Origin of the sequence: Cupriavidus basilensis, assembly GCF_000832305.1 — a bacterium.
GTDB lineage: Bacteria > Pseudomonadota > Gammaproteobacteria > Burkholderiales > Burkholderiaceae > Cupriavidus > Cupriavidus basilensis_F.
This window is the reverse complement of the sequence record NZ_CP010536.1, coordinates 3,697,557-4,150,179: the sequence shown is the minus strand read 5'-3', so window position 1 is coordinate 4,150,179 and position 452,623 is coordinate 3,697,557. Positions and strand designations below refer to the sequence as shown.

Below are 452,623 nucleotides of genomic sequence, written 5' to 3'. Positions count from 1 at the left end.
GCAAGCAAAAGTCCAGCAGGACGAACGCGACGACGGCCTCCGCGAGAAGATGATCTCGGTCAACCGCGTCACCAAGGTGGTGAAGGGTGGCCGGATTCTCGGTTTCGCTGCGCTGACCGTGGTTGGTGACGGCGATGGCCGCATCGGCATGGGCAAGGGCAAGGCTAAGGAAGTGCCGGTTGCGGTTCAGAAGGCAATGGACGAAGCCCGTCGCAAGATGGTCAAGGTCTCGCTCAAGAACGGCACGCTGCAACACGAAGTCGTTGGCAAGCACGGCGCCGCCAAGGTGCTGATGATGCCCGCCAAGGAAGGTACCGGCGTGATCGCTGGTGGCCCGATGCGCGCGATTTTCGAAGTGATGGGCGTGACCAACGTCGTGACCAAGTCGCACGGCTCGACCAATCCGTACAACATGGTTCGCGCCACGCTGGACGGTCTTCAAAAGATGAGCACGCCGGGCGAGATCGCCGCCAAGCGTGGCAAGTCTGTTGAAGACATCCTCGGTTAAGGAGTCGGACGAAATGTCGCAACAAACCGTAAAAGTGCAACTCGTGCGCAGCCTGATCGGCACGCGCGAGGATCATCGCGCCACCGTCCGTGGCCTGGGCCTGCGCCGTATCAATTCGGTGTCGGAGCTGCAGGACACGCCCGCCGTGCGCGGCATGATCAACAAGGTCTCGTACCTGGTCAAGGTTCTGGCCTGAGTCCCGGGACACGGAGAGCAAGATGCAACTCAACAACCTGAAACCGGCTGACGGTTCGAAGCACGCCAAGCGTCGCGTCGGCCGCGGTATCGGCTCCGGCCTGGGCAAGACTGCCGGCCGTGGTCACAAGGGTCAGAAGTCGCGTTCGGGCGGCTTCCACAAGGTCGGCTTCGAAGGCGGTCAAATGCCGCTGTATCGTCGCCTGCCGAAGCGTGGCTTCACGTCGCTGACGAAGGCCTTCAACGCCGAAGTGACCCTGCGTGATATCGAGCGCCTGGAAGCCACCGAGGTGGACCTGCTGGTTCTGAAGCAAGCTGGCCTGGTGGCTGAGCTGGCCAAGAGCGCCAAGGTCATCAAGGCTGGTGAGCTGACCCGCAAGGTTACGATCAAGGGTCTGGGCGCCACCGCTGGTGCCAAGGCTGCGATCGAAGCCGCCGGCGGTCAGATCGCGGCGTAATTTAGCAGCAGATTTCGCAGCATAGGCGAGTCACAGTCGGAGCATCGTTTGGCCACGGCGAAACCCAATGCAAGCACGCAAGCCAAGAACACGGCGAAGTACGGCGACCTGAAGCGCCGGCTGATGTTCCTGGTGCTGGCCCTGATCGTGTACCGCATCGGAGCGCATATTCCGGTGCCGGGAATCGATCCGGAACAGCTTGCGAAGCTTTTCCAGAGTCAGTCAGGTGGCATCCTCGGGATGTTCAACCTGTTCTCGGGCGGTGCGCTGTCGCGCTTTACCGTCTTCGCGCTCGGCATCATGCCGTACATCTCGGCGTCGATCATCATGCAATTGCTGACGATCGTGCTGCCGCAGCTGGAGTCGCTGAAGAAGGAAGGGCAGGCGGGTCAACGCAAGATCACGCAGTACACGCGCTACGGCACGGTGGTTCTGGCCACCTTCCAGGCGCTGTCGATTGCAGTCGCGCTGGAGTCTCAGCCTGGTCTGGTGATCGATCCGGGCCTGATGTTCCGGGCTACGGCAGTGATCACGCTGGTGACCGGTACGATGTTCCTGATGTGGCTGGGTGAGCAGATCACCGAGCGGGGTCTGGGCAACGGTATCTCGATCATCATCTTCGGCGGTATCGCGGCGGGCTTGCCCAACGCGATCGGCGGGCTCTTCGAACTGGTTCGCACCGGTTCCATGAGCATCATTGCTTCGATCCTGATCGTGGCAATCATCGCCGGTGTCACCTTCGCCGTGGTGTTTGTCGAGCGTGGCCAGCGCAAGATCCTGGTGAACTATGCCAAGCGTCAGGTCGGCAACAAGGTGTATGGCGGTCAATCGTCGCACCTGCCGCTGAAGCTGAACATGGCAGGGGTGATTCCGCCGATCTTCGCATCGTCGATCATCTTGTTCCCGGCGACCATCGCGGGCTGGTTCACGTCTGACTCGACGAGCGCTGCCGGCCGGTTCATCAAGGACCTGGCTGCGACGCTTTCGCCGGGACAGCCGGTCTACATCCTGCTGTACGCTGCTGCAATTATATTTTTCTGCTTCTTCTATACGGCTCTTGTGTACAACAGCCGGGAAGTCGCAGACAACCTGAAGAAAAGCGGTGCCTTCATTCCGGGCATTCGTCCGGGCGAGCAGACGACGCGCTACATCGACAAGATTCTTGTCCGTCTGACGCTGGCTGGTGCGATCTACATCACACTGGTCTGCCTGTTGCCGGAATTCCTGGTACTGCGCTGGAACGTTCCGTTCTATTTTGGCGGAACCTCGTTGCTGATCATCGTGGTCGTCACGATGGACTTCATGGCCCAGGTCCAGTCCTATGTCATGTCGCAGCAATATGAGTCCCTGCTGAAGAAAGCGAATTTCAAGGGTAATCTGACCTTGCGCTGAAGCCGGGTCGGTACAGGCTAGGTATGGCAAAAGACGACGTCATCCAGATGCAGGGGGAGGTCCTGGAAAACCTCCCCAACGCGACGTTCCGCGTCAAACTGGAGAACGGCCACGTAGTGCTGGGCCATATCTCCGGCAAGATGCGAATGAACTACATCCGGATTCTTCCGGGTGATCGGGTGACGGTTGAACTGACCCCATATGATCTGTCACGCGCGCGCATCGTCTTTCGGACGAAGTGAAGCGAACAGGAATTGAAGGAAGAGGAAAATCATGAAAGTGCTGGCTTCTGTTAAGCGCATTTGCCGCAACTGCAAAGTTATCAAGCGCAACGGTGTCGTGCGCGTGATCTGCTCGTCGGATCCCCGCCACAAGCAACGCCAAGGCTAATCGGAAAGAGGATTGACGAATGGCACGTATCGCAGGGGTTAACATCCCGAACCATAAGCATACCGAGATTGGCCTGACGGCTATTTACGGTATCGGCCGCTCGCGCGCCCGCAAGATTTGCGTGGCCACCGGCGTTCCCTTTGACAAGAAGGTCAAGGACCTGACCGACGGCGACCTGGAAAAGCTTCGTGACGAAGTAGCCAAGGCCACGGTTGAGGGTGACCTGCGTCGTGAAACCACGATGAACATCAAGCGTCTCATGGACCTTGGTTGCTATCGTGGCGTCCGTCACCGCAGGGGTCTCCCGATGCGCGGTCAGCGCACCCGCACCAACGCCCGTACCCGCAAGGGTCCGCGTAAGGCCGGCGTGGCTCTGAAGAAGTAAAGCCGAAGGCAGAGGAAGAAACTAATGGCAAAAGGTCCGAATAACGCCGCCCAGCGCGCGCGTAAGAAGGTCAAGAAGAACGTTGCCGACGGCATTGCGCACGTCCACGCTTCGTTCAACAACACCATCATCACGATCACCGACCGCCAGGGCAATGCCCTGGCATGGGCAACCTCGGGTGGCCAGGGCTTCAAGGGTTCGCGTAAGTCGACGCCCTTCGCAGCTCAGGTTGCTGCAGAGAACGCCGGCCGCGTGGCGCAAGACCAGGGTATCAAGAACCTGGACGTGCGCATCAAGGGCCCCGGCCCTGGCCGTGAATCGGCTGTGCGCGCGTTGAACGCGCTCGGCATCAAGATCTCGATTATCGAAGACGTGACGCCAGTGCCGCACAACGGCTGCCGTCCGCCCAAGCGTCGTCGGATCTAAGCGCCGGTGTGATACCCGGGCCGCGGGTGAGGTCTTCCTCGCCCTCTGCCCGGTGTGGTAACATCGCACGTTGACCTGCTGCATATGCTTTGCGGCAGGTTTTCGTTTTGCGTTTTTGTGTCTGGCGATTGGCCTGATGGTCCGCCGCCTGATGCTCGTAGTCAGTCATATGCTTTTGCGCGTGCCCTTCGGGGAATGCGCTGGATAAGCCCACCGTCTGCCACTCACGCGTCCGTCGAACGGGCGGAGAAGGCGGACTCGCGGCGCGTCAAACAAGGCGCCGCGATCGATCAGGAAGGAAGATAAAGTGGCACGTTATATCGGCCCGAAGGCCAAACTCTCCCGTCGTGAAGGTACCGACCTGTTCCTGAAGAGCGCGCGCCGCTCGCTTGCAGACAAGTGCAAGCTGGACAGCAAGCCGGGCCAGCACGGCCGCACCTCGGGTGCACGCACCTCCGACTACGGCAACCAACTGCGCGAAAAGCAGAAGGTCAAGCGTATCTATGGCGTGCTCGAGCGTCAGTTCCGCCGCTACTTCGCTGAAGCCGACCGCCGCAAGGGCAACACCGGCGAGAAGCTGCTGCAACTGCTGGAGTCGCGCCTGGACAACGTCGTGTACCGCATGGGCTTTGGCTCGACCCGCGCTGAAGCGCGCCAGCTGGTGTCGCACAAGGCGATCCTGCTGAACGGTCAAGCCCTGAACGTGCCGTCGGCGCAAGTCAAGGCTGGTGACGTCATCACCATCCGCGAGCAGTCGAAGAAGCAAGTCCGTATCGCCGAAGCGCTGTCGCTGGCTGAGCAATCGGGTTTCCCGGCATGGGTTGCCGTGGACGCGAAGAAGTTCGAAGGCACCTTCAAGCAAGTGCCGGATCGCGCCGATATCTCGGGTGACATCAACGAAAGCCTGATCGTCGAGTTGTATTCGCGTTAATCACTCGAATTCTGACCGACACCATCGAACGGCCAGGGGCTTGCGTTTCCCGCCAAGCTTCACATTCAGCCCGACGCGCTGCCGCGCGTCGGGCTTATTGCCCATCGTGCGATGGGATTTTCAGGTTCCAAACGTCAGCCTTATCGGTGTAACGAGCCGAGGGTATTGAAAAGGACAACCTAATGCAAACAGCACTACTCAAGCCTAAAATTATTGCCGTGGAGCCGCTCGGCGACCATCACGCGAAGGTCGTGATGGAGCCGTTCGAGCGTGGCTATGGCCATACGCTCGGTAACGCCCTGCGTCGCGTGCTGCTGTCGTCGATGGTCGGTTATGCCCCGACCGAAGTCACGATCGCTGGGGTGGTCCATGAGTACTCCACCATCGATGGCGTGCAGGAAGACGTAGTCAACCTGCTGCTGAATCTGAAGGGTGTGGTCTTCAAGCTGCACAACCGCGACGAAGTCACGGTTTCGCTGCGCAAGGAAGGCGAAGGCGTTGTGACGGCTGCCGATATCGAGCTGCCCCACGATGTCGAGATCATCAACCCCGGCCACGTGATCGCTCACCTGTCGGCCGGCGGCAAGCTCGATATGCAGATCAAGGTCGAACAAGGCCGTGGCTATGTGCCGGGCAACGTGCGCAAGTTCGGCGACGAAGCGGGCAAGGTCATTGGCCGCATCGTGCTGGACGCTTCGTTCTCGCCCGTGCGCCGCGTTTCGTACGCAGTCGAATCGGCTCGTGTGGAACAGCGTACCGACCTCGACAAGCTGGTGATGAACATCGAAACCGACGGCGTGATTTCGCCCGAGGAAGCGATTCGTCAATCGGCCCGCATCCTGGTGGACCAGTTGTCGGTGTTCGCCGCGCTGGAAGGCACCGAGTCGTCGGCGGAAGCCGCTTCGAGCCGCACGCCGCAGATCGATCCGATCCTGCTGCGCCCGGTCGACGACCTGGAGCTGACCGTGCGTTCGGCCAACTGCCTGAAGGCCGAAAACATTTACTACATCGGCGACCTGATCCAGCGTACCGAGAATGAGCTGCTCAAGACCCCGAACCTGGGTCGCAAGTCGCTCAATGAAATCAAGGAAGTGCTGGCTTCGCGCGGCCTGACCCTCGGCATGAAGCTCGAGAACTGGCCGCCCGCAGGGCTGGAGAAGTAATAGCCAGGCGCGGTGGCGGGTTTCCCCTGCCGCCGCGCCAGGTCATCGCGGCGACCGGCATGTGCCGGCTGCCTTAATAGACTACCGGCCCGCGCCGAACCGGAGATTGCTCCGGCCAAGCGATAGAAGAGCTGGTCAAACATTGCAATAAAGGAATCATCATGCGTCACCGTCATGGTTTGCGGAAACTGAACCGCACCTCGTCGCACCGCCTCGCGATGCTGCGCAACATGTCCAACTCGCTGTTCCAGCACGAGCTGATCAAGACCACCCTGCCCAAGGCCAAGGAACTGCGCAAGGTTGTCGAGCCCCTGATCACGCTGGCCAAGAAGGACACCGTTGCCAACCGCCGCCTGGCCTTCGCCCGTCTGCGCGACCGCGACATGGTCACCAAGCTGTTCAACGAACTCGGCCCGCGTTACAACGCGCGTCCGGGTGGCTACACGCGTATCCTGAAGTTCGGTTTCCGCCAGGGCGACAATGCGCCGATGGCGCTGGTCGAACTGGTTGACCGCCCGGAAATCACCGAAGCGCCGGCTGAAGAAGCAGGCGAATAAGGTTGATTCCGTCCCGGCCCGCTGCGACCGTTGGTCGCGGCGAGCCGCGCGGACACCGCTTACAATCGAGCCAGGCTACATGCCTGGCTCTTTTGTTTTCCGGGGCCGGTGCGCCGGAGTCTGGCCGCGGGGCAGCCTGTGGCCTGGGAGGACGATCTGATGAGCGAAGCAATCTTGGTGATGACATCGCTGCCGGACGCCGAGTCCGCAGGGCGTGTTGCAAGGGCCGTGCTGGAGTCGAGGTTGGCGGCATGCGTGAACCGGCTGGCGCCGTGCGAGTCCGAGTACTGGTGGCAAGGTGAGATCGAAAGCGCACGCGAGTGGCCGCTGATGATCAAGACCACCCAGGAGCGTTACGCGGCGCTGGAGGCCGCGATTCGGCTAGCGCACCCCTACGAGGTGCCTGAGATCGTGGCAATGCCGCTGGTCGCGGGATTTGCGCCGTATCTGGCGTGGGTCGCGCACGAAACCCGAACGACCACGGACGGAGGCGACAGTGCGTAAGGATAGTGGTTGCTGCGCTGACTGACACTGATGCAGGCAATAGGCACTGCGGCCTGGGACTGGCGCCATGAAGCGAGCGCGATGCGGATACAACGAATGACATTTCAAAGGCTGGGCATGAGTTTCGGTGTGAGCGCGAACGCCTCGGGTGGCTGGGGGGCTGGGCAAGCCATGCGGCATGGTGCCGCAGTGCGGCTGTTGATCATGCTGCTGGCCTCACTCTGGCTGTGCCTCGGCGGCATGGCACATGCCGCCGATGACGACTTCTTGCCGCCGGAACAGGCCTTCCGGTTTGCGGCCCATCAGGTCGATGCGAAGACGATCGAGGTTCGCTTCGACGTGGCGGATGGCTACTACCTCTACCGCGATCGCTTTGCCTTTGCGGCGCAGCCGGCGTCCGTCAAGCTGGGTGCGCCGGTGTTCCCGCCCGGCAAGGTCAAGTTCGACGAGACGTTCGGCAAGGAGATGGAAACCTATCACGGCGGGCTGACCATCCGCGTGCCGGTGGAGTCCGCCCCGGCCGACGGCAAATGGTCGCTGGTGGTGACTTCCCAGGGCTGTGCCGACAAAGGCCTGTGCTATCCGCCGCAGGAAAGTGTGTTCAAGGTCGGCGGCGGTGCACTTGACGGATTGTTCGGCAAGCGGGCACCGGCGGATTCCAGCCGCATCGGCAACAACCCGGCCGCGGCAAGCGGCGACGCGGCCGGCCCCTCCCCCGCCCTGCCGGCCCCCACGGCCGACGAGAACGACCGCATCGCTGGCGCCCTGGCCAGCCGCAACCTCGGCGTGATCGCCGCGCTGTTCTTCGGCCTGGGCCTGCTGCTGACCTTCACGCCATGCGTGTTGCCGATGGTGCCCATCCTGTCGTCGATCGTGGTGGGCGAGCACGTCACGCGCAAGCGCGCCTTGCTGGTGTCGCTGTCCTATGTGCTTGGCATGGCAGTGGTCTACACGGGGATCGGCGTGGCGGCGGGCCTGCTCGGTGAGGGCCTCTCGGCGGCGCTGCAGGCGCCGTGGATGCTGGCTGCCTTTGCGCTGCTGATGGTGGCGCTGTCGCTGTCCATGTTCGGTCTCTATGAGCTGCAGCTGCCGCAGCACTGGCAGACCCGGCTGACGGCATCGTCCAACCGCCGCCAGGGCGGGCAGCTTGCTGGTGCCGCAGTCATGGGCGCGATCTCCGCGCTGATCGTCGGACCGTGCGTGACGGCGCCACTGGCAGGTGCGCTGGCCTATATCGCGCGCACTGGTGATGCCGTGGTCGGCGGCGGTGCGTTGTTTGCCATGGCGCTCGGCATGGGCGTGCCGCTGGTGCTGGTGGGCGTGGGGGCGGGCAACCTGCTGCCGCGCGCCGGGCGCTGGATGGAGACGACGAAGCGCTTCTTTGGCTTCCTGCTGCTGGGCGTGGCGCTCTGGATGGTGAGCCCGGTGCTGCCCGCGTGGGCGCTGATGGCGGGCTGGGCTGCGCTGCTGCTGGTTGGCGCGGTCTTCCTAAGCGCCTTCGATTCACTCGGCCCCGACGCGCATGGCCTGGCCAGGGTAGGCAAGGGCCTGGGCCTGCTGGCGGCGCTGGCAGGCGCCATCCTCCTGGTCGGGCTGGCATCCGGCGGCCGGGACCCCCTGCAGCCTCTGGCGCACCTGAGCGCTGCGCGCTCGGCGCCGGAAGCGACGACCGGCGGCGCGTCCGACGTACGGTTCGAGCGGGTCCGCTCGGTTGCGCAGCTGGACGCGCGCGTGGCGCAGGCCGCCGCGGCCGGCAAGCCGGTGCTGCTCGATTTCTACGCGGACTGGTGCGTGAGCTGCAAGGAGATGGAGCGCTTCACCTTTACCGATGAGCGCGTACGGGCGCGGCTGTCCGAGGTTGTGATGCTGCAGGCGGATGTCACCCAGAACAACGCCGATGACCGCGCGCTGCTCAAGCGCTTCGGCCTGTTCGGCCCCCCGGGCATCATCCTGTACGGCGCCGACGGGCGCGAGCGGCCGGTCCGCGCGATCGGCTATCAGCCGGCCACGCGGTTTCTCGACACGCTGTCGCGCGCACTCGATACCAAAGCCAATACCTGAGACGTATCTGAAATACCCGAAGCGCCAGCTTTGGCTAGCGTCGGCTAGCTTTGCTCCAGCCGGCGCCCCAGCGCCCATACCGCGGCCAGCACCACCACCACCGCGCCCATCAGCCCCAGCGACCACCAGAAGCCCTGGGGCTCACGCAGCCACGGCATGCGGTCGAAGTTCATGCCGAAGATGCCGGTGATCAGCGTGAGCGGCATGAACAGCGCGGTGATCAACGTCAGCGTGCGCATGGTGCGATTGGTGCGGTGCGCCACCGAAGAGAAGTGGATCTGCACCGCGGACTCGATCGAGTCCTCCAGCCGGCGCGCATGCGCGAGCACGCGCGAGATGTGCTCCATCACGTCGTTGATCCGCACCAGCAGCGCATCGTCGCGGCCCGCCGCGCCTGGCGTACCTGGCGTGCCTGCAGCGGGTCCTTCACTCGCGATGCTATAGCTGTTGTCGAGCAGGCTGTCGCGGAACTCTTGCAGCGCGTCGTGCTGCTCCTCGCACAAGTGCTCCAGCCGCCGTAGCTCGATGCGGGCATCGAGCAAGCCCTCCCAGCTGGAAAAGCTGCGCCGCGCATTTAGCAGCGCGCGCTGCCACCGGTCGAGCTGGCGCGTCAGCGGCGCACGCAGGTCCAGGTAGCGGTCGACCATGGCGTTGAGCAGCCGCAGCATCAGGTCTTCCGGGCGCGTCGGCGGGCGGATGCCATGCACCAGCGCGGCGTGGCCATTGGCTCGCGTCCTTGACGCCGCTTGCGGCCGTGGCGCCTGGCACAGCTCAAGCAGGCGCTGGCGCACCTGGTCCAGCGTGCGCGATTGCGCGGGCCGTACCGTCAGCAGCACGTTGTCAAAGACGAAGAATGTGACCGGCTGGGTATCGATCTTGGCCAGCGCGGGTAGGAAGCCCGGCGGGTAGCGGCGCGGCTTGGTTGGGGTACCGGGTTTTGCCGCGGGCTGCGGGCCGGCCGTCGCAGTCGTGCTCGTTCCGGATGCCGCAGTCCCCTCTGCGCCTGCCTCGGCGATCAGCCGGCTGGTCTCGAAGGTGAGCTTGCGGAAGATCACCATGTCGTAGACATGCGTCGTATCGAAATACGAGGGGTGCGACGGGTTGGTGGCATCGATGAGATGCAGGTCCAGCACCGGGGCGCCTGTCAGCGCCTGGACGCTGTCGCGCCAGGCCGTCGGCGCGGCGCTGATCTCCTCGATCGGCGTGTCGACCCAGACGAAACGGGCCGCCGCATTGCCGGCAAGGAAGTCACGCGCCGCGTCGAGCGAGGCAAGCGGATGGACCTGGCTTGCGGAAAAGCCTAGCAGCTGCATCCGGGCCGGTTCAGCGCGCAAGCAGGCGAGCGGCGTCGCGTGCGAAGTAGGTCAGGATGCCATCGGCGCCGGCGCGGCGGAAGGCCAGCAGTGATTCCATCATGACCTTGTCGTGATCCAGCCAGCCATTCTGGGCTGCGGCCTTGAGCATCGCGTACTCGCCGCTGACCTGATAGACGTAGGTGGGGAAGCGGAACTCGTCCTTCACGCGCCGCAGGATGTCGAGGTAAGGCATGCCGGGCTTGACCATCACCATGTCGGCGCCTTCCATGATGTCCTGCGCCACTTCACGCAGGGCTTCGTCGGAGTTGGCCGGGTCCATCTGGTAGGTCATCTTGTTGCCTTTGCCCAGGTTGGCCGCCGAGCCCACCGCGTCGCGGAACGGGCCATAGAAGGCGGAGGCGAACTTGGCCGAGTACGCCATGATCCGCGTATGGATATAGCCGCCGTCTTCCAGCGCCGCGCGCACGGCGCCGATGCGCCCGTCCATCATGTCCGAGGGGGCCACGATATCCACGCCGGCCGCGGCCTGCGTCAGCGCCTGCTTGACCAGGATCTCCACGGTGACGTCGTTGATCACGTAGCCATCGTCGTCCAGCACGCCGTCCTGGCCGTGGCTGGTGTACGGATCCAGCGCCACGTCGGTCAGCACGCCCAGTTCCGGGAAGTGGTCCTTGAGCGCGCGCACGGCACGCGGGATCAGGCCTTCTGCGTTGGTCGCCTCGATGCCGTCGGGCGTCTTCAAGGCCGGATCGATCACCGGGAACAGTGCGATGACCGGGATGCCGAGTTTTACGCAGTCTTCCGCCACCGGCAGCAACAGGTCGATCGACAGACGCTCCACGCCAGGCATGGACGCCACGCTCTCACGCTGGTTATGGCCGTCGACGATGAATACCGGATAGATCAGGTTATCTGGCGACAAGCGGTTCTCGCGCATCAGCCTGCGTGAGAAATCATCACGGCGCATGCGGCGCGGACGGTACTCGGGAAATGTGGACATGGCTTGAGAGAGGAGTCGAAAAAGAAGTGCGGGAGTCTGCCGGGCGGCTGGCGCGATGTGGCTGGCGAGTGCCTGGCCAGGCCGCTTGCGAAAGAAAAAATAAACTTTTGATCTCGCCCGCTATCATACTCGCGGACACTCTGCGTTGCGCTTGCGTGATGCAGCGTCCCCCGCTACTCCTCCCTGAGCGGGTACCCGCCCTTAACCGGTGGGAAAGTTCGCCCCCGTTGCTTGCAACGGGGTTTTTTTTGCCGGCTCATTTACCGCATGACTTGTCGATTCGACAACAGGGCGGGCGCAGGGGTGGGTACGCTTTGTGGCGCCAGCAGATCAGTTCGCGGGCGTGTCGGGAGGCGCATCGTCCGCAGCGGTATCTGGTTCCGCTTCCGGTTCAGCCTGCCGCGCAACCGCGGCCTTGTTCTCCTGGGCTGCGGGCGGCAGGGCCTCGGGCAGGGACAGCCAGCCCGCCACCACGCGCTGGGCTTCCTCGATGCCGCGGCGCTTCAGGCTGGAGAACAGCTGCGCGGTCAGGGGTACGGGCGTGTCGAGCTGTTCTGCGTAGCCGGCCAGCACCTTGCGGGTTTCGCGCAGGGCCAGGGCGTTCTCGCTGTTGGTCAGCTTGTCGGCCTTGGTCAGCAGCACGTGAATGGGCCGGCCGGTGGGCAGGAACCACTCGACCATCTGGCAATCCAGGTCGGTAAAGGGGCGGCGTGCGTCCATCATCAGCACCAGGCCGGACAGTTGCGAGCGGGTCTGCACGTAGTCGCTCAGCAACGCTTGCCAATGGAACTTGGCCGACCCCGAGACCTGCGCATAGCCGTAGCCGGGCAAGTCGACGAGGAAAGCGAGCGGGTCCGGCGCCTTGACCGGGGCCACGCCGAAGAAGTTGATGTGCTGGGTGCGGCCCGGCGTGCGCGACGAAAAAGCCAACCGCTTCTGGTTGCAAAGGATATTGATGGCGGTGGATTTGCCGGCGTTGGAGCGGCCGGCGAACGCCACTTCCGGCACGGCCGTGGCAGGCAGGTCGCGCAGATGATTGACGGTAACGAAAAAGCGGGCCTGATGTAGGAGGGACATGCGCTTGGGCGATGGGGCGGGTGGGGGCGGGCTGCCACCTGGATTCAGGTGGGTTCGCCAGCGTCACCGCGCCGATGTGAGTGATGTGGGCGGCACATGTGGCCGCCTTGATGGCCGGGGCTGGCGTCTGGCCGCGTCGCGGCGCGCACATCCTCTATCCGGCACACGATTTATTGTACAATAACGCGGTTAACGGCCTCCCGATTAGGTGGCGCGCGGCATCCTTGGCCGCGCATCTATCTGGCCGGGAAGTCTTGCGTGTCCGTTCCATCGTGGTAGCAAGCCTGTTGGTCTAGTCCCTGTTACGGCGCCGAAGCCTGGTGCCGCCACAAGAGGGCCAACCGGGGGTCTGGGCCTGCTACCGGGATATTCGCACGGTCTGCCGCTCTCGTTCGCATGGGAGCGGTGCCATCCGGCTTTCGCCTGGGCGTTTTCTGGCTTCAGGCGAGCCGGCGGTCCGTCGTGATGAATTTCCGATGTCAAAGCGCCTGTCCATCGCGTCCTCACCGCGGGCAGTGTGCTGAACGGCGTGCCCCATGGAATTCAAAACAATTCAGACAAGGTGTGCGAATGAACCGCATTGCGAAACTTCTGGCTGTTGTGGCGCTGGCTCTGCCGGCAACTGCCATGACCGGTCTGGCATCTGCCGCAGAGCAGGCCGCCGCAAAGGCTGATCCGGCCAAGGGCGAAACCCTCTACACGCAAGGTGCCCCTGATCGCAATGTTCCGGCTTGCCTGAGCTGCCATGGCGCCAACGGTAACAGCGGCGGCGCCGCCAACCCGAAGCTGGCCGCCCAGCATCCGGAATACGTGCACAAGCAGCTCGACGACTTCAAAGCCAAGGCTCGCAACAACGCCATCATGTCGCCGTACGCGGCCGCCTTGTCCGAGCAGGAAATGAAGGACGTCGGCGCCTACCTGGCCAAGCAGACCCTCAAGCCTGCCACCGCCAAGAACAAGGACACCATCGAAGCCGGCCAGAAGATCTACCGCGGTGGCATCGCGGCCAAGGGCGTGCCGGCCTGCGCGGCTTGCCACGGCCCCACCGGTGCCGGCATTCCGGCCCAGTACCCGCGTATCGGCGGCCAATGGTCCGAGTACACTGAAGCGCAACTGGTTGCGTTCCGCCAGGGCACCCGCAAGAACAATCCTGTGATGACCACTATCGCCGCCAAGATGTCGGATGCCGAGATCAAGGCTGTGGCTGATTACGTCGCAGGGATTCGCTAAGTCGTTCCGCGCCGGGTAGCCGGAGCACCGTAGCGGGCCTCGCCACTCGCGAGGCGCCACGCCCAGGTGCAACCAAGCAGCCCGGCAACAATCGAAGAGGGTGGCCTGCGCGAGCATGTCCACCCTTTTTCATTTCAAGGCCGAGGGCCCCACTGCACATGTCCACCGCTTCCACGTCAGGACTGCACCTGAAGACTTCTCACCGCCTGCTACGCGACGCGGTTGAGCTGCTGTCCTCGATGCGTTTCGCTATCGCGCTGCTGACGGTGATTGCGATTGCCAGCGTGGTCGGCACCGTCCTCAAGCAGAACGAGCCCTATCCCAACTATGTGAACCAGTTCGGTCCCTTCTGGGCTGACCTGTTCCACGCGCTGTCGTTGCAAAAGGTTTACAGCTCCTGGTGGTTCCTGCTGATCCTGACCTTCCTGGTGATTTCCACCTCGCTGTGCCTGACCCGCAACGCGCCCAAGATGATCAAGGATATGCGCTCGTGGAAGGACCACGTGCGTGAGCGCAGCCTGCGGTCCTTCCACCATCACGCCGAGTTCGATTCGGGCCGTCCCCGCGCCGATGCCGTGGCGCGCCTCACCGCGCTGCTGGCGAACCGCGGCTACCGTATCAAGAGCGTTGCGCATGAGGGCGCCACCTTGCTGGCCGCCAAGGCGGGCGCGGCCAACAAGCTAGGCTACATCCTCGCGCACACCGCTATCGTGGTGATCTGCGTCGGCGGCCTGCTCGATGGCGACATGCTGATCCGCGCGCAGATGTGGTTTGGCGGCAAGAGCCCGATCAGCGGCAACGCCGTGATCAACGACATCCCGCCCGAGCACCGTTTGTCGGTCAGCAATCCGGGCTTTCGCGGCAACGCCTTCGTGCCGGAAGGCTCGACGGTGTCCACCGCCATCCTGAATATCTCGGACGGTGCGCTGGTGCAGGACCTGCCGTTCAATATCACGCTGAAGAAGTTCACCGTCGAGCATTACTCGACCGGCATGCCCAAGCTGTTCGCCTCCGACGTGGTCATCACCGACCGCGCCACCGGCCGCAAGACCGAGGCTACCATCAAGGTCAACGAGCCGCTGGTGGTGGATGGCGTGGCCATCTACCAGTCCAGCTTCGAGGATGGTGGCTCCAAGCTGAAGTTCGTTGGCTACCCGATGCAGGGCACTAGCGACAAGACCTTCGCCTTTGCCGGCACCGTGGGCGCCAACGCGCCACTGAGCGGCACGGGCAACGCGGCCGACGCCGAGGGATTGACGGTCGAGTTCAGCGATTTCCGCCTGATGAATATCGAGAACGTCACCGATGCATCGGGCAAGCCGGACGCGCGTGGCGTTGCGCGCAAGTCGCTCAACGAGAAGCTCGAGGCCCACCTGGGCTCGGCGGTCAATCCTGACCGTGCGAAGGAGTTGCGCAACGTTGGCCCTTCGGTGCAGTACAAGTTGCGCGACCGCAACGGCCAGGCGCGCGAATTCAACAACTACATGGTGCCGGTGCAACTCGACGGCCAGTCGGTCTTCCTTGCCGGCATGCGGGATACGCCTAGCGAGCCGTTCCGCTACCTTCGCATCCCGGCCGACGAGCAAAACAGCGTGGCGGACTGGATGCGCTTGCGTGCCGCGCTGCAGGACCACGCGATGCGCAGCGAAGCCGCGCGCCGCTTCGCACTTGCCTCGATGCCGGGCGAGGATCGCGAAGTATTGCGCGGCCAGTTGGCTGAGAGCGCCCTGCGCGCGCTCGACCTGTTTGCCGGCGCCTCGCGCAGCAACCCGCAAGCCCCGCCGGGCGGCTTCACCGCGATTGCCGCCTTCCTGGAAAAGTCTGTGCCGCCGGCCGAGCAGCAGAAAGCTGCGGATGTGCTGCTGAAGATCCTCAATGGCTCGATGTGGGAGCTCTGGCAGTTGGCGCGCGCGCAAGACAAGCTGCCCGTGGTGCCAAATAGTGCCAAGAGCGGCGCTTTCATGCAGCAAGCCATCAATGCGCTGTCCGACAGTTTCTTCTACACCGCGCCGGTTTTCCTGCAGCTCGACGACTTCACGGAAGTGAAGGCCAGCGTGTTCCAGATGACTCGTGCGCCAGGGAAGAACATCGTGTATCTTGGCTGTCTGCTGTTGGTGCTGGGCGTGTTCTCGATGTTCTACATCCGCGAGCGCCGCGTCTGGCTCTGGGTGAAGGATCCCGCAGATACCGCGGGAACCGCCGGGGGACAGGGCGCCGCCAGCCATGTGCTGATGGCCATGTCCACGCAGCGCCGTACACTGGATTTCGAGAAAGAGTTTGTCGCGCTGCGCGACGATGTAGGCCGCGCCGCCGGCAGCATCGACACGACCGGCGCCCGCAATTAAGCAGGAACCACTATGTCTTCGAATGTGAATCAGGCCAGGCCGGGCATGCACGAGAGTCCGGCAGGCGTTGCCGCGAGTGGCGCTGAGCAGGCCTACCTGGAGCCGTCGTTCCTGCGCCGGCTGGGCTGGGTCGACTGGCTCTTTGCCTTGATGCTGGCAGTGGGCGCGGGGTTCGCGCTGGCGCGCTATGGCGAGTGGATGAATGTCTACGACAAGGGCGTGCTGATCGCCGCGGTGCCTACCTTCGCGCTGCTGGGATGGCACTGGAAGCCGGTGCGGCTGCTGATGGTGACGCTGACCGTGTTGTCGCTGTTCGCGATCCAGCTCTACCAGGGCCAGTTGCCGCGCGCCGAGCAGGCCTTCTTCCTCAAGTACTTCCTGTCGAGCCAGTCCGCCATCTTGTGGATGAGCGCCCTGGTGTTCCTGTCCACCCTGTTCTACTGGGGCGGCTTGCTGGCGCGCTCGGAGACCGGGCTGCAGATCGGCAGCAAGATGGTGTGGGCAGCGGTGGTGCTGGGCTTTACCGGCATGCTGGTGCGCTGGTACGAGTCCTACCTCATCGGCGCGGACATCGGCCATATCCCCATCTCCAATCTGTACGAAGTGTTCGTGCTGTTCACGCTGATCACCTCGTTGTTCCACCTGTACTACGAAGGCCGCTACAAGACCCGCGCGCTGGGGCCGTTCGTGATGCTGGTGGTATCGGCGGCGGTCGGTTTCCTGCTGTGGTACACGGTCAGCCGCGATGCGAGCGAGATCCAGCCGCTGGTGCCCGCGCTGCAGAGCTGGTGGATGAAGATCCACGTGCCGGCCAATTTCATCGGCTACGGCACCTTCGCCCTGGCTGCCATGGTGTCGGTGGCCTACCTGCTCAAGCAGCACGGCATCCTCGCCGAGCGCCTGCCCTCGCTCGAAGTGCTCGACGATGTGATGTACAAGTCAATCGCTGTGGGCTTTGCCTTCTTCACCATCGCCACCATCCTGGGCGCGCTGTGGGCGGCGGAGGCCTGGGGCGGTTACTGGAGCTGGGACCCCAAGGAAACCTGGGCCCTGATCGTCTGGTTGAACTACGCGGCCTGGCTGCATATGCGGCTGATGAAGGGCCTGCGCGGCACCATGGCGGCCTGGTGGGCGCTAGTGGGTTTGCTGGTCACGACCTTCGCCTTCCTGGGCGTCAACATGTTCCTTTCCGGCCTGCATAGCTACGGCGAACTCTGACCTGGGTGTTGCGCCGCAATGAGAAAACCTGCCCATCGCTCCGATGCGGCAGGTTTTTTTTCGCCCGAATGGAATAAAGCCGTCACATCCGGTGTTTACTGAAGGGACGGCGCCGGCTGGCGGTGCCGCATCGCATGGAGATCGACATCATGGCCCTTTCCCGTCCTAACGCAGTCGCTTCCCTCGCATCGTTGTCCCGCCCCGCCGTGCTCGCGCTCGCTTCTGCAGCGGTCCTGCTGTCCGCCTGTTCGGGCATGGGCAGCATGGGTGGCAGCGCCGGCAATATGCCGCCCACGGTGAAAGTTGCCGGTGGCACATTGACCGATCCCCAGGGCCTGACGCTCTACACGTTCGACCGTGACACGGGCGGCAAGAGCGCTTGCAATGGCGGCTGCGCCACCACCTGGCCGCCCCTGATGGCCGCGCCCGGCACCAGCGCCACGGGCGACTACAGCGTGATCACGCGCGACGATGGCGGCAAGCAATGGGCCTATCGCGGCAAACCGCTCTACCGTTTCTCCAAGGACGCCAAGCCGGGCGACCGCACGGGCGACAACTTCAACAACGTCTGGCACGCGGCAACGCCCTGATACGGGCCAGGGCAACCTGACGGCATGGAAGGTTTCGACCGCCAACTGGTGGCGCTGGCGCCGCGCTTGCGGCGCCACGCCCGGGGCTTGACCGGCGACGCGGCCTCCGCCGACGACCTGGTGCAGGACACGCTGGAGCGCGCGCTGCGCTACCGCTGGCGCTTTCGCCTGCGCGCGGGCGCGTGGTGGGGCGATGGCGCGGATGGCCTGCTGTCTTGGCTGCTGACCATGATGCACCGGCTGCGCGTGAACGCGTACCGTCGCGCCGACCTGGTGACCTATACCGACACGCTGCCCGACGTACCCAGTGCTGCGCCTGAGCCCGGCCTGCGGCTGGACTTGGCGCGGGCGCTGGCCCGCTTGCCCGAGGCGCAGCGCGCGGTGATGCTGCTGGTCGGCCTGGAGCAGCTCAGCTATGCCGAGGCGGCGCTGGTGCTGGCCGTGCCGGTGGGCACCGTGATGTCCCGGCTGTCGCGGGCTCGAGAGCAGATGCGCATGCTGATGGAAGGCACGCCAGCCAAGGCGGCCGATGCGAACCCGCAGGCCGCCGGCCGCGCGGCCGGACTGCAGCGAGTCAAATGATGTCTCCAGTCAACGAAGCCGATCTCCACGCCTACGCCGATGGCCAGCTCGATCCCGCAAGACGCGCCGAGGTGGAGGCATACCTGGCCGCCCATCCCGAGGCCGGGGAGCGCGTGGCAGGCTGGCGGCGGCAGACAGACGAATTGCACGCAGCCTTCGACGGCGTGCTCAATGAATCAGTGCCGTTAGCGGCACTTCCGCTAGGGCTGCGGGGCAGTAGCCGTGATGCGGCGCGGCGGCCCGCCGGCTGGGGTATGGCGCTGGCCGTCAGCGTTGCCTCGCTGGCGGTAGGCGGCGCGGTAGGCGGCGCAATCGGGTGGATTGCGCACGATCACGCGGACACACTGGCGGCCGGGGCGCCGTCGATGGAGCGCTTCGCGCGCGAGGCACTGGCCAGCCATGTCGTCTATGCGCCGGAGGTGCGCCACCCAGTCGAGGTGGCGGCCGCCGATGAAGCCCATCTTGTTGCCTGGCTATCCAAGCGCCTGGGGGCACCGCTGCGGGTGCCGGACCTGCGTGCCCAGGGATTCCACCTGATCGGGGGCCGTCTCGGCGTGGCCGAGGGCGGCCCGTCGGCCATCCTGATGTACGAGGCAGACGACGGCACCCGGCTGTCGCTGCAACTGCGGCACATGGCGCGCGATACGCCCGACACGGGTTTCCGGCTGGAGCGCATGGGCCCGGGGCCAGGTGAGCGTCCCGCCGCTGCGGCGCGTACCATGGCCTTTTACTGGGTAGACCGGGATCTTGGCTTCGCGCTGGCCGGGCCGCTGGAACGCGCACCCTTGCTGGCATTGGCGGAGGCCGTTTACCGGCAGTATCAGGGCGGTTGAGCCTCAGCCAAGCGTCGCGCGGAGCGCCCCGCATCCGATTGCCGGCTGCAATGCGTACGTAGGCCAGGCGATGCGACGGTGACGACGGGCCCAAAAAAGATGTCAGGATTCCCTTGTGCCAACCGACTCAACCCCAAGTCCAGTCGTGCAGGCGGGCCCCACCCAGGCCCGGCACGAACGGTGAACCGCATTTTGCATATGGCACGCAACGAGGAACAACGATGCTGATCCCCTCTCCGAAATGGCTGCGCGGCGACGATATCGCCGCCAGCGAGATCACGCCCCGCGGTGTTTTCGACGCGCGGCGCCGCCTGCTGGCGCTGGCTGCAGCGGGCGCAGCGGGGAGCACGCTGGCGCCATGGTTCGCCCGCGATGCGCATGCCCAGGCGCCGCGCGGGCAGAAACTGCCGGCCACGCCCAACAATGCCTACGTCGTGCCCGAGAAGCGCACGCCTTACGAGGACGTCACCACGTACAACAACTACTACGAGTTTGGCACCGACAAGGCGGACCCGGCGCGCAACGCCGGCACGCTGCGAACCCGGCCGTGGCAGGTCGCGGTCGAAGGCCTGGTGAAGAAGCCCAAGGTTTATGACATCGACGAACTCGTGCGCCTGATGCCGATGGAAGAGCGGGTCTACCGGCTGCGCTGCGTGGAGGGCTGGTCGATGGTGATTCCGTGGAGCGGCTACGCGCTGGCCGAACTGGTCCGCCGCGTCGAGCCGCAGCCGGGCGCCAAGTATGTGGAGTTCGTCACCCTCAACGACAAAAAGCAGATGCCCGGTGTCAGCGCCCGCGTGCTGGACTGGCCTTACACCGAAGGGCTGCGCATGGACGAGGCGATGCACCCGCTGACCTTGCTGGCCTTTGGCCTGTATGGAGAGGTGCTGCCCAACCAGAACGGTGCGCCCGTGCGCGTGGTGGTGCCCTGGAAGTACGGCTTCAAGAGCGCCAAGTCTATCGTCAAGATCCGCTTTGTCGACAAGCAACCCGCCACCAGTTGGAACCTTGCCGCGGCGCAGGAGTACGGCTTTTACTCCAACGTGAACCCGGACGTGGATCACCCGCGCTGGAGCCAGGCTACGGAGCGCCGCATCGGCGAGGACAAAGGCAGCGGCTTTGGCGCGCTGTTCGCGCCCAAGCGCAAGACGCTGCCGTTCAACGGCTACGGGCAGCAGGTGGCGTCGCTGTACCAGGGCATGGACCTGCGGAAGTTCTTCTGATGGCGCCCCCGGAGATGTCCCCGTCGCGCCAGGCGGTTCGCTCGTCGCGGGCGGCGGGGCAGCCTGGGCTCGCGACGCTTGCGCCGGAACGCGTGCGCACGGTGAAGGTGGCGGTGTGGCTGCTTGCCATGCTGCCTTTCCTGCGGCTGCTCTGTCTCGGCTTTACCGATCAGTTCGGCGCCAATCCGCTGGAGTTCGTCACACGCTCGACCGGCACCTGGACGCTGGTCATGCTGTGCGTCACGCTGGCGGTGACGCCGCTGCGCCGGCTCACGGGCTGGAACTGGCTGATCCGGCTGCGCCGCATGCTCGGGCTCTTTGCCTTCTTCTACGCGCTGCAGCACTTCCTGTTGTGGCTTGCCGTGGACCGGGGCTTCGATGTGGCCTACATGATCAAGGACATTGCCAAGCGCCCCTTCATCACGGTTGGGTTTGCCGCCTTCGTGCTGATGGTGCCGCTGGCGGCCACCTCGGCCAATGTCATGGTCAAGTGGCTAGGTGGCAAGCGCTGGCAAGGGCTGCACCGGGCGGTGTACGCCATCGCCGTGCTGGCGATCCTGCACTACTGGTGGCATAAGGCAGGCAAGCACGACTTTGGCACGGTATCGATCTATGCCGCCGTGGTGTTCGGGTTGCTGGCGATGCGGATCTGGTGGTGGCGCAAGCCTGCAACTGGCCTCAAGGCACAAAGGTAGAACACAAAGGTAGAGCGTGATTTCGCGCTCGGCAGGGCGGGGCGGCCGCCCCGCTTGGGGGCGCCAAAGGGCTTCAAGATGTCCCCGGACCCGGCCCAGCCGCCGTCAAGCAGCGGCGCCGCCCCGGAAAGCGCCGCAGGTTGTCGGATTGCAGCGCCAGCACAGCCTGGTCCTGGCGCGCCACACGCCGAGTGGCGGCGAGGAGGGCGGGCGCCTAGCCTTGCAGCAGGCGTTCGTCGCGGAACAGGTCAGCCACGTGCTCGCGGCCGCGCACCAGATGCACGTCGTCGCCGTCAACCATGACTTCGGCAGCGCGCGGGCGGGTGTTGTAGTTGGAGCTCATGACAAAGCCATAGGCGCCGGCCGACATCACGGCCAGCAGGTCGCCCGGCTGCACCGCCAGGGCGCGGTCGCGGCCGAGCCAGTCGCCGGATTCGCACACCGGGCCGACCACGTCGTAGGTCAGGGCGGTGGCCTGCGCGGCTTCGCGCAGTTGCACGGGCTCGATGCGGTGGTAGGCCTCGTACATGGCAGGGCGGGCCAGGTCGTTCATGGCCGCGTCAACGATGCAGAAGTTCTTGGCGGCGCCCGGCTTGAGGAACTCGACCTGGGTCAGCAGCACGCCGGCATTGCCCACCAGCGAGCGGCCCGGCTCGAACAGCACCTCGCGATGGCCATGGCCACGCTCTGCCACGCGGTCCAGCAGCGTGCGGGCAAAGCCGGTGATGTCCGGCGGGGTCTCGTCGTCGTAAGTGATGCCCAGTCCACCGCCTACGTCGATATGCTCAAGATTGATGCCTTCGCGTTCCAGCGCTTCCACCACGTCCAGCACCTTGTCCAGCGCTTCCAGATAAGGGGCGACCTCGGTGATCTGCGAGCCGATATGGCAGTCGATGCCCGCGACTTCCAGGTGCGGCAGCGCGGCGGCGGCGCGGTAGGTCGGCAGCACGTCCTCAAAGGCGACGCCGAACTTGTTGCCCTTCAGGCCGGTGGAGATATACGGGTGGGTCTTGGCGTCCACATCCGGGTTGATGCGCAGCGACACGCGCGCGCGCTTGCCCAGGCGGCCGGCCACGGCATTGAGGCGGTCCAGCTCGGGGATCGACTCGACATTGAACGACAGCACATCATGCTGGAGCGCCAGTTCCATCTCGGCGGCGGTCTTGCCCACGCCCGAGAACACTACCTTGCGCGGATCGCCGCCCACTGCCAGCACGCGCTGCAGCTCGCCGCCAGACACGATATCGAAGCCCGCGCCGAGCCTGGCGAAGACCTGCAGGATCGCCAGGTTCGAATTGGCCTTCATGGCGTACTGCACACGCGCGCGGCGCCCCTGGCACGCAGCGGCGTAGGCTTGGTAGGCGGCGGTCAGAGCGGCGCGCGAGTAGACGTAGGTAGGGGTGCCGTATTCGGCGGCAATGCGCGCGAGCGGCACGTGCTCGACGCTCAGGGCGCCGTCGTGGCGATGGAAGAAGGCGGTCATGGTTATTTGGCGGTGGGAGTGGCGTCCGGCGCTGCGTCCGGTGCCGTGGCGGGTGCCGCAGTGGGGGCGGAGCCCCGGGGAGCCGCCGGATTCGGCACGGCCGGGTTGCCCAGGCCGGGATCCGGTACACCCGGCTGCGCCGGTGCGGGAGGCTGCTTGGGCATCGTCAGCGGGCCGCGGATGCCGCATCCCGACAGCAGGGGCATCGCAAGGCTGGCGGCAAACGCCGATACAATCGCAACACGACGCAACATCGGGTCGTCCTTAAAATGTCGTCCAGGGTCGTCCCCGATCGTCCCGGAGTGTCCCTCAAGCGGAGCGCGGCGGGACCACCGGAAATACGAAGTACTTTTCAATACGCTGCCGGCTACGGCACTACATCGCTATAGCGGCCGCTGGCCGGCGGTCTTGGAGTTTAGCATGCCCCCCATGAGTGAAAGTGAGTTCCTGGCGCTGGCCCAGCAAGAGCTGGACCGGCTGGAAAGCGCGGTGGAAACCGCCGCCGACGCAGCCGACGCCGACATCGAAATCAACCGTGCCGGCAATCTCATGGAGCTCGAATTCGAAGACGGCTCCAAGATCATCGTCAACAGCCAGGCTCCCATGCAGGAACTGTGGGTGGCCGCGCGCTCGGGGGGGTTCCATTTTCGCCATGATGGCCAGCGCTGGGTCGATACGCGCGGCGGCGGTGAGCTGTATGCGGCGCTATCAGGCTACGTGAGCCAGCAGGCGGGGGTGACGCTGAAACTGGCCTGAGCGCTTTCGCCCACGCGCATGAAAAAAGCCGGCGATGGTTTCGCCGGCTTTTTCATTCGCGGGAAGCTGTCCCGGCGAGCCCTCAGCCGCCGCCGAACATTTCCAGGATGCGCTTCTTCTCTGCCTCGACGTCGGCGGGCGATTGCGTGCTTTCGTCCGGCTTGCCAGGCCACGGATCGCCCAGGCCAACCGAAGCCACGCCGGCGCCGCCCGCGTTTTCCTCGAAGGTCCAGTCGCCGCCCACCATGACCACGCCTTCCGGGGCCTGGCGTTCGGGGAGTTCCGGTACGCCCTTGAGCATCTTGCCCATGTAGCCCACCCAGATCGGCAGGGCCAGGCCGCCGCCGGTCTCGCGCACGCCCAGGCTCTTGGGCTGGTCGTAGCCCATCCAGGCGATCGCCACCAGCTTGGGCGTGTAGCCGGCGAACCAGGCGTCGACGGCGTCGTTGGTAGTGCCGGTCTTGCCGGCCAGGTCGTTGCGGCCCAGGCGCTGCTTGGCGCTGTTGGCCGTGCCGCTGCGCACTACCTCACGCAGCATGGTGTCGGCGATAAAGGCGGTGCGGGCATCCAGCACGCGCACCGCATCGGCGCCGGCGCGCTGGGGCTTGGTTTCGGAGATCACATTGCCGCGCGCATCGACCACCTTCTGGATCAGGTAGGGATTGACGCGGTAGCCGCCGTTGGCAAAGACCGAGTAGGCGCCAGCCATTTGCAGCGGGGTGACGCTGCCGGCGCCCAGCGCCATCGGCAGGTAAGCCGGGTGCTTGTCGGCGTCAAAGCCAAAGCGCGTGATGTAGTCCTGGGCGTACTGGGTGCCGATGGCGCGCAGGATGCGCACCGACACCAGATTCTTGGACTTTGCCAGCGCGCGGCGCATGGTCATCGGGCCTTCGAACTTGCCGTCGTAGTTCTTCGGCTCCCAGACCTGGCCACCGTTATCGCTGATCGACAGCGGCGCGTCGTTGATCACCGTGGCGGGGGAGAACCCCTTTTCCAGCGCCGCGGAGTAAATGAACGGCTTGAAGCTGGAGCCGGGCTGGCGCCAGGCCTGCGTCACGTGGTTGAACTTGTTGCGGTTGAAGTCGAAGCCGCCAACCATCGAGCGGATCTCGCCGTCTTCCGGGTTGAGCGAGATGAATGCGGCGGATACTTCCGGTAACTGCGTGACCGTCCATGCGCCTTTTTCGTCCTGCGTCACGCGGATGATCGCACCCGGCCGGATCTTGGCCTTGGGCTGCGCATTGGCCGCCAGCGACGGCGCGATGAAGCGCAGCGCCTGGCCTTCGATGGTGGCGACTTCGCCGGACAGCAGCGTGGCGGTGACCTGCTTGGCCGTCACGCTGGTGACCACGGCCGAGCGCAGGTCGTCGCTGCCCGGGTGCTCCAGCAGCGCGTCGTCGATGGCCTGCTCGCGCTCGTCCGCGCCAGCGGGCAGGTCGATAAAGGCCTCGGGGCCTCGATAGCCGTGGCGGCGCTCGTAATTCATGATGCCCGAGCGCACCGCCTCATAGGCGGCGTCCTGGTCGGGCTTGTTCAGCGTGGTGTAGACCGTCAGGCCGCGGGTGTAGGTTTCCTCGCGGTACTGCGCGTACATCAACTGGCGCACGATCTCGGCCACGTACTCGGCGTGGGTGGAGAACTCATTGCCCTCGCCGCGCACCTTCAGTTCTTCGTGGATGGCCTGTTCGTATTGCTCGGGCGTGAGGTAGCGCAGGTCGCGCATGCGCTGCAGGATGTACTCCTGGCGCACCTTGGCGCGCTTGGGGTTGACCACCGGGTTATACGCGGACGGTGCCTTGGGCAGGCCGGCCAGCATGGCGGCCTCGGCCGGCGTCACGTCCTTGATCGACTTGCCGAAATACACCCGGGCCGCGCTGGCAAAGCCATAGGCGCGCTGCCCCAGGTAGATCTGGTTCATGTACAACTCGAGGATCTGGTCCTTGGACAAGTTGGCCTCGATCTTGTAGGCCAGCAGCATTTCATACAGCTTGCGGGTGTAGGTCTTCTCGCTGGAGAGGAAGAAGTTGCGCGCCACCTGCATGGTGATGGTGGAGGCGCCCTGCGACAGGCCGCCGCGCAGGTTGGCCAGCCCGGCGCGCAGCACGCCGACGAAGTCGACGCCGCCGTGTTCGTAGAAGCGATCGTCCTCGATGGCCAGCACGGCCTTCTTCATCACGTCCGGTATTTCCGCAATCGGCACGAAATTGCGCCGTTCCTCGCCGAACTCACCAATGAGCACGTTGTCGGCCGTGTAGATCCGCAATGGGATCTTCGGGCGGTAATCCGTGATGGTGTCGAGCGATGGCAGGTTGGGCGCGGCCACCAGCAGCGCGTATCCCACCAGCAGTGCCACCGCCACGATCCCGGCCACCAGCAGGCCCAGGGCCCAAAAGGTCAGCCGGATCCAGATCGGACGTCGGGCAGGTAGGGACGGCTTCTGTTGTGCTGTGGCCATAAGGGAAATACCTAGTTAGAGGTGCCGGGATTATATCTCCCGGGATACTTCGCTCCCGGCGCGTTGTGGCGCGCAAGCCGCTATCGCGCTGTTACAAGATGTAATGGGATTGAGATCTGCATGAAACGAAAAGATGGGCGAAGTGGGCAGGGCGCCGGGCACCGTGGGATTTTGGCAACGCTTTGTGAGGGGTGTTGATGAAAAGCAATCGTGGTCAAACCGGCACATTGCCAGCGCCCCGTTTTTTAGTGAGAATCCATCAACTAAAAGAGCAAAACGTTTCATCCAAGAAACAATACAGACTCGCCAAATTAGAGCAACCAAGCCAAGGCGAGTTCAACGGTCAGGGGGTCACCTTGCGGCGAGGCATCTTGTCGGGGTTGTTGCGCCGTACGACGGTCGGCGTTGACATCGGGTCGTCCAGCGTTAAGGTAGTCGAGCTGTCCGTGGGCAGTGGCAAAAGCGACTATCGGCTGGAGAAATGTGCCAGCGAACTGCTGGACCGTAGTGCCGTTGCCGATGGCAACGTGGTCAATATCGAAGCCGTTGGCATCGCTCTGAAGCGCGCCCTCGGCAAAGCCGGCATCCGCACCAAGGAGGTGGTGCTCGGCGTGCCTTCGATGCTGACCGAATCGCAGACCGTCAGCCTGCCGGACAACCTGTCCGAGGACGAGCTTTACGTCCAGGTGGAATCCGAGGCGCATCGCCTTTATCCGCCATCGCAGGCCGTCAATTTCGATTTCGCCGTGATCGGCCCCAGCGAAACCGAGGGCGGCATCGGCGTGCGCGTTACCGCGGCAAACAGCGACCGTGTGCAGGAGCGCGTGACCGCTGCCGAAATGGCCGGGCTCAAGCCGCACGTGATGGACGTCGAGGAATACGCGGTGCAGCGTTCCGTGGTGCAGATGCTGGGCGTGTCCGCCGACATCAGCGCCACCGACGCCAAGGAGCTGCCTGTGGTGGCCGTGATCCACCTTGGCGGCAGCCGCTCCAAGGCGATCTTCTACCAAGGCTGGAAAGAGCTCTACGAGCAGCCGCTCAACAGCTACGGCGACCAGCTCACCCAGAGCGCGGCGCGCATGTTTACACTGGATGCGCTCAAGGCCGAGATCAAGAAGCGCAAGAATACGCTGCCCGAAGCCTGGCGCACCCAGTTGCTCAAGCCCTCCCTGGAGGCGCTGGCGGTGGAGGTGCAAGGCGCCGTGCGCAACTTCCTGTCAGCTTCAAGCATCGGCCGGGTCGACGAGATCCTGCTCTCCGGTGGCCATGCGTCGCTGATCGGCGTGCAAGCCGCGATCGAGCAGCAAACCGAGATCACCGCCACGCTGGCCAATCCCTTTGCCAACATGATGACAGCCGTCAAGGTCAACGAGCGCTATCTGCAGCGCGACCTGCCGGCCTACATCGTGAGCGCCGGGCTTGCGCTGCGCGGCCTGCAGTAAGCCAGCGAGGGAAGCCGCATGCCAACCAATTCGATCCCGACAGTTAATCTGCTGCCTTACCACGAAGCCCGCAGGGCCTCGCGGCGCAAGAAGGTCTATGCCCTGCTGGGCGGCGCGGCCGGCGCCGGCGCGCTGGTGGTGCTGCTGGGCGGCATGTACATCGATCACCGCGTCGATGCCGTGTCCAGCCTGAACCAGGTGCTTCTCGCAGAGAACAACCGCATGGACGGGCAGATCCGCGAGGTCAATTCGCTGCGCAAGGATATTGAAGGGCTGCTGCAGCGGCAGAAGGCCATCGAGGGCCTGCAGAACGAGCGCAATCGTCCCGTGCAGCTGCTGGAGGAACTGGTGCGCCAGGTGCCCGAAGGCGTGTACCTGACCACTCTCAAGCAGACCGGCGACGCCTTTACCGTGACCGGCATCGCGCAGTCGAACGAGCGCGTGTCGGAGTTGCTGCGCAACCTTAGCCAGGTGCAGTGGCTGGACAAGGCCGAGCTGGGCGAATCCAAGGCCGTGATGATGACCAACAACCTGCGCGAGCAACGGCGCCTGTTCGATTTCTCCATGCGCTTCGCCTACCGTGCGCCGCAAGCGCCGGAAGACGGCAAGAAGGGCAAGGCCGGCCTCGCCGGCGCGAGTGCGCCAGCAGGCGGAAAGGGCTGACCATGGCACTCAATAGCGAAATCTCGCTCGCCACGCTGAACGATCTCACCGCGCAGTTCCGCGGCCTGAACCTCAATGAGCCGGAAACCTGGCCGACCGCCCCGCGCGTGCTGTTCGCGGTGCTGGCTGCGGTGCTGGTGCTGCTGCTGGGCTGGCAGTTCTACTGGAGCGGCAAGCTCGAGGATCTCGATCGCCGGCATGCCGAGCAGGACACCCTGAAGCAGTCCTACCTGAGCAAGGTGGCGCAGGTGGCCAACCTGGATGCGCTTCGCAAGCAAAAGGCGGAAGTGGAGCAGCGCGTGGCGCTGGTCGAGCGCCAGTTGCCCAATAAGACCGAGATGGACGCGCTGCTGGCCGACGTCAATCACGCTGGCGTGGCGCGCGGCCTGCAGTTCGAGTTGTTCAAGCCGCAAGCCGCCGTGATCAAGCCGTACTTTGCCGAGATCCCGGTCAACCTGAAGGTCACCGGCCGCTACCACGACGTGGCCCAGTTCAATGCCGATGTTGCTGCGCTCTCGCGCATCGTCTCGATGCAGGGGCTGCAGTTCACCACCGGCAAGGATGGCGGGCTGACGATGGAAGCCACGGCCATGGCCTACCGCGCGCTGGACCCTGACGAACAGGCGGCGCAGCGCAAGGCGGAAGCCGCGGCGGCCAAGACGGCTGCGGGAGCAAAGAAATGATGCCAGCGATCCAGGCTTCGCGCCTGCGTGCCTGCGCTTGCGCGCTGATCGGCGCTGCGCTGTTGGCAGCCTGCGGGGGCAGCGAGGAAGACGGCCTGCGCCAATGGATGGCGCAAGCCCAGGCCGCCAAGGCGCCGCCGCCGGCGCCGCTGCCCGAGCCCAAACCTTACGTGCCGCGCGACTACGCGGGCCGCAGCGCGCCCGAGCCCTTTGCCCAGAACAAGATCGGCGACCTGAACCGGGTCCTGTCCGAGTCGCCGGAATCCGGCCGGCGGCGCGAGCCGCTGGAGGATTTCCCGCTGGAGAACTTCAAGATGCTGGGCGCCATGAAGAAGAGCGGCGAGACCTACGGCGTCGTGCAGGTAGATAACAAGATCCACCACGTCAAGGTGGGGCAGTATCTCGGCCAGAATTACGGCCGGGTGGTCCGCATCAACGATCAGGAGATCGTGTTGCGCGAATTGGTCCGGGAAGGGGTAGCCGAGTGGAAAGAGAAAATGACCAGCCTGAAGCTGGAGGGGTCGGCATGATCATGGGTCGCTGGTACCGGGCGCTTGCGGGCGCCGCAATGATGACGCTGGTATTGGCCGCGCCGGCTGCACTGGCGCAGCCGACGCCGGGCAATGCCATCAAGCGCGTCGACGCCTCCACGGTGGGCGAGCAGACCGTGTTCACGGTCGAGATGCAGGGGCCGCCGGCGCAAAAACCGGCCGACTTCACCACGCAGAATCCGCCCAAGCTCGCCATCGACTTTCTCGATACCGGCTTCGCGGCCGGGCGGGCGCAATATGACTTCGGCGGCAAGTTGCTCAAGAGCGCCAACGTGGTCCAGATAGGCGATCGCACCCGTGTGATCCTTGACCTGACCCGCGTGGCCAGCTACCGCACCGAGGTGCGCGGCAACCTGTTCGTGGTGCTGCTCGATAATGTCGCCCCGACTGCCCGCGCGGCGGTGCCGACGTTCGCCCCCAGCTCGGCGCAGGCGCCAGCAGTGCCGGCGATGCGGCCGACCGTGCGCAATATCGATTTCCGCCGTGGCCAGGATGGCGCTGGCCGCATCGTGGTGGATCTTTCCTCGCGCGACTCCGGCATCAATATCGCGCAGCAGGGCCAGAACGTGGTGGTCGATTTCCTCAACACATCGCTGCCCGACGGCATGCGCAGGCGCTTTGACGTGACGGATTTCGGCACTCCGGTGCAGGGCATGCGCGCGAGCGACAACAACGGCAGCACCCGCCTCACCATCGAGCCGCGCGGCAACTGGGAGTACAGCTCCTACCAGACCGATACGCAGTTCGTGGTGGAGGTGCGCCCGGTCAAGGAAGATCCGGCCAAGCTGATCAGCGGGGCAGGCTTTCGCGGCGAGCGGCTCTCGCTGAACTTCCAGAACATCGATATCCGCTCGCTGCTGCAGGTGTTTGCCGATTTCACCAATCTCAACATCATCACCAGCGAAAGTGTGCAGGGCAACCTGACCCTGCGCCTGAAGGATGTGCCCTGGGACCAGGCGCTGCAGATCGTGCTCGATGCCAAGGGACTGGCCTCGCGCCGCAACGGCAATGTGCTGTGGGTGGCGCCAAAGGCCGAGCTGGCCACCAAGGAAAAGCTCGAACTCGAGTCGCAGCAGCAGATCAATGACCTCGAGCCGATCCGCAGCCAGGTGTTCCAGCTCAACTACCAGCGTGCCGAAGACGTGCGGCGCATGCTGCTCGGGCTGGCCGCGGCGGGTGCAGGCGGCGTCGGCGGCGCGGGCGCGTTGGGCAGCGTGGGCGCAGTCGGGGCGGTCGGCATAGGCGGTGTGGCTGCCAGTAACACCCGCATGCTGTCCAAGCGCGGCTCGCTGACGGCCGATCCCCGTACCAACCAGCTGTTCGTGTCCGATATCGCGACCAAGCTCGAAGAGGTGCAGAGTTTCCTCGGCAAGATCGACATCCCGGTGCGCCAGGTCATCATCGAGGCGCGCATCGTCGAGGCCAACGATACCTTTAGCCGCAACTTGGGCGTCAGGCTGGGTTTTGCCTCCAAGACGGCAGGTGCCGGCTACGGCAACACCTACACCAATGTGGTCAGCCCGGTGACGCAGAACGCAACCTGGGACAACGGCCCGGCGCTGAGCCTGCCGGCGGCGGCGATCAACGGCGTCAACCCGGGCTCGGTCGCGGTCAGCCTGTTCAGCAACACGGCCGGCCGTTTCCTGGCGCTCGAGCTGTCCGCGCTGGAAGCGGACGGGCGGGGCAAGATCATCTCCAGCCCGCGCGTGGTCACCGCCAACAATATCAAGGCGCTGATCGAGCAAGGCACGGAGTTGCCCTACCAGGCCGCCACCTCCAGTGGCGCCACCTCGGTGCAGTTCCGCAAGGCCAACCTGAAGCTGGAAGTCACGCCGCAGATCACGCCGGAAGGCAATGTGCTGCTGGATGTCGACGTCAACAAGGACAGCGTGGGCATTCAGACCACCTCGGGCTTCGCCATCGACACCAAGCACGTGCAGACGCAGGTGCTGGTGGAGAACGGTGGCACGGTGGTGATTGGCGGCATCTATAGCCAGACCGAGTCCACCAATGTGAACAAGGTGCCACTGCTGGGGGACATCCCGATCCTCGGCAACCTGTTCAAGGACAACGCCAAGGTCAACAACCGGACCGAGCTGCTGGTGTTCCTGACACCGCGCGTGCTCAACGACAGTGTGTCGCTGAAATAGCGCCCGCGCCCGCCGGATGCAGTAGACTGACAGGCCGCATCGTTCCGATGCGGCTTTTTTATTGTCCAGGCGTGCTAGAGAGGTTGGGCGAAGGTGCATGTGGCCGGCGCGCAAGGCGTGTCGCGAGGTGGGTTGCCTTGTGCCGATTGCGCCTCGCCACTTGCCCGGATCGTCCCAACATAAGAAGATGATGCAGTTTTCCACCGCGAGGGCCGGCCAGAGACCCGGCTTCCGCCCGACACGCCAGTGACAGTCACCCGCCCGAACCTTTTCTTTGTTGGCCTGATGGGTGCCGGCAAGACCACCGTCGGCCGTACCGTGGCCCGGCGCCTGAATTACCCGTTCTTCGATTCGGATCACGAACTCGAGGCGCGTTGCGGCGTGCGTATCCCGATCATCTTCGAGCATGAGGGTGAAGCGGGCTTTCGCGACCGCGAGGCGCAGGCGATCGACGAGCTGACCCAGCGCCGCGGCATCGTGCTGGCCACCGGCGGCGGCGCGGTGCTGCGCCCGGAGAATCGCGCCCACCTGAAGGCGCGCGGCACCGTGGTCTACCTGCGCGCCAGCCCGCACGACCTGTGGCTGCGCACCCGCCACGACCGCAATCGCCCGCTGCTGCAGACCGAAGACCCCAAGGGACGGCTGGAGACGCTCTATGGTGAGCGCGACCCGCTTTACCGCGAGGTGGCGGATTTCATCATCGAGACCGGCAAGCCTTCGGTAGCGCAGCTTGCTAATATGGTGTTGATGCAACTTGAAATGGCCGGTTTCACCGTTGCCGCCGAAGAACCCGAAGGGGCAGACGGCGAGTGCGCGGACAACCTCCCGGCGCAGGACCAGAATCACAATGATCACCCTTGAAGTCAGCCTCGGGGAGCGCAGCTACCCCATCCATATCGGCACCGGCCTGCTTGACCAGACTGAGTTGTTCCGCCCCCATGTGCGTGGCCAGCATGCCGTCATCGTCACCAATGAGACCGTAGGGCCGCTGTACGCCGCCCGCGTCCAGGCCAGCCTGGCGGCGCTTGGCAAGACCGTGCGCACCGTGACCCTGCCCGACGGCGAAGCCTTCAAGCAGTGGGAAACGCTCAACCTGATCTTCGACGCGCTGCTTAGCGCGGGCGCCGACCGCAAGACCACGCTGATCGCGCTGGGCGGCGGCGTGGTGGGCGACATGACCGGGTTCGCCGCTGCCTGCTACATGCGCGGCGTGCCGTTCGTGCAAGTGCCCACGACCTTGCTCTCGCAGGTGGATTCGTCGGTTGGCGGCAAGACCGGCATCAATCACCCGCTCGGCAAGAACATGATCGGCGCCTTCCACCAGCCCAATGCCGTGATTGCCGACATCGACACCCTGCGCACGCTGCCGGAGCGCGAACTCGCGGCGGGCCTGGCCGAGGTGATCAAGCACGGCGCCATGGCCGATGCCGGCTATTTCGGCTGGATCGAGGGCAATATCCGCGCGCTCAACGCCTGCGACCCGGACATCATGGCGCTGGCGGTCAAGCGCTCCTGCGAGATCAAGGCTGCCGTGGTGGCCCAGGACGAGCGCGAGGGCGGCCTGCGCGCCATGCTTAATTTTGGCCACACCTTCGGCCACGCGATCGAGGCTGGCATGGGCTATGGCGAGTGGCTGCACGGCGAGGCCGTGGGTTGCGGCATGGTGATGGCGGCGGACCTGTCGCACCGGCTCGGCTTCATCGACACCGAAACGCGCGCGCGCGTGGTGCACCTCATCCGCGCCGCCATGCTGCCTGTGGTCGCGCCGGAACTCGGCACCGACCGCTACATCGAACTGATGAAAGTGGACAAGAAGGCAGAAGCCGGCAGCATCAAGTTCATTCTGCTCAGGAAGCTGGGCGAAGCCTTCATCACCACCGTGCCAGACCCTGACCTGCGCGCTACCTTGCAGCACGCGGTGCTCAGGCCGCCTACCGAGGCGCCGGTCGCCTGACGCGATTGGTTGTGCCTTGCAACGCCGTCCGGGCGGCGCACTGCCACCCGGCGCACGCCTGACCGGATTGCCGCATGACCGACCTCGAAAGCCATCTCGCTCCCTATGCCGCCCGCTCCGCGCAGACGCTTGGGCGGGCGCACGCCGAACCGGCCTCGTCCTCGCGCACAGAATTCCAGCGCGACCGCGACCGCGTCATCCACAGCACGGCCTTCCGGCGGCTCGAGTACAAGACCCAGGTCTTCGTCAATCATGAAGGTGACCTGTTCCGCACCCGGCTCACCCACAGCCTGGAAGTGGCGCAGATCGCCCGCTCCATTGCCCGCAACCTGCGCTTGAACGAGGATCTGGTCGAAGCCATCTCGCTGGCGCACGATCTTGGGCACACGCCCTTCGGCCATGCTGGCCAGGACGCGCTGAACAACTGCATGAAGAATCACGGCGGCTTCGAGCACAACCTGCAGAGCCTCCTAGTGGTGGATGAGCTGGAGGAGCGCTATGGCGGCTTCAATGGGCTCAACCTGACGTTCGAGACGCGTGAGGGCGTGCTCAAGCATTGCTCGCGCGTCAATGCCTCTGCGCTGGGGGAGCTGGGCCGGCGCTTTCTGGAGGGCACGCAGCCCTCGCTGGAGGCCCAGCTGGCCAACCTGGCTGACGAGATCGCCTACAACAACCACGACATCGACGACGGCCTGCGCTCGGGGCTGCTCACGCTCGAGCAGATGGACGAAGTGCCGATGTGGGGGCGCCATCGCGCCGAGGCGATGGCGGCGTTTCCCGGCATCAACGGGCGGCGCGTGATCAACGAAACCGTACGCCGCATGATCAACACGCTGATTGTCGACCTGATCGAAACCACCAGCCAGAACATTGCCGCCGCCAACCCGCGCAATATCGAGGCCGTGCGGGCTGCAGGCCCGCTGGTGGCCTTCAGCGCGCCGGTGCGCGAGGAAGCGGCGGCACTCAAGCGTTTCCTGTTCCGCCATCTCTATCGCCATTACCTGGTGATGCGTATGTCCTCCAAGGCCCAGCGCATCATCACCGACCTGTTCGATGTGTTCATGGCGGATCCGCGCCTGCTGCCGCCGCAGTACCAGGCGGGACAAGGCCGTGACCCGTCCCGGCTGATCTCGCACTACATCGCCGGCATGACCGACCGCTATGCGATCCGGGAGCACCGCCGCATTTTTGCTGTCGACGAAGGCAGTTAGGCCGGCGCGGCCAGTGGGAAAATTGGGGACGGATCAGGCTGCGGCTACGCTATCATCGGGCATCGCTTCCGTTTGATGCCATCCGACCGGCAAGCACCTATCGCCGATTCCTTTCGCCCATCATGGCCCGACTTCCTCGTTTCTCCCCGGCTTCGCTGCCGGCACTGGTGTTGCAACGCGGCAACAATCGTCAGCCCGTCTTCCTTGGCACCGACGACTACCTCCACTACCTGGACTGCCTGCGCATGGCCGCGCGGGAGCACGACCTGGCGATCCACGCTTACGCCTTGCGGCCGAATCATGTCCACCTCGTGGCAACCCCACGGCATGCCGATTCGCTCAGCCTCACCATGCAAGCGGTAGGGCGGCGCTACGCGCGCTATTTCAACCGGGTCGAGGACCGTACCGGCACGCTGTGGGATGGCCGCTTTCGCTCGGCGGTGTTCGATCCGATCGCCTGGATGCTGCCGGCCATGCAATACGTGGAGGGCAACGCCGTGCGTGCCGGCGAGGTGATGTCGGCCGACGGGGATCGCTGGAGCAGCTATCGCCACCATGCCGGCATCGAGGCCAGCCCCTTTGTGAGCGATCACTCTGCGTACTGGGCGCTGGGCAATACGCCGTTCGAGCGCCAATCCAATTACCGTGCCGTCACCGCCGAAGGGCTGTCGTCGATGACGCTGGCCACACTTCGCAGCCACGCGCATAGCGGCTGGCCACTGGGTGACGCGGCCTTCCTTGCGCAACTCGAGCGCCAGGGCGGGCGGCGCGTCCAGCCGTTGCCCAAGGGCCGCCCGGCGGGCCGATCCGCAATGGACAGGGAGTCCGAGCCGGACATGGTCTAGCCTTGGGCCGGACGTGCGAAGTACGGCGCGCTCGGCAGCTACGAGATCAGCAGTGCACGCTTCGCGCTGCACCATTTTAATCTGTCCCCAAATAAAGACCATCCCCGATGTGGTGCGAGGCTTAATATTATCTGACCCCATTTAAAAATTTTGCGGGACGCGTACGATTCTTTTATAGTTGCTCCACCCACATTCATTGTGCGGCGCGTCACGCCTGTGTACGCCGCTGCGGCCCCGCTGTCTCTCTGGTTCCCCGTCCCCGGTTTCCAACCGGCCCCGGTGGAAGAGTGCGGTCCCCGTTCCGGTCTGCCTTGCTGGCTCGCAGCCCTCACCGGAATCAAGCCCGTGGACCAATCGCAATCCCAATCAAAGCAAACGATGGCCCAAGCGCAGGCCGCAGAGTCTGCCGCCGCTGCGCATGCGCCTGCCTCGCGTCCGCAAGCCCAGGGCATGTACGACCCCGCCAATGAAAAAGACGCCTGCGGCGTCGGCATGGTTGCCCATATCAAGGGCAAGAAGAGCCATGAGATCGTCCAGCAAGGCTTGAAGATCCTGGAAAACCTGGACCACCGTGGCGCGGTCGGCGCCGATGCGCTGATGGGCGACGGTGCCGGTATCCTGATCCAGATCCCGGACCAGTTCTACCGTGAAGACATGGCCAAGCAGGGCGTGACCCTGCCGCCGTCCGGCGAGTACGGCGTGGGCATGATCTTCCTGCCGAAGGAGCACGCCTCCCGCCTGGCCTGCGAGCAAGAGCTCGAGCGCACCGTGCGCCTGGAAGGCCAGGTCGTGCTGGGCTGGCGCGATGTGCCGGTCGACGCCGCCATGCCGATGTCGCCGACGGTGCGCACCACCGAGCCGGTGATCCGCCAGATCTTCATCGGTCGCGGCCGCGACATCATGACCACGGACGCGCTGGAACGTAAGCTCTACGTGATCCGCAAGACCGCCAGCCATGCCATCCAGGCGCTCAAGCTCAAGCACGGCAAGGAGTACTTCGTGCCGTCGATGTCGGCGCGCACGGTCGTGTACAAGGGCCTGCTGCTGGCAACGCAAGTCGGCGAGTACTACCTGGACCTGCAGGACCCGCGCGCCGTCTCGGCCCTGGCCCTGGTGCACCAGCGCTTCTCCACCAACACCTTCCCGGCCTGGGAACTGGCCCACCCATACCGCATGGTCGCCCACAACGGCGAAATCAACACGGTCAAGGGCAATGTGAACTGGGTCAACGCGCGGACCGGCGCGATCTCGTCGCCGGTGCTGGGCGACGACCTGCCCAAGCTGTGGCCGCTGATCTATCCCGGCCAGTCGGACACGGCATCGTTCGACAACTGCCTTGAACTGCTGACGATGGCCGGCTACCCGCTCGTCCACGCCATGATGATGATGATCCCGGAAGCCTGGGAGCAGCACACCATGATGGACGACAACCGCCGCGCCTTCTACGAGTACCATGCCGCCATGATGGAGCCCTGGGACGGCCCCGCCGCGATCTGCTTCACCGATGGCCGCCAGATCGGTGCCACGCTGGACCGTAACGGCCTGCGCCCGGCACGCTTCTACGTGACCGAGGACGACATCGTGGTGCTGGCTTCGGAAGCCGGCGTGCTGCCGTTCCCCGAGTCGCGCATCGTGCAGAAATGGCGCCTCCAGCCGGGCAAGATGTTCCTGATCGACATGGAGCAAGGCCGCATCATCGACGACAAGGAACTCAAGGACAACCTGGCCAACGCCAAGCCCTACAAGAGCTGGATCGACGCCGTGCGCATCAAGCTCGACGAGCTGGATGCCAAGCCCGAGGACGTGGCTGCCGAGAAGAAGCCGGACGCACGCCTGCTGGATCGCCAGCAAGCCTTCGGCTACACGCAGGAAGACGTCAAGTTCCTGATGGCGCCGATGGCGCTGGCAGGCGAGGAAGCCACCGGCTCGATGGGCAATGACAGCCCGCTGGCCGTGCTGTCGTCCAAGAACAAGACGCTGTACCACTACTTCAAGCAGCTGTTCGCCCAGGTCACCAACCCGCCGATCGACCCGATCCGCGAGAACATGGTGATGTCGCTGGTGTCCTTCATCGGACCCAAGCCCAACCTGCTCGAGTTGAACAACATCAACCCGCCGATGCGTCTCGAAGTGTCCCAGCCCGTGCTGGACTTCAAGGACATCGCCAAGATCCGTAATATCGAGCACTACACCGGCGGCAAGTTCCGTTCGTATGAACTGAATATCTGCTACCCGCAGGCATGGGGCAAGGAAGGCATCGAAGCCCGCCTGGCCTCGCTGTGCGCGGAAGCCGTGGATGCCGTGCGCTCGGGCTACAACATCCTGATCGTGTCGGACCGCCGCGTCGATGCGCAGCACGTGGCCATCCCCGCGCTGCTGGCAACGTCCGCCATCCACCACCACCTGGTGGACAAGGGCCTGCGTACCTCGGCCGGCCTAGTGGTGGAAACCGGCACGGCACGCGAGGTGCATCACTTCGCGCTGCTGGCCGGCTACGGCGCCGAAGCCGTGCACCCGTACCTGGCGATGGAAACGCTGGCCGACATGGCACAAGGCCTGTCCGGCGACCTGTCGCCCGAGAAGGCGGTCAAGAACTTCGTCAAGGCGATCGGCAAGGGCCTGCAGAAGGTGATGTCCAAGATGGGCATCTCCACCTACATGTCGTACACCGGTGCGCAGATCTTCGAAGCCATCGGCCTGTCGCGCGAGCTGGTGCAGAAGTACTTCCACGGCACCGCGACGAATGTCGAAGGCATCGGCATCTTCGAGGTGGCCGAGGAAGCGCTGCGCCTGCACCAGGACGCCTTCGGCGACAACCCGGTGCTGGACACCATGCTGGAGACCGGCGGCGAGTATGCCTACCGCGTTCGCGGCGAAGCGCATATGTGGACCCCGGACTCGGTGGCCAAGCTGCAGCACGCTGTGCGCGCCGACGACGGCAAGGGCGCGTACCAGACGTACAAGGAATACGCCAACATCATCAACGACCAGAGCCGCCGCCACATGACGCTGCGCGGCCTGTTCGAGTTCAAGGTCGATCCGACCCGCGCCATCGCGCTGGAAGAAGTCGAACCGGCCAAGGAGATCGTCAAGCGCTTTGCCACCGGCGCCATGTCGCTGGGCTCGATTTCCACCGAAGCCCACGCCACGCTGGCCGTCGCGATGAACCGCATCGGCGGCAAGTCCAACACCGGTGAAGGCGGTGAGGACGCGAACCGCTACCGCAACGAGCTGCGCGGCATCCCCATCAAGCAAGGCGACACGCTGCAGGGCCTGCTGGGCACCGAAGCCGTGGTGCGCGACCAGGAACTGCAGGCTGGCGACTCGCTGCGCTCGAAGATCAAGCAGGTGGCCTCGGGCCGTTTCGGCGTGACCGCCGAATACCTGGCGTCCGCCGACCAGATCCAGATCAAGATGGCACAGGGCGCCAAGCCCGGCGAAGGTGGCCAGCTGCCCGGCCACAAGGTCTCGGACTACATCGGCAAGCTGCGTTACTCGGTGCCGGGCGTGGGCCTGATCTCGCCGCCCCCGCACCATGACATCTATTCGATCGAAGATCTGGCGCAACTGATCCACGACCTGAAGAACGTCAACCCGGCCTCCGATATCTCGGTCAAGCTCGTGTCCGAAGTGGGCGTGGGCACCGTGGCAGCGGGCGTGGCCAAGGCCAAGGCCGATCACGTGGTGATCGCCGGCCATGACGGCGGCACCGGCGCTTCGCCGCTGTCGTCGATCAAGCACGCCGGCACGCCGTGGGAGCTGGGCCTGGCCGAGACGCAGCAGACGCTGATGCTCAACGGCCTGCGCAACCGTATCCGCGTGCAGGCCGACGGCCAGATGAAGACCGGCCGCGACGTCGTCATCGGCGCGCTGCTGGGAGCCGACGAGTTCGGCTTCGCTACCGCGCCGCTGGTGGCCGAAGGCTGCATCATGATGCGCAAGTGCCACCTGAACACCTGCCCGGTGGGCGTGGCTACGCAGGATCCGGCGCTGCGCGCGAAATTCCAGGGCAAGCCCGAGCACGTGGTGAACTTCTTCTTCTTCATCGCCGAAGAAGCCCGCGAGATCATGGCGCAACTGGGCATCCGCACGTTCGACGAGCTGATCGGCCGCGCCGACCTGCTCGACACCAAGCCCGGCATCGAGCACTGGAAGGCACGCGGCCTTGATTTCACCCGCGTGTTCTACCAGGCACCGTTCCCCGCCGAGCTGCCGCGCTTCCATACCGACGTGCAGGACCACGGCCTGTCGCTGGAAGCCGGCAAGGCACTGGACCACGTGCTGATCGCCAAGGCTCGCCTGGCCATCGACAAGGGTGAGCGCGTGTCGTTCATCCAGCCGGTTAAGAACGTCAACCGTACCGTCGGCGCGATGCTCTCGGGCGTGGTGGCCAAGCAGTACGGCCATGAAGGCCTGCCTGACGACACCATCCACATCCAGTTGCAGGGCACCGCCGGGCAGTCCTTCGGCGCATTCCTGGCGCACGGCGTCACGCTGGACCTGGTAGGTGATGGCAACGACTATGTGGGCAAGGGCCTGTCCGGCGGCCGCGTGATCGTGCGCGCCCCGCATGAGTTCCGCGGCGACCCGACACGCAACATCATCGTGGGCAACACCGTGCTGTATGGCGCGATTGCTGGCGAGGCGTTCTTCAACGGCGTGGCGGGCGAGCGCTTCGCGGTGCGCAACTCCGGCGCGGCCGCGGTGGTGGAAGGCACGGGCGACCATGGCTGCGAGTATATGACCGGCGGCACCGTGGTGGTGCTGGGCGGCACTGGGCGCAACTTCGCGGCCGGCATGTCGGGCGGCATGGCCTATGTCTATGACGAGGACGGCCTGTTCGACAAGCGCTGCAACACCTCGATGGTGGCACTGGAAACGGTGCTGGCCGCGGCAGACCAGGAGAAGGGCCAGTCGCCCGCTTCCTGGCACAAGATGGGCGGCCAGCGCGAGCTTGACGAAGTCATCCTCAAGGGCTTGATCGAGCAGCATTTCCGCTTCACGGGCTCAGAGCGCGCCAAGGCATTGCTGGCCGACTGGACCACGGCACGCCGCAAGTTCGTCAAGGTCTTCCCGACCGAGTACAAGCGCGCACTGGGCGAGATGTATGCCAAGGAACAGGAAGCGAAAGACAGCGACCGGGAAGCCATCGCCGCCTGAGCCCCGAGGGCAGGGCAGAGAGCCCGACCAAGCATGAGCGCTGTCGCGGATTCGCGCCGGCCTCACAAGATACTGACCTCACAGCGGGGCCGGCGCATGCGCCGGTGCCGCTCAGCATGACCAAGGACGCAACATGGGTAAGGCGACTGGCTTTCTCGAATTTCCGCGCCAGAACGAAGGTTACGAGCCCGTAACCAAGCGCGTGAAGCACTACAAGGAATTCGTATTCGCGCTGTCCGACAGCGAAGCGAAGATCCAGGGCGCGCGCTGCATGGACTGCGGCATCCCGTTCTGCAACAACGGCTGCCCGGTCAACAACATCATCCCCGACTTCAACGACCTGGTGTATCGCCAGGACTGGAAGTCGGCGATCGAGGTGCTGCACCAGACCAACAACTTCCCCGAGTTCACGGGCCGCATCTGCCCGGCACCGTGCGAAGCTGCCTGCACCCTTGGCATCAATGAAGCACCGGTCGGCATCAAGTCGATCGAGCACGCCATCATCGACAAGGCCTGGGAAGAAGGCTGGGTTGCCCCGCGGCCGCCCAAGCACAAGACCGGCAAGACCGTTGCCGTGGTTGGCTCCGGCCCCGCCGGCATGGCCGTCGCCCAGCAATTGGCGCGCGCCGGCCATGACGTGACCGTGTTCGAGAAGAACGACCGCATCGGTGGCCTGCTGCGCTATGGCATCCCCGACTTCAAGCTTGAGAAGTGGCTGATCGACCGCCGCATGGAACAGATGCAGGCCGAAGGCGTGACCTTCCGTGCCGGCGTGATGGTGACCGACGGCGAACTGCCGGCCGGCATCAAGAACTATGCGCGTGAAACCATCTCGGCACAGGCCCTGCAAGACCAGTTCGACGCCGTGGTGCTGGCGGGTGGCTCGGAAGTGCCGCGCGACCTGCCGGTCCCGGGGCGCGAGCTCGACGGCATCCATTACGCGCTGGAATTCCTGATCCCGCAGAACAAGGAAGTGGCCGGCGACGAGCCCAACGCGCTGCGCGCCGATGGCAAGCACGTGATCGTGATCGGTGGCGGCGATACCGGCTCAGACTGCGTAGGTACGTCGAACCGCCATGGCGCGGAATCGATCATCCAGTTCGAGCTGCTGCCGCAGCCGCCGGAAGAAGAGAACAAGGCGCTGGTGTGGCCGTACTGGCCGATCAAGCTGCGCACCTCGTCCTCGCACGACGAAGGCTGCAACCGCGACTGGTCGGTCGCCACCAAGGAGTTCATTGGCGAGAACGGCAAGATCACCGCGCTCAAGGCCTGCCGCGTCGAATGGAAGGATGGCAAGATGCAGGAAGTGCCGGACAGCGAGTTCATCCTCAAGGCGGATCTCGTGCTGCTGGCCATGGGCTTCACCAACCCGGTGGGCTCGCTGCTCAGCGCTTTCGGCGTGGATACCGATGCGCGCAAGAACGCCCGCGCCAGCACCGAAGGCGATCGTGCGTATCACACCAACGTGCCCAAGGTGTTCGCCGCTGGCGACGTGCGCCGCGGCCAGTCGCTGGTGGTGTGGGCGATCCGCGAAGGCCGCCAGGCCGCGCGTTCGGTCGATGCCTTCCTGATGGGGCATTCCGAGCTGCCGCGCTGATTCGCGTAATGGCTTTGCTGATGCGGTGACGCGTGACTCGCGCCGCAAGACCCGCCCCGCGCAAGCCGGGCGGGTTTTTTTATAGCGGCGCGCTCAGCCTGGCTGCAGCGTACGGCCCATCAGCACGGCATCGTTGCCGTAAGCCGCCAGTTTGGCGGACGCGGCAGCGCTTGGAGGCGTCAAATTCTCGTACCCGAGTCTGCGCCACCATGCCGCAGCCGATTGCACGGCGACCAGCCGCGACGAGCGCAATCCGGCAGCGAGCGCGGTCGTGCGGGCCGCGGCGTAGAGCGTTGGCGCCAGGCCCCGGCCTTGGCCGGCGGGCGCTACCGCCATATCGTGCACGAACCAGGTCAGCATGCCGGCCGGCTCACCAGCGCGTTCCCAATGCCGCTCCAGCACCCCGTCGAGTGCTGGCAGGCTGTTCTGGGGCCACATGTGGGTAAACAGATAGGCTGCCAGCTCACCATTCCGGCCGGCGGCCACCCAGCAAGTGGCGGGCGACAGCGCCAGGCGGCTGCCGAGGGCTGCGGCGGACTCGAGCAGCATGCCGCGATAGCACTGGGCCTGGATTTCCAGCACGGCGGGCAGGTCGGTGGCCAGCATGGGCCGAGGAGTGTATTCACGCATGACGGGCGATTATAGGTGGCGTCGAAGCACAGGCGCGCGGATGCCCGGAGATCCGCGCCCAGCCATGCTTACAGGGTTGTCCCGGCTATGGTTAACGTGGTCTGTGCGGTTTTGGGCATTCTTCGTAGAATGACCTGACAATTAGAACAAAGAAAACAAAGACTGCCTCGCTAATCCCTTTTCAGCCGATCAAGACGCCACGGCGATGCCAGTGGCCCGGAGGAATTGATGTCCGAAGTGCGCATTGTTTCGCGGCTTTGGCGAGGTAAGGCGACGTTGCTTCACCCCGCTGCCATGCCGGCTTGTCCGCAGCTGTTTTCGCATGTCTGGCTTCTGCTGTTCCTCGCTGCCCTGCTGCTTGCCGCGAGCCGGCCCGGTCTGGCCCGACCCGCCTCTGTGCCGGTTACCCAGGCGGCGGCGCCTGCGCGCCCGATATCGTTTCCCGTCCGTCCCATTCGCCTGATTGTGCCTTTCCCGGCCGGTGGCGTGCCGGATGCCGTGGCGCGCCTGCTGGCCGAGCGCCTGGCGGAACGCCTCGGCGTGCCGGTCGACGTCGACAACCGGCCCGGTGCGGGCGGCACCACGGCGGGAGACGTGGTGGCCAAGGCCAGTTCCGACGGGCATACCCTACTGTTCCACCAAGCCACCATGCTGATCCAGCCTGGCCTGGAGCCGGTGCCTTATGACGTAGTGCGCGACTTCACGCCGGTGGCGCGGGTCGCGACCATGCCGCTGTTCCTGGTGATCGACGCGCGCCTGCCGATGCGCACGCCGCAGCAATGGCTCGCCGCGGTCAATGCCAGTCCGGGATCCTACAGCTACGGTTCCGGCCAGGCCGGCAGCCCCTCGCATCTCTATGCCCAATACGCTGTGCATGGTGTGCCGAACGGGGTGCCGCTGGTTACGGCCAAGGGCGAGGCGGCGGTGGTGCAGGAGATGCTGGCAGGGCGCGTCAGTGCTTGCTTCTGCGCGTTTGCTTCCGTGCAGGCCCAGGTCAAGAGCGGCAACTTGCGCCTGCTTGGCGTGACTGGTGTGGCGCGCTCGCAACTGGCGCCCACGGTGCCCACGCTGCAGGAGTCGGGGGTGGATGGCTACGGCGCGGCGGCCTGGTACGGCGTCATTGCCCCGGCCAAGACACCGCATGCCATCGTGGCGCGGATCGCCAGCGAGCTGGACGGCATCATGGGCGAGCGCGAGGTGCGGGATCGCCTGCTGGCTGCAGGCCTGACGCCGTTGCGCGATTCGCCGGAAGCCTTTGCGACGGCGATCCGGTCGGAGTCGATCCAGTGGCAGGTGATCTTGCGGCAAACTGGCGGGCCTACTGAACCTTGAGCTTTGCTTTTTCGGCAGAGATCACCGAAGCCTGCAAGGCAAATGTGATGAAACAATGATTTGCATAGAGTGGATGTGGATTGCGCCACACTGCCTCGGGCAGCGCTAGGTAGTAGCCCTTATAATGGCGGACTGCCTAACACGGTGCCAACGTGACCGATTCCGCCTCAAACCTCGTCGAGCTCCAATCTGTCGATTTCGCCTATACGGCGGGCGGCAAGCCAATCCTGTCGGGCCTTAGCATGCGCTTCCCGCGCGGCAAGGTGGTGGCTGTCATGGGCGGCTCTGGCTGCGGCAAGACCACCGTGATGCGCCTGATCGGCGGCCAGGTCAGGCCGCAGAGCGGCCAGGTGCTCTTCAACGGCGCTAATGTTCCCGCCCTCGCCCGTAGTGACCTGTACGCCGTGCGGCGGCAGATGGGCATGCTGTTCCAGTTTGGTGCGTTGTTCACCGATCTCTCCGTGTTCGACAACGTTGCTTTCCCGTTGCGCGAACATACCGATTTGCCCGAGTCGATGATCCGCGACCTGGTGCTGATGAAGCTCAACGCCGTCGGCCTGCGCGGCGCGCGCGAGCTGATGCCGTCGGAGATCTCCGGTGGCATGGCGCGCCGGGTGGCACTGGCCCGCGCGATCGCGCTGGATCCAGCCCTGCTGATGTACGACGAGCCCTTTGCCGGCCTCGACCCGATCTCGCTGGGCCTGACCGCACGCCTGATCCGCAGCCTGAACGATGCGCTGGGGGCCACCTCCATCATCGTGTCGCATGACGTCAACGAGACCTTTCTCATCGCCGACTACGTCTATTTCATTGCCAATGGCCGCATTGCCGCCGAAGGCGAGCCCGAAGCCCTGCGTGCCTCGACGGATCCCTTCGTGCACCAGTTCGTCCATGCCGAGCCTGACGGCCCGGTCCCGTTCCACTATCCGGGGCCGTCGCTGGCCGAGGACTTCGTGAGCGGAGCCGGACGATGATGGGATTTTTCACGAGCATCGGCTCCGCGGTGCGGCAGTCGGTCAGCGGACTGGGTCATGCCACGCGCATGTTTTTCACGGTACTGGCGATGTCTCCGGCGTTGCTGCGCCGCTTCCGGCTGGTGAGCGACCAGATTTTCTTTGTCGGCAACCTGTCGCTGGTGATCATTGCGGTTTCTGGCCTGTTTGTCGGCTTTGTGCTGGGTTTGCAGGGCTATTACACGCTGAATCGCTACGGCTCCGAGCAGGCGCTGGGGCTGCTGGTGGCGCTGTCGCTGGTGCGCGAGCTGGGCCCGGTGGTGACGGCGCTGCTGTTCGCCGGCCGTGCCGGCACGTCACTCACCGCCGAGATCGGCCTGATGAAGGCGGGTGAGCAACTCACCGCCATGGAAATGATGGCGGTCAATCCGCTGCAGCGCGTGATTGCGCCGCGCTTCTGGGCTGGTGTGGTTGCCATGCCGGTGCTGGCGGCGATTTTCAGCGCCGTTGGCATCCTGGGTGGCTATGTGGTCGGGGTGCAGATGATCGGCGTGGACGCGGGCGCGTTCTGGTCGCAGATGCAAAACGGCGTGGATGTTCGCAATGACGTGCTCAATGGCGTCATTAAGAGCTTCATTTTTGGCGTCGCGGTGACGTTTATAGCGTTGTACCAGGGCTATCAGGCCAAGCCGACGCCGGAAGGCGTGTCGCGCGCCACCACGCGCACTGTCGTGATTGCCTCGCTGGCGGTGCTGGCGCTGGATTTCCTGCTGACTGCGCTGATGTTCAGCTGACATGGCCGGTGCGGTCGCCGGAGCCGGAGTACTTGAAGAAGAGACGCAGATGAAAAGAAATACACTCGATTTCTGGGTTGGGCTGTTTGTTGTGGCGGGTTTCGTGGCGCTGCTGTTCCTGGCGCTCAAGGCCGGCAACATGAGCGCCCTGTCGTTCCAGGACACCTATTCGGTCCAGGCGCGCTTCGATAATATCGGCGGCCTGAAGCCGCGTGCCCCGGTGAAGAGCGCCGGCGTGGTGGTGGGCCGTGTGGCGGATATCCGCTTCGACGACAAGACCTACCAGGCGACCGTGACGCTCAACCTGGAAAAGCGCTACCAGTTTCCGAAGGACACCTCGGCCAAGATCCTGACCTCGGGCTTGCTCGGGGAGCAGTACCTGGGCCTTGAGGCGGGTGGCGACACCGCCATGCTGGCGGAAGGCTCGCGCATCACCATGACGCAGTCGGCCGTGGTGCTGGAGAACCTGATCGGGCAGTTCCTGTATAACAAGGCCGCCGATGCGGGGGCGGGTGGCAACAATGCAGGCGGCGCTGCTGCGGGAGCTGCCAGCGGCGCAGCGGGGGTGGTGAAATGACCGGCAGGCGTGCTGCCGCGCGCTGGCGCGTGGGACGAAACTGCTTGCTGGCGGCCTCGGTTGCATGGCTGGCGGCAGGTTGCGCCACTGGCCCGACCGCCAACCCGAAGGATCCTATCGAGCCCTTCAACCGGGAAGTCTTCAAGGTTAACGACGCCGTCGACAGGACCGTGCTGCGCCCGGTTGCCCAGGTGTACGCCGATTACGTTCCGTCGCCGATCCGCACCGCGATCGACAATGCCTTTTCCAACGTCAGCGATGTCTACTCGGCCGTCAACAACCTGCTGCAGGGCAAGCCCACCCGCGCCGCGGAAGACACCATGCGCGTGGCCATCAACAGCGTGCTGGGCATCGGCGGGCTGATCGACATCGCCACGCCGGCGGGCTTGCCGAAGTACAAGGAAGACTTCGGCCAGACCCTGGGCGTATGGGGCGTGCCGGCCGGCCCGTACCTGGTGCTGCCGCTGTTCGGGCCGAGCACGGTGCGCGATACTGCCGGCATGCTGGTTGACCGCCAGATCGATCCGTCGGCGTATATCGATCCCGTGTGGTTGCGCAACTCGCTGTTCGGGGTGCGTGTCGTCAACACCCGGGCTTCGCTGCTTGGTGCCACTGGCCTGATCGAGATGGCGGCGCTCGACAAGTACGCCTTCACGCGCGATGCGTACCTGCAGCGCCGTGAGTACCAGATCTATGACGGCAACCCGCCGGAGAGCGACGATACCGTGCCGGCCAGCCCGCCGCCGGATGCCACGCAGGAAAACCAGGCGCTGCCCACGCCACCAGTGCAGATGCCGGGCAATATCGGCAATTTCCGCCTGCGCTGAGTGGGATTTGCCGCGGCTCGTGTCGCCGCTGTGAGCGGTGCAACAAAGTATGAAAATGTGGCGCCGGAGGCTCCGGCGCCGCGAACTCCGAGGCCTCGCCCGAACTCCAACTCGGCGCATGACCATTGCCGGCCTTGGTGCCGGGACACGTAAGGATGCCGTACCTCGGTGTCCCTGCGTTATCGAATTGATAAGGACGAAATATGCTGAAGCGACTGTTGCTGCCTTTTCTTACCGTGGTTGCCTTTTCCGGCGCCGCCCACGCCCAATCGCAGGATGCCAGCACGCCCGACGGGCTGGTCAAGGCCGTGGTCAGCGACGTGATGACTTCGGTCAAGGCGGACAAGGACATGCAGGCCGGGAACATCGGCAAGATCTCGGCGCTGGTTGAGCAGAAGATCCTGCCCAACGCGAATTTCCAGAAAACCACGCAGATCGCCATGGGCCGCAACTGGTCCAAGGCCACGCCCGAGCAGCAAAAGCAGATCACCGACGAATTCAAGACCCTGCTGATCCGCACCTATTCGGGCGCCATCGCGCAGATCCGCGACCAGAGCGTGCAGTTCCGCCCGTATCGTGGCAGCCCGGACGATACCGACGCCACCATTCGCACCCAGGTCATCAACAAGGGCGAGCCGATCCAGCTCGACTACCGCCTTGAGAAGACCGCGCAGGGCTGGAAGGTCTATGACATCAACGTGCTGGGCGCCTGGCTGACCGAGGCCTACAAGGGCAGCTTCAACACCATCGTGGGCCAGCAGGGCGTGGACGGCGTGATCAAGACGCTGCAGGACCGCAACCGCCAGCTCGCCAACGCCAAGAACTGAGCTTGCTGGCCTGCCTGAGCGGCAGGCTGCGGCGCAGCATGGCTTGCCGAAGTGTTCTACAATGAGCGCTCCCGCCCCTGCGGGAGTGCTTTTTCCCAGACCCGCATCCCCGGACCGCTGCCAGATGCTTTCGCTCGACACCTCGCTGACCAACCGCAACGCCGCCGCCGTGCTGCGTGACGGGCTGGCACGCTTGGCCCAGGGCGAAGCCCAGGTGGACTGCAGCAAACTGGCCCAGGTCGACTCCGCCGCCGTCGCCGTGCTGCTGGCTTGGCAGCGCGATGCAGCCAGCCGAGGCCAGTCGCTCGCGTTCGTTGGCGTACCGGCTCAGCTGGCTGAGCTGGCCGCGTTGTACGGCGTCGATTCCCTGCTGCAACTCGGCGCCCAGGCGGGCGCGCGGGGCGCGCAAGTCACTGTTTCCCACCGACATTGAACCGGCATCCGTGGCAAGCTGCTGATCTGCGCTTGCTACCGCGATGCCCGGGCGATGGCTCACGCCACGCCTCGTGCTCAAAGCGGGACTGCTCCCGCATCCCCTATAATTCCGGGTTGTTCGACCGTTCCGGCATATAAGGCTCGGGCAAGACACGGTCGAAGCACCCAGGCGGTCTCCGCCATTTCAAGGAGGCCGGCGCGCGAGCCCACAAGAGCCCGACGCGCCTGCCAAACAGTATCCGGCCATGAAAGCCATCGAACTCAAAGACGTTCGCAAGCGCTACCGCAACCTGCAAGCGCTCAAGGGCGTCAGCTTCACCGTCGAGCGGGGCGAATTCTTCGGCCTGCTCGGCCCCAACGGTGCAGGCAAGACCACGCTGATCTCCATCCTGGCGGGCCTGAACCGTGCCGATTCCGGCAGCGTCAGCGTGCTCGGCCACGACGTGGTGTCCGATTACCGGCTGGCGCGGCGTATGCTGGGCGTGGTGCCGCAGGAACTGGTCTTCGATCCCTTTTTCACGGTGCGCGAGACGTTGCGCCTGCAGTCCGGCTACTTCGGCCTGACCCGCAACGACGACTGGATCGACGAGATCATGGCCAACCTCGATCTCACCAACAAAGCCGACGCCAACATGCGCCAGCTCTCCGGCGGCATGAAGCGCCGCGTGCTGGTGGCCCAGGCGCTGGTGCACCGGCCGCCGGTCATCGTGCTCGACGAGCCCACCGCCGGGGTTGACGTGGAACTGCGCCAAACGCTGTGGAAGTTCATCTCGCGCCTGAATCGCGAAGGCCACACCATCATCCTGACCACGCACTACCTGGAAGAGGCCGAGGCGCTGTGTGACCGCATCGCCATGCTCAAGTTCGGCGAGGTGGTGGCGCTGGACCGCACCAGCAACCTGCTGAGCCAGTTCGCCGGGCTGCAGCTGGCGCTGACATTTTCCCGTGGTGCCTTGCCGGCCGCGCTTGAGCCGCTGCGCATGCCCTCCTCCAACCCGGGCGAACGCGCGGTGCGGCTGCGGCTGTCGGGCTACCCGGCCGTGGAGCCGATTCTGGCCGCCTGCCGCGAGGCCGGCTGCGAGATCGAAGACATGGAAATCAACAAGGCAGACCTGGAGGACGTGTTCGTGCAGATCATGCGGCGCGAAGGCCATATGCCGGGCGCGTTGCCGGATACGGCGGTGGAGGCTGCAGCATGAAGATGCCAACCGAATTCGACGGCACGCAGGACGCCATCAACACCCACCTTGCGCCGATGGCGGTGGGGGGGCTGGTAGGCTTTCGCACGCTGCTCTACAAGGAAGTCCTGCGTTTCTGGAAGGTCAGCTTCCAGACCGTGGCGGCGCCGGTGCTCACCGCGATCCTGTACCTGCTGATCTTCGGCCATGTGCTGGAGAACCGGGTGAAGGTCTACGACCAGATCAGTTATACGGCCTTCCTGGTGCCCGGGCTGGTGATGATGAGCGTGCTGCAGAACGCCTTTGCCAACAGTTCGTCGTCGCTGATCCAGTCCAAAATTACCGGCAACCTGGTGTTCATCATGCTGCCGCCGCTGTCGCATTGGGAAATGTTCGGCGCCTATGTGGTGGCATCCATCGTGCGCGGCCTGGCCGTGGGACTGGGCGTGCTGCTGGTGACGGCCTGGTTCGCCAACCTGCATTTCGCCAATATCGCCTGGATCCTAGTGTTTGCCGTGCTCGGCGCGGCGATCCTTGGCACGCTGGGGCTGATCGCCGGGATCTGGGCTGAGAAATTCGACCAGCTCGCGGCCTTCCAGAACTTCCTGATCATGCCGGCCACTTTCTTGTCCGGTGTGTTTTATTCGATCCACTCGCTGCCTGCCTTCTGGCAGGCGGTGTCGCACGCCAATCCGTTCTTCTACATGATCGACGGTTTCCGCTATGGCTTCTTTGGCGTCTCCGACGTGGCGCCGGGCTTCAGCCTCGCAGTCGTGGGTACGGCTTTCGTGGTGCTTGCCACGGTCGCGCTGCAGCTGCTCAAGAGCGGCTACAAGCTGCGCCACTGAACGCTACCTACAAGAGCAGAACGCCAAGAGCCCGTGTATCCAGATCCGGAACCGCAAGCGAATCAACGCGAAAAGACCATTATGCTGCCTACACCCCAACAAGTCAGTGACTACATCGCCCAAGGGCTGTCCTGCGAACACCTGGAAGTGGAGGGCGACGGCCAGCACTTCTTTGCCACCATCGTCAGCGCCCAGTTTGACGGCAAGCGCCTGATCCAGCGGCACCAGCAGGTCTATGCTGCGCTGGGCGACCGCATGCGCGCCGAGATCCACGCACTGTCGATGAAGACGCTGACGCCGGCCGAATGGCAGGCGCAGGCGGGCGAGGGAAAGCAGTAAGCTAAGCGCCGGAACAAGGCGGACTCGAACGAACGAATACGGACCAACAAGCTGGCCGCCCGACAGGCCGGACATGACAATCAGGGGCCGCGCCGCGCGCGCGGCGGCCCACGGGTATCAGATGCTGCGGCGGCGCGCCTTGACGCACCGCTACGGACCGTAATGAAACATGCCGGACGCCAGCGGGCGGCCGGCCGGAATTGAAAGAACATGGACAAACTCGAGATCCAGGGCAATGGCCCGCTGCGAGGCGAGATCCGCGTATCCGGCGCCAAGAACGCCGCGCTGCCGATCCTGTGCGCGGGACTGCTTAGCGCCGACACCATCTCGCTCGACAACGTTCCCAGGCTGCAGGACGTAGGTACCACGCTCAAGCTGCTGCGCCAGATGGGCATGAAGGCCGAGCAGGACGGCACGCACGTGACGCTCAACGGCGCCGGCGTCGACTTGCCCGAGGCTCCCTACGAGCTGGTCAAGACCATGCGCGCGTCAATCCTGGTGCTGGGCCCGCTGGTGGCGCGATTTGGCCAAGCGCGCGTGTCGCTGCCCGGCGGCTGCGCCATTGGCGCGCGCCCGGTCGACCAGCACATCAAGGGCCTGCAGGCCATGGGCGCCGAGATCAGCATCGAGCACGGCTTTATCCATGCTCGCGCCAAGCGCCTGAAGGGCGCGCGTGTGGTGACCGACATGATCACCGTGACCGGCACCGAGAACCTGCTGATGGCCGCCACGCTGGCCGACGGCGAGACCGTGCTCGAGAACGCCGCGCGTGAGCCCGAAGTGACCGACCTGGCCAACCTGCTGGTCAAAATGGGGGCCCGTATCGAGGGCATCGGCACCGACCGCCTGGTGATCCAGGGCGTGGATCGCCTGCATGGCGCCAGCCACGCTGTGATTGCCGACCGTATCGAGGCTGGCACCTTCCTGTGCGCGGCCGCGGCGACGCTTGGCGATGTGGTGCTGCGCGGCGTGTCGCCGCACATTTTGGACACGGTGCTCGACAAGCTGCGCGAAGCCGGCGCCGCCATCGAGGCCGGCGAAGACTGGATCCGCCTGAAGATGGCCCAGCGCCCACAGTCGGTGAGCTTCCGTACCTCCGAATACCCGGCCTTCCCGACCGACATGCAGGCGCAGTTCATGGCGCTGAACAGCGTGGCCGGCGGCGTGGCCCGCATTACCGAAACCATCTTCGAGAACCGCTTCATGCATGTGCAGGAGCTGAGCCGGCTGGGCGCCGACATCGCGGTCGAAGGCAATACCGCGGTGGTCACCGGCGTGCCCCGGCTGTCGGGCGCCAAGGTGATGGCGACCGACCTGCGCGCCTCCGCCAGCCTGGTGATCGCCGGCCTGGTGGCCGAGGGCGAGACCGTGATCGACCGCATCTATCACCTTGACCGTGGCTATGACCGCATGGAAGACAAGCTGTCGGCCGTGGGCGCCAAGATCCGCCGCATCGCCTGAGCGCACGAAAAGATAAAAGGACGCAGATGAGCCCCTCCCCGACCCAGTTGACGCTGGCCCTCTCCAAGGGCCGGATCTTCTCCGAAACCATGCCGCTGCTCGAGGCGGCCGGCATCCATGTCACCGAGGATCCGGAAACCTCGCGCAAGCTGATCCTGCCCACCTCCGATCCGGACGTGCGCGTCATTATCGTGCGCGCCTCCGATGTGCCGACCTACGTGCAATACGGCGCGGCCGACTTCGGCGTGGCCGGCAAGGACGTGCTGATGGAACACGGCATGGCCGGGCTCTACGCACCGATCGACCTGAATATCGCCAAGTGCCGCATGTCGGTTGCAACCTCGGCCGGCTTCGACTACGCCAGTGCGGTGCGCCAGGGCGCGCGGCTGGCCGTGGCCACCAAATATGTGCAGACCGCGCGCGAGCACTTCGCCAAGAAGGGCGTGCACGTAGACCTGATCAAGCTGTACGGCTCGATGGAACTCGGGCCGCTGGTGGGACTGGCCGACGCCATCGTCGATCTGGTCAGCACCGGCGGGACCCTGCGCGCCAACAACCTGGTCGAAGTGGAAGAGATCGTACAGATATCGTCGCGCCTGGTGGTCAACCAGGCTGCCCTCAAACTTAAGCGTGAGCGGCTTGCCCCGATTCTCGACGCGTTTGAACGGGCCTCCGCCGCGCTGGCCTGACGCCGCGCGAGAGAGAGCCTGGGGAATGGAGTCATGAACGAAAATTCTATGGAAAACCTCGCAATCCGCCGGCTGGATTCAACCGAGCAGGGCTTTGCCGCCGAGTTGCGCAAGGTACTGGCGTTCGAAGCCGGTGAAGACGATGCCATCGATCGCGCCGTGGCGCAGATCCTTGCCGATGTGAAGGCGCGCGGCGACGCCGCGGTGCTGGAGTACACGCAGCGCTTCGATCGCGTGGAAGCCAGCTCCATGGCCGCGCTGGAGATCTCGCCGGCCAAGCTCGAAGCCGCGCTCGAGGAGCTCGAGCCCAAGCGCCGCGCCGCGCTGGAAACCGCGGCGGCGCGCGTGCGCGCCTACCACGAGAAGCAGAAGATCGAGTGCGGCAGCCACAGCTGGGAATACACCGAGTCCGACGGCACCGTGCTGGGACAAAAGGTGACCCCGCTGGACCGCGTCGGCATCTATGTGCCGGGAGGCAAGGCCGCGTATCCGTCGTCGGTGCTGATGAACGCCATCCCGGCACGCGTGGCCGGCGTCAAGGAAGTCATCATGGTCGTGCCCACGCCGGGCGGTGTGCGCAACGAGCTGGTGCTGGCCGCGGCGCAGATCGCCGGCGTGGATCGCGTGTTTACCATCGGTGGCGCGCAGGCGGTTGGCGCGCTGGCTTACGGTACGGGCTCGCTGCCCCAGGTCGACAAGATCGTCGGTCCGGGCAACGCCTACGTGGCGGCGGCCAAGCGCCGCGTGTTCGGCACCGTCGGCATCGACATGATCGCCGGCCCGTCCGAGATCCTGGTGATCTGCGACGGCACCACCGATCCGGACTGGGTGGCGATGGACCTGTTCTCGCAGGCCGAGCACGATGAGCTCGCGCAGTCCATCCTGCTGTGCCCGGACTCGAACTACCTGGCCCAGGTGGAAGAAAGCATCCACCGCCAGCTTGACTCCATGCCGCGCCGCGACGTCATCCGTGCGTCGCTGTCCGGGCGCGGCGCGCTGATCCGGGTCCGCGACATGGACGAGGCCTGCGAGATCGCCAACGCGATCGCGCCGGAGCACCTGGAGATTTCCGCCGAGAACCCGCGCCACTGGGCCGAGAAGATCCGCCACGCCGGCGCCATCTTCCTGGGCCGCTATACGAGCGAGTCGCTGGGCGACTATTGTGCGGGGCCCAACCACGTGCTGCCGACCTCGCGCACCGCGCGTTTCTCGTCGCCGCTGGGCGTGTACGACTTCCAGAAGCGCTCCAGCCTGATCGAAGTGAGCGAGCAGGGCGCCCAGATGCTGGGCCAGATCGCTGCCGAGCTGGCCTATGGCGAGGGCTTGCAGGCCCACGCCCGCAGCGCCGAGTATCGCCTCAGGCGTAACTGAGGCACAGCGGCCGGGTTCCGGTTTTTTTCGGCGCCCGGCCGGATTGCAGCAATCAGCACCGACAACCACCGACCAAAGAGGTAATCCAATGTCCGTAGTGCAGCCTTCCCTGATCGAACGCATCATCCGTGACGACGTACGCGCCATGGGCGCCTACCATGTGCCGGATTCGCACGGTCTGGTGAAGCTGGACGCGATGGAGAATCCCTACCAGCTGCCCGACGCGCTGCGCGCAAAGCTGGCCGCGCGGCTGGCCGAGGTGGCGCTGAACCGCTATCCGGTGCCGAGCAGCGAAGTGCTGCGCGCGCGCCTGAAGACCGTCATGGACGTGCCCGCGGGCATGGACGTGCTGCTGGGCAACGGCTCGGACGAGATCATCAGCATGTTGTCGCTGGCCGCCGCCAAGCCGGGCGCCAAGGTGCTGGCACCGGTGCCGGGCTTCGTCATGTATGCCATGTCCGCCCAGTTTGCCGGGCTGGAGTTCGTCGGCGTGCCGCTCAAGGCGGATTTCACGCTCGACCGGGCTGCCATGCTCGCGGCCATGGCCGAGCACCAGCCCGCCATCATTTACCTGGCCTACCCCAACAATCCCACCGGCAACCTGTTCGATGCGGATGACATGGAGGCCATCGTGCGCGCCGCCCAGGGCGAGACCTGCCAGAGCCTGGTGGTGGTCGACGAGGCCTACCAGCCATTCGCCCAGGACACCTGGATGCCGCGCCTGGCCGAGTTCGGCAACCTGCTGGTCATGCGCACCGTATCCAAGCTGGGCCTGGCCGGCATCCGGCTGGGTTACCTGGCCGGCGCGCCGGCTTGGCTCTCGCAGATCGACAAGGTGCGCCCGCCGTACAACGTCAATGTGCTGACCGAGGCCACCGCGCTGTTCGTGCTGGAGCATGTCGACGTGCTGGACCAGCAGGCTGCGCAACTGCGCGCCGAGCGCGCCACCGTGGCCAGCGCGCTGGCCGCCTTGCCGGGCGTGACGGTCTACCCGAGCGCCGCCAATTTCCTGCTGGTGCGCGTCGACGATTCCGCCCGTGTGTTCGACGGGGTGCTCGCGCGCAAGGTTTTGATCAAGAACGTGGGTAAAATGCACCCATTGCTGGCCAACTGTCTGCGCGTCACGGTCAGCACTCCCGAAGAGAACGCGCAATTTCTCGTTGCCTTTCAGGCGGCGTTGCAGGATTAACACCATGCGTGTTGCAGAGGTCACCCGCAATACTTCGGAAACGCAAATTCGCGTTTCGCTGAATCTCGATGGCACCGGCCGCCAGAAACTGGCGTCGGGCGTGCCGTTCCTCGACCACATGCTGGACCAGATCGCCCGCCATGGCATGTTCGACCTCGAGGTCGAAGCCAGCGGCGACACCCATATCGATGACCACCACACGGTGGAAGACGTCGGCATCGCGCTCGGCCAGGCCGTTGCCAAGGCCATTGGCGACAAGAAGGGCATCACCCGCTACGGCCACAGCTATGTGCCGCTGGACGAATGCCTGTCGCGCGTGGTGATCGACTTCTCCGGCCGCCCGGGCCTGGAGTTCCACGTGCCGTTTACCCGTGCGCGGGTGGGCAGCTTCGACGTGGACCTGACCATCGAGTTCTTCCGCGGGTTCGTCAACCACGCCGCGGTGACGCTGCATATCGACAACCTGCGCGGCATCAATGCCCACCATCAATGCGAAACCGTGTTCAAGGCCTTCGGCCGCGCGCTGCGCATGGCGGTGGAAATGGATCCGCGCGCCGGCAACACGATTCCGTCGACCAAGGGCACCCTCGTCGGCTGAGCCTTAACGGCGTCCACCAGCCTCGCTTGGCGGCGCATTCTGCGCCGCCGGCGGCAAATTTCCGATCAATGTGGTGCCGATGCGGCACCAACGCGGCATTAGCGCGACATTAGCCCAACCCGATGGATACGCTTAAGTCGTTCATCTCGCTGCTGGCGCTGATCAACCCGATCGGGGCCATCCCTTTCTTCATCAGCCTGACTACCCAGCAGACCGAGGAAGAAAAGCGGCATACCATCAAGATCGCGTCGATCTCGGTGGCGACGGTAGTGGGCATTTCCGCCTTGCTGGGCCAGCAGATCATTGAGTTCTTCAATATCTCGGTGGCCTCGCTCCAGGTGGGCGGTGGCCTCATCATGATCATGATGGCGATGAACATGCTGAACGCCCAGACCAGCCGCACCAAGGCGACGCCCGAGGAAGAGGACGAGGCGGAAGCCAAGGCCAGCATCGCGGTGGTGCCGCTGGCGCTGCCTTTACTGACCGGGCCTGGCTCGATCAGCACGGTAATCGTCTATGCCGGCAAGACCCAGCACTGGTACCAGTTGCTGATTCTGGTTGGAATTGGGATCGCGCTTGGCGCGGTGGTATATATAGTATTCCGCGCCGCGGACCCGATCGCGCGCGTGATCGGCCGCACTGGCATCAATATCGGCACGCGCCTGATGGGGCTGATCCTGTCGGCGCTGGCCGTGGAATTCATTGTGGACGGGCTTAAGACATTGTTGCCTGTTTTGAAATCATGACTACCATAGCAATTGTGGATTACGGCATGGGCAACCTGCGCTCGGTGGCGCAGGCCCTGCGTGCGGCGGCGCCCGAGGCGGACGTGCAGGTGGTGGACCAGCCCGAGGCGATCCGCGCGGCGGACCGCGTGGTGCTGCCCGGCCAAGGGGCGATGCCCGACTGCATGGGCGCGCTGGGCGCGTCCGGCTTGCAGCAGGCGGTGATCGAGGCCGCCGCCAGCAAGCCGATGCTGGGTGTGTGCGTTGGCGAACAGATGCTGTTCGACTTCAGCAAGGAAAGCAGGACGCAGGACGGCAGCACGCCTTGCCTGGGGCTGTTGCCCGGCGAGGTGATCCGCTTCGAGCTGGAAGGCATGACCCAGCCGGACGGCTCACGCTACAAGGTGCCGCAGATGGGCTGGAACCGGGTGCGGCAAGTGCGCTCCCATCCGCTGTGGGCTGGCATCCCCGATGAAAGCTGGTTCTATTTCGTGCATAGTTACTACGTGCATGCGCAGGATCCGGCGCATATCGCCGGCGAAACCGACTACGGTGTCTTATTTACGAGCGCGGTAGCGCGCGATAATATTTTTGCCACGCAGTTCCACCCGGAAAAGAGTGCCGCCATGGGCTTGCGGCTGTACCGGAACTTCGTGCATTGGAATCCCTGAACCTCGATAGCGGCTTTTTCGGGACCGAGTTGGCCGGCCACGGTGGCTAGCTCAATTTTCTCTTTCACTCAATCACGCTCGTCACACTTATGTTGCTCATTCCGGCCATCGACCTGAAGGACGGTCAATGTGTACGCCTTAAACAAGGCGACATGGACCAGGCCACCGTCTTTTCCGAAGATCCCGCCGCCATGGCACGTCACTGGGTGGAGCAGGGCGCACGGCGCCTGCACCTGGTCGACCTCAATGGTGCGTTCGTGGGCAAGCCCCGCAATGAAGCTGCCATCAAGGCCATCATCGCCGAGGTGGGCGATGAGATCCCGATCCAGCTCGGCGGCGGCATCCGCGACCTGAACACCATCGAGCGCTGGCTCGACGGTGGCCTGTCGTACGTGATCATCGGCACGGCCGCGGTCAAGAATCCCGGGTTCCTCAAGGATGCCTGCACGGCGTTCGGCGGCCATATCATCGTCGGCCTGGATGCCCGCGAAGGCAAGGTTGCCACCGACGGCTGGAGCAAGCTGACCGGCCACGAAGTCGCGGACCTCGCGCGCAAGTACGAGGACTACGGCGTAGAGGCCATCATCTACACCGACATCGGCCGCGACGGCATGCTGCAGGGCATCAATATCGATGCCACCGTCAAGCTGGCGCAGTCGGCGACGATTCCGGTGATCGCCAGCGGCGGGCTGTCCAACCTGGCCGATATCGAACGCCTGTGCAGCGTGCAAAAGGATGGCGTCGAAGGCGTCATCTGCGGCCGCGCGATCTATTCGGGCGACCTCAATTTCGCCGAAGCCCAGGCGCTTGCCGACAAGCTCGGCGCCGAGCAGTAAGACAACGCGCCTCGCGCGCGACAATTGCAGCCACCGGCGCCGCGCATGTGCGCAGCGCCGTGGCGGGCAAGGAATCTCATGCTAGCCAAACGTATCATCCCCTGCCTCGACGTGACCAACGGGCGGGTGGTCAAGGGTGTCAACTTCGTCGAATTGCGCGACGCGGGCGACCCGGTCGAGATCGCCCGCCGTTACGACGAGCAGGGTGCCGATGAAATCACTTTTCTTGATATCACCGCGACCAGCGACGGCCGCGACCTGATTCTGCACATCATCGAGGCGGTGGCCTCCCAGGTCTTTATCCCGCTGACGGTAGGTGGCGGCGTGCGGGCCGTGGAAGACGTGCGGCGCCTGCTTAATGCCGGCGCGGACAAGATCAGCGTCAACTCTTCGGCCATCGCCAACCCGCAACTGGTGTCGGACGCCACCGCGCGCTACGGGTCGCAGTGCATCGTGGTTGCGATCGACGCCAAGCGCAGCTCCGCGCCCGGCGAGCCGGCACGCTGGGAAGTCTTCACCCACGGCGGGCGCAAGGCCACCGGCCTGGACGCCGTGGCCTGGGCGCGCGAGATGGCCGCGCGCGGCGCCGGCGAGCTGCTGCTCACCAGCATGGATCGCGACGGCACCAAGAGCGGCTTCGATCTCGAGCTCACACGGGCTGTCAGCGACGCGGTGTCCGTGCCGGTGATTGCCTCGGGTGGCGTGGGCAGCCTGAAGGACCTGGCCGACGGCATCAAGCTGGGGCACGCCGACGCGGTGCTGGCCGCCAGCATCTTCCACTACGGCGAGCACACCGTTGGCGAAGCAAAGGCATTCATGGCCCGCGAGGGCATTCCGGTGCGAATCTGAACACGGCGAACCGACATGGCAAAGAAGTGGCTCAACAAGGTTAAGTGGGACGACAACGGCCTGGTGCCTGTGATCGTCCAGGAAGTCGGCTCGAACGACGTGCTGATGTTCGCGTTCATGAACCGCGAAGCGCTGCAGCGCACCGCGGAGATCGGCGAGGCCGTGTTCTGGTCGCGCTCGCGCAAGCGCCTGTGGCATAAGGGCGAGGAATCCGGCCACGTGCAGAAGGTGCACGAGATGCGCCTGGATTGCGACGAAGACGTGGTCCTGCTCAAGGTCACCCAGAACGACGGCATCGCCTGCCACACCGGGCGCCACTCCTGCTTCTTCCAGAAGTTCGAGGGTGACGCCGAGAGCGGCGACTGGCAGACCGTCGAGCCCGTGCTCAAGGATCCGTCCACCATCTACGCGGCCAAGCCATGAGCGAACAACACTTGAGCAGCACGGACGTGCTGGCCCGCCTGGCCGCCGTGCTGGAGTCGCGCAAGCCGGAGAACGGCGGCGACCCGGATAAGTCTTACGTGGCACGCCTGTTCCACAAGGGTGACGATGCCATCCTGAAGAAGATCGGCGAGGAAGCCACCGAGACCGTGATGGCCGCCAAGGATGCTCGCGCGGCGGGCCTGGGTCCGGAAGCGGTCGGCAAGGTGGTGTACGAGGTGGCCGATCTCTGGTTCCACAGCATGGTGCTGCTCGCCCGTTTCGGCCTGAAGCCGGCCGACGTGGTCAACGAACTGGCGCGCCGCGAAGGCCTGTCCGGCCTCGAGGAAAAAGCCCAGCGCAAGGCTGACGGCGGTTGAATTACCGCGCCGGCCAGTCGGTACCCGCAGCTACGAGCCGCTTTGAGGAGCAACGACGATGGGGGATGTGATCACCGCTGACAACGACCGGCTCGCCAGCCTGCGCAAGCTGACGCACATTCTTTATGCTCTGTACGCCATTTTTTGGCTGACCGGCGGCATCACCGCGCTCATCGCCATCGTGGTGGGGTACGTCAAGCGCGACGACACGCGGGGCACCCTCTATGCTTCTCACTTTGCCTGGCAGATCCGGTCCTTCTGGTGGTCGGTGGCGTGGGCCATTCTGGGCGGCGCGTTGTTTGCCACGGTGTTCCTGATACCGCTGGCCTTTGCGGCATGGGGCGTGCTGTCCCTGTGGATGTTGTATCGTATCGTCAAGGGCTGGCTCTACCTGAACGATGGCAAGCCGATGTACCCGGATCAGCGTTTCTGATGCTTCTGACGGGAACCCGACGGGTTCACGGCGAAATCGCAGCCTGATTTGCTGCGCGCAATGAAATTTTCATGAATTCACCGCACAATTGCCTCTTCTGCCGGATCGTGGCCGGCCAGCTGCCGTCGCGCAAGGTGTATGAAGACGACGAAATGCTGGCTTTCCATGATATCCACCCGAAAGCCCCGGTACACTTCCTGCTCATTCCCAAGGTGCATGTCGATTCGCTGGCCGATTGCGGACCCGGCGAAGGCGCGGTGCTTGCTAAAATGATGTTGAAAGTGCCGGAGTTGGCGCGCGCGGCAGGCTGTGGCAATGGTTTCCGGACGGTGATCAATACCGGCCCGGATGGCGGACAGGAGGTGTACCACCTCCATCTGCACGTGCTTGGTGGCCCGCGCGGCCAGTGGAAGGTGCCGCTGCCTTAAAACTGGCTTCAAGCCAGCCTGGCAGCCAGCCCATGCAGGACCGCGGGCCGCGTGGCCTTCGGTCAGATGCCGTGCCGGCAACCGTCGCCCGGCATGGCCTTCAGTGACGGAACAACAAGCCGGGGTGGCAAGGCGCCGCCCCAGGCTTCATCAGGAGCAGAAAATGGGTTCGTTTAGCATTTGGCACTGGCTCATCGTGCTGGTGATCGTCATGCTGGTCTTTGGCACCAAGAAGCTGCGCAATATCGGCCAAGACCTCGGTGGCGCCGTGAAGGGCTTCAAGGACGGCATGAAGGATGCCAACGGGAACCCCGCTGACGCGCCGGACGCGCCCGCCAAGGAACTGCGCGACACCACCACCATCGACGTCGAAGCCAAGGAAAAGTCGCGCCAGCAGTAAGCGCGATCCCACCCTTGTCAGCACGCCCGATGTCCTTCCTCCTGGCAGCAATGCCTTGCCGGCCATGCTCGCTTTGCCACGCTTGCCTGCGTGGCGATCTGCGCGCTGGCCGGGGCGGCCGTTGTTACGGCCTCATCCTTTCGAACCTCGCATGATCGATCTCGGCATTTCCAAGCTTGCACTGATCGGCGCGGTGGCGCTGGTGGTGATCGGTCCAGAGCGGCTGCCGAAGGTGGCGCGCACGGTCGGCGCACTGGTCGGCCGCGCGCAGCGCTATATCAATGATGTGAAGGCAGAAGTCAGCCGCGAGGTCGAACTCGACGAACTGCGCAAGATGCGCACGGAGTTCGAGGACGCCGCGCGCGATGTCGAGCGCACCATCCACAAGGAAGTGCACGAGCACGGCCAGGCCCTGAGCGATGCGCTGACCGGCACCGATTCCAGCACGCAGGCAGGTGCAAGCCCGGCCGGCGGCTATGTGCCTTCCTGGGACACGGCGCACAAGCCTCACAACGGCCGCAAGAGCTGGCGCGTCAAGCAGGGCGCGCAACCCCTGTGGTACAAGCGCCAGCACAATGTACGCGTGTGGGCGCAATCCGGCGCCGCGCGCGTCAAGCGCCACCGTCCCGCCACCGGTCCCGCTCGCTCTTTCTTCGAGTGAGCATGAAGGGGCTTGTCCACACGCCGGTATCCGGCCGGCCACCGCTGTCGTGCGTTCCGACTTGCGCGCCGTGCCGTTGTATCGCCACTGATTCCTCGATGCCAGCCACCTCGGCTGAGCGGTCCACGCCATGAGCGACTCTCGTTCCCAAGATCCCCAAGACCCGCAAGACGATGGTCCGCAGGAAACCTTCATCTCTCACCTGGTGGAGTTGCGCTCGCGTATCGTCAAGGCTGCGTCGGGCGTGATCCTGGTGTTCGTCAGCCTGGTCTACTGGGCACCGAACATTTACAACCTGTTTGCCAGGCCGTTGATGGAGTCGCTGCCCAAGGGCGGCAGGATGATCGTCACCGACGTCACCGGCTCCTTCTTCGTGCCGATGAAGGTGACGCTGCTGGTAGCCTTCCTGATAGCGCTGCCCTGGGTGCTCTACCAGATATGGCAGTTCGTCGCGCCCGGCTTGTACCAGCATGAGAAGCGATTGATCGTGCCGCTGGTGAGCAGCAGCTACATCCTGTTTATCTGCGGTGTGGCGTTTGCCTATTTCCTCGTGTTTCCCACGGTGTTCCATTTCATGGCGCACTACAACGCGCCGCTGGGTGCCGAGATGTCGACCGACATCGACAAATACCTCAGCTTCGCCATGACCATGTTCCTGGCTTTCGGCATTACTTTCGAGGTGCCGGTGGTCGTGATCGTGCTAGTGCGTTTCGGCGTGGTCGAGCTGGAGAAGCTCAAGCAGATTCGCCCCTATGTGATCGTCGGCGCCTTCGTGATCGCCGCCGTGGTGACGCCACCCGATGTGCTGTCCCAGTTGTTGCTGGCGGTGCCTTTGATTGCGCTCTATGAGCTGGGGCTGATCATGGCGCGATTCACCACAAAGCCCGTTGCTGCGGACGCTGCAGCCAGTGAAGCTCAGGCGGATTGACCGCCGGGCCCGAATGGCGAGAACAAGGCTTGGCACCGTAACTTTTGCACCAAAATGGTGAAAAACGTCGTCTATGCTGTTGCGACATCACAACAAAATGTGTCCGTAACCATGGTTAACGATGAAAAAGCCTTCTAGCGGCCGGGGGCGCTGACCCATAATACGCAGCAGACGTGAAGGTAAATGCGTCGCCCAAGCACTTGGGCAAGCCAAGATTTCCCAATCAGTTGACAAGGAAAGTGTCGATATGAAGATGAAACTGTTTGCAGCCGCTGTAGCTGCCCTGGCCGCTGGTGGTGCGTATGCCCAATCGAGCGTGACCCTGTACGGCGTGGTTGACGCTGGTATTTCGTACAACAACAAGGCTAACGCAGCCGGTGACAACCTGTACCGCATGACGTCGGGCAACCAATCGGGTTCGCGTTGGGGCCTGCGTGGCGTGGAAGATCTGGGTGGCGGCCTGAAGGGCATTTTCGTCCTGGAAAGCGGCTTCAACACCGACACCGGCGGTCAAGCTGACTCCAGCCGCCTGTTCAATCGTAATGCATACGTTGGCCTGCAGAACCAATGGGGCACGGTCACCCTGGGTCGTCAACAGACCCTGATGTATGACTTCGGCCTGGCCTACGATCCGATGGCGATTTCGACTCGCTACTCGATCACCTCGACCGCAGCTGAATTCGCTCAGCGTGCTGACAACGCCGTCAAGTACGTCGGCACGTTCGGCGGCCTGACCGTCGCTGGTCTGTACAGCTTCACCAACAACGGCCAAGAAGTTGCTGGTCAGTTCCGCAGTGGCCGCGAATACAGCGTGAGCGCAAGCTACGCAGCAGGCCCGTTCTCGGTTGGTGCTTTCTATGACCAGACGAACAACACTGGTGCTGACGCCGCAAACGCGGCTCTGATCCGCCGCGCCAGCGTTGCTGGTACGTACGCATTCGGCCCGGCCAAGGTGTACGCTGGCTACCGTTACGCTCACGCCTTCAACGGCGCAAGCCTGGTTGGCGCATCGGCCCTGAACGCCGCTGGCGTGTCGACGGCATTGACGAACTCGGCTTCGAGCGTGTACTGGGCTGGCCTGGGTTACCAGCTGACCCCGGCGTTCTCGCTGACCGGCGCTGTGTACTATCAAGACTTCCGTCAAACGAGCGCAGATCCGTGGCAATTCGTCGCTACGGCTGACTACGCTCTGTCGAAGCGTACCGATCTGTACACCTCGCTGTCGTACGTGAAGAACAAGAACGGCTCGTCGCTGGGCGTGGACGGTTTCAACACCTCCAGCACGACCAACGTGCAGCAAGGCGCGAACCAGTTCGGCGCTACCGTTGGTATCCGCCACAAGTTCTAATTTAATGCGGGCGCAAGCCCGCTTTAGATTGGCTTGAATGCAAAATGCCGACATCCGCAAGGATGTCGGCATTTTGTTTTGTGCGCGCCGTATCGAGGATGGCGTGCAATGAGGGATCTCGGATGAAGCCCGGCGCTGGTTAGTCACGGTGCACTGCCTCGATGTCACATAAGCGGTGCGCATGAACCTCTCGTGCATTTCCCCGCATCCCCGCGCATGGCGAGGCCCGGGGTGTTCGGCTTCGCCGTTGCCACCACCTTCCGGCCAGTAGTGCCGCGCTCCCTGGGCGCTCTCCCATGCCCGGCGACTTGGCAGGATGTCCTTTCCGGGCGCTCGTAGCGCAACGCCAGGTTCGCTTACCCGGCTCGATACGCGTCGCCGTCAGGCCTTAAAACAAAAAACCCCGCCACAAAGGGCGGGGTTGGGTGGGGCGGCTTGCGGCGATGGCAGGGTAGGATGGTAGGATCTTCTGAAAGCTCAACCCGCTGCCGGCTACTCTTCCTCATCCAGCGGCAGGGCCCGGCGCGGCGGCGGTGGCCGTTTGCCGATCATCACCGTTAGTTCGGTCGGCCTGCCACGGCGCACAACCTTCATCCTGGCCTCCGCGCCTGGCTTGAGCTGGGCGATGGCGTTGAGCAGGGCGGTGGTGTCGGTAATGCTCTGCCCATCCACCGAAACCAGCACGTCGCCCGGCTTCACGCCAGCCTTGTCCGCCGGGCCGCCCTGGACGACGGCAGCGATCAGCGCGCCTTCCTTGGCCTCGAGGCCGAACGACTCGGCGATCTCGGGGGTCATGTCCTGAGGCTCCACGCCAATCCAGCCGCGGGTCACGGAGCCGGTCGAGATGATGGATTCCATCACTTGCTTGGCCGTGGACACCGGAATGGCGAAGCCGATGCCCAGCGAGCCGCCGGAGCGCGAATAAATGGCCGTGTTGACGCCCAGCAGATTGCCCTGCGCGTCGACCAGCGCGCCGCCGGAGTTGCCCGGGTTGATCGCCGCGTCGGTCTGGATGAAGTTCTCGAAGGTGTTGATGCCCAGGTGGCTGCGGCCCAGCGCCGAGACAATGCCCATGGTGACGGTCTGGCCGACGCCGAAGGGGTTTCCGATGGCCAGCACCACGTCGCCTACCTTGACGTTCTCGATACGTCCCAGCGTGATCGCCGGCAGTTCCTTGAGTGTGATCTTGAGCACGGCCAGGTCGGTTTCCGGGTCCGAACCCACAACTTTGGCGTTGGCCTTGCGGCCATCGGTCAGGGCGACTTCGATTTCGTCGGCGCCGTCCACCACGTGGTGGTTGGTTAGAATGTAGCCTTCCGCGCTGACGATGACGCCCGAGCCAAGGCTCGACACCGGCTCCCGCCGCTCCGGCAGGCGATCGCCAAAGAAGAAGCGGAACCAGGGGTCTTCTGCCTGCGGATTGGGCGTTTGCTTATTGCCGTTCTTGCTGGTGAAGATGTTGACCACCGCCGGCATCGCCTGCTGGGCCGCCTCGCTGTATGAGCCCGGCGCGGAGGAGCCGGCCACATTGGGGACGACTTCCTTCAGCGCAACGATGGGCGAACCGGATTGCACGGCCACCCGGCCACGCTGCAGCCATTCGGGTTTGAGCGTGGCCACGACGAACCACACTGCCAGCACAACGGTGACAGCCTGAGCAAAGAACAGCCAAAAGCGGCGCAACATATTGGATTTTGGGCAGAATATGAAAACAAAAGATCTTGAATTGTACTTGAACGACCTGCTTCAAGTACCTCGATACAAAGACTATTGCCCGAACGGATGGCAAGTGCAAGGCCGCCCCGAGGTAGAGCACATCGCCACCGGCGTGACCGCAAGCCTGGCCCTGGTCGAAGCCGCGATCGAGGCCGGCGCCGATGCCATCCTGGTCCATCACGGCTATTTCTGGAAAAACGAGGACGCCCGCGTGATCGGGCAAAAGCACGCGCGTTTGAAGCGGCTGCTGGGCGCCGACGTGAACCTGCTCGCCTATCACCTGCCGCTCGACGACCATCCCGAGTTCGGCAACAACGCCCAGCTTGGATTGCAGCTCGGCTTCACCCCCACCGGGCGCTTCGGCGACGGCCAGCTTGGCTGGACCGGCACCTTGCCGCAATCCATGCCGCTAGCAGCGCTGGCCGCCCATGTGGGTGGTGTGCTCAACCGCGAGCCGCTTGCCATCGGCGATCCTGAGCAGATGATCCGCACCGTGGGCTGGTGCACCGGAGGTGCCCAGGGCTACTTCGACGCGGCGGTGGCAGCCGGCGTGGATGCTTACCTGAGCGGCGAGGTTTCGGAGCAGACCACCCATCTGGCGCGTGAGAGCGGCGTGGCCTACCTGGCTGCGGGGCATCACGCCACCGAGCGCTATGGCATCCAGTCGCTCGGTGAACACCTGGCGCAGCAATTCGGCCTGCGCCATACCTTTATCGATATTCCCAACCCGGTTTGATTTCCGGCTGATCTGGTGCCGCGAGCCCGGCGTGGTGGCCGGGCCGCGCCTGGCATTGCTTCAGGGCTGGCGTGCCTTCAGGCTGTCGCGGATCTCGCGCAGCAGCACCACGTCCTCGGGCGTGGCAGCCGGTGCCGGCGGCGGTTCGGCGGCGCGCATCTTCATGATGGCGCGCACCATCATGAAGATGATGAAAGCCAGAATGATGAAATTGACCAGAATAGTCAGGAAATTCCCATAGGCGAATACGGGAATGCCGGCTTTCCTAAGGGCGTCGAGCGTGTGCGGCACGCCCGCCGGCGGCTCGGACAGCACCACGAAAAGGTTGGAGAAGTCGAGTTTGCCGATAATGCGGCCCACCACTGGCATGATCAGGTCATTCACCACGGAATCGACAATCTTGCCGAACGCGGCGCCGATAATCACACCGACTGCCAGGTCGATCACATTGCCCCGCATCGCGAAGGCCTTGAACTCCGACATCATCCCCATGCTCTTCTCCCAGTGTTGCTTTCGTTGAACGGTTGTCAGGATAAAAGCCTGCCCCATCACCGCCTGTAACGCAAGCGTACAGGCCACATCGCCCTATTTGTGGCCGATTATCGTACGTCGCGCAATCACCGTGCGCCTTTCAATGCCACATGTGCCTAAGGTACAATTTACGGTTGACGCAAAATCTAATTTGACATCCCCTGGGGTTTGGAATGAGTGACCAGCAAAACGTGAAGAACGTGGATAAGGGTCGCCGCAATTGGTTGATTGCGACGTCAGTCGCTGGCGGCATCGGAGGCGTGGCGGTAGCGGTTCCGTTCGTCAGTACGTTTGCGCCGTCAGAGAAGGCAAAGGCCGCCGGAGCCCCGGTAGAAGCCGACATCAGCGCTCTGAAATCAGGCGAGATGATGACCGTTGAATGGCGTGGCAAACCAGTCTGGATCCTGAAGCGTACCGAGGAAATGCTCGCGTCGCTGAAGAAGACCGATGCCGAAGTCGCCGACCCCAACTCGGACGTTCCCTTCACCATGAAGACGCCCGAGTACTGCAAGAACGAAACGCGTTCCCGCGCAGAACACAAGGATCTGCTGGTCGTGGTGGGCATCTGCTCCCACCTGGGCTGCTCGCCCTCTGGCCCCTTTGTCCCCGGCTCCAATCCCCAGCTCGGCTCCGATCCCGGTTTCCTCTGCCCCTGCCACGGCTCGACGTTCGACCTCGCTGGCCGCGTGTTCAAGAACAAGCCGGCTCCGCAAAACCTCGACGTACCCCCGTACCAGTTCCTGTCCGACACCAAGATCGTGATCGGCAAGGATGAAAAAGGAGACGCTTGACCATGGCGGCCGAAAAACAAGTAAAGACGACCGGCCTGCTTGGCTGGATCGACGCACGCTTCCCCGCAACCCAACTCTGGGAAGATCATCTTTCCAAGTACTACGCACCGAAGAACTTCAACTTCTGGTACTTCTTCGGCTCGCTCGCCCTGCTGGTCCTGGTCATCCAGATCGTCACCGGCATCTTCCTGGTGATGAACTACAAGCCGGACGGCACGCTCAACGCCGCTGGCATTCCCGTGGCTTACGCCAGCGTGGAATACATCATGCGCGAGGTACCCTGGGGCTGGCTGGTGCGCTACATGCACTCCACCGGCGCCTCGGCCTTCTTCGTGGTGGTGTACCTGCATATGTTCCGTGGCCTGCTGTACGGTTCGTACCGCAAGCCGCGTGAGCTGGTCTGGGTCTTCGGCTGCCTGATCTTCCTGTGCCTGATGGCAGAGGCCTTCATGGGCTACCTGCTGCCCTGGGGCCAGATGTCGTACTGGGGCGCGCAGGTGATCGTGAACCTGTTCTCGGCCATCCCCGTGATCGGCGGTGACCTGTCGCTGTTCATCCGCGGCGACTACGTCGTGAGCGACGCGACCCTGAACCGCTTCTTCTCCTTCCACGTCATCGCCGTGCCGCTGGTGCTGCTGGGCCTGGTGGTCGCGCACATCATCGCGCTGCACGAAGTGGGCTCGAACAACCCGGACGGCGTCGAGATCAAGGCCAAGAAGGACGAGAACGGTGTGCCGCTGGATGGCATCCCCTTCCACCCGTACTACTCGGTGCACGACCTGATGGGCGTGGGCGGCTTCCTGATGATCTTCTCCGCGGTGATCTTCTTCTTCCCGGAGATGGGCGGTTACTTCCTGGAGTCGAACAACTTCGTCCCGGCCGATCCGCTCAAGACCCCGCCGCACATCGCGCCGGTCTGGTACTTCACGCCGTTCTACTCGATGCTGCGTGCCACCACCTCGAACTTCCTGCCGATCCTGTGGGTGTTCTTCGCGGTGCTGCTTGGCCTGGTGTTCCTGCGTAGCAAGGACGCCCGCATCAAGGTTGGCGCGCTTGCCATCGCCGTGATCCTGGCCGTCGGTTTCTACTTCATCGACGCCAAGTTCTGGGGCGTGCTGGTGATGGGCGGCTCGGTCGTGATCCTGTTCTTCCTGCCGTGGCTGGACCACTCGCCGGTGAAGTCCATCCGCTATCGCCCGTCCTTCCACAAGAGCATTCTCGCCGTGTTCGTGGTGGTGTTCGTCGTGCTGGGCTACCTTGGCGTACAGCCTCCGTCGCCGGTGGGTGAAAAGGTGTCGCAGTTGGGAACCCTGCTGTACTTCGCCTTCTTCCTGACCATGCCGCTGTGGAGCCGCGTCGGCCAGTTCAAGCAAGTGCCGGAACGTGTCACGTTCCACCCGCACTGAGCCCGGACGTACCCCGACAAGAGCACAAGGACAAAAGATGAAAAAGCTGCTTTCGATTCTCGCGCTGGCCGGCGCCTGCTTTGCCGCCGCGCCCGCCATGGCCAACGAAGGGGGTTACCCCCTTGAGCCGGCGCCCGTGCAAACGAGCGATCTTTCCTCGCTGCAGCGCGGCGCCAAGCTGTTCGTCAACTACTGCCTGAATTGCCACGGCGCGTCCATGATGCGGTACAACCGCCTCAAGGACATCGGCCTGACCGACGACCAGATCCGCGAGAACCTGCTGTTCTCCGGCGAGAAGGTGGGCGACATGATGACCATCGCCATGCCGCCGAAGGATGCCAAGGCGTTCTTTGGCGCCACGCCGCCGGACCTGTCGGTGATCGCCCGCGCCCGCGGCGACGACTGGCTGTACACCTACCTGCGTACCTTCTACCGTGACGACAACCGTGCCACGGGCTGGAACAACCTGGTGTTCCCGAGCGTCGGCATGCCGCACGTGCTGTGGGAGCTGCAAGGGCAGCGCGCCGCCAAGTTCGTCGAGGTGGAAGAGCACGGCGAGAAGGTGCACAAGTTCGCCGGCTTCGAGCAGATCACCCCGGGCAAGATGAGCACGCTAGAGTACGACCAGGCCACGAGCGACCTGGTTGGCTTCCTGGACTGGATGGCGGAACCCGCGCAGAACCAGCGCAAGCGCCTGGGCGTCTGGGTGCTGATGTTCCTCGGCGTGTTCACCGTCTTCGCCTGGCGCCTGAACGCTTCGTACTGGAAAGACATCAAGTAAAACGCGGTAATACCCCGGAAGACCTGCGGGTCCGATGGGGAGAAGGGCTGGGGCGGGTGTTGTGCAGAACAACCCCGCACCGGCCCTTTTGCTTTATGGGCTGCAGGTGCAATGTCGCATAAATGTGCCTCAAAGCCCCCTTTAATGCGTATCGAATGCACTTAAATGTGCTTCATGAATCTCTAATTTGCTTTCTCTATATCGGTTCTGCCAGAATACCGATCCAGTCAATCGACCCCGCATCAAAGGAATCCAACCATGATGGTGTTGTATTCGGGCACCACCTGCCCGTTCTCCCAACGTTGCCGCCTCGTCCTGTTCGAAAAGGGCATGGATTTCGAGATCCGTGACGTCGACCTGTTCAACAAGCCGGAAGACATTTCGGTGATGAACCCCTACGGCCAGGTGCCCATCCTGGTCGAGCGCGACCTGATCCTGTACGAGTCGAACATCATCAACGAGTACATCGACGAGCGCTTCCCGCACCCGCAGCTGATGCCGGCCGACCCGGTGCAGCGCGCCCGCGCCCGCCTGTTCCTGTTCAACTTCGAAAAGGAACTCTTCACGCACGTCTACGCCCTCGAAAATGAAAAGGGCAAGGCCGCCGAGAAGAACCACGAGCGCGCTCGCTCCGCCATCCGCGACCGCCTGACCCAGCTCGCGCCGATTTTCGTCAAGAACAAGTACATGCTTGGCGAAGAATTCTCGATGCTCGACGTTGCCATCGCCCCGCTGCTGTGGCGCCTGGACCACTATGGCATCGAACTGTCGAAGAACGCCGCGCCGCTGCTCAAGTACGCCGAACGCATCTTCAGCCGCCCGGCCTACATCGAAGCGCTCACCCCGTCTGAAAAGGTGATGCGCCGCTAAACCGGCTTTGGCCCGACGCGACAAGCTCGCGCCGGGCCGCCGGACTGCGCCACTGGAAGCACAATGCCTGAAACCTCCACCAAGCCCTACCTGATCCGCGCCATCTACGAGTGGTGCACGGATAACGGCTTCACGCCGTACATCGCCGTTTTCGTCGACGCCAACACCAGCGTGCCGCGCGAGTTCGTCAAGAACAACGAAATCGTGCTCAACGTCAGCTTCGACGCCACCAGCGGCCTGGACATGGGCAACGAGTGGATCGGCTTCAGCGCCCGCTTTGGCGGCATCTCGCGCAAGATCGACGTGCCCATCGAGAACGTGCTCGCCATCTACGCGCGCGAAAACGGCCAAGGCATGGCCTTTCCCGTGGAACGCAGCGTGCCTGAAACCCAGGCAGCAACCGAGCGCGAGAACAACCCGCCGCCCAAGCTGTCCTCGGTCGAAAGCGAGCCGTTGGTCACCGCGGAAGCCAACGAAGACCACAACGGCGACGACGAACCCACGCCGCCGCCCGTGTCCCGCATTGGCGCCAGGAAACCTTCGCTGAAGGTCGTGAAGTAAGCACAGGAAGGCATCGTCAATTTGCGCCGCATGCAGTAGAATCGCGGTCTGCACCAAACATGCCGGCTTAGCTCATCAGGTAGAGCAGTTGATTTGTAATCATCAGGTGGCGGGTTCGAGTCCTGCAGCCGGCACCAATAAAATCAAGGGGTTACAGAGATTTTCTCTGTAACCCCTTGTGCATTTTGCGGGTCATGTAACCGCCATGTAACCAAATTGGAATCCCTCTGGATCCATCTGGAACCATGTCCTGCCTGCGCACTACATGTGGGTAGCGTTTAGTCTGGCATAACAGAGGAACAACAAAAAACGCCGCAAAGCCAGACAATTCAAGGCTTCCAGCCGGTTTCCGCCTTCTGCGCCATTTGGCACCAAAAGTCAAAAAAACGTAATTACATGGTATCTAGTGTTTACCCCCGGAAGTGGCTCCCGCCACACCCCTTGCCGAGGTGGCATACTTAACTTCCCATCGAGTAAGCTGGATTTTCTGTGAGCGAAAAAAATAAGCCGTCCCGCCCGACGCCGAAGCCAACGCCAGCCCCTGTGCCGCAGCGTCGACCCATCCAAGAGTCATATACGGAAGATGGCTGGAGTCGAAAAGGAGGAGGAGGAACTGTGAGGCCGCGCGATAGCTGGGCACCGCCACCCCCGATGCCGGCTAAAAAAGGCAAGTAATGGCTTGGGACGATGAGGACGTCTGGAACACGCGATGCGACCTTTTGAGGTGGTGCCGCTTGTCACGGGCGTACCATCAGAAGCGCGAGCGATTCTTCGACATATTGGACAACGCCACGAAGGCGTTCTCTGTTCTAGGTGCGACGGCGATCATGCCGAAGGTTGTTGTGGCCGAATGGCAACCCTATATCGCTGCCGGCGTCGCCATTACGTCGACGTTGAGTCTGGTGCTCGGCTACGCAAAGCGCTCTCGCGCTCATGCCGATCTGGCGAAGACATTCGTCGACATCGAGAGTCGAATCGTTGCAAAAGGGGCTTTCGACGAGGCCCAGGCGCATGTGTTTGAGGCTGAGATCATTAAGGCTGAGGGGAGCGAGCCACGGGCGCTTGGGGCACTCGTTCGCATCTGTCAGAACGAGCTCCATGCCGCCGAAGGCAATCATAACCACATTAAGCCCCTTAACCCATGGCAGCGCCTATGGGCACATTTCTATGACTTTGACCTGTCTGAGCCACCCCCGGTGAAGGCAGGACCGGCCCCAGCGAAGGCAGAGCTAGCTGCGGCGAAGTCAAATCAAGGTTAAGGACGGCGGCAATCCGCCGTTTTTCATGGCCAGCGCAATGCCAACGCGCGTAAAACTGTGCCAAATTGCGCGCGACGTAACACTACCGCGGCTTAGTGCCTCATTTGCCCGTGTGGCACATCGGTCTCGCACGATAGAATCGTTCCCAGATTAGTACCACCGCATCAAAGGGGAACGAGGTCGTGTCGCAAGCAAGTACGCCACAAGAACGGGTCGCTGCCGCAAGGCAGCTTTATGCCGTCTTGAAAATGTATCTCGATCGGTCAACCTGGACGCCGGCGGAAGGGGCCCTTGTCCTGTCGGGCCTCCATGCACCGGCAGGGTGTGCTGAACTCCCTCGTGAGGCGACGGGCCTTGACGACAAGCCTTTCAAAGGGGACGTCATCGACCGTCACACCAAGGCTCGTGAAATCATGCGGCTATGGGACTGGTCCTGCGACGATGAGGAAAGCGGCACCGTTGCGCCGACGCAACTTGCACCCCAAGAGTTTCTTGCGTGGTGTCAGGACGTGGAGATCGAGACGGAATGGATGCGGCTCATCTTTGATGTCATCGGCGGCGGCAAGGTGCAATCAGATCAACCGGACCTGATTCCGCTTGCTGTTGCGGAATACGCGGCCCAGTCAGCTGAGACGATCGGCGTAATCCGGGCCCTTGCAGGGCAGGTTTCGAGCGATTCATCAGTGGGTGTTCCGGCACCGAAGGCAGTGGAAAAGAGCGCGCCGCGTGTTCCAATGCCGATTCCGGCAAACCGGGATCACGTATCCACAGAAGAGTTGGCGGCCATTCTGGCCATCGAACCTCAGTCGATTCGCAAGCGCTACTCCTTGGATGGAAGCTACCTTGGCATCCGGCCGACAAAGCTTCCCAATCGTCGATTGTTGTGGCTGGTCGCGGATGTCAAGAAACTGTTGAGCGGCAACCGTCCCGACGCTACCGAACCAGGCACCAAATAGTTTTTTGGCCTGTATGGGGCGGGGAGATACCCGTCGGACTCCCGTCCCGATCGGCCAATTGCGGCCGCTTTGGGCGCAGTCCAGATGGTGTTCGGCATATTGGCCAAGCACGCCGGCCATGCGCAGACATCGTGATGCCGCCAGTCAGTTGGTGCTGATTTCCAGCCGCCCGTACAAAGCCCTCAAATCAGTAATCCCCGGGCAAATCGAAGGTTGTGCCTGGATCTGCTAGCGCACCGGGCATGCCGTGTCTGACGGCGAGTTCGATTAACCTCTCTAGGACCTGGGTACGAGATACGCCAAGCCCTTTGGCTAGCTTGTCCAGATTCTTAATGGTTGCATCAGGCAGAACAAAATTCCTCTGACGAATTTTATTCTTTTCCTGTTTCTTACGGTATTTTCGCTGGCTCCAGAGTTTTTTGATGTGAGCTACGTGACTTTGCTTCTCAAAATCAGAAACCTGAAGCGAATCGAAATAGCATTTCAATCCCGTGCCGCCGGGGTATTTTCTGAATTCCTGGCCAATGACGGGATTTAGTTGAATTGAGTCTAGTAGCGTGTATTGCATTCGGGTATCAAGAACTTGCCATGCAAAATCGCATCGCCCCGGTTCGTCATCATCGCTAAACCAATTCAGATAGGACGTATCCCGCAAATGTCGAAGCCACGATTGATGAAGTCTATCGAGATAGTTCTTCTTGTCAAGCAAAGAGGCTAGGACAAGATCAATTAGGCAAATGAGATAATCTCGCTTGCTAAAACGTGCCTCGGCATCTGGTACTCTAATTCTCAGTAAGTTGTGGGTGTGGTTAATGAGCCAGCAGAGTTGCCGGTGCTCGGTGCCTACCCAATCAAAATCCTCCGCTTGATTAAAAAATCTTCCGGCACGCAGCGTCTGGATAGATGCGACTTGCTGCCTCAGCAATTGTTCAAGCTCAGTATCGCAATCGCTATCCAAAATCAGCGGTTTGACATGGACGATCGACTCAACTGGCGACGCACCCGGCCTCATGAGCAGAACTGGCCGGCCAGGGAAAAAATATTTCAACCAAGCCCAAAGCCATCGTCTCTCTCGCGAGGAAGGCGTTTCCCCCCAATATTCTGTAATTCGCACTAATGTCTCGTTCACTTCGATAGTCATGATCTATTAAGTGGCTTGCTTTATGAGGATCATACCGGACTTAAGCAGAACTAACTCAAGAATGATCAAGGAGTCATCAAGGAATCTTTCAAGAAGATAACGTGAGTATCTCTAGAGGTTTTATGGAGGGCAAAATGGAATGAATAGACCGTAGTTGCTGCTTTCATGGGGAGCGACAAGAAATGCAGTACCGGACTCCATGGTTGTGATCTGGCCTACAGGTCCAGGAACGGGTGGATGCAGCTATGAGGAGCCAGATCATTGGGCAGTGCCATTCCTGGCCGGGGCGGCAGTACTTCTCCGTCGCCCTATTCGGCGACAACGAAATTCGGGATCCCTAGGACTGTGGCCGTGGTGGAACGACTGGAAGATCCAGCTCATGAGGCAGGGAACGAGTCGCGCATGCGGTTGCCGTCAGTTGAATTTCCGGTCGCCCATTCATCCGGATAACTCGGTATTCGGATGAGGTCGAAAAAAGTGAATTTCCTTATTAAATCTCACGGCATACACGGTCTTTCGGTCCGTGAATCGGTTTGCTGCGCAACCGTTGCCTCACTGTCCCTCTAATTTAAGATATGCATGATTTAGAGGGAGTGAGATAACTGTTCTTTAGATGATTGAGTGGTGATCCTGAGGTGTCTCATTAAGACGCCAATATCCCCTGGGTGGACGCTGCACAGAGGGGAGGTGTCTCTCATAGACAATTATCGTCCATCATTGCTCAGATAATGCTCCAGCTGCAGGGCTATTTCTTACAGCAATGATGAATCACCTGAGAGAAACAATCACAGGTGAAACATGCAATCAGACTATTCCATCCCGGATAATCAGAGGGAAGCAGTAGCGAGCCTCTATCCGCGATTTTGGGAGGTTGGTGAATATGGTCTTGTTATCGACGAGTTGTTATCTTTTCTGCGGATAGCTCTGGCAACTGAGCGGATGCCGTTTGAAATCCATCACGCAGGTGCGATCAAGTACGCTTCGCCCAATATGGTCATCGTTCATGATTCATATTCACTCGACTATTATTTCCATGCGATGCGAGACTTGATGGGTATCGTGATACCTGGGTATGCGTACAGCCCGCTCTTGGCTCTCTTTCGTACCTGCTTCCAGCAGCACCCGTGGCTGAGCTATTGCGCGTTCCGCAACCCCAGCTCGCATCTGTCGGCCGTCCCGAAGCTGGAGGCGGAGGTGTTCAATGACTTTGTGCAAGCGCTTCGTACCCTAGCGCGGCAACAGAACACATGGGCGCAAATGCGGAAGTGGAAGAGCGACACTGAACGCAGCCAGACGGAATCCATTGGCGGATACGTACCGAAGCTGCTTAAGGGCGGGGATCGATTGGAGCCGATCCGGCAAGATTTCCAGTATCAGGAGAAGGTCTTTGTCCTCGCTGACGCCATGCCATACGGGCAATGGGGCGTGGCAGATTCCGGCCAGTGGGCGTTTGTACCTGCCCACGCTGGCTGGCCGTCAGAGAACCCAGAGTCACGGGCACGAATTGATACCCGCGTCGCGATCCAGGATCGGACACGGTTTTTTGCCAATTTCTACCGAGATGCGGACAAGCAGATCTTGCAATACATGCGTGGCTACATCACCAAGATGGAGCGCGGGTCGAACGGTGCCAATCACTTCCACTGCTGCTTCTTCGTCGACGCCAACCGGCCAAAGAACATCACGACAGATGCGGTGATTGCCGCTCTTTCTCGACGGTGGTTCAGGGCTACCGATGGACGGGGTTTCGTGTTTAACTGCCACGCGCCGGATTATCGTCTGCCATTGAAACGGCAAGGGCGGTGGGTGTTGGACCCTCTCATGGGGCATGACGAACGCCACGTGACACGATTGACGGACTACCTAGTCGGTTACTTTGCTCACGAGAAGGACCAATCGATCCATGTCAAGCCGACGGCGAGGTCGCGGGCATTGACGATGGCGGTTGGCAGGGCTTTACCAGATGGTGCATGACTGCCGGCGCCCTGCTTGCATGTCTGGAGATCTGGATCGGTCTTTTGCTCGTTGCGCCGCATCTTGTCTACGGCGGGTGAGACCTCGGTCGGACGATTTCCAGCACCCGTTGCATCGATCAGTAAATCCGCAGACTGGGTGCTGTCACTCGGAGTTGGCGACAGGACGGGTGCAGTGGCCATAATCTGCCATCCGCAGCCAATGGTTGCGACTACAAGCCGGTTACTATTGAGGCGCCATGCCGGCAGCAACCTATTAAAAGACTCGAAAGTGGGGGAAGGACAGCCATGCAGGTAGACATCGTCGGACGGATACGCAACCTCCAGTTGCCTGTTACCCAGCCGCTCATCCCGCTCTTCGAGTGCCTAGTGAACTCCATTGAGGCTATCGAGGATAGCGGCGCCGGCGATGGCCGTATCGACGTGTATCTTGAGCGAGAGGCCCGTCAGGTGGCATTGGCCGGCAACGAGGAAACAGCGCTGGCAGCTATCCGGGACATCACCATCGTCGATAACGGCGCTGGTTTCAACGACGGCAACGTTCGCGCGTTTTTCCTCTCCGACTCGACCCGCAAGGCAACCCGAGGCAACAAGGGCATTGGCCGCTTCACCTGGCTCAAGGTATTCAACCAAGCCGCTATCGACAGCACCTACTGCCAAGATGACGACCACTGGATGCGCCGAACCTTCCGGTTCGTCGTGACGACGGAAGGAGTCGAGGGAGAGGAGGTCGACGAAGCCGAGGTGAAGGAACGGCGGACCTCGGTGAAGCTCACCAGCTTGCGTGCCGAATACGAAAAGCACTTTCCTAAGTCGCTTGAGACCATCGCCCACAAGGTCATCGACCACCTGCTCATCCACTTCGTGGGCGGTCGCTGTCCGCAAATCTTTCTCCACGACGCCGACGGGCAGTCGTGCAACCTGAACTACATCTTTGCCGAGGAAGCGAAGGAGCGGGCACAGGAGGTGACGTTCGAGCTCAAGGGCCATAACTTCAAGGTGACCGTCCTGCGTTACCAGTCCAGCGCGGCCAAGAACCACACCATCTCGTATTGCGCGAACCAGCGTGAGGTGCTGGAGTGGAAGGCGAGCAAGGCAATACCCGACCTGCAGGGGCGCCTCACCGACGACCAGGGCGAGCAGTTCGTCTTCCGCACCTACGTCGTCGCCCCGTACCTTGACGCCAAGGTCAGCGCTGAGCGCACGGCCTTTATGTTTCTGCAGGAAGCCGACCTGGATTTCCCGGGAGAGATGACGCGCGAAGAGCTTGATGCCGAGGTCGTGAAGGCGCTCAAGCAGGTCGCCGAGCCGTACACGACGCAGCTGCGCGAGGAGAAGCGTCAGCTTATCGAAAACTTCATTCAGCAGGACGCACCGCAGTACCGGTTCCAGCTGCAAGAGCGCTATCGAGACAAGCTGGAACGCATTCCAGCCAACGTGTCGAAAGACCAGCTCGACATCGAGCTATACAAGACGCAGAAGGACATTGAGTTGGAGCACCGGCAGCGCGCGGCGGATATCAGGAAGGGGCCGCTCGATACTGTGGCTGGTTCGCCTGAGTACGCGGCCCTGTATCAGCAATTCCTCGACGAGGAGAATGAGCTCGGGAAGGCTGCCCTTGCCAAGTACGTTGTCCATCGGCGCACCATCTTGGAAATGCTGGAAGCCGCGCTCAAGGTACAAGAGTCGGGGTCCTACGCACGCGAGGACCTCGTGCACAGCCTCATCTATCCGATGCAGGCTGACTCCGAAGATGTCGAATTCTCTCGGCAGAACCTGTGGGTCGTTGACGAGCGCCTGGCCTACCACTCGTATCTGGCGTCCGATCTTCCGATGACGCGGCTGAGAGCAGTGAATGCCACCGGCGGCGATGAGCCCGACCTGGCCATCTTCAATACGGCGCGGGCCTTCTCTGAGACGAAGAGCCCGTACCAGTCGGTGGTTGTCGTCGAGTTTAAGCGGCCCGAGCGCAACGAGTACCCGGCAAAGGACGAGAACCCGGTGGAGCAAGTTCTCCGCTACGTCAGAAAAATTAAGGAAGGGCAGGCCAAGGACAAGGATGGCAAGACCATTAACGTTGGCTCCATCCCGTTCTATGCATACATCCTCTGCAGTCTGACGCCTCGCATCAAGGCCATTGCCGACAACCACGACTTTGTTAAAACGCCAGACAATGAAGGCTTCTTCAAGTATCACCAGGCCCAGGGTTGCTACATAGAAATCGTGTCTTACGACAAGGTCCTTACCGATGCAAAGAAGCGCAACCGCGCGTTCTTTGAGCGCCTGCAAATACCTATCAATTGAGTCGAAGGCCGCCCAGAACCGGCCCGGAACCCCCGCCAGAATATACAAGACCAGTGACCAGCCTCCATGATCTTGGCTTGGCCTACCGCAAAGCCAAAGTTGACTTGTACTACTCATCCCATGCTTCGATCGCAGCGATTGCAGACTATGAGGACAAGCTGCACGCCAACCTGATAGCCCTACTCGCCAAGATTCATGGTGACGATGAGTCTTGGGTAACACAACCCGAGTTCATCGGCAGTTGGACCTTGGCTACCAAGTCTGTGGACATGTCATGCTGGGATCGGTACCGCGAGCAGCACGGGAACGGCATGATTTTTTCCTCTCCGGCGGACGAATGGGCAAATGCCTGCCACCTGCTGGCAGAAGGCGACGAGCCTCAAAGGCCCAAAGCCGAGTTTCGGGTGATGGCGCAATGCAGCGTGGACTTTCATGTGCTGTCCGCGCTGTGGATGCTGGAGGTAGGCCACCTGTTCGATGCCGAGCTGAGCGGCTGCGCTTTTGGCAATCGTCTACGCCGCACCCAAGACGGAAGGGGCATCAACAAGCTCTCTCTCGGCTCTTTCCAGCCTTATCTCAAGCCTTTCCGCGACTGGCGCGACAAGGGCATCGCAACCATGCGAAGCGCACTGGATGCCGGCAAGAAGATCGTGGCGCTCACCGCGGATGTCAGCTCCTTCTATCACGAGCTGAACCCCGGCTTCATGCTCAATCCGGCTTTCGTCACGGGTGTGCTGGGACTGGAACTGGCCGCCCATCAGGCCAAGCTCCATCGCATGTTCATTCAGGCCTTACTGGCTTGGGCAGCGGCGACACCCTTGAAGAAAGGATTGCCGGTCGGGCTACCTGCCTCAGCAGTCGTGGCGAATGTCGCGCTTGCGGAGCTGGACCGAATCGTCGAGCAGCAGTGTGCGCCTCTGTATTACGGCCGTTATGTGGACGACATCCTGTTGGTCATGGAGAACGCTGCAGGTTTTCGCTCAACGTCCGAGCTCTGGGAGTGGCTGTTCGCGCGTTCTCGCGGCAAGTTGGGCTGGGTGGCGCAATCTGAGCACAAACAGATTGGCTTTGAGCCGGACTATCTGAGCGACAGCCGCATCCATTTTGCCAACGCGAAGAACAAGGTATTTCTACTGGCGGGAGAACCGGGCAAGACACTGGTGGACGCAATTGCCCACCAGATCCATGAGCGTGCCAGCGAATGGCGCGCCATGCCCAGATTGCCGCTATCCGCCAGCCACGTTGGCACTGACTTGCTCGCCGCAACGCAAAGCGACGGCGAGGCCGCCGACAACCTGCGCAAGACCGATGCCTTGACGATGCGCCGCGCCGGCTTTGCCATCAAGCTGCGGGACTTCGAAGCCTACGAGCGTGATCTGACGCCGGACGCTTGGCGAGAACATCGCCAAGCCTTCTTCCGCGCGTTTGTCCAGCATGTACTGGTGCTACCGCAGTTTTTTGATCTGGCGGTTTACTTGCCACGGGTTATTCGCCTAGCAACGGCGTGCGAAGACTTTGAAGCTCTGCGCAAGATCCTGCGTGCGCTCGAACAACTCTGCAAGCAAGTAAAGCAAAACTGCGCGCTCGGTGTTAAGGCCTGCCCTGCAGAGCACGTGCCGCTCGGCAATGAGCTGATGGCCCGCTGGCAAAGCCAGCTTTACACGACCGTGCGAGAAAGCATCAGCGCGGCTTTTCCACCGCGATTGTCCAAGGCCGGCCAGCAAGCATGGCAAGCGCACATGGCGGACTATCTGCCGGTTCTGGATGTCGATGTCCTCCTGAACTGGTTCTTGTCCCCCAAAGGCTTTCAAGCCGAGCAAGCGCGCCTGTTTTCGTTCGACCTGGCGCACATGCCTTTCCGCTTCATCGGCCTACCCAGCGAGATGGTGGCCCAGCGCGGCATTCCGGCCAAGAAGACAGCCACACACTGCGCCAACGCGGCAGACTTGCTGCCCGACAACGTGATCAAAGGTAGCCAAATACTTGCCAAGTTGACCCGGTTCAAAAACCTCCCGCATGGGTTGCTGTTTGCCTCCCGCCCATACAACCTGCCTGAGCTGTTCATTCTGAACAAGGCAGCCTATGAGGCCTCGGAGCATGCTGCCATGAAAGCGGTGGTTCTTGCGGTGCGTGGCTTCAACCTGGGCGAGGCTGCACCCAGCTTCGATAAGCATGGCGTGCTGCAGATTCCGGATGACCAGCCGCAGCGCCGATATGGCATTGCCGTGTCCAGTTGGAAAACACGCATGGCGAGCTGGACGGCGGCGGTCATGCGGATGCCTGACCCCGACGCCGAGCGCTATGCACGCCTGTGTCGATTGCTCGACGGGGTGATTGCCCAGCCGCAGCACAGCCGTTACCTCGTACTGCCCGAGCTTGCCCTGCCCGCACACTGGTTCATCCGCATCGCCCGCAAGTTGCAGGGGCGTGGTATATCGCTGATCACCGGCATCGAATACCTGCACGCCAGCAAGGCGCGGGTGCGCAATCAGGTGTGGGCCGCACTGTCGCACGACGGCCTCGGATTCCCCTCGCTGATGATTTACCGGCAGGACAAGCAGCGACCAGCATTGCACGAGGAGCAAGAGCTAACGCGCCTGGCCAAACTAGAGCTAAAGCCTGACAAGGCTTGGCAGACACCGCCAATCCTGCAGCATGGCGATCTGCGTTTTGCGCTGCTGGTCTGCAGCGAATTGACCAACATCAGTTACCGTGCCGCCTTGCGCGGCAAAGTGGACGCCCTGTTTGTGCCGGAGTGGAACCAGGATACCGAAACCTTCAACGCCCTGGTGGAATCGGCGGCACTGGACGTGCATGCTTACATCATTCAGTGCAACGACCGCCAATACGGCGACAGCCGCATACGCGCCCCGTTCAAAGAGAGTTGGCAACGTGACCTGCTTCGAGTCAAAGGGGGCGTGACTGACTATTGTGTGATCGGTGAAATCGACGTGCAGGCACTACGACAGTTTCAGAGCAGCCACCGGTCTCCAACCAAGCCATTCAAACCGGTGCCAGATGGATTTGAGATTGCGTTTGACCGGAAAGTGTTGCCGGCGGAGGAGGGGTGAGAGTTGATCTGTTCGATGGGCACATGGATCCACGCCGTCAACTAACAGCTGACCTTCGGCATCGTATTTTATCCCCTGCATGAGATTGATCGTTGCAAGGCGGCTAAGAGAGTTCGAGGTACAGCGGTCAGCGAGTGCCCACCGCTGCAAAAAGGGAGCGATTGATGTCACCCCTCAAGGACTACAATGGGGTCGCTCTGTGACTCTCAGAGATCGGCGATAAAGCAAAAAACAGCGACTCTATGGAGAGTGGGCATAACGCCCACTCTCCCTCGTTTATGTCGGCGTGTCCATGCTTTTTTTGATCTCGTTGTTACGATCGCTGGCTTTGTCTGTTGAATTGCGCCGAAATCTTACCCGGGTCTGATGGGTCAGTTCTGAGTGCAACTCAACAGGCGATTGAAAAGCCGACACGCTTAGCTCGCAAATTTACGCTTTCGCAGATAACATGGGGCCCATTTACCTAGGCCCAAAAAAATGCCGTGCGTGATCAACGGGGGGTAGGATGCACCTAAAGAAGCTGGCCGTGCGCAATTTTCGCCGACTGCGCGACGTCATGATCGATCTTGCTTCGGACATCTCGATTTTCGTCGGTGCGAACAACAGCGGGAAGACTTCAGTCGGCCATGTGCTCCAGCTCTTTACTGAGCGAGGAAGGTTCAGTGTCTATGATTTCAGCGCCGACCAGTGGCCGCAGATCGTAGCGTACGGCGAGGGCGATGCCAATGCGCGCTTGCCAACGATCGAGGTCGATATCTGGCTGGAGATCAGCGCTGACGACATCCACCGTGTGGTTGATCTGCTGCCCAGCTTGGCATGGGAAGGTTCGCTGGTTGGGATGAGGGTGGTGTTCGCTCCCATCGATTCCGACGCGACCCGCGCGCGTTACGCCGAGGCGCGGCAACGCGCGCTCGAGGCTGTTGCTGGCGGAGAAGGTCCCGCATTCGATCCCTCGCCGCGCAATTTGCAGGACTATCTGCGCGACCGGTTGAACGACGAATATGAGCTTCGCCACTTCGTGCTCGATCCCACCCGGTTCGACGCGAACATGGTCGCGCAGCAAGATTATGACCCCATGCCCCTGACCGGGCGTGATCGCAGCGGGCGCGACATTCTCAATGGTCTGCTGCGTATCGACTTCCTGCATGCGCAGCGGCATCTTGCTGACGCGCCGGGCAGCACGCGGGCCGAGACCCTCTCGCGCGTGCTGAGCCGCTTCTACGAACGCAACCTCGAGCAGAGGGGCGAGGATCTTGCGGCGCTGCGGGCGCTCGCCGAGTCCGAGGTCTCGCTGAACGAGCATCTCGAGCAGGTGTTCGAGCCGACCTTGCAGCGTCTGGCGCAACTCGGTTATCCGGGGCTCAGCAATCCCCGGCTAGTGATCCGCTCGGCGCTCGATCCCGCATCCATCATGAGCAGTCCGCACGGCGCGCGAGTGCATTATGCGCTCGGCCCGGACGACGGCGCGCCGGAGCCGCCGACGCTGCCCGACAGCTACAACGGTCTCGGCTTCAAGAACCTGATCTTCATGGTGGTCGAACTCCTTGACCTTCACGCCCAATGGCTTGCGATCGAGGATAACAGGCCGCCTGTGCACCTTATCTTCATCGAGGAACCTGAGGCCCATCTGCACGCCCAGCTACAGCAGGCCTTCATCCGCAAGGTGATGTCCATCCTCGCCTTGGGCGCGGAGGACCGAACACACTACACAAGCCAGGTCGTCGTCACGACCCATTCAACTCACATTCTGTACGAGCGCGGTTTCCGGCCAATTCGCTACTTCCGCCGCAGCCGCGCCGAGCATGTTTCGACCTCGGCCGTGCTGAACATGTCGGTGTTCTACGATGCTACTGACCACGATGTCCGGACATTCCTTGAGCGCTATCTCAAGCTGAGCCACTGTGACCTGTTCTTCGCAGATGGCGCGGTGCTAGTGGAAGGCAATGTCGAACGGCTGCTGCTTCCACAGATGATCGCCAATGCGGCACCGCGCCTGCAGTCGACATATCTTACTGTTCTTGAGATTGGCGGCGCCTTCGGCTATCGCTTCAAAACACTGATCGAGTTTCTCGGTCTCACGGCCCTCATCATTACGGACCTAGACAGCGTCTTCGGGCCTCCGGCGCCCGCTGCTGGCGCTGTGGAGAATGGCGCGGACGCCGGCGCACCGGCGGTTGGTGATAATGGGGCGGAGCTCAAGGAAGAAGATGACGACGACGAGGACGCTGAAGCTGGCGCCGGAGCAGAAGGCAAGCCGGGCAAGGTATGCGTCGCGAGTCATCCCGGCGCTGTGACCTCCAACCAGACCTTGCGGCAATGGCTGCCGAGATGCGGCACGGTGGCCATGCTTTGGGAGGCTACAGACGACCAGAAGACGCAGGCACGGAGCGAGAACAGCGAGGCGATCGTGCGCGTCGCCTATCAGTGCCGCACAAATGTGACATGGGCAGGTGAAACACAAGCGTTGGCCGGTCGCACGCTCGAAGAGGCATTCGCGCTCGAGAACCTCGCCTGGTGCCAAGATATCGCGCGCAAGCCGCTGCAGCTTCGCATCGCTAGGTCCGACAACAAGGACCTAGCTGAGCTAACCCGCCGAATTCATCGGCGGGTCCAGGCGAAGAGCTTCAGCAAGACCGATTTCGCCTTGGCTCTGTTGGCCGAGGATCCGACGCAATGGTCGGTGCCGACCTATATCGCCGAAGGGCTGCGCTGGCTCGAGGGCGAGGTCGCCCCACCGGCCGAGCCCGATGACGACGGTCAAGAGGAGCAGGCGGTTGGTGATCCGGCCGTCGCCGCGGTGGTGGCATGACAAGCCGCCTCGGCAGTCCCGACACTCAAGCCGACGTCGATGTCCGCGACTGTCTCGGTCAGGCGCCGCCGCGCTCGTTCGTGATGGTGGCAGGCGCGGGGTCGGGAAAAACCACATCGCTGATCAAAGCGCTCGCGCATCTCCGTGAAACGCGCGGAAAGGCGCTACGGCGTGCGGGCCAGCAGATCGCCTGCATCACTTACACCGAAGTCGCGGTCGGCGAGATCTCCGCCGACGTAGGCGTTACCCCGCTATTTCATATCTCGACCATTCACAGCTTCCTGTGGTCGGTTGTTCGCTCGTTCCAGTCAGACATTGCTGCCTGGGTCGTCAGCCGTATTGAGGAGAAGATCGCCGAGAAGCGCGCCCATTACGACAAGCCTGGTACACGGGCCGCGACCAAGATGAGGCTCGATCAGGAGATCGTCGGCCTCGAAGCCGAGCTCGAGGCGGTAGGTCGGGTCGAGAAGTTCACCTACGGAACGGGCAGCCGTTACTCCGAAGGCATTCTCGGCCATGACGACATCCTTAAGTTGACCCCGGCCTGCGTCGAGAAGCACCATTTGCTACGCGAAATCGTGGCGCGGCGATTTCCCTATATTTTCGTCGACGAGAGTCAGGACACTCAGCCCGCCGTCATCCAAGCGCTCCGGCAGATCGCCAGCGAGCAGCCCCTCTGCGTCGGCTTTTTCGGCGACCCGATGCAGAAGATCTACGGTACCGGAGCCGGTGCGATCGAGCTGCTTCCCGGCTGGGGCGAGATAACCAAGCCGGAAAACTTCCGCTGCCCGACCTCGGTCCTCGGCGTGATCAACGCTGTGCGTGCGCCGGGCGATGGTCTAGTCCAGACCCGTGGCCGCACCGTGACCGTGGATGGGGAAGAGCAGTCCGTGGTCGGCACAGTCAACATTTTCATCCTGCCAAGTGATGATCAAAGGACCGCTCGTCTCGGTGCAGTACGAGCCTGGCTGGCCGCGCAAACCGGCGACGGTTTGTGGACCAGTGACATGCGCGACGGCGATGTCCGGTTGCTGGTGCTCGTGCATCGCATGGCCGCCAAGCGGCTCGGCTTTGCTTCGCTCTACTCGGCTCTAAACGATCACGCGCCGCAGAGCCTGAGCGAAGGCATTGCCGACGGTTCGGCCTGGCCTCTTCGGCCGTTCGTTCAGCAACTGCTGCCGCTGATCGTCGCATCGCGTGCAGGTGACCAGTTCACGATCATGTCGATCCTTCGCGCAGACAGTCCCTGCCTGGAACCAGAACGGCTGCGCGGGCAGGCAGTGGCTCCCGTCCTCGTCGCCCTTCAGCACGCAATCGAGCAACTGGCCACGCTGCTGGCCGACGGGTCAGCAGCGACGGCCCGCGACGTCCTCCGGCACGTCCGGGACACCGAGCTGGTGGCTCTCGATGACCGCTTCGCCGCGCATCTCATGGACGACCCGGTCGACGATGGGGCGGAGGGCTTTGGCAATGTCGCGGCGTTCCTTGAATGCAATGTCGGCGAACTCTGGGCCCACCGTAAATATATCCTCGAAGAGTCGCCGTTCGCGACCCATCACGGCGTCAAGGGCGCGCAGTTCGAGCGCGTGCTCGTGGTACTCGACGATGAGGAGGCATCCTACAACCAATACTCCTACGGCAAATATCTCGGCTACGCGCCCCTGTCCGACACTGACAAAGCGAATATCGCGGAAGGAAAGGAGTCGGTGCTCGACCGCACGAGGCGGCTATTTTACGTCTGCTGCTCTCGTGCGGTGAAGGACTTGGCAGTCGTGCTGTTCGCTGCTGATGTAGCGGCGGCACGATCTGCCGTGGTCGATGCCAAACTGTTTCCGGCCGCTTCGCATCATGGAGTTGAGCAGCTCGGCTAAATCACCAAAAATTACTCGAGTTGCCCGGCCCTCAGCGGACCGTACACCAGTGGCGCAACGTCTAGCTGTGGCAAGAGCGGACTTTGCGCTACAGGGCCATCGAATGACCGAAATGGGTCTGCAAAGCGACCGCCGGTGGGGTGGCAAATTGCACTCCTACCGGCTGCTGAATGAACCCCGCGGGTGACAGTTCGGTGTACCGTTGCTGAGAAGAAAGGCGCCGCAGACGCTACTCGCACTAGCAGTGCCTCAAGGACTGCAGGGATGACACCGACATTGCGCCCGCGAGCACTGGATTCAATTCGATTCTGATGCCCCAGAATCCGGAGCGGTGATTTGCAAACCTACTCGGGAGAACTGCTGTGACAGAGGAAGCGTACGAGACAAGGGGCTGCGGGCTGGCTAGTGCGCAGGTGGCTCCACTGTCCCGTGAGCAGCTTTACGAGCTCGTATGGCGAGAGCCCATGCTTCGGGTCGCCGAGCGGCTGGGAGTGTCATCAAGCTACATGGCTCGAGTGTGTACTGAACTGCGTGTTCCTCGGCCACCTCGGGGGTACTGGGCACAACTTGCGTACGGAAAGGCGCCTGCACAGCCCGCGTTGCCGGAAGTTAGAGCAGGTGATATTACGGAATGGCGCTCGGGGGACTTCATCGGCACCAACGAGCGGGCGGCTAAAAGGATAGCAAGGATTCCCTCGCCAACCGTCGAAGGCGCGCCGGTGGCCGCGCAAAAAATACGGAGGCGGTCTCATCAGCCGACGGCAGGGAAGCCCTTGCACCCACTACTGATCGGGATTAAGCCCTTCTTTGAGAAGACTCGCGATAGCGAGAACGGCATTCTTCGTCCGTTCAAGCGTTTATTGGTCGACGTTCTATCGTCGAAGGAGCGGTTGGACGTCGCCATCGATGCAGCCGATAAGCTGTTTCGAACGCTGACTTCGCGTGGACACCGAGTGACGATCGCACCGACAAGTGGGCAGATGCGACGAGCCGACGTTGACCTACGCGAGACCCCCGAGAAGAACCGCAACCAGCACAGCGCCTGGGCGCCTGAGCGGCCAACAGTGGTATTTATAGGCGACGTTCCAATCGGTCTGACGCTCTTTGAGATGACCGAAATCGTGGAAATGCTCTACGTTGGCAATAGCCAGTATGTCCCGGTTCGAAATCTGACTCCTGAGCAACGCCGCAGGTACTCAGCCCCTAGGTATTGGACGACGGCAAAGGACTTGGCTTCCGGCCGCCTTTGCTTGCAGGTGTACTGCCCGTCGTGGCGGGTAAGTTGGGTCAAGCGATGGCCTGAGGATAAGCCGGGACAGTTTTCTTCAATGGTGCCCGACATTGTGCGGGAGCTTGAATCAGCCGGCCCTGACCTAAGTGCAAAGCTGGAGGCGGCGAGAATCTTGGCCGAGGAAGAGGACCGGCGATGGAAGGATGAGCAAAAGCGTCGGCGAGAAGCAGACGAACGCGCGCGGCAAGAAAAATTTCGCCAGGATGCGCGAAGAGATCTTCTTGCAGCAATTGCAGGCTGGGACGAAGCACGTCGGATTGACGCTTATTTCACCGCGGCGGCGCTAGCGGCTGAGCACCTTGACGCAGATGAACGGCATAGACTGCTGAGTCGTATTGCCCTCGCAAGAGAGCTGGTGGGCAAAAACGGGCCCTTGGAAATGTTGCTTCACTGGAGGGCACCAGGTGAGAGGAGCTAGCCGATCAGCACATGAGATCTAGAAGGGGGCGCATGGACATTCTTACGGAAACATTGCCGCCGCGTTGTCATTTGCAATCAGCTGATATCCACGGACTCCGAATCGAAATAGAGACAAGGCAATCGGCCACAGGTCCCTAACTGGCCGCATTGGGTTGCTCAGGGATCCTCACCTCACCCCGCCGGCGACGAAGAAAAAAATCAAGCGGTAGACATAGAGGAGAGTGGACGCCAGGTCCACTCTCCTCGTTCGTGCCGCGTTATGGCTTACATCGGGGCGACGTTGTACTTGGCCATAATCTTCTCGATCTCGCTGTTGCGCGCGCTAGCCATGTCATAGTGACACTCGTTGTCCGAGCAATTGCGTTCGAACTGACCGCCCCACTTTTTGTGGGATTTCAAGATATTCTCCTTTTCCAACTCAGGAACACGATTAGAGTCCAAGAGTCGCTGGGTGTTGCCTTTTACGCGCAACATACTGCCTCTGAGGCCGTATTCGAGGCACTGGTCTCGCTCGTACTGGCTGCGTTTCATTTTGCAGACGTCGCTGGCGCGAAACTGAGCTTGGGCTTGGGTGGCGAACGTAGAGATTGCGAGGATGGCGAGAGCCGCGAAGAATTTGCGCATTTGTTTCCTTGGGAATTAAGACACCTACTTCAATTCAGGCGCATGTCGGGAACGCCGTACTTCGACGTTTCCTTGTAGGTGTAATCCTTGAACCTCTCGATTACGCTGATGTAGCACTTGTTTTCCGGATAGCCGAGTTCGTCTTTCCGGCACAGACCTGCGGCATCCTTTGAGATGGCCTGACGCTTCAGTTCTACATTCCGCTTCACCGGGGCCGGAACCTTCTTCGACTGCTGTACTGCGAAATTGTATTCGTCAGCCTCAGCCTGGTAGTTACCGATCAGAGTCGACCAACAGTTGTCCCGTTGATTTTTGATCGGCATTGTGTCGCAAGTGTTGACTGCGAATGCTGCAGTAGACGAAAGGGCGAGAGCGAAGGCGATGATGGTCGTGCGCATGAGAGTATTTCTTAAGATGAATCTTAGAGAGCGGTTTATCGGTCAAGCAGCCAGGGATCCCGAAGGGCATTTATGTCCGAAGCCGTCGTCGGGCCATCGGGTTTCACGGGAATCGGCGATGAACCCAAAAAGAGGGCCGAAGCCCTCGGATGCTGCGCCCCTGCAGGCGCGGCGGAGGCCCCCGGAAGAGGGGATTACATCGGTACCGCGTTGACGGCGGTGAACAGCTGGTCGAAGGTGGTCTTCTTGAAGACCATGAACGAGCTGGTGAGGGCGGCCGGGATGCGGCTGCCAACTTGAATGCGACCTGCGTGCAGAGCCAGCACCACGTTACCGCCTTCGGCGATTTCATTTTGGTACGGGATCGGCAGCGTGCGGATGTCAGCCGAGTTGAGGCGGAGGATCGCCACGTTCGGGTTGACGGGGTGGCGTACCCAGGTGAACTCGGGAGCGGCCAGCAGGGTCTGACCTGAGTAGCGATCCTTCATCACGGCCGTGCCGTCTGCGCTCAGCGTGACCTTCAGCAGACCGTTCATGAGGAACTCCGTGCCGGTGATCTGGTCGAGCGACGTGTAGGTCGTGCTCTTGTCACCCACCCAGTTGCAGTGCGACACACCGTCTTGCACGATGTATTGCGACTGATCCACACCGCAGGTCTGCAGATCCAGCTCGATGTTGTCGTAGTCACGATAGGAAATGCCCACCACGCCTTCGGCACCGGCCGGGAAGCTGCCTCGCAGCGCCTCACGGATGTAGTCCTCCTTGATCCAGTCGGTCATTGCTTCGACGAAGGTCTTGCTGCCCACGTTCACACGACGGAACTCGATCTTGAGACCACCGCCAGTGATCGCATCGCTCAGCGTCAGGGTATTGCCCACAGCCGAAACCACGGGCGATGCCTTGTGCTGATCGGTTTCGCCGAGCAGGTTCGTCCAGGAGCCATCGGCCTTCATCTGGTAGTGACCGATGTAAGATGTGAAGCTGTCAGCGCTCGGCTCGGTCCACCGGCTGTTTTGGTAGGCTTCGAGCGCCATGCGCACGCCGTCACCGTTCTGGATGAGGCGGTTGCGCGTTTGCACGCTACCGACACCATTCAGGCCCAGGTACTCGTGATAGCCGTAGAGGTCATCGGCGAGCACCGTCTTGGCATCGACATCGGTCGAAAGCACTGGCTTGGCAGCCAGCGTATCAACGTCAGCTTGCGTGACGTTGTCGATACCGCCTTTGAGGACAATGGCGTTCATCAGCCCGCGCACTGTATTGGCATCGACCGCGCCATTCTTGGCGAACTGGGCGACCTTGTCCACTACCTGCATGGCGAAGGCGCCGGTAGTGCTGTCGCCGTTGGCGATGTAGTCTTCGCGCAGGTTCACAGCGCCACCGACGAACGAGACGACCGCCTTGGCTGCCGCATCCTTGGAGTAGCCTTGTTCCATCAGTGACTGCTGCATCGTCGTGAGGGGCGTGACGTTCTGGCCTGAGATGCCGTCAATCGGGGCCGTCAGTGCGAACGCGGCGGGGAAGACGTAGTTCGGGCGCGAGAGGTCACGTGTGTCTGGCGTTACCAGTACAAGTAGCTTCTTGCCCGTCACGTCGCCATCGAAGGCGAGCGAGTAGTTACCGGCCTGGTCAGTTTTGCCTTGCGGTTCGCCCGCGTCGCAGACGTTGTTGTCGTTCAGGTCCACGCAAACCTTGGCGTTGACCAGGTAGCCGTCGATGGCCTTGCCGGTCAGGCTGGTTTGCGTCGGTTGCGGCGGAGTAGCGCCCCCGACCGCAGCGCTGTCGCCACCCCCACCTCCACCTCCACCTCCACCCCCACCACATCCGCCTAGCATCAGAAGTGTGGCAGTGCAGATGCCGGCGCCAACTGCGATGGTCTTCAGTCTCCTCTTTCGTTTGACGCTGCCCGGACTGTTGCTGAGAGCGGTTGTCTTGCAAATATTTGAATTCATTGTGATTTTCTTCGTTCTTAGTAGTTGACCAAGGAAGCCGACGGTCCTTGCCGGCAATCCATCGAAGATGTTAACGACTTAAAAGGTGGAAGTTCAACCTAAAAAGCACTTCATGTCAAAAAGGCGATGCCCAACCATTTGGGTGGATTGGGAGAAGGCATGCACAAGACAGACATGGACCAGCTTGCCGGCGTGGTGGGACGGGCGATCGCAAGACAGCGCATCGCCGCGGAGCTGACGCAGGAGCAGGTCGCGGAACGACTGGGGATCGGTAACGAGGCGGTGTCCCGCATGGAGCGGGGCGTCGTCATGCCGACCATCGGCAGGCTTGCCGAGTTGGCGGACATCTTTCAGTGCGAGACGGCCGATCTCCTGACCGAAGCCAGCAACCGCGCCAGCGACCAGGCCCACCACCTAACCCGCCTGCTTTCCAGAGTCAGCAGCGGAGACCGCGCCATGCTGGTGGATATGGTCGAGAAGCTGGCGGCCCGGCTCGGTAGTCGTCGGGCCGACACCGGGCGTCATTGAGCCGCGTGTGGCCAGTCTGCGGGCCATGGCTTTACTCGCCCCGACTCGGCTGGTAGGAGCGCGAAGGTTGCCGAGCGCGCGGCGGTGGTGTGCACCCAGAGCTTCCGTCCGCTGGACAGGGCGTAGCTGGAGAGCAGGAAATCGCCAGTGTCGAGCGCGTGTTCATTGCGTTGCCAGTCCTCGTCGGTGACTAGGCCCCAGTCGCCTTGCATATGGCGCAGCAGGAACTGTGTGAGGGGTGCTTGTCCGGCGCCCAGTGCTTTGAGTGCCTGCAATGAGACGAAGACGCGGCCTAGCGCGACGCGCGGTTGTGTGCGGAGTTTGGAGGGCAGAAGTCGGTTCGTCATGTCAGTTGTCGCTGATCAATAGTCGTCCGGCAGCAGGACGGTCGTGGCCGAACGATCCCACTCGGTGATGATCCAGACCTTCTGTCCGTCCGGCAGCGGGTAGCTGGACAGCACGCGCTGACCGGCGATGGCAGCCAGGTCATTGTGCTGGCGGTCCTCGTCGGACACGTCGCCCCAGTCGCCACGCGCGTGGCGGTTGACCAGCGCAAAGATCGAGACGCCTGCTGTCCGCAGGGCATCGAACGCAGCGGGTGTGGCAAGCAGACGACCGAGGCGTAGGCGCGGTCGGGAGAATGCGGGTAAGGCGGGTACGGTGTGATCCGTCATGTGGTTCTCCTGAATAGGGACGAGCACCGGCCTCCGGCGGGGCCGGATGTGGGTATGTCAGGTGGAAAGGAAGGAGGAAAGGACAGCGCCGGGCGAATGCCCGGCTTATGCCGTCAGGGGAGCGAGGCGAGTTGACGGCGCAGGGCAGTCGCGCGGGCTTGCGAACAACCCAGGTGGCGGCGGATGTCGGCAACGGTTAGACGGAGTCGTCCGGCGGCGACGTCCTGCACGAGCTGTGTCACGTCCGGATCGGAGGATGCACCGCCCGGTAATGGAGTGACTGGATCGTTATCCAGCGCGCGATTGCCGTCTGCCTCGTGACTCGCCGTGACTGGGGGTACGACTGCCGCGGCCCCCTGCGCCGGCCGGGGGTGCAGCGCGATCGTCCACAGCAGACAGGAAACGCCTTCCAGTACCGCTGCGAAGGTGAGGCCCGACAACAGATCGACGCGCGCGACGGTCGTGCCGAATAGCGCCGCGAGTCGCCCCGTGACTGGATCGGTCGCCAGCGCGTCGTGCTGTGTCATGGTCTTGTCATCCGCCGCCTGCCCGCGCCGAATGTCGTCGACCTCGGCGTCCAGCGCATGAAGCTTGGCGGCAAGCGTGACGCGACGCGCCTCCAGTGTCGTGCAGTTGCCAGTGCAGTGCTGCGCGTTAGCCGTCGCCAGTCGCTCCGTCACTGCCGCTCGTTCCCCCATGACTGCTGGGAGACTGCGGTTGGTTGACGCGTGGGCGCTCACAGGAACGGCAGCCGACCGCAGCTCCCCGGCATGTCGTTGGGCCAGCAGGAAGAACGTGGAATGCCCATAGCAGGCGGTCGCCATACAGGCGAACCACAGCGCGCCGCCCACCACGCGCATGACGATGTGTGCTTCCCGGATTAGGGCAGGCAGCAGGTGCGCACTGGCGACTAGCACTATGCCAAGCGCCACCCACACCAGCCGTTCCGCCATGGATCCACCGCGCTGCCAGCCGGCCAGCACCGACAGGCAGATCGCGGTGCCAGTCGCGCCCGTCGCGAGCATGAACGTCCAGCAGTTCATGCGCATCATGCCGCCGTCCTGCCCAGCAGTGCGGCTTTATGCTCCAGCTTCTCCCGCAGGCTGGGCGGTTTGGCCTCGCCGGGCTTCCCGGCGTCACCCAACTCCGAACGATCGTCCGTGGCCTCGGGAAAGAATTCCTCAACCACTGCTGCAGCTTCCTCGGGGCTGTCCTCGAACGTGCCGTTGCTGAAACCCAGCTTGGCTGCCGCATCAAGCGCCACCTGGTCGAACCCGGCTGCCTTGCGCCTTGCATCCAGCTCGCGTGCCTCGGTGATGGTGTCGTCGAGCGTTTTCCCCGCTCGGACCCCGATATCCACGTAGTAGATCGCTGAGCGATAGCTCTGGGTCGTGGATTTGCCGCGCAGTTTCAGTTCCAGCGCCAGGCAGGCCAGCAGATTGCCGGAGGCCGCACTGAAGTAACGTAGCCGCGCAGCGAGCGTTCGGATCGAGTTGAAAGACGTGGTGCGAAAGATGAACGACCCCATCTCATCCTCGTCGCCCACAATGACGTTGAGCCGCCCATACGGTTTGCAGCCACCAGGGCCGCCGAATTGGCAACCGTCCGGCGACGGGCACGGCAGGGTCGCAATGGCGTCTTGCTCGACGCGTTTGCAGCGTTCTCCATTACCGACACAGACGGGGCGGCCGGTGTCGCGGTCGAAGAGGCAGTATTCGGCACGCAGGTTCAAGTCGGGGTCGCTGAATAGCATTCGTACTGGGATCGAACGCAGCTTGCCCGGCGTCGTCTTGCGCAGCGATTCGTTGAGCGGGTGCAGCAGCCATCCGTCGCGGTTTTGCACCTGCGTCGTCAGGGTGAACTGGTCATCCTTCTCTGGCAGCCGCTTGCCGTTCTTCTCGACCATGCGGCCAATGGAAATGCGCCCGATGACGGGCGGAGTAATGGCGAGTCCTTTTAGCATCGGGTGACTCCAGGGATCAGGGATAGATGAGGAAGCGGCGGGTGCCGGCTTTGGCGATGACGTATTGCTGAACAAGATCCGGGTGCTCGGCTCGTAGGCGTTCCAGGTCGGTCGTGGTGCTGTCCTTGCTGCGCTTGAAGCTGACCTCGCCGGTCTCGAAGAGCGCCCGCGAGGTGTCGCCCATCGCTTGCTGGAGGGTCAGTTTTAGCTTGGCTGCGACCTGTTCCCGTGCGCCGATCTCGGCGCGCAGGGCAACCAGGTCGGCGAACACGGTGGATAGCTGGCGGTCCTCCGAGAAATCCGCCGTCGCGCCACTATCCCTCGGGTACAGGCATCGCAGCGCGCGGTCAGCGGACTCCGAACCGTCTCCAGGCGGTGGCGTGTCGGTCTCGACGTAGCGCCAGAACTGGGCCTCCAGCGGGATGAGGCGAGAGATCAGGTCATCGTCTCGCTCGATCCGATGGACCTCCAGCTTCTGGCCACACAGCAGCACGGCCACGTCGGCGGCGCGCTTGCCGGTGACCGCCAATTGGTGTTGGACCTGCAACTGGACGTACTCGGGGACGCCGTCCTGCCAGTGCCGGGCGCCGAACTCTCCCGCGGTCTTGCACTCCAGGATCTGCACATCAGGCACGCCGACCACTTCGCGGTCCAAATTGGCGAGCATGAAGGGGATCGTGGGGTGTTGCAGGACGGCATTGACTTTACGGACGCGGTGGCCTGTCTGCTGGGTATACGCCGCTGCCACGATGGGCTCCAGCAAGGTACCCCAGTAGACCGCCTCCGTCGTGTCATTCGGATCGGGTTTCGGCAAATCGGCATCACGGCCGGTCTTCTCCAGCCACAGTTCGAGCTGGCTCTTGTAGGGGTTGAGGCCGACCGCGGCAGCGGCATCCGATCCACCGATGCCGGTTCTGCGCACCGCCAGCCAGTCGGTGCGGGAGAGATCTGTGGTCTTGACCAGCTTGAGCGCAGGGCGGGAGGGTCTGGCCTGCGCAGGTTCGAGGGCATTCATGCAGCCTCCAGAGAATGATGCGGCCCGGTGAGCGAGCTCGACCGGGTCGACAGGTCAGGAAAGAAGGGGGGGCGGCTACACCACGAGCTTGAGCGCCTCATCCCACGCTTTCTGCTTGAGCGACGCGCCAGCGCCAAACCAAGCGGCATCGCGCCGGTGGTCGTCGCTGCGAGCGCGGCGGTGGTGATCGGTGAACTCCGTCACCGCATTGAGCAAGCCCCAGGCTGTTCCTGACGCGGAGGGCAACTGCGCACCCATGCCGTGCCCCGTGTAGAGCTGGCCGACGGCCTTGATCGCGCGCTCATTGACGGTAACGGTGTCGCGATCACTGGCAGCGGTCACCGGATAGGTCAGCACGCGCCGGAAGAATGCCTCAGCGGCCGACTCGGAGACCTTGCGCTCGGCCAGGGCCTTGGTGCGGACCATGAAGGCGTCCCATGACGAGACCGCGATGCCAAGCTGTCGCTTGACCGCCTGGGCGTCGAACTGGCTGCGGTGCGGCACTTTGACGGCACCCGTACTGTTGCCAAGCGCAATAGCGAGCGTGTTGTTGCAGACCACGCGCACCGAGGTGAATTGCGCGGTCGTCGCCAGCGTGCCGTCGCAGGCGGTGGCGAGCAGGAGGTAGCCGTCGACCTTGTCTTTGCCCTTGAGTGAGCCGGTCTGGCCGGTTTTGGCGAGCGCCCAGAATTTCCGACCTTCTTTGAGCACACCAGCCGTTTCCAGCTCGAAGCCGCCGACTTCGGTCAGATCGCGGTAGAAATCCAAGATTTCCAAGGGCTGAACAACCTGGTAACGGGCGGAAACAACCGACAGGGGCGCCTTGGTGTCGGACCGGTACAGCACCTTCTGGTCGGGGAAGGCGTGAATCGCGCCGATGCCAGCCATGCCAGTGACGAACCGGACTTCGGACGACTCGATACGCCAGTTCATGCCGGCGCGCTCGGCCCACACGTCGACCGACTGGTTGGGCGCCAGCCGGTTACCCAAGCCGTGCCACGGTTGCTGGCCGACGTAGGCCATTGATTGAACGAGGTGCATGAATTGTTCCTTTAGGAAGACGAATGCATAAAGCCCGGCAAGAGCCGGGCTGAAAATGGAGTGAAGGGCAGTATGGAGGGCGGTGCTGAGGGATGAGCCCGTAGCCGGGATCAGCGGCGAGACAGCGAAAACGGCTCGTCGTCCTCACTCAGACCGAATGGATGGGCTGCGTACCCACCAGAATCGGTTTCGCCGAAGGACGGCTGCCGGCGGACATGAGACTCGACCGATGACTGCCCGAACGTGTGTCCGCAGTCCAGGCAGCGATAGTTGTGCAGGACCTTGTCGTCGACCAACTCGCCCAAGGTAGCACCGGCCGAGCAGCCAGCCGTTCCACCGAGGACGCCGCCGAGGATGGCCCCGGCGACTGTGCCCAGGGCGGCGCCGGGAGGGCCGGCGATTAGGCCGATCCGGCCACCGAGCGTGCCGCCGATGCGCGCGCCTTTCATGGCTGTGGAAAAGCCGCTGGCAGCGCCGGCGATGGCGCCGAGAGTGCCTCCGATCTTACGCGCGTGGTTACGGCTTACCACCTGCGGCGACTGGCAATGTGGGCATGCCGCCATCATGCCGCATGCTCCTTCCGGCGAGCGTCACGGTTGCTGCTGCAGCGCAAGCGGGCCCAGAGTGCACCCATCAGGAAGGTCAGGGCGAATGCGAGTAAGTATTCGAGCGGGGAATTGTTGGGTATCACGATGGCTCCATGGGGAAATGGCAGACCTGGCGGTCCGGAGGCGGTGGCATTCAATCGCTCTCCATGGGCGTAATGTGTGGTTGAATTAACTTTCAATCCAAGAGCGTGCGGACAGGAATGGATTCTGCAGAAGTGGGAGGCCCCATTGAGGTATCAGAGCTCCCTTCTTTCGATCGCAGCAATTTTCCGCTTTTTTACCCTCGACATGAGGTATAATTTCCGGAAATTGAAAAGGAGCTGCTGTGTCGAAATCTAAGTTCGAGCTCGCCCATTCCGCGGCCTTCGCTTCGCGCGCCAAGACTGTTACCGACGCGGCGCTTGTTGAGGCACGGCTGCAAGAGCTATCAGCAGACTTGGTCACTAAGCTCCTATACAACGCCGTTCTAAGCGGGCTTGGCGCGCGCAACGACACGACGCGGGCCTCCGCTGTCACCGCAGCCGGTGTGCAGCAATGGCTGAAGACCGTGGAAGTACTGCGCACTCAACTGAGCGAGAGAGGGTGGCGCATTCACAACGAAAAAAATTGTCCCTTCATTAGTTCGCCTGATCACTCCGTTTCCATTGTGGTGATGACGGGCAATAACGAAACGGGCAAGAAGGGCTTTGAAGACCCCACCAACCAAGCAGAAAAAGGCGTGGTCGTCGAAGGTTTCGTTCAATCAAATCGCCAATTGGAGCTGTTCAACCAAGACTCGTTCAAATTGGCGAAGGCAAAGCAGAAGGAAACCCAGGTCTGGGCATTTCTCTACCACTACGACAAAGCATTGAATGAAGTCAGGTTCGAGCTCTCCTACCCGACGGGGTTCGGCAAGAAGAAAATCATCGAATGGGGTGAACGCCTAATTCTGGGCGGCATCCCCAACAATCCCGCGGATTTCACTGTCCGTAAGGACGCCCCCAATGCTCCGGCAACGGTGGAAGTCGAGCCCAAGACAGGCACTTTTTGATCAGTCACCATGTCAGAAATAAACCCTTCGCAAATCACATTTGCCCGGGTTAGAAGGCGCCTCACGAAGGCGCAATTGGCCAAGGAGCTCGGCGTTACCAGCCGTAGCATCCAAAACTACGAGACCGGGAGCTCTGCTCCTGACTCGGAAACCCTGGCAAAAATGGCAAAATTGCTGAACTTCCCTCAGCAATTTTTTTGCATTGAAGAAAAGATGCCTACCATCGGAGAGCATGCGGCCAGTTTTCGCTCACTCTCCAAGATGACAGAGGCTATGAAAAATTGTGCTCTCAGCGCAGGGGCCATTGCCGTCAATATCAACGAATGGATTGAGGAAAGGTTTAACCTGCCGCAAGCCGATCTGCCTGACCTCAGCGATCTCTCTCCCGAAGAGGCCGCCGCTACGTTGCGCAGAATGTGGGACCTCGGCAACGCCCCCATTCCTAACATGATTCACCTCCTGGAGTCCAAAGGCATTCGCGTCTTCTCTTTGGCTGAAGAAGCGCGTGAGGTGGATGCTTTCTGCACGTGGTATGGCAGCAAGCCCTTTGTCTTCCTCAATACGATGAAGTCAGCCGAACGCAGTCGCTTTGACGCGGCCCACGAGCTAGGCCATTTGGTACGCGATGTCTACAGCATGCAACACGGCGAGGCCCAAGGCATTGAGATGGAGCGTCAGGCAGATGCATTCGCCGCTGCCTTCCTTATGCCAAAGGAAAGCGTGATTGCAAACAAGCCGCCAGCATTCACCATCAGGTATCTGATGAAGCTTAAACACTACTGGGGCGTATCACTGGCCGCGCTGGCTTACCGCTACAACACTTTAGGCCAAGTAACAGAGTGGACGTATCGCAATCTGTGCATTGAGATTGCCAAAAACGGCTATCGCACAAGCGAACCAGAGCCGATGGAGCGAGAAAGCTCCCAATTGCTAACAAAAGTGTTGGACTTTCTGCAGAGTCGCAGGGTGGGGCGAGGTGAAATCGCGAAGAGTCTTTGCATTAGCGTGGATGAGATCAATGCCCTGACCTTCAAGCTTACTCGGCTGTCAGTGGTTTCAGGGGACCCGCCCACTGAGATTGTCTCAAGGCGGCCGCCTAGACTCCGTTTGGTATAAGTGCGGCTGGGCTGCTCTGTTCACCAGACCGCAGTCTGCGTAGCCCCGAATACCGCCTGTGGTTCAAAGACCATCTAACACTTTCCGGCGTGAAGAACGCTGTTGGCCCCGGGTTATCGCTCGCCAGACACATAAAGAATCTCGAGCAAGGCTAACTGATGCGCCGCGCCAAAAAAGAACAACCGAACTTGATTGAATTTCCTACATGCCCTTAACCCTGCCCCAGCTAGAACGCCACCTGTTCAAAGCCGCCGACATCCTGCGCGGCAAGATGGATGCCTCGGAGTTCAAGGAATACATCTTCGGGATGCTGTTCCTCAAGCGCTGCTCCGACGTCTTTGAACAGCGCCGCGCCGAGGTGATCCAGCTCGAAATCGATGCGGGCAAGACACCTGCGGCAGCCGAAGCTTCAGCCGAGAACAAGCGTTGGTACAAGAAGGATGGCTATTTCTGGGTACCCAAGGAGTCGCGCTATAGCTACTTGGTCGACAACTCCCGTCAGGCCAACGTCGGCGGTCTGCTGAGCAAGGCACTCGCAGGGATTGAAGGCGATAACGTCAGCCTCTACGACGTGCTGGAGCACATCGACTTCACCCGAAAAATCGGCCAGAGCAAGATTCCCGATCTTAAGCTGCAGCAGCTCATTACGCATTTCAGTCTGCACCGTCTTCGCAATGAAGACTTTGAGTTCCCCGACCTGCTCGGCGCCGCCTACGAATACCTGATTGGCGAATTCGCCGATTCGGCGGGCAAGAAAGGCGGTGAGTTTTACACGCCGCGCTCGGTGGTGCGGATGATGGTGCGGCTGATCAAGCCCGAGCTTAAGCACGACATCTACGATCCCTGCTGTGGCTCCGGCGGCATGCTGATCGCTGCCAAGGAATACATCGACGAGCACGGCGAAGACGGGCGCAAGGCCAACCTGTTCGGGCAGGAGTTCAACGGCACAGTCTGGTCCATCGCCAAGATGAACATGCTGCTGCACGGCATCAGCACCGCCAACTTGCAAAACGAGGATACCCTGGCCGAGCCACAGCACGTCGAGGGTGGCGAGTTGATGCACTTCGACCGCGTGCTCACCAATCCCCCGTTCTCCATCCACTGGGGCAATACCGAAAAGGATGCCGACGGCAAGCCCGCCTGGAAGCCGAAGTTCGAAGCCGAGCGCTTCCCCTACGGCCAGGTGCCGCTGGGCGCCAAAAAGGCCGACCTGATGTTCCTACAACACATGCTCGCCGTCACCCGCGACGGCGGCATGGTGGCCACCGTTCTGCCACACGGCGTGCTGTTTCGCGGCGGCGAGGAAAAAGCCATCCGAGCCGGCATCATTGAGGACGACCTGCTCGAAGCCGTCATCGGTGTCGCCCCCAACCTGTTCTACGGCACCGGCATTCCGGCCTGCATTCTAGTGTTGCGCCAGCGGCTGCAGAACGGCGCGAACCGCGTCAGTGGCAAGCCTGCCGAGCGCCAGGGCAAAGTGCTGTTCATCAACGCCGACCGTGAGTTTTTTGAAGGCCGCGCGCAGAACTACCTTCTGCCCGAGCACATCGAAAAAATCGTCACCACCTTCGACGAATTCCGCGCCATCGACGGCTTCTCGGCCATCGTCGATAACTCCACCCTCAAGGCCAACGACTACAATCTCAACATCCGCCGCTACGCCGACAACGCGCCGCCGCCTGAGCCGCACGACGTGCGCGCCCATCTCGTGGGCGGTATCCCCAAGGCAGAGGTGGCCAACAAAGCCAGCTTGTTCAGCGCCCACGGCCTGAACCCGATGGACCTGTTGGTGGAAAGAGACGCTAAGTATTACGACTTCGCGCCTAAACTCGACAAACGGCAGGCCCTCAAGCCGACCATCGAAAGCAATGCCGGTCTGGTCGCCAAGGAAGCCGCCATCCGCGCCGCCTTCGAGCAATGGTGGCAAGACCACAGCGCACGCATCACGGCACTGTCTGGGCAAATGGACAACGCCGCCAGCCTGGTGGCCCTGCGCAACGACCTGCTGGCCAGCTTCAGCCAAAGCTTGGAGGCCATCGGCCTGCTTGATCCCTTCCAGGTCCGCGGCATCGTTGCCGGGTTCTGGTACCAGACCAAGTACGACTTCCTCACCCTGATGGCGCGCGGCGCCAAGGGCGTGGCCGACGCCTGGCGTACCAGCATCGTCACCGCGCTCGAAGACAAGGCCAGCAAAGAAAGCCCGCTGGAGCACAAGCTGGTCAAGTTCCTGATGAGCGATTTCGTCGAGGCCATCACCGAACTGGAAGCCAAGAAAGCAGAACTGGACAGCCAGATCAAAGCGGCCAGTCCCAAGGATGGCGAGGGCGAGGACGGCGAAGGCGCCGAGACGGTAGAGGACGATGCCGACGAAGAAAATGCCGTGGACGAAGTCCAACTCAAAGCCTGGAAGAAGGAGCTCGCCGCCGTTAAGAAGCAACTCAAGGCCAAGAATGACAGCTTCAAGCAGCACATCGGTGCCGCCGTGGAAGGACTGACGCCGGAAGCCGCCGCCGAGTTGCTGCTGACCATCCTGCACAACGACATGCAGGCCATCGTCGAGCAATATATGGCCGCGCAGCGCAAGCAGATCGTGGGCGCGTTCGAGAACTGGTGGGATAAGTACCGGGTGACGCTGACCGAGATTGAGGGCAAGCGCGATGGAGCCGCAAAGGCGCTGCAAGGGTTCTTGAAGGATATTGGTTATGTGTGATTGGAGTCAGCACAGTTTGCGTGAGCTAGTTGGCGCACCGATATCTGGATCGAGGCCGTCCGGTGGGGTACGCGAAGATACTGCGGGCATCCCCAGCCTTGGAGGAGAAAACATCCTTATTGATGGTGGGGTGACATTCGATGTTCTCAAACGAATCCCACGCAAATTTTTCGCACTTATGACAAAGGGACACCTCCAAATGGGGGACGTCCTAATCAACAAAGACGGCGCTCAAACTGGCAAGGTCGGCTTCTATGAAGGTGCGTTTGAAGAGGCTGCAATAAACGAACACCTGTTCATCTTAAGATCAACAAATGGTGCCATTAATCAGCGCCTTCTCTACTACTACCTGCTGCATCGCGACACACAGTGTTCAATTGCGCGGATGATCACTGGTTCCGCACAGCCAGGTTTGAACAGCAAATTTGTCGATGCTGTTCGCATTTCAATACCAAGGAGTGATCTTGAGCAGCAGTACATCGCTGATGCTCTGTCGATTCTCGACACCGTTATTCAAGAATCCGATGCGATCATCGCTAAACTCAAGATTGTCAGACAAGGCTTACTGTATGACTTGCTTACGCGCGGCATAGACGCCAACGGCGAAATCCGCCCGCATCAGGCTGAGGCTGCACACCTTTACAAGCTGTCGCCGATTGGATGGATTCCGAATGATTGGATCAGCGGAACTCTCGATTCCTGGCTCGACGGTAAACCGAAAAACGGGTATTCCCCGCAGGAAGCTGGTGAATGGACGGGCATCCAAATGCTGGGACTTGGATGTTTAACATTGCAAGGCTTCCAGCCTCTTCAACTAAAACCAGCGCCACGCGGTGACAAACGGCTTTCAAATGCGCTGCTATCCGATGGGGACCTACTCATGAGCCGTGCAAATACGCGCGACCTCGTGGGCATGGTCGGCGTGTATCGGGACGTTGGAACACCCTGCACCTATCCTGATCTGATGATGCGTTTGCGGCCATCATCCGAAACGAGCGCTGAGTTCTTGCAGTTTGTCCTGCAGGCATCAACGGTGCGTCGACAAGTTCAGGCGCATGCAGTTGGGACATCTGGAAGCATGGTCAAGATCAGCAGCAAGATCGTAAGTAACCTAGCGGTGGCGGTACCAGGAAAAACTGAGCAGAACCAGATCCTCGCGCTATTGGCTGCGGGTGATGCTCGATTGAATACTGAGTTAGAAAAAGTGGCGGCTTTACGCGATCTCAAGGCTGGCCTGATGGACGACCTCCTCACCAGCCGCGTCCGCGTGACACCATTGCTGGCTGAAGCCGCACAACAACAAAGGAGCGCCTGATGGGCTGGGAACTCGATGACGTCGAAAAACCGTTCGTAGCCCAGCTGCAGGCCCTCGGTTGGGCCTATAACGCAGGCAGTCTCGACGACCCGGCAGTGACGGGGCGAGCCAGTTTTGCCGAGGTGATTCAGGAGGGGCTGCTGCGCAAGCAACTGCGCGCGCTGAACCCCGGCGCGAACGGTGCGCCCTGGCTGGACGATGCGCGGCTGGCCGAAGCGGTGGCGGCCATTACCCGTCTGGGTACGCACAAGCTGATGGAGGCTAACGACAAGGCCACCACCTTATTGATCCGAGGCTTGACGGTGGAGGGTCTGCCCGGCTGGGACGGCGGGCGGGGCCAGACAATTCGCTACATCGACTGGGAGACCCCAACCAACAACCGCTTTACCGTGGCTAACCAGTACCGCGTCGATTGCCCGCCGGGCTTCAACAGCGGAAAGGCCTTCATCGTGCCCGATCTGGTGCTGCTGGTGAATGGCATCCCGCTGGTGGTGGTGGAGTGCAAGAGCCCGTCCGTCCCTGAGCCACTGGCCGAGGCCGTTGACCAACTGCGGCGCTACGGCAACCAGCGCAAGGCCGCCTTCGAGGTGGACGATAACGAGGGCAACGAGGCGCTGTTTGCCACCAACCAGTTGCTGGTGGCCACGAGCTTCGACGAGGCGCGCGTGGGATGTGTCGGCGCGGCCTTTGAGCACTACGCCCAGTGGAAAACGGTGGTCGGACCGGATGGCGCGGGCAGCGAGATCGAGGTGGCGCAGGCGCTCGGCAAGCCCGCCCTCTCCGAGCAGGAGCGCTTGATCGCCGGCCTGCTCACACCCTCGCATTTGCTGGATGTGGTGAAGAACTTCATGTTGTTCATGCAGACAGGTGGCCAGACGATTAAGACGGTGTGCCGCTACCAGCAGTACCGGGCGGTGAATCGGGCTATTTGCCGTCTCAAGACCGGCCAGACGCGGCTGCAGAACGGCGAACACGATAAGCGCGGCGGCATCATCTGGCACACCCAGGGCTCGGGCAAAAGCCTGACCATGGTGTTCCTGGTGCGCAAGATGCGCGCGGATGCTGACTTAAGGCGCTTCAAGGTCATCGTCGTCACCGACCGCAAGGACCTGCAGGGCCAGTTGTCCGTGACCGCCACGCTGACCGGCGAAGTGGTGGACGTGGCCGAGAGCACCAACGGCGTGAAGGCGATTGCGCGGCGCAAGGGCCCGGGGCTGATCTTTGCCACGATCCAGAAATACCGCGACCCGGATAGTGCGGGCGATGCGCCGCTGACTTCGGATGATCTGCCCAAGGTGGAAGACCTGGGCGTGAAAGAGCCCAAGGCCAGCTACAAAGCCGACGAAAAGTTTGAGGTACTGAACGAGGACGACAGCATCCTCGTGCTGGTGGACGAGGCGCACCGCACTCAGGCGGGTGACCTGCACGCCAACCTGTTGGCGGGCCTGCCCAACTGCGCGCGCATCGGCTTTACCGGCACGCCAATCATCATGGGTGACAAGAAGCGCACCCATGAGATTTTTGGCGAGTTCATTGACCGCTACACAATCAAGGAAGCCGAGGCGGACGGTGCAACGGTACCGGTTCTCTACGAGGGCCGCACGGCCAATGGGGCGATCAAGGACGGCGCCAGCCTGGACGAGCTGTTCGAGGATCTGTTCCGCCAGCACTCTCCGGAGGAGCTTGAGGCGATCAAGAAAAAGTACGCCACCAAAGGCCACATCTTTGATGCCCCGGCACTGATCGCAGACAAGGCCCGCGACATCCTTCGCCATTACGTGGCCAACATATTGCCCAATGGCTACAAGGCGCAGGTGGTGGCCTACAGCCGCTTGGCGGCGATTCGCTATTTCGCGGCATTACGGTCAGCCCGCGATGAGTTGCTGGCCGAGGCCCTGGCGCTTTCCCCTGAAGACAAGGTGCTGGATGACGAAGCGCTGTGTCAGCGTCCTGTGAGCGCGCAGGCGGTGGTGCAGGCCTGGCGATACCGCGACACCCTGGCGCGCATTGAATTTGCGCCAATCATTTCGGGTAGCAACAACGACGACCCGGGGTGGAAGCAATGGACCGACGGCGCGGCGCACGAACAGCTGATCAAGCGCTTCAAGAAGCCGCTGTTCAATGCCAAGCCGGAGAAGACCGACCCGCTGGCTTTCCTGGTCGTGAAGTCGATGCTTCTCACCGGTTTCGATGCACCGATCGAAGGCGTGATGTACCTCGACCGCCCGATCCGCGAGGCGGAGTTGCTGCAGGCGATCGCCCGCGTCAACCGCACCGGCTTTGGCAAGCGCTGCGGCATCGTGGTGGACTACTACGGCGTGGCCCAGCATTTGAAGGAGGCGCTGGCGGCCTACGCCGATGAGGATGTGGAAGGCGCACTGGCCAGCCTGAAGGACGAGGTGCCGGTGCTGCGCGACCGCCATTTGCGCGTGGTGGATCTGTTCCGCCAGCGGGGAATCGAGTCGCTGGACGACACCGAAGCCTGCGTCGAGGCATTGGGCAGCGAGAAGTTGCGCGCCGAGTTCGCCGTCAAGCTCAAGGCTTTCTTGGGGTCACTGGACACGGTACTGCCGCGACCGGAAGGGTTGCCCTATTCCGGCGACGCCAAGCGCCTGGCCTACATCTACGCCCGTGCCCGCAACCGCTACAAGGACACGCCGGTACTGGGCAAGGATGTCGGCGCGAAGGTACGCAAGCTGATCGACGACCATGTGATCTCGCTGGGCATCGACCCCAAGATCCCGCCGATTCAGCTGACCGATGCCGAGTTCGATACACACCTTGCGCGTGCCGCGAACGACCGTGCCAAGGCTTCCGAGATGGAGCACGCGATTCGCTCGCACATTCGCAAGCACACGGACGAAGACCCCGTGCTTTATCGCAAGCTCTCGGAGCACTTGAACGACATTCTCAAAACGCTGGGTGAAAAGTGGAACGAGGTGATCTCGCAACTGCAGAAGATCATCGACGAATTGCGCACGGGCACGGCGGGGAGTGCCGATGCGCCGAGCGACTTGCCCGAGCATTGCGCGCCGTTCCTACGCACCGTTCTGGATGTGGTTTGTGCTGGCCAGACGCCCACAGCAGCCGAGTTGTTGCGTCTGAAGGATGTGACCGTGGAGCTGGTGGACCTGCTGGTGCAGGAGCTGCAAGGCAACCGCGATATCTGGAGCCCCCACAAACGCGCGGCACAGGAAGACCTGAACACGCAACTGTTCGAGCATTTGATGCGCCTACGGCCGCCCTTGGTGGATGCCGACAAGGCGGGCGTGCTTGCTGACAAATTGATGGAACAGGCGCGCGCGAGTCACGACAAGTTGGTGCAGGTGTAAAGCAATGCTGGCGCCCTTTAAATCTACCGACCATCAAACGGACAGCCCCTCTGTTGAGGCAGAGGCTTGCATCCAGGTGGACGACTTGCAATTCACGATACGGCGCAGTGCCAGGCGCCGGACGATGCAAATCACGGTGGAGCGAACGGGGGAGCTGATTCTGAGCGCGCCGCCTGAAGTTGGCATCGACCAACTCCGTGGCTTTGTCAGCGAGAAGCGCTTCTGGATCTATACCAAGCTGGCCGAGAAGGACCGGTTGCAACGCAAGGTGCCGCGTAAAGAGTTCGTCGGTGGTGAGGGCTTTCTGTACCTGGGGCGCAGCCATCGACTGAAGTTGGTCGATGACCAAGACGCGCCCTTGAAGCTGGTGACTGGCCGCTTTACGCTGCGCCGCGATGCGCAGGCCGGCGCACGGGAGCACTTCATCCGCTGGTATAGCGAAAGGGCCCGTGTTTGGCTGTCGGGCCGCGTGGCCGACTACCAGTCACGCATGGAGGTGGCTCCGGCTGGCGTGAAGGTGCAGGACCTCGGATATCGCTGGGGTTCTTGCGGCAAGGGCGACTGGCTGTACTTCCATTGGAAAGCCATCTTGCTGCCAGCCCGTATCGCGGAATATGTGGTGGTGCACGAGATTGCCCACCTGCACGAGCCACACCACACCCCTGCCTTCTGGCTGCGCGTTGAGCGCGCAATGCCCGACTATGCGCAGCGAAGGGCCTGGCTGGCCGAACACGGAATTGATGTTGAGGGGATATAGAAAAACATGGCGGACTATTTCACCAGTGACCACTTCAAGCTGCTGAACAAGTGGAAGGGGCAAAAGCGCGACGAATCCAACCCCGAGCAGAACCGCGCCTACGAGGAATTGAAGAAGGCCTACGAGGTCACCGAGGCGTGGGCCAACGAGGTAAAGGCCAAGTTGTTCCCGACGGGTGTGGTAAAGGTTCGCAAGCGCCCGACCAGTCAGGCGAATTCCTTCCTACCGTACAACTGGGCGCGCATCTATCCTGCAACGGATTCACCGAAGGAACTGGCTTATACCGTTGGGATTGGGGCTGACGATGGCTTTGTGGTCAAGATCGATACGGTCGGGCTTGATGATGGCGCCCCCGCGCGTCGTGATTACCTTGCGCTGCGGGGCCGCTATGACAACGCTTCTCCCATCGTCGCCATGCTTCCGACCTTGGACGGGCTCGGCAAATCATCGCTGGCTGAATTGGTCGATTGGAGCGTAGAGGCAATTCGCAAATTCCGCGTCCGTTATGACGAGGTGGTGACCAAGCTGGATTTGGCGGAAAAGCTGAGCGACGAAGATCTGCTCAAGCACTTCGATGGCAAGCCCGCCTTCAAAACCTTCCGGGCCTCTTGGACAGCGCAGGACAAAGCCACCTTTTGCAGGCTGGCCAGAGCCGTTCACGCGGCCGGGCTGGATTGGTGGCACATGGGCAAAGGGATTCAGGTTCGCTTTGGCCGCAAGAACCCTGGCAGTGAGCGTGCGATCGGCGTGCTCGGTGTGATCCGTGGCACTCGCACCCGAAAGATTTCCTGGACACGCGAAGTCGGTGCGGTACCCAAGTTGAATCGGGAACCACTGACTGATGATTTGGTGGCGAAAATTGAAGCCGCCTTGGTCGCCGAACGCGAAGCCCTGGACGACTGGTTGGTATTGGAAACCGAACGCCCTGCTCTGTGGCCTGACCAACTTCGGGATGACCCCACGGAGTCCGACGAGGAATCCGATGACGAGGAGTCGCCGATAGATGCAACCGTCATACAAGCCTTCAATCGCATTTACTATGGGCCGCCCGGGACAGGCAAGACTTACGAAGTATCCAAGTTGCTGCGGCGGGACTATGAGCAGGCAATGACCTCGGTGTCTGCTGAGGAATGGCGTGGCCAGTTTGTCGCTGAAAGGATTGCCCCGCTGAAGTGGTGGGAAGGTGCTGTCCTGGCCCTGGTAGATCTGGGCGGCAAGGCGAATGTCAGCCAGCTGTTGGCGCACCCCTTCATCGATGCCATTGCCATTACCAAAGGTCGCAAGGACAACTTGCGACAGACGATCTGGACGACGCTGCAGGAACGCACGGTTGACGAATCCGCGACCGTCAAACAGAAGCTGCGCTTTAGCCCGCAGGTATTCGACAAGAGTGAGGAGTCTGTTTGGCAACTAGCCGGTGAATGGGAAGAAGCCTGCGCCGACCTCGTTGCGTTGGTCAAGGAGTACCAAGCTGGCACCCAGTCTTCGGGAATCCTTCGTCACTACAGCTTTGTCACGTTCCACCAATCGTATGGCTATGAGGAGTTCGTGGAAGGCCTGCGTCCGGTGCTGGATGACGATACTGATTCTGGTGCGATCAAGTACGAAATACGCCCAGGCGCGTTCAAGGATCTCTGCCGCAAGGCGCGTCTCGCACCGGAGCAGCGATTTGCCATGGTCATCGACGAGATCAATCGGGGCAACATCAGCAAAATCTTCGGCGAACTGATCACTTTGATCGAACCCGACAAGCGGGAGGGGGCAGAAAACGCAATCTCGGTCACGTTGCCGTACTCGGGCGAACCATTCTCGGTACCAACCAACCTTGACATCATCGGCACGATGAACACAGCGGATCGGTCGCTGGCCCTGCTTGATACGGCGCTGCGTCGTAGGTTCGACTTTGTGCCTGTTCTGCCAGATGCGCGAGATGAGGCGGGGGCGCCACTGTTTGGCCTTCGGGTGACGGTGGGTGAGCAAATGATCGACATTCCGCAAATGCTGTCCGTCATCAATCAGCGCGTCGAGGCACTCTACGATCGCGACCACTGCATCGGCCATGCTTACTTCACAGCGCTTGCACAGGTACCAGATGGCGATGAAAGACTGGTGGCGTTGTCACTGGTCTTCAGTAACCGCATTGTCCCCTTGCTCGAGGAGTACTTTTTCGAAGACTGGCAAAAAATCCGTCTTGTGTTGGCAGACAACCAGAAGCCCGAGGCGGCTCGGTTTGTGATTGAGAGCCAGGATCATGAAGAGGATCTGGCGCGCTTGTTCGGCAGCGATCACGGCTTGGACACCTATGCCACCATGCAGCGTTACGTTGTTCAGGATGCGTCGTTCACCAACCCGGATGCCTACATTGGCATCTACCAGACGCTGCCAGCCTGATGAAAGGCTTGACGATTTACGAGTTTGACGCGCTGGCGGAATCTGGGGCGGACCTCTCGGATATCGATGGCGTGCACATGGTCCCGGCCAACGTATTTGGCTGGCTCGAGGAACAATGCCTGCGAGCTGCGGACTCAGACGATGTCGCCTGGCTGCGATGGACCCAACGCCGTGGGCGTCGTGTCATACAGGTGACCAGCTTTGTCGGAGTCATTCGGGCACCGGATGGATATCAGATAGAGGTGCTGCCCAAGGTTGGCAAGGCCATCGATGGTGGCGCCGTCGAGGCGCGTCAGTTGTTGATTGAAATGCTTTGCTGTCTGCATGGCTTTCGGCATGTCCTTACCAACAGCGCCCAACTCTCTGCGGCGCGGATGCCCCTACTTGAAGTTTTCATCAGCGAGTTTCTGCGCGCTGTCGAGCACATCGTCAAGCGTGGGCTTCGGAGCGATTATCGTCAGCGTCAGGGCAACTTGTTTGCCTTGCGCGGCAAGCTCCTGATGTCGCCACACTTGCGGCAGAACCTGTTCCGGGCAGATCGCTTTTTCACCGAGCACGATGAATTTTCGACGGACCGACCAGAAAACCGACTGCTACACGCGGCGTTACGTCGTGTGTTGCTTCTGACCGGAACGCAGGCCAACCAGCAACTGGCCCGAGAGCTGGACTTCGTCTTTGCGGACGTTCCGCCTTCCACGCAAACACGGATCGATTTCCAGCAGGTGAGACTGGACAGAGGCATGGGCTACTACGTCGATGCCCTTGCTTGGGCGCGCCTCATCTTGAACGAGGAATCACCGCTGACCGGCTCGGGGCGCCACACCGCTCCATCATTGTTGTTTCCGATGGAAGCCGTCTTTGAGGCGTACGTGGCCAAGCATCTTGTGCGGCAGCTGGCTCCACCTCTCATTTTGAAGACCCAGGCACGCAGTCACCACCTGGTTCGCCACCGCGAACAGAATTGGTTTCGGTTGAAGCCGGACTTGCTGATTCGAAACTCAGATCGTGATTTACTGGTGCTCGACACTAAGTGGAAGCTACTTGATGGCTTGAAGGCGAATGGAACGGACAAATACGGCTTGTCCCAGAGCGATTTTTATCAGCTGCAAGCCTATGGACTGAGTTATCTGGACGGCACTGGGGATGTTGTTTTGATCTACCCAAAAACGGATGCATTTACCAACGCCCTGCCTGTATTTGATTTTCCGAAGGCCAGTGGGATGCGCCTTTGGGTGCTGCCGTTTTGCCTCAAGGAGCGGCGACTGACGCTGCCAGCCTTCTCGCAACTGCAGTCGATCTTTGTCGTGAAGAACAGCAACGCAACCCTGGCAGAGGATTTCAATGCGCTACCGGCTTGAGAGCAATACGAACGGAAGACAGAAAAATGGCTCTTAATCTTGGCAAATCGGTCGTCGACTACCTGACCGCGCATCCTGATGAAAAATTCTCGGCCCGACAGATTGCTGAGTGGATCTTCGCGACGTTCCCGGACGAGTGTCACGCTAAAAAAGCCAGCAGCCAGGCGTTGGAAACCGACGCAGACCTGCTACAGCAATTGGTGGCGGAGATCGGCTCGCAGCGCCCACGCCTGCAGAAAAGGCACCCCAACCTGAAAACGACTGAAGGCCGCCCCCGAAAGTACTACTTCTCAGAGAAGTCGGACAGCGCCGAGGTCGCGGTGGTGGAAAGCGTTGGCGTCAATGCTCCTGTCGGCAAGGACGAGACCAAGATCGGGGAGCACGGCCTGTACCCGTTGCTGAGCAGCTATCTATGGGCAGAATTCGGTGTGTACTCGAAACGCATCGATGAGAAGCGCTCGTCCAACAAGCGTGGGCCCAACGGCAACCGCTGGCTCTACCCGGATCTGGTCGGCATGGAAGACCTGGGCGCGGACTGGCACCAAGAGGTCAAGGATTGCGTCAATCAGTATTCGGACAAGCGCACCAAGCTGTGGTCGTTCGAGGTCAAGCTGCTGATCAACCGGTCGAACGTCCGAGAGTGCTTCTTCCAATCCGTCTCGAACTCATCGTGGTCCAACTTTGGCCACCTGGTGGCTGCCGAGATCGAGGGGCAGGACACATTGAAGGAACTGCGAATGCTGTTCGCGGCCCACGGCATCGGCCTGATCAAGCTGGATGTCGAGAATCCGTCTGAAAGCCAGGTTCTGATTCCAGCCCGGGAGCGCGGGGAGATCGACTGGGACACTGCCAACCGGCTGGCGACCGAGAACAAGGACTTCCTGGAGTACGTGAAACTGGTGAAGCAGTTCTACCAGACTGGCGAAGCGCGGCTGGCCGACTGGGATGTGCCCAAAGAGGTCGAGTAGCCACCAGACTATTCGAGGGACGCGGTAGCGATGAGTTGCTGTTCGGCTCTGCTGAACTGGCCTTACCAGACGTTTCGACCGTCAATGAATGACTGCCGAGCAGGCCGATGCCAGTACGTGAACATTGATTGCGGATTGGATTGTAGTGGTCAACTCATCCCGGACACTCGCTCGCTGTCGGCGCCAGAAGTAACCTGATTCCCGCCTGCTCCAGCATCCATGCCTCGATCTTGTCGTGCCACATCCGGAGCATGTCCAAGGGTCGGCGCCGGTAGTGCTTCTCAGCCAGTGCAGATGGCTTGTGCCCCTGGATCTGGGCCACGACGCCAACGGGAACCTCACACCACTCGGAAAGAGTCCCGAACGACCTGCGCAAACCGTGCAACGTCACATGGGGAAGGCCGGCGGCTTCGATTGCCTGGTTGTGCGCGTAGCGCGGCTCGGCAATCCGCCCCTTCTCCGAATTGAGGCTGTGAAACACCCAGGGCGACGGCTCCCATTTCTGTCCCCGTTCTTCCAGGCTGCGCAGACGGCGCCTGCTGGGCGGTGTTTCATTGAGGTGCTTCAGATCGAGCAACAGGGAGGCCAGATAGGGCGTGAGGGGAATCACACGCCCGGATTCGATCTTGTCTGCGATTTTGAGGCTTCGCCACTGGAAGTCGACATCTTCCCAACGCAGGGCGGCGAGTTCCTCCCGGCGCGCACCCGTGATGAGCAGGCCTTGCAGGTATGCAGATTGCACTGGATTGTGCAACGCGCGGACGGCGGAGAACCATGCGGCGAGTTGCTCCCTCTGCAGGCTGTCGCCTTCCTTGGTGCTGGTGCCCGGCAACGCCCCGGTGACTTTGGGAGACGTGCAGCAATCCGATGGAATGATGCCTGCGTACTTGTCCTCGCCTTCACACCACTTGGCGAACGCCTTGAGCATGCGGAAGCCATAGGCAGCGCTGGTGGGGCGAGCCGGCACTTCGGATTCCAGCCATGCACCAACCGCTTTGGCCGTAAGGCTGGACAGCTTCAGGGCCATCAGCGGGTAGAGCGGTCCGCGCTCTGATTTCTTGGCACCACGTTTGGTCAGTTCGCCACCCGGTGCAGCAAGTTTGAGGTGATCGTTGATATAGCCGGCGGATCTCGGTTTCTTCGTCTTCGGCGAGATTTTGGTGCGCAGAACGTCGAGGTAGTCGGCCCACGCGTCGGCGACGGTCACGCTCTCGCGGATCGCCGTTGCTCGCCTAGCCTCATGACTTGCGCGCTGTTCCGCCTTGACTTCGCGCGGGTCGTGGCCCGCGTCTATGAGTGTCTGCAGTCGGCGTGCTTCTTCCTGGGCCTTGCTGATGGTCCAGCTACGCGGGTCGCCAATGGTCAGGCGGATTGTCTGCCCGTGAATCTTACCCTGGAAGATGTAGGACTTGGCCCCGCTTGCGGTAGCGCGTAGCCCCAGGCCCGGTGACGCTGAATCCCACAGGAAGGATTGTGTTTTGCCCTGGGGGCATCGATGCGCATCGACGCGCGCGGCGGTGAAGTTGACCTTGGCCATTTCGGAATCCGGAAATCGGGTTACACGGCTCCATGTAACCGCCATGTAACCTGATTGTGCGGTATTCAATCCATGTCGGTCAACGCGGATATCATCAGGTATAGTCTGGAATCCCTTTATTCATGCGGGATTCAGCGGTTACACAGACGTCGATCAACGTCGAGAAATGTGGTTTTTCGGTGATTTGTAATCATCAGGTGGCGGGTTCGAGTCCTGCAGCCGGCACCAGCATTCAAGAACGGGCTACGCGAATTGCGTAGCCCGTTTTGTTTTTTTGGGCCGGACACCGTTCGCGCTGTCTCGAATACAACGGTTCCCGCGCCCGTCTTGCGCCCGTCATCCAACCCGAATACCTTAGCCCTGTCGCGAAACCCTTCAAGGTCTACCCACACCAGCCGACAACCCTTACAGAGCCCTGGCTCTCCCGGTTTCATCACCCCAAGCGCGGCAAACCAAAAGGAACACATCCGTGAATCGGAAGCTTGCACGTATGGCATGGGTGGCCTCGTTCGCCTGTCTGTCGGCCTGCGGAGGCGATGGCTCGTCGGCGGAGTCGGATGCTTCCGTCAAGTCCGTGTCGGCGGTGAATGCGTCGGCCGCGACCCTGGCGCCGTCGGCGCAAACGCTGGCAGTCTCGCGCTGGATGCCGACGGCAGCCGATACATGGCAATTGCAGCTGACGGGTACGGTCAACACGAGTTATCCGGCGCAGGTCTTCGACATCGACCTGGTGGATACGCCGCAGGCGACCATCAATGCGCTGAAGGCGCAGGGCAAGCGTGTGCTCTGCTATTTCTCGGCGGGTAGCTCGGAGAACTGGCGGCCGGATTTCAAGCAGTTTGCCGCGGCGGATATGGGCAACGCGTTGTCGGGCTGGGCGGGCGAGCGTTGGCTCGATACGCGCTCGGCCAACGTGCGCCAGATCATGCAGGCGCGCATGGATCTGGCGAAGTCCAAGGGCTGTGATGGCGTGGACCCGGACAACGTGGATGGCTATACCAATAAACCGGGTTTTCCGCTGACGGCGACCACGCAGCTGGACTACAACCGCTTTCTCGCAGCTGAGGCGCATGCGCGCGGGCTGGCGGTGGGCCTGAAGAATGATGTGGACCAGGTCTCGCAGCTGGCGACTGACTTTGATTTCGCGGTGAACGAGCAGTGCTTCCAATACAACGAGTGCGCGAGCTACAAGCCGTTCACGACGCAGGGCAAGGCAGTGTTCAACGTGGAGTACGCGTCGAAGTACAAGACAGCCTCGACGCGTGCCGCGCTGTGCGCTTCGGCCCAGGCAGCGCACCTTCGTACTCTGGTGCTCCCGCTGAACCTGGATGACGCGTTCCGCTACGCTTGCGATTGAGCTGAGCGGCCACGAAGAATAGACGGCGCTGGCCACAGGCCGGCGCCGGTCCCTCCCTGGCCTGGGAGCCCGACAGTGGCGCGCGATGGACCGCGGCGAACGAGCGCGACGAGATCGGCAGCGGCCTCGTGCCCGACTGCATGGTGGCGAAGTCGTACCGCCAAGCACCGCGCATGTTGCGGCCCAACACCTACTTGCTCACCCCCATCTGCCTGAGCAGGCCCAGGTTGTCCTCCAGATGCCAGTTCTCCACGATCTTGCCGTTTGCCACCCGGTACAGGTCGAAGGCCTGGAAGTCGATCTGCTGGCCCTGGCCCTTGCTGTCGCCGAACTGCCCGGTGAAGTGGCCGCGAAAGCGCAGGTGGACCGCGACCCGGTCGCCGGCGATGACTACGTCTTCCATTTCCGCGCTGAGATCCGGTACCGCGGCGCGGAATCCACTGGAGGCCTGCAACGGGCCGCGCAGGCCTTGCTCGCGGCCGGGCGGCAGCGTGCGGTCGATGAAGTCCGGGGCGAGCGCGAGCGTGGCGTAGCGTTCGTCGCCGGTGTGCCAGAAGGTGGCGTAGCGGCGGGCGGCGAGAAGCGCGGGTGCCGCGGATGGCTGTTCGGCGCCCTGGGCCAGGTGCTGCGGATGGACCAGTTCGTCGCCGGCAGCGGCGGCGCTTTGCGATAGCGGCAACAGGGCGATGCCGAGGGCGGCTACGAATGCGCGTACTGGTGTGAGGCTTGCATTGTTCATGTCGGCTTGTAACTCGTTCTGTATGTTCGTGGTTTTGCCCTGGCTTATGCCGCCGGCACGCCGCTCGCGCCGAGCGCGAAGCGGGCGATGTCGTCCTTGCGCATGAAGGTCACGCCGGCATGGCCCTGGGCATAGCGGATAAATGCGTCGAGCGCCCGCACGCGTGCCGGGGAACCTGAGATGCGGTCGTGCGTGCTGATGGACATCATGCGGCGGCGGTGGGCGCCTTCCGCGTAGAGCACATCGAACTCCGCCTTCAGCTCGCCGAGCAGGTCTTCGGCCGTGGTCGATGGCGAGTCGAAGCGCACGATGTCGTTGTTGCGCACGGTGTAGGGCACCACGGCGAACGGCTTGCCGCCTACTTGCAGCACGGATGGCTCGTCGCGGCTGAGGTCGTCGATGTGATAGAGGAAACCGAGCGACTGCAGAATCGGCAGCGTATTGGGCGAGCCTCGCATCCAGAAGGCGTTGAAGCCGAGGGGCCGCGTGCCGGTGGCGCGCTGGATGGTGTCGATGCTCTGCACGTAACTGGCGCGTTCCACTTCGGCACTCATGCTGTATTGCGGCTCCCAGGTCTGGCCATGGCCCGAGGCTTCGTGCCCGCGCGCGACGATTTCACGAGCCAGTTCGGGATGGCGCTCGACCGCCTGCCCCACCATATGCGAGGTCACCTTGATGCCGGTGCGGTCCCACAGGTCCAGCAGGCGCGGAATGCCTTCGCGCACGCCGTAGGTGTACCAGGACTGCAGAGGGTAGTCGGGATACTTGGGGTCGAGCGGAGGGAAGGGGCCGCTGGCGCCGCGCTCGGGCTGGGCACCGGCTTCGAACTGCATCGAGATGGAGATGACGAGTTGCGCGCCATCCGGCCAGAACCGGGTGCGGCCGGCGCGAGCTTGCGGGTGCGCCTGGCTGGGTGGCGTGGTGGCGGCGCCCGCTGTAGCCGCGGCCAGGGGTAGCGCGGCGGTGAGTACAGCTGCGCTGCCCAGGAAGTCGCGGCGCGGATTGCGCGGCGCGCGCGCCGTCGGTCTGAGGGGGTGGTTTGTACTCATGTTCGGTTTCCTTGCCTTGCGGCGGTTGCGTGAGTACAGACTTTATGATTCAAACGGAGGTTGATAAATATCTATCCGAATCTATCAATTTCAAATGCTGTTTGTTAATCGGCGTGCAGTGCGAAGCGATGGGTGATGGCGTCAGGCGTGTCAGCCAGGTATGAGATACCCGCTGCCGGCGGCGTCCCGGATCACCTTTCCCAGCGTATCCATGAAGGCTGTGGCGGCGGGGCTATCCGGCCGGCCGCGGCGCCGGTGCAGTGCGGCCGTGCGGCCAAAGCCGGGATGCGTGAGCGGCGCGTAGGCCAGCCCGGCGAAGCTGCCGCTGCGCCGCGTGCCGGCGATATGCAGTGCCAGCGGGCTGGCGATGGTGTACAGGCGCCCGCCGAGCACGGCGCGCAGCAAGGCTTCCACGCTGGGGCCTTCCAGCCGGGGGCGCAGCATGATGCCCGCGGCCTGCGTGGCCGCGTCGATCTGCCGGCGCATGGCGAAGCGCTCGGGCAGCAGTGCCAGGGGCAGCGCTCCCAGTTGCGCCAGGGTCACGGTTTCCTGCTCGCGCGGCAGCTTGTGTGCGGGTGCGATCAAGGCAAGCGTTTCCGAGAACAGCGGCACCTGTTCGATGCGTTTTGGCGCATCCTTCGCGAACGCCAGGCCAAGGTCGATCTGTCCGTCGAGCAGGGAGCGGTCGACCTCGGCGGCGGCAAACTCGAACACCTGGATATCCAGCCCCGGATGCGCATCGACCAGCGCTTGCGCGGCCGGCATGACCAGCGCGGAAAGATAGGTATGGGTGGCGCCGATGCGCAGCGTGCCTTCCACCGCGCCGTGCTGGGAGGCTGCGGATACGATGACCCGTTCGAGTTGATCGAGCACGGGTTCGAGCGCGAGCACCAGTTGCCTGCCCGCATCGGTCAGTTCCAGTTGGCGGCCCACGCGCCCGAACAGCGGCACCCCCAGGCTCTGCGCAAAGATGCGCAGGTGCTGTGACAAGGCCGGCTGTGTCAGGCCCAGCGAACCGGCCGCGGCGGTCACGCTGCCATGGCGGGCGACGGCCATGAAGCTGCGGACCAGGCGAAGGTCCATGGCTTCGGGCGTGGCCGTTGATCTCATAATTTGCCGTGATGAATTAAAAATCGATTCATCATTTTACAGAGCATGTCGTAACTGCTGGAATGCACGCACAACATGGAAAACACTAGGAGACCCCCATGTCATGCCATTCCAGCGCCAACCGGCGCAACCGCCGGCTGCCCGCCTTTTTATCGCCCGTGCTCGCAGCCGCCGCGCTCTGCCTGGCGTTCGCGCCAGCCGCCAGCGCTGCCTATCCGGATCGCCCGATCCGCTTGGTGGTGCCGTATGCGCCCGGCGCCACCACCGACTCTCTCGCCCGCCTGATCGGGAAAGAACTGCAGGTCCGCCTGAAGCAATCCGTGGTGGTGGAGAACCGGCCCGGCGCGGGCGGCACCATCGGCAGCGACTATGTCAGCAAGGCGCCGGCCGATGGCTATACCTTGTTGCTCGGCGCGGTCGGGCCGGTCTCGGTCGGCAAGGCGCTGTATCCGGCGCTGCCCTACGACCCGGCGAAGGACCTGGCCGGCGTAGGCCTGATCGGCACGGTGCCATTCATCCTGGTGGCCGGCACGCGCGGCCAGCGCTTCGATGCCGTGCCCGCTCTGGTGCGCGCGTCGGTCGCGGCGCCTGACACCATCGCCTACGGCTCGGCGGGCAACGGCACGCCCCAGCACATCATCGGTGCGATGTTCTCGCAGGCGACCGGTGCGCGCCTGCTGCACTCACCCTACAAGGGGTCGGGCCCGGCCATCAACGATTTGCTGGGCGGGCAGATTGCGCTGATGTTCGACAGCCCCGTGCTGCTGATGCCGCATATCAAGGCCGGCACGGTGGTGCCGCTGGCACAGACCGGCGCGCGGCGCTCCGCCTTGCTGCCGGGCGTGCCCACCATGCGCGAGCAGGGCGTACGCGATTTCGATGCGGCGCCGTGGTACGGAATCATGGCGCCGGGCAAGCTGCCGGGCGATATCCTCGAGCGGCTCAATCGCGAGCTGAATGCGGTGCTTGCCGACAAGCAGATGCAGGAACGCCTGCTGGCGCTTGGCGTGGAAGCCCGGCCGCTCGATCCTGCAGGCTTTCGCCAGTTCCTGTCGCAGGCGCAAACGAGCTGGACCCGCGCCGTATCCTCCGCCTCGGTGAAACCGGACTGATCATGCCGCACCTGATTACGGAAACCACACGGCAACTCGCCGACAGGATTGATTTCGCGCAGGTGTTCGCCGGCGTGCACCGCGAGCTCGCCGGCCACGGTTACGCGCAACTGGCCGATCTCAAGAGCCGCTTGCTGGTGGCGGAAGTGGCGCTGACCGGTGACGACCCCGAAGCCGGCTTCATCGTGACGCACCTCGTGATGACCAACGCGCGTCCTGAGCCAGTGCAGGCCGCCATGGCCGCGGTTGTGCTGGCGCATACGGCGGCAGCTGTCAGGCAGGCCGCTTTTGCCGGCAACGTGCAGGTTTGCGTGCTGCATCGCCTGGCGGCTCAGGGGACGTATGGGAAGACAGTGGTGGTGAGCCCGGGCGCCGCGTGAGGCTTGAGACGAGAGGGGGCTAGCCCTGCGCCGGCTCCAGTTCGCGCCACGCCAAAAACAGGCGCGTGTCGAACTCCAGCTGGTGGTACGCCGGCTCCATGTATTCGCACAGGCGGTAGAACGCCTTGTTGTGATCGCTCTCCTTCAGGTGGGCGAGTTCGTGCACCACGATCATGCGCAGGAACTCGGGCGGTGCTTCCTTGAACAGCGACGCCACGCGGATTTCCTTCTTGGCCTTGAGCTTGCCGCCTTGCACGCGCGAGATGGCGGTGTGCAGCCCGAGCGCGCGATGGACCACGTCGATCTTGGCGTCGAACGCGACCTTGTGGATCGGCGGTGCGGTGCGCAGGAATTCCTGCTTCAGCTCGGCGGTGAAGTCGTACAGCGCGCGATCGGTCTGCACGGTGTGCCGAGCGGGATATTTTTTTGCCAGGTGCTCGCCCAGGCGATTGGCGGCCACCATCTGGCGCACCTGGTCGAGCACGCCGTCGGGATACGCGGCGAGAAAGCGCAGCGGATCCTTGACGCCGGGGCGCCAGGTCTCGCTGGTGGGGGCGGGGGTGCTACGGGTGCTCAATGGTGATGGTGGTGATGGTGGGCCCAGCTGCCGTCGACCGAGCTGACGAAGGACTCCACGGCGTCCTTGTCGCCGGTGGCGTGGCGCACCATTTCACCGCACTTGCAAAAACCCTGGTACGGCGTGATGTGCGAACAGGCGGACACCTTCTGCAGGAATAGCGTGACGGGCTTGGTGCACTTCTTGCACTTGAAGGTGAGGGTGCGGGCGGGTTTGCTCATGGGGTCGGGCTGGCGGCAGAGTGGGCAGAGTGATTCGAATGCAACACTGCCGGGCGCGCAGGCTCACGGCAGGATAGCCTTGCATTTTAGCCTGCCGAGGCCCCACGCGTGCTGGCTGCCGCCATGCGTCTATTCCTTCACCGCGCCCGTCATGCCCGACACGTAGTACTCCACAAAGAACGAGTACACCAGCGCCACCGGCAGCGAGCCCAGCAAGGCCCCCGCCATCAGCGCGCCCCAGTGGTAGACGTCGCCTTCAATCAGTTCGGTGACGATCCCCACCGGCACCGTCTTCACCTCCGACGAGGAGATGAAGGTCAGCGCGTAAATGAACTCGTTCCAGGACAGCGTGAAGGCGAAGATGCCGGCCGAGATCAGCCCCGGCACGGCCAGCGGCAGGATGATCTTGACCAGGATCTCCCAGCGCGTGGCGCCGTCGATCAGTGCGCACTCTTCCAGCTCGTAGGGGATGGAGCGGAAGTAGCCCATCAGCAGCCAGGTGCAGAACGGGATCAGGAAGGTGGGGTAGGTGAGGATCAGCGCCCAGCGCGTATCGAACAGGCCGAGCTGGAACACGATCGATGCCAGGGGGATGAACAGGATCGAGGGCGGGATCAGGTAGGCCAGGAAGACGGCCAGGCCCACCTGCTTCGCGCCCTGGAAGCGCAGCCGCTCGATGGCGTACGCGGCCAGCACGCTGGCGGCCAGCGAGGCAAAGGTGGAGATCGTCGAGACGATCACGGTATTGAGCAGCCACTCCGGGTAGGGGGTGTCGAACAGCAGCTTCTTGAAGTGGGCGAACGTGGGCGCCATCACCCAGAACGGGTTGGCGCTGCGCATCAGGAGTTCGCCGTCGGGCTTGAAGGCAGTGATCGCCATCCAGTAGAAGGGGAACAGCAGCACGAAGACGAAGATGCCTAGCGGGATGTAGATGGTCACCCAGCGACGCGGCATCGATTGCAGGTAATCCATCCCCTGCGCCGTGTCCTGCTGCTGCGCTGCGGCCGTCGCTTTCATTTGTCGCCTCCCTGTTGCCAGCCGCGCCGCTGCAGGCCGAAGTATGAAAACAGGATGGCGGCCAGCAGGAAGGGCACCATCATGGTGGCGATCGCCGCGCCTTCGCCCAGCGAGCCGCCGGGAATCGCGCGCTGGAACGACAGCGTGGCCATCAGGTGCGTGGCGTTGAGCGGGCCGCCGCGCGTGAGCACATAGATCAGCTGGAAGTCGGTGAACGTAAACAGCACCGAGAAGGTCATCACCACGGCGATGATCGGCGTCAGCAGCGGCAGCGTGACATAGCGGAACTGCTGCCATGGCGTGACGCCGTCGATGGACGCGGCCTCGTACAACGTGGGCGAGATCGTCTGCAAGCCAGCCAGCAAGGAGATGGCGACAAAGGGAATGCCGCGCCAGACATTGGCCGCGATGGTAGAGAAGCGCGCCAGCCATGGGTCGCCCAGGAAGTCGATATAGCGATCGATCAGCCCTAGCTTGACCAGTGTCCAGCTGATGATGGAGAACTGCGCGTCGTAGATCCACCAGAATGCCAGTGCCGACAGCGCGGTCGGCACGATCCATGGCAGCAGCACGATAGCGCGGAAAAAGGACTTGAATGGCAGGTTCTTGTTGAGCAGCAGCGCCAGCCACAGGCCTAGCGCGAATTTCACCACGCTGGCCACCACGGTGTAGAAGATCGTATTGAACAGTGCCAGTTGCGTCAGCGAGTCGCCTGCCAGGTAGCTGTAGTTGGACAGGCCGATCCATTCTCCGGTGCCGCCGATCTTGGTGTTGGTGAAGCCGAGCCATACGCCAAGGCCGAGCGGGTACGTCAGGAAAACCAGCAGCAATAGCGCGGTGGGCAGCATGAACAGCAGCCCCAGCGCATGGCGGTTGTTCAGCAGGCGGGAAATCATGGTTCACCTCGCATGGCTCACCTCGCAGGGTTCGGCTCGGAGGGCGCGGCGCCGCCGCGGCGCCCTCATCTCGCTTTCGGCGTTGGTCACTAGGCCTTGTAGTACCGCTGCGCCCGCTCCGCCGCGCGCGCCGCCGCTTCCTTAGGTGTCTTGGAGCCGCTGGCCGCTTCGGCCACCATGTCGACCACGATGTAGTCCGCCATGGCTGCGGCCGAGGCCGTGCCCAGCGGCCCGGCGTGGCCGTTGTCGAGCATCAGCCCGGCGGAATCGCGATAGACGGTGTGCTTGGGGTCGGCCGTCCAGATCGGATTGGCCTCATAGGCCTTGAGCGGCTGGCTGACGTAACCGATGGCGGCTTCCATCCACGGGTTGTACTGCTCCGGCTCCATCATGAACTGCAGGTAGGCCTTGGCTGCGTTCGGGAACTTGGAATACCTGAACAGCATCATCTGCGTGATCTGCATCAGCTCGGTGGGCCTGCCGGGCGTGCCGATGGGGAAGTGCGCGTGCTGGATGTCGCGCGCCATTTCCTGCAGCTTGGGCTCCTTCGAATTCTTGGCTGCGTAGTAGACCGAGATGCCATTGGCGGTCAGGCTGATCTGGCCGTCGAGGAAGGCCTTGTTGTTGGACGGGTCTTGCCACGACAGCGTGCCGGGCACGAAGGTGGCGTAGAGCTGCCTGGCATATTCCAGCGCGGCCCACGTCTCGGGCGAGTTGACCACGACCTTGCCCTTGGTGTCGACCAGCATGCCGCCGTGCGACCACAGCAGCCAGTGTGCCCAGTTGTTGCCGTCGCCCACGGCCTTGCCGAGCGCGAAGCCGCACGGCGTGTTCTTGGCCTTGAGGCCCTGGCACAGCTTGAGGAAGCCGGGGAGGTCCTTGGGCACGGTGTCGAACCCCGCTGCCCTGATGTGGCTCTCGCGATAGACCAGCGCGTTGCCGACCACGCCCAGCGGCAGGCCGATCCACTTGCCGTTGTGCGTGCCGTACTTGCGGCACACGTCGTACCAGCCGCCGTATTTGCCGCCCAGGTAGGTGGCCAGGTCGGTCAGGTCGACCAGCTTTTCAGGGTACTGCTGCGGGTCATCGAACCAGCCAACGATGACGTCCGGCCCGCTGCCGACGCTGGCCGCGACGGCGGCCTTGGGCCGCACGTCTTCCCAGCCTTCGTTGTCGACGCGTACCTCGACGCCGGTCAGCTCGGTGAACTTCTTCGTGTTGGCGTTCCACAGGTCTTCATCGCCCTGCACGAAACGCTTCCAGCGCAGCACGCGCAGCTTGGCGCCGGCTTCCGGCTTGTATTGCAGTGCAGCCGGCGCGGCGAAGGCATGGCCGCCGATCGCCGTGGTGGCGGCAACGGCCGCCGTGGACACCAGGAAATCGCGTCTCGTGAAGTTGCTCGGTGTGCTCATTGCTTTGTCTCCTCCGTGGTCAGGGGCTGCGCCCCGTGCTGGTCATGCCTGCTTCCCGGATCGTCCGCCGCCGCCGGTCCACGCTGCAACAGCGTCTGGCCCGAGTCGGCATCGAACAGATGTGTGTGCTGGTGGTCGGGCACCAGGTTCAGGATGTCGCCCGCGGCGAAGTCATGGCGCTCGCGGAAGATCGAGATGAATTCCGCCTCGCAGAAGCGGGAATAGATCTCGGTGTTGGCGCCGGTGGGTTCGACCACCGACACGCGCGTTTGCAGGCCCTGGCCCGGCATGCCCAGGGTCAGGTGCTCGGGCCGCACGCCGTAGATCACGCGCTGGCCGTCGGTGCCGGCGGTGGCATCGAAGCGCGCGGGCGCCGGCAGGCGCGTGCCGTCGGGAAACTCGACCGCGGCATCGCCGCCACTGCGGCGCAGCACGCCAGGCACGAAGTTCATCGCCGGGGAGCCGATAAAGCCGGCCACGAAGAGGTTGTCGGGATGATCGTAGAGCGCCAGCGGCTTGCCGCGCTGCTCCACGCGGCCGTCACGCATCACCACGATCTGGTCGGCCATGGTCATGGCTTCGATCTGGTCGTGCGTGACGTAGACCGAGGTGGTGCGCAGGCGCTGGTGCAGCTCCTTGATCTCCGCGCGCATCTGCACGCGCAGCTTGGCGTCCAGGTTGGAGAGCGGCTCGTCGAACAGGAACACCTGCGGATCGCGCACGATGGCGCGGCCCATGGCCACGCGCTGGCGCTGGCCGCCCGAGAGCTGGCGCGGGTAACGCTCCAGCAAACTGTCCAGGCCGAGGATGGCAGATGCCTTGGCCACTTTCCGCTTGATCTCTTCCTTGTCGCCCTTGGCGAGCTTGAGCGAGAAGGCCATGTTGTCGTAGACCGTCATATGCGGGTAGAGCGCATAGTTCTGGAACACCATGGCGATATCGCGCTCCTTTGGCGGCAGGCGGTTGACCACGCGGTTGCCGATGGCGATCTCGCCGGTGGTGATCTCCTCCAGCCCGGCGATCATGCGCAGCAGCGTGGACTTGCCGCAGCCCGACGGCCCCACCAGCACGGTGAACTGGCCATCGGCAATATCGATGTCCACGCCGCGGATCACCTGCGTGCTGCCGAAGTATTTCTGGATGCCGCGAATCTGGACCGATGCCATGCGTGGTGTCTCCGTGAGCCGTTCGTGCCCATTCATGCCCGTTCATGCCGGGGGCGGCAGTTCGCCGCGATTGGATTGGATTGCCGTGGTGATTCGTGGGGCGCCAGCGTGCCTCAGTGGTTGTCCTTGGGCACCGCGGCGCCGCTTTTGCCCACCAGGAAATCCATGTCGGCGCCCAGGTTGGCTTGCTGCACGTGCTCGACATACAGGCGCGTCCAGCCGCGCGCCATCGGCAGCGCGGGCGCCTGCCACGCGGCGCGGCGGCGCTGCAGCTCCGCTTCATCGACATGCAGGTGCAGCTTGCGCATGGGCACATCGAGTTCCACCATGTCGCCGTCCTTCACCAGCGCCAGCGGGCCGCCGGCCGCGGCTTCGGGCGCCACGTGCAGCACCACCGTGCCGTAAGCCGTGCCGCTCATGCGCGCATCCGACACGCGGACCATGTCGGTGATGCCCTTGCGCAGCACCTTGGGCGGCAACGGCATATTGCCGGCTTCGGCCATGCCGGGGTAGCCACGCGGGCCGCAGTTCTTCAGCACCAGCACGCAGGTCTCGTCGACGTCGAGCGATTCATCGTCGAGCCGCTGATGCATGTGCTCGCTGTTCTCGAACACCACCGCGCGGCCGGTGTGCTTGAGCAGCGCCGGCGTGGCGGCCGACGGCTTGATCACCGCGCCATCGGGGCACAGGTTGCCGCGCAGCACAGCAATGCCGGCGTTGGCCTTGAAGGGCGCGCCGAAGGCGTGGATGACTTCGCGGTTCCAGTTGGGCGCGTCCTTGCAGTTGTCCCACAACGTCTTGCCGTTGACGGTGAGTGCGTCGCGCGCAAGCACCGACTCCAGTTCGCGGATCACCGCGGGCAGGCCGCCCGCGTAATAGAAATCCTCCATCAGGTGGCGCCCGGATGGCTGCAGGTCGAGCAGGCACGGCAGCTCGTGGCCCAGCGCATCCCAGTCTTCCAGCTTGAGTTCGACGCCGATGCGCCCGGCGATGGCCAGCAGGTGGATCACGGCGTTGGTCGAGCCGCCGATGGCCGCGTTGACGCGGATGGCGTTCTCGAACGCATCGCGGGTCAGGATCTTCGACATCACCAGGTTGTCTTTCACCATCTCCACGATGCGGCGCCCCGACGCGCGCGCCAGCACATTGCGGCGGCCATCCACGGCGGGAATCGCCGCGTTGCCGGGCAGGCTCATGCCCAACGCTTCCACCATGCTGGCCATGGTCGACGCGGTGCCCATCGTCATGCAGTGGCCGTGCGATCGGTGCATGCAGCTCTCGGCCTCGAAGAAGTCCTCCTGCGACATCTGGCCGGCCCGCACTTGCTCCGACATCTTCCACACATCGGTGCCGGAGCCCAGTTCGCCGCCGCGGAACTTGCCGCTCAGCATGGGGCCGCCGGAGACGCCGATGGTGGGCAGGTCGCACGAGGCCGCGCCCATCATCAGCGCTGGCGTGGTCTTGTCGCAGCCCATCAGCAGCACCACGCCATCGATCGGGTTGCCGCGAATCGATTCTTCCACGTCCATGCTCGCCAGGTTGCGAAACAGCATGGCGGTGGGGCGCAGCATGGTCTCGCCCAGCGACATCACCGGGAACTCGAGCGGAAAGCCGCCGGCTTCCCACACGCCGATCTTGACCTGTTCGGCCAGTGTGCGGAAATGCGAGTTGCAGGGCGTGAGCTCGGAGTAGGTGTTGCAGATGCCGATGACCGGACGGCCATCGAACTGGTCGTGAGGGATGCCGCGGTTCTTGAGCCACGAGCGATAGAGGAAGCCATCGCGGTCGAGGCGGCCAAACCAGGCCTGGCTGCGGCGCGTGGGGGGCGTCGGCTTGTCGTCGTTCACTCGGGTCTCCTGCGTCTTTGCGGGGGCCGCGCAGCGACGGCTGGCGCGTAGGCGCTACGTGTGCTGATGCCCGCTTTATTGTGCGCTGCAGATACGGATGCCCACGACTGATTGCACTGCCTTGCCGCATGCATGCCGAGTGAGCGGAGTCTAGTTCACGAGTCTGGACAGGTAAACTGGTATTACCAATTAGTGGTCTTTACCGATGCCGCCGCGCATGCTGCGGCGCGCGATGAATCCGCCTGGACATTCGCTGGCGCGCTGCCTAGACTCCAGCCGGCTGGACAAATGGTCAAACCAATTCCGCCAGACGCTCGGGCTGCACATGCCTATCCATTCGATCGAACCGCAACGCCTATACCGCCAGATCAGCGCCCAGTTGCGCACGCTGATCCAGGCCGGCGAATTTCCGGTGGGCTCGCGCCTGCCGGCGGAGCGGGATTTGTCGGTGCAGCTCGGCGTGAGCCGCCCATCGCTGCGCGAGGCGTTGATCGCGCTCGAGGTCGAGGGCTATATCGAAGTGCGGATGGGCTCCGGCATCTATGTGTGCGAGCCGCCGTCATCCGCCGACGCGGGCTTCGACCTGTCCGGCGAGGAAGGGCCGCTCGAACTGATTCGCGCGCGTGCGCTGGTGGAGGGTGAGGTCGCTGCGCTGGCCGCCAGGAGCGGGCGCAAGGCCCAGTTCGATGCCATCGAGCAAGCCATCGCGCAGATGGCCGCCGAAGCCGCCGCCGGCATCAAGCCGATCGATGCGGATCGCTTGTTCCATGTGCGGGTGGCGCAAGCCACCGGCAACAGCGTGCTGGTGGGCGTGGTGCGCCGGCTCTTCGACTTGCGCCTCGGGCCGCTGTTCGATCAGTTGAACAGCCACTTCGAGACGCCCGAGGTCTGGGCCCAGGCCATCGCCGAGCATCGCGAAGTCCTGGCGGCGCTGCGCGGCAAGGATCCGGAGCGCGCGCGCGCGGTCATGCAGCGGCATATGGATATTGCTTACCGCCGCCTGACATCCAGCCTGACCCGTGCGCGCAAGCGTACTGCCGGCACGCCGGGCGCCAGGAAGGCGTCCTCAGGGGCGTCCTGACGGGCCTTGTGCGGACCGGCTTTGCTACACTTGGCCGATTCCCCCCAATTTCACCCGGATCCGCATGGCACAGTACGTTTTCACCATGAACCGCGTGGGCAAGATCGTCCCGCCCAAGCGTCACATTCTCAAGGACATTTCCCTGTCCTTCTTCCCGGGCGCCAAGATCGGCGTGCTGGGCCTGAACGGCTCGGGCAAGTCGACCGTCCTGAAGATCATGGCTGGCCTCGACAAGGAAATCGAGGGCGAAGCCACGCCCATGCCCAACCTGAACATTGGCTACCTGCCGCAGGAGCCGCAGCTCGATCCCGAGCAAACCGTGCGCGAGTCGGTGGAAGCCGCGCTGGGCGGCGTGTTCGAAGCCCGCAAGAAGCTCGACGAGATCTATGCGGCCTATGCCGAGCCGGACGCGGATTTCGACGCGCTGGCAGCGGACCAGGCCAAATACGAAGCCATCCTGGCGGCCAGCGACGGCAACAACGCCGAGCTGCAGCTGGAGATCGCGGCTGATGCGCTGCGCCTGCCGGCCTGGGATGCCAAGGTGGGGAACCTGTCCGGTGGCGAGAAGCGCCGCGTGGCGCTATGCCGCCTGCTGCTGTCGCGCCCCGATATGCTGCTGCTCGACGAACCCACCAACCACCTGGATGCGGAATCGGTGGAATGGCTGGAGCAATTCCTCACGCGCTTCCCCGGCACCGTGGTGGCGGTGACCCACGATCGCTACTTCCTCGACAACGCCGCGGAATGGATACTGGAACTGGACCGTGGCCACGGCATTCCCTGGAAGGGCAACTACAGCTCGTGGCTGGATCAGAAGGAAGCTCGCCTGAAGCAGGAAGAGTCGACCGAGTCGGCGCGCCAGAAAGCGCTGAACAAGGAGCTGGAATGGGTGCGGCAGAACCCCAAGGGGCGCCAGGCCAAGTCCAAGGCACGTCTCGCGCGCTTTGACGAACTGAACAGCCAGGAATACCAGAAGCGCAACGAAACCCAGGAAATCTTCATCCCCGCGGGTGAGCGCCTGGGCAACGAGGTGATCGAGTTCAACGGCGTGAGCAAGGCCTACGGCGACCGCCTGCTGATCGACGACCTCAGCTTCAAGGTGCCGCCTGGCGCCATCGTTGGCATCATCGGCCCCAATGGCGCGGGCAAGTCGACCTTCTTCCGCATGCTCACCGGCAAGGAACAGCCGGACAGCGGCGAAATCAAGGTCGGCCCGACCGTGAAGATGGCCTACGTGGACCAGAGCCGCGATGCACTCGACGGCAGCAAGACCGTGTTCGAAGAGATCTCCGGCGGCGCCGACGTGCTGACGGTCGGCCGCTATGAGACGCCGTCGCGTGCTTACATCGGGCGCTTCAACTTCAAGGGCTCGGACCAGCAAAAGCACGTGGGCACGCTCTCGGGCGGCGAGCGCGGGCGCCTGCACCTGGCCAAGACGCTGATCTCCGGCGGCAATGTGCTGCTGCTCGACGAACCGTCGAACGACCTCGACGTGGAAACGCTGCGCGCGCTGGAAGACGCGCTGCTGGAGTTCGCCGGGTGCGTGATGGTGATCTCCCACGATCGCTGGTTCCTGGACCGGATCGCCACCCACATTCTTGCCTTCGAAGGCGAGTCGCATGTGGAGTTCTTCCCTGGCAACTATCAGGAGTATGAGGCGGATAAGAAGCGACGTCTGGGTGAGGAGGGGGCTAAGCCTAAGCGGATTCGGTATAAGCCTATTGTTCGGTAAGGGGAGAGAGGGGGGGATGTTGTGGTCTTTGGACTGCAACTGCCACTGCTTAACAGCAAAGTCAAAGGCAGTTTCACCTCCCCTGCGGGGAGGCGACCTACTTTCTTGTCTCGCCAAGAAAGTAGGCAAAGAAGCGACCCGGATGGGGCGAAAGCCTCCTCGTCGCCGGACGAAAAGAGCGGCCGGAGGCCAAACTCGCATCGCCTTAAGGCGATACTCAAACATGGCCTCCTCGTTTCCGCTCTTTTCGCCCGGCGACGAGGCGCCCCATAACGGGAGATGAAAACCCAGACGGCTCGCTGCGCATCGCGGGCGGGTGATTGCCGCCTGGGGGCGGAAATCACGGCTACGCCGAATGGTGATTTGATCCCACTGGGTCGGCCGTGTTTCCCGCCTGGAGGCGGGAAACACCCATGCGCGATGCGCAGCGAGCCGTGAAGGTTCACCCAGGCCGTATGGGGCGCCTCGGGATTTCACGAAAAGAGCGGAAAAGAGGGACCCATGTCTGAGTATCGCCTTAAGGCGATGCGAGTTTGGGTCCCGGCCGCTCTTTTGGTGAAATCCCGAGGGGGTGTCGCCCCATCCGGTGTACGAATCAACCACATGGGTAACAAACGAGTTCACTCACATAGGTAACACTTTGATTGTCAGGTAGTGCTGCTTCGCCTGGCGTTCATCAATCAATCCTATGGCAATGGGGCCGAAGTGCACACGCCATATCCCATCGGCAACTGCCTCCAATCCGACCACCTCGCCCTGCAAGAGATGACCGACATAGATGATCTTGCCCGCCTGGTAGATCAGCCCCGCTTTCGTCACTCGGTGCGGCAGGATGTAGCTCGCGTAGCTCATCTCCTCAAGACGACTCGGATAGGCCCGCATCGACTTTGTGTAGCAACTCTGCGGCGTGCATTGCTCCAACGCCTCGTGCGGCCTTTCCCGATTGTAGTAGCGCCGGAATTCATCCATGCGACGCTGCTGGCTGCTCAACGTGGCCGCTGGCGGCTGCGCCGTCGCTCGCTTGAGCGTGCGGTGCATGCGCTCGTGCCGACCGTTCTGCTCCGGATGCCCTCGCTCGATCCGCTCCGGCACGATCCCCAGCTTCAGCCACCAGATCGACAACTGCGACAACCCTGCGCTACCCGTACTCGCGAACGGAACGCCGTTGTCCGTGCGCAGCCGGTCCGGCAAGCCGTAGCGCCGGAACAGTTGCTCGAAGACCGCACGCGTAGGTACCAACTGGGGCCCGTTCAAGCCCTTGCAACCCAGCAGATACCGGCTCGCATGGTCCATTACCGTCAACGGGTAACACCACCGGTGGTCCCCCGTCAGAAACTGCCCCTTGTAGTCCGCACTCCACAAGCCGTTCGGCTCCTGGGTCGAGCGCAATACGCCTTCGTGCGGCATCACACGACGTCGCAAGCGCCGTGGGAGGATCCGTCCTGCTTGCTTAAGTACGTTGTAGATCGTCGTGCGCGAGGGCACCAGCTCTGCCCCGTACCGGGCCTCCAGCAGCTTCTGGATCTTCTTCGGCCCTTGCTCCATCCCGCCCTGCGTTCGCAGCGCCAGAATCGCCTGGCGGATCGCGTAGGGCACGCGATCCTGCTCACGCCGACGCCGGCTGCGTTCGGCCAGTCCATCCAGCCCCTCTGCTTCGTACCGCTCAAGCCACTTGTAACCTGTCTTCCGGCTGACGCCATATCGCGCGCACAGCGCGCTCATGCTCTCAACACCCTTGACGTGATCGACCACAAACAAAATTCGTTGGTCCATGGGTTTCAGCTCGCTCCAGGGCATGGGCATCTCCTTTCAGGGTCGCCCATGCAGGGTAGAAAACTGTTACCTATGTGCTTGAACTCAAGTGTTACCTATGTGAGTGAGTCGTACCCCGGCGCGCCTTTTTTGCCTACTTTTTTGGCAAGACAAAAAAGTAGGTCGCCGCGCCGCAGGCGTGGTGAAACTGCAGTTGAAGTTGAAGTTGAAGTTGAAGTTGACGTTGCAGTTGCCCTTGACGTTAAGCCATTGCAACAGCAGTTGCAGCCACCCCTCCCAAAAAACTCACTTCCTCACCAACCTCAACTTAGTAATCTCCGACGGCGCCCCAAACCGCTTGGGCGGCCCCCAATACCCGGTCCCCCTGCTCACATACACCCACATCGCCTCATGCCGGTTCAACCCGGCGGTATAAGGCTGCTGCATCGGCACGAACAGGTTCCAGGGCCAGAACTGGCCGCCATGCGTATGTCCGGAGAGTTGCAGGTCGAAGCCCGCGGTGGATGCAGCCGGCGCCGTGCGCGGCTGGTGCGCCAGCAGCACGCGCGCGGCTACTACCGCCGGGGCGCCGTGCAGCGCGCGCGCCGGGTCGCTGCGATGGCTCTCGTCGAAACGGTGGGCGGAAAAATCGGTCACGCCTGCCAGTACCAGCGCTTCCTCCTCCTCCCCGATCACCACATGCTCGTTCATCAGCACGCGCAGGCCTAGTCCGCGCAGCTCCGTGATCCACGGCTCGGCGCCAACGTAATACTCATGGTTGCCGGTGACAAAGTAGGTGCCATGGCGGGCCTTCAGGTTGCCTAGCGGGGCCGTGTGCCGGGACAGCTCGCGCACGGTGCCGTCGACCAGGTCGCCGGTGATGGCGATGGCGTCGGGGGCCAGCCCGTTGACGCGGGCGACGATGCGCTCCAGGTAGGCGCGCTTGATGGTGGGGCCAACGTGGATGTCGCTGATCTGCACGATGGTGAAGTCGTGCAGCGAGTCAGGCAGGCCGGCGATGGGGACTTCCACCTCGACCACCTGCGCCAGCCGCCGCGCATTGAAGAGTCCCACCAGTGTGACCAGCAGCGCCAGCACCGGCACTGCGGCAGCGGTGCCGGGCAGCAGCCATGCCGGGTGCCAGCCGGCCATCGCGCTCACCAGCAGCACGACCTCGCGCGCCAGCGTCAGTATCAGCAAGGAGGAGAAAAAACCCATGGCCAGCATGCCCACCCAGGTCAGCGCATCGGACCAGGGCTGGTCCAGGCGCCGCGCCAGCAGGCCTGCGGGGATCAGCGGCCACGATAGCGCCAGCCACGCTACAGCCAGCGCCTTGATGGCGAAGGATACCGGCATGTCGGGTAACAGGCGCAGCCCGATATAGCCGTGCAGCAGGCCAACCACGAGGGCGGCGACGAAAACCGTGGTGCGAGGGGGCATGCCACCTCCAGGGTGTGGGAGTCGATGCCGTACGTGAGGTCCCCGGCCGCCGGATTCAAGGGGCGCAAGCTGTGCCCGAAAGCACTTAAATCGCTTGCAAGAAAGATTGAATTGTTCGCATCACCTCTTCTGGGTTTTATTTGCGTGACCCGTTGCGCATGCTTGCGGCAGCCGCCGCGGGTGCAGATGACTGCGGGAGGGCGGCAAATGAATCAGCAGGGTCAGCTTGCTGGCCACGGTGTCCACGCTCACGCCGGCGCGCGCTACGAGGGCGGCTACGCCAGCTACCTCGAAGTCACCACCGCGCAGGAAATGCTGTTCGATGCGCAGCTCGCTGCCATTCAGGCTCCGCGCGCTGACCAGTTAGCGCCGCGCACGCCAAACGCCGTCACCACGCCGTAAGCGGTGATGCCCAGCGCCACGCCCAGGAAGTGCCCGTCCAGGCCCATGCCCGCGACGTTCGCCAGCAGCCAGCCGCCGCCGGCGGCCAGCGCGATGCGCGAGATGCCGGCCGCGATCGGCCAGCCCATGCGGCCCGCGCCCATCGACGCGAAATACAGCGCCATGCCCAGCCCGAAGCCGCCGAAGGCCGGCGCGACCCAGGACAGCGCGCGCGCTGCGATGCTCGCCACTTCGGCATCCTTGGTGAAGAACCCGGCAAAGGCATCCGGCGCCAGTCCCACCACCGCACCCACCGCGCCGGCCACCGCCAGCGCCATCAGCGCGCCAGCCCAAGCCGTACGGCGTGCGGTGGCCCAGTCGCCGGCGCCGACTGCTCGCCCCACCAGCGCGGTTAGCGCGGAGCCCACGCCGAACGCCAGCGGGATCATCAGGAACTCCAGGCGCGCGGAGATGCCGTACGCCGCCACCGCGGCGGTGCCATAGTGGCGCAGCTCGGTGGTCACCAGGATCGTGGACAGGTTGGCCACCGAGGCCAGCGCGCAGGCCACCAGCCCCACCGACAGGATGCGCTTGAACAGCGCGCGTGATGGACGGATGCGCAGCATCGGCACGAATCCCGCGCCGCCCCGCAGCACCACCCAGGCCATGGCCAGCGCCGCCGCCCACGATACCGCCGCCAGTGACGCGCCGATGCCGGCCAGGCCCATGCCTGCCGGCTCGGCCAGCGTCCAGGCCAGCACCGGGAAGACGATCCACATCAGCGAGAGCACCCGCGCCGCCAGCGCATGGCGGCCACCGCCGCGCAGCACCGATGCCAGCGTGTTGGCCAGCCAGGCCGGCACCGCGCCGCCGCCGAACAGCCAGATCGCATACGTGGCGGCCGCGTCTGCCGCGGTCTGCCCTGCCACCGCGCCCAGGACGGCGCGCGGGAAGCCGGCCATCGCCACGGCAAATGCCAGCCCCGCCGTGAGCGCGATGATGAGCGCATGCAGCACCAGCGATGAGGCCTCCTCGCGCTTGTTCGCGCCCAGCGCGCGGGCGATGGCCGCCACCACGCCACCGCCCATGGCGCCGGTGGACATCTGCTGCAGCAGCAAGGCAAACGGCAGCACTACCGCCCAGCCCGCCAGCGCCGCCGTGCCCTGGCGCGCCGCCAGCCAGGTCTCGATCAGTTGCGCGCCCGCCTGCAGGAAGGCGATCAGGCTGGTGGGCGCGGCCAGTTGCAGGATGCGGCGCATCAGTTCGCGCATCAGCGGGTGCGTGGGAGTGGCAATGGGTGCGGCCGTGGCTGGCGCTATCGCGGCTGCGGCCATGGGATTGGCTTGCGGCTCATTCATGGCTGGATTCCGTTTCGTCTGCCGGTTGCTCGTGCGCGGCTTGCAGGGCGGCAGCGGCGCCAAAGCGCCGCCGCAAATAGCTGCCAGCGCCGGGGCCTGGCGCCACGCGCAGGTCGTCCAGCGTCAGCGGACTGCCGTCCGGGCGGGCCAGCGCCGGCGCGGCGATTTCCGCGCCGGTGTGCTTGTCCTGCAGCAAGGTGAGCGGGCCGCGCTCGTCGGTCATCCAACGGTCGGCCCAGGCCTTCAGCGCTACGAAGGCGGGGAAGAAATCGCGGCCTTTTTCTGTGAGGTGGTAGGCATGCCGCGCACTGTCAGGCGCCGGCACGCGCTCCAGCATGCCGTGTTCCACCAGCGTCTTCAGGCGCGCGCTGAGGATGTTGGGCGCGATGCCCAGGTGGCGCTGGAATTCATCAAAGCGGGTGCTGCCGTAGAACGCCTCGCGCAGCAAAAGAATGGCCCAGCGCTCGCCCAGCACCGCCATCGAGCGGGCAATCGGGCAGGGCATGCTGGCAAAGTCGGTATGTCCCATGGTCTCCTCTCGCGCGGCTTGCAGGGTTGGCTCGGGTTTTTACTATCGTTTTGCAAGCCAAAGGGTTCGGCGCATCTTAACTTGCAATTTGAAAGTTTGCTGGCGAGCCGCACGCAGTGTGCGCGGTACGCGCGGGACCCGCGCCTAGGCAGATTACGGCGTGCACAAAGCGGTACCGCCCGGGGCGCTGAAGACATCCAGCGCCGGAATCCGCTCGCGCAGGAAGTCGATCAAGGTGCGCGTGGCCATCGACGGATGCAGGTTGGGCGTGGTGATGATGTAGAGCCGGCTGCCCAATCCTTCCGGTTTCCAGTCGGTCAGCACCGGCACCAGGCGGCCTTCGCGCACATCGTCCCAGCCGGCGTAGACGGGCAGCAGGCCCACGCCGTGGCCGTCGCGTACCGCGCGCATCAGGAAGGGGAAATGCTCGGACTGCAGGTGCGGGCTCAGTTCCACCTCTTCGCGCTGCTCGCCGCGGTTGAGCGTGAGCATGAAGCGCCGGGCGGGATAGGGCGGGCACAGGAACGGGCAGCGCGCCAGGTCGGCCGGGGTTTGCAGCGGGCCGTGGCGCGCCAGGTAGCCGGGCGAGGCGCAGAGCTGCCAGTCGATAGCGCAGATGTCTCGCGCTACGTGGTCCAGCGGCGGCTGCGAAGTCACCTTGAGCGCCACGTCGATCTCCGCGGCGATCAGGTCCACCACGCGGTTGGCAAAGAACACGCGCAGCGAGATGCCGGGATGCTGCCCGGTGAATTCCAGCAGCAGCGGGGCGAGGAAGGTGTCGCCCAGCCCGGTCGGCACGCTCACGCGCACGTGGCCGCGCAGGGTGGTGCCCAGGCTGTCGATCTCCGCCTGGGCGGACGCCACCTCCTGCAGGATGCGCAGCCCGTGCTGGTAAAGCGCGCGGCCCGCCTCGGTCAGCTCCAGCCGGCGCGTGGTACGGCGCAGCAACTGCGCGCCAGCCTGGTGCTCCAGTTCGCGCAGCTGGCGGCTGACCTGCGAGCGCGTGACGCCGCGCCGCCGCCCCGCCTCGGACAAATTGCCGGCTTCGACGATATCGACGAAGGCCTGGATCAGGTTGAGGTCCATCCGGGATTCCATGGAGAATTGTCGCGTATGGCGCAACATTGTGAGTCGCTGCGAGGGAATTGTCGATGCGGGGAGCCGAGGCTACAGTGACCATGCCCTGCTGGATCGCCAAGGCGGGGCCAGGCGGGCGAGACGCCGCCCTGAAACAAGCAGGAGACACCATGTTCAAGAACGATCTTTTCGCCGGTCAGCGCGTGCTGATCACCGGTGGCGGCACCGGGCTGGGCCTGATCATGGCCGAGCGCCTGGCGGGGCTGGGGGCGGAGCTGCACCTGTGCGGGCGCCGGCTGGCGGTGCTGGACGAGGCCGCCGAGATGCTGCGCCACCAGCATGGCGCCAAGGTCGTGACGCACGCGGTGGACATCCGCGACGCGGGTGCCGTCGACGCCATGATCGAGACCATCTGGACCCGGCACGGCCCGCTCGATTGCCTGGTCAACAACGCCGCAGGCAACTTCATCAGCCGCACCGAGGATCTGTCGCCCAACGGCTTTCACGCCATCTCCGACATCGTCTTCCGCGGTACCTTCTACACCACGCAGGCCGTGGGCAAGCGCTGGATCCGCGACGGCCACCCCGGCTCGGTCCTGTCCATCGTCGTGACCTGGGTCTGGACCGGTTCGCCTTTCGTGGTGCCGTCCGCCATGTCCAAGGCGGGCGTGGATGCCATGACCAAGTCGCTGGCCGTGGAGTGGGGCCGCCACGGCATCCGCTGCAACGCCATCGCGCCGGGGGTGATCCCCACCGAAGGCGCGGGCTCGCGCCTGCGTCCGCAGGATGCGCAGCAAGACGCGATGAGCGGCCAGAACCCCACGGGCCGCATCGGCCAGCCGCAGGATATCGGCAACCTGGCCGCCTTCCTGCTGGCCCGCGACAACGCGTGGATCAACGGACAGACCATTGCGCTGGATGGCGGCGATTACCTTGCCAACGGCGCTTATTTCAAGCAGTACCTGGATTGGGGCGATGCCGAATGGCAAGCCGCGCGCGAACGCATCGCGGCCACGAACGCCGCCGATCGTGCGGGGCGCACCGTCAACGCACCGACCCCGACCCGCTCTACCACCAAGCCTAGCCAGGCTGGAGACAACTGATGGCCGCTGACCTACTGTTTGAAGACATCCACCGTACCGGCGCCGAACTGATCGAGCGCGGCGCGCGCCTGGCCGGCGGGCTGCGCGCGCTCGGCCTGGGCGAAGGCGACGTGGTCGCGGTGCTGCTGCGCAATGACCCGGTCTTTGCCGATATCGTGCATGCCTGCCGCACGGCCGGTACTTACTACTGCCCGATCAACTGGCACTTCACCGCGGAAGAAATCCGCTTCCTGCTGACCGATAGCGGTGCCCGGGCCTTGATCGTCAGCGCCGACCTGCTGGACAGCGTGCGCGCCGTGGTGCCCGAAGGTGTACAGGTGCTGGCGGTGGCGGCGCCCGGCAAGGACAGCCCCGCTGGTGCGACCGGCTACGAAAGCTGGCTCGCCGTGCAGCGGCCCTACGACGGCCCGCGGGTCGCGCCGCGCGGCCACATGGCCTACACCTCCGGCACCACCGGCCGCCCCAAGGGCGTGCTGCGCGCCGCGCCGCCGCTGGCCATGCTGGACGAGCAGCTCGCGCGCATGCGCTCGGTGGTGGCGCAGACCATGGGCATCGTGCAGGGCACGCGCGCGTTGATGGCCGCGCCGCTGTACCACAGCGCGCCGGGCGTGTTCATCCAGAATGCGCTGCAGCTTGGGGAGCGCCTGGTGCTGTGCGCGCGCTTCGATCCGGAGCAGGTGCTGGCGCTGGTAGAGAAGCACCGCATCGACGTGCTCTACCTGGTGCCGATCATGTATGTGCGCATGCTCAAGGTGCCGCCCGAAGTGCGCGCCCGTTATGACTTGTCCTCGCTGCGCTTTGTCGCCTCGACCGGAGCGCCGTGCGCGCCCGAGGTCAAGCGCGCCATGCTGGACTGGTTCGGCCCGGTGATCCACGAAACCTATGCTTCAAGCGAGGCCGGCATGATTACCGTGGCCACGCCGGCCGACGCCGTGGCCAAGCCCGGCACGGCGGGGCGCCCGGTTGACCAGGGCGAGGTGCGCATCCTGGATGAGCAGGGCGTTGCGTGCGCCCCCGGGGAGATTGGCCTGGTCTATGTGCGCCAGCCTGCCTACCCGGACTTCACTTATCGCAACAACGAGGCAGCCCGCCGCGCCATCGACCGCGACGGCCTGGTCAGCCTGGGCGACATGGGCTACCTGGACGCCGACGGCTACCTCTTCATCTGCGACCGCGCCTCCGACATGGTGATCTCCGGCGGCGTGAACATCTACCCGGCCGAGATCGAGCACGAACTGGTGCGCTATCCCGGCGTGGCCGACTGCGTGGTGTTCGGCGTACCCGACGACGAATACGGCGAGCGGCTGCTGGCCATGGTGCAACCGGTGGCGGACGCCACGCTGGAAGAGGGTGCCATCATCGAATGGCTGCGCCAGCGCCTGTCCGGCTTCAAGGTGCCGCGCACCATCGTGGTGGAGGCGCTGCTGCCGCGCGACGATACCGGCAAGCTGGCCAAGCGCCGTCTGCGCGACAAGTACTGGGAAGGGCGCACGCGGCGCGTTTGAGCCGCACCGGGCACCGAATGCCGGATGCCGAGTACCGAGTACCGAGTACCGAACACCAGACGTCAAAAAACGCCAAGGAGACTACGCAATGCATAGCTGGAAAACCGGATGGCGCGCCTGGGCCGGCGCCGCCGTCTTCGCCTGTTCGCAACTGGCCGCTGCCGCCTATCCCGATCGCCCCATCAAGCTGGTGGTGCCCTATACGCCGGGCGGCTCCACCGACCAGTTCGGGCGCGGGCTGGCCGATGGCATGAGCCGCGTGCTCAAGCAGACGGTGGTGGTGGAGAACCGCCCTGGCGCCGCCACCATGATCGGCACGCAAAGCGTGGCGCGCGCACCCGCCGATGGCTACACCATGGTGCTGGCCACCAACGGCAGCATGGTGCTCAACCCGATGCTCTACAAGAAGATCGCCTACGATCCGCCGCGCGATTTCCGGATCTTCACCGTTGGTGCGGAGGCGCCGCTGGTGGTGGTGACCAACAGCCAGGTGCCGGCGACCAATATCCGCGAGTTCGCTGCCTATGCCAAGGCCAGCGGCGGCAAGCTCAACTACGCCTCGGTCGGCCTGGGCAACGCGCTGCAGCTCGCTACCGAAATGCTCAAGACCGAACTCGGGATCTCGGTCACCCATGTGCCGTACAACGGCAGCGCGCCGGCACTATCGGCGCTGCTCGCCAACGATGTGCAACTGATGGTGGATGTGGTCAGCACCTCGCTGCCCCACATCAAGGGCGGCAAGCTTCGCGCGCTGGCGGTGACCGGCCGTACCCGGCTGGACGTGCTGCCCAACGTGCCGACCGTGGCCGAAAGCGGCTATCCCAACTTCCAGGCGGCAACCTGGTTCGGGCTCGCCGTGCCGGCGCAGACACCGCCGGACGTGGTGGAAAAGCTGCAGGCCGCGGCCGCGCAGGTCCTCAAGGATCCGCATTTCCGGGCGACCTTCAGCGCACTGGGACTGGTGATCCAGCCGCCGCGCACCCAGGCCGAGATCGACCGCTACGTGGAGGCGGATCGCGAGCATTGGGGCAAGGTCATCCGCGCCAACAACATCAGCCTGGACTGAGCCAGGGGCTCCTGGCGCGCACTTTGTGCGCGGCATGCCCGGCGGCGATCGGCGTATAGTTCCATCACGCCGTGATGAATCCGGCCCTCGGGCTTGTCGCGGCGTTTCTTCGCCCACGCCTGCCGCTCCATGAACGACGTTACGCCAAATCGCAGCCAAGCTCCCGAGCCGTCCGATCCTGACGACGTTTCCGGGCTGGCCTCCGAGCACAACCGGCTGCGCGCGCTGCGCCGCCGCGCTCGCATGGCCGCGGGCCGCAAGTCGCGCCAGATGTGGCGTATCTCCCGCACCACGCTACGCTACGCTGTCTTCATGTGCGGCGCCGGCTGCGTGGCGCTGTTCTCCCTGATCTTCGCCTGGATTGCCGAGGTGGCCCTGCGCTGGAACGCGCACCTGACAGCAGCCACGCCCTGGCTGGCCTTTGTGCTGCTGCCGTTCGGGCTGGCCGCGCTGCGCTGGCTCACCATCCGCCTGGCGCCGCAGGCGCGCGGCAGCGGCATCCCGCAGGTGATCGCCGCATTCGGCCTGCCCCCGGCCGGGCCGGCGCAGACCCTGCTGGTGTCGTTCCGCCAGTCAATGTGGAAAGTGCTGCTGACCACTGGCGGGCTGCTGGCGGGCGCCTCCATCGGCCGCGAAGGGCCATCGGTGCAGGTTGGCGCCGCGGCCATGCTCGCCTGGGGACGCTGGTGCCACGAGAAGCTGCGCTTTCGCATCGGCTTTCATCCCAACGCGCTGATCGCCGCTGGCGCTGCCGGGGGCCTGGCCGCCGCCTTCAATACGCCGCTGGCGGGCGTGGTGTTCGCCATCGAGGAACTCGGCCGCGGCACCGCCGTGCGCTGGGACCGGCTGGTGCTGTCAGGCGTGCTGACAGCAGGCTTTCTCTCGCTGGCGATGCTTGGCAACAATCCCTATTTCAGCGTCAAGACGCCGATCCTCGCGCTGCACGATGCCTGGGGGCCGGTACTGCTGTGCGCCCTGGTCAACGGCGTGCTGGGCGGCCTGTTTGCCAAGCTGCTCAGCGGCGGCGTGCCCGCGCTGATGCCGGCACGGCTGCGCGCCTGGCCATCGCAGCATCCCGTACAGGTGGCGTTCGTGTGCGGCCTGGTGGCCGCGGCGATCGGCTGGTCCACCGGGGGCGCCACCTTCGGCACCGGCTACGAGCAGGCCGCCGGCCTGATCAATGGCGAGCCGCACGCCACGCTGTGGTTCGGCCTGGCCAAGCTGGCGGCGACCGTGGTGTCGTATTTCGCCGGCATTCCCGGCGGCATCTTTACGCCATCGCTGGCCATCGGCGCCGGCATCGGCGCCAATGTGGCGGATTGGGTCGGCCACCTCTTCGGCGCCATGGCCGAGCCACGCGTGCTGGCGCTGGTGTCGATGGCCGCCTTCCTGGCCGCCGCCACCCAGGCGCCCATCACCGCCAGCGTGATCGTGATGGAGATGACGCGCTCGCAGGACCTCACCTTGTTCCTGCTGGCTTCGTCGCTGCTGGCCTCGTTCCTGGCACGCCAGTTCTGCCCGCACCCGTTCTATCACCACGTGGGCCACGCTTTCCGGCGCGAGGCGCTTGCAGCTACGCGGAAAGTGGCCCCCACCACATAAGCAGAGGCTGTGGCCATGGTGCCCGGTGCCGCTTTGTCTTACCATGGGCGGCGCCCGGGCCATGCACCCGGCGCTGTGTACCGGCGGCACATGAGGATCCGCGCCGGCACGACGAACCGGGGAGCACAGATGGCCACAAAACGACCGCCGGGCAGTGACGGCGCACCGCGCCCGCAGCCGCAGTCGCAGAGCCCGCGCAAGCCGCAGGGCAAGGAAAGCACTACGTTGCGCGACCTCGGGCCAGACACCGTCTGGCACGCGCGTGGCCTGCATGGCCATGCCCGCCAGCGCGCGCCGCTGCCGTCGTCGGCGCGCTCGCCGCGGCGGCAGTTACCGCCCAGCCGGGTGCCGCGCCTGCTGCTGTGGGGCTTGCTGCTGATGGTATTGGCGGTGCTGGCCAGCGCGGTGATGAATATGATGCATTAACCCCCCGGCAGTGTGCCTGCATGCCATCTTGTGGCGGGTGGCAGGAACCACGCGTGCAGGGGGCGCTCCAACCCGGAGCTTATCTCAGGAGTCTGGATGAAATACCCCCTCGCCGGGCTGGCCGTTGCCAGCCTGCTGCTGGTTTCACCTTGGGCCGGCGCCGCTCCCAAGGATGGCGTCGCCGACAAACTGGCGCCGATGCTGGGTAGCCTGGAGATCGGCAGCCCGCTGCCCACGCTGCCCGATTGCGCCGACAAGCGCACCCCAGACGGACGCGACGTGACCGCCCTGTGCGTCGAAGTGCGTGGCGATGGCGTGATGCGCCAGGTTGGCGTGCCGCGCGACAAGCGGCCCGCCTTCATGGACGGACCCCACGTGGTGGCCTTTGTCGACGGTAATGCGCTGGTTGGCGTGATCGTGCCGACCGATGGCGTGCGCTCCGAGAAAGACGCGGTGGACAGCCTTACCGCGCGCTACGGCAAGCCCTTTCGTTCCGAGCAGGTGAAGATGAAGGACAAGGCCGGCCAGCCCGTCACCAGTGCGCACGCCGGCTGGATGAAAAAGCCGCTGACCGTGGAGCTCTACGCCATTCCGGAGGATCCCAATACCGGCACCATCGAACTGCTGCTGCCCCAGGCCCGCGTGCTGATGGCCAACCAGGACAACGCGATGGCGCAACAGCTCAACCCCAAGGCGGCGTCCGCCCCGCAAGCTGCCCCCGGCGGCAAGGCCGCGGAGAAGAAGGGCAAGGAAGGCAGCTGGTAGTGCTTGTGGCTATGCGGCGCTGCGCGCGCCGCAAAGCCCCTCAAAGCCCCTCAAAGCCCTTCCATCACCTTGTCCAGCCCGCGTACCAGCCCGGTCAAGGCATGCACCTTGCGGATTGCCAGCAGGGCGCCCGAGACATAGGGCTTGGAGCCGTCGCCGGACTCATGCTTCAGATGCAGGCGCTGCCCGTCGGCGCCGAAGATCACCTCCACGCCCAACTGATAGCCCGGCAGGCGCACGGCGTGCACCTGGCTGCCGGACATCGTTGCGCCACGTGTCTCCTTCGGGCCCTTGACCTGGTCGATGGGCACCGCCTGCCTGGCCTCGCGGACCTGTCCCAGCCGATACGCCAGCTCGCGCACGGTGCCGGATGGCACGTCGATCTTGCCGGCCTTGGCGTAGTCGATGATTTCCCAGTGCTCCAGGTGGCGCGCGGCCATCTCGGCGAACTTCTGCAGCAGCACCACGGTGATGGCAAAGTTGCCGCAGGCCAGCACGCCGCGCCGGGCCTGGCGCGCGGCGGCATCGATCTCGGCATAGTCCTCGTCGGATAGCCCGGAGGTGCCCACCACCACGTGCGCGCCCTTGGCCAGCGCTTGCAGGATGTTGCGCTTGGCAATGTCCGGCTTGGTGTATTCCACATAGACGTCGAACGCGCCCTGCGCCAGCTCGTCGATGCTGGCCACCGCCACGCCCGGCGTGCCCTTGTGCGCGGTCAGTGCCGCCAGGGCCTGGCCGGCCGCGCCGCGCGACAGCCCGGCCACCAGCGTCATGTCGTCCGCGTGCGCCACGCCGCGCGCCAGTTCGCCGCCGGCCCAGCCGGTCACGCCGCCCACGGCGACTCGAATGCGATTGCTCATCGTCTTGCTCTCCTGATCGGGATGGTCTTCGGGGTGCCCAACTAACTACGCCGGGCTGGCTGCCAGCTTGTGCAGCATAAGCCTTTTGCGCGCGCCGCTGGCTCAGCCCGCGGCGCGGCGCCGGTCGATCTTGCGCGCCAGCACGATCGAGGTGGTGGTGTGGTTGACGCCATCCAGCGCGCCGATTTCGTCCAGCAGCTTGTCCAGCCGGGCATGGGTGTCGCAGCGGATCACCGCCATGTAGTCCACCGGGCCGCTGACCGAGTTCAGCTCCTCGATCTCGGGAAAGCGCTGCAGCGCCCGCACTACCGCGGGCGCGCACTTTGGCATCACCGACATGCCGCAGAACGCCAGGATGGCGTTGTCTTCCATTTCCTTGCCCAACCGCACGCCGTAGCCGGCGATCACGCCATCGCGCTCCAGCCGCGCAATGCGCGCCACCACGGTGGTGCGGGCAATGCCGAGCTTGCGCGCGAGATTGGCGGCATTCTCGCGTGCGTTGGCCTGCAGCAGGGCGAGCAGGTGGCGGTCGGTCTGGTCGAGTTCGGTCATGGGCGGGCTAGGGCTGCGGGCGGGTCAAATGCCGGTGTTTCGTCGACTCGATCGTTGGTCTCGTCTAATCGTTCGATTGTGAGGCCTTTTCGTCAATCTTGTTCCTTCATTCTGCCTGTGCCCGCAACCATACTTCAGCTATGGGCTCGCTCCGCTGAATCACTTCCATGAGGGACATCATGACCTGCATGACGCCAACCGGCCATCTGGACCAAACTGGACAGCGCACTGGACAGAACACCCAAGCCAGGCAGACGCCGATGCGCGTGGTCGTGCTGGGTGCGGGCAAGATCGGCCGCACCATCGCCGTCATGCTGCATGACAGCGGCGACTACCGCGTGACCCTGGTGGACCGCGAGCCCACCCACCTCGAGGGCGTGCCGCAGGGCATCGCCGTGCGCGTCGGCGACCCGGGCCAGACCGAGGATTGCGCCCGGCTGCTCGGCGGCGCGCAGGCCGTGCTCAACGCACTGCCATTCCATGCCGCGGTCGGCGTGGCCACGGTGGCGGCCAGCCTTGGCGTGCATTACTTCGACCTGACCGAAGACGTTGCCGCCACCCACGCCATTCGCCGCCTGGCCGAGGGCGCGCGCTGCGTGCTGATGCCGCAATGCGGGCTGGCGCCCGGCTTTATCGGTGTGGTCGGCAATGACCTTGCCCAGCGCTTCCTGCGCGGCGGTGGCGAACTGCTCGACTTGAAGATGCGCGTTGGCGCGCTGCCACGCTACCCGAGCAATGCGCTCAAGTACAACCTGACCTGGAGCACCGAAGGCCTGATCAACGAATACTGCAACCCGTGCGAGGCCATCGTCGATGGCCGCCGCGTGGAAGTGCCGGCGCTGGAAGGGCTGGAGAGCTTTGCGCTGGACGGCATCGAGTACGAAGCCTTTAATACTTCAGGAGGGCTTGGCACCTTGCCCGAGACGCTGGCGGGCCGGGCGCGCGGCGTGGACTACAAGTCGATCCGCTATCCGGGCCACTGCGCGGTGATGAAGCTGCTGCTCAACGACCTGCGCCTGCGCGAGCGCCGCGACTGGATGCGCGAGATCTTCGAGAGCGCGATCCCCGCCACGCAGCAGGATGTGGTGATCGTGTTCGCCAGTGCCACTGGTTATGCCGCCAGCGGTGGCAAAGGCGGGCGCGGGCCGCTGACACAGGCGTCGTTCTCGGCGCGCATCGGTGGCGCGGATACGGTTGCGGGGCACGTCAATGCGATCCAGCTCACCACGGCGGCCGGCATCTGCACCGCGCTGGATCTGGTCGCCAACGGCGAATTGCCACAGGCCGGCTTCGTTGCGCAAGAGGCGATGCCGCTGGACGTTTTCCTGGCCAACCGTTTCGGCCGGCACTACACCCGTCATCCGCTTCAAGAGGCAACGGTATGAAAGCAAAGGAATTCGCGGCCTGCTGGCAGGCCATCGGGCTGACGCCGCCGTGGCGCGACGGCGAAGGCCCCACCGGCGCCTTGCCGGTGCGCTCGCCGATCGATGGCGAGGCATTCGGGCACTTGCCCGCCTGCAGCCTAGCCGAGGCCGATGCACGTATCGAACGCGCCCGCGTGATGCAAGCCAGCTGGGCGCTGGTGCCTGCGCCAGTGCGCGGCGAGGTGGTGCGGCGCTTTGGCGAAGTGCTGCGCGAACACAAGAAGCATCTCGGCGAACTGGTCTCGCTGGAGGCCGGCAAGATCCTGCAGGAAGGGCTAGGCGAGGTGCAGGAGATGATCGACATCTGCGACTTCGCCGTCGGTCTGTCGCGCCAGTTGCATGGCCTTACCATTGCCTCGGAGCGGCCCCAGCATGCGATGCGCGAGACCTGGCATCCCTATGGCCTATGCGGCGTGATCTCGGCCTTCAATTTCCCGGTGGCGGTCTGGGCCTGGAATGCGGCGCTGGCGCTGGTGTGCGGCAATGGCGTGATCTGGAAACCGTCGGAGAAAACGCCTCTCACCGCGCTGGCCATGCAGAGCCTGCTTGACGGCGTGCTGGAGATTGCCGCGCCACAGCACGTTGGCATCGCCACCGTGCTCTCGGGCGGCCCGGCGCTGGGCCAGCATCTGGTGGAACACGCCGCCGTGCGGCTGGTGAGCGCCACCGGCTCCACCCGCATGGGCCGCGCCGTGGGCATCGCTTGCGCCGAGCGGTTCAAGCGCGCCATCCTGGAGCTCGGCGGCAACAATGCCGCGATCATCGCGCCCTCGGCCGATCTCGAACTCGCCGTGCGCGCCATGACCTTCTCGGCGGCGGGCACGGCCGGGCAGCGCTGCACGTCGCTGCGCCGCGCCTTCGTGCATGTCGACGTGCTGGAGGCCGTTACCACGCGCCTGATCCAGGTGTTCGGCCGCCTGCCGGTGGGCGACCCGCTGGCCGAGACAACGCTGGTCGGTCCGCTGATCGATGGCGCCGCGGGCGCCGCCATGGCCGCCGCGCTGCTGCGCTGCCGCGAGCATGGCAACACCGTGCACGGCGGCGAACGCGTGCTGGCCGAAAAGTACCCCAATGCCGAGTACGTGCGGCCCGCGCTGGTGCTGACCGATCGCCAGCACGAGACGATGCTGAGCGAAACCTTCGCGCCGATTCTCTACGTGATGCCGTACACCACGCTGGACGAAGCCATCGCGCTGAACAATGCGTCGGAGCATGGCTTGTCGTCCTGCATCTTCACCGAGTCGCTGCGCGAGGCGGAACGCTTCATGTCGGCAAGCGGCAGCGATTGCGGCATTGCCAATGTGAACATCGGCACCAGCGGGGCGGAGATTGGCGGTGCGTTCGGTGGTGAGAAGGCGACTGGCGGCGGGCGCGAATCCGGCTCGGACGCCTGGAAGGGGTATATGCGGCGCGCTACCAATACCGTGAACTATGGGGATGCGCTGCCGCTGGCGCAGGGGGTGCGGTTTGAGGTCTGAGGTTTGATGTTCGAGACCTGTGGCCTTTACGTTCATCCAAACGTTGCGATTCGTAACAAGGGTTACAGCAGGTTGACCCTGTATTACCAAACCGCCCCGTATAACGTTCTTATGGCTAAACCAAGGCTAAACAAGGCACAAGGACGATGAGATGAGAACGTTGATGATGGGACTCGCGATGGTTGGCGCCGCCATGCTTGGCGGTTGTGCGGTCTACCCGGCTTATCCCGGCTATGGCTATGGGGGCGGTGAGGTCGCAGTGGCGCCGGCGCCGGTCTACGCTGCGCCGCCGGTGGTGGTGGCCCCCGGGTTTTATGGTGGCTACTATGGCTATCGCGGCGGCTACTACGGCGGCCGCCGCTATCGCTACTGGCATTGAAGCGATAGCGGCAGTGCGGGATAGCACGGGCTAGGACGACGTAAAACGCGCGTGTCAGGCCTGGCCGTTGAGCCCGGCCCAGCTCGGCGCCAGCGTTTGCGGCACGTCGATCAGGTCCAGCACGCGGCCAACCGTATGGTCGACCAGTTCCGCCACGCTCTGCGGCTTCTGGTAGAAGCCGGGTACCGGGGGAAAGATAATGCCGCCCATCTCGGTGACGGCGGTCATGTTGCGCAGGTGCGCGAGGTTCAACGGCGTTTCGCGCACCATCAGCACCAGCTTGCGGCGCTCCTTGAGCGTGACATCCGCGGCGCGGGTGATGAGATTGTCGGACAGGCCATGCGCCACGGCCGCGAGCGTGCGCATGGAGCAGGGCGCCACCACCATCGCATGGGCGGCAAACGAGCCGCTGGCAATGGTGGCGCCGATATCGCGCACGTTGTGGACCACCTGGGCAAAGGCTTCCACCTCGGCCTTGCTGATGTCGAGTTCGTGCTGCAGGTTCATCACGCCCGCCGCCGAGATCAGCAGATGGGCCTCCACGCCGGGCGCGGCGCCCAGTATCTGCACCAGGCGGACCCCATAGACCGCGCCGGTGGCGCCGGTGATCGCGACGACGATGCGCCGCGGCTTGCCTTCACCCGCTGCGCCCGCTGCGGTCATGTCGCGCTCAGGGCTTGAGCAGCGATTGCAGTTCGCCGTTCTGGTACATCTCCATCATGATGTCCGAGCCGCCGACGAACTCGCCGTTCACGTAGAGCTGCGGAATGGTCGGCCAGTTGGCGTAGGTCTTGATGCCTTGGCGGATGCCGTCGTCTTCCAGCACATTGACCGTGGTCGGTGCGTCGACGCCGCAGGCCTTCAGGATCTGGATGGCACGGCCGGAGAAGCCGCACATCGGGAATTGGGCGGTGCCCTTCATGAACAGGACCACCGGGCTGCCCTTGACGATCTGGTCGATCTTTTGCTGCACGTCACTCATGATGTCTCTTTTCAGTTGCTCGCGGTGCAGGCACTGGCCAGCGCCGCTGTCGGGAAATCGGAAAGGCGCGCGTGATGCGCGCGCCTTGATGCAATCAAGTATTTGATTTTACCGGAATCGGCTGCCGGCTTCAGGCGGCCGTCCCGGCCTGCGCTGGCAGGCGAGCCGCGCTGCAGCGTTCATGGCCGGCCAGGTCGCGCGCGGTAAAGATCTCGGCCATGCCGGCGGCGGCCAGCAGGTCGCGGGCAGCCTGGCCCTGGTCGTAGCCGTGTTCCATCAGCAGCCAGCCGCCCGCATGCAGGCGCGCGGCGGCCCCGGCCACGATTGCCCCCAGGTCCGACAAGCCATCGCCATGATCGGTCAGCGCATCGATCGGCTCGAAGCGCAGGTCGCCCTGGCCCAGGTGCGGGTCCGCGGCGGCGATATAGGGCGGATTGCTCACGATCAGGTCGAAGCGCAGGCCAGCGGGCAGCGCGGCGTACCAGTCGGAGGCCAGAAAGCGCACATTGCCGGCGCCCAGGGCGCGCGCGTTGTCTTGCGCCACCTGCAGCGCGCCGGGCGAGATATCGGTCGCCCAGACCTCGGCGTCGGGCCGTTCGCAGGCCAGCGTGACGGCCAGTGCGCCGGAGCCGGTGCCCATGTCGAGCACCCGGGGGACAGCTAGCGGCGCCAGCAGCTTCAGGGCCGCTTCCACGGCGATTTCGGTGTCCGGGCGCGGAATCAGCACATCCGGGGTCACGCGGAAGGCGCGCCCGAAGAATTCCCGCTCCCCCAGCAAGTAGGCCACCGGTTCGCCGCCCAGGCGGCGCCCGAGCAAGGCGGCCACGCTCTCGCGCTGGGCCGGGGCAAGCGTTTCGCCGTCGCGCGTGATCAGCTGGGTGCGGGTGAGCCCGGTGACATGGCTGATCAACAGGCGCGCCTCCAGCGCTGGCAAGCCGGCCGCCGCAGCCACGGCCAGGGCGTCGCGTACCGTGGCCGTCTCAGGCAGTGAGACCGGCGTGGCGGCATTGGGGCTGGGGGACGTGGCGGTGGACATGATGCTGGGCATGGAGAGGGCAAAAAAACAAAACCCCGTCGGGAGGTGCCCTGACGGGGTTTGCAGTGTAACGCGCTTGCCTGGGCGGCGGTGCCTGGGCGCGCGATGCGCCAGTGTCTTGCCGCCGTGGCGTGCGGATTACTTGTTGACGGCGTCCTTGGCCTTGTCCGCGCCGGCGTTGACAGCATCCTTGGCGGCGTCCTTAGCCTTTTCCATGGCATTGCCGGCGTCGACCTTGGCCTTTTCGGCGGCAGCGGAAACATCGGAAGCCGCGCTGCTGGCAGCGGCCTTGGCAGCATCGGCGGCATTGCTGGCGGCGGATGCGGCGTCGCTGGCGGCGGCCTTGGCGGAGTCAGCGGCGCTTTGCATGGCGCTGTCGGCGCTCGGCGTGGCGGGGGCTTCTTCCTTCTTGCTGCAGGCAGCCATGGCGGCGGTGATCATCAACAGCGCGAGCAATTTCTTCATGATTTCGTCCTTTTGTCCGTTTTCGAGTGGCGACACGCCGACCTCTGTATGGCGGCTTGGTCGGATCGATTATAGGCAGCGAAGAATGGCGCGCCAGTGCTGTTGCAAGCATTTACAACAGATACAAAGGTTTTCCTTCGAAAATCGCGATTTATGCAGGGCGATCCAAAAAACTGCCTTAGTGAGCGGTAATTCGTCGCAATAACCTGCTACTGCCAAGCGATTAATGCCCTTCGCCCAGCGCCGCCAGTTGGTCCGCCTGGTGTTCCGCGGACAAGGCGGACAGGAGCTCGTCGAGATCGCCGTCCATGATCATGTCGATCTTGTAGAGCGTCAGGTTGATGCGGTGATCCGTCACGCGCCCCTGCGGGAAATTATAGGTGCGGATACGATCACTTCTGTCGCCGGTGCCGATCAGGTTGCGCCGGGTGCTGGCTTCTTTCGCCTGAGCCGCGCGCAGCTTCGCGTCCATCAGCCGGGCCGCCAGGACCTTCATGGCCTTGTCCTTGTTGCGATGCTGGCTGCGGTCGTCCTGGCACTCCACCACAATGCCGGTGGGTAGGTGGGTCAGGCGCACGGCCGAGTCGGTCTTGTTCACGTGCTGGCCGCCAGCGCCGGAGGCGCGGAAGGTATCCACGCGCAGGTCCGCCGGATTGATTTCCACCTCGGTCACCTCGTCGGCCTCGGGCATGACTGCCACCGTGCAGGCCGAAGTGTGGATGCGCCCCTGGGCCTCGGTGGCTGGCACGCGCTGCACGCGATGGCCGCCGGATTCGAACTTCAGCCGGGAGAAGGCCGCATCTCCGGCGATCCGGATGATCACTTCCTTGTAGCCGCCCAGGTCGGACGCCGATTCGCTCATCACCTCCACCTGCCAGCGCTGGCGCTCGGCGTAGCGCGTGTACATCCGCAGCAAATTGGCGGCGAACAGCGCGCTTTCCTCGCCGCCGGCACCTGCGCGGATTTCCAGCAGCAGGTTGCGGTCGTCGTTGGGATCCTTGGGCAGCAGCAATTTCTGCAGGCTGCCTTCCAGCGTTTCCAGCCGCTCGCGGGCCGTGGTGATCTCATCAGCCGCGAACTCCTTCATCTCGGGATCGTCCAGCAGCGCTTGCGCGGTGGACAGGTCCTCCTGTGCTTGGCAGTACTGCGCATACTGCTCGGCCACTGGCGTCAGCTCGGCGTGTTCGCGCGTGAGCTTGCGGTACTGGTCGATCTTGGCGGTGGCATCTTCGCGCGCAAGCAGGGCGTTGACTTCGTCGAGTCGCTCGGACAATTGGTCGAGCTTGGCAAGCATGCTGGCTTTCATGGGGGTCCGAAGGGGCGCGGTGAAACGGCGCGGTGAAACGGGTGGAGACGGATGTTGCTGCCGGGATGCGTGCGGGCCAATGGCCAATGGCCTGAGGCAACGCAAAGCTGGCCGCGCGCAGGACACGCACGGCTGAGGCGAGCGCGGCTAGCGCTCGGAGTGGCTGCTGTGGCGGAACAAGCCCGGCACCAGGCGCAGCAAGGTCTCGCGGTCCTCGCCCTGGGTGTGGTTCAGGGCGTGGGTCGGGCCGTGCAGGAATTTGCGGGTGAGCGCGCCGGACAGGGCTTCGAGCACGGCTTGCGGGTCGTCGCCGCGCGCCAGCATGCGGCGCGCGCGCTCCAGCTCAGCCTGGCGCATGGCCTCGCCCTGCACCTGCAGTTCGCGGATGACAGGCACCACGCTGCGGGTTTCCAGCCAGTGCATGAAATTCTGCACGCGGCTTTCGATGATGGCTTCCGCCTGCGCCACGGCAGCCTGGCGCATGGCATTGCCCTCGCGCACGATGGCGCCGAGGTCGTCCACGGTGTACAGGAAGACGTCGTCCAGGCGCGCGACTTCGGGCTCCACGTCGCGCGGCACGGCCAGGTCCACCATCATGATGGGGCGGTGGCGGCGCAGCTTGACGGCGCGCTCCACCGCGCCCAGCCCGATGATGGGCAGGGAGCTGGCGGTGCACGACACCACGATGTCGAACTCATGCAGGCGCGCGCCGAGCTCCGACAGGCGGATGGCCTCGGTGGTCAGGCCCTGGCCGGCGAGTTGCTCGGCCAGCCGCTCGCCACGCTCCACAGTGCGGTTGGCCACCACGATCTGGCGCGGCGTTTGCGCCGCGAAGTGCGTGGCGCACAGCTCGATCATCTCGCCCGCGCCGATGAACAGCACGCGCTGGGTCGAGACGCTTTCAAAAATCCGCTGGGCCAGGCGCACCGCGGCAGCGGCCATGGATACCGAATGCGCGCCGATCTCGGTCTGGCCGCGGACTTCCTTGGCCACCGCGAACGTGCGCTGGAACAACTGGTTCAGGTAGGTGCCCAGCGCGCCGGCTTCACCGGCGGTGCGCACCGCATCCTTCAACTGGCCCAGGATCTGGGTTTCGCCCAGCACCATCGAGTCCAGCCCGCTGGCCACCCGGAACGCATGGCGTACGGCTTCGGACTGCGGCAACGAGTACAGGTGGGGAGCGAGTTCGCCGGCCGGCACGTTATGGTGCTGCGCCAGCCAGCGCAGCGTGTGCTCGAAGCCCTCCGAACCCGACAGCAGCACATCGGTGGCGCAATAAATCTCGGTGCGGTTGCAAGTGGAAAGGATGGCGGCTTCGGTGCCATTCTTGCCCGCCAGGTGGGTGCGCAAGGCGCCCAGGGCGGGTTTAATCTGCTCAAGCGGAAACGCCACTCGCTCGCGCAGCGAGACGGGCGCCGTGGTGTGATTGATACCGATCGCGAGCAGTTGCATGGTGGGGAGCATGTCTCTCTGGCCGGGCTCCGGGCGGCGGCTTTGCAGGCTGCAGCGCGGGAGTCAGGTGCAATCCGGGCATGAATTCAAGCGCGGATTCCGGCGCAAAGCGCCGCCGAACCGGGCTACATTATAGCGCCCGGCGCGGATCTTGCCCGAGCGCGGTCGGGTTTACCGTATTGTTGCGGCCACGCGTGGCGACCGGCGGGACTCCCCGGGCGGCGCGCCATATTCTGGAATCTGGGAGAAAGTGATGTTGGGTACGCTGGCGGTAGGGGTGTTGGCTGGGCTGGCGGCGCGGTGGCTGCACCCCGTGGGCCGGGTCAGCCTGCTTGCGGCGGCGGTGTTCGGCGCAATGGGCGCGCTGGCCGCGTTTTACGGCGGCCGTGGGCTGCACTGGTTTGTCGACGGGCAGATGGCGGGCTGGTTCGCGGCCATCCTGGGCGCGGCCGTGCTGGTTGGCGTCGGGGGTGTGGCCAGGGGGCGGTGAGATTGAATGACTGCCGTCCAATCTCGAATCCCGAATCCTTAATTCACGCCAACGCCGCTTTAGCCCGGTTACCCGCGCTGCTCCAGAAATCGCCTCAAAACCCCGCTCGAATAATGGCTGGCCACGTCGGTCAGGAACGCCGCAAAATCCACGTGCGCGGTATCGTCGGCCCGATCCGATAGCGTGCGCATCACCGCATGCCGCACGCCATACTCATGGCAAACCTGCGCCACCGCGGCGCCTTCCATTTCCACCGCCAGCACGCCGGGCAAGCGCTCGCGCAACTCGGCCGCGGCGGCGGGTGCGCCGATGAACTGGTCGCCGCTGGCGATCATCCCCACATGCAGCCTGGGCGCACTCACCCCAAAGCGCGCCAGCACGCCGGCCGGGACGGAGGTCGGCAGATCATCCCGCAGGTAGCCTGCCACGGCATCGCGCAGCGCGGCGGTAAGTGCCGGGTCGGTGGGGAATTCAGCGCGATCCAGCAGCGGGACCTCATGCCGGGCAAAAAACGGCCGCGCGTCCAGGTCGTGCTGCAGCGTGCGGTCCGCCACCACCACGTCCCCGACCCGCGTCTCGGCCCCGATGCCGCCGGCCAGGCCGGTGAAGACGATCTCATCCACGCCGAACTCGCGCACCAGGGTGACCGTGGTGGCCGCCGCCGCCACCTTGCCCATGCGCGCGAGCACCAGCACGCAGCGCTGGCCGTAGAGATGGCCAACGTGATAGTCGCGCATGCCGATCGTCCGCACGGTGGCGCGGGCATCATCATGGCGCATGGCGGCGATCAGGCCGTCGACTTCATCGTGGATGGCGGCGAGGATACCAAGGGTCATGGCGAGGCGTGGCCGAGTTGGAGAAACGCACAGCATACCGGGCCGGGACAGGGCGGCAAAGCAGCGCTGTTGCATGTTCCCGCTCACGCAAGGAAAGCTGCGCAGATGGCGGCGGCTTTGCTACAGTGCGCTGGCGTATCCATCACATGGGGCATCGATGCAGGCAACCACAACGCAGGGCTTTCAAGACCGGCGGGCAGCGCGCCAAGCGCTGGCAGACTGGCGTGAGCAGGGCGTGCTCGGCGCCGACGGCGTGGCCGCCGGCTGGCCGGGGACGGAGCCCGACGCGGCGCAGTGGCGGACCTGGCTCGATCGCACGTTGCTGATGCTGGGCGCCGCGTTGCTGTGCGCCGGCGTGATCGTGTTCTTTGCCTTCAACTGGCAGGACCTGCACAAGTTCGCCAAGTTTGGCCTGCTGGCCGGCGCGCTGACGCTGCTGGCGGGATTCGCCTGGCTGCGCCCGCCCGCCGACATGGCGGGGCTGGCGGCGCTCTGCGGCGCCCAGGTGGTGGCCGGCGTGTTGCTGGCCGTGATCGGGCAGGTGTATCAGACTGGCGCCGACGCCTGGCAACTGTTTGCCCTGTGGGCACTGCTGGCGATCCCGTGGGCGCTGGCCGCGCGCGCGGCGCCGCACTGGTGGGTGGTGATCGTGCTGGCCAATGTGGCGCTACTGCGGTATCTCAGCGTGCGCCTTGGCGTGGGCGGCATGTTCGACCTGCTGTTTGGGGCGGCCGGCGAACGCGCCACCACGCTCTCGTTGCTGGTGGCCACGCTGGTGCAACTGATGCTGTGGTTCGCGCTGCGCGCAGTGGCGCCGGTCGACGGCTTTCGCGGGCTGGCCGGCGCGCGCATCCTTGCCACGCTGGCGTGTGCCTATGCCGGCTGGCTCGGCCTCGCCAGCATCCTGCACAACCGCTTCGACCCCGCCATGTTCGGCGTGGCCATGCTCGCGCTGGGCGGGCTGCTAGCGTGGTTCCGGCTGCGGGCATTCGATGTGGTGGCGCTCAGCCTGGCCAGCTTCTCGGTCATCGTGCTGCTGGTGACCGGGGTTGCCCGGCTGCTGCTGGAGGGCCGCCGGGACGCGTTCGGCGCTTTCCTGATCCTCGGGCTGCTGACCATCGGCCTGTCCGCCGCGGCGGCGGCTTGGCTGCTGCGCGCCTATCGACACCACGGGCAAGCCCAAAGCGGCGCGCCCAACGGAGAGCCGGCATGACCAGCGACCGTCAAGTAGTACAAAGGTTGTGGCAGGACCTGGCCGCGCGCGGCCTGGTGCAAGGGCAGCCGCAAGCCGCGCAAGGGCGCACGCCATGGGCGGTCAGGTTGCTGATGGGCCTCGCGGGCTGGCTCGGTGCGGTGTTCTTCCTCGCCTTCCTGCTCGGCTCAGTCTTTGTGGCCGCACGCGACAACGCCACGGCAATGGCGCTCTGCGGCGCCGCCATGATTGCGCTGGCCGCGGTGCTGTACCGGCGCCGCGCGGCCGCCACCGCGCTCGAGCAATTCGCGCTGGCCGTCAGCCTCAGCGGCCAGGGCCTGCTCGTGTACGGCGCGAGCCAGGCCTACGGCGGTAGCCGCCTGCTCGAATCGGCGGCTTTCTGGGGCGCGCTCGCGTTGCTGGAGGCCGTGCTCTATGTGCTGGTCAGCAACCGGCTCCATCGCTTCCTGGCCGCGCTGGGCGTATGGACCGGCGTGGCTCTGGCGCTCCACCTGGCCATGACGCCCGGCCTGCGCCACGTCTGGCAAGCCATGAGCTTCTCGCTGGGCTGGCTCGCGCCGTTGGCCATGACGCTGCTCACCGGCTTCGTGCTGGCGCAAGGGCGGCTCTGCGCCGCCGGGCTGCACAACTGGATCGAGCCGGCTGCCGACGCCACGCTGCTGTTCGCACTGGGCGCAGCCCTGGTGGTGACCGGCCTCAGCCAGCCTCAGGCACTGCTGTTCGAGGCCAGCACCGGGCGCCACGCCGGCAACTACTGGATGGCCGGCGCGCTGTTCGGCCTGGTGCTCGCCGCGTTTGTTCTTGCCGAAGCAAGCCGGCTGCAGCTAAGCCCGGCGGTGCGGGGCACCGCGCTTGTCGGCGCGGCGCTGTTCAGCGCCTTGCTTGCCGGTGCGCCGGCGGTCGTCGCCGCGGCGCTCGCGCTCGGCCTGGCGCTGCGCCGCAGCTCGCTGCCCTGGCTGGGCCTGGCCGTCGCCGCGCTCGGCAGCGGCTTTATCTGGTACTACAGCGCGCTGCACTGGACGCTGCTGATCAAGTCCGCCACGCTCGCCGGCGCCGGCATCGCCGTGCTGCTGCTGCGCATGGCGCTGCGGCGTGACGGCGCAAGGAGACAAGGATGAAACGCTGGATACTGTTGGCATGGGTCCTCACGCTCGGCCTGGCCGCCTTCGCCATCACCGGCAAGGAACGGCTGCTGGCGCATGGCGACACCGTCTACCTGCGCCTGGCGCCAGTCGATCCGCGCTCGCTCATGCAAGGCGACTACATGGCGCTGAACTTCGCCATTGCGGACGCTATCCGCGAGGCGCTCCACCGGCAAGGCATCGAGCCCGCGCGCGAGCAAGTCGCCGTGATCCGCCGCGACCCGCGTGGCGAAGCCACCCTTGTGCGCTTGCACACAGGCGAGGCGCTGGCCGGCGGCGAGCAACTGCTGCGCTTCCAGACTGTGCCGTCGCGCTGGGGCGGCACGCAGGCGCAGGTATCCACCGATGCGTACTTCTTTCAGGAAGGGCAGGGGGCGCGGTTCGAGAAGGCGCGCTATGGGGAATTCCGTGTGGGGCCGGACGGGCAGGCGTTGCTGGTGGGGCTGCGGGGGGAGGATTTGGGGGCGCTGTGAGCAGTTGGCGTGAGCTGCCGCTTGTATCCGGGAAGCCCCGCGGGCCCTTGGGCCTTGCGGGGCTTCTGTTTGCCCTTCCCGGCGTGCGGATTTCTGCGCAGACGCTGAGTCGCAACGCCTAACCGCCGTGCCTCGCCCAGAAAGTGGCGGGCGTAACGATCGGGTAGCGTTGTGCCAGCGCCAGCAAATCCTTATCGCCGGTGATCAAGTATTGCGCCTGGGCGACGCGCAAGGTAGCAAGCACGGGCTGATCCGCAGGATCTCGCAGTTCGTCATCCCGCCCACTATCCGGCTCTACCAAATCGGCCAGCAGAATGAGGCTGTCGGCCAGATCGCGAATTTCTTCGGGGCTTAAGCGGATCCGCGTGAGACGAGGCAGAACTCTCGTCATCTCGTCCAGGATGTACCGCGACAGCACGACGTCAAGCGCGCCTTGTCGCCAGGCTTGAACTATGCGTCCCGGTATGCTTGCCGGATAGGCCAATCCCGATATCAGCACGTTGGTGTCAAGTACGACGCGCAACCCTGGCATTAGCGATTCCGTTCTGCGGCCACGGCGGCTTCGATTTCAGCCATTCCCTGCTCGGCCGGGACATCGTCGTAGGCATGCGCAACACGATCGCTCAGCGCCTCGAAGTGTTCCCGCATCCTGCGAATACGCGCGAATAGTTCGGCATCGACCAGCGCGGCGACCGGCTTACCGTCCTTGTTGATGACGATGCTGTCGTGGCGGTACTGCACTTGATTGAGCATGTCGCCCAAGTTCTGCCGGAAATTGACTGCGGTGACTTCGGTAATCATGGTTATCTCCATCCATATTGATCACTATGATCAGTATGATTGCTCCTTGCCGTACCGTCCAGTCACCCTGCGTAGACATCCCAAGCCAATTGGCCGCGGCTTCCGGATCGCACCTTGTACGAGTTGCAACTACGCCTCGTCAGGCTTCGACTGACCGAAATCAAGGGTCTGGCGATGACGTGCCCAACCAGCCACTTGCTTCAGCCTTTTGCGCCGAACCATCTCCCAGGCGCTCAAAGGATCTCTTTGATTGAAGATCGGGCGAAACGACAACCTGGGACTCGTTCGATTGTCGCGTCGTGCGAGGGCGTCTGCGCCGCGCCTGCTCATCCGTACAGGCGCTTTCATCTGTGCGATGACCAGCGTAAGTCTTTCGCGAAGGAGCCCAAAGCTCTGTATGCGCGTCTTCGTGGAGTCAGCAGCCGATGCCTCGGGAGTGCGCACGATCATTGCTGCCAGCGCTATACTAGACGAGTCGCTGCAACCACAGCGACCGGGATTGGCGTCTCGACTACGTGGGAAGACAGCCGCCGCAAGGCGGTTCCTTTGAATTGGTCAAGAGGAGGCGCACATGCCCCAGTCCTTGTTTGTCCGAATTGCCTGTACCTGGCATTCGGCTTATCCCAAAGTCCCCGTAATTCCAAAGCGCATGCGCTCCCAAATCGGGAGTGCATCCAATGTGTAAGCACCCCCACTACAACATCAGCGCCGAACAGACAGGCCGCGATATCTTCGTGACCGCGCACGCTGCAGCCGAAAGCCCGCTTAGCCTCGCCGCTGAAAAGGCTGCGCAACTCAATGCGCTGCTGTCGGTCGCCATCGAGAACGCTGCCGGGGGCACCCTTGCCAACTTGACGGAGGAGACCCAGGGCCATCTGCTTTCGCTGGCGGCGACACTCGCTAACGAAGCGCTGGTGTTGAGCGAACTCGCGGTCCTGCGGGACTTGGAGGGGACGCGCGATGGATGATCTTGTGGTGGCTCGGCACAAGAGAGGGGCCGCCACCTGAAGCAAAAAGCCCCGCAGGCACGCATGCCTTGCGGGGCTCATTTTTTGTCGCCCGCCGAGTCCAGCCGGCGGACAGTGGTGCAGTCTGCTTAGACGTTAAACCGACATATCGACCTGAAATCCGCGTAGTTGATGGGTCTATGGCGAGGGGCTCCCATTTCGTACCCGGTTTCATACCCGGTTTCGTTGTCGTTACTAGCACCCATCGCGCTTTTACGGTGCACGAGCAGCTGACGACTCCCCCGGATGACTGGCGTCGCCATCTACCAGGCACGCTCTTCTAAAACAGCCTTGTATTTTGTCAGATTCACACCAACGATCAGGGAGACCCGCGTACCTCGCGAAATCGGATCCTTCTGTTCGAAACAGCTAACGGTCTGCGTATGTGTTCCTTTGGCCGGGTTTCCGTGCTTGTCGGTGGGGTGCAGAATAGTAATTTCCGTGCCGCTGGGATGATCGTCCCGGATATTCTCAGAAAGGAAGAAATTGCCTTTCTTTCCATTGACCAACAATTCAGCCTTGAACGCATTGGAAAAATTGCGCAGCAAATCGACGAGAGTCTTCGCGCTCACCGTATCCACCAGGTCAGCATATACTCGCCAGGCTTGCTGTACTGTCAGCACGAGCCCTGTACGCTGACCGGCCACCAACATCGTAAAACTACGCAGAGGAAACTTATTCGGGTAGTGCTTTGTAAACAACGAAATGAGGAAGGGCTCGCCGATGGCTACTGGCGGTCCGAAGTGCTGCTCTTGATCGGCTTTACTCACCGTTTCTCGGATTATTTTCTCTTCCTGGTCGAATCGCTTTCCGTAGAACTGAATGATATTTGGAATAGCGACAACCTCGAAAAGATCGGAGGGGAGGTCGCCCTGTGCGGACAAGTTGGCAAGTGCTTTCTGTGTGTCCGTGGGGCCAACCAGAGCTTCCATCTCGTCATCAAGCACATCTTCCAATCGCTCGAGCGACTCACGAGTACAGTCAGTTACTGCTATTCCAAGCTTGGCTCGGATTTCTTCTAATATGGCGGTGCGCAACTCCAGTTCGCTGGGCACGCGAAACTGGTGAGCTACCGGATTTGCATCATCGTCTAAAGCGACTGCGGCACGCGCAAGAATCCCGGCTGCTGTAACCTTATCGAACCGCGACAGAGTTGTGATCAATTTTTCACCTCTCGATCATGTCGAATTCGGCCGCAGCCAAATCGAGAATTTGCAGCTCTGGTCCGTATGCCGCTCGACGCTTGTGAGGCACGGTGAGCAATCGGCCGGAGCTTTCAATTGGATGCCGCGGAATCACAAAGAGTACTGGACGCCATATTTTCCAGCTCTTAGATGTGATCGCGCTGACGATCTCGTCATGCTGGTCCTTCGTGATCTCGGACGTGCTGAGCCACTGCGTTGCAAGTCGGCGAAACGTCTTTGAGTACCCCTTAATAAGCGCGCTGTGTGTGTCTTCTCGGTCACAATCTCCGTGGAGCTGATCGTAGATTCCTTTGGGACTGGAACTGGGGGCAATAGCGGCCCCAGCAGATCCCGCAGGTGCGCTCGTCGGATCGTAGTGCTCACTGCACCACACGAAGTGACGACCTCCCCTGTACTTTACTGCGATCTGATGTGCGTACCAACAATTCGTTGAATAGAGAACGGGACCGGCCAATTTGGTTAGCTCATTGTTGTTTGGTCAATCGGCGCAATGGTAATGCAAACAGAGGCCCGCCACTACCGGTCAGCTACCCTCTGCTCCACACCTCGGAAGGATTTCCTGCGCCCCCCGGCTGCAGTGGAAGTTGTGGCGGATAGTAGGTATTGCTATGCTCTCCACCAGTAAACGCGTCGGCTACCCAGCAGCCGATCGGGTTGGGGGGCTCGGCAGAGGGCCCCGGCTTCGGAAGGGTTCCCCTGCGCAGCCCCGCCGGCGACACTTCCCATTCTAACGGGATGGCATATGCGTCACATTGGGGCGCCGGTTGTTCTGGGTCTCTTGGCGGTGAGCCAGGCTGCAGATGCTCGGGGGCGCCAGCTATGTTCGGGCAGCAAGGGCGGGGTTTCGCATTGCAGCGGCAGCAAGTTTGTCTGCAAGGACGGAACAGTCAGCAAGTCGACCAAAACGTGCTCGCAGTGACCACGAGCGTTCCTCATGCGGAGCTGTAGATCCAAATGGTTTCAGTGACAGCTAAGCGCCCCCTCCAAGTGTATCTGGATAGTAGCGACTTCTCGACGCTGGCTAACCCTAGTGCCCGCACAGAAGCTCATTCCGATACCGAAAGAACTCTCTTGTCTTGGCAAGAAGAAGGCCTGATCCAGCTCCGATATAGCTACGCTCACGTCATTGAGGTCGCCCCAGTGGACGCATCGAGCTTAGATGCCGCGAAGATGCGCCTCAGGCATATCTCCCGCCTTTGCGGTAGGGCGTGCTTGCTGGATCCCTTCGCCATAATGGAATCGGAGCTTCTTGCAACGAGAGCGCCGCATCAAGGTGTCAGCGCTCCTGAAGTCTCTAGGTCTGATGGGCACTGGATGCCAAGCTTCGACGACGCGCTTATTGAGCCGACTTCCCCCGCTGTTTTGCTCCGCGAAGAGCTAGACTCGATGCACCTCAATCGAAAATCGAGACGGAAGCACGAGCAGGAGTTTTTCGACAGCCGGGGCGGCTTGCGCAGCTCTGCGTACAAGCGCCTTCGCAGCCTCGCTCTCACCGCTGAACAGCACGCAGCAGATCAATTTCCGATGACACCGGCTGCATTGCGTGATGTTATTCAGTACTCGCTCGGCATTGGATCCAGGGAGACGGCCATCAAGGGGATTAGGGATTCGATGGCGGACCTGGAGTGCTTTGCAGACTGGTATGCAAAGCAGTGGGAGCGTGTCGCGCCGGTATCGTTGTGCATTCGGGAGATCGGGGAGAGTTTGATGGAGTCGCTACTTGCTCTCGCCCAAGAAGTTAGCGGACTTTGCGAGGGGCTTGCTAATGCTGGTGAACCTTCCGACGCAGTCGCGACTGGGCTACGCGACGTTTTCACATCGCTATTGCGGAATCAGCCTAGATCTCTCGTACGGAGGCTTGCAGCGGCTCAGGGAATCACAGTGGGCGACGCATTCGATTGTTCATGGGAGAATGCTCCGACTCTGATGACAGTTGCTAACGTCATGTGTCACCTAGGACGCCGGTCAGCACTGCTACCACAGCGGCATCGTAAGCCACTTGCAAGCGATTTTGGCGATATCTTACATACCGTGTACGTACCGCACGTAGACATTTTTCGGGCTGATGGCTTCATGGCGAATACGATATCCGAAGCAAAGCTCCCTCTCAAAACGACCGTGGTCGGCAAGTTCCTCAATCTTCCGAGCGCCATTGAGCGGCGGCTACAAGGATAAGGGCGACGTGCGGCGCGAGAGTCCGCACAGCAGAGCGCTCGGGCGTGCATCGATGCTTGGCTACGATGCATAGGATCATATGACACCGGGCCGATGAGTATCTGAAGGACGCTCGAAATACTACTTCCCTAAGCTATGGTCTCCGACGGCAAAAATCTTCTCCCCTGGTATCGCCAGTTACTTTATGGGCTGACAAACTGGAGTTTGTTTGCAGCCGGCGTAGTGAATCTGGCTGTCGGCACCTGGCATGTCGCACACAGTAATACGTCAATCGCAGCGACATCACTCGCAGCCGGGCTCGCTCTCCTTTTTGCCGCAACGATTGACCGCTTTGAATCCATCAAGGGCCTGGGCATCGAGGCAAAGACGAGGAAGTTGGACGAGAAGATCGAGCAGGCCGATGAGGCTCTCCGCAAACTGCGACAGCTTGCCGAGATTACCGGCGAGACACTTGTCGATCTTCATAGCAAGATGGGAAGGTGGGATTCCGCACCGAGCCCCAGGGAGAGCTACGAGCTAGCACAGCGGGTTCGCTCTACCATGCAAGCTATGGGTTCTGATCCCACGACAACTTCTAGGGCTCTCCGCTCGTGGGCAAAGGTAATATGCCACGATCTGGCTCGCGCATTTGCCGACCCCATGCACAGTTTCACTTCGGAAAAGATTCGTGCGCTGGATGAGATTAGAAGCGCTCTTCCGAAGCCATTGAGCCCGAATGACCCTGAGTTTCTGAGGCTCACTACTGAGATCAATCAGGGGCACGCATATCTGGAGCGCCTTGGAAGAATCCATCAGTTTGAGCTGGACGACTATCCATCACGGTTCTTAGCCCTATTCGACGGCGCGCCCTATCGAGCTTCAGAGGAGCTTGCGCCGGTTCGGGAGAAGGCACTAGCGTTCGCTGCCGATATGACGGAGTTGCGGAGTTCGATGAGCTTACCCAACGCGGAGAAATGGATTCGAGAGATCGATCTATCGCGAGGACGTGGCCAGTAGGCGCCGCCTTCCCAAGGTGCGTCGCGACAAGACGGGGCATATCCGAGTGGCTTCGGGGGGCTACTGCTGAGTTGTGCGAGGGCCTACTCATAGAAGTCTCGCGCTATATCGCCGCAGTAGTAATCACGGTAGAAGCGCCACCCTCCCATCGCGCAGCCAATGAGCGTAAGCACGGGCCAGACGACATAGGCGACGGGGAGCGCAGGCTCGCAGACGGCAGCGGCGCCTGGGAGGATGCCCGGTACCATGCACGGGACGGTATTGATAGCGTAGGCGGCGATGAATGCAATGAGGGCCCATAGCCACCACCGCACCGATGCCCAGACGAATCGGGTCTGAAGCTGTTGCATCGTTGGGCAATTTCGGCGCCTAGGCATGATCTGCAGTGTGAATTTAATTGCTCTACTCTGCCGCATATTGGCTCGCTTCCTCTGCCCCACGGCGGAGGGGTGTTGCGAACATGCAAGAGCGCGACGGTCTTAGCAGAGCGTCGCGGATTTCTTGCCCTTGGTGAAAAACAGCAAGTTGGTCTTCACACCGGCCCCAGCGGTGGAGAACACTGCCACCCGGCAGGCTGACGATGGCCCACAGGTCGCATTCGTCCGCCAGCTTGCGCTTGGTCTCGTGCACCTTGTCGAGGATGTCGCGCAGGTTGGTTTCACTGTGAAGGCCTCGCCCGTGGGCTTCTTGGGGCGCGGCTTGCGCGGCCCCTTTACCTTTCTGGCCGCAGCAGAATCAGTTCGGGGAGTACTGCCTCCTCTGCCTCGTGCTTCTGATACCCCCCGGCCATCAGGCTCGCCACCTGCTTCGCCGCCTCCTTGCTGGCCGTCTGCGCCCTCTCGTTGAGCGTTCCGTCCTTCTGCATTTCCTTGTATTCCTTCGGGCGCCACTTCTTCCAGTGATTCAGCGCCAGCCCAACGTACTGTAGCCCTAGCATCGTCCTCTCCATTAGAGATTCCTCGGATTCGAGTGTAGTGGACGGCGACGGCTTTGTAATCTCTCCAAGGCCAGTCGTCTCCACCTCGGCGGCACTTCTCACGCGGTCAAAGCCAGCCGCGCGGGCCGGCAACCGCAACACTCTTTGGTTGCCACGTTCAAGCAGAAAGATAACTTTTATGAAGGGCATATTGGCCGCGTACCGCGAAGGGTGGACCGTATCGTTGCCGGTCGGATTAGCTGCTAGCCGCGCCAATTAACCGCTGACAACTGGCCGCTGGGGCCAAAGCTGGCCGTCTGATGCGCGGCATTGGCACTCTCGCGGGGCTGGCTCTAAGCCTACCAGTCCTATGGTTGGATAATGGGCAGCTTGCCCTCTTTCACTCAGCTGCGCACCGATTTGCCTATTCGCGTCTGACGCCTCCCATGGCTTGCTCTCCATCTCCATCTTTGGTGACCGACCTCAATAGGCCGTCCACCTCGCCACGCCCTTTTTTTCCTCAACTCGGGAATGGTCTTCAGTGGGTGGCAACTGGCAACATTCATTCGCACCGTGTGGCGGTGTACTGAAATCACCGCAAACCCCTTTTGCTACACCGTGGGGCGGTGTAGCAGACGATCCCTCTGCACCGTGGGGCGGTGTGGATCTACACCGTAAGGTGGTGTAGGTCTCACGTTTCCCCCCCGCTCTGCTGAGCTACACCGAAACGGGCATCTTTCACAATCGGGGCGGTATCCATCATCCGCCAGTGTCCTGGGTAGAAACTTCCTGGCTTGATGTCCAGGTCGGCATAGTTGGAAATCGGGACCCAGGTGAGGGCGAACCAGTCGGGCCCGATGGACCTGCCGCCCTGCCGGGTTTTCAGGGCGAGACCGCGCTCCGTCAGCTCAGCCTTTGCCTTCTGCACTTGGTCGGATGAATTCCAGCCACGCGCCTTCAGCCACCGTTCCGAAAGCTGCAGGCGGCCGTTATTGCGCCCGCTATGCTGTCGCAGGAGTTCGAAGAGCATGGCTTTCGCCCGAATGGACGCACCAACGAATGCCACGCTGTCCAGCACTGCGTGCGGGATCGGTGTGTATGAGCCAGAGACGGCCTCCTGCGGCCGTTTCTTTGCGCTCATGCCTCACCCGCGCTTGTTGGGGCTTGCGATTCGTCGTTCGGCAGGCGGGCGCGCTGGGCTCCGACAGAGTTGCGGGCTTTCAATTGGGAACCTCCCCGCGACAGGCGGCGGGGCTGCGCGGCTCGTAGCTCGGCCGCATAGGTCACCAAGGCGACCTTACGCTCGTCGTAGGGCTTGCCCACGCCGATCAAGGCGGAATCGCGGATTTGCAAGCGGTTCAAAATGTGCAATTCGGAGTGGCTCAGGCTGCCGCGGTCGAGCGGACCGAACTTGCCGGCGAAGGCAAAATTAATCAAGCGCACCTCGTTTGTGTAGTGGTGGGCCTTCGTCTCCTTGCCCTCGGCTTCGCGGCGCATGGCCAGCATCTCTGCTACTACGGCATAGTTTGCTGCAACTTCGCGGCGGGCCTCGGCCCAGCCGGTGGTAATGCGTTCCGCCAACTGCACGCGCATGCTCATGAACGCATCCACCAAGCGGGCCTGGCCTGCGCGAGAGTTGCGGCCACCAATGAAGGGCATGGCGATCAGGGCGCCCCGCTCGGTCAATTCGATGGCGCGGCGCCGCTCGCCCTTGGCATCGGTGTACTCAACCTCCTTGAAATCAAGGCGGTTGATCGTGTCGTCTGCGATAAGGCTACCGATCGACTGCATCACGTTGTCATGCCGGCGCCCGAACTCACGCGCGATCGACTGGGAATCGGTGACAGGCACACCGCGGTGCAGGTGCACCAGCGCCGGCAGTACTCTGCCATTGGGGGGGCTGGCGGGCATCGGATTGACGGGGGCGCGGCGATTTTGCTTTTGCAGGGTGGCCGGCATTAGTCAGTCCTCCGTGCCAGCGCGCGTGGTGCCGTAGCTTTCGGGGTCGGCCAGGTATTCGCGGATGGCGTCAACCGGCCAAGCAGTGACGCGCGGGGAGAGCTTGACGGGGGCGGGGAAGGTGCCGTCCTTGACCTTGCGCCAGAGGGTGGTGCCCGAGAACGGCAGGATGGCTGGGATCAGATGGGACTGGCGGACGTAGCCCGTCTCGGGCAGGGTGCCCGCGGGATTGCTGCGGGGTTTGATGGGGGCCGGCTTCGGGCCGGTCGGAAAATAGGTGGATTCTTCCATGTCGCGGACCTCGTGAAAAGAAGTGGTGCGACACGAATTAAATAGACCAGGCGATACCTCGAATAGCCGGGTGGGTTCGGAAAACCCACCCGTCGAGAGCAACATGGGGTGGGTGGGTTGCTGGCTGACTAAGAGGCGGGGCAGCCTTCAAACCTAGCGCTGGCGCGGCTCTAGGGGTGGGGTGGGTTATTCGACAGGTGTCCGAGGTGCTCCGCCACCATCTACCCAGTTCGCGACCTTCGCTGCTTCTGCAACTGCCGATTTGTTCATGTCGCCCTCTTTGTAGCCGTGCTTGCGGCTGTCTCGCTTGTGAACCAGTCCAAGCACCTTGTAGTTGGACTCAAGCCATTGCTCCATCGCGACCTTTGGTGACTTCCTCCGCCTCAGGTTCTCGTCCTCCATAGCCTGCCAAGCCTTCACCGCAGCGGCGAGTCTCGGCGAATGGCGTTCGTGGGTAGGCTCTAGGTAGTCCAGTGTGCGTGCGTCCTCAGGAAAGAAGAAGCACGACCGCACGCCGCGGCGGGCGAGCCATTGCGTCAGGTCGTCTACGGCAACGGTGGTCGCGTGCGGGTCGAGTGCCCCCACCGCTTCGCAGTGGTGAGGTCTTGGTATGGATCCGTCGCGGGAGCGGAGGAGGGTCCATACACCGGTGTAGACCTTGTCCGCTTTGAGCGTGCCCCGCCCCGCTGCATGCATCAGCATCTGCAGCGCGGTGTCGAAGACTTCGGGCGTTTCTCCAATCTCGTCGCCGCCCGGTCTGTCCAGTCGTAGGAGGTGGTATCGGTTCACCCCGGATTTGTCTGGCGCCTGCACTCGGCTGGGCCTTGAGCCGGCGAGAAGCGCGGCAACTGCCGTCAGCGGAAGGGTGTCCGCAATCCTGCACAGATCAAGCTCGTCCATACGCTCCTTTTTTGCATCTATCTTGGAGAGCTGCGCCGGCCGAGTAGGGGACCCGGCTTTCGATCCGTCGATCTAGGCGCGGCTCGCAAATGTCAGGCAACCTTGCCGTTGATCGGCAGCACCGTTGCGCCTGCCTTCCATGTGTCCAGCATGTCCGCCCACTGCTGCATCATCTTTGCCCTGTCCGCTAAGTGGTCCGCGTGGTTGTAGGTGCGCCGCACCGCGTTGGGCTCGGCGTGCGCCAACTGCCGTTCGATCCAGTCAGTCGGGTAGCCCAGTTCGTTGAGGCGCGTGCTGCCGGTGGTGCGCGTTGCGTGCGGGCTGTAGGTGCCCGACCAGCCTAGGTACTTGAGAGCCTGGCGCAGCGTGGCATCCGTCATGGGCTTGGTGCGGTCGTCTCGGTTGGGGAAGACGTGCGCGTGCCGGCCGGTCAGGGAGTATTGCGCGCGCAGCAACTCGGTCGCCTGCCGCGGCAAGGGGGCAGTGTGCTCCTTCCGCTTCTTCATGCGTTCAGCAGGGATGCGCCAGAGCCCCGCGTCCAGATCGAATTCTTCCCAGCGCGCGCCCGCGGCCTCGCTGGGCCGGCACAAGGTCATCCACATGAGGCGGAACACGGCCACTGTCTGGAAGTTGCGCTCGTAGCCGCCCAAGTCGCGCAGCAGCCGTCCGATTTCGTCTGACGAGAGCGGGCGTTTGTGCTGGGTCTTGTTTGCCGGCAGAGCCTTTCGCACCGGATAGACCGGATCGACCTCGGCGCGCAAGGTCGATATCGCCAGTTCGAATACCGCGGACATGGTGCGCTTGGCCTCGGCGGCCACGGTCGGCCCGTTCTTCTGGGCGGCGGCCTGCAGTACGTCCAGCACATGGGCCGGCTTGATCGTGTCCACTGGCAACTTTCCGACCTTGGGGAAAACGACGCGCGCTAGCATGTCCAGGCGCCTGGCCCTGGTAGTTTCGGTCCAGTCCTTTAGGCCCAGCCACTCCTTTGCCACTGCCTCGAAGGTGGCGGCATTCTGCTGGCTGCGCTGGATGCGTTCGAGCTGCCGGTGGTGTGCTGGGTTCACGCCCTGTTTGACCAGTGACCGCGCCTTGGTGCGCGCCTCACGCGCTTCGGCCAGGGTAAAGCGTCCTCCCGCTTGCCTTGCCTTCGTCTGCGCCGGGGTTTCCGCGGCCGGTGCGGTGGCGTAGTCGCCGAGTGCAAATAGGCTTTCCTTGTGCTTACCATCCACTGCCAGCTCGAAGCGATAGCGCCAGGCCTTCGCGCCGTTCGGTTTCACCTCCAGATACAGGCCCTTGCCATCGGTCAGCTTGTACGGCTTATCCTTGGGCTTGGCGTTGCGGCATTGGGTATCGGTCAGCATTTCCAGTCCCGGTGCGGGTTTGTGGCAAGTCTCCGGCGAAAACCGGGTATGAAAATCCGGGATTCGGAGCTGTCTCGTGGTGTTGTACCCGGTCTTGTACCCGGTTTTCTTCGGGATGACAAGAAGTGATGTGATATGACAGGAAACAAAAAACCCCGTAGGCACAAGGCTTTACGGGGCTTTTTGGGATACCGTGGGATGGTCTGAAATGAACCGTCCGGCTTAGACGTTGAACAAGAAGTTCATCACGTCGCCATCCTTCACCACATATTCCTTGCCCTCCGCGCGCATCTTGCCGGCTTCCTTCGCGCCTTGCTCACCCTTGTAGGTAATGAAGTCCTCATAGGCGATGGTCTGGGCGCGGATGAAGCCGCGTTCGAAGTCGGTGTGGATCACGCCGGCCGCCTGTGGAGCAGTGTCGCCCACATGGATCGTCCACGCGCGCACTTCCTTCACGCCGGCGGTGAAGTAGGTCTGCAGGCCGAGCAGGGTGAAGCCGGCGCGGATCACGCGATCCAGGCCGGGTTCTTCCATGCCGAGGTCGGCCAGGAACTCGGCCTTGTCCGCATCGTCGAGGTCGGCGATCTCGGCTTCGATGGCGGCGCACACGGCTACCACCGGCGACTTGGTCTTGGCGGCGTGGGCGCGCACGGCGTCCAGGTGCGGGTTGTTCTCGAAGCCGTCTTCACGCACGTTGGCCACGTACATGGTGGGCTTGGCGGTGATCAGGCACAGCGGCTTGATGGCGGCCCATTCTTCATCGGACAGGTCGAGCGTGCGCACGGCCTTGGCCTCGTTGAGCACGGCCTGGGCTTTTTCCAGCACGGCCACCAGGCGCAGCGCTTCCTTGTCGCCGGCGCGCGCGGGCTTGATGTAGCGTGCGTGGGCTTTTTCGACGGTGGAGAGGTCGGCCAGCGCCAGTTCGGTGTTGATCACTTCGATGTCGGACAGCGGATCGACCCGGCCGGCCACGTGGATCACGTTGTCGTCTTCGAAGCAGCGCACCACGTGGGTGATGGCGTCGGTTTCGCGGATGTTGGCCAGGAACTGGTTGCCCAGGCCTTCACCCTTGGACGCGCCGGCCACCAGGCCGGCAATGTCGACGAATTCGACCACGGCCGGCAGGATGCGCTCGGGCTTGACGATCTCGGCCAGCTTGGCGAGCCTCGTATCCGGCACTTCCACCACGCCCACATTGGGCTCGATGGTGCAGAACGGATAGTTCTCGGCGGCGATGCCGGCCTTGGTCAGGGCGTTGAACAGCGTGGACTTGCCGACGTTGGGCAGGCCGACGATGCCGCATTTGAGGCTCATGGTAAACCTTTAAAAATCAATGGGTTGCGGTTCACCCTGGGTGCGTCCGGCGCACTGGAATGGCGCAGCGATGGGGACGCAGAGGGGAGGGTTCAGCACGAGACAACACAGCCAAAGCGGGGCGTTGCTCACCGGTTTTGTGCTGGGGTGCCATCAGAAAGATGGCTATTGTAACCTCGCCGGACGTTGCGCTGAACCGGCTGGCCACGCCTGCTGCCTGCTGAATTTGCGCGCCTCGCGGGCGTGCGCCCCTTTGCCGCAGGCGCCTGGGCGGCGCTTCATGCGCGCGAGGGCGCACCAAAGCCGTCGTGCCGGGGTGGCTATAATCCATGCATGACTCGTCCATCTCCCTCCCGTTTCCAGGTTGCCGTGGTTGGCGGCGGCATCGTCGGCAAGGCTTGTGCGTTGCTGCTGGCCCAGCAGGGCATGCAGGTGGCGCTGGTTGCGCCGCGCTCTCCCGCTTCCGCAGCTTCCGCCGCTACAGCGGATCCTGGCCAGTGGGACAGCCGCATCTACGCCTTCTCGGCGAGCTCGCAAGCCCTGCTGGAGCAGTTGCGCGTGTGGGAGGCGCTGGACCCGGCGCGGATGCAGCCGGTGTGCGACATGCGCGTGTTCGGCGATGCGAGCGCGGCGCAGGCGAATGCCTCGGCTGCCGGTGATCTCCATTTCTCGGCCTACGCGGCCACCGTTGCGCAACTGGCGTGGATCATCGAATCCGGCCATGTGGAGCGCGTGCTCGATACCGCGCTGCGCTTCCAGCACCAGGTGCACTGGCATGACGATACGGCTGCGGCGTTCGCGCGCGACCATGATGGCGTGACGCTGACCCTGGCCGGCGGCGGCAAGGTGCGCGCGGCTTGCGTGGTGGGCGCCGATGGCGCGCGCTCGTGGGTGCGCGAGCAATGCCACATTCCGGTCACCAAGCGCCACTATCGCCAGCTTGGCGTCGTGGCGAATTTCGAATGTGAGCTGCCGCACCAGGACACGGCCTGGCAGTGGTTCCTGGGCACGCCGCCCAAGCTGATGGCGGACGAGGAGCCGGCCAACGGCGAGATCCTGGCGTTGCTGCCGTTGCCGGGACAGCGCGTGTCGATGGTGTGGTCGGCCGACGATGCCCATGCGAGCGAGTTGCTGGCGCTGTCGCCCGAGGCGCTGGCCGATACCGTGATGCAGGCCGCCAGCGGCGCAGTGGGACGCCAGTTTGGCGCGCTGCGCTGCGTGACGCCGGCGCAGGGCTTCCCCCTGGTGCTGCAGCGCGCCGATCAGTTTGTGCAGCCGCACGTGGCACTGGTGGGCGACGCCGCCCACGTGGTGCACCCGTTGGCGGGGCAGGGCATGAACCTGGGTTTGCGTGATGTGGCGGAACTTGGCCGCGTGATGGCCGCCAAAGAGTCTTTCCGCGCAGAAGGCGACTTGCGCTTGCTGCGCCGCTACGAGCGCGCGCGCGCCACCGATTTGTTGTCGCTGACGGCGGCTACCGATGGCCTGCATCGGCTGTTTTCCCTGCCTGGCGGCGTGGCGCGCACGGTGCGCAATGCCGGCATGCGGGTCGTGGGTAGCCAGTCGCTGCTCAAGCGTTTTCTTATCGGCCGCGCGCTGGGCTGAGCGCCCGCCCCTTGAAACCTGAATCCTGAGCTCGCTCGCGCGAACCGAATCATCGAATTACTGGAGTCATCATGTTGCATTTCCTGCGCCGCCGTCCCGCCCTGTGCGCCACCATCGTTGGCGGCATCGCGGCTGCCGGCTTCGCGCTGCACGCCATGGCGGCGGGCGAGCCCGGCACCGACCGCATCAAGGAATCGGTGCAAAAGATGCTGGGCGGGCGCGCTGAAGTGAAGAGCGTGGCCAAGACGCCCGTGCCCGGCTTGTTCGAGGTCAACATCGGTGGCCAGGTGGTCTACACCGATGCCACCGGCCGCTACATCATCAACGGCGAGATGGTGGACTCCAAGACCGGCACCAACCTGACCGAGGAACGGCTGGCCGATATCAACCGCATCAAGTGGTCGGACCTGCCGCTGGCGCGCGCGATCAAGTGGAGCAAGGGCGATGGCAGCCGCCAGGTGGCGGTGTTCTCCGACCCCAACTGCGGTTACTGCAAGCGCATCGAGCAGACGTTCCAGCAGATGGACAACATCACTGTCTACACCTTCCTGTACCCGGTGCTGTCGCCGGATTCGTCGGTAAAAGCCAAGCAGGTCTGGTGCTCGGCTGACCGCACCAAGGCCTGGCGCGACTGGATGCTGAGCCACGTGGCGCTGGCCGGCAACGGCAACTGCAAGACGCCGGTCGATGACAACCTGGCGCTCGGCCAGAGCCTGAACATCACCGGCACCCCGGCCGTATTCTTCATGGACGGCACCCGCATTCCCGGCGCAGCCGACGCCGCCACGCTCGAGCGCAAGCTCGCCAGCCTCAAGAAGTAAGCACGTTGCGCCGGCGGCTTTCCCGGCGCCGCCGTGCCGGAGCCGACCGGTCGCCATTGGTTGAAAATCAAGAACCCGAAGGAGACCCCATGACGTTCCAGGCATTGCTGCTGACCCAGGCCGACGGCGTGACCCACGCCGCCGTTACCGCGCTCGACGAATCCAGCCTGCCCGCCGAGGGCGACGTGCTGGTGGCCATCGACTACTCCACCATCAATTTCAAGGACGGGCTGGCCATTACCGGCCGCTCGCCGGTGGTGCGCAAGTGGCCGATGGTGGCGGGCATCGATGGTGCCGGCACGGTGCTGGAATCCACGCATGCACGCTGGAAGGCCGGCGACAAGGTTGTGCTCAATGGCTATGGCGTGGGCGAGACGCATTGGGGTTGCCTGGCGCAGCGCGCCCGCCTCAAGGGCGACTGGCTGGTGGCGCTGCCGCCTGCCTTCAACACCCGGCAGGCCATGGCCATCGGCACGGCCGGTTATACCGCCATGCTGTCGGTGCTGGCGCTGGAGCGCGCTGGCATCAAGCCGGGCGATGGCGAGGTGCTGGTGACCGGCGCCTCGGGCGGCGTGGGCTCGGTGGCCATCGCCATCCTGTCGAAGCTGGGTTATCGCGTGGTGGCCTCCACCGGCAAGACGGCCGAAGCGGATTTCCTCAAGGCGCTGGGCGCGGCCGAGGTGATCGACCGAGCGGAGCTGGGCAAGCCCAACAAGCCGATGCAGAAGGAGCGCTGGGCGGCGGTGGTGGATTCGGTGGGCTCGCACACGCTGGTCAATGCTTGCGCGCAGGTGCGCTACGGCGGCGCGGTCACCGCGTGCGGGCTGGCGCAGGGGCTGGATTTCCCGGCTTCGGTGGCACCCTTCATCTTGCGCGGCATCACGCTCTACGGCATCGATAGCGTGATGGCCCCGATGGCCTTGCGCGAGCAGGCCTGGCAGCGGCTGTCGCAGGACCTGGAGCCGGATCGCCTGCGCGCGATCACCCGCGAGATCGGCTTGTCGGAGGCGATCGAGGCCGGGCGCAAGATCGTCGACGGTGGCATGCGCGGCCGCGTGGTGGTGAACGTCAACGCCTGATCTGGCGCGTAGTCCGGCGCGTAGTCCGGGGCGGGCATGGCGCTACAATCACGCTCATGAAGCCGATCCATTACGCCATTGCCCCGCTTCAACCGGAAGCGCACCTGTTCGCCGTCACCGTCACGGTAGACGCCCCCCATCCCGCCGGCCAGCAGTTCTACCTGCCGGCGTGGATTCCCGGCAGCTACATGATCCGTGACTTCGCACGCAATATCGTGCGCATCCGCGCGCAGGCCGGCGGCAAGCCGGTGGCGCTGACCAAGCTGGACAAGCAGAGCTGGCAGGCGGCCCCGGTGGACGGGCCGCTTACGCTCAGCTATGAGGTCTACGCCTGGGACTTGTCGGTGCGCGCAGCGCACCTGGACGCCACGCACGGCTTCTTCAACGGCAGCTCGGTCTTCCTCTGCGCCGAAGGGCAGGCAGACCTGCCCTGCACGGTCGATATCCATGCGCCCGCCGGCGAGGCCTATGCCGGCTGGCGGGTCGCCACGGCCATGCGCGAGGCGCCCGGGCGCGGTGGCGCCAAGCGCTACGGCTTCGGCCGCTACCAGGTGGCCGACTACGACGAACTGGTCGATCACCCGGTTGAGATGGGCAACTTCACCATGGGCAGCTTCCGCGCCTGCGGCGCCCAGCACGACGTGGTGTTCACGGGCCGCGTGCCGCAGCTCGATCTCGAGCGCGTCTGCCGCGACCTGAAGCAGATCTGCGAAGCGCAGATCCGCCTGTTCGAGCCCGAGACCGAGGCTGCGCCATTCCTCGACAGCAACCACCGCTACGTGTTCATGACCATGGTCACGACGGACGGCTACGGCGGCCTGGAGCATCGCGCCAGCACCGCGCTGATGTGCGCGCGCGCCGACCTGCCGGCGCGCGGCAAGCAAGAAGCCACCGAGGGCTACCGCACCTTCCTCGGGTTGTGCAGCCACGAGTATTTCCATACCTGGAACGTCAAGCGCATCAAGCCCGCGGCGTTCGTGCCCTACCGGCTGCGCGAGGAAACCTACACGCCGCTGCTGTGGCTGTTCGAGGGTTTCACCAGCTATTACGATGACCTGATGCTGGTGCGCAGCGGGCGCATCACCGAGAAGCAGTACGTGGAGCTGCTGGCCAAGACCTGGAACGGCGTGCTGCGCGGCAACGGCCGCACCAAGCAGAGCGTGGCCGATAGCTCGTTCGATGCCTGGACCAAGTACTACCGCCAGGACGAAAACGCGCCCAACTCCATCGTCAGTTATTACACCAAGGGCTCGCTCGTTGCCCTGGCGCTGGATCTCACCATCCGCACCAAGACCCGCAACCGCCGCTCGCTCGACGACATCATGCGCGCGCTGTGGCGGCGCTACGGCAGCGGCTTCTATGCGCCAGGCGCGCAGCAGCGCGGCGTGACCGAGGCCGAGGTGCACGCCTTGTTCGATGAGGTCAGCGGCCTGCGCCTGGGCGCGCTGCTGCGCTCGCTCACCGAAGGCACCGGCGAGATGCAACTCGCTGCGCTCCTCAAGCCCTTCGGCATCAAGGCGGTGCCGACCAAGCCCGAGCGCAACGCCGCGCTCGGCATCAAGACCAAGACCGAGGATGGCTGGGTGCGCGTGACCCAGGTGCTCGACGGCGGCGCGGCCCAGGCGGCCGGGATCTCGGCGGGCGACCTGCTGGCCGCGGTGGACGGCCTGCGTGTCGCCCCTGGCCAGCTCGACAAGCTGCTGGCACGGTATCGCGACGGCGATAGCGCCGAGTGCCACGTGTTCCGCCGCGATGAGCTGCATGTGCTGCCACTGACCTTCGCGCGCGAGCCGGCGGCGCAGTACACCGTGACGGCCGAAGGCGGCCGCCAGGCCATGCGCGCGCGCTGGCTGGGCCTGTAGGCCGAATAGCCACCAACGCCCCGATCGCCGCCACATGCAATACGCGCACGACGCCCGCACCTTCGTTTATTCGCATTACGTGTATCGCGGGCTGCGCTCCGCGACCGGGGTGATCGGCGCCACGCTGATCGCCTTGCAGTTCGCGGATCTGCCCACCGCCATGGTGGTGTCGATGGGCGCGCTGTGCACCAGCCTGATGGATCTGCCCAGCCCGTTCAACCACAAGTTCAACGAGATGCTGGCCAGCGTGCTGTTGTGCACGGCGGTGACATTGCTGGTGGCCATGGCCACGCCGTTCCCGCGCGTGATGCCGCTGGTGCTGGTGCTGGTGACCTTCATGGCCGGCATGATGACGGCGTATGGCAACAAGACCTTGCCATTGCAGTTCTCGGCCTTGTTCGTCATGACGCTCACCATCAACGAGGACTTCGTGGTGCGGCGCGCGCTCGAGCATTCCTTGCTGTTCGGCATCGGCGCGGTGGCCTATATGGCGTATGCGATGGCGGTGAGCTGGGCTACGCAGCGGCGCACCAAGCAGCAGGTGCTGGCCGAGTCGCTGTACGAGATGGCCGGGTACCTCGAGATCAAGGCGGGTTTCTACGACGCTGGCAGCGACTACGAGGTGCTGTTCAACCAGCTGGTGCGCCAGCAGATCGTGGTGGCGGAGCGCCAGCAGGCCGCGCGCGACCTGGTGCTGCGCGGCAACCGCACTACGCATGACGGGCTGCTGGTGCAGGTCCACATGCGCATGCTGGACCTGTACGAGTACATCCTCTCCACCAATACCGATTACCCGCTGCTGCGCCAGACCTTTGGCAGCACGCCGGTACTCGATCACTTGCGCCGGCTGGTGCAGTTGATGTGCAAGGACGTGGAGGGCATCGCCTACGACATCACGCGCGGCCGGCCTTCCTACGCTTCGGTGGACTACCGGGAAGAGTTGCGCGCCGTCGCGCACGAGATCGCGCAATTGCGCTACCACCACATCAACCCGGCGGCGATGACGGCGGCGGCGGAAACGCTCGACATGATCAAGGGTGCCATCGTGCTGGTGGAGCAGCTGCACGAGGCATCGCGCACGCCGGTGGAGCCTAGCAAGGTGCTGCCCGGGCCGGACATGACACCGTTCCTGACGCGCCAGCGCTACGAGCTCAAGGTGCTGCGCGACAACCTGAACTGGAAGTCGCCGGCGTTCCGCTTTGCGCTGCGCATTACCATGGCGGTGGGCGCCGGGCTGTGGATTGCGGAGCACCTGCCGTATGTGTCGCACAGCTACTGGATCCTGCTGACCATCATCGTCATCCTGAAGCCCAATTTCAGCATGACCAAGCAGCGCTACAACGACCGCCTGATCGGCACGCTGATCGGCTGCGTGATTGCGGTGGGCGTGCTCAAGGTCGTGCACCAGCCGCTGATCCTGCTGGGCGTGCTGTTCCTGGCGCTGGTGGCCGGCACGGCGTTCTCCACGATCAAGTACCGCTACACGGCTGTTGCCGCCTGCGTGCAGGTGCTGATCCAGATCAACCTGCTGGTGCCGGGCAGCGCCACGGTCGCGGGCGAGCGGCTGATCGATACCGTGATCGGCGGCGTGATCGCCACGGTGTTCAGCTTTGTGCTGCCCAGCTGGGAATACCGCGCGCTGCCCGCGCTGGTGGAAAACGTGCTGCAGGCCAACCGCCGCTATATTGCCGCCACACGCGACCTGCTGCTGCGCGTGGCCAAGGACGACTTTGCCTACCGGGTGCAGCGCAAGCAGTTCATGGACAGCCTGTCCGCGCTGATCGGGTCGTTCCAGCGCATGCTCGACGAGCCTAAGAGCCGGCATCGCGCGGTGGACAACCTGAACCGTTTCATCGTGCAGAACTACCTGGTGGCGGCGCACGTGGCGGCGGCGCGCATCCAGGTGCGCGAGCACTACGGCGAGCTGGACCTGCCGGCCGCAGAAGCCGCCATCCGCCAGGCCACCGACGCCGCAGCCAATAGCCTGCAACTGGCCAGCGAAAGGCTGGCCGAGGATGATCGTGCCGGCGGGCGGGGCGCGGGTTTCATTCGCACGGTGAAGGACCCGGCCAAGGCGAAGGCGCCGGTGAAAGCCGCGGAGACGGCAGGGCTGGTGAACGATCGTGTTGGTGCCAACGTGGCGGTCGCCGTTGGTGTTGTCCATGGTGCTGCCGATGGTGCTGCCCATGGTGCCGGTGGCGCCGACGTTGCGGCGGTGTCCGATGCCCAGGCCGTGCGCGCCGCCGATGCTGCCATCGCCACGGAAGCGCTCACCGCGCAGCCCGCTGCCGAAGACGCCAGCGAGCGTCGCGCCCGCCTGGCCGATTCGGCCGACCGCCGCCGCGCCGATGTGCTGGTGCAGGCCGCGGCCTCGGGCGAGTTGAGCCGGGCTGCCAGCGAAGCCGGCAGCATCGTCAGCACGGCGAGCTCCACCGGACGCACCGCCAATGCCATCCTGGAGCGCCGCCTGCGCGCGCTGCGCGAGGACACCGCCAAGATCGCCCTGCGCACCGGCGCGATCGGCAGGGCCATGCGCGAGCGCTAGGAACCTGAGAGGCCGGGCCGCGCCAATCAGGCCTGCGTGCCCGCGCCCGGCGCCGGCTGCTCCTCGCGGGGCAGCGTCAGCATGCCGCTGTTGTAGCTGTATTCGTACACCTCGCCATAGCGGCCCCATTCGATGGCCAGCGTCAGCACGCGCTCGGCCTCGTCCGGCTTGAGGAACGCTTCGAGCTCGCGCAGCACATGCTCTTCGCGGATCTCGCCGTCCTCGGACTGCTCCAGTTCGCGGCGGATATGCGCGGCCAGTGCCACGTGCTGCAGCAACTGCTTGCCGAACAACACCTTGCGCTCGGGCGGCTCCGTCTCGTAGTACGCGCGGCCCAGGCCGGTGGCGCTGATGTCGCCTCGCTCGATGGTGGCCAGTTGCAGCAGGTGCAGCGCTTCGCAGGCCGGGAGCAGGTCATCGTCGGTGAGCCCGGCTTCCTCTGCCAGGTGCGGCAGGTCGGCCCTGCCGAAAAAGGGTGCTTCGCACAGCAGGTCGAGAATGGCCTCCATCTGGCTGATGTCGGCGTCCGGCAAGCGGTAGCCGATATCGCGCGCGGCTGCGAGCGCGGTGACGCGCGGACCCATCGCCGCGGGCGACGTCATCAGTGTGTAGACCTCGTCGATCAGCCCGCGCACCTGGGAAGAGTCGCGGTTGCGCGGGCGTGGGAACGGGATCTTCACCTCGGCGCGGATACGGCCCGGGTCGCTCGACAGGATCACGATGCGGTCGGCCATCATCACCGCCTCTTCGATATTGTGCGAGACGATCAGGATGCACTTGATATTGGTGCGGCCGTCTTCCCACAAGTCGAGCATTTCGTCGCGCAGGGTCTCGCCGGTCAGCACGTCGAGCGCGGAGAAGGCCTCGTCCATCAGCAGCAGGTCGGGTTCGGTCACCAGCGCACGGGCAATGCCCACGCGCTGGCGCATGCCGCCGGAGAGCTCGCGCGGCAGCGCGCTGTTGAAGCCCGACAGCCCGATCATGTCGATCGCCGCCTCGGCCCGGCGCGCGCGTTCTTCCTTGTGCACGCCCTGGGCTTCCAGCCCGAGCTCCACGTTTTGCTGCACGGTGAGCCAGGGAAACAGCGCGAACGACTGGAACACCATGGCGATGCCTTCGGCGGTGCCACGCAGCGGCTGGCCGCGAAAGCGCACCTCGCCGCGATCGGCGCCGACCAGTCCGGCCATGATGCGCAGCAGGGTGGACTTGCCCGAGCCGGACTTGCCCAGCATGGCGACGATCTCGCCTCGCTTGAGGGTCAGGTCCACGCCTTCGAGCACGGCGCGGTCCGAGCGGTCCGCGGTGCGGAAGATTTTCGAGACGCCGCGCAGCTCTACTACGGATTCGCTTGCGTCTGCGGTGGGGCTTGCCATGATGGAGTTCCGTTCAGATTCAGGGCTTCAAATGGGTGGCGTATTGGGTGCGTATGGCCGCATGGGGCGGCATAGGGCGGCTCAAAGACGCGTGCGTTCCTGCGCCAGCAGGTAGAGGCGGTTCCACAGCAGGCGGTTGAAGCCCACCACGAAGATCGCCATCACGCCGATGCCCAGCGCGATGCGGGGGAAGTCGCCCTTGGAGGTCATCTCCGCGATATAGCTGCCCAGCCCGGTGGCGACCAGCGTGCGGTCGCCCCAGGTGACGTATTCGGACACGATACTCGCATTCCACGAGCCGCCGGCGGCGGTCACCAGGCCGGTCAGCAGGCTGGGAAACACCGCAGGGACCAGAAAGCGCTTCCACAGCAGCCAGCCGCGCAGGCCAAAGTTGCGCGCGGCCAGCTTGAGTTCGGTGGGGATGCCGGACGCGCCGGCAATCACATTGAACAGGATGTACCACTGCGTGCCGAAAATCATCAGCGGGCTGAGCCAGATCTCCGGGTTCAGCCCGAAGCGCACGATCAGCATCACCACCAGCGGGAACATCAGGTTGGCCGGGAAGGCGGCCAGGAACTGCGCCACCGGCTGGGCGACGCGCGCCACCTTGGGGTTCAGGCCGATGCGGATGCCAATCGGTACCCAGATCACCGCGGCCAGCGCGATCAGCACGATCACCCGCACCATGGTCAGCGTGCCCAGCCACAGCACATGGCCCACTTCGGCCCAGCCCACCTCGGTGCGCACGAAGTGCATCACGCGATACAGCGCCAGCATGGCAATCACGATGATGATGACGTTGCCGGCGCGTTCGATCCACATGGCGCGCCGGCCATCGTTGGCCTTCGGCGCCACCGCCTTGCGCCCGGATCCCCAGGCCAGCGTGCGTTCGGCCAGCGCCGCCGTGCGGCCCAGCAGCACGCGTACCCATTCCGAGCGGCGCAGCAGGTTGAGCAGCCACGATTGCGGTTCGGTCTCCTGCGCCATGGTCTCGAAGCGGAAGCGGTCGGCCCAGGCAATCAACGGCCGGAACAGCAACTGGTCATAGAGGATGATGCCGATCAGCATGGCCAGGATGGCCCAGCCGATCGCCGCCAGGTTCTGCTGCTGGATCGCCAGCGAGATGTAGGAGCCGATACCCGGCAGGCGGATGTCGTTGCCAGACACCGAGATGGCTTCCGACGCCACCACGAAGAACCAGCCGCCGGACATCGACATCATCATGTTCCACAGCAGGCCCGGCATGGCGAAAGGCACTTCGAGGCGCCAGAACTTCTGCCACGGAGAGAGCCGGAACATGGCTGCCGCTTCCACCAGGTCGGTCGGGATGGTGCGGATCGACTGGTAGAGGCTGAACGCCATGTTCCAGGCCTGCGAGGTGAAGATGGCGAAGATGGCGGCGCATTCCACCCCGACCAGGCTCCCGGGGAACAGCGCGATGAAGCCGGTCACGGTGATCGACAGGAAGCCCAGCACCGGGATCGACTGCAGGATGTCCAGCGCCGGCACCATCACTTTCTCGGCGGTGCGGTTCTTGGAGGCGAGCGCCGCGAAGGCGAAGGAGAACAGCAGCGAGGCGCCCAGCGCAATCATCATGCGGATGCTGGTGCGCATGAGGTAGTAGGGCAGGTAGGCGATGTCCAGGTGCACATCCAGCGGCTCACCGGGCTGGTAGGGCACGTTCATCTGGCGGGCGGCAAAGGCCACCAGCACGATCACCGCCAGGATGATGGGCAGCAGCGCCAGGTCGAAGCGGTTCGGCGGCGCGGTCAGCAGCTGGCTGGCGTAGCCACGGGAAGTGACCGAGCTGGCCTGGTCGTGTTCGGCTTGCTGCATTATCTTGGCAGTGGAAACGTTGGCTGCGGTTGCCGTATGGGCCGTATGGGCCGGGTGGGGCCGGGCGGTCCGCGGGCCTGGATGGATCGGATCAGTGGTGCCAGCCAGCGCGTGGGCGCCTTGCGCTACGCTGGCTCAGGTCATGAACAGGGTTTTCGGGTTGTCGACAGGGCGCGCCTTGCGCGTCGTTGTGCTGCGGACGTTACCTGCATGGGCCTGCCCTTACTGGTAACGCTTTGCATGGCGGTCTAGTTTACCTGTTATGCGTGTCGTAACCGTTTCAACGGATGTTTCGGCGCTCGCGCGCGGCAAGGGGAAGCCAGATGGAAACATGGCACATCGTGGTCAAGGGGAGGGTGCAGGGCGTGGGCTACCGTGTGGCCTGCGCGGGGCAGGCCGGGGCGCTCGGCATCAACGGCTGGGTGCGCAACCGGCACGATGGCTCGGTCGAGGTCATGGCCTATGGGCCACCGGATCGGCTGGAGGCCTTTTGCAACTGGATGCGGCGCGGGCCGCCCGATGCGCAGGTCAACGCGCTGGTGGCGTTGCCCGGCGCGGGAGAGTTCGAGGACTTCGACTGCCTGCCGACCGCTTGAGGCGTGTCCGGCAGGCAGGCGGCTGCCCGGCGGCTCAGGTGGCGCGCCAGTCCACCGGCGCGGCGCCGTGCCGTTGCAGCCAATCGTTGGCCAGCCGGAAGTGCCCGCAGCCCAGGAAACCCCGGTGTGCCGACAACGGTGACGGATGCGGCGCTTCCAGCACGCAGTGCGTGCCGGCCAGCAAGGGCTTCTTGGCTTGCGCGTGGCTGCCCCACAACAGGAAGACCAGGTGCGGGCGCGCGGCGGACAAGGCCTGGATCAGGCAGTCGGTCACCGCTTCCCAGCCGCGCCTGGCGTGGCTGGCGGCCTGGCCTTGCTCCACCGTCAGCACGGTGTTGAGCAGCAGCACGCCCTGGCGCGCCCAGCCTTCGAGATTGCCGGAGGCTGGCACGGCGCCGCCTTCATACTCCGCGGCGATTTCCTTGAAGATGTTGCGCAGGCTGGGCGGCACGCGCACGCCGTCCGGCACCGAGAAGGCCAGGCCATGCGCCTGCGGAATCTCGCTGCCGTTGACCACGCCGGTGCCGTGATACGGGTCCTGGCCAAGGATGACCACCTTGACGGTCTCGGGCGGCGTCAGGTGCAAGGCGTGGAACACGTCATGCGGAAAGACCGGCTTGCCGCTGGCGCGCTCGCCGTCGACGAAGGCGGCCAGCTCCTGCCAGCCGGCGGTGTTCATGCAGGGGGCCAGCAATGCGCGCCAGGCCGCAGGCAGCGCGGCGGCTTGCTCCAGCAGGCTGGCGGCGGCCGGGGCAGGCGCGGTGGCGTTTTCGGTTTCGGCTGCGGCAACGGCCGGGGCCGCGAACAGGTCGGCCTGTGCGCTGTTGTGCTTGGTCATGCTGGAGGAGTACCTGGTTTTTTTGGAGGGGCGAGAGGGCGCAGGCGTGCCAGCTCAGGCGCGGCCGGCACCGGCGGCGAGCCGATAGCCGCGCGCGGCCTTGCTCTGGTCGGACGGCTTGAGGGGCGCAACGTGCTGCAGGCGCAGCGCCAGCGCACGCAGCGCGGCTTCGGCCTGTGCTTGCGTGGGAGCCTGGCCGGCGGCGCCAGGCAGCCACTCGAGCTCCAGTTCCTGGATCGTCTCTTGCTCGGCGCTTCCCGGCGCTGAAATCGTCCCGGCGTCGAGCGCGGCCTCGATGCGCACCCCGTCCTGCTCCACCAGCCAGGTGCGCCGCGCGAAATCGGTGCGGAATACCGGTGCCAGGGTTGCGGCCAGTGGCGCCAGCAGGGCGCGCGCCTCGGGCGGGAAGGCGTCCAGCTCGATGGCTTCGGCAGCCACCCTGGTTTCCCACTCGTGGCGGGCGGCCAGCCCGGCTTCGCTCTTGCCGGCCGTCTTCAGTGTCTGCAGCCATTGCTCGCCGCGGCGGCGCAGCCGCAGGGCGGCGCGTGCGCTGGCGAGGTCGCGCGCGGGCGTGTCAAGGTAGACGTTGAGCAGCGTATGCTCGCCGCGCGGCTGTCCCTGTGCATCCAGCCAGGCCGCCAGCGCCGGCATGGCACCGTCCGGCACCGCCAGCTTGAGTTCGATTTCCTGGGCCATTGTGATTGTGGTTTTATGTTTCCCGCTCAGGCGAACAGGCGAGCCAGCTCGACACCCGGGTCGGGCGCGCGCATGAAGGCCTCGCCCACCAGGAAGGCGTGCACATTGGCGTCACGCATGCGGTGCACGTCGTCCGGGCCGATGATGCCGGATTCGGTCACCACCAGGCGGTCGTCGGGAATGCGCGGCAGCAGGTCCAGCGTGTTGTCGAGCGATACCTCGAAGGTCCGCAGGTTGCGGTTGTTTACGCCCAGCAGCGGCGTTTTCAGGCGCAGCGCGGCGTCGAGCTCTTCGCCGCCGTGCACTTCCACCAGCACGTCCATGCCCAGCTCATGCGCGCAGGCTTCCAGTTCGGCCATCAGGCCCGGGTCCAGCGCGGACACGATCAGCAGGATGGCGTCGGCGCCCCAGCAGCGCGCTTCATAGACCTGGTACAGATCAATCATGAAGTCCTTGCGCAAGGCCGGCAACGGGCAGGCGCCGCGGGCGCGCTTGAGGAATTCGGCGTGGCCCTGGAAGAAGTTCACGTCCGTCAGGACGGAAAGGCAGGCCGCGCCATGCGTGGCGTAGCTCTCGGCAATGGCCTCCGGCACGAAGTTCGCGCGCAGCACGCCCTTGGAGGGCGAGGCTTTCTTCACCTCGGCGATCACCCCGGCGTTGCCGGCGGCGATCTTCTCGCGCAGCGCGCGTTCGAAGCCACGCGGCGCCAGGCCCGGCTCGGCGCGCAGGCTCTCGGCCTCGGCGCGCAGGCTGGGCAGGTCGCGCTTCTTGCGCGCCGCGTTCACTTCGTCGGCCTTCACGGCCAGGATTTTCTGCAGGATATCGGACATGCGGTAATTCTCTCGCGGGGCTGGATGGCTCTGGCTTACTTGAACTGCTGCGTGGCGCGCACGAACTGGTCGAGCTTCTCGCGCGCCGCGCCGCTGGCGATGGCCTCGCGCGCGCGCTGGATGCCGTCCTCGATCGAGCTGGCCACATTGGCCGCGTACAGCGCCGTGCCGGCGTTGAGCGTGACGATCTCGCGCGGGGTGCCAGGCACATCGGTGAGCGCTTCCAGCAGCATTTCCTTGGACTCGGTGGCATCGGCCACCTTCAAGCCGCGGTTCGAGATCATCTGCAGGCCGAAATCCTCGGGGTGGACTTCGTACTCGCGCACTTCGCCGTCCTTGAGTTCGCCCACCAGCGTGGCGGCGCCCAGCGAGACCTCATCCATGCCGTCCTTGCCGTAGACCACCAGCGCATGGCGCGCGCCCAGGCGCTGCATCACGCGTACCTGGATGCCGACCAGGTCGGGGTGGAACACGCCCATCAGGATATTGGGCGCGTCGGCCGGGTTGGTCAGCGGGCCCAGGATATTGAAGATGGTGCGCACGCCCATTTCCTTGCGGATCGGGGCGACGTTCTTCATGGCCGGGTGATGGGTAGGGGCGAACATGAAGCCGATGCCGGTCTGCTCGATGCATTGCCCGACCTGCTCTGGCGTCAGCATGATGTTCACGCCCAGCGCTTCCAGCACGTCGGCGCTGCCCGACTTGGAGCTCACGCCACGGTTGCCGTGCTTGGCAATGCGCGCGCCGGCAGCGGACGCCACGAACATCGACGCGGTGGAAATATTGAACGTGTGCGAGCCGTCGCCGCCGGTGCCGACGATGTCGACGAAGTTCTCGCGGTCCTTGACGGGCACCTTGTTGGCGAACTCGCGCATCACCTGCGCCGCCGCCGAGATCTCGCCGATGGTCTCCTTCTTGACCCGCAGGCCGGTCAGGATGGCCGCGGCCATCACCGGCGACATCTGGCCCTGCATGATCTGCCGCATCAGGTGCAGCATCTCGTCATGGAAGATCTCGCGGTGTTCGATGCAGCGGGTGAGGGCTTCCTGGGGCGTGATGGACATGGCGGTCTCGGTCTTTGCGTTGGTGTGGGCCGCGCCAGGGACCGGCGCGTTCGGCGTATCGAGCAGTCTCATCGGGGCGCCTTGACGAAGTTGGCCAGCAGCGCATGGCCATGCTCTGACAGGATGGACTCGGGGTGGAACTGCACCCCCTCGATGGCGAGCGTCTTGTGGCGCACGCCCATGATTTCGCCATCCGGTGTCCAGGCCGTCACTTCCAGGCAATCCGGCAAGGTCTCGCGCTCGATCGCCAGCGAATGATAGCGCGTCACGTCGAAGTGCTTGGGCAGGCCGGCGAACACGCCTTCCTGCGTGGTCTCGATGCGGCTGACCTTGCCGTGCATGACCTGCTTGGCGCGGATCACCTTGCCGCCGAAGGCTTCGCCGATGGCCTGGTGGCCCAGGCACACGCCCAGCATCGGGATGCGGCCGGCAAAGTGCTGCAGCACTGCCACGGAAATGCCGGCTTCACGCGGGCTGCACGGGCCGGGCGAGACGCAGATATGGTTGGGCTTGAGCGCCTCGATCTCTTCCAGCGTGATTTCGTCGTTGCGGTAGGTGCGCACGTCGGCGCCGAGTTCGCCGAAATATTGCACGATGTTGTAGGTAAACGAATCGTAGTTGTCGATCATCAGCAGCATGGCGGTTCCCCTGTTCCCTTTACCTTAGATATCCGAGTCCAGGCCGTCCTGGACCTGCTCGGCGGCGCGGATCACGGCACGCGCCTTGGCTTCGGTTTCCCTCCATTCGGCTTCGGGGTCCGAGTCCGCCACGATGCCGGCGGCGGCCTGCACATAGAGATTGCCGTCCTTGACGATGCCGGTACGGATCGCGATGGCCAGGTCCATCTCGCCGCCGAAGGACAGGTAGCCCACCGCGCCGCCGTAGATGCCGCGCTTGCGCGGCTCCAGTTCGTCGATGATCTCCATCGCGTGCACCTTGGGCGCGCCCGACAGCGTGCCGGCCGGGAAGGTGGCGCGCAGCACGTCGAGATTGCTCATGCCGGGCTTGAGCGTGCCTTCCACCGAGCTGACGATGTGCTGCACGTGGGAGTATTTCTCGATCACCATCTGGTCGGTGACCTTGACCGAGCCGATCTCGGCGATGCGGCCAATGTCGTTGCGCGCCAGGTCGATCAGCATCACGTGCTCGGCGATTTCCTTGGGATCGTTGAGCAGCTCGGTGGCCAGTTGCGCGTCCTTCTCCGGCGTGTTGCCGCGCGCACGGGTACCGGCCAGCGGGCGGATGGTGACGATGTGATCCTCGCGCTGGTCGCCGTTGCTGCCCACGCGGCGAGTTTCCTGGCGCACCAGGATCTCGGGCGAGGCCCCCACGATCTGGAAGTCGCCGAAGTTGTAGAAGTACATGTAAGGCGACGGGTTCAGCGAGCGCAGCGCGCGGTACAGGGTCAGCGGGGAGTCGCGGTACGGCTTGACCAGGCGCTGGCCGATCTGTACCTGCATCATGTCGCCAGCCATGATGTATTCCTTGGCCTTGTGCACGGCGGCGAGGTAGTCGGCCTTCTCGAATTCGCGGTAGACGTCGGTTTGCACCGAGGGGCTGGTGATGGGCACGTCCACCGGCTGGCGCAGCTTCATGCGCAGCTCGCGCAGGCGCTGGCGGGCGCGGGCGTAGGCTTCCGGCGTGGTCGGGTCGGCGTAGACGATCAGGTAAAGCTTGCCGGACAGGTTGTCGATCACGGCCAGCTCTTCGCACAGCAGCAGCTGGATGTCGGGCAGGTTCAGGTCGTCCGGCTTTTGCGTGTTGGCGAGCTTCTTCTCGATATAACGCACCGTGTCGTAGCCGAAGTAGCCGGCCAGGCCGCCGCAAAAGCGCGGCAGGCCGGGGCGCAGCGCCACCTTGAAGCGCTTCTCGAAGTCGGCGATGAAGTCGAGCGGGTTGCCTTCGTGGGTTTCCACCACGCGGCCATCGGTGACCACTTCGGTGCGCATGCCCGAGGCGCGCAGCAGCGTACGGGCGTGCAGGCCGATGAACGAGTAGCGTCCGAAGCGCTCGCCGCCCACCACGGATTCCAGCAAGAAGGTGTTGACCCCGCGCGTTTGCGATTGCGCCAGCTTCAGGTACAGCGACAGCGGCGTTTCCAGGTCGGCGAAGGCTTCGGTGATCAGGGGGATACGGTTGTAGCCCTGCTCGGCCAGCGATTTGAATTCCAGTTCGGTCATGTCGATCCTCTTGTGCAGCGGCGCCTGCCGTTTCAGTATGGCGCACGTCGCGATGTCGGCAACTTGGGGCTGGAAGGTCGTCAGACCCGCCCCGGAGAGACCATGGCGCGGACGAATGTCCACGCACGGCCGGGGTGGGCGTGCAGCGCGTTCGGATGACACCGGCACAAGGGCTGGATGTCGGGCGGCTGGAAAATCAGAGAAGGTCCGGCAACCTGCCGGTCTGGCCGGCCCCATCCTGGTGCGGATGCATCGCGGGGATGCGGGAAAGGGGCGGTCAGGAGACTCGCGAACGCACTTTACGCCTGTTGGGAGGCGCGCCAGCGACGCCAGGGCCAGGCCTGCCGATCACTGCCAGAAGAGATGCGTTTGCGGTTCAGAAACATGAAATCGTGTTCAGCGATTTATGGTTTGGATGTCGGGTGGTGCTTTGGGCTTCGGCGGCCTTGCGGCCGCCGGGGTCATGCCCGGTGTGCCGCCAACAGCTCGGCAACGCGAACAATGGAATCGACTATACCATCGGCGTCAACGCCTTGTACAGGATTGCCGTGGTTGTAGCCGTAGGGCACAAGCAGCACCCCCATGCCCGCCGCGCGGGCTGCCTGCGCATCGTTTTCCGAGTCGCCGATCGCGGCCATTTCGGCCGGCTCCAGGCGGAATGCCTCGGCTACCTTGAGCAGGGGCAGGGGATCCGGCTTGCGCAGGGCGAAGGCGTCGCCGCCATAGACCAGCTCGAAGAACCGGCCCAGGCCGGTCTTGGCCAGCAGCGGCTCGGTGAAGCCATGCGGCTTGTTGGTCACGCAGGCCATCCGAAGGCCAACTGCCTTCAGGGCCGCCAGGCCTTCGGCGACGCCGGGGTAGACCTGCGAGAACTGACCGTTGATGCGCAGGTATTCGCGGTCGTACAGCGCCAGCGCATCGGCAAACATGCCGTTGGCGTGGGCCGGCGGGAAGCGCGCATCCAGCACGCGCCGGATCAGGTTCTCCGAGCCCTTGCCGACGAAGCTGACGATCTCTTCCTTGCTCATCGGCGCGGTGTTGCCAAGCTGCGGATGCAGGTGGACCAGCGCCTTGAGCATGGCATTGACCGCCGCGTGGAAGTCGCCGGCAGTGTCCACCATGGTGCCGTCCAGGTCCACGATGACACCGCGGATGCCGCGCCAGTCGGTGCGCTTCATCTGCGCCGAGCTCATTGGCCTGCCTTGCCGACCTTGGCCAGCTCGCTGCGCATGGCCGACAGCACGCCCTTGTAGCCGCCGTCGGCGTCCGGCTTGCTGAACACGGCGGAACCGGCGACAAACGTGTCGGCCCCCGCCGCGGCGATCTCGGCGATGTTGTCGATCTTCACGCCACCGTCCACTTCCAGCAGGATGCGGCGTCCGGTGCGCTCGGCGTACGCGTCGATGCGCTTGCGGGCTGCGCGCAGCTTGTTGAGCGTCTCGGGAATGAAGGACTGGCCGCCGAAGCCGGGGTTGACCGACATCAGCAGGATCACGTCGATGCGGTCCATCACGTGGTCCAGGTGGTGCAGCGGCGTGGCCGGGTTGAACACCAGGCCGGCCTGGCAGCCGTGTTCGCGGATCAGCGCCAGGGAGCGGTCGATATGCTCGCTGGCTTCCGGGTGGAAGGTGATGATATTGGCGCCTGCCTTGGCGAAGTCCGGAATGATGCGGTCCACCGGGCGCACCATCAGGTGCACGTCGATCGGGGCGGTCACGTGGGGGCGGATCGCCTCGCACACCAGCGGGCCCACGGTCAGGTTCGGCACGTAATGGTTGTCCATCACGTCGAAATGGATCCAGTCGGCGCCGTCCGCGGTCACGCGCCGCACTTCCTCGCCCAGGCGGGCAAAGTCGGCGGACAGGATGGACGGGGCGATGCGGTAGGTGGGCGTGCTCATGGCGGGGCTCGAAAGGAGGGTGCTTCAAGGGGGAAGCCGGTATTTTACCCTCCCAGCGCGGGGCGCCGCTGCCACCGGACAGGCAGCTTGCGGCGGCTTAGCTTGCCGCCCCCGGAGCCATGCCGCACAATGCGGCTACCCTGATCCCGCCTCTTATGTGTCGACAATGAGCGAATACGCGTTTTCCGTGGCCGTACGTACCCAGTACCTGGCCGACCAGTCCGACCCTGAGCGCGGGCGCCATGCCTTCGCCTACACCATCACGATCCACAATACCGGCGAGGTGGCTGCGCAGCTGATCTCCCGGCACTGGGTCATCACCGATAGCGACAACGGCACCCAGGAAGTGGCTGGCCTTGGCGTGGTCGGGCACCAGCCCCTGCTCAAGCCGGGCGAGCATTTCGAGTACACCAGCTGGGCCACGATCTCGACCCCGGTGGGCTCGATGAAGGGAGAGTATTTCTGCGTGGCCGAGGATGGCCATCGCTTCGAGGTGCCGATTCCCGAGTTTGCGCTGGTCCTGCCGCGCATGTTGCACTGAGACGTTGTACTGAACGCGGCGGAACCTATTGGCCCGAAGCGCTGTCCTGATCCTGTTGGGTACGCGCCGTGCCTTGTCCCGCATTTCCTCCATGGCCCGCGCGCGACGGATGATCGTCCGGCGCGCGGCTGGGGCGCGGGTTCTTCTTGGCCGTGCCCATGGTCCAGACCACGATGAAGATCAGCAGGAAGAGCGCCAGTCCGGCCTCGAGGGCGAAGAGCAGCATGGGATGGGCTTCGAAGAACTTGCTCATGACAGGGCTACGTGGAGGCGACGGTGGGCATTGTAGGCCATCGGCAGATGCGTCCGGCCGCGATACGCTGAGTTTTCACCCAATCAAGATGGCATACCTGCATTCCCTTTTCCGACTTCCTTTTTCGTCTTCCCGCATCGCGTCGGGACGGGCAAGTCCCGCTGCCAGCGGCCGCCGGCTCGGCTGGCTCGGGCTTGCCGCCGCCGCCACGCTGCTGGCCGGCTGCATGAGCGGCCCGCCGCCCCGCATCGAAGGCCCGGGCACCCGGCCCGTGGCGCCGCCGACCGGTTCCACCCAGAAGGGCGTGCTGCAAGCCGCCAGCTGGGGCGAGATCGGCGGCTGGAGCCAGGACGACATGCGCGCCGCCTGGCCGGCGCTGCAGGCCAGTTGCCAGGCCCTGAAGAAGCGCGCCGAGTGGAACCGCGTCTGCGCGCTCGGCCTGATGGTCGATGCCGGCGACCTGGGCGCAATGCGCGCCTACTTCGAATCCAACTTCCAGCCCTTTCGCGTCGTCAACGGCGACGGCACCGATAGCGGGCTGATCACCGGCTACTACGAGCCGATCCTGCACGGCGCACGCACGCGCCAGGGACAGTACCAGGTCCCGCTGTATCGCAAGCCGCCCCAATGGGGCAACCGGGCGCTGCCGGCACGCGGCGAACTGCTGCAGAACCCGGCCCTGCGCGGCCAGGAACTGGTCTGGGTCGATGATCCCGTGGAAGCCGCGTTCCTGCAGATCCAGGGCTCCGGCCGGATCCGCCTGCAGGACGGCAGCGTCATGCGGGTGGGCTTCGGCGGCACCAACGACCAGCCGTTCCGCTCCTTCGGCAAGTGGTTGCTCGACCGCGGCGAGATCACGCCGGCGCAGGCCACCATGCAAGGCATCAAGGCCTGGGCGCGGGCCAACCCGGGGCGCGTGGATGAAATGCTCAATGTGAACCCGCGCTTCGTGTTCTTCCGCGAACTGCCGCCTAATAACGACGGCCCGGTCGGCGCGCTGGGCGTGCCGCTGACAGCCGAGCGCTCCATCGCGGTCGATCCCGCCACCATCCCGCTGGGCGTGCCGGTCTTCCTCTCGACCACGCGGCCGCTGTCGTCCGAGCCGATCCAGCGCTTGATGTTCGCGCAGGATACGGGCTCCGCCATCAAGGGCGGGGTGCGGGCCGACTTCTTCTGGGGGGCTGGCGATGCGGCAGGCGAGGCCGCCGGACGGATGAAGCAGGGCGGGCGCATGTGGGTGCTGATGCCGCGCAGCTAGGGCATGAAAGCAAGGGCCGGCCATTCCTTGGCCGGCCCTTGCTGCCTCTGCACGTTCAGCGCTTCAGCGCGGGCGCTGGTCGACGATGCGCCGCGCCTTGCCCACCGAGCGCTCCACGCCGCCGCTAGGCAGGATCTCGATGCCAACGGTGACGCCGATAAAGGCCTTGATGTCGTAGGTCAGCTGGGCACTGGCCTGATGCGTGGCCGCCGGGTCGACGCCATGTGCGCATTCCACGCGCACGGTCAGCACATCGAGATGGCCATCCTTGGTCAGCACGCATTGGTAGTGCGGCGCCAGTTCGGCGTGCTTGAGGATCAACTCCTCGATCTGCGAGGGGAACACGTTGACGCCCCGGATGATCATCATGTCGTCGGTGCGGCCAGTCACTTTCTCCATGCGGCGGAAGGCGCCGCGGGCGCTGCCGGGCAGCAGCCGCGTGAGATCCCGGGTCCTGTAACGGACGATCGGCAGGGCCTCCTTGGACAGCGACGTAAAAACCAGCTCGCCGAATTCGCCGTCGGGCAGCACCTCGCCGGTGAGGGGATCGATCACCTCCGGGTAGAAATGATCCTCCCAGATGGTCGGGCCATCCTTGGTCTGTGCGCACTCGCTGGCCACGCCCGGCCCCATGACTTCCGACAGCCCGTAAATATCCACAGCCGAGATGCCCATGCGCTTCTCGATGGCCAGGCGCATCTCGGGCGTCCACGGTTCCGCGCCGAAGATGCCGACCTTGAGGGAGCTGGCGGTCGGGTCGATGCCCTGGCGCTCGAACTCGTCGGCGATGGCCAGCATGTAGCTGGGCGTGACCATGATCACTTCCGGCTTGAAGTCCTGAATCAGCTGCACCTGCCGCTCGGTCTGGCCGCCACCGAACGGGATCGCGGTGAGCCCTGCCTTTTCCACGCCATAGTGCGCGCCGAGTCCGCCTGTAAAGAGCCCATAGCCGTAGCTGATATGCACCTTGTCGCCGCGCCGCGCGCCGGCCGCGCGGATCGAGCGCGCCACCACCGTGGCCCAGGTGTCGATGTCCTTCAAGGTGTAGCCCACCACCGTGGGCTTGCCGGTTGTGCCCGACGAGGCATGGATGCGCGCCACGCGGTCCTGCGGCACGGCGAACATCCCGAATGGGTAGCTATCGCGCAAGTCCTGCTTGGTGGTGAACGGAAAGCGGGCGAGGTCGGCCAGCGTGCGGATCTGGTTCGGGTGGACGCCGGCGGCATCGAACTTGCGGCGGTAGACCGGCGAGTTCTGATAGGCGTGGTTGAGCGACCATTGCAGGCGTTCCAGTTGCAACGCCTGCAATGCGTCGCGGCTGGCGGTCTCGATCGGCTCGAGCGGCAGATCTGTCAGGCGCGTCATGGTGTCTCCTGCGCGGGGCTTATGTTTGCTTGTATTTGTATGTGTCCGGGCCAGGCATCACTGCGCCGCGTCCGGCGGGGTGACCACATGCCCCTTGATCTGCGCGGACTTGCCGCGGAACATTGCCACCGGCTCGCCGGCGCGGTTGGTCACCCGGATATCGTAGATGCCATGCCGGCCCGACAGGACCTGCTCCGTGGCTTCTGCCGTCAGCACGTCGCCGCCTTGCACGGGTTTGAGGAACTCGATGCTGCAGCCTGCCGCCACCGTATTGATATTGTGGCTGTTGCAGGCGAAGGCAAAGGCCGAGTCGGCCAGCGTGAACATCAGGCCACCGTGGCAGATGCCGTGGCCGTTGAGGAACTCCCGGCGCACCGGCATGGACAAGCGCGCGTAGCCGGGCCGCACGGCCTCGACGCTGATGCCCAGCCAGCGGCTGCAGGTGTCGGCTTCGTACATGCTGGCGGCGGCGCTTTCCGCGAGGGCCTGGGGATTGTGGGTCAAGCTGGTCTCCTGTTGGGGCTGTTGGCTGCGCAGCGCTGCGGGCTGCGGTATTGGCGATCCTATCGCCCGGTGAAGCGCGGCGCGCGTTTTTCCAGGAAGGCGTTCACGCCCTCGGCATAGTCGGGCGACGCGCCCAGCTCACGTTGCAGGTCGCGTTCCAGGTCGAGCTGGGCATCGAGCCCCTGGCTCGCGCCGGCGTACATGGCTTGCTTGATGGCGGCCAGGGCGCGCGTCGGCTGGGCCGCCAGGTGCGTGGCCAGCGCCAGCGCCTGCTCGGGCAACAACGGATCGTCCATTGCCTCCCAGATCAGCCCCCACTTTTCGGCCTCGTCGGCGCTGAGCTTGTCGCCCGTCATGGCCAAGCCCATGGCGCGGGCCATGCCGATGCGCTTGGGCAGCAGCCAGGTGCCGCCAGAATCCGGCACCAGCCCGATCTTGACGAAGGCCTGGATGAAGCTGGCCGAGCGCGCCGCCAGCACCATGTCGCAAGCCAGCGCCAGGTTGGCTCCCGCGCCGGCCGCCGTGCCGTTGACGGCGGCAATCACCGGCAGCGGCAGCTTTTGCAGGCGCCGGATCAGCCGGTTGAACCACACATCGATCAACTCACCCAGGTCGGTCATGGCGCCGGGCGTGAAATCCAGGTCGGCCAGGTCCTGCCCCGCGCAGAAGCCGCGCCCGGCACCGGTCAGCAGCAGGGCGCGGGCGCCGCCGGCCTCCACATGGTCGAGTGCCTGCTGTAGCACGGCGTGCATTTCGCGGGTAAAGCTATTGAGCTTGTCGGGGCGATTCAGCGTGATGACCGCAACCTGGCCATGCCAGGCGAGCAGTATCGGGCCGGAAGTCAGGCTGGCTTGTGGGGGCGTGTCTGGCATCTTTCGTCTCCTGCCATGTCAGTGGAGGCTATGTCCGGCGGCACGCGGTCACTTATATATAAGAGGATCCGGATCGCCGTTTAAATTAACCGACCAGTCGGTCGGCAAATGGTAGCACTAATTTCCGCACGCGAGTATCGTCTCGCAGGGTAACGAATCGATCCACTTTCCGCTTTCCGACTTCCCATTCCAAGAGGAGAACACATGCCGTACGAGAACATTCTGGTCGAAACGCGCGGGCGCGTTGGCCTGGTGACGCTGAATCGCCCCAAGGCCCTGAACGCGCTTAACGACGCGCTGATGGATGAGTTGGGCGTGGCGCTGCTCGCCTTCGACGCCGATGAAGCCATCGGCAGCATCGTGATCACCGGCAGCGAACGCGCTTTTGCCGCAGGCGCCGATATCGGCATGATGGCCAAGTACTCCTATATGGATGTGTACAAGGGCGACTACATCACGCGCAACTGGGAAACGATCCGCCGCATCCGCAAGCCGGTGATCGCGGCTGTGGCCGGCTACGCGCTCGGCGGCGGTTGCGAACTGGCGATGATGTGCGACATCATCATTGCCGCCGATACCGCCCGCTTCGGCCAGCCCGAGGTCAAGCTGGGCACGATGCCCGGCGCCGGCGGCACCCAGCGCCTGCCCCGCGCGGTCTCCAAGGCCAAAGCCATGGACCTGTGCCTGACTTCGCGCATGATGGACGCGGCGGAAGCCGAACGCGCCGGCCTCGTGTCGCGCGTGGTTGCCGCCGACAAGCTGCTCGACGATGCGCTGGCCGCCGCCGAGACCATTGCCGGTTTCTCGTTGCCGGTGGTGATGATGATCAAGGAGTCGATCAACGCGGCTTACGAGACCAGCCTTTCCGAGGGTGTGCACCTGGAGCGCCGTTTGTTCCACTCCACCTTTGCGACGGAAGACCAGAAGGAAGGGATGGCCGCTTTTGTGGAGAAGAGGGCGCCCGATTTCAAGCATCGCTAAAACTTGATAGGTGAATACCCGAGCAGTTTCATCGGGTACTCACCTTTCGGTGCGGCGTAAGCGAGCTGCATTTTCTTTATAGATCAATGGGTTATTCCCGTGCCTTCGGCATGCATCGCATACTCATGTGACAAAACGATTGCCAAGGCCGAGGGGGTCCCCTATGATTCGCCCCCTCGCAACACGAAACGCCGCTGCAAAGCAGACGGGACAAGGGTTGCGGGGTTGGCGGGGTGGTTGGCGGCGCGAACGGCGCAGCGAGCTGAAGTAAAAAACCTGTTGACGAAACGACGATCACGCTTCATAATCTCGTTTCTCTGCTGCAGCAAACGCAGCGACGCGGTAAGCAAAGCGAACCGCGGCAAGTTCTTTAACAAACAAACAACCGATAAGTGTGGGCGCTTGATAGCGGATGCGGAAGACTTCGGTCTTTTAGCTTGCAAGTTATAAAGTGCTCGCACAGTAAAACATGTTGGTTATGTCTTCGGATGTAACCAGTCAGTTTTCTGAGAGTGAGCGACCGCTCGAAAGAGCGAGGTTCTTCGGAACCACACAGGTATTAAACTGAAGAGTTTGATCCTGGCTCAGATTGAACGCTGGCGGCATGCCTTACACATGCAAGTCGAACGGCAGCACGGGAGCAATCCTGGTGGCGAGTGGCGAACGGGTGAGTAATACATCGGAACGTGCCCTGTCGTGGGGGATAACTAGTCGAAAGATTAGCTAATACCGCATACGACCTGAGGGTGAAAGCGGGGGACCGTAAGGCCTCGCGCGATAGGAGCGGCCGATGTCTGATTAGCTAGTTGGTGGGGTAAAGGCCCACCAAGGCGACGATCAGTAGCTGGTCTGAGAGGACGATCAGCCACACTGGGACTGAGACACGGCCCAGACTCCTACGGGAGGCAGCAGTGGGGAATTTTGGACAATGGGGGCAACCCTGATCCAGCAATGCCGCGTGTGTGAAGAAGGCCTTCGGGTTGTAAAGCACTTTTGTCCGGAAAGAAATCCCTTGCTCTAATACAGCGGGGGGATGACGGTACCGGAAGAATAAGCACCGGCTAACTACGTGCCAGCAGCCGCGGTAATACGTAGGGTGCGAGCGTTAATCGGAATTACTGGGCGTAAAGCGTGCGCAGGCGGTTTTGTAAGACAGGCGTGAAATCCCCGAGCTCAACTTGGGAATGGCGCTTGTGACTGCAAGGCTAGAGTATGTCAGAGGGGGGTAGAATTCCACGTGTAGCAGTGAAATGCGTAGAGATGTGGAGGAATACCGATGGCGAAGGCAGCCCCCTGGGACGTCACTGACGCTCATGCACGAAAGCGTGGGGAGCAAACAGGATTAGATACCCTGGTAGTCCACGCCCTAAACGATGTCAACTAGTTGTTGGGGATTCATTTCTTCAGTAACGTAGCTAACGCGTGAAGTTGACCGCCTGGGGAGTACGGTCGCAAGATTAAAACTCAAAGGAATTGACGGGGACCCGCACAAGCGGTGGATGATGTGGATTAATTCGATGCAACGCGAAAAACCTTACCTACCCTTGACATGCCACTAACGAAGCAGAGATGCATTAGGTGCCCGAAAGGGAAAGTGGACACAGGTGCTGCATGGCTGTCGTCAGCTCGTGTCGTGAGATGTTGGGTTAAGTCCCGCAACGAGCGCAACCCTTGTCTTTAGTTGCTACGCAAGAGCACTCTAGAGAGACTGCCGGTGACAAACCGGAGGAAGGTGGGGATGACGTCAAGTCCTCATGGCCCTTATGGGTAGGGCTTCACACGTCATACAATGGTGCGTACAGAGGGTTGCCAACCCGCGAGGGGGAGCTAATCCCAGAAAACGCATCGTAGTCCGGATCGTAGTCTGCAACTCGACTACGTGAAGCTGGAATCGCTAGTAATCGCGGATCAGCATGCCGCGGTGAATACGTTCCCGGGTCTTGTACACACCGCCCGTCACACCATGGGAGTGGGTTTTGCCAGAAGTAGTTAGCCTAACCGCAAGGGGGGCGATTACCACGGCAGGGTTCATGACTGGGGTGAAGTCGTAACAAGGTAGCCGTATCGGAAGGTGCGGCTGGATCACCTCCTTTCAAGAGCGTGCATCTTAAGTCGAGCGTTCACACTTATCGGTTTGTTTGCTGTTACAGCCAAGGGTCTGTAGCTCAGGTGGTTAGAGCACCGTCTTGATAAGGCGGGGGTCGTAGGTTCAAGTCCTACCAGACCCACCAAGTTATAGACGGTGGTTCGATGTTGAGCTTCCGGCGTCAGTAGTATTTGGGGGATTAGCTCAGCTGGGAGAGCACCTGCTTTGCAAGCAGGGGGTCGTCGGTTCGATCCCGTCATCCTCCACCAATTACCTGGTACCTTGGATTGGTCGTCAAAGGCAAGCGCTTAGGATTGAGCGTTTGCCTTTGGCCTTGGCCAAGACGTTGCGAGACGAAGTTTCGCACGGCTGTTCTTTAACAATATGGGATGTAGTAAAGGTGTCGTGAGCGTTGATGAGACGCTGTAGTAAAACACGATACCGGGTTGTGATTGTATCAACCGAAATGTATTTAAGTGATCGAAAGATGACTTGGAATACGGCACAAATGCGAGAACTCATCCTGTAGCGAGCACGGCTTGAACGCAAGTTTGAGACACACTCGTTATAGGGTCAAGCGAACAAGTGCATGTGGTGGATGCCTTGGCGATCACAGGCGATGAAGGACGCGGTAGCCTGCGAAAAGCTTCGGGGAGCTGGCAAACAAGCTTTGATCCGGAGATGTCCGAATGGGGAAACCCGGCCCTTATGGGTCATCCCTGACTGAATACATAGGTCAGGGAAGCGAACGCGGCGAACTGAAACATCTAAGTAGCTGCAGGAACAGAAATCAACCGAGATTCCCAGAGTAGTGGCGAACGAAATGGGAAGAGCCTTGTACTCTTTAGCAGCATTGTTAGCAGAACGGGATGGAAAGCCCGGCCATAGCAGGTGATAGCCCTGTATGCGAAAACAGCGTTGTGGAACTAGGTGTACGACAAGTAGGGCGGGACACGTGAAATCCTGTCTGAAGATGGGGGGACCATCCTCCAAGGCTAAATACTCGTGATCGACCGATAGTGAACCAGTACCGTGAGGGAAAGGCGAAAAGAACCCCGGGAGGGGAGTGAAATAGATCCTGAAACCGCATGCATACAAACAGTCGGAGCCTGGAAACGGGTGACGGCGTACCTTTTGTATAATGGGTCAGCGACTTACATTCAGTGGCAAGCTTAACCGATTAGGGAAGGCGTAGCGAAAGCGAGTCCGAATAGGGCGTTCAGTCGCTGGGTGTAGACCCGAAACCAGACGATCTATCCATGGCCAGGTTGAAGGTGCGGTAACACGTACTGGAGGACCGAACCCACTAACGTTGAAAAGTTAGGGGATGAGCTGTGGATAGGGGTGAAAGGCTAAACAAGTCTGGAAATAGCTGGTTCTCTCCGAAAACTATTTAGGTAGTGCCTCGTGTCTCACCTTCGGGGGTAGAGCACTGTCATGGTTGGGGGGTCTATTGCTGATTACCCCGCCATAGCAAACTCCGAATACCGAAGAGTGCAATCACGGGAGACAGACATCGGGTGCTAACGTCCGGTGTCAAGAGGGAAACAACCCAGACCGCCAGCTAAGGTCCCTAAGATTGGCTAAGTGGGAAACGAAGTGGGAAGGCTAAAACAGTCAGGAGGTTGGCTTAGAAGCAGCCATCCTTTAAAGAAAGCGTAATAGCTCACTGATCGAGTCGTCCTGCGCGGAAGATGTAACGGGGCTAAGCCAGTCACCGAAGCTGCGGATGCACGTAAGTGCATGGTAGGAGAGCGTTCTGTAAGCCTGTGAAGGTGTCTTGTAAAGGATGCTGGAGGTATCAGAAGTGCGAATGCTGACATGAGTAGCGATAAAGGGGGTGAAAAGCCCCCTCGCCGTAAGCCCAAGGTTTCCTACGCAACGTTCATCGGCGTAGGGTGAGTCGGCCCCTAAGGCGAGGCAGAGATGCGTAGCTGATGGGAAGCAGGTTAATATTCCTGCACCGTCGTATGATGCGATGGGGGGACGGATCGCGGAAGGTTGTCCGGGTGTTGGAAGTCCCGGTCCCTGCATTGGAGAAGGCGCTTAGGCAAATCCGGGCGCGGAATTCAAGGATGCGGGGCGAGCGGCCTAGTGCTGCGAAGCAATTGGAAGTGGTTCCAAGAAAAGCCTCTAAGCTTCAGTCATACGAGACCGTACCGCAAACCGACACAGGTGGGCGAGATGAGTATTCTAAGGCGCTTGAGAGAACTCGGGAGAAGGAACTCGGCAAATTGGTACCGTAACTTCGGGATAAGGTACGCCCTTGTAGCTTGACTGGCCTGCGCCAGGAGGGTGAAGGGGTTGCAATAAAATGGTGGCTGCGACTGTTTAATAAAAACACAGCACTCTGCAAACACGAAAGTGGACGTATAGGGTGTGACGCCTGCCCGGTGCCGGAAGATTAAATGATGGGGTGCAAGCTCTTGATTGAAGTCCCGGTAAACGGCGGCCGTAACTATAACGGTCCTAAGGTAGCGAAATTCCTTGTCGGGTAAGTTCCGACCTGCACGAATGGCGTAACGATGGCCACACTGTCTCCTCCCGAGACTCAGCGAAGTTGAAGTGTTTGTGATGATGCAATCTCCCCGCGGCTAGACGGAAAGACCCCATGAACCTTTACTGTAGCTTTGCATTGGACTTTGAACCGATCTGTGTAGGATAGGTGGGAGGCTTTGAAGCGTGGACGCTAGTCTGCGTGGAGCCGTCCTTGAAATACCACCCTGGTTTGTTTGAGGTTCTAACCTTGGTCCGTGAATCCGGATCGGGGACAGTGCATGGTAGGCAGTTTGACTGGGGCGGTCTCCTCCCAAAGTGTAACGGAGGAGTTCGAAGGTACGCTTGGTACGGTCGGACATCGTACCTAAAGTGCAATGGCAAAAGCGTGCTTAACTGCGAGACCGACAAGTCGAGCAGGTGCGAAAGCAGGACATAGTGATCCGGTGGTTCTGAATGGAAGGGCCATCGCTCAACGGATAAAAGGTACTCTGGGGATAACAGGCTGATACCGCCCAAGAGTTCATATCGACGGCGGTGTTTGGCACCTCGATGTCGGCTCATCTCATCCTGGGGCTGTAGCCGGTCCCAAGGGTATGGCTGTTCGCCATTTAAAGAGGTACGTGAGCTGGGTTTAAAACGTCGTGAGACAGTTTGGTCCCTATCTGCCGTGGGCGTTGGAATCTTGACGGGGGCTGCTCCTAGTACGAGAGGACCGGAGTGGACGTACCGCTGGTGTACCTGTTGTCTCGCCAGAGGCATCGCAGGGTAGCTATGTACGGAAGAGATAACCGCTGAAAGCATCTAAGCGGGAAACTCGCCTGAAGATGAGGATTCCCTGGAGCCTTGAGCTCCTTGAAGGGTCGTTCGAGACCAGGACGTTGATAGGCTGGGTGTGGAAGCGCAGTAATGCGTTAAGCTAACCAGTACTAATTGCCCGTAAGGCTTGATCCTATAACCAGTGTGTTTCTACCTGGTGTGAGTGTCGCGTGCCGCTGCGCAGCAGCTTGGCCGATACGCACAACCCCTTACTACATCCCTATTCGCTGCGTTGAGCAACCCTCAGCGCGGCCACCGTTTATGCCTGGTGACCATAGCGAGTTGGAACCACCCCTTCCCATCCCGAACAGGACCGTGAAACGACTCCACGCCGATGATAGTGCGGATACCCGTGTGAAAGTAGGTAATCGCCAGGCTCTCCCTTGAAACCCCCCAGTACGAAAGTACTGGGGGGTTTTGCTTTTGTGCGATCGAAAGTGGCCGCAAAAGTGGCTGCAATTTCGTGCGATCGAAAATAGCATTTGAAATAGCGCTGTCGCTACACCAGGAATCCCCGCATCAGGGTACCCGAGCCTTCCTTCGTCCATATCCTTCTGCTACCGTTTGCCTCAAGCTCCGGCTTGGTCCGGCGTGACGCGGTTCGACGCATTGATGCAGTTCGAAATGCAGTTCGAAAGATTGAAACAAGTCCGGGCCGGTGAGCGCCAACAGGCGTGACTAGGCGGTGGCATCCAGGTTTGGGGGATGAATGGCGGCCAGATTTTGCCTGTTGGTACTGACCAGCGTGGTAGGTGCGCTTGTTTTGACGGGTTGCGGCACACTCGGAACGGGGTCCGCACCGCAGGGACCGATCCCGCTGTCGGGGCCTGGCGCCATGGCTGCGCTCTCGTCGAACGACTGCAGCAGTTTTGCCGCGCACATTGAGCAGCTCAGGCTAGCCGAACCGGCGCAGACGCCGATTTCCGCCGAGCGCGCGACAGCGGGCCTGATCGCAACGAGCCAAGACCCCGCCGAAGCCGATCATGGCGAGTCCAACGAGCCGGAAGAGCATCCTACGCTGAAGCGCCTGCCTTTGTTCTCCGCGACACCAAGCGGGCTTGGCAAGCCGGCAGGCTGGCAGCCCTGGACCGTCAATCGCAACAAAATTCCCACGCGCTATACCCTGACAGAAGTCGACCAACGCATGGTGTTGCATGCCGAAGCCGACAGTTCTGCATCCGGCCTGTACGTACCACTGGTCGGGCGCGACCCGGGCATGCTGAACTGGACGTGGAAGACGCGCGACGTCATCCGTAGCGCTGACAACTCACTGGCCCCGCGCGAGGACTCGCCGCTGCGCATCTTCGTCGCCTTCGATGGCGACAAAGGCAGCCTCTCGTTAAAGGATCAGCTGATGTACGAAATGGCGCGGCTGACAACGGGGCGGGAGATGCCTTATGCCACGCTGATGTACATCTGGGGCGGGCGCAAGCCTGAAGGATCCGTGGTGTCGAATCCGCACACTGAGCGTGTGCGGATGATCGTGGTCGACTCCGGTACCCGGCATACCGGCGAATGGCGTTGCCACCGGCGCGACCTGCGCGCCGACTACCGCAAGGTCTTCGGGGCAGATCCGGGCAAGGTGGTGGCGATCGGCCTCATGACCGATACCGACAACACCAGGAGCCGCGCCGAAAGCTGGTACGGCGACATCGCGCTGGACTGACGCGCGCTCAAGCCGGCGCGAGCCACTTCTCCGCCAGCTTCACGAAGAAGGTCGAGCCGACCGGCAGGATCTCGTCGTTGAAGTCGTAGCTGGGGTTGTGCAGCATGCAGGGACCAAGGCCATGGCCGGCTTCGCGGTGTACGCCTTCGCCATTGCCGATGAACAGGTAGCACCCGGGCTTTTCCAGCAGCATGAAGGAGAAGTCCTCGGCGCCCATGGTCGGCTCGATATTGCCGTCGACATTGCCTGCGCCCACCAGCTCGCTCGCCACTTCGACGGCGAACGCGGTTTCTGTTGCGCTGTTGACGGTGGGCGGATAGTTGCGGTGAAACTCAAATTCAACGGTGCAATCGAAGGCGCTGGCAACCGCCTTGGAGACTTCCTCCATGCGGCGCTCGATCAGGTCGAGCACCGGCAGCGTGAAAGTGCGCACCGTGCCGCCGATCCAGACCTGGTCCGGCACGATATTGGTGGCATCGCCGCCATGGAACTGCGTGACCGAGATCACGGCGGCATCGATCGGGCGCTTGTTGCGCGTAATGATGCCCTGCAGCGCGGACACGATCTGCGCACCGGTGAAAACCGGGTCGTTGCCGTTGTGCGGCAACGCAGCATGCGCGCCCTTGCCGCGCACGACGATGCGGAATTCATTGCTCGACGCCATCAACGGGCCGGCGGTGGTGCCGAAGCTGCCAGCTGGCATGCCGGGCCAGTTGTGCATGCCAAACACGGCGTCGCACGGGAAGCGCTCGAACAGGCCATCCTTGATCATCTCGCGCGCGCCGCCTCCGCCTTCTTCTGCCGGCTGGAAGATCAGGTTGATGGTGCCATCGAAATTCCGGTGCTCGGCCAGATAGCGTGCCGCACCCAGCAGCATTGCCGTGTGGCCGTCATGGCCGCAGGCATGCATGCGGCCGTCGTGCTGCGAGCGGTGGCCGAAGGTGTTGGCCTCCTGCAGCGGCAGGGCATCCATGTCGGCGCGCAGGCCGATGCTGCGCTTGCTGCTGCCGTTGCGAATCACGCCGACCAGGCCAGTGGTGCCTAGGCCGCGATGGACCTCGATGCCCCAGGCAGCGAGGTTCTGCGCCACCACGTCGGAGGTCCGTTCCTCCTTGAAGCAAAGCTCCGGATGGGCATGGATGTCACGTCGGATGCTGCGGATTTCAGGCTGCGCCTGAAGAATTTCGGGGATGAGTGTCATGATGCCAGTTGAGGGCGAAGGATACCCCGATCATACGATGCCTTAGTCCAAAGCGCCAAAGCAGGCGCCCGGCAGGACACTTCCGCCACTTTCACCAGCGCTTGCGCAGCGCATCATCGCCAATCAGCGCGGGGGTTTCCCCGCATTGCCCCGCATGGTGCAGTGCTGGAACAGTTCATGCTTGATGTGCTTGCCTGGCAACGTTGCCGCTTGTCGCGTCCGTAGCCGCACCAAAATGCGGCGCCTGGCGCGATATGCCTGCGCTGCCCTTAGTAGTCATTTGCCACATTTCTTCCCGGGAGAGTTGCGCGATGTCCCTTCGCACATGCAAGAAGGCATTCGGTGCCATGGTGGTAACCGCGGCCATGAGCTTCGGTTTTGCCAGCCAGGCCCACGCGGTCGATTTCAAGCTGGCCATGAGTTCGCCCCCGACCTCGATGGATCCGCACTTCTACAACCTGTTCTCCAACATCAACGTCTCCGAGCACATGTTCGAGTGCCTGGTGAAGATGGATGCGGACAGCAAGATCATTCCCGGCCTGGCCGAGTCCTGGAAGCTGGTGAACAACCTGACCTGGGAATTCAAGATCCGCAAGGGCGTGAAATTCCACGACGGCTCGGAGCTCACCACCGACGATATCGTCTGGTCGCTCGAGCGTCCGTCCACTATCCAGAACAGCCCGGGCAAGTTCGACGTCTACACCAAGGCGATCATCAACAAGAAGGTGATCGACAAGTACACCATCCAGCTCACCACCAACACGCCGTATCCGCTGATGCTGAACGACCTGACGTCGATCTTCATCGTGCAGAAGAAGGCCACGCAGGGCCTGACCTCGGACGACTTTGCGCAAGGCAAGGGCATGATCGGCACCGGCCCCTTCAAGTTCGTCAGCTACGCGCGCGACGACCGGGTCGAACTGGTGAAGAACCCCGACTACTGGGGGCCCAAGCCCGCCTGGGACAAGGTGACGCTGCGCTTCATCCCGAACCCGGCGACCCGCATGGCAGCGCTGCTGTCCGGCGACGTGCAGGCGATCGAGAACGTGCCGACGCCGGACTTGCCGCAGGTGCGCAAGGATCCGAAGCTGTCCTTCTTCTCCAAGATCTCGCATCGCGTGATCTACCTGTACACCGATGACAAGAAAGACAAGTCGCCTTTTGTCACCACCAAGGAAGGCGCGCCAATGGACAAGAACCCGCTGAAGGATGCGCGCGTGCGCAATGCCATCAGCATGGCCATCAACCGCCAAGGCATCAAGGACCGCCTGATGGAAGGCCTCGCCGAGCCGACCAACAACCTGGTGCCGCCCACGCTGTTCGGCTACAACCCGAACCTGAAGACGGTCAAGTACGACCCGGAAGGCGCCAAGAAGCTGCTGGCCGAGGCGGGTTACCCGAACGGTTTCGGCATCACCCTGCACACGCCTAACAACCGCTACGTCAACGACGAGAAGATCGCCCAGACCATTGCACAGAACCTGACCCGCATCGGCATTGCGACCAAGGTCGAGGGCATGCCGATGGCGACCTATTCTTCCAAGGGTATCAAGCACGAATTCTCGTTCGGCTTGCTGGGCTGGGGCGCGCAAACCGGCGAAGTGAGCTCGCCGCTGCGCGCGCTGCTGGCGTGCGAGGATCCGAAGAAGGGCTTTGGCACGACCAACTGGGGCGAGTACTGCAATCCGAAGATGGACGTGGTGCTGGAAAAGGCGCTGGCCACCGTGGATGACGGCGAGCGTTCCAAGCTGCTGCAGGAAGCTACCGCGATCGCCATCAACGATGGCGGTATCATCCCGATCCACCAGCAGGTGACCACCTGGGCCACCCAGAAGGGCATCACATATGTGCCGCGTACCGACGAACGCACGTACGCGCACAATTTCAAGCCGCAGTGAAGTAAAGGCCTGAGCAGTAGCGGGTAGAGGTTAGCGGTGAGGCCGGGGAGCGCGACCACCATGTCGCGCTCCCCGGACACAAGATCATCTGCAGGTAAAGGCGGGAAGCGTCCGCGGTCTGGGTGGCCGCTTCCCGGCGAATCATCCCCGGACGGTAGCCGGGCCTAGCCACGAGCCGACTGCCGGTGCAGCCAGGCGGCGCCCACAGGCGCCGTGGCCTGTCATCGGCGAAGGAAAGCTTCCGAACATGCTGGTTTTCATTATCCGGCGCTTGATGCAGAGCGTAGTCGTGCTCTTCGTCATGTCGCTATTGGTTTTCCTGGGCGTCTTTGCCATCGGCAACCCGGTCGATATCCTGATCAATCCTCAGGCCGACCAGGAAGACATCAAGCGCACCATCGCGGCGCTCGGACTCGACAAGCCCCTCTGGGAGCAATACTGGATCTTCCTGCGCAACGCGCTGCACGGGGACCTCGGCACCTCGTTCGCGCACGGCACGCCCGCGCTCAAGCTGATCTTCGAGCGCATGCCGGCCACCATGGAGCTGGCCGTGTGCGCCATCCTGCTGGCCGTGCTGCTCGGCATCCCGCTCGGGCTGTGGGCGGGCCTGCGTCCTGGCGGCGTGGCTGGCAAGACCATCATGGGTGTCTCCATCCTCGGCTTCTCGCTGCCCACCTTCTGGGTCGGGCTGATGCTGATCATGGTGTTCGCGGTGCAACTGGGCTGGCTGCCGTCCAACGGGCGCGGTGAAACCACCTCGCTGCTAGGCATCCCCGTCAGCTTCCTGACGGTGGACGGCCTGCGCCACTTGCTGCTGCCGGCGGTGACGCTGTCGCTGCTCAACATCGCCATGGTGATCCGTCTCACGCGGGCCGGCACGCAGGAAGCGATGCTGATGGACTACGTAAAGTTCGCGCGGGCCAAGGGCCTGTCGAATACGCGCATCGTGGGCGTGCATGTGCTCAAGAACATCATGATCCCCATCGTCACGGTGATTGCCCTGCAGTTCGGCTCGATCATCGCCTTTGCCATCGTGACCGAATCGATCTTCGCCTGGCCCGGCATGGGCAAGCTGATCATCGATTCCATCCAGTTGCTCGACCGGCCGGTCATCGTGGCCTACCTGATGGTGATCGTGACGTTGTTCATCCTGATCAACCTGCTGGTGGACATCATCTATAGCGTGCTCGATCCGCGCGTGCGTATCGCCGACAACAAGGGCTGAGCTCATGACAACCGCAACCGAAACCACTGCGGCCCCGCCGCTAGCCGAGCAGACCCCGCTGCGGCGCTTCGCCAGCCAGTTCTTGTCGAGCAAGATCGCCGTGACCGGACTGACCTTGCTGATCGTCATCTTGCTGATCGCGCTGTTGGCGCCCTGGCTGTCGCCGCAGAACCCGTATGACCTTGCTACGCTCGATGTGCTCGATGCACGCATGGCCCCGGGCGAGCAGTCCGGCAGTGGCATGACATTCCTGCTTGGCTCGGACGAGCAGGGCCGCGACATTCTCTCGGCCGTGATGTACGGCCTGCGCATCAGCATTGGCGTGGGCGTGGTCAGCACCGTGATCGCGCTGCTGCTGGGTGCCACGCTCGGCCTGATCGCCGGTTTCCTGGGCGGCCGCGTCGAGGCCATCATCATGCGCGTGGCCGACCTGCAGCTGTCGTTCCCGCCCATCCTGCTGGCGTTGATCCTGCTGGCGTTCCTGCGGCCCGGCATCGGCAATATCGTGATCGCGCTGGTAGCGGTGCAGTGGGCTTACTACGCCCGCACCACCCGCAGCGCGGCGCTGGTGGAGCGGCGCAAGGAATATATCGAGGCCGCCACCTGCCTGGGCCTGCCGCCGGGGCGGATCATGTTCCGCCACCTGCTGCCCAACTGCCTGCCGCCACTGATCGTGATCGCGGCGCTGCAGGTGGCGTCCGCCATCACGCTGGAGGCCACGTTGTCCTTCCTCGGCCTGGGCGTGCCCATTACCGAGCCGTCGCTGGGCTCGCTGATCGCCAACGGACAGCAATACATGTTGTCCGGCAAGTACTGGATCAGCTTCTTCCCGGGTATCGCGCTGGTGGTCACCATCGTGGCCATGAACCTGGTCGCCGACCAGCTTCGCGATGTACTCAATCCGCGCCTGCAAACGCAGTAACGCAGCACGACAGGAGCGAACATGAGCAAACCGACCCTTGTGGTGGAAGGCCTCAAAACCCAGTTTTTCACGCGCGGCGGCGTCGCGCGCGCGGTCGACGATGTCTCGTTCTCGGTTGGCCGCGGTGAGATCATGGGCCTGGTGGGCGAGTCCGGATCGGGCAAATCGATGACTGGCTACTCGATTATGGGACTGATCGATCCGCCCGGCAAAGTGGTGGATGGCCGCATCGAGCTGACCAGCCGCGACGGCGTCACGCGCGACCTGCGCAACCTCACGCCGGCGCAGATGCGCGATGTGCGCGGCAACCGCATCGCGATGATCTTCCAGGACCCGATGATGACGCTGAACCCGGTCCTGCGCATCGACACGCAGATGATCGAGGCCGTGCTGGCGCATGAAAAAGTCGACAAGGCGGTGGCGCGCGAGCGCTCCCGCAATGCGCTGGCCCGCGTCGGCATTCCTTCGCCGGACGAGCGCCTGCGCGCCTATCCCCACCAGTTCTCGGGCGGCATGCGCCAGCGCGTGGCGATTGCCATCGCGCTGCTCAACAAGCCCGACCTGATCATCGCCGATGAGCCCACCACCGCGCTGGACGTAACCATCCAGGGCCAGATCCTGTACGAGATGCAGAAGCTGTGCCGCGAGTCCGGCACCGCGCTGATCTGGATCACCCACGACCTGTCCGTGGTGGCCGGCCTGGCCGATACCGTGTGTGTGATGTACGCCGGCAAGATCGTCGAAGCCGGCGATGTGCGCCAGGTGCTGGAGCGGCCCGAGCATCCCTACACGCACGGCCTGATCAGCTCCGCGCCGTCGCGTAACCCGCGTGGCGCGCCGCTGCGGCAGATTCCCGGCATGACGCCATCGTTGCTGAACCTGCCGGCTGGTTGTGCCTTCCGTGAGCGCTGCACCTACGCCACCGATGTATGCAAGACCGCGCCGCCGCTCGACACTGCGGCAGACGGGCGCCGCCTGCGCTGCTTTCATCCGGTTCTCTCCCAGCAGGAGGCCGCATGAGCGCCGCCGTTGTTGATCCCGCCCTCGCCGCCATGACGACCGATTCCAGCGCCGAACCCACGCCCAACGCGCCCATCCTCGAATTGCAGGGCGTGTCCAAGCGCTTTGTCAAATCGCTCGATGCCGCAGCCAAGATCGCCAACCTCTTCGGCGCAGGCGCGAAGGAGGAGGTGGTGCATGCGGTCGACCGTGTCGACCTGTCCATTCGCGCGGGCGAGGTGGTGGGCCTCGTCGGAGAATCCGGCTGTGGCAAGTCCACGCTGGGCCGCATGGCGGTGGGCCTGCATTCGCTGACCGAAGGCTCACGCCTGTGGCGGGGCGTTGACCTGGACCGCCTGCCGCCGGAAAAGAAGCGCGAGAAGCAGCTGGCGATCCAGATGATCTTCCAGGATCCGTATGCATCGCTGAATCCGCGCCTGCGCGTGATGGATATCGTTGGCGAGGCGCCGGTCGTGCACGGCATGGTGCCGGCCAGCGAGCAGAAGCGCTACGTGGAAGACATGCTGGTGCGCGTGGGCATGGACCCCACCGTGCTGCGCCGCTTTCCGCACCAGTTCTCGGGCGGGCAACGCGCGCGCATCGGCATTGCGCGCGCGCTGGCGGTCAAGCCGGAATTCCTGGTGTGCGATGAGTCGGTGGCGGCGCTGGATGTCTCGATCCAGGCGCAGGTGCTGAATCTCTTCATGCGCTTGCGGCAGGACCTGAACCTGACCTACCTGTTCATCAGCCATGACCTGGGCGTGGTCAAGCACATCAGCGACCGGGTGGTGATCATGTATCTGGGGCGGGTGGTGGAGTCGGCGCCGGCGGAAGATGTCTTCGCCAGCCCCAACCATCCCTACACGCAGGCGCTGCTGGCTGAGGCCCCGAAGCTGGAGGTGGGCAAGAAGACCTTCGTGGCGATCAAAGGCGAGATTCCCTCGCCGCTGAACCCGCCACCGGGTTGCCATTTCCATCCGCGCTGCCCGCATGCGATGCCGCGTTGCCGGGAGGAACAGCCACTGTTGAAGGAAATCGCGCCGATGCGGTTTTCGGCTTGCCACCTGAACGACATGGCGTAGGTGCTGTCGGCATCGGGCCCGTCTCACGCGTGCGCGAGACGGGCCATGTGCCCATCAGCGGATGACCTGCCCCCGCGAGTTGATGATGGTCATCTCGACAAATTTCGAGCCGACGTGGCTGTCCGGGCTGAAGTTGATGATGTAGCCGCCGAGGTCGACGTTTCTCATGCTTTCCAGCGCGGTGATCAGCTTTTCGCGGGTGAGGTCCTTGCCGGCACGGCGCGTGCCTTCGACAAAGGCCTTGGCGGCGATGAAGCCTTCGATGCTGGCGTAGTCGAACTCGTTGGGCTTGCCCGCCGCCTGCAGCAGGCGCAGGTATTCGCGCACCACCGGCAGCGTGGCGTTGCCAGGGTGAGGCATGACTTGCGAGATGATCACGCCGCTGCCCTTGGCGCCGACTTCCTTGGCGAGTGCCTGGGTGCCGACGAACGAGACGTTATAGAACTGGCCATTGAAGCCGCGGCGCAGCGCTTCCTTCACGAAGGCACCAGTGGTCCGGTACGCGTTGATCATCACCACCGCGTCGGGCTTGGACTTCATGGAGCCCTGCATGGCGTCACCGATCTCCACCGTATTACGCACCACGCCCTCGCGGGCGACGATCTGCACGCCGCTGTCGGGCGCGGCCTTGAGGGCGCGCTCGAGCGCTTCCAGGCCGGCCTTGCCGTAGGCGTCCTCGTTGTAGACCACGGCGACCCGCTTGAGGCCGGTGACGCGGACCTGGCGCAGGATGGCCTCGGCTTCCTCGTTGAAACCGGCGCGCACGTGGAAGGCATAGCGGTTGAGCGGCTCGCGCAGCGACTGGGCGCCGCTGTAGGGGGCGAAGAACGGCACCTTGGCCTGGGTGGCCAGCGGCAACGAGGCCTCGCCGGTCTCCGTGCCGACGTAGCCGAACAGCGCGAAGGCACGGTCCTCGTCGATCAGCGCGCGGGTATTCTTGGCGGCGGATTCCGGCTCGTTGAAATCGTCCAGCACCTTGAGCTCGATCTTGCGGCCGTAGATGCCGCCGTGCTGGTTGATGTAGTCGAAGTAGAGCCGCGCGCCAGAATTGAGCTGCTTGCCTAGCATGGCGGTAGGCCCGGTGAGCGCGGCCGACTGGCCCAGCAGGATAGTGTCCGCGCTGACGCCGTTCTCGGCGCTGGCATTGGCAACGAATGAGCCGATGGCGCATGCCACCAGCAGGCCGGCAATGCGCCAGCCCCTGACCCCAGAATGCACTTGCATGGTTTCCCCGTGAGAAACGGTGTTTTCTTTACCCGTGAATGCCTTGCCGGTCTGTGCCGGCGCTGTCCTGGCGCCATCCCCTGGCGCAGCGTCGGGCTATCATAATCGAATACAATCGGAGCCTAACAATTTCCCCCGGCGGCGCCCGTCGGGGCGACGCCGGCATACAACACGCGATGCCACCAGGCTAGTCCGGCAACGGCCTTTCCTGCACGGTGACCAGGTCCCGCCGCGTGTGGCCGCTCAGCCGCCCCAATGCTGCTGCCCCATGGCAGTCGCGCCGCCCGTCCCCAATCGCTTGCCAGGAGAATCCATGGCTTCCCGCATCGTCCGTGCCGCTTGCCCGCACGATTGTCCTGATACCTGTGCCTTGCTCGTCACCGTCGAAGACGGCCGCGCGACCAAGGTGGCGGGAGATCCCGACCATCCCGGCACCCAGGGCGTGCTGTGCACCAAGGTTTCGCGCTACACGGACCGCACTTACCACCCCGACCGCCTGCTGACGCCGATGAAGCGGGTCGGCCGCAAGGGCGAAGGCAAGTTCGAGCCGATTTCCTGGGACGAGGCGCTGGACACCGTGGCCACCCGCTTGTCCGCCATCGCCGCGCGTGACCCGCAGGCCATCCTGCCGTACAGCTATGCCGGCACCATGGGGCTGGTGCAGGGCGAGAGCATGGCGGCGCGCTTCTTTCACAAGCTGGGCGCCTCGCTGCTTGACCGCACGATCTGCGCCAGCGCCGGTGCCACCGCGCTGCGCTATACCTATGGAGCCAGCATCGGCATGGATATCGAGCATGTGCCCGATGCCAAGCTCATCATCATCTGGGGCGGAAACCCCATTGCCTCCAACCTGCATTTCTGGACGCGGGTGCAGCAAGCCAAGCGGCGCGGCGCCACCCTGGTGGCGATCGACCCGTATCGCTCGCTGACCGCCGAGAAATGCCATCGCCACATCGCCTTGATGCCCGGCACCGACGGCGCGCTGGCGCTGGCGATGATGCACGTGCTGATGCGCGATGACCTGCTCGACTTTGAGTACATCGCGAGCCACACGGTGGGCTTCGAGGCACTGCGCGAGCGTGCCCTGGCCTACACCCCGCAGCGCGCGGCCGAGATTTGCGGCGTCAGCGTGGACGACATCGAATGGCTCGCCGGCCTCTACGGGCAACTCGCGGTGCGCGAGCGCCAGCCGGTGGCGATCCGCCTGAACTATGGCATGCAGCGTTCGCACGGCGGCGGCCAGGCGGTGCGCGCGGTGGCCTGCCTGCCGTCGCTCGTGGGGGCCTGGCGCCACGCGGCCGGGGGCCTGCAGCTGTCCACGTCGGGATTCTTCCCGGTGGACAACCTGGCGCTGCAGCGCCCGGACCTGCTGCCGGGCCTGCCGGCGCTGCCACGCACGGTCAACATGAGCACCATCGGCGACGCGCTGCTGGATGCCGGTGACGGCGCGGGCAACCCGAAGATCGAGGCGCTGGTGGTCTACAACAGCAACCCGGTGGCGGTGGCGCCGCAGTCGACCAAGGTGGCCGAAGGCTTCGCGCGTGAGGACCTGTTCACCGTGGTGCTGGAGCAGTTCCGCACCGATACGGCTGACTATGCCGACATCCTGCTGCCGGCCACCACCCAACTCGAGCACGTGGATGTGCACAAGGCCTACGGCCATACGTATTTCCTGGCCAACAACCAGGCCATCGCGCCGCTGGGCGAGGCCGTGCCTAACACCGAGATCTTCCGCCGCCTGGCCCAGCGCATGGGCTTTGCCGAGCCGTGCTTTGCCGATAGCGACGAGGATATCGCCGCCCAGGCCATCGTGGCCACGGACCCGCGCGCGGCAGGCATCAGTTGGGAGTCCCTCAAGGCACAGGGCTGGCAAAAGCTCAACCTGCCGGTGGCGCCGCTCGCCGAGGGCGGCTTTGCCACGGCGTCCGGCAAGTGCGAGTTCTATTCGGAGATCATGCGCCGCGACGGCCTCGATCCCTTGCCCGACTACGTGCCCCCGTACGAGACCCCCGCGACCGCGCCGGAACTGGCCGCGCGCTATCCGCTGGCGATGATCTCGCCGCCGGCGCGCAATTTCCTCAACAGCTCGTTCGTCAACGTCGACAGCCTGCGCGCCACCGAAGGCGAGCCGCACCTGGACATCCATCCTGAGGACGCCGCCCCGCGTGGCATCGCCAGCGGCAGCATGGTGCGTGCCTTCAACGACCGCGGCAGCATGCTGGCGCGGGCCCGCGTGACCGACCGGGCCCGGCGCGGGCTGGTGGTGGGGCTGTCGATCTGGTGGAAGAAGCTGGCGCCGGATGGCAAGAACGCCAACGAGCTCACCAGCCAGCGGCTGACCGACCTGGGCCGTGCGCCGGTGTTCTACGATTGCCTGGTGCAAGTGGAAGCGGCGTCCGCCACCGCCACCCCCTAGCCACCATGAACCTGCGCCCGGCACGCACGCTTCAAGCCCTGGCTGCACTTGGGCTTGCCGCGCTGTTGTCCGGCTGTGACACGGTTGGCTACTATGCGCAATCGATCGGCGGCCACCTTGGGGTGATGGCGGATTCCCGGCCATTGCCCGACGCCATCGCCGCGGCGCAGCAAGCCAAGGACACCCGGCTGGCTCAGCGCCTGGCTCTGGCCGGCACCATCCGCGACTTTGCCTCGCATGAGCTGAAGCTGCCGGACAACGGCAGCTACCGGCGCTACGCTAACCTGCACCGGTCGTATGTGGTGTGGAGCGTGTTCGCCACCTCCGAGCTGTCGATGGAACTGCACAAGTGGTGCTTCCTGGTGGTGGGCTGCATCAGCTACCGCGGCTACTACGCGCAGGCGGATGCCGACGGCTATGCGCAGGGCCTGCGCAAGGAGGGCCTGGAGCCGTATGTCGCCGGCATCCCGGCGTATTCCACGCTGGGCTATTTCGACGACCCGTTGCTCAATACCTTCGTTTACCAGCCCGAAGGCGAGCTGGCACGGCTGATCTTCCACGAACTGGCGCACCAGGTGGTCTATGTGCGCGATGACACTACCTTCAACGAGTCTTTTGCCACCGCGGTGGAAACGGCCGGGGTGGAGCGCTGGCTGGCGCTGGCGGCATCGCCCGACGCCCGCGCCAGCTACCGCCAGTACGACCTGCGCCGCCAGCAATTCCGCGCGATGCTGCTGGACACGCGCGACCGGCTCGATACGCTCTATCACTCGCCACTGTCAGACGATGCCAAGCGGGCGGGCAAGGCGGAAATCTTCGCCGGCCTGCGTGTGCGCTATGCGAAGCTCAAGGAAGAGTGGGGCGGCTACAGCGGCTACGATCGCTGGTTCGAGCGGCCGCTGACCAATGCGCAGCTTGCCGCGGTGGCGACCTACCAGCAATGGGTGCCGGCTTTCACGGTGCTCCTGGCGCAAAACGGTGGCGACTGGACCGCGTTCTATGCCGAGGTCCGGCGCATCGGCGAGCTGCCGCGTGCCGATCGCGATGCCCGCCTGCGCCAGCTGGCGCCGCCGGCCAGTGGCGGCGACGCGCTGAGCGCCGGCGAGAGCGAGACCGCGGTAGGGGCCGCGCTCGGCGCGGCACGCGCCAGCGGCGCGCCCGACACGCCATCCGCGACTGCGGCTAGCGCCAAGCCTTGATGGACTGACTAGGTGCCCGCTGGGCGCTTCATCCGGCAGACCGACGGCAGGTTCAGGTCTGCCCCTGCCGTCGTGCTGTCGAGGCGGAAGCCGTACTGCGTGCCTTCCACGCCAACCTTGACGGTCTTGCCGTCCACTGGCGCGATGGTCGAGACCACCTGCGGCAGCAGCAACTGGTGATCGCTCTTGCGCATCAGCACGTCGCCAACGGGCGAGCGGTACTGCATGCCCTCGAGCGCGAATGCGATGCGGGTCGGGTCGTCGGAGTTCGCGTGGCGCATCGCCGCGCTGAGCATCTGCACGGCAATCAGCACGCGCGGGGCGAAGTACTCGCCCGCCGGGGTTTGCCTGACCCGCGCCGCCAGCGCAGCCAGCACCGGATCGTCGCCGTTGGGCAGGTACTCGGCGACCCAGGTCAGGTGGGCGTTCTTTGCCTGCGACACGGCCAGCACGGTGCCGGGCGCGCCGCCGCCGCTATGGTTCAGGTAGTTCAGTTCGTAGCCGGCCTCGCCGCCGGCCTTGATCAGCAGGCCGAGTTCCTGGCCCCAGTTGCCCGTGACCACGGTATCGGCGCCGCTTTCCTTGATCCGGCTCATGTACGGCGCGAAGTCCTTGACTCGCGCCAGCGGGTGCAGCGCCTCGCCGACGAACTGCACGTCGGGCCGCGCTCCCGCGATCATCTGCCGGCCCAGTGCTGCCCAGATGCGGCCCTGGGTGTAATCCTGGTTTAGCAGGTAGACCTTGTGCATGCCCTTTTGCTCACGCGCGAAATTGGCCAGCGCGCGCATTTTCATCGCCGTGTTCGCCTCGGTGGCGAAGTGCCAGAAGCTGCAGCGCGTGCCCGTCAGGTCGGGGTCGAGCGAAGCGTAGTTCATGATCAGCACGCGCTGCCCGGGGTTGCGCTCGTTGTGCCGGTTGACGGCCTCCACCAGCGCCGTGACCACCGGCGAGCCAGATGCGCCGGTGAACACCACGTGCACGCCAGCGTCGATCGCGCTTTGCAGCGCGATGAGGCTTTCCTGCGCGGAGAGCTTGTTGTCGTAGCTCACCAGCGCGTAGTTGCGCCCGAGCACGCCGCCTTGGGCGTTGGCGTCGTCGAGCGCGAACTTCAGGTTGGCCTGGAAGATCTGGCCCACGTTGGCCAGCGGCCCGGACAACTGGTCGATAAACGCCACCTTGATGGGCGCGGCTGCGGCGTCCTGCGTTTTTTCCTGCGCTTTTTCCTGGGCCTGTAGCGGCAGCGCGCCGACCAGCGCGAGCGCGGCAACGGCGACGCTGCGCATGAACACGCCACGCGCCAGCGCGGCGACCCTGGCGGTGGCGCTTGCAGCGCGCCTCAAGTCATGGGACATCGATCCTCTCCTTCTGCTTGTCACCACGTGTCGATGAAACGGCGCGATCCGGCCGCCGGCGTATCGCGCGCGGCCGACGCCGGGAGCGCCGAGGCCAGCCCGCGCAGCAGCCAGTGGCGTGTGTCGGCCGGGTCGATGACGGCGTCGATTTCCAGGTGGCTAGCCATATTAAGCGCTCGGCCGCGCCGGTAGGCGCCCTCGATCATGCGCGCAAACAAGGCTTCGCGCTCGTCCGGGTCAGCCACGGCTTCCAGTTCCTTGCGAAAGCCCAGCCGGATCGAGCCCTCGATGCCCATCGCGCCGAACTCGCCGCTGGGCCAGGCTGCGGTAAAGAACGGCGCGCTGAAGCTGCCGCCCGCCATGGCTTGCGCGCCCAGGCCATAGCCCTTGCGCAGCACCACGGTGAAGAAGGGCACGCGCAGCGCGCCGGCGGTGACGAACAGGCGCGAGACATGGCGCACCGTGGCGGTCTTCTCCGCCTCCGGTCCCACCATGAAGCCAGGCGTGTCGCACAGCGAGACGATGGGCAAGCCGTGCGCATCGCACAACTGCATGAAGCGCGCGGCCTTGTCGGCGGCGTCGGCATCAATGGCGCCGCCCAGGTGCCGCGGGTTGTTGGCGATGCAGCCGAAGGCGCGGCCCTCGATGCGGATCAGCGCGGTGATGATGCCCGCGCCAAAGGCGGCGCGCAGCTCCAGCACGGAGTCGTGATCGGCCAGCGCCGCGAGCACGCCGCGCATGTCGTAGCTGCGCAGCCGGTTCTCAGGAATCAGGTGGCGCAGCGCGCGCGCATCGCCGGCCTCCCAGTCGGGCAGGTCGCCCTGGAAATAAGACAGGTAGCGGCGCGCCGTCTCCACCGCCGCGATCTCGTCGTCGACCAGCACGTCGATCACGCCATTGGGTGCTTGCACGCTCACCGGGCCGACTTCCTCCGCAGCGAACACGCCGAGCCCGCCACCTTCGATCATGGCCGGGCCACCCATGCCGATGGTGGCGTTGCGCGTGGCGATGATCACGTCGGCGCAGCCTAGCAGCGCGGCATTGCCGGCAAAGCAGCGCCCGGAGACGATGCCCACCAGCGGCACCTGGCCGGACAGCCGCGCGAACTGGATGAAGGACGTGCAATCCAGCCCGGCCACCACCGGGGTGTCCGTGTCTCCTGGCCGCCCGCCACCGCCTTCGGCGAACAGCACCACCGGCAGGCGCCACTGGCGCGCCAGCGCCAGCATGCGGTCCAGCTTCTTGTGGCCGTAGAAGCCCTGAGTGCCGGCCAGCACCGTGTAGTCGTACGCCAGCACCATGCAGCGCGCATCCGTTGCCGGGAAGCGCTCGGCATTGACGGTGCCAATGCCGGTGACGATGCCGTCGGCCGGCGTCGCGCGCTCCAGGTCTTCCACGCTGCGGCGCTGGCGCTGCGCGGCGATGGCGAGCGCGCCGTACTCGATGAACGAGCCTGCATCGCACAGCTGGGCGATGTTCTCGCGTGCGGTGCGCCCGCCCCGGGCGTGGTGCTTGTCCACCGCCTGCGGGCGGGCCGCGTCCTGCGTGAGCGCGTGGCGGGCCAGGGCGTCGCGCAGGTCCGCGCGGATATGGGCGGGATCCACGGCGGCGCCGGCCTGCGCCCCATGATGGCCGCCTTCATCCAGCGACAGCACGATCACCGGCGCGCCCGCGCGCAGCACGTCGCCGGGCGCGGCCAGCACGCGCAGCACTTCGCCCGCGCCCGGCGCTTCCAGCGGGTGCTCCATCTTCATGGCTTCGATGATGGCCAGCGATTGGCCGCGCCGCACGCGGTCGCCGGGCCGCACCTGCACCGCGGCCAACGCGCCGTCCATGGGCGCGCTGAGCAGTGCGGCATCGTCGGGCAGGTCGTCCGGCAGCGTGGATGCGAGCGCTTGCGTGCTGCTGGCCGCGGCCACCGCATGCAGCGCCGGATGGCCGGGATCGCCGCCCTGCGACTGCGCAGCGAGAGCCGGTAGCGCCGCGTCCAGGTACTGCGTGTGAACTGCGTTGCGCCGCACATCGTCGCGCAGCAGCAGGTCCTGCAGCAGCCTGCGGTTGGTGTCGATGCCCTCGATGCGGAACTCGCACAGCGCGCGATAGGCCTGGGCCAGCGCGCGCGCGTAGTCGCCGCCGGGCTCATGCACGATCAGCTTGGCCAGCAGCGAGTCGAAACGCGGGTTGACCGTCATACCGGCATGGCCCGCACCATCGACGCGCACGCCGGGGCCGCTGGGCGGCTCGTAGGCATCGATGCGGCCGCTGGCGGGGCGCAACTGGCCCTGCGCGTCGAGGTGCTCGGCGTTGATGCGCAACTGCACCGCGATGCCGCGCGGCGCGGGCGCTTGCGCCAGCCCGAGGTGGCCGAGATCCTGCCCGGCGGCAATGGCCAGCTGCACCTGGACCAGGTCCACGCCGGTCACCATTTCCGTGACGGTGTGCTCCACCTGCAGGCGCGGGTTGGCCTCCATGAACCAGAACTCGCCATCCGCACCATCCGCACCATCCGCACCCAGCAGGAACTCGAAGGTCCCGATGCCACGATAGGCGCTGGCGCGCGCCAGCGTGATCGCGGCCTGGGCCAGGCGCGCACGCATGCCTGCATCGAGCGAAGGGCTGGGTGCCACTTCAACCAGCTTCTGGTGCCTGCGCTGCAGGCTGCATTCGCGCTCGCCCAGGGCGATCACGCCGCCGGCCGCATCCGCCACCACCTGGATCTCGATATGGCGCGGAGCATGCACGATGCGCTCCACGTAGACGGCGCCATTGCCGAACGCAGCCGTGGCTTCGGAGACGCAGCGGGCATAAGCCTCGTCGATGTCCGCCGCCGCGTGCACCGCGCGCATGCCGCGCCCGCCGCCGCCGGCCAGGGCCTTGATCATCATGCCGGCCGCCTTGCCTGGCGCTTGCAGCGAGGCAAAGAACGCATGCGTCGCTGCCAGCGTCGTCGGCCCGGTGGAGCCCGGCACCACCGGCACGTCGCACTCGCGGGCCAGCGCGCGCGCGCGCGCCTTGTCGCCGAACAGGCGCAGCACATCGGGTGCGGGGCCGACGAAGGCCAGGCCGGCATCCAGGCAGGCCTGGGCAAACTCCGCGTTCTCGGACAGCAGGCCGTAACCCGGGTGGATCACGTCGCAGCCACTGCGGCGCGCGGCGTCCACTACCTGCGCGATATCGAGGTAGGCGCGCGGGCCGGTGCCGGGCAGCGCCACCGCGCCATCGGCCTTGCGCACGTGGAGGGCGTCGCGATCGTCCTCGCTATAAAGCGCCATGCTTTGCAGGTCCATTGCGGCGGCGGCGCGGGCGATGCGGATGGCGATTTCACCGCGATTGGCGATCAGTAGCTTGCGGAACGTCATGATGCGAAGAAGGTGAGTGTGGCGGAGTTCATAGGGAGGGGCATTGCGGGATCAGCCAAGCTGCTCGGCCAGCGGCGCCAGGTCCTGCTTGCGCACCTTGCCCGTGGCGGTCAGCGGCAGAGCGTCGACAATATGCACGAGCGGCACCTTGTAGACGGCCATGTTGGCGCGGCACCATTGCACCAGCGCGGCGTTGTCCACCGTGCCGATGGCTTCGGGCTTGAGCATGACAAAGGCCACCGGCAACTGGCCCCGGTCCTCATCCGCACGGCCCAGCACCGCCGAGCCGAGAATGGCCGGATGCTGGCCCAGCAGCGCCTCGATCTCGGCCGGGAACACGCTCATGCCGTTGACCTTGAGCATCTCCTTGCGCCGGCCCAGGTAGTGCAGATAGCCGTGCTCGTCGATCAGGCCGATGTCGCCGGTGTGGAACCAGCCGTTGCGCAGCGATTCGCGCGTGGCGTCGGGTTTGTTCCAGTAGCCTTTGAGCAGGGTCGGCGTGCGCACGCACAGCTCGCCCTCGGCGCCCGGCGCAAGCAGCTCGCCGCTGGCGAAGTCGCAGATCTTGAACTCTGTGCCGGGCACGGGCAGGCCGACAAAGATGGGCTGGGCGCGCAGGTCCAGGTCATCGTCCTGCATGCCATAGGCAAAGGTGTTGCAGGTTTGCGTCTCGGTCATGCCCCAGGCGGTCTCGGCAATGACCGAGCCGGTCAGCGCCTGCCACGCGCGGCGATAAGGCAGGTTGAGCTTTTTGACGAAGGACGATACGCCCACGTAGCGCAGCGAGCGCAATGCGTACTGCGCCGCGCGCGGGTGCTCCATCACCTCCACCGCGTTGTCCACCAGCATCGACGCGTTGGTGACTTGGTAGCGCTGCACCGCCGCCATGAAGGTCTCGGGATCCCAGCGCGCCAGCAGCACCAGCGGGATGCCGAAGAAGGCGGGGAAGATCAGGCAGAGGTTCTCGCCCGCGATCCAGAACTCGGGGAAGAAGCCCAGCATGACGCTGTCGTCGGCGATGTCGAGCGAGACCGCGCCGAACGCGGCCGCCATGTCCACCATATCGCCCTGGGTGTGGATGCAGCCCTTGGGCAGGCCGGTGGTGCCGCCGGTGTAGTTAAGCGCGGCCGCGGCATCGAGCGAGGCTGGTGTGGCAGGGGCTGCGTGCGTGCACGCCGCCATCGCGCGCAGCAGGTCGATGGCGTAGCCGTCCGCTTCGCAGTCATGGCGCGGGGCCTGCACCATGGGCGGCAGCGGCAGTGTGGGCTCGGCGGGAATCGCATCGGCAAAGCTGGTCGAAAACAGCAGGGCGAGCGGATCCTGCGCGCCCAGCGCGGCGCGCGTTTCGCGTACCAGCGGCACCAGTTGGTCCAGCGCGATCAGTGCGTGCGGCGTGCTGTCGGTGAGCGCGTGCTGCAACTCGGCGCGCTGCGACAGCGGGCTGATCGGCACGTACACGGCGCCCAGCTTGAGGATGCCGAAGAACACGATGTGGAACTGCGGGCAGTTTGGCATCAGCACCGCCACGCGGTCACCGGCGCCGACGCCGTGTGCTGCCAGCAGCGCGGCGCAGCGGTCGCTCTGCGCGTCCAGCTCCGCGTAGGTGGTTTCGTGGCCGTAGAAGATCACTGCGGGGCGGTCTGGCCGGGTGCGGCTCCAGTGGCGCAGCATATCCGTGAGCGGCTGGCGCCCCAGCGGATATTGCGGCGTGCGCGGGGTGCGCTCGGGCCATGCGCGCTGCCAGCGCGCATGCATGTCGGCCAGGTAGGTCGTTTCGTCCATTGGCGGTGTCTCCTTGCTGATGGGCCGCCAAGCCGGCTTGGGTTGGCGAAATTTACTCTTTGGTATATTTATTTACCCTTGGGTATGATCGTATTGGCATTGCCGTCATGCGTCAAGCCAGGTGCCGCCCCCGCGTGAAGCCACGGTTCAGGGGGGAGCGGGTCAACGCCAAAACGGACTGCCGGGCCTTCCAGCCGCGGCGCCATGCGAGAATCGCGTCATGCCGACTGCACAGAAAACCGCTCCCGCCGCCGAGGCCGCTCCGGAAATCGCTCTGGACGCCGTACCCGCCCGCTCGCATATCGCCGAGCGGCAGGAAGCGCGCCGCCGCCAGATCCTCGATGCCGCTGCCCAGCTGTTCTATACCAAGGGCTATCCCGGCATGACGATGAACGACCTGTGCCGCGCGCTGGGCGTGACCAAGCCGGCGGTGTACTACTACTTCACCGACAAGTACGAGATCTTCGACATCTTGTGCCGCGAGTCCGCGCAGACCTGCCTGCCGGTCATCCGCGAGACCGCCGACCCGGCCCTGCCGGTGCGCGAGCGCCTGCATACCTGCCTGCTGGAAATGGCGCGGCGTTGCATTGCCTGCTACGTGCCCGCCACGCTCAGCTTTCGCGACAACCAGTACCTGCGGCCGGAAACGGTGACGTGGCTGGGCAATATGGCGCGGGCCTTCTATCGCGACCTCTATGCGCTGCTGGAGGAAGGCAAGCGCACGGGCGTGTTCAGCTATGGCGACGCGCGCGTGACCGCGCATGCGATTGGCAGCGTGGTGGGCTTCATGTACACCTGGCACCAGCCTGAACGCATGGGGGCGCAGGCGCTGGCGGAAGAGCTGGCCACGAGCATGATGAAGATGGTGTTGCCGGTGAACGCCTGACTTCGGCAAGGCTTTTCGTTGCTGCCTGGCGCAAGCCGCTAGGGGAATTCCCCAGTCCGGGTTGAACTGTGCGCTAAACTTCACGTCAGACGATGAGCAATGTCCAGAGGACTTCATCTAACGTGTTGTCTTAACCTGGTCGCGCGTTTAGCATCTGTCGAAAATCGAACGACCATTCAGAAAATCAGGAGACGGTGCATGGAAAGACTGTGGCTGAAGCATTACCCGGCCGGCGTACCTGCCGAGATTGATAGCAGTCAGTTCCACTCGCTGGCCGAATTGCTCGAGGCGTCCTTCCGCACCTATGCTGATCGCCGTGCCTTTGTGTGCATGGACAAGTCGATCACCTACGGCGAACTCGACCGCATGTCGCGGCAATTCGCGGCGTGGCTGCAGTCGCGCGGGCTCAAGCCGGGCGCGCGCGTGGCCATCATGATGCCCAACGTGCTGCAGTATCCGGTGGTGCTGGCCGCGGTGCTGCGTGCCGGCTTTGTCGTCGTCAACGTCAATCCGCTCTACACCCCGCGCGAACTCGAGCATCAACTCAAGGACAGCGGCGCCGAGGCCATCGTCATCCTCGAGAACTTCGCCACCACGCTGCAGCAAGTGCTGCCCGCCACGCCGGTCAAGCACGTGGTGGTGGCCAGCATGGGCGACCTGCTGGGCGGCCTCAAGGGCGCGATCGTCAATTTCGTTGTGCGCAACGTCAAGAAGATGGTGCCGGCGTGGGAGCTGCCCAACTGCGTGCGCTTCAACGCAGTGCTGGCAGAGGGGCGCGGCATGCAGTTGCAGCCCGCCACCACGGGCCCGGACGACGTTGCCTTCCTGCAATACACCGGTGGCACCACTGGCGTGTCCAAGGGCGCCGTGCTGCTGCACCGGAACATCGTCTCCAACGTGCTGCAGTCCGAGGCCTGGATGCAGCCGGCGCTGGCCAAGGGCGCACCGATCGACCAGGTGATCACCATCACGGCGCTGCCGCTGTACCACATCTTCGCGCTGACGGTCTGCTGCCTGCTGGGCATGCGCAGCGGCGGCCTGAGCGTGCTGATCCCCAATCCGCGCGATATCCCCGGTTTCATCAAGGAGCTGCAGAAGTACAAGTTCAACATGTTCCCGGCGGTCAATACGCTGTACAACGCGCTGATCAACAGCCCGGATATCGACAAGGTCGACTTCTCTGGCTTGCGCGTGGCAAACGGCGGGGGCATGGCGGTGCAGGAAGCGGTGGCCAAGAAGTGGCTGGCCAGGACGGGCTGCCCGATCATCGAAGGCTACGGCCTGTCGGAGACCTCGCCTTCGGCGACCTGCAACCCGACTGATTCCGACGCGTTCTCCGGCACCATCGGCCTGCCGCTGCCGTCGACCGACATCGCCATTCGCGACGACGACGGTGCGGACGTGCCGCTCGGCCAGGCTGGCGAGATCTGCATCCGCGGCCCGCAGGTGATGGCCGGCTACTGGAACCGCCCGGACGAGACCGCCAAGGTCATGACGGCCGACGGCTTCTTCAAGTCCGGCGACATTGGTGTGATGGACGCGCGTGGCTACACCAAGATCGTCGACCGCAAGAAGGACATGATCCTGGTGTCCGGCTTCAACGTGTACCCGAACGAGGTCGAAGGCGTGGCCGCAGAGTGCCCGGGCGTGCTGGAGGTGGCAGCGGTGGGTGTGCCCGACGAGCATTCGGGCGAAGTGGTCAAACTGTACGTGGTCCGCAAGGATCCCGCGCTGACAGAAGCCGAACTGATCGCCTTCTGCAAGGAGCGCCTGACCGGCTACAAGCGGCCCAAGTTCGTGGAGTTCCGCAGCGAGTTGCCCAAGACCAATGTGGGCAAGATCCTGCGCCGCGAGCTGCGCGACAGCCGCAAGGCGGCCTGAGCGAAGAGCGCAAGCCAGCTACGCACGCCGCAGCAAGAACGGCCTCCCGCCAGCGAGGCCGTTCTTCATTCAGCGGGGCGCGTCAGCATTCCCGCGAGGGCACGAGCAGCGGCTCGGGGGCGCCGTCGGGATAGATCATCCGCACGCAGGCGCCGGGCTCCAGACCAGGCGCCGCAGGGCCATTGACGATGACGTTGCCGCCCCCGCCATCCAGCGGTGCCACCGTGTACTGGAACAGGTCCATGCGCGGCCGCGGCCGCGGGCGTAACAACGAGTTCAGGTCGACGGAAAAGCCAACGCCACCGCCGCTCCAGCCACCGCCGCTCCATGCGCCGCCGCCAACGCCCGCGGCGGTGCTCACCGCACCGTTGTCCGGCATGTCGACCTGGCCCACCAGCGTCTTCGCGCCGATGCGCCCAAGCCTGATGGTGACGTTGAGCGGTGACACTTCGGGTCCTGGCGGCATGCTCTGGCAGGCCGCCAGGAGTAGCGTCAGCAGCGCGGCGCAAAGCGTGCCCGGTCCCGAGCGGGCTGCGTTCATGCGCTCACCAGCCCGGTCTTGAGCCGGCCCAGCAAGCGGAACAGGGCGCGCCGGTCGGTCTGGGGCAGGCCGCCGAACAATTGCTCGATCCAGTCTTCGTGTGCGCGCGCCATCTTGGAAAACGCGATGCGCCCGGCCGGCGTGAGCCGGATCAGGTAAGCGCGGCGATCGCTTGGCAAAGCCTCGCGCGAGACCAGGCCTTCTTGCTGGAGCTGGTCAGTGATGCCGGTGACGTTACCGCCGGTGACCATCATGCGGCGCGACAGCTCGCCCATCTTCAGGCCTTCCGGATGGCGGTCGAGCTGGGACATCAGGTCAAAGCGCGGCAGGGTGCAGGCGAAATCCTGGCGCAACCGGGAGCGGATGTCGGCCTCGACCAGATTGGTGCAGGTCAGCAGGCGCAGCCACAGGCGCAGGGCGTCGTGGGCGTTATCGTCGGCGCTGGTTTCGAGATCGACCGGCGCTTCTTCGGCGCCGGCCTTGGGCGGGGCCTCGGCGGCAGGTGAGGTGGGCATCGCGGCACGCTGGTTGTTTGATGCCTCAAGTATATGCGCTTGCACGCAGCCACGGGCCGGCGCGCGCCTCAATCCACCTTGGCGCCCGAGTCCTTGACCACCTTGGCCCACTTGGTGAGCTCGGCGCGGATAAAGGCGGCGAACTGTTCCGGCGTGTTGCCGACCGGGTCGGCGCCCTGGGCCAGCATCTTTTCCCGCATGGCCGGCGTGCCCAGCGCGCGCGCGACTTCCTGCTGGACGCGCGCGACGATCTCATGCGGCGTGCCGGCGGGCGCCAGCAAGCCGAACCAGGAACTGGCCTCGAAGCCCGGCAGGCGGGCCGCCTCTGCCACCGTTGGCACGCCCGGCAGCGCCGGTGACGGTTTGGCGCTGGTGACAGCCAGCGCCTTGAGCTTGCCGCTCTTGATCAGCGCCATCGACGAGGGCAGGTTGTCGAACATGAGCTGCATGGTGCCGCCGGCCAGGTCGGTCAGGGCCGGGCCGCTGCCCTTGTAGGGAAAGTGCACCATGAAGGTACGGGTCTGGGTCTTGAACAGCTCGCCTGCCAGGTGGATCGAGGTACCGTTGCCGCTCGACGCCATGTTGAGCTTGCCGGGGTTGGCGCGCGCATGGGCGATCAGGTCGGTGACGCTGTTGATGCGGTTTTGCTGCGCGAAGGCGGGGTTGACCACCAGCACATTGGGCACAGAGGCCACCTCGGTGATGGGGGTGAAGTCCTTGACCGGGTCGAACGGCAGCTTGCCGTACAGCGACTGGTTGATGCCATGCGTGCCCACCGTGCCCATCAGCAGCGTGTAGCCGTCCGGCGCGGCCTTGGCGACCATGTCGGTGCCGATGTTGCCGCCCGCGCCCGGCCGGTTGTCGACGACTACGTTCCAGCCCTGGAGCTTCGACAGCTCGGCGGCCACTGCGCGCGCCATGATGTCGGTCGTGCCGCCGGCGGGGAACGGCACCACCAGGCGGATCGGCTTGTTGGGGTAGGGGTCTGCGGCTTGCGCGGGCGCGGGTACGGTCAGCGTGCCAACGCATGTGCTGGCGAGCGTTGCGAGTAGCAGGCGGGTTGCGCGGCGACGGTTGCGGTGCATGGGCGGTCTCCTGATGGGGCGGCAGCGGCACAGGTTGCCAAACCAAAAAAGGCACCCGAAGGTGCCTTTGCAAGCAGGGCGGAATTGCTCAGAACTTGTGGCGGATACCGACGCCAGCGCCGAACATATTGGTTTTGCCGGCGCCCAGCGGATAGCCATTGGCGAAGCCGATTGCCGCGGTGTCGAGGTTCAGGCCCGCATTCTTGGCATACGCGGTCGTCAGGTAGACGTCGGTACGCTTGGAAAGGCTGTAGTCGGCGATGAACGAGACTTGCCACGGATTCGGGACATTGACGCCGTTCATGCTCTTGACGTTGTCGTAGTTGTACTGCAGCGTCAGGCCCAGCGGTGCCGTGACCTGGTAGTTGGCGCCAATCCAGTAGTAGTCGTCGCGCAGCAGGCTGGCGCCCGCGGAGCTCTTGGCCTGACCCCAGCGATAACCGGCCATGACCTTTGCCGGGCCAAAGGCGTAGCTGCCGGCCACGGCGGCTTTCTTGTAGGTGGCACTGGTGCCCGCGGCAGCGCTCTCGGTGGGGTTGAACTGGTCGTAGGCGATCGTGGCGCCGAAGGGGCCGGCAGCATAGCCGAAGCCGGCACCGTACGCGGTGTCACGGCGGAATTGGCCCGGGACCTCACCACCACCCGGCGCACCGGCGCCGAACGACCAGTGGGCGATCGCGGTCACCGGACCAAACACACCGGTGTACTTGACAGTGTTGTCGGAGCGGAAGTTCACCCCGAGCTGGGCGACCACCGGTTCATACTGAGTAGCGTAGCCGCTGGGCGAGAAGTTGGCGAGCAGGTCAAACAGCGTGGTGTACTGGCGGCCGAGGGTAATGCGGCCAAACTGGGCGCTTTCCAGACCGACATAAGCTTGACGACCGAACAGGCGGCTGCCTTGCTGCGAAGAGCCGGTATCCAGGCTGAAGCCGCTTTCGAGCACGAACAGGGCTTTCATTCCGCTGCCCAGGTCTTCCACGCCGCGCAGACCCCAGCGCGAGCCGGACAGGCCACCCGAGCTCATCCGCGTCACGTTGCCCGAGGGGCCGCTGGTGCCGCTGCTGGACATGTGTGAGACGTATTCAATGTTCATGTCCGCCACGCCATAAAGCGTCACGCTGGACTGGGCCTGTGCGGCACCCGCGAATGCACCCAACGCAGCCAGCGCGAGAAGCGATTTTTTCATGCTCGATGATCTCCGTGTAAGAATTATTGGTGGCCAGCGGAGAAACCTCCTGAGTCTCCATTTTCCGCTTACCCAACTTCGTCAGAAGCTGCCAACTACTGTAACAAACCGCCTTCGATTCACAATCGGGTTCACTGCCCTTGTCAGCTTTTCACAACTCAGGGTTTTGGAGTATCTGGCCCTTGTCGGCGCGGGCCAGGCGGGAGAAGCCCGGCAAGCCGGCCACGGTACAATGCGGGAAATCCCGAGGGCGTATTCATCGGTCCATCTCCCGCTTCAGCCAGGGAGTGGGGCGCGGAATCGCTTCGAGCAACCACCAGCGCATGCATCCATGGATACCTTGATTCGCGAATTCGATGTGGCCTTGCGTGCGATCGCAGGCGTCACCCGCGCCAGCCGCGCCAACCCCGCCGATGCGCTTGCGCCCGATGCGCAGAGCCTCGACGAGACGCAACGCCGCCACGTGGCCGGGCTCATGCGCATCAACCACGTGGGCGAGGTCTGCGCGCAGGCCCTTTACCAGGCCCAGAAGCTGACCGCGCGCACGCCGCAGGTCCGCGCGCAGATGGATGAGGCTGCCCGCGAGGAAGAAGACCACCTAGGCTGGTGCGCCGAACGCCTGCGCGAGCTCGGCTCGCGTCCCAGCCTGCTCAACCCGCTCTGGTACGCAGGCGCGTTTGCCATTGGCTGGGCGGCGGGGCGAGCCGGCGACCGCGTCAGCCTGGGATTCGTCTCCGAGACCGAGTACCAGGTCGAGCAGCACCTCAATGGCCATCTCGAGCAGATCCCCGTTGCCGACGACCGGTCGCGCGCGATCCTGGAGCAGATGCGCGATGACGAGGTGAGGCACGGCGCCGCCGCGCGCGAGGCGGGCGGCATGCCGCTGCCCTCGCCGGTGCGCGCGATGATGCGGGCGGCTTCCAAGGTGATGACCACCGCCGCGTATCGGATCTGAGGGACGGCGCCGGAGCGGGACGCCCCGCCCTGTCGCTTCGCGCGCCGGCAAGCCAGGCCCCCCGCACGCGGGGTAGACGCGAAAACGTTGTATCCTTCCATCGTTCCGGCTCGGCCGATTTTCCTGCTGCAGGCAGTTCCTTCCTCGGTTGTTCTCAGGTGGTTTCTCTGTTTTCTTCCATAAGATCTTCATTTCATTGGGAATTCACTTTTTCGGTGCGCGAGGTGTGCGCGCTAAGTCATTGTTCTAATTAAAAAAACCCGGATTGTTGCCCCATAACGAGCCTTGACCCGTGAAATCGCTTCCTCTAAAGTGGGAAATAGTGTGAGGAAGTGTGTTTTTGTGTGAAAACGCAGTCTGGCTATGGGATCATCGCCCAACGTCGGATTTAAAGGATTCACGCGCCAGCCGGTGGCAAGCATGCCGGCGCGGACCGGGGAGCTAGCTTGTTTCAGGGCGCATCGGCGCTGTCACTGGATGCCAAGGGCCGGATGTCGATTCCGGCGCGGCACCGTGAAGCGCTACAACAGCAGGCCGAGGGCCGGGTAACGCTGACCAAGCACCCGGACGGCTGCCTGCTGCTGTTTCCACGCCCTGAATGGGAAAACTTCCGTGGTCGCATTGCGGCTTTGCCGATGGACGCGCACTGGTGGAAGCGCATCTTCCTGGGCAATGCCGCCGACGTCGACATGGACGGCGCGGGCCGGGTGCTGATCGCGCCCGAGCTGCGTAGCGCCGCCTTGCTCGACAAGGAAGTCATGCTGCTCGGTATGGGCAGCCATTTCGAAGTCTGGGATGCCGCGACCTACGCCGCCAAGGAACAGCAGGCGATGGCGCAGGGCATGCCGGACGCATTGAAGAATTTCTCTTTCTGACGAGGTCATGAGCTCAACCCAAACGCCGGGGACCACCGCCCTGCGCCATCGCACCGTGTTGCTGGACGAGGCTGTCGAAGCCCTGGTCTGGCGGCCCGATGGCGTCTATGTGGACGGCACCTTCGGCAGAGGGGGGCACAGCCGGGCAATTCTGGCCCGGCTGGGCCCGGCCGGGGCACTGGTGGCCTTCGACAAGGATCCGGCAGCAATCGCAGAGGCGGGCACCATCAAGGATGCCCGCTTCTCCATTGAGCACACCAGCTTCGCCGAGATGCCGGCGGCGCTGGCGGGCCGGGGAAAGGTCGCCGGGATATTGCTCGACCTGGGCATCAGCTCACCCCAGATCGACGACGCGGAGCGGGGGTTTTCCTTTCGCTTCGAGGGACCGCTGGATATGCGCATGGACACCACGCGCGGCATTACCGCCGCGCAGTGGCTGGCGCAAGCGGATGAGCAAGACATCGCAAGGGTGGTACGGGACTATGGGGAAGAACGGTTTGCTGTACAGATTGCAAAGGCGGTTGTTGCTCGCCGGAGCGAACCCGGCCATGGCGGACCGCTTACCACTACTGCCGAGCTTGCCGCGCTCGTGGCGAAAGCCGTCAAAACACGCGAGAAGGGTCAGGACCCTGCGACCCGCACCTTTCAGGCTCTACGGATTCACGTCAATCAAGAGCTTGCGGACCTCGAAAGCGGCCTGAGCGCCGCTTACGACTTGTTGCAGGAAGGCGGGCGGCTGGTGGTCATCAGTTTTCATTCGCTTGAGGACCGCATCGTCAAGCGGTTCATGCAGGCGCACGCCCGTCCGCAGCAGAATGCCGATCCCGCCATGCGCCGCGCGCCCCTGCGCGCGGACCAGCTGCCGCAGCCCACGCTGAAGCTGCTCGGCCGGGTCAAGCCGGGCGCCGAAGAGGTTGCCGCCAATCCGCGTGCCCGCTCCGCGGTGATGCGCGTGGCCGAGAAGCTGCCGTCCCCGGCGTCCCCTTCGTCCGCCTCCACCCAGAAGGCGGGCCACCCATGAACCGCCTGACTTTCTTCCTGCTGGCTGCCCTGATGCTGTGCGCGCTCTCGCTGGTGAGCGCGCAGCACCAGGCCCGCACCCTGTTCGTTGCCCACGAGCGAGCGCAGGCGGAAGAAAAGCAGCTCGACATCGACTGGTCCCGCTTGCAGTACCAGCAGAGCTCGCTCGGCAAGAGCGCGCGCATCGCGGACGCAGCCCGGACACAGCTGAAGATGACGCCGGTGCTTCCCGGCAGGACCCAGTACCTGGCCGGCGTGGTGCTGGACGCGCCGCCCGCCAGCGCGCCCGCGGCCGCAGCACCCGAGGGGAGTAAGCCATGACCATCGCCCGGCCCTCGCAAAACGCCCAGCGCGGCAACCCTTCGCGCCCGCGCACCGGCCAGTTCGCCGCTAGCCCCGTGCTTGGCCTGCGCCTGCCGATGTGGCGCTCGAAGCTGGTGGTGTTCATGATGTTCGCCGCCTTCGTCGCCCTGGCTGGGCGCGCGCTTTGGATCCAGGGCCCGGGCAACCAGTTCTACGAGGCCGAAGGCAAGAAGCGCTTCCAGCGCACGCTCGAGCTGCCCGCAACGCGCGGCAAGATCCTCGACCGCAATGGGCTGGTGCTGGCGACCAGCTTGCCCGTGAAGGCCATCTGGGCGGTCCCGGAGGACGTGCCCGACGAGATCGACGCTGACAAGATCCGCCAGTTGAGCAAGCTGCTCGACATGAGCGACAAGGAACTGCGCCGCAAATTCACGGAAGACAAGAGCTTTGTCTACCTGAAGCGCCAGGTGCTGCCGGACGTCGCGGACAAGATCGCCGCGCTCAAGATCGACGGCATTCACCAGACCCGCGAATACAAGCGCTTCTATCCGGAAGGCGAGGCGATGGCGCACATCGTCGGCTTTACCAATGTCGAAGACCGCGGCCAGGAAGGCGTGGAGCTGGCGCGCGAGGGCGTGCTGGCCGGCAAGTCCGGCGCGCGCCAGGTGATCAAGGACCGCCTTGGCCGCGTGGTGGAGGATGTGGGCATCCTCAAGACGCCGCGCGACGGCGAGGACCAGCAGCTCTCCATCGACGCCAAGATCCAGTACCTGGCCTACAACGAGGTCAAGGCCATCGTCGAGCGCAGCAAGGCCAAGGCGGCCAGCGCCGTGGTGCTCGACGCGCAGACCGGTGAGGTGCTGGCGCTGGCCAACTGGCCGACCTACAACCCCAACGACCGCACCCGCCTGTCGGGCGAGCAACTGCGCAACCGGGTCCTGACCGACACCTTCGAGCCGGGCTCGATGATGAAGCCGATCACGATCGGCCTGGCGCTGCAGCTCAAGCGCGTCACGCCGTCGACGGTATTTGCCACGACCGGCAAGTTCAACTACGAAGGCGCCACCATCAGCGACACGCACAACTACGGGGCGCTGACCGTGGCCGGCATCATCCAGAAGTCCAGCAACATCGGCACGACCAAGATTTCGATGCTGCTCAAGCCGCAGGAAATGTGGGATATGTATATGAGCGTGGGCCTGGGCCAGGCGCCCAAGATCGGCTTCCCCGGCGCCGTGGCCGGACGGGTGCGCCCGTACAAGAGCTGGCGGCCCATCGAGCAGGCGACCATGTCCTATGGCTACGGCCTGTCGGTGTCGTTGTTCCAGATCGCCCACGCTTACACGATCTTCGCCCATGATGGCGAACTGATCCCGGTCACCATGTTCCGGAACCAGGGCCCGGTCACTGGCGAGCGCGTGCTGTCGCCCGAGGTGGCGCGCCAGGTGCGTGCCATGCTGGAGACGGTGACGGCGCCTGGCGGCACTGCGCCCGAAGCCCAGGTGATGGGCTACCGGGTTGGCGGCAAGACGGGCACGGCGTACAAGCACGTTGGCCGCGGCTACGACCGCAGCAAGTACCGGGCTTCCTTCATCGGCCTGGCGCCGATGTCCAACCCGCGCGTGATCGTGGCCGTGAGCGTGGATGAGCCTACCTCCGGCAGCCACTACGGTGGCGCCGCGGCGGGCCCGGCCTTTTCCGCGATTACCGGCGGCGCGCTGCGCGCGCTCAATGTGCAACCGGACTCGCCGATCCGGCAGTTGGTCGTGAGCGACAAGGTGCAGGAAAGCGAACCGTGGAGCGCGACGCAATGAGCCAGCCGCTGCTCCCCCTCGAAGTGGCCGCGCAGGCTGGCGATGCCTTGGCCTGGCTGCGCCAGCACGCCCCCGCCGGCGCCAAGCTGACGGGCGACACGCGCCGTCTGGCCCAGGGCGATGTGTTCTTTGCCTATGTGCTGGGCAACGCGCGCCTGTCGACCGACGGGCGCCCCCATATCGCCCAGGCGATCGCCCGTGGCGCCAGTGCCGTGGTCTTTGAGGCCGATGGTTTCGCCTGGCCGCATGGCGAAGGCGTGCCGCATCTTGGCGTGTCGGGCCTGCACCAGCTCGCCGGCCCGATTGCCGCCGGCTGGTATGACAACGCCGCGCGCGATCTCGCCGTGACCGGCATCACCGGCACCAATGGCAAGACGTCGTGCTGCCAGTGGCTGGCGCGCGTGCTGCAGGCCGCGGGCAAGCGCTGCGCCACCATCGGCACGCTTGGCACCGGTTTTCCTGACGCGATCACGGCGACCGGCTTCACCACGCCCGACGCCGTCCAGTTGCAGGATAGCCTGGCTGCGCTGCACGGCGCCGGCGCGCGCGCGGTCGCCATGGAAGTGTCCTCGCACGGCCTGGAGCAAGGCCGCGTGGCCGGCACGCACTTTGCGGTGGCGGTGCTGACCAACCTGACCCAGGACCATCTCGACTACCACGGCACCATGGCCGAATACGAGGCCGCCAAGGCCCTGCTGTTCCAATGGCCAGGCCTGCGTGCCGCCGTGATCAACCGCGACGATGCCATGGGTGGTCGCCTGCTGGCCAACCCCGCGCTCGCCGCGCAGGTGATCGAGTACGGCATCGATGGCGCGGCCGGCCCGACCCGCAAGGCAGGACAGTGGCTGCGCGCGACCAACGTGCGCGCCACCGCTGCCGGCACGGCCTTCCATGTGGATGGCAGCTTCGGCAGCGCCGATGTCAGCACGCCGATGATCGGCGCCTTCAATGTCAGCAACCTGCTCGCCGTGCTCGGCGCCACGCTGGCCAACGGCATTGCCTGGGACGCAGCCCTCGACGCGCTGCGCACGCTCAAGCCGGTCGATGGCCGCATGGAGCTGTTCGGCGGCAGCCATGGCGGCCAGGACGGGCCGCTGGCAGTGGTCGACTACGCCCACACCCCGGATGCGCTGGAAAAGACGCTGGACGCGCTGCGCCCCGTGGCCCAGGCCCGCAAGGGCCGGCTGTGGTGCGTGTTCGGCTGTGGCGGCGACCGCGACCCGATCAAGCGCCCGCTGATGGGCGAAGTGGCCGAGCGGCTTGCCGACGAGGTGGTGCTGACCAGCGACAACCCGCGCAGCGAAGACCCGCAAGACATCCTGAACGCCATTGCCGACGGCCTGGCCGATCGTAGCCGCGCGCACCTGATCGAGGACCGCGCAGCCGCCATCCTGTATGCCATCAAGCACGCCACCGTAGCCGATGTGGTGCTGGTGGCGGGCAAGGGGCACGAAGCCACCCAGGAGGTGCAGGGCCGCAAGCGGCCTTTCTCCGACCGCGAGCATGTCCGGCTGACGCTGGGCACGCGTGGGGTGTCAGCATGACGCAATACACCATGACCGATTTGCAGCAAGCCGCCGGCTGGATCGCCGGCGCGCGTCTTTCCGGGCCCGATGGCGCAGGCAGCCGGGGGTTCTCGCGCGTGCTGACCGACAGCCGCACGGTCCAGCCCGGCGACCTGTTCGTCGCGCTCAAGGGCGAGCGCTTCGACGCGCACGATTTCCTGGCAGACGTGGTGGCGCGTGGCGCCGCCGCGGTGCTGGTGGACCGCGAGCCCGATGCCGCGCTTGGTATACCCGCCATCGTGGTGCCCGATACCCGCCTGGCGCTAGGCCAGCTGGCCGCCGGCTGGCGCCGCCGTTTCAGCTTGCCCGCGGTCGCGGTGACGGGCAGCAACGGCAAGACCACCGTCAAGGAAATGATCGCCGCGATCTTCGCGGCGGCGGTAGGGGAGGGCGCGCGCCTGGCAACGGGCGGCAACCTGAACAACGATATCGGCCTGCCGCTGACTGTGCTGCGCCTGTCCGCTGCGCACCGGCTCGCCGTGCTCGAGCTCGGCATGAACCACCCGGGTGAGACCGTCTACCTGGCCAGCATCGCCCAGCCTACCGTGGCGGTAGTGACCAACGCGCAGCGCGAGCACCAGGAGTTCATGGTGAACGTGGAGGCCGTGGCGCATGAACACGCCGCGGCGATCGCGGCGTTGCCCGCGGACGGCGTGGCGGTGTTCCCGCTCGACGCCGAAGGCGGCGGCGCGCATGCCGGCATCTGGCGCCAGGCAGCCGGTGCGCGCCGCGTGCTGTCGTTTGGCCTGGATGCCAGCGCCGATGTCCGCGCCGATGTGGCTCTGGACGACGGCGTGCAAGTGATGCAGGTCAGCGCGCCTGGTGCTGCGTTCGAGGTCCGCCTGTCGGTGCTTGGCACCCACAACGTGCGCAACGCGCTGGCGGCGATCGCCTGCGCGCTGGGCGCGGGCGTCGGCATCGAGGCGATCCAGGCAGGGCTGGCCGGGTTTGCCGCGGTCAAGGGCCGGCTGCAGGTCAAGCATGCCACCGGCGGCACGCTGGTGATCGATGACAGCTACAACGCCAATCCCGATTCGGTACGGGCGGCCATCGACGTGCTGGCCGGGTTTGCCGCGCCGCGTTTGCTGGTGCTGGGCGACATGGGTGAAGTGGGCGACCAGGGGCCGGCCTTTCACACGGAGATCGGCGCCTACGCGCGCGCGCATGGCATCGAGTCGCTGTGGGCGACGGGCGCGGCCATGGTGCACGCGGTGCAGGCGTTTGGCGCCGCAGCCCGGTATTTCGAACGGGCCGAGGACCTCGCCCAGGTGTTGGCGCAAGACAAGGACGGTACCGTGGCGGCGGCAAGCGCGGTACTGGTGAAGGGATCTCGGTTCATGCGGATGGAACGGATGGTCGATGCGCTGGTCGCAAACACTCCCGCGCATTAATCGTCATCAACAGTTATTTACGCAATCAATCAGATAGCCCGGCGCCGCTGGGTGGTTGTCGAAAGGAATACGGACACACGATGTTATTGGCTCTGGCCCAGTGGCTGCAAAACGACTACAGCTTCCTGCGGGTCTTCAACTACCTGACCTTCCGCGCGGTGATGGCTAACCTCACCGCGCTTTTGATCGGGCTCGGCCTCGGGCCGTGGGTGATCCGCAAGCTGACCGAACTCAAGATCGGCCAGGCGGTGCGCACCATCGGCCCGCAGTCGCACCTGGTCAAGGCCGGCACGCCCACCATGGGTGGCGTGCTGGTGCTGGTGTCGATCGCCATCTCCACGTTGCTGTGGTGCGACTGGGGCAACCGCTTTATCTGGGTCGTGATGCTGGTGACCCTGGGCTACGGCGCGATCGGCTGGGTGGATGACTACCGCAAGGTGGTTTATCGCGATCCGCGCGGCATGTCGAGCCGCGAGAAATTTTTCTGGCAGACCCTGATCGGCCTGGTGGCCGCGGTCTACCTGGCGTTCTCGGTATCGGAAAGCAGCAATGTGCGGGTGTGGGACCTGTTCCTGGGCTGGGTCGAAGGCGGTTTGTCGCTCGACATGCCTTACAAGTCCAACCTGATCGTGCCTTTCTTCAAGGAAGTGAGCTATCCGCTGGGCGTGGCCGGCTTCATCGTGCTGACCTATCTGGTGATCGTGGGTTCGAGCAATGCGGTGAACCTGACCGATGGGCTGGACGGCCTGGTGATCATGCCGGTGGTGCTGGTCGGCAGCGGGCTGGGCGTGTTTGCCTACGTGATGGGCAGTTCGGTCTACAGCAAGTACCTGCTGTTCCCCCATATTCCCGGGGCCGGCGAACTGCTGATCTTTTGTTCAGCGCTGGCGGGGGCGGGGCTGGCCTTCCTCTGGTTCAACGCCCACCCGGCCCAGGTGTTCATGGGCGACGTCGGCGCGCTGGCGCTGGGCGGCGCGCTGGGCACGGTGGCAGTGATCGTGCGCCAGGAGATCGTGCTGTTCGTGATGGGCGGCATCTTCGTGGTGGAAACGCTGTCGGTGATGCTGCAGGTGGGGTGGTTCAAGATCACCAAGCGGCGCTACGGCGAGGGCAGGCGGTTGTTCAAGATGGCGCCGCTGCACCACCACTTTGAATTGTCGGGCTGGAAGGAAACGCAGGTGACGGTGCGCTTCTGGATCATCACCATGTTGTTGGTGCTGATCGGGCTGTCGTCGCTCAAGTTGCGCTGAAGCCAGCGCATATCTACTAACGCAGTAACGCAAGAAAGGCGGGAATCGAAGTGTTTGGCGAGTTGCAAAAACCTCATGTGCTGGTGCTGGGCCTCGGCGAATCGGGGCTGGCGATGGCGCGCTGGTGCGGCCTGTATGGTGCCCCCGTGCGCGTTGCCGACACGCGCGAGGCTCCCGCCAACCTTGTCTTCCTGCAGGCCGAGTTGCCCTCGGCCGAGTTTCATGGCGGCGCCCTGGCCGAAGCGCTGCTGGACGGCATCGAACTGGTGACGATCAGCCCCGGCCTGTCGCCGCTGGAGAGCGATACCGCCGCGCTGCTGGCAGCGGCGCGCGAGCGTGGCATTCCAGTCTGGGGCGAAATCGAACTGTTCGCGCGCGCGCTCGCGCATCTGCGGGCAGAGTCGGGCTACGCGCCGAAGCTGCTGGCCATCACCGGCACCAATGGCAAGACCACCACTACCGCGCTGACCGGCCGCCTGGTGGAGCGCGCCGGCAAGAGCGTAGCGGTGGCGGGAAATATCAGTCCGTCGGCGCTGGACAAGCTGGCCGCCTGCATTGCCTCGGCCACGCTGCCCGAGGTCTGGGTGCTGGAACTGTCGAGCTTCCAGCTGGAGACCACGCATACGCTGGCGCCGCACGCGGCCACCGTCCTCAATATCACCCAGGACCATCTGGACTGGCATGGCAGCATGCAAGCCTATGCCGCCGCCAAGGCTCGGATCTTCGGCCCGGCGCCGGCGCCCGGCGAAGCCGGCTGCCTGCAGATCCTGAACCGCAACGACCGTCTCAGCCTGGATATGGCCCGCCCGGCCAGCGCACTGGTGACCTTCGGCAACGATCTGCCCGAATTGCCGGGCTGCTTCGGCATCCAGCGCGAGGGCGGCATGCCCTGGCTGGTGGTGGCCGAGCCCGATAGCGAAGCCGAAGGCGAGAACAAGCCGCGCCGCCGCAAGGCTGCGGCCGCCGAGAGCGTGGAAGCCGTGCCGGTGCGTCACAAGCGCCTGATGCCGGCCGACGCGCTGCATATCCGTGGCATGCACAACGCCACCAACGCCATGGCCGCGCTGGCGCTGTGCCGCGCCATCGACCTGCCGATGAACGCGTTGCTGCATGGCCTGCGCGAGTACCGCGGCGAGCCGCACCGCGTGGAATGGGTCGCCACGGTGGATGATGTCGAGTTCTTCGATGACAGCAAGGGCACCAATGTGGGCGCCACCGTCGCCGCGTTGTCCGGCCTGGACAAGCGGGTGGTGCTGATTGCCGGCGGGGAAGGCAAGGGGCAGGATTTTTCGCCGCTGGCCGCGCCGGTGGCGCAGTACGCGCGCGCCGTGGTGCTGATCGGCAAGGATGCCGGCGAGCTGCGTCGCGCGCTCCAGGACACCGGCGTCACGCTGGCCGATGCCGCCACGCTGGAGCAGGCGGTCACGCTGGCTGCCAGTGCAGCGCAGGGCGGCGACGCCGTGCTGCTGTCGCCGGCGTGCGCCAGCCTCGACATGTTCCGTAATTATGTGCACCGTGCCGAAGTCTTTTGCGCCGCGGTGGAAGAACTGGCGATGTCCAGGGGGATCGTGCCATGAGCGACGCACAGGTCAAGCGTAGCGGCTTTATCGGGGCCACCATCGGCAACGCCTGGGGCGGCTTGCGCGATGCGGTGTCCGGCGTCAAGCCGACGCGCTCGCGCATGATGGAATACGACCAGCCACTGCTGTGGGTGGCGATCGTGCTGCTCGCGCTTGGCCTGGTGATGGTCTATTCGGCCTCGATCGCGCTGCCTGACTCGCCGCGCTATGCCAACTACCGCGAGAGCCACTTCCTCGCGCGCCACGCGTTCGCGCTGTTCATCGGGCTGTCCATGGGACTGCTGGCTTTCCAGATCCCGGTCAAGTTCTGGGATAAGTACGCGCCCAAGCTGTTCGTGATCGCGCTGGTGATGCTGATCATCGTGCTGGTGCCGTTCGTGGGCAAGGGCGTGAATGGCGCGCGGCGCTGGATTCCGCTGGGCATCATGAACTTCCAGCCGTCCGAGCTCATGAAGCTGGCGGTGGTGCTGTACACCGCCAACTACACCGTGCGCAAGCAGGAGTGGATGCAGAACGTGGGCAAGGGCTTCCTGCCGATGGGCGTGGCCGTGGTGGTGGTCGGCATGCTGCTGCTGCTGGAGCCGGACATGGGCGCCTTCTTGGTGGTGGCTACCGTCGCCATGGGCATCCTCTTCCTCGGCGGCATCAACGGCAAGCTGTTCGCCGGCCTGGTTGGCGTGGCGGTGGGCGCCTTCGCGCTGCTGATCACGGCCTCGCCCTGGCGGCGCGAGCGGATCTTCGCATATCTCAACCCGTGGGAAGAAGCCAACGCGCTGGGCAAGGCTTACCAGCTCACCCATTCGCTGATCGCCTTCGGCCGCGGCGAGTGGACCGGGGTGGGGCTGGGCGGCAGCATCGAGAAACTGCACTACCTGCCCGAGGCGCATACCGACTTCATCCTCGCCGTGATTGGCGAGGAGTTCGGCTTCGTGGGCGTGCTGGTGGTGATCGTGCTGTTCTACTGGATGGTGCGCCGCGCCTTCGAGATCGGCCGTACCGCCCTGCAGCTCGACCGCACCTTTGCCGGCCTGGTGGCCAAGGGCATCGGCATCTGGGTTGGCTGGCAGACCTTTATCAATATGGGCGTGAACCTTGGCCTGCTGCCGACCAAAGGGCTGACCTTGCCGCTGGTGAGCTACGGCGGCTCGGGCATTTTGATGAACTGCGTGGCGCTGGCGATCCTGCTGCGTATCGACTACGAGAACCGGGTGATGATGCGCGGAGGGAAGGTATGACCGTAGCGCAGCATCACTTGGTTCCGGCGGAGGCTAATTTCCTGCGCAAGCAGGAAGTTAAGCGCAGCGGCCGTAGCCACAACCATTCAATGATGCGCGGAGGCAAGGTATGACCGCACCGCGCACCTTGCTCGTGATGGCTGGCGGCACCGGGGGGCATGTCTTCCCCGGGCTGGCGGTTGCGCGCGCGCTGCGTGAGCAGGGCTGGCGGGTGGTATGGCTGGGCAACCGCAACGGCATGGAAGCCACGCTGGTGCCCAAGTACGACATCCCGATGGAGTTCATCCAGTTTGGTGGCCTGCGCGGCAAGGGCCCGCTGACCAAGCTGATGCTGCCGCTGAACCTGTTGCGCGCCTTCTGGCAAAGTCTGCAGGCGTTGCGCCGGGTGCGGCCCAACGTGGTGCTGGGCATGGGCGGCTATATTACGTTCCCCGCCGGCATGATGGCCTCGCTGCTGGGGCGCCCGCTGGTGCTGCACGAGCAGAACTCGATTGCCGGGCTGGCCAACAAGGTGCTGGCCAAGGTCGCGGACCGGGTGCTGTGCGCCTTTCCGAATGCCCTGCCGGACAGCGAGTGGACCGGCAACCCGGTGCGCGATGAAGTGGCGCACATGCCGGCGCCCGAGGCGCGCTACGACGGCCGCACCGGCCCGTTGCGGCTGCTGGTGGTGGGCGGCAGCCTGGGTGCGGCGGCGCTCAACGAGGTCGTGCCCAAGGCGCTGGCACTGCTGCCGCCGGGCGAGCGCCCGCTGGTCAAGCACCAGGCCGGCGCCAAGCAGATCGACAGGCTGCGAGCCAACTATCAGGCCGCGGGCGTGGCGGCGCAAGCCTTGCCCTTTATCGACGACATGGCGGCGGCATACGCAGAGGCGGATCTGGTGATCTGCCGCGCGGGCGCAATGACCGTGTCGGAGGTGGCGGCAGCAGGCGTGGCGGCACTGTTCGTGCCGTTCCCGCATGCGGTCGATGACCACCAGACCACCAATGCGGAATTCCTCTCGACCCAGGATGCCGCCTTGCTGGTCCAACAGAACGAACTGACCGCGAGCGGGCTGGCGCAGACGCTGGCCTCGCTGTCGCGGCCCCGACTCAGAGAGATGGCGCATCAGGCGCGCGGTCTCGCCAAGCCCGAAGCAACCCGGCGCGTGGCGGAGATCTGCAGCCAGATGGCCAGGGATTGAACCAACGGATTCATGAAGCACATCGTCAAGAACATCCATTTCGTAGGCATCGGCGGCGCCGGCATGAGCGGCATCGCCGAGGTCCTATTGAACCTGGGCTACAAGGTCTCAGGGTCCGACGTGGGCAGCAATGCCGCCACGCGGCGCCTCGCGTCGCTCGGCGCGACCGTGATGCACGGGCATGATGCCGCCCACGTCAACGGCGCCAATGCGGTGGTGGTGTCCACCGCCGTGACCAACGACAACCCCGAGGTGCTGGCCGCGCGCGCCAAGCGCATCCCGGTGGTGCCGCGCGCGGTGATGCTGGCCGAGTTGATGCGCCTGAAGCAGGGCGTGGCCATCGCCGGCACGCATGGCAAGACCACCACCACCAGCTTGGTGGCGTCGGTGCTGGCTGAAGGCGGACTTGATCCCACCTTCGTGATCGGCGGCCGGCTCAACTCGGCGGGCGCCAATGCGCGCCTGGGCACGGGCGACTTCATCGTGGCCGAGGCCGACGAGTCGGATGCCTCGTTCCTGAACCTGTTCCCGGTGATCGAGGTCATCACCAACATCGACGCCGACCACATGGACACCTACGGGCATGACTTTGCCCGGCTCAAGCAGGCGTTCGTGGAGTTCACCCAGCGCCTGCCGTTCTATGGCATCGCCGTGCTGTGCGTGGACGACCCCAACGTGCGCGAGATCATGCCGTTCGTGTCCAAGCCAATCGTGCGCTACGGCTTTGCCGAAGATGCGCAGGTGCGTGCGGTCAATGCCCGCGCCGTCGACGGCCAGATGCATTTCACCGTGCTGCGCCAGTTGAACGGACACGCCGAGGCGCCGCTGGAGGTGGTGCTGAATTTGCCGGGCATGCACAACATCCAGAACGCGCTGGCGGCGATTGCCATCGCGACCGAGCTGGAGGTGCCGGACGCCGCCATCGTCAAGGCGCTGCGCGAGTTCCACGGGGTGGGACGCCGCTTCCAGCGCTATGGCGAAGTGGCTTGCGTCGGCACTAACGAGCAGGGCGAGGCCAAGAGCGCGGGCACCTTCACGCTGGTGGACGACTACGGCCACCATCCGGTCGAGATGGCCGCGACGCTGGCCGCCGCGCGCGGTGCGTTCCCGGGGCGCCGGCTGGTGCTGGCGTTCCAGCCGCACCGCTATACCCGCACACGCGACTGCTTCGAGGACTTCGTCAAGGTGCTGGGCACCGTGGATGCGCTGCTGCTGGCCGAGGTCTATGCCGCCGGGGAAGCCCCGATCGTGGCCGCCGATGGCCGCGCGTTGACACGCGCGCTGCGCGTGGCAGGCAAGGTTGAACCCGTTTTTGTGGAGCAGATCGACGAAATGCCGCAGGCTATCCTGAACGCCGTGCGTCCCGGCGATGTGGTGGTGACGATGGGCGCGGGCACGATCGGTATCGTGCCCGGACAACTGGTTTCTCAGCAAGCAGGGGGCCAGGCATGAGCTTCGTCGCCCATCCCAATATCGATCCCAAGGCGCTGGGCAAGGTTGGCGTGCTGCTTGGCGGCCGCTCGGCCGAGCGCGAGATATCGCTGCTGTCGGGCAACGGCGTGCTGGCGGCGTTGCGCTTGCGCGGCGTCGATGCCCATGCCTTCGATCCCGGCCTGCAGTCGGTGGCCGAGCTGGCCACGGCTGGCTTTGACCGCGTCTTTATTGCCCTGCACGGCCGCTACGGCGAGGACGGCACCATCCAGGGCCTGCTCGAGCAGCTCGGCGTGCCCTATACCGGCAGCGGCGTGCTGGCCTCTGCGCTGGCCATGGACAAGCAGGCCACCAAGCGCTTGTGGACCACGCACGGCCTGCCCACGCCGCGCTTCGCCATGCTGCAGGCCGATACCGATTTCGACGCTGTTGTGGCCGACCTGGGCCTGCCCCTGATCGTCAAGCCGGCGCGCGAGGGCTCGTCCATCGGTCTGACCAAGGTGACCGAAGCCGGCCAGATGCGTGCCGCCTTCGAGAAGGCCGCGGCGCTGGACAACGACGTGATCGCCGAAACCTTCATTGACGGCGCGGAGCTGACCTGCCCGATCGTGGGGGAGGGCGCCACCGCCGAAGCGCTGCCGGTGATCCGCATCGTCGCTCCCGGTGCGAACTACGACTATCAAAACAAGTACTTTACTGACGATACCCAGTATCTGTGCCCGTCGGGCCTGCCGGCCGACGTGGAAGCCGAAGTCCGGCGCCTGGCGGTGCAATCCTTCCGCGTGCTGGGTTGCCGCGGCTGGGCGCGTGCCGACGTGATGCTCAGCGCCGACAACAAGCCTTACCTGCTCGAGATGAATACCTCGCCCGGCATGACCGGCCATTCGCTGGTGCCGATGGCGGCGCGCGCGGTGGGCATCAGCTACGAGGACTTCGTCATGCAGGTGATTGCCGCGGCCACGCTGGACCTGCATCCCAGCGCGGCCTGGAAGCCCGATTGAGCATAGACCGAGCCAACACTGAACCCTGACTGACCGGAACCGGGACAACGCAACGCCATGTGGCACAACACTCGCCTGCTTAACCTGATCGCCTCCACGCTCTATGCGCTGGTGGCGATGATGGCGTTCGCTGCCGGCTTGCTATGGCTGGCGCAGCGGCCGGTGTTTGCCATTACCCACGTCGAGCTGGTGTCGATGGAAGGCGGCACCCTGCGCCATGTCAATGCGCCGAGCGTGCGCGCCAACGCCCTGGGCAAGCTGTCGGGGAGCTTTTTCACGCTCGACCTGAACGAGGCGCGCCAGATCTTCGAGTCGGTGCCCTGGGTGCGCCGTGCCAGTGTGCGGCGCGAATGGCCCAACGGGCTGGCGGTCGAGGTCGAGGAGCACGAAGCCCTCGGTACGTGGGGCAATGCCGACAGTGGCCGCCTGATCAACACTTATGGCGAAGTTTTCGTCGCCAATCCGGCCGAAGCCGAGGAAGATGCCCAGTTGCTCGCCCTCGATGGCCCGCCGGACAGCGAGAGCGATGTGGTGGACAAGCTCGAAGTCATGCGCGAGTGGTTCAAGCCGCTGAAGGTGGAGCCGCTGGCGGTCACGCTGTCTTCCCGCTACGCCTGGCGCGCCAAGCTTTCCAACGGCATGGTGGTGGAGCTTGGCCGTGAACAGAACGACGAGGAGCGCGACGCCATGGACCAGCGCGTCAAGCGGTTCGTGGTGGCCTGGCCCCAGGTCACGGAGCAGTGGGGCAAGCAGATCGAGTACGCGGACCTGCGATACCCCAACGGGTTTGCGATTCGCGCGGCTAACGTGCGCTTCCTGACCGATGCGCAGGCAGCGGCTGCGGCCAAGGCGAGGGCAACTGGTTCCAGCACGAGCACGAATACGAATACGAATACGAACGCCAGCACCAATCCAAACAACAATCCGACGCGACTCAAGAGCAAGAACGCGGAGAAAAACCGATGAGCAAGGAATACAAGGACCTACTGGTCGGTCTCGATATCGGCACTTCCAAAGTGGCCGCGGTGGTGGCCGAGTTGCGCCCCGACGGCAGCTACGAAGTGATCGGGATGGGCCAGTCAGAGTCCAAGGGTCTGAAGAAAGGGGTCGTGGTCAATATCGAGGCCACCGTGCAGTCCATCCAGCGTGCGCTGGAGGAGGCTGAACTGATGGCCGACTGCAAGATCTCCGAGGTGTTTACCGGCATTGCCGGCAGCCATATCCGCAGCTTCAATTCCAGCGGCATGGTGGCGATCAAGGACAAGGAGGTCACCCAGACCGATGTGGCCCGGGTGATCGAGACCGCCAAGGCGGTCAATATCCCGACCGACCAGCAGATCCTGCACATCCTCACGCAGGAATTCATCATCGACGGCCAGGAGGACGTGCGCGAGCCGATCGGCATGAGCGGCATTCGCCTGGAAGTGAAGGTGCATATCGTCACCGGCGCGGTTAGCGCGGCGCAGAACATCGTCAAGTGCGTGCGCCGCTGCGGCCTGGAGGTGCACGACCTGATCCTGCAGCCGCTGGCTTCCAGCCTGGCGGTGCTGACCGAGGACGAGAAGGAGCTCGGCGTGGTGCTCGTCGATATCGGTGGCGGCACCACCGATATCGCCATCTTCAGCGAAGGCGCGATCCGGCATACGGCCGTGATCCCCATCGCCGGCGACCAGATCACCAACGACATCGCTATGGCGCTGCGCACGCCCACGCCCGATGCCGAGGACGTCAAGATCCAGTACGGCATCGCCAAGCAGGCCATCGCCGATCCGGAAGACATGATCGAGGTCCCTGGCGTTGGCGACCGCGGTACGCGTTCGCTGTCGCGCCAGGCGCTGGCGGCCGTGATCGAGCCGCGTATCGAGGAGTTGTACTCGCTGGTGCACCAGGTGGTGCGCGAATCGGGCTACGAAGAATTGCTGTCGTCGGGGGTCGTCATCACCGGCGGCACCGCGATGATGCCGGGCATGGTGGAACTGGGCGAGGACATCTTCCTTAAGCCGGTTCGGGTCGGCGTGCCGGAATATCGCGGAAATTTGCACGAAGTGGTAAAGAGTCCGCGCTATTCGACCGTAATGGGACTACTGCTCGAAGGCCGCGTGCAGCGCATGCGCGGGCGCAAGGTGGCAGTGCAGAGCGGCTCGGTCAAGCAGGTGTGGACCCGCATGAAGGAATGGTTCGTCGGCAACTTCTGAACGTTGCAGGCGATCGGATTGCACTGGATTGAATGGCGGGGCTGTCCACCGAACGGCGGGCAGGCCGTTGAACACGCAGTTTTTTGATGGTTTCTTGTTCAGTAACCAAGGGTTGCGGCGGGGAGGCTGCAGCGTTTGGCGGCTGATTCTTCTTGGAGGCAGTGATGGACTTTGACATGATCGAAACGGAATTGCAGGACGGCACCATCATCAAGGTGATCGGCGTGGGCGGTGCGGGCGGTAACGCTGTGCAGCACATGATCAGCCGTGGCGTGCAAGGCGTTGAATTTATCTGCATGAACACCGATGCGCAGGCGCTCAAGCGCTCCAGCGCTTCGCGCGTGCTGCAGCTTGGCAACACCGGCCTGGGGGCCGGTGCCAAGCCGGAGGTCGGCCGCAACTGTGCAGATCAGGCGCGCGAGCAGATCGCCGACTCGCTGCGTGGTGCGCACATGGTCTTCATCACTGCCGGCATGGGCGGCGGCACCGGTACCGGCGCTGCCCCGGTCGTGGCCCAGGTTGCCAAGGAAATGGGCATCCTGACCGTGGGCGTGGTCAGCAAGCCCTTCGAGTTCGAGGGTGCGCGCCGCGCCAAGGTGGCGGAAGCTGGCTCGGGCGAGCTGGAGTCCTGCGTCGATTCGCTGATCGTTGTGCTCAACGAAAAGCTGTTCGAAGTGATGGGCGATGACGCCGAGATGGACAAGTGCTTCCAGTGCGCCGACGACGTGCTGCACAACGCGGTTGCCGGCATTGCCGAGATCATCAATGTCGATGGCCTGGTGAACGTCGACTTCGAAGACGTGAAGACGGTCATGGGCGAGCAGGGCAAGGCCATGATGGGCACGGCCACCGTGTCGGGCGTTGACCGCGCCCGCCTGGCTGCCGAGCAGGCTGTCGCCAGCCCGCTGCTGGAAGGCGTGGACCTGTCGGGCGCACGCGGCGTGCTGGTCAACATCACGGCCAGCCGTTCGCTCAAGCTGTCGGAAACCAAGGAAGTCATGAACACCATCCGCAGCTACGCCGCGGAAGATGCCACCGTGATCTTTGGCACGGTGTACGACGACGCCATGGGCGACGCACTGCGCGTGACCGTGGTGGCGACGGGCCTGGGCCGTTCGGCCAAGAAGCAACAGCCGATGACCTTGCTCAAGACCGGTACCGACAACATGCCGGTACAGATGATGGGCAACATGGCCAGCAACGTTGGCGTAAGCCACAGCAGCGCGCCGGACTACAGCAATCTGGACACGCCGGCGGTATGGCGCAGTTCGCGCGAGTCCGCGTCCGCCCACGTGGCTGCGCTGCAGGAAAAGGGTGTGGATACGTACGACATCCCGGCCTTCCTGCGCAAGCAGGCGGACTGAGTTGGCTCGGCAAGGTGCCGGCACGGCCGGTTGCCATCAGGCCGCGACCCCGGACCAGCGAAACACGCAAGCGCTCCCTACGCTCGTGTTCCGCCCGGTGGTCTCGGACTGAGCGGCAACCTGCCTGGCTGCCCTTTCGCTGACGCTCAGGCTGCATCCCGTCGCCGGGACAGGCGTGCCTCCGGCCGCCTCCCCGGACTGGTCTCCCGCCCCTCCCGGCCGGGATGTGCCGTCGTCCGCGCGTTGATCGCAAGATCGGCGCGCGGATTTATTTCAAGAGCAGCGTGGCCCGCAGCATGAAAGGCCGCCTTCAAGTGATGTAATCGTCGTGCGCCACGTGGCGCGAGCCCCCCGATGTTCCCTGCGTGAGTGCCTGGGTACCGCCTTGTCGGAGGATTCCGACGAAGTAACGGGCGGTGAACCGCCTTGGGCACCCGCGGCGGGCGCACTATGATGCTAAGCAGGGTTTTTACCGAGACAGGAAGACACAGCATGATCGCTATTGGAGCGCGTGTGCCGGACGCCACGCTGAATGAGTTCTTTGAGGTCGAAACCGGCGGTTGCGCCCTTGGGCCCAATTCCTTCTCCGCGTTGGAACTCGCGCGTGGCCGCAAGATCGTGGTGTTCGGCCTGCCCGGCGCCTTTACGCCGACCTGTTCCGCCAAGCATGTGCCGGGCTTCGTCGCGCAGGCGGACGCGCTGCGCGCCGCCGGCGTGGACGAGATCTGGTGTGTGTCGGTCAACGACGCCTTTGTCATGGGCGCCTGGGGCCGGGAGCAGCAGACTGGCGGCCGTGTGCGCATGATGGCCGACGGCAGTGCCGAATGGACCCGCCGGCTGGGCCTGGAGCAAGACCTGACCGCACGCGGCATGGGCATACGCTCCAAGCGCTATGCCATGGTGCTTGACGATGGCGTGGTGTCCCATCTGTGGCTTGAAGCGCCCGGCGAGTTCAAGGTCAGCAGCGCCGAAGCCGTGCTGGCTGCGTTGCGCGCGTAATACGCGAGTGTGTCAGCACACGTCACTAAAGTGATTTTTTGTGCATTTATTGTGATTTATTTCTTCTTGCTAACACACCGAAACAAAGTGACGCAGCGCAGCAAACGAAGCGATGGTAAAATCGTTGTATTAGAAAGTGTATTTGATAGATTTTAATAATAGCTGGGACTGTCATGCTAAAACAGCGCACCATCAAATCCCTGGTCAAGACCGTTGGCATTGGTTTGCACTCGGGCCGTAAAGTGACGCTGACGCTGCGCCCGGCCCCGGTGGATACCGGCATCGTATTCACCCGCGTCGACCTGCCCGAAGCTGTCGAAATCGTCGCGAGCGCGTCAGCCATTGGCGACACGCGCCTGGCGTCGGTCCTGCAGAAGGACGGCGCACGCGTCTCGACCGTGGAGCATTTGATGTCCGCCTGCGCGGGCCTTGGCATCGACAACCTGTATGTGGATGTCGACGCCGAAGAAATCCCCATCATGGACGGCAGTGCCGCGTCTTTCGTCTTCCTGCTGCAGTCGGCCGAGATCGAGCAGCAATCGGCGCCCAAGCGTTTCATCCGCGTGAAGAAAGCCGTGGAAGTGCGCGAAGGCGACAAGCTGGCGCGCCTGGAGCCTTTCTTTGGCTTCAAGCTGGCGTTCACCATCGATTTCCGTCATCCCGCGGTGGACAAGACCGGCCAGACCTTCGCCATCGACTTCGCCGACACCAGCTATGTGCGCGAAATCGCCCGTGCCCGCACCTTCGGCTTCGCCCATGAAGTGGAAGCCCTGCGCGAGATGGGCCTGGCGCGCGGCGGCAGCCTGGACAACGCGATCGTGCTCGACGAGCACCGCATGTTGAACAACGAAGAACTGCGCTACGGCGACGAGTTCGTGCGCCACAAGATCCTGGATGCGATTGGCGACCTCTACGTGGTCGGGCATCCGCTGATTGGCGCGTATATCGCCAACAAGTCCGGGCACGGGCTCAACAACCAGCTGTTGCGCGCGTTGCTGGCCGATCAGGAAGCCTACGAGATGGTGACGTTCGAGCGCGTCGAGGATGCGCCGCTAGCGTTCCTGCCGCAGTTGGCACCGGCGTTCGCGTAGCGCGGGAAGGGAATTCAGGGCCGCTGCACGGTCCTATGTAAAAGCCGGCCTCCAGGCCGGCTTTTTCACGTTTGGGCGTCGAACAGGCTTGCGCTTCATGTATCAGCGCCCGCCGACGCCTTCACCGATGGTGCGACAACAGCGTATTCAGCGCATCGCGCAACGGCGACGCGGGGAGTTCCTGGGCCAACTGTGTCAGGCTGGACAAGCCGGTCGCCGACATCCGCGCCACCTTGGGCTTCACCACCGGCCCGGTGTCCCAATCGCCCTGCCGCCCGACCTCCGGTTGTACCCTCACCCGGATTGCGGTAATCTGCGATCCCCGCTGCTGTAGCCTGGAAAGTAGTGTGGGGACCACTTGTCGGACGCGTGCCGCTGCGGCCCCATGGGCGGCAAGCAACAGCAAAGTTCGCTCCGACTGGCCTTGCCCGATGCCGCGGGCGTCTTGCTTGACGCCGGCTACAGCGATGCCATCCTGCAGTCCGCGTGGCAGGAGCGATAGCACCTCAGCCTCCAGTACCGCCAGTTCCCGTGCCGTCTGCATCAGGGCCGAGACGGGGCCAGCCTTGTCCAGCCAGTCGTTAAGCGGCTTGGCGGCGGGCGTCTGGAGGGCGTAATGGGTAAACATGCGCATGCGCGCATTCTAGCGTGCCGTTCGCGTCAGTGCGGCGGCTTATGCGTCGCGGCTGCCCGGCCTGCGCCGGCCAGGCATGAGAAGGAGTTGCGCCATGCAGATCATCGTGCTTCACCCACGCCTACCGCGTGTTCGCCATTTCACCCTGTCGCGGGGCAAGGTCCTTGCCGGCATCGCATTGCTGTGCCTGGTCGTCGCGCTGCTGTCGTCGGCCCTGACCTGGGTCGTGGCCCGCTCGGGCATCGCCGCGCCGGCCCGGGTACCGGGCGACGACGCCTACCTGCGGGCCAACCTCAATGTGCTCGCGACCCGCGTGGGCGAGATCCAGGCCCGGATGGTGCGGCTGGACGCGCTTGGCGAGCGGGTCTCGGGACTGGCCGGCATCGCGCCCAAGGAATTCAACTTCCAGCATCCGCCCGGGCGCGGCGGCCTGGCCGCATCAGCGCAATCGCGCACCTCGAGCCTGCCCGAGTTGCAGCTTGCGCTGGCACGCCTGTCGGATCAGGCCGAGCAGCACGCGGACTATTTCGACGCGGTGGCAAGTACCTTGCTGGATCGCCAGAGCGAGAGCCGCCGTGTCCCGCGCATGCTGCCGGTGGCTAGCGGCTACGACGCATCCGGCTTTGGCTGGCGCTTCGATCCGTTCACCGGGCGCCGTACCCCGCACGATGGTGTGGATTTTTCGGCACCCACGGGCACCCCGATCGTGGCGGCGGCCGGCGGCGTGGTGGTCGCGGCGGAATGGCATCCGGAATATGGCAACCTGATCGACATCGACCACGGCAACGGCCTGAAGACCCGCTATGCGCACGCGTCCAAGCTGCAGGTGAAGGCCGGCGACCTCGTCAAGCCTGGCCAGCAGATCGCCCTGGTGGGCTCCACCGGGCGCTCCACCGGCGCGCACCTGCATTTCGAGGTGCATGTGGACGGTGTGCCGCAAAACCCGAATCGCTTCCTGGCCATCGCCAAGCCAGCGCCAGCCCAGGTTGCCCAGGCGCCGGACCCCACCGATCGCAATCTCGTCCGTTGAAGAACCGGGGCGTCGCCCCGATGTCGGAAGGATTGGATGCGCGGGTTGTGTCCGGGCCGTCAAGTGGTGGGGGATGCGTGGTGTGGTTTGCGCAGCGTTTCACCTGCCGCTTGGTTCCGGTCGTGACCCGCGCGCGTGATAAACTCGGCGTTTTGCGCCAATCTTCCTATTTCCTCGCGCGGTCCGCCCTGGGCAGCCGGCCAAGCCGGCGGCTAGGCCGCCCTAGTGCGTACCACGGCGGCGTACCACTCGCGTAGGTGAAAGCAATCGATGATCACGGGCCTTCTCAAGAAAGTCTTCGGCAGCCGTAATGAACGGCTGATCAAACAATATGGCAGGACCGTCGCGCAGATCAATGCGCTGGAACCGAAGTTCGAGGCACTTTCGGATGACGACCTGCGTGGCATGACCGAGATTTTCCGGCAGCGCCACGCCGCCGGGGAGTCGCTCGAGGCGTTGCTGCCCGAGGCCTTCGCGGTGTGCCGCGAGGCCAGCAAGCGGATCATGAAGATGCGCCACTTTGACGTCCAGCTGATCGGCGGCATGGTGCTCAACGACAACAAGATCGCTGAAATGCGCACCGGCGAGGGCAAGACCCTTACCGCGACGCTGCCGGTGTACCTCAATGCCATTACCGGCCGCGGTGTGCACGTTGTCACGGTCAACGACTACCTGGCCCAGCGTGACGCCGAGTGGATGGGGCGCCTGTACAACTTCCTCGGCCTGTCGGTCGGCGTGAACCTGTCGCAGATGCCGCACGACCAGAAGGCCGCTGCCTATGCGTCCGACATCACGTACGGCACCAACAACGAGTTCGGTTTCGACTACCTGCGCGACAACATGGTCTACGACCCTGGCCAGCGCGTGCAACGTCCGCTGAACTACGCCATCGTCGACGAGGTGGATTCGATCCTGATCGACGAAGCGCGCACTCCGCTGATCATCTCGGGCCAGGCGGAGAACCAGACCGACCTGTACCAGCGCATGAACGGCGTGCCCAAGCTGCTGGTGCGCCAGATCGGCGAGGAAAAAGCCGACGGCACCGGCGTCGAGAAGCCGGGCGACTATTTCGTCGACGAAAAGGGCCACCAGGTCTACCTGACCGAGGCGGGCCACGAGAAGGCCGAAGAGATCCTGATGCAGCAAGGCCTGATCGGCGAGGGCGAATCGCTCTACGCGCCGCAGAACATCACGCTGATGCATCACCTCTACGCCGCGCTGCGCGCGCAGAGCCTGTTCCATCGCGACCAGCATTATGTGGTGCAGAACGACGAAGTCGTTATCGTCGACGAGTTCACCGGCCGCCTGATGACCGGACGGCGCTGGTCCGACGGCCTGCACCAGGCCGTGGAAGCCAAGGAAGGCGTGACGATCCAGCAGGAAAACCAGACGCTGGCGACGATCACCTTCCAGAACTACTTCCGCATGTACGAGAAGCTGTCCGGCATGACCGGCACGGCCGATACGGAAGCCTACGAATTCCAGGAGATCTACGGCCTGGAAGTGGTGGTCATCCCCACCAACCGTGGCGCCCAGCGCAAGGACTTCCAGGACCAGATTTACAAGACCTCGAACGAACGCTACGACGCCGTGGTGCGCGATATCCGCGATTGCTACGAGCGCGGCCAGCCCGTGCTGGTGGGCACCACCTCGATCGAGACCTCGGAATACCTGTCCGGGCTGCTCGACAAGGCCAAGTTGCCGCACCAGGTGCTCAACGCCAAGCAGCACGAGCGCGAAGCCGAGATCGTGGCGCAGGCGGGCCGCCCCAAGATGATCACCATCGCCACCAACATGGCGGGCCGTGGCACCGACATCGTGCTGGGCGGCAACGTGGAGAAGCAGGCTGGCTTCATCGAGGCCGATGAAAGCCTCTCCGAGGCCGACAAGGCTGCGCGCATCGCCCATCTGGAAGGCGAGTGGCAGTCGCTGCACGAGCAGGTCAAGGCCGCCGGCGGCCTGCATATCGTGGGCACCGAGCGCCATGAGTCGCGCCGTATCGACAACCAGCTGCGCGGCCGTGCCGGCCGCCAGGGCGATCCGGGCTCGTCCCGCTTCTACCTGTCGCTGGACGACCAGTTGCTGCGCATTTTTGCCGGCGACCGCGTGCGCGCCATCATGGAGCGCCTGAAGATGCCGGAAGGCGAGCCGATCGAAGCGGGCATCGTCACGCGCTCGATCGAGTCCGCCCAGCGCAAGGTGGAAGGCCGCAACTTCGATATCCGCAAGCAGTTGCTGCAGTACGACGACGTGGCCAACGACCAGCGCAAGGAAATCTACAAGCTGCGCAACGAGGTGCTCGAGTCGCAAGACGTTGGCGAGATGGTGAAGAACCTGCGCCAGAGCGTGCTGGTCGAGATGTTCCGCGACCACGTGCCGGCCGACACCATGGAAGAGCAGTGGGACATCAAGGGCCTGGAGACCAAGCTGCGCGAGGAATGGTCCCTGGACCTGCCGCTGGCCGCGACCATCGAGGCCGCCCAGAGCATCGAGGACGAGGTGCTGCTGGACAAGATCATGCGTGCCGCCGACGAGCGCTACGATGCCAAGGTCAACCAGGTTGGCCGCGAATCGTTTGCCGGCTTCGAACGTTCGGTAATGCTGCAAAGCATCGACACGCACTGGCGCGAGCACCTGGCCGCGCTGGATCACCTGCGCCAGGGCATCCACCTGCGCGGCTATGCGCAGAAGGATCCCAAGCAGGAATACAAGCGCGAGTCGTTCGAGCTGTTCGCCAGTCTGCTGGACGTGATCAAGGTGGAAGTCACCCGCGTGATCTTCAACGTGCAGATCCAGTCGCCGGAGGAGCTCGAGCAGGCCTCGGAGCAGATCGAGGAAGGCCTGTCGCACCTCGCCAACGTGCAGTACAAGCACGAGGAGTTCGACGAGGCCACGCAGGGCGCGGAGAGCGTGGGCAGCAGCGCACCCGAGCGCGCCGGCATTGCCTACGCCGCTGCGGCGCAAGCCGCGGACATGGCCAAGGTGGGGCGCAACGATCCCTGCCCATGCGGCTCCGGCAAGAAGTTCAAGCAGTGCCACGGCAAGCTCAGCTAAGCCGCGCACCGTGAAGTCAGCAAACATGCCCGCGCAAGCGGGCATGTTCGTCAGGGGCGGTGCATTCAGTTGAGAGCGCAGCCGTCTGGCACGAGCAAAACCAGCAACGTCGAACGCATAGAGGAACGCACATGGCCGTCAACCTGCCCCTGCCGCTGGCAGAAAACCTGAAACCTGTCGCCGGAGTCGAGCTCGGCTGGGCCGAAGCGGGTGTCCGCAAGGCCAACCGCAAGGACGTGCTGGTGGTGCGCGTTGCCCAAGGCAGCACCGTGGCGGGCGTGTTCACCCGCAACCGCTTCTGCGCCGCACCGGTGCAGGTCTGCCGCGAACACCTGGCCGCCGGCAAGGGCATCCGCGCGATCGTGGTCAACACCGGCAATGCCAATGCCGGCACCGGCGAGCCGGGCCTGGCCAATGCGCGCGCCACCTGCGATGCGCTGGCCGCGCAGCTCGGCATTGCACCCGAGCAAGTGCTACCGTTCTCGACCGGCGTGATTCTCGAGCCGCTGCCGGTGGACCGCATCACCGCCGCGTTGCCCGCCGCCATCGCCAATGCCAAGCCCGACAACTGGCTGGCCGCGGCGGAGTCGATCATGACCACCGACACCCAGCCCAAGGCCGCCTCGCGCACCGTGCAGATCGGCGGCAAGACCGTGACGCTGTCCGGCATCAGCAAGGGTGCGGGCATGATCCGTCCCAATATGGCCACCATGCTCGGCTTCGTCGCCACCGATGCCACCGTGTCGCAGGATGTGCTGCAGGCGCTGGTGTCGTACGCGGCGGATCACTCCTTCAACAGCATCACCATCGATGGCGACACGTCGACCAATGACTCCTTCGTGCTGATCGCTAGCGGCAAGGCCGGCGCGCCGGCCATCGAGCGTGCCGAGGGTGCGGATTTCGAGGCCCTGCGTGCCGCGCTGACCGACCTGTCGCAGGAACTGGCGCAGATGATCGTGCGCGATGGCGAAGGTGCCACCAAGCTGATGACCATCCAGGTCGAGGGCGGCAAGGACGTGGCCGAATGCCGCCTGATCGCCTACGCGGTGGCGCATTCGCCGCTGGTCAAGACCGCCTTCTACGCCTCGGACCCCAACCTGGGCCGCATCCTGGCCGCGGTGGGCTATGCCGGCGTGGACGATCTCGACGTGGAGCGTGTCAATTTGTGGCTGGACGATGTCCTGGTCGCGCGCGACGGTGGCCGCAACCCCGAGTATCGTGAGGAAGACGGCCAGCGTGTGATGAAGCAGGCCGAAATCACCGTGCGCATCGCGCTGGGCCGTGGCGATGCCGCCGCCACGGTCTGGACCTGCGACCTGTCGCACGACTACGTTTCGATCAACGCGGACTATCGTTCGTAAGCACCGGCCAGGCACGCAATGCGTGCCGCTCCCGCCAGCGCGGGCACGGCACGCCAGCCCCTCGCTCCCCTGCCAACGATCCGCTTTTCCCCCAAGCCGCCATGTCAGACCTTGCTGCCCGCCTCAATAGTTTCCTCGCCCGCCTTGAACAATGGCTTCCGCCCCAGCTGACCGACGCTGACTGGGAGCAGGCCGTCGCCTTCCGCTGGCGCAAGCGGCAGAGCCTGTTCGGCAACATCGGCTACCTGCAGGCGATCCGCCAGCTGCCGCCGATCCATCTCGACGACCTGAAGAACATCGAGCGGCAGAAGGATGCCATCGTGGCCAATACGCGCCAGTTCGTGCAGCACTTGCCGGCCAACAACGTGTTGCTGACGGGCGCGCGCGGCACCGGCAAGTCCTCGCTGATCAAGGCCTGCCTCAATGCCTTCGTCAAGGACGGCCTGCGCCTGGTGGAAGTGGACAAGGATGACCTGGGCGACCTCGGCGATATCGTCGAGCAGTTGTCGGGGCGTCCCGAGCGTTTTGCCATTTTCTGCGACGACCTGTCGTTCGAAGAAGGCGAGTCGGGCTACAAGTCGCTGAAGTCGGCGCTGGACGGCTCGGTGGCCGCGCAGTCGGACAATGTGCTGATCTACGCCACCTCCAACCGCCGCCATCTGCTGCCCGAGTACATGAAGGACAACGAGACCTACCGGCACACCGACGATGGCGAGATCCATCCCGGCGAAGTGGTGGAGGAAAAGATCTCGCTGTCCGAGCGCTTCGGGCTGTGGCTGTCGTTCTACCCGCCCAAGCAGGACGAGTACCTGGCCATCGTCGGCCACTGGCTCGGGCACTTTGGCTGCAGCGCCGAAGACATCGCCGCCGCGCGTGGCGATGCGCTGGTGTGGGCGCTGGAGCGCGGCTCGCGCTCGGGGCGGGTGGCCTGGCAGTTCGCCCGAGATTGGGGCGGCAAGCATGGCAAGCCTTACATGGCCTCGGCGCAGGACGGCCAGGCATGAGCGAGGCATCGCAGGTGACCGATGCGGCGGCGCCGGTGCGTAAGGTGACCGAGGTCGCCGTTGGCGTGCTGGTGCGGCCCGACGGGCGCTTCCTGCTGGCCCAGCGGCCGGCGGGCAAGCCCTATGAAGGCTACTGGGAGTTCCCGGGCGGCAAGCTGGAGCCGGGCGAATCGGTGGAAGAGGCGCTGGCGCGCGAGCTGCATGAGGAGCTCGGCATCGAGGTGGGCGCCAGCGTGCGCTGGCATGTGCTGGAGCATGATTACCCGCATGCCTATGTGCGCCTGCATTTCTGCAAGGTCACTGCGTGGACGGGCGAGCTGGTCGGCCGCGAGGGCCAGGCCTTCTCGTGGCAATCGGCGCCGGTGGATGTAGGCCCCTTGCTGCCCGCTACCATCCCCGTGGTGGACTGGCTGGCTGCCGAGAGCGGTAGCGCCTGAACTGCCTGAAGCGTCGCGGCCGCAACGGTCGCGCGGTGCTTAGTCCTCGTCTTGCTCGTCCGGCGAGGGTTCCTCGCCGGGTTTGCCGCCAATCACGTATTTTTCGGACGCCCACGCGCCCAGGTCGATCTGCTTGCAGCGGTTCGAGCAGAAGGGACGGAATTTACTCTCGGGTACCCAGGCCACGTCCGTGCCGCAGGTGGGGCATTTGACTACGGTTGTCATTGCTTCAGAAATTGCAGAGCTTGAGCAGGAAGGGGATGTCGGCGTCGACCGAACGGGGACGCAGATCGCCATCCTGCTGCGTGAAACGGACCCACAGCATGTACTTGTTGGCGCTCATCTCGGGGATGAAGGCCAGCAGCGATTCATCCAGCAGCACCTGCATCAGCTGGTAGCTGCGACCGGACAGCATCTGCTGGTAACTGCCGCCGGTGGCGATGACCTTGCCGCTCTGGCCGGACTCGCGCAGCAGGCGCAACACGGTGTTGGTGCCAAGGCGCAGCGGCACCAGCGGGCGCACCCACTTGAGGATGTCCGCGCGGCGGTCTTCGACGGGGCGGTGCTGCCAGGCGTAGTAGGCCGGCAGGTCGAACTCGCAGGTGCCGCCCGGGATGATGGCGCGGCTGCGGATGCTGGTCAGCCACTCGTTATCGGTCAGCAACTGGCCGGCCTTGCCAACCGTCTGGTTGAGCTGGGCCATGGCCTGCTCGATCTCGCTGATGACGCCATCCAGCGCGCCCTGGTCGATCTGCGGATTGGCGCGCAGCGCGGCAAGCGCCTGGCGCTGGCGTTCCAGTTCCTTGAGCAGGTCGGTCTTCAGGTCCGCGCGGCCGGCGACGTCGATGATCTCGAACAGCGTTGTCAACGCCACGTGATGCTGCAGGGCGTGATCCTGGCCGAGAAAATAATCCAGCCGATCGAACAGGTCTTCCAGGCGCAGGAGAGTCCTGATGCGTTCGTTAAAAGGATATTCGTACAGAATCAATGGGTGTATCCGTGCAACATGGCGGGTTGGCGGGTGGGCAATCTGACCCGGGCGGCATTGCCGGAGCGGCGAGGCTCACGGTGTATCCGGGCCCGCGCGATGTGAATCGGCCTGGGCCCGCAACATCGGCAGTATGCGGCCATTTCCCTCGTGATTCCAGCGCATTCTATGCGAGACCGCCAAACAGGACAATGAAACAGCCGACTTGGGGTGTCGCATGCAGCACCACACAAGGATGCTGCCAGTCACCCTGCCTGTGACTGCCTAGGCGCCAGCCAGGGTGCGGTACATCTGGTCCAGGCGATCCACCTGGGCGGGCAGGGCTTCCGGCGGGCCCTCGTTGTCGACCACATCATCTGCGGCGGCCAGGCGTTCGCTGCGCCTGGCCTGCCTGGCCATGATGGCCTCGACCTGGCCCTGGGAAAAACCGTTGCGCGCCATGACCCGTGCAACTTGCGTGGCCTCGCTGCAATCCACCACCAGCACCCGGTCCACCCGTGCACGCCATGAGCCCGACTCGACCAGCAGCGGGACCACGTAGATCAGGTAAGGATGCAGTCCGCCAGCGCGGATCGCGGCGGCGCGCGCCTCGGTCAACTGGCGGATCAGGGGGTGGGTGATGCCCTCCAGCCGGGCCTTGGCCGCCGGGTCCGAGAACACCAGCTCGCGCATGGCATTGCGGTCCATGGCGCCGTCGGCGCGCAGGCAGGCGGGGCCAAAGGCTTCCAGCAGGGCAGGGATGGCCAGCCCGCCCGGCGCGGTGATCTCGTGCGCGAGCAGGTCGGTATCGATCAGGGCGGCGCCGCGCGCGGCAAAAAGGTCCGCCACGCGGGTCTTGCCAGAGCCGATGCCTCCGGTCAGTCCGATTTGCAGCATGTAGGTCTCGAAGCTCGCTGTGGGTGTGATAGGGGCTGCCTTGCGGCGGCCGGCGCCCGTTCAGCCCACAATGCCCAGCGGCAGCACGTTGGGCCCAAAGAACAGCACAAGCAGCCCGGCTCCGGCGATATAAGGGCCGAAGGCGAAGTGCGTATCGCGATCCTGACGGCGCAGCGCGATATTGGCAAGCGCGAAAACCAGCCCCACCACGGAGGAGAGCAGCACCAGCGCCGGCAGGGCCTGCCAGCCGAACCAGGCGCCCAGCGCGCCCATCAGCTTGAAGTCGCCATAGCCCATGCCTTCCTTGCCCCGCACCAGCTTGAAGATCCAGTACACCGTCCACAGCAGCAGGTAGCCGGCGGCCGCGCCGATCACGGCATCCGCCAGCGGTGCGAACAGCCCGCCGAGATTGAGCAGCAGGCCCAGCCATACCAGCGGCAGCGTGATCTGGTCGGGCAGTAGCTGCGTGTCGGCGTCGATCAGGGTGAGGGCGATCAGGGCCCAGATCAGGGCGATGGCAGCGAGAGCCTGCCAGGTCGGGCCGAAGTGCGCGGTGGCCAGCGCGGTGAGCAGCGCGGTGCCCGCCTCCACCAGGGGATAGCGCGCGCCGATGGGCGCGGCGCACGATGAGCAGCGCCCGCGCAGGAACAGGTAGCTCAGTACCGGAATGTTCTCCAGGGCGCCAATGGCGTGTCCGCAGTGTGGGCACGCCGAGCGCGGCACCATCAGGTTGTAGGGCTCGGGGTGGGGGATCGGGTCGTCGCGCAGCGACGCGATATAGTTGGCTTCGTCATGCTCCATCATGCGCGGCAGGCGGTGCACCACCACGTTGAGGAAGCTGCCGACCAGCAAGCCGATCAGCGCGGCGGCGGCGACCAGGAACCAGGGCGGCAGCGCCGCCAGCTCGGCAATGGTCTGCGCGGGGGCAGCCAGTGAAGAAATCGCGCCACTGGCGCCATCCGCGGAAAACAGCCACATGCCTTACACCACCTGTCCCAGTTTGAAGATCGGAAGATACATTGCCACCACCATGCCGCCAATCAGCACGCCCAGGACCACGATGATCAGCGGCTCGATCAGGCTGGAGATGGCGGCGACAGCGTCATCGACCTCGCGCTCGTAGAACTCCGCCACCTTCAGCAGCATGTTATCCAGCGCGCCGGATTCCTCGCCGATCTGCGTCATCTGCAACACCATGCTATCGAAGACATGGGTTGCCTGCATGGCGTTGGTCAGGCTGGTACCGATGCGTACCGATTGCTCGATTTCCTTGGTGGCGTCGTAGTAGACCCAGTTGCCGGCGGCGCCGGCGACCGACTCCATCGATTCCACCAGCGGCGTGCCGGCGGCGAACATGGTGGCAAGCGTGCGAGTCCAGCGGGCGATCACCGCTTTGCGGAACAGCGAGCCGAAGATCGGCAGCTTGAGCAACAGGCGGTCACTGGCGCGCTGGACCTTCTCCGAGCGTTTTAGCCCGCGTATGTACATCGTGATGCCGATGATCGGCGCGCCGATGATCAGGTACCAATTGTCGACGAAGAAGTCCGACATGGCGATCACTACCAGGGTCGGCGCCGGCAGGTTGGCGCCGAAGCTGGAGAACACGCCCTTGAACGCCGGGATCACGAAGATCATCAGGATGACCGTCACCGCGAAGGCCACGCTCAGCACGGCGATCGGGTAGATCATGGCTGACTTGATCTGGCTCTTCAGCGCGATGGTCTTTTCCATATAGAGCGACAAGCGCTCCAGCAGGGCGTCCAGGATACCGCCCTGCTCGCCGGCATCGATCAGGTTGCAGTAAAGCGTGTCGAAGTAGCGCGGATGGCGGCGGAAGGCCTGCGCCATGCTGCTGCCGGATTCGATGTCAAAGCGGATCTCGGACAGCAACTGGGTGAAGTTGGGGTTGGCATGCCCGCGCGCGATGATGTCGATCGATTGCAGCAACGGGATGCCCGCCTTGAGCATGGTGGACAGCTGGCGCGTGAAGTACGCGATGTCCTTCTGGGTAATCTTCTTCCCGCGCGCGGCCCGCCGCTTTTTCAGCTTGACGACCGTCAGCCCCTGCTTTCGCAGCGTGGCATTGACCTCGGCCTGACTCTCCGCGCGCAGCTCGCCCGAGAACGCCTTGCCCTTGCGGTCCTTGCCTTCCCACTCGAACAGGTACTGCGTGGGTGCCTTGCGCCCTGGTTTCCCCGTGGGCGCGGCCGCCTTGCGAGCGGCTGCGGCCGGTGCGCGTGTCGCCATGATTGACCCCTAATGACATCTTTTGTTGTTTTACATATTTGTTGTGGCCAGCACTTCTTCGAGCGAGGTGAGACCCTGCTTCACCTTGGCCAGGCCAGCTTCGCGCAACGATAGCACGCCATCTTTACGCGCTTGTTCGGCGATTTCCAGCGCCGTGCCATGCGCGAGGATGATCTGCTGCATCGGCTCGGTGATCGGCATCACCTGGTAGATGCCGCAGCGGCCCTTGTAGCCGCTGCCGTTGCAGCGCTCGCACCCGACCGGGTGGTAAGGCTGCCAGCTGCCGTCGAGGTCCTCGTCCTGGAAGCCGGCGTCGGCCAGCACCTCGCGCGCCAGCTCGCCGGGGCGCTTGCAGGTGCACAGCCGCCGCGCAAGCCGCTGCGCGGTGATCATCAGCACGCTCGACGCGATATTGAACGGCGCGACACCCATGTTCATCAGGCGCGTGAGCGTGGTCGGCGCGTCGTTGGTGTGCAGCGTCGAGAACACCAGGTGGCCAGTCTGTGCAGCCTTGATCGAGATGTCGGCGGTCTCCAGGTCGCGGATTTCGCCGACCATGATGATGTCGGGATCCTGGCGCAGGAAGGAGCGCAGCGCGGCGGAGAAAGTCAGGCCGGCTTTTTCGTTGACGTTGACCTGGTTGATGCCGGGCAACTGGATTTCCGCCGGATCCTCGGCGGTCGAGATATTGATGTCGCCCTGGTTCAGCCGGTTCAGGAAGGTGTACAGCGACACCGTCTTGCCGCTGCCGGTGGGGCCGGTCACCAGCACCATGCCGTAGGGGCGCTTGATCACGTCCAGCAGCAGCGCCTTTTGCGCCGGCTCGTAGCCGAGCTGGTCGATGTCGAGCTTGTCGGACGATGACTCCAGGATCCGGATCACGATCTTCTCGCCGAACAGCGTCGGCAGCGTGGAGACGCGGAAGTCGATCGCCTTCTCCACGGTTTCCTTGGGCTCCTTGCTGTCCTTGCCGTCTTTGTCGCCGCCCTTTTCCTTGGGCAGCGCGATCAGCAGCTTCATGCGGCCATCTTGCGGCACGCGCTTTTCCGAGATGTCCAGGCGCGACAGCACCTTGATCCGGGTGGAGATCTTGTCGCGGATGTCCACTGGCGGCCGTGCCACTTCCTGCAACACGCCATCCACCCGGAAGCGGATGCGGTAGAAGGTCTCGAACGGCTCGAAGTGAAGATCGGAGGCGCCGCGATGGAAGGCTTCCGTCAGCAGCTTGTGCAGGAAGCGAACCACTGGCGCGTCGTCGATGTCGGCCGCGGTCTTGTTGCGCAGCGCCCCGGCGGACGCCACCGGGTCGTAGTCGATCATCTTGCGCTCGACATGGCCGGGACCGATCGACTTGATCGAGCCGCTGCTGTCGTCGGAAGCCGAGCGCACATATTGCATCAGCTTGTCGTGCTCGACCACGACGGGTTCCACCGGCACGTTGTATTTCTGCTTGATGGCGTCCAGCCCGGCCTGGTTGCCCGGGTCGGACAACGCCAGCACCAGGCGGTTCTCGCGCCGGCCCAGTGGCAGCAGGCGGTGCGCGTGGAACTCGCGATTGCCCGCCAGCGCCGGCGGCACCTTGTTGAGGTTGTACTGATTCAGATCGATCAGCGGCAGCTGATACTTATCAGCCGCGAAGATCGCCACATCATGTGCAGTCATGGTGCCGCTGGCAATGATCTCGTCGATCAGCTGCGACTTTTTTTCTCGTGCCGACTGTTCAAGCTGGGCGAGCAGGGCCGGCGCGATACGCCGGCTCTGTGCAAGAGCTAGACCAAGTGTCATGGCAAAAAACGATTGGCCGCAAGCAGCCGAGGACCCCGAATCGGGGCAGTTTGCCGCCGGGGTCACTTTTTGTAAAGGCGCACCGGATGGGGTGTTGCCGTTTGCACGACACGGGCGCAACCCTACTTGCGCGGGGGGATGGGGAAGGGGTGGGAATCGGGATTGGCAAGCCAGGGCCGCTGTCAGGTCCTGACATAGGTTGACAGGTTTTGTGGCGCCGTGGGCGCCTAGCGCTCCAAGGTAATAGACGCCCGATGAACCTCATCGGGCGTTTTGTATTTCAGGGCTAGTGTGGGCGTCCCAGGTCAATCCACTCTTGCGTCTTGCTGATGGGCAGGCGGTAGCGGGCACAGTTGTAGGCCTCCAGGTGCTCGAGTTCCGTGTTCAGCATCGCGCGAAACGCGGCTGCATCCGCTTGCGCGACGCCAGCCCCTTCCACGGCCTGCGCGAAGCTCGCCCCGACGAAGACAATCTGCCGAATCGCCTCGCCGAGCGGTTCGCGGTAACGCACCCGCAGCGGGTCCGGTCCGCCCATGGCCTCGACGACCGCTTGGTACTTGGCGATGGAGCGGCGGTAGGTCCAGTCGAACAGTTCGGCCGCAAGTGTCACATCGAGCCGTTCGTAGACGCCCAGCATCGCCAGCGCGTAGTCGCTCTGTCCGACGTCGAGGAAGGACAGCGGCGAACAATTTGCCAGCATGAGCGGCATGTTGGCGGCCAGCCGGCTGGTGCGCTTGTTGCCATCGACGAAGGGCTGCAGGTAGGCGAGGTTGACCCACAGGAAAAACGCGGCTTCGACGGGGTTGCGGATGAGCCTCGCCTTGTCGACGATGTCGTGCAGCGTCTCTTCGAGCAGGCTGGGGACCTGGCTCGGTACATAGACCGTGTCCTGGATATTGACGATTTTCTGCCGGATGGCCCCGAGGTCGGCCGGGTCTGGCAGCAGGTCGCGCATGAGCAGACTTTGCAGGTTGCGTGCCACGGGCACGGTGATGCCTTCGGTGGGCACCGCGTCGACCATGAATTCGATGGCGTCCTTGTGATTGAGCAGCATCGTGGCGTCCCGGTCATCACTCTCGGAGCGGCCTTTTTCGAACAGGGCGCGCGTGTCGAGCAGACTCTTGCGGTTGCCTTCGAGCCGGGACGAATACCAGGACAGGTCGATGAGCAGTTGCTCGAGCACCTTGCGCGCATAGGTGCCGGCGGGCTGCTGGTCCTTCGACCTGCCCATCTCGTAAAGCTGCGTGGCCAGCGTGGCGGGAAGCAGGCTGGAAGCGTTGGGTTGATAGCCGGCGACGAAGGAGCGCTGGTAAGAGACCGGATGGCGCGCACCCAGCGGCGCCGATAGCGCGCTGATGAGCGTGTGCCCAGCGCCACTCCAGGGTGGAGAAGCATGTGCTTCGCGACCGGCGACCGGCGGGGCCGGGCGGGTCTCCGAGATAGGGGTCGATGCGCAGACACGATAGCTCACGGACCGGCCAGCCCCTTGCCGCTCAAGGGCACCTGTTGCTACCAGATGGGCCAACGCGCGGTTGACGGTTGGCCTTGAGCGGGCGCAGTGGGCCTGAATGGCTCCGGCTGAAACCCCCGCCGAACCGGCCTGCTGTTCGCGCCTGACGTACTCGAGGATGGTCTCCGGCAGCGGTTTGCCCGACATGAGTTCTCACCGTTGATAAATTTATCAAAATCTTATCATCTGAATGATAGGATTGTCGGGCTTTGAGAAGATTGTGCCCGTTCAGACCGAATCTGCTCAAATTCCTATCGAGTGCTGAGAACCTTCTCGACGCCGATGCGTTTGCTTATCGGGCTTCCATAGTGGACGGTATGGCGTCGCGGTCAGGCTTCACGTAGGGTTGATAACATGATGAGGTGGCTTCCGCAGGTCAGTCGCCTCAACCCCGCGTTCGGGACTCTAAATCGTAACTTCTGCAGGAAGGTGTTCCATGGATGTACAGCAACTCGTTTCTGAATTTCTGGCCTCCGAGCACGGGAGCCAGGCCACCCAAGCGCTGGCGGCTCAGGGCATCGGTGCGGAGGATGCGCAGCAAATGCTGAGCCAGGCCGCAGAAACCGCGCACGCCCACGTTGAAGAGCAGAGTGGCGGTCTGATGGGCGAGCATGCGGGCCGGAGCTTTTTTGCGGCCTTCGCAGCAGGCCTGGTGCGGGGCGACGGTTTTTTCAAGTCGCTGACGGAAGGTGGGGAAGGTATCCTGAGCGGCCGGGTGGCTGAGTCGCTGGCGGGGAGAATGGGCATCGACCCGTCCACCGCATCGACGGTGGCCGCCGCCGCTACCCCGTATCTCGTGGCGTTCCTGAAGGAAAAACTCGCCTGAGCTTGGCCTCTGGCCGGTCCCGATGGCCCGATTGGCTGGAGCTGGAGGCGCCCGGCTGGCCCAGCCTCGCGCAGCGAGCCTCGGCGCCCGGGCTTGGTCTTCACGGCGTCGTCGTGGCACAGGCTTGCCACACACAGATGATGGCCACAAAGCATAAAGCCCAGCGATTGCTGGGCTTTATGTCCTTGCCTTGTTGAACAAGGAAAATCTGGTCGGGGTGAGAGGATTCGAACCTCCGGCCTCTACGTCCCGAACGTAGCGCTCTACCAGGCTAAGCTACACCCCGTTTGTTTTTCTCTGCGTTGCCTGCTAATTACTGCTGCAGCGCGAAAGCACACAAGTGTAGCAGCCTTTTTTCCGGAATGGAAGAGGCCACCGACACGGGGCGCTTTGACGTCAGGACTGCCGTTGCAGCGAGAACGCGCACAGGTCGATCAGCGTTTGCTTCAGTGGGGAGTCGGGGAACCGCTGGGCGGCTATCTCCGCGGCTTCGGCTTCGCGCTGGGCTGCCTGGAAGGTGACCTCGAGCGCGCCGCTGGCGTGGATCGCGGCGAACACCGCATCGAAATGCTCGGTGCCGCCTTGCACGATGGCTTCGCGAGCCAGTGTGCGTTGCTCCGCGGTGCCGTGCTCGAGCAGGTGCAGCAGCGGCAGGGTGGGCTTGCCTTCACGCAGGTCGTCGCCGGCATTCTTGCCCATCTGCTCGGCGCTGGCGGTGTAGTCCAGCATGTCGTCGATCAGCTGGAACGCGGTGCCGATGCGCCGTCCGTACTCCGCGGCAGCTTCTTCGGTGGCGGCATCGGCGCCGGCCAGCACGGCGCCTAACTGGGCCGAGGCTTCGAAGAGCTTGGCGGTCTTGTAGCGGATCACCTGCAGGTAGCGCTCCACCGTGACGTCGGGGTCGTGCATGTTCAGCAACTGCAGCACTTCACCTTCGGCGATCACATTGGTGGCATTGGAGAGGATCTCCATAATGCGCATGCTGCCGGCGTCGACCATCATCTGGAAGGCGCGGGAATAGAGGAAGTCGCCTACCAGCACGCTCGCGGCGTTGCCGAAGACCGCGTTGGCGGTCTGGCGGCCGCGGCGCAGCTCCGACTCGTCGACGACGTCGTCGTGCAGCAGCGTGGCGGTATGGATGAACTCGACCACCGCGGCCAGTTCGTGGTGCCGGTTGCCGTCGTATCCGAAGGCCCGTGCGGACAGCAGCAGGATCACCGGACGCAGGCGCTTGCCGCCCGCGCTGATGATGTACTCGCCGATCTGCTCGATCAGGGGCACTTCCGAGGCGAGGCGCTGGCGGATAACCGAATCAACGGCGCGCATGTCGGCAGCGACCGGGGCAAGCAAGGCAGTGGCGGAAGACTGGGACAAGATGTTCACCGTTACGCAAAACCCGTCGATTATAAGCGATGCGGGTGTATGTATGTCCCCTGAACGGGGGGTGCGACAAGGCGTGCTGGCACGGCGCGAGCAAAGCGGGCATGGTGGTCCCGTGCACCTATAATGCCGCCATGACCCAGCCACCTTCCTCCTCGCGCCGCCAGCTCCGGCGCACCGCGCTGTGGGCAGCTTTCGCCGCCCTGGCGGGTTTCCTGCTCGCGGACCTGACCTGACCCGGGTGGGCGGGGAAGTGCTTCAGGCGGCGCCACGCGGCGCCGGGCAGGCTATGTGCCTGTTTTCTTTGTACTTTTCCCGGCTTTGGTATAGAATCGTGGGTTTCCTCCGGCCGCTTTGTGTTGTCTGCAGATGCGCTGGTGGGAGATAACCGGGCCAATTGGGCCGTCCGGCTTGTCTGTTTTCCCTTTCCTGGTCGTTGCCTGGATCGGGATGAAACGGACGCAAGGGCGCGCCGGCGTTGGCTTTCGGCGTTTTATTTCACATCGAGAGGTTCGACAATGTACGCGGTCGTAAAAACCGGCGGCAAGCAATATAAGGTTGCTGCTGGCGAAAAACTTAAAGTAGAACAGATACCGGCAGACATTGGCGCAGAAATCACGCTCGACCAGGTGCTCGCAGTGGGCGCAGGCGACCAACTCAAGTTTGGTACGCCGCTGGTTAGCGGGGCTTCCGTCAAGGCTACCGTTATCTCCCAAGGTCGTCACGATAAGGTGAAGATCTTCAAGATGCGCCGTCGCAAGCACTATCAAAAGCGTCAAGGCCATCGTCAAAATTACACCGAGCTGCGCATCGAAGAGATCATTGGCTGAGCCAGCGCTCAGTCCTTATCGAATCGAATTCAAGCGTAACTAGGTAAAGTAAAGCGACAGGAGTTAGTCATGGCACAGAAAAAGGGCGGCGGTTCCACACGGAACGGCCGCGATTCCGAATCGAAGCGTCTGGGCGTCAAGGTGTTTGGTGGTCAAGCCATCAACGCCGGCAGCATCATCGTGCGTCAGCGCGGTACCCGCGTGCACCCGGGCGATAACGTTGGCATTGGCAAGGATCACACCCTCTTTGCTCTCGTCGACGGCCACGTGCAGTTCGCCGTCAAGGGCGCTGCCAAGAAGCAGCAGGTCAGCGTCGTTCCGGCAGTCTGATCACAGCCTTTGCAGCATGAAGGCCCCGCAGTACTTGCGGGGCTTTTTCTTTTCTGGCGACAATGTCATTGTCGCCATTCGCCGCGCCCGCGGCCTTGCCATCCCGGCCGGGCACGCGCTTTGCGGTCGCTACACCACGGAAGGTCATCATGAAGTTCATCGACGAAGCCAGAATTGAAGTCATCGCCGGCAACGGCGGCAATGGCAGCGCATCGATGCGGCGCGAGAAATTTGTGCCCTTCGGTGGCCCCGACGGTGGCGACGGCGGCAGCGGCGGCAGCGTCTACGCGGTGGCCGACCGCAACATCAACACGCTCATCGACTTCCGCTACGCCAAGAAGCACGTGGCGCGCAACGGCGAGAATGGCCGGGGCGCTGATTGCTATGGCGCGGGCGGCGAAGATGTGAACCTGCGCATGCCGGTCGGCACGCAGATCCTCGACATGGATTCCGGCGAACTGATCGCCGACCTGACCGAGCATGGCCAGACCGTTTGCCTGGCCGAGGGTGGCCTGGGCGGCTGGGGTAACCTGCACTTCAAGTCCAGTACCAACCGCGCGCCCCGCCAGCAGGTGGACGGCAAGCCGGGCGAGCGCCGCATGATCAAGCTGGAGCTCAAGGTGCTGGCCGACGTGGGCCTGCTGGGCATGCCAAACGCTGGCAAGTCGACCTTTATCTCCCACATTTCCAATGCGCGCCCGAAGGTGGCCGACTACCCCTTCACCACGCTGCATCCCAACCTGGGCGTGGTGCGGGTCGATCACGAGCAGTCCTTCGTGGTGGCCGACATCCCCGGCCTGATCGAAGGCGCCGCGGAAGGCGCCGGGCTGGGCCACCAGTTCCTGCGCCACTTGCAGCGCACGGGTCTGTTGCTGCATATCGTCGACCTGGCGCCGTTCGATGAAGCCGTGGACCCGGTGGCGGAAGCCCGCGCCATCGTCAACGAGCTGAAGAAGTACGACGAAAGCCTGTACGAAAAGCCGCGCTGGCTGGTATTGAACAAGTTGGACGTGGTGCCCGAGGAAGAGCGCGATGCGCGCGTCAAGGACTTCGTCAAGCGCTACAAGTGGAAGGGCCCGGTGTTCCGCATCTCCGCCCTGACCGGCGAAGGCTGCCGCGAACTGATCTACGCGATCAAGGATCACCTGGCCGCGATCAAGGCCGAGGAAGTCGCCGCGCTGGCGGAGCCGGACATTCGCCTGGATGACCGCCTGCACAACGTCGACCAGTCCGGCAGCGAGCAGAACTAACTACAAGAACAGCAGTACCCAGCAGACAGGATTCCCACCATGCAATCGGTCATCGCCCAGGCAAAACGTATCGTCGTGAAGGTTGGGTCCAGCCTGGTGACCAACGACGGCAAGGGCCTCGATCACGAGGCCATCGCCCGTTGGGCGGCACAGATCGCCAAGCTGCGCATGGCCGGCAAGGAAGTCGTGCTGGTCAGCTCCGGCGCTATCGCCGAGGGCATGCAGCGCCTCGGCTGGGTGCGCCGCCCCAAGGAAATCCACGAACTGCAGGCCGCGGCGGCAGTGGGCCAGATGGGCCTGGCCCAGGTCTACGAAAGCCAGTTCGGCCGCTACGGCATCCGTACCGCCCAGGTGTTGCTGACCCACGCCGACCTGGCTGACCGCGAGCGCTACCTCAATGCGCGCTCGACCCTGCTGACCCTGCTGTCGCTGGGTGTCGTGCCCATCATCAACGAGAACGACACCGTGGTCACCGACGAAATCAAGTTTGGCGACAACGACACCCTGGGTGCGCTCGTCACCAACCTGATTGAAGGCGACGCGCTGGTGATCCTGACCGACCAGCGGGGCCTCTATACCGCCGATCCCCGCAGCAACCCGCAGGCCGAGTTCGTGGACGAGGCGCTGGCTGGCGCGGTAGAGCTCGAGGCCATGGCCGGCGGCGCCGGCACGTCGATCGGCCGCGGCGGCATGCTGACCAAGATTCTGGCAGCCAAGCGCGCCGCCAAGTCGGGCGCGCATACCGTGATCGCATCCGGGCGCGAAGCCAATGTGCTGGAGCGGCTGGCCGGGGGCGAAGGCATCGGCACGCAACTGCTGGCCCCCACCGGCCGCCTGACCGCGCGTAAGCAATGGATGGCCGACCACCTGCAGTTGCGCGGGCGGGTGGTGATCGATGCCGGCGCGGCGGACAAGCTCACCAGCGGCGGCAAGTCGCTGCTGCCGATCGGCGTGGTGGAAGTGCAGGGCGAGTTCGCGCGTGGCGAGGTCATTGCCTGCATCGACGCGGCGGGCCATGAGGTGGCGCGCGGCATCACCAACTACGCCAGCTCGGAAGCCAAGCTGATCGCGCGCAAGCCCTCGTCCGAGATCGAGCGGGTGCTTGGCCACCAGAACGAGCACGAGCTGATCCACCGGGACAACCTGGTACTGGTCTGAGCGACGCAAAAAAGCCCGCGAGCGATCGCGGGCTTTTTTTTGCCTGTTCCGGCGCCGTACTACCGCGCCGTTGCCGCCATCAACGCGTGATCGCGCTCTTGCGCGGCGCTTCGCCACGCAAGTCCTTGACGATGTCCTTCGCATTGCCAGCCGCTGAGCGGCCCTCGCACAGGAAATCTTTGGCCAGCGCCGCACCATAGTTGTTGCGCGCGATGCCTGCCAGCTGGACCCAGCCATCGCGGTCGTCGGTGCGGTTGCGGACCCACTCGGTCGCGCCCCTGGGCAAGGTAGCGTACATCTTGCGCTCGAAGGTGTCGCAGCGCACGGCCTCGAAGCTCACGTTGCGCATGCCGCTGGCACCGGTGATGACCACCGTATAACGCACCGCGCCGTCCGCACCCACGGCAACGGACTTGCCGTCGACGGCGAAGGTGAAGTTGCCGGCGGGGCTGACTTCGAACGGGATCAGGTCCGCATCCCGCGGCGGCGCAGGCAGCGCTGTCTCCACTTCCCTGAATTCCTTCGCGGCGAACGGGTCGAGGATGCTGAACTCCTTCTTTGGCGTGTAATCCTCTGACTCGTCCGGCATGGGGACGTGTTGCGGCTTGGACGCGCTGCCGCAGCCGGCCAGGCCGAGGCAAAGGGTTACCGCCAGCAAGCAGGCGGCGGGCAGGCTCGGGCGCAAGCCGCGGCCGGCAAAATCAATCATCGGTACTCCGTTCTGTGGACGCCGGCTGGGCCGGCGATATTGGGCCCGGATCGTGGGCCAGGTCCTGATGCACCAGGTCCGGAACGCTGTCGGGATGCTCGTCCAGCCCCGCGCGAGCATAACCTGCGCGCACCGAACCGTGCCGGCCGTGGGTGCCGTAGGGGCTCAGCGGCGCGCGGGTATTGCGCTGCAGGAAGCGGGACAACTCGGTCAGCGCGAGTTGGTAGACATCGCGCTTGAACTCGATGACAGCGTCTAGCGGGACCCAGTAATGGCTCCAGCGCCAGGCATCGAACTCCGGGTGGTCGGTGGCGCGCAGGCGGATGTCGCAATCGCGGCCCGCCATGCGCAACAGGAACCAAATCTGCTTCTGTCCCCTGTAATGGCCGCGGATTTCGCGGCGGATGAACTTGTCCGGCACCTCATAACGCAGCCAGTCGCGTGTGCGACCGACAATCCTGACATGCTCGGGCAGCAGACCGACTTCTTCATGTAGCTCGCGGTACATCGCCTGTTCCGGCGTTTCGCCGTATTTGATGCCGCCTTGAGGAAACTGCCACGAATGTTCGCCGATGCGCTTGCCCCAGAACACCTCGTTCCGTGCGTTGATGAGGATGATGCCGACGTTCGGGCGAAAGCCTTCACGATCGAGCATGACTGCACCTCGAATCCTTTAGAATTAGGTTGATTATAAAGGAAGCGCGTAATGGGGCTTTGTGCAACGGGGTGCTGGTTTTCCCCGAGCAAAAAGCGCTGCATAATGCACGCGCGCACCACGGATTCGCGCCATGCCGCCCACGGAACCTGCCAGGGCGGCATGGCCTCACGAGAAAGCAACGGATGAAAGCCTCGCAATTCTTCATTTCCACCCAAAAGGAAGCCCCTTCCGACGCGGAAATCGTGTCGCACAAATTGATGATGCGAGCCGGCATGATCAAGAAGCTTGGCGCCGGCATCTATAACTACATGCCGGTCGGCCTGCGGGTGATTCGCAAGGTGGAAGCCATTGTGCGCGAGGAAATGAACCGCGCTGGCGCGGTCGAGCTGTCGATGCCGGTGATTCAGCCTGCCGAGCTGTGGCAGGAAACCGGCCGCTGGGACAAGATGGGCCCCGAGCTGCTGCGCCTGAAGGACCGCCACGAGCGCGACTTTGCGGTGCAGCCCACCTCCGAAGAGGTGGTGACGGACATCGCCCGCAGCGAAATCCGCAGCTACAAGCAACTGCCGATCAATTTCTACCAGATCCAGACCAAGTTCCGCGACGAGCGCCGGCCGCGTTTTGGCATCATGCGCGGGCGCGAGTTCACCATGAAGGACGCTTACTCCTTCGATCGTGACGCTGCTGGCCTGAAGGTGTCCTACGACAAGATGTTCGACGCCTACGTGCGCATCTTCCAGCGTTTCGGCCTGGAGTTCCGTGCCGTCGCGGCCGACAACGGCGCCATCGGCGGCTCCGGCTCGCACGAGTTCCACGTGATCGCCGAGACCGGCGAAGACGCTATCGTCTACTGCCCCGACTCGGACTACGCCGCCAACATGGAAGCGGCCGAGGCCCTGCCGCTGCTGGCCCAGCGTGCCGCGCCGGCCGAAGCCATGGTCAACACGCCCACCCCGGGCAAGGCCAAGTGCGAGCAAGTGGCCGAGCTGCTTGGCATCCCGCTTGCGCGCACGGTCAAGTCGATCGTGCTGGCCACCGAAGGCGAGGCCGGCGTGCAGATCTGGCTGCTGCTGCTGCGTGGCGACCATGAGCTCAACGAGATCAAGGCGTCCAAGGTGGCCGGCCTGGCCGAGTTCCGCTTCGCGACCGAGTCCGAGATCGTCGAGACGTTCGGCACGCCGCCCGGCTACCTGGGTCCCATCGGTGCCAAGAAGCCTGTCAACGTGGTGGCGGACCGCACGGTCGCCAACATGAGCGATTTCGTCTGCGGCGCCAACGAGCGCGACTACCACCTGACCGGCGTGAACTGGGGCCGCGACCTGCCCGAGCCCGTGGTGGCCGACCTGCGCAATGTGGTGGAGGGCGACGTTTCGCCGGATGGCAAGGGCACGCTCGCCATCTGCCGCGGCATCGAAGTTGGCCACGTGTTCATGCTCGGCACGCGGTATTCGGAATCGATGGGCGCTACCTTCCTGGACGAGAACGGCAAGACCCAGCCCATGCAGATGGGCTGCTACGGCATCGGCGTGACCCGCATCCTGGGGGCCGCCATCGAGCAGAACTTCGACGAGCGCGGCATCATCTGGCCCGCTTCGATCGCCCCGTTCGCGGTGGTGGTCTGCCCGGTTGGCTACGACCGATCCGAGGCCGTCAAGGCCGAGGCCGACCGTATCCATGCTGAGCTGCTGGCAGCCGGCGTCGATGTGATCCTGGACAACCGCGGCGAGCGCCCCGGCGCCATGTTTGCCGACTGGGAGCTGATTGGCGTGCCGCACCGCGTGGTGGTGGGCGACCGTGGCCTGAAGGAAGGCCGCGTGGAGTACCAGGGACGGCGCGACGCCGAAGCCACCCAGCTGCCGGTCGCGGACGTGGTCGCCCACGTGCGCGGGCTGTTGTCCGCCTGAGCGCCATGCGCCTCCTGGACCCGCTGCGTCTGCCGGGCCGGCTCCCGGGCCGTTCGGGCGTGGCGCGGGTCGGCGCCGGCTTGTTGCTGGTGCTCAGCGCCGCCGCCCACGCCGGGGCCCAGAAGGAAGAAGACCTGGCCGACTCGGTGCGCGGCGCGCTGGCTGCGGCCATTGCCGACAGCCGCCCGCTGCGCCCGGCCTTTGCCACCGGCGGCGAGCAACTGGCGTATCTCAAGTGGCTGGAAGAAATGTCGCACCGGCTCGCGGGGCGCATCCCCGAGCCGCAGGTGCGCATCGAACTGATCGAGACCGCTTACTACGAGGCCAAGCGCGCGGGGCTGGAACCGGCGCTGGTGCTGGGGCTGGTGCAGGTCGAGAGTAATTTCCGCAAATACGCGATCAGCTCGGCCGGTGCTCGCGGGCTGATGCAGGTAATGCCCTTCTGGGTGCGCAGCATTGGCGACAGCGACAGCCGCAAGCTGTTTCACCTGCAGAGCAACCTGCGCTACGGCTGCACCATCCTGCGCTACTACCTGGACCGCGAGCAAGGCGACCTGTTCCTGGCGCTGGGCCGGTACAACGGCAGCCGTGGCCGCCCCGACTATCCCAATGCGGTGCTGGCAGCGTGGAAGCGCTGGCAGTACTCCGAAGCCACGGTCACCGTCGCCGGCGACCCCGAATCCGGCACGGGCATCCGCAGCCGTGTGGTGCCGCCCGAAGCGCCGGCGCGCAACCCGTTCTCGCCGCAGCGGCTGGCCAATCCCTCATGAGCAACACCGGCGCCACTGGCGACACCGCCGGCAAGGCGGGCTACACCAGTTCCTCGGCGGACCTGGAGCGCTGGCTGCGGCGTCATATCGGGCAGGGCTTTGGCGCCGAGGCGCTGGTGCAGTCGATGTGCCAGTCCGGCTACGAGCAGGCCTTCGCGCAAGCCACCGTGGCCGCGGCGCTGTCCGCGGCGGCACGGGCAGCGGTGCGGGGGACGGCGCCGGACAATGCCGCGGAGCTGGGCATCGGCAAGCCGGCCGGGCGCGCAGGGGACCAGGCTGGTGGCCGTGGCGAAACCGGCGCGCAAGGCAACCGTAACGCGGCGCATTTCGCCGGCCGCGAGATTCCCGTCCTGTTCACGCTCGCGGCGCCGCGCGTGACCCTGTACCAGCAACTGCTGACCGATGCCGAGTGCGACGCACTGGTAGAGCTGGCGCGCGGCCGCCTGGTGCGCTCACCCGTGATCAACCCCGACACCGGCGACGAGAACCTGATCGAGGCGCGCACCAGCCTGGGCGCGATGTTCCAGGTCGGCGAGCATGCGCTGATCGAGCGCATCGAGGACTGCATCGCTGCCGTGACCGGGATTGCCGCGGACCGTGGCGAAGGCCTGCAGATCCTCAACTACAAGCCCGGCGGCGAGTACCAGCCGCACTACGATTTCTTTAACCCGCAGCGCCCCGGCGAGGCGCGCCAGCTCAAGGTCGGCGGGCAACGCGTCGCCACCCTGGTGATCTACCTGAACAGCCCGCCGGCGGGTGGCGCCACGGCCTTTCCCAAGCTTGGCCTGGAGGTGGCGCCGGTCAAGGGCAACGCGGTCTATTTCAGCTATCGCAAGTCTGACGGCACGCTGGACGAGCGCACCCTGCATGCCGGCCTGCCCGTTGAAGCGGGCGAGAAATGGATTGCCACCAAGTGGCTGCGCGAACGCCCGTACCGGACCGACTGATGCGCGCCGGCAGCACCGCAGGGCAGGCACGCTACTGGTTCGATCCCGCCATGCCATATGTCGAGAGCCGCTGCGCCAGCGACAGCGGCGCGGCCTACCTGCCGCATACCCATCCCACCTTGTCGATTGGCGCTGTCGATGGCGGCCACAGCCTGTTTGGCACCGAGACCGAGTCGGTACGGCTGGCGCCCGGCGACGTGGTCGTGATCCCGGCCGGGCAGGTGCACGCCTGCAATCCGGAGCCCGACGCGCGCTGGAGCTACCAGATGCTGCACCTGGACCCGGCATGGGTGGGCACGGTGCTGGCGGCACGTGGCGTGGCGGTGTTGCCCGCGGCGCTGGCGCGGGTGCGTGTCACCCGCGCGCCAGATACCTATGCCGGCCTGTGCCGGCTTAACGATGTGCTGTTCTCCGCAGCCCCGCAGGCCACCAAGGACGCGGCGCTAGGCGGCTTCCTGGCCGCGCTGCTCGGCGCTGCCGACCTGCGTCAGGCGGTGCGCGCGCCGCGCCAGCCAGTCACGCCGGAGGCTCGGCTAGCCGGCCTGGTCGCGCGCCTGCATGCCCATCACGCGGAGCCGCTGCCGCTGGCGGAACTGGCGCGCGGCGCCGGCATGAGCCGCTACCAGCTGATCCGCGCCTTTCGGGCCGACCTCGGCATGACCCCGCATGCCTACCAGCTGGATCTGCGCATCAACCACGCGCGCCAGCTGTTGCGCGCGGGCGGGGCGCCGGCGGAGATCGCCCAGGTGCTGGGCTTTTCCGACCAGAGCCACTTCCAGCGTGCCTTCAAGCAGCGCGTGGCGCTGACGCCGCGCAGCTATCAACGCCGCAGCGGCTGAGCCGCCGCGCGCAATTTTCTCCAATACTTGCCGCCCCTCGCGGTCCAGACTTCGCGCTCATCCGAAGACACGAAAGGACTGGCGTGGATTTCCCTGTTGATTCCGGCCTCGGCCAATTTGCCATGGTGGCGGGCGCGCATTTTCTTGCACTGCTCAGCCCGGGCCCCGACTTTTTCCTGGTAGTGCGCAGCGCGCTGGTGCATGGCGTGGGCCGCGCCAGCGCCGTCTGCCTGGGCATCGCGCTGGGAAACGGCGTGTTTATCGGGCTGGCCATCGCCGGGCTGGCGGCTACCCGCGCCAGCCAGGGCGTGTTCGTGCTGCTGCAGTGGGCGGGTTGCCTGTACCTGGCCTGGCTGGGCTGGCGGCTGCTGCGTGCCAGCGGTGAGACGACGCTGCCCGGCGCCGATGGCGAGCATGGAGCAAACCAGCAAGCGCAGGGCACCGGCCCCGCAGCGTACGCGGCGCAACTCGTAACGGGCTTCCTGTCCGCCGTGCTCAATCCCAAGAATGCGTTGTTCTATGCCAGCCTGTTCTCGGTGCTGGCCGGCACCCGCACGCCGCTGGCAGCACAGCTGGGCTACGGCGCCTGGATGTTCGCCATGGTCTTCGGCTGGGACATGCTGGTGGCCTGGGGCGTACGCCATCCACTGGTGCGCACACGTTTTGCCCGTTCGGTTCGCGGCGTGGAGCGGGCGACCGGCGTGGTGCTGTGGGGGATCGCGCTGGTGGTGGCGGCGAACGCGATCAACGCGGCTTGATGCGGCGTGATGCGGCGTGATGCGGCGGCTACGCGCCAAGCCGTATAGCCAGTTTTCTGGTCAACTGTACCGGTACTGTACAGCACTGCGTGGCTAGACTAGCTCCATTCCTTTTCGTATTCGATGGAGCCAGACATGGCAGTGCCCCAGCTTGTTGCCGGATCCGGCGTGTTCGCCGCGTTCTGCGCGTTTGCCCTCGTGTCGTCGATCACCCCGGGCCCCAACAACACCATGGTGCTGGCTTCGGGCGTGAATTTCGGCTTTGCCCGCACAGTGCCCCATGTGCTGGGCATCAGTATCGGCTTCGGCCTGATGGTGGCGGTGGTCGGCCTCGGGCTGGGATCGCTGTTCGCCGCATTTCCGTGGACCTGGCAGGTGCTGCGTGTGGTGGCAGTGGCCTATCTCACCTGGCTGGCGTGGAAGCTGGCGACAGCAGGTGGCGTCCAGGACCGGGAGGTGGGCAAGCCCATGGGCTTCCTGGCCGCGGCCGCGTTCCAGTGGGTCAATCCCAAGGCTTGGGTGATGGCGGTGGGCGCGTGCAGTACCTACGTGCTGCACGGCAATGTCTGGCTCAATGTATTGCTGCTGTCCGGCCTGTTCGCCGTGATCAACCTGCCCAGCGTGGCGATGTGGGCCGTGTTCGGCTCGGCCATGCGGCGCTGGCTGGCGCAGCCCCGGGTGCTGCGCATGTTCAATGTGGGGATGGCGCTGTTGCTGCTGGCCTCGCTGTGGCCGATCGTCGGCGCAAGGCCTTAGCGCAAGGCCCGGATGGCGGGCAGGTTGCGCCAGTAGCCGTGGGCGTCCATGCCGCAACCGAAGACATAGCGCTCAGGCACGGTGAAGCCGCAGAAGTCCGGGTGCATGGGCTTTGCCTTTTGCAGCACTTTTTCGCAGAGCACGGCGGCGTAGACATTGGTCGCGCCCATGTCCATGATGCGCTGGCGGATGGCCGCCATGGTCTCGCCTTCGTCCAGGATGTCGTCCAGCACCAGCACCGTGCGGCCCTTGACCGATTCGCGCGGCGCCACGCGCCATTGCATCTCGCCGCCAACCGTCTTGTTGTTGTAGCGCGAGAGGTGGATGTAGTCGAACTCCAGCGGGAACGCCAGCTTGGGCAGCAGCATGCCGGTGAAGACGACTGCGCCGCCCATCACCGACAGCACCAGCGGGAAGGTATCGCCCATCTTTTCCGTGATCTCGCCCGCCATGCGGTCCAGCGATGCCTGGACGGCCTCGGCGCTGACGATTTCCTCGGAGTTGGCCCACAGTTCGCGGGCCTGTTCGGCGGTCATCATGATGTGGATCCTGTCTCAGTCTTGGTCTTTTGCGGGGTGGCGCGGCGCCCGGGGAGCGGGCGCCGCCGTGCCGGATGGCTCAGCGGTTGAAGAGTCCCTTCATGCCGCCCTTCATCGCGCCCATCGAGCGCATCATCTTCATCATGCCGCCGCCCTTGAGCTTTTTCATCATGCTCTGCATCTGGTCGAACTGGTTGAGCAGGCGGTTGACTTCCTGCACCGGCACGCCGGCGCCGGTGGCGATGCGGCGCTTGCGGCTGGCCTTGATCAGGTCGGGCTTGGCGCGCTCGGCGGCCGTCATGCTGTTGATGATGCCTTCCATGCGGCGCACCTGCTTTTCCGCCACGTCCATGTTGGCGCCCTGCGCCTGCTGGGCAAACTGAGCCGGCAGCTTGTCGACCAGGCTGCCCAGGCCGCCCATCTTCTTCATCTGGCCGATCTGCGCCTTGAAGTCTTCCAGGTCGAAGTCGCCCGTCTTCTTGATCTTCTTGGCCAGCTTCTCGGCCGCTTCCATGTCCACGCCGCGCTGGGCTTCCTCGACCAGCGCGAGGATGTCGCCCATGCCCAGGATCCGCTGGGCCATGCGATCGGGGTAGAAGGGCTCGAGGCCGTCCAGCTTTTCTCCGACGCCGACGAACTTGATCGGGCGCCCGGTGATGTGGCGCACCGACAGCGCGGCACCGCCGCGCGCGTCGCCGTCCAGCTTGGTCAGCACCACGCCGGTCAGGGGCAGGGCGTCATTGAAGGCGCGGGCCGTGTTGACCGCGTCCTGGCCCAGCATGGCGTCGACCACGAACAGGGTTTCTACCGGCTTGATCTCGGCGTGCAGCGCGGCGATTTCCTGCATCATGGCTTCGTCGATACCCAGGCGGCCTGCCGTATCGACGATCAGCACGTCGTGATAATGCTTGCGGGCCCAGTCCACCGCCGCGCGCGCGATGTCCACCGGTTTCTGGTCGGGCTCGGAGGGGAAGAAATCGGCGCCGACCTGCTCGGATACGGTCTTGAGCTGGGCGATAGCGGCGGGGCGGTAGACGTCGCACGAGACCGTCAGCACCTTCTTCTTCTTGTTTTCTTTCAGCCACTTGGCCAGCTTGCCGACGGTAGTGGTCTTGCCGGCGCCCTGCAGGCCGGCCATCAGGATGATCGCGGGCGGCTGCACCGCCAGGTTCAACTCGCCGCTCTTGTTGTCGGCGGACAGGCTTTCCTCGCCGCCGATGACAGCGGTCAGCTCGCGCTGCACCACGCCCACCAGCGCTTGGCCCGGCGTCAGGCTGGACACCACGTCTTCGCCAAGTGCCTTTTCCTTCACGCGGGCGATGAATTCCCGCACCACCGGCAAGGCGACATCGGCCTCCAGCATGGCCAGGCGCACTTCGCGCAGCATTTCGGCGGTATTGGCTTCGGTCAGGCGAGCCTCGCCGCGCATGGTCTTGACGACCCGCGCCAGGCGTTGAGTGAGATTGTCCAGCATGGCAGAAGTCCGGGGGATAGAGCTTGATCGAGGCTTGAGGCTGGCTCTTGGCCCGGCTCAAGCGGGGCGCCACCGGGACGGGGCGCTAAGGTAAACTGTGCAAATGGCCATTGTACTGTATGCCTTGACGGCACTTCTCTATTGCGGCCTGGCCTATCACGGCTGGGCGACGCGCAACCCGCAGCTATCGGCTGCCGGCAACGGCGGTGCCATTGGGGGCGCGGCGGCGACCGCGCTGCTGCACGGCGGCGGCGGGGCCGGCGGGCGCGGCGATGGCCGTCCGGCCTGGTGGCACGCGCTGATGCTGGCCGCGGTGGCCAGCCACGGCCTGCTGCTGCACGAGACCATCTTCCCGGCCGACCGCATGGTGTTCGGCTTTGCCTTTGCGCTGTCGGCCATGCTCTGGCTGGGCGTGGGCATCTACTGGATCGAGAGCTTCTTCTTCTCGCTGGCCGGCCTCGGGCTGATCGTGGTCCCGGTGGCGATGCTCGCGAGCCTGATGCCGCTGGCGTTTCCCGGCGCGCAGATCCTGGGCTACGCGGCGCGGCCGCTGTTCAAGCTGCACTTCATCATTGCCAACGTCGCCTATGGCCTGTTCACGCTGGCGGCCTTCCATGCCTTCCTGATGCTGCTGGCCGAGCGTCGCCTGCATGGCTTCAACCGTTCGCCCCAGGCGGGCAAGGCCAGCGAGCCGGCCCAGTGGGTGGGCCGCTGGCTCGACCTGCTGCCGCCGCTGCTGACGCTGGAGAAGCTGCTGTTCCGCCTGATCGGCGCCGGCTTCGTGCTGCTGACGCTGACGATCCTGTCGGGCCTGCTGTTCTCCGAGCAACTGTTTGGCCGGGCCTTCAGGCTCGACCACAAGACCGTGTTCGCGCTGCTGTCGTGGGCGATGTTCGCGGGCATCCTGGCCGGGCGCACCTTCTACGGCTGGCGCGGGCGCACAGCGCTGCGCTGGGTGATTGCGTCCTTCGGCATCCTGCTGCTGGCTTATGTCGGCAGCCGCTTCGTCATCGAAGTCATACTGCACCGAATCTGAGGCCGGCATGGCACGCATCTTCCTTGTCCTGGCTGTCGTGCTGGGTTGTTTCTGGTGGCTTCGCCAGCGCGCCGAGGCGCGCCTGCGGGAGGACCGCGCCGCCCGGCACGGTCCCGCGCAAGGCTCGCCGGCGCGCAACCAGCCTGCCCCTGCGCAGGAAGCCATGGTGCAATGCGCGCGCTGCGGGGTGCATCTGCCGCAGGGCGAAGCGATCGCCTACCGCGGCTTGCACTACTGCCGGCGCGCCCACCTGCCGGCCGATAGCGATCCGGACAGCCCTGCCGCATGAACGGGCCTGCCTCGTTCTGGTCCCGCCTGAATGCCTGGCACGCCCTTGCGGCGATGTGGCGCCAGCCCGAACCTCCTGAATTCCACTGGCGCTTGCTGCGCTATTTCTGCTGGACCCGGCTGGCCGTAGCCGCGCTGCTGCTGGGCTACGCCTGGCTGCCGGCGCAGCGCGCCGAGGCCGAGCGAGCCGCGCAGGCGCTGGCCACTGGACTGGGCAGCGGGTTCGGCAGCGGCCTGGCCGCGCTGCCGCTGGCCGTGCCCTACGCCGTGATGGCGCTGGGGATGTTGGTCGCCACGCTCTGGTGGCGCCGCGGCTTTCACCTGCGGGTGCGCTTCCAGGTGCTGGCCGACCTCGCCCTGCTTGGCCTGATCTTTCACGCGCAGGGCCAGCGCGGCGAGGGGCTCGCCATGATCTTCCTGTTGCCTGCGCTGCAGGCAGGCGCGCTCACCAGCCTGCTGTTCGCGCTGTTCGCTGCGGCAGTGTCCGCGCTGGTGGTGATGAGCGCCCCCTTCGCGCAGACCTTGCTGTTGCGCCAGGCCGACACGGGTTTGCTGGGCTCGGGGCTGTACGGGCTGGTCTTCATGATCGCGGCCTCTCTGATGTACCTGCTGGCCAACCGCCAGCTCGCGCAGGAGCGGCTGGCGCTGGCGCGCGAGCAGGAGCTGCGCCTGCAGCAACTGGTCAACCGCCTGATGGTCAACGACATGCAGGACGGGGTGATGCTGCTGCGTGCCAACGGCGTGGTGGTGGCGGCCAACCCGGCCGCGGTGGTGCTGCTGGGCGTGCAGCCTGCCGAACGGGGCAAGCATTCGGAGACACCCGCCAACGGGCGCGATGCGCTGTTCGACCTGCGCCAGATCCCCCGCCTGCAGCCGCTGATGGAAATGCTGCGCGACTGGGTGCGCAGCAAGGACGATGCGCCTCGCATCCTGCAATTGCTGCCGCTGCCGTCGCGGCCATCCTCGGGGCGCGGCCCCATCCTGCACACGCGGCTGCGGCTGCGCTTCTTGCTGCCGGGGCTGGCCAGCCTGCGCTCCACCTTCGCGTCCTCGATGTCGGTCTCGCTGGGTGCCCAGAACGCCATGAACACAGGCACCTGGAACGAGCTGTCGCCAGAGGCGGCGGCCCGGCTGCGCCTGGCCATCGCCCAGAGCGAGGCCATGGCCTGGCGCCCGGAGGACGAGGCCTTGCTGCGCAGCGAGATGCGCGACACGGTGCTGGTCCATATCGAAAGCTGGGAGCGCATTGCCGAGCAGGTGCAACAGGAGAAGCTGGCTGCCATGGGGCGCCTGGTGGCCAGCGTGGCACACCAGATCCGCAATCCGCTGGCGGCCATCAGCCAGGCCAGCGAGCTGCTGGCCGAAACCAGCCGCCGGGCCGCGCGCCCGGGCGAGGCGGGGCGCGCGGAGGGCGACGTGGATGCGCGGCTGCTGCGCATCATTCACGACAATGTGCGCCGGCTCGACCAGGTGGTGTCGGACGTGCTGCAGATGTCGCGCCGCCCGCGCACCGAGCGCACCACGGTGGATCTGAACCAGGCGCTGCCGGAGATCGTCGGCCGCTGGCGGCTGGAGATGCGCGCCCGCTCCACCAGCCACGACCCGGTCGGCGCGCGGCGCGTGCCGCGTCCGGCCGAGATCAACGCCAACGCCATCCGGCTCACGGTGGACGTGGCGCGCCCGGTCATCTTCGATGCCTCCCAGTTGCAGCAGGTGCTTGGCAACCTGCTCGACAACGCCTGGCGCTACTGCAGCCGCCTGCCCGGGGCGATCCGCCTGCTAGCCCATGCGCTTGACCAGCACCATGCCGAGCTGATCGTCTGGAACGATGGCGTCGAGGTGTCGCGCGAGCACCAGCGCACCTTGTTCGAGCCCTTCTTTACCAGCAACGCCCAGGGCACCGGCCTCGGGCTGTTCATGGCGCGCGAGCTATGCGGCGCCAACGACGCCCAAGTGCGCTACGGCACCATTTCGATCGACGCGCTGCTGGCGCAGACCGGCATGCTGGCGCCGGCCACACGCGATACACTGCCGGCCAAGGCTTTTGTCCTGACCTTGCGCATCGAAGCGCCGGACAGCGCGGGTGGCTGAGCCGCGCCGGCATGCCCGGCCACCCGATCAGCCACTCGTTTAGTCGCCGCCCCGACCCCATTTCGCCAGATCGCCAGACGCAGACCCATGCCCCTCAAGACGCCAGGCCCCGACCCGATTCTCGTCATCGACGACGAGGCCGACCTGCGAGAACTGCTCGATATCTCGATCCGCCGCATGGGCCACGAAGTGGTGCTGGCCGGCTCGCTGGCCGAGGCGCGCCAGCAGCTCGCCGCGCGCCGCTATAGCCTGGTACTGACCGACATGCGGCTGGGCGACGGGCTTGGCATCGATATCGTGCGCCAGCTCTCGAGCGCGCCGGAGCGGGTGCCGGTGGCTGTGATCACCGCCTACGGCAGCGCCGACAATGCCGTGGAGGCACTCAAGGCGGGCGCGTTCGACTACATCGCCAAGCCGGTCTCGCTGGACCAGCTGCGCAGCCTGATCCTGAATGCCCTGGGGCGCCAGCAGCGTGACGGCGCCGAGGGCGGTGACGGCAGCGAGGGCGGCAGCGGGGCGCAGGAAACCGTGGACCGCGCCGTCAACCTGCTTCCCGGCCATTCTCCGGCCATGCACGAGGTGCGCCGCTCGCTCTCGCGGCTGGCGCGCAGCATGGCGCCGATCGTCATCAGCGGCGAGTCCGGCAGTGGCAAGGAGCGTGCGGCGCGTGCCATCCACGCGGTCAGCGCGCGCGCGGCGCATCCCTTTATCGCGGTCAATTGCGGCGCCATCCCCGAGACCCTGATGGAGTCGGAGTTCTTTGGCCATGTGAAGGGCGCCTTCACCGGGGCCGACGCCGAGCGCGGTGGCTTCTTCCAGGCTGCCAATGGCGGCACGCTGCTGCTCGACGAGGTGGCGGACCTGCCGCTGGCGATGCAGGTCAAGCTGCTGCGCGTGCTGCAGGAGCGGCGCGTGCGCAAGATCGGCGCGAGCCGCGAGGAGAGCGTGGACGTGCGGGTGCTGTGTGCCAGCCACAAGGATCTTTCCGCGATGGTCGCCTCCGGCCAGTTCCGCCAGGACCTGTTCTACCGCCTCAACGTGCTGGCGCTGCGCATGCCCACGCTGCGCGAGCGGCGCGAGGATATCCCGGTGCTGGCCAGCGCCATCCTGGAGTACCTGGCGGTGCGCTATGGCGATCCCCGTCCCAAGCGGCTGGCGGCGGCCGCGCTGCAGCGGCTGTCCGACTATCCGTTCCCGGGCAATGTGCGCGAGCTGGAAAACCTGCTCGAGCGGGCCTATGCCTTCGCCGAGGGCAATACCATCGAGGTGGACGACCTGGGCCAGATGGATGCGGGCATGGGCCATTCGGCCATGCCACGCCCGCCCGCGCCGCACGCCTACCTGGCCTCGGCGGCTGCGCCGGCAGCGTCCGGCTTGCGGCCGGGCGCCATGCAGGAGCTTGCGTACGATGCGCACGCCGAATCCCGGGACGGCGCGCAGCCCGATCTGTTTGCGCAACCCGCGACACCTCGGGCCGTGGAGGCGGCCGCAGACGCTTGCCGAGCCACCTTCCCGATCGACCTGCCCGGCCGGCTCGAAGCGCTAGAGCGCGACCTGATCCTGCAGGCGCTGCAGCAGACCGGCTTCAACCGGACAGCCGCCGCGCCGCTGCTGGGCCTGAGCTTTCGCCAGTTGCGCTACCGCATCCAGCAGCTTGGCATCCGCGAGGGCCGCGATGACCCGGCTGACGGCGCCGCTGAAACCAGCGAAGCGCTGCGCGACGGGCTGCTGGCGGCGGATGGAGATCGCCATGCCTGACCTCGACCAGGCCGCCCAGGCAGCCCAGTCCGCGCCGGGCTCGCGATTCGTCCCCGACCCGGCGGGCTGGGTGCCCGCGGCGCGCCAGGTGCCGTCCCCCAATTTCGACGCCCGGCCCGCGCACATGCCGGTGGACCTGGTGGTGATCCACAACATAAGCCTGCCGCCCGGGCAATTCGGCAGCGGCGATATCGAAGCCTTCTTCCTGAACCGTCTCGACCCGTCGCGCCATCCGTTTTTCGAGACGATCCATCAAGTGCGGGTGTCGGCGCATTTCCTGGTGACGCGAGGGGGCGAGCTGGTCCAGTTCGTGTCTTGCCTGGACCGCGCCTGGCACGCCGGCCAGTCCGAGTTCTTCGGCCGGCCACGTTGCAACGACTTTTCCATCGGCATCGAGGTGGAAGGCAGCGACGACCAGCCGTTCACGTTGGCCCAATACCACACCACCGCAGCGCTGGTGCGTGCCCTGCTAGGCACCTATCCGGTGCGGGCCGTGGCGGGGCACAGCGATATCGCGCCGGGGCGCAAGACGGATCCGGGGCCACATTTCGACTGGGCGGGCTTTGCCGCCGCAGCCGGCGTGGCGCCCGCGCAACTGCCTTACCGCAAAGAACAGCCCTGAGGCAAGGCCAACAAGCGAGGTCTAGGGGAAAGCCGCGATCTGGGGAAAACCCTGATAAAGTCCGCGCCTATCGAAGAGGTCAGGTCAATCAAAAAAATTTCGCGTCATGGTGCGGTAACGAACCGTCGGGCGGATTCCCTTGCGTCTCTTGGGCTAGCGGGTATGGCGCAGCGCCGCATGCCATGCCGGCACTGGAATTCGCGCCAAAAAGGCGCTTGTCAAGACTGGTGAATCCGCTCCGTTTCACTATACTTAGTCCAGTTTTTCGCATCGACCACTAGATCTAGTGGTGCTTTCGGGGAGTCGGCCTAGGTGTGCAGTTACCGCCGCAGCAATGGCTGCGGTCCGCCGAAGGGCCGGCGCATCACAAGAGTCCCAGCAGAATCCAGCAATAGCAGCGCGCCCTCCCGGGTAAGGCCGGCCGGCGTGTCTGAGCCTTTTTGCGCATTTTGCCCGGGACTCTTTGTCACTCATAAAACACGGGTCAGAACAGGAGTTCCTCATGCAGACAGCCCAGAACGAAATCTCCACCGGCGCAACTGGCGCCGGTGCAGCAGCGAACGCGCAGTCGAGCCCCGCTACTGCCGCCGCTGGCAGCTACCAGGACTACAAGATCATCCGACGTAACGGCGCCGTCGTGGCGTTCGAGCCGAGCAAGATCTCGGTCGCGGTGACCAAGGCCTTTCTCGCCGTCAACGGCGGACAGGGCGCCGCTTCGGCGCGTGTGCGCGAAGTGGTCGAGCAAGTGACCCAGAATGTGGTCCGCGCGCTGCTGCGCAGCCGCCCTAACGGCGGCACCTTCCATATCGAAGACGTGCAGGATCACGTCGAGCTTGCGCTGATGCGCTCGGGCGAGCATGAAGTGGCCCGCGCCTACGTGCTGTACCGCGAGAAGCGCACCCAGGAACGCGCCCAGGCAAACGCCCAGGCGGTGGCCCGCGTGCAGGAAGGCGGCGCCACGTTCAACGTGACCGATGCGGGCGTAGCCCGCGTGCTGGACCTGGGCGCGCTGCATGGCCTGATCGACAACGCCTGCTCGGGCCTTGGCGATGCCGTCAGCGCCGAGCCGATCCTCAAGGAAACGCTGAAAAACCTGTACGACGGCGTGCCGATGACCCAGGTCTACGACTCCGCCATCCTGGCCGCGCGTACCCTGATCGAGAAGGACCCGGCCTACAGCCAGGTCACCGCGCGTATCCTGCTGCACACCATCCGCAAGGAAATCCTGGGCGCCGAAGTGACCCAGACCGAGATGGTGTCGCGCTACGCCGACTACTTCCCCAAGTTCATCGCGCGCGGCATCGAAGCCGAGCTGCTGGACGAGAAGCTGGCCACCTATGACCTGGTCCGCCTGGGCGCGGCACTGGACGCCCAGCGCGACTTCCAGTTCAACTACCTGGGCCTGCAGACGCTGTACGACCGCTACTTCCTGCACATCGACGAGACCCGCATCGAAATGCCGCAGGCATTCTTCATGCGCGTGGCGATGGGCCTGGCGCTGGGCGAGAAGGACCGCGAAGCCCGTGCCATCGAGTTCTACCAGCTGCTGTCGTCGTTCGACTTCATGTCGTCCACGCCGACCCTGTTCAACTCGGGCACCCGCCGCTCGCAGCTGTCGTCGTGCTACCTGACCACCGTGTCGGACGACCTGGAAGGCATCTACGAGGCGCTGAAGGAAAACGCGCTGCTGTCGAAGTTCGCCGGTGGTCTGGGCAACGACTGGACCAATGTGCGTGCCCTCGGCTCGCACATCAAGGGCACCAACGGCAAGTCGCAAGGCGTGGTGCCGTTCCTGAAGGTGGTGAACGACACCGCCGTGGCGGTCAATCAGGGTGGCAAGCGCAAGGGCGCGGTCTGCGCCTACCTGGAAACCTGGCACCTGGACATCGAGGAATTCCTCGAGCTGCGCAAGAACACCGGCGACGATCGCCGCCGCACCCACGACATGAACACGGCGAACTGGATTCCCGACCTGTTCATGAAGCGCGTGATGGAAGCCGGCGAATGGACCCTGTTCTCGCCCGCCACCTGCCCGGACCTGCACGACCTGGTCGGCAAGGCATTCGAAGAAGCCTACCTGGGCTACGAAGCCAAGGCCGCCCGTGGCGAGCTCAAGCTGTTCAAGAAGATCCCCGCCATGCAGCTGTGGCGCAAGATGCTGGGCATGCTGTTCGAGACCGGCCATCCCTGGATCACCTTCAAGGATCCGTGCAACATCCGCAGCCCGCAGCAGCACGTGGGCGTGGTGCACAGCTCCAACCTGTGCACGGAAATCACGCTCAACACCAACGACAGCGAGATCGCCGTTTGCAACCTGGGTTCGGTGAACCTGGTCGCCCACCTGAAGCAACAGGCCGACGGCACCCAGGTGCTCGATCACGCCAAGCTCGAGAAGACCATCCGCACCGCGATGCGCATGCTCGACAACGTGATCGACATCAACTACTACGCGGTCGAGAAGGCACGCAACTCCAACCTGCGCCATCGCCCGGTCGGCATGGGCATCATGGGCTTCCAGGACTGCCTGCACATGCTGCGCCTGCCGTACGCCAGCGACGCCGCGGTGCAGTTCGCCGACACTTCGATGGAAGCGGTGTGCTACTACGCCTACCGCGCCTCCAGCGAGCTGGCGGAAGAACGCGGGCGCTACAGCACCTATGAAGGCTCGCTGTGGGATCGCGGCATTCTGCCGCAGGACTCGCTCAAGCTGCTGGCCGAAGAACGCGGCGGCTACCTGGAAGTGGATCATTCCTCGACCATGGACTGGGACAGCCTGCGCGCGCGCATCAAGCAGCACGGCATGCGCAACTCGAACTGCATCGCGATCGCGCCGACGGCAACGATCTCGAACATCATCGGCGTGTCGGCCTGCATCGAACCGACCTTCCAGAACCTGTACGTCAAGTCCAACCTGTCGGGCGAGTTCACGGTGGTCAACGACTACCTGGTGCGCGACCTGAAGGCACGCGGCCTGTGGGACGAAGTCATGGTCGCCGACCTGAAGTATTTCGACGGCAAGCTGGCCCGCATCGACCGCATTCCGCAAGACCTGCGCGACATCTACGCGACGGCCTTCGAAGTCGAGCCGAGCTGGCTGGTGGAAGCCGCCAGCCGCCGCCAGAAGTGGATCGACCAGGCACAGTCGCTCAACATCTACATGGCCGGCGCCTCGGGCAAGAAGCTGGACGACACCTACAAGCTGGCCTGGCTGCGCGGCCTGAAGACCACGTACTACCTGCGCACGATGGCAGCCACCCACGTGGAGAAGTCCACCGTGTCGCGCGGCTCGCTCAACGCCGTGTCGTCGGGTAGCGACAGCGGCATCAGCGCCGCCGGCATCGACCAGGCCGCCGCCTCCGCACCGGCCATGCCGGAAGCCGAAGGCGCGGTCTGCACGATGCGCCCGGGCGACGCCGGTTTCGACGAGTGCGAAGCCTGCCAGTAATTCGCCAGTAAGTCGCCAGTAAGTCGCCAGTAAGTCATTACCTGCCCTGATCCTCGCTGCGCCGCTCGCGCGGCGAGGACAGCGGCAAACCAAAGCATTCCACGGAGAACCACACCATGCTGAGCTGGGACGACGACGTTCAAGCCACCCCGCAGGCTGCCCCGCAGCCCGAGCCGAATCCCACCGCCACGCCTGCTGCCGCACGCTCTGTCGACCAGCACGGCGTGCTGCCGCCGGCCGCCACGCAGCCGGCCGGCACGGGTATCCTCGGCAACCTGCCGGCGTCCGACGCGCCGACGGACCGCCGCGTGAACGCCGCCGACAAGCGCGTCATCAATGGCTCGACCGACGTCAACCAGCTGGTGCCGTTCAAGTACAAGTGGGCCTGGGAAAAATACCTTGCCGGCTGCGCCAACCACTGGATGCCGCAGGAAATCAACATGTCGCGCGACATCGCGCTGTGGAAGGACCCGAACGGGCTGACCGAAGACGAGCGCCGCGTGATCAAGCGCAACCTCGGCTTCTTCGTGACCGCCGACTCGCTGGCCGCCAACAACATCGTGCTGGGCACCTACCGCCAGATCACCGCGCCGGAATGCCGCCAGTACCTGCTGCGCCAGGCCTTCGAAGAAGCGATCCACACGCACGCCTACCAGTACATCGTGGAGTCGCTCGGCCTCAATGAAGCCGAGATCTTCAATGCGTACCACGAAGTGCAGTCGATCCGCGACAAGGATGAGTTCCTGATCCCGTTCATCGACACGCTGACCGACCCGGCCTTCAAGACCGGCACGCCGGAGAACGACCAGAAGCTGCTCAAGTCGCTGATCGTGTTCGCCTGCATCATGGAAGGCCTGTTCTTCTACGTGGGCTTCACGCAGATCCTGGCCATGGGCCGCCAGAACAAGATGACCGGCGCCGCCGAGCAGTACCAGTACATCCTGCGCGACGAGTCCCTGCACTGCAACTTCGGCATCGACCTGATCAACCAGATCAAGCTCGAGAATCCGCACCTGTGGACCGCCGAGTTCAAGGAAGAGATCACCGCGCTGTTCAAGAAAGCCGTGGACCTCGAATACCGCTACGCCGAGGACACCATGCCGCGTGGCGTGCTGGGCCTGAACGCACCGATGTTCAAGGGCTACCTGCGCTTCATCTGCAACCGCCGCTGCCAGCAGATCGGCCTGGAGCAGCTGTTCCCGAACGAGGAAAACCCGTTCCCGTGGATGAGCGAGATGATCGACCTGAAGAAGGAACGCAACTTCTTCGAGACGCGCGTCATCGAGTATCAGACCGGTGGGGCGTTGTCCTGGGATTGAGCGTGGTGAATGCCGCCACGCAGAAAGAAAAGAGCTCCTTCGGGAGCTTTTTTCTTTGCGCTTGCATAAGCGATCAGCGATCAGCGATCGGCGGTGCGGGCCAGCATCAGCCCGCAATCCGCCTTAACGCCTCCTCGATCGCCCGCGTCTCGCTCGGTCGCACCAATCGCGCCACCTCCACGCCGTCGCGCATGAACACCAGCGTGGGCCATAGCTTGACCCGGAACGAGCGGCCGAGCGGCTTGCCGCTGCCGTCCTCGACCTTGATATGGGCAACCGCCGGATGGCTGGCCATGGCGCTGGCCAGGTGGGGCTGCGCCCGCATGCAGTAGCCGCACCAGGGCGCGCCGAACTCGATCACGGCCGGGCCTTTGATGGCGTCGATTTCGGCCCGGGCCGGCTCGCGCAGGTCATACACGTCGGTCATCGTCATAGGGAATCCTCTCGCCTGTCCAAATGGGCATGCACGGATTGTATGGCCGCGGCTGGCTGCAACGGATCCTGCCTTCAGGCCTGCGAGCCCTGCGGTATCTCGGGGGCCGCGGGCTTGCCCCAGCGCACCGTGGCCAACAGTGATGCCGCCACGATCAGCCCGCCGCCTGCCCACGCCGCAGCGGAGATGCGCTCTGCCAGCCACAGGCTGGCGAACAACGCGCCGAAGGCGGGCTCGCTGCCCATCAGCAGCGCTACCCGCGTGGGGCTGCTGCGCCGGATGGCGTAGTTCTGCGCAAAGAAGGCGAATAGCGTGCAGGCGGCGACCAGCCACAGCACGTAGCCCCAGAACGCGGGGTGGCCAGAGAACGACGGCAGGGGCTGCCATTGAGCGGGCACCAGCGCCAGTGCCACGCCCGCGCTGCCGACGGCGACCACGCCGGATTGCACCGCCGTCATCGTCAGCGCCGGCATGGACCGGCCTCGCACCAGCCGCTTGGTCGCGCAGACCATCAGCGCGCGCAGTACGGCGGCAGCAAGGATCAGTGCGTCGCCAAGGTTGAAGCCCAGTTCGCCGTGGCCCGCCAGCAGCCACGCGCCCAGCAGGGAGAGCGCCACCGCAGCCCATTCGATACGGCTTGGACGGCGCTTGAGCAGCAGCCACTCCGCCAGCGGCGTCAGCACCACGCACAGGCTGATCAGGAAGGCGGCGTTAGCGGCGCGCGTTAGCAGCACGCCGAAGGTTTCGCACAGGAAGATGCCGAGCAGCAGCACGCCGGTGCCCAGCACTCCGCGCAGGGTGGCGGGGTTGGTGCGGCGCAGCGCGGCCAGCGTGGGCGAGAGCACCACGAAGGTGATGCCAAAACGTAGCGTCAGCAGGCCGAGCACCGGGTAGAAGACCAGTGCGCTCTTGACGATGCCGTAGCTGCTGCCCCAGACCACGGCGACCGCGAGCAGCATCAGGTCGGACAGCAGTAACAGGTTTTTTGGCGCGGGCATGGTGGGCCTTGTGCATTCGGTCCTGCATTGTGCCGCTTTGCATCCACGGTGATAATCGGGTCGGAATGCAAAGCCTTTATGCCGCATATGCATTAATCCGCCTCTGCCCGCCGCGAGCCGCCTCATGAACCAAGCTGATCTCTTTGCCTTGCTGCCCGACATGGCGGTGTTCGCGCGCGTGGTCGACGCGGGCAATTTTTCTGTTGCCGCGCGCCAGCTTGGCAGCACACCGTCCACTGTCAGCCGCCAGATCAAGCGCCTGGAGGAGGCACTGGCCACGCGCTTGCTGGAGCGCTCGACCCGCAAGGTGCGCATGACGGAATCGGGCGCCGAGGTGTACCGCTATTGCCGCGACGTGGTGAGCGCCGCGGCGGGGGCGCTGGACGCCGCCGGCCATGTGGTGGGCCGGCCGCAGGGCAGGGTCAGCGTCAGCGCGCCGACCGCATTTGCCAAGACGGTGATCCATCCGCTGGTGCCGGCTTTCCTGCAGGCTTATCCGGACGTGGACCTGCAGTTGCTGTTTACCGACCACGAGGCCGATCCACTTGCGGACGACCTCGACCTGGTGATCCGGCTGACCGAGCACCCACCGCCCGGCCTTGCCGGGCGCCGCCTGGGCGCGGTGCGCTGGGTGCTGTGCGCCTCGCCCGCCTATCTGCGCGCGCGCGGCACGCCGGCGCAGCCGCGCGATCTCGCGCAGCACGATTGCCTGTACCTGGGGGAAACCGCAGACGATAACCGCTGGCGCTTGCGCCGCGACAGCGAGACGCAAACCGTGACGGTGAGCGGGCGCTATATCGCCAACCACGCTGGCGCGCGGCTGGAGGCGGCGCAGCAGGATCTTGGCATCGCCAGCCTGCCCGAGTTCACCGCGGCCCTTGCCTTGCAGGCCGGCGATCTGGTGCAGGTGTTGCCAGACTGGGAATTGCAGGCACGCGCCTACGTGGGGACGGTGTGGCTGCTCTACCCGCCCAACCGCTTCCTGCCGCCCAAGGTGCGGGCATTGATCGATTACCTGGCCGCGCACATCGGCGGCGCGGGCTGACTTGCCGCTCAGCGTGCGCCTGCCGGCCCCTGCTGCGAGCGCTGGTAGTCGCCCCGGGGATACGCCCACCAGCCTGGTGAAATCTCGCGTCAGGTGGGCTTGGTCGAAGTAGCCGGGCTCCACCATGTTCAAGCCATCGATGCGAAGCTGGCAGCAGAGCAGGGCGGCTGAGCGCCCGCCGCGCCTATAGCTCCAGCACGATCCGCTGGCATTTCGCGCGCGAGCAGCAGGCCATCATCTTGGTGTTGGCCTCGCGCTCCGCGCGCGTGAGCACCACGTCGCGGTGGTCGATTTCGCCGGCCAGCACGCGCACCTCGCAGGAGCCGCACAGGCCTTCCTCGCAATCGCTCTGCATGTCGATGTTGGCGGCGCGCAGCGCGGCCAGCAGCGTCTGGCCCGGGGCGACCGCGACGACGATGCCGGAGTCCTTCAGCTCGGCTTCGAACGCCTGCTCCTGGCCCGGATCCAGCGTGGCCAGCGTCGACTCGAAATGTTCGATGCGCAGCGCATCGCCGGGCCAGCCGGCGCACTGTTGCTGCAGTGCTGCCAGCATGCGCGCGGGGCCGCAGGCGTAGATCTGCGTATCCGCCTGGGGCTGCCCGAGCAGGCTGGCGAAGTCGTTGCGCCGGCCTTCATCCTTGACGTAGACATGCAGGCGGTCGCCGTGCAGTGCGATGAGCTCGTCGAGCAGCGCCATGGACGCACGCGAGCGCCCGCTGTAGTGCAAGGCGTAGTCCATGCCGAGCGCCTTGGCGCGTCGCGCCATGGCGCTGACGGGCGTGATGCCGATGCCCCCGGCGATCAGGATCAGCCTGCCCGCGGCCTCATCCAGCCGGAAATGGTTGCGTGGGCCGCGGATCTTCAGGCGGTCGCCGGCCTTGGCGCTGTCATGCACCCAAGCGGAGCCGCCACGGCCTTGCGCTTCGCGCAGCACGGCGATCTCCAGCGCACTGTTGTCGTCCGGGTCGCCGCAAAGGGAGTATTGCCGCGACAGTCCGGTGCCGCCGCATTCTACGTCGATGTGCGCGCCCGGCGCCCAGCGCGGCATCGGCTTGCCATCGGGCGACACCAGCCGCAGCCGGACAATGCCCTCGGCCGCCCGGGTCGCGCTGGCCACCACCACCGGCCGGCTGATTGCATGCCCCAAAGGCTCGCCAATGCGCACCGGCACTTGTACTTCCAGCAGCGCGGGGTTGGCGCGCTCGGGGTTTTGCTTCGGGTCCCATTCCACCCACATGTGCTCGGGCCCGCGGAACGAGGTGTTCGGCACGTAGCTGAATGACTGCTCTGCCAGGCGCATATGGGGCAGGCGCCGCGTGAGTTCCTCCAGGAAGACCTGCATCTCCATGCGCGCCAGGTTCTTGCCCATGCACTGGTGCGAGCCGTAGCCGAAGGTGAGCTGGTCGCTGGCGTTCTCGCGGCGGATGTCGAAGAGATCCGCATCGGCGAAGTGCCGCTCGTCGTGGTTGGCCGAGGACGTCACGATCAGCAGCTTGGCGCCGGCGGGAATGTCGACGCCGCCGACCTGCACGTCGCGCGTGGCCAGGCGCCGCCAGGCCGCCACCGAGCCGTTGTGCCGCAGGCATTCCTCTACCGCGTTCGGGATCAGGCCCGGGTCTTCGCAGATCTCCTGCCAGGCGCGTGGATGCTGCAGCAGCAGCTTCATGGCATTGGCCGTGGCGTTGGCCGTGGTTTCATGCGCGGCGACAATGCCGGCCATCATCATCGAGTGCAGGTAGGAGTCGGTGACGATCTCCGGATACTCCACCTGCTTGCGGATGCCATAGCGCATCCAGCCTGGGCCGGACGGGTCCTGCCGCATCTTGTCGAGGATCTTGCCCGCCAGTTGCCAGAAGTTGCCCACGGCATGCGCGACTTCGACCTGTTCCTCCGGCCTGGGCCGGCCCCAGGTATTGACGGTATGCGCGATGGAGTATTTGCGCAGCAGGTCCATGTCTTCCTCGGGCACGCCGAGAAAATGCAGCGCCACGGTCAGCGGCACCTCCCACAGCATCTGGTCGACCAGGTCGGCGCGGCCGTCGTCGACAAAGCGGTCGACATACTCGCGCGCCAGCTTGCGCACCATTGGCTCGTGATGCTTGAGTTCTTCGGGCGTAAACGGCGCCATCAGCACGCGGCGGCGCGGCATGTGCGCTGGCTCGTCTTCGTTGACCAGCGTGCGGTTCATCGCGTAGCCGTAGGACGCCAGCACGGCGTTGGCTTGCGGCCCTGTCGGCGTGATCTTCTCCAGCGCGATGGAGGGGCTGAAGGTGAGGTTGTCGCGAAAGATCGCCTTGATGTCGTCGTAGCGCGTCACCACCCAGTAGCCCAGCTTGGGGCTGTAGAAGACCGGCTCCTGCTCGCGCGCCCAGCGCACGTACTCGGGCGGGTCCTGCTGGTAGCCATCCTCGAAGGGATCGAAGCTGGCCGCGCCCGGGCTGACCGGGCAGCCGGTGGGCGAGCGCTGCGCCGTCAGCAAGCGATGGTCAACGGGACATCCCGAGGCGTGTGGATTGGGGGTGGCGTTGGCCATGCCTGTTGCTCCGTGTTCTCGTTTGCGAAGGGGCGGGTGCGGTGCGCCGCGGTTACTCCAGCGTGATCTTCAGGTCGCGGATCAGCTTGTGCCAGCGGGTGGTCTCGCTGCGCAGCAGTTCGGCGTATTGCCCGGGCGTGTTGCCGACCGGTTCCACGCCGAAGTCCACCAGCCGCTTGTTCACGGCCGGGTCCTTGATCGCGGCCACCACCTGCTTGTTCAGCGTGGCGACGATCTCCGGCGGCGTGGCGGCCGGCACCACCATGCCCACCAGCGCGGCGGCCTCCACGTTCTTGTAGCCTGCCTCGGCAAAAGTCGGCACGTCCGGCAACTGGGGCAGGCGGGTCGGGTTGGCCACGGCCAGCGCCTTGACCTTGCCGCCCTTGATGAAGCCCGCGCCCGCGGCCAGGTCGACCATCATGGCCGGGACCTGGCCGCCGGCCACGTCGGCCAGCGCGGGCGCCGCGCCGCGATAGGGCGCGTGGACCATGTTCAGCCCTGCCTCAACCTTGAGCAGTTCCATGGCGAGATGGTGCGGGCTCCCGGCACCGGCCGAGGCGTAGTCGATGCCGCCCGGCTTGGATTTGGCGCGGGCGACGAACTCCTGCACGGTGTTGACGCTCATGCCCGGACCCACCACCAGGATCATCGGAAAGCGGCCCAGCAAGGTGACTGGCGCCAGGTCCTTGACCGGGTTGTAGGAAAGCGTTTTGTACAGCGCCGGGTTGAACACCAGCGTGCCGTTGTCCGCCGACAGCACCGTGTAGCCGTCTGCCGGCGCGCGTGCGGTTTCCGCTGCGCCGATCGCGATATTGCCACCCGGCTTGTTGTCCACCAGCACGGGCTGGCCAAGCCGGGTCGAGAGGGCCTGGCCGATGGAGCGCGCCAGGAAGTCCGAGCCGCCGCCGGCTGCGTACGGCACGATCCAGCGCACCGGCTTGGCGGGGTAGGCCGGCTCGGCGGCAGCGGTGGCCGCCAGCATGGGGATGGCGGCCAGGCCAAGGCCCGCGGCGATGCATTTGCGTATTGTGATCATCTTGTCTCCTGTTCCCGTTTTGGGTGCCGGTCGAGGCGTGGCGCAGACCGGCATTTTTTATGCGTAAATGATATACGCATTGCGTAATATAACGATGCGGGTTAACGTGGGTTTGATGCCGCAGCGCCATGCACGGCACTAGAATCTCCGCCCATGAAGACAAGAATCGACCCAAGCGCCTCACGCATCTCAGGCGATCTCGCTGATCCCGCCGAAGCCGCCACGCCCGCTGAGCCGCCGGCGCGCGAGCGCCGCCAGCGCGTGCAGTCGGCGCAGACCGGCATGACGGTGCTCAAGGGCCTGGCCAACCTCGGCGGGCGCGCCAGCCTGACCGCGCTGGCTGCGCATATCGGCGAGAGCCCGGCCAAGGTGCACCGCTACCTGGCCAGCCTGATCGACGAGGGGCTGGTGGCGCAGGCGTCGGCATCGCAGCAGTATTTCCTGGGGGTGGAGGCCATGCTGATCGGCCTGGCAGCAATGCGGCAGGTCGATCCGATCCGGATCGCCGAGCCGTCGCTGGTCCGCCTGCGCGAGAGCCTGGACGTGACCTGCTTTGTGGCGGTGATGGGCAACAAGGGCCCGACCATCGTGCGCTTCGAGGAGCCGGGGCTGCCCGTGACGGTCAATGTGCGGGTGGGTTCGGTGATGCCGATGCTGTGGTCGGCCACGGGCCGCGCGCTGCTGGGCTTGCTCGACGAGCCGCGCGTGCGGGCGATGGCGGAAGAAGAACTCGCGGCGGCGCCGGCGGACCTGCGCGCGCAACTGGATCGCGATGACCCCATCGGCGTGCTGCGGCGCGAAGTGCAAGCCGCCGGGTGCGCGGTGGTGCGCGATACCAACCTGAAGGGCATCAGCGCCGTGGCGGCGCCGCTGTACGACTACACGGGCCGCATCTGCGCGGTGCTCACGGCGCTGGGCGCCACCGGCGGCTTCGATGCGTCGATGAATGGGCCCATCGCCGTGGCTGTGCGCCATGAGGCGCAGGTCGCCAGCGGGTTGCTGGGCTACGGCGCGGCGCCGCCGGGCGGCGGCGCCTGAATCCAGGTTGAACCGGCCTGGGCGGCCCGCTGACGCGCTGGCTTACAGCTTGCGTTCGCCGCCGAGCGCGGCGGTCAGGTCCGACAGCAGGTTGGCCAGTTCGCCGGCCATCATGGTGAAGTCGCCGTCGAAGCGTTCCTCGTCGTCGCGGGCGCTCGGGTCGGCCTGCTCCTTGATGACATCCAGCGGCGCCACGCGCTTGATGGTCAGCGACTCGGTGAGCACGAAGGACACACGGTCGTTCCAGGTCATCGCCAGGCGCGTGCAGCGCTTGCCGGCGGCAATGTGGCGGCGCAGGTCCTCGGCATCCAGCGGATGGCGCACATAACGCACCGTGGCCTTGCTCTCGGCGCTGGATTGCAGCTCCATTTCCTGGTCGAGGGTGAAGCCGGCCGGGGCCGTGTCGGTGGCCAGCCAGTCGGTCATGGCGGTGACCGGCGACTGGTTCACATGCAGGTTGTCCAGCGGCAGCGGGTCGATGGCCTTGAACAGCAGGCCGCGCACTTCATCGGCCTTGGCCGGGGCGGCGGCGTCGATGGCGAGCCAGCCGTTGACCGGGTCGATCCACACGCGGGTGTCGCGCCGGATGCTGAACGCGCGTGGCAGCAGTTCTTCGGTGACCTGCTCCTTGAGCTCGCGCATCTGCTTGCGGCCCGGCTTGAAGCCTTGCTGCTCTTCCAGTTCCACGGCGCGGGCCTTGGTGACCTGGTTGACCACGGTGGACGGCAGCAGCTTCTTTTCGGTGCGCATGGTCAGCAGCAACTGCTTGCCGACCTGGTGGACGAGCGCGCCGTTGTCACGCGGCGAGGCCCAGCCCTGGGTTTGCATCTCCAGGCTGGTGCCAGGGAAAAATGCGTGGCGCGCCAGGCATTCCTCGACCTCTTCGGCGGCGAGGGACCACGGTGCGGACAGACGGTGCAGCTGGAGATTCTTGAACCACATGTGAATTCGGCCAAAGGGACGGATTCTAGCCGGTTAGCGTGGCGCATGCGGTAACAATGCGTGAGGGAGTCTGGCCGGTGTGGCGGCGCCGTGGCAGCAGGGCCGGAAAAAGTCAGGGGCCGGGCTGCCTTCGCAACCCGGCCCCGCACACAGGCCGGCGCCAGGCCGGCACGCTGCGTGGTCTCAGATGTCGAGCTTGCTGATCTTCGAGCCTTCCAGGCTCACGCCGGCCATCAGGCCCGCGTTGGTGACCACGAAGCCAACGATGGGCTGCTGCGCGGTATTGGTGTCCAGGGTGCCATTGGCGCCAATCTTGGCCAGCGCCACGGTGGCGTCCACACCGGCGGTCCAGCCGCTGCTGGCAACGAACTTGTCGAGTGCTTCCTGGGTCATGAACATCAGGACGATGGCCTTGGATTGCGCACCGATCTGCCAGCCGACCGAGCCCGAGATGATGCGGTAATAGCCACGGTTGGCGCCGCCCACGCGCAGCGCGCCATCGCCATATTCGCCACCCACGACGAAGCCGGCCGAGAGGACGTTGGGGAAGACCAGGATGCCGCGCGCGCGGTTGGCGAGTTCGCGCGAACCCTTCGCCGTCTCGTACAGCTTGTTGAGCGTGCCATCCACGCCGCCATCGATCTCGCGGCGCTTGGCGGCCTTGTCGGTGGGCGCATTGGGTGTGGTCGTACACGCGCCCAGCAGGCCAGAACTTGCCACCACCAGTCCAGCCCCTACCGTCAGAAACGATCTGCGTTCCATGCTCACTCTCCTGATTGTTTTACCTCTCACTGCACCGGATACTCCGGAGCCACTCCACGCACCCTACAGGATAGGCGTAATCGGCACTTGCAGAAACTTGAAATCTCGCCGCATGCCGGATTTTGGGGTTTTTCCGAAAAGCCGGTGTACTCCCATCGTTTCTATAGAAATATACAAAGCATTCTCGCGAATGGCTGTAGGACGGAGGCTGCATTTTTGGAGCGCGGTGTCCTACAAGCACGGCCGCGTCGCAACAACCTGTTTCATCCGGGCAGGAACCCGGACATGCCAGATAAGTCCATGACATATGAAATCCGTTCTCCATCTCATCCCCCTCATCCCCGTCGCCTTGCTGGCAGCGGCTTGCGCTTCGCACGCGCCCGCCAATCCACAAGCCTCCGCCGAAGCCAACGAGCAATGGCAATCGCTGCGCGCGGCTTACACGACGTGCGCCAAGGATCAGGCCGATGCCGGCATGGCCAGCAGCGCCTCCGCGCAGGATCTCGCCAGGGTGGCGCTCAAGGCGTGCCGGCCCCGGCTCGATGCCATGCACGCGGCGTTTCGCGATTACCTGGATGCACAGATGGTGTCCTCGCATGGCCGCGACGGCGCGCGCCAGGCTGCTGACCGGGTGAGCCAGGATACCGAAGCCAAGACCCGCAACTACCTGGTCCGCTACGTCGAGCGCGAGCGCTATACCGCCAAGGCGCAATAACGCGGCGAGGCCTGCGCTTGCGTTCCGATTGCACTGCGGTTGCGCTGCGGTTGGGGGCTGCGGCACGGCTGTGGTGTAATGCGCGGGCACCGGCGCGCATTCCTGCCCGTACCTGCTCGCCAGGCCGTCGCACGCCACCTACCTGCCTCCACCTTATTGCGGTCCCTTCCCGATGACTCTTTCCCCCGAACGCTTGCAACTTGCCCATGAGCGTTTTCTCGCCGACAACCCCGAAGTGGTGGCGCTGCTCAAGGTCATCACCCCGCGCCACGCTCGCGCTGTCGGCATGAGCGTGGAAGCCTTCCAGCTCTCTGAGCTGGAGCGCGCCATTGGACGCGAAGCCAGGCTCCGGCGCCTCACCGTCGAGGAGCTGCTGCTGGTGTACCTGGGCGAGCGCGCGGCGCCGGCGCCGCGGCGCTAGCCGCGCGGCCCAGCGCTGGCCAGTTACGCCGCCAGGCCGGCCGGCTCCAGCGCATGCAGCTCTCCCAGCATGGTCGGGATCAGCTCGGACACCGTTGGGTGGATATGCATGGCGCGCTGGAGCACCGTGTACGGCGCGCACGCATACATCGCGTCGAGGATGCAATGGATCACCTCGTCGCCGCCCACGCCCAGCACCGCCGCGCCAAGGATCTCGCGGCTGTCGGCATCGACCAGGATCTTCATGAAGCCTTGCGTCTCGCCTTTTTCCACCGCGCGGCCAACCCGCGTCATCGGCCGCATGCCAACCAGCACATTGCGCCCGGACCGGCGCGCCTCGGCCTCGTTCATGCCCACGCGCCCCAGCGGCGGGTCGGTGTAGAGGGCATAGGCGGGGATGCGGTCGCCGAGCGTGCGGGGCGGCTCGCCGGATGCCGCGTCCAGCAGGTTGGCCGCGACGATCTCGAAATCGTTGTAGGCGGTATGGGTGAAGGCGCCGCGCCCGTTGCAGTCGCCCATGGCCCAGATGCCGGGCACATTGGTGCGCAACTGCTCGTCCACCTGGATGTAGCCACGCGCATCCACGGCGATGCCGGCGCGGTCCAGGCCAAGATCGTCGGTATTGGGCCGCCGTCCCACCGCCAGCAGCACGTGCGAGCCGACGATCTCGGGCGCGCCTTGCGCGCAATCCATCTTCACCACGACCTCGGCGCCGCGCTGTTCCAGCGCGATGCACTCGGCATCGAGGCGCAGCGCGATGCCCTCGGCGGCGAGGATGCCGCGCACGGCGTCGGACACATCGGGATCCTCCCGCTCGATCAGGCGCGGGCCGCGCTGCACGATGGTGACCTCGCTGCCGAAGCGGCGAAACATCTGGCCGAACTCCAGCCCGATATAACTGCCGCCCACTACCAGCAGGTGCCGCGGCAAGGTGTCCACGCGCATCATGCCGGCGTTGGTCAGGTAGTCCACCTGTTCGATCCCGGGCATCGGCGGCGCAGCGGCACGCCCGCCGACGTTGATGAAGATATTGCGAGCTCGCAGCAGGGTGTCGTTCACGCGCACAGTGTCCGGGCCCTCGAAGCGCGCGTGGCCGAGATGGACGGTGCCATGTTCCAGCATGCGCACCCACGTTTCCACGCCGTGCATGGACTTGCCGACGACGCCGTCCTTGCGCGCCTTGACGCGAGCCATATCCACCGTCACAGGCCCGGTGGGCACCACGCCGTACTCGGCGCCGCGCCGGGCCAGGTTAGCCGCGTAGGCGCTCGCCACCATGGTCTTGGTGGGGATGCAGCCAGTGTTGACGCAGGTCCCGCCGAACGACTGGCGCTCGATCACGGCCACCTTCTGGCCGGCCGCGCTCAGGCGCGCCGCCAGCGGGGGGCCGGCCTGGCCGGTGCCGATGATGATGGCGTCGTAGTCGAGTGTCATGGCGGGGGCTCCTGGGCATCACAACATCACAGCATCGCCAGCGGGTGCGGGCCGTCCGGTGGCTGGAAGGCCGCGTCCAGCTCGGCCAGTTGCTGCGCGGAGAGTCGCAGCGCGAGTGCGCCGTGGTTCTCGCGCAGGCGCTCGCGGTGGCTGGTCTTGGGAATCGCGATGACGCCCTGCTGCGCCAGCAGCCAGCCCAGCGCCGCCTGCACCGGGCTGATGCCATGTTTCTTGGCAAAGCCTGCAAGCCGGGGATTGCGCAGCAGCGTGGCTTGCTCGATCGGCGAGTAAGCCATCAACGGAACGCCATGCTCGCGCAGCCAGGGCAGCAAGTCCCACTCGATGCCGCGCCGCGTGAGGTTGTAGAGCAACTGGTTGGCCGCTACCTCCTTGCCGCCGGGCACGCGCCACAGAGCGCGCATATCGTCAAGGTCGAGGTTGCTGACGCCGAAGTACCGGATCTTGCCGGCCTTGCGCAGCGCCATGAAGGCCTCCATGGTCTCCGCCAACGGTACGCCCCCACGCCAGTGCAGCAGGTACAGGTCGAGGCGGTCGGTGCCCAGGCGGCGCAGGCTGCGTTCGCAGGCGGCCACCGCGCCGGTGCGCCCGGCGTTGTGCGGGTACACCTTGCTGACCAGGAAGACCTCGTCGCGCCGGCCGGCGATGGCTTCGCCGACCAGTTCCTCCGAGCGGCCATCGCCGTACATCTCGGCGGTGTCGATGAGCGTCAGGCCCAGGTCCAGCCCGAGACGCAGCGTGGCAAGTTCTTCCGCGCGCGCGGCCGGCTGATCGCCCATGTTCCAGGTGCCCATGCCGAGCGCGGCAACGCTTTCGCCGCCGGGCAGACTCACGGTTTTCATGCGGTGTTCCGGTGGGAAGTGCAGGGTGGAGCATCCGGCATGTGGCGCGCAAAGCGCACGCTCACGGCCGGCTACCCACTCACACTAGGTAAGGATGGCGCGATCCACAAGGCGCGGCGCGCGCCGCCGCGTTCAGGCCAGGCCGGTCACGTAGTAGACCGTGATCACGAAGAGCACGGCCAGCGTCTTGATGACGGTCACCGCGAAAATGTCGCGGTAGGACTCCCGGTGCGTCAGGCCCGTCACCGCCAGCAGGGTGATCACGGCGCCGTTGTGCGGCAGCGTATCCATGCCGCCGCTGGCCATGGACACCACACGGTGCAGCACCTCGAGCGGAATGCCGGCGGCCTGCGCGCCGTGGATGAACGTGTCCGACATGGCGGCCAGCGCGATGCTCATGCCGCCCGACGCCGAGCCGGTGATGCCCGCCAGCGTGCTGACAGACACGGCGGCATTGACCAGCGGGTTGGCGATGCTCTTGAGCGCATCGCTGACGACCAGGAAGCCGGGCAGCGCGGCGATCACGCCGCCGAAGCCATACTCCGAGGCCGTGTTCATGGCGGCCAGCAGCGCGCCGCCGATGGCACTCTTGCTGCCCTCGGCAAAGCGCTCACGCACCGCGCCGAACGCCGTTGCCACCACCACCACGATGCCCAGCAGCAGCGCCGCCTCCACCGCCCAGATCGCGGTCACCGTGGCGATCTGGGTCTCCACGGGCTTGGCCAGCCCGGGCAGCGACACGCTGTAGCTGCTGCCGTACCACTGCGGAATCATGCGCGTGAAGACGAAGTTGGCCACGCCCACCACCACCAGCGGCAGCAGCGCCAGTGCCGGATGCGGCAGGTGGCCGGTCTGGCTGCGCTCCGGCTCATTGCGCAACGCTGCGCCGTAGCCCTCGCCGCGTGCCATGGCCGCGCGGCGGCGCCACTCCAGGTAGCCCAGGCCCACCCCGATGATGAACAGCGAGCCGAGCAGGCCTAGCACCGGCGCTGCCCAGGTCGTGGTCTTGAAGAAGGTGGTGGGGATGATGTTCTGGATCTGCGGCGTGCCCGGCAGCGAGTCCATGGTGAACGAGAACGCGCCCAGCGCAATGGCGCCCGGCATCAGCCGCTTGGGGATATTGCTCTGCCGGTAAAGCTCCGCCGCGAACGGATAGACGGCGAACACCACCACGAACAGCGAGACGCCGCCATAGGTCAGCAGCGCGCAAACGGCGACGATCACCGCATTGGCACGCGAGCGGCCTATATAGCGGATGGCCGCAGCCACGATGGACTCCGAGAAACCCGACAGCTCGATTACCTTGCCGAACACGGCGCCCAGCAGGAAGACCGGGAAATACAGTTTGACGAAGCCGACCATCTTCTCCATGAAGATGCCGGAGAAGACCGGCGCCACGGCGGCGGGCTCGGTCAGCAGCACGGCGCCAAGCGCGGCCACCGGGGCGAACAGGATGACGCTGTAGCCGCGGTAGGCCGCAAACATCAAGAAGGCCAGGGCGGCCAGGACGATGAGGAAGGACATCGGTTCTCCTTGTGGTTCCTCCGCGCGCGCGGCGCTCGTGGCACCGTGCGCGGCAGATCAGGTGCCGACTTTGCCACAATTTGCTGCACTGCGACAATGTCCTGTCTCAAAGGCTCGCATTTCGCCGTCGTCCGTAGCCTGGGCTCAGCCGTGCTGGTAGCGGTATTCCTGGGACAGGCCACCGTAGCCGTAGGTGGCGGCGCGCGCATCCACCACGTGGATGTATGAAACCGGATGTACGTTGCCGATCAGCTCCGAGAGGGCCTCGAACACGGCCTTCAGGTACTGCGCTTTCTCGGCCTTGGTGTTGGTTTCGTCCGTTACGCTGATGTCGAGGTGAAAGGCGTTGCGGCCAAGCTCCGAGAGCGGCTCGCCGCCAATGATCCAGGCGTCGTGGTCGATGTACTGCACGGAAACGACGGTGACCTCCGGCTTCTTGCCGAGTACGCGCTGGGTCAGTTCGGCTACGGCGGCGGCGCTGCGGCGGGTCAGCGATGCATTGGGCTTGCCGGAAATCTGCAGGTTGATGTGGGGCATGACGGACTCCTTCATTCTTGCGGTTTCACTGGGTTGGCTGGGTTTGGCTCAGCGGGGAAGTGATGCCAGTCTAGGTGTTTGCCTTCCATCGGAAAAACGGGAATTTACGATACCATCCATCGTTAATGCCGAAATGAGATGGGGGCCCGCCATGCGCGTACTTGAACTCGACCAGCTACGCACGTTCGTGACCGTGGCGGACGCCGGCAGCCTGTCCGCCGCGGCGCCTCGGCTGTTCCTGTCGCAGTCCTCGGTCAGCGAGCAACTGCGCAAGCTGGAGGAGCGCGCCGGCGTGCCGCTGCTCACGCGCGGCAAGCAGGGCGCGGCGCCGACACCCGCCGGCACGCGCTTGCTCGAGCATGCGCGGCGCATCCTCGCGCTGTCCGAGCTGGCGCTGCAAGACCTGCGCGGCCACACGCTGGATGGCGAGTTGCGGCTCGCGGTGACGGACTACTTCCGACCGGGCGAGATTGCCGGCATGCTGCGCGGGCTGCGCGAGCGCTATCCCTACCTGCGGCTGCATGTACAGGTGACGAAAAGCAGCGTCATCGATGCGGGAATGCACACCGATGATTTCGATATCGGATTGTCGATGCGGTTGCCGGGCAAGGGGGGAGGCCAGCAGGCTGGCGCCAAGGGCGTGCGCGGCACCGTGCTGCGCCGCGAAGCGCTGGCCTGGGTCGCGGCGCAGGGCGAGGCGGAGCGCGTGAGCGGCCCGCTGCCGCTGGTGCTGCTGCCCGATACCTGCTCGCTGCATCAGTTCGTGGTGCAGACGCTGCGGCGACGGCGCCTGGACCACGTGATCGCCCATTCCGCCTCCGGCGTCGCTGGCCTGCATCTGGCGCTGGCTGCCGGGCTTGGCGTCTCGTGCCTGAACGAGTCGGCGATCGGGCCGGGCGTGGCGCGGATCGATGCCGCTACGCTGGCCAGGCTCAAGCTGCCGGCCCTGCCCACGGCGGAATTTTTCCTGCTGCCTGCACGGGCCGGGGAAGCGGCACTGGTCGGGAAGGTGAGGACAGCGCTGGCGGAGCAGTTCGCATAACCGCGCGGTGGATGGACTCGTCCCCTTTCAGGTTTCGGTCCACTGCCGCAGCAGGTTGTGGTAGCAACCCACCAGAGAGCGCCGCGCACCATCGTCGGCGCCGGTCTGGTTGAGTTTCTGGATCGCGTTGTCGAGGTCGAACAGCAGCGCGCGCTGCGCGTCGTCGCGCACCAGGCTCTGGATCCAGAAGAAGCTCGCCACGCGCGTGCCGCGCGTGATCGGTGTGACCTGGTGCAGGCTGGTGGCGGGATAGATCACCATGTCGCCGGCTTCCAGCTTGACGCTGTGGGTGCCGTAGGTGTCTTCCACCTGCAGCTCGCCGCCGTCATAGCTGGCGGGGTCGCTGAGGAAGAGCGTGGCCGAGACGTCGGTACGCAGCTTGCGGCCATTGTGCGGATGAATGCGCACGCTGCCGTCCACATGGGCGCCGAAGGTCATGCCCTCGCTGTAGCGGTTGAACATCGGCGGGTAGACGATATTGGGCAGCGCGGCGCTGATGAACAGCGGATTGCGCTCGAGCATGCCAAGGATCAGGTGCTGGCACTGCTGTGCCACTTCGGCGCGCTCGTCGATCTGCTGGTTGAACTTGACCGGCGCGCCGGAGTAGCCGGCCGATACGCGGCCATCCACCCAGGCCGTGCCGGCCTGGTCGAGATGCTGGCGCAGCACGGCAAGCTGCTCCGCGTTGAGTACCTTGGGAATGCAGACAAGCATGACGATCTCGACAGGGTTCGGCGCCAGCGCGCGGGAGGTTTCCGGCGCCGCCGCGTGACGTGGCATCGCGCCACTTTACCTCAGCTTACATACGGTAGATGAAGGACAGCATCGCGGTGCGGCCGGTGCCGGGCACCGAGCGTCCGCCGTCCGACTGGATCAGCGCATCGTAGTACTTCTTGTCGAACACGTTGAACAGGTTCAGGCGCACGTCGTACTTCGGCTGATGGTAGGCAATCATGCCGTCCCAGCGCACGTAGCCACCCACCTGCACGGTGTTGGTGTTGTTGGCGTAGCGCTGCGACATATAGAAGGCGCCGCCGCCCACTTCCCAGTCCTGCAACACGCGGTAGCTGGTCCATGCCGTCGCGGTGTGCTTGGGCGTATTGGTCGGGACCATGCCTTGGGTGCCGGCGGCGATGCCGTTGACGATCTCGCCGTCCAGGTAGGTGTATCCCGCGAAGACTTGCCACTTGCTGGTGATGCGGCCGGTCGCGCCGGCGCGGAAGCCGCGCACGCGGATCTTGCCGGCCAGCGAGTACGTGGTGGCGTCGATCTGGCTGCGGGCGTTGTCCTTGGTGATCTGGAACAGCGCCGAGTTCAGCGACAGGTCGCCGCCCAGCAGGTCCCACTTGCCGCCCACTTCATAGGACTTGTTCTTTTCCGGGTCCAGGTTCTGCTGGCCCACGGTGCCCACCAGCTGCTCCAGCGACGGGTTGAACGACGTGCCATACGACAGGTAGTAGGACTGCGCCTCGGTCGGCTGCCAGATGCCGCCCACGCGCACGCTGGTGAAGTTGACCGTCTGGCTGGCGCTGGGCAACACGGTGCTGCCCAGCGTATTGGACGAGTTGATGGAATTGGTGATGCTGGCAATGTACTTGTCGTAGCGCAGTCCGCCCACCAGCTTCCATTGCTTGCTGAACTCCACCGAGTCGTTGATGTAGGCCGCCAGCGTGTTGGCCGCCGCGCCCTGGCGGTTGCCGGTCGCGCTCGGCGCGGTGGCCGGCGAGTTGCTGTAGGTCGGGTTGACGACCGGCTCGCACGCCGCGTAGCCGCTGATGCCGGCCGCCGCGGTGGGGGTGGCGGCGGAGTTCAGCGGCACGCCGTTGCAGGTGCCGTTGCGGTAGTAGTTCTGGTTGTCATAGCCATCGTGGCCGATTTCGGCGCCCACCAGCACGGTGTGCTTGACCGGGCCGGTGTCGAACTTGGCGGTCAGCTCGGTCTGGTTGAAGATCGAGTAGTCGCGGATATGGCGGTCGTGGCTTTGCTGGCGCACGAACAGCGCATCCAGCGGCAGCGTGGTGGTGGTCAGCGGGGTGAAGCCCTTGGCGCTGACCGTGCCGACGGCGTTCGGCGCGGTTTCGCGCGCGTTGGTGTTGACGTAGTTGAACTGGGTCTGGTTGCGCAGGCGCAGGTTGGGCGAGAACTTGTGATCAACGGTGGCGCCCAGCGCGGCCACGTCCTGGATGGTGCGGTCGTCGTTGAAGCCATAGGCCGTCTTTCGGTCGACGTTGACCGGGTGTCCGTTGATGGCCGGCAGGCCGTAGTCGGGCTGGTCCTCGTTATGCTGCAGCAGCGCCGACAGCGTGATTTCGGTGGGGGTGCCGATGCCCAGGCGCCACGACGGCGCCAGGCCGAAGTCCTTCACCTTGGTCTGGTCGCGCGTACTAGCCGAGCCGTCCTGGGCCATTGCCGCGATCCGGAAGGCCGAGGTCTCGCCCGTGGGCGTGTTGTAGTCCGCGGTGGCGCGCACCAGGCCGTTGGTGGTGACCGAGCCGGTGACTTCGGTGGCAGCCTTGAGCGACGGCTTCTTGGTGACCTGGTTGATCACCCCCCCGGTGGAGCCACGCCCGAACAGCATCGATGAGGGGCCCATCAGTACTTCCACCGAATCCAGCGCGAAGACGTCGCGATAGTACTGGCCGCGATCACGGAAGCCATCCAGGTAGATGTCGGTGCGCGCGGAGAAACCGTTGAGGTTGATGTTGTTGCCGATCTGGCCACCCTCGGCGCCGCCGATGGTGATGCCCGGCACATTGCGCAGCGCATCCGCCAGCGAGGTGCCGCCCTGCGCGTCGATCAGCGCCTTGTTGACCACCGTGACCGATTGCGGGATGTCGCGCAGTTCCGCGGGCAGCTTGCTGATTGCGTTCTTTACCGCGTTGTAGTCGTCGTTGACGCTGCTGCCTTGCACCACCACCTCATGCAGCGTCGTCGTGGGCTGCGTCGCGGGGGCCGTGGCGGCCGTCTGGGCCAGGGCGGCAACGGGCGTGGCGAACAGCGCGAGCAGGGCAGTCGCGATCGGCGTGCGGCGATTCATGTCGTTTCTCGGTTCCGGTGCGGCCGCGGGCACGAGCCGGCCGACAGCGGCAAGAAGGTGCGCGCCTGGATCGGTTCGGCCAACGGCGGAAGACAATGGTGGTTGGGCGAGCCGGAATATAAATGCGAATGATTTGCGTTGCAATTCGCGTTGTCTTTTTATCACAGACATTGTGATGCCATTTCTAATGTTCTAATCTAGAAATATTTGTTGGCATTCGTGAATTCTGTTGCGCATATTTCCCGTTAAAAGATGCGTATTAGACACATTTATAAAATGAAACGGGCCCGTACGTAACGAGCCCGATACAGACATTCACCGCCCTTGTCGTCGGGACGGCCGAAAATATTTCTTATTCCGCCGTCATGTTGGCGTTCTTTGCGATACGGCCAAGGCGCTCGCGCTCCGACTTGATGAAGGCAATGAAGCTCTCCTGCGTGCCGCCGGCGGGTTCGATGCCGTTCGGAATCAGGCGGTCGCGCGTTTCCTGCGTCTGCATGGCGGCGCTCATTTCGGCGTTCATCTTCTTGAGGATGGCGGGGTCGGTGCCCTTGGGTGCGAACACGCCTGCCCAGTGGCCGATGCGCACGTCCGGCATGCCCTGCTCGGCCGTGGTCGCGATGTTCGGCGCCGCGCTCATGCGCTTGTCCCAGGTGGCGCCCAGCGCCTTGAGCTTGCCGGCCTTGATGTTGGGCAGCACTACCACGCTGGCCTCGGAGGTCGCGGTGACCTGGTTGCCGATCACCGCGGTGATGCTCTCGGAGCCGCTCTTGTAGGGCACCACGGTCAGCACCGCGCCTTTCTCCTTGAGCATCTCTTCGACAAAGTGCGGCGTGCTGCCACTGCCGGCGGTGGCGAAGTTGGCGCCCGAAGCCTGTTTCTTGGAATACTCGACCAGTTCCTTCAGGTTGTTCACCGGCAGGGACGGCGAGACCACGATCACGGATGGGCTCACGGCGACCAGCGAGACCGGCACCAGGTCGTCGGCCGCGTAGGGCATCTTGGCGCGGATCAGGCTGTTGGTGACCGTGCCTACGGCGCCGATCAGGAAGGTGTAGCCATCCGGCTTGGCCTTGGCCACGTAGTCCGCACCCACCACGCCGCCAGCGCCCGGGCGGTTCTCGATCATCACGGTCTGGCCCAGGCGCTTGCCAACCGCGTCGGCGGCGGCGCGCGCCACCAGGTCATTGGCGCCGCCGGCGGTAAATGGCACGACGAACTTGATCACGTGGGTCGGCCAGGCATCGGCAGCCTGCGCGGGCATGGCGAAGGCGGCGGTGAACAGGGCGGGAACGGCGAGGGCCAGCGCGCGGCTGGTGGCGGGGATACGCATGGTTGTCTCCATTGGCTGTTTTGGGTGCACGGGTGCATGGGGGCACAGGTGCTAGGTGCTCGGATGCTGCTGCGACGGATCATAACCAGCGAACCTGTCAATTCGCTGAACCCGCATGCGCTCCGTTACTGGCTTTCCGCGCTCTGCTGTGCCAGCCAGTTGCGGAACGTGCGCGCTGCCGCGGCCTCCGCGCGGTCTTGCGGCCACACCGCGTAGTAGCCACCGCCCAGGCTCGCGCTCGCCTCGCAGGCGCGCACCAGCAGCCCTTCCTGCAGGCAGCGGTCGATCATGTGACGCCATGCCAGGACGATGCCCTGGCCTTCAATGGCGAGCTGCAGCAGGATCGGATACTGGTTGGCCACCAGTTTGTGCGGTGGCCGCGCGTCCGCCAGCCCGTTGTGCGCCAGCCAGGTCTGCCACGACATCCATTGGCGCTGCCCGTCTTCCAGCATCAGCAAGGTCTCGCCGGGGAGGTCCGCTGGCGCCAGCCGGCGGCCGGCCAGGTAGCGCGGCGCGCAGACGGGAAACACGTCCTCGTCGTAAAGCCGGCGCGATGCCAGTCCCGCCGGCGGCCCCTCGCGCAGGTAATACATGCCCACGTCGAACTCGGCGGGCGAGAGCGAGGCCAGGCTGTCGTTGACCAGCAGGCGCAGGTGGATGTCGGGGTGCGCGGTGCGAAAGGCCGCCAGCCTGGGCGTGAGCCAGAGCACCGCCACGCCGCAGGAGCAGGCCACCGTCAGCTCGGCATGGCCCTTGCGCTTCATCACATCCTCGGTCGCTTCGGCGCAGGCCGACAGCAGGCGCTGCACCTCTTCGGCATAAGCCTGGCCGCTTACCGTCAGGCGCAGTGCGCGCGGCTCGCGGATGAAGAGCTTCTTGCCGAGGAAGTGTTCGAGCTGCGCCACCTGGCGGCTGATGGCGCTCTGCGTCAGGTGAAGTTCGCTGGCGGCGCGGGTGAAGCTGCCATGCCGCATGGCCGACTCGAAGGCGACCAGGCAGGGCAGGGGCGGAAGGGGGGAGATGCGCATGGCGGCGAATGGAACGGTTTAGCCGTCATGATAGTCCGCGGGCACTGTCCGCCCGCGTTTGCCTCGTTTGCCGCGTTTGACTTCAGCCCGGCTGGCGATGCAGCCTGCCCGCCTGCATCACCATCGCCAGGTGCTTGCCCTGGCCGCCGAGCAGGCCGATGTCGGCCAGCGGGTTGCCATCGACCGCGATCAGGTCGGCCAGCGCGCCGGCGCGCACGGTGCCGAGCTCGCCTTCGCGCTGCAGGATCGCGGCGGCGATCGAAGTGGCGCTGCGGATCGCCTCCAGGTTGCCGAGCAGCTCTGCGCGGATGCGGAACTCTTCCGACTGGTCCTGGTGCATCTCTCCCAGCAGGTCGGAGCCAAAGCCCATCGGCACGCCGGCGTCCGCATAGATGGCGAGGGAGTCGCGGCCGGCCTGGCGCACGGTTTCGATCTTGGCCACCGATTCCGCCGGCAAGCCCAGGCGCGCGCCGTCGCGCGCGAGCGCATCGTAGGTGACCAGGGTAGGCACCACGAACGCGCCATGCTCGCGCATCACGCGCGCGGCGGCGCGGTCGACCAGGTTGCCGTGCTCGATGGTGCGCACGCCGCAGCGCACCGCGCGCGCGATGGCGCGGCCTGTATAGGCGTGCGCCATCACATACGTCTGGGCCGCTTCGGCCTCGGCCACGATGGCGCGGATCTCGTCTTCACTGTATTGCGTGTTGCCGATCGGGTCGGTGGGCGACGCCACGCCGCCGGATGCCATGATCTTGATCTGCGTGGCGCCCTTCTGGATCTCTTCGCGCACCGCCAGGCGCACCGCATCCACACCATCGGCCACACGGGCGATGGCGCCGGCACGGAAGGCGCACGAGCATGGCTCCAGCACATCGGCGCGCGCTCGGAAGTCGCCGTGCCCGCCGGTTTGCGACAGTGCTTTGCCCGACGGGAAGATGCGCGGGCCCGGCACCAGGCCGGTTTCGATGGCCTGCGACAGGCCCCAGTCGGCGCCGCCCGCATCGCGCACGGTGGTGAAGCCGCGCTCGAGCATGGCTTTCATGATCGGTACGGCGCGCAACGCCACCAGTACATTAGGCTGCACCGCATTCAGGCCGAGGTTGGCCAGCGACGCCAGCACGTGCACGTGACAGTCGATCAGTCCGGGCATCACGGTCTTGCCGCAGAGGTCGATCACCTGCGCGCTGGGCGCGTGGATCGGCGTAGCCGAAACGTCGGCGATGCGCTCGCCTTCGATCAGCACATCGTGGCGTTGCAGAAGGCTGCCATGGGCAGGGTCGAGGACGTTGCCGCCCTTGAGTAGGATCTGTTTCATGCGCGGGACGGTCATTAGACGGGTTGAGTGGCTCGGGTAGCCTGCGCCGGGCGCAGGTAGGCGGGCTCGCGCACCAGGCGTGTGCCAGCCAGGCTGATGGCGGCGGCGAACATCACGTAGAACGCAGGCGCCATGGCGCTGCCCGTGCTGGCGATCAGCCAGGTGATGATGAACGACGCGAAGCCGCCGAAGATGGTGACCGCCAGGTTGTAGGCCACCGACAATCCGGTCGACAGCACCTTGGCCGGGAAGAGCTCGGAGAACGCCGCCAGGATCGGGCCGGTGTAGGTGGCGATCAAGATACCGAACACCAGTTGGAAGACCACCAGCGAAGCCAGCCCCGGGGCCTGGTTGATGTAGGCGAACATCGGGTAAGCCAGCACCAGGATCAGCAGCGCGGAACCCGATAGCAGCACGCGGCGCCCGATGCGATCGGCCAGCAGCCCGACCAGCGGCGAACACACCATGATCGCCAGGCCGCCCACCATGCCGGCGATGAAGCCAGTCGACTGCGGCACATGGAGCACTTTGACCGAGTACGTCGGCATATAGAACAGCAACACATAGGTGCAGACAGTCCACAAGATCACCATCGAGAAACTGGCCGCGGTCTGGCGCGGGTAGTCGCGCAGCACTTCGGTCAGCGGCGAGTCCGACTTGTCGGTGGCATCGCGGAAGGTCGGCGTCTCGTCGAGGTGATGGCGGATGTAGTAGCCCACCGGCCCGATCACGATCCCGAGCAGGAATGGCAGGCGCCAGCCCCAGCTATTGAGCGCCTCGGTGCTCAGCGCGGAGGTGACGAAGGTACCGACCGCGGCGCCCAGCAGCACGGCCACGCCGATGCTCGCCTGGATCCAGCTGGAGTAGTAGGCGCGGCGCTCCACCGGTGCGTACTCGGTCAGGAAGGCGGTGGCGCCGCCCATTTCGCCGCCGGCGGAGAAGCCCTGTAGCAGCCGTGCCACCACGATCAGCAGTGGTGCGACGACACCGATCTGACCATAGGTGGGCGCCAGGCCGATCATGGTGGTGCCCAGCGCCATCAGCAGGATGGTCAGCGACAGCGCTGCCTTGCGGCCTACGCGGTCGGCGTATACCCCGAGGATGATGCCGCCGACCGGCCGCATGAAGAATCCCACGCCAAACGTGGCAACCGCGAGCAGCAGTGAAGACAGGTCGTTGCCGGTGGGAAAGAAGAGCTTCGCGATGATGACGGCGAAGAAGCTATAGACGGTGAAGTCGAACCACTCGAGACCGTTGCCGATCACGGTGGCGACGATGGCGTGGCGGCGTTGCGCGCCGCTGACGCTTGGTGGCTTCGATGGCGCTTCTGGGTGGGCGCTTGCGTGCATGACATCCTCCTGGGTTGGCGGGCCCGGTGCGCGCACCGCGTCGATGCCGGGTCGGCGTGGCAGCGCCGCCCGGTGCGGTCGGGGATCCATCGGCGCACGGCAGGTAGTCCGATGGTAGGAGCAGCGCCGCCGTGCCGAAAACGAATTCTGCGCATGTCGTCATGCGGGCAGCGCATGGCAGGCGACGGGCCGCAAGCCGCGCAAGGGAGCGCGGGCGGCATGGGTGGGGCGTGCGGGGGAGGATGTGGCGGAGGTGGCGCGGCGGCGATGCGCGCAGGCAAGCTGGCGATGATGCCGGTGCCGTCGGTGGCACCGGCATCGCCAGTCGTGGCAGGCTAGCGTTCGCGCTCCCAGGTCTGGGTGCGGCCCAGCAGGCTGATGCCGATGAAGCCGCGCACGTTGAGTTTCTTTCCATCGTCCGCCAGCGACATCTTGGTCTTGTAGAGCTTGCCGCTTTCGGGGTCGAGGATCTCGCCGCCGCTCCACTCGTTGTCGCCGGTCTTGCGCAGGCCGGTGATGATGGTCATCCCCATGATGGGCTGGTCGCGGCGCGCGTCGGTGCACTTGTCGCACACCTTGATCTTGCCGTCGTTCTCGGTAAAGCTCTTGACCAGCTTGCCGCTATAGACGCCGTTCTGTTCGCTGATCTCCACCAGGCCGCGCGGCTTGCCGGTGGCGTCGTCGATGGTCTTCCATGCGCCGGTGGGGGTGGCCTGGGCCAGCGCAGCGGCGCTACCCAGCAACGCGCCGGCGAGCACGGCGGTGCGTGCCGCGACGGCGGCGGCGCGTGCGACGCAGCGGGGGGCAGTAAAGTGCATCGGGATCTCCTCTTCGAGTTGGTGCGCGCCATGATGCCAGCACAGGGCCAACCCGGCGGCGCGCGTACGCCAATCTACTGGCGATGCGCTCGTGCTGCAATCGCCAGCCCGCCTTTGCATACGCACCAAAGCCCCCCCGGCATCTGCCGCAGACCGGCCTGGCGTCTGGAAGCAGGCGGATTTTGTCATGCAGCAAATTGTCCGCTGCCCGGCACTCGAAGCAATCCTCTAGCGGTACGTTTCAAGCAGGGGCGCCACGGCGCGCTTGCTGCCGCAGGGGTGCCGGCGCGTGCGGCCATCCACGCTCGCGTTCCTTGCGCGCACCGGCGACCTGCTCCATTCGCAGTAGTCCATTTGGATGGTGCGCGAGCCGATGCCTCGCCACGCGAACTGCTGGCCTGGTCGACGCGCGAAGTCATCCGCTGTCGGATGCATGCCGACACCGCCGTGAGATCACCGGCGAGATCATCGGCGAGATCACCAGCGACAGCACCTGCGAAGCGAGATTCGGAAGGGTGTCTCACGTGTCAATGACGCTCGCGCGATGCGCGTGCGAGATGGTGATCCACATCGTTCGAGCATCGTTGGAGAGCGCGCGTCGCGGTGACGATTCTCAAACCGTTGCGTCGGCGCATCACTGCGCGCGCTGCGCGTGAGCGTGCATGCCGAGTTGAGGCGACGCGCACTGTGCGCGCCGCGCGCTGCGTTGCGGATGCGCGTCTTCGCGGTAGCGCTGCCGATGTCCTCGCAGCGCTCGATCGCATCCGGGCATCACGCGTCCCAGCGCTCGCGCAACGCGTGCCGACGGTTGTTGCGCAGAACTTTTCTGCTTCCCTAAAAGCCTTTGTGCATGCGGGTTTCCGGCTTTACACAATGAGCGGGAATCGGCATTGCCAAAAGGCATGGGAGTCGCGCCCGCTGCGATGCGCGCGCCGAAAATCCGGAGCACGCCAGCGACGTCTTCACGCTCGCGCGATGCCGTGTCGAAGGGGCATCGCGCATGCTCGAGAGCAGCGTCGCGAGGGTGCGAGAGACGCGATGAGAGCGCAGCGCGCGCAAGCAAAGACGAGGTCAGCGCGGCGCAACGACGAAGACGATGAAGTTGTCATGCTCGCACGCAAGTTTTTTTGCACTTTTTTCTTAACATCGCCCAACAAACGAATTATGATTCGCCTTGACAAGAGTCTCACTTCATTGCATGGCTGCATGGTAGGCAAGACAGCAAGATGCAACGATGAGGTTGGACGTGATGCGCAACGATGAGCGCCACCCACTTCGATGCAATGAAACAGGTAGCTCAGGAGCACTAGAACTTTGACGCAGACCAAGCCGTACTGGTTTTCTAAAACGCGTGCAGTCTCCTTTGGCCCAGTAACGGGATGGGCGAACTACCCCCGAAAAAATGCCGTACGTGGTGTGCGTGGCTTGGCCCGCATCACGGATATGCCGGCCGATATCTCTCTTTTCATGTCGCGCGCCGATCCGGCGGATGGCGCGGGCAGATCGAATATTCCAGGGCGCGGCAAGCGTCAGAAGCCCGGCTGCGGGCTCCGCTTGGCCACATTCGCACCGCGCGCCGCGGTGCCCCTGCCACCGAATTCATTAGCGTGCGGCCACAACGCGCGCCGTGCGCCGATGAATCGCTCGCTCGATTGGGGTCGCATTGCTGTATCGCGCCTCGGGTCGGTCGGGTCGCCAACTTAGGTCATTCGATATTCACTCTCTAGTGAAGGAGTTATCCATGGCAACGACTGCAAAGAAGAAACCGGCGGCTAAGAAGGTCGCCGCCAAGCCGGCCGCCAAGAAGGCAGCCGCCCCGGCCAAGAAAGCCGCTGTGAAGAAGGTCGCCGCCAAGAAGGCAGCACCGGCCAAGAAAGCTGCACCGGCCAAGAAGGCTGCAGTGAAGAAGGTCGCCGCCAAGAAGGTCGTAGCGAAGAAGGCAGCCGCACCGGCGAAGAAGGCCGCAGCCAAGAAGGTTGTAGCCAAGAAGGCCGCACCGGCCAAGAAAGCTGCTGCCAAGAAGGTTGTAGCGAAGAAGGCCGCACCGGCCAAGAAGGTCGCCGCCAAGAAGGCCGCACCGGCCAAGAAGGCTGCACCGGCTGCCAAGAAGGCCGCGCCCGCCAAGAAGGCTGCTGCTGCCAAGAAGGCCGCACCGGCCAAGAAGGCGCCTGCTGCCAAGAAGGCACCGGCCAAGAAGGCTGCTGCCAAGAAGGCCGCGCCTGCCAAGCCTGCCGCTGCACCTGCTGTTGCACCCGCTGCAGCTGCCAAGACCGCGCTGAACCCGGCTGCGGCATGGCCTTTCCCCACGGGCACCCGTCCGTAAGCGTGCCGGCAACGGCTACCGCCGGGAAATGCCAAGGCACGCAGGGCGTGCCGCACTGACCGGATACCGCGTATCCGGTCGGCAAGACGCTAGTCTTGCCGACCCGCCGATGGTGCAAGCCCGGCGGGTTTTTTCATGGGCGATCGAAAAACGGCAAGCGCGGAGCGGGGCGCGGGACATGAGAACCCGGCCCGGCAACGCCGCAAAGAAAAAGCGCTGCTCCGGTGAGGGAGGCAGCGCTTTGCGGGGATCGCATGCGGCGTGTGCAGGGCGGTCCCGCAGACCGCTCCAGAACGTGCCAGGAGCCATCGAACGGTGGGGTGGCAACCTCTTGGTTGCGCCCCCGCTGCGCGGCCACCCAGGGCCGCCCTATGCCGTCCCGCGTACTGCTTTTAGAGGCCATTTCAAAAAGATTCTGGCATCGTTGCGCGGCCTTGCCGTACCAGTTGTACTGTCTGCGGCCGCGCGCCTAGCCAGAACCGCTTCGCTTCATTTTGAAACAGCCTCTTAGTGCGTGACGCGGGTCGTGCCGCCCGAGGATAGCAAGCGCACGCGCTCGCCCGGACGGAAGGCTTCGTCGGCGTCCTGGACGATGGCGCGCATATCGCCGTTGTCCAGGCGCACGGTGATTTCCAGGCCACGGCGCTGGCTGATCTTGTTCTCGGCCATGCTGCCAGCGATGCCGCCGAGCACGGCGCCCAGCACGCCGGCCGCCACCGAGCCGCCGCCGCTGCCGATGGTGCTGCCCGCGGCGATGCCGCCGATGGCGCCACCGGCGATGGTGCCGGCGCCGGTCTGGTCGCCCTGGATCAGTATCTCGCGAACCGTCTCGACCACGCCGTAGCGCAAGGTCTGCTCGCGCTGCGCCTGGCCCGGCGTATAGATGCTGGCGGAATTCGACTGCGCAGCGCAGCCAGCCACCAGGGTGGCTGCGGCGGCGAGCGCGATGGCGCTGGTGCGAAACAGGGTGTGCATAGGATCAATCCCGAAAAAGGTGTTACTCGTAGCGGTAGCCAAAAGCGGACTGGAAGCGTTCACCGATTTCGTCGCGCGACGGCTTATGGTTCTGCGGACCCTGGTGCGCGATCTTGATGGAGCCCATCAGGCTGGCAAGCCGGCCCGTTGTTTCCCAGTCGAAGCCCTGTTCGATGCCATAAAGCAGGCCGCCGCGGAAGGCATCGCCGCAGCCCGTCGGATCGACGACGCGATCCGCTTTCACGGAGGCGATATTGTACTTCTGCTTGTCGGCGAAGACGGTGGCGCCCTTTTCGCCGTGAGTCACGATGAACGCCTTGACCTGCGCGGCGACTTCATCGCTGGTCCAGCCGGTACGCGACAGCAGAACCTGGGCTTCATAGTCATTGACCGTCACGTAGCTGGCGAGTTCAACGAACTGGCGCAGATCGTCGCCGTTGAACAGCGGCATGGCCTGGCCCAGGTCGAAGATGAACGGCACGCCGGCGTCGGCGAACTGGCGCGCGTGGTGCAGCATGCCTTCGCGGCTGTCGGGGGCGACGATGCCCAGGCCCGGCGCGTTGCTGCCGCCAAGCGCGTCCTGTACCTGCGAGAGCTGCGACTGGTTCATCGCGCCGGGGTGGAACGCCGTGATCTGGTTGTTCTCCAGATCGGTCGTGATCATTGCTTGCGCCGTGAAGGTGTCGGGCAGGGTGCGGATGTGCTCGGTGCTGATATCGAGCGCGCGCAGGTGTTGCAGGTAGGGCTCGGCGTCCACGCCGACGGTGGCCATGACCAGCGGGTCGCCGCCAAGCAGCTTCAGCGTGTAGGCGATATTGCCGGCGCAGCCGCCGAACTCGCGGCGCATGGACGGGACCAGGAAGGACACGTTCAGCATGTGGATCTGGTCGGGCAGGATATGTTCGCGGAAATGTCCCTCGAACGTCATGATGGTGTCGTAGGCAACGGAGCCACAGATCAGGCTGGACATGCTCTCTCCAATTCTCGTAATGCGGGCTGACGGGGCCACCGGGTCATGCCGGTGCCCCTGAATGCAAAAACGGCCACCCGTTTTGCCGGGTGGCCGAGCCTGGCAGGTGGCGCGCTTACTTCAGTGCGGCCAGTGCGGCGTCGTAGTTCGGCTCGTTCTTGATTTCCGAGACCAGTTCGCTGTACTTCACGGTGTCGTTCTCATCGAGCACCACCACGGCGCGCGCGGTCACGCCGGCCAGCGGGCCGGTCTTGATGTCCACGCCGTAGTTGCCCTTGAAGTCGGCGCCGCGCATCAGCGACAGCGGCACCACGTTGGCCAGGCCTTCAGCGGTGCAGAAGCGGCCCATGGCGAACGGCAGGTCGGCCGAGACGGTCAGCACGACGGTGTTGGCCAGGCCGCTGGCGGCTTCGTTGAACTTGCGGGCCGAAGCCTGGCACACCGGGGTGTCCAGGCTGGGGACGATATTGAGCACCTTGCGCTTGCCGGCGAAGTCGGCCAGCGTGACGTCCTTCAGGTCCTTGCCGACCAGCGAGAATGCGGGGGCCTTGTCGCCGGCTTGCGGAAACTTGCCGCCGACTTCGATGGCGTTGCCGCCGAGGGTGACGTTGCTCATATGTGCTCCTGTGTGAAATGCGGGCTCGCAAATCGGGGGCGCTAGGGATTAGCGGCGAGCCCAGATGGAATTCAGGGATAGAAGATCAGCACGCGGTAGTTTGCCGCCGCCTGCTGCGACCGGAATCGTACCCGAACCGGCAGCTCCGTGCCTGCCCGCAGGCCATGCCTGGCAAAGGCCTGCTGCTCGGATTCGAGATAGTCGGCGGGTTGCAGCACACGGCGCAGCAGGAGCTGGTCCTGGAGGTCCGTCATGACCAGTTCGATGGCGGGCAGCGCCACGGTGGCGCGGCCTTGGTTACGCAGCGTCACGGCGAGCAGGTAGGCGTCGGATTCGTCATCCTGCTTTTGCAGCAGCGAGCTCTCGATGCGCAAGGCATCAATGTCGCGCCACGGCGCCACCTCGCAACCCAGCGGCGCGCAGGCCGCCTCGAAGGCGGGCCGCAATACGGGGAAGCGGCCGGACAGCTGGCTGCGCGCCAGGTAGGTGCCTTGCAGCAGTCCCGCGATCACCAGGAACCCGGTTGCCAGCTTTTGCAGCATGCGCTTGCGCCTGGCCGGGCCAGGATCGCGCTCACGCGCGTGGCGCAGGAAGTCGGGCGCGAAGGACGGGGTGGCGGGCGTGTCGCTGCGCATCCACGGCCGCTCGGCCTGTTCGCGTGAGGCCGCTTCGGGAATCTCGGGGAGATCGTCCTGCGCTTCGGCGCGCAGATAGCCGCTTGCGCTCGGGATGGCCGCTGCGTCGGCCTCGGTGTTGGCGGCGGCACGCGTGGCGGATGCTTCGTTCGCCGCTTCCGCCGCTTCCGCCGTGTCGGTGGCGTTTTCCGTATCGGCGATGTCAGCGGTGTGCGTGGCATCGCCGTCGCCTAGCGTGCTGGGGTCGAGTTGCGGCCAGGGTGCTGCTTCTGGCGCGGGGGCGGGTGCTTCGCTTGCCTGCGGTGCGTCCGCCCCCGCCTCTGCCTCTACCTCGGCAGCGGCGCTAAGGCCAGCTTCCTCGCTCTCGACGATGCCGGGTACGAACACCGCGCAAGGCTCGTCCTCGTGAGCGTCGGCGGCGCCGGTTTCCGGCTCCGCCCGATGGTTGCTGGCCTGCACGGCCTCGTCGGCTTCCGCCTGCGTCTGGTACAGCATGACGGTGGGCGCGTCAAGCGCCGGCACGTCATAGCCAGGGTCGTAACCTGGGTCGAAGGGCACGGCGGTGGGGCGGCTGTCGTCGGCGTCGTGTTGGGCAGACGTGTCGAAGTGCGGTGCTTCATGCGGCACGGCGGTGGCTTCGGCCGGGTGCGCTTCCGTGTCCGGTGGCGCCACGGCATGTGCCCGCTTGCGCGGGGCGCGCTGTGCGCGGGCAGCCTTGTGTGTTTCTTCGTGCGCGTGCTCGGCGGGCGCCTCCTGTGCAGGGGGCGTGGCGGGGGCAGGGGCGGCAATGTCTTCCCCCGGCTGCGCGATGGTCCCGGGGCCGGCTGCCGGCTCTGGCGCCGGCAACTCGATCAGGTGCTCGCGTGCATCGAAGACGGTGTCGCACTGGCCGCAGCGGACCAGCCCCTGGCGCAGCCGCAACTGGTCCGCCACCAGCCGAAAGGCAGTGCGACAGGCCGGGCAACGCGTGACGAGCTTGGCTGCGGCCATGGGCTTGGCTCAGCGCTGGGTGCCGGGGCCTTCACCGCGGGTCCCATGCAGGCAGACCCAGCCTTCCTCGCTGCGCCAGACCGACATGGGCAACCAGGGCGCGTAGGCTGCGGCGACTTCGTCGGCCTGCCGCTCCAGCACGCCCGACAGCACCAGCCGGCCGCCGGGGCGAACCCGCGCGCTCAGCATGGCCGCCATCAGCTTCAGCGGGTTGGACAGGATGTTGGCGACGACGAGGTCGTAGCTGGCCTCAGAGACGGTTTCCGGCAGCGCAAAGGTAGCCTCCACGCGATTGCGTTCGGCGTTATAGCGCGAGGCTTCCACCGCGTTGGGGTCGATATCGATGCCGAGCGTGTCGCCGGCGCCCAGCTTGCGCGCCACGATGGCGAGGATGCCCGAGCCACAGCCGTAGTCGAGCACCGTTTCACCCGCCTTGATGTTCTGTTCCAGCCACTGCATGCATAGCCGCGTGGTGGGATGGCTGCCGGTACCGAAGGCCAGGCCCGGGTCCAGCTCCAGCACCACCGCGTCGGGGTCCGGCGCATCGTGCCAGGACGGCACCACCCAGATGCGCTCGCCGATGCGGATCGGCGCGAACTGGGATTGCGTCAGGCGCACCCAGTCCTGGTCTTCGACGGGGCGCAGCTGGTAAGCCGGCACCGGGTCGACGCCCAGCGCATTGGCGGCGGCGGCCACCACCAGCACGGGATCGGCACTGTCGTCAAACAGCGCCACCACGCGTGAGCGGTTCCATGCCAGGCGGGTCGGCTCCATGCCGGGCTCGCCAAACAGCGGCTGCTCGTCGGGCGTATCGGCATCGGCGTCTTCCACCGAGACCGACAGCGCGCCGAGGTCGAACAGCGCATCAGACCAGGCTTCGGCCTGGTCTTGTGCGATTTCGATCACACATTCCTGAAATGCCACAGGCGATCCTTGTCGATCAGTTATGACTGGCCGCGCCGGGGCTTCAGATCTTGCCGCCCTTGGCCACGTTCTTCTGGGCCAGGCGGTGCTCGAGATAGTGGATGCTGGTGCCGCCTTCGACGAAGTTGGCATCGAGCATCAGCTCACGGTGCAGCGGTACGTTGGTCTGGATGCCGTCCACCACCATTTCCGACAGCGCGATCCGCATGCGGGCGATGGCCTGCTCGCGGGTGGCGCCGTAGGTGATGATCTTGCCGATCATCGAATCGTAGTTGGGCGGCACGAAGTAGCCATCATACGCGTGCGAGTCGACCCGCACGCCGGGACCGCCGGGCATGTGCCACGCGGTGATGCGCCCGGGCGACGGCGTGAACTTGAACGGGTCCTCGGCGTTGATGCGGCATTCGATCGAGTGGCCGCGCAGCTGCACGTCCTTCTGGCGCCAGCGCAGCTTCTCGCCAAAGGCGATGCGGATCTGCTCCTGCACGATGTCGATGCCGGTGATCATCTCGGTGACCGGGTGCTCGACCTGCACGCGCGTGTTCATCTCGATGAAGTAGAACTCGTTGTTCTCGTACAGGAATTCGAAGGTGCCGGCGCCACGGTAGCCGATCTTCTTGCAGGCCTCGGCGCAGCGATCGCCGATGCGCTCGATCAGGCGGCGCGGGATGTGCGGCGCAGGTGCTTCTTCGATGACCTTCTGGTGGCGGCGCTGCATCGAGCAGTCGCGCTCGCCCAGCCAGATCGCCTGGCGATGCTGGTCGGCCAGGATCTGGATCTCGACGTGCCGGGGGTTCTCCAGGAATTTCTCCATGTAGACCTCCGGGTTGCCGAAGGCGCGACCGGCTTCCTCGCGCGTCATGTTGACCGCATTGACCAGGGCGGCCTCGGTGTGCACCACGCGCATGCCGCGGCCACCGCCGCCGCCCGCTGCCTTGATGATGACCGGATAGCCCACGGCACGCGCCGTGGCCAGGATCTCCTTGGGGTCGTCGGGCAGGGCGCCTTCGGAACCCGGCACGCACGGCACGCCGGACTTGATCATGGCCTGTTTGGCCGAGACCTTGTCGCCCATCAGCCGAATGCTCTCGGAGGTCGGGCCGATGAAGACGAAACCAGACTTTTCCACGCGTTCGGCGAAGTCGGCGTTTTCCGACAAGAAGCCGTAGCCCGGGTGGATGGCTTGCGCGTCGGTTACCTCGGCGGCCGAGATGATGGCCGGCATGTTGAGGTACGACAGCGGCGAGGGCGCGGGGCCGATACAGACGGCTTCGTCGGCCAGCTTGACGTACTTGGCTTCCTTGTCGGCTTCCGAATACACCACCACAGTCTTGATGCCGAGCTCGCGGCAGGCGCGCTGGATGCGAAGGGCGATTTCACCGCGATTCGCGATCAGAATTTTTTCAAACATAGTCACTCTCTGCGAGGAGAAAGGCGGTCCCACCGCGGCGGATCGTGGCGTCCCCGGCGAGGGCAGCCGGAGTGCGGGCGGGGGTGCTGGCACCGGGACGAGGAACGCCCGGTGGCCGTCGCCACCATGGCTGGCCGGAGAACGCCGGCGCAGGCTGCGGGTGGCGCGGCATGCCGGTCAGTTTCAGCCGATGATGAACAGCGGCTGGCCGTATTCCACCGCCTGGCCATTCTCGACCAGGATTTCCTTGATCACGCCAGCCTTGTCCGACTCGATCTCGTTGAGCAGCTTCATCGCTTCGATGATGCAGACCGTCTGGCCTTCCTTGACGGTATCGCCCACATTGACGAACGACGCGGCGCCCGGCGACGGTGCGCGATAGAAGGTGCCGACCATCGGCGAGGTCACGACATGACCGACCGGCAGTTGCGGCGCGGCCGGCTCGGTACCGGCGACGGGCATCGCGGCCGGCGCGGCGGCCGGGGGCAGTGCCTGCATCGGCTGCATGGCCATCGGCGCGGCGATGACCTGCGGCGGCGCCTTGACGATCCGCACCTTGCCTTCGCCTTCGGTGACTTCCAGCTCGGAGATGCCGGACTCGGCCACCAGGTCGATCAGCGTCTTCAGCTTGCGCAGGTCCATCTTCTATCCTCCTGAATCGGGTTGTCCGGCGGCCACCGCTCTGGTGACTGCGTCCGGGAAAAACTGACGCCTCCGGCGGGCTGCCGTGGTCCGCCGCGAACATGGCGGCGGGGCAGGCGCCGGGGGCGCGGTAACGGTTTAAGAAATCAATATGCGGATCAGGCCTTGGGCAGTGCCTGTTCCAGCTCCTGCCCGAGGGCATAGTCCAGCGCCAGCAGATACCCCTGCCAGCCAAGTCCGCAGATCACGCCGATCGCCACATCGGAGAAGTAAGAGTGATGACGGAAGTTCTCGCGCCGATGCACGTTCGACAAGTGGACTTCCACAAACGGAATCGCCACCCCGGCCAGCGCATCGCGCAGCGCTACGCTGGTATGCGTATAGGCGGCCGGGTTGATGATGATGAAATCCACGCCCTCGTCGCGCGCAGCATGGATACGATCCACCAGCGCGCCCTCATGGTTGGACTGAAACGTAGCCAGGGCGATGCCGGTCTGGCGGGCTCGCTGTGCGAGGGCCAGGTCGATATCGGCTAGTTTCGTGTACCCATAAGTTTCCGGCTCCCGCGTGCCCAGCAAATTCAGGTTCGGTCCGTGCAGGACCAGCACCTTGCGGTAGCGGGGAGAGCGGCGTTCGGGAGGTGTATCGATCACGGCGGCTCGACCATTTCAACGAAATTGCGCGGAGATTACCGTAGCTTAGAGTGATTTGTCTAGCAGCGTAGACATAGGCAGCTTCAAAGCAGGCGAGTTTTCAGGTTCGATTCCGCACTTTCGGGCCGCGGAATCGCGTTTCGATCAAATTGCGTGACGATCGAACAAGATTAGGAGAAATTCGCCCCAAATCAAGAATCTTGTGGCTAGCTACGAGGCAGCGCGACGCGCAGCTCGTCAGGGGAAACCCTGCCCATTTTGCGGTAGCTGACCGTGCCATCTGGCGCAATGATCACTGTATAGGGTAGGCCGCCGGCCGCGTTGCCGAAGTTGCGCGAGAGCTCCGTACCGGCAAAGCCGGCCACGGCCAGTGGGTAGGAGACGGGGATCTTCTTGATGAACTGCTGGATATTGTTGGCGGAATCAATGCCAATGCCGACAAATTCCACCTTTCGCCCCGCGTATTCCTTATGCAACGCGTTCAGGTCGGGCATTTCTTCCACGCAGGGGCCGCACCAGGGTGCCCAGAAGTTCACAACCACCGTTTTTCCACGAAGTTGCGCGAAGTTGATCTGGGTGCCCTCCGGGTCTGGCAGTTGCGTGCGCAGGAACGTCTCGACGGCCTCGTCGGATGCCGGCTTGGGCGAAAACACATAGTGCCCGGCCAGCGCGCCCGCGGCGGCGGCCGCGACGGCAACGGCAAGCCAGACCCAGAGGCGGCTGCGGCGGACAGGTGTGCTGGTGGAAGAGGTCATGGCAGCAAGAAAGATAGCGGCTGATGGAAGAGGTAAGGACCCGGATGGTTCGATCGGGAAGGTGCGCATGGCCCTGGCTGGCCTCGCGCGCGCTCCGGGTCAAGGCTGGCGCTCAGGCCGCTGCGGGCGCGTCGGGCACCTGGGGTGCCGCCGCTTCGGCGGCCGCCAGCAGGGCCAGCACCGCATCCACATCGGCACGGGCAACCCGGCCGCCGGCCGCGGCCCGGACTGCGCCGCGTTCGTCATCCGCATCATACAGCGCTATATGAATGCCGACGGGCTGGCCAAGTTCCGCACGGATCTCTCCAGCCAGCAGGCGCGCGTCGCGCATGGCAGGCCACTGTCCCTTCCAGAGGAAGCTCAGGGTCTCGACCTCGCCGCGGCCGGCGAAGTGCCGGGTCTCGCTGGTGTCGAAGTCCACGCCAGCGTTGAGCAGGTGCAGGGTGAGATCCTTGGGGCTATCGCAGAAGCACTGCAGATAGACGTCGGAATGCTCGGTGGCGGTGCCGTTGAGCACAGCCCCGGCCAGGTACGGGCGGAATGCGGCGAGGTCGCGCATGGCAAGTACCGCCAGCCGGCGCAGCAACGCCAGGACGCGGGGCTGGCTCTCCGAGTGGAACAGTGCCTGATAGAGACGGACTTCCGCCTCCACGGCCTCGTTGTCGGGGAGCCACTCGCCCGCCACGCGCACGTCGCCCAGCAACTGCCGCGCAGCTTTGCGCTTGGCCGTGGCGTAGTCGGTGCCATCTTCCGCGATCATGCGGGCGGCGGCCTGGGCGATTTCTTCGCGCAGGCGGATGGGGTCGAGGGTGGGGCGGCGGGGCATGGGGGGATGATACCGGAGGGATCGCGGCCTGCGCGCTGGGGTTGGGTTTTGCTTTTTAGAGTGGCCGGTGACGGGGAGATTCCCCGGCGCGAACGCGCCTGCCCGGAAATCCGCCGCGCCCGGCCGCGGGCCTTTCCCACACGGCTTCGCCGTCACCCCCTCAGGTACAATTCTTTCCATCCAGAAGCAACCCGGCCCGGCCGCCCTGGCCCGCCCAATCCTAAATCCCATGCATATTCACATCCTCGGTATCTGCGGCACATTCATGGGCGGCCTGGCCGTGCTTGCCAAGCAGGCTGGCCACCGCGTCACCGGATGCGACGCCAATGTCTACCCGCCGATGAGCACGCAGCTCGAGGCGCAGGGCATTGAGCTGATCGAGGGCTTCGATCCCGGCCAGCTGGCGCTGGAGCCGGACCTGTTCGTCATCGGCAATGTGGTGTCGCGCGGCAATCCGCTGATGGAGGCCATCCTCAACCGCAACCTGCCTTATGTCTCCGGCCCGCAGTGGCTCGGCGAGCATGTGCTGCGCGGCAAATGGACGCTGGCGGTGGCGGGCACCCACGGCAAGACCACCACCACCTCCATGCTGGCCTGGATCCTGGAAGATGCCGGCTACCAGCCGGGCTTCCTGGTGGGCGGCGTGCCGCAGAACTTTGGCGTGTCGGCGCGGGTGACCGAGTCCGACTTCTTCGTGATCGAGGCCGATGAGTACGATACGGCGTTCTTCGACAAGCGCAGCAAGTTTGTCCACTACCGTCCGCGCACCGCCATCCTGAACAACCTGGAATACGATCACGCCGACATCTTCCCTGATCTTGCCGCCATCGAGACCCAGTTCCATCATCTGGTGCGCACCGTGCCGGAGCAAGGCCGGCTGATCGTCAACGGCTTCGAGGAAAGCCTGGCGCGCGTGCTGGAGCGGGGCTGCTGGAGCGAGACCGAGCAATTTGGCATCGGCGACTGGCGTGCGGGCGAGCCCGCCGAAGGCAATGCCATCGGCGACGGCATGACCCAGGACAGTTTCGATGTCTGGTTCGGCGACGTGCTGCAAGGTCGGCTCAGCTGGGCCTTGCAAGGCACGCATAACCGGATGAACGCGCTGGCTGCGATTGCGGCTGCCCGCCATGTGGGCGTGCCAGCGCCGCAGGCCATCGATTCCCTGTCGCGCTTCGCTAATGTGAAGCGCCGCATGGAGGTGCGTGGCGTGGTCAATGGCATCACGGTCTATGACGACTTTGCCCACCATCCCACGGCGATCCAGACCACGCTCGAAGGCCTGCGCAAGCGGGTTGGTGCGGCGCGCATCCTGGCGGTGCTGGAGCCGCGCTCCAACACCATGAAGCTGGGCGTGATGAAGGCGCAGCTCCCGGCCAGCCTCGAGGCGGCAGACCTGGTGTTCGGGTATGGCGCGGCCAGCGGCAAGGATGCCCTGGGCTGGGACCTGGCCGAATCGCTGGCGCCGCTGGGCGAGCGCGCGGCCGCCTTCAGCGACCTTCCCGAGCTGGTGCGCGCGGTGCGAGCCGCCGCGCGTCCGGGCGATCATGTGCTGGTCATGAGCAACGGCGGCTTCGGCGGCGTCCACCAGAAGCTGCTGGACGCCTTTGCCGCAGGTGCTTGCGCCTGAGCGGGGCCCGGCATGCTGCTATACCTGCACGGTTTTCGCTCATCTCCCCAGTCCTTCAAGGCGCGCCTGGTCCAGGAGCGGATGCGTGAATGGGGCGTGGGCCGCTATTACGCTTGCCCGGTGCTGAATGTGTCGCCGGCCCAGGCCATCGCCCAGGCCGAGGCGGCCATCGCGGCCTCGCAAGCCGGTGGCGCGCAGCCGCTCACCATCATTGGCTCCTCGCTGGGTGGCTTCTATGCGCGCTGGCTGGCCGAGCGCCACGGCTGCCGCGCGGTGTTGCTCAACCCGGCGGTGCATCCCTGGACCGACCTGGAGCGTCACCTGGGCGACCAGCCGCTCTGGCACGGCGGCGGCTCGGTGCGGGTGGAGCGCCACCACCTCGATGAACTGCTGGCGCTGCGGGCCGAGCCCATCACCCGGCCGGAGCGCTATTTCCTGATGGCCGCGACCGGCGACGAGGTGCTGGACTACCGCGAGATGCTGGCGGCCTTCCCTGGCGCACACACGCGCGTCATCGAGGGCAGCGACCACGGCATCAGCGAATTTGCCGACTACGTCGACGAAGTGCTCGCTTTCTGCGGCTATGGACCCGATGGCCAGATCAGCCAGATCAGCCAGATCAGCCAGATCAGCCAGATCAGCCAGAGCGGCTCCATCGACCCGGAGCCGCAGGCATGAGCGCGGCATGAACGGGGCGCATCTGCGCCGCAGTGGCTGGCACGCCCATCTACCCGAAGATCCCGCCATCAGCGCCAACCTGCGCCGCTGGGTGACGGGTGATGGATCGCTCACCGCCCGGCTGGTGGCAGCGTCGGACGCTTTCCGGGTGCGCCGCCTGGCGCAGCGCATGGAAGTCGCCCTTGCCGATGAATGGCAGGCGCTGGGGCTGCCTGCCCGCCGCCGCGCGCTGGCGCGCGAGGTGCTGCTGATCTGTGACGGCGTGCCGGCCATCTTTGCCCATACCGTGGTGAAGCCCGACCATGCCCGGCGCGACTGGCCGTTCCTGCGCGGCCTGGGCGAGCGCCCGCTGGGCGGCGCGCTGTTCGTCGATCCCCGCGTGCAGCGCGAGCCGTTTGCCTTTGCGCGCCTGCCTGCGCATCACCCGCTGCGGCGCCGGCTGGAACTAGCCGTGCCGGCCATGCTGGAGCTCGCTGCGTCGTCGGTGTTGCCCGCGCGGCGCTCGGTCTTCCGGCGTGGCGACGGCATCATGCTGGTGACCGAGGTATTCCTGCCCGACCTGCTGGCGCGGCCGGCGCCGGAACTGAGCGGTTCCAGGCAGAAGCCGCCAGGTAGCCATCCAGAGCAAGAACTTTCCCCAAATCGATAATCGCGACCAAGAAGAAGAGACGACCATCATGAAATTGCAGGGACGTGTTGCCATCATCACCGGCGCTGCCGCCGGGATCGGTTTTGCCACCGCGCAGCGCTTTGCCGCGGAAGGTGCGCTGGTGGTGCTTTGCGACGTGCAGGAGGAGCGCGTGCGCGCCGCTGCCGAGACGCTCGCCGCTTCAGGCGCCACCGTGAGCGCCTACAAGGTCGATGTGACGCGCCGCGACGAGGTCGACGCCATGGTGGCGGCCACGCTGGCCAGGCACGGCCGCGTCGACATCCTCGTCAATAACGCGGGCATCACCAAGGATGCACGCCTGACCAAGATGACCGAAGCCCAGTTCGACGCGGTGATCGACGTCAATCTCAAGGGCGTCTTCAACTGCGCCCAGGCCGTGGCCGACATCATGACCGAGCAGGGCAAAGGTGTGATTCTCAATGCGTCCAGCGTGGTTGGCCTGTACGGCAACTTCGGCCAGACCAACTATGCGGCGAGCAAGTTCGGCGTGATCGGCTTGACCAAGACGTGGGCGCGCGAGCTGGGCCCCAAGGGCGTGCGCGTCAACGCGGTGTGCCCGGGTTTCGTCGCCACCGAGATCCTGCAGACCGTGCCGGAGAAGGTGCTGGACGGCATGAAATCGTCTTGCTGGCTACGCCGTCTGGCGCAGCCGGCCGAAATCGCCAGCATCTACACCTTCCTCGCCAGCGACGATGCCAGCTACGTCAATGGCGTGGCGATCGAGGCCAGCGGCGGCATGTCGCTGTAACAGCCCGCCCTGCGCCGGGCTTGCAGCCGGCGCGGTGCGGTATCATCCCAGGTCCGGTTGCCGCCTTGCCTGAAGGCGGCCTTGCACCATTTCTCTCACCGGGCCGTTCCCGCAGGCGTCACAAAGCGCCAGGGTGCTTGGTTTGCCAAGTGCGGTTCCCGGCATTTCTGAAAGTACCGATCCATGCAGTTGCTGTTCGAAGAAGGCGGCGAGATTCGCGCCGGCACCGTGCTGACCCAGCAGGGCGAGTCGTACCAGGTGGAGCTGCCCGCGGGCAAGCGCACCAAGGTCAAGTCGCGCGACGTATTGCTGCAGTTCGCGCAGCCGTCGGCGATCGAGCTGTTGCGCCAGACCGCCGACCTGGTCGGCGAGGTCGACCTGGAATTCCTGTGGGAATGTGCGTCGGAGGACGAGTTCGGCTTTGTCGACCTGGCGGCCGAGTACTACGGCGCGGGTGCGAGCGTGGTGCAGCAAGCCGCGCTGGCGCAGACGCTGCACGGCAACCCGGTCTATTTCCGCCGCAAGGGCCGCGGGCGCTACCAGCGCGCGCCGGAAGACCAGTTGAAGGCTGCGCTCGCCGCGCTCGAGCGCAAGAAGCAGCAAGCCCTGGTGCAGGCTGAGTACGAAAACCAGCTCAAGGCCCTGACCCTGCCCGACGCGTTCCGCGGCAAGGCACTGCAACTGCTGTTCAAGCCCGACAAGAACAGCCTCGAATACAAGGCGATGGACGCCGCTTGCACCGCGCTAGGCATGTCGCCGATGCGGCTGATGGTGGCGGTGGGCGGCATTGCCAGCCCGCGCGCGCTGCATGAGGCCAAGTTCCTCTCCGAATGCTTCCCCAAGGGCACCGGCTTTCCCGAGGTGGCCGTGCCGGAACCCGCCGGCGAACTGCCGCGCGCGGATGTGGAGGCGTTCTCCATCGATGATGTCACCACCACGGAGATCGACGATGCGCTGTCGGTCACGCCGCTGGATGGCGGCAAGATCCGCGTGGGCATCCATATCGCGGCGCCCGGCCTGGGCATCCGCCGTGGCGAGCCGCTCGACGCCGTGGCGCGCCATCGCCTGTCGACAGTCTATTTCCCCGGCGACAAGATCACCATGCTGCCGGATTCGGTGGTGGAGCGCTACACGTTGCAGGAAGGGCGCGAATGCCCGGCCCTGTCGCTGTATGTGGTCTACGACCCGGCCCTGCAGATGATCGTCAGCAGCGAGACCCGCGCCGAGCTGGTCAAGATCGCGGCCAACCTGCGCCACAACCTGCTCGAGGATGTGGTGACCGAGGCCGCGCTGGCCGCCGGCACCGGCGACTACCCGTTCCGCGACGCGCTGACCCAGTTGTTCCATTTCTCCGGCTGGCTGCACGACGAACGCCAGAAGGCGCGTCTGGCCAGCGGGCTGCGTCCCGAGTCGCACAACCGCGCCGACTACAGCTTCTACATCGACCTGCTGGAAGATGGCGGCGAACGCGTACGCATCGAGCAGCGCCGCCGCGGCTCCCCGCTCGACAAGATCGTTGCCGAGCTGATGATCCTGGCCAACAGCACCTGGGGCAAGCTGCTTGCCGACAACGGTGTGCCGGGCATCTACCGCACGCAGAAGGCCTGGGGCATGAACCGCACGCGCATGCAGACCTACCCAGCGCCCCACGAGGGGCTGGGCGTGGCGCAATATGCGTGGAGCACCTCGCCGCTGCGCCGCTATGTCGACCTGGTCAACCAATGGCAGATCCTGGCAGTCGCCCAGCATGGCATCACGGCAAAGCTGGTGGCGCCGTTCAAGCCCAAGGATTCGGACCTGCTGGCCGCGGTGGCGGATTTCGAAGGCACCTACGCCGCCTATGCCGACCACCAGTCGACCATGGAGCGCTACTGGTGCCTGCGCTGGCTGCAGCAGGAAAAGCGCGAGCGCCTGATGGGCTCGGTGCTCAAGGAAGGCGCGGTGCGCTTTGCCGAGATCCCGCTGGTCACGCGCGTGCCGGAGTTGATGCAGGCGTCGCGCGGCACACAGGTGCTGCTGGAGATCGGCGCGATCGACGAGATCTCGCTGGAAGTGTCATGCCGGGTCCTGGAGGTGTTTGCCGGCGAAGGCGAGCTGCCGCAGGAGGAGATGGAGCGGGACGACGAAGCTGGCGAAGTGTCGGCGCAAGCCGCCGCTGAAGCCGCGGCCGAGGAAGCTGCCGAAGCCGCCGCCGAGGGTGTGACCGAAGGGGCAACCGAAGGTGAGGTTGACGCTGCGGCTGGGGAAGCCGGCGATGACGAAGCCGCGAGTGCCGCGGATGCCACAAGCGAAGGCGCCGCGTCGGACACACGCGACACCGGTACCGGCGGCGCGGGCTGAGTTCCTCGGAAAAAACGAGGCGCTCCCTTACAATCGCAGTCTGACCCCGGGGTCCCACGGACCCCGGCCCCAGTCGCTCCCGATCGACGCTTCCCAGCCAACGTCCCGCCCATCGTGAAAGCCGCTTTTTCTCCCCGCCAGTGGTGGAACGCCAGCAGCACGATGGCCAAGGCGCTGGTCGTCTCGTTGCTGGCCCATGCCCTGCTGCTGACCGTGCGCGTCGTGGCGCCGCAGGCGTTCGAGATCAAGCGCACCGATGCCGCGCTCGATGTGGTGCTGGTCAATTCCAAATCGGCGCAGCGCCCGCAGAACCCCACCGTGCTGGCCCAGGCCAACCTCGACGGCGGTGGCGAGCACGACCAGCAGCGCGCCACCACGCCGCTGCCGGCACAGACCGTCATCAAGGACGGCGACCTGGTGCGCCAGATGCAGCGCCGCGTGGAGCAGATGGAGCAGGAGCAGCAGCGCCTGATGACGCAGTCGCGCGAAGCCGCGCCGTCCGTGCACAGCCAGCCGCTCAAGCCCGGCCAGCAGCGCGTGGAAAACCCGCTGCGCGGCCAGGACGAACGCACCTCGCTGGACGAGATGGCCAAGCTCGAAGCCGAGATCGGCCGCAACCTCGAGCAATACGCCAAACGGCCCAAGCGCTACCAGCTCACCGCCACCAGCGCGCAGGAAGTGGAGTACGCGCAGTACTACGACCGCCTGCGCCAGAAGATCGAAGCGCGCGGCACCAGCGATTTCCCCCAGCGCAATGGCAAGCCGATCTACGGGCAACTGATCCTGGTGATCAACGTCAACCGGCAGGGCCGGCTTGGCTATAACCGCGATGGCTACAACATCGACGCCATTGACGTGGTCAAGAGCTCGGGCGATCCCGTGCTGGACCGCCAGGCGGTTGCCATTGTGCGGGCGGCGGCGCCGTTCGGCGGTTTTACGGCGCAGATGCAGGCGCGCCAGGATATTCTCGAAGTGATCTCCACATTCAAGTTTTCGCGCAGTGGGCTGGAAACTCGCCTGCAGTCCCGATGACGCCATCACCTGACACTATGCAATCCCAGACTCCCGCCGACCGCTACGTCGTGATCGGCAACCCCATCGCGCACAGCCGCTCTCCTGCCATCCACGCCGCATTTGCGCAGCAGACTGGCGAGGCCGTCGAGTACGAGCGCCTGCTGGCGCCGCTCGATGGGTTCGTTGCCACCGTGCGCGCCTTCTTCGACGGCGGCGGCCACGGGCTGAACGTGACCGTGCCGTTCAAGCTTGAAGCCTACGACCTCGCCGAGCGCCTGACGCCACGCGCCGAGAGCGCGGGCGCGGTCAACACCATGTGGATCGAGGACGGCGTGATCCACGGCGACAATACCGATGGCGTCGGCCTCACGCGCGATATCGAGGTCAACCTCGATACCTTGCTCGAAGGCAAGCGCATCCTGTTGCTGGGCGCGGGCGGTGCCGCCATGGGCGCCATGCTGCCGCTGATCGCCTGCCGGCCGGAGCGCATCGTGGTGGCTAACCGCACGCCCCAGCGCGCCAGCGATATCCTGGAAAACGTGGCCCAGCAAGCGGACGAGTACGGCGTGGAGCTGTGGGGCGGTGGCTTTGACGCTCTGGCGGGTTTGACCGATGAAGACGCCTGCGACGTGGTCATCAACGCCACCAGCAGCAGCCTGCAGGGCGAGTTGCCGCCGGTGCCGGCGGAACTGCTGGGTAAGGGCGTGCTCGCCTACGACATGATGTACGGCGCGGAGCCCACCGTATTCCTGAAGTTCGCCGCCCAATGTGGCGCGCGCACCAGTGACGGGCTCGGCATGCTGGTCGAGCAGGCCGCCGAGGCCTTCTACAACTGGCGGGGTGTGCGGCCCGCCACCGCGCCCGTGCTGGCAACGTTGCGCGCGGCGCTGCAGGCTGAAGCTGCGCGCTAAAGCGCAGGCCGGCTGGCTCGAACATGGCTGAGCGCAAGCACACCGCCCGTCCCGGGGCGGCTCAAGGCGGCAGGGGCGGCGGCCTCAACCCGCTGCGCTGGCTCGCCTACCTGCTTGGCACGCTGATCGCCGGCGTGCTGGCCATGCAGGTGTATTTCTTCCTGCAGATCGCTGCCTGGCAAACCGTGAACCCGTCATCCACGGCGTTCATGCGGGCCGAGCAGTGGCGTCTGTGCGGCTTCAAGTTCTGGAGCTGCCAGGTGGACCGCCGCTGGGTCGGCTATGACGATATCTCCCGCAACCTCAAGCGCGCGGTGATCGCCAGCGAGGATGCCGACTTCGTCAACCATCCCGGCTACGAGCTCGATTCCATGCTCGATGCCTGGGAGCGCAACAAGAAGCGCGGGCATATCGTGCGTGGCGGCTCCACCATCACGCAGCAACTGGCCAAGAACCTCTTCCTTTCGTCCGAGCAGCACTACCTGCGCAAAGGCCAGGAGCTGGCCATCACCTGGATGCTCGAGTTCTGGCTCGACAAGCAGCGTATCTACGAGATCTATCTGAATTCGGTGGAGTGGGGCGAGGGCGTGTTCGGCGCGGAGGCCGCGGCCCAGCATTATTTCAAGACCAGCGCCGCCAAGCTGAGCGTGGGCCAGGCAGCACGCCTGGCCGCGGCGCTGCCGGCGCCGAAGTGCTTCGACAAGAAGGAGTACTGCGCCAATGTGCGCGTGAACTTCAAGGTCAAGGCCAACATCATCGCGCGCCGCATGGGCGCGGCCACGCTGCCCGACTGAGACCGGGGCAGCGCAGTTCACGTTCAGCTTAGCCAGCCCTTGCGCTTGAAGTACACCAGCGGGATCGCAGCCGACACGGCCATCAGCCCGATGGCCCAGGGATACCCCGCGGCCCAGTCGAGCTCCGGCATGAACTTGAAGTTCATGCCGTAGATGCTGGCGATCAGCGTGGGTGGCATCAGCGCCACCGAGACCACCGAAAACAGCTTGATGATCTTGTTCTGGTTGATGTTGATGAAACCGACCGTGGCGTCCATCAGGAAGTTGATCTTGTCGAACAGGAACGCGGTGTGGTTCTCGATGGAGTCGATGTCGCGCAGGATCTGGCGGGCTTCGTCCTGCTGCTCGGCCGACAGCAGCTGGCTGCGCATCAGGAAGGAGACCGCGCGGCGTGTGTCCATCACGTTGCGGCGGATGCGGCCGTTCAAGTCTTCTTCGCGGGCGATGGTTTCCAGCACGTCGGCCGCTGCGGCATCGGTCACGTTCTCCGCCAGCACGCGCTTGCTGGCTTCCTCCAGCCGCTCGTAGACCTCCTCGATGGAGTCCGCCGAATATTCCGCATCGGTGGCGTACAGGTCCATCAGCACGTCCTTGGCGTTGCGCACCGAGCCCGGGCGCATGCGGGCGCGCAACCGCACCAGCCGGAACACCGGCAGGTCTTCGTCGTGAATGGAGAACAGCACGTCGCGCGTGAGCACGAACGCCACGCGCACGTTGCGCGAGATGTCTTCCTCGTCCAGCAGGAAGTCGGTGCGGATATGGATGTTCTCGTCCTCGCCCTCGAAGTAGCGGGCCGAGGCTTCCAGGTCGCCCAGGTCTTCCAGCTCCGGCAAGGCTACGCCGTAGGCTTCCTTGATCCAGGCGAGTTCCTCGTCATCGGGGCTGATGACATCGATCCAGATCGGCTTGTGCTGCAGAAGTTCATTGCGATCGTCGACCTGCTCCTGTGCGAGCCGGCCTTTCTGCAGGACGAACAGGTTGATCATCCCAGGGCTTCCTTGTTGCGTTTGGCGAAGAAACGCGCAGGCATGGGCTCGCCGGCCATGGGACGAGCCCATGCTTCGCGCGAAAACGGCGAAGCTCGGGGCCGCTGGCAAGCGTGATCGCGCTGTGCGCTTGATGGGCGCGCAAGGCGATGGCGTTTGCCGTTCATGGCTGGCAAGCCGGGGGAGGAACTAGTCCGGGACTAAGCGGCGCGCGCGGCGGCGGCCGTCAGGGACACGGAAGAACACTCACCCGCAGTATGTGCTGCGGGCGAGTCCGACGAGGCGGTGGAGCGGGATAAAGCCGGCTCCGGCGGTCGTCGTTACGCAGCCCGCAGTGACATGGCATTCGGTGCGATCGCAATCTGGCTGCGGCAACACGAACACCCGATGCTACTGCCCACGTAGTTTCTCCGGGATTATGATGGCCGCGAGTGTAGCCCAACGAGGGGGGCTTGTTAAGTGAAATGTGGGTGACGGGGAGGCGCTGGCGCGCAGTGTGTTGTCATGCCGCCCGCGCGCTTTGGCGCCGGCGCCGCAATAGCGGATCGAGCAGCACCGGGGCCATGGCGGCGAACATCCATCTGGCCGCATTTCATCATTTGCGTACCCAGGCCCCAGCCGGCCGCTGTGTACGGCGCCGCTCCTTGTATCGAGGAAGAACGGCAGAAGAGAGCACACAGCGGGTAAAATCGCGGGAACGACTGTTGCCGCGGGGGAGCGCCGACCCGGCTTGACAAGCCCGGCGCGCAGCCGACGCGGCCGACCCAGATTAGCGAGCATCCCATGACCTTCACCGAGCAGCTGGCTGCAGCCTGGCAGCGCAACGATTCCCTCCTCTGCGTCGGGCTAGACCCCGACCCGGGCAAGCTGCCCCTGTCCATGACGGGCACGGGCGGCGCGATCTTCTCCTTTTGCCGCGAGATCGTCGACGCCACCGCCGACCTGGTCTGCGCCTTCAAGCCGCAGATCGCCTATTTCGCGGCGCAGCGCGCCGAAGACCAGCTCGAGCAGCTGATCGCCTATATCCATGACGCCCACCCCGGGATTCCCGTGATCCTGGACGCCAAGCGTGGCGACATCGGCTCGACCGCGCAGCAGTACGCCATCGAAGCCTTCGAGCGTTACCGGGCGGACGCGGTCACGGTCAATCCCTATATGGGCCTGGATTCGCTGGAGCCGTACCTGGCCTATCCGGATCGCGGCGTGATCGTGCTGTGCCGCACTTCCAACCCCGGCGGCTCCGACGTGCAGTTCCTGTCGGTGGATGGCAAGCCGGTGTACCAGGTGGTGGCCGAGGCGGCCGCCACGCGCTGGAATACCAATGGACAGATGGCGCTGGTGGTGGGGGCGACTTTCCCCGCGGAGATTGCCAAGGTGCGCGAGATCGTGGGCGACATGCCGCTGCTGATCCCCGGCATCGGCGCCCAGGGCGGCGACGTCGAGGCCACCGTCCGGGCCGGGCGCACCGGCGCTGGCACCGGCATGATGATCAATTCGTCGCGCGCCATTCTCTATGCCAGCCGCGAGAAGGATTTCGCTGCCGCGGCGCGCAACGTTGCGCTGCAGACGCGCGAAACCATCAACCGCTTCCGCCAGGGCTGAACCGCCGCGTCGCCGGCGGCTTGCTGGCGACGCGCGTACCCGAGGCCTCAGGCCTCGTTGCGGACCAGTTCGAGCAGGCCGCGAATCGCGTATTCCGCAGCCTGGCGGCGGATCTGCTGCCGGTCGCCGCGAAAGCGCTGCGTTTCCACCTTGGTGGTGACGCGGTTGCTCCAGCCGAAGCACACCATGCCCACGGGCTTTTCCGGCGTGCCGCCGGTCGGCCCGGCCACGCCGGTGATCGACAACGCCACCTGGGCGCGGCTGTTGAGCAGGGCGCCTTCGGCCATGGCGCGCGCCACTTCCTCGCTGACCGCGCCATGATCTCGAATCAGCTTGGCCGGCACGCCCAGCATGGTCGACTTGGCCTCGTTCGAGTACGTGACGAAGCCCCGCTCGAACCACCCTGACGAACCCGATACATCCGTAATGGCGGCGGCCACCAGGCCGCCGGTGCAGGATTCCGCGGTGGCGAGCAACAGCGACTTCTCGTTCAGGGAGATTCCGACCTGGACGGCGAGTTGGTCGAGCAAGCGGCTGACGGGCATGATGGCGGATTCAGTAGATGGGTTGGGGAAATGGTCGATCACAGTGAACGCCAGAGGGCGAACACCAGCAGCGTGTAGAAGGCGGCCATGATGTCGTCGAACATCACGCCGAAGCCGCCGCGCAGGCCCGGCCCCTTGAGCGTACGGTCGAGATGCCCGATGGGCGCCGGCTTGACGATATCGAACAGGCGGAACCACAGGAACGCCGCAAGCTGGCCCCAGAAACCGGTCGGCATGACGAAGGCCATGACCAGCCAGAACGCCACGATCTCGTCCCAGACCATGCTGCCGTGGTCAAACACGCCCATGTCGTGCGCGGTACGCGCGCAGGCCCAGAGGCCCAGCACGAAGCCGCCTACGATCAGCCACAGCCAGGTTTCCGGCCGCACCCACATCGAGATCACCAGGTAGGACAGCCACGCGTACAGCGTGCCGACCGTGCCCGGCCCGACCGGCGATAGTCCCGAGCCGAAGCCCAGCGCGATCAGGTGAGCAGGGTGTGAGAGCATGAAACGCGCCGTGGGGCGCGTGACCTTGGCGGCCTGGCCAGCTTCCAGGGTCAGGGCGGAATCGTGCGCGGTAGGCCCGGGCGGGTAGGCGGACATCAGGGATTGGCTCGTCTGGTTCGGATGGGATTGTTCCGGACAGCGTGTCCGGGCAGGGTCTGGCGCCCCGCATGGCTGCATGATGACACGGCGCACGCAGGCTTGTCAGGGGGAGGCGAAGTGGTCGAAGCTGGTGCCGTTGTAAGCGCTCGGATTACCGTCGCGGTCAACCAGGCGCAGGCCGGCCTCGGGCGTGATGACCCCGACGCGCGTCAGGGCCAGCCCGAGCCGCGCGCCGATGGCGGCAATGTGGTCGCGCTCACCCACGGGAGCGGTAAAGCAGAGTTCGTAGTCGTCGCCGCCGGCCAGGGTGCATTCCAGCTGGCGCGGCTCCGGCTGACTGGCCAGCACCGTCGAGCGGGGCAGGGCGTCCACATCGAGCAGGGCGCCGACCTGGGAGCGCTCCAGGATATGGCCGAGGTCGCCGACCAGGCCGTCGGAAATATCGAGTGCCGCATGGGCCACGCCGCGAAGCGCCATGCCCAGTCCGATGCGCGGCGTTGGTGTGTCCATGCGCGGGCGCACCTGGCTGAAGTCCGGCTCGGGTAGCAGCCATTCGCCACGGAAGTCTCCCAGCGCCAGGCGGGCATCGCCAAGCGTGCCGGAGACCCAGATGTCGTCGCCGGGGCGTGCGGCATCGCGTCGCAGTGCCTTATGCACAGGTACGTCGCCGAACACCGTCAGGCTCAGCGTTAGCGGGCCGCGCGTGGTGTCGCCGCCGATCAGTTCGCAGCCGTGGGCGTCCGCCAGTTCCAGCATGCCGGCGGCCAGTTCGGACAGCCACGCGGCTTGCGCATCGGGCAGCGCCAGCGCTAGTGTGAAGGCGCGGGGCTCGGCGCCCATGGCCGCCAGGTCCGACAGGTTGACCGCCAGCGCCTTGTGGCCAAGTGAGCGCGGCGCCACGTCCGGAAAGAAGTGACGTCCGCTGACCAGCATGTCGGTGCTGATGGCAAGGTGGTGGCCGGGGCGCCCTTCAATCAGCGCGCAATCGTCGCCCACGCCCAGTACCGCCTTGTGTGCGGGCCGGGTAAAGAAGCGGCGGATCAGGTCGAACTCGGAGAGCTGGGCGCTGGAGGAATCGGGCATGAAGGGGATCGGGGCGGCGGAGATTCTGCGAAGGGCCAGGGAAACCGCGCCGGGTCGCGGCCGCTGCGGGTTTCGCCCCGCTGTTCAGCGCTGGCGGCATGCGGCATATTGTACCGAAACGCAAAGGTGCCTCGCGCAAAATGCTTATTGTGAAATAATATTTCACAATATAAAATGCCAGGTTCAAAAGGAAGAGACTGCGGGTACGTGGAGCCGACCCGCCATTTCGTGTCCCATACGTGATTAACGGCTCCACCGACCGGAAGATGCGCCGATGACCAGTCCCCAGCAGCCCACGCCCCAAGACGACCTGAAGCAGCAGCAGCGTGAGGCGCTGCGCAAAGCTGCCCTGGAGTATCACGAGTTTCCGATCCCGGGCAAGATCTCCGTTACGCCGACCAAGCCGCTGTCCAACCAGCGTGACCTGGCACTGGCGTACTCGCCGGGCGTGGCCTACGCGTGCGAGGAAATCGTCGCCGATCCGCTCAATGCATTCCGCTACACCGCGCGCGGCAACCTGGTCGGCGTGATCACCAACGGCACCGCGGTGCTGGGCCTGGGTGATATCGGCCCGGCGGCTTCCAAGCCGGTGATGGAAGGCAAGGCGGGCCTGTTCAAGAAGTTCGCCGGCATCGACGTGTTCGACATCGAACTCGATGAGAAGGACCCCGAGAAGCTGGTGCAGATCATCGCCGCGCTCGAGCCCACCTTCGGCGGCATCAACCTGGAAGACATCAAGGCACCCGAGTGCTTCTACGTCGAGCGCAAGCTGCGCGAGCGCATGAAGATTCCCGTCTTCCACGATGACCAGCATGGCACCGCCATCGTGGTTGGCGCGGCCGTGGTCAATGGCCTGACCGTGGTCGGCAAGGATATCGGCAAGGTCAAGCTGGTGGCTTCCGGCGCGGGCGCTGCGGCGCTGGCCTGCCTGGACCTGCTGCTCGACCTCGGCATGAAGCTCGAGAATATCTGGGTGACCGACCTGGCTGGCGTGGTCTACGAAGGCCGTGCCGAGCTGATGGACCCGGAAAAGGCCCGCTTCGCCCAAAAGACCGACAAGCGCAAGCTGGCTGAAGTGATCGATGGCGCCGATATTTTCCTGGGCCTGTCCGCCGCCGGCGTGCTCAAGCAGGACATGGTCCAGCGCATGGCCGACAAGCCGCTGGTGCTGGCCCTGGCCAACCCCAACCCGGAAATCCTGCCGGAGCTGGTCAAGGAAGTCCGTCCGGACGCGGTGATCGCCACCGGCCGTACCGACTACCCGAACCAGGTCAACAACGTCCTGTGCTTCCCCTTCATCTTCCGTGGCGCGCTTGACTGTGGCGCCACCACCATCACGCGTGAGATGGAAGTCGCCGCGGCGCATGCGATTGCGGAACTGGCCCGCCAGGAGCAGAGCGACATCGTCGCCACCGCCTATGGCATCCAGGACCTGTCCTTTGGCCCCGAGTACCTGATTCCGAAGCCGTTCGATCCGCGCCTGATCGTCAAGATCGCGCCGGCGGTGGCCGAGGCCGCCATGAAGTCCGGCGTGGCCGCGCGCCCCATCAAGGACATGGACGCGTACCGCCTGCAGCTGCAGCAGTTCGTGTACCACTCCGGCACCCTGATGAAGCCGATCTACGCAGCTGCCCGCCAGGTCGACATGGAGAAGAAGCGCATCGTCTTCGCCGAGGGCGAGGAAGAGCGTGTGCTGCGCGCGGTGCAGGTGATCGTCGATGAAAAGCTGGCCAACCCGATCCTGGTCGGCCGCCCTGCCGTCATTGCCCACCGCATCGAGCGCTTTGGCCTGCGCCTGCGCGGCGGCATCGACTTCACCGTGGTCAACCCGGAACACGACGCACGTTTCCGCGACTACTCCGAGGCGTACTTCAAGATGATGGCCCGCCAGGGCATCACCCAGCAGTACGCCAAGCTGGAAATGCGCCGCCGCACCACCTTGATCGGCGCCATGCTGGTCAAGCAGGGCGAAGCCGACGGCATGATCTGCGGTACGGTCAGCACCACCGCCGCGCACCTGCGCTACATCGATCAGGTGCTGGGTGGCAGCAGCGAGGTGTACGCCGCGATGAACGGGCTGGTCCTGCCGGGCCGGCAGATCTTCCTGGTCGACACCCACGTCAACATCGACCCGACCGCTGGCCAGCTGGCAGAGATCACCCTGATGGCCGCCGAAGAGCTCAAGCGCTTCGGCATCGTCCCCAAGGTGGCGCTGATGTCGCACTCCAACTTCGGCACATCCGAAGCGCCTTCGGCGCAGAAGATGCGCGAAACCCTGGCGATCCTGCGCGAGCGCGCCCCGGATCTCGAGGTGGATGGTGAGATGCATGGCGATTGCGCGCTGGACCCGAAGCTGCGTGACACGCTGGTGCCGGACGGCACCCTCAAGGGTGAGGCCAACCTGCTGGTGTGCCCGAACATCGACGCCGCCAACATCGCGTACAACCTGCTCAAGGTCGCAGCGGGCAACAATGTGGCGATCGGGCCGATCCTGCTCGGCGTCAAGGCGCCTGTCCATATCCTGACGCCTTCGGCCACGGTGCGGCGTATCGTCAACATGACGTCTCTGGTGGTGGTGGATGCGGCGGCTAAGCGCTAAACCGCTGTCAGTCTTGAAGAAGCCGGGCTTGCCCGGCTTTTTTATTGCCTTTTTACTACCACCAGCACCCCGTCAGTGTGTGCACACATTTTCTTAACATGTTGAAACAATTGAGGTTTTCCACTCTGCCCGGGGGCGGGGATTGATTATTTATTAGCATGGGCGTAACCTTATGCCTTTGAAGTACGCGCTCGTTACACGCGCGATGAAGCTGTCGATTTATGCGCAGACCGTCCGGGGCGCAGGCAAAATGGGCAGTTTGGGTGGCGCGGCAACCGCGCAGCGGCGCCGGGATCGTTTGGTTGGTGTCCTCAAATCAAGACAAGCAACGTGGGTTCCCAGATTCCTTTGACGCAGCGCGCATCACAATGGATTTCAGTCGCCGGTCTGGCGCGAGTGGCAAGCCGGGTGCTGGCAGGCGTGGCGTTGTCGTGCGCGCTGGCGCAGCCGGTGCTGGCACGCCAGGCAGCCGATGACGGCACGGGAACCATCGCAGTACAACAGTTGCCCAACGAGGCACAGTCCACGTTGGAGCGGATCGAAGCGGGCGGCCCGTTTCCCTATGCCAAGGATGGCTCGAGGTTCGGCAACTACGAGCGCGCCCTGCCGCAAAGGTCGCGCAATTACTACCGCGAATACACGGTGAAGACAAACAGCCGAAATCGAGGAGCACGACGGATCGTATGTGGCGGTGATCAACGCGCCACCAACGACTGTTACTACACGGACGACCACTACAACAGTTTCAAACGGATAGCCAAATGATGACTGACATTTTCGGACTGGGCGACGCCCTTGCCGCCCGCGAAGAGCGCGGCGCCGGAGATGGCTGGCAGCGGGCCCAGACCCAGGCCCGGAATCTTTACGACAACGTGTTGACGATGCCCCGCAACGAGCTCTCGCAACAACCGCCGCTCGCACCCGTTCCCGCAGCCGGCACTGACGGCAGCCAAGAGGGAGCCATGACCCTGTTCAAGACGGTGCGTCCAAACATCGTCCAGTCGATCCGCGCGTTTCGCGTGCCCGAACTCGCCCAGGCCGCGGCGGAGTTGGGCCAGCATTTCCTGTATGCGAACTGCGCGCACTGCCAGAGCAAGGCGGAAGTGCTGGAAACCATCGCCACCAACTTCCTCTTTCCCAAGCATTTCGGCAAGAATTTCGATGCGCTGGCCGATTGCCTGACCGACCTGATTTACAAGGCGGGCCCGCAGCCCGGTTTCGTGATCGTGCTCGAAGGGCTGCCGATTGCGCAGAAGTTCGACAAGGAAGGGCGCGAGGTTTTGCTGGATGTGTTTCGTGATGCGGCCGATTTCTGGGCCGAGCGCAAGGTGCAGTTCCGCGTGTTCTACTCCTTCGCCTGAGCGCCAGCCGGCAGTCGCGAAGACAGCAAGATAAAAAAGGCCCGCTGCCAGCGGGCCTTTTGCTTTTCCGGCAGGGCGCGGGGTTACGCCGCCGGCGGTACCTGGCCTTGCGGCGTCAGCTTGTCGATCAGCTCCGGCAATCCTTCGCTGAGATGGGCTGCGACATCGTCCTGGGACAGGCCCGTTTTTTCGGCCAGGCTCTCCAGTGCGCCGGTACCACCCAGTGCGCTGGCCAGCGCGGACGGCGAGACCGCCTGGTTGGCGCCGGTGCCGATCCACGAGTTGACCTGTTCGCCCAGGCCGGCCTGGGCCAGGACCTGCTGCAAGGCACCGATGCCGCCGGCCGCCGCGCCCAGCGCGGGGGCGCCGCCGGCCTGGCCGCCCAGCAGCCCGCCGAGCAATCCGCCCAGATCCAGGCCGCCTGGTGCGCCACCGGCCGCGCCGCCGCCCATCAGCCCGCCGAGCAGTCCGCCAAGGCCGCCAAGGCCTCCCGCGCCTGCCGAGGCCGGATCCTGCGCGGCGCCGCCGCTGCTGTCCCCGTCCTTATGGCGCATGGCCAGCATGGCCAGCAGCCCCAGCGCCATCATCATCTTCGGGTTCAGGCCGCCAGCGCCCGCTTCGCCGCTGCCGCGCTGCCCGAGCACTCCGCCCAGCACGCTATCGAGTAGTCCCATGATCGACTCCTTCCGGTGATTGTGGCACCGGGCCGGGATGGCCCGCGGGTGCCGTCAAAATCCGCCCAGTACCGCGTTGAGCGTGGCCAGGCAAGCAATCCCGGCCGTTTCCGTACGCAAGATGCGCGGCCCGAGTGACACGCCCGTGAAACCGGCGCGCAGCGCCGCCGCCTCCTCGTCCGGCGCCAGCCCGCCTTCGGGGCCGATCAGCAGCGTCACGCCGCGGTCCAGCAGCGCATTGCGCTGCTCGGTGGCAAGCGATACCAGCGACTGCGAGGCCCGCGGCGATACCAGCAGCCGTGCCCCTTCTTGGGCCGCTGCAGGCTTCGCCTGCAGGCCTAGCCAGGATTCCACGTTCGCGACCGGCGCGACCTCCGGCAAGCGATTGCGTCCACATTGCTCGCATGCGGCCTCGACCAGCGCCTGCCAGTGCGCGTGGCGCTTCTGTGCCCGCTCCGCCGAGAGCCGGACCACGGAGCGAGCCGCCTGCAGCGGCTGGATGGCGGCAACGCCAAGTTCGACGGATTTCTCGATCAGCCAGTCCATCTTGTCGCCGCCCGCCAGCCCCTGCGCCAGCGTGACGCGGAACGGCGGCTCGGCCTCGAACGGATCGTGGCTGCCGATCCGCGCCAGCGCATGGCGCTTGCCGATTTCGACCAGGGTAGCCGCATGGCTGCCGCCGCGCCCGTCGAACAGGGTGATGTCGTCGCCGGGGTTGAGCCGCAGCACCTGAACATGGCGCACCACGGCTTCGGGCAACGGCATGTCGGTCTCGGCGGCCAGCGCGGCATCAATGAAAAAGCGAGGCGGCATCAGGCGGATCCATCCTCGTTCTTGCCGGCGGTTTTGTCCACCGGCTTGCCGAAGCCCCAGCGGTAGCCATCGGGATCCTCGACCATGCAGTAGCGGTCGCCCCAGAACTGGTCGGCAGGCGCCATCAGGCTGACCGCGCCGGCGGCGACGGCACGCGCGTGCATGGCATCGACATCGTCGCAGTAGACGTAGAACGTCTGCGGGCATTCGACGCCGAGCGAGCGGGGCGCGCGCGCGGTGCTGCCCCAGGCGCCTTCGGGCGCGAACATCACGACGAGCTCGCCCTGGTAGTGCATCTCGGCGTGGGTCGGCACACCGTTTTCGTCGACCACGTTCCCCGCGCTGAAACCGAAGGCGCGGTGGTAGAAGTCGAGCGCGCTGCGCCCGTTGCCCACCGTCAGGTAGGGGGTGAGCCAGGGGGTGTTGGCCGGTCTTGTCATGATCGTCTCCTGGTTACGGGAAGCCGCGCGGGGCTTGCCTGGGCGGCAAGACTCGCGGTGCGAACGAGCATCTTACGCGGGTGCGCAGGCGCTGTCGAAAAGCGCCTGCAAGTGCAGGGGCAGGGCGAACAAGGCCGAATGGAGCGCGGCGTGGTAGCAGCGCAGCTTGCGGTCAAGCTTCCAGGCGCGCAGCCGCTCGTCGAGCTGCGCGGCATCGGCGCCGCGCACGTCGAGGGTGTCGCTGGCCAGCGCGATGGCCCATTGCGCGCCGTAGACGGGGATGAAGGTGGTGATGGGCCGGACTTGCGCAAAGCACTGCCGCAAGCGCGCGGCGAGCACGCTAACCGAATCGGGGCGGTGTTCCGGCGGGCCAAGGTGCAAGGACAGCACGCCGCCGGGCGCCAGGCAGCGCCGGGCGGCGTGCAGGCCATGGCTGGAGAAGAGCGCAGCCGCCGGGCTGCCGTCGTCGGCCTCGGTCAAATCGAATACGATCAGGTCGAACTGCCGCCCCGCGCGGCCAAAGGCTTCCATCAAGCCCAGCGCGTCGCCAATGGCGAGGTGCACGCGTGGATCCTCGAAGGCGCCCTGGTGGATGCCGTCCAGCCAGGCCCGGGCCAGCGTCACGACATCGGGGTCGAGTTCGGCCACTACCACCTCGCGCATGAAGGGCAGGCGCAGCAATTCATGTGCCGAGCCGCCGTCGCCGCCACCCACCACCAGCGCGGAGCGCGCCGCGCCATGGGCCACGGCCATGGGGTGCACCATCAGCTCATGCTGTATGAAGGCGTCCGCTTCCGCGCTCATGATGCGGCCGTCGAGGCGGAAGATCCGGCCAAAGCGGGGATGCTCGCCAATCTCGATTTGCTGGTACGGCGAGCGCATTGCCGCGAGCAGCCGAATCTGGCCCAAGGTGGTGCCGACGCCCGGGGAAAGCCATTCGGTCCATTGCAGATGGCCGCCAGGCGGGGTCGCCGGGTGGCCTAACTCCCCCCTTTGATCTGGTAAAATTGCGCTTTTCCCGCCGCCAGGTTCCCGCCGCATGTCTCACCTCGCTCATCCCGCCGCTAGTCCGCACGCTTCGCAGCCCGTCCAACTCATGGCCAACGCCATCCGCGTCCTGGCCATGGACGCCGTCCAGCAGGCCAATTCAGGCCACCCCGGCATGCCGATGGGCATGGCGGATATCGCGGTTGCGCTGTGGGGCCGTCATCTGAAGCATAACCCGAGCAACCCCAAGTGGGCTGACCGCGACCGCTTCGTGCTGTCCAACGGCCACGGCTCGATGCTGCTTTACGCGCTGCTGCACCTGACCGGCTACGACCTGCCCCTGGCCGAACTGAAGAACTTCCGCCAGATGCACAGCAAGACGGCAGGCCACCCGGAATATGGCATCACCCCGGGCGTGGAAACCACCACCGGCCCGCTGGGCCAAGGCCTGACCAACGCGGTCGGCATGGCGCTGGCTGAACGCTTGCTGGGCGAGGAATTCAACCGCCCGGGCTTTGACATCGTCAACCACCACACCTATGTATTCCTGGGCGACGGCTGCCTGATGGAAGGCATCAGCCACGAGGCCTGCTCGCTGGCCGGCACGCTCAAGCTGAACAAGCTGGTCGCGCTCTGGGACGACAACGGCATCTCGATCGACGGCGACGTGGTGCACTGGTTCGCCGACGACACGCCGAAGCGTTTCGAAGCCTACGGCTGGAATGTGATCCGCGCGGTGGACGGCCATGACGCCGCCGCCGTCGATGCCGCCATCGCCGAGGCCAAGCACAGCGACCGTCCGACCCTGATCTGCTGCCGCACCCTGATCGGCAAGGGCGCGCCCAACAAGGAAGGCGGCCACGATGTGCATGGCGCGCCGCTTGGCGGCGCCGAAATCCTGGCCACGCGCGAGGCGCTGGGCTGGGCACACGCTCCGTTCGAACTCCCGTCCGAAGTCTATACGGCATGGGATGCAAAGGCCCGCGGCGGTTCGCTGGAAAAGGCCTGGAACGCGCTGTTCGAGGCTTACGCCGAGCGCTTCCCGTACGAAGCCGGCGAATTCCAGCGCCGCATGCGCGGCGAGCTGCCAGGCGCGTTTGACGCTGCCGTGGACGCTTTCCTGGCCAAGTGCGAGGAAAAGGCGGAAACCATCGCTACCCGCAAGGCCAGCCAGAACACCATCGAGGCGCTTGCGCCGGTGCTGCCGGAATTCCTGGGTGGCTCGGCCGACCTGACCGGCTCCAACCTGACCAACTGGTCCGGCAGCAAGGCCGTGCGCGGCGATGCCTGGGGCAACCACATCAACTACGGCGTGCGCGAGTTCGGCATGAGCGCCATCATGAACGGCATCACGCTGCATGGTGGCTACATCCCCTACGGCGGCACCTTCCTGACCTTCTCCGACTACAGCCGCAATGCCCTGCGCATGGCGGCGCTGATGAAGATCCGCACGCTGTTCGTGTTTACCCACGACTCCATTGGCCTGGGCGAGGACGGCCCGACCCACCAGTCGATCGAACACGTCGCCAGCCTGCGCCTGATCCCCAACATGGACGTGTGGCGTACCGCCGACACGACCGAAACCGCAGTGGCCTGGGCCCAGGCCGTGCGCCGCGAGAACGGCCCGAGCTGCCTGATCTTCAGCCGCCAGAACCTGCCGTTCCAGAAGCGTGACGACACCACCCGCGCCAATATCGCGCGGGGCGGCTATGTGCTGCGCGCCGGCAACAATCCCAAGACCGGCCGTCCGGATGCCGTGATCATCGCCACCGGCTCGGAAGTCGGCCTGGCCGTGGGTGCCGCAGACCAACTGGCCACCGATGGCGTGCACGTGCGCGTGGTCTCGGTGCCGGCAACCACGGTGTTCGACAAGCAGGACGCCGCCTACAAGGCATCGGTGCTGCCGGCCGGCGTGCCGCGCGTGGCGGTCGAGGCAGGCGTGACGGACTTCTGGTGGAAGTACCAGGTCCAGGCCGTGGTGGGCATTGACACCTTCGGCGAATCGGCTCCCGCTGGCGTATTGTTCAAGCACTTCGGCTTCACGGTCGAGAACGTCGTGCGCACCGTGCGCGACACGCTCGGTCAGTAACAGGTATTCCCGGGCCCGCGCAGCGGTCGACTCGGCCGCGCGGGCCGGCAGACGCTTTCCCGCATCCATCGATCGTTAGCCTACTCAGGAGATCAACATGACCATCAAGATCGGCATCAACGGCTTCGGCCGCATCGGGCGCATGGTGTTCCGCGCAGCCGCAGCCAACTTCAAGGAAATCGAAGTCGTCGGCATCAACGACCTGCTCGAACCCGACTACCTGGCTTACATGCTGAAGTACGACTCGGTGCACGGCCGCTTTGACGGCGAAGTGTCGGTCGACGGCAACACCCTGATCGTCAATGGCAAGAAAATCCGCCTGACCGCTGTCAAGGATCCGTCCGAGCTGAAGTGGGGCGAGATCGGCGCCGACGTGGTGATCGAATCCACCGGCATCTTCCTGACCAAGGAAGGCGCGCAGAAGCACATCGACGCGGGCGCCAAGAAGGTGATCATGTCGGCACCGTCCAAGGATGACACCCCGATGTTCGTGTACGGCGTGAACCACGGCACGTACAAGGGCGAGGCGATCATCTCCAACGCCAGCTGCACCACCAACTGCCTGGCGCCGGTCGCCAAGGTGCTGAACGACAAATGGGGCATCAAGCGCGGCCTGATGACCACCGTGCACGCCACCACCGCCACGCAAAAGACCGTCGATGGCCCGTCCAACAAGGACTGGCGCGGTGGCCGCGGCATCCTGGAAAACATCATCCCGTCGAGCACTGGCGCCGCCAAGGCCGTGGGCGTGGTGATTCCCGAGCTGAACAAGAAGCTGACCGGCATGTCGTTCCGCGTGCCGACCTCCGACGTATCGGTGGTCGACCTGACCGTCGAGCTGGAAAAGGGTGCTACCTACGCCGAGATCTGCGCCGAAATGAAGGCACAGAGCCAGGGCGCGCTCAAGGGCGTGCTGGGCTATACGGAAGACAAGGTCGTTGCCACGGATTTCCGCGGCGACGCACGCACCTCGATCTTCGATGCGGAAGCCGGCATCGCGCTGGACTCGACCTTCGTCAAGATCGTGAGCTGGTACGACAACGAATGGGGCTACTCCAACAAGGTGCTGGAAATGGCTCGCGTGGTCGCCAAGTAAGTTTGCCGGGATAGGTTGGTTTGCGCACGGAACAAGGCGGCATTCCCCGGGATGCCGCTTTGCCGTCGGCTTGCAACTCCAGCTATCGGAAGCCCGGGCGGGTCCTTTTGCCAGGATCCTGGCAAAAGGATGACGACCGGCACGGTGCAAGGGGCTGGCGCGGAATTCCTGTTCCACTCCCCGCTTTGCTCTTACACTGTGAAAGTGCTGAAAACACCGATGTGCAGCCAATGCAAGTGACGATACGGTCATTCCCAATTCCCAATCCAACCTGGGTGAGATCATGGTGAATGTGGATACCAAGCTGCTCGTGATTTTTACCGAGCTGCTCAGCAAGCGAAACGCGACCTACGTCGCGGAAAAAATGCATATGACCGCGCCTGCGGTTTCGCATTCGCTGGGCCGCCTTCGCGAGATTTTCGACGATCCCCTCTTCATCCGCGTGCCGCACGGCCTGACGCCGACGCCGCGAGCCTTGGAACTGGGGCCGAAGATTCGCGACATGCTGGACCTGTGGTCCTCGATCAACGAGGGCGACGCCGATAATTTCGACCCCGCCACCGCCACCGGCACCCTCAACATCGGCTTTGCCGCCGAGCTGGGCGATACGGTCTTTAACCGCTTTATCCTGCGCATCAAGCAACTGGCGCCGGAGTTGCATATCAAGCTGGTCGAATCCCATTCCTGGGAGTCGGACGTGGCCGCCATGCGCGGCAACGAGCTGGATCTGGCGTTCTCGCCATTCCCGACCCGGCATCCCGAAATCGTGGAAGAGATGGTGACTTCGCTCAACCTCTGGGTTTGCGCGCGTAAAAACCATCCGGTGCTCAAGGGCACCTGCACGCTCGAGCAGTATCTCGACTGCGGCCACATCTTCATGGCGCATTCCGGCGGCAATGGCCGTCCGGCACCGTCGCTGATCCCGCTGGACTACGCGTTGCAGCAGCGCGGGCTAAAGCGCAATGCCACGCTGACGGTGCATTCCTGGCGCGCGCAGTCGGAACTCGCCGCGCAGACCGACATGATCTTCACGGTCAATGCGCTAACCAAGGACATGGCTTGCGAGACCTATGGCCTCAAGGCCTTCCCCTTGCCGGCGGAACTCAACACCACGCTGGGCCTGAACATGTTCTGGCACCGCAGCCGCAACACCCACCCGATGCTGGTGTGGGCACGCGGGCTGTTCCGCCAGGTCGTGGGCGAATTCGTCGGCGTGCCGACGGTTGCGCGCGGCCTGCATATCGTTGCCGAGCAGGATCATACGGAGTCGTGAAGCAGGCTTGAAATAAAAAAACCGGCGCTGGCGCCGGTTTTTTTATGTTCGCGCGGCGGGCCGCGGCAGGCTTAGCGCTTGGGCCGGTGGGGGCACTCGTGCTTGGTGCAGCTGCCATAGAGCGACAATGCGTGTTCTTGCAGCGCGAAGCCGCGCTCGGTTGCGATGCTTTGCTGGCGACGCTCGATCTCGGAGTCGTAGAATTCCTCCACGCGGCCGCAATCGATGCAGACCAGGTGGTCGTGATGCTTGCCTTCATTCAGCTCGAAAATGGCTTTGCCGGATTCGAAGTTGTTGCGCGACAGCAGTCCAGCCTGCTCGAACTGGGTCAGCACGCGATAGACGGTTGCAAGGCCGATATCCATTTGTTCGTTGAGCAGGATGCGGTAAACATCTTCCGCGCTGAGGTGGCGCTGCTCGCTGGTCTGGAAGATCTCGAGGATCTTCAGGCGCGGTACGGTCGCTTTAAGACCGATATTTTTGAGGTCCGCCGGACTCGGCATGGGCGTGACTCCCTAGAGTACAATGTCTGGATAGTTGAATCATAAGGGTTTTGGCGGCAAAAGTCGCCCCGGCGGTTGCCCGGGGCTCGGTCACCAGCCCTAGGCTGCGCTCGCGATGATCCATCGCCGCTGCCGCCTCATGGTAAGCGCCGTGAGGGCCTGAATCGGCACTTTTCTCTCCCTTCTAGAAGCGAGATACATGCGTTCATTTCGTTCGTCCGCCATGCGTCCGACGCTGGTTACTACTGTGCTGGCTGCAGCTACTCTGCTAACGGCTGCGTGCTCCACCTATGACAATACGTCGCGCAAGGTCGCCAACGCGATCACGCCGTACCGTATCAATATCGTGCAAGGCAACTTTGTCTCGCGTGAAGCCGCCGCCCAGTTGCGTGAAGGCATGACGCGCGAGCAGGTCAAGTTCCTGCTCGGCACGCCGCTGCTGGCCGATGTGTTCCACGGCAATCGCTGGGACTATGTGTTCTCGTTCCGCCGCGGCAATACGCCGGTGGTGCAGCAGCGCCGCTATACCGTGTTCTTCGATGGCGACAAGCTGGTCAAGTTCGGTGGTGACGAACTGCCGTCCGAATATGAACTGATTGCCGAAATCGACGGCATGAAGGCCATGCAGGCGGGCAAGATACCGACGCCCAAGGCACCGGCTGAAACCGGTGCCGCGGCGTCGGAAGCGGCTGCGGCGCCTGCAGCGCCGGCTGCCGCCGCCTCGTCCGCCGCAGCCGGTGGCCCCGCCAGCCCGACCAACTGAGCCTTCAGGCCCGAATGCCGGCCGCATCACGCGGCCGGCTTGTATTTTGACTGCTGACACGCCATGAATATCGCCATCGCAGGTGCCTCCGGCCGCATGGGCCGTATGCTGATCGAACACGTACTCGCCACCGAAGGCGTCACCCTGTCGGGCGCGCTGGATGTGCCGGGGGCCCCGGCGCTGGGCCAGGATGCCGGGCTGCTGCTGGGCCGCGCCACGGGCGTGGTGATCACCTCGGATATCGAAGCTGCCCTCGCTGGCGCCGACTGCCTGATCGACTTCACCCGTCCCGAGGGCACGCTCGTGCACCTGGCAGCGGCAAGGCGCCTGGGTGTCAAGGTGGTCACCGGCACCACCGGGTTTGACGACGCCGGCCGTGCCGCCATCGCCGAAGCTGCCAAGCACATTGGCGTGGTGTTCTCCGCCAATATGAGCGTGGGCGTCAATGCCACGTTCAAGCTGCTGGAAGTCGCCGCCAAGCTGCTGTCGTCCGGCTACGACATCGAAGTCATCGAGGCGCACCACCGCCATAAAGTGGATGCCCCGTCGGGCACCGCGCTGGCGATGGGCGAGGTGGTGGCCAAGGCATTGGGCCGCGATCTGAAGACCTGCGGCGTGTTTGCCCGCGAAGGCCACACCGGCCCGCGCGACCCCAATTCCATTGGCTTTGCCACCGTGCGCGGCGGTGATATCGTGGGCGACCACACCGTGATGTTCGCCGGCACCGGCGAGCGCATCGAGATCACGCACAAGTCGTCGAGCCGCCAGTCGTATGCCGAGGGCGCGCTACGCGCGGCGCGCTTCCTCGCCGACAAGCCCACCGGGCTGTTCGACATGCAGGACGTGCTTGGCCTGAAGTAAGGCCCCGGCAGGCCCTGCGCCGAAAGTGCCGACGGTTATAATCGGCACTTTCGCCGTTCCAGCGCAGGCGGGCGCCGCAAGGCTTGCCCGCCGCTTATCTTTTCCACGCTTTTCGCACGCCGACGCACCGCGCCGTTGTCCTGAACATGCAAGACAAATATCTTCCCTCAGCCGTTGAACAAGCCGCCCAGCAACACTGGCAAGCCATCGATGCCTACCGCGTATCGGAAGAGGCGAAGCTGGCCGACGGCAGCGAGAAGCCGAAGTTCTATGCCTGCTCGATGCTGCCTTACCCGTCGGGCAAGCTGCATATGGGCCACGTGCGCAACTACACCATCAACGACATGATGGCGCGCCATCTGCGCATGAATGGGCACAACGTGCTGATGCCGATGGGCTGGGATGCGTTCGGCATGCCGGCGGAAAACGCCGCGCTCAACAATGGCGTGGCGCCCGCAGCCTGGACTTACAACAACATCGCTGAAATGAAGCGGCAGATGCAGTCGATGGGCCTGGCCATCGACTGGTCGCGCGAAGTCGCCACCTGCAGCCCGGACTACTACCGCTGGAACCAGTGGCTGTTCCTCAAGATGCTGGAAAAGGGCATCGCCTACCGCAAGACTGGCACGGTGAACTGGGATCCGGTCGACCAGACCGTGCTGGCCAATGAGCAGGTCATCGACGGGCGCGGGTGGCGCTCGGGCGCGCTGGTTGAAAAGCGCGAGATCCCGATGTACTACCTGCGCATCACCGATTACGCCGAGGAACTGCTCGGCGATCTGGACGACCTGGGCTGGCCCGAGCGCGTCAAGATCATGCAGCAGAACTGGATCGGCAAGAGCGTGGGCGTGCGCTTCGGGTTTACGCATGCCATCGCCGGTGACGACGGCAAGCTGATCGGCGACGGCAAGCTCTATGTGTTCACCACGCGCGCCGACACCATCATGGGCGTGACTTTCTGCGCGGTCGCCGCCGAGCACCCGCTGGCCACCCATGCCGCCGCGACCAATCCTGAGTTGGCCGCCTTCATCAACGAGTGCAAGCACGGCTCGGTGATGGAAGCCGATATGGCGACCATGGAAAAGAAGGGCATGCCCACCGGCCTGAAGGTTGTGCACCCCCTGACCGGCGAGCAGGTCGAGGTGTGGGTTGGCAACTACGTGCTGATGAGCTACGGCGACGGCGCTGTGATGGGCGTGCCCGCGCACGACGAGCGCGACTTCGCCTTTGCCAACAAGTACGGCTTGCCGATCAAGCAAGTGGTCGACATGGTTGACGCCAAAAAGGGCCAGCCGTTCTCCACCGAAGCCTGGCAGGAGTGGTATGGCGACAAGGAGCACGGCACCTGCATCCATAGCGGCAAATACGACGGCCTGGACTACAAGGCTGCGGTAGAAGCCATCGCAGCCGATCTCGGTGCCAAGGGCCTGGGCGAGAAGAAGATCACCTGGCGTCTGCGCGACTGGGGCATCTCGCGCCAGCGCTACTGGGGCACGCCGATCCCGCTGATCCATTGCGACGGCTGCGGCGTGGTGCCGGTGCCGGAGCAGGACCTGCCGGTGGTGCTGCCGGAAGACCTGGTGCCGGACGGCACCGGCAACCCGCTGGCCAAGGACCCGCGTTTCCTCGCGTGCACCTGCCCGTCGTGCGGCAAGCCGGCGCGCCGCGAGACCGACACCATGGATACCTTCATCGATTCGTGCTGGTATTACATGCGCTATACCTGCCCGGACGCGGCCACCATGGTCGACGCGCGCAACGACTACTGGATGCCCATGGACCAGTACATCGGCGGCATCGAGCACGCGATCCTTCACCTGCTGTACGCCCGTTTCTGGACCAAGGTCATGCGCGACATGGGCCTGGTCACGTTCAACGAGCCGTTCTCCAACTTGCTCACGCAGGGCATGGTGCTCAACGATACCTACTACCGCGAGGACGCGGCGGGCAAGAAGACCTGGTACAACCCGGCCGAAGTCGACGTCAGCACCGATGAGCGCGGCCGCCCGCTGGGCGCCGTGCTCAAGGCGGATGGCCAGCCGGTGGTGATCGGCGGCGTGGAGAAGATGTCGAAGTCCAAGAACAACGGCATCGACCCGCAGGCCCTGATCGACCAGTACGGCGCCGACACCGCGCGCCTGTTCGTCATGTTCGCCGCGCCGCCCGAGCAGCAGCTCGAGTGGAGCGGCTCGGGCGTGGAGGGCGCTTCGCGCTTCCTGCGCCGGGTGTGGAACTATGGCTATGCCAACGCCGAGGCGATTGCAGCGGCGGGCAATGCCGTGCCGTCCGGCGACGCCGACGCAGCGCTGCGTCGCGAGATCCACGGCGTGCTCAAGCAGGCCAACTACGACTATCAGCGCATCCAGTACAACACCGTGGTGTCCGCCACCATGAAGATGCTCAACGCGCTGGAAGACGCCAAGCAGGCCACGCCCGCCGCGCGCCGCGAGGGCCTGGGCATCCTGCTGCGCGTGCTGTACCCGGTGGTGCCGCACATCACCCACGGGCTGTGGCAAGAGCTCGGCTACGCCACGCAGTACGGCGACTTGCTCGACGCAGCGTGGCCGCAGGTGGACGAATCCGCGCTGGTGCAAAGCGAGCTGGACCTCGTGCTGCAGATCAACGGCAAGGTGCGCGGCAGCCTGAAGGTGCCGGCCGTTGCCGATCGCGCCGCCATCGAGGCCATGGCCGCCGCCAGCGAGATTGTTGCCAGGTTCGCTGAAGGCGCCGCGCCGAAGAAGATCGTGGTGGTCCCGGGCCGCCTCGTTAACGTGGTTCTTTAATGTGGCGCTGTAACTAGCGCTGAGAGAAGCCAACAAGGGAGCTGCCCACATGGATGGACAGAAGCTGGATCGACCGCTGCAGGGCCGCCGCAAGGTCCTGGCCACGCTGCTGCTGGCCGGCCTGCTGGGCGGCTGCGGGTTTCACATGCGCGGCAACGCGGACTTCGCATTCAAGCGGCTGTATGTGAGCATTCCGCCCAATACGCTGATGGGCTCCGATTTGCGCCGCGCCATCCGCAACGGGTCGGACACGCAGATCGTGACCGACCCGAAAGAGGCGGATGCCCTGCTCGATGTGCTGCAGGACACGCGTACCAAGACAGTGCTGTCGATCACCACCACCGGCGTGGTGCGCGAGTATCGCCTGACGCAGCGCTTCACCTTCCGCCTGCGTGACGCCGGCGGCCAGGAGCTGATCGCGCCGTCGCAACTGGTGCTCACGCGCGACCTGACCTACAACGAAGCCAACACGCTGGCCAAGGATTACGAAGAGCAGCAGCTCTATCGCGACATGCAGCGTGACATCGTGCAGCAGCTGATTCGCCGGCTGAGCGCGGTCAAGGCCATCTGAGCGGCGCGATAAACGCCGGCCAGACAAGCCCAACAGGCAAGGACAGAGGAAAGAAGCGCACGGCATGCAGCTCAAGCTCGATGGACTCGAAGCGCACCTGCGCCAGGCCAAGGGACGCGGCCTGGCTCCGCTCTACGTGGTGCATGGCGATGAGCACCTGCTGGTGCTGGAGGCGGTCGACCGCCTGCGCCAGGCTGCGCGCGAGGCCGGCTTCACGGAGCGCGAGGTGCTGTCTTCCGAGCGCGGCTTCAACTGGGGCCACGTGGTCCAGGCGCAGCAATCGATGTCGCTGTTCGGCGACCGCAAGATCGTCGAGCTGCGGATTCCCTCCGGCAAGCCCGGCAAGGACGGCGGCGAGGCGCTGCGCGCGGTGGCTGCCCAGCCTTCGCCGGACGTGGTCATGTTCATCACGCTGCCGCGGCTGGACTTTGCCACGGCCAAGTCGGCCTGGTTCCAGGCGCTGGACGCCGCCGGCGTGTCGATCAAGGTTGATTCCGTCGACCGCACCCGGCTGCCGGCCTGGGTCGGCGAGCGGCTGGCGCTGCAGCAGCAACGGGTCGAGCCCGGCGAACCGGGGCGGCGCGCGCTGCAGTTCATCGCCGACAAGGTCGAAGGCAACCTGCTGGCCGCTCACCAGGAAATCCAGAAGCTCGGCCTGCTGTATCCCGCTGGTCCGCTGACCTTCGAGCAGGTGCACGATGCGGTGCTCAACGTGGCCCGCTACGACGTCTTCAAGCTCTCCGAAGCCATGCTCAGCGGCGACGTGCCGCGCCTGGTGCGCATGCTCGAAGGGCTACGCGGGGAGGGCGAGGCCACGGTGCTGGTGCTGTGGGCGCTGACCGAGGAAATTCGCGTATTATCCAAGGTCCGGCAAGGGCTGGCGGCAGGCAAGCAGATCGGTGTCCTGACGCGTGAACTGCGTATCTGGGGCCCGCGCGAAAAGCTGGTGCCGCAGGCCGCGCAGCGCCTCTCGCTGGCGCAGCTGGAAGCGGCGCTGGGCATGGCCGCCAAGCTGGACCGGCAGGTCAAGGGCCTGCGCGCCGAAGGCATGCCGGCCGAGCCCTGGGATGGCCTGCTGCAGCTGGCGCTGACCATCGCCCGGTAAGCCCGCAGGCCGGTAGCCGGTAGCGCGGTCGTTGGAGATCACTGCCAGTGACCCGCATAGCCAGCCGTAGCCGACAAAAAACCAAGCATTGAGGGCCGGGTCCCCTGGCCAGGAATATGAACGAGCTCGATCTCAAGCAATACATGGACCGCGTCGGCCAGCAGGCCCGCGCCGCCTCCCGCGCCATGGCGCGCGCCTCCACCGCGGACAAGAACCGCGCGCTGCTGACCATCGCCGCCGCCATCCGCCGCGACGCCGCGCACCTCAAGGCCGTGAACGCCGGCGACGTGGAGCGTGCGCGAGCCAACGGTCAGGATGCCGCTTTCATCGACCGCCTGACGCTCTCGGACAAGGCGATCGACACCATGGCCGCCGGCCTGGAACAGATCGCCGCGCTGGCGGACCCGATCGGCGAGATCAGCAACATGAAATTCCGTCCCACCGGCATCCAGGTGGGCCAGATGCGGGTACCGCTGGGCGTCATCGGCATCATCTACGAATCGCGCCCCAACGTGACCATCGACGCAGCCGCGCTGTGCCTGAAGTCGGGCAACGCCACCATCCTGCGCGGCGGCTCCGAGGCGATCGATTCCAATACCGCGCTGGCCGCCCTGGTGGCCGAGGGCCTGGCCGCCGCCGGCCTGCCGCCCGAAGCGGTGCAGGTGATCTCGACCACCGACCGCGCCGCGGTTGGCCGCCTCGTCACTATGACCGAATACGTCGACGTGATCGTGCCGCGCGGCGGCAAGAGCCTGATCGCGCGCCTGATGGCAGAAGCGCGGGTGCCCATGATCAAGCACCTGGATGGCATCTGCCACGTCTATATCGATGTGGACGCGGATCTGGACAAGGCCGTGCGCGTTGCCGACAACGCCAAGACCCAGCGCTACGCACCCTGCAACACGATGGAAACGCTGCTGGTCGCGCGCGCTGTCGCCGCCGCGGCGCTGCCGCCGCTGTGCCGCATCTACCAGGAAAAGGGCGTGGAGCTGCGCGTGTGCGCCGCTACCCGCGCCACGCTGGAAGCGGCCGGTTTCACCGGCCTGGTCGACGCCACCGAAGAAGACTGGCGGCTCGAGTACCTGGCGCCGGTGCTGGCGATCCGCACCGTGGCCGGGCTGGACGAGGCCATCGAGCACATCAATACCTACGGCTCGGCGCATACCGATTCCATCATCACCGAGAACTACACCACCGGCATGCGTTTCCTGCGCGAGGTGGACTCGGCCAGCGTGATGATCAATGCGTCGACGCGCTTTGCCGATGGCTTCGAGTACGGCCTGGGCGCCGAGATCGGCATCTCCAACGACAAGCTGCACGCACGCGGCCCGGTCGGCCTGGAAGGCCTGACTTCGCTGAAGTACGTGGTGTTCGGCCACGGCGAGATCCGCACCTGAGCGGGCTGGCGGCACGCGTGCCGTGCCGCCTCCCGTTGCGCATCCCCACCGTTTCACTGTTTCCATGCGTTCCCATGGGAACCCAACCAGAAAAAAGGCCAGATGCTCTGGGTTAAAGCGCTGCACATCGTTTTCGTTGTCTCCTGGTTCGCTGGCCTGTTCTACCTGCCGCGCATCTTCGTCAACCTCGCCATGGAGCGTGAGCCGGCCAGCGTGCAGCGCCTGCTGCTGATGGCGCGCAAGCTCTACCGCTTCATGTCCATGCTGGCGGTGCCGGCGCTGGTGTTCGGGCTGTGGCTGTATATCGGCTACGGGATCGGGCGCGGTCCGGGGCAGGGATGGATGCATGCCAAGCTGGCGCTGGTGCTGGTGTTGATCGGCTATCACCATGGCTGCGGCGTGCTGCTCAAGAAGTTCGAGGGTGGGCGCAATACGCGGTCGCACACCTTCTATCGCTGGTTCAACGAGTTGCCGGTGCTGGTGCTGCTGGCGGTGGTGATCCTGGTGGTGGTCAAGCCGTTCTGACGCGCGTTGGCCGGCAGCCGCGCGCATCGCCTGCGCGGGCCGCTGGGTCTGGGTTTTCTCTCGTATCGTATTTCGTTCGTTTCACGCAGCATTGCCGCATTCACCGCGCGGTTGTCTCGCCCCACTCCGTCCAGAGGACATGATGAGCAAGCAGGTCGACTACTATCTCACCCCGCAATCGCCTTTCGTCTACCTTGGCCACGAACGCTTCACCGCGATTGCGGCCAAGCATGGCGTGCAAGTCAATCTCAAGCCCTGCGACCTGGGCCGCGTGTTCTCTGTTTCGGGTGGCTTGCCGCTGGCGCAGCGTCCGCCGCAGCGCCAGGCCTACCGCCTGGTCGAACTGGCACGCTGGAGCGAGTTTCTCGGCCTGCCGCTGAACCCGCAGCCGACCTTTTTTCCGGTCTCCGGCGACGCCGCCAGCAAGCTGGTCATCGCTGTCCAACTGGCCCATGGCACCGCCCGCGCGATGGAGCTGATCGGCGCCATTGGCCGCGCCCTGTGGGCCGAGCAACGCAATATCGCCGACGCCGCCACGCTGGCGCAGCTGGCCGACAGCATCGGCCTGGAAGGCGCGGCGCTGCTCAAGGCGAGTGACGCGCAGGCTGTCCAGGCCGCCTATACGCAGCATACCCAGGATGCGGTTTCCGTCGGCGCGTTCGGCGCGCCGTGGTACGTCTATGACGGCCAGCCTTTCTGGGGCCAGGACCGCCTGGACTTCCTCGATCGCGCCCTCGCGGCGGGCTGAAGCCCCGGAGCGCGGTACACTGCGCGCTATCCGACCCCGTCCGCTACGGCGGACGTTTTTGTTTGCAGGAATTCCCAAGCCATGTCCCAAGCCTTTTTTGCCTCCTGCCCGCGCGGCCTCGAGAGCGCACTTGCCGAAGAGTTGCACGAGATCGCAGCCCGGCCCGGCCTGGCCAGGCTCGCCCCCATCCAGGTCCATCGCGAAATGCCCGGTGGCGTCACTTTCTCGGGCGAGATGGCCGCGGCCTATGCAGTCAACCTGCACTCGCGCATTGCCAGCCGGGTGCTGATGCGGGTTGCCAACCGCGGCTACCGGCGCGAAGACGACATCTATGACCTGGTCCGCGCCCAGCGCTGGGATCATTGGTTCACGCCGGATGAGACGCTGCGGGTGGACGTCACGTCGCATCGCTCGCCGCTGCAGAGCCTGAATTTCATTGCCCTGCGTATCAAGGACGGGGTTTGCGACGCCATGCGCGAGCGCTCGGGCGAGCGGCCCAGCGTCGATACCGTGAATCCGGATGTGCGGATTTATGCTCACTTGACCGAGCACGATTGCACGCTCTACCTCGACACCTCGGGCGATCCGCTGTTCAAGCGGGGCTGGCGCCTGGAGAAGGGAGAGGCGCCGCTAAAGGAAAACCTGGCCGCTGGCATCCTGCGCCTGGCCGGATGGGTGCCAGGCCAGACCGAACGCCCGTTCTACGATCCGATGTGCGGCAGCGGCACCTTCCTGGTGGAAGCTGCCCAGGTGGCCCTTGGCTTGGCTCCTGGCGCGAATCGCAGCTTTGGCTTCGAGCGCCTGAAAGGCGCCGACAACAAGACGTGGAATGCGCTGAAGGCGGCTGCGCGGGATGACGAGGAGGCCGCGCGCAAGCGCGTCGCGTCCGAGCCCCTGGAACTCGCTGGCAGCGATATTTCCACCGACATGCTGTCGATGTCGCAAGCCAACTGGGAACGCGCGGGCTTGCCCGGCGAAGTGCGGTTGAAGCAGGTGGATGCGCGCTTTGCGCAGCCGCCGTTCGCGGCCCCCGGCCTGATGTTGATGAACCCGCCGTATGGTGAGCGGATTGCCGTGCGGGGTGAACGCCGGCGGCCGATGGACGAAGCACCGGTCGACGAGATCGATGACGAGGCCGCCAATCAGTTCGCCAGCGCCTTTGCCACCACGCTCAAGCAGCATTTCGCGGGCTGGCAGGCATGGGTGTTCACTGGCGACCTGACGCTGCCGCGCCGCCTGCGGCTCAAGGAGTCGCGCCGCACGCCGCTGTACAACGGCAATATCGAGTGCCGGCTGTTCCGTTTCGACATGGTGCGAGGCGGCAACCGCAACGCCCCCGCGCAGCCTTCGGCCTGATGCGGCGCGCGCAGGAGAGGCTTGCTCTCCTGCGCGGTGTGGCTTAGCGCGCTGCGCGCCCGGTGACCCGCTCGGGGTGACGGGCAAAATCGTCCAGGAAACCCTGGAAGCTGACCACCGGCTCCTGCAGTAGATGGCGCGGCAGGTCGAACAGCGCGTAGAAATAATCCTCGCGCCCTTCGCAGCGCTCGGCCGGCAGGCAATATTGCTCCCAGTCGATGCAGGCCGGCGTGTACATGCCGTTGCCTGGCCAGAAGAAAGGCACGATGCGGCCCTCGCGCAGTCCCTCGATCAGGGCCGCCGGCGCATCGTAAGCTTCCGCAGATTCCACCTGGTTGATCAGGCCGGCGCGTGTCTCGATCACCATCAGCGTGGCCTGGCCCTGCGCCGTCAGCATCAGGATGCCGGCCGGGTTGGGGTAGAGGTAGTACTCGACAAAGCCGTAACGCGCGGTGACCTGGCGCACCCGCTCGCAGATCGCCGGGTCCGACAGGAAGGAAAACGAGTGGCGCGTCAGCAGATCGCGCAGCGTGCGCGACAGGGTGGCGAAATACTGCTGCTGGAGTGCGTCGATCTCCTGGTCCAGCCGCTCGACCATATTGCTGTCGTGCTTCTTCACGTAGCGGTCGATCAGCCCGTGGTTGAAGCCCTGCACGGCAATGCCTTCGTCGGCGGTGCCGGTCAGCAGGATGGTCTTGCACGGCAGGTCCTGCAGGGCCTGGCAGAACTCCAGTCCGTTCATCTGCGGCATCGAATAATCGACCACGATCACGCCCGGCTGCACAAAGCGGTTGTAGTCGTGGATTTGCCGGTAGATGCGGTCGATATCGAGCTGCACGGTGCGCCGCTCGGTCAGGAAGGTCAGGTCGTCGTGCGTGACCCGCACGGGCAGGAAGCCGGTCGAGCGTGTGGTGTAGGTCTCGCGGATCCATTGCAGGGCTTCGCGGGGGTCGGTGAAGGTCACCACCGGGCGCGACGGATCCATCTGGAACGCCAGGCTGTCGATGAACGATTTACTGTCGTCGACGAGCACCGTGAGGATCGGGTGATGGAAGACCGACAGATTCCTGTCCTGGGGGTTGAATGTCATGTTGCGTTCGGCTCCGGTGTCGGCAGACACTTCGGGCGGGTGGTTTGGCGCGGCTGGAGATCCGGTGCGGCAAGGCCAGCGGACGGATCGGTTCGGAGCGGCCCACCGCGCTGGACTACACCTGGCCCTTTCTGGATGACCGGCGCGTGCCATGGCCGGTGACCGGAAACCAGTATAGCGCGCTCGCGCTCGCGCGCAACCGGACCTCGGCGAGATGGAAAAAAGCGCGACAGTGTCGCGCTCTTCGTGGCGGCGGATACGGGCCGATGCCCGTATCCGGTGCTTCCGGCGTGCTTACTCGACCGCCTTGCCCATGTCTTCCACCACCTTCTTGGCGTCGCCGAACACCATCATGGTCTTGTCCATGTAGAACAGCTCGTTGTCCAGGCCCGCGTAGCCAGCGGCCATCGAGCGCTTGTTCACGATGATGGTCTTGGCCTTGTAGGCTTCCAGGATCGGCATGCCGGCAATCGGCGAGTTGGGATCGGTCTTGGCGGCCGGGTTGACCACGTCGTTCGCGCCCAGCACCAGCACCACATCCGCCTGGCCGAACTCGCTGTTGATGTCCTCCATCTCGAAGACCTGGTCGTAGGGCACCTCGGCCTCGGCCAGCAGCACGTTCATGTGGCCCGGCATGCGGCCCGCCACCGGGTGGATGGCGTACTTCACCGTCACGCCCCGCTCGACCAGCTTCTCGGTGAGTTCTTTCAGCGCGTGCTGCGCGCGCGCCACCGCCAGGCCGTAGCCCGGCACGATGATCACGGTCTCGGCATTGCCCATCAGGAAGGCCGCGTCGTCGGCCGAGCCGGACTTCACGTTGCGCTGCGCCTGGCCGCCGGCAGCGGCCGCCGCGGGCGCGCCGCCGAAGCCGCCCAGCAGCACGTTGAAGAACGACCGGTTCATTGCCTTGCACATGATGTACGAGAGGATGGCACCGCTCGATCCCACCAGCGAGCCGGCAATGATCAGCATCGGGTTGTTCAGCGAGAAGCCGATGCCCGCAGCGGCCCAGCCCGAGTACGAATTGAGCATCGACACCACCACCGGCATGTCGGCGCCGCCGATCGGGATGATGATCAGCACGCCCAGCACGAAGGCGATCGCCAGCATCAGCAGGAACGGCAGCCAGTCCTGCGACAGGCAGAAGATGATGCCGAAGCCGATCATGGCCACCGCCAGCAGCAGGTTCAGCAGATGCTGCCCGGCGAAGGACACCGGCGCGCCCTGGAACAGGCGGAACTTGTACTTGCCCGACAGCTTGCCGAAGGCGATCACCGAACCGGAGAAGGTGATGGCACCGACGAAGCAGCCGATGAACAGCTCGATGCGATTGCCAAACGGGATATCGTGCGAGCCCGGCGGCGTGATGCTGAACGCCGACGGCTCGGCCACCACGGCCACCGCGATGCAGACCGCGGCCATACCGATCAGCGAGTGCATGGCGGCCACCAGCTCGGGCATCTTGGTCATCTCGACCTTTCTTGCCACGTAGGCGCCGATGCCGCCGCCAACCACCAGCGCACCGAAGATCAGCGCCATGCCTTCGGCGACCGAGGACTGGCCCGCGCCGATGGCCAGGAACTCGCTCTTGAGCTTGGCGATCAGCACCAGCGTGGTCACCGCGGCGATGGCCATGCCGATCATGCCGAAGGCATTGCCGCGCCGCGCGGAGCTGGGATGCGAGAGGCCCTTGAGCGCCTGGATGAAACACACCGAGGCGAGCAGGTAGAGCAGGGTGACGAGGTTCATGCTCACTTGGCGCCCTCCTCATGACCCTTGCCAGACTTGGCCTTGGGTTCCTTCTTCTTGAACATCTCCAGCATGCGCTGCGTCACCAGGAAGCCACCGAACACGTTGACCGCGGCGAGCGCGACCGCCAGCGTGCCCATGGTGCGGCCCACGGGGCCCTCGGTCAGGCCGGCAGCCAGCATGGCGCCGACGATGATGATGGCCGAGATCGCATTGGTCACGGCCATCAGCGGGGTGTGCAGGGCGGGCGTCACCGTCCAGACCACGTGGTAGCCCACGTAGATCGCCAGCACGAAGATGATCAGGTTGATCACCGTGTGGTTCACCATTTCCATCGACTTCTCCTCCGTTGCTTGAATGCCTTCGCTGCGCGGTTGTCCCGTGTTCTTTTGCCTGGCCAGGCGCCTGTGAGCGCCTGCTGCATCGATGCCCCGCCTGGTGCCGCGTCGTCGTCTGTCACGTAGGTACCCTCACCCCGGGGGTGAGGGTACGGCTAAATCCGAAAATCGCATGCCGGATGCGGGCATCGCACCGACGTTGGCTCCCGGCGCGATGTCCTCATCCGCTTGCACCTTCTTGATTTCCTTGATGGCGTTGTTGTCGTCCAACAGGATGATCTTCGGCTTGTAGGTGGCGATCTCCTCATCGCTCATCGGCGCGTAGGAGCAGATGATGAGATGGTCGCCCAGGTGCGCGCGCCGGGCGGCCGCACCGTTCTAAAAAAACCGGGCCGCGGCGGGCCCGCTGCCGCTTCAGGAAGCGCCGCGGACCACCTGGCCGTCCTTGCACATCAGGCAGGCGGCGACGATATCGTCCTCCAGGTTCAGCGTGAACTGGCCTTCCTTGTCGATGACGAGCTTGAGGAAGTCGAGCACGTTGCGCGCATATAGCGCCGACGCGTCGGCCGCCACCATGCTGGCCAGGTTGGTGTGCCCGATCAGCGTGACGCCGTGGCGTTCCACCACTTCGTCAGCGACCGTCAGCGGGCAGTTGCCGCCCTGCGCCGCGGCCAGGTCGACCACCACCGAGCCCGGCTTCATCGCCTGCACCGTTTCTTCCTTGAGCAGCACCGGCGCCTGGCGGCCCGGGATCAGCGCGGTAGTGATGACGATGTCGGCGGCCTTGGCGCGCTCGTGCACCAGTTCGGCCTGGCGTCGCATCCAGTCGGGCGGCATGGGGCGGGCATAGCCGCCCACCCCCTGCGCGATCTCGCGCTCTTCGTCGGTGACGAAGGGCACATCGAGGAATTTGGCGCCCAGCGATTCGATCTGTTCCTTGACGGCGGGACGCACGTCGGAGGCTTCGATGACCGCGCCCAGCCGCTTGGCGGTGGCGATGGCCTGCAGGCCCGCCACGCCGGCGCCGAGGATCAGCACGCGGGCCGCCTTGACGGTGCCGGCGGCGGTCATCAGCATGGGCATGAAACGCTGGTAATGATGCGCGGCGACCAGTACGGCCTTGTAGCCGGCGATATTGGCCTGGGAAGAGAGCACATCCATGCTCTGCGCGCGCGTGGTGCGCGGCGCGGCTTCCAGCGCGAAGGCGGTCAGCGTGGCGCTCGCCATGCGCGCGTTGTTCTCTGCGTCGAAGGGATTGAGCATGCCGACCAGCACGGCGCCCGGCTTCATCAGCGCGAGCTCGGCATCGACGGGGGCGCGGACCTTGAGCACCAACTGCGTGCCGAAGGCTTGCGCCGCGGTGCCAATGGTGGCACCGACGGCCTCATACGCCGAGTCCGGCACGCTGGCGCGTACGCCGGCTCCCGACTGGACGATGACCTGATGGCCCTGGGTCACGTACTTCTTGACCGTCTCCGGGGTGGCGGCGACACGAGTCTCACCTGCCCGCGTCTCCTGCGGGATGCCGATGTGCATCGTCAATTTCTCCTTTTTGCTGGCGTCTTTGAGGCGCTGTCAAAATGATTCTGGCGTTGGCGCGCGAGCTGGTCGTACGACTGCTACGACATGGCAACGCGCCTGACCAGAACCGCTTCGGCTCATTCTGACAATGCCACTGATCTGCTAGGCGGGCGGACGTCTTTGGCCCTTTTGTGTCTGCCCTTTGTGTCTGCCATGCGCCCGGCCAGGCCGAACGCAGCGCACAATTTTTTCGCAGCTTACAGGAATCTGAAGATATGTGGTGACCGGCTGGTCGGCTTTTGCGCAACCGCATCACCGCCTCTCGGACCCTGTTGGTTCATCCCGGGGCATGCCGGGACGTTCCTCCCTTTACGATTTTTACGCCATCCCTTGGCGGGCCGGTATTTTCTTGACACCGATTTTAGGCGCGTGCCCGTACTGTTCCGGTCGCGCCGCGGCCACTCTCATCCTGACGCTCGCCGTGGCTTCGGCCATCGCCTCATGCGTGGCTGTCCACCGATCGAAGTTCTTCCCATTGCCAAGTTATCCATGACTGCTCTTCGCTTCAACGTTTCGCACGCCTGTCTCGCCACCCTGTCTTGCGCCACGCTTCTCGCCACGCCGGCCGCCTTCGCGCAGGGCACACCCGATGCAGCAGCCGCCGCCGCATCAGCCGACGCGTCGCCGCACACTTTCACGGCCAACGTCACGCTGGCCAGCGAATATCGCTACCGGGGCTTGATGCAGTCCAACCGCCGCCCGGCGATCCAGGGCGGGTTCGACTACACGCATTCGAGCGGCCTTTACGTGGGTAACTGGAACTCCAGCATCAGCTGGCTTGGCGACAGCAACGCCAAGGTGTCGGCGCCGATCGAGATGGACTTCTACGGCGGCTTCAAGAACACCATCATGCTGGGCGGGCTCGAATGGAACTACGACGTGGGCGTGCTGGAGTACTACTATCCCGGCGACTATCCGGCCGGCTACACACGCCCGTACACGACGGAGCTGTACGGCGGCATCGGCTACGGCCCGGTGTTCCTGAAATACTCGCACGCGGTGACCAACCTGTTCGGCTTCAACGACAGCAAGAACAGCTACTACGTAGACCTGTCGGCCAATGTGCCGCTGAACGTCTGGGACCTGACACTCAATGCGCACGTCGGCTACCAGAAGGTGAGGAATGTCACGGACGCCTCGTACACGGACTGGAAGCTGGGGTTGACCAAGGACCTGGGCAAGGGTTTTGCGCTGGCGATCGCTTATATCGACACCAATGCCAACAAGTCGGTCTACACCAATGTGCCCGGCCGCTATATCGGCAAGGCAGCCGCCTTCGCGTCGCTCACCAAGACGTTCTGAGCATGCCGCGCCATCTTGATGACATTTTGATGGCGGCGGCGGCGATTACTGCATCAACTTGAGGCGGCCATGCATAGCATGGTTGCATCTCCAACAGACGACCCGCCCAGCGCGGGTCCCGCTCAAATGCGACAGTCGAGCCTTGCCGTGGCCTTTGCTTGCGTGCCACGCCGTCGTCTTACCCGCACCGGATCCCGCACCGCGCGCCTTGACGCATCCGGCATCCAAGCCGCGCAGGCCGTCGCGCCCGCGCTTGGCGTGGACACCGCGCGCAGCTGGATCCGCCTGCGCCTGGCGGTGGCGTCGAGCCAGGTCTTCGCGCTGCGCCAGTCGCTGCATCGCGCGATCGGGCAACTGGCGCGCATCTACGTGGTCGAGGTGGACCACCGCCATGGCGAGACCACGCTGCATGTGGAAGTCGAGCGCGGCGGCCGCGACGCTGCCATGCACGCCATCATGATGGCCCTGCCGGCCGCCGAGTTCGGCGCCACCACGGTGCTAGGACAAGACCATGCCGCGCACTGAGATGATGGCGGGCTTGCGCGAAGACAGCCGCGCGACGTTGTGGCTGCCGCTGGTGACACCGATGCAGGGCGGCGAGCCGGACCTGGCCTGCGCGCAGCGGCTGGCCGCGCACTATGTGGCCAGCGGCGTGGATGGGCTGGTCATCCTGGGCACGACCGGGGAGGGCGGCTTGCTCACGCGGGATGAGCGGCTGATGTTTACCGCCGCGGTGCTGGAGGCGGTGGACGGTGCGCTGCCAGTGCTGGCTGGCGTTGGCGGCGTGGATACCCGCGTGGTTTGCGAGCAGGTGCGCCAGCTCGACCGCTTCGACCTGGCGGGCTACCTGGTGCCGCCGCCGTACTACCTGCGGCCCGGCGATGAGGGCATTGCCTGGCACGTCGAGCGCGTGGCGGATGCCACCTGGCGCCCGCTGATGCTCTACAACGTGCCCAAGCGCACCGGCTGCAATATGTCACCGGCATTGGTGCAGCGGCTGGCCGCGCATCCGCGCGTCGTCGCGGTCAAGGAATGTGACGCGGCGGGGCTTCGCGCCCTGGCCGGCAACGATCGGCTCGCGGTCTTCTGCGGCGAGGATGCGGCCATGCTGGACCACCTGCTAGCGGGTGGCGGCGGCGTGGTGCCGGCTTGCGCGCACATCCGCCCGGATCTGTTCGTGCGGCTGTTGCAACTGGTGGCGCAGGGCCGTGTTGCCGCAGCGCGTGCGCTGTTCGCGAGCCTGGCGCCGTTGATCTCGCTGCTGTTCTCCGAGCCCAATCCCGCACCGGTCAAGTCCGCGCTGGCATTGTGCGGGCTGGCAAGTTCCGAGGTCAGGCGGCCACTGGTGCCGGCCAGCCGCGCGCTGCGCGAACGGCTGGACCAGGTGATCGCTTCGCTGCCGGCGGTGGAGGACGTGGAGCGCACTTTGCTGCCGGCCTAGCGTTGGCGCGGGCGTGGCGCCGGATGCGCCGGATGCGCTGGATGCGCGAAAGGGCGGCAACCGGTAGAATGCCGGATTGCCTAAAATTTGTGCATCATGTCACACGACTGGAAGGCCAGCGTCACGGTTGCCGCGGTAATTGAACGCGGCGGCCGCTTCCTGCTGGTGGAAGAAGAAACGCCCGACGGCCTGCGGCTGAACCAGCCTGCCGGCCATCTCGACCCGGGCGAGAGCCTGATTCACGCCGTCATCCGCGAAACGCTGGAAGAAACCGCGCACACGTTCGAGCCGCGCGCGCTGCTGGGCTGCTACATGGCCCGCCCGCACTCGGCCGGCACGGCCGCGCGCCCGGGCGGCGACATTACCTATGTGCGCTTCGCCTTTACCGGCGAGCTGGGCGCGCTCGATGCCGGGCGCCAGCTCGACGTGGGCATCGTGCGCACCGTGTGGATGAGCGCCGACGAAATCCGTGCCTGCCCCGAGCGCCATCGCACGCCGCTGCTGCTGGCCTGCATCGAGGACTATCTGGCGGGCAAGCGCTTCGCGCTCGACGCGCTCTACACCCATCCTTCCGTGGTGGGCGGCGGAGTGCTGTCATGAGCCAGGGCAAGCGCGTGGTGGTGGGCATGTCGGGTGGCGTGGATTCGTCGGTGACAGCGTGGCTGCTCAAGCAGCAAGGCTACGAGGTGATCGGCCTGTTCATGAAGAACTGGGAAGACGACGACGACAGCGAGTACTGCTCGACCCGGCAGGACTGGCTGGATGTGGTCTCGGTGGCCGACCTCATCGGCGTCGACGTGGAAGCGGTGAATTTCGCTGCCGAGTACAAGGACCGTGTCTTTGCAGACTTCCTGCGCGAATACTCGGCCGGCCGCACGCCCAACCCCGACGTGCTGTGCAATGCCGAGATCAAGTTCAAGGCCTTCCTGGACCACGCCATGTCGCTGGGCGCGGACACCATCGCCACCGGCCACTACGCGCGCGTGCGCGAAGCGGGGGCGGATGTGGGTGCCGGCACTGGCCGCTTCGAGCTGCTCAAGGCCTTTGACCACACCAAGGACCAGAGCTACTTTCTGCACCGGCTGAACCAGGCGCAGCTGTCGCGCACGCTGTTTCCGCTGGGCGAGATGCCCAAGACGCGCGTGCGCGAGATCGCTGCCGAGATCGGCCTGCCCAATGCCAGGAAAAAGGATTCCACCGGCATCTGCTTTATCGGCGAGCGGCCGTTCCGCGATTTTCTCAACCGCTACCTGCCGACCAAGCCGGGACCGATGAGGACGCCGGACGGCAAGGAAGTCGGCCAGCACATCGGTCTGGCGTTCTACACGCTGGGGCAACGCAAGGGCATCGGCCTGGGCGGCAGCCGCGCGGGCAATGGCGACGCCTGGTACGTGGCGCGCAAGGACATGGCCAGCAACACGCTGTATGTGGTGCAGGGCCATGAGCATCCGTGGCTGCTGACACCCACGCTCGACGCTGCCGACCTGTCGTGGGTGGCGGGCACCGGCCCGGCGGCAGGCGCCACGCTGTCGGCCAAGACGCGGTATCGGCAGAGCGATGCGCCCTGCACGGTGACGGGGGCGGGAGACGATGCCCTGCAACTGACGTTCACGCAGGCGCAGTGGGCGGTTACGCCTGGCCAGTCCGCGGTGCTGTACGACGGCGACGTCTGCCTGGGTGGCGGCATTATCCGGTGAGGCGCGCGGAGTGCGATGAGATGAAAAAAACCGGCTCGATGGCCGGTTTTTTTTCATCTTCGCGCGGCAGCAGGCGCACGCAAGGCTCAGGCGCGCGGCGGTTCCGTGTCGATGAACGACTGGCGCTTGGCAAGCTTGTCCTGGTACACGGCGAGGCGCGGGTGGCGCTCACGCCAGGCGATGTCCGGGAAGCGGAAGTCGAGGTACGACAACGCGCAGCCCACGGCCACGTCGGCCAGCGAGTAATGGTTGCCCGAGCACCAGGGCCGGTCGGCCAGGCCGTCGGCGATGGCGGCCACCGCCGCGTCGATCTTGCCGAGCTGGCGCTGGACCCAGCGCTCGCTGCGCTGCTCGGGCTCGCGCTGCGTGTGTTCCAGGCGCGCCAGCAGGGCGGCATCGAGCAGGCCGTCGGCCAGTGCTTCCCAGCAGCGTACCTCGACGCGTTCGCGGGCGCCTTGCGGGATCATGCGGCTGACGGGCGTCAGGGTGTCGACGTATTCGACGATCACGCGCGAGTCGAAAATCGCGCCGCCGTCTTCCATGACCAGGCACGGTATCTTGCCCAGCGGATTGAACTGGGAGATGGTGGTGTCCGGCGACCACACGTCAACCTCGACCATCTGGTAATCGATCTTCTTTTCCGCCATCACGACGCGCACCTTGCGCGCGTAAGGGCTGGTTTGCGATGCATACAGCTTCATGGACTCCCCTCGAGCTTGTTATGAAGTGCATCGGCCGCGCCTTGCGCGGCCGGCATGCCCGATGCACTTCATAACAGGCTAGCGGATCGGCGAGCGCGAGTATACCCGTGCCCCGTCCGGGATGCGCCGGGCGAGCGCGGCGCCTGCCCGCCGTGTCGTCATGCCGAGACGCGCGAGCTGCGCGGCCCCGCGAACGCGTCCACAGAAGGCGGGCCACGATGGTAAAATGCCCGCTTTCCGTCGTGCCGTCAGTCGGTTTTTGCGCCGAATTGTTCTCTTTTTTGGGCGAATTGGACCTGTTTTTGTGTCTTTTCCCCTCTTTAGACCGGTTCCGCCTTGTCACCGGCCACTTCGGCCCGCGAGGGCCTCGCCCGGCCATTTTGCCTGCGCAATCTGCCCGCCAGGCGACGCTTGCGTAACCACTTCCCTCTATCCCTCCGGTCTCCCAGCATGTCTTCTTCCTCGCTCTCCCCGCTCACCGCCCTGTCTCCCATCGACGGCCGCTACGCCTCCAAGGCCGATGCGCTGCGCGAGTGGCTCTCGGAAGCGGCCTTCATGCGCAACCGCGTCAAGGTGGAAGTGCACTGGCTGATCGCGCTGTCGCAAGCCGGCCTGCCCGACATGCCGAAGTTCTCGCCGGCCTCGGAAGCGGCCCTGCTGGCGCTGGTGGACAACTTCACCGAAGCCCACGCATCGCGCATCAAGGAGATCGAGGCGGTCACCAACCATGACGTGAAGGCCGTGGAGTACTGGCTCAAGGAGCAGGTCAAGGGCAACGCCGAGCTGGAAGCCGCGAGCGAGTTCATCCATTTCGCCTGCACCTCGGAAGACATCAACAACACCTCGCACGGCATGATGCTCAAGGGCGCCCGCGAAGGCGTGATCCTGCCCACGCTGCAACGCGTGCACGCGCGCCTGGTGGAGCTGGCGCATGCCAATGCCCGCCAGCCGATGCTCTCGCGCACCCACGGCCAGCCGGCCAGCCCGACCACGCTGGGCAAGGAAATGGCCAACGTGGCGGCACGCCTGGCGCGCGCCATCGAGCGCATCCAGCGCGTGGAACTGCTGGGCAAGATGAACGGCGCGGTCGGCAACTACAACGCTCACCTGTCGGCGTACCCCAGCTTCGACTGGGAAGGTTTCTCCAGGCAGGTGATCGAAACGCGCCTGGGCCTGACCTTCAACCCCTACACCATCCAGATCGAGCCGCACGATTACATGGCCGAGCTGTTCGACGCCATCGCCCGTGCCAATACCATCCTGCTCGACCTGAACCGCGACATCTGGGGCTATATCTCGCTGGGCTACTTCAAGCAGCGCACCAAGGCTGGCGAAATCGGCTCGTCGACCATGCCGCACAAGGTCAACCCGATCGATTTCGAGAACTCGGAAGGCAACCTGGGCCTGGCCAACGCGGTGCTGCGCCACCTGTCGGAAAAGCTGCCGCTGTCGCGCTGGCAGCGCGACCTGACCGATTCCACCGTGCTGCGCAACATGGGCGTGGCCTTCGGCTACAGCCTGCTGGCCTATGAGGCCTGCCTGCGCGGCCTGGGCAAGCTGGAAACCAACCCCGAGCGCCTGGACGAAGACCTCGACAACTGCTGGGAAGTGCTGGCCGAGCCGGTGCAGACCGTCATGCGCCGTTTTGGCGTGCCCAATCCCTACGAGCAGCTCAAGGAGCTGACGCGCGGCAAGGGCATCTCGCGCGAGGCGCTGCAGACCTTCATCAGCGGCCTGGCGATTCCCGACGACGCCAAGAAGCTGCTGCTGGAAATGACCCCGGCCACCTATATCGGCCGCGCCGTCAGCCTCGCCGAACGCGTGTGATTCTCCCGGCCCGCGGGCCGGCGCGTTGCAAAAAGAGCCATCCCCGGGGGTGGCTTTTTTGTTGATGGGCGGCCCGCGCCGGCACGGCTTGCCAGCTGCGGCGAAATGTCACTTCAAATGGTTTGAATGATTCCATGAATTTCAGACCGTTCCGCAACCTGCCTGCCGCACAATAATGCGAGAATTCAAGGAGCAGCAGTAATTGCCGTTCAGTAAAAGATTGTGAAACGCCCACAAGGGCAGGGGTCCTTATCCATGCATTCCCAAGCCAAAGCCGGCGCCCACGCCGGCGCTGCCGTAGCGCCGCAGCCGACGTCAGCCTATGGGGCCACGGCGATCGGCCTGCACTGGATCATCGCGCTGCTGATCTTCGCCGCCTTCGGGCTGGGCCTGTACATGACCAGCATTCCGGGCTTGTCGATGCTCAAGCTCAAGCTGTTTTCCTGGCACAAGTGGATCGGCGTGACCGTCTTTGCCATCGCCGTGCTGCGCGTGCTGTGGCGCGCCACCCACCGCGCGCCGGCACCGGCCGCGGGCACTCCGGCCTGGCAGGCCAAGGCCGCGCACGCGGCTCACCTGCTGCTCTACGCGCTGATCGTGGTGGTGCCCATCACGGGCTACCTGTATAGCTCGGCATCAGGGGTTCCAGTGGTCTACCTCGGCATCTGGCAACTGCCCGCGCTGATCGAGAGGAACGATGAGCTCAAGGAAATCCTCAAGCTGGTCCACATCTGGCTGAACTACCTGATGGCCGTGATCGTCGTAGTGCATGCGGCCGCTGCCATCAAGCATCAGTTCATCGAGCGCGACGGCACGCTGGCGCGCATGCTGCCGTTCCTCAAGTAAGCCGGCATATCGGCAAACCGACAAATGACCGAGGGCCGCAAGGCCCTCTTAGCGACAGGAGTTTTTAATGAAACGCATTCCCCGCCCGAGCGCGCTCCTGATGGCAGCCACGCTGGCCACTGCCGGCATCGCAGCCAACTACGCCTGGGCCCAGGTCGACGCAGCCAAGAGCTCGGTCACCGCGACGGCTCGCCAGATCGGCGTGCCGATGGAGGGCAAGTTCAAGAAGTTCGACGCCACGGTCGCGTTCGATCCCGCCAAGCTGGCAACATCCTCGGCCAAGGTCGAGATCGACGTGTCCAGCTTCGAGATCGGCGACGCCGAGACCACCAAGGAGGTCAAGGGACGCGACTGGTTCGACGCCGCCAAGTACCCCAAGGCGGTGTTCCAGTCGACCAGCATCAAGGCCGGCGCCGCCGGCAAGTATGAGGTGGCGGGCAAGCTCACCATCAAGGGCAAGACCCAGGACGTCGTGATTCCGGCAAGCTATCGCCAGGATGCCGGTGGGCAGGTGTTCGAGGGCGTGCTGCCGATCAAGCGCACCGTGTACAACATCGGCGACGGCGAATGGAAGGACACTTCCGTAGTGGCCGACGATGTCCAGATCAAATTCCGTATCGTGACCTTGGCTAAGAAGTAAGCGCGCGGCGCCCATCTTCCCTGCCATTCCTTTGCTGTTCATCCCCAACTTTTTGCCGGGAGCTCTCATGAAATTGCGCACCATCCTCGCCGCTGTCGCGGCCCTGTCCGCCGTCGGCGTCGCATCCGCCAACACGGTGACCTACAACCTCGACCCCACCCACACGTACCCGAGCTTCGAAACCGACCACCTGGGTGGCCTGTCGACGTGGCGCGGCAAGTTCGAAAAGTCGAGCGGCGTGGTGACGCTGGACCGCGTCGCGAAGACCGGCTCGGTGGATATCAAGATCGATCCCGCCTCGGTCGACTTCGGCAACAGCAAGCTGAACCAGCACGTGAAGGGCCCTGAGATGTTCAACGTCGAAGCCTTCCCCGACGCCACGTACAAGGGCAAGTTCTCCAAGTTCAACGGCGATGTGCCGACCGAAGTCGATGGCGTGCTGACCCTGCACGGCGTGTCCAAGCCGGTCAAGCTGGAGATCCGCGAGTTCAAGTGCATCCAGCATCCGATGCTCAAGCGCGAAGCCTGTGGTGCTGACGCGGTGGGCACCTTCAGTCGTGCCGATTTCGGTATCGACTATGGCGTGAAGATGGGCTTCAAGCCCGAGGTCAAGCTGGCGATCCAGGTCGAAGGCGTAAAGGCGGAATAAAGGCCGACTGATCGTCGACTAAAGGCCGGCCAGGACGGACGGCACAGGCTTCGCGATGCCCTGGGCTTGTCCCCGTGGCGTCGCGCATGCAAGCAGCAAGGCAAAAGGCCGGGAGCATTCCCGGCCTTTTGCTTTATTTCCGGTGCTGTCCAGTCGTTCCCGGCTCGGCGGGCGGGCTTGCGCAGGTTATGTTGTCTGCACTTGGCGCCCACAGTACAATGATCCGCTAAGATTCAGTTACAGTCCTACTCAGTACAGTCTTACTCAGTCTCACTCAGTTTCAGTCTCAGTCACAGTTACCAGGGTGTAGCCGCGCGCGTGCCATCATCAGGACGCCCATGCCCGCAACCGATTACCGACATGTATCCCAGCAGTACCCCCTGATACTGGCCTAGCGTAGCGATCCATCGCCCTACGAGCTGTACCCGGCCAGTCGATGATGCATTGTTGAACTGGGCGGCCGGCAGCGTTTTTCGGATTTCTCTGGCGCAATACCGTGTACTCCCAAACGCAAATCGATCCGGTGGTTAGTTTCCGCAACTCGCAGGGCGAGCAGGTGCGGGGCACAATTATCAATCTCCAGAGAAAAGCTCTGGTGATGGAAATCTACAATCCATACTCGATCGTCCAGGTCAGCGAGGTGCTGAGCGAGCTGAGTGTGCGCATGGGCAGCAAGAACGCCTACCTGGGCAAGGCGGTGGTGATGAGCCTGGTGAACACCGGCCTCACCGCGGTGGTATCGCTGACGCTGATCGATGAATGGCGCGAGCTGAGCGACCTGCCCAATGAGCCCAAATCGGTCGGGCGTGAGGCCGAGCTGTTCATCAACGACTGGGATGCGCGCTTCAATATCCGGCGCGATTACCAGATCGTGGTCAACGAAATGCGCGCGTTTCTCTCGGAAGTCTCGCGCTGGGTCGAGCAGGTCGACCTGACCGAGAACCTGCCCAAGACCGACGGACGGCTGCGCGAAGACGTGTTCTACGAGCTCGCCACGCCAATCATGCTCAAGGTCAAGACCTACCTTGACCGGCTCGAAGGCGAGGCCGAGCAGGTGGAGGCGGAGATCGCGCCGGTGCACCGCACATACGCGCAATCGGCCCTGCATCCGCTGCTGCTGCGCGCCCCCTTTGTCTACCGCACCTTCACCAAGCCGCTGGGCTATGCGGGCGACTATGAGATGGTCAACCAGATCCTGAACGATCCGCAGCAGGGCCCGACCACCTACTTCCAGATCGTCAATACGGCCTTCCTCAAGGCGGCGGTGGCGACCGCTCACCGCAACCGGATCGACCTGCTGGTCGATTTCCTGTCGCGCCAGGCCGATGCCGCTCGCGCGGCCGGCAGGCCGTTTCGCATCCTCAATGTCGGCTGCGGCCCCGCCTTCGAGATCCAGCGCTTCGTGCGCGAGTATCCGCAGCCCGAGTTACTGTCGTTCCAGTTGGTCGACTTCAGCGAGGAGACCCTGGCTTACACCAAGTCCTCCATCGAGAGCTCGGCCGCGTCGGCGGGGCACAAGGTGTCGGTGGAGATGGTGCATCAATCGGTGCATGAACTGCTCAAGCGCAAGATCGCGCCGGACGATGCCGGGCTGCGCGAGTTCGATGCCGTGTACTGCGCCGGGTTGTTCGACTACCTGTCCGATAAGGTGTGTTCCCGCCTGCTGAGCTATTTTGCCGCGCGTACGCGCCCGGGCGGCCAGTTGCTGGTAACCAACGTCCATTCGGCCAATCCGGAGAAATTCGGCATGGAACACCTGCTGGAGTGGTACCTGATCTATCGCGACGAGGCCAGGATGAGTATGCTGCTGCCCGAACGATCCCGCGATCACAAGCTCTATGTCGACCAGACCGGGGTGAATGTGTTCGCGGAAGCGATCATCCTCTGAAACGCCAGTAGCCGGCCCAGCCATGAGCACCAATCAACTTTACGCGGGTTACCAGACCGAGCTGGCGGATTTCCGCCTGGCCTTCAGCCGCGGCGGCGCCTATACCGCCATCGTGCTGGTGCTGCTCGGCGTGGGGCTGGACTACGGCCAGTATCCGCAGTTGCAGGCGCCCTTCGCCGTGGCGCGCGTGCTGGTGTCGCTGCTGATCGCCGGCATCGTGATGCTGTTGTACAGCACGGCAGGGCGCCGGTTTGCGCCGTGGCTGACCTTGTCGTGGCTGCTGCTGCCGCAGATCATGATCTCGTGGATGATCTGGCATACCGATGGCGTGGAGTCGCCGTATTACGTCGGGCTGAATCTCGCCATCTTCGCGTCGGGCATCGCGCTGCCGTTCGGCTTGTGGCAGAACCTGGTCTTCGGGATCCTGTCCTACCTGTTCTACCTGCTTGCCTGCGTGCTGCATTCCGGCGGCATCGAGCCGGCCGGCACCTTTATCGTCAATTCGCTGTTCCTGCTGTTTGCCGCGGCGGCCAGCGCTGTATATACCTACTTCAATGAGCGGGCGCGCTTCATGCTGTTCCGGCTGAAGGCCGAAGTGGCGGAGAAGAACGGTGAACTCGAAGTGATCAACCGCAAGCTGGTCGACATCAAGGGCCAGATGCTGCAGCAGGAAAAGATGGCCGCCATCGGCACGCTGGCCGCGGGCCTGCTGCATGAGGTCAACAATCCGGTCAACTTCTGCCTGATGGCGATCGAGGTCGCGCTGGAAGAGCCGGTGGCCAAGAGCGAACCGATGCTGCAGGAGTGCCTGGTCGACGCCAAGCAGGGAATGCAACGCATCCAGCACATCGTGTCGGACCTGAAGACCTTCGCCTATCGCAAGCCCGGCGCCGAAGCGGAGGGCACGCCCTTCCTGTTCGAGAAGGCGCTCGATTCCTCGATCCGGCTGACCGCGCATGAGCTGCGCGGGGTGGCCGTCACGCGTGAGCTGCCGACCGATACGCTGGTGCTGGGCGACGAAGCCGCAGTGATCGGTGTGCTGATCAACCTGTTCTCCAACGCAGCGCTGGCCATGCGCAAGGCCGGCACGCAGGGCCCGGCCATCCATACCACCGTGAAGTGGGTGGAGCGCCGGCTGCATGTGACCGTGAAGGACAATGGGCCGGGCATTGCGCAAGAACACCTGGCGCGCGTGTTCGAGCCGTTCTTCACCACGCGTGAAGTCGGCCAGGGCCTGGGCCTGGGCCTGTCGATCAGCTACGCGGTGATCGAGCGTCACGGCGGCGTGCTGTTTGCCGAGAGCGAACTGGGCAAGTGGGCCTCGTTCAGCTTCGACCTGCCCCGAGCCGACTGAGAATGCCATGAGCGACGCCCGTCAACCACGGCTTACCGTGCTTTACGTCGATGACGAGGAAATGGCATGCAAGTACTTCGCCCGCGCGGTCGGCACGGAGTACGAGGTGCTGGTCGCCAGCAGCGCCGACGAAGCGGTACGCATCCTGCGCCGGGAGAGCGCGCGCATCGCCGTGCTGGTGACGGATTTCCGCATGCCGGGGCGCGATGGGGGCGACCTGCTGCGCCAGGTTGCGCTCGAGTACCCGCAGATCGTACGCATCCTGGTGACCGCCTACGCGGACAAGGACATGCTGTTGCGGACGGTCAATACCGGCGAGGTGTTCCGCATCCTGGAAAAGCCCATCGAGCTGGGCCAAGTGCGCGAAGCGCTGCGGCTTGCCGCCGAGCGCTATCGCGAACGCTCGATCCGCCATCAGCGCCTGATGGCGATCGACGAGACGCTGGCCTTCCTGGCGCATGAACTGAACACGCCGCTGGCGGCGATTGCAAATTTTGCGCGGGGTATCGAAAGCCGTGTCGCGGCGCAATACAATCCGCTGCGCCAGAGCGAGATTGGCCAGGCGGCCACGTCGATGCATGACAACGCGCAGTATTGCCTGGCCGTGATTTCGTCTTTCCTGCAGTCGGTGCGCAGCAGCGGCAGCCGGCCGAGCACGCAAGCGGGCGCCAGCCGGGAAGTGACCGCAGGCGGCCTGATCGCCGCGCTGCTCGACACCTACCCCTTCGCCGGGCCGCAGCGTGAGTGGATAAAGATCGAAATGCATGACGACTTTGCCGTGCGCACGCTGCCCAATTGCGTCGCGCTGGTGCTGTCGTCGCTGTTGTCCAATGCGCTTCGAGCGCTCGACGGCGTCGACTCGCCTTCGCTGCGCTTCGTGGTGGCGGCCGAGCCCGATGCCGCGATCCGCATCTGCGACAACGGCCCGGGCATCCCACCTGAGGTGATGGGGCGCCTTCTGGTGGATCCGGTCACCACCCATGCGAGTACCGGCGGCAACGGGCTGGGCATGATTTTTTGCAACCGCGTCATGCAGTCTTTCGGTGGCGGCATCCGGATCGAGTCTACGTCCGGTGCGGGTACCACAGTGACGCTGGATTTCCCCAATACCAAGAGTCGAATGCATAGGAGTGATCGATGAACGAACCGAATGCCACGCAGGCACCATCACCGGCGATTCTGTTCGTCGATGACGAGGCGACGGCCGTCAAGTATTTCCAGCGTGCCATCGGAGCCCTGGCGCCGGTCGTGACCGGTGGCTCGGTCGAAGAGGGCAAGGCGCTGCTGGATGCGCACGCGGACAGCCTTGCGGTCCTGGTCTCCGACCAGCGCATGCCGGGCGAGTACGGCAACGAGCTGCTGCGCTACGCGCGCGAGCGCTATCCGTATATCGTGCGGATCCTGACCACCGCTTACTCGGAGATCGAGCATACGGTCGCGGCCGTCAACGAGGGGCAGATCCATCGCTATATCAAGAAGCCGTGGGACATCACCTCGCTGCGCATGGAGCTCAAGCAGGCGCTTGAGATGGCCGGCCTGCGCAAGGAGCGCGACCAGCTGCTGCGCGAGAAGCTGAGCGTGCTGCAGCGGCAGACCATCGCCGCGCGCATCGGCCTGATCCGCACGCTGTCGGCCAGCCTGATCGGCCCGGAGCGCTTCCAGCCGGTGGACACCTACCTGGCCTCGGCCGCGCTGGTCGGCGTGCAGAATCCCGAGCCGGACTGGCTGCTGATGGACTACGCCGACCTGGTGGCGGCGGAAAGCCGGCGCAGCGGCACCTTCGGCCACGCGGTGGCGGCCAAGCTCGCCGCGCTGCGCACGCAGCTCGCCGGCCGTGGAGTGGGCGATGCGGTGGCGGCACTGGCCGAGACGCTGGCCGCGACGCAAGGCGCAGCCAACGTGCGCCGCGACGGCGATGCCCTGGTGTGGATCCAGGGCGCCGCGCTTGCCGAGTACCTGGGCGAGCCGGTGGATAAGGAAGTGTCCGCGCAGCACGCTACCTGGCTGGCGGGGCTGTTGTGGCTGGATGAAACCGGCGGCGCGCTCAAGGCCGTGCGGGAGGGTGACTCCATCGTCTACCGCCCCATGGATCGCACCGCGGAGTTTGCTGCGGATCGCCTGGCCGTGTGGATCGAGCAGTTCTGAGCGCGTTCCGAGCGCGTGCCGAGTAGCAACGGCAGAACAAGAAAGGGCACCCGAAGGTGCCCTTTCTTGTTGTCTTGACGCGCTATCCGCGGCGGGCCCGTCAGGCCTGCGCGCCGAAGTTCGGGTCTTCGCGGTCGATGTCGCCCGGCTTCTTCTCGCCCTTGACCAGGTCCTCGCGCTTGACGCCCAGCCACATGGCCAGCGCAGCGGCGACGAACACCGAGGAGTAGATGCCGAACAAGATGCCGACGGTCAGCGCCAGCGCGAAGTAGTGCAGGGTGGGGCCGCCGAAGAAGAACATCGACAGCACCATCATTTCGGTCGAGCCGTGGGTGATGATGGTCCGCGAGATGGTGCTGGTGATCGCGTTATCGATGATCTCGTGCGTGGTCATCTTGCGGTACTTGCGGAAGTTCTCGCGAATCCGGTCGAAAATCACCACCGATTCGTTCACCGAGTAACCCAGCACCGCCAGGATTGCCGCCAGCACCGACAGCGAGAATTCCCACTGGAAGAAGGCGAAGAAGCCCAGGATGATCACCACGTCGTGCAGGTTGGCGATGATGCCGGCCACCGCGAACTTCCACTCGAAGCGGAACGACAGGTAGATCACGATGCCGACCACCACGCACAGCAGCGCCAGCAGCCCGTCGGTGGCCAGTTCCTTGCCCACCTGCGGGCCGACGAACTCCACACGCTGAAGCTTGACGTCAGGCGCGGCCGCCTGCAGGGCGGTCATGACCTGCTCGCTTTGCTGGGCCGAGGTGACGGGCTTGCCGTCCGGGCCCTTTTGCAGCGGCAGGCGGATCATCACATCGCGCGAGGTGCCAAAGTTCTGCACCTGCACGTCGGTGTAGCCAAGCTTGCCGACCTGGCCGCGGATGCGCTCCAGGTCGGCCGTCTGCTGGTAGTTGACCTCCATCACCGTACCGCCGGTGAACTCGATCGACAGGTGCAGGCCCTTGTGCGCCAGGAAGAATACGGCGGCGGCAAACGTCAGGAAGGAAATCACGTTGAAGATCAACGCGCGCTTCATGAACGGAATATCGCGCCGGATGCGGAAGAATTCCATGTTGAATCCTGTTTTGTACGGCAGCGCCTGCTGCCGTTCTATGCTGGTTGGATGTCCGTGCGCGTTCTGCGCGCGGACATCCATGATGCTTACTTGGCGACGGTGCCCTGGCTGTCCGAGCCCGGCTTCCAGATCTGGCCGATCGCCACGCTTTGCAGCTTCTTCTTGCGGCCGTACCAGAGGTTCACCAGGCCGCGGTTGAAAAACACCGCCGAGAACATCGAGGTCATGATGCCCAGGCAGTGCACCACGGCAAAGCCGCGCACCGGGCCGGAGCCGAAGGCTAGCAGCGCCAGGCCCGCGATCAGGGTGGTCACGTTGGAGTCCAGGATGGTGGCCCAGGCGCGGTCGAAGCCGACAGCGATCGCCATCTGCGGCGAAGCGCCCGCGCGCAGTTCCTCGCGGATCCGCTCGTTGATCAGCACGTTGGCGTCAATGGCCATGCCGAGCACCAGCGCGATAGCGGCGATGCCGGGCAGCGTCAGCGTAGCCTGCAGCATCGACAGCACCGCCACCAGCAGCAGCAGGTTGATGGCCAGCGCGGCCACCGAGAACACGCCGAACAGCATGTAGTACAGCATCATGAAGACGGCGATGGCGCCAAAGCCGTAGGCCACCGAGTCAAAGCCCTTCTTGATGTTGTCCGCGCCCAGCGACGGGCCGATGGTGCGTTCTTCGATGATTTCCATCGGCGCGGCCAGCGAGCCGGCACGCAGCAGCAGGGCCAGGTCGTTGGCGGCTTCGGTGGAGTACGAACCGGTGATCTGGAAGCTGGAGCCCAGTTCGGACTGGATTGTCGCCACCGTCAGCACTTCGCCCTTGCCCTTCTCGAACAGCACGATGCCCATCGGCTTGCCGATGTTCTCGCGCGAGACGTCGCGCAGCACGCGGCCGCCCTGGGCATCGAGCTTGATGTTGACCGAGGCGCGCTGGTTCTGGTCGAAGCCCGCCGAAGCGCTTTCGATGCGGTCGCCAGTGAAGATCACCTGCTTCTTGAGTACCACCGGGGCGCCGTTGCCCTGCGTGAACAGCTCGCTGCCGAAGGGGATCGGGTCGCCCGGGCGCGGGTTGCGCGGCGCGTCGGGGTCGGCCAGGCGGGCTTCCAGCGTGGCGGTGCGGCCGATGATGTCCTTGGCCTTTGCGGTGTCCTGCACGCCAGGCAACTGCACCACGATGCGGTCGGCGCCTTGCTGCTGGATCACCGGCTCGGCTACGCCGAGCTCGTTGACCCGGTTGTGCAGGGTGGTGATGTTCTGCTTGACCGCCGCATCCTGCACCGCCTTGCGGGCCGCATCGGTGAACACGCCGGAGATGTTGTTGCCATCCGGGCTGAACGCCAGCTCGCGCAGGTTGTCGGCCAGGATGCCGCGGGCCTTGGTGGCGTCGTCGGCATTGTTGAAGCGCACCGTCAGGCGGTCGCCGTCGCGGTCGATGCCGCCATGGCGGATGCCCTTGTCGCGCAGCAGGGTGCGCGCGTCGCCGGCCAGGCTGTCGAGCTTCTTGTCGACCGCGCCCTTCATGTCCACTTGCAGCAGGAAGTGCACGCCACCGCGCAAGTCCAGCCCCAGGTACATCGGCAGCGCATGCATGGCGGTGAGCCAGCGCGGCGAGCCCGACAGCAGGTTCAGCGCGACCACGTAGGTGGCGTCATTGGGGTCGGGGTTGAGCGCGCGGGTCAGCACGTCCTTGGCCTTGAGCTGCTCGTCGGGCGTCTTGAAGCGCGCCTTGACCGAGCCGGACTGGCCGTTCAGGTCGAAGAACATGCCGTCGGGCTGCAGGTTGTTCTGCGCCAGCACCTGCTCGATCTGCTTTTGCATGGCCAGGTCGACCTTGACCGTGGCCTTGGCGGAGGAGACCTGCACGGCAGGCGCCTCGCCGAAGAAGTTCGGCAGCGTATAGGTGATGCCGATGGCCAGAGCCACCAGGATCACGAGGTATTTCCAAAGCGGATAACGATTCATCTTTGGCCAGTCGTTCTTCGGTTGGCGGTGCCGACGAGACCGTCAGCGGGCAGTTGGCACCACCGCACCGGTTGGCAAACAGCCGCCTGGCATCCACGGATAACCCGGGCTGGATCAGGCGGCTGCAGGGGCACGCGCGCTAAAGGCGGCGTGCCGGGAAGGGCGAAAAAGCAGGCGGGCGGTGCGGGAGAAGCTGGGCGGCGCCTGAGTCAAGCGACGCCACGCCCGCAGCCGCGGTGCTCAGAGCGACTTCAGCGAGCCCTTGGGCAGCACCGTGGTAACCGCGCTCTTTTGCACCGTGATTTCGGTGCCCGTGGCGATTTCGATGGTCACGTATTGTTCGTTGACCTTGGTGACGCGGCCGAGGATGCCACCGGCAGTCACGACTTCGTCGTTCTTGGCCAGTGCTTCCAGCATTGCCTTCGATTCTTTCTGGCGCTTCATCTGCGGGCGGATCATGATGAACCACAGCACAGCGAACATCAGGATGATAGGCAGGAAACTCATCAGGCCACCCGCCGCGCCGCCGGTCACGCCGGCAGTCTGGGCAAATGCGTTAGAAATCAGCACGTTGCTTCTCCGTCACAAAGTCAATCAGTTAGTCGGTCATTCTACCACCCGCTTGCGGCCGCATTCCATGCCCGATCCGGGCATTTACGGTGTAGTACGGGTTTGTTCGGGGCGCCTTGTGAGCCGCTTGGCAGTTGCAGGCACCGCTGTTCGACCGGCGCCGTGCAGAAAGTTCACGCCGGGGCGGGCGTGGCCGGCTGCGCCCCGCGCGCGCGATCGGCGGCGAACCGGAGGCGGAAGGCCTCGAAGCGGTGTTCCTCGATGGCTTCGCGCATCTCGCTCATCAGCTCCAGGTAGTAATGCAGGTTATGGATGGTGTTCAGGCGCGCGCCCAGAATCTCGCCGACCCGGTGCAGGTGGTGCAGGTAGGCGCGCGAGAAGTTGCGGCAGGTATAGCAGCCGCAGGACTCGTCCAGCGGGCGGGTGTCGTTGCGGTGGACGGCATTCTTGATCTTGACGTCGCCAAAGCGCGTGAACAGCCAGCCGTTGCGGGCATTGCGGGTCGGCATCACGCAGTCGAACATGTCCACGCCCGACGCCACGCCGGCCACCAGGTCTTCGGGCGTGCCCACGCCCATCAGGTAGTGCGGCTTGTGCGCGGGCAGGCGCGGGCCCACGTGCTCCAGCACGCGCATCATGTCTTCCTTGGGCTCGCCGACCGACAGGCCGCCGATGGCGTAGCCGTGGAAGTCCAGCTCCGACAGGCCGGCCAGCGACTCATCGCGCAGGTCCTCGAACATGCCGCCCTGGACGATGCCGAACAGCGCGTTGGGGTTGCCCAGGCTGTTGAACTCGTCGATCGAGCGCTTGGCCCAGCGCAGGCTCATGCGCATGGAGGCGGCCGCTTCCGCGTGGGTGGCGGGGCGGCCGTCGATTTCGTACGGCGTGCATTCGTCGAACTGCATCACGATGTCGGAGTTCAGCGTGCGCTGGATCTGCATCGAGATCTCGGGCGACAGGAACAGCTTGTCGCCGTTGACCGGCGAGGCAAAGGTCACGCCATCCTCGGTGATCTTGCGCAGCGCGCCCAGCGAAAACACCTGGAAACCGCCCGAATCGGTCAGGATCGGCTTGTCCCAGCCCATGAAGCGGTGCAGGCCACCGTGCTTTTCCACCACTTCCAGCCCGGGGCGCAGCCACAGGTGGAAGGTATTGCCCAGGATGATCTGAGCGTTGATCTCACCGAGCTCGAGTGGCGACATCGCCTTGACCGAGCCATAGGTGCCGACCGGCATGAAGATCGGGGTCTCGACCACGCCGTGGTTGAGGGTGACGCGGCCGCGGCGGGCGTTGCCGTCGGTGGTGAGCAGTTCGAAGTTGAGCATGGCTGGATTCGGGATTCAGGGTCGGGCTGGCGCGGCGCGCTCAGGGCTGGGGCTGGGGCTGGCGCGTCAGCAGCATGGCGTCGCCGTAGCTGAAGAAGCGGTAGCGCTCGGCCACCGCATGGCGGTAGGCGGCGCGGATGGGCTCCACCCCGGCCAGCGCCGACACCAGCATCAGCAAGGTCGACTTGGGCAGGTGGAAATTGGTGATCAGCGCATCGACCACGCGGAAACGGTAGCCGGGCGTGATGAAGATCTCGGTGTCGCCACGGCCGGCGGCCAGCGTGCCATCGGTGGCGCCGGCGGACTCCAGCGCGCGCAGGGACGTGGTGCCGACCGCGATCACGCGGCCCCCGGCGGCGCGCGTCTCGCGCACGGCCTGGGCCAGCGCGTCCGACACCTCGTACCACTCGGCGTGCATCTTGTGCTCGGCCAGGTTCTCGGTGCGCACCGGCTGGAAGGTGCCGGCACCCACGTGCAGGGTCAGGAAGCCGCGGCGCACGCCCAGCGCGTCGAGCCGGGCGAACAGGGCCTCGTCGAAATGCAGGCCGGCAGTCGGCGCGGCCACCGCGCCGGGGGCGCGGGCGTAGACCGTCTGGTAGCGGGTTTCGTCGAAGGCGTCGGGATCGTGGGTGATGTATGGCGGCAGCGGCAGGCGGCCGTGGCGCTCGATCAGGTCCAGCGCCGGCTCGGGGAAGGTGAGCGTGAAGAACTGGTCCACACGCGGGCCAACTGTGACGTCGAAGGCATCCGCCAGGCGCAGCAGGCTGCCCACCGGCGGCGTCTTGGAAGCGCGTACCTGGGCCAGCACGGTGTGGCTGTCCAGCACCCGCTCGACCAGCACCTCGACCTTGCCGCCGCTGCCCTTTTGCCCGAAGAAGCGCGCCTTGATGACGCGGGTGTCATTGAACACCAGCAAATCGTTGGGACGCAGGTAGTCGACGATGTCGGTAAACGCGCGGTCTGCGAGGCGGGTGGTGCCCCCCGGGGCGTCCGTATCCACCACCAGCAGCCGGCTCGCGCCGCGCTCCGGCAAGGCGGTCTGGGCGATCAGTTCGGGGGGGAGGGTAAAGTCAAAATCGGACAGCGTCAGCATCATGGGGGCAAAAACGGCCGCAGACCGCGCGGTGGCGCGGCCGGCATAGGTACAATCGGCGAATCCGATATTGTAAGGCTTGGGGCGGCTGCGCCGCCCGGGCGCGCGTGATATCGCCTATTTGCGCCAACCAGCGCGTGCCACCAGGCGCGCGCCCCGACCCGAATCGCCAGCCACGTCCCAGATGCCAGGAACCGCTCCCGACCGAACCCCGGAAACCAACGACAGCCCGCCCGCGGCGCGCGCCGGGGACAAGCCGGGCCGTGCGGGCAAGGCGGCGGCCAAGGGCGCTGCCGCCGGCAAGCCGTCCTCGGCCATGGCCCGGCTGCATAAGCTCGGGCTCAAGCGTGACGTCGACCTGGTGCTGCACTTGCCGATGCGCTACGAGGACGAGACCACGCTGCTGCCGATCGCCGATGCCATCGGGCGCGCGGGCATGGGGCTGACGGTGCAGGTTGAGGGCGTGGTCACCTCCAACGAGGTCAGCCTGCGCCCGCGCCGCCAGATGGTGGTCAAGATCGCCGACGATACCGGCGAGCTGACGCTGCGGTTCATTAATTTCTACGGCAGCCAGGCCCAGCTGATGGCCGAAGGCGCCTGCCTGCGGGTGCGCGGCGAACTGCGCGGCGGCTTCTTCGGCGCGGAGATGGTCCATCCCACGGTGCGCGCGGTCACCCCCGGCGAGGCGCTGCCCGAGCGGCTGACCCCGGTCTACCCGAGCACCGCCGGCATCCCGCAGAGCTACCTGCGCAAGGCCATCGGCGGCGCGCTGTCACGCACGCCGTTGCCCGAGACCCTGCCCGTGCCCGTGCTGCAAGGCCCGCTAGCCCAGCTCAAGCTGCAAGCCTTGCCCGAGTGCCTGCGCCTGCTGCACACACCGCCGCAGGATGTGGACGAGCACGCGCTGATCGAGCGCTCGCACCCGGCCTGGCAACGCATCAAGCTCGATGAGCTGCTGGCGCAGCAGCTCTCCCTCAAGCGCTCCCAGGCGGCGCGGCGCGACAAGAGCGCGCCACCCATGCCGCGCCGCGCGGGCGGCCTGCTGACCGCTTTCCTGGCCGCACTGCCGTTCAAGCTGACCGGCGCGCAGCAGCGTGTGGTGGAAGAGATTGCCAGGGACATGGGCGCGCCCCACCCGATGCACCGCCTGCTGCAGGGCGACGTCGGCAGCGGCAAGACCATCGTGGCGGCGCTGGCCGCCTGCCAGGCCATCGATGCCGGCTACCAGGCCGCGCTGATGGCACCCACCGAAATCCTGGCCGAGCAGCATTACCGCAAGCTCTCCGCCTGGCTGGAGCCGCTGGGCGTGCCGGTGGTGTGGCTGGCCGGCAGCCTGAAGACACGCGCCAAGCGCGAGGCCGCGGCCAAGGTCGAGTCCGGCGAGGCCAAGCTGGCCATCGGCACCCACGCGCTGATCCAGGACAGCGTCAAGTTTGCACGCCTGGGTTTGTCCGTGGTCGATGAGCAGCATCGTTTTGGCGTGGCCCAGCGGCTGGCGCTGCGCGGCAAGGCGGACCCCGATGCCACCGCCGCGCAGGGCAAGGCTGGCAAGGCTGCGCAAACCGTGCCGCACCAGCTGATGATGTCGGCCACGCCGATCCCGCGCACGCTGGCCATGACCTACTACGCCGACCTCGACGTCTCGGTGATCGACGAATTGCCGCCCGGGCGCACTCCGGTGGTGACCCGGCTGGTCAACGACGCGCGCCGCGACGAGGTGATCGCGCGCGTGCACCACGCCGCCGCCGATGGCCGCCAGGTCTACTGGGTCTGCCCGCTGATCGAAGAGAGCGAGGCGCTGCAACTGCAGACCGCGGTGGAAACCTATGAAACGCTGGTCGCCGCCTTGCCTGAGCTCAAGGTGGGACTGGTGCACGGGCGCCTGCCACCGGCAGAGAAAGCCGCGGTGATGGAAGACTTTACCGCCAACCGGCTGCAGGTGTTGGTAGCCACCACCGTGATCGAGGTAGGGGTGGACGTGCCCAACGCCTCGTTGATGGTGATCGAGCATGCCGAGCGCTTCGGCCTGGCGCAGCTGCACCAGTTGCGTGGCCGGGTAGGGCGAGGCAGCGCGGAATCGGTCTGCCTGCTGATGTACCAGGCACCGCTGTCGCCCACCGGGCGCGAGCGCCTGGCAACCATGCGCGAGACCACCGACGGCTTCGAGATCGCCCGGCGCGACCTGCAGATACGCGGTCCCGGCGAGTTTCTCGGCGCGCGCCAGTCCGGCGAGGCGATGCTGCGTTTCGCCGATCTCAACACCGACGCCTGGCTGGTCGACTATGCCCAGGAGGCCGCCGAGCTGATGCTGGCGCGCTTTCCGGAGGCGGTAGAAGCGCACCTGCTGCGCTGGCTGGGTGGCAGGGAGCATTACCTGAAGGCCTGATGTGACGGTGGGGGCTCACCTGATGCAGACGGTCAGGTATCGCCTGCGCCGCTTTGCCTGTCATCTCTGACAGAACGTCGAATCGAAGGTAAAATCTATCGATTAACGAAAATTGATAAGTCATGACGCTCACCGAACTCAAGTACATCGTCGCGGTCGCGCGCGAGCGCCATTTCGGCCGGGCGGCCGAAGCCTGCTTCGTGTCGCAGCCGACGCTGTCGGTGGCGATCAAGAAGCTGGAAGACGAACTCAATGTGCAGATCTTCGAGCGCGGCACGTCCGAAGTCTCGGTGACGCCGATCGGCGAGCAGATCGTGGCGCAGGCCCAGCGCGTGCTGGAGCAGACCATGGCCATCCGCGAGATCGCCAAGCAGGGCAAGGACCCGCTGGCCGGGCCGCTGCGCCTTGGCGTGATCTACACCATCGGGCCCTACCTGCTGCCCACGCTGGTCAAGGAAATGATCCAGACCGTGCCGCAGATGCCGCTGATGCTGCAGGAGAACTACACGGTCAAACTGATCGAGCTGCTCAAGCAGGGCGAGATCGATTGCGCCATCATGGCCGAGCCCTTTGCCGATTCCGGGCTGACCGTGCAGCCGCTGTATGACGAGCCCTTCGTCGTGGCGGTGCCGCGTGGCCACCATCTGGAGCATGCCGGGAAGGTGGATCCCGACGAACTCAAGCAGCAAACCATGCTGTTGCTGGGCAGTGGGCATTGCTTCCGCGACCAGGTGCTGGGCGTGTGCCCGGAGCTATCGCGCTTCTCGCAGGCGGCCGACGGCATCCAGAAGACCTTCGAAGGCTCCTCGCTCGAAACCATCCGCCATATGGTGGCAAGTGGCGTTGGCATCACGGTGCTGCCGCGGACTTCGGTGCCGGACCTGAAGCCCAACAAGAATGACCTGCTGGCCTACGTGCCCTTTACCGATCCCGTGCCCGACCGGCGCGTGGTGCTGGCCTGGCGCAAGAGCTTTACCCGCCTGCCGGCCATGGAAGCGTTGCGCCGCGCGGTGGCTGCCTGCGACTTGCCTGGCGTCAGCATGCTGGCCGCCAAGGAACTGGCTGAAGCCGCCTGAGCGCGCCCTGCCTGCCGGCGCTCCGCGCCGGCGGCAGGCTTTGCCCTGCCTTGTTTTTTCTCCCCCTCGATTTTTCTGGCTTCACCGTGTCTTTGCCCCATGCCAGGCTGGCGCGCAGGCAGGAATAGGCATGCTCTATTTCATAGTTAGAAATAATTGAATTTGAAATTCAATAGCCTTTCCGTAGACTTCATGCATCGGCGCATTGCGCGCTGTCATCCACAAGGAGTCGCACATGAAAGGCGAAACACCCAGCTTGACTGCCGCCGGCGATCTCCTGAGCGCACTGGCCGGCCGCATGGCCGACTGCCTGGCCTGTTACGCCACGGTGTACTGACATTTCCCCGCGGCTTTGCCGCAGCCCGCCCCAGCCAGGCTCCCCGTTCCACCCCCAAGAAAAATGAGGCCAAGATGAGCAAGAACAAGGACACTCTCACCACCGCCGCCGGCGCGCCGGTAGCCGACAACCAGAATTCGCAGACCGCAGGCCCGCGCGGCCCGATGCTGCTGCAAGACGTGTGGTTCCTGGAGAAGCTCGCTCACTTCGACCGCGAAGTCATCCCCGAGCGGCGCGTGCACGCCAAGGGCTCGGGCGCGCACGGCAAGTTCACGCTCACCCATGACATCTCGCGTTTCACCAAGGCCTCGGTCTTTGCCAGCGTAGGCAAGGAGACGCCGATCTTCATCCGCTTCTCCACGGTGGCCGGCGAGCGTGGCGCCGCCGACGCCGAGCGCGATGTGCGCGGGTTCTCGGTCAAGTTCTACACCGATGAAGGCAATTGGGACGTGGTGGGCAACAACACGCCGGTGTTCTTCGTGCGCGACCCGCTGAAATTCCCGGATTTCATCCACACGCAAAAACGCAATCCGCGCACCAACCTGCGCGACCCGATTGCCGTGTGGGATTTCTGGTCGCGCCATCCGGAATCGCTGCACCAGGTCACCATACTGATGAGCGACCGCGGCCTGCCGCAGAACTATCGCCAGATCCACGGTTTCGGCTCGCATACCTTCTCGTTCATCAATGCGGCCAACGAGCGTTTCTGGGTGAAGTTCCACTTCAAGTCGCAGCAGGGCATCGCCAACTGGACCAACGAGGAAGCGGCCAAGGTGGTGGCGGGCGACCGCGAGAGCGCGCAGCGCGACCTGTTCGAGAACATCGAGCGCGGCAACTTCCCGCGCTGGAACGTGCGCGTGCAGGTCATGCCCGAAGCCGATGCGGCCAAGTACCACATCAACCCGTTCGACCTCACCAAGGTGTGGCCGCACAAGGACTATCCGCTGATCGACGTGGGCGTGCTGGAGCTCAACCGCAACCCGGACAACTACTTCGCCGAGGTGGAGCAGGTGGCGATGAACCCCTCCAACATCGTGCCGGGCATCGGTTTCTCGCCCGACAAGATGCTGCAGGGCCGGCTCTTCTCGTACGGCGACACGCAGCGCTACCGCCTGGGCGTGAACCACAACCAGATCCCGGTGAACGCGCCCAAGTGCCCGTTCCACAATACCTTCCACCGCGATGGCGCGATGCGCGTGGACGGCAACCAGGGCGGCAAGCTCAACTACGAGCCGAACCGCGAGGGCGCCTACGCCGCCAGCGAGCGCGCCATCGAGCCGCCCCTGGCCCTGGATGGCGCGGCCGACCGCTTCGACCATCGTGTCGACAGCGATGACTACAGCCAGCCCGGCGCGCTGTTCCGCCTGTTCGACGAGGGCCAGCGCCAGCGTCTTTACGCGAACATTGCGGCGGCCATGCAGGGCGTGCCGGAAAGCATCGTGCGGGCGCAGCTGGAGCACTTCACCAAGGCCGATCCGGCTTATGGCGAGGGCGTCAAGCGCGCGCTCGACCTGAAGTAATGCGCAAGCAATGAAGCAGGGCAGTGCGGGTGGCCCCGAGCCGGGGCCACCTGGAAAGCCCGGCACGGAGAACCATCATGGCCATGTTCAGACTGTTCGTCAGCGAATTTCAGCAGTTGCAGCACGTTGCCCACGACCGCCCACGCCGCGCAGATGCGGCGCGCCTGCAGCGCAGGCTGTGGCGCACGGAGATCGGGCTGGCGGTAGTCGCGCTGGGCGCGCTCGCGATGTTCCTGGACGCGGCCACGGGTTTGTCCGCCTTTACCGGGTGATGCCATAATGTGCGGGTTGTGCCGCGTCCCGTGGCGCGGCAGTTGTCAGAGCCACCCCAGACTGGAGCGTACCTATCATGGCAAAGAAGAATGAGATGACCGTGAACATCGGCATTTCCGACAAAGAACGCAAGAAGATCGCGGAAGGCCTGTCCAAGTTGCTGGCGGATACCTACACGCTCTACCTCAAGACCCATAATTTCCACTGGAACGTCACGGGTCCGATGTTCAACACTTTGCACCTGATGTTCGAGACGCAATACACCGAGCTGGCGCTCGCCGTGGACTCGATCGCCGAGCGTATCCGCGCGCTGGGCTACCCGGCGCCGGGCACCTACAAGGAATACGCCCGCTTGTCGTCGATCCCGGAGGAAGAGGGCGTGCCCGAAGCCACCGAGATGATCCGCAAGCTGGTCGAAGGCCAGGAAGCCGTGGTGCGCACCGCGCGCTCGCTGTTCCCGGCCATCGACGCCGCCGGCGACGAACCCTCCGCCGACCTGCTGACCCAGCGCATGCAGACGCATGAAAAAACCGCGTGGATGCTGCGCTCGATGCTGGCCTGATGCCCTGATCGACGCCACCGGCGGCCTTGGTGTGCTGCCGGCCATGCGCGCCGCGCCCTGACCGGGTCGCGGCGCGTTTTTCGTTGAATGCCATTGCCTTGCCCGACCCCGCGCCGCGGCCCCTTGCCATGTTTGAACGCTTAGCCCTGTACGCGCGCCTGGTGCGCATCGACAAGCCCATCGGCACGCTGCTGCTGCTGTGGCCCACGCTGTGGGCACTGTGGATGGCCTCGGGCGGCCAGCCGGTGTGGAGCCTGTTCTGGATCTTCTTCATCGGCACCTTCCTGATGCGCTCTGCCGGCTGCGCCATGAACGACTGGGCCGACCGCGACTTCGACAAACACGTCAAGCGCACCAAGGAGCGGCCCTTGACCGCGGGCAAGATCGCCGCGTGGGAGGCCGTGGCGGTGGCGGTGGTGCTGGCGCTGGCAGCCTTCGCGCTGATCACGCCGCTCAATGGGTTTACCAAGTGGCTGGCGGTGGTCGGGGCCGTGCTTGCCGGTACCTATCCGTTCTTCAAGCGGTTCTTTGCCATCCCGCAGGCCTACCTTGGCATTGCTTTCGGCTTTGGCATCCCGATGACGTTCGCCGCGGTGCAGGACCATGTGCCAGTGGTGGCGTGGGTGATGCTGCTGGCCAATGTGTTCTGGGCGGTGGCCTACGATACCGCCTACGCCATGGTGGACCGCGACGATGACTTGCTGCTCGGCATGAAGACGTCGGCCATCACGTTCGGGCGGTTCGATGTCGCCGCCATCATGATCTGCTATGCGGTGTTCCTGGGGCTGATGGCCTGGGCCGGTACGCAGTTCGGGCTGGGCTGGCCGTACTGGATCGGGCTGGCGGCGGCGGCGGGATGCGCGGCGTATCACTACACGTTGATCCGCGAGCGGGATCGCATGAAGTGCTTTGCCGCGTTCCGGCACAACAACTGGCTGGGTGCTTGTGTGTTTGCCGGGGTGGCGGCAGCTTACGCGTTGCGCTGACGCTGCGCTCAGGCGTCCTGGCGCTTTGCGTCCTCTCCCGCGCGGCGGGAAAAGACGCACCTCACTCAGTCCTTGCCAAACTCCGCGCCCATTTCCGTCGCGCGTTCAGCGGCGGCGCGCATGGCCTTGACGAAGGCTTCGCCGATACCGGCGGCTTGCATGGCGGTGAGCGCGGCGTAGGTGGTGCCGCCCTTTGAGGTCACGCGCTCGCGCAGCAGGCTGACCGGCTCTTCCGACTGGGCAGCCAGGGCCGCGGCGCCGCGGAAGGTTTCCACCGCCAGCGCGCGCCCTTGCGCGGCGCTCAGGCCGAGTTCGACGGCCGCTTTCTCCATGGCTTCGATGAAGTAGAAGACGTAGGCCGGACCGCTGCCGGAGATGGCGGTCACTGCGTCGATCTGCGCGTCGCCTTCCACCCACTCGCACTTGCCCACGGCTTCGGCCAGCGCGCTGGCGATGTCGCGGTCTTGCTGCGCCAGCCCGGCTACCGCTGCCAGGCCGGTCATGCCCATGCCGGCCAGCGCCGGGGTGTTGGGCATGGCGCGCACCAGGCGGGTGCGCCCGCCGAACCAGCGCTGCATGTCGGCCAGGCGGATGCCGGCGGCCACGCTCACGATCAGGCTGTCGCCCAGGTGCGGCAGCAGCGCTGCCGCCGCTTCGCGGAACTGCTGCGGCTTGACCGCCAGCACAAGCACATCGCTCTTGCCAAAGGCGGTGTCGGGCGCGCCTGCCGCATGCACCCCGAGGTCGCGCCGCAGGCGCGCCTGCGCTTCATCGAACGGATCGACCACGCGGATCGAGGTGGCTGGCACGCCCCGGGCGATCAGGCCGCCGATCAGGGCGGTGGCCATATTGCCGCCGCCGAGGAAACCAAAGGTGAGAGTCTTGAGCATATCGGTCTCTTGCTGGGAATCGTCTGGAATCGTCTGGGAAGAAGGGGGCCGGCGTTCAGGCCGGCCTGGCCTGTGTCGCCTCGGGTGCCGTGGCATGGTCGCGTGCGCCGAAAATGGCGGTGCCGATGCGCACCACGGTAGCGCCCTCGGCAATGGCGGCCTCCATGTCGGCGGACATGCCCATCGAGAGCGTGTCCACATCGAGCCCGGCGGCGCGCAAGGTGTCGGCCAGGGCGCGCAGCGCGGCAAACGGCCGGCGCTGGGCCTCCATATCGCTCTGCGGCTCCGGAATGGCCATCAGGCCGCGCAGCCGCAACCCGGGCAGCGCCGCTACGGCGCGTGCCAGCGCGGGCACTTCGTCTGGCGCGACGCCGCTCTTGCTGGCTTCGCCGCTGATATTGACCTGCAGGCAGACCTGCAACGGCGCCATGCCGGCGGGCCGCTGCGCTGACAGCCGCTCGGCGATGCGCAGGCGGTCGATGGCATGGACCCAGTCGAACCGTTCGGCCACGACACGCGTCTTGTTGCTTTGCAGGGGGCCGATAAAGTGCCAGCTTATCTGGTCGCGCAAATCGCCAAGCTGCGCAATCTTGTCCACGCCCTCCTGCACGTAGTTCTCGCCAAAGGCGCGCTGGCCGGCGTCGAACGCAGCCTGCACGGCGGCGGCGGGGAAGGTCTTCGAAACCGCCAGAAGCGTGACTTCACCGGCCGGCCGCCCGGCCTGTTGTGCGGCTGCCGCGACGCGCCGGTTGACGGCTTGCAAGTTGGCGGCGATTACAGACATAATCCGGCGAACATATCAAGAAGTACAACAAAAGTACGACAAAAAGGGTGGGGTCATTATAGATGGACATCGCGCAGCTATTAGCTTTCGCCGTCAAGAACAAGGCGTCCGATCTCCATCTCTCGGCAGACATGCCGCCGATGGTGCGTATCCACGGCGATATGCGCCGCATCAATGTGGCCGCGATGGGCCACAAGGATGTCCACGCCATGGTGTACGACATCATGAGCGACACCCAGCGCAAGCAATATGAGGAACGGCTGGAAATCGACTTTTCCTTCGAGATCGCCAGCCTCTCGCGTTTCCGGGTCAATGCCTACAACACGCAGCGCGGCGCCGCCGCCGTGTTCCGGACCATTCCTTCCAAGGTACTGTCGCTGGAAGACCTGCGCGCGCCGGCGGTATTCGCTGACCTGTGCATGAAGCCGCGCGGCCTGGTGCTGGTGACCGGCCCGACCGGCTCGGGCAAGTCCACCACGCTGGCTGCGATGGTGGACCACCGCAACGATCAGGACATGGGCCACATCCTCACGGTGGAGGACCCGATCGAGTTCGTGCACACGTCCAAGAAGAGCCTGATCAACCAGCGCGAGCTGGGGCCGCACACGCATTCCTTCGCCAACGCCCTGCGCTCCGCGCTGCGTGAGGATCCCGACGTGGTGCTGGTGGGTGAGCTGCGCGACCTGGAAACCATCCGCCTGGCGCTGACCGCGGCCGAAACGGGCCACCTGGTGTTTGCCACGCTGCACACGAGCTCGGCGGCCAAGACCATCGACCGGGTTGTCGACGTGTTCCCGCCCGAAGAAAAAGACATGGTGCGCACCATGTTGTCGGAATCGCTGGAAGCGGTGATTTCGCAAACGCTGCTCAAGACGCGCGACGGCAACGGCCGCACGGCGGCCCACGAGATCATGATCGCCACACCAGCGATCCGCCACCTGATCCGCGAGAACAAGATCGCGCAGATGTACTCGATGATGCAGACCAGCAGCGGACTTGGCATGCAGACGCTGGACCAGTGCCTGTCGGACCTGATCAAGCGCGGCATCATCAACTACAACGATGCGCGCGCCATTGCCAAGAACCCCGACTCATTCACGGGCTGAGGCGAGTCCGCCGCATCCGAACCAGGACACTGCCATGCTCGATCGCGAATCCGCTGCCAAGTACATCAACGACCTGCTCGAGCTGATGGTGGGCAACCGTGGCTCGGACCTGTTCATCACCGCCGATTTTCCGCCGGCCATCAAGGTCGATGGCAAGATCACGCCAGTCTCGCAGCAGCCGCTCAACCCGACCCAGGCGCTCGGCCTGGTGCGCTCCATCATGAACGAGCGGCAGGCGGGCGAGTTCGACGGCAGCCGCGAGTGCAACTTCGCCATCTCCGTGCCCAACGCCGGGCGCTTTCGCGTCTCAGCGTTCATCCAGCAGGGCAAGGCGGGCATGGTGGTGCGTACCATCAATACGCGCATTCCTTCGGTGGAAGACCTCGACCTGCCGCCCGCGCTGCATGACATCGTGATGTCAAAGCGCGGACTGGTGATCGTCACCGGCGCCACCGGCTCGGGCAAGTCGACCTCGCTCGCGGCCATGCTCGATCACCGCAACGCGCATTCGTACGGGCACATCATCACCATCGAGGACCCGATCGAATACGTGCACGCGCACCAGAACTGCATCGTCACGCAGCGCGAGGTCGGCATCGATACCGACTCCTGGCACGTGGCGCTGAAGAACACGCTGCGCCAGGCGCCCGACGTGATCCTGATCGGCGAAATCCGCGATCGGGAAACCATGGAGTACGCGATGCAGTACGCGGAAACGGGCCACCTGTGCCTGGCCACGCTGCACGCCAACAATGCCAACCAGGCCATCGATCGCGTGGTCAACTTCTTCCCCGAGGAAAAGCGCCAGCAGTTGCTGATCGACCTGTCGCTCAACCTGAAGGCGATGGTGTCGCAGCGCCTGTTGCCGCGCAAGGGGCAGAAGGGCCGGGTGCCGGCAGTGGAGATCATGCTCGGCACGCCGCTGGTGGCCGACCTGATCTTCAAGGGCGAGATCCATGCGCTCAAGGAAGTCATCAAGAAATCGCGCGAGCAGGGCATGGTGTCGTTCGACCAGGCGCTCTTTGATCTCTACGAGGCTGGCAAGATCACCTACGAAGACGCGCTGCGCAATGCCGACTCCCTCAACGACCTGCGCTTGATGATCAAGCTGCACGGCACCATGGACCGCGAGACCGACCTGGGCGCCGGCACCGAACACCTGAACGTGATCTGAGCACTCACGGCAACGTACGCCAAGTACACTGTCCGGCGGCGGGCGCGCATCGCCTCCACCGCCGTGTCACCCGAGGATTCTGTCATGAGCAATGTCTACCAGTTCGAGGCCAGCTCCCTGGCCGGCCTGCCGGTGCCGCTGTCGCAATTCAGCGGCAAGGTGCTGCTGATCGTGAACACGGCCAGCGAGTGCGGCTTTACGCCGCAATATGCCGGCCTGCAGGCGCTGCAGGACCAGTACGCGGCCAGCGGCCTTGAAGTGCTGGGTTTTCCCTGCAACCAGTTCGGCAAGCAGGAGCCGGGCGACGCCGCGCAAATCGGCCAGTTTTGCGAGTCGCGCTTCCATGTCACCTTCCCGATGTTCGGCAAGATCGACGTCAAGGGAGATAACGCGCATCCGCTGTATCGCTGGCTGACCTCGGAGAAGCCGGGCGTGCTTGGCCTGGAAGCGATCAAGTGGAACTTCACCAAGTTCCTGCTGCGCCGCAACGGGACGGTGTTCAAGCGCTACGCGCCCACCACCAAGCCCGAGGATATCAAGCGCGACATCGAGACGCTGCTGGCCGAGTCGGCGTAGGGCGCGTCCCGAATCAGCCGGTCAGCCGATCACCCGACAGGCCGGCTAGCCGCTGGTGTGCTGCACTGCACGCAGGAAGCCGTTGAGCGAGCGGTCGGGGGTTTCGTGGAAGCGGTCTTCCAGCATGACGATGCCGCGGCAGCGGTCTAGGCGGAAGCTGCGATAGTCGGTGCGCGTGGCGCACCAGGCGGCCAGCAGCCAGCTATTGCCCCAGAAGAACAGGCCCAGCGGCTGCACGATGCGGTCGGTGGCGCGCTGCTGCGCGTCGGTGTAGTCCAGGCGCAGCAGGCGTTGCGCGTTCATGGCGCCATGCACCACGTCAAAGGCGTCGCGCACCTGCGGCAGGTTGACGAATTCGGGGGCGAACACGCGGCTTTGCTGCGCCGCATGACGCCGCGCGGGCGGTAGCGCCGCCACCAGCTTTTCCAGCGCGGGATCGGCCGCGGCGGCCAGCGCCCCGCCGCCCCAGGCCTTGAGCAGGCGCAGCCCGGCCACCATCGCTTCGACTTCGATCGCGGTAAACATCAGCGGAGGGACGTCATAGTCGGCCCGCAACCGGTAGCCGATGCCCGCTTCGCCCTCGACCGGCACGCCCGACAGCGACAGCGCCTGGATGTCCCGGTACACCGTGCGCTCGGACACCCCGAGCCGCTGCGCCAGCAGCGCCGCCGTGGTGAGGCGGCGCCCGCGCAGTACCTGGACGATCTGGAAAAGGCGGTCGGCGCGGCGGCTCATCGAGGCTTCATCTTGGTGCTATGCGGGTATTGGTAAAACGGTCGCGGTGGCCGGCTATCCTACCAGTGGCTGATGCAGGCCGACGCGATTGCCTTCGCTGTCGATGATATGCGCGATATGGCCGATATCGCCAGGCAACTGCAGCGGGCCGAACACGGTCTTGCCGCCGGCCGCGGTAACACGCGCCAGCAGCGCCGTGAGTTGCGGCGTGTGTAGGTAAGGCAGGCAGCCGTCGGCCGAAGGGCGGAAGCCCTCGCCGGCTACCAGTGCGCCGCCAGGCTCATGGTTGGCAAAGATAGCCATGTCGACCTGCGCCATGGTTTCGCGCTTGAGGGTGGTCTCGAAGGCCTGCTCGTAGAACCGGATGGCACGGGCCATGTCCGCGACAGGAATTTCAAGCCAGTTGATTAGTCCGCTCATGATGGTCTCTCTCAGGGGAGGGGTGATGGAGAGACGGATCATGCGCGAGGGCTCCTGACAACGTCCTGTCAGCAGGGATCAGCGCGGCATCCACGCCGCCAGCATCGGCACCATCACGGCGGTCAGCACGCCGTTCAGGCCCATGCCGAGCGCGGCGAAGGCGCCGGCCTCCTGGTTGACCTGGAAGGCGCGCGCGGTGCCGATGCCGTGCGCTGCCACGCCGGTGGCGAAGCCGCGCACGGTGTAGTCGGAAATGCGCAGCAGGTTCAGCAGCTTGGTGGCGCTGACCGCGCCGATGATGCCGGTGGCCATCACCAGCACGGCGGTCAGCGAGGGCAGGCCACCGATCTTCTCGGCCACGCCCATGGCGATCGGGATGGTGACCGACTTGGGCGCGAGCGAGCGCATGGTCTCGGGCGAAGCGCCCAGCAGCCAGGCGATGCCCACGGCCGATACCACCGCCACCAGCGATCCCGCCAGCAGCCCGCCCAGCAGCGGGAACACATGCTTGCGCAACTTGGGCAGCTGCATGTAGAGCGGCACTGCCAGCGCGACGGTGGCGGGCCCGAGCAGGAAGTGGACGAACTGCGCGCCATCGAAATAGGTCTTGTACGGCGTGCCGGTTACTGTCAGCAGCGTGACCAGGATGGCGACCGCGATCATCACGGGATTGGCTAGCGGCGAGAAGCGCGCGCGCTCATAGACGCGGAACGCGAAGACATAGGCCAGCAAGGTAGCGGTCAGGCCGAGCAGCGGGCTGGCCGCCAGATAGACCCAGATCTCGTTCAGGCGCGGGGTCATGCTTGTTCTCCCGAACCGGCTTGCGCGCCGGCATCCTCAGGCGCCCGGGGCTTGCCCATCAGCGCGCGTGCCACCAGCGCGGTGGTGGCGATCGCCAGCCAGGTGGACACCACCAGCGCCACCACGATCGGCAGCCACTCTCCGCCGATGCGGTGCGCATGCACCATGATGCCGACGCCGGCCGGCACAAACAGCAGCGACAAGTGCTTGAGCAGCTCGGACGTGGTCCCCTGGATCACCGGCAGCAGCCGGTCGTCGAACGTGAGCCAGCCGAACAGCAGGATCATGCCGATCACCGGCCCGGGCACGGGCAGGCTCAGGGAATAGCTGAGCGCTTCCCCGACGGATTGGAAAACCAGCAGGATGGCGAAGGTCTGGAGCATGCGGGTGCGGGGACGGCCGGGATTGGAGCCCTCGCATGGTAACCCGGAGCGGCCTCTTCCTGCAGCGGGTTTGCTCTCCTCTCCCACTTGTGGGAGAGGCAGCCGTCGTCATGGCGCGCGGCCTTGGCCTGACTTGTCTGCTTCGGCCGGCACTTCGGGGGTACTTACCCCAGCATGCGGTCCACCAGCTCGATCCAGTGCATCACCGGCGTGCCGGTGCCGCTTTGCAGGTGCGTGATGCAGCCGATATTCGCCGAGACGATGGCCTCAGGCTTCAAGGCCTGCAGATTGGCGAGCTTCTCGTCGCGCAGCCGATAGGACAAAGCGGGCTGCAGCACCGAGTACGTGCCTGCGGAGCCACAGCACAGGTGGCTGTCGGCACAGAGCTTGACGTCCACGCCCAGGCCCGTCAGCAGGGCTTCCACCTTGCCGCGGATCTGCTGGCCGTGCTGCAGCGTGCAGGGCGGATGGTAGGCCACGCGCTGGCCATCGGTGCCATTGGTGCCTTTGCTGCTTCCTGCCTCGGCGGCCGCGTCTTGCAGGGCGTCGGCGAAGTTCGGCAGCAGTTCCGACAGATCCTTGGTCAGCGCCGAGATCTGGCGCGCGCGATCGGCATAGTGGGCATCGTTGCGCAGCAGGTGCCCGTATTCCTTGACCATCACGCCGCAGCCCGAAGCCGTCATCACGATGGCCTCCGCGCCGGCTTGCACCGCCGGCCACCAGGCGTCGATATTGCGCCGCATATTGTCGAGGCCGCCGTCGTGGTCGCCGGTGTGATAGCGCACGGCGCCGCAACAACCGGCCTCGCGCGCCATCACCAGCTGCACGCCAAGGCGGTCGAACACGCGTGCCGTGGCGGCATTGATGTTGGGCGACATCGAGGGCTGCACGCAGCCGTCGAGCAACAGCATCTTGCGCGCATGCGTGGTGCGCGGCCAAGCGCCGGCGTCGACCGCCTGCGGCACCTTGTTGCGCAGCGCCTGCGGCAACAGCGGGCGCACGCGCTGCCCCATGCGCATGGCCGTGCCGAACAGCGCCGGGCGCGTCATGGTCTCGCGCAGCGCCCACCGCGCAAAACGCTCGCGCGCCGGGCGCTGGATGCCTTGGGCCTCCAGGCGGTCATCTACCACCTTGCGGCCGATGTCGACCAGACGGCCGTACTTCACGCCCGAGGGGCAGGTGGATTCGCAGTTGCGGCAGGTCAGGCAGCGGTCCAGGTGCAGGCGTGTGCTTTGCGTGACGGGCTGGCCCTCCAGCACCTGCTTCATCAGGTAGATGCGGCCACGCGGGCCGTCCAGCTCGTCGCCGAGCAACTGGTAGGTGGGGCAGGTCGCGGTGCAGAAGCCGCAATGCACGCATTTGCCGACGATGGACTTGGCTTCTTCGCCGTCGGGCGTATCGCGCAGGAATTCGGCCAGTGTGGTTTGCATGGTTCGGGGACTCTCCGGTGCCTTGGCTGGGGATCGATGCGGTGTGGTGCGGTGTGGCCCGTGGCTCAGAGGCCGGCGTACATGCGCTGCGGGTTGAAGATGCCGGCGGGGTCGAACGTCGCCTTGAGCCGCTGATGGATGGCAGCCACCGGCGCGGACAGCGGCGTGAACACGCCCACGGCCTTGTCGCCGTTGCGGAACAGCGTGGCGTGGCCGCCGGCCGCCTTGGCCGCGGCGCGCACGATGGCGCTGTCGGCCGCGCTGTCGCTGCCGCCCAGCCACCAGCGCTGGCCGCCGCCCCATTCGATCAGTTGCCCGCCAGGCAGCGCCAGCGGCGCGGCGGTGGTTGGCACGGCAATGCGCCACAGTGCCCGGCCCGCTTGCACCGGGGCGAAGAAGGCGTGGCTGTGCTCGCGCAGCGCGCGCCACAATGCATCGGCTTGCGCGGCGTCCACGGCTTCGCCGCCAAGCCGCGCGCGCGCGGCGCGCAGCGCGGCCGCCGCGCCCGACAGGCGCAGGTGCAGCACGCCGTCGTGCCAAGCCGAAGCGGCAATCGGCAGGGGCTGGCCGCCCCAGTCGTTGAGGCGATCGAGCGCCGCAGCCTCGTCCAGCGCAAAACGCAGCGTGGCGTCGTCGAAGGGCACCGGCAGCACCTTGAGCGAGACTTCCAGGATCAGCCCCAGCGTGCCGAGCGACCCGGACATCAGCCGCGAGACGTCATAGCCGGCTACGTTCTTCATGACCTGGCCGCCAAAGCTCAGGACGTCGCCACGTCCATCCATCACGCGTGTGCCCAGCACAAAGTCACGCAACGCGCCCACCGCCTGCCGGCGCGGGCCGGACAGGCCGGCGGCCACGGCGCCGCCGATCGTGGCCACGTCGCTGCCATCGGCGCCGGTGCTGAAATGCGGCGGCTCGAACGCCAGCATCTGGCGCCGCTCGGCCAGCGCCGCCTCGATCTGCGCCAGCGGCGTGCCGCAGCGCGCGGTGATCACCAGCTCGGGCGGGTCGTAGTCGACGATGCCGCTGTAGGCGCGCGTGTCGAGCAGGGTCCCTTGCGGGTGCTGGCCGTAGAAATCCTTGCTGCCGCCGCCGCGCAGGCGCAGCGGCGTGCGCGTGCCGGTGGCATGCCGGATGGCATCGCGAAAGGCGGTGAGGGTGGCTTGCTGGTCGGCTGGCGTGGCTGGCATGGTGGCGGGCGGGTGTCGGCGTGAACTAAGTCAGGCGGAAGAAGTGGGACGGCGAGGTGGCGTCTGGGCGCTTGCGCGCAAGCCTGCCGGCTCGCGTTCGCCCTCGCCCTTGTCTTCGCCCTGATAAGGCGGCAGCTCGCTGCCGCAGTGCTTGCAGTAGCCGGCGTCGGGATCGTGGCCTTGCGTCAGGCAGTGGCTGCAGGTGCGCGTGGTCAGCGGCCGCTTCATGATGCTGGCGGCCAGCTCCGCGCCCACGATGCCGGTGGGGAAGGCGATGATGCCGTAGCCCAGCAGGATGGTCAGCGAAGTGATGAACTGGCCCAGCGGCGTCTTGGGCACCATGTCGCCGAAGCCGGTGGTGGTCAGCGTCACCACCGCCCAGTACATGCTCACGGGGATGCTGGTGAAACCGTGCTGCGGGCCTTCCACCACATACATCACGGTGCCGAGGATCACAGTGATGATGAACACCGTGCCAAGGAAGACGAAGATCTTGCGCCGGCTGTTGGCCAGCGCGCGGTACAGGATCTGCGCCTCCTCGAAATACACCGTCAGCTTGAGGATCCGGAACACGCGCAGCAGCCGCAGCAGGCGCACGTCGATCAGGAACGCCAGCTCGGGCACGAAGAAGGCGAGCCACGTGGGGATGATCGACAGGAAATCGACCACGCCGAAGAAGCTGAACACATAGCGCAAGGGGCGGCGCACCACCACGATGCGCATCAGGTATTCGGCGGTAAACAGCAGCGTGAACAGCCACTCGAGCACCGTGAACACGCGGCCCAACCGCAGGTTTACCGCCGGCAGGCTGTCAAACATCACAATCAGCACGCTGGCCACGATGGCCAGCAGCAGGGTGATGTCGAACAGCTGTCCGTTGCGCGTGTCGGCCTCGAAGATGATGGTGTACCAGCGCTCGCGCCAGCCGGATTCGGGCTTGCCCAGGCGCTGGCGGGTTTGCGCGCTGCTGCGGGCGCGTTGCGTGGCGTTTGGAGCGGCCATGTTCAGAATCGCGGCAGGTCGGGGTGCGGCAGCAGGCCGCGCTTCACATGCATGCGGCCGTACTCGGCGCAGCGCGCCAGCGTGGGGATGGCCTTGTCGGGGTTGAGCAGGCGCGCCGGGTCGAAGGCCGCCTTGACGCCAAAGAACAGGTCACGCTCTTGCGCGGAGAACTGCACGCACATGGAATTGAGCTTCTCCACGCCCACGCCGTGCTCGCCGGTCACCGTGCCGCCCAGCTCCACGCAGCTCTCCAGAATGTCGGAGCCGAACAGCTCTGCGCGGTGCCATTCGTCCTGGTCCGCACCATCGAACAGGATCAGCGGGTGCATATTGCCGTCGCCCGCATGGAACACGTTCATGCAGCGCAGGCCGTACTTGCGCTCCATCTCCTCGATGCGCTTGAGCAGCGTGCCGATATGCTTGCGCGGGATGGTGCCGTCCATGCAGTAGTAGTCTGGCGAGATGCGCCCGGCGGCGGGGAAGGCGTTCTTGCGCCCGCTCCAGAAGCGCAGCCGTTCGGGCTCGCTTTGCGACACCTGGATGCGGCTGGCGCCGGAAGCGCGCAGCACCTCGCTCATGCGCTCCACTTCCTCGGCCACTTCTTCCGGCGTACCGTCGGACTCGCACAGCAGGATGGCGGCGGCGTCCAGGTCGTAGCCGGCGCGCACGAATTCCTCGACCGCGGCGGTGGCGGGCTTGTCCATCATCTCCAGCCCGGCCGGGATGATGCCGGCGCCGATCACATCGGCCACCGCGTTGCCGCCCTTGGCCACGTCATCGAAGCTGGCCATGATCACCTGCGCCAGCTGCGGCTTGGGGATCAGCTTGACGCTCACCTCGGTGACCACCGCCAGCATGCCTTCGGAGCCGATCACGGCGGCCAGCAGGTCCAGCCCCGGCGCGTCGGGCGCTTCCGAGCCGAACTCCACCACGTCACCCTCCATGGTGACGGCGCGCACGCGCAGCACGTTGTGCACCGTCAGGCCGTACTTCAGGCAATGCACGCCGCCCGAATTCTCGCTGACGTTGCCGCCGATGGTGCAGGCGATCTGCGAGGACGGATCGGGGGCGTAATAGAGGTTGTACTGCGCGGCGGCCTCGGAGATGGCGAGATTGCGCACGCCGGGCTGGACCACCGCGGTGCGCGAACGCACGTCCACGCTGACGATGCGCTTGAACTTGGCCAGCGACAGCACCAGGCCGGTGGCGATCGGCATGGCCCCGCCGGACAGGCTGGTGCCAGCGCCGCGTGGCACCACGGGCACCTGCAGCGAGTGGCACAGGCGCAGGATGGCGCAGACCTGGTCCTCGTTGTCGGGCAGCGCCACGGCCATCGGCACCTGGCGGTAGGCCGCCAGGCCGTCGCACTCGTAGGGCACGGTGTCTTCGGGTTTCCACAACAACGCCGCATCGGGCAGGATTTTCGCCAGGCCGGCGAGCAACGCGCTGCGGCGTGCGTCGTCGGCAACCAGTGAGACTTCGTGCGGGGCGTTCATGGCAACTCCTGTTATGGCCGCCGGCGCACGCCATGGCAGGGCGGGCGCGGGTGGGGAGCAAGGACTATAGCGCAGCCAGGTGGCTGCGCAGTCCCGTGGCGACGTGAATTCCGCATGGCAGGCCGATCAAAATCGCTCATGACGGCATGGGCCCGAAACGTGCCATGCGGGCGGTGGCTGGCAGGATCCTCGCGGGCTGGCCGGTATCAATCCAGCTTAGCACCGGCGAGGCGCAAGGCGGCAATGGGGCGCTTTAATGTCCGCGCGCCGCCAGCACATGCACCATTTCCAGCTTGTCGTGATAGTCCGGTGCCACATAGAGCGCCTGCGGCTCCACGCCGTAGCGCACGAAGCCCATGGCCTCATAGAGCGCAATCGCTGGCGCATTGACGAGGTTGACGCCGAGCGTGACCTGGCGCAGCCCGGGCATGGCGGTGGCCACCGCCAACGCTTGCTCCATCAGTTGCCGCCCGAGGCGCCGGCCGCGATAGCCCGGCGCCACATACATGCCCCAGATAAACGCCTTGTGGCGCTGCTTGGCCTTGTCCTCGCGCATTACCCCGACCACGCCGGCCAGCGCGGTACCGCCCCCGGTGGCTTCAAAGGCGCCGATCACGGCCTTTTCGGGCGTTGCTTCAAGGCGGCCGGCGATGGTGGCCAGCGGCAGGTCACGCTCTTCCTCGAAGCTGGAACCGAAGGCAGCGGGCGCCTCCAGCAGGCCTGCGAGACGCAGTGCCTGGAAGGCGCTAGCGTCGGTGGGGGTGAGCAGGCGGATCTGCATGGTGGGGGGGATCCGAAAGGGGCCGGCCGGACAACTGGCCAGACTTACCAGTCCAGGCTGAGCAGCCAGTCGACGAAATACCGCGCCTCCGGCTTGAGCGGTGCCTGTTCGCGCTCGACGATGTAGTAGCCGTGCGGCGACACCGATTCGATGTCCAGCAGCCGCACCATCTGGCCCAGCGACAGCCAGTGCCGGGCCATGCGCTGGCGCACCAGCGCCACGCCCTGGTTGGAGGCGATGGCTTCGAGCATCAGGCCGATGTCGTTGAACTGCGGGCCGGTCTGGGGCTCGGGCCAGTCTAGGCCGGCGGTCTCGAACCAGGGCTTCCAGGGTTCCAGCGGGCTGCGCAGCAGCACCAGGTTGTGCAGGTGCTCGGGCCTGGTGATGGCGCGGCCATCGATGCGCTCGTAGTATTCGCGCCCGCAGGCCGGGAACACGGGCTCGACCAGCAGCTTGGTGGTTTTCAGGTCGGGGTAGCGCCCGGTGCCGTAGCGGATCTCCACATCGGTGTCTTCCGCCTTCACGTCCAGGAAGGGGATGGCCAGGTGCAGCTCGGTGTCGATGTGCGGGTACAGCGCCGTGAACTCGGGCAGGCGCGGCACCAGGTGCTGGCGGCCGAAGGTGGGCGGGATTGCCACGCGCAGGCGGGTGCGCAGCTTGTTGTACTCGGGCCGGGCCAGTTCGTTGAGCGCCTTGAGGGCATCCTGCACACTGCGCAGGTAGCGCGTGCCAGCGGCTGTTAGCCGCAGCGCGGCGTTGGCGCGCACGAACAGGTCCTCGCCCCACAGCTCCTCCAGGTTCTTGATGCGGTGCGACACCGCGCTGGGCGTGACCGACAGCTCCTCGGCCGCGCGCGCGAAGCTGCCCAGCCGGGCGGCGGCTTCGAACGCGATCAGCAGGTGCAGCGGCGGGACGCGGTTGAACACGGATGCCATGCCGCGCGCGCCCTTAGCGTACCGGGCGGAAGATCTTGCCCGGGTTGAGGATGTGGTTGGGATCAAGCGCGTTCTTGATGGCGCGCATCAGGTCGAGCGCGTCTTCGCCGTGCTCGCTGACCAGGAAATCCATCTTGTGCAGGCCCACGCCGTGCTCGCCGGTACAAGTGCCGCCCATGGCCAGCGCGCGCTCCACGATGCGCCGGTTGATGGTCTCGGCCTCGGCGAGCTCCTCGGGCTTCTCAGGGTCGGTGAGGATCGCGACGTGGAAGTTGCCGTCGCCAACATGGCCCACGATGGGGCAGGGCAGGCTGGACGCGTTGAGGTCGCGCTCGGTCTCGGTCACGCAATCGGCCAGGCGGGAGATCGGCACGCACACGTCGGTGGTCACCGCCTTGCAGCCCGGCTTGAGCTGCAGCATGGCGAAGTAAGCGGTATGGCGCGCGTTCCACAGGCGGCTGCGGTCTTCCGGCCGCGTGGCCCACTCGAAGCCCTGGCCACCATTGTCGGCGGCGATCTGCTGCACGGTCTCGGCCTGCTCCTTGACGCCGGCCTCGGTGCCATGGAATTCGAAGAACAGGTGCGGCGCCTCCGGCATGGACAGGTTGTCGTGCCGGTTGATGGCGCGGATGGCCAGCGCGTCGACGAACTCCACGCGCGCAACGGGCACGCCCAGCTGGATGGTCTCGATGGTTGCCCGTACCGCGCTGCCCATGCTGGGGAAGCTGCAGATGGCCGCCGAGATGGCTTCGGGCTGCGGGTACAGCCGCACCGTCACCTCGGTGATGATGCCCAGCGTGCCTTCGCTGCCGATCATCAGGCGGGTCAGGTCGTAGCCGGCGGAGGACTTGCGGGCGTGGGTACCGGTCTTGATGATGCGGCCGTCGGCGGTGACCACCGTCAGCGCCAGCACGTTCTCGCGCATGGTGCCGTAGCGCACCGCGTTGGTCCCGGAGGCGCGCGTGGCGCACATGCCGCCCAGCGAGGCATCGGCGCCCGGGTCGATCGGGAAGAACAGGCCGGAGTCCTTGATTTCCTGGTTCAGCTGCTTGCGGGTCACGCCCGGCTGCACCGTCACGTTCAGGTCTTCGGGTTGCACCGACAGCACCTTGTTCATCTCTGACAGGTCCAGGCTGATGCCGCCGGCTACCGCCAGCAGGTGGCCTTCGAGCGAGGAGCCGGCGCCGTAGGCGATCAGCGGCACACGGTGCTCGTTGCACAGGCGGGCCACTTCGGCAACTTCCTCGGTGGTGTGGGCGAAGACCACGCCGTCCGGCGCTGCCGGCGGGAAGGGCGACTCGTCGCGGCCGTGGTGGTCGCAGACACCGGGGGAGGTGGAGAAGCGTTCGCCGAAGCGGGCCTGCAACGCGTCGCGCACGGCGACGGGCAGCGGTTGGCGCACCAGCGCGGCGTGGGGAAGGGGTTGGTTCATGGCGTCTCCGGCGGGTCTGTGGGGGCCGGGGACGCGCAGCGCCGGCCATGGCAAGGCCGCGCTGAACGGCGCCGGCAATCGCACCCGGTAGCGTATCAAGCGAATCCCGTTATTCTACGCCGCGCCCGGGGCGGCTCGCTGGGCGGGCGCCGCAACCGCCACCCGGCGCCGGGCAGCGCCGGGCTGCGCGCTCACGCGAAGGGCCGGATGCGCGCCATAATGCTGGATTCGCCAACGCAGGAGACCCGCATGGGCCATCGCCTCTCCAAGATCGCCACCCGCACCGGAGATGCCGGCACCACCGGGCTTGGCGACGGCAGCCGCACCAGCAAGGACAGCCTGCGCATTGCCGCCATCGGCGATGTGGACGAGCTCAACTCGAACCTTGGCGTGCTGCTCACCGAGATGCTGCCCGACGACGTCCGCTCGGCTTTGCTGCATATCCAGCACGATCTGTTCGACCTTGGCGGCGAGCTCTCCATCCCCGGCTACGTGCTGGTCAAGCCCGAGCAGGTGCTGCAACTGGACGAATGGCTGGATCACTACAATGCCAACCTGCCACGCCTGGCCGAGTTCATCCTGCCGGGCGGCAGCCGGGCGGCGGCGGTGGCGCATGTGTGCCGCACGGTGTGCCGGCGCGCCGAGCGCGCGCTGGTGGCGCTGGGCGCGCAAGAAGCCCTGAACGAGGCGCCCCGCCAGTACCTGAACCGCTTGTCCGACTTGCTGTTCGTACTGTCGCGCGTGCTCAACCGGGCCGGCGGGGGCAGCGATGTCCTATGGCAGCGAGGCCGTTAGCCGCCTCTGTTTTAAATGACGCAAGAAGCACAAAAACCACGCTTGGCGCGCAACGTCTCCTAACACCCTTCAACTTGGCCAGCCAGCCAGCCGTTGATCAGAGGGAGAAGCCGAGGAATTTAGTCGGAATTGCACTTCTGGCCCTTGAAATGGCCCCGGACGGCCACATTTCGGCCTCAGGATGAATTGCAGTCCCCGCGGATAGCGGGGCTCAAGAGGAGAGAATAATGGGTAAGATCATCGGTATCGACCTCGGTACCACCAATAGCTGCGTCGCGATCATGGAAGGCAATACGCCCAAGGTGATCGAAAATGCCGAAGGCACGCGTACCACCCCTTCGATCATCGCCTACATGGAAGACGGCGAGATCCTGGTGGGTGCGCCTGCCAAGCGCCAGGCGGTGACCAATCCGCGCAACACCCTGTATGCGGTGAAGCGCCTGATCGGCCGCAAGTTCGAAGAAAAGGAAGTGCAGAAGGACATCGGCCTGATGCCGTACACCATCGTCAAGGCCGACAACGGCGACGCATGGGTGTCCGTGCGCGACCAGAAGCTGGCACCGCCGCAGGTGTCCGCCGAAGTGCTGCGCAAGATGAAGAAGACCGCCGAAGACTACCTCGGCGAGCCGGTGACCGAAGCCGTGATCACGGTGCCGGCTTACTTCAACGACTCGCAGCGCCAGGCCACCAAGGACGCTGGCCGCATCGCAGGCCTGGACGTCAAGCGCATCATCAACGAGCCGACCGCGGCCGCGCTGGCCTTTGGCCTGGACAAGAACGAAAAGGGCGACCGCAAGATCGCCGTGTATGACCTGGGTGGCGGCACGTTCGACATCTCGATCATCGAGATCGCCGACGTTGACGGCGAGAAGCAGTTCGAAGTGCTGTCGACCAATGGCGACACCTTCCTGGGCGGCGAAGACTTCGACCAGCGCATCATCGACTACATCATCGGTGAGTTCAAGAAGGACCAGGGCGTCGACCTGTCCAAGGACGTACTTGCGCTGCAACGCCTGAAGGAAGCCGCTGAAAAGGCCAAGATCGAACTGTCTAGCTCGCAGCAGACCGAAATCAACCTGCCGTACATCACGGCGGATGCCTCCGGTCCGAAGCACTTGAACCTGAAGATGACCCGCGCCAAGCTGGAATCGCTGGTCGAGGAACTGATCCTGCGCACCATCGAGCCGTGCCGCATCGCCATCAAGGACGCCGGCGTCAAGGTCAGCGAAATCGATGACGTGATCCTGGTCGGCGGCATGACCCGCATGCCCAAGGTGCAGGAACAGGTCAAGGAGTTCTTCGGCAAGGAAGCGCGCAAGGACGTGAACCCGGACGAAGCCGTTGCCGTTGGCGCCGCGATCCAGGGTTCCGTGCTGTCGGGCGACCGCAAGGACCTGCTGCTGCTGGACGTGACGCCGCTGTCGCTGGGTATCGAAACCCTGGGTGGCGTGATGACCAAGATGATCACCAAGAACACCACCATCCCGACCAAGCATGCGCAGGTGTTCTCGACCGCCGACGACAACCAGCCGGCCGTGACCATCAAGGTGTTCCAGGGCGAGCGCGAAATGGCCACCGGCAACAAGCTGCTGGGTGAGTTCAACCTCGAAGGCATCGCGCCGGCCGCACGCGGCACGCCGCAGATCGAAGTCTCGTTTGACATCGACGCCAACGGCATCCTGCACGTGGGCGCCAAGGACAAGGCGACCGGCAAGGAAAACCGCATCACCATCAAGGCGAACTCGGGCCTGTCGGAAGACGAGATCCAGCGCATGGTGAAGGACGCCGAGGCCAACGCCGAAGAAGACAAGAAGGCCCGTGAGCTGGCGGATGCCCGCAACCAGGCCGACGCGCTGATCCACTCGACCAAGAAGGCTGTCACCGAATACGGCGACAAGCTGGAAGCGGGCGAGAAGGAAAAGATCGAAGCCGCGATCAAGGAGCTGGAAGACGCCGCACGCGGCGGCGACAAGGCCGAGATCGATGCCAAGGTCAGCGCGCTGTCCGAAGCCAGCCAGAAGCTGGGTGAGCGTGTCTACGCGGACATGCAGGCCCAGGCCGGCGAAGCGGGTGCGGCTGGCGCCGCGGCCGGTGCCGGTGCCGGTGCAGCCGGCGCGGGCCATCAGCAAGCCCATCCGCAGGACGACAACGTCGTGGACGCCGAGTTCAAGGAAGTCAACGACAAGAAGTAATGGAAGAGCGGGGCGGGGGCGCGGTGCGCAACACCAGCGCCAGCCCCCATCCCGACGCCGGGCGACGGACATTGGACCAAGCGGGTTACCGCCGTCGAATGCCTCGCTCGGCTTTTTTGCTATTTCGCCCGGGCGGGCTTTGGACGCTTCCGGGCCCATCAGGTAAGCAGCCACCATGGCAAAACGTGACTTTTACGAAGTGCTCGGGGTGGGCAAGAACGCCGGCGACGACGAGATCAAGAAGGCCTATCGCAAGCTGGCGATGAAGCACCACCCGGACCGCAATCCGGACAGCAAGGATTCCGAAGAGAAGTTCAAGGAGGTCAAAGAGGCCTACGAGATGCTTTCGGACCCCGAGAAGAAGGCAGCCTACGACCAGTACGGCCACGCCGGCGTCGACCCCAACATGGCGGGCGGCTTCGGCGGCGGCGGCCAGGCCTACGGCGGATTCGCCGAAGCCTTCGGCGACATCTTCGGCGATATTTTTGGCCAGCAGGGCGGCCAGGCTGGCGGCGGACGCCGTGGCGGCGGCGGCCCGCAGGTGTACCGCGGTGCCGACCTGCGCTACAGCATGGAAATCACGTTGGAGCAGGCCGCCCACGGCCATGACGCGCAGATCCGGGTGCCCCACTGGGACGAGTGCGAGCATTGCCACGGCAATGGCGCCGAGCCCGGCACCAACGTCGAAACCTGCCCGACCTGCCATGGCGCGGGCCAGGTGCGCGTGTCGCAAGGCTTCTTCTCGATGCAGCAGACTTGCCCCAAGTGCCACGGCACCGGCAAGCACATCCCCAAGCCGTGCACCAAGTGCCACGGTCAGGGCAAGCTGAAGTCGCAGAAGACGCTGGAAGTGAAGATTCCCGCCGGCATCGACGAGGGCATGCGCATCCGCTCCTCGGGCAATGGCGAGCCGGGCATCAACGGCGGCCCCCCGGGCGACCTGTATGTGGAAGTTCACATCAAGCAGCACGCGGTGTTCGAGCGCGACGGCGACGACCTGCACTGCCAGATGCCGATTTCCTTCGCCACCGCGGCGCTGGGCGGCGACCTGGAAGTGCCCACGCTGGGCGGCAAGGCCAGCTTCCCGGTGCCGGAAGGCACCCAGCCCGGCAAGACCTTCCGCCTGCGCGGCAAGGGTATCAAGGGTGTGCGCTCGGGCTACCCCGGCGACCTCTATGTGCACGTGAACGTGGAAACGCCGGTCAAGCTGACCGAGGCGCAGAAGGACATCCTGCGCCAGTTCGACCGCTCGGTGCATGAAGGTGGCTCGCGCCACAGCCCGCAGGAGCAATCCTGGCTGGACAAGGTGAAGAGCTTCTTCAGCTGATACGGCCTGGGGCATGCGGCCGGCCACGCTTTGATGCGTGGCCGGCTTTTTTGTTTTTTGGGCGCCGCTCAAACGCTGGCTTCACTTCAAGCAGGTCCGGGCCAAGCCACCCCTGTCCCCGGCCCTCTGCCCCTGAGGGGATAGGGCCGGGGACAGGGCGGGCGCGCGATAATGCGATGTCGCCCGCCTCCCGGCGACCTCAATTTACGCTGGTGATTTCCCGTGGCAGTTTCCCCGATCCGCACGTTCCCCTCCCCGGCCAATGCCGAGCCTTTCGTCCTGCTCGACAATGCCATCGCCGCGCCGGGCGAGGCGGCATCGCGCCTGTACACCGGCTTTGCCCGTGAAGACGTGCTGCCGGATGCCTCCGCGCTCGGCACGCTCGATGCCTTGCTGGCCGATGGCTGGGGCCAGGGCTGGCACGCCACGCTGTTTGCGCCTTATGAATTCGGCGGCCCGCTGGTTGGCGCGGCGGTCCATGTCGATTGCGCATTGCCCTTGCACGATGGCGCGCTGCGCCTGCTGTGGTTCAGGCAGATGCATCGGCTGGACAAAGCGCAGGTCGCGCAATGGCTGGCGCGCTCCCCGGACCAGCCGGCCGGCTTGATGGATGTCCTGGCCGACACGCCGGAGCCGGCTTTTCACGCCGCCATTGCTCGCATTCACCAATGGATCGAAGCTGGCGACACCTACCAGGTCAACTTCACGCAGCGCCTGCGCTTTGCCGAGTTTGGCGATCCGCTTGCGCTCTATGCCGCCTTGCGTGCCGCCCAGCCGGTGCCCTATGGCGCGCTGGCGCGGCTGCCGGGCGATGGCTGGGTGCTGTCGCTGTCGCCGGAGCTGTTCGTCCGGCATGACGGCCAGGGCCAGTTGCTCACCCGCCCGATGAAGGGCACGGCGCCGCGCACGGGCGACGACGCGCGCGATGCCGAGGCCGCGCTGGCGCTGGCGGCCGACGCCAAGAACCGCGCCGAGAACGTGATGATTGTCGACCTGTTGCGCAACGACCTGGGCCGCATCGCGGTGCCGGGTACGGTGGCTGTGCCCGATCGCTTCGTGGTGCAGCCCTTCGGCCAGGTGCTGCAGATGACCTCCACCGTGACCGCCAAGGCACGCGCCGGCACCAGCCTGGCGGATCTGATGCGCGCGCTGTTTCCCTGCGGCTCCATCACCGGCGCGCCCAAGCGGCGCACCATGGAGATCATCGGCGAGCTGGAGCGCGCGCCGCGCGGTCTTTACACCGGCTCGCTCGGCTGGATCGATGCGCCTGGTGAAGGGCAAGCGCAGGCATGGCCGGGTGCCTTTGCGCTGTCGGTCGCCATCCGCACGCTGGTATTGGGCGCGCAGGGCGCCGACGGACTGCGCGCGGGTGAGATGGGCGTGGGCGGTGGCATCGTGCACGACAGCGACGCCGCGGGCGAATTTGCCGAGTGCGGCTGGAAGGCGCGCTTCCTGACCGCGCACGATCCGGGCTTTACCTTGTTCGAAACCATGCGGGTGGAAGACGGGGAGTGCCAGCGCCTGGATCAGCATCTGGCGCGGCTGGCGGCTTCCGCTGCGTGCTTCGGCTTTGGGTTTGAGCGCGCTCGTGCGTTGGCGTTGGTGCAGGCGGCCGTGGTGGAGCTCGGGGCCGGCACCTGGCGCCTGCGGCTGGCGCTGGACAAGGCGGGCAGCTTCACCGTTGCCCACGGCCCGCTGGCGCCGCTCGCCGCAGTCCCGGTGCGCGTAGTGCTGGCCGCGCAGGCGCTGCCGGTCGCGCACGCGTTGCGCCGCCACAAGACCAGCGCGCGCGCCGTCTATGATGCGGGCTGGCAAGCGGCCGAGCGCGCCGGCGCCTTCGACAGCCTGTTCTTCAACACACGAGGCGAACTGCTCGAAGGCGGCCGCAGTTCCGTGTTCGTCAAGGCGGAAGGCGAGTGGCTGACGCCGCCGCTGGCCGCCGATATCCTGCCCGGGGTGATGCGCGCTGCGGTGCTAGGCGATGGTGCACGCTACCTCGGCGCGACGGTGCGCGAGGCGGTTGTCACGCAGGCCATGCTGCTGAGCGCGGAGGCACTAGCGCTGGCGAATTCGTTGCGGGGCGTGCTATTGGCGGAGTTGCCGGCAACAGCCTGAGCCAGGCGTTCAGGGGTGGCGCGTATCCAGCCGCCCGTCGCCAAGCTTCCAGCGCACCACGCCCGGCAGGTTGATCAGCTCGCGATCGTGGCAGACCATCACCACGCTGCGGCCTTCGGCGGCCAGGTCCTGCACCAGGCCGATCACCTGTTCGCGAGCGTGGCCGTCCAGGCTGGAGGTGGGCTCGTCCAGCAGCAGCAAATCGGGCTCCAGCACCTTGGCGCGGGCCAGTGCCACGCGTTGCACCTCGCCGCCGGACAGGCATTCGGGGGCGGTATCCTGCACGTGCGTGATGCCGGCCCAGCCCAGCGCGGCTCCCACGCGCCGCCTGACTTCGTCGTCGGGCATGCCGCGCGCCTTCAGGCCATAGGCGATGTTCTCGCGCACCGAGGTGCGAAACAGGTAGGGATGCTGGTGCAGGTAGGCAATGCGCTGGCGTAGCGCGGCGGGCAGCGGATCGAGTGCGGCGTTGCGCGGCGTGCCGTCCGCGCCGGTCCAGGCCACGCTCGCGCCGGGTGCGCGCTCCAGCCCCGCCACCATGCGCAGCAGCGTGCTCTTGCCCGCGCCATTGACACCGGTCAGCACCACCACAGCGGCGCGCGGGAAGGCAAGCTCGGCAATATCGAACAGCCGCCGCGCGCCTACCTGGCGCTGCAAGCCGCGCACCGTCAGCAGCGGTGGCAGCTGGGAAGGCGGCAGCGCCTGCCCGTCAGGCGTGCGGCGCGCGGGCAGGGTGCTCATCGGCGAAATCCTCCCGCGCCTTGCAGCCACGCCAGCATCACATTGACGAGCACTGCCAGTGCGATCAGCACAACGCCCAGCGCAATACCCTGGGCGAATTCTCCCTTGCTGGTTTCCAGCGCGATGGCGGTGGTGATGGTCCGGGTGGCGCCTTCGATATTGCCGCCGATCATCAGCGCCGAGCCGACTTCCGCAATGACCCGCCCAAAGCCCGCCACCAGTGCGGCCATCAGGCCAAAGCGCAGCTCGCGCAGGACGGTGAAAAAGGTCCGCCAGCGCCCGGCGCCCAGTACCCAGGCGGTTTCGCGCAGCCGCGCATCCGCCCCCTGCAGGGTGGACAGGGCAAACGCCAGCACCACCGGGAAGCCGATCACCGCCTGCCCGAGCACCATGCCGCTGCGGGTAAACAGCAGGGAGAAACTGCCCAGCGGCCCGTGGCGGGTGAACAGCAGGTAGAGGATCAGCCCGACCAGCACGGTCGGCAAGGAGAGAAAGGCCTGCGCCATCACCACCACCACACGCCGCCCGGGAAAATCGTGGGTGGCGATCAGGTAGGCCGCGCCGATGGCCGGCACGGCGGCCAGCGCCAGCCCGAGCACGGCTACCACCAGCGAGGTCCAGACGATGAACCAGATGGCGCCGTCACCGTTGGCCAGAAGCGCAAAGGCCGCGGCGGTGGCGGCACCGATCTCCATTGCCGGCGCGCGCTCAGGCCGAGAAGGTGTGCTCGGCGGCCGGGAAGCTGCCATCCTTCACGGCCGCCACGTAGGCGCGCACGGCGGCCTCGATCGAGCCGGCGCCTTCCATGAAGTTGCGCACGAACTTGGCCTTGCGGCCCGGGTAGACGTTGATCATGTCCTGCAGGACCAGCACCTGGCCGGAGCAATCCGCGCCGGCGCCGATGCCGATGGTCGGGATCGTCAGCAGGCCGGTGACTACGCCGGCCACAGCCGCCGGCACCGCTTCCATCACGATCAGCTGGGCGCCCGCGGCTTGCAGCGCGAGCGCGTCGCGCTTGAGCTGCGCCGCGCTCTCGTCGGTCTTGCCCTGCACCTTGAAGCCGCCCAGCGCGTGCACCGACTGCGGCGTCAGGCCAATGTGGCCGCACACCGGAATGCTGCGCTCGACCAGGAACTTGACGGTGGGCGCGAGCCAGTCGCCGCCCTCCAGCTTGACCATTTGCGCGCCGGCCCGCATCAGCGCGACGGCGCTGGTGAAGGTGGCTTCCGGCGTGGGATAGGTGCCGAATGGCAGGTCCGCCACCAGCAGCGCGCTCTGGTTGCCGCGTGCCACGCATTCGGTGTGATAGACAACCTGTTCGAGCGTCACGGGCAGCGTGGTCTGCTGGCCTTGCATGACATTGCCAAGGGAGTCGCCGACCAGCAGCACCTCGACCCCGCAGTAGTCGAGCAGCGCGGCGAAGCTGGAGTCGTAGGCGGTCAGCATGGCGATTTTTTCGCCAGCGGCGCGCATCGCTTGCAGCTTGGGGATGGTGACGGTCTTGCGTGAGGGGTCGAGGAGGTAACTCATGACGTTGGGCCGGTAGAGAGACGGGAGCCGGGCCGGCCGCGATGCGGCAGTGCATTCATGATCGGTGCATCAACGCATCTGCATCCGTGCGGCAAGGCCTTTTGCCCCTTTCAGTTCGTACTGCGCGAGGCGCTCGGCCCCAGGATGGGGCCACGGGATTCGCGGCAGCGACTGCTGTCGTTATGGTGAAGGCTGGCAGGCGGGAGAGCCTGTCAGGGCGCAGCGAGATTGAGAAAGGCCTTGCGGCCACGCATGTTTTCGATGCGCGACAGTAGTGTACGGAAATCGGCGTCGTTGTCTACCGGGCTGAAGTGGGCGGTGTCGACGATCATGACCGGTGCCTCGTCGTAGCGATGGAACAGCTCGCCGTAGGCATCCGACAACCGCTCCAGATAGGCATCGTCGATGCTGGACTCGCCAGGCGCGTTGCGCCGGGCGATGCGCTCGCGCAGCAGCGCGGGTGAGGCCTGCAGTACGATGACGAGGTCTACGCGCTGGCCTTGGGCCGGCAGGCGCGCGGCGAGGGCGTCGTACAGCGCCAGTTCGTCCTCGGGCAGGGTCAGCCCGGCGTAGAGGCGGTCTTTGTTGTGCAGGAAATCGCCCACCATGCGCTGGCCCGCCAGCAGTGCCGCCTGCCAGGCCATGAGCTGCTGCGCGCGCTGGTTCATCAGCGACAGCTGCAGCGGCAGCGCGTATCGCGCGGGCTCGCGGTAGTAGCGTTCAAGGAAGGGGTTTTCACGCGCCGCATCGAGCAATTCGCCGGTGCGCAGGGTTTGCGCCAGGCGTTGTGCGAGCGCGGTCTTGCCGGCTCCGATGGGGCCTTCCACCACAATGCGGCGCAAGTGTTCGAGCATGGGCGGGTCCGGTCGGCTAAGGGGGAACTACATAGTACAGGGCGGACAAAGCGGGACCGGCTTGCCGCTGCCGGCCATGGCTTCAGGAATCGCTGCGCGCGTCCAGTTGCCGCGTGCACTTGCAAAAGGAGACCTTCTCGACGCGCTGCGCGCTGACCGCGGCCAGGTAATCCGCCGCAGGGCCAAGGCCGGGGATAACCAGTTCGGCATCCAGCTCAAGCAGCGGCACCAGCGTGAAGGCGCGCTCTGCCAGGCGTGGATGCGGCACCACCAGCTTTTCGCCCTGGTGGATTTCGTCGCCAAAGACCAGCAGGTCCAGGTCGAGGGTGCGTGGCGCGTTGCGGAAAGGCCGCTCGCGGCCGAACTGATCCTCGATGTGGTGACAGATGCGCAATAGCTGGGCGGCAGTAAACGAGGTCTCTACCTTGACCACCGCGTTGTAATAGTCGTTGCCCGCCGCATCGACCGGGGCCGTGCGATAGAGCGACGATCTCGCCAGCACCGTGATGCCGACCTGCTGGGCCAGGCACACGATGGCATCTTTCAGAGCCTGCCGGGCGTCACCCAGGTTGGCTCCGATGCCGATAAAGGCAAGTGTCATTACGATTCCTCCGGCTGGACGCGTACCTTGCCGGTTTTCCGGTCTGCAGTGGAGCCGGATTCCTGGCTCGCGTCCATATCACTCCGCGGAGAAACTTTATCCGATTTCCGCGGACTGCGCCGACGGCGCTTCTTGCGTGCCGGGCCGCCGCTATCGCCGCTGTCGCCATCTCCGGCGGGCTCAAAGCCGTCGGCATCGCCCGCGCCGCCGCTGCCGCCACCGCCTTGCCTGCCGGCGCCGCGCACCGGGCGCACGGCCTCGATCAGGTCCTCGCGGCCGTGGCTATCGGCATCCTGGAAGTCTTGCCACCATTTCGCCAGTTCGGCCGGTTGCTCGCCGGATTCGCAGCGCAGGTAGAGGAAATCGAAGCCGGCGCGAAAGCGCGGCGATTCGATCAGGCGGAACGGCATGCGGCCCACGCGCTTCTCGAAGCGCGGCTGCATGCCCCAGATGTCCCGCATGTCGGTGACAAAGCGGCGCTGGATGGCGAGCTGGCCGGTCTGGCGCTCCAGCACGTCGTCCATGGCGATATTGAGCGCGGCGATGGCATGTTCGCCTTGCTCGCGCAGCGTGGTCCAGCGCTGCAGCACGTGGTGCCATAGCAGCGCGGCAAACAGGAAGCCCGGCGAGACCGGTTTGCCAACCTGCACGCGCTGGTCCGTGTTGTCCAGCGCTAGTTGCACGAAGCGCTGGCCCATCGGCTGCTCCAGCGCGACATCCAGCAGTGGCAGCAGGCCCCGGTGCAGGCCGGCCTTGCGCAGCTCCTGCAGCGACGCCCAGGCATGGCCCGACATCAGCAGCTTGAGCATCTCGTCGAACAGGCGCGCGCTGGGCACATTGTGGATCAGCGAGGCCAGGTCGGCGATCGGCTGGCGGGTGTCCTCGTCGATCGTGAACCCGGTCTTGGCGGCGAAGCGCACCACGCGCAGCATGCGGATAGGGTCTTCGCGGTAGCGTGTGACCGGATCGCCGATCATGCGCAGCGTGCGCGCGCGGATGTCCTCCATGCCCTGGTGGTAGTCGTACACCAGTTGCTGGGCGGGGTCGTAGTACATCGCGTTGATGGTGAAGTCGCGGCGTTCCGCGTCTTCGGCCTGCGAGCCCCACACGTTGTCACGCAGCACGCGGCCAGAGGCATCGATCGCGTGGGTCTTGCTGTCGAGCTCGGAGCGCTTGAGGCGGCGCCCTTCGGGCAAGGTCTCGCTGGCGACCGCGTCGACCAGCGCGCGGAAGGTGGAGACCTCAATGATTTCCTGCTCGCGCCCGCCATAGAACGTCACGTGCACGATCTGGAAGCGCCGGCCGATGATGCGCGAGCGGCGGAACAGCGCCTGCACCTGGTCAGGCGTGGCGTTGGTGGCGACGTCGAAGTCCTTGGGCTTGATGCCCAGCAACAGGTCGCGTACCGCGCCGCCGACGATAAACGCCTCGTAGCCTGCCTGCTGCAGCGTGGAGGTGACCTTGATGGCGTTGCGCGAGATCAGCGACTGGTCGATCTGGTGCTCGGCATGCGCAACGATATTCGGCGTATGGGCGCGCTGGCCGCGGCGTTTGACGGGGCGCTGCTGGGTGCCCGGCTTGCCTAGCAGCCGGTTGATTAGCTTTTTGATCACGTCAGAACAGGTCCATGATGCGCCAGCCTGACGCGGCGGCGTGGTGACGCAGGCGATCGTCCGGGTTGGCGGCGATCGGCTCGCTGACCTTCTCCAGCAGCGGCAGGTCGTTGGCCGAATCACTGTAGAAGGTGGTGTTTTCGAAGGCATCCCATTGGGTGCCCATGCTCTTTAGCCAGGCTTCCACCCGGGCTATCTTGCCCTCGCGGAAGCTGGGAATGCCAGCCACTTCGCCGGTGAAGGCGCCGTCGGGCTTGCCGTTGGCGGTGGCCGGCTCGGTGGCGATCAGGTGCTTGATGCCGAAGGCCGCCGTGATCGGGGCGGTGACGAAACTATTGGTGGCGGTGACCACGGCGCACAGGTCGCCGGCGTCGAGGTGCTTGTAGACCAGTGCGCGCGCCTGCGGCGTGATGACCGGATCGATCACTTCACGCATGAACTGGCTGCGCAACGCTTCCAGGCGGTCGCGCGGATTGGCCGCCAGCGGCGCTAGCGCGAAACGCAGGAAAGCCTGGATATCCAGGGTGCCAGCCTTGTAATGGCCGAAGAACTCGTCGTTCCTGCGGCGGTAGAATTCCTCGTCGACAACGCCCAGGCGCACCAGGAAGCGGCCCCATTCGTGGTCGCTGTCGGTCGGGAGCAAGGTGTGGTCGAGGTCGAACAATGCCAGATTCATGGGCGGCGATTTTACATTAACGTGACTGTGAGAGCTTTCTTAACGTCTCCGGATGCCAACAAAGGCAAGCACGGTGCATGCCATGGGTCACGCGCACTGGCGCGCAGGCCCTGGTTCACTCGCGTAACTCGGCAAACATTTCCCGCAGCAGGGGCAGCGTGACGGCACGCTTGCGCTCCAGCGAATAGGTGTCCAGCGCGTCCAGCAGCGCCATCAGGCTGGGCATGTCGCGGTACTTGCGCGTGACCAGCCAGTGCGGGATTTCCGGCGAAAGCTGCAGCCCGCGCTCGCGCGCGGCCTGCACCAGCGCCGCCATCTTGTCCTCGTCCGACAGCGGTGCCAACTGATAGACCAGGCCCCAGCCCAGCCGCGTGCGCAGGTCCTCGCGCACCGGCATGGCCAGCGGCGCCTGGCTGCCGGCCACCACGATGGCGGTGCGCACGTGAGCCCGCACCTCGTTGTAGAGCGAGAACACGGCGATCTGGCGCGCTTCGTCGAGCAGCTCCACATCGTCCACGGTGTAGAGTTGGCAGCTCGGGTCGAAGATGAAGTCCGACAAGGCGTGATGCGGGCTCAGGTAGCGGCAACGGATGCCGGCCTGGTAGCCGCTGTCGCAGACCGCATGCAGCAGGTGGGTGCGGCCCGAGCCCACTTCGCCCCACAGGTAAATCAGGCGGTCGGCGGCCCGTTCCTGCGCCACCGCCGTGGCCAGGTCGCGCAGGCGCTGCACCGGCTCGCGGTTGACCGCAACGAAAAAATTCTCGAAGGTCGAGGGCGGCGGACTGCCAAGTTCAAGCGATAGCTGCTTGGGACGCTGAAACATGACTTATCGATTACTTTGGGTGCGGATCATCTGTCAGGTAAACGCGTCGCGGCTGGCATGCGCTGACCGCCTGTAGGGCGCGGGCAGAACGGCCGGTGGCTGCCGGAATCATCTTCATCGGGAATGGCTGCGGACGATACTTCATGACACGGAACACCGGAAACTGGAAGCCGGAAGCCCGTATCCGTTAAAATTGCAATTCTACTGGACTCGCGGCCGCAAATCGCCGTCGTGAGCGCCGCATTCCTCACTTCATACTCCAGGAAAAGCAGGTTCCCATGAGCGCATCCCCCACTTCCGGCCAGGCAGGCCTCTCCTACCGCGATGCCGGCGTCGATATCGACGCGGGCGACGCGCTCGTCGACCGCATCAAGCCGTTCGCCAAGCGCACCATGCGCGAAGGCGTGATGGCCGGCATCGGGGGCTTCGGCGCGCTGTTCGAACTGTCCAAGAAATACAAGGAACCTGTGCTGGTCTCCGGCACCGACGGGGTGGGCACCAAGCTCAAGCTGGCCTTCCAGCTGAACCGCCACGACACCGTGGGCCAGGACCTGGTTGCCATGAGCGTCAACGACATCCTGGTGCAGGGCGCCGAGCCGCTGTTCTTCCTCGACTACTTCGCCTGCGGCAAGCTCGACGTGGAAACCGCGGCGACCGTGATCAAAGGCATCGCCCACGGCTGTGAGCTGTCCGGCTGCGCGCTGATCGGTGGCGAAACCGCCGAAATGCCCAGCATGTACCCCGATGGCGAGTACGACCTGGCCGGCTTCGCGGTTGGCGCCGTGGAGAAGAGCCGCATCATCGACGGCACCACCATCGTGCCGGGCGACGTGGTGCTGGGCTTGGCTTCGTCGGGCGCGCACTCCAACGGCTACTCGCTGGTGCGCAAGATCATCGAAGTGGCCAAGCCGGACCTGAACGGCGACTTCCACGGCCAACGCCTGCAGGATGCCATCATGGCGCCCACCCGCATCTACGTGAAGCCGCTGCTGTCGCTGATCGAGACGCTGCCGGTCAAGGGCATGGCCCACATCACCGGCGGCGGCCTGACAGAGAACGTGCCGCGCGTGCTGGCGCAGAATGTGACCGCCGTGCTGCAGCGCGACGCCTGGGCCCTTCCGCCGCTGTTCCAGTGGCTGCAAACCCAGGGCAACGTCGCTGACGACGAAATGCACCGCGTGTTCAACTGCGGCATCGGCATGGTGGTGATCGTCGCCAAGGAAGACGCCGACCGCGCCATTCGCCATCTGCAAGCCGCTGGCGAAGCCGTGTGGCAGATCGGCGAGATCCGCGAGCGTGAAGAAGGCCAGGCACAGACCATCGTGGCCTGAGCGGTCCCGCTCCAATAAAAAAACGGCGCATGCTCAGGCATGCGCCGTTTTTTTTATGCCCGCCGGGCGCTGAACGAAGCCTGCGGGACAGGCCATGACCGTTTGCAATGGCGATGATCTGCCCAGTTACTCCGTCGCGCCCAGCTTCGCCAGCGCGTCCCCGGTCACCCGGCAAATGCGCCAGTCCGGCATCACGTCCGCACCCATTGCCCGGTAGAAATCAATGGAAGGCGTGTTCCAGTCCAGCACGCTCCATTCGAAGCGGCCGCAGCCGCGCTCCACCGCCAGCGCCGCAAGATGCTTGAGCAGGACCTTGCCCAGCCCATGGCCGCGCCAGGCGGGGTCGACATAGAGATCTTCCAGATACAGCCCGGGCTTGGCCAGGAAGGTCGAGAAATTGTGGAAGAACAAGGCGAACCCGACGGCCTGCGGGCCCTGGGTGCCGGGGACTTCCACCAGCACAGCCTCGGCATGCGGGCGCGGGCCAAACAGCGCCTCGCGCAGTTTTTCCGGCGTGGCTTCGACCAGGTGGGTGAGTTTCTCGTATTCGGCCAGTCCCGTGATCAGCGCGAGCAAGGTTTCGCAATCGTCGGAAGTGGCGGGGCGCAGTACGAAATCGGTGGCAGGCATGGCGGGATTTGACGTCATCGGCAAGATACAAACGACGATTATCGCTTATTCGTCACACCTGTCCCGCATTCCCCATTCCCCATTGACGCTACGCTTGCCCGATCCGCGCCAGCCGCGCCACCTGCGCGACGTAGTCCGGCGCCAGGCAGTCCACAACCTCACGCTCGGGCGTGCTGCGCAGCCAGGTCAGCTGGCGCTTGCAGAGCTGGCGGGTGGCGGCCAGGCCGCGCTCGCGCATGGTGTCGAAATCGGTCTCGCCGTCGAGGTATTCCCACACCTGCCGGTAGCCGACGCAGCGGATCGAGGGCAGCGCGGGCTGCAGGTCGCCGCGCGCGCGCAGCCGTTGCACTTCCTCGATAAAGCCGCCAGCCAGCATGGCGTCGTAGCGGGTGGCGATGCGCGCGTGCAGCACGGCGCGGTCCGACGGCTCCAGCGCGATCACGCGGTAGCGCAGGTCGGCCGCGCCGGCAAAAGTGCGCTCGTCGGCCTGCCGCGCCAGCAGCGCCGACATGGGATGGCCGGACAGGCGGTGGATCTCCAGTGCGCGCTGGATGCGCTGGGCATCGTTGGGCGCGAGGCGCGCCGCGGTGACCGGATCGACCTCGCCCAGCATGGCGTGCAGCGCCGGCCAGCCGCGCTCGGCGGCCAGCGCGTCCAGTTCGGCACGCAGCGCCGGATCGGCTTGCGGGAGGTCGTTCAGGCCCTGCGTCAGCGCCTTGTAGTACAGCATGGTGCCGCCGACGATCAGCGGTTCGCGACCGCGCGCGCGGATCTCCACGATCAGCCGCTCGGCGTCGGTGACGAACTGGGCAGCCGAGTAGCTATCGGCCGGGTCGATGATGTCGATCAGGTGGTGTGGCACCGCGGTCAGCTCGGTGGGCGAGGGTTTGGCGGTGCCGATGTCCATCTCGCGATAGACCAGGGCCGAGTCCAGGCTGATGATCTCGATCGGCGTTTGCGCGGCCAGCGCCAGTGCCGCGGCGGTCTTGCCGGAGGCGGTGGGGCCGAGCAGGCAGACCACCGGCGCGTGGCCTGATGCGGGCGCGGCGGTGCCGCTGGGTGAGGCTGTTGTCATCAAGTCGTTGGGCACGCGGCTTACTGCCCGCGCAGGAACAGGCGATCGAGTTCCGCCACGGTCAGCTGCACCCAGGTGGGCCGGCCGTGGTTGCACTGGTCGGCGCGCTCGGTCTGCTCCATCTGGCGCAGCAGCGCGTTCATTTCTTCCAGCGTGAGCTTGCGGTTGGCGCGCACCGCGCTGTGGCAAGCCAGCGTGGCCAGCAGTTCGTTCTGGCGCTCAACCAGCACGCGCGAGCCGCCGAAGGCTTGCAGGTCGCGCAGCACGTCGCGCGCCAGGGCTTCGGTGTCGGCCTGCTTGAGCAGCGCGGGAATCGCGCGGATTGCCAGGGTGGTGGGCGAGACCTGCGCGATGTCGAAGCCGAGCAGGGTGAGGGTTTCCTGGTGCTCCTCGGCCGTGCCGATTTCCACCGGGCTGGCTGTGAGCGTGACCGGGATCAGCAGCGATTGCACCGCGAGCTCGCGCGCTTCGAGCGCGGTCTTGATCTGCTCGTAGAGGATGCGCTCGTGGGCGGCGTGCATATCCACCAGCACCAGGCCGCGCGCGTTCTGCGCCAGCACATAGATGCCGTGCAGCTGCGCAATGGCATAGCCCAGCGGGCTGGCCTCGTCTTCGGGAAGTTCCTGGCGGGCCAACTGGTCCAGCAGGCCGGGCGGGTCGTTCTCGCGCGCGGCTTGCGCATCGGCCAGCCAGGCCGGGGGCGTGGTGCCCGGGCCGTCCGGCGGGACATAGGCGGAGGGGCCGCGTGAAAACCCGCCGCCCGGCTGGATCGCGTCGCGCACCATGCCGAGGTAGGCCTGCCGGGGCTGGGCCACGCCGAGCTCGGTCTGCCGTGCGGCGGCAGTGTAGTCGACCCATGGGCGCGGGCTGGCGCCGCCGCCCATGCCGCCACCCATGCCGCCGCTTCTGCCGGATCCGGCGAAGCCACCGGAACCACCGGAGCCGCCGCCAAAGCTTCGCGCACCCGGGAATCCGCCGGCGCCGCCAATCGGCTCGGCCGCCGCCGGATTGTTCGAGTCGACCGACGTATGCAGGCTGTCGCCCTGCTCGCCGGCCTGCCGCGCCAGGCAACGCTGCACGGCGTGGTAGACAAACTGGTGCACCGAGCGCGATTCGCGGAAACGCACTTCGATCTTGGATGGGTGCACGTTCACGTCCACCATCTCGGGCGGCAGGTCCATGCACAGCACGTAGGAGGGGAAGCGGTCCCCGTGCAGCACGTCCTGGTAAGCGCTGCGCACGGCATGGGTCAGCAGCTTGTCACGCACATAGCGGCCGTTGACGAAGAAGAACTGCTGGTCCGGGCGCCCGCGCGAGGCGGTGGGCAGCCCGGCAAAGCCATACAGGTGCAAGCTGCCGGCCTCTTCATCCAGCGGCAGCCGGGCGTTGGCGAAGTCGGTGCCCAGCACCTGGGCGGTGCGCGTGGCGACGTCGCCGGCGTTCCAGTGCTCCATCGGCTTGCCATTGTGATGGACCGAGATGGCCACGTCCGGGCGCGCCAGCGCCGCGCGCCGCACCATCTCCAGGCAGTGGCCAAACTCGGTTTGTTCGGATTTCAGGAACTTTCTGCGCGCTGGCGTGTTGAAGTAAAGGTGCTGCACGTCGACGGTGGTGCCCACGCCGCCGGATGCCGGCTGTACCACGCCGGTGTCGGCGATCACCTGCATCGCGTGGGTATCGCTGGCGGTGCGGCTGGTCAGGGTCAGCTCGGATACCGAGGCGATCGAGGCCAGTGCTTCGCCGCGAAAGCCGAGCGTCAGCACCGCTTCAAGCTCGTCCAGCGAGGCGATCTTGCTGGTGGCGTGGCGCTTGAGCGCGACCGGCAGTTCATCGGCGGGAATGCCGCAGCCGTTGTCGGCAATCACGATGCGGCGCACGCCACCTTCCTCCAGGCGCAGGTTGAGCTGGGTGGCGCCGGCGTCCAGCGCGTTCTCTAGCAGTTCCTTGACCACGGAGGCGGGGCGCTCCACCACCTCGCCGGCCGCGATCTGGCTGATCAGCTGGTCGGGCAGGGGGCGGATGGGACGGAGCGGCTGGGCGGGGTGCGGGGCTTGGGCGGGCATGGGCGGAATTATACGTGGGTGCGCCGCCTGGCCCATGGGCGCGCGATGGATGAAAAGTGGCTGGGCAAGGTGACTTTGGCGCCTGTCCGGTCTTGTATGATGTCGGCAAATTATCGAACGGGGATCGAATTGGATATTGCATTGCAGTTCATCGACATGCTGCTGCACGTCGACAAATACCTTGGCACCGTCATCCAGAACTACGGTGCGTGGGTCTACGCCATCCTCTTTGCCATCGTGTTCGCTGAGACCGGGCTTGTGGTGCTGCCTTTTCTCCCGGGCGATTCCCTGTTGTTTATCGCCGGCGCCTTCTGCGCCACGCACGCCATGAATGAATGGGCGCTGGTCGGCCTGCTGCTGGTGGCGGCGACCGGTGGCAATACGGTCAACTACTTTGTCGGCAGCTGGGTCGGGCCGAAAGTGTTCGATGGCCATTGGCGCTTCCTGGACCAGCAGGCGCTGCGCAAGACGCACGATTTCTACGAGCGCCATGGCGGCAAGATGCTGGTGATGGCCCGTTTCCTGCCGATCGTGCGTACCTTCGCGCCGTTCGTGGCCGGCGTGTCGCAGATGACTTTCGCCAAGTTCCAGCTGTTCAACGTGATTGGCGCGGCGGCCTGGGTGCTGGGCCTGGTGTTTGCCGGCTACTTCTTCGGCAACCTGCCGTTCATCAAGCAGTACCTGAACCTGATCGTGCTGGCGGGCATCGGCGCGGCCGTGGTGCCGCTGGTGCTGGGTGGCCTGTGGAAGCTCGTGCGGGGCGGCAAGCGCCGTCCTTCCTGAGTCAGCGTGGGCAGGCATTGGCCTGCCCCGCCTGAGTTTCAGCTCACTTTCAGCTTACGCTGCGGCTCATCATGCGCAGCGCCGGCATGCGGTCGCGGATCTGCGTGGTGTCGGCCGCATCCGGGCGCGCCATCACATAGGCTTCCAGGTCGGCCAGCGCCGGGCGGAAGCACTCCAGGTTGGCATACGCCAGCCCGCGGTCGCGCACCTCCTCGATCGAGCCGGGCAGCAGGATCACCAGGCGGTTCTGCACCGCCAGCAATCGCTGCCAGCGCGACTCCTGCAGATAAATCGACTTGAGATTGCGCAGCATGCGCGCCACGATCTCGCGGTGGCTGGCCACCTGCAGGAACAGGCCCAGCGGCACCTCGTTGGGATCCGCGATGCCCTCGCGCTCCAGGTGCGGATCGAGCATGTCCTGCAACTGTTCCTTTGACAAGGTCTCGCCGGTGAGCGGGTCCACCACCACCTCGCCGGCCGGAATCGACATCCGCACCAGGAAATGGTTGGGGAAGGACACGCCCTTGAGCGGCAGCCCAATGTGCTGGCCCAGTTCCATATAGAGTACCGCCAGCGAAATCGGGATGCCGCGCCGCTGCTTGAGCACGACGTTCAGGTATGAGTTGTCGGGGTCGTAGTAATCGTTCGCGTTGGCGCCGAAGCCCAGGTCGCGGTAGAAGAAATGATTGAGCAGACGCATGCGCTGAATGGCCGGCGTACCTTCGGCGACGCGGCGTTTCAGGCGTACCGCGAGCATGTCGAGCGCTGCGAGCTCGGCCTGCAGGTCCAGGTCCGGATAGGCATCCTGGGCGATCGAGAGCACGGTCTCTGTCAGCGGGATACCGTTCTCGTCTGCCACGAGACTGGCAAAGTATTCCAGGACTTTCGTGGTTGTCATTGCGGCGTTCCTGAATGCGGCCTGGCGGCTGTTCCAGATGAATGCTGGCGGCGTGGCGTGCGTTCCCGAACGGTAGGGTGTTGGTACCGTCCGCGGTCGCGCGCCTGGGCAGAACCGCTTCGTCTCATTCTGACACAACCTCAGTAGCCTTGACCCTGCACCGCGCGCTGCCGCGACCCCTGGCCGATGCCGTCTGGCACTGGCGAAAAGGGCAGGTTTGGCAGGCGGGGGCTTGTTAGCCGGCTCTCCGCTTGAACGCGGAGTATCTCAGCCCCATGAGCCACAGTGTACCGAAGTAGACGACTGCCGCAAGTACCAGGCACGAGGCCAGCAGGGCGATACGCAACAATGGCGTGGCACCCAGGGCGACCCAGTCGAAGTTGCGGGCGAACCACAACAGCATGCCCGCCAGCAGCGTTACGGCGGTCAGCAACTGGGCCAGGAACAGCCACCAGCCCTTGGCCGGCGAGTAAAAGCCGCGCTTGCGCAGGCCCAGGAACAGCAGTAGCGCGTTGACGGTGGCACCGAAGCTGATCGACAGCGCCAGGCCCGCATGGCCAAAGCGCGGCACGAAGACGTAGTTGGACAACTGCGTGATCACCAGCACCAGCAGGGCGATCTTGACCGGTGTGCGGATGTCCTGGCGGGCATAGAAGCCCGGCGCCAGGATCTTGATCAGGATCAGTCCCAGCAGGCCGATGCCGTAGGAGACCAGCGCCTGGCGGGTCATTTCCACCGCATGGGCGTCGAACTTGCCATAGTTGAACAGTACCGCCGTGAGCGGCGCGCCGAACACGAACAGCCCGACCGCGCACGGCACGGCCAGCAGGAAGGTCAGGCGCAGGCCCCAGTCCAGCAGCCCGGAGTATTCGGCCCGGTTTTCCTCGGCGCTGGCTTTCGACAGGCTCGGCAGCAAGATGGTGCCCAGCGCCACGCCCAGCAGCGCGGTCGGGAACTCCATCAGGCGGTCAGCATAAGTCAGGTAAGACACGCTGCCGGCGGCCAGGCGCGAGGCGATATTGGTATTGATGATCAGGCTGATCTGGGCCACCGAGACAGCCAGCAGCGCCGGCGCCATCTGCCGCATGACGCGGCGCACGCCGGGCTCCGCCCAGGCCGCGCGCAGGTTCAAGCGCAGGCGCGGCATCACCCCCAGGCGCCGGAGCGCCGGAATCTGCACCGCCAGTTGCAGGATGCCGCCCACCAGCACGCCCCAGGCCTGCGCGTAGATCGGCTGCGCCATATGGGGGCCGACAAACAGCGCGGCAATGATCAGGCAGATATTGAGCAGCACCGGGGTGAAGGCCGGCATGGCAAAGCGGCGCCAGGTGTTCAGGATGCCCGAGGCCAGCGCCACCAGTGAGATCAACCCGATATAGGGAAACATCACGCGCGTCATGAAGACCGCGGCGTCATAGGTTTCGCCGCCATGCTGGCGAAAGCCCGTGGCGACCACCATCATGACCACAGGCGCGCCGATCACGCCAAGCAGCGAGACGCCCATCAGCACCCAGGTCATGACCGTGGCAACGGCATCGATCAGCGCTCGGGTATCGGTCTCGCCGCGCTTGCTGTGGTATTCACCCAGGATTGGCACGAAGGCTTGCGAGAACGCGCCTTCGCCGAAAATCCGGCGCAGCAGGTTGGGGATGCGGAACGCCACGTTGAAGGCGTCGGTCATGTCCGAGGCGCCGAAGGCACGTGCGATCAGGATCTCGCGGATGAGGCCTGTGATGCGCGACAGCATCGTCAGGCTGCTGATGGTGGCGAGCGCTTTGAGCAGGTTCAAGATGGTTCGGCGGCAAGGGGTGGCGGCAGCAGCGTGGGTCGGACCGCCGGTGCGAACCGGGTTCAGATGCCGGGCGCGCGCCAAAGTTGCATCGAGGCCACGCGAGGGCGGGGCCGGTGTGGCGCGTATTATACGGTTTGGCCCCGCAGGCGCCCGGATATGCACGTATATCGGCCTTTGCTTCGCCCTGCTCGAGATGAGCAGTGGCTCGGCTTGCCAGCCGCTTTTTCTTGTGTGTATAATTGCCGATTCACAAGGCTAGTTGCGTTCCGGATTCGTGTGCCAGTGCATCCCGGGTCGCTTGATGTGCACTTAATTGTGTCCGCGGTTTGCTCCGTCCTCCCGTCGGGCACGCATCTGAATTCAGGAAATCTACTTAAATGGCAAATTCCGCACAAGCTCGCAAGCGCGCGCGCCAGGCCGTCGCCCAGAACGCCCACAACTCCAGCCTGCGTTCGCGTCTGCGTACCGCAGTGAAGGCTGTTCGCAAGGCGATCGAAGCCGGCGACAAGGCTGCTGCTGCCGAGATCTTCAAGAACTCGCAATCGATCATCGACGCTATCGCCGACAAGAAGATCGTGCACAAGAACAAGGCTGCACGCCACAAGTCGCGCCTGTCGTCGGCTATCAAGTCGATGGCTGCCTGATATAGGCTCTGGTGCCGGGCGCAAGCCAGGCACCTCCGGCTGTCGTCGGCCATTGCGTGATCGCGCTGCTTCGGCGGCGTATCGCGGTCCTGGCCAGGTCGCCAGTCGGCAGGGTGGATTGCCTGACGGTAATCCAGCCGATAAAAAAGCTCGTCATTCGACGAGCTTTTTTTGCTTTGTCCTTTGGGCTGGTGCCTGCCCCGGTGGTGCGTGCGGCTAGCATGCGGCCATGCCGAGGCTTCTTCAGTGCGAGCTCACTCCAGCGAGCAGGCCTCGACCAGTTGCAGGTTGTTGTCGCGGGCGAAGTTGAGCACGAAGTCGAGCGCTTTGGGCTCGATGTCGCGCAGCCGCGCATCGACCACCACGCTCTTCAATCCGCCAGCTATCACTGGCCGCACGTAAGGTGAGTAAGTAATGCGGGGGTCGCCGGTGTCGCCTTCGGGGCGGAATTGCGCCATCACGCCGCACAGTCGTTCAGCCCAGTCGCTTGGGCGGAAGGTCTTGCCTTCCTTGGTGATGCCTTGGATGAAGTATTCGCGAACTGTGGGATTCATGAGACTGCGGGGATAAGACGGGTGACTCGACGGTAAACCCGCCAGACTGACCAAACGGAAGCCCGTTTGACGCGGCCAGGAAACAATAAGTTCGTTTCATTCCGGCCGTGGCGGCGGGGGCGCCGGTGTCGGCGGGGGCACTTTTGATGCCGGCAGCGGGCGGTGGCATGGGTATGCCGGGCCCCGCGTGAATCAGCCGGTATTATATCTTATATAAGACTCGCGCATAAGCCTCCGTGCCGGGCGAGGTGCCGCGCATGCTCGCCAAAGCCACAATAATCCCTTATGATTCTTACAGTTAAATTGCGTAAGCGACGCGAAAGGCGGCTCCGCGGCATGGCCAGGTCATGAACCCTTCATGGCGGCATGCCACCACCGAGCCGCCTTCTTTGTTTTATGAGCCCAACTTCGATCAAGCATTACCTCCAGTTCAGCGACCTGACTCCCGACGAGTACGAGTACCTGCTGGACCGCGCACGGATTCTGAAGACCAAGTTCAAGAACTACGAGACATGGCATCCGTTGCACGACCGCACGCTGTCCATGATCTTCGAGAAAAACTCGACTCGTACGCGCTTGTCGTTCGAGGCCGGCATCCACCAGCTCGGTGGCCATGCCGTCTTCCTCAATACCCGCGACTCCCAGCTGGGGCGCGGCGAGCCGATCGAGGATGCGGCGCAGGTGATCTCGCGCATGGTCGACATCATCATGATCCGCACCTTCGGCCAGGAAATCATCGAGCGTTTCGCCGCGCATTCGCGCGTGCCGGTGATCAACGGGCTGACCAACGAATACCATCCCTGCCAGGTGCTGGCCGATGTCTTCACGTACATCGAGCAGCGTGGCAGCATCCGCGGCAAGACCGTCGCATGGATCGGTGACGCTAACAATATGGCCTACACCTGGATCCAGGCGGCAGAGCGCCTCGGCTTCACGTTCCATTTCTCCGCGCCTCCCGGCTATCAGCTCGATCCCGCCATGGTGCCGGCAACGGCTGCTCATCTGGTCAAGGTGTTCGACGATCCGCTGACCGCCTGCCAGGGTGCCGACCTGGTCACCACCGACGTGTGGACCAGCATGGGCTACGAGGCCGAGAACGACGCCCGCAAGCGCGCCTTCCAGAACTGGATGGTGACTACCGCCATGATGGATCGCGCTGGCGACGATGCCCTGTTCATGCACTGCCTGCCTGCCCACCGCGGCGAGGAAGTCGAGGCCGCCGTGATCGACGGCCCCAAGAGTGTGGTCTGGGAAGAGGCTGAGAACCGCCTGCATGTGCAAAAGGCGCTGATGGAATACCTGCTCTGCGGGCGCTACTGACCGCTGGCGGCCCGGCGCCACGATTGATGCACATGTGGTGCGCCAATCCGGTACCCGCATGCTCGCCCGGCTCGCCAAGTGCCGCCCAAGCCGGGGCGGACGTGTCAAAATAGCGGTCTTTCCGCATTCCTTTTTCTCGCGTGACTGGCTTTGTGGCCGGCCGCGCTTACTTTTCGCATCGAGTCGAACATGAGCGATATCAAGAAAGTCGTGCTCGCCTACTCCGGCGGGCTGGACACTTCGGTGATCCTGAAGTGGCTGCAAGACACCTATCAGTGCGAGGTGGTCACCTTTACCGCCGACATCGGCCAGGGCGAGGAACTCGAACCTGCACGCCAGAAGGCGCTCAAGTTCGGCATCAAGCCGGAAAACATCTTCATCGACGACCTGCGCGAAGAGTTCGTGCGCGATTTCGTCTTCCCGATGTTCCGCGCCAACGCCGTCTATGAAGGCGAGTACCTGCTCGGCACCTCGATCGCGCGTCCGCTGATCGCCAAGCGCCAGATCGAGATCCTGCGCAGCACCGGCGCCGACGCTGTGTCGCACGGCGCTACCGGCAAGGGCAACGACCAGGTTCGCTTCGAGCTGGGCTACTACGGCCTCGAGCCGGGCGTGAAGGTCATCGCCCCGTGGCGCGAGTGGGACCTGTTGTCGCGCGAGAAGCTGCTGGCCTACGCTGAAAAGGCCGGCATCGACATCGACATGAAGCACAAGAAGGGCGGCGCCCCGTACTCGATGGACGCCAACCTGCTGCACATCTCCTTCGAAGGCCGCCACCTGGAAGACCCCAAGGCCGAGGCCGAGGAAGACATGTGGCGCTGGACCGTGTCGCCGGAGAATGCACCGGACGCGGCCGAGTACCTGGACGTCGAGTTCGAGGGCGGCGACATCGTTGGCCTGAACGGCAAGCGCATGACCCCGGCTGAAGTGCTGACCGAGTTGAACCGCCTGGGCGGCAAGCACGGCATCGGCCGCCTTGACCTGGTGGAAAACCGCTACGTCGGCATGAAGAGCCGTGGCTGCTACGAAACCCCTGGCGGCACCATCATCCTGAAGGCCCACCGCGCTATCGAGTCGATCACGCTCGACCGCGAAGTGGCTCACCTGAAGGACGACCTGATGCCGCGCTACGCCAGCCTGATCTACAACGGCTACTGGTGGAGCCCGGAGCGCCGCGCACTGCAAGTGCTGATCGACCACACCCAGGCCAAGGTCAATGGCTGGGTCCGCGTCAAGCTGTACAAGGGCAATGTGATCGTGGTCGCCCGCGACTCCAAGGACACGCTGTTCGACAAGACCATCGCGACCTTCGACGATGACGGCGGCGCCTACAACCAGGCCGATGCCGGCGGCTTCATCAAGCTGAACGCGCTGCGCATGCGCATCGCCGAAAACGCTCGCCGCCAGCGCGGCGAGTAAGCCAGACCGCAGGCATGCAACAGAAGAGGGGCCGTCATGGCCCCTTTTTTGCGCCGCCTTGCCCTCCGGTATTCCCGATCCAGTCATCCAGAACCAAGAGCATCAAGGAGAAATAGCGTGAGCCAGTTCGACAACGTATCCGTCGTCAAGAAAGCCAACCTGTACTTCGACGGCAAGTGCGTGAGCCACACCGTGCTGTTCCCGGACGGCACCCGCAAGACGCTGGGCGTGATCTTCCCCGCTGCGCTGACCTTCAACACCGGCGCCCCGGAGATCATGGAAATCAATGGCGGCGTGTGCCGCGTCAAGCTGGCTGGCGAAGACCAGTGGCAAACCTATGGCGCTGGCCAGCAGTTCAATGTGCCCGGCGACAGCAGCTTCGATATCGAAGTGACTGAAACGCTGGACTACGTCTGCCACTTCGGCTGAGCACGGCAGCCCGGACGGTTTAAAGCACCACCGGCTCGGGTTCGATTCGCACGCCGAAGCGGGCCTGTACCGCATCGGCAATGCGGTGCGCCAGCGCCAGCAGCGCCTGCCCGGTGCCGCCGCCGTGGTGCACCAGCACCAGCGCCTGCTTGCCATAGACGCCCACCGGGCCGTCGCTGACCCCCTTGAATCCACACTGGTCGATCAGCCAGCCGGCCGCCAGCTTGTAGCTGCCGTCAGGCTGTGCATGGCTGACCAGGTCGGGATACCGGACCAGCAGCGCGTCGCGCTGTTCGGCGCCCACTACCGGGTTCTTGAAGAAGCTGCCGGCATTGCCGACCTGGGCCGGATCGGGTAGCTTGCGCGAGCGGATCGCGATCACCGCGTCGCGGATGCGGTCCGCCGTGGAATGCGCTGCGGAATCTTGCGCCAGCTCGCGCGCCAGTTCCGCATAGCCCAGCACTGGCTGCCACGGCAGCGGCAGGCGCAGGGTGACGGCAGTGATGATGTAGCGGTCCCGCCCCTCACGCTTGAACAGGCTGTCCCGGTAGGCGAATTGGCACTGCTCCAGCGTCAGGTGGACGAATTCGCCGCTATGGCGGTCGAACGCGCGCAGGCTGTCGAAGCGCTCGCGCAGCTCCACGCCGTAGGCGCCGATGTTCTGGATCGGCGCCGCGCCCGCGGTGCCGGGGATCAGGGCCAGGTTTTCCAGGCCCGGAAGGCCGTCGGCGATCGTGCGGCTGACCAGCGCATGCCAGTTCTCCCCGGCACCGGCCGTGACCAGGTGGGCGGCATCCGCCGAGGCCACCGCGTAGCCGGGAATCTCCATCAGCAGCACCAGCGCGTCGAGGTCCCGCGTAAGGACCACATTGCTGCCGCCGCCGAGCACCACCAGCGGCAAGCCTTGCGCGCGGGGATCGGCCAGGGCGGCCAGCAGGTCGGCTTCGCTGCGCACATGCACCGCAAAGCGCGCGCGCACGTCGAATCCGAATGTATTGTGGCGGCGCAGGGGATAAAATTCGAGGAAATCTGCCATGCAAGGGAAAGGTGAAGCGGCCCGCCGGGGTCGACGGCACCGGACTGCAGGGTAGGCTGGATTATACGTAAGCGCCGCCGCCAGCCGGCGCGCGCCCGGTACAGGCAATAAGCAACACGCAGCAAGACAAGGAGAATGCAATGCCGTCGTTTGACGTAGTGTGCGAAGCGAACATGATCGAGGTGAAGAACTCGGTCGAGCAGGCCAACAAGGAAATCACGAACCGTTTTGACTTCAAGGGTTCGGATTCGCGGGTCGAGCACAAGGAGAACGAGCTCACCGCGTTCGCCGATGACGATTTCAAGCTCGGTCAGGTCAAGGACGTGCTGATCAGCAAGATGGCCAAGCGCAATGTCGACGTGCGCTTCCTCGACTACGGCAAGACCGAGCGCATTGGCGGCGACAAGGTCAAGCAGGTCATCACCATCAAGAAGGGCGTCACCGGCGACCTGTCGAAGAAGATCGTCAAGATGATCAAGGACAGCAAGATCAAGGTGCAGGCCAGCATCCAGGGCGACGCGGTGCGTGTCACGGGGACCAAGCGCGACGACCTCCAGAGCGTGATTGCGTTGCTGCGCAAGGACGTCCCCGAAGCGCCGCTGGACTTCAACAACTTCCGCGACTGATCCTGTCGCCGGCAAGCGTGGCAGCCATGCTGCCGCGCGCCTGCTTTTTCTTTAGCGCGCCTGCGGCAAGCCGCCGATCTTCGCGCCGGCCTTCAGGCCCTTCTGCGCAAACCAGCCCTTGTTCATCTCCAGCGCGTAGCGTACGGCCGCGCGCGGGCAGTGGTTGTCCTCGGTCTGGGGCGCCATGTCTTCGATATTGACGATGGACCCGTCATCGGCCAGGAAGGCGATCGACAGGGGCAGGTCGGTATTCTTCATCCAGAAGCAGTGTCCGGCTTTCTCTTCGAACACGAACAGCATGCCCTCGTTGGCGGGCATGGTCTTGCGGTACATCAGGCCGAGCTCGCGGGCTTCCGGCGTGGCGGCGATTTCCGCCTTGATCGCGTACATGCCAGCGGTGAGTTGCCTGACCGGCAGGCTGGCCGGGGACTGGGCACAGGCGGTGGCCATGGCGGCGAGCGAGCAGCCGCTGACGAGCAGGTTCTTGAGCAAAGGGCGCATGTGTTGGAGCGGCGAATGACGGGTTCGGGACAGCCGCCAGCATAGCGCAGCTACCGCGCGAGCGGCACGGACAAATATTCCACTTCGTTGCACAGGGCCTTACTACCGCGAGCAAGAAAAAAGGCAGGCGCCCTGCGGGCAACCTGCCTTGCTTGCCGGGCGCAAAGCCCGGCCTGCCTGCAAACTCTTACTTCGTTGCAGCAGCTTCAGCCTTGGCAGCCGGAGCAGCCTTGGTCTTGCTGTGAGCGTGCTTCTTGGACTTCTTGGCGCTCTTCGTCGCGGGCTTTGCAGCCGGTGCTTCAGCGGCAGGCGCTGCAGCAGCCGGGGCTGCCGGTGCGGGTGCGGCGGCTTGGGCGAAAACGCCGGTGGCGAACAGGCCGGCAACCAGAGCAGCGATCAGTTTGTTCATGCTTAACAACCTCGAAGGTAAATCGATTCGGAAGAGTTGACGCGTATGCGACGTGTCAGTGTCAAAAACGAAACGAGGCGGTGAGCCGTTGACCCACGACTTGTTAATATTTGTAACTTCTTGCGCGAGGGCGTGCGCGGCGCCGCTGCGCCGGGATGGGTGCCGCCCCCGATCCGCCCCCGCCCCCGCGCACGATCGCGCGGGGGCGTGGTGCGGTTACGGCTACGGCTTCCAGACCGAGCGCGCTCGGGTCGATCTCGCACCATTGCCCCGGCGCGAGCCCGAGCGTGCGCAGGTCGAGCATGCCAATTTGCACGCGCACCAGGCGCAAGGTCGGAAATCCCACTGCCGCGGTCATGCGGCGCACCTGGCGGTTCTTGCCCTCGCGGATCTCGAGTTCCAGCCATTGGGTCGGGATGGCGGCGCGAAACCGCACCGGCGGATGGCGTGGCCACAGAAAATCTGGCTCGTCGATGCAGCGCGCTCGCGCCGGCAGCGTGCGGAAGTCTCCGAGGTCGACGCCACTGCGCAGGTGCGCCAGCGCAGCTTCGCCGGGCACGTTTTCGACCTGGGCCAGATACGTCTTGGGCAGTTTGTGGTGCGGATCGGCGATGCGCGCCTGCAGGATGCCATCATCGGTCAGCAGCAGCAGGCCTTCGCTGTCGGCATCGAGCCTTCCCGCCGGATACACGCCGGGCCGCTGCACGCAGTCGGCGAGAGTCGGGCGCGACGGGTGCGCGGAGAACTGGCTCATGGTGCCGAAGGGTTTGTTCAGTGCGATCAGCGTCATCGAGAGTAATGGAGTCTGGCGCACGGGTGGGCGCTTGAATGGCTTCAGTATGGTGCGTCAGTATGCCGTAGCCCCGGCCGGGCGGCGCGGGGCCGGCCAGGATGGCGGATCATGAAATTTTGCTGCATAATACGAAAAGGTCTTATGTCTTATATAAGACCCGTGTGCGTGTGACGCATAGCCGGGCAGTCCGCGTGTGGTGCGCAGCGGCATCGCCTGCGCGCCAATCGCCGTTAAAATGCCCGCGCGCCACCCAAATCTCGCCGTCTGGTCACGAATCCGGCGGCTCGTTGCAACCCCCCGTTCCGTACTGGAGACGTCATGTATCAACACATCAAGGTTCCGGCCGGCGAAAAGATCACGGTCAACCAGGATTTTTCGCTGAATGTTCCGGACAATCCGATCATTCCATTCATCGAAGGCGACGGTACGGGCCTGGATATCACCCCGGTGATGATCAAGGTTGTCGATGCAGCCGTGGCCAAGGCCTACGGTGGCAAGCGCAAGATCTCCTGGATGGAGATCTACGCCGGCGAGAAGTCGACCAAGGTGTATGGCCCAGACGTGTGGCTGCCTGAAGAAACCCTGGAAGTCCTCAAGGACTACGTGGTGTCCATCAAGGGCCCGCTGACCACGCCGGTTGGCGGCGGCATCCGCTCGCTCAACGTGGCGCTGCGCCAGCAGCTGGACCTGTACGTCTGCCTGCGCCCCGTGGCCTACTTCAAGGGCGTGCCCTCGCCGGTGCGCGAGCCGCAAAAGATCGACATGGTGATCTTCCGCGAGAACTCGGAAGACATCTACGCCGGGATCGAATGGGAAGCGGAAAGCGACCAGGCCAAGAAACTGATCGCCTTCCTGCAGAACGAAATGGGCGTGAAGAAGATCCGCTTCCCGGATACCTCGGGCATCGGCGTCAAGCCGGTCTCCAAGCAAGGCACCAAGCGTCTGGTGCGCAAGGCCATCCAGTACGCGATCGACAACGACAAGCCGTCGGTGACCATCGTGCACAAGGGCAACATCATGAAGTTCACCGAAGGTGGCTTCCGTGACTGGGCCTACGAGCTGGCACAGCAGGAATTCGGCGCCGAGCTGATCGACGGCGGCCCGTGGTGCAAGTTCAAGAACCCGAAGACCGGCCGCGAAATTGTCATCAAGGACGCCATCGCCGACGCCTTCCTGCAGCAGATCCTGCTGCGTCCGGCTGAATATTCGGTGATCGCCACGCTGAACCTGAACGGCGACTATATCTCCGACGCGCTGGCGGCCCAGGTTGGCGGCATCGGCATTGCCCCGGGCGCCAACCTGTCGGATTCCGTGGCCATGTTCGAAGCCACCCACGGCACCGCACCAAAGTACGCCGGCAAGGACTATGTGAACCCGGGTTCCGAAATCCTCTCCGCGGAAATGATGCTGCGCCACATGGGCTGGACCGAAGCCGCCGACCTGATCATTTCCTCGATGGAGAAGTCCATCCTGTCGAAGAAGGTCACTTATGACTTCGCCCGTTTGCTCGAAGGCGCGACACAGGTGTCGTGCTCGGGCTTTGGGCAGGTGATGATCGACAATATGTAATCGCAGTTCGGGCCGTCTCAGCCTGAACCGAAACCCCGGCGACTCGACGGTCGCCGGGGTTTTTTTATCCCGTCGTATCAGGAGGTACTACGGCCAGGTCATCGACATAAGAAAAGACCGAATAGGACACATAAGGAAAATGCTCTCCGCACGTGCAGAAAGGTCTGATTGATTTTGGTGCTGTATTGCGCACAAATAGGGGGTGCCAAACGCCTATCAATCAATCCATGGGAGAACGTATGCACAACGTGAAGCAGTTGACCGCAACTTGGGAGGCCAAACCATGATGCGCAGAGTTGCGTGTGTGGGCGACAGGCTTTCACCAGATGGCGTCATCCTCCCGTATGACGGGCCAGTTTTCACTATTGGCGACGGTGCCGGCCACCAGATAGCGCTTATCGGTGGGCAAGCCTACTGCGAAGCCTGCAAGACCACCGGCATCATTGCAAAGGCTGGCGGACCGAGCCGTATTAGCTTCATGGGCGAGACGGCGGCTGATGGCGATATCGTGCTCTGCAAGTGCCCGACACATCCGAGCATTATCGCCACTCTCGCCGGCGAGACTTGGTGCGACGACGAAGCCGACAGTGCTGGAATGGCAAGCGTGCAGGAAGTTATCGCGGGCACAACTGATTTCCCAGCAGCGGCGCCCTTCCTGGCCTCTAATCCCCGTCACGACCAACAGGTGCAACTTCTGGACGAAAACTCCGGCCAACCCCTGGCACGCCGGCGCTACCGCCATCACAGGCGATGGCGGATCGATTGAGGCGCGAACGGACGACAGCGGTATGACCGAGCGCATTTCGAGCGATACCGCAGCGACCGTGACGCTGGAGATTTTTGGGGAGGATGCCTGATGCAACCAATCAAAACGATGCAAATTCCATTGACTCCGATTGAGAAGCGCGCGCCTGTGAAGGTCTATCTGTTGCGGCCTCGCGGGACTCTGTATTGGGGTGGGGCCGGACTTGATGGAGGCTACGTGCGGCCGCAACTCGAGGCATTCCGGAAGGCCGGGGTTACCCACTGCTTTGCAGGCCTTACAAACTCGGCGACTGCCGATCTTCCCAAGGGCACGGCCTATGCATTTGCGGGCACGTTGGTTGATGCCATTCGGTCCGGTCTGGCCATCCGCTCACGCGATGACGGGGAATGGACAATCACAAGCGGCATGGCGGCAGAGGCTCCCCAATTCAATCTGATAGGTTACAGCTATGGGTCACTGCTAGCGGCTCAGACGGCATGGTCTTATGCTCGTGCCGGGCACGTGATTGATCATCTCGTATTGGTGGGGTCACCTATCGAGGCAGGGTTTCTCGCCGATCTGCGCAGCCACAAGGGTATTCGCAAGACCACTGTAATCAATCTGACTGAGTATGGAGATCCGATTTACGCCGGGATGCCATGGGCAGAGCTTGCTGTGGCGGCACCGTTGCTCGGCAAACAAATGATTGCAGACAAAGGGGAAGGGCATTTCTACTATGCGCATGTAATGCCAGACAGCCCGCGTCGTTGGACCGCCCCAGCGCAGCGAGTTGCTGACGAAGGGCTCCGATGAAACGGGCCAGTGGCAGGCTTGCACGCGCCGTGGACTGCATCAGTATCGGCCTAGCGCTCCTGGGCGTGGCCTTTGGCGCCTACACAGTAGCTACGCCGATAACAACCATTGACCAGGTGACGACCGGCACTCTGGTGGCGGTTGCCGGCGCCGCACTTGTTCTGGCTTGTCTCCTGGCTCTGATTGGCCTGGTGCCTGTGTTGCTAGCGCTTGTTCTACGTGCTCCTGGGCGGTGGCGCATCATTGCCTCCTATTGCGTAGGGGTGGCGCTCTTCGTCGGCACCTTCCTGCTCGCGGATTCCTGGGCGGCCCGTCACCTACCCCCACGGCAGACTAGCGCTGCCGCCATGGTCGGCCATCTCGATGTAAGTGCTTAGCCATCTTTCCACAGGCCGACGACGCGCCGTTCGGGCCTGAGTGGCTGGACCATGCCCTCATGGGCGGCTGGGCCGACCATCGCGAATGCCAAGTTGGCGGCGACTTCCTGTTGATCTACTGGCTGGATAGTGCCGGCACTGGAGGGCAAGATATTTTGCGTCTAATGCCGTACATTTCGAGGTGTATGAACGTGCGGAACCAGCCAAAATTGTGCAAAAAGCCACCAAAGAGCTACAAAAACGACCGGAAATCAATGAGGAATCGAAGTGGCAGGCTAACAGGCGCGACCAGGCCAAACAAAAAGCCCGGCATTGACCTGACCGGGCTTTTTATCGGATGCGTTACGTACTGCTGTCCAGCCTGCGTACTTTGGGGCGGGGCAGGCCGATCCCGTTCCGGGGGTGACCCCCCGCATCCTGTCGTGGCCGCCTCAAGCTCTACCGGCTGGTGCGGCCGCGCACCGAATCCTCAGGCGTGATCCTGGATATTGGTGGCTTGTTTGCCCTTGGGGCCCTGGATGATTTCGAAGGATACGCGCTGACCCTCTTTCAGGGTCTTGAAGCCATTCATCTGGATGGCCGAAAAGTGCGCAAACAGTTCTTCTTCGCCGTCGTCCGGCTTGATGAACCCAAAGCCCTTGGCGTCATTGAACCATTTGACGATACCGCTTGCCATAAACTCCCCCAACAAAAAAAGCAAGATACGAGCGGGGGAAAGCGCCGCGGCCAGCGGGCGCCCGGCTAGTGTTCCTGCACGCTGCCCGGATGGAACCGGGTCGGGCGCAAAGGCACGACTGTGCGGGCACCGCGTGGTGGCCAGTTTGATGTGCTGACTCGCCGCCGCTGGATTCGTGGGCCTCCCTGCTCACGGATCACTCAGTCCGGATGATTGCTTGGCTCGCGTAACCAGACGTGAATGTGCGAACGATTCTTCTGTCAAACCTGCGCACTGTCAAGTTGGCAGATTCCCCACTCCCGGTAGGGTGTGGCGGGAAAGGAACGGCTGTAGATGGTATTTTGGAGGGAAAGGGCGCACCGCGAAGGCGTGCGCCCTCCCGTTCAGTTGACCCACGAGTGAACCCGGATGCCTTCGGCGTCCACGGAGTCTGGATGGCCGCTGCATCGGCCTCTTGAATCCGGTGTCTTTTCCCCAAATTGCAGAGTTGTGCGTAAGGGTTAGAATAAAGCCATGGCTACACGGCTGGCAAATGTCCCACAACGCGAAGCAGGCACCGTACTGGAGCGGAAAGAGCAGGCGCTCAAACCGCCCGCCATGTACAAGGTGTTGCTGCTGAATGACGACTTCACCCCGATGGAGTTCGTCGTGATGATCCTGCAGCAGTATTTCAGCAGGGACCGGGAGACGGCAACGCAGATCATGTTGACCGTCCACCGGGAGGGTAAGGGGGTCTGCGGCATCTATACCAGGGATATCGCAGCAACGAAGGTCGAGCTGGTGTCAACCCACGCACGGCAGGCGGGTCATCCGTTGCAGTGCGTGATGGAGGAAGCATGATTGCGCAAGAATTGGAAGTCAGCCTGCACATGGCGTTTGTTGAAGCCCGGCAGGCACGCCACGAGTTTATAACCGTGGAGCACCTGCTACTGGCGTTGCTTGACAACCCCACGGCAGCGGAAGTCTTGCGCGCCTGCGCAGCCAATATTGAGGATTTGCGCACCAGTCTGAAGAACTTCATCGCGGACAACACGCCCGTGGTGCCTGGTACCGACGAGGTGGATACCCAGCCAACGCTGGGCTTCCAGCGCGTTATCCAGCGCGCCATCATGCATGTCCAGTCCACTTCCAACGGCAAGAAGGAAGTGACCGGGGCCAATGTCCTGGTGGCGATCTTTGGCGAGAAGGACTCGCACGCGGTGTACTACCTCCAGCAGCAGGGCGTGACCCGGCTGGACGTGGTCAATTTCATCAGCCATGGCATCCGCAAGGACCAGGCCGAGCCTGCCAAGCATGGCGACGGCACGGCCGAGGGCGAAGGCGGTGATGGCAAGGAGAGTCCGCTCGAGCAGTTCACCCAGAACCTGAACACGCTGGCCAAGGCCGGCAAGATCGATCCGCTGATCGGCCGCGAGAGCGAGGTTGAGCGGGTGGTCCAGGTGCTGTGCCGCCGGCGCAAGAACAACCCGTTGCTGGTGGGCGAGGCGGGCGTCGGCAAGACAGCGATCGCCGAAGGCCTGGCTTGGCGCATCACCAAGAACGAAGTGCCCGACATCCTCGAGAAGGCGGTCGTGTACTCGCTCGACATGGGCGCGCTGCTGGCCGGCACCAAGTACCGCGGGGACTTCGAGCAGCGCCTCAAGGGCGTGCTCAAGTCGCTCAAGGACAATCCGAACGCGATCCTGTTCATCGACGAGATCCACACGCTGATCGGCGCGGGCGCCGCTTCGGGCGGGACGCTGGACGCCAGCAACTTGCTCAAGCCGGCACTGTCGTCGGGCCAGCTCAAGTGCATCGGCGCGACCACCTTCACCGAATACCGAGGCATCTTCGAGAAGGACGCGGCCCTGTCGCGCCGTTTCCAGAAGATTGACGTGGTGGAGCCGTCGGTCGACCAGACCGTGCAGATCCTGCGCGGCCTGAAGTCGCGCTTCGAAGAGCACCATGGCGTCAAGTACGCGGCTGCGGCGCTGACTGCGGCGGCCGAGTTGTCGGCGCGCTTCATCACCGACCGCCACCTGCCGGACAAGGCCATCGATGTGATTGATGAGGCTGGTGCGGCCCAACGCATCCTGCCCAAGTCCAAGCAGAAGAAGACCATCGGCAAGGGCGAGATCGAGGACATCGTTTCGCGTATCGCGCGCATCCCGCCGCAGAGCGTCAATCAGGATGACCGCAGCAAGCTGCAGACCCTGGATCGTGACCTGAAATCGGTGGTGTTCGGCCAGGAGCCGGCCATCGAGGCGCTGGCTTCGGCCATCAAGATGTCGCGTGCCGGCCTGGGCAAGACGGACAAGCCGATCGGCTCCTTCCTGTTCTCCGGCCCGACCGGGGTGGGCAAGACCGAAGTGGCCAAGCAGCTTGCCTTCATCATGGGCATCGAGCTGCTGCGCTTCGACATGTCCGAATACATGGAACGCCATGCGGTGAGCCGGCTGATCGGCGCGCCGCCGGGATATGTGGGCTTTGACCAGGGCGGCCTGCTGACCGAGGCCGTCACCAAGAAGCCGCACTGCGTGCTGCTGCTGGACGAAATCGAGAAGGCGCATCCGGATATTTTCAATATCCTGCTGCAGGTGATGGACCATGGCGCGCTGACCGATAACAATGGCCGCCGCGCTGACTTCCGCAACGTGATCATCATCATGACCACCAATGCGGGAGCGGAAACCATGAACCGCGCCACCATCGGCTTCACGTCCTCGCGCGAGCAGGGCGACGAGATGGTCGACATCAAGCGCATGTTCACGCCGGAGTTCCGTAACCGGCTGGATGCCATCATCAGCTTCCGCTCGCTCGACGAGGAAATCATCCTCCGCGTGGTCGACAAGTTCCTGATGCAGCTTGAGGAGCAGCTTCACGAGAAGAAGGTGGAAGCCAGCTTCAGCGACCACCTGCGCAAGTTCCTCGCCAAGAAGGGTTTCGACCCGCTGATGGGCGCGCGGCCGATGCAGCGCCTGATCCAGGACCTGATCCGCAAGGCGCTGGCTGACGAACTCCTGTTCGGCAAGCTGGTGTCCGGTGGCCGGGTGGTGGTGGATCTCGACGAGCAGGACCAGATCAAGCTGGACTTTGCCGAGGCTGCCGCGGAACCGCCGGAAGCGCCGGAAAACGAGAAAGCGGAAGTCTAGGGCAACGCGCGGGGGGCAGGCAGAGCGGACCTTGCCTGCAATTCGTGCTATCCTCGGGCAAAATACAGGGCGGCAGCGATGCCGCCCTTTTTGTTTTGGCCGGGTTCGGCTGCGCACCGCAGCTGTGCGCCCGTCATCCGTCTGAGTACCCGATGTCCCAATCCCAACGCTCGCGGCTGCGCCGCCTGCTGCTCAAATCGTTGCCATTTGGCGCGATGCCCCTGATTCCCGTGCCTGGCCTGGCTGCCTTGGGTGGCGATGCCACGACAGGCGCGTCCGGCCGTCCGATCGCCATGGTGTTGCCGTTCCCTCCCGGGGGCAGCGTCGATATCGTCGCACGCCAGCTGCAGCCCGGCCTGAAAAGCGGGCTCGGCCAGACGGTGGTGATCGACAACAAGCCAGGCGCCGGTGGCCTGATTGCTTCGAGCACCGTGGCCCGGGCCAAGCCGGACGGCAGTACGCTGCTGATGGCGTTCGACACCCATGCCATCAACCCGTTTGCTTACAAGAACCTGCCCTACGATACCTTCCGCGACTTCACGCCGATCTCGCAACTGGTGCGATTTCCGCTGGTGATCGCGGCCAACCCGTCGTTGCCCGCGTCCAACGTGAAGGAGTTGGTCGCCATGGCGCGGCAAAAGCCGGAGAGCGTCCGCTACGCGTCTTCCGGCATCGGCAGCCTTAACCAGCTTGCCGCCGAGGCGCTGGCGACCGAGGCCGGGGTGCGCTTTCTCCACGTGCCGTACAAAGGTGGCGGCCCGGCGGTGCAGGCTGTTCTGTCCAATGAAGTCGACGTATTTTTCTCCAGTTACGCGGCGGTGCAGGCGCATGTGGCTGCCAAGACGATCAAGCTGCTCGGCGTGACCGGCACCACCCGCCTGCGCCAGTTCCCGCAGTTGCCAACCGTGGCCGAGCAAGGCTATCGCGGATTCGAAGCCTATTCATGGATCGGTGTGTTTGGCCCGGCCGGGTTGCCGGAGCCGACCGTTGCGCGCCTGCACGATGCCTTGGTTCAGTCGTTGCGGCAGCAGCGCGTGGTGGATGCGCTGGCCATGCAGGGTTTCGAGATCGTCGGCGGCAGCCCCGCCGAGCTGGCCAGCCTGGTGCGCCACGAGCACGACAAATGGCAGGCAGTGGCGCGCAAGGCCAATATCCAGTTCGATTGAAGCGAGAGGGTGCGATGACGATGGAACCGCTAGACCACGCTGTGATGGTGTGTCCCGACCTTGACGCCGCGGCGCAAGCCTGGCGCGGGTTTGGCTTCACGCTGACGCCGCGCGGTTACCACACGCTCGGCTCGCAGAACCATTGCGTCATGCTGACGCGCGACTATCTCGAGCTGTTGCATGTCACCGCGCCAAGCCCGACGCGGCAGTATTACTGGGATGCGCAGGAGGCCGGGGGCGGCTGCGCGGGGCTGTCGTGCAAGAGCAGTGATACGTTCACCGCTGCGGCACAGCTGCGCGGTGGCGGCTGGCACACTTCGGACCCGATCGAGTTCTCGCGGCCGGTGCGGCTGGACGATGGCACGGAGCATCCCGCGACCTTCCGCGTCGCCGCGATCGACGATGCGCCGGGCGCGCGCTTTTTCATCTGCGAACACCGCACGCCGGAGCTGCTGTGGCGTCCCGAATGGACTACGCATGCCAACGGCGCTGTGGGCATTGCTACGATGTTCCTGGTGGTGGCGCCGTCCCTGGTGGAGGCTGCCGGGCGTGCCTACGCCGAACTGACCGGCGGCGAGATGACGCAACTGAGCGATCACATCTGCAGCCTGGCGCTGGATGGCGCCACGCTGGTGGTGACCACGCCGCAGGCGCTTGCCGCTGCGACCGGCACCGAGCATGTGCGCCGCGCCGTGCCGGGGTACGCCGCCATCAGGCTGCGCACCAGCGACCTGGCCGCGGCCCGCCGCGGCTGGCGCGAGGCGCGCGTCGAGGCGCTCGACCTGGGGCCCGATGAGAGCCTGATTCCCGCCTCTCTGGCCGGCGGCGTGGCGCTGCTGTTCGAGCAGGCGCGCTAAGGCAGTAGCGTCGAGCGCGCCGTCTTTTTCCCTTCCCGCTTAGCTGCCGCTCTTGGCGTGATGCACGCCGGTTGAGCCGAAGCCGCCGGCGCCCCGCGCGGTGTCTTCGGAGAAGGTTTCAACCGTCTTGAACACGGGCCGCAGCACCGGCACGAACATCATCTGCGCGATGCGCTCGCCGGGCTGGATCACGATCGGCTCGGTGCCGGGCGCATTGCGGTTCCACACGCTCACCATGATAGGGCCTTGGTAGTCGGCGTCGATCACGCCGATCGAGTTGCCCAGTACCAGCCCTTTCTTGTGGCCCAGGCCCGAGCGCGGCGCGATGGTGGCTGCCATGTAGGGGTTGCCCATGTGCACGGAGATGCCGGCAGGCACCAGTTGCGCCGGCGTGCCCGGCTCGATGGTGAGCGCGGCGTCCAGGCAGGCGTGCAGGTCGATCGCCGCAGCCATATCGCTCTGGTAAGCCGGCAGGCCCCATTCATGCAGGCGTGCGTCAAGCACCTTGATTTCGACGGTGGGGTTGGCTTCGAATGTCATGGCTGGTCGGTCTCGGGAAAACTAAAACAAAACAACAAAACGTTGGCAACCCGAGATGATAGCCGAGCCTGGTCGCCCCCTGGTTGTGCCTCACTCGCCCTCACTCGCCCGACAGGTCGAACGCCTGCGCCAGCAACTCGTAGGTGCGCAGCCGCGCCGCGTAGCTGGCGGCCACGCTCAGCACTACCAGTTCGTCGGCGAGGAAGTGATCGCGCAAAGCCAGCATGCGCTGCGCCACTTGCTCGGGCGTGCCGCAAATGGTGCGGGGGCGCTCGCGCTCGACGATCAGCCGGTCGCGCTCGCTGAGCTCGTGCTGCGCGGCCTGCGCGAGCGAGGGGATCGGCGCGTTGACGCCATAGGCCATCTGCAGCCGGCGCAGGTCCACGGCGCGCTCCAGCTCCGCCGCCTCGGCCTCGGTGTCAGCGCAGATCACGAAGATCGCCGCCGCGCTATAAGGCTGCTCGTCATAGCCCGCCTCGAAATCGCGGCGGTACTGCTGTGCGACGGCGTGCCCCACATGCGGATTGATAAAGTGGGCAAAGGCAAAGCGCAGCCCCAGGCGCGCCGCCAGGGCGCCGCCGAAGTCGCTGGAGCCCAGCACCCACAGCTGCGGCCGCGTATCGATCTCGGGTTGCAGCACAACGCCCTCGGCGATATGGCCGGGCGGCAGCTCGCCACGGAACAGCCAGGACAGGTCCCGCACTTGCTCCTCGAACTGGTCGCCCCGGTTGTACTGGCCCATGGCCACCGCCTGCGCGGTCCGCATGTCGCCGCCCGGCGCGCGCCCCACGCCAAGATCGATGCGGCCCGGGAACAGGCCCTCCAGCATGCGGAACTGCTCCGCCACTTTGAAGGGGCTGTAGTAAGGCAGCATGACGCCGCCCGAGCCCAGCCGGATGCGCTTGGTCACGCTGCCCAAGCGCGCCAGCATGACTTCAGGCGCCGGATTGCACACGCCGCGCAGCCCGTGGTGCTCGGCGCACCAATAGCGGGTGTAGCCCAGCGCTTCGGCGGCCTGCGCCAGCTCCACGGTGGCGGCCAGCGCGTCGCGCGCATGATGGCCGGCGATGACCGGGCTTTGGTCGAGTACCGAGAGGCGCAGTCTGGGTTTGCTTGCGGACATATCGAAGGTCGGGGCCAGGTGATGTTCGGGGGGCTGGGCGCTTGGAATCAACGGCGCGCGGGCACGCGCTGGGCGATGGCCGCGACCAGATCGCGCGCCAGCGTCAGCTTGTCGGCGCGCGGCAGGCGGGTCATGCCTTGGGCATCGAACAGCACGATCTCGTTGTCGTCCATGCCAAACGTGTTGTGGCCGATATTGCCCACCAGCAGCGGCACGTTCTTGCGCTGGCGCTTTTGCTCGCCATATTGCTCGAGCTTTTCGCTCTCGGCGGCAAAGCCCACGCAATAGGGCGCGTTCGGCTTTGCGGCCACGGCGGCGAGGATGTCGGGGTTCTGCACGAAGTGCAGCGTCGGCGTGTCGCTATCGTTGGCCTTCTTCAGCTTCTGGCTGGCGACTTCGGCGGGACGCCAGTCGGCCACGGCCGCGACCGCAATAAACACATCGGCGCCTGGCAAGCCCGCCATCACCGCATCGTGCATCTGCTGCGCGCTTTCCACGTCGGTGCGAGCCACGCCGCGCGGCGTGGGCAGCCCCGTCGGGCCGGCCACCAGCACCACGTCGGCACCGGCCTCGCGGGCCGCGCGCGCGATGGCAAAGCCCATCTTGCCAGAGGAACGGTTGGTAATGCCGCGCACCGGGTCGATGGCTTCAAAGGTGGGCCCGGCCGTGATGACCACACGCCGCCCGGCCAAGGGCTTGGGTTGGAAGAACGCGATGATGTCGGCAAGCAGTTCCGAGGGCTCCAGCATGCGGCCGTCACCGACTTCGCCGCACGCCTGATCGCCGCTGCCGGGGCCCAGCAGGGTTACGCCGTCCTTGCGCAACTGCGCGGCGTTGCGCTGCGTGGCGGGCGCCTGCCACATCTGCAGGTTCATGGCCGGTGCCACCAGCAACGGACAGTTGCGGGCGATGCACAGGGTGGTCAGCAGGTCGTCGCACAGGCCGTGCGTCAGCTTGGCGAGGAAATCGGTGGAAGCGGGCGCGACCACGATGGCGTCGGCTTCGCGCGAGAGATCGATATGGGCCATGTTGTTGCCCACGCGTGCGTCCCACTGGGAGGTGAAGACAGTGCGCCCGGAGAGTGCCTGCATGGTCACCGGCGTGATGAATTGGGTCGCGCCTTCGGTCATGACCACCTGCACGGTGGCGCCGGCCTTGGTCAGCAGGCGGACCAGTTCGGCCGATTTATAGCAGGCGATGCCGCCGGTCAGGCCAAGGACGAGATGCTTGCCTCGCAGATCCATGGATATGCTCTTCGCTTGAAGTGGTTGTCCGGTTGTCGCGGCGGGCGGCAGCGCTTGCCGTCCCCGCGCCGGAGAAACGTCAATAATACCGGCTTGCCCGCGCGCGCGTTGGCGGCGCTGCCATCCTGCCAGTCAGGCAGCACCATGAAAAACGCCCGCATGACGCGGGCGCGGTTCGAATGCCGGCGTAGCCTCAGTGCCGGCGAACACGGCGCAGTTCGTCCACGATCAGCAGCACAGCGCCCACCGTGATGGCGCAGTCCGCCACGTTGAAGGCCGGCCAGTGGTAGTTGCGCACATAGAAGTCGAGGAAGTCGACCACATGGCCGTACACCACGCGGTCCACCACATTGCCGATGGCGCCGCCAAGGATCAGCGAGATCGCAAAGCAGAACAGGCGCTGCCCGGTATGGCGGTACAACATCCAGATGATGAACAGCCCCACCACCACGCCAAGGCCGGTGAAGAACCAGCGCTGCCAGCCGCCGGCATCCGCCAGGAAGCTGAAAGCGGCGCCCTTGTTATAGACCAGCACCAGGTTGAAGAAGCGCGTCACCGGACGGGATTCGCCGTAGGCGAAGGTCCGCACGATGATGATCTTGAAGAACTGGTCCAGCACGATCACCAGCAGGGCGAACGCCATCCACAGCAGCGGGGTGGCGTTGCTGCCTTTGGTGCCCTTGCTGCCGGCGCGTTTGGTGCCGCGCGTGGTGCGCGTGGTGGTGGCGGCCATCAGGCGTGGCTCCTGTGTTCACCGGCGCCGAACAGGTTGCTGTCACAGCGGCCGCAAAGGGTGGGGTGGGCCGGGTCGCGGCCAACGTCGGCACGGTAGTGCCAGCAACGCTCGCACTTGGCGTGCACCGACGGCGTCACGGTAACCAGCAGGTCGCCGCCTTCCGGCGCCGGGGCTACCTTGGCAGCGGACGTCAGCAGCACGAAGCGCAGGTCGTCGGACAGGCTCTGCAGCGCGGCCAGCACCGGGCCGCCGGCCTGGATGGTGACTTCGGCTTGCAGTGAGGAACCGATCTCGCCGTCCACGCGCACCGCTTCGAGCTGCTTGGTGACTTCGGCGCGGGCTTCGCGGATCACGTGCCACTTCTGCAACAGGTCGTCGGCCTGGTCGATCGCCGGCACGTCGTAGTAGGTGCTGGTGAAGATGGTGTCGGTGTGCTCGGTGCCATGGCCGAAGATCTGCCAGGCTTCTTCCGCCGTGAACGACAGGAACGGTGCCATCCAGTGCAGCATCGCCTGGGTGATGTGGTACACGGCGTTCTGCGCGGCGCGGCGTTCCTTCGCGTTGGCCGCGGTGGTGTAGAGGCGGTCCTTCAGCACGTCCAGGTAGAAGCCCCCCAGGTCTTCCGAGCAGAAGGTCTGCAGCTTGGCGACCACCGGGTGGAACTCGTAGCCATCGTAGTGCGACAGGATTTCCTGTTGCAGGCGCCCCGTCAGAGCCACCGCGTAGCGGTCGATTTCCAGCCATTCCGACGCCGGCAGCGCGTGCTGCGCGTGGTCGTAGTCGGCCAGGTTGGCCAGCAGGAAGCGCAGCGTGTTGCGGATGCGGCGATAGCCTTCCACCACGCGCTTCAGGATCTCGTCGGAGATCGACAGTTCGCCGGAGTAATCGGTCGAGGCCACCCACAGGCGGATGATCTCGGCGCCCATCTTGTTCGATACGTCCTGCGGCGATACCGTGTTGCCGACCGACTTCGACATCTTGCGGCCTTCGCCGTCCACCGTGAAGCCGTGGGTCAGCAGCGCCTTGTAGGGCGGCTTGCCATACAGCATCGAGGCGGTCAGCAGCGACGAATGGAACCAGCCGCGATGCTGGTCCGAGCCTTCCAGGTACAGGTCAGCCAGGCGGCCGTCGGGCAGGTCGGCCGATGCGTCGTACAGGTCTTCGCGGTGGGAGCCTCGGATCACGGTCCAGTGCGTGGTGCCTGAGTCGAACCACACGTCGAGCGTGTCGCGGTTCTTCTCGTACATGGCGGCTTCTTCGCCCAGCAGTTCCTTGGGATCGAGCGCCTGCCAGGCTTCGATGCCGTGCACTTCCACGCGCTTGGCGATTGCCTCCAGCAATTCGGGCGTGCGCGGGTGCAGCGCGCCGGTTTCCTTGTGCAGGAAGAAGGCCATCGGCACGCCCCACTGGCGCTGGCGCGACAGGGTCCAGTCGGGCCGGTTGGCGATCATGTTGTGCAGTCGCTGCTTGCCCCACGCCGGGTAGAACTCGGTTGCCTCGATGCCGGCGAGCGCGGTTTCGCGCAGGGTCGGGCCGTTGGTGCCGTCTTCATTGACCGGATCCACGTCCATGCCCGCGAACCACTGCGAGGTGGCGCGGTAGATGATCGGCGTCTTGTGGCGCCAGCAGTGCATGTAGCTGTGGGTGTACTTGTGCGAATTGAACAGGTTGCCCGAGGCCTTCAGCACTTCGACGATCTTGGGGTTGGCGTCCCAGATCTTCTGGCCGCCGAACAGCGGCAGCGTGCTGGCATAGACGCCGTCGCCCATGACCGGGCTGATGATGTCCTTGTCGTTCATGCCGTGCGCCTTGCACGACTGGAAATCCTCCACGCCGTAGGCCGGCGCCGAGTGCACGATGCCGGTGCCGGTATCGGTGGTGACGTAGTCGCCCAGGTAGATCGGCGACAGGCGGTCGTAGCCCGCGTCCATCTTGGACAGCGGGTGGTGGAAGCGGATCTCCGACAGCGCTGCGCCGGTGGTGGTGGCCAGCACCTTGCCTTCCAGTTCGTAGATCTTGAGCTGCTCTTCGACGCGCTCGGTGGCCAGGATCAGGAAGCCGCGCGAGGTATCGACCAGCGCGTACTCGACTTCCGGGTGCATGTTCAGCGCCTGGTTGGACGGGATGGTCCAGGGCGTGGTGGTCCAGATCACCACCCAGCCCGGCTTGGCGGCGAGCTGTTCGGCTGGCAGTTTGAAGGCATGGGCCAGCTTGTCGGTTTCGGCGAAGGGGAAGCCCACGTCGATGGACAGATCGGTCTTGTCCTTGTACTCGACCTCGGCCTCGGCCAGCGCCGAGCCGCAGTCGAAGCACCAGTTCACTGGCTTCAGGCCGCGGAACACGTAGCCCTTTTCCATGATCTTGCTCAGCGCGCGCAGCTCGTCGGCTTCGTTGCTGAAGTTCATGGTCATGTAGGGATGTTCCCAGTCACCCAGCACGCCCAGGCGCTCGAAGTCCAGCTTCTGGCGGGCAATCTGCTCGGTGGCGTAGGCTCGGGCGCGCGATTGCACTTCCTGCACCGGCAGGCCCTTGCCGAACTGCTTTTCGATCTGGATCTCGATCGGCATGCCGTGGCAGTCCCAGCCCGGCACATAGACGGCGTCCAGCCCGGTCAGGCCGCGCGCCTTGACGATCATGTCCTTGAGGACCTTGTTGACCGCATGGCCGATGTGGATGTCACCGTTGGCATACGGGGGGCCGTCGTGCAGG

Annotated in this window: 412 protein-coding genes, 4 tRNA genes, 3 rRNA genes and 2 pseudogenes (2 of these 421 only partly in view); 243 read left to right on the top strand and 178 right to left on the bottom strand. The window is 64.8% G+C overall.

The genetic code is table 11. The features are described from left to right. From rpsE to dsbD, 13 genes are all read left to right on the top strand, one after another. On the top strand, window positions 1–508 hold the 3' portion of the coding sequence (gene rpsE, locus RR42_RS19170; protein WP_006160449.1) for a 30S ribosomal protein S5. Its footprint begins 11 nt before the window's first position; the window shows 508 of its 519 coding nt (coding positions 12–519); the start codon falls outside the window, past its left edge; it ends in the stop codon at window positions 506–508. A gap of 13 nt (window positions 509–521) precedes the next feature. Continuing rightward, window positions 522–704 (top strand): 50S ribosomal protein L30, encoded by a 183-nt coding sequence (gene rpmD / locus RR42_RS19165; RefSeq protein WP_006160440.1) that lies wholly within the window; start codon window positions 522–524, stop codon window positions 702–704. 22 nt (window positions 705–726) lie between these two features. Further along, a complete protein-coding gene (gene rplO, locus RR42_RS19160; protein ID WP_006160439.1) occupies window positions 727–1,161 on the top strand; it encodes a 50S ribosomal protein L15 in 435 nt (144 codons plus the stop codon). Between the two features lie 48 nt (window positions 1,162–1,209). Further along, the gene (gene secY, locus RR42_RS19155) at window positions 1,210–2,553 is read left to right on the top strand and encodes a preprotein translocase subunit SecY (RefSeq protein WP_006160437.1); all 1,344 of its coding nucleotides are present in this window, start codon (window positions 1,210–1,212) and stop codon (window positions 2,551–2,553) included. A 23-nt stretch (window positions 2,554–2,576) separates the two neighbouring features. Beyond that, a complete protein-coding gene (gene infA, locus RR42_RS19150; RefSeq protein ID WP_006160436.1) occupies window positions 2,577–2,795 on the top strand; it encodes a translation initiation factor IF-1 in 219 nt (72 codons plus the stop codon). Window positions 2,796–2,826: 31 nt separating this feature from the next. After that, complete coding sequence (gene rpmJ / locus RR42_RS19145; RefSeq protein ID WP_006160433.1) at window positions 2,827–2,943, top strand: 50S ribosomal protein L36; 117 nt, start codon at window positions 2,827–2,829, stop codon at window positions 2,941–2,943. Between the two features lie 19 nt (window positions 2,944–2,962). After that, complete coding sequence (gene rpsM, locus RR42_RS19140; RefSeq protein WP_006160431.1) at window positions 2,963–3,328, top strand: 30S ribosomal protein S13; 366 nt, start codon at window positions 2,963–2,965, stop codon at window positions 3,326–3,328. Window positions 3,329–3,352: 24 nt separating this feature from the next. After that, window positions 3,353–3,754 carry a 30S ribosomal protein S11 gene (gene rpsK / locus RR42_RS19135; protein WP_006160430.1) on the top strand — a complete coding sequence of 134 codons (402 nt, stop codon included), beginning with the start codon at window positions 3,353–3,355 and terminating at the stop codon, window positions 3,752–3,754. Window positions 3,755–4,061: 307 nt separating this feature from the next. After that, a complete protein-coding gene (gene rpsD / locus RR42_RS19130) occupies window positions 4,062–4,685 on the top strand; it encodes a 30S ribosomal protein S4 (protein ID WP_006160429.1) in 624 nt (207 codons plus the stop codon). A 182-nt stretch (window positions 4,686–4,867) separates the two neighbouring features. Beyond that, the gene (locus RR42_RS19125) at window positions 4,868–5,848 is read left to right on the top strand and encodes a DNA-directed RNA polymerase subunit alpha (RefSeq protein WP_006160428.1); all 981 of its coding nucleotides are present in this window, start codon (window positions 4,868–4,870) and stop codon (window positions 5,846–5,848) included. A gap of 161 nt (window positions 5,849–6,009) precedes the next feature. Next, on the top strand, window positions 6,010–6,405 hold the full coding sequence (gene rplQ / locus RR42_RS19120; protein WP_006160427.1) for a 50S ribosomal protein L17: 396 nt from the start codon (window positions 6,010–6,012) through the stop codon (window positions 6,403–6,405). 159 nt (window positions 6,406–6,564) lie between these two features. Then, window positions 6,565–6,909 (top strand): divalent-cation tolerance protein CutA, encoded by a 345-nt coding sequence (gene cutA / locus RR42_RS19115; RefSeq protein ID WP_043352396.1) that lies wholly within the window; start codon window positions 6,565–6,567, stop codon window positions 6,907–6,909. Between the two features lie 171 nt (window positions 6,910–7,080). Continuing rightward, window positions 7,081–8,970 (top strand): protein-disulfide reductase DsbD, encoded by a 1,890-nt coding sequence (gene dsbD, locus RR42_RS19110; RefSeq protein WP_144409907.1) that lies wholly within the window; start codon window positions 7,081–7,083, stop codon window positions 8,968–8,970. A gap of 44 nt (window positions 8,971–9,014) precedes the next feature. Here the strand turns inward: dsbD and RR42_RS19105 are convergent, their stop codons facing one another. The 3 genes from RR42_RS19105 to yihA all read right to left on the bottom strand — a co-directional run bounded on the left by RR42_RS19105 (window position 9,015) and on the right by yihA (window position 12,363). Next, window positions 9,015–10,283: a magnesium transporter CorA family protein gene (locus tag RR42_RS19105; protein WP_043350329.1), complete on the bottom strand. Its 1,269-nt coding sequence runs from the start codon at window positions 10,281–10,283 to the stop codon at window positions 9,015–9,017. Window positions 10,284–10,293: 10 nt separating this feature from the next. After that, the gene (gene hemB / locus RR42_RS19100) at window positions 10,294–11,286 is read right to left on the bottom strand and encodes a porphobilinogen synthase (RefSeq protein ID WP_043350327.1); all 993 of its coding nucleotides are present in this window, start codon (window positions 11,284–11,286) and stop codon (window positions 10,294–10,296) included. Between the two features lie 330 nt (window positions 11,287–11,616). Then, the gene (gene yihA, locus RR42_RS19095; protein WP_043350324.1) at window positions 11,617–12,363 is read right to left on the bottom strand and encodes a ribosome biogenesis GTP-binding protein YihA/YsxC; all 747 of its coding nucleotides are present in this window, start codon (window positions 12,361–12,363) and stop codon (window positions 11,617–11,619) included. A 570-nt stretch (window positions 12,364–12,933) separates the two neighbouring features. Between yihA and RR42_RS19090 the strand changes: the two genes are divergently transcribed. From RR42_RS19090 to msrQ, 8 genes are all read left to right on the top strand, one after another. Beyond that, window positions 12,934–13,593 carry a c-type cytochrome gene (locus tag RR42_RS19090; protein WP_043350320.1) on the top strand — a complete coding sequence of 220 codons (660 nt, stop codon included), beginning with the start codon at window positions 12,934–12,936 and terminating at the stop codon, window positions 13,591–13,593. Window positions 13,594–13,751: 158 nt separating this feature from the next. Further along, window positions 13,752–15,938 (top strand): cytochrome c biogenesis protein ResB, encoded by a 2,187-nt coding sequence (locus tag RR42_RS19085; protein WP_043350316.1) that lies wholly within the window; start codon window positions 13,752–13,754, stop codon window positions 15,936–15,938. 45 nt (window positions 15,939–15,983) lie between these two features. Next, window positions 15,984–17,156, top strand: coding sequence for a c-type cytochrome biogenesis protein CcsB (gene ccsB, locus RR42_RS19080; protein ID WP_173430719.1), 1,173 nt, complete (start codon window positions 15,984–15,986; stop codon window positions 17,154–17,156). Window positions 17,157–17,305: 149 nt separating this feature from the next. Further along, window positions 17,306–17,746, top strand: coding sequence for a lipoprotein (locus RR42_RS19075; protein WP_043352394.1), 441 nt, complete (start codon window positions 17,306–17,308; stop codon window positions 17,744–17,746). Between the two features lie 24 nt (window positions 17,747–17,770). After that, complete coding sequence (locus tag RR42_RS19070; protein ID WP_043350311.1) at window positions 17,771–18,328, top strand: RNA polymerase sigma factor; 558 nt, start codon at window positions 17,771–17,773, stop codon at window positions 18,326–18,328. Beyond that, the gene (locus RR42_RS19065; RefSeq protein ID WP_043350308.1) at window positions 18,325–19,161 is read left to right on the top strand and encodes an anti-sigma factor family protein; all 837 of its coding nucleotides are present in this window, start codon (window positions 18,325–18,327) and stop codon (window positions 19,159–19,161) included. Before RR42_RS19070 ends, RR42_RS19065 begins: the two co-directional genes overlap by 4 nt. A gap of 221 nt (window positions 19,162–19,382) precedes the next feature. Next, window positions 19,383–20,384 (top strand): protein-methionine-sulfoxide reductase catalytic subunit MsrP, encoded by a 1,002-nt coding sequence (msrP, locus tag RR42_RS19060; RefSeq protein ID WP_043350307.1) that lies wholly within the window; start codon window positions 19,383–19,385, stop codon window positions 20,382–20,384. Window positions 20,385–20,398: 14 nt separating this feature from the next. After that, window positions 20,399–21,079 carry a protein-methionine-sulfoxide reductase heme-binding subunit MsrQ gene (gene msrQ, locus RR42_RS19055; protein ID WP_043352392.1) on the top strand — a complete coding sequence of 227 codons (681 nt, stop codon included), beginning with the start codon at window positions 20,399–20,401 and terminating at the stop codon, window positions 21,077–21,079. Between the two features lie 214 nt (window positions 21,080–21,293). Here msrQ and lysA read toward each other — a convergent pair whose 3' ends face one another. Both lysA and lptM read right to left on the bottom strand, forming a co-directional pair. Then, window positions 21,294–22,562 carry a diaminopimelate decarboxylase gene (gene lysA, locus RR42_RS19050; RefSeq protein ID WP_043350304.1) on the bottom strand — a complete coding sequence of 423 codons (1,269 nt, stop codon included), beginning with the start codon at window positions 22,560–22,562 and terminating at the stop codon, window positions 21,294–21,296. Between the two features lie 2 nt (window positions 22,563–22,564). Further along, window positions 22,565–22,816, bottom strand: coding sequence for an LPS translocon maturation chaperone LptM (gene lptM, locus RR42_RS41160; protein WP_082054941.1), 252 nt, complete (start codon window positions 22,814–22,816; stop codon window positions 22,565–22,567). A 166-nt stretch (window positions 22,817–22,982) separates the two neighbouring features. Here lptM and cyaY point away from each other — a divergent pair, with 166 nt between their 5' ends. Beyond that, window positions 22,983–23,318, top strand: a complete 336-nt coding sequence (gene cyaY / locus RR42_RS19045) for an iron donor protein CyaY (protein ID WP_043350301.1) — start codon at window positions 22,983–22,985, stop codon at window positions 23,316–23,318. 82 nt (window positions 23,319–23,400) lie between these two features. On the opposite strand, the gene RR42_RS19040 is transcribed toward cyaY, so the two are convergent. Beyond that, window positions 23,401–25,773: a penicillin-binding protein 1A gene (locus RR42_RS19040; protein WP_043350299.1), complete on the bottom strand. Its 2,373-nt coding sequence runs from the start codon at window positions 25,771–25,773 to the stop codon at window positions 23,401–23,403. Window positions 25,774–26,144: 371 nt separating this feature from the next. On the opposite strand from RR42_RS19040, the gene pilM reads away from it, so the two are divergent. The 11 genes from pilM (at window position 26,145) to RR42_RS18985 (ending at window position 42,029) form a co-directional block, all read left to right on the top strand. Then, complete coding sequence (pilM, locus tag RR42_RS19035; protein ID WP_173430693.1) at window positions 26,145–27,215, top strand: type IV pilus assembly protein PilM; 1,071 nt, start codon at window positions 26,145–26,147, stop codon at window positions 27,213–27,215. An 18-nt stretch (window positions 27,216–27,233) separates the two neighbouring features. Next, window positions 27,234–27,878: a PilN domain-containing protein gene (locus tag RR42_RS19030; protein ID WP_043350295.1), complete on the top strand. Its 645-nt coding sequence runs from the start codon at window positions 27,234–27,236 to the stop codon at window positions 27,876–27,878. Window positions 27,879–27,880: 2 nt separating this feature from the next. Then, window positions 27,881–28,561 carry a type 4a pilus biogenesis protein PilO gene (locus tag RR42_RS19025; RefSeq protein WP_043350292.1) on the top strand — a complete coding sequence of 227 codons (681 nt, stop codon included), beginning with the start codon at window positions 27,881–27,883 and terminating at the stop codon, window positions 28,559–28,561. Then, window positions 28,561–29,091: a pilus assembly protein PilP gene (locus tag RR42_RS19020; RefSeq protein ID WP_236702062.1), complete on the top strand. Its 531-nt coding sequence runs from the start codon at window positions 28,561–28,563 to the stop codon at window positions 29,089–29,091. The genes RR42_RS19025 and RR42_RS19020 overlap by 1 nt, the downstream gene beginning before the upstream one ends. Further along, window positions 29,088–31,262: a type IV pilus secretin PilQ gene (pilQ, locus tag RR42_RS19015; protein ID WP_043350285.1), complete on the top strand. Its 2,175-nt coding sequence runs from the start codon at window positions 29,088–29,090 to the stop codon at window positions 31,260–31,262. Before RR42_RS19020 ends, pilQ begins: the two co-directional genes overlap by 4 nt. A gap of 246 nt (window positions 31,263–31,508) precedes the next feature. Next, window positions 31,509–32,123 (top strand): shikimate kinase, encoded by a 615-nt coding sequence (locus RR42_RS19010; RefSeq protein WP_043350282.1) that lies wholly within the window; start codon window positions 31,509–31,511, stop codon window positions 32,121–32,123. Then, window positions 32,110–33,216, top strand: coding sequence for a 3-dehydroquinate synthase (gene aroB / locus RR42_RS19005; protein ID WP_043350279.1), 1,107 nt, complete (start codon window positions 32,110–32,112; stop codon window positions 33,214–33,216). The genes RR42_RS19010 and aroB overlap by 14 nt, the downstream gene beginning before the upstream one ends. Before the next feature lie 74 nt (window positions 33,217–33,290). Continuing rightward, entirely contained in the window at window positions 33,291–34,427 is a 1,137-nt protein-coding gene (locus RR42_RS19000) for a deoxyguanosinetriphosphate triphosphohydrolase (RefSeq protein ID WP_043350276.1), read from the top strand. Between the two features lie 122 nt (window positions 34,428–34,549). Then, the gene (locus RR42_RS18995; RefSeq protein ID WP_043350273.1) at window positions 34,550–35,272 is read left to right on the top strand and encodes a transposase; all 723 of its coding nucleotides are present in this window, start codon (window positions 34,550–34,552) and stop codon (window positions 35,270–35,272) included. A gap of 378 nt (window positions 35,273–35,650) precedes the next feature. After that, window positions 35,651–40,432 carry a glutamate synthase-related protein gene (locus RR42_RS18990; RefSeq protein ID WP_043350268.1) on the top strand — a complete coding sequence of 1,594 codons (4,782 nt, stop codon included), beginning with the start codon at window positions 35,651–35,653 and terminating at the stop codon, window positions 40,430–40,432. Window positions 40,433–40,565: 133 nt separating this feature from the next. Beyond that, a complete protein-coding gene (locus tag RR42_RS18985; RefSeq protein ID WP_043350265.1) occupies window positions 40,566–42,029 on the top strand; it encodes a glutamate synthase subunit beta in 1,464 nt (487 codons plus the stop codon). Window positions 42,030–42,122: 93 nt separating this feature from the next. Here RR42_RS18985 and RR42_RS18980 read toward each other — a convergent pair whose 3' ends face one another. Further along, entirely contained in the window at window positions 42,123–42,659 is a 537-nt protein-coding gene (locus RR42_RS18980) for a GNAT family N-acetyltransferase (protein ID WP_043350262.1), read from the bottom strand. Between the two features lie 294 nt (window positions 42,660–42,953). Between RR42_RS18980 and RR42_RS18975 the strand changes: the two genes are divergently transcribed. The 27 genes from RR42_RS18975 to RR42_RS18845 all read left to right on the top strand — a co-directional run bounded on the left by RR42_RS18975 (window position 42,954) and on the right by RR42_RS18845 (window position 64,156). Continuing rightward, a complete protein-coding gene (locus RR42_RS18975; RefSeq protein ID WP_419188888.1) occupies window positions 42,954–43,991 on the top strand; it encodes a Bug family tripartite tricarboxylate transporter substrate binding protein in 1,038 nt (345 codons plus the stop codon). A gap of 152 nt (window positions 43,992–44,143) precedes the next feature. Next, window positions 44,144–44,965 carry an ABC transporter ATP-binding protein gene (locus RR42_RS18970; RefSeq protein ID WP_043350257.1) on the top strand — a complete coding sequence of 274 codons (822 nt, stop codon included), beginning with the start codon at window positions 44,144–44,146 and terminating at the stop codon, window positions 44,963–44,965. Then, window positions 44,962–45,738, top strand: coding sequence for a lipid asymmetry maintenance ABC transporter permease subunit MlaE (gene mlaE / locus RR42_RS18965; protein WP_043350253.1), 777 nt, complete (start codon window positions 44,962–44,964; stop codon window positions 45,736–45,738). Before RR42_RS18970 ends, mlaE begins: the two co-directional genes overlap by 4 nt. A gap of 49 nt (window positions 45,739–45,787) precedes the next feature. After that, window positions 45,788–46,315, top strand: coding sequence for an outer membrane lipid asymmetry maintenance protein MlaD (mlaD, locus tag RR42_RS18960; protein ID WP_043352390.1), 528 nt, complete (start codon window positions 45,788–45,790; stop codon window positions 46,313–46,315). Then, window positions 46,312–47,142, top strand: a complete 831-nt coding sequence (locus RR42_RS18955) for a VacJ family lipoprotein (protein WP_043350250.1) — start codon at window positions 46,312–46,314, stop codon at window positions 47,140–47,142. The genes mlaD and RR42_RS18955 overlap by 4 nt, the downstream gene beginning before the upstream one ends. Before the next feature lie 203 nt (window positions 47,143–47,345). Then, window positions 47,346–47,969: an MlaC/ttg2D family ABC transporter substrate-binding protein gene (locus RR42_RS18950; RefSeq protein WP_043350246.1), complete on the top strand. Its 624-nt coding sequence runs from the start codon at window positions 47,346–47,348 to the stop codon at window positions 47,967–47,969. Between the two features lie 124 nt (window positions 47,970–48,093). Beyond that, on the top strand, window positions 48,094–48,402 hold the full coding sequence (locus tag RR42_RS18945) for an STAS domain-containing protein (RefSeq protein ID WP_043350242.1): 309 nt from the start codon (window positions 48,094–48,096) through the stop codon (window positions 48,400–48,402). Between the two features lie 247 nt (window positions 48,403–48,649). Next, window positions 48,650–49,603, top strand: a complete 954-nt coding sequence (locus RR42_RS18940; RefSeq protein ID WP_006159648.1) for an ABC transporter ATP-binding protein — start codon at window positions 48,650–48,652, stop codon at window positions 49,601–49,603. Window positions 49,604–49,659: 56 nt separating this feature from the next. Further along, the gene (locus tag RR42_RS18935) at window positions 49,660–50,430 is read left to right on the top strand and encodes an ABC transporter permease (protein WP_144409906.1); all 771 of its coding nucleotides are present in this window, start codon (window positions 49,660–49,662) and stop codon (window positions 50,428–50,430) included. A gap of 81 nt (window positions 50,431–50,511) precedes the next feature. Then, window positions 50,512–50,769, top strand: a complete 258-nt coding sequence (locus RR42_RS18930) for a BolA family protein (RefSeq protein WP_043352389.1) — start codon at window positions 50,512–50,514, stop codon at window positions 50,767–50,769. Between the two features lie 210 nt (window positions 50,770–50,979). Continuing rightward, the gene (murA, locus tag RR42_RS18925) at window positions 50,980–52,230 is read left to right on the top strand and encodes a UDP-N-acetylglucosamine 1-carboxyvinyltransferase (protein WP_043350234.1); all 1,251 of its coding nucleotides are present in this window, start codon (window positions 50,980–50,982) and stop codon (window positions 52,228–52,230) included. Window positions 52,231–52,256: 26 nt separating this feature from the next. Beyond that, window positions 52,257–52,919, top strand: coding sequence for an ATP phosphoribosyltransferase (gene hisG, locus RR42_RS18920; protein WP_043350231.1), 663 nt, complete (start codon window positions 52,257–52,259; stop codon window positions 52,917–52,919). Window positions 52,920–52,952: 33 nt separating this feature from the next. Next, window positions 52,953–54,290 carry a histidinol dehydrogenase gene (gene hisD / locus RR42_RS18915; protein ID WP_043350227.1) on the top strand — a complete coding sequence of 446 codons (1,338 nt, stop codon included), beginning with the start codon at window positions 52,953–52,955 and terminating at the stop codon, window positions 54,288–54,290. An 88-nt stretch (window positions 54,291–54,378) separates the two neighbouring features. After that, window positions 54,379–55,479, top strand: a complete 1,101-nt coding sequence (hisC, locus tag RR42_RS18910; protein WP_043350225.1) for a histidinol-phosphate transaminase — start codon at window positions 54,379–54,381, stop codon at window positions 55,477–55,479. A 4-nt stretch (window positions 55,480–55,483) separates the two neighbouring features. Further along, window positions 55,484–56,077, top strand: coding sequence for an imidazoleglycerol-phosphate dehydratase HisB (gene hisB, locus RR42_RS18905; RefSeq protein WP_006159655.1), 594 nt, complete (start codon window positions 55,484–55,486; stop codon window positions 56,075–56,077). A gap of 122 nt (window positions 56,078–56,199) precedes the next feature. Next, window positions 56,200–56,823 carry a YchE family NAAT transporter gene (locus RR42_RS18900; protein WP_043350221.1) on the top strand — a complete coding sequence of 208 codons (624 nt, stop codon included), beginning with the start codon at window positions 56,200–56,202 and terminating at the stop codon, window positions 56,821–56,823. Beyond that, the gene (gene hisH / locus RR42_RS18895; RefSeq protein ID WP_043350218.1) at window positions 56,820–57,473 is read left to right on the top strand and encodes an imidazole glycerol phosphate synthase subunit HisH; all 654 of its coding nucleotides are present in this window, start codon (window positions 56,820–56,822) and stop codon (window positions 57,471–57,473) included. Before RR42_RS18900 ends, hisH begins: the two co-directional genes overlap by 4 nt. 89 nt (window positions 57,474–57,562) lie before the next feature. Further along, the gene (hisA, locus tag RR42_RS18890) at window positions 57,563–58,309 is read left to right on the top strand and encodes a 1-(5-phosphoribosyl)-5-[(5-phosphoribosylamino)methylideneamino]imidazole-4-carboxamide isomerase (RefSeq protein ID WP_006159658.1); all 747 of its coding nucleotides are present in this window, start codon (window positions 57,563–57,565) and stop codon (window positions 58,307–58,309) included. A 78-nt stretch (window positions 58,310–58,387) separates the two neighbouring features. Then, a complete protein-coding gene (gene hisF, locus RR42_RS18885; protein WP_043350210.1) occupies window positions 58,388–59,158 on the top strand; it encodes an imidazole glycerol phosphate synthase subunit HisF in 771 nt (256 codons plus the stop codon). 15 nt (window positions 59,159–59,173) lie between these two features. After that, on the top strand, window positions 59,174–59,581 hold the full coding sequence (gene hisI, locus RR42_RS18880) for a phosphoribosyl-AMP cyclohydrolase (protein ID WP_043350207.1): 408 nt from the start codon (window positions 59,174–59,176) through the stop codon (window positions 59,579–59,581). Further along, window positions 59,578–59,958, top strand: coding sequence for a phosphoribosyl-ATP diphosphatase (locus RR42_RS18875; protein WP_043350203.1), 381 nt, complete (start codon window positions 59,578–59,580; stop codon window positions 59,956–59,958). Before hisI ends, RR42_RS18875 begins: the two co-directional genes overlap by 4 nt. Window positions 59,959–60,016: 58 nt before the next feature. After that, window positions 60,017–60,391 carry a DUF4870 family protein gene (locus tag RR42_RS18870; RefSeq protein WP_043350200.1) on the top strand — a complete coding sequence of 125 codons (375 nt, stop codon included), beginning with the start codon at window positions 60,017–60,019 and terminating at the stop codon, window positions 60,389–60,391. Window positions 60,392–60,462: 71 nt separating this feature from the next. After that, the gene (locus RR42_RS18865) at window positions 60,463–60,819 is read left to right on the top strand and encodes a histidine triad nucleotide-binding protein (protein WP_043350199.1); all 357 of its coding nucleotides are present in this window, start codon (window positions 60,463–60,465) and stop codon (window positions 60,817–60,819) included. A gap of 163 nt (window positions 60,820–60,982) precedes the next feature. Beyond that, a complete protein-coding gene (gene tatA / locus RR42_RS18860) occupies window positions 60,983–61,219 on the top strand; it encodes a Sec-independent protein translocase subunit TatA (RefSeq protein ID WP_043350196.1) in 237 nt (78 codons plus the stop codon). A gap of 151 nt (window positions 61,220–61,370) precedes the next feature. Then, window positions 61,371–61,880 carry a Sec-independent protein translocase protein TatB gene (gene tatB, locus RR42_RS18855; protein ID WP_043350193.1) on the top strand — a complete coding sequence of 170 codons (510 nt, stop codon included), beginning with the start codon at window positions 61,371–61,373 and terminating at the stop codon, window positions 61,878–61,880. Window positions 61,881–62,010: 130 nt separating this feature from the next. Beyond that, entirely contained in the window at window positions 62,011–62,808 is a 798-nt protein-coding gene (gene tatC / locus RR42_RS18850) for a twin-arginine translocase subunit TatC (RefSeq protein ID WP_043350189.1), read from the top strand. Between the two features lie 247 nt (window positions 62,809–63,055). Beyond that, the gene (locus RR42_RS18845) at window positions 63,056–64,156 is read left to right on the top strand and encodes a porin (protein WP_043350185.1); all 1,101 of its coding nucleotides are present in this window, start codon (window positions 63,056–63,058) and stop codon (window positions 64,154–64,156) included. A gap of 492 nt (window positions 64,157–64,648) precedes the next feature. Here RR42_RS18845 and RR42_RS18840 read toward each other — a convergent pair whose 3' ends face one another. After that, a complete protein-coding gene (locus RR42_RS18840) occupies window positions 64,649–65,842 on the bottom strand; it encodes a Do family serine endopeptidase (protein ID WP_043350181.1) in 1,194 nt (397 codons plus the stop codon). A gap of 19 nt (window positions 65,843–65,861) precedes the next feature. Between RR42_RS18840 and RR42_RS18835 the strand changes: the two genes are divergently transcribed. Beyond that, on the top strand, window positions 65,862–66,608 hold the full coding sequence (locus RR42_RS18835) for a Nif3-like dinuclear metal center hexameric protein (RefSeq protein ID WP_043352388.1): 747 nt from the start codon (window positions 65,862–65,864) through the stop codon (window positions 66,606–66,608). Window positions 66,609–66,668: 60 nt separating this feature from the next. Here RR42_RS18835 and mscL read toward each other — a convergent pair whose 3' ends face one another. Beyond that, window positions 66,669–67,100 (bottom strand): large conductance mechanosensitive channel protein MscL, encoded by a 432-nt coding sequence (gene mscL / locus RR42_RS18830; RefSeq protein ID WP_043350178.1) that lies wholly within the window; start codon window positions 67,098–67,100, stop codon window positions 66,669–66,671. 212 nt (window positions 67,101–67,312) lie between these two features. Here mscL and petA point away from each other — a divergent pair, with 212 nt between their 5' ends. From petA to RR42_RS18790, 8 genes are all read left to right on the top strand, one after another. After that, window positions 67,313–67,930 carry a ubiquinol-cytochrome c reductase iron-sulfur subunit gene (gene petA, locus RR42_RS18825; RefSeq protein WP_043350175.1) on the top strand — a complete coding sequence of 206 codons (618 nt, stop codon included), beginning with the start codon at window positions 67,313–67,315 and terminating at the stop codon, window positions 67,928–67,930. Between the two features lie 2 nt (window positions 67,931–67,932). Continuing rightward, window positions 67,933–69,336: a cytochrome b gene (locus tag RR42_RS18820; RefSeq protein ID WP_043350174.1), complete on the top strand. Its 1,404-nt coding sequence runs from the start codon at window positions 67,933–67,935 to the stop codon at window positions 69,334–69,336. A 37-nt stretch (window positions 69,337–69,373) separates the two neighbouring features. Further along, a complete protein-coding gene (locus tag RR42_RS18815; protein WP_043350170.1) occupies window positions 69,374–70,117 on the top strand; it encodes a cytochrome c1 in 744 nt (247 codons plus the stop codon). Between the two features lie 258 nt (window positions 70,118–70,375). Next, window positions 70,376–70,987, top strand: coding sequence for a glutathione S-transferase N-terminal domain-containing protein (locus tag RR42_RS18810; protein ID WP_006159674.1), 612 nt, complete (start codon window positions 70,376–70,378; stop codon window positions 70,985–70,987). Between the two features lie 63 nt (window positions 70,988–71,050). After that, window positions 71,051–71,548 carry a ClpXP protease specificity-enhancing factor gene (locus tag RR42_RS18805; protein ID WP_043350164.1) on the top strand — a complete coding sequence of 166 codons (498 nt, stop codon included), beginning with the start codon at window positions 71,051–71,053 and terminating at the stop codon, window positions 71,546–71,548. Between the two features lie 61 nt (window positions 71,549–71,609). Then, a tRNA-Thr gene (locus tag RR42_RS18800) sits at window positions 71,610–71,685 on the top strand. A gap of 537 nt (window positions 71,686–72,222) precedes the next feature. Continuing rightward, window positions 72,223–72,807, top strand: a complete 585-nt coding sequence (locus RR42_RS37800) for a hypothetical protein (RefSeq protein WP_052494702.1) — start codon at window positions 72,223–72,225, stop codon at window positions 72,805–72,807. A 182-nt stretch (window positions 72,808–72,989) separates the two neighbouring features. Then, window positions 72,990–73,763: a hypothetical protein gene (locus RR42_RS18790; protein ID WP_043350161.1), complete on the top strand. Its 774-nt coding sequence runs from the start codon at window positions 72,990–72,992 to the stop codon at window positions 73,761–73,763. 187 nt (window positions 73,764–73,950) lie between these two features. On the opposite strand, the gene RR42_RS39770 is transcribed toward RR42_RS18790, so the two are convergent. Further along, window positions 73,951–74,904, bottom strand: a complete 954-nt coding sequence (locus RR42_RS39770; protein ID WP_144409854.1) for a ribbon-helix-helix protein, CopG family — start codon at window positions 74,902–74,904, stop codon at window positions 73,951–73,953. A gap of 798 nt (window positions 74,905–75,702) precedes the next feature. On the opposite strand from RR42_RS39770, the gene RR42_RS18780 reads away from it, so the two are divergent. The 6 genes from RR42_RS18780 (at window position 75,703) to RR42_RS18755 (ending at window position 88,641) form a co-directional block, all read left to right on the top strand. Then, window positions 75,703–76,878 (top strand): hypothetical protein, encoded by a 1,176-nt coding sequence (locus RR42_RS18780; protein WP_043350155.1) that lies wholly within the window; start codon window positions 75,703–75,705, stop codon window positions 76,876–76,878. Window positions 76,879–77,165: 287 nt separating this feature from the next. Beyond that, window positions 77,166–79,181 (top strand): ATP-binding protein, encoded by a 2,016-nt coding sequence (locus RR42_RS18775; protein ID WP_043350151.1) that lies wholly within the window; start codon window positions 77,166–77,168, stop codon window positions 79,179–79,181. Window positions 79,182–79,258: 77 nt separating this feature from the next. Then, a complete protein-coding gene (locus tag RR42_RS18770) occupies window positions 79,259–82,252 on the top strand; it encodes a reverse transcriptase domain-containing protein (RefSeq protein ID WP_201777351.1) in 2,994 nt (997 codons plus the stop codon). A gap of 505 nt (window positions 82,253–82,757) precedes the next feature. Next, the gene (locus tag RR42_RS18765; RefSeq protein ID WP_043350144.1) at window positions 82,758–85,061 is read left to right on the top strand and encodes an ATP-dependent nuclease; all 2,304 of its coding nucleotides are present in this window, start codon (window positions 82,758–82,760) and stop codon (window positions 85,059–85,061) included. Then, window positions 85,058–86,932: a UvrD-helicase domain-containing protein gene (locus tag RR42_RS18760; RefSeq protein ID WP_043350142.1), complete on the top strand. Its 1,875-nt coding sequence runs from the start codon at window positions 85,058–85,060 to the stop codon at window positions 86,930–86,932. Before RR42_RS18765 ends, RR42_RS18760 begins: the two co-directional genes overlap by 4 nt. 773 nt (window positions 86,933–87,705) lie before the next feature. Then, entirely contained in the window at window positions 87,706–88,641 is a 936-nt protein-coding gene (locus RR42_RS18755; RefSeq protein ID WP_052494701.1) for a hypothetical protein, read from the top strand. 266 nt (window positions 88,642–88,907) lie between these two features. On the opposite strand, the gene RR42_RS18750 is transcribed toward RR42_RS18755, so the two are convergent. The 3 genes from RR42_RS18750 to RR42_RS18740 form a co-directional block, all read right to left on the bottom strand. Then, a complete protein-coding gene (locus tag RR42_RS18750; RefSeq protein ID WP_043350139.1) occupies window positions 88,908–89,267 on the bottom strand; it encodes a hypothetical protein in 360 nt (119 codons plus the stop codon). 29 nt (window positions 89,268–89,296) lie between these two features. Further along, window positions 89,297–89,665: a hypothetical protein gene (locus RR42_RS18745; protein WP_043350136.1), complete on the bottom strand. Its 369-nt coding sequence runs from the start codon at window positions 89,663–89,665 to the stop codon at window positions 89,297–89,299. Between the two features lie 194 nt (window positions 89,666–89,859). Further along, the gene (locus RR42_RS18740) at window positions 89,860–91,617 is read right to left on the bottom strand and encodes a hypothetical protein (protein ID WP_144409853.1); all 1,758 of its coding nucleotides are present in this window, start codon (window positions 91,615–91,617) and stop codon (window positions 89,860–89,862) included. Between the two features lie 159 nt (window positions 91,618–91,776). Between RR42_RS18740 and RR42_RS18735 the strand changes: the two genes are divergently transcribed. Then, on the top strand, window positions 91,777–92,145 hold the full coding sequence (locus tag RR42_RS18735) for a helix-turn-helix domain-containing protein (protein ID WP_043350131.1): 369 nt from the start codon (window positions 91,777–91,779) through the stop codon (window positions 92,143–92,145). Here RR42_RS18735 and RR42_RS18730 read toward each other — a convergent pair. The 7 genes from RR42_RS18730 to RR42_RS18700 form a co-directional block, all read right to left on the bottom strand. Next, window positions 92,139–92,492 carry a hypothetical protein gene (locus RR42_RS18730; protein ID WP_052494700.1) on the bottom strand — a complete coding sequence of 118 codons (354 nt, stop codon included), beginning with the start codon at window positions 92,490–92,492 and terminating at the stop codon, window positions 92,139–92,141. The two genes, RR42_RS18735 and RR42_RS18730, sit on opposite strands and share 7 nt — an antisense overlap. Window positions 92,493–92,507: 15 nt before the next feature. After that, the gene (locus RR42_RS18725) at window positions 92,508–92,819 is read right to left on the bottom strand and encodes a hypothetical protein (RefSeq protein ID WP_043350127.1); all 312 of its coding nucleotides are present in this window, start codon (window positions 92,817–92,819) and stop codon (window positions 92,508–92,510) included. Between the two features lie 113 nt (window positions 92,820–92,932). Further along, window positions 92,933–93,868: a hypothetical protein gene (locus RR42_RS18720; RefSeq protein WP_043352380.1), complete on the bottom strand. Its 936-nt coding sequence runs from the start codon at window positions 93,866–93,868 to the stop codon at window positions 92,933–92,935. Then, entirely contained in the window at window positions 93,868–94,782 is a 915-nt protein-coding gene (locus tag RR42_RS18715) for a hypothetical protein (protein ID WP_043350125.1), read from the bottom strand. The genes RR42_RS18720 and RR42_RS18715 overlap by 1 nt, the downstream gene beginning before the upstream one ends. Window positions 94,783–94,798: 16 nt before the next feature. Beyond that, the gene (locus RR42_RS18710; protein ID WP_052494699.1) at window positions 94,799–95,797 is read right to left on the bottom strand and encodes a YqaJ viral recombinase family protein; all 999 of its coding nucleotides are present in this window, start codon (window positions 95,795–95,797) and stop codon (window positions 94,799–94,801) included. A gap of 75 nt (window positions 95,798–95,872) precedes the next feature. After that, complete coding sequence (locus tag RR42_RS18705; protein WP_043350124.1) at window positions 95,873–96,838, bottom strand: DUF932 domain-containing protein; 966 nt, start codon at window positions 96,836–96,838, stop codon at window positions 95,873–95,875. Between the two features lie 110 nt (window positions 96,839–96,948). Further along, window positions 96,949–97,404, bottom strand: a complete 456-nt coding sequence (locus tag RR42_RS18700) for a hypothetical protein (RefSeq protein ID WP_063778420.1) — start codon at window positions 97,402–97,404, stop codon at window positions 96,949–96,951. Window positions 97,405–97,771: 367 nt separating this feature from the next. On the opposite strand from RR42_RS18700, the gene RR42_RS18695 reads away from it, so the two are divergent. The 10 genes and pseudogenes from RR42_RS18695 to RR42_RS18655 all read left to right on the top strand — a co-directional run bounded on the left by RR42_RS18695 (window position 97,772) and on the right by RR42_RS18655 (window position 112,423). Further along, window positions 97,772–98,476, top strand: coding sequence for a hypothetical protein (locus tag RR42_RS18695; protein ID WP_043350120.1), 705 nt, complete (start codon window positions 97,772–97,774; stop codon window positions 98,474–98,476). Window positions 98,477–98,485: 9 nt separating this feature from the next. After that, entirely contained in the window at window positions 98,486–99,592 is a 1,107-nt protein-coding gene (locus tag RR42_RS18690; protein WP_043350117.1) for an XRE family transcriptional regulator, read from the top strand. 17 nt (window positions 99,593–99,609) lie between these two features. Further along, a pseudogene (locus tag RR42_RS41760) lies at window positions 99,610–99,727 on the top strand (WYL domain-containing protein); the annotation flags it as partial. 70 nt (window positions 99,728–99,797) lie between these two features. Then, a complete protein-coding gene (locus RR42_RS18685) occupies window positions 99,798–102,302 on the top strand; it encodes a type I restriction-modification system subunit M (protein ID WP_043350114.1) in 2,505 nt (834 codons plus the stop codon). Then, a complete protein-coding gene (locus RR42_RS18680; protein WP_082054939.1) occupies window positions 102,295–103,617 on the top strand; it encodes a restriction endonuclease subunit S in 1,323 nt (440 codons plus the stop codon). Before RR42_RS18685 ends, RR42_RS18680 begins: the two co-directional genes overlap by 8 nt. After that, window positions 103,617–106,949: a type I restriction endonuclease subunit R gene (locus RR42_RS18675; protein ID WP_043350106.1), complete on the top strand. Its 3,333-nt coding sequence runs from the start codon at window positions 103,617–103,619 to the stop codon at window positions 106,947–106,949. Before RR42_RS18680 ends, RR42_RS18675 begins: the two co-directional genes overlap by 1 nt. Before the next feature lie 124 nt (window positions 106,950–107,073). Further along, the gene (locus tag RR42_RS18670) at window positions 107,074–107,706 is read left to right on the top strand and encodes a M48 family metallopeptidase (RefSeq protein ID WP_236701934.1); all 633 of its coding nucleotides are present in this window, start codon (window positions 107,074–107,076) and stop codon (window positions 107,704–107,706) included. A gap of 6 nt (window positions 107,707–107,712) precedes the next feature. Beyond that, window positions 107,713–110,097 (top strand): McrB family protein, encoded by a 2,385-nt coding sequence (locus RR42_RS18665; protein WP_043350104.1) that lies wholly within the window; start codon window positions 107,713–107,715, stop codon window positions 110,095–110,097. Beyond that, window positions 110,097–111,455: an McrC family protein gene (locus tag RR42_RS18660; protein WP_052494698.1), complete on the top strand. Its 1,359-nt coding sequence runs from the start codon at window positions 110,097–110,099 to the stop codon at window positions 111,453–111,455. The genes RR42_RS18665 and RR42_RS18660 overlap by 1 nt, the downstream gene beginning before the upstream one ends. A 26-nt stretch (window positions 111,456–111,481) precedes the next feature. Beyond that, window positions 111,482–112,423, top strand: a complete 942-nt coding sequence (locus RR42_RS18655; protein WP_043350101.1) for a COG2958 family protein — start codon at window positions 111,482–111,484, stop codon at window positions 112,421–112,423. 154 nt (window positions 112,424–112,577) lie between these two features. Here the strand turns inward: RR42_RS18655 and RR42_RS18650 are convergent, their stop codons facing one another. After that, on the bottom strand, window positions 112,578–113,960 hold the full coding sequence (locus RR42_RS18650; protein WP_043350100.1) for a tyrosine-type recombinase/integrase: 1,383 nt from the start codon (window positions 113,958–113,960) through the stop codon (window positions 112,578–112,580). A 499-nt stretch (window positions 113,961–114,459) separates the two neighbouring features. On the opposite strand from RR42_RS18650, the gene RR42_RS18645 reads away from it, so the two are divergent. Then, window positions 114,460–115,317, top strand: a complete 858-nt coding sequence (locus RR42_RS18645) for an endo alpha-1,4 polygalactosaminidase (protein WP_144409905.1) — start codon at window positions 114,460–114,462, stop codon at window positions 115,315–115,317. A gap of 190 nt (window positions 115,318–115,507) precedes the next feature. On the opposite strand, the gene RR42_RS18640 is transcribed toward RR42_RS18645, so the two are convergent. From RR42_RS18640 to RR42_RS18630, 3 genes are all read right to left on the bottom strand, one after another. Continuing rightward, window positions 115,508–116,056 (bottom strand): ester cyclase, encoded by a 549-nt coding sequence (locus tag RR42_RS18640; RefSeq protein WP_043350092.1) that lies wholly within the window; start codon window positions 116,054–116,056, stop codon window positions 115,508–115,510. Window positions 116,057–116,100: 44 nt separating this feature from the next. Next, window positions 116,101–117,105: a polysaccharide deacetylase family protein gene (locus tag RR42_RS18635; protein ID WP_043350091.1), complete on the bottom strand. Its 1,005-nt coding sequence runs from the start codon at window positions 117,103–117,105 to the stop codon at window positions 116,101–116,103. 150 nt (window positions 117,106–117,255) lie between these two features. Then, on the bottom strand, window positions 117,256–118,215 hold the full coding sequence (locus tag RR42_RS18630; protein WP_082054937.1) for a LysR family transcriptional regulator: 960 nt from the start codon (window positions 118,213–118,215) through the stop codon (window positions 117,256–117,258). A gap of 98 nt (window positions 118,216–118,313) precedes the next feature. On the opposite strand from RR42_RS18630, the gene RR42_RS18625 reads away from it, so the two are divergent. Together RR42_RS18625 and RR42_RS18620 are read left to right on the top strand one after the other, a co-directional pair. Further along, window positions 118,314–119,327 carry a tripartite tricarboxylate transporter substrate binding protein gene (locus RR42_RS18625; protein WP_052494697.1) on the top strand — a complete coding sequence of 338 codons (1,014 nt, stop codon included), beginning with the start codon at window positions 118,314–118,316 and terminating at the stop codon, window positions 119,325–119,327. Between the two features lie 2 nt (window positions 119,328–119,329). Beyond that, complete coding sequence (locus tag RR42_RS18620) at window positions 119,330–119,707, top strand: hypothetical protein (RefSeq protein WP_052494696.1); 378 nt, start codon at window positions 119,330–119,332, stop codon at window positions 119,705–119,707. A 19-nt stretch (window positions 119,708–119,726) separates the two neighbouring features. Here RR42_RS18620 and RR42_RS18615 read toward each other — a convergent pair whose 3' ends face one another. From RR42_RS18615 to RR42_RS18585, 7 genes are all read right to left on the bottom strand, one after another. After that, window positions 119,727–120,221, bottom strand: coding sequence for a M48 family metallopeptidase (locus RR42_RS18615; protein ID WP_043352367.1), 495 nt, complete (start codon window positions 120,219–120,221; stop codon window positions 119,727–119,729). A gap of 59 nt (window positions 120,222–120,280) precedes the next feature. Further along, window positions 120,281–120,505 carry a hypothetical protein gene (locus tag RR42_RS18610; protein ID WP_043350086.1) on the bottom strand — a complete coding sequence of 75 codons (225 nt, stop codon included), beginning with the start codon at window positions 120,503–120,505 and terminating at the stop codon, window positions 120,281–120,283. A 129-nt stretch (window positions 120,506–120,634) separates the two neighbouring features. Next, the gene (locus RR42_RS18605; RefSeq protein WP_043350084.1) at window positions 120,635–121,522 is read right to left on the bottom strand and encodes a carbohydrate ABC transporter permease; all 888 of its coding nucleotides are present in this window, start codon (window positions 121,520–121,522) and stop codon (window positions 120,635–120,637) included. Continuing rightward, window positions 121,519–122,418: a carbohydrate ABC transporter permease gene (locus RR42_RS18600; protein WP_043350082.1), complete on the bottom strand. Its 900-nt coding sequence runs from the start codon at window positions 122,416–122,418 to the stop codon at window positions 121,519–121,521. Before RR42_RS18600 ends, RR42_RS18605 begins: the two co-directional genes overlap by 4 nt. Window positions 122,419–122,507: 89 nt before the next feature. Then, window positions 122,508–123,830: an ABC transporter substrate-binding protein gene (locus RR42_RS18595; protein ID WP_043350079.1), complete on the bottom strand. Its 1,323-nt coding sequence runs from the start codon at window positions 123,828–123,830 to the stop codon at window positions 122,508–122,510. Then, a complete protein-coding gene (locus tag RR42_RS18590; protein WP_082054936.1) occupies window positions 123,827–124,996 on the bottom strand; it encodes an ABC transporter ATP-binding protein in 1,170 nt (389 codons plus the stop codon). The genes RR42_RS18595 and RR42_RS18590 overlap by 4 nt, the downstream gene beginning before the upstream one ends. 113 nt (window positions 124,997–125,109) lie before the next feature. Continuing rightward, complete coding sequence (locus RR42_RS18585; protein ID WP_043350076.1) at window positions 125,110–126,843, bottom strand: IlvD/Edd family dehydratase; 1,734 nt, start codon at window positions 126,841–126,843, stop codon at window positions 125,110–125,112. A 325-nt stretch (window positions 126,844–127,168) separates the two neighbouring features. On the opposite strand from RR42_RS18585, the gene RR42_RS18580 reads away from it, so the two are divergent. Together RR42_RS18580 and ettA are read left to right on the top strand one after the other, a co-directional pair. Continuing rightward, window positions 127,169–127,924 (top strand): FadR/GntR family transcriptional regulator, encoded by a 756-nt coding sequence (locus RR42_RS18580; protein WP_043352363.1) that lies wholly within the window; start codon window positions 127,169–127,171, stop codon window positions 127,922–127,924. Between the two features lie 64 nt (window positions 127,925–127,988). Further along, window positions 127,989–129,656: an energy-dependent translational throttle protein EttA gene (gene ettA / locus RR42_RS18575; RefSeq protein WP_043350072.1), complete on the top strand. Its 1,668-nt coding sequence runs from the start codon at window positions 127,989–127,991 to the stop codon at window positions 129,654–129,656. Window positions 129,657–130,280: 624 nt separating this feature from the next. On the opposite strand, the gene RR42_RS18570 is transcribed toward ettA, so the two are convergent. After that, entirely contained in the window at window positions 130,281–131,453 is a 1,173-nt protein-coding gene (locus RR42_RS18570; protein ID WP_043343959.1) for an integrase core domain-containing protein, read from the bottom strand. Window positions 131,454–131,714: 261 nt separating this feature from the next. Next, entirely contained in the window at window positions 131,715–132,848 is a 1,134-nt protein-coding gene (locus RR42_RS18565) for a metallophosphoesterase (RefSeq protein ID WP_043350068.1), read from the bottom strand. 207 nt (window positions 132,849–133,055) lie between these two features. Here RR42_RS18565 and RR42_RS38665 point away from each other — a divergent pair, with 207 nt between their 5' ends. Next, window positions 133,056–133,250, top strand: a complete 195-nt coding sequence (locus tag RR42_RS38665) for a hypothetical protein (RefSeq protein ID WP_082054935.1) — start codon at window positions 133,056–133,058, stop codon at window positions 133,248–133,250. Here the strand turns inward: RR42_RS38665 and RR42_RS18560 are convergent. From RR42_RS18560 to RR42_RS18550, 3 genes are all read right to left on the bottom strand, one after another. Then, window positions 133,190–134,587: an MATE family efflux transporter gene (locus tag RR42_RS18560; protein ID WP_043350067.1), complete on the bottom strand. Its 1,398-nt coding sequence runs from the start codon at window positions 134,585–134,587 to the stop codon at window positions 133,190–133,192. The genes RR42_RS38665 and RR42_RS18560 overlap by 61 nt on opposite strands. Then, on the bottom strand, window positions 134,580–135,116 hold the full coding sequence (locus RR42_RS18555; protein WP_043350064.1) for a winged helix-turn-helix transcriptional regulator: 537 nt from the start codon (window positions 135,114–135,116) through the stop codon (window positions 134,580–134,582). The genes RR42_RS18560 and RR42_RS18555 overlap by 8 nt, the downstream gene beginning before the upstream one ends. 153 nt (window positions 135,117–135,269) lie before the next feature. Next, window positions 135,270–136,202 (bottom strand): LysR family transcriptional regulator, encoded by a 933-nt coding sequence (locus RR42_RS18550; protein ID WP_043350061.1) that lies wholly within the window; start codon window positions 136,200–136,202, stop codon window positions 135,270–135,272. 161 nt (window positions 136,203–136,363) lie between these two features. On the opposite strand from RR42_RS18550, the gene RR42_RS18545 reads away from it, so the two are divergent. The 6 genes from RR42_RS18545 to RR42_RS18520 all read left to right on the top strand — a co-directional run bounded on the left by RR42_RS18545 (window position 136,364) and on the right by RR42_RS18520 (window position 142,660). Beyond that, window positions 136,364–137,296, top strand: coding sequence for an SDR family oxidoreductase (locus RR42_RS18545; RefSeq protein WP_043350059.1), 933 nt, complete (start codon window positions 136,364–136,366; stop codon window positions 137,294–137,296). Next, window positions 137,296–138,801 (top strand): acyl-CoA synthetase, encoded by a 1,506-nt coding sequence (locus tag RR42_RS18540; protein ID WP_043350056.1) that lies wholly within the window; start codon window positions 137,296–137,298, stop codon window positions 138,799–138,801. The genes RR42_RS18545 and RR42_RS18540 overlap by 1 nt, the downstream gene beginning before the upstream one ends. Window positions 138,802–138,889: 88 nt before the next feature. Beyond that, window positions 138,890–139,867: a Bug family tripartite tricarboxylate transporter substrate binding protein gene (locus tag RR42_RS18535; RefSeq protein ID WP_043350052.1), complete on the top strand. Its 978-nt coding sequence runs from the start codon at window positions 138,890–138,892 to the stop codon at window positions 139,865–139,867. 129 nt (window positions 139,868–139,996) lie between these two features. Beyond that, window positions 139,997–141,469 carry a chloride channel protein gene (locus RR42_RS18530; RefSeq protein WP_043352360.1) on the top strand — a complete coding sequence of 491 codons (1,473 nt, stop codon included), beginning with the start codon at window positions 139,997–139,999 and terminating at the stop codon, window positions 141,467–141,469. Window positions 141,470–141,598: 129 nt separating this feature from the next. Continuing rightward, window positions 141,599–141,895 carry a hypothetical protein gene (locus RR42_RS18525; protein ID WP_043350048.1) on the top strand — a complete coding sequence of 99 codons (297 nt, stop codon included), beginning with the start codon at window positions 141,599–141,601 and terminating at the stop codon, window positions 141,893–141,895. 96 nt (window positions 141,896–141,991) lie between these two features. Next, window positions 141,992–142,660, top strand: coding sequence for a hypothetical protein (locus RR42_RS18520; protein WP_043350046.1), 669 nt, complete (start codon window positions 141,992–141,994; stop codon window positions 142,658–142,660). 50 nt (window positions 142,661–142,710) lie between these two features. On the opposite strand, the gene dapB (RR42_RS18515) is transcribed toward RR42_RS18520, so the two are convergent. Both dapB (RR42_RS18515) and RR42_RS18510 read right to left on the bottom strand, forming a co-directional pair. Further along, window positions 142,711–143,520, bottom strand: a complete 810-nt coding sequence (gene dapB, locus RR42_RS18515; RefSeq protein WP_043350043.1) for a 4-hydroxy-tetrahydrodipicolinate reductase — start codon at window positions 143,518–143,520, stop codon at window positions 142,711–142,713. A 102-nt stretch (window positions 143,521–143,622) separates the two neighbouring features. Next, entirely contained in the window at window positions 143,623–144,072 is a 450-nt protein-coding gene (locus tag RR42_RS18510) for an Lrp/AsnC family transcriptional regulator (protein WP_043350040.1), read from the bottom strand. A gap of 260 nt (window positions 144,073–144,332) precedes the next feature. Here RR42_RS18510 and RR42_RS18505 point away from each other — a divergent pair, with 260 nt between their 5' ends. The 3 genes from RR42_RS18505 to RR42_RS18495 all read left to right on the top strand — a co-directional run bounded on the left by RR42_RS18505 (window position 144,333) and on the right by RR42_RS18495 (window position 147,353). After that, window positions 144,333–145,457: a saccharopine dehydrogenase family protein gene (locus RR42_RS18505; RefSeq protein WP_052494695.1), complete on the top strand. Its 1,125-nt coding sequence runs from the start codon at window positions 144,333–144,335 to the stop codon at window positions 145,455–145,457. Further along, window positions 145,454–146,974, top strand: coding sequence for an aldehyde dehydrogenase family protein (locus tag RR42_RS18500; protein ID WP_082054934.1), 1,521 nt, complete (start codon window positions 145,454–145,456; stop codon window positions 146,972–146,974). The genes RR42_RS18505 and RR42_RS18500 overlap by 4 nt, the downstream gene beginning before the upstream one ends. Before the next feature lie 151 nt (window positions 146,975–147,125). After that, window positions 147,126–147,353 (top strand): hypothetical protein, encoded by a 228-nt coding sequence (locus RR42_RS18495; RefSeq protein ID WP_043350035.1) that lies wholly within the window; start codon window positions 147,126–147,128, stop codon window positions 147,351–147,353. Window positions 147,354–147,407: 54 nt separating this feature from the next. Here RR42_RS18495 and RR42_RS18490 read toward each other — a convergent pair whose 3' ends face one another. The 6 genes from RR42_RS18490 to hemA form a co-directional block, all read right to left on the bottom strand. Beyond that, window positions 147,408–148,016 carry a UbiX family flavin prenyltransferase gene (locus tag RR42_RS18490; RefSeq protein ID WP_043350031.1) on the bottom strand — a complete coding sequence of 203 codons (609 nt, stop codon included), beginning with the start codon at window positions 148,014–148,016 and terminating at the stop codon, window positions 147,408–147,410. A gap of 7 nt (window positions 148,017–148,023) precedes the next feature. Next, window positions 148,024–148,335 (bottom strand): Grx4 family monothiol glutaredoxin, encoded by a 312-nt coding sequence (gene grxD, locus RR42_RS18485; protein WP_043350028.1) that lies wholly within the window; start codon window positions 148,333–148,335, stop codon window positions 148,024–148,026. A gap of 130 nt (window positions 148,336–148,465) precedes the next feature. Continuing rightward, entirely contained in the window at window positions 148,466–149,371 is a 906-nt protein-coding gene (prmC, locus tag RR42_RS18480) for a peptide chain release factor N(5)-glutamine methyltransferase (protein ID WP_144409851.1), read from the bottom strand. 138 nt (window positions 149,372–149,509) lie between these two features. Next, complete coding sequence (locus RR42_RS18475; protein ID WP_043352355.1) at window positions 149,510–149,836, bottom strand: hypothetical protein; 327 nt, start codon at window positions 149,834–149,836, stop codon at window positions 149,510–149,512. A gap of 223 nt (window positions 149,837–150,059) precedes the next feature. Then, window positions 150,060–151,142, bottom strand: coding sequence for a peptide chain release factor 1 (gene prfA, locus RR42_RS18470; RefSeq protein WP_043350020.1), 1,083 nt, complete (start codon window positions 151,140–151,142; stop codon window positions 150,060–150,062). Between the two features lie 147 nt (window positions 151,143–151,289). Continuing rightward, window positions 151,290–152,594 (bottom strand): glutamyl-tRNA reductase, encoded by a 1,305-nt coding sequence (gene hemA / locus RR42_RS18465; protein WP_043352352.1) that lies wholly within the window; start codon window positions 152,592–152,594, stop codon window positions 151,290–151,292. A 253-nt stretch (window positions 152,595–152,847) separates the two neighbouring features. Between hemA and RR42_RS18460 the strand changes: the two genes are divergently transcribed. Beyond that, on the top strand, window positions 152,848–153,084 hold the full coding sequence (locus RR42_RS18460; RefSeq protein ID WP_043350016.1) for a hypothetical protein: 237 nt from the start codon (window positions 152,848–152,850) through the stop codon (window positions 153,082–153,084). 68 nt (window positions 153,085–153,152) lie between these two features. Here the strand turns inward: RR42_RS18460 and RR42_RS18455 are convergent, their stop codons facing one another. Next, window positions 153,153–153,920, bottom strand: coding sequence for a 5'-methylthioadenosine/adenosylhomocysteine nucleosidase (locus RR42_RS18455; RefSeq protein WP_043350013.1), 768 nt, complete (start codon window positions 153,918–153,920; stop codon window positions 153,153–153,155). Between the two features lie 157 nt (window positions 153,921–154,077). Here RR42_RS18455 and RR42_RS18450 point away from each other — a divergent pair, with 157 nt between their 5' ends. From RR42_RS18450 to RR42_RS18440, 3 genes are read left to right on the top strand one after another with little or no spacing between them, the layout of a single operon-like run. Further along, a complete protein-coding gene (locus RR42_RS18450) occupies window positions 154,078–155,133 on the top strand; it encodes a DUF2157 domain-containing protein (protein WP_043350009.1) in 1,056 nt (351 codons plus the stop codon). Beyond that, window positions 155,130–156,251, top strand: a complete 1,122-nt coding sequence (locus RR42_RS18445) for a DUF4401 domain-containing protein (RefSeq protein WP_043350007.1) — start codon at window positions 155,130–155,132, stop codon at window positions 156,249–156,251. Before RR42_RS18450 ends, RR42_RS18445 begins: the two co-directional genes overlap by 4 nt. Further along, complete coding sequence (locus tag RR42_RS18440) at window positions 156,248–156,748, top strand: GDYXXLXY domain-containing protein (RefSeq protein WP_043350004.1); 501 nt, start codon at window positions 156,248–156,250, stop codon at window positions 156,746–156,748. Before RR42_RS18445 ends, RR42_RS18440 begins: the two co-directional genes overlap by 4 nt. A gap of 118 nt (window positions 156,749–156,866) precedes the next feature. Here RR42_RS18440 and RR42_RS18435 read toward each other — a convergent pair whose 3' ends face one another. Both RR42_RS18435 and RR42_RS18430 read right to left on the bottom strand, forming a co-directional pair. Next, window positions 156,867–157,280, bottom strand: coding sequence for a putative toxin-antitoxin system toxin component, PIN family (locus RR42_RS18435; protein WP_043350001.1), 414 nt, complete (start codon window positions 157,278–157,280; stop codon window positions 156,867–156,869). Then, complete coding sequence (locus RR42_RS18430) at window positions 157,280–157,549, bottom strand: type II toxin-antitoxin system Phd/YefM family antitoxin (protein WP_043349998.1); 270 nt, start codon at window positions 157,547–157,549, stop codon at window positions 157,280–157,282. Before RR42_RS18430 ends, RR42_RS18435 begins: the two co-directional genes overlap by 1 nt. A gap of 677 nt (window positions 157,550–158,226) precedes the next feature. On the opposite strand from RR42_RS18430, the gene RR42_RS18425 reads away from it, so the two are divergent. Beyond that, window positions 158,227–158,517, top strand: a complete 291-nt coding sequence (locus RR42_RS18425; protein ID WP_043349995.1) for a hypothetical protein — start codon at window positions 158,227–158,229, stop codon at window positions 158,515–158,517. A gap of 302 nt (window positions 158,518–158,819) precedes the next feature. Here the strand turns inward: RR42_RS18425 and RR42_RS39765 are convergent, their stop codons facing one another. Then, the gene (locus RR42_RS39765; RefSeq protein ID WP_144409850.1) at window positions 158,820–159,719 is read right to left on the bottom strand and encodes a hypothetical protein; all 900 of its coding nucleotides are present in this window, start codon (window positions 159,717–159,719) and stop codon (window positions 158,820–158,822) included. 1,356 nt (window positions 159,720–161,075) lie between these two features. Here RR42_RS39765 and RR42_RS18415 point away from each other — a divergent pair. Next, window positions 161,076–161,936, top strand: a complete 861-nt coding sequence (locus tag RR42_RS18415; protein WP_144409849.1) for a hypothetical protein — start codon at window positions 161,076–161,078, stop codon at window positions 161,934–161,936. A gap of 282 nt (window positions 161,937–162,218) precedes the next feature. Here RR42_RS18415 and RR42_RS39760 read toward each other — a convergent pair whose 3' ends face one another. The 8 genes from RR42_RS39760 to ychF form a co-directional block, all read right to left on the bottom strand. Further along, window positions 162,219–162,401, bottom strand: coding sequence for a hypothetical protein (locus RR42_RS39760; RefSeq protein ID WP_144409848.1), 183 nt, complete (start codon window positions 162,399–162,401; stop codon window positions 162,219–162,221). A gap of 1,243 nt (window positions 162,402–163,644) precedes the next feature. Next, the gene (locus tag RR42_RS18400) at window positions 163,645–164,058 is read right to left on the bottom strand and encodes a hypothetical protein (protein WP_043349982.1); all 414 of its coding nucleotides are present in this window, start codon (window positions 164,056–164,058) and stop codon (window positions 163,645–163,647) included. A gap of 481 nt (window positions 164,059–164,539) precedes the next feature. Continuing rightward, window positions 164,540–164,878 carry a hypothetical protein gene (locus RR42_RS18395; RefSeq protein ID WP_144409847.1) on the bottom strand — a complete coding sequence of 113 codons (339 nt, stop codon included), beginning with the start codon at window positions 164,876–164,878 and terminating at the stop codon, window positions 164,540–164,542. Between the two features lie 107 nt (window positions 164,879–164,985). Next, window positions 164,986–165,807, bottom strand: coding sequence for a Rha family transcriptional regulator (locus RR42_RS37790; protein WP_052494692.1), 822 nt, complete (start codon window positions 165,805–165,807; stop codon window positions 164,986–164,988). Between the two features lie 3 nt (window positions 165,808–165,810). After that, on the bottom strand, window positions 165,811–166,098 hold the full coding sequence (locus RR42_RS18380) for a helix-turn-helix transcriptional regulator (protein ID WP_082054933.1): 288 nt from the start codon (window positions 166,096–166,098) through the stop codon (window positions 165,811–165,813). A gap of 186 nt (window positions 166,099–166,284) precedes the next feature. Further along, window positions 166,285–166,998, bottom strand: a complete 714-nt coding sequence (locus RR42_RS18375; protein ID WP_043349979.1) for a hypothetical protein — start codon at window positions 166,996–166,998, stop codon at window positions 166,285–166,287. Window positions 166,999–167,090: 92 nt separating this feature from the next. Beyond that, window positions 167,091–168,359 (bottom strand): tyrosine-type recombinase/integrase, encoded by a 1,269-nt coding sequence (locus RR42_RS18370; protein ID WP_043349975.1) that lies wholly within the window; start codon window positions 168,357–168,359, stop codon window positions 167,091–167,093. Window positions 168,360–168,581: 222 nt separating this feature from the next. Next, window positions 168,582–169,673 (bottom strand): redox-regulated ATPase YchF, encoded by a 1,092-nt coding sequence (ychF, locus tag RR42_RS18365; RefSeq protein ID WP_043349972.1) that lies wholly within the window; start codon window positions 169,671–169,673, stop codon window positions 168,582–168,584. Window positions 169,674–170,006: 333 nt separating this feature from the next. Between ychF and RR42_RS18360 the strand changes: the two genes are divergently transcribed. The 5 genes from RR42_RS18360 to RR42_RS18340 all read left to right on the top strand — a co-directional run bounded on the left by RR42_RS18360 (window position 170,007) and on the right by RR42_RS18340 (window position 177,585). Beyond that, entirely contained in the window at window positions 170,007–171,278 is a 1,272-nt protein-coding gene (locus tag RR42_RS18360) for a UbiH/UbiF family hydroxylase (RefSeq protein WP_043349969.1), read from the top strand. Between the two features lie 71 nt (window positions 171,279–171,349). Continuing rightward, window positions 171,350–172,099 (top strand): DsbC family protein, encoded by a 750-nt coding sequence (locus tag RR42_RS18355; RefSeq protein WP_043349967.1) that lies wholly within the window; start codon window positions 171,350–171,352, stop codon window positions 172,097–172,099. An 89-nt stretch (window positions 172,100–172,188) separates the two neighbouring features. Next, the gene (locus tag RR42_RS18350; RefSeq protein ID WP_043349963.1) at window positions 172,189–173,178 is read left to right on the top strand and encodes an MDR family oxidoreductase; all 990 of its coding nucleotides are present in this window, start codon (window positions 172,189–172,191) and stop codon (window positions 173,176–173,178) included. Window positions 173,179–173,234: 56 nt separating this feature from the next. Continuing rightward, on the top strand, window positions 173,235–175,040 hold the full coding sequence (locus tag RR42_RS18345) for a M61 family metallopeptidase (RefSeq protein ID WP_043349960.1): 1,806 nt from the start codon (window positions 173,235–173,237) through the stop codon (window positions 175,038–175,040). 34 nt (window positions 175,041–175,074) lie between these two features. Further along, entirely contained in the window at window positions 175,075–177,585 is a 2,511-nt protein-coding gene (locus RR42_RS18340) for an FUSC family protein (protein ID WP_043349957.1), read from the top strand. A gap of 26 nt (window positions 177,586–177,611) precedes the next feature. On the opposite strand, the gene RR42_RS18335 is transcribed toward RR42_RS18340, so the two are convergent. Together RR42_RS18335 and RR42_RS18330 are read right to left on the bottom strand one after the other, a co-directional pair. Beyond that, a complete protein-coding gene (locus RR42_RS18335; RefSeq protein WP_043349951.1) occupies window positions 177,612–178,958 on the bottom strand; it encodes a nitrate/sulfonate/bicarbonate ABC transporter ATP-binding protein in 1,347 nt (448 codons plus the stop codon). Between the two features lie 81 nt (window positions 178,959–179,039). Beyond that, on the bottom strand, window positions 179,040–180,794 hold the full coding sequence (locus RR42_RS18330) for an ABC transporter permease (protein WP_043349948.1): 1,755 nt from the start codon (window positions 180,792–180,794) through the stop codon (window positions 179,040–179,042). 323 nt (window positions 180,795–181,117) lie between these two features. On the opposite strand from RR42_RS18330, the gene RR42_RS18325 reads away from it, so the two are divergent. Beyond that, a complete protein-coding gene (locus RR42_RS18325) occupies window positions 181,118–181,390 on the top strand; it encodes an acylphosphatase (RefSeq protein ID WP_043349945.1) in 273 nt (90 codons plus the stop codon). A 34-nt stretch (window positions 181,391–181,424) separates the two neighbouring features. Here the strand turns inward: RR42_RS18325 and RR42_RS18320 are convergent, their stop codons facing one another. The 8 genes from RR42_RS18320 to rpe form a co-directional block, all read right to left on the bottom strand. Further along, a complete protein-coding gene (locus tag RR42_RS18320) occupies window positions 181,425–182,228 on the bottom strand; it encodes a uracil-DNA glycosylase (RefSeq protein ID WP_043349940.1) in 804 nt (267 codons plus the stop codon). 54 nt (window positions 182,229–182,282) lie between these two features. Then, window positions 182,283–182,924 (bottom strand): CYTH domain-containing protein, encoded by a 642-nt coding sequence (locus RR42_RS18315; protein WP_043349937.1) that lies wholly within the window; start codon window positions 182,922–182,924, stop codon window positions 182,283–182,285. 26 nt (window positions 182,925–182,950) lie between these two features. Then, complete coding sequence (trpC, locus tag RR42_RS18310) at window positions 182,951–183,754, bottom strand: indole-3-glycerol phosphate synthase TrpC (protein ID WP_043349935.1); 804 nt, start codon at window positions 183,752–183,754, stop codon at window positions 182,951–182,953. A gap of 35 nt (window positions 183,755–183,789) precedes the next feature. Further along, on the bottom strand, window positions 183,790–184,818 hold the full coding sequence (gene trpD, locus RR42_RS18305; protein ID WP_043352341.1) for an anthranilate phosphoribosyltransferase: 1,029 nt from the start codon (window positions 184,816–184,818) through the stop codon (window positions 183,790–183,792). A gap of 68 nt (window positions 184,819–184,886) precedes the next feature. Beyond that, on the bottom strand, window positions 184,887–185,456 hold the full coding sequence (locus tag RR42_RS18300) for an aminodeoxychorismate/anthranilate synthase component II (protein WP_043349933.1): 570 nt from the start codon (window positions 185,454–185,456) through the stop codon (window positions 184,887–184,889). Window positions 185,457–185,480: 24 nt separating this feature from the next. Next, entirely contained in the window at window positions 185,481–186,998 is a 1,518-nt protein-coding gene (trpE, locus tag RR42_RS18295; protein WP_043349930.1) for an anthranilate synthase component I, read from the bottom strand. Window positions 186,999–187,459: 461 nt separating this feature from the next. Then, window positions 187,460–188,191, bottom strand: a complete 732-nt coding sequence (gph, locus tag RR42_RS18290) for a phosphoglycolate phosphatase (protein ID WP_043349926.1) — start codon at window positions 188,189–188,191, stop codon at window positions 187,460–187,462. Further along, window positions 188,188–188,898: a ribulose-phosphate 3-epimerase gene (gene rpe, locus RR42_RS18285; RefSeq protein WP_006162583.1), complete on the bottom strand. Its 711-nt coding sequence runs from the start codon at window positions 188,896–188,898 to the stop codon at window positions 188,188–188,190. Before rpe ends, gph begins: the two co-directional genes overlap by 4 nt. 166 nt (window positions 188,899–189,064) lie before the next feature. Between rpe and apaG the strand changes: the two genes are divergently transcribed. Then, window positions 189,065–189,439 (top strand): Co2+/Mg2+ efflux protein ApaG, encoded by a 375-nt coding sequence (apaG, locus tag RR42_RS18280; protein WP_006162582.1) that lies wholly within the window; start codon window positions 189,065–189,067, stop codon window positions 189,437–189,439. A gap of 25 nt (window positions 189,440–189,464) precedes the next feature. On the opposite strand, the gene RR42_RS18275 is transcribed toward apaG, so the two are convergent. Beyond that, entirely contained in the window at window positions 189,465–189,692 is a 228-nt protein-coding gene (locus tag RR42_RS18275) for a hypothetical protein (protein ID WP_043349921.1), read from the bottom strand. Window positions 189,693–189,780: 88 nt separating this feature from the next. Between RR42_RS18275 and RR42_RS18270 the strand changes: the two genes are divergently transcribed. Next, the gene (locus RR42_RS18270) at window positions 189,781–190,950 is read left to right on the top strand and encodes a murein transglycosylase A (protein WP_043349918.1); all 1,170 of its coding nucleotides are present in this window, start codon (window positions 189,781–189,783) and stop codon (window positions 190,948–190,950) included. A 63-nt stretch (window positions 190,951–191,013) separates the two neighbouring features. Here RR42_RS18270 and paaK read toward each other — a convergent pair whose 3' ends face one another. From paaK to paaG, 3 genes are read right to left on the bottom strand one after another with little or no spacing between them, the layout of a single operon-like run. Further along, window positions 191,014–192,315 (bottom strand): phenylacetate--CoA ligase PaaK, encoded by a 1,302-nt coding sequence (paaK, locus tag RR42_RS18265; RefSeq protein WP_043349915.1) that lies wholly within the window; start codon window positions 192,313–192,315, stop codon window positions 191,014–191,016. Between the two features lie 57 nt (window positions 192,316–192,372). After that, window positions 192,373–192,819, bottom strand: a complete 447-nt coding sequence (paaI, locus tag RR42_RS18260) for a hydroxyphenylacetyl-CoA thioesterase PaaI (protein ID WP_043349914.1) — start codon at window positions 192,817–192,819, stop codon at window positions 192,373–192,375. A 59-nt stretch (window positions 192,820–192,878) separates the two neighbouring features. Further along, window positions 192,879–193,691 carry a 2-(1,2-epoxy-1,2-dihydrophenyl)acetyl-CoA isomerase PaaG gene (gene paaG, locus RR42_RS18255; RefSeq protein WP_236701933.1) on the bottom strand — a complete coding sequence of 271 codons (813 nt, stop codon included), beginning with the start codon at window positions 193,689–193,691 and terminating at the stop codon, window positions 192,879–192,881. Window positions 193,692–193,895: 204 nt separating this feature from the next. Here paaG and RR42_RS18250 point away from each other — a divergent pair, with 204 nt between their 5' ends. The 7 genes from RR42_RS18250 to RR42_RS18220 all read left to right on the top strand — a co-directional run bounded on the left by RR42_RS18250 (window position 193,896) and on the right by RR42_RS18220 (window position 201,739). Continuing rightward, entirely contained in the window at window positions 193,896–194,672 is a 777-nt protein-coding gene (locus RR42_RS18250) for an enoyl-CoA hydratase (protein ID WP_043349911.1), read from the top strand. Window positions 194,673–195,233: 561 nt separating this feature from the next. Beyond that, window positions 195,234–196,765: ribosomal RNA gene (locus RR42_RS18245) — 16S ribosomal RNA — on the top strand. Between the two features lie 61 nt (window positions 196,766–196,826). Further along, window positions 196,827–196,903, top strand: a tRNA-Ile gene (locus RR42_RS18240). Window positions 196,904–196,951: 48 nt separating this feature from the next. Then, window positions 196,952–197,027 (top strand) — tRNA-Ala (locus RR42_RS18235). Between the two features lie 302 nt (window positions 197,028–197,329). Continuing rightward, a 23S ribosomal RNA gene (locus tag RR42_RS18230) occupies window positions 197,330–200,208 on the top strand. Window positions 200,209–200,337: 129 nt separating this feature from the next. Further along, window positions 200,338–200,450: ribosomal RNA gene (rrf, locus tag RR42_RS18225) — 5S ribosomal RNA — on the top strand. Together the 16S, 23S and 5S rRNA genes with 2 tRNA genes alongside form the textbook arrangement of a ribosomal RNA operon. A 458-nt stretch (window positions 200,451–200,908) precedes the next feature. Further along, window positions 200,909–201,739, top strand: coding sequence for a DUF3047 domain-containing protein (locus RR42_RS18220; RefSeq protein ID WP_082054932.1), 831 nt, complete (start codon window positions 200,909–200,911; stop codon window positions 201,737–201,739). A gap of 7 nt (window positions 201,740–201,746) precedes the next feature. Here RR42_RS18220 and RR42_RS18215 read toward each other — a convergent pair whose 3' ends face one another. Next, on the bottom strand, window positions 201,747–202,940 hold the full coding sequence (locus RR42_RS18215; RefSeq protein WP_043349905.1) for a M20 aminoacylase family protein: 1,194 nt from the start codon (window positions 202,938–202,940) through the stop codon (window positions 201,747–201,749). Between the two features lie 311 nt (window positions 202,941–203,251). Here RR42_RS18215 and RR42_RS18210 point away from each other — a divergent pair, with 311 nt between their 5' ends. The 5 genes from RR42_RS18210 (at window position 203,252) to RR42_RS18190 (ending at window position 209,066) form a co-directional block, all read left to right on the top strand. Beyond that, complete coding sequence (locus tag RR42_RS18210) at window positions 203,252–204,838, top strand: ABC transporter substrate-binding protein (RefSeq protein WP_043349901.1); 1,587 nt, start codon at window positions 203,252–203,254, stop codon at window positions 204,836–204,838. 247 nt (window positions 204,839–205,085) lie between these two features. Next, on the top strand, window positions 205,086–206,063 hold the full coding sequence (locus RR42_RS18205) for an ABC transporter permease (RefSeq protein ID WP_006163472.1): 978 nt from the start codon (window positions 205,086–205,088) through the stop codon (window positions 206,061–206,063). A gap of 4 nt (window positions 206,064–206,067) precedes the next feature. After that, window positions 206,068–206,985, top strand: coding sequence for an ABC transporter permease (locus RR42_RS18200; RefSeq protein WP_043349896.1), 918 nt, complete (start codon window positions 206,068–206,070; stop codon window positions 206,983–206,985). Between the two features lie 21 nt (window positions 206,986–207,006). After that, window positions 207,007–208,005, top strand: coding sequence for an ABC transporter ATP-binding protein (locus tag RR42_RS18195; RefSeq protein ID WP_043349893.1), 999 nt, complete (start codon window positions 207,007–207,009; stop codon window positions 208,003–208,005). Further along, window positions 208,002–209,066, top strand: a complete 1,065-nt coding sequence (locus RR42_RS18190; RefSeq protein ID WP_043349891.1) for an ABC transporter ATP-binding protein — start codon at window positions 208,002–208,004, stop codon at window positions 209,064–209,066. Before RR42_RS18195 ends, RR42_RS18190 begins: the two co-directional genes overlap by 4 nt. Before the next feature lie 54 nt (window positions 209,067–209,120). Here RR42_RS18190 and RR42_RS18185 read toward each other — a convergent pair whose 3' ends face one another. Then, window positions 209,121–210,290, bottom strand: a complete 1,170-nt coding sequence (locus RR42_RS18185) for an ABC transporter substrate-binding protein (RefSeq protein WP_043349887.1) — start codon at window positions 210,288–210,290, stop codon at window positions 209,121–209,123. 313 nt (window positions 210,291–210,603) lie between these two features. On the opposite strand from RR42_RS18185, the gene RR42_RS18180 reads away from it, so the two are divergent. Continuing rightward, entirely contained in the window at window positions 210,604–212,706 is a 2,103-nt protein-coding gene (locus RR42_RS18180; protein WP_043349883.1) for a molybdopterin-containing oxidoreductase family protein, read from the top strand. Window positions 212,707–212,711: 5 nt separating this feature from the next. Then, window positions 212,712–213,905, top strand: a complete 1,194-nt coding sequence (locus RR42_RS18175) for an aminopeptidase (RefSeq protein WP_043349880.1) — start codon at window positions 212,712–212,714, stop codon at window positions 213,903–213,905. Between the two features lie 8 nt (window positions 213,906–213,913). On the opposite strand, the gene RR42_RS18170 is transcribed toward RR42_RS18175, so the two are convergent. From RR42_RS18170 to RR42_RS18160, 3 genes are read right to left on the bottom strand one after another with little or no spacing between them, the layout of a single operon-like run. After that, window positions 213,914–215,257, bottom strand: coding sequence for a branched-chain amino acid ABC transporter substrate-binding protein (locus tag RR42_RS18170; RefSeq protein ID WP_144409846.1), 1,344 nt, complete (start codon window positions 215,255–215,257; stop codon window positions 213,914–213,916). 20 nt (window positions 215,258–215,277) lie between these two features. After that, window positions 215,278–218,616 carry an acetyl-CoA carboxylase family protein gene (locus RR42_RS18165; RefSeq protein WP_043349878.1) on the bottom strand — a complete coding sequence of 1,113 codons (3,339 nt, stop codon included), beginning with the start codon at window positions 218,614–218,616 and terminating at the stop codon, window positions 215,278–215,280. A 51-nt stretch (window positions 218,617–218,667) separates the two neighbouring features. After that, the gene (locus RR42_RS18160) at window positions 218,668–220,398 is read right to left on the bottom strand and encodes an AMP-binding protein (RefSeq protein ID WP_043349875.1); all 1,731 of its coding nucleotides are present in this window, start codon (window positions 220,396–220,398) and stop codon (window positions 218,668–218,670) included. 220 nt (window positions 220,399–220,618) lie between these two features. Between RR42_RS18160 and RR42_RS18155 the strand changes: the two genes are divergently transcribed. Together RR42_RS18155 and RR42_RS18150 are read left to right on the top strand one after the other, a co-directional pair. Then, entirely contained in the window at window positions 220,619–221,284 is a 666-nt protein-coding gene (locus RR42_RS18155; protein ID WP_043349872.1) for a TetR/AcrR family transcriptional regulator, read from the top strand. Between the two features lie 198 nt (window positions 221,285–221,482). Beyond that, window positions 221,483–223,165, top strand: coding sequence for a long-chain fatty acid--CoA ligase (locus RR42_RS18150; protein ID WP_043349869.1), 1,683 nt, complete (start codon window positions 221,483–221,485; stop codon window positions 223,163–223,165). Window positions 223,166–223,247: 82 nt separating this feature from the next. On the opposite strand, the gene RR42_RS18145 is transcribed toward RR42_RS18150, so the two are convergent. From RR42_RS18145 to RR42_RS18130, 4 genes are all read right to left on the bottom strand, one after another. Further along, window positions 223,248–223,706, bottom strand: coding sequence for a hypothetical protein (locus RR42_RS18145; RefSeq protein ID WP_043349865.1), 459 nt, complete (start codon window positions 223,704–223,706; stop codon window positions 223,248–223,250). Beyond that, complete coding sequence (locus tag RR42_RS18140) at window positions 223,703–224,221, bottom strand: MarR family winged helix-turn-helix transcriptional regulator (protein ID WP_043349862.1); 519 nt, start codon at window positions 224,219–224,221, stop codon at window positions 223,703–223,705. The genes RR42_RS18145 and RR42_RS18140 overlap by 4 nt, the downstream gene beginning before the upstream one ends. Before the next feature lie 68 nt (window positions 224,222–224,289). Continuing rightward, window positions 224,290–225,306 carry a Bug family tripartite tricarboxylate transporter substrate binding protein gene (locus RR42_RS18135; protein ID WP_043349858.1) on the bottom strand — a complete coding sequence of 339 codons (1,017 nt, stop codon included), beginning with the start codon at window positions 225,304–225,306 and terminating at the stop codon, window positions 224,290–224,292. Window positions 225,307–225,394: 88 nt separating this feature from the next. Next, window positions 225,395–226,492, bottom strand: coding sequence for a porin (locus RR42_RS18130; RefSeq protein WP_043349853.1), 1,098 nt, complete (start codon window positions 226,490–226,492; stop codon window positions 225,395–225,397). A gap of 331 nt (window positions 226,493–226,823) precedes the next feature. Between RR42_RS18130 and coq7 the strand changes: the two genes are divergently transcribed. From coq7 to lpxC, 18 genes are all read left to right on the top strand, one after another. Further along, window positions 226,824–227,447 carry a 2-polyprenyl-3-methyl-6-methoxy-1,4-benzoquinone monooxygenase gene (gene coq7 / locus RR42_RS18125; protein ID WP_043349850.1) on the top strand — a complete coding sequence of 208 codons (624 nt, stop codon included), beginning with the start codon at window positions 226,824–226,826 and terminating at the stop codon, window positions 227,445–227,447. Between the two features lie 446 nt (window positions 227,448–227,893). Further along, window positions 227,894–228,322 carry a division/cell wall cluster transcriptional repressor MraZ gene (mraZ, locus tag RR42_RS18120; RefSeq protein WP_043349847.1) on the top strand — a complete coding sequence of 143 codons (429 nt, stop codon included), beginning with the start codon at window positions 227,894–227,896 and terminating at the stop codon, window positions 228,320–228,322. A gap of 7 nt (window positions 228,323–228,329) precedes the next feature. After that, a complete protein-coding gene (rsmH, locus tag RR42_RS18115) occupies window positions 228,330–229,343 on the top strand; it encodes a 16S rRNA (cytosine(1402)-N(4))-methyltransferase RsmH (RefSeq protein WP_043349844.1) in 1,014 nt (337 codons plus the stop codon). After that, the gene (ftsL, locus tag RR42_RS18110) at window positions 229,340–229,663 is read left to right on the top strand and encodes a cell division protein FtsL (RefSeq protein WP_043349840.1); all 324 of its coding nucleotides are present in this window, start codon (window positions 229,340–229,342) and stop codon (window positions 229,661–229,663) included. The genes rsmH and ftsL overlap by 4 nt, the downstream gene beginning before the upstream one ends. Then, window positions 229,660–231,459 (top strand): peptidoglycan D,D-transpeptidase FtsI family protein, encoded by a 1,800-nt coding sequence (locus RR42_RS18105; RefSeq protein ID WP_043349836.1) that lies wholly within the window; start codon window positions 229,660–229,662, stop codon window positions 231,457–231,459. The genes ftsL and RR42_RS18105 overlap by 4 nt, the downstream gene beginning before the upstream one ends. After that, on the top strand, window positions 231,456–233,003 hold the full coding sequence (locus RR42_RS18100) for a UDP-N-acetylmuramoyl-L-alanyl-D-glutamate--2,6-diaminopimelate ligase (protein ID WP_043349833.1): 1,548 nt from the start codon (window positions 231,456–231,458) through the stop codon (window positions 233,001–233,003). The genes RR42_RS18105 and RR42_RS18100 overlap by 4 nt, the downstream gene beginning before the upstream one ends. Beyond that, entirely contained in the window at window positions 233,000–234,415 is a 1,416-nt protein-coding gene (locus RR42_RS18095) for a UDP-N-acetylmuramoyl-tripeptide--D-alanyl-D-alanine ligase (RefSeq protein ID WP_043349828.1), read from the top strand. The genes RR42_RS18100 and RR42_RS18095 overlap by 4 nt, the downstream gene beginning before the upstream one ends. 80 nt (window positions 234,416–234,495) lie before the next feature. Continuing rightward, a complete protein-coding gene (gene mraY, locus RR42_RS18090) occupies window positions 234,496–235,665 on the top strand; it encodes a phospho-N-acetylmuramoyl-pentapeptide-transferase (protein WP_017227540.1) in 1,170 nt (389 codons plus the stop codon). A 50-nt stretch (window positions 235,666–235,715) separates the two neighbouring features. Then, on the top strand, window positions 235,716–237,242 hold the full coding sequence (gene murD / locus RR42_RS18085) for a UDP-N-acetylmuramoyl-L-alanine--D-glutamate ligase (protein ID WP_043349824.1): 1,527 nt from the start codon (window positions 235,716–235,718) through the stop codon (window positions 237,240–237,242). Beyond that, window positions 237,239–238,480: a putative lipid II flippase FtsW gene (gene ftsW / locus RR42_RS18080; protein ID WP_043349820.1), complete on the top strand. Its 1,242-nt coding sequence runs from the start codon at window positions 237,239–237,241 to the stop codon at window positions 238,478–238,480. The genes murD and ftsW overlap by 4 nt, the downstream gene beginning before the upstream one ends. Before the next feature lie 109 nt (window positions 238,481–238,589). Beyond that, window positions 238,590–239,660, top strand: coding sequence for an undecaprenyldiphospho-muramoylpentapeptide beta-N-acetylglucosaminyltransferase (gene murG, locus RR42_RS18075; RefSeq protein WP_043349816.1), 1,071 nt, complete (start codon window positions 238,590–238,592; stop codon window positions 239,658–239,660). Window positions 239,661–239,672: 12 nt separating this feature from the next. Further along, on the top strand, window positions 239,673–241,112 hold the full coding sequence (gene murC, locus RR42_RS18070; protein ID WP_043349812.1) for a UDP-N-acetylmuramate--L-alanine ligase: 1,440 nt from the start codon (window positions 239,673–239,675) through the stop codon (window positions 241,110–241,112). Continuing rightward, on the top strand, window positions 241,109–242,092 hold the full coding sequence (locus RR42_RS18065) for a D-alanine--D-alanine ligase (protein WP_043349809.1): 984 nt from the start codon (window positions 241,109–241,111) through the stop codon (window positions 242,090–242,092). The genes murC and RR42_RS18065 overlap by 4 nt, the downstream gene beginning before the upstream one ends. 57 nt (window positions 242,093–242,149) lie before the next feature. Then, window positions 242,150–243,058 (top strand): cell division protein FtsQ/DivIB, encoded by a 909-nt coding sequence (locus RR42_RS18060; protein ID WP_043349805.1) that lies wholly within the window; start codon window positions 242,150–242,152, stop codon window positions 243,056–243,058. Continuing rightward, complete coding sequence (gene ftsA / locus RR42_RS18055) at window positions 243,055–244,287, top strand: cell division protein FtsA (RefSeq protein WP_035875601.1); 1,233 nt, start codon at window positions 243,055–243,057, stop codon at window positions 244,285–244,287. Before RR42_RS18060 ends, ftsA begins: the two co-directional genes overlap by 4 nt. 164 nt (window positions 244,288–244,451) lie before the next feature. After that, window positions 244,452–245,651 (top strand): cell division protein FtsZ, encoded by a 1,200-nt coding sequence (gene ftsZ, locus RR42_RS18050; RefSeq protein WP_043349799.1) that lies wholly within the window; start codon window positions 244,452–244,454, stop codon window positions 245,649–245,651. Between the two features lie 492 nt (window positions 245,652–246,143). Further along, window positions 246,144–246,650 carry a peroxiredoxin gene (locus tag RR42_RS18045; protein ID WP_043349795.1) on the top strand — a complete coding sequence of 169 codons (507 nt, stop codon included), beginning with the start codon at window positions 246,144–246,146 and terminating at the stop codon, window positions 246,648–246,650. Window positions 246,651–246,823: 173 nt separating this feature from the next. Beyond that, complete coding sequence (lpxC, locus tag RR42_RS18040) at window positions 246,824–247,741, top strand: UDP-3-O-acyl-N-acetylglucosamine deacetylase (RefSeq protein WP_043349791.1); 918 nt, start codon at window positions 246,824–246,826, stop codon at window positions 247,739–247,741. Between the two features lie 121 nt (window positions 247,742–247,862). On the opposite strand, the gene RR42_RS18035 is transcribed toward lpxC, so the two are convergent. Continuing rightward, complete coding sequence (locus RR42_RS18035; protein ID WP_043349787.1) at window positions 247,863–248,375, bottom strand: DciA family protein; 513 nt, start codon at window positions 248,373–248,375, stop codon at window positions 247,863–247,865. A gap of 94 nt (window positions 248,376–248,469) precedes the next feature. Between RR42_RS18035 and RR42_RS18030 the strand changes: the two genes are divergently transcribed. The 5 genes from RR42_RS18030 (at window position 248,470) to RR42_RS18010 (ending at window position 255,261) form a co-directional block, all read left to right on the top strand. After that, entirely contained in the window at window positions 248,470–249,405 is a 936-nt protein-coding gene (locus RR42_RS18030; RefSeq protein ID WP_043349784.1) for a M23 family metallopeptidase, read from the top strand. 270 nt (window positions 249,406–249,675) lie between these two features. Further along, a complete protein-coding gene (secA, locus tag RR42_RS18025; protein ID WP_043349779.1) occupies window positions 249,676–252,459 on the top strand; it encodes a preprotein translocase subunit SecA in 2,784 nt (927 codons plus the stop codon). A gap of 131 nt (window positions 252,460–252,590) precedes the next feature. Next, window positions 252,591–253,820, top strand: a complete 1,230-nt coding sequence (gene argJ / locus RR42_RS18020) for a bifunctional glutamate N-acetyltransferase/amino-acid acetyltransferase ArgJ (protein WP_043349776.1) — start codon at window positions 252,591–252,593, stop codon at window positions 253,818–253,820. Window positions 253,821–253,921: 101 nt separating this feature from the next. Then, window positions 253,922–254,824, top strand: coding sequence for an ATP-binding protein (locus RR42_RS18015; protein ID WP_043349772.1), 903 nt, complete (start codon window positions 253,922–253,924; stop codon window positions 254,822–254,824). Continuing rightward, window positions 254,821–255,261 (top strand): NUDIX domain-containing protein, encoded by a 441-nt coding sequence (locus RR42_RS18010; protein ID WP_043349769.1) that lies wholly within the window; start codon window positions 254,821–254,823, stop codon window positions 255,259–255,261. The genes RR42_RS18015 and RR42_RS18010 overlap by 4 nt, the downstream gene beginning before the upstream one ends. Before the next feature lie 39 nt (window positions 255,262–255,300). Here RR42_RS18010 and RR42_RS18005 read toward each other — a convergent pair whose 3' ends face one another. The 7 genes from RR42_RS18005 to RR42_RS17975 all read right to left on the bottom strand — a co-directional run bounded on the left by RR42_RS18005 (window position 255,301) and on the right by RR42_RS17975 (window position 262,814). After that, the gene (locus tag RR42_RS18005) at window positions 255,301–255,486 is read right to left on the bottom strand and encodes a DNA gyrase inhibitor YacG (protein WP_043349767.1); all 186 of its coding nucleotides are present in this window, start codon (window positions 255,484–255,486) and stop codon (window positions 255,301–255,303) included. Window positions 255,487–255,490: 4 nt separating this feature from the next. Beyond that, window positions 255,491–256,249 carry a cell division protein ZapD gene (gene zapD / locus RR42_RS18000; RefSeq protein WP_043349763.1) on the bottom strand — a complete coding sequence of 253 codons (759 nt, stop codon included), beginning with the start codon at window positions 256,247–256,249 and terminating at the stop codon, window positions 255,491–255,493. Window positions 256,250–256,513: 264 nt separating this feature from the next. Continuing rightward, window positions 256,514–257,125 (bottom strand): dephospho-CoA kinase, encoded by a 612-nt coding sequence (gene coaE / locus RR42_RS17995; protein ID WP_043349760.1) that lies wholly within the window; start codon window positions 257,123–257,125, stop codon window positions 256,514–256,516. Window positions 257,126–257,185: 60 nt separating this feature from the next. Continuing rightward, on the bottom strand, window positions 257,186–258,103 hold the full coding sequence (locus tag RR42_RS17990; RefSeq protein WP_236701932.1) for a prepilin peptidase: 918 nt from the start codon (window positions 258,101–258,103) through the stop codon (window positions 257,186–257,188). A 3-nt stretch (window positions 258,104–258,106) separates the two neighbouring features. Beyond that, the gene (locus RR42_RS17985) at window positions 258,107–259,372 is read right to left on the bottom strand and encodes a type II secretion system F family protein (RefSeq protein WP_043349756.1); all 1,266 of its coding nucleotides are present in this window, start codon (window positions 259,370–259,372) and stop codon (window positions 258,107–258,109) included. A gap of 30 nt (window positions 259,373–259,402) precedes the next feature. Then, window positions 259,403–261,157, bottom strand: coding sequence for a type IV-A pilus assembly ATPase PilB (pilB, locus tag RR42_RS17980; RefSeq protein ID WP_043349753.1), 1,755 nt, complete (start codon window positions 261,155–261,157; stop codon window positions 259,403–259,405). 286 nt (window positions 261,158–261,443) lie between these two features. After that, complete coding sequence (locus tag RR42_RS17975) at window positions 261,444–262,814, bottom strand: Fic family protein (RefSeq protein WP_043349750.1); 1,371 nt, start codon at window positions 262,812–262,814, stop codon at window positions 261,444–261,446. A 289-nt stretch (window positions 262,815–263,103) separates the two neighbouring features. On the opposite strand from RR42_RS17975, the gene RR42_RS17970 reads away from it, so the two are divergent. After that, window positions 263,104–263,493 carry a hypothetical protein gene (locus RR42_RS17970; RefSeq protein ID WP_043349747.1) on the top strand — a complete coding sequence of 130 codons (390 nt, stop codon included), beginning with the start codon at window positions 263,104–263,106 and terminating at the stop codon, window positions 263,491–263,493. A 209-nt stretch (window positions 263,494–263,702) separates the two neighbouring features. Here RR42_RS17970 and RR42_RS17965 read toward each other — a convergent pair. Continuing rightward, window positions 263,703–263,779: transfer RNA gene (locus RR42_RS17965), tRNA-Pro, on the bottom strand. 110 nt (window positions 263,780–263,889) lie between these two features. Further along, window positions 263,890–264,819 carry an octaprenyl diphosphate synthase gene (gene ispB / locus RR42_RS17960; RefSeq protein ID WP_052494691.1) on the bottom strand — a complete coding sequence of 310 codons (930 nt, stop codon included), beginning with the start codon at window positions 264,817–264,819 and terminating at the stop codon, window positions 263,890–263,892. A 572-nt stretch (window positions 264,820–265,391) separates the two neighbouring features. Between ispB and rplU the strand changes: the two genes are divergently transcribed. Next, entirely contained in the window at window positions 265,392–265,703 is a 312-nt protein-coding gene (rplU, locus tag RR42_RS17955; protein ID WP_006162510.1) for a 50S ribosomal protein L21, read from the top strand. Window positions 265,704–265,772: 69 nt separating this feature from the next. Then, the gene (gene rpmA / locus RR42_RS17950; protein WP_006162509.1) at window positions 265,773–266,033 is read left to right on the top strand and encodes a 50S ribosomal protein L27; all 261 of its coding nucleotides are present in this window, start codon (window positions 265,773–265,775) and stop codon (window positions 266,031–266,033) included. On the opposite strand, the gene RR42_RS39750 is transcribed toward rpmA, so the two are convergent. After that, on the bottom strand, window positions 266,011–266,193 hold the full coding sequence (locus RR42_RS39750) for a hypothetical protein (protein WP_144409845.1): 183 nt from the start codon (window positions 266,191–266,193) through the stop codon (window positions 266,011–266,013). The two genes, rpmA and RR42_RS39750, sit on opposite strands and share 23 nt — an antisense overlap. Between RR42_RS39750 and obgE the strand changes: the two genes are divergently transcribed. Together obgE and proB are read left to right on the top strand one after the other, a co-directional pair. Next, window positions 266,183–267,283 carry a GTPase ObgE gene (gene obgE / locus RR42_RS17945; protein ID WP_043349742.1) on the top strand — a complete coding sequence of 367 codons (1,101 nt, stop codon included), beginning with the start codon at window positions 266,183–266,185 and terminating at the stop codon, window positions 267,281–267,283. The two genes, RR42_RS39750 and obgE, sit on opposite strands and share 11 nt — an antisense overlap. Window positions 267,284–267,322: 39 nt before the next feature. Beyond that, window positions 267,323–268,441 (top strand): glutamate 5-kinase, encoded by a 1,119-nt coding sequence (gene proB / locus RR42_RS17940; RefSeq protein WP_043349741.1) that lies wholly within the window; start codon window positions 267,323–267,325, stop codon window positions 268,439–268,441. A gap of 79 nt (window positions 268,442–268,520) precedes the next feature. Here the strand turns inward: proB and RR42_RS17935 are convergent, their stop codons facing one another. Together RR42_RS17935 and RR42_RS17930 are read right to left on the bottom strand one after the other, a co-directional pair. Beyond that, window positions 268,521–269,150: a CNP1-like family protein gene (locus RR42_RS17935; protein ID WP_043349738.1), complete on the bottom strand. Its 630-nt coding sequence runs from the start codon at window positions 269,148–269,150 to the stop codon at window positions 268,521–268,523. Further along, a complete protein-coding gene (locus tag RR42_RS17930; RefSeq protein ID WP_043349734.1) occupies window positions 269,143–269,805 on the bottom strand; it encodes an RNA pyrophosphohydrolase in 663 nt (220 codons plus the stop codon). The genes RR42_RS17935 and RR42_RS17930 overlap by 8 nt, the downstream gene beginning before the upstream one ends. 185 nt (window positions 269,806–269,990) lie before the next feature. On the opposite strand from RR42_RS17930, the gene RR42_RS17925 reads away from it, so the two are divergent. From RR42_RS17925 to RR42_RS17900, 6 genes are all read left to right on the top strand, one after another. Beyond that, complete coding sequence (locus RR42_RS17925) at window positions 269,991–271,712, top strand: proline--tRNA ligase (RefSeq protein ID WP_043349731.1); 1,722 nt, start codon at window positions 269,991–269,993, stop codon at window positions 271,710–271,712. A 5-nt stretch (window positions 271,713–271,717) separates the two neighbouring features. After that, window positions 271,718–272,482 (top strand): lytic transglycosylase domain-containing protein, encoded by a 765-nt coding sequence (locus tag RR42_RS17920; RefSeq protein WP_236701931.1) that lies wholly within the window; start codon window positions 271,718–271,720, stop codon window positions 272,480–272,482. Further along, window positions 272,479–273,429, top strand: a complete 951-nt coding sequence (locus RR42_RS17915) for a 2OG-Fe(II) oxygenase (RefSeq protein ID WP_043349727.1) — start codon at window positions 272,479–272,481, stop codon at window positions 273,427–273,429. The genes RR42_RS17920 and RR42_RS17915 overlap by 4 nt, the downstream gene beginning before the upstream one ends. Continuing rightward, window positions 273,429–274,268 (top strand): helix-turn-helix domain-containing protein, encoded by an 840-nt coding sequence (locus RR42_RS17910; RefSeq protein ID WP_043349724.1) that lies wholly within the window; start codon window positions 273,429–273,431, stop codon window positions 274,266–274,268. Before RR42_RS17915 ends, RR42_RS17910 begins: the two co-directional genes overlap by 1 nt. Window positions 274,269–274,351: 83 nt before the next feature. Next, complete coding sequence (locus RR42_RS17905; protein ID WP_236701930.1) at window positions 274,352–275,026, top strand: LysE family translocator; 675 nt, start codon at window positions 274,352–274,354, stop codon at window positions 275,024–275,026. A gap of 135 nt (window positions 275,027–275,161) precedes the next feature. Next, window positions 275,162–275,782: a LysE family translocator gene (locus RR42_RS17900; protein WP_082054931.1), complete on the top strand. Its 621-nt coding sequence runs from the start codon at window positions 275,162–275,164 to the stop codon at window positions 275,780–275,782. Here the strand turns inward: RR42_RS17900 and RR42_RS17895 are convergent. Together RR42_RS17895 and ffh are read right to left on the bottom strand one after the other, a co-directional pair. Beyond that, window positions 275,779–276,321 (bottom strand): hypoxanthine-guanine phosphoribosyltransferase, encoded by a 543-nt coding sequence (locus RR42_RS17895; RefSeq protein WP_017224402.1) that lies wholly within the window; start codon window positions 276,319–276,321, stop codon window positions 275,779–275,781. The two genes, RR42_RS17900 and RR42_RS17895, sit on opposite strands and share 4 nt — an antisense overlap. A gap of 79 nt (window positions 276,322–276,400) precedes the next feature. Then, window positions 276,401–277,795, bottom strand: coding sequence for a signal recognition particle protein (gene ffh, locus RR42_RS17890; protein WP_006162498.1), 1,395 nt, complete (start codon window positions 277,793–277,795; stop codon window positions 276,401–276,403). Window positions 277,796–277,898: 103 nt separating this feature from the next. Here ffh and RR42_RS17885 point away from each other — a divergent pair, with 103 nt between their 5' ends. The 7 genes from RR42_RS17885 (at window position 277,899) to RR42_RS17855 (ending at window position 288,354) form a co-directional block, all read left to right on the top strand. Beyond that, window positions 277,899–278,831 carry a cytochrome C assembly family protein gene (locus RR42_RS17885; protein WP_043349712.1) on the top strand — a complete coding sequence of 311 codons (933 nt, stop codon included), beginning with the start codon at window positions 277,899–277,901 and terminating at the stop codon, window positions 278,829–278,831. Between the two features lie 7 nt (window positions 278,832–278,838). After that, entirely contained in the window at window positions 278,839–279,120 is a 282-nt protein-coding gene (locus RR42_RS17880) for a PP0621 family protein (RefSeq protein ID WP_043349709.1), read from the top strand. Next, window positions 279,117–281,210 carry a sensor histidine kinase gene (locus tag RR42_RS17875; RefSeq protein ID WP_043349706.1) on the top strand — a complete coding sequence of 698 codons (2,094 nt, stop codon included), beginning with the start codon at window positions 279,117–279,119 and terminating at the stop codon, window positions 281,208–281,210. Before RR42_RS17880 ends, RR42_RS17875 begins: the two co-directional genes overlap by 4 nt. Before the next feature lie 87 nt (window positions 281,211–281,297). After that, the gene (locus RR42_RS17870) at window positions 281,298–282,968 is read left to right on the top strand and encodes a sigma-54-dependent transcriptional regulator (RefSeq protein WP_043349702.1); all 1,671 of its coding nucleotides are present in this window, start codon (window positions 281,298–281,300) and stop codon (window positions 282,966–282,968) included. Beyond that, window positions 282,961–283,590 carry a 1,6-anhydro-N-acetylmuramyl-L-alanine amidase AmpD gene (ampD, locus tag RR42_RS17865; RefSeq protein ID WP_043349699.1) on the top strand — a complete coding sequence of 210 codons (630 nt, stop codon included), beginning with the start codon at window positions 282,961–282,963 and terminating at the stop codon, window positions 283,588–283,590. Before RR42_RS17870 ends, ampD begins: the two co-directional genes overlap by 8 nt. Before the next feature lie 502 nt (window positions 283,591–284,092). Next, window positions 284,093–287,035, top strand: a complete 2,943-nt coding sequence (locus RR42_RS17860; RefSeq protein ID WP_043349696.1) for a ribonucleoside-diphosphate reductase subunit alpha — start codon at window positions 284,093–284,095, stop codon at window positions 287,033–287,035. 116 nt (window positions 287,036–287,151) lie between these two features. Then, a complete protein-coding gene (locus RR42_RS17855; protein WP_043349692.1) occupies window positions 287,152–288,354 on the top strand; it encodes a ribonucleotide-diphosphate reductase subunit beta in 1,203 nt (400 codons plus the stop codon). Between the two features lie 106 nt (window positions 288,355–288,460). On the opposite strand, the gene RR42_RS17850 is transcribed toward RR42_RS17855, so the two are convergent. Further along, window positions 288,461–288,787, bottom strand: a complete 327-nt coding sequence (locus RR42_RS17850) for a thioredoxin family protein (protein WP_173430692.1) — start codon at window positions 288,785–288,787, stop codon at window positions 288,461–288,463. Between the two features lie 74 nt (window positions 288,788–288,861). Further along, a complete protein-coding gene (locus RR42_RS17845; protein ID WP_043349689.1) occupies window positions 288,862–289,785 on the bottom strand; it encodes a DMT family transporter in 924 nt (307 codons plus the stop codon). 124 nt (window positions 289,786–289,909) lie between these two features. On the opposite strand from RR42_RS17845, the gene RR42_RS17840 reads away from it, so the two are divergent. Further along, the gene (locus RR42_RS17840) at window positions 289,910–290,830 is read left to right on the top strand and encodes a LysR family transcriptional regulator (protein WP_043349684.1); all 921 of its coding nucleotides are present in this window, start codon (window positions 289,910–289,912) and stop codon (window positions 290,828–290,830) included. Between the two features lie 184 nt (window positions 290,831–291,014). On the opposite strand, the gene RR42_RS17835 is transcribed toward RR42_RS17840, so the two are convergent. Next, entirely contained in the window at window positions 291,015–293,363 is a 2,349-nt protein-coding gene (locus RR42_RS17835) for a cytochrome P450/oxidoreductase (RefSeq protein ID WP_043349681.1), read from the bottom strand. A gap of 52 nt (window positions 293,364–293,415) precedes the next feature. After that, window positions 293,416–294,399, bottom strand: a complete 984-nt coding sequence (locus RR42_RS17830; RefSeq protein WP_043349679.1) for a Bug family tripartite tricarboxylate transporter substrate binding protein — start codon at window positions 294,397–294,399, stop codon at window positions 293,416–293,418. 153 nt (window positions 294,400–294,552) lie between these two features. Between RR42_RS17830 and RR42_RS17825 the strand changes: the two genes are divergently transcribed. Continuing rightward, window positions 294,553–295,437: an IclR family transcriptional regulator gene (locus tag RR42_RS17825; RefSeq protein WP_236701929.1), complete on the top strand. Its 885-nt coding sequence runs from the start codon at window positions 294,553–294,555 to the stop codon at window positions 295,435–295,437. Between the two features lie 42 nt (window positions 295,438–295,479). Here RR42_RS17825 and RR42_RS17820 read toward each other — a convergent pair whose 3' ends face one another. Next, window positions 295,480–296,379 (bottom strand): recombination-associated protein RdgC, encoded by a 900-nt coding sequence (locus RR42_RS17820; protein WP_043349676.1) that lies wholly within the window; start codon window positions 296,377–296,379, stop codon window positions 295,480–295,482. Window positions 296,380–296,562: 183 nt separating this feature from the next. After that, on the bottom strand, window positions 296,563–297,141 hold the full coding sequence (locus tag RR42_RS17815; protein ID WP_043349674.1) for a YSC84-related protein: 579 nt from the start codon (window positions 297,139–297,141) through the stop codon (window positions 296,563–296,565). Window positions 297,142–297,448: 307 nt separating this feature from the next. Between RR42_RS17815 and RR42_RS17810 the strand changes: the two genes are divergently transcribed. Together RR42_RS17810 and RR42_RS17805 are read left to right on the top strand one after the other, a co-directional pair. Next, window positions 297,449–297,856 carry a hypothetical protein gene (locus RR42_RS17810; RefSeq protein ID WP_043349672.1) on the top strand — a complete coding sequence of 136 codons (408 nt, stop codon included), beginning with the start codon at window positions 297,449–297,451 and terminating at the stop codon, window positions 297,854–297,856. Between the two features lie 172 nt (window positions 297,857–298,028). Further along, complete coding sequence (locus RR42_RS17805; protein WP_144409844.1) at window positions 298,029–298,277, top strand: DUF6388 family protein; 249 nt, start codon at window positions 298,029–298,031, stop codon at window positions 298,275–298,277. 23 nt (window positions 298,278–298,300) lie between these two features. On the opposite strand, the gene RR42_RS17800 is transcribed toward RR42_RS17805, so the two are convergent. The 4 genes from RR42_RS17800 to RR42_RS17785 form a co-directional block, all read right to left on the bottom strand. Then, window positions 298,301–299,710, bottom strand: coding sequence for an FAD-containing oxidoreductase (locus RR42_RS17800; protein ID WP_043349666.1), 1,410 nt, complete (start codon window positions 299,708–299,710; stop codon window positions 298,301–298,303). A gap of 26 nt (window positions 299,711–299,736) precedes the next feature. Then, window positions 299,737–300,570 carry an aldo/keto reductase gene (locus tag RR42_RS17795; RefSeq protein ID WP_043349662.1) on the bottom strand — a complete coding sequence of 278 codons (834 nt, stop codon included), beginning with the start codon at window positions 300,568–300,570 and terminating at the stop codon, window positions 299,737–299,739. Window positions 300,571–300,702: 132 nt separating this feature from the next. Then, window positions 300,703–302,094, bottom strand: coding sequence for a GntP family permease (locus tag RR42_RS17790; RefSeq protein ID WP_043349659.1), 1,392 nt, complete (start codon window positions 302,092–302,094; stop codon window positions 300,703–300,705). Window positions 302,095–302,238: 144 nt separating this feature from the next. Continuing rightward, window positions 302,239–302,631 carry a tautomerase family protein gene (locus tag RR42_RS17785; RefSeq protein ID WP_043349656.1) on the bottom strand — a complete coding sequence of 131 codons (393 nt, stop codon included), beginning with the start codon at window positions 302,629–302,631 and terminating at the stop codon, window positions 302,239–302,241. Window positions 302,632–302,782: 151 nt separating this feature from the next. Between RR42_RS17785 and RR42_RS17780 the strand changes: the two genes are divergently transcribed. Next, the gene (locus tag RR42_RS17780; RefSeq protein WP_043349654.1) at window positions 302,783–303,673 is read left to right on the top strand and encodes a LysR family transcriptional regulator; all 891 of its coding nucleotides are present in this window, start codon (window positions 302,783–302,785) and stop codon (window positions 303,671–303,673) included. Between the two features lie 27 nt (window positions 303,674–303,700). On the opposite strand, the gene RR42_RS17775 is transcribed toward RR42_RS17780, so the two are convergent. The 7 genes from RR42_RS17775 to RR42_RS17745 all read right to left on the bottom strand — a co-directional run bounded on the left by RR42_RS17775 (window position 303,701) and on the right by RR42_RS17745 (window position 312,553). Continuing rightward, window positions 303,701–304,387, bottom strand: coding sequence for a Fe2+-dependent dioxygenase (locus RR42_RS17775; protein ID WP_043352326.1), 687 nt, complete (start codon window positions 304,385–304,387; stop codon window positions 303,701–303,703). Window positions 304,388–304,472: 85 nt separating this feature from the next. Next, window positions 304,473–306,710, bottom strand: coding sequence for a TonB-dependent receptor (locus RR42_RS17770; RefSeq protein ID WP_043349651.1), 2,238 nt, complete (start codon window positions 306,708–306,710; stop codon window positions 304,473–304,475). 352 nt (window positions 306,711–307,062) lie between these two features. Then, window positions 307,063–308,043 (bottom strand): Bug family tripartite tricarboxylate transporter substrate binding protein, encoded by a 981-nt coding sequence (locus tag RR42_RS17765; RefSeq protein WP_043349648.1) that lies wholly within the window; start codon window positions 308,041–308,043, stop codon window positions 307,063–307,065. 125 nt (window positions 308,044–308,168) lie between these two features. Beyond that, the gene (locus tag RR42_RS17760; protein ID WP_043349645.1) at window positions 308,169–309,071 is read right to left on the bottom strand and encodes a LysR substrate-binding domain-containing protein; all 903 of its coding nucleotides are present in this window, start codon (window positions 309,069–309,071) and stop codon (window positions 308,169–308,171) included. Window positions 309,072–309,153: 82 nt separating this feature from the next. Next, window positions 309,154–310,386: a metal-dependent hydrolase family protein gene (locus RR42_RS17755; protein ID WP_043352324.1), complete on the bottom strand. Its 1,233-nt coding sequence runs from the start codon at window positions 310,384–310,386 to the stop codon at window positions 309,154–309,156. Between the two features lie 14 nt (window positions 310,387–310,400). After that, window positions 310,401–311,735 carry an MFS transporter gene (locus RR42_RS17750; protein ID WP_043349641.1) on the bottom strand — a complete coding sequence of 445 codons (1,335 nt, stop codon included), beginning with the start codon at window positions 311,733–311,735 and terminating at the stop codon, window positions 310,401–310,403. A 335-nt stretch (window positions 311,736–312,070) separates the two neighbouring features. Continuing rightward, window positions 312,071–312,553, bottom strand: a complete 483-nt coding sequence (locus tag RR42_RS17745) for a DUF2147 domain-containing protein (protein ID WP_043349637.1) — start codon at window positions 312,551–312,553, stop codon at window positions 312,071–312,073. Between the two features lie 1,741 nt (window positions 312,554–314,294). On the opposite strand from RR42_RS17745, the gene RR42_RS17730 reads away from it, so the two are divergent. Further along, window positions 314,295–314,876: a histone H1-like DNA-binding protein gene (locus tag RR42_RS17730; protein WP_043349628.1), complete on the top strand. Its 582-nt coding sequence runs from the start codon at window positions 314,295–314,297 to the stop codon at window positions 314,874–314,876. Window positions 314,877–315,383: 507 nt separating this feature from the next. Here the strand turns inward: RR42_RS17730 and RR42_RS17725 are convergent. The 10 genes from RR42_RS17725 to RR42_RS17680 all read right to left on the bottom strand — a co-directional run bounded on the left by RR42_RS17725 (window position 315,384) and on the right by RR42_RS17680 (window position 324,273). Continuing rightward, window positions 315,384–315,851 (bottom strand): membrane protein, encoded by a 468-nt coding sequence (locus tag RR42_RS17725; RefSeq protein WP_043349623.1) that lies wholly within the window; start codon window positions 315,849–315,851, stop codon window positions 315,384–315,386. 22 nt (window positions 315,852–315,873) lie between these two features. Further along, window positions 315,874–316,821: a carbohydrate kinase family protein gene (locus RR42_RS17720; RefSeq protein ID WP_043349620.1), complete on the bottom strand. Its 948-nt coding sequence runs from the start codon at window positions 316,819–316,821 to the stop codon at window positions 315,874–315,876. A 115-nt stretch (window positions 316,822–316,936) separates the two neighbouring features. Next, on the bottom strand, window positions 316,937–317,437 hold the full coding sequence (gene tpx, locus RR42_RS17715; protein WP_043349617.1) for a thiol peroxidase: 501 nt from the start codon (window positions 317,435–317,437) through the stop codon (window positions 316,937–316,939). A gap of 71 nt (window positions 317,438–317,508) precedes the next feature. After that, complete coding sequence (locus RR42_RS17710) at window positions 317,509–319,062, bottom strand: DUF3426 domain-containing protein (RefSeq protein ID WP_043349615.1); 1,554 nt, start codon at window positions 319,060–319,062, stop codon at window positions 317,509–317,511. A gap of 9 nt (window positions 319,063–319,071) precedes the next feature. Beyond that, the gene (gene prmA, locus RR42_RS17705; protein ID WP_043349612.1) at window positions 319,072–319,986 is read right to left on the bottom strand and encodes a 50S ribosomal protein L11 methyltransferase; all 915 of its coding nucleotides are present in this window, start codon (window positions 319,984–319,986) and stop codon (window positions 319,072–319,074) included. 43 nt (window positions 319,987–320,029) lie between these two features. Further along, a complete protein-coding gene (gene accC / locus RR42_RS17700; protein WP_043349611.1) occupies window positions 320,030–321,397 on the bottom strand; it encodes an acetyl-CoA carboxylase biotin carboxylase subunit in 1,368 nt (455 codons plus the stop codon). A 183-nt stretch (window positions 321,398–321,580) separates the two neighbouring features. Continuing rightward, window positions 321,581–322,039 carry an acetyl-CoA carboxylase biotin carboxyl carrier protein gene (gene accB / locus RR42_RS17695; protein ID WP_043349608.1) on the bottom strand — a complete coding sequence of 153 codons (459 nt, stop codon included), beginning with the start codon at window positions 322,037–322,039 and terminating at the stop codon, window positions 321,581–321,583. Between the two features lie 158 nt (window positions 322,040–322,197). Next, window positions 322,198–322,692: a type II 3-dehydroquinate dehydratase gene (gene aroQ, locus RR42_RS17690; RefSeq protein ID WP_173430691.1), complete on the bottom strand. Its 495-nt coding sequence runs from the start codon at window positions 322,690–322,692 to the stop codon at window positions 322,198–322,200. A 206-nt stretch (window positions 322,693–322,898) separates the two neighbouring features. Next, a complete protein-coding gene (locus RR42_RS17685) occupies window positions 322,899–323,447 on the bottom strand; it encodes a TlpA family protein disulfide reductase (RefSeq protein WP_043349606.1) in 549 nt (182 codons plus the stop codon). A gap of 112 nt (window positions 323,448–323,559) precedes the next feature. Further along, window positions 323,560–324,273, bottom strand: coding sequence for a hypothetical protein (locus RR42_RS17680; RefSeq protein WP_043349604.1), 714 nt, complete (start codon window positions 324,271–324,273; stop codon window positions 323,560–323,562). 229 nt (window positions 324,274–324,502) lie between these two features. Between RR42_RS17680 and mpl the strand changes: the two genes are divergently transcribed. The 8 genes from mpl to mtgA all read left to right on the top strand — a co-directional run bounded on the left by mpl (window position 324,503) and on the right by mtgA (window position 333,055). Next, on the top strand, window positions 324,503–325,900 hold the full coding sequence (gene mpl / locus RR42_RS17675) for a UDP-N-acetylmuramate:L-alanyl-gamma-D-glutamyl-meso-diaminopimelate ligase (protein ID WP_043349602.1): 1,398 nt from the start codon (window positions 324,503–324,505) through the stop codon (window positions 325,898–325,900). A 12-nt stretch (window positions 325,901–325,912) separates the two neighbouring features. Further along, on the top strand, window positions 325,913–326,578 hold the full coding sequence (locus tag RR42_RS17670; RefSeq protein WP_052494690.1) for a YqiA/YcfP family alpha/beta fold hydrolase: 666 nt from the start codon (window positions 325,913–325,915) through the stop codon (window positions 326,576–326,578). 7 nt (window positions 326,579–326,585) lie between these two features. Then, window positions 326,586–327,227 (top strand): chorismate--pyruvate lyase family protein, encoded by a 642-nt coding sequence (locus RR42_RS17665; protein ID WP_043349599.1) that lies wholly within the window; start codon window positions 326,586–326,588, stop codon window positions 327,225–327,227. 28 nt (window positions 327,228–327,255) lie between these two features. Then, complete coding sequence (gene fabG, locus RR42_RS17660; RefSeq protein ID WP_043349597.1) at window positions 327,256–327,996, top strand: 3-oxoacyl-ACP reductase FabG; 741 nt, start codon at window positions 327,256–327,258, stop codon at window positions 327,994–327,996. A 183-nt stretch (window positions 327,997–328,179) separates the two neighbouring features. Continuing rightward, a complete protein-coding gene (locus RR42_RS17655) occupies window positions 328,180–330,336 on the top strand; it encodes a ribonuclease catalytic domain-containing protein (protein WP_043349596.1) in 2,157 nt (718 codons plus the stop codon). A 162-nt stretch (window positions 330,337–330,498) separates the two neighbouring features. Next, on the top strand, window positions 330,499–331,368 hold the full coding sequence (locus RR42_RS17650) for an energy transducer TonB (protein ID WP_052494689.1): 870 nt from the start codon (window positions 330,499–330,501) through the stop codon (window positions 331,366–331,368). Between the two features lie 17 nt (window positions 331,369–331,385). After that, a complete protein-coding gene (aroE, locus tag RR42_RS17645; protein WP_043349594.1) occupies window positions 331,386–332,261 on the top strand; it encodes a shikimate dehydrogenase in 876 nt (291 codons plus the stop codon). A gap of 92 nt (window positions 332,262–332,353) precedes the next feature. Continuing rightward, complete coding sequence (gene mtgA, locus RR42_RS17640; protein ID WP_043352319.1) at window positions 332,354–333,055, top strand: monofunctional biosynthetic peptidoglycan transglycosylase; 702 nt, start codon at window positions 332,354–332,356, stop codon at window positions 333,053–333,055. Between the two features lie 23 nt (window positions 333,056–333,078). Here mtgA and corA read toward each other — a convergent pair whose 3' ends face one another. Further along, window positions 333,079–334,041 carry a magnesium/cobalt transporter CorA gene (gene corA / locus RR42_RS17635; protein WP_043349592.1) on the bottom strand — a complete coding sequence of 321 codons (963 nt, stop codon included), beginning with the start codon at window positions 334,039–334,041 and terminating at the stop codon, window positions 333,079–333,081. 783 nt (window positions 334,042–334,824) lie between these two features. On the opposite strand from corA, the gene pyrF reads away from it, so the two are divergent. Then, on the top strand, window positions 334,825–335,643 hold the full coding sequence (pyrF, locus tag RR42_RS17630; RefSeq protein ID WP_043349590.1) for an orotidine-5'-phosphate decarboxylase: 819 nt from the start codon (window positions 334,825–334,827) through the stop codon (window positions 335,641–335,643). Window positions 335,644–335,690: 47 nt separating this feature from the next. Here pyrF and RR42_RS17625 read toward each other — a convergent pair whose 3' ends face one another. The 3 genes from RR42_RS17625 to thiL form a co-directional block, all read right to left on the bottom strand. After that, on the bottom strand, window positions 335,691–336,188 hold the full coding sequence (locus tag RR42_RS17625; protein ID WP_043352318.1) for a CinA family protein: 498 nt from the start codon (window positions 336,186–336,188) through the stop codon (window positions 335,691–335,693). 38 nt (window positions 336,189–336,226) lie between these two features. Then, on the bottom strand, window positions 336,227–336,793 hold the full coding sequence (locus RR42_RS17620) for a phosphatidylglycerophosphatase A (protein ID WP_043349588.1): 567 nt from the start codon (window positions 336,791–336,793) through the stop codon (window positions 336,227–336,229). A gap of 105 nt (window positions 336,794–336,898) precedes the next feature. After that, complete coding sequence (gene thiL, locus RR42_RS17615; RefSeq protein ID WP_043349586.1) at window positions 336,899–337,879, bottom strand: thiamine-phosphate kinase; 981 nt, start codon at window positions 337,877–337,879, stop codon at window positions 336,899–336,901. Between the two features lie 274 nt (window positions 337,880–338,153). Between thiL and RR42_RS17610 the strand changes: the two genes are divergently transcribed. The 3 genes from RR42_RS17610 to RR42_RS17600 all read left to right on the top strand — a co-directional run bounded on the left by RR42_RS17610 (window position 338,154) and on the right by RR42_RS17600 (window position 341,839). Further along, window positions 338,154–340,478 (top strand): NADP-dependent malic enzyme, encoded by a 2,325-nt coding sequence (locus tag RR42_RS17610; RefSeq protein ID WP_043349583.1) that lies wholly within the window; start codon window positions 338,154–338,156, stop codon window positions 340,476–340,478. A 408-nt stretch (window positions 340,479–340,886) separates the two neighbouring features. Further along, window positions 340,887–341,243 (top strand): ribonuclease, encoded by a 357-nt coding sequence (locus RR42_RS17605; RefSeq protein WP_318230911.1) that lies wholly within the window; start codon window positions 340,887–340,889, stop codon window positions 341,241–341,243. Next, the gene (locus tag RR42_RS17600) at window positions 341,240–341,839 is read left to right on the top strand and encodes a barstar family protein (RefSeq protein ID WP_043349577.1); all 600 of its coding nucleotides are present in this window, start codon (window positions 341,240–341,242) and stop codon (window positions 341,837–341,839) included. The genes RR42_RS17605 and RR42_RS17600 overlap by 4 nt, the downstream gene beginning before the upstream one ends. An 83-nt stretch (window positions 341,840–341,922) precedes the next feature. Here the strand turns inward: RR42_RS17600 and RR42_RS17595 are convergent, their stop codons facing one another. The 4 genes from RR42_RS17595 to RR42_RS17580 all read right to left on the bottom strand — a co-directional run bounded on the left by RR42_RS17595 (window position 341,923) and on the right by RR42_RS17580 (window position 344,675). After that, window positions 341,923–342,513, bottom strand: a complete 591-nt coding sequence (locus RR42_RS17595; RefSeq protein WP_043349575.1) for a YidB family protein — start codon at window positions 342,511–342,513, stop codon at window positions 341,923–341,925. Window positions 342,514–342,567: 54 nt separating this feature from the next. Further along, window positions 342,568–343,326, bottom strand: a complete 759-nt coding sequence (locus RR42_RS17590; RefSeq protein WP_043349572.1) for a 16S rRNA (uracil(1498)-N(3))-methyltransferase — start codon at window positions 343,324–343,326, stop codon at window positions 342,568–342,570. After that, window positions 343,326–343,766: a VOC family protein gene (locus RR42_RS17585; protein WP_043349570.1), complete on the bottom strand. Its 441-nt coding sequence runs from the start codon at window positions 343,764–343,766 to the stop codon at window positions 343,326–343,328. Before RR42_RS17585 ends, RR42_RS17590 begins: the two co-directional genes overlap by 1 nt. 72 nt (window positions 343,767–343,838) lie before the next feature. Next, window positions 343,839–344,675: a spermidine synthase gene (locus RR42_RS17580; protein WP_043349568.1), complete on the bottom strand. Its 837-nt coding sequence runs from the start codon at window positions 344,673–344,675 to the stop codon at window positions 343,839–343,841. A gap of 130 nt (window positions 344,676–344,805) precedes the next feature. Between RR42_RS17580 and tkt the strand changes: the two genes are divergently transcribed. The 3 genes from tkt (at window position 344,806) to RR42_RS17565 (ending at window position 349,211) form a co-directional block, all read left to right on the top strand. After that, window positions 344,806–346,842 (top strand): transketolase, encoded by a 2,037-nt coding sequence (gene tkt, locus RR42_RS17575; protein ID WP_043349566.1) that lies wholly within the window; start codon window positions 344,806–344,808, stop codon window positions 346,840–346,842. Window positions 346,843–346,939: 97 nt separating this feature from the next. Then, a complete protein-coding gene (gap, locus tag RR42_RS17570; protein WP_043349563.1) occupies window positions 346,940–347,938 on the top strand; it encodes a type I glyceraldehyde-3-phosphate dehydrogenase in 999 nt (332 codons plus the stop codon). Between the two features lie 283 nt (window positions 347,939–348,221). Next, window positions 348,222–349,211, top strand: a complete 990-nt coding sequence (locus RR42_RS17565) for a LysR family transcriptional regulator (protein WP_043349561.1) — start codon at window positions 348,222–348,224, stop codon at window positions 349,209–349,211. A 71-nt stretch (window positions 349,212–349,282) separates the two neighbouring features. On the opposite strand, the gene fur is transcribed toward RR42_RS17565, so the two are convergent. Continuing rightward, window positions 349,283–349,714: a ferric iron uptake transcriptional regulator gene (gene fur / locus RR42_RS17560; RefSeq protein WP_043349559.1), complete on the bottom strand. Its 432-nt coding sequence runs from the start codon at window positions 349,712–349,714 to the stop codon at window positions 349,283–349,285. A 199-nt stretch (window positions 349,715–349,913) separates the two neighbouring features. On the opposite strand from fur, the gene RR42_RS17555 reads away from it, so the two are divergent. The 9 genes from RR42_RS17555 to RR42_RS17515 all read left to right on the top strand — a co-directional run bounded on the left by RR42_RS17555 (window position 349,914) and on the right by RR42_RS17515 (window position 359,823). Beyond that, window positions 349,914–350,477: an outer membrane protein assembly factor BamE gene (locus RR42_RS17555; RefSeq protein WP_043349556.1), complete on the top strand. Its 564-nt coding sequence runs from the start codon at window positions 349,914–349,916 to the stop codon at window positions 350,475–350,477. A 63-nt stretch (window positions 350,478–350,540) separates the two neighbouring features. Then, a complete protein-coding gene (gene dapB, locus RR42_RS17550; protein WP_043349554.1) occupies window positions 350,541–351,338 on the top strand; it encodes a 4-hydroxy-tetrahydrodipicolinate reductase in 798 nt (265 codons plus the stop codon). 146 nt (window positions 351,339–351,484) lie between these two features. Beyond that, window positions 351,485–354,121: a leucine--tRNA ligase gene (leuS, locus tag RR42_RS17545; protein ID WP_043352317.1), complete on the top strand. Its 2,637-nt coding sequence runs from the start codon at window positions 351,485–351,487 to the stop codon at window positions 354,119–354,121. Window positions 354,122–354,170: 49 nt separating this feature from the next. Next, window positions 354,171–354,692: an LPS assembly lipoprotein LptE gene (lptE, locus tag RR42_RS17540; RefSeq protein ID WP_052494686.1), complete on the top strand. Its 522-nt coding sequence runs from the start codon at window positions 354,171–354,173 to the stop codon at window positions 354,690–354,692. Window positions 354,693–354,756: 64 nt separating this feature from the next. Beyond that, on the top strand, window positions 354,757–355,797 hold the full coding sequence (holA, locus tag RR42_RS17535) for a DNA polymerase III subunit delta (RefSeq protein WP_043349552.1): 1,041 nt from the start codon (window positions 354,757–354,759) through the stop codon (window positions 355,795–355,797). Window positions 355,798–355,913: 116 nt separating this feature from the next. After that, window positions 355,914–357,194 (top strand): glutamate-5-semialdehyde dehydrogenase, encoded by a 1,281-nt coding sequence (locus tag RR42_RS17530; RefSeq protein ID WP_043349549.1) that lies wholly within the window; start codon window positions 355,914–355,916, stop codon window positions 357,192–357,194. 102 nt (window positions 357,195–357,296) lie between these two features. Continuing rightward, window positions 357,297–357,719: a CopD family protein gene (locus RR42_RS17525; RefSeq protein ID WP_043349546.1), complete on the top strand. Its 423-nt coding sequence runs from the start codon at window positions 357,297–357,299 to the stop codon at window positions 357,717–357,719. Window positions 357,720–357,861: 142 nt separating this feature from the next. Beyond that, the gene (locus tag RR42_RS17520) at window positions 357,862–358,467 is read left to right on the top strand and encodes a 2-hydroxychromene-2-carboxylate isomerase (RefSeq protein ID WP_043349543.1); all 606 of its coding nucleotides are present in this window, start codon (window positions 357,862–357,864) and stop codon (window positions 358,465–358,467) included. Between the two features lie 81 nt (window positions 358,468–358,548). Continuing rightward, window positions 358,549–359,823, top strand: a complete 1,275-nt coding sequence (locus RR42_RS17515; protein ID WP_043349540.1) for a THUMP domain-containing class I SAM-dependent RNA methyltransferase — start codon at window positions 358,549–358,551, stop codon at window positions 359,821–359,823. A gap of 43 nt (window positions 359,824–359,866) precedes the next feature. Here the strand turns inward: RR42_RS17515 and RR42_RS17510 are convergent, their stop codons facing one another. From RR42_RS17510 to RR42_RS17490, 5 genes and pseudogenes are all read right to left on the bottom strand, one after another. After that, on the bottom strand, window positions 359,867–360,913 hold the full coding sequence (locus RR42_RS17510) for a response regulator (RefSeq protein WP_043349537.1): 1,047 nt from the start codon (window positions 360,911–360,913) through the stop codon (window positions 359,867–359,869). Between the two features lie 294 nt (window positions 360,914–361,207). Beyond that, window positions 361,208–362,662, bottom strand: coding sequence for an NAD(P)(+) transhydrogenase (Re/Si-specific) subunit beta (locus RR42_RS17505; RefSeq protein ID WP_052494685.1), 1,455 nt, complete (start codon window positions 362,660–362,662; stop codon window positions 361,208–361,210). 2 nt (window positions 362,663–362,664) lie between these two features. After that, on the bottom strand, window positions 362,665–362,997 hold the full coding sequence (locus tag RR42_RS17500) for an NAD(P) transhydrogenase subunit alpha (protein ID WP_043349532.1): 333 nt from the start codon (window positions 362,995–362,997) through the stop codon (window positions 362,665–362,667). Window positions 362,998–363,234: 237 nt separating this feature from the next. Further along, window positions 363,235–363,378, bottom strand: a pseudogene (locus RR42_RS39740) (aspartate 1-decarboxylase); the annotation flags it as partial. A gap of 36 nt (window positions 363,379–363,414) precedes the next feature. Next, window positions 363,415–364,536 (bottom strand): Re/Si-specific NAD(P)(+) transhydrogenase subunit alpha, encoded by a 1,122-nt coding sequence (locus RR42_RS17490; protein ID WP_043349527.1) that lies wholly within the window; start codon window positions 364,534–364,536, stop codon window positions 363,415–363,417. A gap of 534 nt (window positions 364,537–365,070) precedes the next feature. Between RR42_RS17490 and RR42_RS17485 the strand changes: the two genes are divergently transcribed. From RR42_RS17485 to mnmA, 5 genes are all read left to right on the top strand, one after another. Next, the gene (locus RR42_RS17485) at window positions 365,071–365,883 is read left to right on the top strand and encodes a TorF family putative porin (protein ID WP_043349524.1); all 813 of its coding nucleotides are present in this window, start codon (window positions 365,071–365,073) and stop codon (window positions 365,881–365,883) included. A 126-nt stretch (window positions 365,884–366,009) separates the two neighbouring features. Next, window positions 366,010–366,408 (top strand): hypothetical protein, encoded by a 399-nt coding sequence (locus tag RR42_RS17480; RefSeq protein ID WP_043349522.1) that lies wholly within the window; start codon window positions 366,010–366,012, stop codon window positions 366,406–366,408. Next, window positions 366,395–367,324, top strand: a complete 930-nt coding sequence (gene dapA / locus RR42_RS17475) for a 4-hydroxy-tetrahydrodipicolinate synthase (protein WP_082054929.1) — start codon at window positions 366,395–366,397, stop codon at window positions 367,322–367,324. The genes RR42_RS17480 and dapA overlap by 14 nt, the downstream gene beginning before the upstream one ends. 96 nt (window positions 367,325–367,420) lie before the next feature. Then, window positions 367,421–367,924: an NUDIX hydrolase gene (locus RR42_RS17470; protein ID WP_173430690.1), complete on the top strand. Its 504-nt coding sequence runs from the start codon at window positions 367,421–367,423 to the stop codon at window positions 367,922–367,924. Continuing rightward, window positions 367,921–369,021, top strand: coding sequence for a tRNA 2-thiouridine(34) synthase MnmA (gene mnmA / locus RR42_RS17465; RefSeq protein WP_043349515.1), 1,101 nt, complete (start codon window positions 367,921–367,923; stop codon window positions 369,019–369,021). The genes RR42_RS17470 and mnmA overlap by 4 nt, the downstream gene beginning before the upstream one ends. Before the next feature lie 86 nt (window positions 369,022–369,107). Here mnmA and RR42_RS17460 read toward each other — a convergent pair whose 3' ends face one another. Then, window positions 369,108–369,722, bottom strand: coding sequence for a glutathione S-transferase family protein (locus tag RR42_RS17460; protein WP_043349513.1), 615 nt, complete (start codon window positions 369,720–369,722; stop codon window positions 369,108–369,110). 450 nt (window positions 369,723–370,172) lie between these two features. Between RR42_RS17460 and purB the strand changes: the two genes are divergently transcribed. From purB to RR42_RS17420, 8 genes are all read left to right on the top strand, one after another. Continuing rightward, window positions 370,173–371,549 carry an adenylosuccinate lyase gene (gene purB, locus RR42_RS17455; protein ID WP_043349510.1) on the top strand — a complete coding sequence of 459 codons (1,377 nt, stop codon included), beginning with the start codon at window positions 370,173–370,175 and terminating at the stop codon, window positions 371,547–371,549. 255 nt (window positions 371,550–371,804) lie between these two features. Next, window positions 371,805–372,395, top strand: coding sequence for a cytochrome b (locus tag RR42_RS17450; RefSeq protein ID WP_043349506.1), 591 nt, complete (start codon window positions 371,805–371,807; stop codon window positions 372,393–372,395). A 67-nt stretch (window positions 372,396–372,462) separates the two neighbouring features. After that, window positions 372,463–373,035, top strand: a complete 573-nt coding sequence (locus tag RR42_RS17445) for a YceI family protein (protein WP_043349502.1) — start codon at window positions 372,463–372,465, stop codon at window positions 373,033–373,035. Window positions 373,036–373,102: 67 nt separating this feature from the next. Further along, window positions 373,103–373,684 (top strand): YceI family protein, encoded by a 582-nt coding sequence (locus RR42_RS17440; RefSeq protein ID WP_043349501.1) that lies wholly within the window; start codon window positions 373,103–373,105, stop codon window positions 373,682–373,684. 496 nt (window positions 373,685–374,180) lie between these two features. Next, window positions 374,181–375,572 (top strand): class I SAM-dependent methyltransferase, encoded by a 1,392-nt coding sequence (locus tag RR42_RS17435; protein WP_043349499.1) that lies wholly within the window; start codon window positions 374,181–374,183, stop codon window positions 375,570–375,572. Window positions 375,573–375,594: 22 nt separating this feature from the next. Further along, window positions 375,595–376,926 (top strand): sensor histidine kinase, encoded by a 1,332-nt coding sequence (locus RR42_RS17430; protein WP_043349497.1) that lies wholly within the window; start codon window positions 375,595–375,597, stop codon window positions 376,924–376,926. 7 nt (window positions 376,927–376,933) lie between these two features. Beyond that, window positions 376,934–378,067 (top strand): hybrid sensor histidine kinase/response regulator, encoded by a 1,134-nt coding sequence (locus RR42_RS17425; protein WP_043349496.1) that lies wholly within the window; start codon window positions 376,934–376,936, stop codon window positions 378,065–378,067. Beyond that, window positions 378,064–379,071 carry a response regulator gene (locus RR42_RS17420; RefSeq protein WP_043349493.1) on the top strand — a complete coding sequence of 336 codons (1,008 nt, stop codon included), beginning with the start codon at window positions 378,064–378,066 and terminating at the stop codon, window positions 379,069–379,071. The genes RR42_RS17425 and RR42_RS17420 overlap by 4 nt, the downstream gene beginning before the upstream one ends. A 100-nt stretch (window positions 379,072–379,171) precedes the next feature. Here RR42_RS17420 and secF read toward each other — a convergent pair whose 3' ends face one another. From secF to queA, 5 genes are all read right to left on the bottom strand, one after another. Then, window positions 379,172–380,143, bottom strand: a complete 972-nt coding sequence (gene secF / locus RR42_RS17415) for a protein translocase subunit SecF (RefSeq protein WP_043349492.1) — start codon at window positions 380,141–380,143, stop codon at window positions 379,172–379,174. An 89-nt stretch (window positions 380,144–380,232) separates the two neighbouring features. Further along, window positions 380,233–382,104, bottom strand: coding sequence for a protein translocase subunit SecD (gene secD / locus RR42_RS17410; protein WP_043349490.1), 1,872 nt, complete (start codon window positions 382,102–382,104; stop codon window positions 380,233–380,235). Window positions 382,105–382,344: 240 nt separating this feature from the next. Continuing rightward, entirely contained in the window at window positions 382,345–382,674 is a 330-nt protein-coding gene (yajC, locus tag RR42_RS17405; RefSeq protein WP_043349487.1) for a preprotein translocase subunit YajC, read from the bottom strand. A gap of 173 nt (window positions 382,675–382,847) precedes the next feature. Next, on the bottom strand, window positions 382,848–383,999 hold the full coding sequence (gene tgt / locus RR42_RS17400) for a tRNA guanosine(34) transglycosylase Tgt (protein ID WP_043349485.1): 1,152 nt from the start codon (window positions 383,997–383,999) through the stop codon (window positions 382,848–382,850). 40 nt (window positions 384,000–384,039) lie between these two features. Further along, window positions 384,040–385,092 (bottom strand): tRNA preQ1(34) S-adenosylmethionine ribosyltransferase-isomerase QueA, encoded by a 1,053-nt coding sequence (gene queA, locus RR42_RS17395; protein WP_043352310.1) that lies wholly within the window; start codon window positions 385,090–385,092, stop codon window positions 384,040–384,042. Window positions 385,093–385,276: 184 nt separating this feature from the next. Here queA and recG point away from each other — a divergent pair, with 184 nt between their 5' ends. The 6 genes from recG (at window position 385,277) to ubiA (ending at window position 392,232) form a co-directional block, all read left to right on the top strand. After that, entirely contained in the window at window positions 385,277–387,478 is a 2,202-nt protein-coding gene (recG, locus tag RR42_RS17390) for an ATP-dependent DNA helicase RecG (protein WP_043349481.1), read from the top strand. 122 nt (window positions 387,479–387,600) lie between these two features. Next, entirely contained in the window at window positions 387,601–388,554 is a 954-nt protein-coding gene (locus RR42_RS17385; protein ID WP_043349480.1) for a LysR substrate-binding domain-containing protein, read from the top strand. Window positions 388,555–388,965: 411 nt separating this feature from the next. After that, window positions 388,966–390,411, top strand: coding sequence for a catalase (locus RR42_RS17380; protein ID WP_043349474.1), 1,446 nt, complete (start codon window positions 388,966–388,968; stop codon window positions 390,409–390,411). Between the two features lie 77 nt (window positions 390,412–390,488). Beyond that, entirely contained in the window at window positions 390,489–390,683 is a 195-nt protein-coding gene (locus tag RR42_RS17375; RefSeq protein WP_043349470.1) for a hypothetical protein, read from the top strand. Between the two features lie 77 nt (window positions 390,684–390,760). Then, a complete protein-coding gene (locus tag RR42_RS17370) occupies window positions 390,761–391,246 on the top strand; it encodes a Dps family protein (RefSeq protein ID WP_043349465.1) in 486 nt (161 codons plus the stop codon). Between the two features lie 128 nt (window positions 391,247–391,374). Beyond that, a complete protein-coding gene (gene ubiA / locus RR42_RS17365) occupies window positions 391,375–392,232 on the top strand; it encodes a 4-hydroxybenzoate octaprenyltransferase (protein WP_052494817.1) in 858 nt (285 codons plus the stop codon). Between the two features lie 65 nt (window positions 392,233–392,297). Here the strand turns inward: ubiA and proC are convergent, their stop codons facing one another. Further along, window positions 392,298–393,122: a pyrroline-5-carboxylate reductase gene (gene proC / locus RR42_RS17360; protein ID WP_043349460.1), complete on the bottom strand. Its 825-nt coding sequence runs from the start codon at window positions 393,120–393,122 to the stop codon at window positions 392,298–392,300. Between the two features lie 55 nt (window positions 393,123–393,177). Continuing rightward, the gene (locus RR42_RS17355; protein ID WP_043349456.1) at window positions 393,178–393,906 is read right to left on the bottom strand and encodes a YggS family pyridoxal phosphate-dependent enzyme; all 729 of its coding nucleotides are present in this window, start codon (window positions 393,904–393,906) and stop codon (window positions 393,178–393,180) included. 62 nt (window positions 393,907–393,968) lie between these two features. Here RR42_RS17355 and RR42_RS17350 point away from each other — a divergent pair, with 62 nt between their 5' ends. From RR42_RS17350 to RR42_RS17340, 3 genes are all read left to right on the top strand, one after another. Continuing rightward, window positions 393,969–395,012 carry a type IV pilus twitching motility protein PilT gene (locus RR42_RS17350; protein ID WP_043349453.1) on the top strand — a complete coding sequence of 348 codons (1,044 nt, stop codon included), beginning with the start codon at window positions 393,969–393,971 and terminating at the stop codon, window positions 395,010–395,012. A 34-nt stretch (window positions 395,013–395,046) separates the two neighbouring features. Continuing rightward, a complete protein-coding gene (locus tag RR42_RS17345; protein WP_043349449.1) occupies window positions 395,047–396,186 on the top strand; it encodes a PilT/PilU family type 4a pilus ATPase in 1,140 nt (379 codons plus the stop codon). Window positions 396,187–396,270: 84 nt separating this feature from the next. Continuing rightward, window positions 396,271–396,762 (top strand): glutathione peroxidase, encoded by a 492-nt coding sequence (locus tag RR42_RS17340; protein ID WP_043349446.1) that lies wholly within the window; start codon window positions 396,271–396,273, stop codon window positions 396,760–396,762. A 45-nt stretch (window positions 396,763–396,807) separates the two neighbouring features. Here RR42_RS17340 and RR42_RS17335 read toward each other — a convergent pair whose 3' ends face one another. The 11 genes from RR42_RS17335 to RR42_RS17285 form a co-directional block, all read right to left on the bottom strand. Then, window positions 396,808–397,497 (bottom strand): helix-turn-helix transcriptional regulator, encoded by a 690-nt coding sequence (locus RR42_RS17335; RefSeq protein WP_043349443.1) that lies wholly within the window; start codon window positions 397,495–397,497, stop codon window positions 396,808–396,810. Window positions 397,498–397,551: 54 nt separating this feature from the next. Then, entirely contained in the window at window positions 397,552–397,917 is a 366-nt protein-coding gene (locus RR42_RS17330) for a VOC family protein (protein ID WP_173430689.1), read from the bottom strand. Between the two features lie 78 nt (window positions 397,918–397,995). Further along, window positions 397,996–398,718, bottom strand: coding sequence for an LrgB family protein (locus tag RR42_RS17325; RefSeq protein WP_043349437.1), 723 nt, complete (start codon window positions 398,716–398,718; stop codon window positions 397,996–397,998). Further along, a complete protein-coding gene (locus RR42_RS17320; protein ID WP_043349434.1) occupies window positions 398,715–399,101 on the bottom strand; it encodes a CidA/LrgA family protein in 387 nt (128 codons plus the stop codon). Before RR42_RS17320 ends, RR42_RS17325 begins: the two co-directional genes overlap by 4 nt. A gap of 164 nt (window positions 399,102–399,265) precedes the next feature. Next, window positions 399,266–400,531, bottom strand: a complete 1,266-nt coding sequence (gene glcF / locus RR42_RS17315) for a glycolate oxidase subunit GlcF (RefSeq protein ID WP_043349430.1) — start codon at window positions 400,529–400,531, stop codon at window positions 399,266–399,268. Window positions 400,532–400,596: 65 nt separating this feature from the next. Beyond that, window positions 400,597–401,721, bottom strand: a complete 1,125-nt coding sequence (gene glcE, locus RR42_RS17310; RefSeq protein WP_043349427.1) for a glycolate oxidase subunit GlcE — start codon at window positions 401,719–401,721, stop codon at window positions 400,597–400,599. Between the two features lie 30 nt (window positions 401,722–401,751). Next, window positions 401,752–402,723: an ion transporter gene (locus RR42_RS17305; protein WP_043349424.1), complete on the bottom strand. Its 972-nt coding sequence runs from the start codon at window positions 402,721–402,723 to the stop codon at window positions 401,752–401,754. A gap of 2 nt (window positions 402,724–402,725) precedes the next feature. Beyond that, a complete protein-coding gene (locus RR42_RS17300) occupies window positions 402,726–404,219 on the bottom strand; it encodes an FAD-linked oxidase C-terminal domain-containing protein (protein ID WP_043349422.1) in 1,494 nt (497 codons plus the stop codon). A 253-nt stretch (window positions 404,220–404,472) separates the two neighbouring features. Then, window positions 404,473–405,000: a GNAT family N-acetyltransferase gene (locus RR42_RS17295; RefSeq protein WP_043349419.1), complete on the bottom strand. Its 528-nt coding sequence runs from the start codon at window positions 404,998–405,000 to the stop codon at window positions 404,473–404,475. A gap of 44 nt (window positions 405,001–405,044) precedes the next feature. Then, window positions 405,045–405,935, bottom strand: a complete 891-nt coding sequence (locus RR42_RS17290) for a LysR substrate-binding domain-containing protein (protein WP_043349415.1) — start codon at window positions 405,933–405,935, stop codon at window positions 405,045–405,047. Window positions 405,936–405,948: 13 nt separating this feature from the next. Next, entirely contained in the window at window positions 405,949–407,367 is a 1,419-nt protein-coding gene (locus RR42_RS17285; protein ID WP_043349411.1) for an FAD-binding oxidoreductase, read from the bottom strand. A 249-nt stretch (window positions 407,368–407,616) separates the two neighbouring features. On the opposite strand from RR42_RS17285, the gene RR42_RS17280 reads away from it, so the two are divergent. The 4 genes from RR42_RS17280 (at window position 407,617) to pabB (ending at window position 413,796) form a co-directional block, all read left to right on the top strand. Further along, complete coding sequence (locus RR42_RS17280) at window positions 407,617–408,162, top strand: cob(I)yrinic acid a,c-diamide adenosyltransferase (RefSeq protein ID WP_043352306.1); 546 nt, start codon at window positions 407,617–407,619, stop codon at window positions 408,160–408,162. 185 nt (window positions 408,163–408,347) lie between these two features. Further along, window positions 408,348–410,354, top strand: a complete 2,007-nt coding sequence (gene dnaK, locus RR42_RS17275) for a molecular chaperone DnaK (protein ID WP_330218526.1) — start codon at window positions 408,348–408,350, stop codon at window positions 410,352–410,354. A gap of 175 nt (window positions 410,355–410,529) precedes the next feature. Beyond that, a complete protein-coding gene (gene dnaJ, locus RR42_RS17270) occupies window positions 410,530–411,681 on the top strand; it encodes a molecular chaperone DnaJ (RefSeq protein WP_043349404.1) in 1,152 nt (383 codons plus the stop codon). Window positions 411,682–411,903: 222 nt separating this feature from the next. Then, window positions 411,904–413,796 (top strand): aminodeoxychorismate synthase component I, encoded by a 1,893-nt coding sequence (gene pabB, locus RR42_RS17265; protein ID WP_052494684.1) that lies wholly within the window; start codon window positions 411,904–411,906, stop codon window positions 413,794–413,796. Window positions 413,797–413,805: 9 nt separating this feature from the next. Here pabB and RR42_RS17260 read toward each other — a convergent pair whose 3' ends face one another. The 8 genes from RR42_RS17260 to hda form a co-directional block, all read right to left on the bottom strand. Further along, on the bottom strand, window positions 413,806–414,537 hold the full coding sequence (locus RR42_RS17260) for an energy-coupling factor ABC transporter ATP-binding protein (RefSeq protein ID WP_236701928.1): 732 nt from the start codon (window positions 414,535–414,537) through the stop codon (window positions 413,806–413,808). Continuing rightward, a complete protein-coding gene (locus tag RR42_RS17255) occupies window positions 414,534–415,232 on the bottom strand; it encodes an ABC transporter permease (protein ID WP_043349402.1) in 699 nt (232 codons plus the stop codon). Before RR42_RS17255 ends, RR42_RS17260 begins: the two co-directional genes overlap by 4 nt. Before the next feature lie 13 nt (window positions 415,233–415,245). Continuing rightward, complete coding sequence (gene panB, locus RR42_RS17250) at window positions 415,246–416,067, bottom strand: 3-methyl-2-oxobutanoate hydroxymethyltransferase (protein ID WP_043349399.1); 822 nt, start codon at window positions 416,065–416,067, stop codon at window positions 415,246–415,248. Window positions 416,068–416,279: 212 nt separating this feature from the next. Next, on the bottom strand, window positions 416,280–416,921 hold the full coding sequence (locus tag RR42_RS17245; protein ID WP_043349396.1) for a deoxynucleoside kinase: 642 nt from the start codon (window positions 416,919–416,921) through the stop codon (window positions 416,280–416,282). Between the two features lie 82 nt (window positions 416,922–417,003). Continuing rightward, window positions 417,004–417,522, bottom strand: a complete 519-nt coding sequence (gene folK / locus RR42_RS17240; protein ID WP_043349393.1) for a 2-amino-4-hydroxy-6-hydroxymethyldihydropteridine diphosphokinase — start codon at window positions 417,520–417,522, stop codon at window positions 417,004–417,006. Next, window positions 417,522–419,135, bottom strand: a complete 1,614-nt coding sequence (gene pcnB, locus RR42_RS17235; RefSeq protein ID WP_043349390.1) for a polynucleotide adenylyltransferase PcnB — start codon at window positions 419,133–419,135, stop codon at window positions 417,522–417,524. Before pcnB ends, folK begins: the two co-directional genes overlap by 1 nt. Window position 419,136: 1 nt before the next feature. Further along, a complete protein-coding gene (locus RR42_RS17230) occupies window positions 419,137–419,811 on the bottom strand; it encodes an HAD family hydrolase (RefSeq protein WP_043349387.1) in 675 nt (224 codons plus the stop codon). Between the two features lie 115 nt (window positions 419,812–419,926). Next, entirely contained in the window at window positions 419,927–420,634 is a 708-nt protein-coding gene (gene hda / locus RR42_RS17225) for a DnaA regulatory inactivator Hda (RefSeq protein WP_043349383.1), read from the bottom strand. A gap of 278 nt (window positions 420,635–420,912) precedes the next feature. On the opposite strand from hda, the gene purM reads away from it, so the two are divergent. Beyond that, window positions 420,913–421,965, top strand: coding sequence for a phosphoribosylformylglycinamidine cyclo-ligase (purM, locus tag RR42_RS17220; protein ID WP_043349381.1), 1,053 nt, complete (start codon window positions 420,913–420,915; stop codon window positions 421,963–421,965). 126 nt (window positions 421,966–422,091) lie between these two features. Here purM and RR42_RS17215 read toward each other — a convergent pair whose 3' ends face one another. The 3 genes from RR42_RS17215 to mutL all read right to left on the bottom strand — a co-directional run bounded on the left by RR42_RS17215 (window position 422,092) and on the right by mutL (window position 425,733). Continuing rightward, entirely contained in the window at window positions 422,092–422,595 is a 504-nt protein-coding gene (locus RR42_RS17215; RefSeq protein WP_043349377.1) for a GNAT family N-acetyltransferase, read from the bottom strand. 88 nt (window positions 422,596–422,683) lie between these two features. Next, complete coding sequence (miaA, locus tag RR42_RS17210) at window positions 422,684–423,670, bottom strand: tRNA (adenosine(37)-N6)-dimethylallyltransferase MiaA (protein WP_043352299.1); 987 nt, start codon at window positions 423,668–423,670, stop codon at window positions 422,684–422,686. A 20-nt stretch (window positions 423,671–423,690) separates the two neighbouring features. Further along, the gene (gene mutL, locus RR42_RS17205) at window positions 423,691–425,733 is read right to left on the bottom strand and encodes a DNA mismatch repair endonuclease MutL (protein WP_043349375.1); all 2,043 of its coding nucleotides are present in this window, start codon (window positions 425,731–425,733) and stop codon (window positions 423,691–423,693) included. Between the two features lie 156 nt (window positions 425,734–425,889). Here mutL and RR42_RS17200 point away from each other — a divergent pair, with 156 nt between their 5' ends. Next, on the top strand, window positions 425,890–426,516 hold the full coding sequence (locus tag RR42_RS17200; RefSeq protein ID WP_236702056.1) for a VTT domain-containing protein: 627 nt from the start codon (window positions 425,890–425,892) through the stop codon (window positions 426,514–426,516). A 49-nt stretch (window positions 426,517–426,565) separates the two neighbouring features. On the opposite strand, the gene RR42_RS17195 is transcribed toward RR42_RS17200, so the two are convergent. Beyond that, window positions 426,566–427,414 (bottom strand): SirB1 family protein, encoded by an 849-nt coding sequence (locus tag RR42_RS17195; protein ID WP_043349368.1) that lies wholly within the window; start codon window positions 427,412–427,414, stop codon window positions 426,566–426,568. Window positions 427,415–427,649: 235 nt separating this feature from the next. Further along, window positions 427,650–429,203: a murein biosynthesis integral membrane protein MurJ gene (murJ, locus tag RR42_RS17190; protein WP_043349366.1), complete on the bottom strand. Its 1,554-nt coding sequence runs from the start codon at window positions 429,201–429,203 to the stop codon at window positions 427,650–427,652. A 380-nt stretch (window positions 429,204–429,583) separates the two neighbouring features. On the opposite strand from murJ, the gene rpsT reads away from it, so the two are divergent. After that, complete coding sequence (gene rpsT, locus RR42_RS17185) at window positions 429,584–429,850, top strand: 30S ribosomal protein S20 (RefSeq protein ID WP_006157537.1); 267 nt, start codon at window positions 429,584–429,586, stop codon at window positions 429,848–429,850. A 254-nt stretch (window positions 429,851–430,104) separates the two neighbouring features. On the opposite strand, the gene RR42_RS17180 is transcribed toward rpsT, so the two are convergent. Continuing rightward, window positions 430,105–430,404: a DUF3579 domain-containing protein gene (locus RR42_RS17180; RefSeq protein ID WP_043349364.1), complete on the bottom strand. Its 300-nt coding sequence runs from the start codon at window positions 430,402–430,404 to the stop codon at window positions 430,105–430,107. Between the two features lie 396 nt (window positions 430,405–430,800). Here RR42_RS17180 and argF point away from each other — a divergent pair, with 396 nt between their 5' ends. The 3 genes from argF (at window position 430,801) to RR42_RS17165 (ending at window position 433,572) form a co-directional block, all read left to right on the top strand. After that, window positions 430,801–431,724 (top strand): ornithine carbamoyltransferase, encoded by a 924-nt coding sequence (gene argF, locus RR42_RS17175; RefSeq protein ID WP_043349360.1) that lies wholly within the window; start codon window positions 430,801–430,803, stop codon window positions 431,722–431,724. A 189-nt stretch (window positions 431,725–431,913) separates the two neighbouring features. Next, window positions 431,914–433,143: an argininosuccinate synthase gene (locus RR42_RS17170; protein ID WP_043349357.1), complete on the top strand. Its 1,230-nt coding sequence runs from the start codon at window positions 431,914–431,916 to the stop codon at window positions 433,141–433,143. A gap of 117 nt (window positions 433,144–433,260) precedes the next feature. Beyond that, window positions 433,261–433,572 carry a pyrimidine/purine nucleoside phosphorylase gene (locus RR42_RS17165; protein ID WP_043349354.1) on the top strand — a complete coding sequence of 104 codons (312 nt, stop codon included), beginning with the start codon at window positions 433,261–433,263 and terminating at the stop codon, window positions 433,570–433,572. A 19-nt stretch (window positions 433,573–433,591) separates the two neighbouring features. Here RR42_RS17165 and murB read toward each other — a convergent pair whose 3' ends face one another. Next, complete coding sequence (gene murB, locus RR42_RS17160; protein WP_043349350.1) at window positions 433,592–434,608, bottom strand: UDP-N-acetylmuramate dehydrogenase; 1,017 nt, start codon at window positions 434,606–434,608, stop codon at window positions 433,592–433,594. Window positions 434,609–434,748: 140 nt separating this feature from the next. Between murB and RR42_RS17155 the strand changes: the two genes are divergently transcribed. Further along, the gene (locus tag RR42_RS17155) at window positions 434,749–435,234 is read left to right on the top strand and encodes a YajQ family cyclic di-GMP-binding protein (RefSeq protein WP_006157531.1); all 486 of its coding nucleotides are present in this window, start codon (window positions 434,749–434,751) and stop codon (window positions 435,232–435,234) included. A gap of 51 nt (window positions 435,235–435,285) precedes the next feature. On the opposite strand, the gene RR42_RS17150 is transcribed toward RR42_RS17155, so the two are convergent. From RR42_RS17150 to RR42_RS17140, 3 genes are all read right to left on the bottom strand, one after another. Then, on the bottom strand, window positions 435,286–435,735 hold the full coding sequence (locus RR42_RS17150) for a DUF192 domain-containing protein (protein WP_043349346.1): 450 nt from the start codon (window positions 435,733–435,735) through the stop codon (window positions 435,286–435,288). A gap of 187 nt (window positions 435,736–435,922) precedes the next feature. Continuing rightward, window positions 435,923–436,144 carry a hypothetical protein gene (locus tag RR42_RS17145; protein ID WP_043349343.1) on the bottom strand — a complete coding sequence of 74 codons (222 nt, stop codon included), beginning with the start codon at window positions 436,142–436,144 and terminating at the stop codon, window positions 435,923–435,925. A gap of 103 nt (window positions 436,145–436,247) precedes the next feature. Beyond that, window positions 436,248–436,934 (bottom strand): pseudouridine synthase, encoded by a 687-nt coding sequence (locus tag RR42_RS17140; protein WP_043349339.1) that lies wholly within the window; start codon window positions 436,932–436,934, stop codon window positions 436,248–436,250. A 321-nt stretch (window positions 436,935–437,255) separates the two neighbouring features. On the opposite strand from RR42_RS17140, the gene icd reads away from it, so the two are divergent. The 4 genes from icd (at window position 437,256) to RR42_RS40835 (ending at window position 440,920) form a co-directional block, all read left to right on the top strand. Then, entirely contained in the window at window positions 437,256–438,506 is a 1,251-nt protein-coding gene (gene icd / locus RR42_RS17135; RefSeq protein WP_043349336.1) for an NADP-dependent isocitrate dehydrogenase, read from the top strand. A 283-nt stretch (window positions 438,507–438,789) separates the two neighbouring features. Further along, window positions 438,790–439,272: a PAAR domain-containing protein gene (locus tag RR42_RS40840; RefSeq protein ID WP_052494683.1), complete on the top strand. Its 483-nt coding sequence runs from the start codon at window positions 438,790–438,792 to the stop codon at window positions 439,270–439,272. A 90-nt stretch (window positions 439,273–439,362) separates the two neighbouring features. Further along, a complete protein-coding gene (locus RR42_RS17125; RefSeq protein WP_043349332.1) occupies window positions 439,363–440,064 on the top strand; it encodes a thioesterase domain-containing protein in 702 nt (233 codons plus the stop codon). Between the two features lie 379 nt (window positions 440,065–440,443). Further along, window positions 440,444–440,920, top strand: a complete 477-nt coding sequence (locus RR42_RS40835) for a type II toxin-antitoxin system mRNA interferase toxin, RelE/StbE family (RefSeq protein ID WP_201777370.1) — start codon at window positions 440,444–440,446, stop codon at window positions 440,918–440,920. On the opposite strand, the gene RR42_RS17115 is transcribed toward RR42_RS40835, so the two are convergent. Beyond that, entirely contained in the window at window positions 440,911–441,117 is a 207-nt protein-coding gene (locus RR42_RS17115; RefSeq protein ID WP_006157526.1) for a cold-shock protein, read from the bottom strand. The two genes, RR42_RS40835 and RR42_RS17115, sit on opposite strands and share 10 nt — an antisense overlap. Window positions 441,118–441,630: 513 nt before the next feature. Between RR42_RS17115 and clpS the strand changes: the two genes are divergently transcribed. From clpS to RR42_RS17095, 4 genes are all read left to right on the top strand, one after another. Further along, window positions 441,631–441,957: an ATP-dependent Clp protease adapter ClpS gene (clpS, locus tag RR42_RS17110; RefSeq protein WP_006157525.1), complete on the top strand. Its 327-nt coding sequence runs from the start codon at window positions 441,631–441,633 to the stop codon at window positions 441,955–441,957. Beyond that, a complete protein-coding gene (gene clpA / locus RR42_RS17105; RefSeq protein WP_043349328.1) occupies window positions 441,954–444,248 on the top strand; it encodes an ATP-dependent Clp protease ATP-binding subunit ClpA in 2,295 nt (764 codons plus the stop codon). Before clpS ends, clpA begins: the two co-directional genes overlap by 4 nt. Window positions 444,249–444,400: 152 nt before the next feature. Continuing rightward, on the top strand, window positions 444,401–445,414 hold the full coding sequence (locus RR42_RS17100; protein WP_043349324.1) for a Bug family tripartite tricarboxylate transporter substrate binding protein: 1,014 nt from the start codon (window positions 444,401–444,403) through the stop codon (window positions 445,412–445,414). Window positions 445,415–445,428: 14 nt separating this feature from the next. Then, entirely contained in the window at window positions 445,429–446,271 is an 843-nt protein-coding gene (locus RR42_RS17095) for a VOC family protein (protein ID WP_043349321.1), read from the top strand. 39 nt (window positions 446,272–446,310) lie between these two features. Here RR42_RS17095 and dut read toward each other — a convergent pair whose 3' ends face one another. The 5 genes from dut to ileS all read right to left on the bottom strand — a co-directional run. Continuing rightward, window positions 446,311–446,811: a dUTP diphosphatase gene (gene dut / locus RR42_RS17090; RefSeq protein ID WP_043349318.1), complete on the bottom strand. Its 501-nt coding sequence runs from the start codon at window positions 446,809–446,811 to the stop codon at window positions 446,311–446,313. Between the two features lie 100 nt (window positions 446,812–446,911). Continuing rightward, window positions 446,912–447,934: an LLM class flavin-dependent oxidoreductase gene (locus RR42_RS17085; RefSeq protein ID WP_043349315.1), complete on the bottom strand. Its 1,023-nt coding sequence runs from the start codon at window positions 447,932–447,934 to the stop codon at window positions 446,912–446,914. Between the two features lie 47 nt (window positions 447,935–447,981). Then, on the bottom strand, window positions 447,982–449,178 hold the full coding sequence (coaBC, locus tag RR42_RS17080; RefSeq protein ID WP_043349313.1) for a bifunctional phosphopantothenoylcysteine decarboxylase/phosphopantothenate--cysteine ligase CoaBC: 1,197 nt from the start codon (window positions 449,176–449,178) through the stop codon (window positions 447,982–447,984). 193 nt (window positions 449,179–449,371) lie between these two features. Beyond that, the gene (gene lspA / locus RR42_RS17075; RefSeq protein ID WP_043349310.1) at window positions 449,372–449,911 is read right to left on the bottom strand and encodes a signal peptidase II; all 540 of its coding nucleotides are present in this window, start codon (window positions 449,909–449,911) and stop codon (window positions 449,372–449,374) included. Continuing rightward, window positions 449,911–452,623: the 3' portion of an isoleucine--tRNA ligase gene (gene ileS / locus RR42_RS17070; protein ID WP_043349308.1), read on the bottom strand. The gene runs 179 nt beyond the window's last position; only the last 2,713 of its 2,892 coding nucleotides appear in the window; its start codon lies off the right edge, out of view; its stop codon occupies window positions 449,911–449,913. The genes lspA and ileS overlap by 1 nt, the downstream gene beginning before the upstream one ends.

Bases quoted from the DNA above. Each gene is read 5' to 3' on its own strand.
- RR42_RS18195 (WP_043349893.1), top strand. From the start codon at position 207,007: ATGAGCAAACCGACCCTTGTGGTGGAAGGCCTCAAAACCCAGTTTTTC.
- RR42_RS17115 (WP_006157526.1), bottom strand. From the start codon at position 441,117: ATGGCAAGCGGTATCGTCAAATGGTTCAATGACGCCAAGGGCTTTGGG.
- RR42_RS18190 (WP_043349891.1), top strand. From the start codon at position 208,002: ATGAGCGCCGCCGTTGTTGATCCCGCCCTCGCCGCCATGACGACCGAT.
- proC (WP_043349460.1), bottom strand. From the start codon at position 393,122: ATGCTCAAGACTCTCACCTTTGGTTTCCTCGGCGGCGGCAATATGGCC.
- holA (WP_043349552.1), top strand. From the start codon at position 354,757: ATGCAGCTCAAGCTCGATGGACTCGAAGCGCACCTGCGCCAGGCCAAG.
- RR42_RS18045 (WP_043349795.1), top strand. From the start codon at position 246,144: ATGATCGCTATTGGAGCGCGTGTGCCGGACGCCACGCTGAATGAGTTC.
- RR42_RS18380 (WP_082054933.1), bottom strand. From the start codon at position 166,098: ATGGAAGAATCCACCTATTTTCCGACCGGCCCGAAGCCGGCCCCCATC.
- RR42_RS18935 (WP_144409906.1), top strand. From the start codon at position 49,660: ATGGCGGTGGGGGGGCTGGTAGGCTTTCGCACGCTGCTCTACAAGGAA.
- RR42_RS18975 (WP_419188888.1), top strand. From the start codon at position 42,954: ATGCCGGCTTGTCCGCAGCTGTTTTCGCATGTCTGGCTTCTGCTGTTC.
- RR42_RS18165 (WP_043349878.1), bottom strand. From the start codon at position 218,616: ATGACGTTCCGCAAGCTACTGATCGCCAATCGCGGTGAAATCGCCATC.
- mutL (WP_043349375.1), bottom strand. From the start codon at position 425,733: ATGCCCGCCCAAGCCCCGCACCCCGCCCAGCCGCTCCGTCCCATCCGC.
- RR42_RS18275 (WP_043349921.1), bottom strand. From the start codon at position 189,692: ATGAGCAAGTTCTTCGAAGCCCATCCCATGCTGCTCTTCGCCCTCGAG.
- RR42_RS18650 (WP_043350100.1), bottom strand. From the start codon at position 113,960: ATGGCCAAGGTCAACTTCACCGCCGCGCGCGTCGATGCGCATCGATGC.
- RR42_RS18980 (WP_043350262.1), bottom strand. From the start codon at position 42,659: ATGCGTGAATACACTCCTCGGCCCATGCTGGCCACCGACCTGCCCGCC.
- RR42_RS18765 (WP_043350144.1), top strand. From the start codon at position 82,758: ATGCACCTAAAGAAGCTGGCCGTGCGCAATTTTCGCCGACTGCGCGAC.
- RR42_RS18440 (WP_043350004.1), top strand. From the start codon at position 156,248: ATGAAACGCTGGATACTGTTGGCATGGGTCCTCACGCTCGGCCTGGCC.
- RR42_RS18300 (WP_043349933.1), bottom strand. From the start codon at position 185,456: ATGCTGCTGATGATCGACAACTACGATTCGTTTACCTACAACATCGTG.
- ftsW (WP_043349820.1), top strand. From the start codon at position 237,239: ATGAGCGACGCACAGGTCAAGCGTAGCGGCTTTATCGGGGCCACCATC.
- RR42_RS17440 (WP_043349501.1), top strand. From the start codon at position 373,103: ATGAAATTGCGCACCATCCTCGCCGCTGTCGCGGCCCTGTCCGCCGTC.
- RR42_RS18815 (WP_043350170.1), top strand. From the start codon at position 69,374: ATGAAAAAGCTGCTTTCGATTCTCGCGCTGGCCGGCGCCTGCTTTGCC.
- hemB (WP_043350327.1), bottom strand. From the start codon at position 11,286: ATGTCCACATTTCCCGAGTACCGTCCGCGCCGCATGCGCCGTGATGAT.
- RR42_RS18155 (WP_043349872.1), top strand. From the start codon at position 220,619: ATGCCGACTGCACAGAAAACCGCTCCCGCCGCCGAGGCCGCTCCGGAA.
- RR42_RS17125 (WP_043349332.1), top strand. From the start codon at position 439,363: ATGCAACCAATCAAAACGATGCAAATTCCATTGACTCCGATTGAGAAG.
- ffh (WP_006162498.1), bottom strand. From the start codon at position 277,795: ATGCTGGACAATCTCACTCAACGCCTGGCGCGGGTCGTCAAGACCATG.
- RR42_RS17305 (WP_043349424.1), bottom strand. From the start codon at position 402,723: ATGGCCGCTCCAAACGCCACGCAACGCGCCCGCAGCAGCGCGCAAACC.
- RR42_RS18940 (WP_006159648.1), top strand. From the start codon at position 48,650: ATGAAAGCCATCGAACTCAAAGACGTTCGCAAGCGCTACCGCAACCTG.
- petA (WP_043350175.1), top strand. From the start codon at position 67,313: ATGAGTGACCAGCAAAACGTGAAGAACGTGGATAAGGGTCGCCGCAAT.
- RR42_RS18685 (WP_043350114.1), top strand. From the start codon at position 99,798: ATGCCCTTAACCCTGCCCCAGCTAGAACGCCACCTGTTCAAAGCCGCC.
- RR42_RS18455 (WP_043350013.1), bottom strand. From the start codon at position 153,920: ATGACCCTTGGTATCCTCGCCGCCATCCACGATGAAGTCGACGGCCTG.
- RR42_RS17800 (WP_043349666.1), bottom strand. From the start codon at position 299,710: ATGACACTCGACTACGACGCCATCATCATCGGCACCGGCCAGGCCGGC.
- RR42_RS18525 (WP_043350048.1), top strand. From the start codon at position 141,599: ATGGCCACAAAACGACCGCCGGGCAGTGACGGCGCACCGCGCCCGCAG.
- dapB (WP_043350043.1), bottom strand. From the start codon at position 143,520: ATGAGCAATCGCATTCGAGTCGCCGTGGGCGGCGTGACCGGCTGGGCC.
- secA (WP_043349779.1), top strand. From the start codon at position 249,676: ATGATCACGGGCCTTCTCAAGAAAGTCTTCGGCAGCCGTAATGAACGG.
- RR42_RS18175 (WP_043349880.1), top strand. From the start codon at position 212,712: ATGAACCTGCGCCCGGCACGCACGCTTCAAGCCCTGGCTGCACTTGGG.
- RR42_RS17910 (WP_043349724.1), top strand. From the start codon at position 273,429: ATGCGCGCCGGCAGCACCGCAGGGCAGGCACGCTACTGGTTCGATCCC.
- paaG (WP_236701933.1), bottom strand. From the start codon at position 193,691: ATGCCAGACACGCCCCCACAAGCCAGCCTGACTTCCGGCCCGATACTG.
- RR42_RS17150 (WP_043349346.1), bottom strand. From the start codon at position 435,735: ATGCGCCCTTTGCTCAAGAACCTGCTCGTCAGCGGCTGCTCGCTCGCC.
- RR42_RS17170 (WP_043349357.1), top strand. From the start codon at position 431,914: ATGAGCGATATCAAGAAAGTCGTGCTCGCCTACTCCGGCGGGCTGGAC.
- RR42_RS17900 (WP_082054931.1), top strand. From the start codon at position 275,162: ATGGCAGTGCCCCAGCTTGTTGCCGGATCCGGCGTGTTCGCCGCGTTC.
- RR42_RS17840 (WP_043349684.1), top strand. From the start codon at position 289,910: ATGAACCAAGCTGATCTCTTTGCCTTGCTGCCCGACATGGCGGTGTTC.
- hemA (WP_043352352.1), bottom strand. From the start codon at position 152,594: ATGCAACTGCTCGCGATCGGTATCAATCACACCACGGCGCCCGTCTCG.
- ccsB (WP_173430719.1), top strand. From the start codon at position 15,984: ATGCACGAGAGTCCGGCAGGCGTTGCCGCGAGTGGCGCTGAGCAGGCC.
- RR42_RS18360 (WP_043349969.1), top strand. From the start codon at position 170,007: ATGACTCGTCCATCTCCCTCCCGTTTCCAGGTTGCCGTGGTTGGCGGC.
- RR42_RS18995 (WP_043350273.1), top strand. From the start codon at position 34,550: ATGGCCCGACTTCCTCGTTTCTCCCCGGCTTCGCTGCCGGCACTGGTG.
- RR42_RS18270 (WP_043349918.1), top strand. From the start codon at position 189,781: ATGGCATACCTGCATTCCCTTTTCCGACTTCCTTTTTCGTCTTCCCGC.
- RR42_RS18200 (WP_043349896.1), top strand. From the start codon at position 206,068: ATGACAACCGCAACCGAAACCACTGCGGCCCCGCCGCTAGCCGAGCAG.
- recG (WP_043349481.1), top strand. From the start codon at position 385,277: ATGCCAGGAACCGCTCCCGACCGAACCCCGGAAACCAACGACAGCCCG.
- RR42_RS17780 (WP_043349654.1), top strand. From the start codon at position 302,783: ATGCGCGTACTTGAACTCGACCAGCTACGCACGTTCGTGACCGTGGCG.
- secD (WP_043349490.1), bottom strand. From the start codon at position 382,104: ATGAATCGTTATCCGCTTTGGAAATACCTCGTGATCCTGGTGGCTCTG.
- RR42_RS17805 (WP_144409844.1), top strand. From the start codon at position 298,029: ATGACTCTTTCCCCCGAACGCTTGCAACTTGCCCATGAGCGTTTTCTC.
- RR42_RS17860 (WP_043349696.1), top strand. From the start codon at position 284,093: ATGCAGACAGCCCAGAACGAAATCTCCACCGGCGCAACTGGCGCCGGT.
- lysA (WP_043350304.1), bottom strand. From the start codon at position 22,562: ATGACCGCCTTCTTCCATCGCCACGACGGCGCCCTGAGCGTCGAGCAC.
- RR42_RS37790 (WP_052494692.1), bottom strand. From the start codon at position 165,807: ATGCCGGCCACCCTGCAAAAGCAAAATCGCCGCGCCCCCGTCAATCCG.
- aroE (WP_043349594.1), top strand. From the start codon at position 331,386: ATGCAATCCCAGACTCCCGCCGACCGCTACGTCGTGATCGGCAACCCC.
- RR42_RS17590 (WP_043349572.1), bottom strand. From the start codon at position 343,326: ATGCCGCCTCGCTTTTTCATTGATGCCGCGCTGGCCGCCGAGACCGAC.
- mlaD (WP_043352390.1), top strand. From the start codon at position 45,788: ATGAAAAGAAATACACTCGATTTCTGGGTTGGGCTGTTTGTTGTGGCG.
- RR42_RS18250 (WP_043349911.1), top strand. From the start codon at position 193,896: ATGCCGTACGAGAACATTCTGGTCGAAACGCGCGGGCGCGTTGGCCTG.
- RR42_RS18160 (WP_043349875.1), bottom strand. From the start codon at position 220,398: ATGGACGAAACGACCTACCTGGCCGACATGCATGCGCGCTGGCAGCGC.
- RR42_RS18930 (WP_043352389.1), top strand. From the start codon at position 50,512: ATGCTGCCTACACCCCAACAAGTCAGTGACTACATCGCCCAAGGGCTG.
- pilQ (WP_043350285.1), top strand. From the start codon at position 29,088: ATGATCATGGGTCGCTGGTACCGGGCGCTTGCGGGCGCCGCAATGATG.
- RR42_RS17280 (WP_043352306.1), top strand. From the start codon at position 407,617: ATGGGCCATCGCCTCTCCAAGATCGCCACCCGCACCGGAGATGCCGGC.
- RR42_RS17215 (WP_043349377.1), bottom strand. From the start codon at position 422,595: ATGCCTGCCACCGATTTCGTACTGCGCCCCGCCACTTCCGACGATTGC.
- RR42_RS19075 (WP_043352394.1), top strand. From the start codon at position 17,306: ATGGCCCTTTCCCGTCCTAACGCAGTCGCTTCCCTCGCATCGTTGTCC.
- RR42_RS17520 (WP_043349543.1), top strand. From the start codon at position 357,862: ATGAGCAAGCAGGTCGACTACTATCTCACCCCGCAATCGCCTTTCGTC.
- RR42_RS17245 (WP_043349396.1), bottom strand. From the start codon at position 416,921: ATGCTCGAACACTTGCGCCGCATTGTGGTGGAAGGCCCCATCGGAGCC.
- RR42_RS18660 (WP_052494698.1), top strand. From the start codon at position 110,097: ATGAAAGGCTTGACGATTTACGAGTTTGACGCGCTGGCGGAATCTGGG.
- RR42_RS18625 (WP_052494697.1), top strand. From the start codon at position 118,314: ATGTCATGCCATTCCAGCGCCAACCGGCGCAACCGCCGGCTGCCCGCC.
- dnaJ (WP_043349404.1), top strand. From the start codon at position 410,530: ATGGCAAAACGTGACTTTTACGAAGTGCTCGGGGTGGGCAAGAACGCC.
- RR42_RS18680 (WP_082054939.1), top strand. From the start codon at position 102,295: ATGTGTGATTGGAGTCAGCACAGTTTGCGTGAGCTAGTTGGCGCACCG.
- trpE (WP_043349930.1), bottom strand. From the start codon at position 186,998: ATGACCGAACTGGAATTCAAATCGCTGGCCGAGCAGGGCTACAACCGT.
- RR42_RS18215 (WP_043349905.1), bottom strand. From the start codon at position 202,940: ATGACACTCATCCCCGAAATTCTTCAGGCGCAGCCTGAAATCCGCAGC.
- RR42_RS18705 (WP_043350124.1), bottom strand. From the start codon at position 96,838: ATGCACCTCGTTCAATCAATGGCCTACGTCGGCCAGCAACCGTGGCAC.
- RR42_RS18425 (WP_043349995.1), top strand. From the start codon at position 158,227: ATGTGTAAGCACCCCCACTACAACATCAGCGCCGAACAGACAGGCCGC.
- glcF (WP_043349430.1), bottom strand. From the start codon at position 400,531: ATGCAAACCACACTGGCCGAATTCCTGCGCGATACGCCCGACGGCGAA.
- RR42_RS18035 (WP_043349787.1), bottom strand. From the start codon at position 248,375: ATGCGCATGTTTACCCATTACGCCCTCCAGACGCCCGCCGCCAAGCCG.
- corA (WP_043349592.1), bottom strand. From the start codon at position 334,041: ATGATCAACCTGTTCGTCCTGCAGAAAGGCCGGCTCGCACAGGAGCAG.
- lpxC (WP_043349791.1), top strand. From the start codon at position 246,824: ATGCTAAAACAGCGCACCATCAAATCCCTGGTCAAGACCGTTGGCATT.
- RR42_RS18745 (WP_043350136.1), bottom strand. From the start codon at position 89,665: ATGCGCACGACCATCATCGCCTTCGCTCTCGCCCTTTCGTCTACTGCA.
- RR42_RS17515 (WP_043349540.1), top strand. From the start codon at position 358,549: ATGTCCCAAGCCTTTTTTGCCTCCTGCCCGCGCGGCCTCGAGAGCGCA.
- RR42_RS17665 (WP_043349599.1), top strand. From the start codon at position 326,586: ATGAACGGGGCGCATCTGCGCCGCAGTGGCTGGCACGCCCATCTACCC.
- icd (WP_043349336.1), top strand. From the start codon at position 437,256: ATGTATCAACACATCAAGGTTCCGGCCGGCGAAAAGATCACGGTCAAC.
- RR42_RS17480 (WP_043349522.1), top strand. From the start codon at position 366,010: ATGCGACAGTCGAGCCTTGCCGTGGCCTTTGCTTGCGTGCCACGCCGT.
- obgE (WP_043349742.1), top strand. From the start codon at position 266,183: ATGAAGTTCATCGACGAAGCCAGAATTGAAGTCATCGCCGGCAACGGC.
- msrQ (WP_043352392.1), top strand. From the start codon at position 20,399: ATGTCCCCGTCGCGCCAGGCGGTTCGCTCGTCGCGGGCGGCGGGGCAG.
- RR42_RS18655 (WP_043350101.1), top strand. From the start codon at position 111,482: ATGGCTCTTAATCTTGGCAAATCGGTCGTCGACTACCTGACCGCGCAT.
- RR42_RS18500 (WP_082054934.1), top strand. From the start codon at position 145,454: ATGAAAGCAAAGGAATTCGCGGCCTGCTGGCAGGCCATCGGGCTGACG.
- RR42_RS17825 (WP_236701929.1), top strand. From the start codon at position 294,553: ATGAAGACAAGAATCGACCCAAGCGCCTCACGCATCTCAGGCGATCTC.
- proB (WP_043349741.1), top strand. From the start codon at position 267,323: ATGCAATCGGTCATCGCCCAGGCAAAACGTATCGTCGTGAAGGTTGGG.
- RR42_RS17815 (WP_043349674.1), bottom strand. From the start codon at position 297,141: ATGGAACGCAGATCGTTTCTGACGGTAGGGGCTGGACTGGTGGTGGCA.
- RR42_RS18700 (WP_063778420.1), bottom strand. From the start codon at position 97,404: ATGATGGCGGCATGCCCACATTGCCAGTCGCCGCAGGTGGTAAGCCGT.
- RR42_RS17155 (WP_006157531.1), top strand. From the start codon at position 434,749: ATGCCGTCGTTTGACGTAGTGTGCGAAGCGAACATGATCGAGGTGAAG.
- RR42_RS19030 (WP_043350295.1), top strand. From the start codon at position 27,234: ATGCCAACCAATTCGATCCCGACAGTTAATCTGCTGCCTTACCACGAA.
- RR42_RS17855 (WP_043349692.1), top strand. From the start codon at position 287,152: ATGCTGAGCTGGGACGACGACGTTCAAGCCACCCCGCAGGCTGCCCCG.
- miaA (WP_043352299.1), bottom strand. From the start codon at position 423,670: ATGACAACAGCCTCACCCAGCGGCACCGCCGCGCCCGCATCAGGCCAC.
- RR42_RS18875 (WP_043350203.1), top strand. From the start codon at position 59,578: ATGAGCGAACAACACTTGAGCAGCACGGACGTGCTGGCCCGCCTGGCC.
- RR42_RS17460 (WP_043349513.1), bottom strand. From the start codon at position 369,722: ATGAAGCTGTATGCATCGCAAACCAGCCCTTACGCGCGCAAGGTGCGC.
- RR42_RS18315 (WP_043349937.1), bottom strand. From the start codon at position 182,924: ATGGCCCAGGAAATCGAACTCAAGCTGGCGGTGCCGGACGGTGCCATG.
- RR42_RS18150 (WP_043349869.1), top strand. From the start codon at position 221,483: ATGGAAAGACTGTGGCTGAAGCATTACCCGGCCGGCGTACCTGCCGAG.
- trpD (WP_043352341.1), bottom strand. From the start codon at position 184,818: ATGTCCATCACGCCCCAGGAAGCCCTCACCCGCTGCATCGAACACCGC.
- mraY (WP_017227540.1), top strand. From the start codon at position 234,496: ATGTTATTGGCTCTGGCCCAGTGGCTGCAAAACGACTACAGCTTCCTG.
- grxD (WP_043350028.1), bottom strand. From the start codon at position 148,335: ATGAGTGACGTGCAGCAAAAGATCGACCAGATCGTCAAGGGCAGCCCG.
- RR42_RS17095 (WP_043349321.1), top strand. From the start codon at position 445,429: ATGACGATGGAACCGCTAGACCACGCTGTGATGGTGTGTCCCGACCTT.
- RR42_RS17795 (WP_043349662.1), bottom strand. From the start codon at position 300,570: ATGAAAACCGTGAGTCTGCCCGGCGGCGAAAGCGTTGCCGCGCTCGGC.
- RR42_RS18870 (WP_043350200.1), top strand. From the start codon at position 60,017: ATGGGGGATGTGATCACCGCTGACAACGACCGGCTCGCCAGCCTGCGC.
- apaG (WP_006162582.1), top strand. From the start codon at position 189,065: ATGAGCGAATACGCGTTTTCCGTGGCCGTACGTACCCAGTACCTGGCC.
- rpsT (WP_006157537.1), top strand. From the start codon at position 429,584: ATGGCAAATTCCGCACAAGCTCGCAAGCGCGCGCGCCAGGCCGTCGCC.
- RR42_RS18675 (WP_043350106.1), top strand. From the start codon at position 103,617: ATGGGCTGGGAACTCGATGACGTCGAAAAACCGTTCGTAGCCCAGCTG.
- thiL (WP_043349586.1), bottom strand. From the start codon at position 337,879: ATGCCCGATTCCTCCAGCGCCCAGCTCTCCGAGTTCGACCTGATCCGC.
- RR42_RS18220 (WP_082054932.1), top strand. From the start codon at position 200,909: ATGGCTGCGCTCTCGTCGAACGACTGCAGCAGTTTTGCCGCGCACATT.
- RR42_RS39770 (WP_144409854.1), bottom strand. From the start codon at position 74,904: ATGACTATCGAAGTGAACGAGACATTAGTGCGAATTACAGAATATTGG.
- RR42_RS18460 (WP_043350016.1), top strand. From the start codon at position 152,848: ATGTTGGGTACGCTGGCGGTAGGGGTGTTGGCTGGGCTGGCGGCGCGG.
- mlaE (WP_043350253.1), top strand. From the start codon at position 44,962: ATGATGGGATTTTTCACGAGCATCGGCTCCGCGGTGCGGCAGTCGGTC.
- hisC (WP_043350225.1), top strand. From the start codon at position 54,379: ATGTCCGTAGTGCAGCCTTCCCTGATCGAACGCATCATCCGTGACGAC.
- RR42_RS18475 (WP_043352355.1), bottom strand. From the start codon at position 149,836: ATGAAGAAATTGCTCGCGCTGTTGATGATCACCGCCGCCATGGCTGCC.
- gap (WP_043349563.1), top strand. From the start codon at position 346,940: ATGACCATCAAGATCGGCATCAACGGCTTCGGCCGCATCGGGCGCATG.
- lptE (WP_052494686.1), top strand. From the start codon at position 354,171: ATGGATGGACAGAAGCTGGATCGACCGCTGCAGGGCCGCCGCAAGGTC.
- RR42_RS17830 (WP_043349679.1), bottom strand. From the start codon at position 294,399: ATGATCACAATACGCAAATGCATCGCCGCGGGCCTTGGCCTGGCCGCC.
- RR42_RS17870 (WP_043349702.1), top strand. From the start codon at position 281,298: ATGCCCCTCAAGACGCCAGGCCCCGACCCGATTCTCGTCATCGACGAC.
- RR42_RS18065 (WP_043349809.1), top strand. From the start codon at position 241,109: ATGAGCTTCGTCGCCCATCCCAATATCGATCCCAAGGCGCTGGGCAAG.
- RR42_RS18635 (WP_043350091.1), bottom strand. From the start codon at position 117,105: ATGAGTACAAACCACCCCCTCAGACCGACGGCGCGCGCGCCGCGCAAT.
- RR42_RS17375 (WP_043349470.1), top strand. From the start codon at position 390,489: ATGGCCATGTTCAGACTGTTCGTCAGCGAATTTCAGCAGTTGCAGCAC.
- secF (WP_043349492.1), bottom strand. From the start codon at position 380,143: ATGGAATTCTTCCGCATCCGGCGCGATATTCCGTTCATGAAGCGCGCG.
- RR42_RS17510 (WP_043349537.1), bottom strand. From the start codon at position 360,913: ATGACATTCAACCCCCAGGACAGGAATCTGTCGGTCTTCCATCACCCG.
- RR42_RS18520 (WP_043350046.1), top strand. From the start codon at position 141,992: ATGAAATACCCCCTCGCCGGGCTGGCCGTTGCCAGCCTGCTGCTGGTT.
- RR42_RS18450 (WP_043350009.1), top strand. From the start codon at position 154,078: ATGCAGGCAACCACAACGCAGGGCTTTCAAGACCGGCGGGCAGCGCGC.
- prfA (WP_043350020.1), bottom strand. From the start codon at position 151,142: ATGAAAGCCAGCATGCTTGCCAAGCTCGACCAATTGTCCGAGCGACTC.
- RR42_RS19025 (WP_043350292.1), top strand. From the start codon at position 27,881: ATGGCACTCAATAGCGAAATCTCGCTCGCCACGCTGAACGATCTCACC.
- RR42_RS17875 (WP_043349706.1), top strand. From the start codon at position 279,117: ATGAACGGGCCTGCCTCGTTCTGGTCCCGCCTGAATGCCTGGCACGCC.
- hisD (WP_043350227.1), top strand. From the start codon at position 52,953: ATGAACGAAAATTCTATGGAAAACCTCGCAATCCGCCGGCTGGATTCA.
- RR42_RS17290 (WP_043349415.1), bottom strand. From the start codon at position 405,935: ATGGCATCCGTGTTCAACCGCGTCCCGCCGCTGCACCTGCTGATCGCG.
- pyrF (WP_043349590.1), top strand. From the start codon at position 334,825: ATGACCTTCACCGAGCAGCTGGCTGCAGCCTGGCAGCGCAACGATTCC.
- RR42_RS17790 (WP_043349659.1), bottom strand. From the start codon at position 302,094: ATGTCCTTCCTCATCGTCCTGGCCGCCCTGGCCTTCTTGATGTTTGCG.
- argF (WP_043349360.1), top strand. From the start codon at position 430,801: ATGAGCCCAACTTCGATCAAGCATTACCTCCAGTTCAGCGACCTGACT.
- RR42_RS18325 (WP_043349945.1), top strand. From the start codon at position 181,118: ATGGAAACATGGCACATCGTGGTCAAGGGGAGGGTGCAGGGCGTGGGC.
- ftsZ (WP_043349799.1), top strand. From the start codon at position 244,452: ATGGACTTTGACATGATCGAAACGGAATTGCAGGACGGCACCATCATC.
- RR42_RS18985 (WP_043350265.1), top strand. From the start codon at position 40,566: ATGGGTAAGGCGACTGGCTTTCTCGAATTTCCGCGCCAGAACGAAGGT.
- panB (WP_043349399.1), bottom strand. From the start codon at position 416,067: ATGAGTTACCTCCTCGACCCCTCACGCAAGACCGTCACCATCCCCAAG.
- RR42_RS17585 (WP_043349570.1), bottom strand. From the start codon at position 343,766: ATGACAAGACCGGCCAACACCCCCTGGCTCACCCCCTACCTGACGGTG.
- RR42_RS17450 (WP_043349506.1), top strand. From the start codon at position 371,805: ATGCATTCCCAAGCCAAAGCCGGCGCCCACGCCGGCGCTGCCGTAGCG.
- RR42_RS19090 (WP_043350320.1), top strand. From the start codon at position 12,934: ATGAACCGCATTGCGAAACTTCTGGCTGTTGTGGCGCTGGCTCTGCCG.
- RR42_RS18735 (WP_043350131.1), top strand. From the start codon at position 91,777: ATGCACAAGACAGACATGGACCAGCTTGCCGGCGTGGTGGGACGGGCG.
- rpsM (WP_006160431.1), top strand. From the start codon at position 2,963: ATGGCACGTATCGCAGGGGTTAACATCCCGAACCATAAGCATACCGAG.
- ettA (WP_043350072.1), top strand. From the start codon at position 127,989: ATGGCACAGTACGTTTTCACCATGAACCGCGTGGGCAAGATCGTCCCG.
- accB (WP_043349608.1), bottom strand. From the start codon at position 322,039: ATGGACCTGCGCAAGCTGAAGACGCTGATCGACCTGGTGGCCGAGTCC.
- fabG (WP_043349597.1), top strand. From the start codon at position 327,256: ATGAAATTGCAGGGACGTGTTGCCATCATCACCGGCGCTGCCGCCGGG.
- RR42_RS17085 (WP_043349315.1), bottom strand. From the start codon at position 447,934: ATGTCCGCAAGCAAACCCAGACTGCGCCTCTCGGTACTCGACCAAAGC.
- hisI (WP_043350207.1), top strand. From the start codon at position 59,174: ATGGCAAAGAAGTGGCTCAACAAGGTTAAGTGGGACGACAACGGCCTG.
- RR42_RS17765 (WP_043349648.1), bottom strand. From the start codon at position 308,043: ATGCGTATCCCCGCCACCAGCCGCGCGCTGGCCCTCGCCGTTCCCGCC.
- RR42_RS17730 (WP_043349628.1), top strand. From the start codon at position 314,295: ATGGCAACGACTGCAAAGAAGAAACCGGCGGCTAAGAAGGTCGCCGCC.
- coaBC (WP_043349313.1), bottom strand. From the start codon at position 449,178: ATGGATCTGCGAGGCAAGCATCTCGTCCTTGGCCTGACCGGCGGCATC.
- RR42_RS17975 (WP_043349750.1), bottom strand. From the start codon at position 262,814: ATGTCGGGCAAACCGCTGCCGGAGACCATCCTCGAGTACGTCAGGCGC.
- RR42_RS18510 (WP_043350040.1), bottom strand. From the start codon at position 144,072: ATGACCGAACTCGACCAGACCGACCGCCACCTGCTCGCCCTGCTGCAG.
- RR42_RS17985 (WP_043349756.1), bottom strand. From the start codon at position 259,372: ATGGCGACACGCGCACCGGCCGCAGCCGCTCGCAAGGCGGCCGCGCCC.
- paaK (WP_043349915.1), bottom strand. From the start codon at position 192,315: ATGACGCGCCTGACAGATCTGCCGCTCGAGCCGATCGAGACCGCCAGC.
- RR42_RS17820 (WP_043349676.1), bottom strand. From the start codon at position 296,379: ATGTGGTTCAAGAATCTCCAGCTGCACCGTCTGTCCGCACCGTGGTCC.
- rplQ (WP_006160427.1), top strand. From the start codon at position 6,010: ATGCGTCACCGTCATGGTTTGCGGAAACTGAACCGCACCTCGTCGCAC.
- RR42_RS18555 (WP_043350064.1), bottom strand. From the start codon at position 135,116: ATGGGACATACCGACTTTGCCAGCATGCCCTGCCCGATTGCCCGCTCG.
- ispB (WP_052494691.1), bottom strand. From the start codon at position 264,819: ATGCGCGCCGTTGATTCGGTTATCCGCCAGCGCCTCGCCTCGGAAGTG.
- RR42_RS18665 (WP_043350104.1), top strand. From the start codon at position 107,713: ATGGCGGACTATTTCACCAGTGACCACTTCAAGCTGCTGAACAAGTGG.
- RR42_RS17970 (WP_043349747.1), top strand. From the start codon at position 263,104: ATGGATGTACAGCAACTCGTTTCTGAATTTCTGGCCTCCGAGCACGGG.
- RR42_RS17895 (WP_017224402.1), bottom strand. From the start codon at position 276,321: ATGATGACCGCCGAACAGGCCCGCGAACTGTGGGCCAACTCCGAGGAA.
- purB (WP_043349510.1), top strand. From the start codon at position 370,173: ATGTCTTCTTCCTCGCTCTCCCCGCTCACCGCCCTGTCTCCCATCGAC.
- RR42_RS17380 (WP_043349474.1), top strand. From the start codon at position 388,966: ATGAGCAAGAACAAGGACACTCTCACCACCGCCGCCGGCGCGCCGGTA.
- RR42_RS18670 (WP_236701934.1), top strand. From the start codon at position 107,074: ATGCAAATCACGGTGGAGCGAACGGGGGAGCTGATTCTGAGCGCGCCG.
- murA (WP_043350234.1), top strand. From the start codon at position 50,980: ATGGACAAACTCGAGATCCAGGGCAATGGCCCGCTGCGAGGCGAGATC.
- RR42_RS39750 (WP_144409845.1), bottom strand. From the start codon at position 266,193: ATGAACTTCATGATGACCTTCCGTGGTGTAGCGACCGCAAAGCGCGTG.
- RR42_RS17760 (WP_043349645.1), bottom strand. From the start codon at position 309,071: ATGCGCATCTCCCCCCTTCCGCCCCTGCCCTGCCTGGTCGCCTTCGAG.
- RR42_RS18340 (WP_043349957.1), top strand. From the start codon at position 175,075: ATGCAATACGCGCACGACGCCCGCACCTTCGTTTATTCGCATTACGTG.
- RR42_RS17300 (WP_043349422.1), bottom strand. From the start codon at position 404,219: ATGAACGCCCCGCACGAAGTCTCACTGGTTGCCGACGACGCACGCCGC.
- RR42_RS18760 (WP_043350142.1), top strand. From the start codon at position 85,058: ATGACAAGCCGCCTCGGCAGTCCCGACACTCAAGCCGACGTCGATGTC.
- hisB (WP_006159655.1), top strand. From the start codon at position 55,484: ATGCGTGTTGCAGAGGTCACCCGCAATACTTCGGAAACGCAAATTCGC.
- RR42_RS18105 (WP_043349836.1), top strand. From the start codon at position 229,660: ATGACCATCGCCCGGCCCTCGCAAAACGCCCAGCGCGGCAACCCTTCG.
- RR42_RS18170 (WP_144409846.1), bottom strand. From the start codon at position 215,257: ATGTCCCATGACTTGAGGCGCGCTGCAAGCGCCACCGCCAGGGTCGCC.
- RR42_RS17885 (WP_043349712.1), top strand. From the start codon at position 277,899: ATGGCCATTGTACTGTATGCCTTGACGGCACTTCTCTATTGCGGCCTG.
- ftsA (WP_035875601.1), top strand. From the start codon at position 243,055: ATGAGCAAGGAATACAAGGACCTACTGGTCGGTCTCGATATCGGCACT.
- RR42_RS17565 (WP_043349561.1), top strand. From the start codon at position 348,222: ATGGTGAATGTGGATACCAAGCTGCTCGTGATTTTTACCGAGCTGCTC.
- RR42_RS17320 (WP_043349434.1), bottom strand. From the start codon at position 399,101: ATGCTCCAGACCTTCGCCATCCTGCTGGTTTTCCAATCCGTCGGGGAA.
- RR42_RS18590 (WP_082054936.1), bottom strand. From the start codon at position 124,996: ATGGCATCGGTCCAGATTCGCGGCATCCAGAAATACTTCGGCAGCACG.
- RR42_RS17930 (WP_043349734.1), bottom strand. From the start codon at position 269,805: ATGCTCGATCGTGAAGGCTTTCGCCCGAACGTCGGCATCATCCTCATC.
- dapB (WP_043349554.1), top strand. From the start codon at position 350,541: ATGAATATCGCCATCGCAGGTGCCTCCGGCCGCATGGGCCGTATGCTG.
- coaE (WP_043349760.1), bottom strand. From the start codon at position 257,125: ATGCTGCAAATCGGACTGACCGGAGGCATCGGCTCTGGCAAGACCCGC.
- RR42_RS18135 (WP_043349858.1), bottom strand. From the start codon at position 225,306: ATGCACCGCAACCGTCGCCGCGCAACCCGCCTGCTACTCGCAACGCTC.
- RR42_RS18140 (WP_043349862.1), bottom strand. From the start codon at position 224,221: ATGCCCACCTCACCTGCCGCCGAGGCCCCGCCCAAGGCCGGCGCCGAA.
- RR42_RS18430 (WP_043349998.1), bottom strand. From the start codon at position 157,549: ATGATTACCGAAGTCACCGCAGTCAATTTCCGGCAGAACTTGGGCGAC.
- RR42_RS17350 (WP_043349453.1), top strand. From the start codon at position 393,969: ATGGACATCGCGCAGCTATTAGCTTTCGCCGTCAAGAACAAGGCGTCC.
- pilB (WP_043349753.1), bottom strand. From the start codon at position 261,157: ATGACACTTGGTCTAGCTCTTGCACAGAGCCGGCGTATCGCGCCGGCC.
- RR42_RS18540 (WP_043350056.1), top strand. From the start codon at position 137,296: ATGGCCGCTGACCTACTGTTTGAAGACATCCACCGTACCGGCGCCGAA.
- RR42_RS17770 (WP_043349651.1), bottom strand. From the start codon at position 306,710: ATGAATCGCCGCACGCCGATCGCGACTGCCCTGCTCGCGCTGTTCGCC.
- folK (WP_043349393.1), bottom strand. From the start codon at position 417,522: ATGACACTTGCCTTTATCGGCATCGGAGCCAACCTGGGTGACGCCCGG.
- RR42_RS17370 (WP_043349465.1), top strand. From the start codon at position 390,761: ATGGCAAAGAAGAATGAGATGACCGTGAACATCGGCATTTCCGACAAA.
- RR42_RS18505 (WP_052494695.1), top strand. From the start codon at position 144,333: ATGCGCGTGGTCGTGCTGGGTGCGGGCAAGATCGGCCGCACCATCGCC.
- RR42_RS17345 (WP_043349449.1), top strand. From the start codon at position 395,047: ATGCTCGATCGCGAATCCGCTGCCAAGTACATCAACGACCTGCTCGAG.
- yihA (WP_043350324.1), bottom strand. From the start codon at position 12,363: ATGTCCCTCCTACATCAGGCCCGCTTTTTCGTTACCGTCAATCATCTG.
- RR42_RS19000 (WP_043350276.1), top strand. From the start codon at position 33,291: ATGACCGACCTCGAAAGCCATCTCGCTCCCTATGCCGCCCGCTCCGCG.
- RR42_RS18060 (WP_043349805.1), top strand. From the start codon at position 242,150: ATGTGGCACAACACTCGCCTGCTTAACCTGATCGCCTCCACGCTCTAT.
- RR42_RS17915 (WP_043349727.1), top strand. From the start codon at position 272,479: ATGAGCAACACCGGCGCCACTGGCGACACCGCCGGCAAGGCGGGCTAC.
- RR42_RS18570 (WP_043343959.1), bottom strand. From the start codon at position 131,453: ATGCCCTGGAGCGAGCTGAAACCCATGGACCAACGAATTTTGTTTGTG.
- RR42_RS18210 (WP_043349901.1), top strand. From the start codon at position 203,252: ATGTCCCTTCGCACATGCAAGAAGGCATTCGGTGCCATGGTGGTAACC.
- RR42_RS17285 (WP_043349411.1), bottom strand. From the start codon at position 407,367: ATGAACCAACCCCTTCCCCACGCCGCGCTGGTGCGCCAACCGCTGCCC.
- RR42_RS18375 (WP_043349979.1), bottom strand. From the start codon at position 166,998: ATGGACGAGCTTGATCTGTGCAGGATTGCGGACACCCTTCCGCTGACG.
- tgt (WP_043349485.1), bottom strand. From the start codon at position 383,999: ATGCTCAACTTCGAACTGCTCACCACCGACGGCAACGCCCGCCGCGGC.
- RR42_RS18330 (WP_043349948.1), bottom strand. From the start codon at position 180,794: ATGCAGCAAGCCGAACACGACCAGGCCAGCTCGGTCACTTCCCGTGGC.
- RR42_RS17485 (WP_043349524.1), top strand. From the start codon at position 365,071: ATGACTGCTCTTCGCTTCAACGTTTCGCACGCCTGTCTCGCCACCCTG.
- RR42_RS17530 (WP_043349549.1), top strand. From the start codon at position 355,914: ATGAACGAGCTCGATCTCAAGCAATACATGGACCGCGTCGGCCAGCAG.
- RR42_RS18530 (WP_043352360.1), top strand. From the start codon at position 139,997: ATGAACGACGTTACGCCAAATCGCAGCCAAGCTCCCGAGCCGTCCGAT.
- RR42_RS18535 (WP_043350052.1), top strand. From the start codon at position 138,890: ATGCATAGCTGGAAAACCGGATGGCGCGCCTGGGCCGGCGCCGCCGTC.
- ftsL (WP_043349840.1), top strand. From the start codon at position 229,340: ATGAACCGCCTGACTTTCTTCCTGCTGGCTGCCCTGATGCTGTGCGCG.
- RR42_RS18550 (WP_043350061.1), bottom strand. From the start codon at position 136,202: ATGGACCTCAACCTGATCCAGGCCTTCGTCGATATCGTCGAAGCCGGC.
- rpmA (WP_006162509.1), top strand. From the start codon at position 265,773: ATGGCACAGAAAAAGGGCGGCGGTTCCACACGGAACGGCCGCGATTCC.
- rplO (WP_006160439.1), top strand. From the start codon at position 727: ATGCAACTCAACAACCTGAAACCGGCTGACGGTTCGAAGCACGCCAAG.
- RR42_RS19070 (WP_043350311.1), top strand. From the start codon at position 17,771: ATGGAAGGTTTCGACCGCCAACTGGTGGCGCTGGCGCCGCGCTTGCGG.
- RR42_RS17430 (WP_043349497.1), top strand. From the start codon at position 375,595: ATGAGCACCAATCAACTTTACGCGGGTTACCAGACCGAGCTGGCGGAT.
- RR42_RS18145 (WP_043349865.1), bottom strand. From the start codon at position 223,706: ATGAACGCAGCCCGCTCGGGACCGGGCACGCTTTGCGCCGCGCTGCTG.
- RR42_RS17140 (WP_043349339.1), bottom strand. From the start codon at position 436,934: ATGACGCTGATCGCACTGAACAAACCCTTCGGCACCATGAGCCAGTTC.
- RR42_RS17720 (WP_043349620.1), bottom strand. From the start codon at position 316,821: ATGTCCAGCCTGATCTGTGGCTCCGTTGCCTACGACACCATCATGACG.
- RR42_RS17295 (WP_043349419.1), bottom strand. From the start codon at position 405,000: ATGCAGATCCGCCTGCTCACCCCCACCGACGCTAGCGCCTTCCAGGCA.
- prmC (WP_144409851.1), bottom strand. From the start codon at position 149,371: ATGTCCACCGCCACGTCCCCCAGCCCCAATGCCGCCACGCCGGTCTCA.
- gph (WP_043349926.1), bottom strand. From the start codon at position 188,191: ATGAGCTCGGCGCAGATGAAGCGCACCGACTGGCGCGGCATCCGCGGT.
- RR42_RS18345 (WP_043349960.1), top strand. From the start codon at position 173,235: ATGAAGCCGATCCATTACGCCATTGCCCCGCTTCAACCGGAAGCGCAC.
- RR42_RS18445 (WP_043350007.1), top strand. From the start codon at position 155,130: ATGACCAGCGACCGTCAAGTAGTACAAAGGTTGTGGCAGGACCTGGCC.
- RR42_RS17845 (WP_043349689.1), bottom strand. From the start codon at position 289,785: ATGCCCGCGCCAAAAAACCTGTTACTGCTGTCCGACCTGATGCTGCTC.
- RR42_RS18845 (WP_043350185.1), top strand. From the start codon at position 63,056: ATGAAGATGAAACTGTTTGCAGCCGCTGTAGCTGCCCTGGCCGCTGGT.
- RR42_RS18775 (WP_043350151.1), top strand. From the start codon at position 77,166: ATGCAGGTAGACATCGTCGGACGGATACGCAACCTCCAGTTGCCTGTT.
- rsmH (WP_043349844.1), top strand. From the start codon at position 228,330: ATGAGCTCAACCCAAACGCCGGGGACCACCGCCCTGCGCCATCGCACC.
- trpC (WP_043349935.1), bottom strand. From the start codon at position 183,754: ATGTCCGATATCCTGCAGAAAATCCTGGCCGTGAAGGCCGACGAAGTG.
- RR42_RS18990 (WP_043350268.1), top strand. From the start codon at position 35,651: ATGGCCCAAGCGCAGGCCGCAGAGTCTGCCGCCGCTGCGCATGCGCCT.
- RR42_RS17725 (WP_043349623.1), bottom strand. From the start codon at position 315,851: ATGCACACCCTGTTTCGCACCAGCGCCATCGCGCTCGCCGCCGCAGCC.
- RR42_RS17325 (WP_043349437.1), bottom strand. From the start codon at position 398,718: ATGACCCCGCGCCTGAACGAGATCTGGGTCTATCTGGCGGCCAGCCCG.
- RR42_RS18180 (WP_043349883.1), top strand. From the start codon at position 210,604: ATGGCTTCCCGCATCGTCCGTGCCGCTTGCCCGCACGATTGTCCTGAT.
- RR42_RS19065 (WP_043350308.1), top strand. From the start codon at position 18,325: ATGATGTCTCCAGTCAACGAAGCCGATCTCCACGCCTACGCCGATGGC.
- fur (WP_043349559.1), bottom strand. From the start codon at position 349,714: ATGCCGAGTCCGGCGGACCTCAAAAATATCGGTCTTAAAGCGACCGTA.
- RR42_RS18750 (WP_043350139.1), bottom strand. From the start codon at position 89,267: ATGCGCAAATTCTTCGCGGCTCTCGCCATCCTCGCAATCTCTACGTTC.
- tatC (WP_043350189.1), top strand. From the start codon at position 62,011: ATGAGCGACTCTCGTTCCCAAGATCCCCAAGACCCGCAAGACGATGGT.
- RR42_RS17230 (WP_043349387.1), bottom strand. From the start codon at position 419,811: ATGAATCTGGCATTGTTCGACCTCGACCACACCTTGCTCCCGACCGAC.
- RR42_RS18900 (WP_043350221.1), top strand. From the start codon at position 56,200: ATGGATACGCTTAAGTCGTTCATCTCGCTGCTGGCGCTGATCAACCCG.
- RR42_RS18740 (WP_144409853.1), bottom strand. From the start codon at position 91,617: ATGAATTCAAATATTTGCAAGACAACCGCTCTCAGCAACAGTCCGGGC.
- RR42_RS18640 (WP_043350092.1), bottom strand. From the start codon at position 116,056: ATGAACAATGCAAGCCTCACACCAGTACGCGCATTCGTAGCCGCCCTC.
- hda (WP_043349383.1), bottom strand. From the start codon at position 420,634: ATGTTTCAGCGTCCCAAGCAGCTATCGCTTGAACTTGGCAGTCCGCCG.
- RR42_RS17755 (WP_043352324.1), bottom strand. From the start codon at position 310,386: ATGAAACAGATCCTACTCAAGGGCGGCAACGTCCTCGACCCTGCCCAT.
- RR42_RS17935 (WP_043349738.1), bottom strand. From the start codon at position 269,150: ATGATTGATTTTGCCGGCCGCGGCTTGCGCCCGAGCCTGCCCGCCGCC.
- RR42_RS17650 (WP_052494689.1), top strand. From the start codon at position 330,499: ATGGCCAAGGCGCTGGTCGTCTCGTTGCTGGCCCATGCCCTGCTGCTG.
- lptM (WP_082054941.1), bottom strand. From the start codon at position 22,816: ATGTTGCGTCGTGTTGCGATTGTATCGGCGTTTGCCGCCAGCCTTGCG.
- RR42_RS18620 (WP_052494696.1), top strand. From the start codon at position 119,330: ATGCCGCACCTGATTACGGAAACCACACGGCAACTCGCCGACAGGATT.
- RR42_RS17925 (WP_043349731.1), top strand. From the start codon at position 269,991: ATGAAAGCCTCGCAATTCTTCATTTCCACCCAAAAGGAAGCCCCTTCC.
- RR42_RS18955 (WP_043350250.1), top strand. From the start codon at position 46,312: ATGACCGGCAGGCGTGCTGCCGCGCGCTGGCGCGTGGGACGAAACTGC.
- cutA (WP_043352396.1), top strand. From the start codon at position 6,565: ATGAGCGAAGCAATCTTGGTGATGACATCGCTGCCGGACGCCGAGTCC.
- mscL (WP_043350178.1), bottom strand. From the start codon at position 67,100: ATGGGGATGATGTCGGAGTTCAAGGCCTTCGCGATGCGGGGCAATGTG.
- rpe (WP_006162583.1), bottom strand. From the start codon at position 188,898: ATGAGCACGCCCACCTACCGCATCGCCCCGTCCATCCTGTCCGCCGAC.
- RR42_RS17100 (WP_043349324.1), top strand. From the start codon at position 444,401: ATGTCCCAATCCCAACGCTCGCGGCTGCGCCGCCTGCTGCTCAAATCG.
- RR42_RS18320 (WP_043349940.1), bottom strand. From the start codon at position 182,228: ATGACCAAGCACAACAGCGCACAGGCCGACCTGTTCGCGGCCCCGGCC.
- RR42_RS17385 (WP_043349480.1), top strand. From the start codon at position 387,601: ATGACGCTCACCGAACTCAAGTACATCGTCGCGGTCGCGCGCGAGCGC.
- hisG (WP_043350231.1), top strand. From the start codon at position 52,257: ATGAGCCCCTCCCCGACCCAGTTGACGCTGGCCCTCTCCAAGGGCCGG.
- RR42_RS19125 (WP_006160428.1), top strand. From the start codon at position 4,868: ATGCAAACAGCACTACTCAAGCCTAAAATTATTGCCGTGGAGCCGCTC.
- RR42_RS38665 (WP_082054935.1), top strand. From the start codon at position 133,056: ATGAATCAGCAGGGTCAGCTTGCTGGCCACGGTGTCCACGCTCACGCC.
- RR42_RS19040 (WP_043350299.1), bottom strand. From the start codon at position 25,773: ATGGCCACAGCACAACAGAAGCCGTCCCTACCTGCCCGACGTCCGATC.
- RR42_RS18710 (WP_052494699.1), bottom strand. From the start codon at position 95,797: ATGAATGCCCTCGAACCTGCGCAGGCCAGACCCTCCCGCCCTGCGCTC.
- queA (WP_043352310.1), bottom strand. From the start codon at position 385,092: ATGCTGACGCTGTCCGATTTTGACTTTACCCTCCCCCCCGAACTGATC.
- RR42_RS17340 (WP_043349446.1), top strand. From the start codon at position 396,271: ATGAGCAATGTCTACCAGTTCGAGGCCAGCTCCCTGGCCGGCCTGCCG.
- RR42_RS18565 (WP_043350068.1), bottom strand. From the start codon at position 132,848: ATGCCCCCTCGCACCACGGTTTTCGTCGCCGCCCTCGTGGTTGGCCTG.
- RR42_RS18335 (WP_043349951.1), bottom strand. From the start codon at position 178,958: ATGGCAAGCCCCACCGCAGACGCAAGCGAATCCGTAGTAGAGCTGCGC.
- lspA (WP_043349310.1), bottom strand. From the start codon at position 449,911: ATGGCCGCCACCACCACGCGCACCACGCGCGGCACCAAACGCGCCGGC.
- cyaY (WP_043350301.1), top strand. From the start codon at position 22,983: ATGCCCCCCATGAGTGAAAGTGAGTTCCTGGCGCTGGCCCAGCAAGAG.
- RR42_RS17180 (WP_043349364.1), bottom strand. From the start codon at position 430,404: ATGAATCCCACAGTTCGCGAATACTTCATCCAAGGCATCACCAAGGAA.
- RR42_RS40840 (WP_052494683.1), top strand. From the start codon at position 438,790: ATGATGCGCAGAGTTGCGTGTGTGGGCGACAGGCTTTCACCAGATGGC.
- RR42_RS17625 (WP_043352318.1), bottom strand. From the start codon at position 336,188: ATGCCCGTCAGCCGCTTGCTCGACCAACTCGCCGTCCAGGTCGGAATC.
- RR42_RS18030 (WP_043349784.1), top strand. From the start codon at position 248,470: ATGCAGATCATCGTGCTTCACCCACGCCTACCGCGTGTTCGCCATTTC.
- RR42_RS17260 (WP_236701928.1), bottom strand. From the start codon at position 414,537: ATGAGCACCCTGCCCGCGCGCCGCACGCCTGACGGGCAGGCGCTGCCG.
- murC (WP_043349812.1), top strand. From the start codon at position 239,673: ATGAAGCACATCGTCAAGAACATCCATTTCGTAGGCATCGGCGGCGCC.
- RR42_RS18415 (WP_144409849.1), top strand. From the start codon at position 161,076: ATGCCAAGCTTCGACGACGCGCTTATTGAGCCGACTTCCCCCGCTGTT.
- RR42_RS17835 (WP_043349681.1), bottom strand. From the start codon at position 293,363: ATGGCCAACGCCACCCCCAATCCACACGCCTCGGGATGTCCCGTTGAC.
- RR42_RS39760 (WP_144409848.1), bottom strand. From the start codon at position 162,401: ATGAAGATCGACAAGTGTCTCGCCGGTAATCTCGGCAAGCTGTCGCAG.
- RR42_RS18865 (WP_043350199.1), top strand. From the start codon at position 60,463: ATGAATTCACCGCACAATTGCCTCTTCTGCCGGATCGTGGCCGGCCAG.
- RR42_RS18720 (WP_043352380.1), bottom strand. From the start codon at position 93,868: ATGCGCATGAACTGCTGGACGTTCATGCTCGCGACGGGCGCGACTGGC.
- RR42_RS17685 (WP_043349606.1), bottom strand. From the start codon at position 323,447: ATGACCTCTTCCACCAGCACACCTGTCCGCCGCAGCCGCCTCTGGGTC.
- RR42_RS19020 (WP_236702062.1), top strand. From the start codon at position 28,561: ATGCCAGCGATCCAGGCTTCGCGCCTGCGTGCCTGCGCTTGCGCGCTG.
- mpl (WP_043349602.1), top strand. From the start codon at position 324,503: ATGCATATTCACATCCTCGGTATCTGCGGCACATTCATGGGCGGCCTG.
- rpmJ (WP_006160433.1), top strand. From the start codon at position 2,827: ATGAAAGTGCTGGCTTCTGTTAAGCGCATTTGCCGCAACTGCAAAGTT.
- RR42_RS17595 (WP_043349575.1), bottom strand. From the start codon at position 342,513: ATGGGACTACTCGATAGCGTGCTGGGCGGAGTGCTCGGGCAGCGCGGC.
- RR42_RS17620 (WP_043349588.1), bottom strand. From the start codon at position 336,793: ATGTCCGCCTACCCGCCCGGGCCTACCGCGCACGATTCCGCCCTGACC.
- RR42_RS18370 (WP_043349975.1), bottom strand. From the start codon at position 168,359: ATGCTGACCGATACCCAATGCCGCAACGCCAAGCCCAAGGATAAGCCG.
- RR42_RS17490 (WP_043349527.1), bottom strand. From the start codon at position 364,536: ATGCACATCGGCATCCCGCAGGAGACGCGGGCAGGTGAGACTCGTGTC.
- RR42_RS18545 (WP_043350059.1), top strand. From the start codon at position 136,364: ATGTTCAAGAACGATCTTTTCGCCGGTCAGCGCGTGCTGATCACCGGT.
- RR42_RS17990 (WP_236701932.1), bottom strand. From the start codon at position 258,103: ATGTGGCTGTTTTCCGCGGATGGCGCCAGTGGCGCGATTTCTTCACTG.
- RR42_RS17600 (WP_043349577.1), top strand. From the start codon at position 341,240: ATGATGACTGACATTTTCGGACTGGGCGACGCCCTTGCCGCCCGCGAA.
- RR42_RS18495 (WP_043350035.1), top strand. From the start codon at position 147,126: ATGAGAACGTTGATGATGGGACTCGCGATGGTTGGCGCCGCCATGCTT.
- rpsK (WP_006160430.1), top strand. From the start codon at position 3,353: ATGGCAAAAGGTCCGAATAACGCCGCCCAGCGCGCGCGTAAGAAGGTC.
- RR42_RS17775 (WP_043352326.1), bottom strand. From the start codon at position 304,387: ATGCTTGTCTGCATTCCCAAGGTACTCAACGCGGAGCAGCTTGCCGTG.
- rpmD (WP_006160440.1), top strand. From the start codon at position 522: ATGTCGCAACAAACCGTAAAAGTGCAACTCGTGCGCAGCCTGATCGGC.
- RR42_RS17470 (WP_173430690.1), top strand. From the start codon at position 367,421: ATGTCACACGACTGGAAGGCCAGCGTCACGGTTGCCGCGGTAATTGAA.
- mnmA (WP_043349515.1), top strand. From the start codon at position 367,921: ATGAGCCAGGGCAAGCGCGTGGTGGTGGGCATGTCGGGTGGCGTGGAT.
- aroB (WP_043350279.1), top strand. From the start codon at position 32,110: ATGATCACCCTTGAAGTCAGCCTCGGGGAGCGCAGCTACCCCATCCAT.
- RR42_RS18630 (WP_082054937.1), bottom strand. From the start codon at position 118,215: ATGAGATCAACGGCCACGCCCGAAGCCATGGACCTTCGCCTGGTCCGC.
- tatA (WP_043350196.1), top strand. From the start codon at position 60,983: ATGGGTTCGTTTAGCATTTGGCACTGGCTCATCGTGCTGGTGATCGTC.
- ampD (WP_043349699.1), top strand. From the start codon at position 282,961: ATGCCTGACCTCGACCAGGCCGCCCAGGCAGCCCAGTCCGCGCCGGGC.
- coq7 (WP_043349850.1), top strand. From the start codon at position 226,824: ATGGATACCTTGATTCGCGAATTCGATGTGGCCTTGCGTGCGATCGCA.
- RR42_RS18725 (WP_043350127.1), bottom strand. From the start codon at position 92,819: ATGACGGATCACACCGTACCCGCCTTACCCGCATTCTCCCGACCGCGC.
- RR42_RS18595 (WP_043350079.1), bottom strand. From the start codon at position 123,830: ATGAGCACACCGAGCAACTTCACGAGACGCGATTTCCTGGTGTCCACG.
- RR42_RS17655 (WP_043349596.1), top strand. From the start codon at position 328,180: ATGCAGTTGCTGTTCGAAGAAGGCGGCGAGATTCGCGCCGGCACCGTG.
- RR42_RS18490 (WP_043350031.1), bottom strand. From the start codon at position 148,016: ATGACCGCAGCGGGCGCAGCGGGTGAAGGCAAGCCGCGGCGCATCGTC.
- RR42_RS17850 (WP_173430692.1), bottom strand. From the start codon at position 288,787: ATGACGATGACCGACGTGTATGACCTGCGCGAGCCGGCCCGGGCCGAA.
- RR42_RS18690 (WP_043350117.1), top strand. From the start codon at position 98,486: ATGTCAGAAATAAACCCTTCGCAAATCACATTTGCCCGGGTTAGAAGG.
- RR42_RS17555 (WP_043349556.1), top strand. From the start codon at position 349,914: ATGCGTTCATTTCGTTCGTCCGCCATGCGTCCGACGCTGGTTACTACT.
- RR42_RS18400 (WP_043349982.1), bottom strand. From the start codon at position 164,058: ATGCCCTTCATAAAAGTTATCTTTCTGCTTGAACGTGGCAACCAAAGA.
- RR42_RS17810 (WP_043349672.1), top strand. From the start codon at position 297,449: ATGAAATCCGTTCTCCATCTCATCCCCCTCATCCCCGTCGCCTTGCTG.
- RR42_RS18185 (WP_043349887.1), bottom strand. From the start codon at position 210,290: ATGCAAGTGCATTCTGGGGTCAGGGGCTGGCGCATTGCCGGCCTGCTG.
- RR42_RS17330 (WP_173430689.1), bottom strand. From the start codon at position 397,917: ATGAGCGGACTAATCAACTGGCTTGAAATTCCTGTCGCGGACATGGCC.
- leuS (WP_043352317.1), top strand. From the start codon at position 351,485: ATGCAAGACAAATATCTTCCCTCAGCCGTTGAACAAGCCGCCCAGCAA.
- argJ (WP_043349776.1), top strand. From the start codon at position 252,591: ATGGCCGTCAACCTGCCCCTGCCGCTGGCAGAAAACCTGAAACCTGTC.
- RR42_RS18580 (WP_043352363.1), top strand. From the start codon at position 127,169: ATGCCTATCCATTCGATCGAACCGCAACGCCTATACCGCCAGATCAGC.
- RR42_RS18840 (WP_043350181.1), bottom strand. From the start codon at position 65,842: ATGTTGCGCCGCTTTTGGCTGTTCTTTGCTCAGGCTGTCACCGTTGTG.
- RR42_RS17195 (WP_043349368.1), bottom strand. From the start codon at position 427,414: ATGACAACCACGAAAGTCCTGGAATACTTTGCCAGTCTCGTGGCAGAC.
- clpA (WP_043349328.1), top strand. From the start codon at position 441,954: ATGATTGCGCAAGAATTGGAAGTCAGCCTGCACATGGCGTTTGTTGAA.
- RR42_RS18610 (WP_043350086.1), bottom strand. From the start codon at position 120,505: ATGAGCAAACCCGCCCGCACCCTCACCTTCAAGTGCAAGAAGTGCACC.
- RR42_RS17610 (WP_043349583.1), top strand. From the start codon at position 338,154: ATGACCAGTCCCCAGCAGCCCACGCCCCAAGACGACCTGAAGCAGCAG.
- RR42_RS18730 (WP_052494700.1), bottom strand. From the start codon at position 92,492: ATGACGAACCGACTTCTGCCCTCCAAACTCCGCACACAACCGCGCGTC.
- ubiA (WP_052494817.1), top strand. From the start codon at position 391,375: ATGTTTGAACGCTTAGCCCTGTACGCGCGCCTGGTGCGCATCGACAAG.
- ychF (WP_043349972.1), bottom strand. From the start codon at position 169,673: ATGAGCCTCAAATGCGGCATCGTCGGCCTGCCCAACGTCGGCAAGTCC.
- msrP (WP_043350307.1), top strand. From the start codon at position 19,383: ATGCTGATCCCCTCTCCGAAATGGCTGCGCGGCGACGATATCGCCGCC.
- RR42_RS18355 (WP_043349967.1), top strand. From the start codon at position 171,350: ATGTTGCATTTCCTGCGCCGCCGTCCCGCCCTGTGCGCCACCATCGTT.
- dut (WP_043349318.1), bottom strand. From the start codon at position 446,811: ATGACATTCGAAGCCAACCCCACCGTCGAAATCAAGGTGCTTGACGCA.
- RR42_RS18395 (WP_144409847.1), bottom strand. From the start codon at position 164,878: ATGCTCTTCGAACTCCTGCGACAGCATAGCGGGCGCAATAACGGCCGC.
- RR42_RS18600 (WP_043350082.1), bottom strand. From the start codon at position 122,418: ATGATTTCCCGCCTGCTGAACAACCGCCATGCGCTGGGGCTGCTGTTC.
- tpx (WP_043349617.1), bottom strand. From the start codon at position 317,437: ATGAGCAACGTCACCCTCGGCGGCAACGCCATCGAAGTCGGCGGCAAG.
- RR42_RS18100 (WP_043349833.1), top strand. From the start codon at position 231,456: ATGAGCCAGCCGCTGCTCCCCCTCGAAGTGGCCGCGCAGGCTGGCGAT.
- RR42_RS18205 (WP_006163472.1), top strand. From the start codon at position 205,086: ATGCTGGTTTTCATTATCCGGCGCTTGATGCAGAGCGTAGTCGTGCTC.
- RR42_RS17255 (WP_043349402.1), bottom strand. From the start codon at position 415,232: ATGGAGATCGGTGCCGCCACCGCCGCGGCCTTTGCGCTTCTGGCCAAC.
- dsbD (WP_144409907.1), top strand. From the start codon at position 7,081: ATGCGGCATGGTGCCGCAGTGCGGCTGTTGATCATGCTGCTGGCCTCA.
- RR42_RS18560 (WP_043350067.1), bottom strand. From the start codon at position 134,587: ATGAATGAGCCGCAAGCCAATCCCATGGCCGCAGCCGCGATAGCGCCA.
- infA (WP_006160436.1), top strand. From the start codon at position 2,577: ATGGCAAAAGACGACGTCATCCAGATGCAGGGGGAGGTCCTGGAAAAC.
- glcE (WP_043349427.1), bottom strand. From the start codon at position 401,721: ATGCCAGCCACGCCAGCCGACCAGCAAGCCACCCTCACCGCCTTTCGC.
- RR42_RS18820 (WP_043350174.1), top strand. From the start codon at position 67,933: ATGGCGGCCGAAAAACAAGTAAAGACGACCGGCCTGCTTGGCTGGATC.
- RR42_RS17920 (WP_236701931.1), top strand. From the start codon at position 271,718: ATGCGCCTCCTGGACCCGCTGCGTCTGCCGGGCCGGCTCCCGGGCCGT.
- RR42_RS19085 (WP_043350316.1), top strand. From the start codon at position 13,752: ATGTCCACCGCTTCCACGTCAGGACTGCACCTGAAGACTTCTCACCGC.
- RR42_RS17420 (WP_043349493.1), top strand. From the start codon at position 378,064: ATGAACGAACCGAATGCCACGCAGGCACCATCACCGGCGATTCTGTTC.
- RR42_RS17880 (WP_043349709.1), top strand. From the start codon at position 278,839: ATGGCACGCATCTTCCTTGTCCTGGCTGTCGTGCTGGGTTGTTTCTGG.
- murB (WP_043349350.1), bottom strand. From the start codon at position 434,608: ATGGCAGATTTCCTCGAATTTTATCCCCTGCGCCGCCACAATACATTC.
- RR42_RS18945 (WP_043350242.1), top strand. From the start codon at position 48,094: ATGCTTTCGCTCGACACCTCGCTGACCAACCGCAACGCCGCCGCCGTG.
- RR42_RS17505 (WP_052494685.1), bottom strand. From the start codon at position 362,662: ATGAACCTCGTCACCCTGCTCTACCTGCTCGCCTCGGTGTGTTTCATC.
- RR42_RS17670 (WP_052494690.1), top strand. From the start codon at position 325,913: ATGCTGCTATACCTGCACGGTTTTCGCTCATCTCCCCAGTCCTTCAAG.
- RR42_RS17525 (WP_043349546.1), top strand. From the start codon at position 357,297: ATGCTCTGGGTTAAAGCGCTGCACATCGTTTTCGTTGTCTCCTGGTTC.
- RR42_RS17200 (WP_236702056.1), top strand. From the start codon at position 425,890: ATGCTGCTGCACGTCGACAAATACCTTGGCACCGTCATCCAGAACTAC.
- hisH (WP_043350218.1), top strand. From the start codon at position 56,820: ATGACTACCATAGCAATTGTGGATTACGGCATGGGCAACCTGCGCTCG.
- RR42_RS18130 (WP_043349853.1), bottom strand. From the start codon at position 226,492: ATGAAAAAATCGCTTCTCGCGCTGGCTGCGTTGGGTGCATTCGCGGGT.
- dapA (WP_082054929.1), top strand. From the start codon at position 366,395: ATGCCGCGCACTGAGATGATGGCGGGCTTGCGCGAAGACAGCCGCGCG.
- RR42_RS18095 (WP_043349828.1), top strand. From the start codon at position 233,000: ATGACGCAATACACCATGACCGATTTGCAGCAAGCCGCCGGCTGGATC.
- RR42_RS17335 (WP_043349443.1), bottom strand. From the start codon at position 397,497: ATGAGCCGCCGCGCCGACCGCCTTTTCCAGATCGTCCAGGTACTGCGC.
- purM (WP_043349381.1), top strand. From the start codon at position 420,913: ATGAGCGCATCCCCCACTTCCGGCCAGGCAGGCCTCTCCTACCGCGAT.
- clpS (WP_006157525.1), top strand. From the start codon at position 441,631: ATGGCTACACGGCTGGCAAATGTCCCACAACGCGAAGCAGGCACCGTA.
- murG (WP_043349816.1), top strand. From the start codon at position 238,590: ATGACCGCACCGCGCACCTTGCTCGTGATGGCTGGCGGCACCGGGGGG.
- RR42_RS17710 (WP_043349615.1), bottom strand. From the start codon at position 319,062: ATGGCCGCAGCCAAGCTCGTCACGCGTTGCCCGGCCTGTCGCACTGCC.
- RR42_RS18715 (WP_043350125.1), bottom strand. From the start codon at position 94,782: ATGCTAAAAGGACTCGCCATTACTCCGCCCGTCATCGGGCGCATTTCC.
- RR42_RS18780 (WP_043350155.1), top strand. From the start codon at position 75,703: ATGCAATCAGACTATTCCATCCCGGATAATCAGAGGGAAGCAGTAGCG.
- RR42_RS17355 (WP_043349456.1), bottom strand. From the start codon at position 393,906: ATGTCTGTAATCGCCGCCAACTTGCAAGCCGTCAACCGGCGCGTCGCG.
- RR42_RS17425 (WP_043349496.1), top strand. From the start codon at position 376,934: ATGAGCGACGCCCGTCAACCACGGCTTACCGTGCTTTACGTCGATGAC.
- tatB (WP_043350193.1), top strand. From the start codon at position 61,371: ATGATCGATCTCGGCATTTCCAAGCTTGCACTGATCGGCGCGGTGGCG.
- RR42_RS17785 (WP_043349656.1), bottom strand. From the start codon at position 302,631: ATGCCCCACATCAACCTGCAGATTTCCGGCAAGCCCAATGCATCGCTG.
- RR42_RS17500 (WP_043349532.1), bottom strand. From the start codon at position 362,997: ATGGAAATGGTGAACCACACGGTGATCAACCTGATCATCTTCGTGCTG.
- RR42_RS17145 (WP_043349343.1), bottom strand. From the start codon at position 436,144: ATGAACAAACTGATCGCTGCTCTGGTTGCCGGCCTGTTCGCCACCGGC.
- RR42_RS18010 (WP_043349769.1), top strand. From the start codon at position 254,821: ATGAGCGAGGCATCGCAGGTGACCGATGCGGCGGCGCCGGTGCGTAAG.
- RR42_RS19105 (WP_043350329.1), bottom strand. From the start codon at position 10,283: ATGCAGCTGCTAGGCTTTTCCGCAAGCCAGGTCCATCCGCTTGCCTCG.
- RR42_RS18350 (WP_043349963.1), top strand. From the start codon at position 172,189: ATGACGTTCCAGGCATTGCTGCTGACCCAGGCCGACGGCGTGACCCAC.
- RR42_RS18005 (WP_043349767.1), bottom strand. From the start codon at position 255,486: ATGACAACCGTAGTCAAATGCCCCACCTGCGGCACGGACGTGGCCTGG.
- rplU (WP_006162510.1), top strand. From the start codon at position 265,392: ATGTACGCGGTCGTAAAAACCGGCGGCAAGCAATATAAGGTTGCTGCT.
- RR42_RS18015 (WP_043349772.1), top strand. From the start codon at position 253,922: ATGTCAGACCTTGCTGCCCGCCTCAATAGTTTCCTCGCCCGCCTTGAA.
- RR42_RS17750 (WP_043349641.1), bottom strand. From the start codon at position 311,735: ATGCACGCAAGCGCCCACCCAGAAGCGCCATCGAAGCCACCAAGCGTC.
- RR42_RS17680 (WP_043349604.1), bottom strand. From the start codon at position 324,273: ATGCCCCGCCGCCCCACCCTCGACCCCATCCGCCTGCGCGAAGAAATC.
- RR42_RS18950 (WP_043350246.1), top strand. From the start codon at position 47,346: ATGCTGAAGCGACTGTTGCTGCCTTTTCTTACCGTGGTTGCCTTTTCC.
- RR42_RS17445 (WP_043349502.1), top strand. From the start codon at position 372,463: ATGAAACGCATTCCCCGCCCGAGCGCGCTCCTGATGGCAGCCACGCTG.
- RR42_RS18810 (WP_006159674.1), top strand. From the start codon at position 70,376: ATGATGGTGTTGTATTCGGGCACCACCTGCCCGTTCTCCCAACGTTGC.
- RR42_RS18435 (WP_043350001.1), bottom strand. From the start codon at position 157,280: ATGCCAGGGTTGCGCGTCGTACTTGACACCAACGTGCTGATATCGGGA.
- tkt (WP_043349566.1), top strand. From the start codon at position 344,806: ATGTCTCACCTCGCTCATCCCGCCGCTAGTCCGCACGCTTCGCAGCCC.
- RR42_RS18805 (WP_043350164.1), top strand. From the start codon at position 71,051: ATGCCTGAAACCTCCACCAAGCCCTACCTGATCCGCGCCATCTACGAG.
- hisF (WP_043350210.1), top strand. From the start codon at position 58,388: ATGCTAGCCAAACGTATCATCCCCTGCCTCGACGTGACCAACGGGCGG.
- RR42_RS18605 (WP_043350084.1), bottom strand. From the start codon at position 121,522: ATGAAAGCGACGGCCGCAGCGCAGCAGCAGGACACGGCGCAGGGGATG.
- RR42_RS37800 (WP_052494702.1), top strand. From the start codon at position 72,223: ATGGCTTGGGACGATGAGGACGTCTGGAACACGCGATGCGACCTTTTG.
- RR42_RS18835 (WP_043352388.1), top strand. From the start codon at position 65,862: ATGAAAACAAAAGATCTTGAATTGTACTTGAACGACCTGCTTCAAGTA.
- accC (WP_043349611.1), bottom strand. From the start codon at position 321,397: ATGTTTGAAAAAATTCTGATCGCGAATCGCGGTGAAATCGCCCTTCGC.
- hisA (WP_006159658.1), top strand. From the start codon at position 57,563: ATGTTGCTCATTCCGGCCATCGACCTGAAGGACGGTCAATGTGTACGC.
- RR42_RS17745 (WP_043349637.1), bottom strand. From the start codon at position 312,553: ATGCACTTTACTGCCCCCCGCTGCGTCGCACGCGCCGCCGCCGTCGCG.